This window comes from Chloroflexota bacterium (assembly GCA_020161265.1).
Taxonomy (GTDB): Bacteria; Chloroflexota; Chloroflexia; order Chloroflexales; family Herpetosiphonaceae; genus Herpetosiphon.
In genome coordinates this window covers 114,551-575,923 of the sequence record JAIUOC010000002.1, presented here as the reverse complement: position 1 = coordinate 575,923, position 461,373 = coordinate 114,551, and the positions used below count along the sequence as shown (strand labels likewise).

401 protein-coding genes, 5 tRNA genes, 1 pseudogene, 1 riboswitch and 1 other annotated feature (2 of these 409 only partly in view) are annotated in these 461,373 nt (G+C 49.6%); of the genes and pseudogenes, 193 read left to right on the top strand and 214 right to left on the bottom strand.

All coding sequences use genetic code 11. The features are described 5' to 3' along the window. Nucleotides 1-1,141, bottom strand: the 5' portion of a protein-coding gene (locus LCH85_06880) for a ribonuclease H-like domain-containing protein (GenBank protein ID MCA0351704.1). 524 nt of this gene lie to the left of the window's left edge; 1,141 of the gene's 1,665 nt are visible here — the first part of the coding sequence; the start codon lies at nucleotides 1,139-1,141; its stop codon lies off the left edge, out of view. A gap of 327 nt (nucleotides 1,142-1,468) precedes the next feature. Between LCH85_06880 and ettA the strand changes: the two genes are divergently transcribed. Beyond that, on the top strand, nucleotides 1,469-3,154 hold the full coding sequence (ettA, locus tag LCH85_06875) for an energy-dependent translational throttle protein EttA (protein MCA0351703.1): 1,686 nt from the start codon (nucleotides 1,469-1,471) through the stop codon (nucleotides 3,152-3,154). A gap of 253 nt (nucleotides 3,155-3,407) precedes the next feature. Here the strand turns inward: ettA and LCH85_06870 are convergent, their stop codons facing one another. The 7 genes from LCH85_06870 to LCH85_06840 form a co-directional block, all read right to left on the bottom strand. Beyond that, nucleotides 3,408-4,796: a peptidoglycan-binding protein gene (locus LCH85_06870; GenBank protein ID MCA0351702.1), complete on the bottom strand. Its 1,389-nt coding sequence runs from the start codon at nucleotides 4,794-4,796 to the stop codon at nucleotides 3,408-3,410. Nucleotides 4,797-4,916: 120 nt separating this feature from the next. Next, a complete protein-coding gene (locus tag LCH85_06865) occupies nucleotides 4,917-5,993 on the bottom strand; it encodes a hypothetical protein (GenBank protein MCA0351701.1) in 1,077 nt (358 codons plus the stop codon). 82 nt (nucleotides 5,994-6,075) lie between these two features. Continuing rightward, nucleotides 6,076-6,894: a trehalose-phosphatase gene (gene otsB, locus LCH85_06860; protein MCA0351700.1), complete on the bottom strand. Its 819-nt coding sequence runs from the start codon at nucleotides 6,892-6,894 to the stop codon at nucleotides 6,076-6,078. Next, nucleotides 6,875-8,521 carry a maltose alpha-D-glucosyltransferase gene (gene treS / locus LCH85_06855; GenBank protein MCA0351699.1) on the bottom strand — a complete coding sequence of 549 codons (1,647 nt, stop codon included), beginning with the start codon at nucleotides 8,519-8,521 and terminating at the stop codon, nucleotides 6,875-6,877. Before treS ends, otsB begins: the two co-directional genes overlap by 20 nt. 25 nt (nucleotides 8,522-8,546) lie before the next feature. After that, nucleotides 8,547-10,007, bottom strand: coding sequence for a trehalose-6-phosphate synthase (locus LCH85_06850; GenBank protein ID MCA0351698.1), 1,461 nt, complete (start codon nucleotides 10,005-10,007; stop codon nucleotides 8,547-8,549). A 316-nt stretch (nucleotides 10,008-10,323) separates the two neighbouring features. After that, nucleotides 10,324-10,905: an HDIG domain-containing protein gene (locus tag LCH85_06845; GenBank protein ID MCA0351697.1), complete on the bottom strand. Its 582-nt coding sequence runs from the start codon at nucleotides 10,903-10,905 to the stop codon at nucleotides 10,324-10,326. Between the two features lie 197 nt (nucleotides 10,906-11,102). Then, nucleotides 11,103-11,354 (bottom strand): hypothetical protein, encoded by a 252-nt coding sequence (locus LCH85_06840; protein MCA0351696.1) that lies wholly within the window; start codon nucleotides 11,352-11,354, stop codon nucleotides 11,103-11,105. 152 nt (nucleotides 11,355-11,506) lie between these two features. On the opposite strand from LCH85_06840, the gene LCH85_06835 reads away from it, so the two are divergent. Beyond that, nucleotides 11,507-12,712, top strand: a complete 1,206-nt coding sequence (locus tag LCH85_06835) for an alpha,alpha-trehalase (GenBank protein MCA0351695.1) — start codon at nucleotides 11,507-11,509, stop codon at nucleotides 12,710-12,712. Between the two features lie 55 nt (nucleotides 12,713-12,767). Here the strand turns inward: LCH85_06835 and LCH85_06830 are convergent, their stop codons facing one another. Next, complete coding sequence (locus tag LCH85_06830) at nucleotides 12,768-14,099, bottom strand: M20/M25/M40 family metallo-hydrolase (GenBank protein ID MCA0351694.1); 1,332 nt, start codon at nucleotides 14,097-14,099, stop codon at nucleotides 12,768-12,770. Between the two features lie 265 nt (nucleotides 14,100-14,364). On the opposite strand from LCH85_06830, the gene LCH85_06825 reads away from it, so the two are divergent. From LCH85_06825 to LCH85_06800, 6 genes are all read left to right on the top strand, one after another. Continuing rightward, nucleotides 14,365-15,027 carry a hypothetical protein gene (locus LCH85_06825; protein ID MCA0351693.1) on the top strand — a complete coding sequence of 221 codons (663 nt, stop codon included), beginning with the start codon at nucleotides 14,365-14,367 and terminating at the stop codon, nucleotides 15,025-15,027. Between the two features lie 30 nt (nucleotides 15,028-15,057). Beyond that, entirely contained in the window at nucleotides 15,058-15,282 is a 225-nt protein-coding gene (locus LCH85_06820; GenBank protein ID MCA0351692.1) for a hypothetical protein, read from the top strand. A 357-nt stretch (nucleotides 15,283-15,639) separates the two neighbouring features. After that, entirely contained in the window at nucleotides 15,640-17,277 is a 1,638-nt protein-coding gene (locus LCH85_06815) for a DHA2 family efflux MFS transporter permease subunit (GenBank protein MCA0351691.1), read from the top strand. Nucleotides 17,278-17,457: 180 nt separating this feature from the next. Then, the gene (locus LCH85_06810; protein ID MCA0351690.1) at nucleotides 17,458-18,291 is read left to right on the top strand and encodes a transporter substrate-binding domain-containing protein; all 834 of its coding nucleotides are present in this window, start codon (nucleotides 17,458-17,460) and stop codon (nucleotides 18,289-18,291) included. Between the two features lie 86 nt (nucleotides 18,292-18,377). Beyond that, the gene (locus LCH85_06805; GenBank protein MCA0351689.1) at nucleotides 18,378-19,187 is read left to right on the top strand and encodes an amino acid ABC transporter permease; all 810 of its coding nucleotides are present in this window, start codon (nucleotides 18,378-18,380) and stop codon (nucleotides 19,185-19,187) included. Nucleotides 19,188-19,209: 22 nt separating this feature from the next. Continuing rightward, the gene (locus LCH85_06800; GenBank protein ID MCA0351688.1) at nucleotides 19,210-19,935 is read left to right on the top strand and encodes an amino acid ABC transporter ATP-binding protein; all 726 of its coding nucleotides are present in this window, start codon (nucleotides 19,210-19,212) and stop codon (nucleotides 19,933-19,935) included. Here the strand turns inward: LCH85_06800 and LCH85_06795 are convergent. From LCH85_06795 to LCH85_06780, 4 genes are all read right to left on the bottom strand, one after another. Continuing rightward, nucleotides 19,932-20,237: a hypothetical protein gene (locus tag LCH85_06795; protein ID MCA0351687.1), complete on the bottom strand. Its 306-nt coding sequence runs from the start codon at nucleotides 20,235-20,237 to the stop codon at nucleotides 19,932-19,934. The genes LCH85_06800 and LCH85_06795 overlap by 4 nt on opposite strands. Further along, nucleotides 20,237-20,743, bottom strand: coding sequence for a hypothetical protein (locus LCH85_06790; GenBank protein ID MCA0351686.1), 507 nt, complete (start codon nucleotides 20,741-20,743; stop codon nucleotides 20,237-20,239). Before LCH85_06790 ends, LCH85_06795 begins: the two co-directional genes overlap by 1 nt. Nucleotides 20,744-20,875: 132 nt before the next feature. Then, a complete protein-coding gene (locus LCH85_06785; protein MCA0351685.1) occupies nucleotides 20,876-21,976 on the bottom strand; it encodes a Xaa-Pro peptidase family protein in 1,101 nt (366 codons plus the stop codon). Nucleotides 21,977-22,299: 323 nt separating this feature from the next. Continuing rightward, complete coding sequence (locus LCH85_06780) at nucleotides 22,300-23,862, bottom strand: chitinase (protein ID MCA0351684.1); 1,563 nt, start codon at nucleotides 23,860-23,862, stop codon at nucleotides 22,300-22,302. Nucleotides 23,863-24,497: 635 nt separating this feature from the next. Here LCH85_06780 and LCH85_06775 point away from each other — a divergent pair. Beyond that, on the top strand, nucleotides 24,498-24,944 hold the full coding sequence (locus LCH85_06775; GenBank protein MCA0351683.1) for a hypothetical protein: 447 nt from the start codon (nucleotides 24,498-24,500) through the stop codon (nucleotides 24,942-24,944). A 40-nt stretch (nucleotides 24,945-24,984) separates the two neighbouring features. Here the strand turns inward: LCH85_06775 and LCH85_06770 are convergent, their stop codons facing one another. Then, nucleotides 24,985-26,772, bottom strand: coding sequence for an ABC transporter ATP-binding protein/permease (locus tag LCH85_06770; GenBank protein ID MCA0351682.1), 1,788 nt, complete (start codon nucleotides 26,770-26,772; stop codon nucleotides 24,985-24,987). Between the two features lie 159 nt (nucleotides 26,773-26,931). Between LCH85_06770 and LCH85_06765 the strand changes: the two genes are divergently transcribed. Then, entirely contained in the window at nucleotides 26,932-27,738 is an 807-nt protein-coding gene (locus tag LCH85_06765) for a hypothetical protein (protein MCA0351681.1), read from the top strand. 46 nt (nucleotides 27,739-27,784) lie between these two features. On the opposite strand, the gene LCH85_06760 is transcribed toward LCH85_06765, so the two are convergent. Then, entirely contained in the window at nucleotides 27,785-28,558 is a 774-nt protein-coding gene (locus LCH85_06760) for a DNA alkylation repair protein (GenBank protein ID MCA0351680.1), read from the bottom strand. A gap of 566 nt (nucleotides 28,559-29,124) precedes the next feature. Here LCH85_06760 and LCH85_06755 point away from each other — a divergent pair. The 3 genes from LCH85_06755 (at nucleotide 29,125) to thrS (ending at nucleotide 32,049) form a co-directional block, all read left to right on the top strand. Next, the gene (locus LCH85_06755; protein ID MCA0351679.1) at nucleotides 29,125-29,730 is read left to right on the top strand and encodes a hypothetical protein; all 606 of its coding nucleotides are present in this window, start codon (nucleotides 29,125-29,127) and stop codon (nucleotides 29,728-29,730) included. A gap of 175 nt (nucleotides 29,731-29,905) precedes the next feature. Next, nucleotides 29,906-30,130, top strand: a complete 225-nt coding sequence (locus tag LCH85_06750; protein MCA0351678.1) for a hypothetical protein — start codon at nucleotides 29,906-29,908, stop codon at nucleotides 30,128-30,130. A gap of 104 nt (nucleotides 30,131-30,234) precedes the next feature. Beyond that, nucleotides 30,235-32,049 carry a threonine--tRNA ligase gene (thrS, locus tag LCH85_06745; protein MCA0351677.1) on the top strand — a complete coding sequence of 605 codons (1,815 nt, stop codon included), beginning with the start codon at nucleotides 30,235-30,237 and terminating at the stop codon, nucleotides 32,047-32,049. Nucleotides 32,050-32,179: 130 nt separating this feature from the next. Here the strand turns inward: thrS and LCH85_06740 are convergent, their stop codons facing one another. Both LCH85_06740 and LCH85_06735 read right to left on the bottom strand, forming a co-directional pair. Further along, nucleotides 32,180-35,662: a S8 family serine peptidase gene (locus LCH85_06740; protein ID MCA0351676.1), complete on the bottom strand. Its 3,483-nt coding sequence runs from the start codon at nucleotides 35,660-35,662 to the stop codon at nucleotides 32,180-32,182. A 219-nt stretch (nucleotides 35,663-35,881) separates the two neighbouring features. Then, nucleotides 35,882-37,066 (bottom strand): phosphopentomutase, encoded by a 1,185-nt coding sequence (locus LCH85_06735; GenBank protein MCA0351675.1) that lies wholly within the window; start codon nucleotides 37,064-37,066, stop codon nucleotides 35,882-35,884. 158 nt (nucleotides 37,067-37,224) lie between these two features. On the opposite strand from LCH85_06735, the gene LCH85_06730 reads away from it, so the two are divergent. Genes LCH85_06730 through LCH85_06720 form a run of 3 tightly spaced genes read left to right on the top strand, consistent with a single transcriptional unit; the run spans nucleotide 37,225 to nucleotide 39,925 of the window. After that, entirely contained in the window at nucleotides 37,225-38,232 is a 1,008-nt protein-coding gene (locus LCH85_06730) for a metal ABC transporter substrate-binding protein (GenBank protein MCA0351674.1), read from the top strand. A 12-nt stretch (nucleotides 38,233-38,244) separates the two neighbouring features. Beyond that, the gene (locus LCH85_06725; protein MCA0351673.1) at nucleotides 38,245-39,111 is read left to right on the top strand and encodes a metal ABC transporter ATP-binding protein; all 867 of its coding nucleotides are present in this window, start codon (nucleotides 38,245-38,247) and stop codon (nucleotides 39,109-39,111) included. Beyond that, nucleotides 39,080-39,925, top strand: coding sequence for a metal ABC transporter permease (locus LCH85_06720; protein MCA0351672.1), 846 nt, complete (start codon nucleotides 39,080-39,082; stop codon nucleotides 39,923-39,925). Before LCH85_06725 ends, LCH85_06720 begins: the two co-directional genes overlap by 32 nt. On the opposite strand, the gene LCH85_06715 is transcribed toward LCH85_06720, so the two are convergent. The 8 genes from LCH85_06715 to LCH85_06680 all read right to left on the bottom strand — a co-directional run bounded on the left by LCH85_06715 (nucleotide 39,922) and on the right by LCH85_06680 (nucleotide 44,326). Then, nucleotides 39,922-40,314, bottom strand: a complete 393-nt coding sequence (locus LCH85_06715) for a response regulator (protein ID MCA0351671.1) — start codon at nucleotides 40,312-40,314, stop codon at nucleotides 39,922-39,924. The genes LCH85_06720 and LCH85_06715 overlap by 4 nt on opposite strands. Nucleotides 40,315-40,536: 222 nt before the next feature. Beyond that, complete coding sequence (locus LCH85_06710; GenBank protein MCA0351670.1) at nucleotides 40,537-41,280, bottom strand: hypothetical protein; 744 nt, start codon at nucleotides 41,278-41,280, stop codon at nucleotides 40,537-40,539. Then, nucleotides 41,270-41,593 (bottom strand): hypothetical protein, encoded by a 324-nt coding sequence (locus LCH85_06705; protein ID MCA0351669.1) that lies wholly within the window; start codon nucleotides 41,591-41,593, stop codon nucleotides 41,270-41,272. The genes LCH85_06710 and LCH85_06705 overlap by 11 nt, the downstream gene beginning before the upstream one ends. A 16-nt stretch (nucleotides 41,594-41,609) precedes the next feature. After that, nucleotides 41,610-42,107 (bottom strand): 6-carboxytetrahydropterin synthase, encoded by a 498-nt coding sequence (locus LCH85_06700; protein ID MCA0351668.1) that lies wholly within the window; start codon nucleotides 42,105-42,107, stop codon nucleotides 41,610-41,612. Beyond that, nucleotides 42,104-42,427 carry a hypothetical protein gene (locus LCH85_06695; protein ID MCA0351667.1) on the bottom strand — a complete coding sequence of 108 codons (324 nt, stop codon included), beginning with the start codon at nucleotides 42,425-42,427 and terminating at the stop codon, nucleotides 42,104-42,106. Before LCH85_06695 ends, LCH85_06700 begins: the two co-directional genes overlap by 4 nt. Before the next feature lie 51 nt (nucleotides 42,428-42,478). Continuing rightward, nucleotides 42,479-42,994: a Dna2/Cas4 domain-containing protein gene (locus LCH85_06690; protein MCA0351666.1), complete on the bottom strand. Its 516-nt coding sequence runs from the start codon at nucleotides 42,992-42,994 to the stop codon at nucleotides 42,479-42,481. Then, the gene (locus tag LCH85_06685; protein MCA0351665.1) at nucleotides 42,991-43,224 is read right to left on the bottom strand and encodes a hypothetical protein; all 234 of its coding nucleotides are present in this window, start codon (nucleotides 43,222-43,224) and stop codon (nucleotides 42,991-42,993) included. The genes LCH85_06690 and LCH85_06685 overlap by 4 nt, the downstream gene beginning before the upstream one ends. A gap of 4 nt (nucleotides 43,225-43,228) precedes the next feature. Then, nucleotides 43,229-44,326 (bottom strand): M50 family metallopeptidase, encoded by a 1,098-nt coding sequence (locus LCH85_06680; protein ID MCA0351664.1) that lies wholly within the window; start codon nucleotides 44,324-44,326, stop codon nucleotides 43,229-43,231. A 377-nt stretch (nucleotides 44,327-44,703) separates the two neighbouring features. Between LCH85_06680 and LCH85_06675 the strand changes: the two genes are divergently transcribed. The 7 genes from LCH85_06675 (at nucleotide 44,704) to LCH85_06645 (ending at nucleotide 51,245) form a co-directional block, all read left to right on the top strand. Continuing rightward, the gene (locus tag LCH85_06675; protein ID MCA0351663.1) at nucleotides 44,704-46,635 is read left to right on the top strand and encodes a SpoIIE family protein phosphatase; all 1,932 of its coding nucleotides are present in this window, start codon (nucleotides 44,704-44,706) and stop codon (nucleotides 46,633-46,635) included. A gap of 71 nt (nucleotides 46,636-46,706) precedes the next feature. Continuing rightward, complete coding sequence (locus LCH85_06670; GenBank protein ID MCA0351662.1) at nucleotides 46,707-47,756, top strand: NAD(P)-dependent alcohol dehydrogenase; 1,050 nt, start codon at nucleotides 46,707-46,709, stop codon at nucleotides 47,754-47,756. A gap of 67 nt (nucleotides 47,757-47,823) precedes the next feature. Beyond that, nucleotides 47,824-49,029 carry a winged helix DNA-binding domain-containing protein gene (locus LCH85_06665; protein MCA0351661.1) on the top strand — a complete coding sequence of 402 codons (1,206 nt, stop codon included), beginning with the start codon at nucleotides 47,824-47,826 and terminating at the stop codon, nucleotides 49,027-49,029. Nucleotides 49,030-49,033: 4 nt separating this feature from the next. Next, entirely contained in the window at nucleotides 49,034-49,501 is a 468-nt protein-coding gene (locus LCH85_06660) for a GNAT family N-acetyltransferase (GenBank protein MCA0351660.1), read from the top strand. Nucleotides 49,502-49,644: 143 nt separating this feature from the next. Continuing rightward, nucleotides 49,645-50,187 carry a GNAT family N-acetyltransferase gene (locus LCH85_06655; GenBank protein ID MCA0351659.1) on the top strand — a complete coding sequence of 181 codons (543 nt, stop codon included), beginning with the start codon at nucleotides 49,645-49,647 and terminating at the stop codon, nucleotides 50,185-50,187. 203 nt (nucleotides 50,188-50,390) lie between these two features. Next, the gene (locus tag LCH85_06650; GenBank protein MCA0351658.1) at nucleotides 50,391-50,636 is read left to right on the top strand and encodes a hypothetical protein; all 246 of its coding nucleotides are present in this window, start codon (nucleotides 50,391-50,393) and stop codon (nucleotides 50,634-50,636) included. Between the two features lie 117 nt (nucleotides 50,637-50,753). Further along, nucleotides 50,754-51,245 carry an NUDIX domain-containing protein gene (locus LCH85_06645; GenBank protein MCA0351657.1) on the top strand — a complete coding sequence of 164 codons (492 nt, stop codon included), beginning with the start codon at nucleotides 50,754-50,756 and terminating at the stop codon, nucleotides 51,243-51,245. A 65-nt stretch (nucleotides 51,246-51,310) separates the two neighbouring features. Here the strand turns inward: LCH85_06645 and LCH85_06640 are convergent, their stop codons facing one another. From LCH85_06640 to LCH85_06620, 5 genes are all read right to left on the bottom strand, one after another. Continuing rightward, on the bottom strand, nucleotides 51,311-51,601 hold the full coding sequence (locus LCH85_06640; protein ID MCA0351656.1) for a hypothetical protein: 291 nt from the start codon (nucleotides 51,599-51,601) through the stop codon (nucleotides 51,311-51,313). Nucleotides 51,602-51,696: 95 nt separating this feature from the next. Further along, nucleotides 51,697-52,251: a phosphoribosyltransferase gene (locus tag LCH85_06635; protein MCA0351655.1), complete on the bottom strand. Its 555-nt coding sequence runs from the start codon at nucleotides 52,249-52,251 to the stop codon at nucleotides 51,697-51,699. A 71-nt stretch (nucleotides 52,252-52,322) separates the two neighbouring features. Then, nucleotides 52,323-53,393 carry a class I fructose-bisphosphate aldolase gene (locus LCH85_06630; GenBank protein MCA0351654.1) on the bottom strand — a complete coding sequence of 357 codons (1,071 nt, stop codon included), beginning with the start codon at nucleotides 53,391-53,393 and terminating at the stop codon, nucleotides 52,323-52,325. Nucleotides 53,394-53,479: 86 nt separating this feature from the next. Continuing rightward, complete coding sequence (locus LCH85_06625) at nucleotides 53,480-54,025, bottom strand: hypothetical protein (GenBank protein ID MCA0351653.1); 546 nt, start codon at nucleotides 54,023-54,025, stop codon at nucleotides 53,480-53,482. Beyond that, nucleotides 54,018-54,614: a GNAT family N-acetyltransferase gene (locus LCH85_06620; protein ID MCA0351652.1), complete on the bottom strand. Its 597-nt coding sequence runs from the start codon at nucleotides 54,612-54,614 to the stop codon at nucleotides 54,018-54,020. Before LCH85_06620 ends, LCH85_06625 begins: the two co-directional genes overlap by 8 nt. Before the next feature lie 286 nt (nucleotides 54,615-54,900). Here LCH85_06620 and LCH85_06615 point away from each other — a divergent pair, with 286 nt between their 5' ends. Further along, nucleotides 54,901-55,392 carry a response regulator transcription factor gene (locus LCH85_06615; protein ID MCA0351651.1) on the top strand — a complete coding sequence of 164 codons (492 nt, stop codon included), beginning with the start codon at nucleotides 54,901-54,903 and terminating at the stop codon, nucleotides 55,390-55,392. Here LCH85_06615 and LCH85_06610 read toward each other — a convergent pair. The 5 genes from LCH85_06610 to LCH85_06590 all read right to left on the bottom strand — a co-directional run bounded on the left by LCH85_06610 (nucleotide 55,389) and on the right by LCH85_06590 (nucleotide 59,807). Further along, nucleotides 55,389-56,660 (bottom strand): hypothetical protein, encoded by a 1,272-nt coding sequence (locus LCH85_06610; GenBank protein MCA0351650.1) that lies wholly within the window; start codon nucleotides 56,658-56,660, stop codon nucleotides 55,389-55,391. The genes LCH85_06615 and LCH85_06610 overlap by 4 nt on opposite strands. Nucleotides 56,661-56,722: 62 nt before the next feature. Continuing rightward, nucleotides 56,723-57,745, bottom strand: coding sequence for a polyprenyl synthetase family protein (locus LCH85_06605; GenBank protein MCA0351649.1), 1,023 nt, complete (start codon nucleotides 57,743-57,745; stop codon nucleotides 56,723-56,725). 414 nt (nucleotides 57,746-58,159) lie between these two features. Further along, a complete protein-coding gene (locus tag LCH85_06600) occupies nucleotides 58,160-58,345 on the bottom strand; it encodes a hypothetical protein (GenBank protein ID MCA0351648.1) in 186 nt (61 codons plus the stop codon). 88 nt (nucleotides 58,346-58,433) lie between these two features. Then, nucleotides 58,434-58,970 (bottom strand): DUF1003 domain-containing protein, encoded by a 537-nt coding sequence (locus tag LCH85_06595; protein MCA0351647.1) that lies wholly within the window; start codon nucleotides 58,968-58,970, stop codon nucleotides 58,434-58,436. Between the two features lie 21 nt (nucleotides 58,971-58,991). After that, nucleotides 58,992-59,807 (bottom strand): STAS domain-containing protein, encoded by an 816-nt coding sequence (locus LCH85_06590; GenBank protein MCA0351646.1) that lies wholly within the window; start codon nucleotides 59,805-59,807, stop codon nucleotides 58,992-58,994. Between the two features lie 275 nt (nucleotides 59,808-60,082). On the opposite strand from LCH85_06590, the gene malQ reads away from it, so the two are divergent. From malQ to LCH85_06550, 8 genes are all read left to right on the top strand, one after another. Then, entirely contained in the window at nucleotides 60,083-61,642 is a 1,560-nt protein-coding gene (gene malQ / locus LCH85_06585; protein MCA0351645.1) for a 4-alpha-glucanotransferase, read from the top strand. Continuing rightward, the gene (locus LCH85_06580) at nucleotides 61,639-61,998 is read left to right on the top strand and encodes a hypothetical protein (GenBank protein MCA0351644.1); all 360 of its coding nucleotides are present in this window, start codon (nucleotides 61,639-61,641) and stop codon (nucleotides 61,996-61,998) included. The genes malQ and LCH85_06580 overlap by 4 nt, the downstream gene beginning before the upstream one ends. 19 nt (nucleotides 61,999-62,017) lie before the next feature. Continuing rightward, a complete protein-coding gene (locus LCH85_06575) occupies nucleotides 62,018-62,965 on the top strand; it encodes an NHL repeat-containing protein (protein ID MCA0351643.1) in 948 nt (315 codons plus the stop codon). After that, on the top strand, nucleotides 62,962-64,527 hold the full coding sequence (locus tag LCH85_06570; GenBank protein MCA0351642.1) for a SpoIIE family protein phosphatase: 1,566 nt from the start codon (nucleotides 62,962-62,964) through the stop codon (nucleotides 64,525-64,527). Before LCH85_06575 ends, LCH85_06570 begins: the two co-directional genes overlap by 4 nt. A gap of 198 nt (nucleotides 64,528-64,725) precedes the next feature. Beyond that, entirely contained in the window at nucleotides 64,726-66,003 is a 1,278-nt protein-coding gene (locus LCH85_06565; protein ID MCA0351641.1) for a peptidoglycan recognition protein family protein, read from the top strand. A gap of 93 nt (nucleotides 66,004-66,096) precedes the next feature. Then, entirely contained in the window at nucleotides 66,097-68,022 is a 1,926-nt protein-coding gene (locus LCH85_06560; GenBank protein MCA0351640.1) for a hypothetical protein, read from the top strand. Nucleotides 68,023-68,115: 93 nt separating this feature from the next. Continuing rightward, nucleotides 68,116-70,020: a hypothetical protein gene (locus LCH85_06555; GenBank protein MCA0351639.1), complete on the top strand. Its 1,905-nt coding sequence runs from the start codon at nucleotides 68,116-68,118 to the stop codon at nucleotides 70,018-70,020. 292 nt (nucleotides 70,021-70,312) lie between these two features. Beyond that, the gene (locus LCH85_06550; protein MCA0351638.1) at nucleotides 70,313-71,806 is read left to right on the top strand and encodes a carboxypeptidase M32; all 1,494 of its coding nucleotides are present in this window, start codon (nucleotides 70,313-70,315) and stop codon (nucleotides 71,804-71,806) included. 63 nt (nucleotides 71,807-71,869) lie between these two features. Here the strand turns inward: LCH85_06550 and LCH85_06545 are convergent. Next, nucleotides 71,870-71,944 (bottom strand) — tRNA-Lys (locus LCH85_06545). Between the two features lie 179 nt (nucleotides 71,945-72,123). On the opposite strand from LCH85_06545, the gene LCH85_06540 reads away from it, so the two are divergent. Then, the gene (locus LCH85_06540) at nucleotides 72,124-73,461 is read left to right on the top strand and encodes a hypothetical protein (GenBank protein ID MCA0351637.1); all 1,338 of its coding nucleotides are present in this window, start codon (nucleotides 72,124-72,126) and stop codon (nucleotides 73,459-73,461) included. A gap of 243 nt (nucleotides 73,462-73,704) precedes the next feature. Here the strand turns inward: LCH85_06540 and cas6 are convergent, their stop codons facing one another. Next, nucleotides 73,705-74,640, bottom strand: coding sequence for a CRISPR system precrRNA processing endoribonuclease RAMP protein Cas6 (gene cas6 / locus LCH85_06535; protein ID MCA0351636.1), 936 nt, complete (start codon nucleotides 74,638-74,640; stop codon nucleotides 73,705-73,707). A 293-nt stretch (nucleotides 74,641-74,933) separates the two neighbouring features. On the opposite strand from cas6, the gene LCH85_06530 reads away from it, so the two are divergent. Then, nucleotides 74,934-75,356 carry a CVNH domain-containing protein gene (locus LCH85_06530; GenBank protein ID MCA0351635.1) on the top strand — a complete coding sequence of 141 codons (423 nt, stop codon included), beginning with the start codon at nucleotides 74,934-74,936 and terminating at the stop codon, nucleotides 75,354-75,356. 123 nt (nucleotides 75,357-75,479) lie between these two features. Then, entirely contained in the window at nucleotides 75,480-76,418 is a 939-nt protein-coding gene (locus LCH85_06525) for an AraC family transcriptional regulator (protein MCA0351634.1), read from the top strand. Here LCH85_06525 and LCH85_06520 read toward each other — a convergent pair. The 3 genes from LCH85_06520 to LCH85_06510 form a co-directional block, all read right to left on the bottom strand. After that, on the bottom strand, nucleotides 76,415-76,819 hold the full coding sequence (locus tag LCH85_06520) for a cupin domain-containing protein (GenBank protein MCA0351633.1): 405 nt from the start codon (nucleotides 76,817-76,819) through the stop codon (nucleotides 76,415-76,417). The two genes, LCH85_06525 and LCH85_06520, sit on opposite strands and share 4 nt — an antisense overlap. 98 nt (nucleotides 76,820-76,917) lie before the next feature. Further along, nucleotides 76,918-77,517 (bottom strand): hypothetical protein, encoded by a 600-nt coding sequence (locus LCH85_06515; protein MCA0351632.1) that lies wholly within the window; start codon nucleotides 77,515-77,517, stop codon nucleotides 76,918-76,920. An 8-nt stretch (nucleotides 77,518-77,525) separates the two neighbouring features. Further along, the gene (locus tag LCH85_06510) at nucleotides 77,526-78,092 is read right to left on the bottom strand and encodes a hypothetical protein (GenBank protein MCA0351631.1); all 567 of its coding nucleotides are present in this window, start codon (nucleotides 78,090-78,092) and stop codon (nucleotides 77,526-77,528) included. Between the two features lie 207 nt (nucleotides 78,093-78,299). Between LCH85_06510 and LCH85_06505 the strand changes: the two genes are divergently transcribed. Beyond that, nucleotides 78,300-79,550 (top strand): ATP-binding protein, encoded by a 1,251-nt coding sequence (locus LCH85_06505; GenBank protein MCA0351630.1) that lies wholly within the window; start codon nucleotides 78,300-78,302, stop codon nucleotides 79,548-79,550. Between the two features lies 1 nt (nucleotide 79,551). On the opposite strand, the gene LCH85_06500 is transcribed toward LCH85_06505, so the two are convergent. From LCH85_06500 to LCH85_06490, 3 genes are all read right to left on the bottom strand, one after another. Next, nucleotides 79,552-80,286, bottom strand: a complete 735-nt coding sequence (locus LCH85_06500; GenBank protein ID MCA0351629.1) for a GNAT family N-acetyltransferase — start codon at nucleotides 80,284-80,286, stop codon at nucleotides 79,552-79,554. A gap of 114 nt (nucleotides 80,287-80,400) precedes the next feature. After that, nucleotides 80,401-80,868: a hypothetical protein gene (locus LCH85_06495; GenBank protein MCA0351628.1), complete on the bottom strand. Its 468-nt coding sequence runs from the start codon at nucleotides 80,866-80,868 to the stop codon at nucleotides 80,401-80,403. Between the two features lie 117 nt (nucleotides 80,869-80,985). After that, complete coding sequence (locus LCH85_06490; protein ID MCA0351627.1) at nucleotides 80,986-87,396, bottom strand: hypothetical protein; 6,411 nt, start codon at nucleotides 87,394-87,396, stop codon at nucleotides 80,986-80,988. Nucleotides 87,397-87,588: 192 nt separating this feature from the next. Here LCH85_06490 and LCH85_06485 point away from each other — a divergent pair, with 192 nt between their 5' ends. Then, entirely contained in the window at nucleotides 87,589-90,240 is a 2,652-nt protein-coding gene (locus tag LCH85_06485; protein ID MCA0351626.1) for a tetratricopeptide repeat protein, read from the top strand. Between the two features lie 129 nt (nucleotides 90,241-90,369). Here the strand turns inward: LCH85_06485 and LCH85_06480 are convergent, their stop codons facing one another. Both LCH85_06480 and LCH85_06475 read right to left on the bottom strand, forming a co-directional pair. Next, on the bottom strand, nucleotides 90,370-93,135 hold the full coding sequence (locus LCH85_06480; protein ID MCA0351625.1) for a valine--tRNA ligase: 2,766 nt from the start codon (nucleotides 93,133-93,135) through the stop codon (nucleotides 90,370-90,372). 22 nt (nucleotides 93,136-93,157) lie between these two features. Further along, nucleotides 93,158-94,888 carry a DUF3105 domain-containing protein gene (locus LCH85_06475; GenBank protein MCA0351624.1) on the bottom strand — a complete coding sequence of 577 codons (1,731 nt, stop codon included), beginning with the start codon at nucleotides 94,886-94,888 and terminating at the stop codon, nucleotides 93,158-93,160. Nucleotides 94,889-94,941: 53 nt separating this feature from the next. Then, nucleotides 94,942-95,163 (bottom strand) — a binding site (T-box leader). Nucleotides 95,164-95,409: 246 nt separating this feature from the next. On the opposite strand from LCH85_06475, the gene LCH85_06470 reads away from it, so the two are divergent. The 22 genes from LCH85_06470 to LCH85_06365 all read left to right on the top strand — a co-directional run bounded on the left by LCH85_06470 (nucleotide 95,410) and on the right by LCH85_06365 (nucleotide 117,401). Further along, nucleotides 95,410-97,863: a hypothetical protein gene (locus LCH85_06470; GenBank protein MCA0351623.1), complete on the top strand. Its 2,454-nt coding sequence runs from the start codon at nucleotides 95,410-95,412 to the stop codon at nucleotides 97,861-97,863. After that, a complete protein-coding gene (locus LCH85_06465) occupies nucleotides 97,863-98,891 on the top strand; it encodes a peptidoglycan bridge formation glycyltransferase FemA/FemB family protein (GenBank protein ID MCA0351622.1) in 1,029 nt (342 codons plus the stop codon). Before LCH85_06470 ends, LCH85_06465 begins: the two co-directional genes overlap by 1 nt. Nucleotides 98,892-98,937: 46 nt before the next feature. Beyond that, on the top strand, nucleotides 98,938-99,312 hold the full coding sequence (locus LCH85_06460; GenBank protein ID MCA0351621.1) for a hypothetical protein: 375 nt from the start codon (nucleotides 98,938-98,940) through the stop codon (nucleotides 99,310-99,312). 48 nt (nucleotides 99,313-99,360) lie between these two features. Continuing rightward, entirely contained in the window at nucleotides 99,361-99,585 is a 225-nt protein-coding gene (locus tag LCH85_06455; GenBank protein ID MCA0351620.1) for a DUF350 domain-containing protein, read from the top strand. Between the two features lies 1 nt (nucleotide 99,586). After that, a complete protein-coding gene (locus LCH85_06450) occupies nucleotides 99,587-100,429 on the top strand; it encodes a hypothetical protein (protein ID MCA0351619.1) in 843 nt (280 codons plus the stop codon). Next, nucleotides 100,426-100,833, top strand: a complete 408-nt coding sequence (gene speD, locus LCH85_06445) for an adenosylmethionine decarboxylase (GenBank protein MCA0351618.1) — start codon at nucleotides 100,426-100,428, stop codon at nucleotides 100,831-100,833. Before LCH85_06450 ends, speD begins: the two co-directional genes overlap by 4 nt. A gap of 63 nt (nucleotides 100,834-100,896) precedes the next feature. After that, nucleotides 100,897-102,165, top strand: a complete 1,269-nt coding sequence (locus LCH85_06440) for a GAF domain-containing sensor histidine kinase (protein MCA0351617.1) — start codon at nucleotides 100,897-100,899, stop codon at nucleotides 102,163-102,165. A 181-nt stretch (nucleotides 102,166-102,346) separates the two neighbouring features. Continuing rightward, nucleotides 102,347-103,438 carry a molybdopterin-dependent oxidoreductase gene (locus LCH85_06435; GenBank protein ID MCA0351616.1) on the top strand — a complete coding sequence of 364 codons (1,092 nt, stop codon included), beginning with the start codon at nucleotides 102,347-102,349 and terminating at the stop codon, nucleotides 103,436-103,438. Nucleotides 103,439-103,613: 175 nt separating this feature from the next. Then, the gene (locus tag LCH85_06430; protein MCA0351615.1) at nucleotides 103,614-104,609 is read left to right on the top strand and encodes a radical SAM protein; all 996 of its coding nucleotides are present in this window, start codon (nucleotides 103,614-103,616) and stop codon (nucleotides 104,607-104,609) included. 23 nt (nucleotides 104,610-104,632) lie between these two features. Beyond that, complete coding sequence (gene amrA, locus LCH85_06425) at nucleotides 104,633-105,202, top strand: AmmeMemoRadiSam system protein A (GenBank protein MCA0351614.1); 570 nt, start codon at nucleotides 104,633-104,635, stop codon at nucleotides 105,200-105,202. Nucleotides 105,203-105,787: 585 nt separating this feature from the next. Beyond that, nucleotides 105,788-105,879, top strand: a riboswitch (glycine riboswitch). Nucleotides 105,880-105,923: 44 nt separating this feature from the next. Next, the gene (locus LCH85_06420) at nucleotides 105,924-106,709 is read left to right on the top strand and encodes a lipoate--protein ligase family protein (GenBank protein ID MCA0351613.1); all 786 of its coding nucleotides are present in this window, start codon (nucleotides 105,924-105,926) and stop codon (nucleotides 106,707-106,709) included. Between the two features lie 20 nt (nucleotides 106,710-106,729). Beyond that, on the top strand, nucleotides 106,730-107,815 hold the full coding sequence (gene gcvT / locus LCH85_06415) for a glycine cleavage system aminomethyltransferase GcvT (protein ID MCA0351612.1): 1,086 nt from the start codon (nucleotides 106,730-106,732) through the stop codon (nucleotides 107,813-107,815). A 99-nt stretch (nucleotides 107,816-107,914) separates the two neighbouring features. Beyond that, on the top strand, nucleotides 107,915-108,304 hold the full coding sequence (gene gcvH, locus LCH85_06410; protein ID MCA0351611.1) for a glycine cleavage system protein GcvH: 390 nt from the start codon (nucleotides 107,915-107,917) through the stop codon (nucleotides 108,302-108,304). Nucleotides 108,305-108,486: 182 nt separating this feature from the next. Continuing rightward, nucleotides 108,487-109,818, top strand: coding sequence for an aminomethyl-transferring glycine dehydrogenase subunit GcvPA (gene gcvPA / locus LCH85_06405; GenBank protein ID MCA0351610.1), 1,332 nt, complete (start codon nucleotides 108,487-108,489; stop codon nucleotides 109,816-109,818). Nucleotides 109,819-109,822: 4 nt separating this feature from the next. Beyond that, nucleotides 109,823-111,292 carry an aminomethyl-transferring glycine dehydrogenase subunit GcvPB gene (gcvPB, locus tag LCH85_06400; protein MCA0351609.1) on the top strand — a complete coding sequence of 490 codons (1,470 nt, stop codon included), beginning with the start codon at nucleotides 109,823-109,825 and terminating at the stop codon, nucleotides 111,290-111,292. Nucleotides 111,293-111,551: 259 nt separating this feature from the next. Continuing rightward, on the top strand, nucleotides 111,552-113,072 hold the full coding sequence (purH, locus tag LCH85_06395) for a bifunctional phosphoribosylaminoimidazolecarboxamide formyltransferase/IMP cyclohydrolase (GenBank protein MCA0351608.1): 1,521 nt from the start codon (nucleotides 111,552-111,554) through the stop codon (nucleotides 113,070-113,072). Nucleotides 113,073-113,144: 72 nt separating this feature from the next. Then, entirely contained in the window at nucleotides 113,145-113,783 is a 639-nt protein-coding gene (gene hisIE, locus LCH85_06390) for a bifunctional phosphoribosyl-AMP cyclohydrolase/phosphoribosyl-ATP diphosphatase HisIE (protein MCA0351607.1), read from the top strand. Nucleotides 113,784-113,785: 2 nt separating this feature from the next. After that, nucleotides 113,786-114,550 (top strand): WecB/TagA/CpsF family glycosyltransferase, encoded by a 765-nt coding sequence (locus LCH85_06385; protein ID MCA0351606.1) that lies wholly within the window; start codon nucleotides 113,786-113,788, stop codon nucleotides 114,548-114,550. Between the two features lie 4 nt (nucleotides 114,551-114,554). Beyond that, on the top strand, nucleotides 114,555-115,145 hold the full coding sequence (locus LCH85_06380) for a hypothetical protein (GenBank protein ID MCA0351605.1): 591 nt from the start codon (nucleotides 114,555-114,557) through the stop codon (nucleotides 115,143-115,145). A gap of 1 nt (nucleotide 115,146) precedes the next feature. Then, nucleotides 115,147-115,527 carry an ACT domain-containing protein gene (locus tag LCH85_06375; GenBank protein MCA0351604.1) on the top strand — a complete coding sequence of 127 codons (381 nt, stop codon included), beginning with the start codon at nucleotides 115,147-115,149 and terminating at the stop codon, nucleotides 115,525-115,527. A 24-nt stretch (nucleotides 115,528-115,551) separates the two neighbouring features. After that, on the top strand, nucleotides 115,552-116,460 hold the full coding sequence (locus LCH85_06370; protein ID MCA0351603.1) for a GAF domain-containing protein: 909 nt from the start codon (nucleotides 115,552-115,554) through the stop codon (nucleotides 116,458-116,460). A gap of 11 nt (nucleotides 116,461-116,471) precedes the next feature. Further along, nucleotides 116,472-117,401, top strand: coding sequence for a GAF domain-containing protein (locus LCH85_06365; protein ID MCA0351602.1), 930 nt, complete (start codon nucleotides 116,472-116,474; stop codon nucleotides 117,399-117,401). Nucleotides 117,402-117,422: 21 nt separating this feature from the next. Here the strand turns inward: LCH85_06365 and LCH85_06360 are convergent, their stop codons facing one another. The 12 genes from LCH85_06360 to LCH85_06305 all read right to left on the bottom strand — a co-directional run bounded on the left by LCH85_06360 (nucleotide 117,423) and on the right by LCH85_06305 (nucleotide 126,919). Beyond that, the gene (locus LCH85_06360; protein MCA0351601.1) at nucleotides 117,423-118,199 is read right to left on the bottom strand and encodes a hypothetical protein; all 777 of its coding nucleotides are present in this window, start codon (nucleotides 118,197-118,199) and stop codon (nucleotides 117,423-117,425) included. Between the two features lie 3 nt (nucleotides 118,200-118,202). Further along, nucleotides 118,203-118,913, bottom strand: a complete 711-nt coding sequence (locus LCH85_06355) for a hypothetical protein (protein ID MCA0351600.1) — start codon at nucleotides 118,911-118,913, stop codon at nucleotides 118,203-118,205. Nucleotides 118,914-118,925: 12 nt separating this feature from the next. Further along, nucleotides 118,926-119,579 carry a hypothetical protein gene (locus LCH85_06350; GenBank protein ID MCA0351599.1) on the bottom strand — a complete coding sequence of 218 codons (654 nt, stop codon included), beginning with the start codon at nucleotides 119,577-119,579 and terminating at the stop codon, nucleotides 118,926-118,928. Nucleotides 119,580-119,594: 15 nt separating this feature from the next. Further along, nucleotides 119,595-120,260: a hypothetical protein gene (locus tag LCH85_06345; protein MCA0351598.1), complete on the bottom strand. Its 666-nt coding sequence runs from the start codon at nucleotides 120,258-120,260 to the stop codon at nucleotides 119,595-119,597. 15 nt (nucleotides 120,261-120,275) lie between these two features. Continuing rightward, the gene (locus tag LCH85_06340; GenBank protein ID MCA0351597.1) at nucleotides 120,276-120,914 is read right to left on the bottom strand and encodes a hypothetical protein; all 639 of its coding nucleotides are present in this window, start codon (nucleotides 120,912-120,914) and stop codon (nucleotides 120,276-120,278) included. 15 nt (nucleotides 120,915-120,929) lie between these two features. Next, the gene (locus LCH85_06335; protein MCA0351596.1) at nucleotides 120,930-121,565 is read right to left on the bottom strand and encodes a hypothetical protein; all 636 of its coding nucleotides are present in this window, start codon (nucleotides 121,563-121,565) and stop codon (nucleotides 120,930-120,932) included. A 49-nt stretch (nucleotides 121,566-121,614) separates the two neighbouring features. Then, nucleotides 121,615-122,286: a hypothetical protein gene (locus LCH85_06330; GenBank protein MCA0351595.1), complete on the bottom strand. Its 672-nt coding sequence runs from the start codon at nucleotides 122,284-122,286 to the stop codon at nucleotides 121,615-121,617. A gap of 68 nt (nucleotides 122,287-122,354) precedes the next feature. Next, nucleotides 122,355-123,029, bottom strand: a complete 675-nt coding sequence (locus LCH85_06325; GenBank protein MCA0351594.1) for a hypothetical protein — start codon at nucleotides 123,027-123,029, stop codon at nucleotides 122,355-122,357. Between the two features lie 88 nt (nucleotides 123,030-123,117). Continuing rightward, a complete protein-coding gene (locus tag LCH85_06320; protein ID MCA0351593.1) occupies nucleotides 123,118-124,053 on the bottom strand; it encodes a hypothetical protein in 936 nt (311 codons plus the stop codon). Nucleotides 124,054-124,160: 107 nt separating this feature from the next. Continuing rightward, nucleotides 124,161-124,865: a hypothetical protein gene (locus tag LCH85_06315; protein ID MCA0351592.1), complete on the bottom strand. Its 705-nt coding sequence runs from the start codon at nucleotides 124,863-124,865 to the stop codon at nucleotides 124,161-124,163. Nucleotides 124,866-124,938: 73 nt separating this feature from the next. After that, complete coding sequence (locus LCH85_06310; protein MCA0351591.1) at nucleotides 124,939-126,381, bottom strand: VanW family protein; 1,443 nt, start codon at nucleotides 126,379-126,381, stop codon at nucleotides 124,939-124,941. A gap of 64 nt (nucleotides 126,382-126,445) precedes the next feature. Then, entirely contained in the window at nucleotides 126,446-126,919 is a 474-nt protein-coding gene (locus LCH85_06305; GenBank protein MCA0351590.1) for an Lrp/AsnC family transcriptional regulator, read from the bottom strand. Nucleotides 126,920-127,098: 179 nt separating this feature from the next. Between LCH85_06305 and sugE the strand changes: the two genes are divergently transcribed. Then, nucleotides 127,099-127,425: a quaternary ammonium compound efflux SMR transporter SugE gene (sugE, locus tag LCH85_06300; protein ID MCA0351589.1), complete on the top strand. Its 327-nt coding sequence runs from the start codon at nucleotides 127,099-127,101 to the stop codon at nucleotides 127,423-127,425. On the opposite strand, the gene LCH85_06295 is transcribed toward sugE, so the two are convergent. From LCH85_06295 to LCH85_06285, 3 genes are all read right to left on the bottom strand, one after another. Continuing rightward, nucleotides 127,422-129,419: a GAF domain-containing protein gene (locus LCH85_06295; GenBank protein MCA0351588.1), complete on the bottom strand. Its 1,998-nt coding sequence runs from the start codon at nucleotides 129,417-129,419 to the stop codon at nucleotides 127,422-127,424. The two genes, sugE and LCH85_06295, sit on opposite strands and share 4 nt — an antisense overlap. Before the next feature lie 19 nt (nucleotides 129,420-129,438). Next, complete coding sequence (gene coaE, locus LCH85_06290; GenBank protein MCA0351587.1) at nucleotides 129,439-130,047, bottom strand: dephospho-CoA kinase; 609 nt, start codon at nucleotides 130,045-130,047, stop codon at nucleotides 129,439-129,441. Nucleotides 130,048-130,218: 171 nt separating this feature from the next. Next, nucleotides 130,219-132,168: an ABC-F family ATP-binding cassette domain-containing protein gene (locus LCH85_06285; protein ID MCA0351586.1), complete on the bottom strand. Its 1,950-nt coding sequence runs from the start codon at nucleotides 132,166-132,168 to the stop codon at nucleotides 130,219-130,221. A 297-nt stretch (nucleotides 132,169-132,465) separates the two neighbouring features. Between LCH85_06285 and LCH85_06280 the strand changes: the two genes are divergently transcribed. Then, nucleotides 132,466-134,247 (top strand): CSLREA domain-containing protein, encoded by a 1,782-nt coding sequence (locus tag LCH85_06280; GenBank protein MCA0351585.1) that lies wholly within the window; start codon nucleotides 132,466-132,468, stop codon nucleotides 134,245-134,247. Between the two features lie 65 nt (nucleotides 134,248-134,312). Here LCH85_06280 and LCH85_06275 read toward each other — a convergent pair whose 3' ends face one another. The 9 genes from LCH85_06275 to LCH85_06235 all read right to left on the bottom strand — a co-directional run bounded on the left by LCH85_06275 (nucleotide 134,313) and on the right by LCH85_06235 (nucleotide 141,783). Continuing rightward, on the bottom strand, nucleotides 134,313-134,993 hold the full coding sequence (locus LCH85_06275) for a response regulator transcription factor (GenBank protein MCA0351584.1): 681 nt from the start codon (nucleotides 134,991-134,993) through the stop codon (nucleotides 134,313-134,315). Nucleotides 134,994-135,031: 38 nt separating this feature from the next. After that, a complete protein-coding gene (locus LCH85_06270; protein ID MCA0351583.1) occupies nucleotides 135,032-135,598 on the bottom strand; it encodes a redoxin domain-containing protein in 567 nt (188 codons plus the stop codon). An 11-nt stretch (nucleotides 135,599-135,609) separates the two neighbouring features. After that, nucleotides 135,610-136,380 (bottom strand): hypothetical protein, encoded by a 771-nt coding sequence (locus LCH85_06265; protein ID MCA0351582.1) that lies wholly within the window; start codon nucleotides 136,378-136,380, stop codon nucleotides 135,610-135,612. Nucleotides 136,381-136,442: 62 nt separating this feature from the next. Then, nucleotides 136,443-138,788: a cytochrome c biogenesis protein CcsA gene (ccsA, locus tag LCH85_06260; protein MCA0351581.1), complete on the bottom strand. Its 2,346-nt coding sequence runs from the start codon at nucleotides 138,786-138,788 to the stop codon at nucleotides 136,443-136,445. A gap of 58 nt (nucleotides 138,789-138,846) precedes the next feature. Beyond that, the gene (locus LCH85_06255; protein ID MCA0351580.1) at nucleotides 138,847-139,248 is read right to left on the bottom strand and encodes a cytochrome c maturation protein CcmE; all 402 of its coding nucleotides are present in this window, start codon (nucleotides 139,246-139,248) and stop codon (nucleotides 138,847-138,849) included. Further along, entirely contained in the window at nucleotides 139,241-139,465 is a 225-nt protein-coding gene (locus tag LCH85_06250; protein MCA0351579.1) for a CcmD family protein, read from the bottom strand. The genes LCH85_06255 and LCH85_06250 overlap by 8 nt, the downstream gene beginning before the upstream one ends. After that, a complete protein-coding gene (ccsA, locus tag LCH85_06245) occupies nucleotides 139,462-140,424 on the bottom strand; it encodes a cytochrome c biogenesis protein CcsA (protein MCA0351578.1) in 963 nt (320 codons plus the stop codon). Before ccsA (LCH85_06245) ends, LCH85_06250 begins: the two co-directional genes overlap by 4 nt. Nucleotides 140,425-140,450: 26 nt before the next feature. After that, entirely contained in the window at nucleotides 140,451-141,143 is a 693-nt protein-coding gene (locus LCH85_06240) for a heme exporter protein CcmB (GenBank protein MCA0351577.1), read from the bottom strand. Continuing rightward, nucleotides 141,136-141,783, bottom strand: a complete 648-nt coding sequence (locus LCH85_06235) for an ABC transporter ATP-binding protein (protein ID MCA0351576.1) — start codon at nucleotides 141,781-141,783, stop codon at nucleotides 141,136-141,138. The genes LCH85_06240 and LCH85_06235 overlap by 8 nt, the downstream gene beginning before the upstream one ends. A 261-nt stretch (nucleotides 141,784-142,044) precedes the next feature. Here LCH85_06235 and LCH85_06230 point away from each other — a divergent pair, with 261 nt between their 5' ends. From LCH85_06230 to LCH85_06210, 5 genes are all read left to right on the top strand, one after another. Beyond that, on the top strand, nucleotides 142,045-142,722 hold the full coding sequence (locus LCH85_06230; protein MCA0351575.1) for a hypothetical protein: 678 nt from the start codon (nucleotides 142,045-142,047) through the stop codon (nucleotides 142,720-142,722). A gap of 150 nt (nucleotides 142,723-142,872) precedes the next feature. Continuing rightward, complete coding sequence (locus LCH85_06225; GenBank protein ID MCA0351574.1) at nucleotides 142,873-143,634, top strand: hypothetical protein; 762 nt, start codon at nucleotides 142,873-142,875, stop codon at nucleotides 143,632-143,634. Nucleotides 143,635-143,856: 222 nt separating this feature from the next. Next, on the top strand, nucleotides 143,857-145,644 hold the full coding sequence (locus LCH85_06220; protein ID MCA0351573.1) for a hypothetical protein: 1,788 nt from the start codon (nucleotides 143,857-143,859) through the stop codon (nucleotides 145,642-145,644). A 316-nt stretch (nucleotides 145,645-145,960) separates the two neighbouring features. Further along, nucleotides 145,961-147,130, top strand: a complete 1,170-nt coding sequence (locus LCH85_06215) for a hypothetical protein (protein ID MCA0351572.1) — start codon at nucleotides 145,961-145,963, stop codon at nucleotides 147,128-147,130. A gap of 111 nt (nucleotides 147,131-147,241) precedes the next feature. Next, on the top strand, nucleotides 147,242-147,730 hold the full coding sequence (locus tag LCH85_06210) for an HIT domain-containing protein (GenBank protein MCA0351571.1): 489 nt from the start codon (nucleotides 147,242-147,244) through the stop codon (nucleotides 147,728-147,730). Here LCH85_06210 and LCH85_06205 read toward each other — a convergent pair whose 3' ends face one another. Genes LCH85_06205 through LCH85_06180 form a run of 6 tightly spaced genes read right to left on the bottom strand, consistent with a single transcriptional unit; the run spans nucleotide 147,731 to nucleotide 154,146 of the window. Beyond that, nucleotides 147,731-149,254 (bottom strand): mechanosensitive ion channel family protein, encoded by a 1,524-nt coding sequence (locus LCH85_06205; GenBank protein ID MCA0351570.1) that lies wholly within the window; start codon nucleotides 149,252-149,254, stop codon nucleotides 147,731-147,733. It lies immediately after the preceding gene. 9 nt (nucleotides 149,255-149,263) lie between these two features. Next, on the bottom strand, nucleotides 149,264-149,938 hold the full coding sequence (locus LCH85_06200; protein ID MCA0351569.1) for a CAP domain-containing protein: 675 nt from the start codon (nucleotides 149,936-149,938) through the stop codon (nucleotides 149,264-149,266). Then, on the bottom strand, nucleotides 149,928-150,773 hold the full coding sequence (locus LCH85_06195; GenBank protein ID MCA0351568.1) for a purine-nucleoside phosphorylase: 846 nt from the start codon (nucleotides 150,771-150,773) through the stop codon (nucleotides 149,928-149,930). Before LCH85_06195 ends, LCH85_06200 begins: the two co-directional genes overlap by 11 nt. Nucleotides 150,774-150,821: 48 nt before the next feature. After that, the gene (locus LCH85_06190) at nucleotides 150,822-151,505 is read right to left on the bottom strand and encodes a PH domain-containing protein (protein MCA0351567.1); all 684 of its coding nucleotides are present in this window, start codon (nucleotides 151,503-151,505) and stop codon (nucleotides 150,822-150,824) included. A 56-nt stretch (nucleotides 151,506-151,561) separates the two neighbouring features. Continuing rightward, nucleotides 151,562-152,323, bottom strand: a complete 762-nt coding sequence (gene recO / locus LCH85_06185) for a DNA repair protein RecO (GenBank protein MCA0351566.1) — start codon at nucleotides 152,321-152,323, stop codon at nucleotides 151,562-151,564. Nucleotides 152,324-152,334: 11 nt separating this feature from the next. Beyond that, nucleotides 152,335-154,146: a helicase-associated domain-containing protein gene (locus LCH85_06180; protein ID MCA0351565.1), complete on the bottom strand. Its 1,812-nt coding sequence runs from the start codon at nucleotides 154,144-154,146 to the stop codon at nucleotides 152,335-152,337. An 85-nt stretch (nucleotides 154,147-154,231) separates the two neighbouring features. On the opposite strand from LCH85_06180, the gene LCH85_06175 reads away from it, so the two are divergent. Next, complete coding sequence (locus LCH85_06175) at nucleotides 154,232-154,999, top strand: TerC family protein (GenBank protein ID MCA0351564.1); 768 nt, start codon at nucleotides 154,232-154,234, stop codon at nucleotides 154,997-154,999. Between the two features lie 68 nt (nucleotides 155,000-155,067). Here LCH85_06175 and LCH85_06170 read toward each other — a convergent pair whose 3' ends face one another. The 12 genes from LCH85_06170 to LCH85_06115 all read right to left on the bottom strand — a co-directional run bounded on the left by LCH85_06170 (nucleotide 155,068) and on the right by LCH85_06115 (nucleotide 163,816). Then, complete coding sequence (locus LCH85_06170) at nucleotides 155,068-155,994, bottom strand: complex I NDUFA9 subunit family protein (protein ID MCA0351563.1); 927 nt, start codon at nucleotides 155,992-155,994, stop codon at nucleotides 155,068-155,070. Next, nucleotides 155,991-156,965, bottom strand: coding sequence for a phytoene/squalene synthase family protein (locus LCH85_06165; GenBank protein MCA0351562.1), 975 nt, complete (start codon nucleotides 156,963-156,965; stop codon nucleotides 155,991-155,993). The genes LCH85_06170 and LCH85_06165 overlap by 4 nt, the downstream gene beginning before the upstream one ends. Nucleotides 156,966-157,051: 86 nt before the next feature. Further along, nucleotides 157,052-157,972 carry a cobalamin-dependent protein gene (locus tag LCH85_06160; protein MCA0351561.1) on the bottom strand — a complete coding sequence of 307 codons (921 nt, stop codon included), beginning with the start codon at nucleotides 157,970-157,972 and terminating at the stop codon, nucleotides 157,052-157,054. Between the two features lie 21 nt (nucleotides 157,973-157,993). Next, nucleotides 157,994-158,527 (bottom strand): hypothetical protein, encoded by a 534-nt coding sequence (locus LCH85_06155; protein ID MCA0351560.1) that lies wholly within the window; start codon nucleotides 158,525-158,527, stop codon nucleotides 157,994-157,996. A 51-nt stretch (nucleotides 158,528-158,578) separates the two neighbouring features. Continuing rightward, nucleotides 158,579-159,403 (bottom strand): methyltransferase domain-containing protein, encoded by an 825-nt coding sequence (locus LCH85_06150; protein MCA0351559.1) that lies wholly within the window; start codon nucleotides 159,401-159,403, stop codon nucleotides 158,579-158,581. A 39-nt stretch (nucleotides 159,404-159,442) separates the two neighbouring features. Then, entirely contained in the window at nucleotides 159,443-160,429 is a 987-nt protein-coding gene (locus LCH85_06145) for a response regulator (protein MCA0351558.1), read from the bottom strand. Nucleotides 160,430-160,439: 10 nt separating this feature from the next. Continuing rightward, entirely contained in the window at nucleotides 160,440-160,811 is a 372-nt protein-coding gene (locus tag LCH85_06140) for a DUF309 domain-containing protein (GenBank protein MCA0351557.1), read from the bottom strand. Nucleotides 160,812-160,826: 15 nt separating this feature from the next. Then, nucleotides 160,827-161,150 (bottom strand): rhodanese, encoded by a 324-nt coding sequence (locus tag LCH85_06135; protein ID MCA0351556.1) that lies wholly within the window; start codon nucleotides 161,148-161,150, stop codon nucleotides 160,827-160,829. Between the two features lies 1 nt (nucleotide 161,151). After that, nucleotides 161,152-161,628 carry a hypothetical protein gene (locus tag LCH85_06130; GenBank protein MCA0351555.1) on the bottom strand — a complete coding sequence of 159 codons (477 nt, stop codon included), beginning with the start codon at nucleotides 161,626-161,628 and terminating at the stop codon, nucleotides 161,152-161,154. Beyond that, nucleotides 161,612-162,052 carry a VanZ family protein gene (locus tag LCH85_06125; protein MCA0351554.1) on the bottom strand — a complete coding sequence of 147 codons (441 nt, stop codon included), beginning with the start codon at nucleotides 162,050-162,052 and terminating at the stop codon, nucleotides 161,612-161,614. The genes LCH85_06130 and LCH85_06125 overlap by 17 nt, the downstream gene beginning before the upstream one ends. A 64-nt stretch (nucleotides 162,053-162,116) precedes the next feature. Beyond that, on the bottom strand, nucleotides 162,117-162,560 hold the full coding sequence (erpA, locus tag LCH85_06120) for an iron-sulfur cluster insertion protein ErpA (GenBank protein MCA0351553.1): 444 nt from the start codon (nucleotides 162,558-162,560) through the stop codon (nucleotides 162,117-162,119). Between the two features lie 275 nt (nucleotides 162,561-162,835). Beyond that, complete coding sequence (locus LCH85_06115) at nucleotides 162,836-163,816, bottom strand: small ribosomal subunit Rsm22 family protein (protein MCA0351552.1); 981 nt, start codon at nucleotides 163,814-163,816, stop codon at nucleotides 162,836-162,838. 432 nt (nucleotides 163,817-164,248) lie between these two features. Here LCH85_06115 and LCH85_06110 point away from each other — a divergent pair, with 432 nt between their 5' ends. From LCH85_06110 to LCH85_06100, 3 genes are all read left to right on the top strand, one after another. Further along, nucleotides 164,249-165,769, top strand: a complete 1,521-nt coding sequence (locus tag LCH85_06110; GenBank protein ID MCA0351551.1) for an aldehyde dehydrogenase family protein — start codon at nucleotides 164,249-164,251, stop codon at nucleotides 165,767-165,769. Nucleotides 165,770-165,849: 80 nt separating this feature from the next. After that, nucleotides 165,850-166,242: a DUF779 domain-containing protein gene (locus tag LCH85_06105; protein MCA0351550.1), complete on the top strand. Its 393-nt coding sequence runs from the start codon at nucleotides 165,850-165,852 to the stop codon at nucleotides 166,240-166,242. Nucleotides 166,243-166,611: 369 nt separating this feature from the next. Further along, nucleotides 166,612-166,860: a hypothetical protein gene (locus LCH85_06100; GenBank protein ID MCA0351549.1), complete on the top strand. Its 249-nt coding sequence runs from the start codon at nucleotides 166,612-166,614 to the stop codon at nucleotides 166,858-166,860. Nucleotides 166,861-166,913: 53 nt separating this feature from the next. Here the strand turns inward: LCH85_06100 and LCH85_06095 are convergent, their stop codons facing one another. The 12 genes from LCH85_06095 to LCH85_06040 all read right to left on the bottom strand — a co-directional run bounded on the left by LCH85_06095 (nucleotide 166,914) and on the right by LCH85_06040 (nucleotide 184,349). Then, the gene (locus tag LCH85_06095) at nucleotides 166,914-167,513 is read right to left on the bottom strand and encodes a biotin transporter BioY (protein ID MCA0351548.1); all 600 of its coding nucleotides are present in this window, start codon (nucleotides 167,511-167,513) and stop codon (nucleotides 166,914-166,916) included. A gap of 26 nt (nucleotides 167,514-167,539) precedes the next feature. Next, nucleotides 167,540-168,334 carry a GNAT family N-acetyltransferase gene (locus LCH85_06090; protein ID MCA0351547.1) on the bottom strand — a complete coding sequence of 265 codons (795 nt, stop codon included), beginning with the start codon at nucleotides 168,332-168,334 and terminating at the stop codon, nucleotides 167,540-167,542. Next, nucleotides 168,334-170,517, bottom strand: a complete 2,184-nt coding sequence (locus LCH85_06085) for an immunoglobulin domain-containing protein (protein ID MCA0351546.1) — start codon at nucleotides 170,515-170,517, stop codon at nucleotides 168,334-168,336. Before LCH85_06085 ends, LCH85_06090 begins: the two co-directional genes overlap by 1 nt. 104 nt (nucleotides 170,518-170,621) lie before the next feature. After that, nucleotides 170,622-172,595, bottom strand: coding sequence for an alpha-amylase (locus tag LCH85_06080; protein ID MCA0351545.1), 1,974 nt, complete (start codon nucleotides 172,593-172,595; stop codon nucleotides 170,622-170,624). Nucleotides 172,596-172,628: 33 nt separating this feature from the next. Beyond that, entirely contained in the window at nucleotides 172,629-173,519 is an 891-nt protein-coding gene (locus LCH85_06075) for a carbohydrate ABC transporter permease (GenBank protein MCA0351544.1), read from the bottom strand. Nucleotides 173,520-173,526: 7 nt separating this feature from the next. Then, nucleotides 173,527-174,471: a sugar ABC transporter permease gene (locus LCH85_06070; protein MCA0351543.1), complete on the bottom strand. Its 945-nt coding sequence runs from the start codon at nucleotides 174,469-174,471 to the stop codon at nucleotides 173,527-173,529. A 62-nt stretch (nucleotides 174,472-174,533) separates the two neighbouring features. Next, nucleotides 174,534-175,859, bottom strand: coding sequence for a sugar ABC transporter substrate-binding protein (locus tag LCH85_06065; protein ID MCA0351542.1), 1,326 nt, complete (start codon nucleotides 175,857-175,859; stop codon nucleotides 174,534-174,536). A gap of 461 nt (nucleotides 175,860-176,320) precedes the next feature. Continuing rightward, on the bottom strand, nucleotides 176,321-178,459 hold the full coding sequence (gene glgP / locus LCH85_06060) for an alpha-glucan family phosphorylase (GenBank protein MCA0351541.1): 2,139 nt from the start codon (nucleotides 178,457-178,459) through the stop codon (nucleotides 176,321-176,323). A 292-nt stretch (nucleotides 178,460-178,751) separates the two neighbouring features. Beyond that, nucleotides 178,752-179,666: an endonuclease/exonuclease/phosphatase family protein gene (locus LCH85_06055; protein MCA0351540.1), complete on the bottom strand. Its 915-nt coding sequence runs from the start codon at nucleotides 179,664-179,666 to the stop codon at nucleotides 178,752-178,754. Beyond that, nucleotides 179,663-181,681: a hypothetical protein gene (locus tag LCH85_06050; protein MCA0351539.1), complete on the bottom strand. Its 2,019-nt coding sequence runs from the start codon at nucleotides 181,679-181,681 to the stop codon at nucleotides 179,663-179,665. The genes LCH85_06055 and LCH85_06050 overlap by 4 nt, the downstream gene beginning before the upstream one ends. 89 nt (nucleotides 181,682-181,770) lie before the next feature. Continuing rightward, a complete protein-coding gene (ppk1, locus tag LCH85_06045) occupies nucleotides 181,771-183,858 on the bottom strand; it encodes a polyphosphate kinase 1 (protein MCA0351538.1) in 2,088 nt (695 codons plus the stop codon). 107 nt (nucleotides 183,859-183,965) lie between these two features. Continuing rightward, nucleotides 183,966-184,349 (bottom strand): DUF983 domain-containing protein, encoded by a 384-nt coding sequence (locus LCH85_06040; protein MCA0351537.1) that lies wholly within the window; start codon nucleotides 184,347-184,349, stop codon nucleotides 183,966-183,968. A gap of 244 nt (nucleotides 184,350-184,593) precedes the next feature. Between LCH85_06040 and LCH85_06035 the strand changes: the two genes are divergently transcribed. The 7 genes from LCH85_06035 to trpD all read left to right on the top strand — a co-directional run bounded on the left by LCH85_06035 (nucleotide 184,594) and on the right by trpD (nucleotide 189,153). After that, complete coding sequence (locus LCH85_06035) at nucleotides 184,594-184,977, top strand: STAS domain-containing protein (GenBank protein MCA0351536.1); 384 nt, start codon at nucleotides 184,594-184,596, stop codon at nucleotides 184,975-184,977. Continuing rightward, nucleotides 184,964-185,371 (top strand): anti-sigma regulatory factor, encoded by a 408-nt coding sequence (locus LCH85_06030; GenBank protein MCA0351535.1) that lies wholly within the window; start codon nucleotides 184,964-184,966, stop codon nucleotides 185,369-185,371. Before LCH85_06035 ends, LCH85_06030 begins: the two co-directional genes overlap by 14 nt. Before the next feature lie 177 nt (nucleotides 185,372-185,548). Continuing rightward, complete coding sequence (locus LCH85_06025) at nucleotides 185,549-186,112, top strand: NAD(P)H-dependent oxidoreductase (GenBank protein MCA0351534.1); 564 nt, start codon at nucleotides 185,549-185,551, stop codon at nucleotides 186,110-186,112. 54 nt (nucleotides 186,113-186,166) lie between these two features. Further along, complete coding sequence (locus LCH85_06020; protein ID MCA0351533.1) at nucleotides 186,167-187,270, top strand: VOC family protein; 1,104 nt, start codon at nucleotides 186,167-186,169, stop codon at nucleotides 187,268-187,270. Next, complete coding sequence (locus tag LCH85_06015; protein ID MCA0351532.1) at nucleotides 187,260-187,883, top strand: dienelactone hydrolase family protein; 624 nt, start codon at nucleotides 187,260-187,262, stop codon at nucleotides 187,881-187,883. The genes LCH85_06020 and LCH85_06015 overlap by 11 nt, the downstream gene beginning before the upstream one ends. Nucleotides 187,884-188,000: 117 nt before the next feature. Beyond that, nucleotides 188,001-188,076, top strand: a tRNA-Pro gene (locus LCH85_06010). 60 nt (nucleotides 188,077-188,136) lie between these two features. Then, entirely contained in the window at nucleotides 188,137-189,153 is a 1,017-nt protein-coding gene (gene trpD, locus LCH85_06005) for an anthranilate phosphoribosyltransferase (protein MCA0351531.1), read from the top strand. On the opposite strand, the gene LCH85_06000 is transcribed toward trpD, so the two are convergent. From LCH85_06000 to LCH85_05985, 4 genes are all read right to left on the bottom strand, one after another. Then, complete coding sequence (locus LCH85_06000) at nucleotides 189,150-190,145, bottom strand: glycosyltransferase family 2 protein (GenBank protein ID MCA0351530.1); 996 nt, start codon at nucleotides 190,143-190,145, stop codon at nucleotides 189,150-189,152. The genes trpD and LCH85_06000 overlap by 4 nt on opposite strands. 47 nt (nucleotides 190,146-190,192) lie before the next feature. Then, nucleotides 190,193-190,648: a septum formation initiator family protein gene (locus tag LCH85_05995; GenBank protein ID MCA0351529.1), complete on the bottom strand. Its 456-nt coding sequence runs from the start codon at nucleotides 190,646-190,648 to the stop codon at nucleotides 190,193-190,195. A 102-nt stretch (nucleotides 190,649-190,750) separates the two neighbouring features. Further along, nucleotides 190,751-191,188 (bottom strand): polymer-forming cytoskeletal protein, encoded by a 438-nt coding sequence (locus tag LCH85_05990; protein ID MCA0351528.1) that lies wholly within the window; start codon nucleotides 191,186-191,188, stop codon nucleotides 190,751-190,753. Next, on the bottom strand, nucleotides 191,185-191,715 hold the full coding sequence (locus LCH85_05985; GenBank protein ID MCA0351527.1) for a DUF4446 family protein: 531 nt from the start codon (nucleotides 191,713-191,715) through the stop codon (nucleotides 191,185-191,187). The genes LCH85_05990 and LCH85_05985 overlap by 4 nt, the downstream gene beginning before the upstream one ends. Before the next feature lie 412 nt (nucleotides 191,716-192,127). On the opposite strand from LCH85_05985, the gene LCH85_05980 reads away from it, so the two are divergent. The 8 genes from LCH85_05980 to LCH85_05945 all read left to right on the top strand — a co-directional run bounded on the left by LCH85_05980 (nucleotide 192,128) and on the right by LCH85_05945 (nucleotide 200,139). Further along, nucleotides 192,128-193,384, top strand: coding sequence for a glycoside hydrolase (locus tag LCH85_05980; protein MCA0351526.1), 1,257 nt, complete (start codon nucleotides 192,128-192,130; stop codon nucleotides 193,382-193,384). 146 nt (nucleotides 193,385-193,530) lie between these two features. Beyond that, on the top strand, nucleotides 193,531-194,535 hold the full coding sequence (locus LCH85_05975; protein MCA0351525.1) for a hypothetical protein: 1,005 nt from the start codon (nucleotides 193,531-193,533) through the stop codon (nucleotides 194,533-194,535). Beyond that, the gene (locus tag LCH85_05970) at nucleotides 194,535-194,999 is read left to right on the top strand and encodes a hypothetical protein (protein MCA0351524.1); all 465 of its coding nucleotides are present in this window, start codon (nucleotides 194,535-194,537) and stop codon (nucleotides 194,997-194,999) included. Before LCH85_05975 ends, LCH85_05970 begins: the two co-directional genes overlap by 1 nt. Before the next feature lie 24 nt (nucleotides 195,000-195,023). After that, nucleotides 195,024-195,311: a hypothetical protein gene (locus LCH85_05965; GenBank protein ID MCA0351523.1), complete on the top strand. Its 288-nt coding sequence runs from the start codon at nucleotides 195,024-195,026 to the stop codon at nucleotides 195,309-195,311. Nucleotides 195,312-195,415: 104 nt separating this feature from the next. Further along, a complete protein-coding gene (locus LCH85_05960) occupies nucleotides 195,416-197,506 on the top strand; it encodes a metallophosphoesterase (protein ID MCA0351522.1) in 2,091 nt (696 codons plus the stop codon). Nucleotides 197,507-197,727: 221 nt separating this feature from the next. Next, entirely contained in the window at nucleotides 197,728-198,048 is a 321-nt protein-coding gene (locus tag LCH85_05955; GenBank protein MCA0351521.1) for a hypothetical protein, read from the top strand. After that, the gene (locus LCH85_05950) at nucleotides 198,029-199,309 is read left to right on the top strand and encodes a HAMP domain-containing histidine kinase (GenBank protein MCA0351520.1); all 1,281 of its coding nucleotides are present in this window, start codon (nucleotides 198,029-198,031) and stop codon (nucleotides 199,307-199,309) included. Before LCH85_05955 ends, LCH85_05950 begins: the two co-directional genes overlap by 20 nt. Then, the gene (locus LCH85_05945) at nucleotides 199,306-200,139 is read left to right on the top strand and encodes a response regulator (protein ID MCA0351519.1); all 834 of its coding nucleotides are present in this window, start codon (nucleotides 199,306-199,308) and stop codon (nucleotides 200,137-200,139) included. Before LCH85_05950 ends, LCH85_05945 begins: the two co-directional genes overlap by 4 nt. A gap of 84 nt (nucleotides 200,140-200,223) precedes the next feature. Here LCH85_05945 and LCH85_05940 read toward each other — a convergent pair whose 3' ends face one another. Further along, entirely contained in the window at nucleotides 200,224-201,981 is a 1,758-nt protein-coding gene (locus LCH85_05940) for an LCP family protein (GenBank protein MCA0351518.1), read from the bottom strand. A gap of 8 nt (nucleotides 201,982-201,989) precedes the next feature. Continuing rightward, on the bottom strand, nucleotides 201,990-202,742 hold the full coding sequence (locus LCH85_05935; protein MCA0351517.1) for an alpha/beta fold hydrolase: 753 nt from the start codon (nucleotides 202,740-202,742) through the stop codon (nucleotides 201,990-201,992). A gap of 96 nt (nucleotides 202,743-202,838) precedes the next feature. On the opposite strand from LCH85_05935, the gene LCH85_05930 reads away from it, so the two are divergent. Further along, nucleotides 202,839-203,048, top strand: coding sequence for a hypothetical protein (locus LCH85_05930; protein ID MCA0351516.1), 210 nt, complete (start codon nucleotides 202,839-202,841; stop codon nucleotides 203,046-203,048). A 121-nt stretch (nucleotides 203,049-203,169) separates the two neighbouring features. Continuing rightward, entirely contained in the window at nucleotides 203,170-204,234 is a 1,065-nt protein-coding gene (gene tsaD, locus LCH85_05925) for a tRNA (adenosine(37)-N6)-threonylcarbamoyltransferase complex transferase subunit TsaD (GenBank protein ID MCA0351515.1), read from the top strand. A 154-nt stretch (nucleotides 204,235-204,388) separates the two neighbouring features. Here the strand turns inward: tsaD and LCH85_05920 are convergent, their stop codons facing one another. After that, a complete protein-coding gene (locus LCH85_05920; protein ID MCA0351514.1) occupies nucleotides 204,389-205,609 on the bottom strand; it encodes a beta-lactamase family protein in 1,221 nt (406 codons plus the stop codon). Nucleotides 205,610-205,619: 10 nt separating this feature from the next. After that, entirely contained in the window at nucleotides 205,620-206,165 is a 546-nt protein-coding gene (locus tag LCH85_05915; protein ID MCA0351513.1) for a hypothetical protein, read from the bottom strand. Nucleotides 206,166-206,452: 287 nt separating this feature from the next. On the opposite strand from LCH85_05915, the gene LCH85_05910 reads away from it, so the two are divergent. Together LCH85_05910 and LCH85_05905 are read left to right on the top strand one after the other, a co-directional pair. Continuing rightward, a complete protein-coding gene (locus LCH85_05910) occupies nucleotides 206,453-208,144 on the top strand; it encodes a cellulose-binding protein (protein MCA0351512.1) in 1,692 nt (563 codons plus the stop codon). 162 nt (nucleotides 208,145-208,306) lie between these two features. Next, nucleotides 208,307-208,696 carry a hypothetical protein gene (locus LCH85_05905; GenBank protein ID MCA0351511.1) on the top strand — a complete coding sequence of 130 codons (390 nt, stop codon included), beginning with the start codon at nucleotides 208,307-208,309 and terminating at the stop codon, nucleotides 208,694-208,696. 21 nt (nucleotides 208,697-208,717) lie between these two features. On the opposite strand, the gene LCH85_05900 is transcribed toward LCH85_05905, so the two are convergent. From LCH85_05900 to LCH85_05880, 5 genes are all read right to left on the bottom strand, one after another. Next, nucleotides 208,718-209,023 (bottom strand): DUF1330 domain-containing protein, encoded by a 306-nt coding sequence (locus LCH85_05900; protein ID MCA0351510.1) that lies wholly within the window; start codon nucleotides 209,021-209,023, stop codon nucleotides 208,718-208,720. Continuing rightward, nucleotides 209,020-209,919, bottom strand: a complete 900-nt coding sequence (locus LCH85_05895; GenBank protein MCA0351509.1) for an aminoglycoside phosphotransferase family protein — start codon at nucleotides 209,917-209,919, stop codon at nucleotides 209,020-209,022. The genes LCH85_05900 and LCH85_05895 overlap by 4 nt, the downstream gene beginning before the upstream one ends. Before the next feature lie 79 nt (nucleotides 209,920-209,998). Beyond that, entirely contained in the window at nucleotides 209,999-211,048 is a 1,050-nt protein-coding gene (locus tag LCH85_05890) for an S-adenosylmethionine:tRNA ribosyltransferase-isomerase (protein MCA0351508.1), read from the bottom strand. 165 nt (nucleotides 211,049-211,213) lie between these two features. Next, complete coding sequence (locus LCH85_05885; protein ID MCA0351507.1) at nucleotides 211,214-211,885, bottom strand: SDR family oxidoreductase; 672 nt, start codon at nucleotides 211,883-211,885, stop codon at nucleotides 211,214-211,216. Next, a complete protein-coding gene (locus LCH85_05880) occupies nucleotides 211,867-212,268 on the bottom strand; it encodes a nuclear transport factor 2 family protein (protein ID MCA0351506.1) in 402 nt (133 codons plus the stop codon). Before LCH85_05880 ends, LCH85_05885 begins: the two co-directional genes overlap by 19 nt. A 409-nt stretch (nucleotides 212,269-212,677) precedes the next feature. On the opposite strand from LCH85_05880, the gene LCH85_05875 reads away from it, so the two are divergent. From LCH85_05875 to LCH85_05855, 5 genes are all read left to right on the top strand, one after another. Then, a complete protein-coding gene (locus LCH85_05875; GenBank protein ID MCA0351505.1) occupies nucleotides 212,678-213,841 on the top strand; it encodes a substrate-binding domain-containing protein in 1,164 nt (387 codons plus the stop codon). A gap of 16 nt (nucleotides 213,842-213,857) precedes the next feature. Beyond that, nucleotides 213,858-215,546, top strand: coding sequence for an extracellular solute-binding protein (locus tag LCH85_05870; protein MCA0351504.1), 1,689 nt, complete (start codon nucleotides 213,858-213,860; stop codon nucleotides 215,544-215,546). 18 nt (nucleotides 215,547-215,564) lie between these two features. Then, entirely contained in the window at nucleotides 215,565-216,314 is a 750-nt protein-coding gene (locus tag LCH85_05865) for a VirB3 family type IV secretion system protein (protein MCA0351503.1), read from the top strand. Between the two features lie 22 nt (nucleotides 216,315-216,336). Further along, on the top strand, nucleotides 216,337-216,957 hold the full coding sequence (locus LCH85_05860) for a hypothetical protein (GenBank protein ID MCA0351502.1): 621 nt from the start codon (nucleotides 216,337-216,339) through the stop codon (nucleotides 216,955-216,957). Between the two features lie 92 nt (nucleotides 216,958-217,049). Beyond that, nucleotides 217,050-217,865, top strand: coding sequence for a Cof-type HAD-IIB family hydrolase (locus tag LCH85_05855; protein MCA0351501.1), 816 nt, complete (start codon nucleotides 217,050-217,052; stop codon nucleotides 217,863-217,865). A 206-nt stretch (nucleotides 217,866-218,071) separates the two neighbouring features. On the opposite strand, the gene mutM is transcribed toward LCH85_05855, so the two are convergent. From mutM to LCH85_05820, 7 genes are all read right to left on the bottom strand, one after another. Continuing rightward, the gene (gene mutM / locus LCH85_05850; protein ID MCA0351500.1) at nucleotides 218,072-218,893 is read right to left on the bottom strand and encodes a bifunctional DNA-formamidopyrimidine glycosylase/DNA-(apurinic or apyrimidinic site) lyase; all 822 of its coding nucleotides are present in this window, start codon (nucleotides 218,891-218,893) and stop codon (nucleotides 218,072-218,074) included. 58 nt (nucleotides 218,894-218,951) lie between these two features. After that, on the bottom strand, nucleotides 218,952-221,189 hold the full coding sequence (locus LCH85_05845; protein MCA0351499.1) for a DUF5719 family protein: 2,238 nt from the start codon (nucleotides 221,187-221,189) through the stop codon (nucleotides 218,952-218,954). A 108-nt stretch (nucleotides 221,190-221,297) separates the two neighbouring features. Continuing rightward, entirely contained in the window at nucleotides 221,298-223,337 is a 2,040-nt protein-coding gene (locus tag LCH85_05840) for a hypothetical protein (GenBank protein ID MCA0351498.1), read from the bottom strand. A gap of 139 nt (nucleotides 223,338-223,476) precedes the next feature. Further along, nucleotides 223,477-225,360, bottom strand: coding sequence for an APC family permease (locus LCH85_05835; GenBank protein MCA0351497.1), 1,884 nt, complete (start codon nucleotides 225,358-225,360; stop codon nucleotides 223,477-223,479). A gap of 448 nt (nucleotides 225,361-225,808) precedes the next feature. Further along, a complete protein-coding gene (locus LCH85_05830) occupies nucleotides 225,809-227,770 on the bottom strand; it encodes an APC family permease (GenBank protein ID MCA0351496.1) in 1,962 nt (653 codons plus the stop codon). Between the two features lie 151 nt (nucleotides 227,771-227,921). After that, nucleotides 227,922-228,401, bottom strand: a complete 480-nt coding sequence (locus LCH85_05825; protein ID MCA0351495.1) for a DUF456 domain-containing protein — start codon at nucleotides 228,399-228,401, stop codon at nucleotides 227,922-227,924. A gap of 3 nt (nucleotides 228,402-228,404) precedes the next feature. Beyond that, nucleotides 228,405-230,030 (bottom strand): S8 family serine peptidase, encoded by a 1,626-nt coding sequence (locus LCH85_05820; protein ID MCA0351494.1) that lies wholly within the window; start codon nucleotides 230,028-230,030, stop codon nucleotides 228,405-228,407. A 47-nt stretch (nucleotides 230,031-230,077) separates the two neighbouring features. On the opposite strand from LCH85_05820, the gene LCH85_05815 reads away from it, so the two are divergent. Continuing rightward, nucleotides 230,078-230,485 (top strand): hypothetical protein, encoded by a 408-nt coding sequence (locus LCH85_05815; GenBank protein ID MCA0351493.1) that lies wholly within the window; start codon nucleotides 230,078-230,080, stop codon nucleotides 230,483-230,485. 43 nt (nucleotides 230,486-230,528) lie between these two features. Here LCH85_05815 and LCH85_05810 read toward each other — a convergent pair whose 3' ends face one another. Together LCH85_05810 and LCH85_05805 are read right to left on the bottom strand one after the other, a co-directional pair. Further along, the gene (locus LCH85_05810; protein MCA0351492.1) at nucleotides 230,529-231,395 is read right to left on the bottom strand and encodes a metallophosphoesterase; all 867 of its coding nucleotides are present in this window, start codon (nucleotides 231,393-231,395) and stop codon (nucleotides 230,529-230,531) included. Then, on the bottom strand, nucleotides 231,395-231,550 hold the full coding sequence (locus LCH85_05805; protein MCA0351491.1) for a hypothetical protein: 156 nt from the start codon (nucleotides 231,548-231,550) through the stop codon (nucleotides 231,395-231,397). Before LCH85_05805 ends, LCH85_05810 begins: the two co-directional genes overlap by 1 nt. A gap of 79 nt (nucleotides 231,551-231,629) precedes the next feature. Between LCH85_05805 and LCH85_05800 the strand changes: the two genes are divergently transcribed. Both LCH85_05800 and LCH85_05795 read left to right on the top strand, forming a co-directional pair. Further along, complete coding sequence (locus LCH85_05800; GenBank protein ID MCA0351490.1) at nucleotides 231,630-232,175, top strand: GNAT family N-acetyltransferase; 546 nt, start codon at nucleotides 231,630-231,632, stop codon at nucleotides 232,173-232,175. Nucleotides 232,176-232,246: 71 nt separating this feature from the next. Continuing rightward, nucleotides 232,247-232,321, top strand: a tRNA-Cys gene (locus LCH85_05795). A 60-nt stretch (nucleotides 232,322-232,381) separates the two neighbouring features. On the opposite strand, the gene LCH85_05790 is transcribed toward LCH85_05795, so the two are convergent. Then, nucleotides 232,382-232,810, bottom strand: coding sequence for a CHAP domain-containing protein (locus LCH85_05790; GenBank protein MCA0351489.1), 429 nt, complete (start codon nucleotides 232,808-232,810; stop codon nucleotides 232,382-232,384). 213 nt (nucleotides 232,811-233,023) lie between these two features. Here LCH85_05790 and LCH85_05785 point away from each other — a divergent pair, with 213 nt between their 5' ends. Genes LCH85_05785 through LCH85_05775 form a run of 3 tightly spaced genes read left to right on the top strand, consistent with a single transcriptional unit; the run spans nucleotide 233,024 to nucleotide 236,914 of the window. Next, the gene (locus LCH85_05785; GenBank protein MCA0351488.1) at nucleotides 233,024-234,367 is read left to right on the top strand and encodes a hypothetical protein; all 1,344 of its coding nucleotides are present in this window, start codon (nucleotides 233,024-233,026) and stop codon (nucleotides 234,365-234,367) included. Nucleotide 234,368: 1 nt separating this feature from the next. Beyond that, entirely contained in the window at nucleotides 234,369-235,805 is a 1,437-nt protein-coding gene (locus tag LCH85_05780) for a tetratricopeptide repeat protein (GenBank protein ID MCA0351487.1), read from the top strand. A gap of 38 nt (nucleotides 235,806-235,843) precedes the next feature. Next, nucleotides 235,844-236,914 carry a dipeptide epimerase gene (locus LCH85_05775; protein MCA0351486.1) on the top strand — a complete coding sequence of 357 codons (1,071 nt, stop codon included), beginning with the start codon at nucleotides 235,844-235,846 and terminating at the stop codon, nucleotides 236,912-236,914. Between the two features lie 153 nt (nucleotides 236,915-237,067). Here the strand turns inward: LCH85_05775 and nfi are convergent, their stop codons facing one another. From nfi to LCH85_05755, 4 genes are read right to left on the bottom strand one after another with little or no spacing between them, the layout of a single operon-like run. After that, nucleotides 237,068-237,769, bottom strand: coding sequence for a deoxyribonuclease V (gene nfi, locus LCH85_05770; GenBank protein MCA0351485.1), 702 nt, complete (start codon nucleotides 237,767-237,769; stop codon nucleotides 237,068-237,070). An 8-nt stretch (nucleotides 237,770-237,777) separates the two neighbouring features. Beyond that, nucleotides 237,778-238,536 carry a sirohydrochlorin chelatase gene (locus tag LCH85_05765; GenBank protein ID MCA0351484.1) on the bottom strand — a complete coding sequence of 253 codons (759 nt, stop codon included), beginning with the start codon at nucleotides 238,534-238,536 and terminating at the stop codon, nucleotides 237,778-237,780. Nucleotides 238,537-238,552: 16 nt separating this feature from the next. After that, nucleotides 238,553-239,053 carry a hypothetical protein gene (locus tag LCH85_05760; GenBank protein MCA0351483.1) on the bottom strand — a complete coding sequence of 167 codons (501 nt, stop codon included), beginning with the start codon at nucleotides 239,051-239,053 and terminating at the stop codon, nucleotides 238,553-238,555. A gap of 25 nt (nucleotides 239,054-239,078) precedes the next feature. Beyond that, nucleotides 239,079-239,381, bottom strand: coding sequence for a DUF3467 domain-containing protein (locus LCH85_05755; protein ID MCA0351482.1), 303 nt, complete (start codon nucleotides 239,379-239,381; stop codon nucleotides 239,079-239,081). 122 nt (nucleotides 239,382-239,503) lie between these two features. Here LCH85_05755 and LCH85_05750 point away from each other — a divergent pair, with 122 nt between their 5' ends. The 5 genes from LCH85_05750 to LCH85_05730 all read left to right on the top strand — a co-directional run bounded on the left by LCH85_05750 (nucleotide 239,504) and on the right by LCH85_05730 (nucleotide 243,425). After that, nucleotides 239,504-240,433 (top strand): RsmD family RNA methyltransferase, encoded by a 930-nt coding sequence (locus LCH85_05750; GenBank protein ID MCA0351481.1) that lies wholly within the window; start codon nucleotides 239,504-239,506, stop codon nucleotides 240,431-240,433. Continuing rightward, nucleotides 240,430-241,143 (top strand): SDR family oxidoreductase, encoded by a 714-nt coding sequence (locus LCH85_05745; GenBank protein ID MCA0351480.1) that lies wholly within the window; start codon nucleotides 240,430-240,432, stop codon nucleotides 241,141-241,143. The genes LCH85_05750 and LCH85_05745 overlap by 4 nt, the downstream gene beginning before the upstream one ends. 16 nt (nucleotides 241,144-241,159) lie before the next feature. Further along, nucleotides 241,160-241,816 (top strand): alpha/beta hydrolase, encoded by a 657-nt coding sequence (locus LCH85_05740; GenBank protein ID MCA0351479.1) that lies wholly within the window; start codon nucleotides 241,160-241,162, stop codon nucleotides 241,814-241,816. A 192-nt stretch (nucleotides 241,817-242,008) separates the two neighbouring features. Then, nucleotides 242,009-242,305, top strand: coding sequence for a hypothetical protein (locus LCH85_05735; GenBank protein MCA0351478.1), 297 nt, complete (start codon nucleotides 242,009-242,011; stop codon nucleotides 242,303-242,305). Between the two features lie 55 nt (nucleotides 242,306-242,360). After that, nucleotides 242,361-243,425, top strand: coding sequence for a hypothetical protein (locus LCH85_05730; GenBank protein MCA0351477.1), 1,065 nt, complete (start codon nucleotides 242,361-242,363; stop codon nucleotides 243,423-243,425). Between the two features lie 49 nt (nucleotides 243,426-243,474). Here LCH85_05730 and LCH85_05725 read toward each other — a convergent pair whose 3' ends face one another. Further along, nucleotides 243,475-244,848, bottom strand: coding sequence for a cytochrome P450 (locus LCH85_05725; protein ID MCA0351476.1), 1,374 nt, complete (start codon nucleotides 244,846-244,848; stop codon nucleotides 243,475-243,477). Nucleotides 244,849-244,960: 112 nt separating this feature from the next. Here LCH85_05725 and LCH85_05720 point away from each other — a divergent pair, with 112 nt between their 5' ends. Beyond that, a complete protein-coding gene (locus LCH85_05720) occupies nucleotides 244,961-245,611 on the top strand; it encodes a TetR/AcrR family transcriptional regulator (GenBank protein MCA0351475.1) in 651 nt (216 codons plus the stop codon). A gap of 57 nt (nucleotides 245,612-245,668) precedes the next feature. Here the strand turns inward: LCH85_05720 and pyrE are convergent, their stop codons facing one another. Then, a complete protein-coding gene (gene pyrE, locus LCH85_05715) occupies nucleotides 245,669-246,322 on the bottom strand; it encodes an orotate phosphoribosyltransferase (protein MCA0351474.1) in 654 nt (217 codons plus the stop codon). Nucleotides 246,323-246,415: 93 nt separating this feature from the next. On the opposite strand from pyrE, the gene LCH85_05710 reads away from it, so the two are divergent. Genes LCH85_05710 through LCH85_05700 form a run of 3 tightly spaced genes read left to right on the top strand, consistent with a single transcriptional unit; the run spans nucleotide 246,416 to nucleotide 248,268 of the window. Continuing rightward, a complete protein-coding gene (locus LCH85_05710; GenBank protein ID MCA0351473.1) occupies nucleotides 246,416-246,910 on the top strand; it encodes a phosphoribosyltransferase in 495 nt (164 codons plus the stop codon). After that, nucleotides 246,910-247,716 (top strand): metallophosphoesterase family protein, encoded by an 807-nt coding sequence (locus LCH85_05705; GenBank protein ID MCA0351472.1) that lies wholly within the window; start codon nucleotides 246,910-246,912, stop codon nucleotides 247,714-247,716. Before LCH85_05710 ends, LCH85_05705 begins: the two co-directional genes overlap by 1 nt. Before the next feature lie 3 nt (nucleotides 247,717-247,719). Then, a complete protein-coding gene (locus LCH85_05700) occupies nucleotides 247,720-248,268 on the top strand; it encodes a Uma2 family endonuclease (protein ID MCA0351471.1) in 549 nt (182 codons plus the stop codon). On the opposite strand, the gene LCH85_05695 is transcribed toward LCH85_05700, so the two are convergent. Then, the gene (locus LCH85_05695; protein ID MCA0351470.1) at nucleotides 248,265-248,921 is read right to left on the bottom strand and encodes a Crp/Fnr family transcriptional regulator; all 657 of its coding nucleotides are present in this window, start codon (nucleotides 248,919-248,921) and stop codon (nucleotides 248,265-248,267) included. The two genes, LCH85_05700 and LCH85_05695, sit on opposite strands and share 4 nt — an antisense overlap. Nucleotides 248,922-249,193: 272 nt before the next feature. On the opposite strand from LCH85_05695, the gene LCH85_05690 reads away from it, so the two are divergent. Together LCH85_05690 and LCH85_05685 are read left to right on the top strand one after the other, a co-directional pair. Further along, entirely contained in the window at nucleotides 249,194-250,240 is a 1,047-nt protein-coding gene (locus LCH85_05690) for an NAD(P)-dependent oxidoreductase (protein ID MCA0351469.1), read from the top strand. Between the two features lie 67 nt (nucleotides 250,241-250,307). Then, nucleotides 250,308-251,210, top strand: a complete 903-nt coding sequence (locus tag LCH85_05685; protein ID MCA0351468.1) for an isoaspartyl peptidase/L-asparaginase — start codon at nucleotides 250,308-250,310, stop codon at nucleotides 251,208-251,210. A gap of 44 nt (nucleotides 251,211-251,254) precedes the next feature. On the opposite strand, the gene LCH85_05680 is transcribed toward LCH85_05685, so the two are convergent. Next, entirely contained in the window at nucleotides 251,255-251,713 is a 459-nt protein-coding gene (locus tag LCH85_05680; GenBank protein ID MCA0351467.1) for a MarR family transcriptional regulator, read from the bottom strand. Nucleotides 251,714-251,895: 182 nt separating this feature from the next. On the opposite strand from LCH85_05680, the gene LCH85_05675 reads away from it, so the two are divergent. Next, nucleotides 251,896-252,924 carry a zinc-binding dehydrogenase gene (locus tag LCH85_05675; protein MCA0351466.1) on the top strand — a complete coding sequence of 343 codons (1,029 nt, stop codon included), beginning with the start codon at nucleotides 251,896-251,898 and terminating at the stop codon, nucleotides 252,922-252,924. Here the strand turns inward: LCH85_05675 and LCH85_05670 are convergent. From LCH85_05670 to LCH85_05660, 3 genes are all read right to left on the bottom strand, one after another. Beyond that, complete coding sequence (locus LCH85_05670; protein MCA0351465.1) at nucleotides 252,921-253,781, bottom strand: ABC transporter permease; 861 nt, start codon at nucleotides 253,779-253,781, stop codon at nucleotides 252,921-252,923. The genes LCH85_05675 and LCH85_05670 overlap by 4 nt on opposite strands. Before the next feature lie 98 nt (nucleotides 253,782-253,879). After that, the gene (locus LCH85_05665) at nucleotides 253,880-254,764 is read right to left on the bottom strand and encodes an ABC transporter permease (protein MCA0351464.1); all 885 of its coding nucleotides are present in this window, start codon (nucleotides 254,762-254,764) and stop codon (nucleotides 253,880-253,882) included. Beyond that, nucleotides 254,761-255,750, bottom strand: coding sequence for an ATP-binding cassette domain-containing protein (locus tag LCH85_05660; GenBank protein ID MCA0351463.1), 990 nt, complete (start codon nucleotides 255,748-255,750; stop codon nucleotides 254,761-254,763). The genes LCH85_05665 and LCH85_05660 overlap by 4 nt, the downstream gene beginning before the upstream one ends. A gap of 271 nt (nucleotides 255,751-256,021) precedes the next feature. Here LCH85_05660 and LCH85_05655 point away from each other — a divergent pair, with 271 nt between their 5' ends. Together LCH85_05655 and LCH85_05650 are read left to right on the top strand one after the other, a co-directional pair. Next, the gene (locus LCH85_05655; GenBank protein MCA0351462.1) at nucleotides 256,022-257,179 is read left to right on the top strand and encodes a homogentisate 1,2-dioxygenase; all 1,158 of its coding nucleotides are present in this window, start codon (nucleotides 256,022-256,024) and stop codon (nucleotides 257,177-257,179) included. 243 nt (nucleotides 257,180-257,422) lie between these two features. Further along, nucleotides 257,423-257,995, top strand: a complete 573-nt coding sequence (locus tag LCH85_05650) for a rhodanese-like domain-containing protein (GenBank protein MCA0351461.1) — start codon at nucleotides 257,423-257,425, stop codon at nucleotides 257,993-257,995. Nucleotides 257,996-258,192: 197 nt separating this feature from the next. Here the strand turns inward: LCH85_05650 and serC are convergent, their stop codons facing one another. Continuing rightward, complete coding sequence (gene serC / locus LCH85_05645; GenBank protein MCA0351460.1) at nucleotides 258,193-259,275, bottom strand: 3-phosphoserine/phosphohydroxythreonine transaminase; 1,083 nt, start codon at nucleotides 259,273-259,275, stop codon at nucleotides 258,193-258,195. Between the two features lie 264 nt (nucleotides 259,276-259,539). Between serC and ubiA the strand changes: the two genes are divergently transcribed. The 5 genes from ubiA (at nucleotide 259,540) to LCH85_05620 (ending at nucleotide 265,916) form a co-directional block, all read left to right on the top strand. Then, nucleotides 259,540-260,406: a putative 4-hydroxybenzoate polyprenyltransferase gene (gene ubiA, locus LCH85_05640; GenBank protein MCA0351459.1), complete on the top strand. Its 867-nt coding sequence runs from the start codon at nucleotides 259,540-259,542 to the stop codon at nucleotides 260,404-260,406. Between the two features lie 99 nt (nucleotides 260,407-260,505). Then, the gene (locus LCH85_05635) at nucleotides 260,506-261,810 is read left to right on the top strand and encodes an N-acetylmuramoyl-L-alanine amidase (protein MCA0351458.1); all 1,305 of its coding nucleotides are present in this window, start codon (nucleotides 260,506-260,508) and stop codon (nucleotides 261,808-261,810) included. A gap of 234 nt (nucleotides 261,811-262,044) precedes the next feature. Beyond that, nucleotides 262,045-263,217: a glycosyltransferase family 4 protein gene (locus tag LCH85_05630; protein ID MCA0351457.1), complete on the top strand. Its 1,173-nt coding sequence runs from the start codon at nucleotides 262,045-262,047 to the stop codon at nucleotides 263,215-263,217. Continuing rightward, nucleotides 263,214-264,500 (top strand): glycosyltransferase family 4 protein, encoded by a 1,287-nt coding sequence (locus LCH85_05625; protein ID MCA0351456.1) that lies wholly within the window; start codon nucleotides 263,214-263,216, stop codon nucleotides 264,498-264,500. Before LCH85_05630 ends, LCH85_05625 begins: the two co-directional genes overlap by 4 nt. A gap of 24 nt (nucleotides 264,501-264,524) precedes the next feature. Continuing rightward, nucleotides 264,525-265,916 carry a hypothetical protein gene (locus LCH85_05620; protein ID MCA0351455.1) on the top strand — a complete coding sequence of 464 codons (1,392 nt, stop codon included), beginning with the start codon at nucleotides 264,525-264,527 and terminating at the stop codon, nucleotides 265,914-265,916. A 150-nt stretch (nucleotides 265,917-266,066) separates the two neighbouring features. Here the strand turns inward: LCH85_05620 and LCH85_05615 are convergent, their stop codons facing one another. After that, the gene (locus LCH85_05615) at nucleotides 266,067-267,053 is read right to left on the bottom strand and encodes a helix-turn-helix transcriptional regulator (GenBank protein ID MCA0351454.1); all 987 of its coding nucleotides are present in this window, start codon (nucleotides 267,051-267,053) and stop codon (nucleotides 266,067-266,069) included. Nucleotides 267,054-267,254: 201 nt separating this feature from the next. Here LCH85_05615 and LCH85_05610 point away from each other — a divergent pair, with 201 nt between their 5' ends. The 3 genes from LCH85_05610 (at nucleotide 267,255) to LCH85_05600 (ending at nucleotide 269,701) form a co-directional block, all read left to right on the top strand. Continuing rightward, nucleotides 267,255-267,476, top strand: coding sequence for a LuxR C-terminal-related transcriptional regulator (locus LCH85_05610; protein MCA0351453.1), 222 nt, complete (start codon nucleotides 267,255-267,257; stop codon nucleotides 267,474-267,476). Nucleotides 267,477-267,589: 113 nt separating this feature from the next. Then, complete coding sequence (locus tag LCH85_05605) at nucleotides 267,590-267,814, top strand: LuxR C-terminal-related transcriptional regulator (GenBank protein ID MCA0351452.1); 225 nt, start codon at nucleotides 267,590-267,592, stop codon at nucleotides 267,812-267,814. 207 nt (nucleotides 267,815-268,021) lie between these two features. After that, nucleotides 268,022-269,701 (top strand): C39 family peptidase, encoded by a 1,680-nt coding sequence (locus LCH85_05600; protein ID MCA0351451.1) that lies wholly within the window; start codon nucleotides 268,022-268,024, stop codon nucleotides 269,699-269,701. A gap of 118 nt (nucleotides 269,702-269,819) precedes the next feature. Here LCH85_05600 and LCH85_05595 read toward each other — a convergent pair whose 3' ends face one another. Beyond that, nucleotides 269,820-271,577, bottom strand: a complete 1,758-nt coding sequence (locus tag LCH85_05595; GenBank protein MCA0351450.1) for a serine/threonine protein kinase — start codon at nucleotides 271,575-271,577, stop codon at nucleotides 269,820-269,822. Nucleotides 271,578-271,588: 11 nt separating this feature from the next. Beyond that, nucleotides 271,589-272,239: an FHA domain-containing protein gene (locus LCH85_05590; GenBank protein MCA0351449.1), complete on the bottom strand. Its 651-nt coding sequence runs from the start codon at nucleotides 272,237-272,239 to the stop codon at nucleotides 271,589-271,591. A gap of 127 nt (nucleotides 272,240-272,366) precedes the next feature. Here LCH85_05590 and LCH85_05585 point away from each other — a divergent pair, with 127 nt between their 5' ends. Both LCH85_05585 and LCH85_05580 read left to right on the top strand, forming a co-directional pair. Then, a complete protein-coding gene (locus LCH85_05585) occupies nucleotides 272,367-272,591 on the top strand; it encodes a LuxR C-terminal-related transcriptional regulator (GenBank protein MCA0351448.1) in 225 nt (74 codons plus the stop codon). Between the two features lie 259 nt (nucleotides 272,592-272,850). After that, nucleotides 272,851-273,408 (top strand): RICIN domain-containing protein, encoded by a 558-nt coding sequence (locus tag LCH85_05580; GenBank protein ID MCA0351447.1) that lies wholly within the window; start codon nucleotides 272,851-272,853, stop codon nucleotides 273,406-273,408. A 150-nt stretch (nucleotides 273,409-273,558) separates the two neighbouring features. On the opposite strand, the gene LCH85_05575 is transcribed toward LCH85_05580, so the two are convergent. Continuing rightward, nucleotides 273,559-274,740: a pyridoxal phosphate-dependent aminotransferase gene (locus tag LCH85_05575; protein ID MCA0351446.1), complete on the bottom strand. Its 1,182-nt coding sequence runs from the start codon at nucleotides 274,738-274,740 to the stop codon at nucleotides 273,559-273,561. Between the two features lie 128 nt (nucleotides 274,741-274,868). Further along, complete coding sequence (locus LCH85_05570; GenBank protein MCA0351445.1) at nucleotides 274,869-275,696, bottom strand: STAS domain-containing protein; 828 nt, start codon at nucleotides 275,694-275,696, stop codon at nucleotides 274,869-274,871. 254 nt (nucleotides 275,697-275,950) lie between these two features. Between LCH85_05570 and LCH85_05565 the strand changes: the two genes are divergently transcribed. The 4 genes from LCH85_05565 (at nucleotide 275,951) to LCH85_05550 (ending at nucleotide 282,326) form a co-directional block, all read left to right on the top strand. Further along, nucleotides 275,951-278,581 carry an insulinase family protein gene (locus tag LCH85_05565; protein ID MCA0351444.1) on the top strand — a complete coding sequence of 877 codons (2,631 nt, stop codon included), beginning with the start codon at nucleotides 275,951-275,953 and terminating at the stop codon, nucleotides 278,579-278,581. Between the two features lie 250 nt (nucleotides 278,582-278,831). Next, entirely contained in the window at nucleotides 278,832-280,337 is a 1,506-nt protein-coding gene (locus tag LCH85_05560; protein ID MCA0351443.1) for a CHAT domain-containing protein, read from the top strand. Continuing rightward, nucleotides 280,337-280,945, top strand: coding sequence for a molybdenum cofactor guanylyltransferase (locus tag LCH85_05555; protein ID MCA0351442.1), 609 nt, complete (start codon nucleotides 280,337-280,339; stop codon nucleotides 280,943-280,945). The genes LCH85_05560 and LCH85_05555 overlap by 1 nt, the downstream gene beginning before the upstream one ends. Before the next feature lie 25 nt (nucleotides 280,946-280,970). Beyond that, on the top strand, nucleotides 280,971-282,326 hold the full coding sequence (locus LCH85_05550; protein MCA0351441.1) for a glycosyltransferase family 4 protein: 1,356 nt from the start codon (nucleotides 280,971-280,973) through the stop codon (nucleotides 282,324-282,326). Between the two features lie 3 nt (nucleotides 282,327-282,329). Here LCH85_05550 and LCH85_05545 read toward each other — a convergent pair whose 3' ends face one another. Further along, nucleotides 282,330-283,121: a carotenoid biosynthesis protein gene (locus tag LCH85_05545; protein ID MCA0351440.1), complete on the bottom strand. Its 792-nt coding sequence runs from the start codon at nucleotides 283,119-283,121 to the stop codon at nucleotides 282,330-282,332. 122 nt (nucleotides 283,122-283,243) lie between these two features. Between LCH85_05545 and LCH85_05540 the strand changes: the two genes are divergently transcribed. The 6 genes from LCH85_05540 (at nucleotide 283,244) to LCH85_05515 (ending at nucleotide 295,948) form a co-directional block, all read left to right on the top strand. Beyond that, nucleotides 283,244-286,636, top strand: a complete 3,393-nt coding sequence (locus tag LCH85_05540) for an AAA family ATPase (GenBank protein ID MCA0351439.1) — start codon at nucleotides 283,244-283,246, stop codon at nucleotides 286,634-286,636. Between the two features lie 153 nt (nucleotides 286,637-286,789). Then, nucleotides 286,790-287,152: a response regulator gene (locus LCH85_05535; protein ID MCA0351438.1), complete on the top strand. Its 363-nt coding sequence runs from the start codon at nucleotides 286,790-286,792 to the stop codon at nucleotides 287,150-287,152. A 30-nt stretch (nucleotides 287,153-287,182) separates the two neighbouring features. Then, nucleotides 287,183-288,088, top strand: a complete 906-nt coding sequence (locus tag LCH85_05530) for a GNAT family N-acetyltransferase (GenBank protein ID MCA0351437.1) — start codon at nucleotides 287,183-287,185, stop codon at nucleotides 288,086-288,088. Between the two features lie 177 nt (nucleotides 288,089-288,265). Beyond that, nucleotides 288,266-293,887 (top strand): PAS domain S-box protein, encoded by a 5,622-nt coding sequence (locus tag LCH85_05525; protein ID MCA0351436.1) that lies wholly within the window; start codon nucleotides 288,266-288,268, stop codon nucleotides 293,885-293,887. 46 nt (nucleotides 293,888-293,933) lie between these two features. Next, nucleotides 293,934-295,571: a pyridoxal-phosphate dependent enzyme gene (locus LCH85_05520; GenBank protein ID MCA0351435.1), complete on the top strand. Its 1,638-nt coding sequence runs from the start codon at nucleotides 293,934-293,936 to the stop codon at nucleotides 295,569-295,571. Further along, nucleotides 295,568-295,948: a response regulator gene (locus tag LCH85_05515; GenBank protein MCA0351434.1), complete on the top strand. Its 381-nt coding sequence runs from the start codon at nucleotides 295,568-295,570 to the stop codon at nucleotides 295,946-295,948. The genes LCH85_05520 and LCH85_05515 overlap by 4 nt, the downstream gene beginning before the upstream one ends. An 88-nt stretch (nucleotides 295,949-296,036) precedes the next feature. Here the strand turns inward: LCH85_05515 and LCH85_05510 are convergent, their stop codons facing one another. Beyond that, nucleotides 296,037-296,429 carry a response regulator gene (locus tag LCH85_05510; GenBank protein ID MCA0351433.1) on the bottom strand — a complete coding sequence of 131 codons (393 nt, stop codon included), beginning with the start codon at nucleotides 296,427-296,429 and terminating at the stop codon, nucleotides 296,037-296,039. Nucleotides 296,430-296,933: 504 nt separating this feature from the next. On the opposite strand from LCH85_05510, the gene LCH85_05505 reads away from it, so the two are divergent. From LCH85_05505 to LCH85_05470, 8 genes are all read left to right on the top strand, one after another. After that, on the top strand, nucleotides 296,934-297,923 hold the full coding sequence (locus LCH85_05505; GenBank protein MCA0351432.1) for an NTP transferase domain-containing protein: 990 nt from the start codon (nucleotides 296,934-296,936) through the stop codon (nucleotides 297,921-297,923). Between the two features lie 23 nt (nucleotides 297,924-297,946). After that, nucleotides 297,947-299,011 carry an AAA family ATPase gene (locus LCH85_05500; protein MCA0351431.1) on the top strand — a complete coding sequence of 355 codons (1,065 nt, stop codon included), beginning with the start codon at nucleotides 297,947-297,949 and terminating at the stop codon, nucleotides 299,009-299,011. Between the two features lie 15 nt (nucleotides 299,012-299,026). After that, the gene (locus tag LCH85_05495; GenBank protein MCA0351430.1) at nucleotides 299,027-299,266 is read left to right on the top strand and encodes a hypothetical protein; all 240 of its coding nucleotides are present in this window, start codon (nucleotides 299,027-299,029) and stop codon (nucleotides 299,264-299,266) included. Nucleotides 299,267-299,370: 104 nt separating this feature from the next. After that, nucleotides 299,371-301,140 (top strand): peptide ABC transporter substrate-binding protein, encoded by a 1,770-nt coding sequence (locus LCH85_05490; GenBank protein MCA0351429.1) that lies wholly within the window; start codon nucleotides 299,371-299,373, stop codon nucleotides 301,138-301,140. A 152-nt stretch (nucleotides 301,141-301,292) separates the two neighbouring features. After that, nucleotides 301,293-302,300, top strand: coding sequence for an ABC transporter permease (locus tag LCH85_05485; protein MCA0351428.1), 1,008 nt, complete (start codon nucleotides 301,293-301,295; stop codon nucleotides 302,298-302,300). A 13-nt stretch (nucleotides 302,301-302,313) separates the two neighbouring features. After that, nucleotides 302,314-303,312, top strand: coding sequence for an ABC transporter permease (locus tag LCH85_05480; protein MCA0351427.1), 999 nt, complete (start codon nucleotides 302,314-302,316; stop codon nucleotides 303,310-303,312). A gap of 36 nt (nucleotides 303,313-303,348) precedes the next feature. Further along, nucleotides 303,349-304,422 (top strand): ABC transporter ATP-binding protein, encoded by a 1,074-nt coding sequence (locus LCH85_05475; protein MCA0351426.1) that lies wholly within the window; start codon nucleotides 303,349-303,351, stop codon nucleotides 304,420-304,422. Between the two features lie 17 nt (nucleotides 304,423-304,439). Beyond that, nucleotides 304,440-305,459, top strand: coding sequence for a dipeptide ABC transporter ATP-binding protein (locus tag LCH85_05470; GenBank protein ID MCA0351425.1), 1,020 nt, complete (start codon nucleotides 304,440-304,442; stop codon nucleotides 305,457-305,459). A 99-nt stretch (nucleotides 305,460-305,558) separates the two neighbouring features. On the opposite strand, the gene LCH85_05465 is transcribed toward LCH85_05470, so the two are convergent. Continuing rightward, entirely contained in the window at nucleotides 305,559-306,794 is a 1,236-nt protein-coding gene (locus LCH85_05465; protein MCA0351424.1) for a patatin-like phospholipase family protein, read from the bottom strand. 62 nt (nucleotides 306,795-306,856) lie between these two features. Then, a complete protein-coding gene (locus LCH85_05460; protein ID MCA0351423.1) occupies nucleotides 306,857-307,363 on the bottom strand; it encodes a polyhydroxyalkanoate synthesis regulator DNA-binding domain-containing protein in 507 nt (168 codons plus the stop codon). Nucleotides 307,364-307,564: 201 nt separating this feature from the next. Here LCH85_05460 and LCH85_05455 point away from each other — a divergent pair, with 201 nt between their 5' ends. Next, the gene (locus LCH85_05455; GenBank protein MCA0351422.1) at nucleotides 307,565-309,460 is read left to right on the top strand and encodes a PAS domain S-box protein; all 1,896 of its coding nucleotides are present in this window, start codon (nucleotides 307,565-307,567) and stop codon (nucleotides 309,458-309,460) included. 275 nt (nucleotides 309,461-309,735) lie between these two features. Continuing rightward, nucleotides 309,736-311,157 (top strand): glutamine synthetase family protein, encoded by a 1,422-nt coding sequence (locus LCH85_05450; GenBank protein ID MCA0351421.1) that lies wholly within the window; start codon nucleotides 309,736-309,738, stop codon nucleotides 311,155-311,157. 133 nt (nucleotides 311,158-311,290) lie between these two features. On the opposite strand, the gene LCH85_05445 is transcribed toward LCH85_05450, so the two are convergent. Further along, nucleotides 311,291-312,112, bottom strand: a complete 822-nt coding sequence (locus tag LCH85_05445; GenBank protein MCA0351420.1) for a hypothetical protein — start codon at nucleotides 312,110-312,112, stop codon at nucleotides 311,291-311,293. A 130-nt stretch (nucleotides 312,113-312,242) separates the two neighbouring features. Beyond that, complete coding sequence (locus tag LCH85_05440) at nucleotides 312,243-313,430, bottom strand: MFS transporter (protein ID MCA0351419.1); 1,188 nt, start codon at nucleotides 313,428-313,430, stop codon at nucleotides 312,243-312,245. A 398-nt stretch (nucleotides 313,431-313,828) separates the two neighbouring features. On the opposite strand from LCH85_05440, the gene LCH85_05435 reads away from it, so the two are divergent. Further along, the gene (locus LCH85_05435; protein MCA0351418.1) at nucleotides 313,829-314,899 is read left to right on the top strand and encodes a DNA/RNA non-specific endonuclease; all 1,071 of its coding nucleotides are present in this window, start codon (nucleotides 313,829-313,831) and stop codon (nucleotides 314,897-314,899) included. A 62-nt stretch (nucleotides 314,900-314,961) separates the two neighbouring features. On the opposite strand, the gene LCH85_05430 is transcribed toward LCH85_05435, so the two are convergent. Continuing rightward, nucleotides 314,962-315,843, bottom strand: a complete 882-nt coding sequence (locus tag LCH85_05430) for a hypothetical protein (GenBank protein MCA0351417.1) — start codon at nucleotides 315,841-315,843, stop codon at nucleotides 314,962-314,964. 305 nt (nucleotides 315,844-316,148) lie between these two features. Here LCH85_05430 and LCH85_05425 point away from each other — a divergent pair, with 305 nt between their 5' ends. After that, entirely contained in the window at nucleotides 316,149-317,897 is a 1,749-nt protein-coding gene (locus LCH85_05425) for a GGDEF domain-containing protein (GenBank protein MCA0351416.1), read from the top strand. Nucleotides 317,898-317,935: 38 nt separating this feature from the next. Here the strand turns inward: LCH85_05425 and lspA are convergent, their stop codons facing one another. The 14 genes from lspA to LCH85_05355 form a co-directional block, all read right to left on the bottom strand. Continuing rightward, the gene (gene lspA, locus LCH85_05420; GenBank protein ID MCA0351415.1) at nucleotides 317,936-318,436 is read right to left on the bottom strand and encodes a signal peptidase II; all 501 of its coding nucleotides are present in this window, start codon (nucleotides 318,434-318,436) and stop codon (nucleotides 317,936-317,938) included. Continuing rightward, complete coding sequence (gene map / locus LCH85_05415; protein MCA0351414.1) at nucleotides 318,433-319,185, bottom strand: type I methionyl aminopeptidase; 753 nt, start codon at nucleotides 319,183-319,185, stop codon at nucleotides 318,433-318,435. Before map (LCH85_05415) ends, lspA begins: the two co-directional genes overlap by 4 nt. Before the next feature lie 3 nt (nucleotides 319,186-319,188). Beyond that, the gene (gene map, locus LCH85_05410) at nucleotides 319,189-319,938 is read right to left on the bottom strand and encodes a type I methionyl aminopeptidase (protein MCA0351413.1); all 750 of its coding nucleotides are present in this window, start codon (nucleotides 319,936-319,938) and stop codon (nucleotides 319,189-319,191) included. Nucleotides 319,939-319,942: 4 nt separating this feature from the next. Then, nucleotides 319,943-320,605: a hypothetical protein gene (locus LCH85_05405; protein MCA0351412.1), complete on the bottom strand. Its 663-nt coding sequence runs from the start codon at nucleotides 320,603-320,605 to the stop codon at nucleotides 319,943-319,945. After that, nucleotides 320,602-321,363, bottom strand: coding sequence for an MTAP family purine nucleoside phosphorylase (locus tag LCH85_05400; GenBank protein MCA0351411.1), 762 nt, complete (start codon nucleotides 321,361-321,363; stop codon nucleotides 320,602-320,604). Before LCH85_05400 ends, LCH85_05405 begins: the two co-directional genes overlap by 4 nt. Further along, the gene (locus tag LCH85_05395) at nucleotides 321,360-321,848 is read right to left on the bottom strand and encodes a hypothetical protein (GenBank protein ID MCA0351410.1); all 489 of its coding nucleotides are present in this window, start codon (nucleotides 321,846-321,848) and stop codon (nucleotides 321,360-321,362) included. The genes LCH85_05400 and LCH85_05395 overlap by 4 nt, the downstream gene beginning before the upstream one ends. A 9-nt stretch (nucleotides 321,849-321,857) precedes the next feature. Continuing rightward, nucleotides 321,858-322,535, bottom strand: a complete 678-nt coding sequence (locus LCH85_05390; GenBank protein ID MCA0351409.1) for a maleylpyruvate isomerase family mycothiol-dependent enzyme — start codon at nucleotides 322,533-322,535, stop codon at nucleotides 321,858-321,860. 71 nt (nucleotides 322,536-322,606) lie between these two features. Further along, on the bottom strand, nucleotides 322,607-323,092 hold the full coding sequence (locus LCH85_05385) for a hypothetical protein (protein ID MCA0351408.1): 486 nt from the start codon (nucleotides 323,090-323,092) through the stop codon (nucleotides 322,607-322,609). A 100-nt stretch (nucleotides 323,093-323,192) separates the two neighbouring features. Then, nucleotides 323,193-324,383 carry a zinc-dependent metalloprotease gene (locus LCH85_05380; GenBank protein ID MCA0351407.1) on the bottom strand — a complete coding sequence of 397 codons (1,191 nt, stop codon included), beginning with the start codon at nucleotides 324,381-324,383 and terminating at the stop codon, nucleotides 323,193-323,195. Nucleotides 324,384-324,486: 103 nt separating this feature from the next. After that, nucleotides 324,487-326,370: a selenocysteine-specific translation elongation factor gene (gene selB, locus LCH85_05375; protein MCA0351406.1), complete on the bottom strand. Its 1,884-nt coding sequence runs from the start codon at nucleotides 326,368-326,370 to the stop codon at nucleotides 324,487-324,489. Next, nucleotides 326,370-328,412, bottom strand: coding sequence for a glycosyltransferase family 39 protein (locus LCH85_05370; protein ID MCA0351405.1), 2,043 nt, complete (start codon nucleotides 328,410-328,412; stop codon nucleotides 326,370-326,372). The genes selB and LCH85_05370 overlap by 1 nt, the downstream gene beginning before the upstream one ends. A 21-nt stretch (nucleotides 328,413-328,433) precedes the next feature. Further along, nucleotides 328,434-329,315 carry a class I SAM-dependent methyltransferase gene (locus tag LCH85_05365; protein ID MCA0351404.1) on the bottom strand — a complete coding sequence of 294 codons (882 nt, stop codon included), beginning with the start codon at nucleotides 329,313-329,315 and terminating at the stop codon, nucleotides 328,434-328,436. A gap of 9 nt (nucleotides 329,316-329,324) precedes the next feature. Next, nucleotides 329,325-330,485: a glycosyltransferase family 4 protein gene (locus LCH85_05360; GenBank protein ID MCA0351403.1), complete on the bottom strand. Its 1,161-nt coding sequence runs from the start codon at nucleotides 330,483-330,485 to the stop codon at nucleotides 329,325-329,327. Nucleotides 330,486-330,673: 188 nt separating this feature from the next. Continuing rightward, on the bottom strand, nucleotides 330,674-333,199 hold the full coding sequence (locus tag LCH85_05355) for a glycosyltransferase (GenBank protein MCA0351402.1): 2,526 nt from the start codon (nucleotides 333,197-333,199) through the stop codon (nucleotides 330,674-330,676). 101 nt (nucleotides 333,200-333,300) lie between these two features. Here LCH85_05355 and LCH85_05350 point away from each other — a divergent pair, with 101 nt between their 5' ends. After that, entirely contained in the window at nucleotides 333,301-333,969 is a 669-nt protein-coding gene (locus tag LCH85_05350) for an HAD family hydrolase (GenBank protein MCA0351401.1), read from the top strand. Beyond that, entirely contained in the window at nucleotides 333,969-334,622 is a 654-nt protein-coding gene (locus tag LCH85_05345; GenBank protein MCA0351400.1) for a thiamine diphosphokinase, read from the top strand. Before LCH85_05350 ends, LCH85_05345 begins: the two co-directional genes overlap by 1 nt. Nucleotides 334,623-334,672: 50 nt before the next feature. On the opposite strand, the gene LCH85_05340 is transcribed toward LCH85_05345, so the two are convergent. The 5 genes from LCH85_05340 to LCH85_05320 all read right to left on the bottom strand — a co-directional run bounded on the left by LCH85_05340 (nucleotide 334,673) and on the right by LCH85_05320 (nucleotide 342,209). Then, nucleotides 334,673-337,048: a prolyl oligopeptidase family serine peptidase gene (locus LCH85_05340; GenBank protein MCA0351399.1), complete on the bottom strand. Its 2,376-nt coding sequence runs from the start codon at nucleotides 337,046-337,048 to the stop codon at nucleotides 334,673-334,675. A gap of 160 nt (nucleotides 337,049-337,208) precedes the next feature. Continuing rightward, nucleotides 337,209-338,495, bottom strand: a complete 1,287-nt coding sequence (locus LCH85_05335; protein ID MCA0351398.1) for an ABC transporter permease — start codon at nucleotides 338,493-338,495, stop codon at nucleotides 337,209-337,211. Next, the gene (locus tag LCH85_05330) at nucleotides 338,485-339,723 is read right to left on the bottom strand and encodes an ABC transporter permease (GenBank protein MCA0351397.1); all 1,239 of its coding nucleotides are present in this window, start codon (nucleotides 339,721-339,723) and stop codon (nucleotides 338,485-338,487) included. The genes LCH85_05335 and LCH85_05330 overlap by 11 nt, the downstream gene beginning before the upstream one ends. Continuing rightward, nucleotides 339,720-340,622: an ATP-binding cassette domain-containing protein gene (locus LCH85_05325; GenBank protein MCA0351396.1), complete on the bottom strand. Its 903-nt coding sequence runs from the start codon at nucleotides 340,620-340,622 to the stop codon at nucleotides 339,720-339,722. The genes LCH85_05330 and LCH85_05325 overlap by 4 nt, the downstream gene beginning before the upstream one ends. 174 nt (nucleotides 340,623-340,796) lie before the next feature. Continuing rightward, nucleotides 340,797-342,209: a DNA/RNA non-specific endonuclease gene (locus tag LCH85_05320; GenBank protein ID MCA0351395.1), complete on the bottom strand. Its 1,413-nt coding sequence runs from the start codon at nucleotides 342,207-342,209 to the stop codon at nucleotides 340,797-340,799. Between the two features lie 427 nt (nucleotides 342,210-342,636). On the opposite strand from LCH85_05320, the gene rplU reads away from it, so the two are divergent. The 7 genes and pseudogenes from rplU (at nucleotide 342,637) to LCH85_05285 (ending at nucleotide 348,341) form a co-directional block, all read left to right on the top strand. Beyond that, nucleotides 342,637-342,954: a 50S ribosomal protein L21 gene (rplU, locus tag LCH85_05315; protein ID MCA0351394.1), complete on the top strand. Its 318-nt coding sequence runs from the start codon at nucleotides 342,637-342,639 to the stop codon at nucleotides 342,952-342,954. A 41-nt stretch (nucleotides 342,955-342,995) separates the two neighbouring features. Then, entirely contained in the window at nucleotides 342,996-343,262 is a 267-nt protein-coding gene (gene rpmA, locus LCH85_05310; GenBank protein MCA0351393.1) for a 50S ribosomal protein L27, read from the top strand. Between the two features lie 23 nt (nucleotides 343,263-343,285). Beyond that, a pseudogene (gene rpmE, locus LCH85_05305) lies at nucleotides 343,286-343,477 on the top strand (50S ribosomal protein L31). Nucleotides 343,478-343,718: 241 nt separating this feature from the next. Further along, nucleotides 343,719-344,327 carry a thymidine kinase gene (locus LCH85_05300; GenBank protein MCA0351392.1) on the top strand — a complete coding sequence of 203 codons (609 nt, stop codon included), beginning with the start codon at nucleotides 343,719-343,721 and terminating at the stop codon, nucleotides 344,325-344,327. An 11-nt stretch (nucleotides 344,328-344,338) separates the two neighbouring features. After that, nucleotides 344,339-344,938, top strand: coding sequence for a phosphatase PAP2 family protein (locus tag LCH85_05295; protein MCA0351391.1), 600 nt, complete (start codon nucleotides 344,339-344,341; stop codon nucleotides 344,936-344,938). A gap of 245 nt (nucleotides 344,939-345,183) precedes the next feature. Then, on the top strand, nucleotides 345,184-347,244 hold the full coding sequence (locus tag LCH85_05290) for a peptidoglycan binding domain-containing protein (GenBank protein ID MCA0351390.1): 2,061 nt from the start codon (nucleotides 345,184-345,186) through the stop codon (nucleotides 347,242-347,244). A 17-nt stretch (nucleotides 347,245-347,261) separates the two neighbouring features. Continuing rightward, on the top strand, nucleotides 347,262-348,341 hold the full coding sequence (locus LCH85_05285; protein MCA0351389.1) for a M14 family metallopeptidase: 1,080 nt from the start codon (nucleotides 347,262-347,264) through the stop codon (nucleotides 348,339-348,341). Here the strand turns inward: LCH85_05285 and LCH85_05280 are convergent. The 8 genes from LCH85_05280 to mfd form a co-directional block, all read right to left on the bottom strand. Next, the gene (locus LCH85_05280; protein MCA0351388.1) at nucleotides 348,318-348,692 is read right to left on the bottom strand and encodes a diacylglycerol kinase family protein; all 375 of its coding nucleotides are present in this window, start codon (nucleotides 348,690-348,692) and stop codon (nucleotides 348,318-348,320) included. The two genes, LCH85_05285 and LCH85_05280, sit on opposite strands and share 24 nt — an antisense overlap. Nucleotides 348,693-348,912: 220 nt before the next feature. Then, nucleotides 348,913-349,437, bottom strand: coding sequence for an rRNA maturation RNase YbeY (gene ybeY, locus LCH85_05275; protein ID MCA0351387.1), 525 nt, complete (start codon nucleotides 349,435-349,437; stop codon nucleotides 348,913-348,915). A gap of 28 nt (nucleotides 349,438-349,465) precedes the next feature. Continuing rightward, entirely contained in the window at nucleotides 349,466-351,619 is a 2,154-nt protein-coding gene (locus LCH85_05270) for an HDIG domain-containing protein (GenBank protein ID MCA0351386.1), read from the bottom strand. Nucleotides 351,620-351,622: 3 nt separating this feature from the next. After that, complete coding sequence (locus LCH85_05265; GenBank protein MCA0351385.1) at nucleotides 351,623-352,069, bottom strand: GatB/YqeY domain-containing protein; 447 nt, start codon at nucleotides 352,067-352,069, stop codon at nucleotides 351,623-351,625. 108 nt (nucleotides 352,070-352,177) lie between these two features. Further along, complete coding sequence (rpsU, locus tag LCH85_05260) at nucleotides 352,178-352,375, bottom strand: 30S ribosomal protein S21 (protein MCA0351384.1); 198 nt, start codon at nucleotides 352,373-352,375, stop codon at nucleotides 352,178-352,180. A gap of 125 nt (nucleotides 352,376-352,500) precedes the next feature. Beyond that, nucleotides 352,501-353,757, bottom strand: coding sequence for a metallophosphoesterase (locus LCH85_05255; protein MCA0351383.1), 1,257 nt, complete (start codon nucleotides 353,755-353,757; stop codon nucleotides 352,501-352,503). 346 nt (nucleotides 353,758-354,103) lie between these two features. Then, on the bottom strand, nucleotides 354,104-355,957 hold the full coding sequence (locus tag LCH85_05250) for a peptide ABC transporter substrate-binding protein (protein ID MCA0351382.1): 1,854 nt from the start codon (nucleotides 355,955-355,957) through the stop codon (nucleotides 354,104-354,106). A 305-nt stretch (nucleotides 355,958-356,262) separates the two neighbouring features. Further along, nucleotides 356,263-359,886, bottom strand: a complete 3,624-nt coding sequence (mfd, locus tag LCH85_05245; GenBank protein MCA0351381.1) for a transcription-repair coupling factor — start codon at nucleotides 359,884-359,886, stop codon at nucleotides 356,263-356,265. A 336-nt stretch (nucleotides 359,887-360,222) separates the two neighbouring features. Here mfd and LCH85_05240 point away from each other — a divergent pair, with 336 nt between their 5' ends. After that, the gene (locus tag LCH85_05240; protein MCA0351380.1) at nucleotides 360,223-360,813 is read left to right on the top strand and encodes a Crp/Fnr family transcriptional regulator; all 591 of its coding nucleotides are present in this window, start codon (nucleotides 360,223-360,225) and stop codon (nucleotides 360,811-360,813) included. Nucleotides 360,814-360,885: 72 nt separating this feature from the next. Further along, complete coding sequence (locus tag LCH85_05235) at nucleotides 360,886-361,611, top strand: SDR family oxidoreductase (GenBank protein MCA0351379.1); 726 nt, start codon at nucleotides 360,886-360,888, stop codon at nucleotides 361,609-361,611. Nucleotides 361,612-361,710: 99 nt separating this feature from the next. Here the strand turns inward: LCH85_05235 and aroF are convergent, their stop codons facing one another. The 5 genes from aroF to LCH85_05210 all read right to left on the bottom strand — a co-directional run bounded on the left by aroF (nucleotide 361,711) and on the right by LCH85_05210 (nucleotide 366,076). Further along, on the bottom strand, nucleotides 361,711-362,754 hold the full coding sequence (aroF, locus tag LCH85_05230) for a 3-deoxy-7-phosphoheptulonate synthase (protein ID MCA0351378.1): 1,044 nt from the start codon (nucleotides 362,752-362,754) through the stop codon (nucleotides 361,711-361,713). 123 nt (nucleotides 362,755-362,877) lie between these two features. Beyond that, complete coding sequence (locus tag LCH85_05225) at nucleotides 362,878-363,324, bottom strand: hypothetical protein (GenBank protein ID MCA0351377.1); 447 nt, start codon at nucleotides 363,322-363,324, stop codon at nucleotides 362,878-362,880. A gap of 123 nt (nucleotides 363,325-363,447) precedes the next feature. After that, nucleotides 363,448-364,134, bottom strand: coding sequence for an LppX_LprAFG lipoprotein (locus LCH85_05220; protein ID MCA0351376.1), 687 nt, complete (start codon nucleotides 364,132-364,134; stop codon nucleotides 363,448-363,450). A 30-nt stretch (nucleotides 364,135-364,164) separates the two neighbouring features. Further along, complete coding sequence (locus tag LCH85_05215; GenBank protein ID MCA0351375.1) at nucleotides 364,165-365,139, bottom strand: MBL fold metallo-hydrolase; 975 nt, start codon at nucleotides 365,137-365,139, stop codon at nucleotides 364,165-364,167. 70 nt (nucleotides 365,140-365,209) lie between these two features. Then, nucleotides 365,210-366,076, bottom strand: a complete 867-nt coding sequence (locus LCH85_05210; protein ID MCA0351374.1) for a helix-turn-helix transcriptional regulator — start codon at nucleotides 366,074-366,076, stop codon at nucleotides 365,210-365,212. A gap of 80 nt (nucleotides 366,077-366,156) precedes the next feature. Between LCH85_05210 and LCH85_05205 the strand changes: the two genes are divergently transcribed. Next, nucleotides 366,157-367,149, top strand: a complete 993-nt coding sequence (locus LCH85_05205; GenBank protein MCA0351373.1) for an SMP-30/gluconolactonase/LRE family protein — start codon at nucleotides 366,157-366,159, stop codon at nucleotides 367,147-367,149. 47 nt (nucleotides 367,150-367,196) lie between these two features. Here LCH85_05205 and LCH85_05200 read toward each other — a convergent pair whose 3' ends face one another. Continuing rightward, the gene (locus tag LCH85_05200) at nucleotides 367,197-368,120 is read right to left on the bottom strand and encodes a lytic polysaccharide monooxygenase (protein MCA0351372.1); all 924 of its coding nucleotides are present in this window, start codon (nucleotides 368,118-368,120) and stop codon (nucleotides 367,197-367,199) included. Nucleotides 368,121-368,610: 490 nt separating this feature from the next. On the opposite strand from LCH85_05200, the gene LCH85_05195 reads away from it, so the two are divergent. Then, nucleotides 368,611-371,049 carry a glycoside hydrolase family 9 protein gene (locus tag LCH85_05195; protein ID MCA0351371.1) on the top strand — a complete coding sequence of 813 codons (2,439 nt, stop codon included), beginning with the start codon at nucleotides 368,611-368,613 and terminating at the stop codon, nucleotides 371,047-371,049. A 171-nt stretch (nucleotides 371,050-371,220) separates the two neighbouring features. Here LCH85_05195 and LCH85_05190 read toward each other — a convergent pair whose 3' ends face one another. Continuing rightward, the gene (locus LCH85_05190; GenBank protein MCA0351370.1) at nucleotides 371,221-371,907 is read right to left on the bottom strand and encodes a hypothetical protein; all 687 of its coding nucleotides are present in this window, start codon (nucleotides 371,905-371,907) and stop codon (nucleotides 371,221-371,223) included. Between the two features lie 291 nt (nucleotides 371,908-372,198). Here LCH85_05190 and LCH85_05185 point away from each other — a divergent pair. The 13 genes from LCH85_05185 (at nucleotide 372,199) to LCH85_05125 (ending at nucleotide 386,059) form a co-directional block, all read left to right on the top strand. Beyond that, nucleotides 372,199-372,274: transfer RNA gene (locus LCH85_05185), tRNA-Ala, on the top strand. A 27-nt stretch (nucleotides 372,275-372,301) separates the two neighbouring features. Then, nucleotides 372,302-372,377: transfer RNA gene (locus LCH85_05180), tRNA-Ala, on the top strand. A gap of 116 nt (nucleotides 372,378-372,493) precedes the next feature. Beyond that, on the top strand, nucleotides 372,494-372,973 hold the full coding sequence (locus tag LCH85_05175) for a GNAT family N-acetyltransferase (GenBank protein MCA0351369.1): 480 nt from the start codon (nucleotides 372,494-372,496) through the stop codon (nucleotides 372,971-372,973). A gap of 13 nt (nucleotides 372,974-372,986) precedes the next feature. Then, complete coding sequence (smc, locus tag LCH85_05170) at nucleotides 372,987-376,565, top strand: chromosome segregation protein SMC (protein MCA0351368.1); 3,579 nt, start codon at nucleotides 372,987-372,989, stop codon at nucleotides 376,563-376,565. Between the two features lie 41 nt (nucleotides 376,566-376,606). Further along, on the top strand, nucleotides 376,607-377,155 hold the full coding sequence (locus LCH85_05165; GenBank protein MCA0351367.1) for a hypothetical protein: 549 nt from the start codon (nucleotides 376,607-376,609) through the stop codon (nucleotides 377,153-377,155). Further along, nucleotides 377,145-377,603 carry a cytochrome c gene (locus LCH85_05160; GenBank protein MCA0351366.1) on the top strand — a complete coding sequence of 153 codons (459 nt, stop codon included), beginning with the start codon at nucleotides 377,145-377,147 and terminating at the stop codon, nucleotides 377,601-377,603. Before LCH85_05165 ends, LCH85_05160 begins: the two co-directional genes overlap by 11 nt. 4 nt (nucleotides 377,604-377,607) lie before the next feature. Further along, on the top strand, nucleotides 377,608-378,009 hold the full coding sequence (locus tag LCH85_05155; GenBank protein MCA0351365.1) for a hypothetical protein: 402 nt from the start codon (nucleotides 377,608-377,610) through the stop codon (nucleotides 378,007-378,009). A gap of 72 nt (nucleotides 378,010-378,081) precedes the next feature. Then, nucleotides 378,082-378,603 carry a copper resistance protein CopC gene (locus LCH85_05150; GenBank protein ID MCA0351364.1) on the top strand — a complete coding sequence of 174 codons (522 nt, stop codon included), beginning with the start codon at nucleotides 378,082-378,084 and terminating at the stop codon, nucleotides 378,601-378,603. 254 nt (nucleotides 378,604-378,857) lie between these two features. Further along, nucleotides 378,858-380,573 carry a copper resistance protein CopC/CopD gene (locus LCH85_05145; protein MCA0351363.1) on the top strand — a complete coding sequence of 572 codons (1,716 nt, stop codon included), beginning with the start codon at nucleotides 378,858-378,860 and terminating at the stop codon, nucleotides 380,571-380,573. Further along, entirely contained in the window at nucleotides 380,573-381,574 is a 1,002-nt protein-coding gene (gene hisG / locus LCH85_05140; GenBank protein ID MCA0351362.1) for an ATP phosphoribosyltransferase, read from the top strand. The genes LCH85_05145 and hisG overlap by 1 nt, the downstream gene beginning before the upstream one ends. Nucleotides 381,575-381,602: 28 nt before the next feature. Further along, on the top strand, nucleotides 381,603-383,963 hold the full coding sequence (locus LCH85_05135; GenBank protein MCA0351361.1) for a hypothetical protein: 2,361 nt from the start codon (nucleotides 381,603-381,605) through the stop codon (nucleotides 383,961-383,963). 396 nt (nucleotides 383,964-384,359) lie between these two features. Beyond that, nucleotides 384,360-385,370: an aminoglycoside phosphotransferase family protein gene (locus tag LCH85_05130; protein ID MCA0351360.1), complete on the top strand. Its 1,011-nt coding sequence runs from the start codon at nucleotides 384,360-384,362 to the stop codon at nucleotides 385,368-385,370. Next, nucleotides 385,352-386,059: an HAD family hydrolase gene (locus LCH85_05125; GenBank protein MCA0351359.1), complete on the top strand. Its 708-nt coding sequence runs from the start codon at nucleotides 385,352-385,354 to the stop codon at nucleotides 386,057-386,059. Before LCH85_05130 ends, LCH85_05125 begins: the two co-directional genes overlap by 19 nt. 1 nt (nucleotide 386,060) lies before the next feature. Here the strand turns inward: LCH85_05125 and LCH85_05120 are convergent, their stop codons facing one another. The 3 genes from LCH85_05120 to LCH85_05110 form a co-directional block, all read right to left on the bottom strand. Continuing rightward, the gene (locus tag LCH85_05120) at nucleotides 386,061-386,861 is read right to left on the bottom strand and encodes a glucosaminidase domain-containing protein (GenBank protein MCA0351358.1); all 801 of its coding nucleotides are present in this window, start codon (nucleotides 386,859-386,861) and stop codon (nucleotides 386,061-386,063) included. A gap of 132 nt (nucleotides 386,862-386,993) precedes the next feature. Beyond that, nucleotides 386,994-388,556, bottom strand: coding sequence for a carbohydrate binding domain-containing protein (locus LCH85_05115; protein ID MCA0351357.1), 1,563 nt, complete (start codon nucleotides 388,554-388,556; stop codon nucleotides 386,994-386,996). 77 nt (nucleotides 388,557-388,633) lie between these two features. Further along, the gene (locus LCH85_05110) at nucleotides 388,634-388,864 is read right to left on the bottom strand and encodes a helix-turn-helix transcriptional regulator (GenBank protein ID MCA0351356.1); all 231 of its coding nucleotides are present in this window, start codon (nucleotides 388,862-388,864) and stop codon (nucleotides 388,634-388,636) included. 149 nt (nucleotides 388,865-389,013) lie between these two features. On the opposite strand from LCH85_05110, the gene LCH85_05105 reads away from it, so the two are divergent. After that, nucleotides 389,014-389,964, top strand: a complete 951-nt coding sequence (locus tag LCH85_05105; protein ID MCA0351355.1) for a helix-turn-helix domain-containing protein — start codon at nucleotides 389,014-389,016, stop codon at nucleotides 389,962-389,964. Nucleotides 389,965-390,007: 43 nt separating this feature from the next. Here LCH85_05105 and LCH85_05100 read toward each other — a convergent pair whose 3' ends face one another. After that, nucleotides 390,008-391,969 (bottom strand): acetyl-CoA carboxylase biotin carboxylase subunit, encoded by a 1,962-nt coding sequence (locus LCH85_05100; protein ID MCA0351354.1) that lies wholly within the window; start codon nucleotides 391,967-391,969, stop codon nucleotides 390,008-390,010. A 166-nt stretch (nucleotides 391,970-392,135) separates the two neighbouring features. Here LCH85_05100 and LCH85_05095 point away from each other — a divergent pair, with 166 nt between their 5' ends. Continuing rightward, entirely contained in the window at nucleotides 392,136-393,095 is a 960-nt protein-coding gene (locus LCH85_05095) for a tetratricopeptide repeat protein (GenBank protein MCA0351353.1), read from the top strand. A 121-nt stretch (nucleotides 393,096-393,216) separates the two neighbouring features. Continuing rightward, nucleotides 393,217-394,374 (top strand): DUF4367 domain-containing protein, encoded by a 1,158-nt coding sequence (locus tag LCH85_05090; GenBank protein ID MCA0351352.1) that lies wholly within the window; start codon nucleotides 393,217-393,219, stop codon nucleotides 394,372-394,374. A gap of 237 nt (nucleotides 394,375-394,611) precedes the next feature. Here LCH85_05090 and gnd read toward each other — a convergent pair whose 3' ends face one another. The 6 genes from gnd to LCH85_05060 form a co-directional block, all read right to left on the bottom strand. Next, complete coding sequence (gene gnd, locus LCH85_05085) at nucleotides 394,612-396,063, bottom strand: decarboxylating NADP(+)-dependent phosphogluconate dehydrogenase (protein ID MCA0351351.1); 1,452 nt, start codon at nucleotides 396,061-396,063, stop codon at nucleotides 394,612-394,614. A gap of 133 nt (nucleotides 396,064-396,196) precedes the next feature. Next, a complete protein-coding gene (locus tag LCH85_05080; GenBank protein ID MCA0351350.1) occupies nucleotides 396,197-397,330 on the bottom strand; it encodes a hypothetical protein in 1,134 nt (377 codons plus the stop codon). Nucleotides 397,331-397,464: 134 nt separating this feature from the next. Further along, the gene (locus tag LCH85_05075) at nucleotides 397,465-397,806 is read right to left on the bottom strand and encodes a DUF1232 domain-containing protein (GenBank protein MCA0351349.1); all 342 of its coding nucleotides are present in this window, start codon (nucleotides 397,804-397,806) and stop codon (nucleotides 397,465-397,467) included. Next, complete coding sequence (gene glpA, locus LCH85_05070) at nucleotides 397,806-399,350, bottom strand: anaerobic glycerol-3-phosphate dehydrogenase subunit A (protein MCA0351348.1); 1,545 nt, start codon at nucleotides 399,348-399,350, stop codon at nucleotides 397,806-397,808. Before glpA ends, LCH85_05075 begins: the two co-directional genes overlap by 1 nt. 99 nt (nucleotides 399,351-399,449) lie before the next feature. Beyond that, the gene (locus LCH85_05065; protein ID MCA0351347.1) at nucleotides 399,450-400,424 is read right to left on the bottom strand and encodes a ribose-phosphate diphosphokinase; all 975 of its coding nucleotides are present in this window, start codon (nucleotides 400,422-400,424) and stop codon (nucleotides 399,450-399,452) included. 71 nt (nucleotides 400,425-400,495) lie between these two features. Next, nucleotides 400,496-401,764 (bottom strand): insulinase family protein, encoded by a 1,269-nt coding sequence (locus tag LCH85_05060; GenBank protein MCA0351346.1) that lies wholly within the window; start codon nucleotides 401,762-401,764, stop codon nucleotides 400,496-400,498. Nucleotides 401,765-402,385: 621 nt separating this feature from the next. On the opposite strand from LCH85_05060, the gene LCH85_05055 reads away from it, so the two are divergent. The 7 genes from LCH85_05055 to LCH85_05025 all read left to right on the top strand — a co-directional run bounded on the left by LCH85_05055 (nucleotide 402,386) and on the right by LCH85_05025 (nucleotide 411,566). Continuing rightward, nucleotides 402,386-402,880: a hypothetical protein gene (locus LCH85_05055; GenBank protein ID MCA0351345.1), complete on the top strand. Its 495-nt coding sequence runs from the start codon at nucleotides 402,386-402,388 to the stop codon at nucleotides 402,878-402,880. Nucleotides 402,881-403,046: 166 nt separating this feature from the next. Beyond that, complete coding sequence (locus LCH85_05050; protein MCA0351344.1) at nucleotides 403,047-403,547, top strand: hypothetical protein; 501 nt, start codon at nucleotides 403,047-403,049, stop codon at nucleotides 403,545-403,547. A 167-nt stretch (nucleotides 403,548-403,714) separates the two neighbouring features. After that, a complete protein-coding gene (locus LCH85_05045) occupies nucleotides 403,715-404,062 on the top strand; it encodes a lipoprotein (protein ID MCA0351343.1) in 348 nt (115 codons plus the stop codon). 256 nt (nucleotides 404,063-404,318) lie between these two features. Then, complete coding sequence (locus LCH85_05040; GenBank protein ID MCA0351342.1) at nucleotides 404,319-404,822, top strand: hypothetical protein; 504 nt, start codon at nucleotides 404,319-404,321, stop codon at nucleotides 404,820-404,822. Nucleotides 404,823-405,225: 403 nt separating this feature from the next. Then, complete coding sequence (locus LCH85_05035) at nucleotides 405,226-409,449, top strand: S8 family serine peptidase (protein ID MCA0351341.1); 4,224 nt, start codon at nucleotides 405,226-405,228, stop codon at nucleotides 409,447-409,449. Nucleotides 409,450-409,521: 72 nt separating this feature from the next. Continuing rightward, on the top strand, nucleotides 409,522-410,736 hold the full coding sequence (locus LCH85_05030; protein ID MCA0351340.1) for a CCA tRNA nucleotidyltransferase: 1,215 nt from the start codon (nucleotides 409,522-409,524) through the stop codon (nucleotides 410,734-410,736). A gap of 56 nt (nucleotides 410,737-410,792) precedes the next feature. Next, nucleotides 410,793-411,566 carry a glucose 1-dehydrogenase gene (locus tag LCH85_05025; GenBank protein MCA0351339.1) on the top strand — a complete coding sequence of 258 codons (774 nt, stop codon included), beginning with the start codon at nucleotides 410,793-410,795 and terminating at the stop codon, nucleotides 411,564-411,566. A 197-nt stretch (nucleotides 411,567-411,763) separates the two neighbouring features. On the opposite strand, the gene LCH85_05020 is transcribed toward LCH85_05025, so the two are convergent. Both LCH85_05020 and LCH85_05015 read right to left on the bottom strand, forming a co-directional pair. Next, nucleotides 411,764-412,504: a phage antirepressor N-terminal domain-containing protein gene (locus tag LCH85_05020; protein ID MCA0351338.1), complete on the bottom strand. Its 741-nt coding sequence runs from the start codon at nucleotides 412,502-412,504 to the stop codon at nucleotides 411,764-411,766. Nucleotides 412,505-412,524: 20 nt separating this feature from the next. Next, a complete protein-coding gene (locus LCH85_05015; protein MCA0351337.1) occupies nucleotides 412,525-413,262 on the bottom strand; it encodes a glutamine amidotransferase in 738 nt (245 codons plus the stop codon). 116 nt (nucleotides 413,263-413,378) lie between these two features. On the opposite strand from LCH85_05015, the gene LCH85_05010 reads away from it, so the two are divergent. Further along, nucleotides 413,379-413,894, top strand: coding sequence for a hypothetical protein (locus LCH85_05010; GenBank protein MCA0351336.1), 516 nt, complete (start codon nucleotides 413,379-413,381; stop codon nucleotides 413,892-413,894). A 95-nt stretch (nucleotides 413,895-413,989) separates the two neighbouring features. Further along, on the top strand, nucleotides 413,990-415,177 hold the full coding sequence (locus LCH85_05005; GenBank protein MCA0351335.1) for an MFS transporter: 1,188 nt from the start codon (nucleotides 413,990-413,992) through the stop codon (nucleotides 415,175-415,177). Between the two features lie 192 nt (nucleotides 415,178-415,369). On the opposite strand, the gene LCH85_05000 is transcribed toward LCH85_05005, so the two are convergent. The 4 genes from LCH85_05000 to LCH85_04985 all read right to left on the bottom strand — a co-directional run bounded on the left by LCH85_05000 (nucleotide 415,370) and on the right by LCH85_04985 (nucleotide 418,508). Then, nucleotides 415,370-416,140 (bottom strand): glycosyltransferase family 2 protein, encoded by a 771-nt coding sequence (locus LCH85_05000; protein ID MCA0351334.1) that lies wholly within the window; start codon nucleotides 416,138-416,140, stop codon nucleotides 415,370-415,372. An 8-nt stretch (nucleotides 416,141-416,148) separates the two neighbouring features. Beyond that, on the bottom strand, nucleotides 416,149-417,096 hold the full coding sequence (locus tag LCH85_04995; protein MCA0351333.1) for a glycosyltransferase family 2 protein: 948 nt from the start codon (nucleotides 417,094-417,096) through the stop codon (nucleotides 416,149-416,151). Continuing rightward, a complete protein-coding gene (gene rfbD / locus LCH85_04990; protein ID MCA0351332.1) occupies nucleotides 417,097-417,945 on the bottom strand; it encodes a dTDP-4-dehydrorhamnose reductase in 849 nt (282 codons plus the stop codon). A 65-nt stretch (nucleotides 417,946-418,010) separates the two neighbouring features. Continuing rightward, nucleotides 418,011-418,508, bottom strand: a complete 498-nt coding sequence (locus LCH85_04985; GenBank protein MCA0351331.1) for a thioredoxin family protein — start codon at nucleotides 418,506-418,508, stop codon at nucleotides 418,011-418,013. Nucleotides 418,509-418,869: 361 nt separating this feature from the next. On the opposite strand from LCH85_04985, the gene LCH85_04980 reads away from it, so the two are divergent. The 5 genes from LCH85_04980 (at nucleotide 418,870) to LCH85_04960 (ending at nucleotide 432,614) form a co-directional block, all read left to right on the top strand. Then, nucleotides 418,870-421,521 carry a cadherin-like domain-containing protein gene (locus LCH85_04980; GenBank protein MCA0351330.1) on the top strand — a complete coding sequence of 884 codons (2,652 nt, stop codon included), beginning with the start codon at nucleotides 418,870-418,872 and terminating at the stop codon, nucleotides 421,519-421,521. A gap of 38 nt (nucleotides 421,522-421,559) precedes the next feature. Continuing rightward, entirely contained in the window at nucleotides 421,560-424,736 is a 3,177-nt protein-coding gene (locus LCH85_04975; protein ID MCA0351329.1) for a tandem-95 repeat protein, read from the top strand. 67 nt (nucleotides 424,737-424,803) lie between these two features. Then, nucleotides 424,804-427,953, top strand: coding sequence for a cadherin-like domain-containing protein (locus LCH85_04970; protein ID MCA0351328.1), 3,150 nt, complete (start codon nucleotides 424,804-424,806; stop codon nucleotides 427,951-427,953). Nucleotides 427,954-428,016: 63 nt separating this feature from the next. Further along, entirely contained in the window at nucleotides 428,017-430,419 is a 2,403-nt protein-coding gene (locus LCH85_04965; protein MCA0351327.1) for a cadherin-like domain-containing protein, read from the top strand. A gap of 71 nt (nucleotides 430,420-430,490) precedes the next feature. Next, the gene (locus LCH85_04960; GenBank protein ID MCA0351326.1) at nucleotides 430,491-432,614 is read left to right on the top strand and encodes a hypothetical protein; all 2,124 of its coding nucleotides are present in this window, start codon (nucleotides 430,491-430,493) and stop codon (nucleotides 432,612-432,614) included. Between the two features lie 51 nt (nucleotides 432,615-432,665). Here the strand turns inward: LCH85_04960 and pyk are convergent, their stop codons facing one another. From pyk to LCH85_04945, 3 genes are all read right to left on the bottom strand, one after another. Next, the gene (gene pyk, locus LCH85_04955) at nucleotides 432,666-434,081 is read right to left on the bottom strand and encodes a pyruvate kinase (GenBank protein MCA0351325.1); all 1,416 of its coding nucleotides are present in this window, start codon (nucleotides 434,079-434,081) and stop codon (nucleotides 432,666-432,668) included. A 175-nt stretch (nucleotides 434,082-434,256) separates the two neighbouring features. After that, a complete protein-coding gene (gene wecB / locus LCH85_04950) occupies nucleotides 434,257-435,315 on the bottom strand; it encodes a UDP-N-acetylglucosamine 2-epimerase (non-hydrolyzing) (protein ID MCA0351324.1) in 1,059 nt (352 codons plus the stop codon). Continuing rightward, nucleotides 435,312-435,875: an SGNH/GDSL hydrolase family protein gene (locus LCH85_04945; protein ID MCA0351323.1), complete on the bottom strand. Its 564-nt coding sequence runs from the start codon at nucleotides 435,873-435,875 to the stop codon at nucleotides 435,312-435,314. The genes wecB and LCH85_04945 overlap by 4 nt, the downstream gene beginning before the upstream one ends. Before the next feature lie 357 nt (nucleotides 435,876-436,232). On the opposite strand from LCH85_04945, the gene LCH85_04940 reads away from it, so the two are divergent. Together LCH85_04940 and LCH85_04935 are read left to right on the top strand one after the other, a co-directional pair. Beyond that, the gene (locus LCH85_04940) at nucleotides 436,233-436,952 is read left to right on the top strand and encodes an ABC transporter ATP-binding protein (protein ID MCA0351322.1); all 720 of its coding nucleotides are present in this window, start codon (nucleotides 436,233-436,235) and stop codon (nucleotides 436,950-436,952) included. Then, a complete protein-coding gene (locus LCH85_04935) occupies nucleotides 436,949-438,211 on the top strand; it encodes an ABC transporter permease (GenBank protein ID MCA0351321.1) in 1,263 nt (420 codons plus the stop codon). The genes LCH85_04940 and LCH85_04935 overlap by 4 nt, the downstream gene beginning before the upstream one ends. Nucleotides 438,212-438,266: 55 nt before the next feature. On the opposite strand, the gene LCH85_04930 is transcribed toward LCH85_04935, so the two are convergent. Next, on the bottom strand, nucleotides 438,267-438,773 hold the full coding sequence (locus tag LCH85_04930) for a metallophosphatase family protein (protein ID MCA0351320.1): 507 nt from the start codon (nucleotides 438,771-438,773) through the stop codon (nucleotides 438,267-438,269). A gap of 164 nt (nucleotides 438,774-438,937) precedes the next feature. On the opposite strand from LCH85_04930, the gene LCH85_04925 reads away from it, so the two are divergent. Together LCH85_04925 and LCH85_04920 are read left to right on the top strand one after the other, a co-directional pair. Then, the gene (locus tag LCH85_04925) at nucleotides 438,938-439,933 is read left to right on the top strand and encodes an aldo/keto reductase (protein MCA0351319.1); all 996 of its coding nucleotides are present in this window, start codon (nucleotides 438,938-438,940) and stop codon (nucleotides 439,931-439,933) included. 66 nt (nucleotides 439,934-439,999) lie between these two features. Further along, the gene (locus tag LCH85_04920; protein ID MCA0351318.1) at nucleotides 440,000-440,584 is read left to right on the top strand and encodes a TetR family transcriptional regulator; all 585 of its coding nucleotides are present in this window, start codon (nucleotides 440,000-440,002) and stop codon (nucleotides 440,582-440,584) included. 89 nt (nucleotides 440,585-440,673) lie between these two features. Here the strand turns inward: LCH85_04920 and LCH85_04915 are convergent, their stop codons facing one another. From LCH85_04915 to LCH85_04850, 14 genes are all read right to left on the bottom strand, one after another. Beyond that, nucleotides 440,674-440,889: a hypothetical protein gene (locus LCH85_04915; GenBank protein MCA0351317.1), complete on the bottom strand. Its 216-nt coding sequence runs from the start codon at nucleotides 440,887-440,889 to the stop codon at nucleotides 440,674-440,676. A 334-nt stretch (nucleotides 440,890-441,223) separates the two neighbouring features. Then, nucleotides 441,224-442,543 (bottom strand): 2-oxo acid dehydrogenase subunit E2, encoded by a 1,320-nt coding sequence (locus LCH85_04910; GenBank protein MCA0351316.1) that lies wholly within the window; start codon nucleotides 442,541-442,543, stop codon nucleotides 441,224-441,226. A gap of 97 nt (nucleotides 442,544-442,640) precedes the next feature. Next, a complete protein-coding gene (locus tag LCH85_04905) occupies nucleotides 442,641-443,624 on the bottom strand; it encodes an alpha-ketoacid dehydrogenase subunit beta (protein ID MCA0351315.1) in 984 nt (327 codons plus the stop codon). A 50-nt stretch (nucleotides 443,625-443,674) separates the two neighbouring features. Next, nucleotides 443,675-444,649: a thiamine pyrophosphate-dependent dehydrogenase E1 component subunit alpha gene (locus LCH85_04900; GenBank protein ID MCA0351314.1), complete on the bottom strand. Its 975-nt coding sequence runs from the start codon at nucleotides 444,647-444,649 to the stop codon at nucleotides 443,675-443,677. Between the two features lie 246 nt (nucleotides 444,650-444,895). Further along, a complete protein-coding gene (locus tag LCH85_04895; GenBank protein ID MCA0351313.1) occupies nucleotides 444,896-447,256 on the bottom strand; it encodes an FHA domain-containing protein in 2,361 nt (786 codons plus the stop codon). Nucleotides 447,257-447,341: 85 nt separating this feature from the next. Then, nucleotides 447,342-448,028, bottom strand: a complete 687-nt coding sequence (locus LCH85_04890) for a hypothetical protein (protein MCA0351312.1) — start codon at nucleotides 448,026-448,028, stop codon at nucleotides 447,342-447,344. 196 nt (nucleotides 448,029-448,224) lie between these two features. Next, nucleotides 448,225-448,632, bottom strand: a complete 408-nt coding sequence (locus LCH85_04885) for a hypothetical protein (protein MCA0351311.1) — start codon at nucleotides 448,630-448,632, stop codon at nucleotides 448,225-448,227. A gap of 54 nt (nucleotides 448,633-448,686) precedes the next feature. Continuing rightward, complete coding sequence (locus LCH85_04880; protein ID MCA0351310.1) at nucleotides 448,687-449,172, bottom strand: hypothetical protein; 486 nt, start codon at nucleotides 449,170-449,172, stop codon at nucleotides 448,687-448,689. Nucleotides 449,173-449,182: 10 nt separating this feature from the next. After that, nucleotides 449,183-450,454, bottom strand: a complete 1,272-nt coding sequence (locus tag LCH85_04875; GenBank protein MCA0351309.1) for a WXG100 family type VII secretion target — start codon at nucleotides 450,452-450,454, stop codon at nucleotides 449,183-449,185. A gap of 264 nt (nucleotides 450,455-450,718) precedes the next feature. Then, nucleotides 450,719-451,516: a hypothetical protein gene (locus LCH85_04870; protein MCA0351308.1), complete on the bottom strand. Its 798-nt coding sequence runs from the start codon at nucleotides 451,514-451,516 to the stop codon at nucleotides 450,719-450,721. A 20-nt stretch (nucleotides 451,517-451,536) separates the two neighbouring features. Continuing rightward, nucleotides 451,537-452,526: a WXG100 family type VII secretion target gene (locus LCH85_04865; GenBank protein ID MCA0351307.1), complete on the bottom strand. Its 990-nt coding sequence runs from the start codon at nucleotides 452,524-452,526 to the stop codon at nucleotides 451,537-451,539. Between the two features lie 303 nt (nucleotides 452,527-452,829). Then, nucleotides 452,830-453,093, bottom strand: a complete 264-nt coding sequence (locus tag LCH85_04860; GenBank protein ID MCA0351306.1) for a hypothetical protein — start codon at nucleotides 453,091-453,093, stop codon at nucleotides 452,830-452,832. 91 nt (nucleotides 453,094-453,184) lie between these two features. Next, on the bottom strand, nucleotides 453,185-453,811 hold the full coding sequence (locus tag LCH85_04855; GenBank protein MCA0351305.1) for an FHA domain-containing protein: 627 nt from the start codon (nucleotides 453,809-453,811) through the stop codon (nucleotides 453,185-453,187). 70 nt (nucleotides 453,812-453,881) lie between these two features. Then, nucleotides 453,882-461,373 carry the 3' portion of a hypothetical protein gene (locus LCH85_04850; protein MCA0351304.1) on the bottom strand. The gene runs 1,214 nt beyond the window's last position, so only the last 7,492 of its 8,706 coding nucleotides appear in the window; its start codon lies off the right edge, out of view; its stop codon occupies nucleotides 453,882-453,884.

Here is a 461,373-nt window from a genome sequence, read left to right as displayed (position 1 = left end):
CAATCATGAAAATCATGGGCGTGCCTTGGAGCGTGGGCCATTGTTGCTCAAAATTCACATTCAGATTGCTGAAAAACTCAAAATCAACAAAAAACTCGTAAGGTTTGGCGGCTGGCGCAATGCCCTCAGCGCGTTGTGCAAGGCCAGTATGGTTGGCTTGCATAATGGCCTTCATTGGGTCGGGATACTTCATCACGCCCTTGGGTAGGCTTTGGCTGGCCGCGTTCATCAGGCTGGACAACGTGGTAATGCCAGCTTTGACCAATTTTTGTTGGGCCGCTGCCCCAATATTCCAGAGCCGCAGCATCTCGCCGCCTGGCTGGCGTTGGCGAATTTGAGTGCGGGCTTTGCTCCAACGTTCATCGTTCACATTCGGATTCAGTTGCACAATCGGATCGTTCCATGGCAGATATTGGCCGCCATTGCGCACAATCTCGAAATAGCGCTCACAGTTTTGGCGAATATCAGCATCAAGCGGCTGCTCAAGCTGAGCCTCAATTGGAATCGATATTGGATTATGCAAACGATCACGGGTAATTAAGAAGGCATGTTGGGGCATGATGCCCTGAATCTGACCTAGCATATAACTATACATACGAGTTTGAGCGCTGTAGCAACTCAAATCAGCAGCTTTTTCGCGCTTTTCAAGGTTGCTTGAAAACTTCAAATCAAGCACCAAATAATGTTCAGTTTCACCGACCAAATGCCCCATTTCAGGGTATTGCTGGCGAAACCACGAGCTAAGCACAATCAAATCGGGCGTGCCAAAAATTCGCTCAGCGGGCCACCACAAGGCTGGTTGGGCAATCACGGGCGTTCCAGCCTCAATCAGGTCGAGGGTTTGGGCGACACGATGAGCCTCGCGGCCTTCATAGGGTTCGACGCAAACTTGAACTGCATTGGGCGCGACACGTTGCAGCCAAGCTAGCTCGAATTGATGGCCTTTTTCGGCCAGAAAATCGATAAAGGCATAACTGAGCGTTTCAGGGGCAAAGCCATGCGCCGCGCCATGATGCTCCAGCCAAATCGCGGCAGGATCATTTAAGTAGAGCGAGCGAATTTTGGTGGGCGGTAGCCAATCATTGCCTACCACTGTTTGGTTTTGTAACAATACCCGTAGAGCATCCGACACTCGTAGCATACAACATCCCTCTGGTACGCTGGCAAATTGGGCTAAGCATACCATAAGACAAGGATGAAGGATGAGGGATGAAGGATGAATAAAGAGCAATGGGTTTTTAACGCAGAGTCACAGAGGATTAATGGCTATCGGCTATGGGCTATCGGAATGTTTTAATCATTTCAAAAATTCTCTACTCCAAAAGCCTAGAGCCAAACGCCGATAGCCTAATCTCCCTTCGTGCCCTCTGTGGAGCAAAACTTCTAATCCGCAAGTCTATGTTCTTTGCTCTATGTTCTAGTAAATTCAAGTACAATAAGGCCGAATGAACTCTGGCCTAGATGTGAGGTGTTTGTGGATAACAAAGTTATCTACTCGATGATTCGGGTGAGCAAAATTCATCCGCCAAATAAGCAAGTGTTGAAGGATATTTCGTTATCCTATTTTTTGGGCGCAAAAATTGGCGTGCTCGGGACGAACGGCTCGGGTAAATCTAGCCTGCTGCGCATTTTGGCGGGCGTTGATCAAGAGTTTCAAGGCGAAACGGTTTTAGCTCCAGGCTATACGATTGGCTACCTTGAGCAAGAACCCCAACTTGATACTGGCAAAACCGTGCGTCAAATCGTCGAAGAAGCGGTCAAACCCGTCGTTGATGCCTTGCGCGAATACGATGAAATTAACGCTAAATTCGGCGAATCTATGAGCGACGACGAGATGGATGCGCTGATCCAACGTCAAGGCGAGGTGCAAGATAAGCTTGACCAAATGAATGCCTGGGATCTGGATAGCCGCCTTGATTTCGCTATGGATGCGCTGCGCTGCCCACCATCGGATACGCCAGTTGAGGTGCTTTCTGGTGGCGAACGCCGCCGCGTGGCGCTCTGTCGCTTGTTACTTGAAGAGCCAAGCATTTTGCTGCTCGACGAACCAACCAACCACCTCGATGCTGAATCAGTGGCTTGGCTCGAAAAACACTTGCAAGAATATCCTGGCACGGTCATCGCGGTTACCCACGATCGCCACTTTTTAAATAATGTGGCTGGCTGGATTTTGGAGCTTGATCGTGGTCAAGGTATTCCATGGAAGGGCAATTATTCGTCGTGGCTTGAGCAAAAACAACAACGCCTCGCCAACGAAGAAAAAGCTGAATCACAACGCCAAAAAACCCTCCAACGCGAGTTGGATTGGATTAACATGGCTCCAAAGGCTCGTCAAACCAAGAGCAAAGCCCGGATTAACGCCTATGAGCAATTGCTCAGCCAAAATACTGAAAAAGCGCAAGGCGAATTGGAAATTTTCATTCCACCAGGGCCGCGCTTGGGCGATATTGTGATTCGTGCCAATAATGTGAGCAAATCGTTTGGCGATAAGTTGCTTTATGAAAATTTGACCCTCGATTTGCCTGCTGGCGGGATTGTGGGCATTATTGGGCCAAACGGCGCAGGTAAAACAACCTTGTTCCGCATGATTACCGACCAAGAACAGCCTGATAGCGGCGTGTTTGAAGTTGGCTCAACCGTCAAATTGGCCTATGTTGACCAAAGCCGTGAAACGCTTGACCCCGAAAAAACTGTTTGGGAAGAAATTTCCGAAGGTGCTGAGCAGATTCAGCTGGGGCCACGCACAGTCAATTCCCGCGCCTATGTTGCCCGTTTCAATTTCTCAGGCTCGGATCAACAAAAGAAGGTCGGTGGCCTCTCTGGTGGTGAGCGCAACCGTGTGCATTTGGCCAAAATGCTCAAATCTGGTGCGAATGTTATCCTGCTCGACGAACCAACCAACGACTTAGATGTGCATACCCTGCGAGCCTTGGAAGAAGCCTTGGAAAATTTTGGCGGCTGTGCCGTGATTATTTCCCACGATCGCTGGTTCCTTGATCGGGTTGCTACCCATATGCTGGCCTTTGAAGGTGATAGCCAAGTGGTTTGGTATCCTGGCACCTATAGCGAATACGAGGCTGATCGCCGCAAACGCTTAGGCAGTGCCGCCGATCACCCGCATCGGATTACCTATCGCAAACTACGCCGCGATTAACCTATTCCCTCACCTCCTAGCTTCCTCATCTCGCTCTGCATTTTAAGGGCGGACAGGTATGTAGAACGAGGGTACACAACGACCTCAGGTTGGTATATTGGATGGTGCGAGCCATATCCTTTTACCAACCGAGGTCGTATGCCGAACTACCCACCGATAGCTACAACAAAGCAATATTTAAGCGGCAATCATTAAAATATCTTTGCCTACCAACATTGGCAGGCAAAGACTTGACGCTGATTAAACGTTGCACCTACTTCCCAAAGGCTGCTTGCCATGTCAGTGGTCCAACAATTCCATCGCGGGTTAGGCCATAGGTCGATTGTAAATTGAGCACTGCTTGTTCCGTGCCAGCGCCAAATGCCCCATCAATCGTTATACCAAGTAGGGTCTGAATTGCCCGAACCGCATCGCCGCTGCTACCATTCTGCACGGTTTTGATCAGTTTGGCATAGGTTTGTGGGCCAATAATGCCATCAGCGGTTAAGCCATTGGCGCTTTGGAAACTTCGCACTGCTTGTTCCGTGCCAGCACCAAATGCTCCGTCAGCCGTCAGTGAATGGCCATGCGAACGCAATAAATACTGAGCAGCCTTAACATCGTTGCCCGAACTGCCATTGCGCAAGCTTGGCCAAGCGGGCAAACTAGGGGTTGTACCACCAGAGATCGTGCCAATTGTGGCGTTATCATAGTAAAAAGTCAGGATTGAACGCCAAGTTGAGCCATTATCGGCCAGATATTTCGAACCCCATTGGCTCATATACAAGCCAACCGTCCAACCGTGATTTTGGCTGCACTGGCCCGATGTGCGACTGCCATTGTAGGAGCCAGCACAATATTGGCTTTGGAAAATCGCATTATTTTTGATCAAGCGATAGTTCCAGGTATCATCAACCGCTGCGTTAGTGCTGGCATACGAGACATTGGGATTGTACACTTGGTCGGCGGTCGTATCCTTAGTATCATAGCCTTTGCCCGGATATTTGGGGTACATCGTGCGATACCAAGCATAGGTTTTCGAGGCCATCGCGCCCGAACGCAACGATTCGGTGCGCCAACCCGCCACCCATTCGTTGGGTAGTACATGCTTGACATATGTTTTGAAATTGACCGTATCGATTCGTCCAAGGCTCACGCGATAGACCCGAATTGTGCTTGGCGGCGTAGTATTTGTGCCTGCCATAATTTGATTCAATTCATCATCATTTAAACTAGCTTCTTGGGGTGTGTTGGTGGTTAACCGATGCGGCTGAACCTCAATAATTTCTGGTTGTTGATCGACAGCTTTATTGGTGAGCGTGAGTGGCGCATCGACCAACAGCGTATCATTAGGGATTAATTGGGCATTGCGTAAACGCCAAGCGCGATAGCCGTTAGCATCAACCGCCACCTCAATAGCTTGGCTTTCGCTGGCAGTTAGGCTAAAATGGGCATTACCCGCCGCGTCAGTCGTGGCAGTTAATCCCAAACTCGCAACTGAAACTGTGGCGTTGTTCAAGGGCTTGCCATCAGCATTGGTGACCGTTACCGTTAAATTGGCTCGTTGCGGGTTGCGGGTTTGCGCCGAAATAGGTGCTTGAATCAGCAAACCCAAGGCCAAACTAAGTAACCCCAACCAACGCCATGTTAACCTACGCTGCATACTTGCTCCTTCAACTGAAGAAAATAGCCCACGTGATTGGCTCACGCTGCCAGCAAGTATAGCGCGATAATCTTAAAATTTTCTTAATGAACTATTGTAATTCTAAAAAATTACTTAAAATCAAGCATTAAGCAATTCAACAACATCCTCATCGGAAAATTCCAAAAGCTTGCCAACTTGCTTGATATACATTTTTTGCGTGATGTGAATTGATTCACGTTGTTTTGCGAATTGAATCATCGATTGTAATATTTCTAAGGAATGGTTAGGATTACTGCTGAACAAGCTATAGTCAAGATCTGTTTTATTGCTAGTTTGTAATAATCCATTCAAATAATTCTGAGTTTCGGTATCAATAGCGGCGGCATTGATTATAGATTCAACATAATCTAAATCCTGTTGAGTAATTTGGTCACCAGTTTTCATTAGATTAATGACTGTTTCAATTTTGAGTACATCAAGCGGCTGAGAGGCAATTGAATCTGGGGCAGAATTATCTAGATCTAGCTCTGATTCAATGGTTGGATCTATTTCTATGACTACCTCGACAACATCATCTGCGTCAACTTCTGCTTGTGTTACTTCTTCATCACTAAATTCAATTTTCTTTTTCAAGATCTCTGTAGCTTTTTTGCCAACACTGCTGGTTGTATATTTCGACCAAACAGCCATAATAACTGCACCCACTCCTGGCAAGAATCTACCAATTTGTTGTTTTAGTAACTTTTGAGTTACTCTCCCACCCAAAGATGCAACAAGTTGTTGAAATATCCGCAATGAACTTCGTTTAACTAATACTGTGCCACCATGCACAGTTAATAAGCCCATAGTGCTTAAACCAAGCGATGACATAAAAATTCCAGCTAAAAGCTCGCGATTTATAAATTTATCTTGTCCATAAGCCGCAGCAATGTCGTAAATTAACGATACTTGATTATAAATGACTAGAATTAGCTCTGGAATGATGGTCAACAGACCCCATGGGCCTGGTATAAGATTTAATGTCCCCGTAATTACTGCATTTTTATTACTATAATCCTTAATTAATTTTTTAATCTCACTTTCAGAAGGGATTTTATGCGGATTCTTTTGATAATATGAGCGGCGATCGTTGATTACTGAATCAAATAAGTCGAACATTTTGCTTGAAAGCTGGCTTTGAGCTTCTTGTAATCCAGCGTCTTTCGGTTCACTCATAGTATCTCCTTGATAGGCATGATTTGGCTTAACATAGCTGACACGTTGAGCAATGTCAACAATGTCAGCTATGCTAAAAGTCCTAGCTACCAGCGGGATGTGTACGTGCCAACCGTTGCTCAAGAATCCATTGTAAAACCTCAGCACTAGCATCAACGCCGTTGATACAAATATCGGCAGTTTCGGCTACCGATGGGTGCGATTCGGGATTGATTACGCCGATCGCCAAGGCTTGGCAACCATGTTCACGCGCTGCTGCAATCGAGCGAAAGCCATCGACATCGGTCAGATCGTCGCCCAAAAAGATTGCTGCCTCAAGTTTGTGCTCCTCGATCAGCCAAGCAACCGCGCTGCCCTTATGCCAATCAACGGGTGGGCGTACCTCGAAAATCATCAACCCTTCGGTAATGATCAAATTGTGGGCGGCGGCTAGTTCGCTCAAAACCTTGCGCAGCCAAAGTTCAGCCGCCATTTGATCAGTTGCCAAGCGATAATGTAAGGTTGCCGTGATGCCCTTGGATTCAAGCACAACACCTTCAGGTAGCTCGTAGCGCTGCATCGCCGCCACAAATTCGCGCACAGCGGCGCTATACGGTTGGGCAGCGGGCACAAGCATCCCACCATCTTGGCCCCAGATTTCCAAGCCATGGTTGCCGATGTAGCGCATGGCTGGGAGTTGCAGCATGCGTTGGACATCGCGGGCAGCCCGACCAGAAACCGCAGCAACCAAGGGCAAATGCTCAGTCAATTGGCTCAAAGCGGCTCGACATAATGGATCAACGGTTGCACCATCAGGCGTTGGTGCAATTCGGCTGATCGTGCCATCAATATCGGTGATTAATCCCAAGCGTTCCACTTTGATAATTGGTTGCAATCGTTGTTTAAGCGTCGTCGAGAGCAAGGCGCACTCCTTCGATTCGGAACCAGATAAAGCCATGCGGCGCTAGCGAGAGAAAATAAGGTGTCGTCGCAATCGCCGGAAATGGCGTTTCACCAATTAATTCCACCAAGCGCATGCCCGCAAACTCAGCCAAATCCAGCTCGACTGGCTGGATAAAGCGCGAAAGATTATTGACAATCAGCACCGTTTGGTCGGCATAGCTGCGCAAATAGGCTAAAACTTTGCGATTTTGCGTTTCGAGAATTTGAATATCGCCACGCCCAAAGACTGAATAACGCTTGCGCACCCGAATTAAGCGCTTCATCCAATTTAATAATGATGATTGCACCCGCTCCTGCGCCTCAACATTGATCGCTTGATAGCCATAAACCGGATCGATAATCACAGGGCTATACAAACGGGCAAAATCGGCGGCAGAAAAACCAGCATTGCGGTCGCCATTCCATTGCATTGGAGTACGCACGCCGTTGCGGTCGCCAAGATAAATATTATCGCCCATACCAATTTCATCGCCATAATAAATAATTGGTGAGCCTGGCAAACTCAACAGCATGCTATTCATCAATTCCATACGGCGACGTGCATTATCCATCAAGGGCGCTAAACGCCGCCGAATCCCAATATTAATTTTCATGCGCGGATCAGCAGCATACTCACGATACATATAATCACGTTCTTCATCAGTGACCATTTCGAGGGTTAATTCATCGTGATTGCGTAAAAAAGTTGCCCATTGGCAGTTTTCAGGAATTTTAGGCGTTTGACGCACAATATCAATAATTGGTGTACTATCTTCCTTGCGAACTGCCATAAACATGCGTGGCATCACTGGAAAATTAAAGGCCATATGAAATTCATCATCATTACCGAAATAATGGCGTACATCGTCGGGCCATTGGTTAGCTTCAGCTAGCAGCACACAATGCGGGTAATGCCGATCAACAAATTCACGCATTTTGCGCAAAATTGCATGGGTTTCAGGCAAGTTTTCGCAATTTGTGCCCTCACGTTCGATTAAGTAAGGCACTGCATCAACTCGGAATCCATCAACCCCGCGATCGAGCCAAAACCGCATAATATTGTACATTTCTTCCAAGACTGCCGGATTTTCATAATTCAAATCAGGTTGATGACTAAAGAAACGATGCCAGTAATACGATTCTGAAACTTCATCCCAAGCCCAATTCGAGCGTTCGGTATCGGTGAAAATAATTCGTGCATCGCGATACCGCTGATTTGTATCGCTCCAAACATAATAATCGCGATAGGGCGAGTCTGGTTGGCGTGCTGCTTGAAACCATGGGTGCTGATCCGAGGTGTGATTAACTACAAGGTCAATCATGACCCGCAAGCCACGTGAATGGGCTGCCTCGAAAAATGTAACTACATCTTCCATCGTGCCATAACTAGGATGCACATTACAATAATCTGCTACATCATAGCCATCATCTTTGCCAGGCGATGGATAAAAGGGCAATAACCATAAACAATCAACGCCTAAACTTTGTAAATAATCCAAGCGCGAAATTAAACCACGGAAATCGCCATTGCCATCGCCATTGCTATCCTGAAAAGCTCGTACATGCAATTCGTAAAAGATTGCATCTTTATACCAATCGTTTTGCATAAAACTCCTTTAGACGCATATATACTTATCGACCTGAGGCTTGTTCAATTGCCCCTGAACGCTTGACATTAGCGGCTTGCAAAAATGTATCGACCCACCAATAAATATCATATTGATTGATCGAATGACGGAGCTTGCTAATATGTTCAATCCGTTCTAAGCGGGGCATTGTGACCGCATGATAGAGCGCCTGAGCTGTGCCATTAATATCATAGGGATTAACCGTCAATGAGTGCTCAGATAATTGCATTGCCGCCCCAGCAAATTCACTTAAGATCAGTACGCCATCATCAGGCCCACAGACCGCATATTCCTTTGCTACAAGATTCATGCCATCCTTTAATGGCGTGATTAAGGCGGCATGAGCAGCGCGATAATAGGCTAATAATTCCTCGCGTGGTAATGAGCGAAAAATATAATGAATTGGCACCCAACCGATTTTGGTATATTTGCCATTAATTTCGCTGACTAATTGCTGAATTGTTTGCTTCAAATCGGCGTATTCGCTAATATCTTCGCGGCTTGGTACAACGACTTGAGTTAATGAAATTTTTTGCTGTAGTTCAGGATAGGTTTCGAGTAAGGTACGAAATGCTTGCAAACGATCAGGAATTCCCTTGGTGTAATCTAAACGATCAACCCCAAGAATGATTTTACGTTCTGAAAAAGCCTCACGAATCTGGCTATATAAATTATCCACATTTGGCGTATGCGCTGCGGCGCGAAATTCTTGGGGATCAATGCTGATTGGGAAGAAGCCAACTTTAGTAGGATTTCGATCTGCATGCAGAATTAAGGGATATTCACCAGAGCGATCGATCGCAACATCGGGTAATAAGGCTTCAACACAAATCAAAAAATTATTCAAATCACGATTGGTCTGAAAACCTAGCAAATCATATTCCAACAAGCCATTCAGAATTTGCTCGCGCCACGGTAATTTCAGGAAAATATCGATATGCGGAAAGGGAATATGCAAGAAGAAGCCAATATGCGCATCAATTCCGAGCTGACGTAACTCACAAGCAACATTAATTAATTGATAATCCTGCACCCAAATATACGTATCATCACGATAATGTTGGGCGATTGTTTCAGCATATTTACGATTAACTTGCTCGTAGGTTGTCCAATAGCTTGGGTCGAAATTGCAACGCGACTGCAAATCATGAAATAATGGCCAGATAATCTCATTCGAAAAGCCCAAATAAAATTTTTCCTGTTCCTCTTGGCTCAGATGAATCGCATGCATGCTATACCCAATCGAATTGGTGGCATGTTCGAGTAATTGATCAACCATTTGATCCGCCTCATTCGTGCCTGACCAGCCGATCCAGGTTCCGCGTGCTTGGCGCAAAATTGGGTCGAGTGCAGTGACCAACCCACCCGAAGCTGGCTTGATGGTAGGCGTGCCATCGGCTTGCTCAGCAATTGAAATCGGCAGCCGATTCGAGACGATCATCAGTCGATTTGGTAACTCTTGCATGATTTGCCATCCTCCTTAAAAACACAGTTTAATATCAATACACAGCACAATACACAGCAATACATTAGCATTGCAGGCAAATCCAGCACGACGTTGAGCAGATATATAGATTGTTTAGCAGGGATAGTGCCAAAAGTATACGTACATTAAATGCTCCACATAAACGATTTAGCTGATTCAGAAGCGCTATTCAGCAATGTAAGGGAGGAATAGAGTGTGAGAGATGTTAATGGATGTTCAAAGATCACCGAGGCTATAGGCTTTTGGCTATCGGAGATGGATCAGACTAAAAAGCCAAAAGCCTATAGCCCATAGCCTAAATGCCGTTTAATCCTAATGCCACAGCATTGCCACGCAACGCCGTGATCACTTCTTCGATCAAGGTTTCGAGTGGTACATCCAACTCTTGTGCGCCGCGAATAATGTCTTCGCGATTGACAGCGCGGGCAAAGGCTTTATCCTTCATTTTCTTCTTGACTGAACTAACTTCGACGCTATGCACGCTTTTGTCGGGGCGCACGAGAGCAACAGCAGTAACAAAGCCCGAAAGCTCATCAACCGCATAGAGCGTTTTTTCCATGGGCGTAATTCGTTCAACATGGCAATAATCGGCATGTGATAAAATAGCCCGACAAATCTCCTCGCTCCAGCCAAGTTCACGGAGCACCCGAACTGCTTCCGAAGGATGTTCAGCAGTAGGAGATTGGGCAGCATTCGGAAAACGCTCATAATCGAGATCGTGAATCAAGCCAACCGTTGCCCAAAGCTCGGCATCAGCCTGTTGACGTTGCGCCATATGACGCATGGAGGTAGAAACCGCGAGGCAGTGTTTTCGTAAACTTTCGCTTTGCACCCACTCGGCGAGCAAAGCTTCAGCAGCAGCATACCTATTAACCATCGAGATCTCCTAAAAGCAACTTGCCAATAGAAGATTGTACCAAATTTGCGCTTGGGCTAAAAAGCAAAGAACACAGAACCAACGTGTTCTATGTTCTTCTTGTATCCATCGCTCCAGCCATATCCACGCAAATGAAACACGAGGCACTGGAAAACGCATTTGGGGTTATAGATGGGTCATTGGCTTGGCAGCAAGGGTTATAAGCCTTCGCCGTCCAGCCACGTTTGAACCGCAGCATCATCAGCGCCGGTCTGACCACCTGAGATATAGCGAAAACGTTCGCCATAGCCTTCCATAATTTCGTTGCGCTTTGCTTCGGTATCAGCGTCGGCAGCCGTGTCATCAATGCTGATCACACTACCCGACTCAAGATCGAGATAACAACTAATCGTCGTATCGGCGGTGCGCAAGGCCTCCAGAATTTGTGCGCGGTCAATGGGCGCAGCCATGGTTGAGTCCTCCTAAGGGTTAGTTGAACGTCGTGGTTCAAACATAGCTTAACATACAAACGCGCCCCGAACGGATAATCGAGCGCGGTGGTACGTGCGGCATCGCGATCATACTACAGCACACGGTAGAAGTCAAAAAGAACAGGAAGCGTATGCGACAGCCTGCAATCACGCAGTATATCGATGCTTATTGGGACAAACTTGTTCGTCAACAGCCGGAAGATCAAAAAACCTTAATTGGCTTGCCCCATCAATTTATGGTGCCAACCCACGACCCAACCTTTCAAGAGATGTTTTATTGGGATAGTTTTTTTATTGCGCTGGGGTTGGGTGGCACGCGCTACGAAACAGTGATCGAGGGCATGGCTGAAAACATGGCCTATCTCTACCAGCGCTTCGGGGTGATTCCTAACGCTAGCCGTTATTATTTTCTTTCACGCAGCCAACCACCTTTCTGGACCCAATTGATTTGGCTGGCCTATCAAACCAAACAGGCCGCTGGCGATCCTGATAGTGCTACTTGGTTACAACGCCTGATGGCACTCGCTGAGCAGGAGCATGCCAGTGTTTGGCTGGCAACCGCCCATCCCCATCAGCGCCAAGTGCATCGTGGTTTGTCGCGCTATTTTGATATTAATTATTTGGATACCCTAGCCTGTTGCGAAAGTGGCTGGGATCATTCAACCCGCTGCAATGGCCAATGGATGAGCCATTTGCCAGTAGATTTGAATAGCATTTTGTATCTGCGTGAGTGCGATTTTGCCCAAGCCGCCCGTTTGCGTGACGATCATGCGGCAGCCGAGCAATGGCAAGTCCGCGCAGCTCAACGCGCCGAAACGATGCAAGCAGTTTTTTGGGATGCAGCCAGTGGCTTTTTCTATGATTACAATTATCTCAATAAAGTGGCTGACCTAGATAACCCTTCGTTAGCCGGATTTTACCCCTTGTGGGCTGGTTGGGCGACTGAGGCTCAGGCGGCACAGGTGGTTGAGCAATGGTTGCCAAGCTTTATGCGAGTTGGTGGTTTGGTGACAACGCTCAAAACCCATGCCAGCTATCAATGGGCTAGCCCCAACGGCTGGGCACCATTGCAATGGATTGTCGTCGAGGGTTTATTGCGCTACGGCTATCAATCCCAAGCACGCGAAGTCATGCAAGCATGGTGTACGCTCAACGAAACCGTCTTCGAGCGAACCAACGCCATGTGGGAAAAATACAATGTGGTTGACCCAACGGGCGAAGTTGAGGGCGGCAAATATGGCTCGTTGCCAGGCTTTGGCTGGTCGAATGCGGTTTATCTCGATTTCAAGCGCCGCTTAACCCAACCAACGATCGAACGCTGGAAGCTTGGCGAATAACGCTTAATCACATCAATCGACCCACTCCTACAATGGCGTGGGTCGATTGATCGATTTAGCCAAGGCCGATAATCAGTTGTTGAATCAAACTAGCCATCGCTTTGAGATCGGCCAACTGAATATGTTCATTGATGACCCGAATGTTACTATCGGGGCGTTGAATTCCCAAGGCAACGGCTGGCACATTCATCCCAGCGGTAAAAAGATGTAGTGGCACCGAGAATGGCGCAAGCGGCACAATTTGCGGAGTTGAGCCATAGACCTGTTCAATTGCTGTCGCCAAGCTATTCAGCAATGGTGTGCTCAACGCATTCATTGCGGGCGGATAGGCACCCTTAATAATCTCCAGATGCACATCATGGAAATCGGCACTATTGAGGTGCTCTCGCAACAAACGGGCAACTTCGGTTGGGCGTTGCTCGGGCACAAGGCTGAAATCGAGCAGCACTTCGGCACTGGCAGGGATGGTTGGCGGTGGGCTATGGCCAGTATCAACGGTTAATTCGGCAACATTACAGGTTGGGTTGAAGGTTTCGGCGCGGGCTAAACCAGCGCCGGTCATGCCAAATAAAAATTGTGGCATACCCCAAGCTTTCAGTCGCGTTTCCTCATCGAGCTGCAAGCCACGAGTGAGCTTGTTGGCCTCACGGCTTGGCGGCACAACTGCATCATAAAACCCATCAATCGTCACTTCTTCGCTATCGTTTTTAATCCGATTAGCCGCCCAAAGAATGCGCCAAGCAGGGTTGGGCACGCTGGTCGCCATATCAGCACCGATCGGAATTTTAGCACCCTCAGATCGCAAGCGTACCAACAAACGCCCACGAACCCCAGCATACAAGTAGGGCAAACGTGCCTGATCGAGCATGCCACCATAGCCAACCACCAAATCGGCAGTTAAATGATTGGCTTGATCGGCAACCAAATTAGCTAATGATGGGCTACCACTCAGCCCATCACCTTCAATTAAAAATGTCACACCAACTGGGAGATCGCCAGTTTCGGCCAAAATTTGGGCCACCGCAGCAATTCGCGCAGCTAAATTGCCTTTATCGCTGGCAACGCCACGCCCATAAAGCAACCCTTCGCGCTCAGCCAAGGTAAACGGCTCATGAAACCAATCACGCCAGACCCCAGCCGGCATCACATCGTAGTGATTAAAAAAGAGCAAGCGTTGAGCGCTTTTGCCAGGCCGATGGGCCAAAATGATCGGTGCGCCTTCAGTTGGGTGCACACTAACCTGAAACCCAAGGCCGCGCAATATATCAGCAATCGTCGGCGCAGCCTGTTCCAAGGCTGGGTCATCGCCAGTAACACTTGGTAAGGCTACCAAGGCACGAGCATAGTGCAAAATCAGTTCATCGAGAGTGGATAGGGGAGCAACCACGGAGCTTCCTCGCAATCGCACGCCGAACAATATCAAGCGGGTATCTCCATTATAACGGATAACCGCCAAGCCAAAACGACAATCGCTAGCAAACTTTTGGCCTATCTTTGCTCGTCACTATCGAAAATCCGTCAGTTGTAAACCAATTAATCAGAGATTGCCCTCTACCAAGGGTAAAATCAAGACTAAAGTCCTACTAGTAATTTAGATAGCTAGGCTTGATGATTATTTTTACTGGTATTTAATGTTTTGCTGTGAGGATGGCATGATCGATTTTAAAACAGTGGGCTGGCAAAAACTCACTGAAACGACCAAACAGGTGCATATTCGTCCGCTTGATTCGTTTGGCGAATTAAAGCAAGTGTTGGATTTACGCTATCGCGGCTATGGTCATTTTGCGGCACCCGATCAAGCGCTTGATATGCTCGATTTGGCTGATCATAGTTTAATTCTGGTGGCCGAATTGGCCAATCGCGGCATTGTCGGCACGCTGCGGCTAATCGATGGCGGGCCTGGCAAGATCGAGCTAGAGCAATTTGTGCCGATCACCACGATTCCCCAATTGCATCAGCGCTCATTTGTTGAAGCAACCCGCTTTACGATTCGCCATTGTCGCGAATTATTGGCAGTTAAGCTGCTTTTATGCAAGGCTTTGTGGATGTATGCGCTGCAACAAGGCCATGAACATGTGGTAATTTCATCGACCCAGCGCTTGGCGAAATTCTATCGGATGCTGATGTTCGAGGATATTGGCTCAGCGGGAATTTATCAACACCCACGCCTTGGCCAAAGCGAACATCGAACATTTATTTTGCCAGTGCATACGGCTTTAGATCGCTATCGTGAAATGCAACACCCGTTGTATGCGTTTATGCAACAGCCTCAACCGAATATTAGTTTGCGTCCAAGCAATAATCGCTATAATTAATCGCGATACCTTCCACATTGGAGCAACTCTATGATTCTTTCGGGAACCCGCCCAGCCGTGATTCAGGCTGTTCAAGCGGTCCGTTTACATGGCAGCATCTTTTACGATGTCACGTTTGCCCACGACGATCAACCTGAGCGTTTGATCAAAGCGCGACTTGGTAGCGAAGTGATGTATGCCAACCCTCAAGCTGGCGATCAGGTAACGATTAGCTACTTGATGAATATGCCAACCCAAGTCAGCAAACGCGACTAAACCTGAGTGAAGAGCGAGGGCAAGGCAAACGTCAAAGGGCAGAAGGCAAAAGAGCATAGAATATAGAGCATAAAATAATGCTGCGGCTTCTTCGCGATTTTAGCCTTCGTGCCCTTCGTGTCCTTCGTGGATCAAAGCCAATAACCAAAAACCTATCCAATCCTGATCCCTAGCCCCTGAAACCTAATCCCTAATCATGCTTGACAAACAAATTTTTCGGCGTACCATTTAATTAGTTAGATTAACTAAGCAAATAGTTGCAATCTATCAGCAGTAGTTTGCATGGGCTGGAAACAACCAGAGACTGCTGCTTTTTGATGTGGAATAAATTGGACATGCTAGTTGCGAGGGTATTTCATGGCGGCGACAGTGCAAGATTCAGAGCAATCACCAAAAGGCGGGTTAGCCTACAAATGGAAGGTATTAATTTCGGTTATATTCGGGATCTTCATGGTGATTCTGGATACGACTGTCGTAAACGTGGCATTTCGCACAGTGCAACAAGATCTCGGGGCGACGATCAACGAAGCCCAATGGATTTTGAGCATTTATGTCTTGATGTTGGGGATTAGCACGCCAATTTCGGGCTATATGGCTGATCGTTTTGGCCTCAAGCGCACCTATGTGATTGGGCTTTCAATCTTTGTGCTTGGCTCGTTTTTGTGTGGGGTCGCACCAACAGTTGAATTATTGGTCGTGGCGCGGGCAATTCAAGGGCTTGGCGGCGGTTTATCGACCCCACTTGGTACAGCCTTCATCTATGGCGCATTCCCGCCCAACGAACGTGGCAAAGCGCTTGGGGTGTTTGGGATCGCCATGGTACTTGGGCCAGCCTTGGGGCCAATTCTTGGTGGCTTGTTGGTCGATAACGATCTTTGGCGCTGGATTTTCTTCATCAATGTGCCAATTGGCATACTTGGGGTAAGTTTAGCGATTCGCTGGCTCAAGCCAACCCCACCAACTGGCAAACCCAAACTTGATGTGCTGGGCTTGATCACCTCCACGGTTGGATTTGGCTCGGTGCTGTATGCTGCCACGATTGCCGCCGAACAGGGCTGGGAATCAGGCAGCGTCACGATGTGGTTTATCATCGGCGGCATTAGCTTGGTGCTCTTTGGCTTGATTGAATTATTCGTAGCCAAAGAACCCTTGCTCGATTTGCGCTTATTCAAAAAACCAACCTTTACTATGGCCAATTTGGTGGGCTGGGTCAGCGTTTTGGCCTTGTTTGGGGCCGAATTTTTGTTACCCTTATATTTACAAGTGCTGCGTGGGCGCACCGCTTTAGAAACTGGCTTCATCTTGCTGCCCTTGGCGATTGCCGCTGGCTTTGCCACGCCAACAGCTGGGCGTTTATACGATAAAATCGGCCCGCGCCCGTTGATCGTAACTGGCTATGCGATTTTGATTCTCAACACGTGGCAACTCTCGAAATTGCAAGCCGATACCTCAATTGGCTGGATTATGTTCTTGCTGGCCTTGCGCGGCTTGGCGCTGGGCATGACCGTGCAAACCACCTTCGTCACAGCACTATCAGATGTTGATTTGCCCAAAGTGCCGCGTGGCTCGGCTTTGATCAATGCCACACGCCAAGTGATTCAATCGATTGGTGTGGCCGTGTTGGCGACGATTCTCGCAAGCACAACCTCGGTGGCAACCAAAGAATTTCAAGAGCAATCGCAGGCTCGTGCTGCTGAAAACGCCCAGGCTGGAGTTGCAACTGCTGCATTTGGCCTGTGCGAAACCCCAGGTGTTGACCCAGCCAAGAATTTGCCTGCTGGCATGGAGCAAGCACCAGCTGCGATGCAGGATCAGGTTCGTAGCAGCATTCAACTGGCTTGTACTGAACAAGTTGCTGGCTTTGAAAAAACCTATCACTTCACCTTTTATGTAGCAATGGTGGCACTCTTCCTTGGCTTATTCCTGCCTGGTTGGCCACTCAAGTGGGCTGGTCGCGGCGGAACTGCCGGAGCGGCGGCTGCTGCCAGCCATTAGTGCGGTAACACTAGCCGTCATTAACGCAGCAGCGCAGAGTATGTTGATTTACTCTGCGCTACTGCGTTAATTGCATTGATCGCAATAAGCCCTAGCAATTTTTGATTTTAGACCAAGATTTTGCAAAACAACCGTGCGATTGACGGTATAATACCAACTCTATATCAGGAGGAACTGCAGATGAAACGCCTCAATGTTGTGGCTCTGTTGAGCTTACTGTTGGTTGTGCTGGGCGCATGTGGCGCAGAATCAGCAACTCCAACGACTGCTCCAACAACCGCTTCGACCACCGCTCCCGTCGCTGGCAAGATTGATCTTGCTGGCCGTGAAGTCAGCATCGCCGTCGAAAACTTGTACCCACCATTCAACTACATCAACCCCCAAACGGGCAAAGGTGAAGGCTGGGATTACGATGCTTGGACTGCGATCTGTGCTGAGTTGAACTGTAAACCAGTCTTCAAAGAAACCTCATGGGAAGGCATGATCCAAGCAGTTGGCAATGGTCAATTCGACGCTGCCGCCGATGGGATCACGATCACGCCTGAGCGAGCTGAACAAGTGGCTTTCTCCGATGGCTATATTCAAATTAGCCAACGCCTGTTGGTGCGCAACGACGAAACTCGTTTCGCCAGCATGGACGAATTCGCCAAAACTGAATTCCGCTTAGGCACGCAAACAGGCACCAGCAACTACGAAACCGCCAAAGGTTTGCTCGATGAAGCCCGCATCCAAGGTTTTGAAACCTTCCCATTTGCGGTAGCCGCCTTGATCAACGGCGACGTTGATGCGGTCATCATGGACGAAACCGCTGGCCAAGGCTATGTTGGCAACAACAGCGACCAATTGAAGCTGGTTGGTGACCCAATCAAGAGCGATCAATTGGGCTTTATTTTCCCCAAGAACAGCGATTTGGTTGAGCCAGTGAATGCCGCACTCAAGGCGCTGCGCGAAAATGGCAAGCTAGCTGAGCTTGAAAAGAAATATTTCGGCCCTGATTTCAAATTGCCCGAATAAGCTCACCAATTCAGTGGTGTGGTGCGTTGATGCACGACACCACTGGGTTTATTCCATCCTCTCCTTAGGCATCACAAGGAGTTCCCATGGCTGTCGACCTTCCGCCTTCAACCTCGCTGCAACCCCCAACCAACAAACGCCTTGATTGGCGCACAATCCCATGGTGGCTGGTCGCAATTGGCCTGATCATCGCCTTTATGGGCTTTCGGATTATCAGCGACCCTGAATATACCCGCATTTTCGAGACGATTCTGACCGGACTTGGCACAACCTTGATGGTCACAGGTATTTCATTTATTTGTGCATTGATCTTGGGTTTGGTGCTGGGGTTGGGGCGCGTTTCACGCAATTTAATCTTGCGCAATCTCTCGATTGGCTATATTGAGTTTATTCGCGGTGTGCCAATTTTGGTGCTGATTTTTACCATCTCATTTGCGATTGTGCCAGCGTTATCCGATTGGATCACGATAAACGGCCAGAAACTGACTGTTCCGCTAACTGCTCGGGCGATTATTGCGCTGGTGTTAATTTACGCGGCCTATATTGCCGAAATTTTCCGCGCTGGGATTGAATCGATCAGCCGTGGCCAGATGGAAGCCGCTCGTTCGTTGGGTATGACCCATGCTCAAGCGATGCGCTATGTGATTTTGCCGCAAGCATTTCGTAATGTGATGCCAGCCCTAGGCAACGATCTGATCGCGATTCTCAAAGATTCATCGTTGGTATCGGTATTGGGGGTGCGCGAAATTACCCAAGTATCACGGCTTTCGGTTAGCTCGTCGTTTAAATATGAAGAAACCTATTTTATTCTGACCGCCTTCTATTTGACCATGACTTTAGTGCTGTCATTGCTGCTGCAATGGTTGCAACGAAAGATGAGCAGCAATGTCCACTAAACTTGCCAATTCCAATCAACCAATGATTAGCATTAACAAGGTCAGCAAGTTTTTTGGCGATTTTCGCGCCTTAGATGAGGTCAGTCTCACGGTTGATCGCGGCGAAGTGTTGATGATTGTCGGGCCTTCTGGCTCTGGCAAATCAACCTTGTTGCGCTGTATCAACCATCTCGAAGTGCCCGATGCAGGCGAAATTATGATCGATGGGAAGCATGTTACGCCCAAAGAACGCGAATTAAATGCAATTCGCGCTGAAGTTGGCATGGTTTTTCAGCGTTTCGAGCTATTTCCCCATCTGACGGTGCTCGAAAATATTTGCTTGGCGCAGCAAAAAGTGCGCAAAAGTTCACGCAGCGACAGCGAAAAAATCGCCCGTAGTTTGCTTGAAAAAGTTGGTATCCCTGAGCAGGCCAATAAATATCCACCCAAACTTTCGGGTGGTCAACAACAGCGCGTCGCGATCGCCCGCTCATTGGCAATGCAACCCAAAGTGATTCTATTCGATGAGCCAACCTCGGCGCTTGATCCTGAGATGATCAACGAGGTGCTTGACGTAATGTTGACGCTGGCCAGCGAAGGTATGACCATGGTTGTGGTTTCGCACGAAATGGGCTTTGCCCGCAAAGCGGCGCATCAAGTGGTCTTTATGGATGGCGGCACGATTGTCGAGCAAGGCACGCCCGACCAAGTGTTTGGTGCACCCCAACATGAACGCACCAAATTATTTTTATCGCGGATTTTGCATTAAGCGCTCAAGGCTAAAATTAACGCCCAAACCACCAAGCCGCTAACACCCAGCCAACGATGCCGACGGGTGCTAGCTCGCTGCAAGGGAAAGAGCGCCAAAATTGGGATGATTAAGCTGACCAACCACCACTGCTCAACGCCATTCCACCAACGCCAAACTAAGGCTACACCTGTGCTAAGCCATGTTGCGAAAAAAAGCGCATGATGCAACCAACGCCAACGCCCCAAACGCAGGTGCAAATATTGGACACTTGCGCCCAGCGCCAAGGTTGCACAATAGACCACACACGCCAGATACAGCATTAATTCAGTTGCTCGGCTACATCGGCTAGCGCTTTTTGCAAGCGATCAAGGTAGCCATTGAAGGGTGGTTGGTTCAAATCAAGCGTAATTGGCACATTCAAATCGACTGCCACGCTGGTGGAAATTGCCACAGTTTGGTTGAAATTAATCGGCACATTGGTCGAAACCGGAATCGTGACATCAATCGGAACAGGAATGGTCAACGAGCCAAAACCAGTATCGACGGGCAATTGCAAGGTATCTTTGATCTGCACCGAGGTATTGATTGGAATGTTCAGGGATTGATTGATTGGCACATCGAGCTTGATCGGCACGGTTTGGTTAATTGGCACTTGATAGACTAAGGGTTCACGCCGTGCTTCATCGAGCGCCGTTTGCAATTGGCTAAGTTGTTGGTTGGCGGTCGAACGCACCTGAAACAGCGTGCTGATTGTCCAGCCATGGAGCGCCAACGACCCAATCACCAACAAACTTAATGTCCAAAATGAAGCACGACGTTGTTGCATAAGCCTACTTTCTGGTAGCAGAGCGTCGCCGCCACCACCAAATGCCAATAATTCCAACAATATTGCCCACGCCAAGCGCGAGAATCATCGCCCACAACGGTGGATCTTGGGCGATTGTTTGGGCCAGCACGATCATTTGATAATCAACTCCCGTGGAAAGTTGGTCAAACATTCAGCGCCAGTGGGGGTCAACAGCACATCATCTTCAATCCGCACGCCACCAATTCCGGCTACATACGTGCCTGGCTCAACCGTAAAGACCGTACCAATTGGCAGGGCAACGGTGTTGGTGCTAGCGATATAGGGCGGCTCGTGAATTTCCATACCCAAGCCATGGCCTGTGCGATGGATGAAATAACGGCCTAATTCGGCATCCTCAACCACTTGCCGCGCCAGCCGATCAACCTGTGCGCCGCTCATGCCTGGTTTGGCTCCAACACAGGCAGCGCGATTGGCCGCCAAAACGGTTTCATACAGCATCCGTTGTTGCTCGCTTGGCTCGCCAACGCAAACAGTGCGGGTAATATCCGAGCAATAGCCGCGATACAACGCCCCACCATCCAAAATTACCAAATCGCCAGTTTGGATTTGGCGCTCGCCAGTCGTATGGTGTGGATTAGCACTATTTGGGCCACTCGCCACAATCGTGGCAAATGATGGGCCTTCGCCACCCTCAAGTTGCATCGCTTCTTCCCAAATCCGGGCAATTTCGCGCTCGGTTCGGCCTGGATGAATCGCCTCAATTGCGGTTTTAAGCCCTGCCTCAACAATTCGCACAGCTTCACGCATCAGGGCAATTTCATCATTGCCTTTTTGCATGCGCAAGCTTGCGATCGCTGCACTGGCATCGATGCTATGCACGCCCGCGACTTCTTCTAAAGCGCGTAATTCTAGCACCCGCATCGTCGTATATTCTACGCCAACGGTGCGGCCAATCAGGCCCGCAGCTGCATTGCGCAAGGCATTCATCGGGCCTTCATCATCGCTCCATGGAAACCAACGTACCGCCACTTCGCCGCTATATTCGGCTAAAGCACGCGGTTGCTCCAAGGCCGGCAGCACAATATTGATGCTCTGACCATCAGCAGCGATCAACGCCAAGGCCAAACGCTCACTTAAATGCAAGGTCAAGCCCGTAAAATATTGTAAATTAGCCCCAGGCATCAACACCACATAATCCATCCCTTGCGGGCGGGCAGCGCTAGCCAAACGTCGAATTCGCACGCCACTCATGCTACAACCTCCACCAAATAGAATATGCTCAGTATAGCACTCTCGCTCAAGGCGTTGATCAATGTGGATAATTTATGGAGAGTTTATTGATTTTATAGATCTCCTCCCTTCCGTCCCTCCGCTGGAGGGAAACGCAGGGTGTTTTCATCCCCCTGCACCCCCTAAAGGTCAATTTGGGGAGACCCATAATATAATGGTATATTCAAAATCAGAGTTGTAGTATGAATATGTAAGTTCTCTTGATTCAATGTATTGTGCTAAAAAACCAAATGACGCGAGCACCACTGCTCGCGCCATTTAGCCTCACCGATATGAGTTTGAATCTAGCGACCTTGGTAGAGGGCGTTGATCAATTCGCCATTCGTGGTGTCGCCGCTTAATTCCCAGAACATCGTGCCGCCAAGACCTTTGGCTTTTACATAGTCAGTCTTGACTTTCATAATGGCTGGGTCATCGTAGGTCCAGAATTGGCCGTTGCCGTAGAGCCAAGCAGCGCCAGCAGCGCTATTTGAGTAGCGGGTCAAGCCTTTAGTTTTCAAAACTTTGTAATCTTCGATCCCAGCTTCGTAGGTGGCTGGCGCAGCTGAGCCAGGTTGGAACAAGCCATTGTTGGTGCTTGGGACATCTTTCCAGCCGCGACCATAGAATGGCACACCAACCACAACTTTATCGGCTGGAGTTCCACCATTCAACCAAGCGTTGACAGCAATATCAACCGAGTAGACTGGGCCTGGATCGCCAGCGATTGAATACAAGTTTGATTGGAAGTTGGTGTTGGCTTCCCAAGCGCCGTGCAAGTCGTAGGTCATGATGTTGATGAAATCAAGGTATTGGTGAATTTGACCAACCTGAATCTTGGCGATCTTGGCTGGGTCGGCTGGGGCAGCAATCGTCAACAACAAGCCTGGGCGAACTGCATTCAATTGGCTGCGGAACTCGCTCAACAAGGCGGTGAAATTTTGGGTATCTTCAGGGCGGAAGTTACAAGTGTTACCACAAGCTGCGGGGTATTCCCAGTCGATATCGATGCCATCGAATACGCCAGCCCAGCGTGGGTCTTTGATGAACAGGTCAACACATGATTTGACGAAGGCAGCGCGGTTAGCTGGCAAGGCAGCATCCGAGAAGCCTGCCGACCATGTCCAACCACCCAATGAAATCATTACTTTCAAGTGTGGGAATTCGGCTTTGAGTTTGCGCAATTGGCCAAAGCTACCGCGCAATACGCCAGTGTCCCAAGTATCAGCTACGCCATCGACGCTTTCAGCAGCGCTATAAGCGCGATCATAATCGGCGTAGGTATCGCCCAATTGGCAGCGGCTGTTGACAACATTGCCAAAGGCATAGTTGATGTGGGTCAACTTAGCAGCTGAGCCACTGGTTTTGATATTGCGAACGTGATAGTTGCGACCGTAGACACCCCATTCAGCAAAGTAGCCGATGATGCGCTTGCCACCAATCCCAGGGGTTGCGGTTGGCAAGACTGGGGTTGCAGTTGCTGGGCGTGGCGTTGCGGTTGGGTTATTTGGCGTTGGCGTAGCCGTGCCAGGTCGTGGCGTTGCCGTTGGTGGCAGCGGCGTTGCTGTTGCTGGGCGTGGCGTTGCTGTTGCTGGGCGTGGCGTTGCGGTTGGATTGCTTGGTGAAACCGCTCGCCACAAGGCTGGAACATCAACTGGATTCCAATTGGGCAATGAAGTATGGGGTTGAATACATTCATATTCGCCGCCAGCATAGCTTACTCGTGCACCAATCGCATAGGCATGATAGTTACCATCCCAAGCAGGTGCGGCTGCCTGAACCTTTTGTTGGCTCAATGCCATCAACATAACAAGAACGGGAATTAAGATAAAGGCTAGAAACCGAAACCGACGATGGATCAAATTCATAATCGTCACTCCTTCGTGGTTACTAGAGATCATCCGACGCGAACGTTCCAAACTGCTAGCCAACTTAGAAATCACTAACTAATTTCATTGGAATTACAAAGACTTTAACCGATTTTTAAACATTTGTCAAGAGGTTTAATTAACAGAATTTAAGCAAATTGATGTTTTGGTTTGGGGCACGGGTTATCAGTGAACAACCTCATATTGGCAGCTATGGAGCATAGTTAGGCCAGTCCCAATTAATCAATATTCTATAAGTGTAATATGCAGATATATTCATTTAATAGTCATTAAATAGATTAATAAATATCAAAATTAGATTGAAGCATGCGCAAATAACGATTATACGACCAAAAGTTGCTAATCAACTAAGTAATCATGATTGTTGCAGCATTTTTACGCCAAATTAAGCATCAAAAGTCACATTCATACCAATCAGGCTATGCTATAATCAAATGCAACGAGAGCATCGTCGCTACTAACCAGCAACTTCTACAATTCAAACATCAATCACATAATTAATCAAACAAGCGTTTTATCGCTGACTACTACACTCAAAGGCCTAATTTGAGCCAATGAGCTATATCAATATTCTAGGTATAGAATATTTCTTGGCATGGAGCAAGGAGTCTTGCATGCTGGCCAATGTGTGTCTGGTGGAGAGTACCCGTGTTTTGCAAATTATGGCAAAGACTCAGTTTCGCGGCGCTGAACAATTACTGACCCAGTTCAATTTATCGACGACAATTGCGATTTGTAGCACCAGTTTTCAGCTTTTGCAATGGCTTGAATATCAACCACAGCAGTATGCCCGTTTGATTTTGGTTGATCAACGTTTGGCCGATGGGCTGAGCATCGCTGAATTAATGCCGCAAATTCGTTCTGAGCATTTTAAACATCGTGCCTTGGCCGATGATGCCAAAATTATTGGCTGGAGCCGTGACGACCAAGCCCAAGAAGTCTTCTATCGCGCTGGCTTGGATGGCTTTATCTCAAAAAATCGTCAATCGCACCAATTGATTCGGGATATTGTGACCGTGTTTACCAATCAAGCTGAGCATCCATGGTTGCAGCTTAATTAAAAGGATGCGCCACCAGCAATCGCTAGTGGCGCATTGTATTTTAGGCCAATACGGCGGCTTCAATCGGCGGCAGCGAGCTTTCATAACGGGCAAAGATCCGACGGTAGTGGCTTGAGCTGCGTAGCAGTTGTTCATGGCTACCTGCTGCCACAATTCGCCCACCATCGAGCACCAAAATCACATCGGCCCAGCGAATTTGCGAAAGGCGGTGGGTAATCAGCAAGGTGGTGCGGCCACGCTGTGCCTCACGAATCGCCCGCTGAATTTGATCTTCGGTCGCGCTATCGATCGCACTCGTCGAATCGTCCAAAATGAGGATGCGCGGGTTGCTCAAAAAGGCCCGTGCCAGGGCGATGCGCTGGCGTTGCCCACCAGAGAGCGTCACGCCACGCTCACCAATCTCGGTATCGTAGCCATTGACGAATGAACTGATAAAATCGTGGGCTTGAGCCGCTTTGGCTGCTTCGATAATTTGTTCACGGCTGGCGCTGGGCGCACCAAACGCAATATTCTCGCCAATTGTGCGCGAAAACAAGAACACATCTTGCTCAATTTTCGAGATTTGTGAGCGTAATGTATCTAAATTCCACTCGCGCACATCAATGCCATCAATTAATACCCGACCAGATTGCACATCGTAAGTGCGGTTGACTAACTGGGTTAGGGCACTTTTGCCTGAGCCAGTTTGGCCAACGATCGCCACGGTTTGGCCAGGTTTGACGCTGAACGAAACATCATGCAAAATCGGTTGAGCTTCATAGCCAAATTGCACATTTTCAAAGCGCAATTCGCCTTTAATCGCTGCTTGATGGCCTTGGGTATTTTCGTCTAGCTCAGTTTCCTCTTTAATTACACCCAAAATCCGGCCTGCGCTGGCGATTCCGGTTTGCACCAAGGTAAAGGCAAATAATGAGATAAAGGTTGGGAAGCGCAACAAGCCAATTAAGCTCATCACGGCAATAATATCGGCAATGCTGATCCGGTTTTGATCGAATAAGATCATCGTGTGCAAAAAGGTCAGGCCAAAGGTGATGCCAAACAGCAAAAGTGGAATATAACGGGCTTCGATTCGGCCTTGCTGGACAAACAAATCGCGAAAGCCTCGCGCATGACGGCGATATTTGAGGCGTTCAAAGCCTTCGCGGGCACTGGCCTTAACCACTTCAATCCCTGAGATGGTTTCTTCGAGGCCAGCATTGAGCTTGCCAAACTGTTCGCGCTGCTCAGCTACCACTGGATTCAAGCGTCGCACATAGCGCCGTACCGCGATGATATAACAGGCCACAAATCCCAATGGGACTAACAATAACTCAAGTTTAATAAAACCAATATAGGCCAGCGGAACCACAATCCCCAAAATACTTTCAAAAATCATGGTACTGCCAGGCACAATCATGCTGGCAAGTTGGCTAGTATCATCGGTGGCGCGGGCCATCAAATCGCCGACCCGTTGACGGTCGTGGTAGGCTTGGCTTTTGCCGAGCAAACTGATATACAGCTCTTCGCGGGCATCGGCCTCGAAACGGGCGGCAATTGTTTCGCCTGCCAAACTGCCAAACCACAAACAAAAACCATCGCCAACCAACAAGGCTAGGATAATCAGCGAAAGCCGCAGCAACTCGGCAGCATCGAAGGGCACTTCTAGCATGGCCGCCACAGCGCCGATCACAACCCGTGCTTGCGAGTAGGTCACCCACGACCCAAGAAAACACAGTAACACTACACAAGCTAAAAACCAATAGCGCCAAACATGCGCTATAATCCAGCGAATTGAGCTACTTCGCGGGTAGTTATATTCATGTTCAACCGAAAATTCACGTTTGGCCATTAGGTACTCCCACATTTAGCACACGATGGCGCTTGGCAGTCAATCTCGCCACCATTGATCCCATGTCATACAAACATCCGAGCTACAGCATAGCTTAACCGAAATTGCTCAACGTGAGATCGGTCTATCTACCGATTCGTTTGCTGTTTGGAGGAAAAAATGCGTCGTCTGGTTGGATTATTGGCTATTGGCATCATTACACTTGCCGCTTGGCCGCAAGCAAGTTTTGCCCACAATCTTTGTTTCAAAGAAACAGGCTTTTGTCTAGAAGAACCGTTTAGCGATTATTGGGATGATAATGGTGGCTTGGCAGTCTTTGGTTATCCGCTTGCTGCCGCTGCTGATGAGCGTAACAGCGATACTGGCAATATTTACTCGACCCAATGGCTTGAACGCAATCGCTTTGAAGTTCACCCCGAAAATGCAGGTACACCCTACGAAATTCTCCTAGGGCTGTTGGGGAAAGATCGTTTAGCTCAACTTGGGCGTGACATCGGGCCAGCGGTCGAAGCCAAAGATGGTTGTCTTTGGTTTAAAGAAACTGGACATAATGTTTGCGATCAAAGCCAAGGTTTAGGCTTTAAAAACTATTGGCAAAGCCATGGCCTCAAGATCAACGGGTTGAGTGCCTACGAACGCTCGTTGCAGTTATTTGGCTTGCCATTGACCGAAGCCCAAGTTGAAACTAACGCTAACGGCGATACGGTCGTTACCCAATGGTTTGAACGTGCTCGTTTCGAGTGGCATCCTAATAATGTTGATCAATATAAAGTGTTGCTTGGCTTATTGGGCAAAGAGGTTCGTCAATCGACAGTGCCTGGCTCAAGCCCAACGCCGATGCCTACCGTATATCCAATTACGCCAACCCTCACCCCAACCGAGGAGCCTATGCCAGTTGTGCCGAGCGCAACTCCCAGGCCGCGACCAACCAATACTTCAGTGCCAACGGCAAAATCCCTACCCTAAAATAACCTAATTGAGCCTTGCGCAGCATCGATCATTGGTGCTGCGCTTATTTAGTTTTACGTAAACTCCGAGTAGCATGGTTCACGATCCAGCGGGTTTCAGCGCTTGGCGATTCAGCCAGCCATTGCGCGGTTAATTGCTCAACCCAACTTGGCTGGGTTTTGCTGGCATCGTTGAGCCAATTGGCGACTGAAAGCTGGACATAGCGGCTGGAATCGGAGCGCACTGGAGTTAAAAGCTCAAGCGCCAAGCTTGGGTTTTGTTTTAATTGATTGATATGGCTGCACCAAACGCCGCGTGGACGCAACGACTCAATTGCAAACCGCCGAATATTCTCCGAACTATGCCTAACCCAAGCCTGTAATTCACTCAGGCTCGTGGCTAAATCGGCGGCAAGTTGTGGTCGCAATGCTAGCCAAGCCCATTCGCGCACGCCAAAATGAGCATCATCAGCCAAGGATTGCACCAACGTTAATCGCTCAACAATGCTCAAATCAGCCTGATCGGCCAACATAAAGGCGGCCCAACCACGTACCGTATCAGCGTGATGAGTTGCTACGCGACTGAACGCGCCAAAACCTAAATGTTGATTGAGCATCTGCCCCATTGTTTGCATACGTTTGACGACTCCTGCGGTTGGCTCATAGCTCGCCAAAGCAGTGGCAGGCAATTCGGCAAAACAATGTTGCACTAATTGTTGAAAATCAATCGCCAAACCTTCCATTAAATTAGCAGTAGCGAGTTGGCCAGTATTGAGTTGCTGTAAAATGTCAGGCGGAATATTGGCCAGTTTGGTTGCGCCCTTGCGTGATTCAGCCATTGTGAATCCTTTGAATAATCGCTCAAATGTTCGTTTGTATGATACTTGAGCTAACACTAATCGGCAAATCTTTATTAGTTTGGTTGTTTCCAATGATCACTGTTTAGTGGATTAGATCTTCCGATAGCCCAAAACCTATAGCCATCCGTTCTCTGCGTCTCTGCGTTAAATACGGCTTACAATTGTGTAATACAGCCAAGAATCGCTCAGCATTAAACCTCATTCAAACGGCGGATTGACGAAGCAAGCCAAGGTATGGTAGCATCTAGCACAATTCAATAGCCCAACTGTGATGAGGCCATGTTGTTTGAATCACACCATCAGGGAAGCAGCGCCATAGATTGGGAGCGTTGCTGGCACGGATGCAAACAATACCCCCTCTGAGTTCATCGCCCAACGCCATATGGCTAGTAGACCGATGCGCTTTGTCCCCGCTAACGGACAACTTAAGCAAATTAGTGCTTGCTAATTTGGAAATTAGGTGGAACCACGAGGTTTATGTTTGCCTTCGTCCTATGTGTGATGGACGGGGCTTTTTTGTTTAACAGCACCACAGGAGGTTTTGTATGGGTTACGGCTATGGCTATGCACCACCACCGCCACCACGCCGCCGCGGTTGTCTGTTTGGTTGTTTGACCACCCTGACAGTATTTGTATTTTTGGCCTTGGGTGGCCTGTTGGGAGTCTATTTCTATTTGCGGCCAATGCTCAGCGAACAAGCAGGCAATACCTTGGGCGGTCAACTCGAACAGCAAATTGATCGCAAGCTTGATGAGCAACTTGGCGGCCCAAATAGCGAAATTCCTGCTGGTTTTCAAGGCGTAGTTCAAGTGACCGATACTGAAATCAACCAGTATATTCAGGCTAATCCCAATGAAATTAGCCCCTTGGATAGTGCGACGGTGCGTTTTACGCCAGGTCGTTTGGGCGCGACCGTTGGCGCCTATGGTATGACTGGTAGCGCCAGTGCTGGGGTTCAGGTAACCGCCGATGGCCGAATTGATGTGGTTGATGCGCAAATTGATGGCGCTCTCGGCTTTTTCCTTGATGCTGAGCAATTGGCGCAAACGCTTGAAACCAAGCTCAACAGCCAATTAACTACCAATGGCCAACGGATTACCGCAATCGAAGTCGGCGAAGGCGTGCTCACCGCCACCGTCGAAGCCCAATAACAAGGATGAATTATGAGGGATGAGGGATGAAAATGTTTGATCTCCATCGATTCTTGAATCTATCAATGATTGGATGCTTCATCCTTCGTCCTTCATAATTCATAATTTCAGAAGGGGGTGATCGTTCTGGACGAAAGTGATACTGACCCAATTAATCACTTAAAGGAGCAGAACAATGTTGGAATATTTAATTGCCTATGCCCCAGTTCAGGGCGATGCTCCCTGTGCTGCCGAGGCTCGCGAATGGCCCGACCGCGCCGCGATGGAGTCGCAATTACTCGCCGAAGGTTGGCAACTGATCGAAAGTGCTGAGTATCGCGCCGCCATGCTCAAATTGGTCTATCAGCGCGATTTGGCCCACCAACCTGAAGCCCCACGCCATCTCATGCCATGTTGGTAACTTTTAAAGGATGAAGGATGAATTATGAATTATGAAGTTTGCTAAGACCTGACTATTTCATCCCTCATCCTTCATCCTTCATCCCTGTATTGAGGAGTTTTCTTATGCCACCAGTCAATCCAGATAATGATCCACTGTATCGCTTGCGTCACTCAACGGCGCACGTGTTGGCCCAAGCTGTGCTCGAAATTTTCCCCGATGGCAAGATTGCGATTGGCCCGCCAGTTGAAAATGGTTTTTACTACGATTTTGATTTGCCACGGCCATTAACGCCCGATGATCTCAAAGATATCGAGGCCAAAATGCGCAAAATTATCAAGGCCAAACATCGCTTTGCTTATCGCGAAGTTTCAGCAGATGAAGCCCGCGAATTGTTTAAGAATCAGCCCTACAAACTTGAGTTGATCGCTGGTTTGGCGAAGGGCGAGGATGAATATGGCGAGAAAGCCGCTGCCAGCGATACGATCATCTCAACCTACAAACATGATTCGTTTGAAGATTTGTGCAAAGGCCCACACGTCGAAAGTTTGGGCGATATTCCGCCGAATGGCTTTAAGTTGCTGCGTGTTTCGGGTGCATACTGGCGTGGCGATGAAAAACGCCCAATGTTGCAACGGATTTATGGGACGGTCTGGCCATCGAAAGAAGAGCTTGATCATTACTTGTGGCAGCAAGAAGAAGCCAAAAAGCGTGATCACCGCAAGCTTGGCCGCGAATTAGGCTTGTTCACCTTCTCGCAAAAAGTTGGGGCGGGCTTGGCGTTGTGGTTGCCCAAAGGCGCAATTCTGCGCGACGTTTTGGAGCGATTTTTGCGCCAAGCGCAAATTGAACGCGGCTACTTGCCAGTCGTCACGCCGCATATGGGCAAGATAGATCTCTACAAAACGAGCGGTCACTGGTATACCTATCGCGATGGCATTTTCCCGCCGATGCGCGAAATCGAAAATGATGACACGGAAAACCCAGAGGGCGAAATTTATCTGCTCAAGCCGATGAACTGCCCACATCATATTGAAATTTATGCTAGCGAACCGCGCTCGTATCGTGATTTGCCCCTGCGCTTGGCCGAATTTGGTACGGTGTATCGCTACGAACATAGTGGCGAATTAACGGGTTTGCTGCGGGTACGCTCGTTCACGGTCGATGATTCGCATCTGTTCGTCACGCCCGATCAGCTCGAAGCAGAATTTTTGAAAGTTGTTGACTTGATTCTCTTCGTCTTTGGCACGATGGGCTTGAAAGATTTCCAAGCGCGGGTCGGCTTACGCGAGGTGGGCAATCCCAAGTACATCGGTTCGGATGAGGTCTGGGAAAAAGCCCAAAATGCGATCATCAATGCTGCCGAAAAGAAAGGCCTCAATTATGTTGTGGTCGAAGGCGAGGCAGCATTCTACGGGCCAAAACTCGACTTCATTTTCCGCGACGTGCTTGGTCGCCAGTGGCAGCTTGGTACGGTGCAGGTCGATTACAACTTGCCTGAGCGTTTTGAAATTGAGTACACGGGCGAAGATGGCCAAAAGCATCGGCCAATTATGATTCACCGTGCGCCATTTGGCTCAATCGAGCGCTTCGTAGGCACGTTGATCGAACAATATGCAGGGGCGTTTCCGGTCTGGTTGGCACCAGTTCAAGTAACGTTAGTGCCAATTACCGATCGTCATGTGGCGTATGCCGAGTCGGTGGCGGCCAAATTGAATGCTCAAGGCTTGCGAGTTGAAGTTGATGCCAGCAACAACCGGATGAACGCCAAGATTCGCGATGCCCAAAAGCTGAAGATTCCGTATATGTTGGTGGTGGGCGACAAAGAAGAGGAAGCCGGCGCTGTGGCAGTGCGCCAACGCTCTGGCGGCGACCTCGGCTCAATCAGCGTCGATGAGTTCATCGCGCGGATTAGGGACGAAGTAGCCAATTACCAATAATTAAGCGAAGCCCTGCGATCAGTGCTCAGCCATTGATCGTGGGCTTTTTTATTTAATGCACTAAAAAAGCGACAGGCGTTTGGTGCAGTACCAAACGCCTGTCGCAGAGGGATCAACCAACGATCAATGGTTAGTTTTTGGTAACCATTGGTAAGTAGACACCCCATGGAGCGGTTACTTGGCGGGTTGCAATCGACTTGTTACCATAGCTGTCGGTTACTTCCACGCGGACGGTATGCACTTGGCCAGGGGTTGCATAGGTATGAGCAACCGGAGTGCCTGCTGGTGCAGTGACAAAGGCCGAACCATCGCCGAAGTCCCAGCGATATTCGACTGGTACTGCTTCGTATTCTGAGTTCAGATCGACATCAAACCAAACTTGTGAAGCACGAGGCATCACAATAATGTCGCTGGTTGGGTCGTCCCAAAGGACGCGGAAGAAGGTTTGAATCAACTGTTGACGCGTGGTTGTATCGCCCAAGTTGTTGACCCCTTCCAAGCCGAAGGTCGTGTAGATCGTGCGGCCCAAATAGCTGATGCCAGGGCTTTCTAAGCTTGGTTGGGCGCGATGCAGCCGTCCAGCGGCCACGTCTTCTTCGCCTTCGATTGAGAACAACGAGCGAATTAATGGATCGCGGTTGGGATCGAAGTCGGTGCCATACAGCGATTCAAGTGCATCAACGCTGGTTTGGTTACGAGCACCACCACCAGCGGTTTCGCTGGCATCAATATCAATCTCCATGGTTTGGAACACTTGAGGCGCTTGGGCTGTGGCAGTGATGAGCGAGGTAACGGTCATCGCATTCGATGAGTTGATATTAGCTCGAACATATTCGCCACTCAACACGCTACTATAGAAGAATGATTCTGTGTTGGAGCTGGTTGAGTTGAGCACATGGGCCAAATTCTGCCCCATGGCGATGATCGTCCCACCATTGTTGGCATACTCGGTCAAACGATCCATGTCCAAGGCGGTTAATGGCGTGGCAACTGAAAGCTCACCATTGCGGCGGTTGTAGTTGCCAGTGAAGTAGATAATTGCCTTGTATGGATAGAGTTGTTCGGCTGGTGGCAAGAAGGTGGTTACGCTGCCAGCTAAATCATCAACATCTAAGACCTGATAGCTCAAATCCATTGCTTCAAGCGTTTCGGTGTAGTAGCGGGTAACATCGATGTAGGCACCACCAAGTGATGAGCTACCATCGTTATCAATCACCAATACATCGATGTTTGAAACAGGCTTGGTTACGCGTGCCCAAGCAGGCATGTGTGCATCGTGGGTTGTGCCATCAAGCACAATAAAGCCTTGATTATCACCATAGCCCCGCCCGGCCAGACTGTTGAAGGTGACGGTAAATTGGGTACTACCATTGGCTGGAACGGTGATCGAATTGGTTGAAAGGGTTACCCCTGCCATTGCGGTGATATTGCTAAACCCGCCACCAGTGTATTGAGTGCTCAGGTTGTAGGTTTCGGCAACACTGGTGGCGTTGCTGACAGTTACCTGAATCGACTTGGTGGTGCCAGTCAATACTTGGCCAAAGCTCAAACTTGGTGGGCTTAAGAAAACACCTGGATCACTAGCTTTGCTCAAATCGATCCGACCAGCGCCCATATCCAAGGGTTGGGCTGGCGAACCATCAGCAACCGTTACCCCAATATACTTCGAGGTGCTCATCAAAGCCGATTTGATTTGGTCGTTGGTCCAGCTTGGGTGAGCTTGGCGCAACAGGGCTGCCGCACCAGCAACGTGTGGCGCAGCCATCGACGTACCCGATGCCGTGCCATAGCCAAGGTGGCGGGCTTCGCCGCTTGCCCCAGGCGTATAGCCATGCGAAAGAATATTAACCCCTGGTGCGGTAACGTCAGGCTTCAACACATCGCCAACGCCTGGGCCGCGGCTGCTAAAGCCTGCAATTACGTCAGCAGTGCTTGGGGCAAGATAGGTCGATGGGTTGATTTCGGCAACTGAAGCAGCGCCATGTTGAGCATACCAATTGACCAAACCAGTCCCTTGGTTAAAGCCAATCATAATTGCTGGAATGGTGACTTGCGCACCAACTGCACCAGCACCCATGTTGATCAAGGTGTTGCCATTGGCGGCATTGTTGTAAATAATGACAAAGCTTGCACCAGCATTTTGAGCATTCAACGCCTTAACCCCGAATTCACACGTACCACGTTGAATCAAGGCAATCTTGCCGGTAAAGCTGGTTGGACCGAATGGGCTACAGCCAAGCGCATTGGTTGGCGAGATAACGCTTGCAGGTAGGTAATTGTTGCTGACAAGGGCATTAATTGGCCCGCCAAAGCTAGCAGCAGCAATTGGAATTGTTTGCAGGGTTGGCGAAATTGGGGTAGGTTGGGTTACATTCAACTGGCCAGCAGCAAAGGTTGCTTGGGTCGTGCTGGCTGCTACCACAATATATTCATCAGAAGGATGATCACTGGTGCCTTTGTTGGGGCCAGCATTGCCTGCCGACATTGAAACAAAAATCCCAGCATTTGAGGCGTTAATCAAGGCCGTATCAAGGGCATCGAATTCGCCGCCAATGCTGCCAGGGCCACCGCCCCATGAATTATTAACGACATCAGCTTCGTCAGCTACGATATCTTCGAGCGCAGCAATCCCTTCAGCATTGTAGAATGAGCCAATGCCATTGACGCTGGCATAGAACACACGATAGCTCATAACCCATGCTTTAGGCGCAACCCCGCTAGTGAATGGCAAGTCTAGGCCACTAAAGGTTGCGGTTACGACATCGCCAGCGGCAATCCCAGCGGTGTGAACCCCGTGCGGTGTGCCATTCGTGCCTGGCCATGGGTTTTGGTCGCCATCAGCGGGGCCATCCCACGTGCGGAAGTAGGTGCGTGAAGCAATAATTTTGCCGTTATTGTTTTGGGTCAAGCCCAACCCATTTGCCGGATAGCCAGCAGGGTAGCTGTAGCCTGCGCCACTAAACATGGCTCCATCTTTGTGCACGCCACCGTCCATCGAGGCAATTTTGATGCCTGCTCCTGCATTTTGGCGGCCACCAATTCCCGCGCTATCCCACAAGGCTGGCGAACCAATTAAGGTGTTGCTCACATGCAAATCAGCGTGTTGCGCTAAGTCGAGGTAAACCCCCTTGACATTGGGCAAGGCTTCCAGAATTTTGCGAGCGTCATCACGTTTGGTGTTGCCAACATTGACGGTCATGCCGTTAAACACCACGCTATAGCGCAGTTCGTCGAGGTCGCCAAATTCATTGACAAAGCTTTCGACGCTGGCTCCAGGCAAGGCTTGGCGCATATCAGTCACGAAGCGGTTTTGTTCAGCTTCGAGTTGGGCCAGGTAGGTTTGGGCATCAGCTGCCTTCAGATCCAAACGTTGGTTGGCGTTGCGAGCTTTATTGGTGCTTTTGCTCCATGCAGCCAAGGCTGGCGATTGCAACTCGATAATCAAGCGATGCGAAGGCGTTGCGGTTGGGGCAACACTGTCGCTGGTCGCAGGGGCATAATCAGTTGTTAGTGGAGCTTTTTGAGCTGTCGTGGCTAATGGCTGCGCGAATAAGCTAATCACCAAGGTGAGTAAGCTCAATAACACAGCCCAACGTGGTAGGAAACGATTCACCAGTCCTCCTTGAGCGCTATGCCAAACCCTACCAAATGATTGTGGGTGTTAGTGGAATTGCTTGTGGTTGGTTCATTGAGGTAGGCGGCGCTAAAATGCAGATGGCTAGCATTATGCACTGAACTCTACACTTATGCAAATAGTGCCTAGCCGCCAAACTTCGCGCAGAGTGCGTTGGCGTTATTTGGCTAGCTAGGATATTGGCAAGCCCTACACTGATTAAGCTTTTGTTTGTAGTTCGCTTAGGAAACTTGTGCCATACAGTGGTTGCTCTAGCCCAAAAATCTCGGCAATCGTCGCCGCTAGGTCGCTCAAGGTCTGACGAGTGCCCAAATTGACTCCGCTAGGAACTTCGGGGCCAAAAACCAATAGCGGAACATATTCGCGGCTGTGGTTCGAGCCAGGGGTGGTTGGGTCAACGCCATGATCGGCGGTAATTACTACCAGATCGCCAGCCCGCAATTTGGCTTGCAACTCAGGCAAACGCTGATCAACCGCCTTCAAGGCGTTGGCATAACCAACCGGATCATTGCGATGCCCATAGATCATATCAAACTCGATGAAGTTGGCAAACAACAGCCCTTCAAAATCGACCTCTAGAAATTCAAGCACTGCCTCTAAACTGGCCGCATTATCAACGGTATGGTTGGAAACGCTGATGCCGCGATTGCCAAAAATATCGTCGATTTTGCCGACCGAATAAACTTGTTTGCCCGCCGCCACCACTTTATCTAAAATGGTGGGGGTTTCTGGAGTCAGGGCATAATCGTGGCGGCGAATGGTGCGCTTAAAGGTTTCGGGGCTATCGCCAATAAATGGCCGCGCAATCACCCGCCCAACTGCATGCTCGCCAACCAAGATCTCACGCGCGATTTCGCACATTGCATACAACTCTTTGGGAGTAATCACGTCTTCATGGGCCGCAATTTGAAAAACACTATCAGCTGAGGTATAGACAATTGGATTACCCGTGCGAATGTGTTCCATGCCTAATTCTTCAAGAATATCAGTGCCTGAGGCTGATTTGTTGCCTAGCACGCCACGGCCAATTTTTTGCTTAAATGGCTCGATCACCTCGGCTGGAAAGCCATCGGGATACACCGGAAATGGCGTTGGCAAGACGATTCCCATCATCTCCCAGTGGCCTGAAACCGTATCTTTGCCTTTCGATAGCGGTTGCATTTTGCCATAGCTGCCACTAAAAGATTCAGGGCAGGCGACACCCTGCATTTCACTAATACAGCCAAGCCCTAGCGCTGCCATATTGGGTAGATCAAGCCCATTGATAGCTGTGGCTGTGTTGGCCAACGAGTGGCTGCCTACATCGCCATATTCAGCGGCATCAGGTGCTTCGCCAATTCCCACACCATCTAAAACAATTACCGTTACCCGTTTAATATCCATCCTAATACTCCTTGTAAAACGTACTGATCATACAACCTTCAGCGCTCGCTCAGAAGCAGCGCTTTGGCAGAGAATAGTAGTATATCCGAGATAGCCTAGCCCAAACGATCGATGGTAGAATACTCGTTGGATTCATGTAGTCGAGGATGGATAACGCTATGCGGCGCTGGTGGATTATTAGCTTTCTTTCGCTGTTTATCTTGGCAAGTTGTGGTGCTGAACAAACCGCCCCAACCACCCAAGGCCAAACCGCCAAACTTAACGTCGTCAGTACGGTTTCGCCAATTACCAATATTATCTACAACATTGCTGGCGATAAAATTAGCTTAACCGGAATTGTGCCTGAGGGCGTGAATTCACACACCTTCGAGCCAGTGCCTTCAGATGCCAAAACCTTGGCCGAGGCCGACCTAATTTTTATCAATGGCCTTAATTTAGAGGAGCCAACCCACAAATTGGCCGAAGCCAACAAACAACCAAGTGCCGAAATTATCTTGCTCGGCGAGCAAACAATCACACCTGAGCAATATGTTTATGATTTCTCATTTCCTAAAGAGGCTGGTAGCCCCAACCCACACCTCTGGACGCACCCGCTGCATGGCTTGCGCTACGCCGAAATTGTGCGTGATGCCTTGGTGCGCCGCGACCCCAGCAATGCCGAGTATTACAACGCCAATTATGCCAGCTTCAAAACCCGCATTGAAGCGTTTGATCTTGCGGTCAAAAAAACGATCGAGAGTATTCCGGCTGAAAATCGCAAATTGCTGACCTACCACGATTCTTGGGCTTATTTCGCCCCGCACTATGGCATGACCGTGATTGGGGCGATTCAGCCTGCCGACTTTGCCGAGCCATCGGCTAAAGATGTTGCCGATTTGATCACGCAGATTCGTGAGCAAAAGGTGCCAGCAATTTTCGGTTCGGAAGTCTTTCCATCGCCAGTGTTAGAGCAAATTGGCCGCGAAACTGGCGTAAAATATATTGATAGCCTGCGCGATGATGATCTACCAGGCGAGGTTGGGGCTGCTAATCACTCATATTTGGGCTTGCTGACCGAAGATTTGCGGATTATGGCCGAAAATTTGGGTGGTGACCCCAGCTTGATTGCCAATTTCGATACCAGCAATATTCCTGGCAGCGATAGCAGCGTCGTTCAACAACAATAGGGAGTAGCTTGGATGCAGCCAATTATTGAGTTGCGCGATGTTGGGTTGCGCTATGCCGACCGTTTGGTGCTTGATAACATTAATATTCATCTGCACCATGGCCAGTTTGCGGCGCTGGTCGGGCCAAGCGGTGCTGGCAAAACCAGTCTGTTACGCTTGATTTTGGGCTTGCACGCTCCCAGCCATGGCCAGATTCTGACCCATGGCAAGCATCCAGTTGATAACCAAATTCCAACGATTGCCTATGTGCCACAACTTGAAACTGTCGATTGGAATTTTCCGGTGACGGTTGAGCAGGTTGTGGCCATGGGTTTAGTGCGTCAGGGCAATCCATGGCCATGGTTACGCAACCATGAACGTCAAGCAGTGCAGGCCGTGCTGGCTCAGCTTGAAATTGAACATTTGGCCCAGCAGCATATTCGCAATCTTTCGGGTGGCCAGCAACAGCGGGTCTTTTTGGCACGGGCTTTGGTTGCCAAACCTGCCATGTTGGTGCTCGATGAGCCGACAACTGGGATTGATCCACGGGTAGCTGAAACAATTTTGCATTTGCTGGCCGATTTGAATCAGCAAGGCATGACGATTTTGATGACAACTCACGATTTGAATTCAGCAGCCAATCATGTGCCTTGGATTATTTGCCTGAACCAAACGATTATTGCCCAAGGCACGCCGGAAACAGTCTTTAACCCGATCGTTTTGGAGCAAACCTACCATAGCGAGATGGTGGTAGTGCACCATGAAGGCATGCTCTTAATTCAACAACGCCCGCATGGCCATAGCTATCGCGATTTAATTCCCAACCCAGTAATTGGCGAAGTGCTGAACCCAGCCATGGAGAACCCGATTGAACCAGCTTTTAGAACCGCTGAGCTTTAGCTTTTTTCGCTATGGCATCTTGGCTGCCTTATTGATTGGCAGTTTGTGTGGCTTATTGGGCGTGTATATTGTGTTGCGTGGCATGAGCTATATCGGCCATGGATTATCGCACGCAATTTTTGGCGGCGCAGTCGTTTCGTTTGTACTCGCCTGGAATTTCTATCTGGGCGCAGGCTTATGGGGCTTTGCTGCTGCCGTGTTAATCAACCAAACTGCTCGGCGCACCAAAATCAATGCTGATGCGGCGATTGGGGTGATTACCACCGCGAGTTTTGCGGTTGGAGTCGCCCTCATTAGTCGCTACCGCAATTTCACCCGCTCGTTTGATGCCGCATTATTTGGCAATATTCTCGGTGTAACCAGCGACGATCTTTGGGCGATCGGCGGTGTTTGGCTGATGGTTGGGCTGGTGGTGTTCTTCAGTTATAAGCAATTGCTGTTTATGACCTTTAATAATGATGTAGCTCAAGTTTATGGAGTGCGCACCAACTGGCTGGATACGCTGTTTTCATTGATGCTCGCCGCCACATTAATCGTTTCAATGAAAATTTTAGGCGTGACATTAATCGCTGCTGCCTTGGTTATTCCACCAATTACTGCCCGTTTGCTGACCGATAGTTTTCATCGGATGCTTGGGCTATCGACGTTGATTGGCGGCTTAACTGGGTGCATCGGCATGTATTTGAGCTATTTTTTCGATTTGGCCTCAGGTGCGACGATTGTTTTGACCCAAACCAGTTGCTTTGTGCTGGCCTTGGGTATTGCAGCATTGCGCAAACAACTGCGCAATCGCATGATTCACACCCACGTTTAGCGAGCCAAAGCCCGTGGATTGGTGGCATGTTCGAGGTAACGCGCGAGCATGCCCCGCAATTCGGCTAAAGAAAATGGCTTTGCCAAAAAATCGGTAAAGCCTGCTTCACGACACGCCTGCCGCGTATCTTCGCCAGCATAACCACTAACCGCGATCACCGGAATTTCAAGGCAATGCTGATAGTTGCGAATGTGCTGCAACAGCTCAAAACCATTCTCGCCAGGAAACGAGAGATCCAAGAAGATTAATTGAGGATTCATGGTTGCTAAAACGCTGCGCATCTCGTCGCCGCTGCTCACGGTAATCACATTATGCTGCGAACGCGACAAAATTCGCACCCAAAATGCCTGCATCAAGCCACTGTCATCGATTGCTAAAATGTTTGCCATACAATTCTTCCTTTGCCAAGGTTGCTTCCACTCCTAAAAGTAACCTTTGCCGAGTGCTTTTCAGCTAGCCCAACTTCAATACAGATAGTCTACCCCTAAGCCATAGGCTGAAATGAGGGGCAATAGTGTTGTTTTTGGTGTAGGCAAAGTAATAGTAGTAGGGGGGACAATTGGCCTAGGTCTTGCGATGGTTAATCACTTGAGCTATGCGAATTGTGAGGATTAGAGGTTAATTTGCGGGATATGTTGTGGGGTAGTTGTCCACAACAGGCTATCTAATACAATTGCTTGTGCCCCAATTTCAGGCAATGCGGTGATACTGGCGAGGCTGGGTGCACTGCAAATCAGTGGTTTTTCAGTGAGTTCGCGCAAACGCTCAAGCCCCCAGCCTAGTAGTGGCTCAATGGCTGGGCCAACCAAGCGCCCATAGTGCGACTCATGTTTTGCTCGTGGCCCCGAACCAAGCAACAAACTATCAACTGCCTGAGGAATAGCATTGAGTTGGCTAATTTGATCGGTGGCAACTTGAATTAACAGTGGAGCTTCCCATTGATTGCGCACCAAATCGCACCAACGCGCCATATGGTTTAATTCGCTGCTTTGCTCAAGATCAAGCACTACCGCCGCCCATTCACCCTCATGCAAATTACGCAATAATTCTTGGAGATCTTGCATGCTCCGCGGTTGTAGGCAGAGCAACACTGGCAGATCGAGGGTTTGCCAATGGGCTGCGTCACGTTGGGCGCGTCGCCAGGTACGGGTTGATGAGCGATACAACAACCCGCCTGTCGTTGGAATTAATTGAATAGCTTGATCACGTGTGCCCAACGGATCGGTGATGATAGCTCCAAGATTGCTGAGATTCGCCAAGCGATCAGTGCCCGCCCCAAAACCGCCACAGCGCCCAAGCACGGCGCTGCGCACGGTTAGACCATAGGGGTTGTGTGGGGCAAGATCAATGGCCATCGCTGCTGGCTCCTTGGGTTTGGTCGTGTTTTTTCAGCGCTTTTTCAATATCATCAACTAAGGTTCGCGCTTCTAACAAATCGAGGTGGGTTTGTTCATGGGCATATTGGATGGCAGCCAAACGATCGCCACGAATCAACAGATCCAAAATGTCTTGGCGCACATCATCGCGAATATTGGTGGTTCGCATATGGCGATCCATCGCCCGCGCCTGAAAGCGCAAGCGTTCGCGATAGGTTTTGGTGCGCATGATCAAGAGGGTAATTAACCCAACTGCCCCGATAATCACGACCAAAGCGCTCATTCCATCCATAGCGTATTCCTCAGCATTAGCTTTGCACCCATTCGCGGCTGGCGAAGGCTTGCTGGCCTGGGCCTTCGGAAACCCAAACCCCGACCATTTTGAGCGTATCAACGCCATCTTGGCGCAGGCGTTCGCACAATTCGGCACAAAAATAGGTTGCCAACAATTCAGCCGTGGTATTTTGAATTGGCAGCATAATCACTTCGGCGATTGGGAAGACATAATATTTATCTTCGTAGCGTACTGTTAAATGCTGCTCGTTTTGGCTATAATCGATTTTAGGATTCTCGGCGGCCAACAAGACCCGATGATCAAGTGTGCGGGCAATCTCAGCGGCGTGTTTTTTCAACACCCCAAAATCTACCACATATTGATCTTCGCATAAAAAGCCTTCTACTTCGACCGTTACGCGATAATTATGGCCATGCAGCCGCTCACATTTGCCGCGCATGGTAATAAAATGCGCCGCCGCAAAACCAAGCTGATCCTTAGTTACTTGCAAGCGGTAAATACGTTGGCTCATGCCAGAGACTCCTCAATGTGGCAGGTGTAACAATGTTGGCACAACCGAAAAGGCACGCCTGTATGACAGGGCGTAACCAGATTTTCACGCGAGCCACAGCAGCGACAAACACTGAGATTTTCAATATCGTCAGCCCGCCAAAGCTGTGAGCGTAGCTCCAATTTGGGTATTGGTTCAGTCTGCAAAATCGCCAGCTTAACACAGACCGCTGCCGGAAAAATTTCCTCGACATTGGCGTAGAGCAATTGGGGATTCCACACGACCTCATCACCGACACAAATATCTTTCATGCGTGGATGTTGGCGAATTTTAAATTTCATAGTTTGTCACAACGCTTGCTAGCAACGTCATTATCAAAAGCTTGGGATGTGCTAGTCATATTCTAGCGCATCTGTGCAGCGGTCGCCAAATCCACAGGCGCGACAACGCCATGGTTGTTCATGCGAACGTTCAACATCATTTAACTCAAGGTCGTCGCGCATCGCGTCGAGCGCTTCCAGCAAGGCCTGATACAGTTGATCCGTCCAATCGACTTGGAAGGTATGCTGAGCGTAGCGCAACAAACCATAACGTGGAGCAATGCCAGTCGCTTCTTCCAGCAACAAACAATAGGCTGCCAATTGCAAAATATCGCCTTGGCGTGGGCTAGTTGCTTGGCGCTGCGGCTTGACCTCAACCGGAATCAAAGCCTTGCCATCGGCCAAGACATAATCGGGCTTGCCTGTTAATTGATAACGGGCTGAAAATAAGGCTTTGGTTAATTCACGATGGGCAGTATCGTGATAAACCACTGTGCGCCAAGGCAGGCCCGTACTCGTTCGCAGTTGGTTGCTCCGTCGCCAGAGCCAAAGCGCCAGCAAGCCCAAGCCAAGGGCTAGCCAAATCATGCCAACACCAAAGCCAAGGCGGCTAGCAGCAACAAGCCAATGGCTACGGTGCGTAACCACTGGCTTTGCTGCAAATCTTGGCCATGGCGTTGATGGGCCGCTTCGCCTTGGGCTAAACGTTCAGGAAAACGCCCTTCCCAGCCACACTCACGGCGTAGCCACCAAGCTCGGGCACAAAAATCATATTCGCCCAGTTCACTGGCGCGGATAATTGGCTTACGCTCGGCCATACTTTTATGGTCTAACGATTGGCGTTGGGGTTGGCGGCATGGTAATCGCTGGCTCACCACTAATGATATTGCGCACGTCGGAAACGGTAATCAACAGCATCAACCCAAGCAACATCATCATCCCAACCGCATGCACAACTGCTTCGCGTTCCGGTGGAATCTTCTTGCGGCGAATCGCTTCGATCAAGGCGAAAATAATGCGGCTGCCATCGAGCGCAGGAATTGGCAAAATGTTGATCAAGGCCAAATTCAGGCTGAGCAAGGCAGTAAAATTAAGATAATCGCGCAAGCCCGAGCGAGCAACTTGCCCTGTCAAGCGAGCGATGCCAACTGGGCCAGCTAAGCCACCTTCCGGCGCTGCATTCGTGCCTAGCAAACCGCCGATCAACATCGCAAAGCCCATAAACATTTCACCTAATAGCCGAAAACTATAGGTAAACCCGTTGATGATCGCTTGGAAAATATTAACTGATTCGCGTGGATTGCCTAAGCCAACCCCAAAACGATAGCGTTGTGCTTCTTCGCTGTATTGGGGGGTTACCCTCAAGCTTTGTTCAGCGCCAGCCCGTTGCACAATTACGGTTAATGGCTCACCACCACTGGTTTCAACCAAACGCCGTACCTGTTCATCAGCGCTAATCGGCGAACCATTGATCGAGACAAACACATCTTCAACCTGAAACCCAGCGTTTGAGGCAAATTCATCGGTTGAAGCAACCATGACCTTATCAAGGTTGGGGTAGCCCCAAATGGCAAAAATGATCGCAAACATAATGATCGCAGTAATCACATTGGCGATTACACCCGCTGCCATTACCGGAATCCGGCGACGTGGCGAGGCCGAAGCGAGGCTATCGGGGTCGTCGAAACCACCTTCTTCACCCGCAAAGCGCACAAAGCCGCCGAGGGGCAGCCAATTCAGCGTAAACGGAATACCTTTGCGCACGAACAACACTTTGGCGCGTGGCGGTAACCCAATGCCAAATTCTTCGATCTTAATGCCCATTTTGCGGCCAACCCAATAGTGGCCCAATTCATGAACAACAACTAAAAAGCCTAAAGCGGGAATAACCGCGAGCCACGCCAAACTGCTAAAATCCATAAAGATCTCCCGTGGATAGTGGTGTACGGCCTATGCCAGCCGCGAATGAATCTTACTTGAGTTACCTAGTAGCGTCAACCGCTTTTGATGAGCAAGTTGTTAACAAGTCAAAAGGCAAAATACAGAAGGCAAAAAGAACACAAGGGGTCAGGATTCAGGGATTAGGGGTCAGGATGAGCAGCGAGAATCTAGTAAGTACAGAGGGAACAGCAGCATAAGCAGCATAATCTGTGGCTAAAACTGCCTTTAGTAAAATTTGTGGCTCAATAGCTTCGGGTTCTTCGCGGTTTCATTCTTTGTGCGCTTTGTGTCCTTCGTGGATCAAATTGCTGGTACAATGGGGCCGATGAACAATCTAGCTATGTTGCGCGAGGTTTATGGTGCTGCGCTTAATTAAACGCAGCTTGGTTGCCCGCTTAGTGGCAATGTTTTGTTTGGTTGCCACCTTGGCTGTAAGTCTTTTGGGCTTCACAGCCTATTGGCTTGGGCAAGGCGCGATTGAGCAATCGGTCGTCGAACGCCTAAGCATTGCAACCTCGCTCAAAGAGCAAGAAATTGAACGCTGGATCGACGATCAGCGCAAGGAAGTCCAATTATTAGCTGGCTTGCCTTTGGTACGTACAAATGCCAATATGCTGGCCAACTCCAAATTAGTGAGCCCCGAAGCCAATAGTGCCTACGATACCCTCGCAACTTATTTACGTTCAGTCGTCAAAAATCAAACTAAATTTGATGAAATTTTTGTGCTTAATCAAGTTGGGCGGGTCATTTTCTCAACCGATCCGCTGCGTGAGGGCAGTATTGTTAGTGGCCTTGAGTATGTTAATGTTGGCCAATTTGGTTTGTATATCGAGAATATCTACCCCAATGATTTAGATATTCCCACCATGACGATTGCTAGCCCGTTGTTTGACCAAAATAATAATGTCTATGCAGTTTTGGCTGCTCACGTTAATCTAGCGCGGCTTGATGATATTTTGGTTCAACGAGTTGGCTTAGGCCGTAGCAGTGAAACCTATTTGGTCGATAGTAAGCAGCGTTTTGTTTCAAGTAAACGTTTTGGTCGGCCAGGTATGCCAATCGTGGTTGATTCATATGGCATTCAGCAAGCCCTCGCTAAGCAAAATGGCAACGCTAAATATCAAAATTATGCTGGCGACGATGTAGTTGGGGTTTATCGCTGGCTCGAAGGTCGCGATCTGATTTTGCTCAGCGAGGTCAGCCAAACCGAGGCTTTTGCTCCCGCCCGCGAACTAAGCATCATTATTATGGCGATTGGCTTGGTTTTAGAGGGTTTGGCGGTCTTGGCGGTTTTGAGTTTGATGCGGCGAGTGGTCTTGCCGATAGCTCAATTAACCGAGGCAGCGGCCCATGTGGCTGAAGGCAATTTGCAAACTGCCGATTTACCCTCGCGTGATGATGAATTGGGCTTGTTAATTCGTAGTTTTACCCGTATGACCGCGCAACTGCGCACTAACCGCGAGCAACTCGAAGATCAAGTTGCCCTGCGTACCAACGAGTTACGCTTGGCCTATCAGCAATTGGTCCAAGTAACCGATCAACTGCAAGAGAAAAACGATTATCTGCAACAAGGCCTCACTTTGGCTCACGATATTCAGCTTGGTTTGCTCTCGCAGCGCCCGCCATGGGAGCCTGATCTGCTGCGGGCGAATGCCCATTCATTGCCTTCGGCGGAGGTTGGCGGCGATTTCTATAGTTTTGTTGATTTGGGTAATGGCCGGGTTGGAGTGGCAATTGGCGATATTTCGGGCAAGGGTGTTGGCGCAGCCTTGATGATGGCACTGGTTTCAAGCACTTTGGAAGAACGAGCGCGTGAAGGCAGTCAGCCAGCAGTCTTATTGCAAACGCTCAACAGCTTATTGATCGATCGGCTCAAAGCCAATCATATGAACGCGGCAATTCTGTATGCAATTTATGATCACGCGACTGAAACCTTGCATCTTGCTAATGCCGGAATGGTAATGCCCTATTTGCTGCGGGCTGGCACGCTTGAAGAAATTGATGTTGTTGGCTTGCCGATTGGTTCGCGCCCCGATATTCACTATCAAGAACGGATGATTCAACTTAAACCTGATGATCATGTGGTGTTTGTCAGTGATGGCGTGGTTGAAGCGCGTAATCCGGCTAACCAAATGCTCGGCTTCGAGTTGCTTGAAACGATTCTGGCAGGCTATCGCCAATGGCCAGCGATCGAGCCGTATCACGAGTATTTATTCAAACAACTGAGCAATTTTATGCAAGATCGCAGCCCCGTCGATGATCTAACGATTGTCTGGCTGCAAAAATAAGCCTTAGGTCATATGCATGGTTAGCATTTTTTGGGTAAACTGCACATATGTTTTGTTGTAGGAGGAAGCCCATGCTAACGACCAAAGGATTTGCTGCTTTTAGCGCCGATGCTCCGTTTGCCCCCTTCCAATTTGAGCGCCGCGATTTAACTGCCAACGATGTACAAATTGAAATTTTATATTGTGGCATTTGCCATTCCGATTTACATCAAGCCCGCAGCGAGTGGGATGGCACGGTCTACCCGATTGTGCCTGGCCACGAAATTGTTGGGCGGGTTGTGGCTGTTGGTGCTGACGTGCACAAATTTAATGTTGGCGATGCTGTTGGGGTTGGCTGTATGGTCGATTCATGTGGCGAATGTTTTGATTGCCGCGATGGCCAAGAACAATTCTGCCCGAAAACCACCTATACCTACAATAGCCCTGATGCGCACACGGGCGGCGTAACTTATGGCGGCTATTCTAGCCAAATTGTGGTTGATCAGCATTTTGTGTTGCGGATTGCCGAGCATTTGGATTTAGCACGGGTTGCGCCATTGCTCTGTGCTGGCATCACCACCTACTCGCCATTGCGCCATTGGAATGTCCAGCCAGGCCAAAAAGTTGGTGTGGTCGGCTTGGGCGGGCTGGGGCATATTGGGGTGAAAATTGCCAAAGCCATGGGTGCTGAAGTAGTTTTATTCACCACATCGCCACATAAAGCCGCTGATGCCGAGCGTTTGGGTGCTTCGGTGGTGATCTCCAAAGATGCCGAGGCCATGCGCAGCCAACGCAACAGCTTCGATTTTATCCTCAATACGGTTTCTGCCGCGCATAATCTTGATGCTTATTTAAGCTTGTTGAAACGTGATGGTACGCTCTGTCTCGTTGGCGTGCCGGAAAATCCTCATCCAACCCCAAGCTACCCCGATTTGATCTTTCGGCGACGACAATTAACTGGCTCGTTGATTGGCGGCATCGCCGAAACTCAAGCAATGTTGGATTTCTGTGCTGAACATAATGTTTTGGCGGATATCGAATTAATTGGAGTAAACCAAATCGACCAAGCCTACGAACGGATGCTCAAAAGTGATGTCAAATATCGTTTTGTGATCGATCTTGCCAGCCTGCAAGCCAATTAATGTGCTATGGATGCTCAACCAACGGGGCTATAGCTGCGTCGGTTGAGTTTGGATTTAAGGATGATGTATGACTCTGACTATCTCGCTTGATCACGCGCGGGCGATTGCGATTGCTGCCCAAGGCTTAGATCGCCGTCCCAACGCTGTTGATCAAACCACATTGCAACAAACCATCCAGCGCATGCAAATTGTCCAGATCGATACGATCAATGTGGTGGCGCGTGCGCCCTACTTCGTGCTCTGGAGTCGTTTGGGCGATTACGATCCTGTTTGGTTTGATCAATTGCAGTTTCCGGCTGGCCAATTATTTGAATATTGGGCACACGCAGCCTCGTTCTTGCCGATCGAATTATTTCCCTTGTTGCGTCCGGCGATGTTGCGTTATATCCACGACTGGCACAGATCGCGGCGTTGGCTAGAGGAACATAAGGCGGTGGCTGATGGCGTGCTGGCCATGATTCGCGAACGTGGCCCGTTGCGTTCAGCCGATTTTGAAGCACCTGCCGATCATGCTGGCGGTGGCTGGTGGAATTGGAAACCAGCCAAATCGGCGCTTGATATCCTCTGGGGCATGGGTGAATTGATGATTGTGCGCCGCGAGAAATTTCAACGGGTCTACGAATTAACTGAGCGGGTTATGCCCAATTGGGATGATCGCGCTGTGCTTAGTTTTGAGGCAGCCGCCGAGCAATTGAGTGAGCGTGGCTTGCGGGCGATGGGGATTGCTACCGAGCGGCATTTGCCCGATTATTTTCGCCAACGCCGACCAGGCATTAAAGAACGCTTGCAAACCTGGGCGGCTGAAGGCAAGGCGATCGAGGTGCAGGTGGAAGGTTGGAAAACTCCAGCCTATATTCATCATGAACAGCGCCATTTGTTGGAGCAAACACCCATGCCTAGCCTGACGACGATGCTTTCACCTTTCGACAATTTAATTTGGGATCGTCAGCGAACGCTGGATTTTTGGCAGTTTGACTATCGGCTTGAATGCTATACCCCAGCTCCCAAGCGGCGCTATGGCTATTTCACCTTGCCAATTCTCTGGAAAGATCGGGTAATTGGGCGGATTGATGTCAAGGCTGAACGCAGTGCCGGGATTTTTCGGGTGCATGCCCTGCATTTGGAACCAAACATCGAGCTAAGCGAAGCTTTGTACGACGATTTGGCCGTGATGCTGCGCGATTGTGCCAACTGGCATCGCACGCCAACCATCAGCATTACCATGAGCGATCCGCCGCAGGTGGCTGGCGAAGTGCAAGCTCGCGTGGGCTAGGATTATGCAGTCAATCCAACTACGGCCAATTTTGGTCGAGCAACAAGCCCAATTAGCCACGCTAATCGCTGATTATCTAGCTGAGCTTGATCCGACGGCAGGCGGCGAGTATCCTTATTTGCGCAGCTATTGGGAAGATGCCGAGCGCGTGCCATTGTGGATCGAGCGAGCTGAGCAGCGCATCGGCTTTGTGTTGCTGAATCGCTATGCCTTGTTGCCGAAAACGACGCTGGCGATTGCTGAATTTTACGTCGAGCCGCATGCGCGTGGTCAAGGCTTGGCACGCCAAACTGCTTGGCTGTTGTTTGATCGCTTTCCAGCGACGTGGGAAATCCGCTGTTTAGCGAGTAATCGAGTGGGGCTAAGCTTTTGGCAAAGCACGCTTGATCGCTACTTGGGCCATGCTTGCCCTGCCTTGGATGGCGCGGCCTATGGTTGGGATGGTACGATTTGGAGTTTTGTAACCCATTAACATAGCGATCACTGGTATTATTCTAGGCCATTCCAAACTGGAATGGCCTACTTTTTGCTGCATGCAGGCAAGCATCCAAAAACAACGCATAATCAGTAGAACCAACAAGAATTGTTTGCAGGCATAAGGATACCCAAAACGCTATGACGATTGCTTTTGAAATTCGCCCAGCGCACGCTCATGAGGAATGGGCGGTTGCACAACTGTTTGAAGGATTACACCACTATAACACATCGCTTGATCACTACTTTAGCTTGTCGCCAGATTGGCGCGAGGCCTTACATACATTTTTGATCGATCAAGCGCTGAATCAACGTGGTATAACCATGCTGGCATGGCATGGCTCAACCCCAATTGGTTTATTGATCATGGCAGGTCAGCAAGATGCAGCATTATTTAAGCATCGCAATTGGGCTGAGTTACTGGCATTGTATGTTGTGCAAGAAGCTCGGGGGCAGGGCGTGGCGCAAAGCTTGCTTAACTTAGCCCAAGCATGGGCCAGCCAACATAGCTATCAACGGATACAGTTGTATGTAACCGCTAGTAATCATCGCGCCAAACGCTTCTATCAAGCCCAAGGATGGCAGTGTGTGCAAGAAATTTGGCGTTTGAGCCTCGATCAAGGCCAACAACTGGCAGATTATGCCGAACCCATGAGCGTTTGTCTGAGCAGTCAGCGCGAATAAGTCTAAAATTGTAAAAATTAATCTTGATTAATATGGGTAGATAGATATACTGTTTATGGGTGATTAAGTACCACCCGTTAATCACCCAAATGCGTGATCAAGGGGCTTGAAATCTTGGTCAAAGCTTGCTACACTGCGTCGTTACAATCGCCAACACATCTGTCCTATACCACACGGGTGATTCTACCCAAAGGAGGTTCGGCATGGCCGTTGATTCGAGTGCATTTATTGTAGTACCAGTGGAAGCGACCGTCCCGATTTTATGGCGTGCAATGCGCACAATTCGTACCAGCCTGAATATTACCAAGATCTATTGGCATCCCGATGAACGAGTGCGTGATGGCTGTCATTTCCGGTTAGAAGTGCCTGTTGCCCAACTTCACGATCCTGCTACCGCCCGTGGGCGCATTCAGTCGATTTTGGTTGACCATGGAGCAGCCTTATTGTAATGAAGATAGGCCATGATGGGTGATTGTAGCAGCGTATCAGTGGCGATACGCTGTTGTTTTTTTAGCATGGCTCGGTTAAGCTAAACCTTAGATTCTGCATTTGATGAGGTAGATTGCATGCCAGCGTTTCAGCATTGTCATTGGTGTGGGGCGGCCTTTGGCGCGGTACAAGGATTTCCGCGAGTTTGCAGCGCATGTGGAAATTCAACCTATCGTAATCCAATTCCGGTCAGCGTGATTTTATTGCCAGTTGATGGTGGATTATTAACCGTGCGGCGGGCAATCGAGCCGCGCAAAGGTCAATTGGCCTTGCCTGGCGGCTTTGTTAATTTCGATGAAAGTTGGCAGGCAGCTGGAGTGCGTGAAGTGTTCGAGGAAACGAATATTCAGCTCGATCCGCACAGTATTCGCGATTGGTGGACGCGTAGCACGCCCGATGGCATGATTTTGATTTTTGGCTTGGCTCAGCCAATTCGTCGTGCTGATGTGCCAAGCGACTTTGATCGCAGCGAAACCGAAGCCTTAGTGGTGATCGATGCTCCGCAAGTGTTGGCGTTTCCCTTGCATAACGAAGCGATGCAAGCCTATTTTGAGCGTTTGCACGACTGAAAATGACCGCCTGCTCCCATCCATTGCGGGAGCAGGCGACGGAATGGGCGCTGAATGCAAGCTGGTTAGCGTTGCATTGTCAGCTGATAGCGCCCTAAAATATGCTCTGGAATATAAATTGGCTTGATTGAGGCGGCGGATTGAATGCTACTAGCCCCATAATCAATTAGGCGATAGAAGGCCAGATTAACCGCCGTTTGTTGGATGTGATGCTGAAATGTTTGTGCGGCTTGTTGCGCCCCGATAGTCTGTGCTTGGGCTTGCTCTACCCCAGCTAATGATTGCGCGGTTAAGAGGGCAACCACTAAGAGCATGGTAAAGCAAATGCTTAAACTGCTAACAACCAATGCCCGCATATGTGCGTATCCTTAAAAAAGTTAACGACTATGCTGCAATGTAGTAGATTTTGTCGTTATTGCCTATAGCGCAACAGTCCTACTTTACTATAGTTTTATGGTTGTTCCGATGGTTGTTCGTCATCCTGAGCGCGAATTGCCGCCGTATATTCAGGGTGTTGGACAAAATGACCATCCTGCAAAATTTCGCGATCCCACGGGTTCATAATCAGTTGATCTGATAACAACCCTACATAATCTGGGCGTGGATTAGCCCACGTATGGGCGTAGAGCGCAGCAGTTTTGACATCAGCAGCCCCCATATCGCGCACCACCAGCGCCGCGACCAACAAGGTTTGGCCTGAATCAGCCATCTCATCGACGATCAGCACCCGCCGATTGCGCACTTTTTCGGGTGGCTTAACCAACCACGATGGGTCACGCCGCACAACTTGATCTTCAAAACGGCGAGTTAAGCGAATTGGGTAGAGTTCGCGGCGCAGGGCATACGAAAGCAAGGTAGCTGGAAATAAGCCCCCACGGGCGATCCCCAAGACGAGTTCTGGTCCCCACGGGGCAATTTGCACGGCAAGCTGGCGGGTTAGTTCCTCGAAGCGTTGCCAACTAATTGGATCAACCCCGCGTCGAGTGCGATAATCATAGGATGCCATAATTGTGCTCCACTGAAAACGAGCGCATAGCTAGGCTATGCACTCGCTTGATTTGGCTGATTGCGCGATGTTTAGGCGATGGTAACGTCTTCGCACAGGTAAACATCTTGGATTGCTTGCAACAAGGCAGCACCTTCGGCCATTGGGCGTTGGAAGGCTTTGCGGCCTGAAATCAAGCCTGCACCACCACCACGTTTGTTGATCACGGCGGTGCGTACTGCTTCGGCGGTGTCGCTTTCGCCGCTCGATGCACCACCTGAGTTGATCAAGCTGGCGCGGCCCATGTAGCAGTTGGCAACTTGATAGCGTACCAAGTCGATTGGATGATCGCTAGTCAATTCGCTATAAATGCGCTTGTCGGTTTTGCCATATGGGTTGTCTTTTGAGGTAACTGCATTGTAGCCGCCATTGTTTTCAGGCAGTTTTTGCTTGATGATGTCGGCTTCGATTGTTACGCCCAAGTGGTTGGCTTGGCCGGTCAAGTCGGCTGAAACATGGAAATCGGTAGTGCTGTTCTTGAAGGCGTTGTTGCGCAAGTAGCACCACAAAATTGTGGCCATGCCCAACTCGTGCGCCATCTTGAAGGCTTGGGCAACTTCAACAATTTGGCGGCCTGATTCGGCTGAACCAAAGTAGATGGTTGCGCCAACTGCGGCAGCACCCATTTCGTGGGCTTCTTTAATTGTGCCAAACAAGATTTGGTCAAACTTGTTGGGATATGATAAGAATTCGTTGTGGTTGATTTTGACCACAAACGGAATTTTATGCGCATATTTACGGGCAACTGAACCCAGCACCCCAAAGGTTGAAGCAACGGCGTTACAACCACCTTCGATAGCGAGTTTTACAATATTTTCAGGGTCGAAATAAGCAGGATTTGGGGCAAATGAAGCACCAGCGGAGTGTTCGATCCCTTGGTCAACTGGCAAAATTGAGAGGTAGCCAGTGTTGGCCAAGCGGCCTGTGCCATAGAGGCTTTGCAAGTTGCGCAATACCGGAATACTGCGATCTGAGGCAGTCCAGACCCGATCAACAAAATCTGGACCTGGTTGATGGATCAAATCTTTGCTAATCGTTTTCGATTGATGTTCTAAGAGTGACGATGCTTCATCGCCTAATAATTCTGCAATACGGTCAATCATTGAGAATGCTCCTTATGGCTGACAACGCGCCCATTATAGCATGCTGTGCGCAACCGCTGGGGGGAGGAAGCACTACCCATGGTGACCTATTCGCTACGTGCCGTGGCATTGCGCATGCGAATCATCGAAAATTGCAGGCTCGATTGGGCGACAGCGCCATGCAAACGCCATAAATTTGGCATGATCTGTAATTCAATCCCCAAACTGACAATCTGCCCCAAGAGATCATCAATTGGATGCATGGCGATTGGTTCAACGTGGCGAAAGCTAATCCAATAGCCTGCTGCTGCATCCGTAAGCTCAAACGTTGCCCGCTCAAATTCATAGGCATACAGCGTGGTTGAGCGAATTCGATCAAGCCAAGCATGCTCAACCACAATAATTGCTTGGGCATTACTCAAGCCAAAAAAGCGAGCTTGATCGTCGGGGCTGGTCTGCTGATCGCAGCGTATACAAATGCGTGGGCAATCTCGTGGCAACAGATAATTTGCCACAAGATTGCCTTGAATTGCCCAAACGATTGGTGGATGCTCAGGCTTGCGTGGATGCGGACGTGGCGCAAATTGACTAATTGTGGCATCTTCGCTGAGATGATAGAGCAGTGCAGGATTGGGCTGCCACAGCTTAGTCATGGTTTGCTCCCGGGACAAGCATACTCATAGCTTGCAAATCAACATCGTCGCGCACAATATCCATCAAAATTTCGTCGTAGCGCTGATTGCCCAAGGGGATTGCGCCGCGCACTCGCCCAGCCTCGCGAAAGCCTGCGCGTTCGTAGGCGCGGCCAGCTCGCGCGTTGTAGCCGTAATACCAAAGCTTGATATTGTGCAAATTCAAGAAGAAAAAGCCGTATTCAGCCATCAAGCGCACAGCTTCGGTGCCATAACCTTTGCTACGCTGGCTCGCTTCGCCAATCAAAATGCCTAAGGCCGCACTTTGGCGACGATGATTGATTTCAAACAAACTAATGTTGCCAATCGGCTGGTCAGTTTCTTTGATATGAATGGCAAAAGTGATGCGTTCGGCGTTTTGACGTGACGCTTGTTGATACCACGCTTCTTCATCTTCAAGCGTAGCAGCAAAGCCGATCGCTCCTAGATTAGCGGTCATGCCAAGGTCGCTAAACCAACGTACATACAACGGAACATGCTCATGGCGTAAGGTCGCAAAATAAATTTGCTGGCCCGTTACCACTGGATAAATTGGATTTTCACTGCTCATAACGACCCTTCTACAAGGCTACGATTGTGATTGTTGCTTGATTATAGGCCGTTCGTGGGGCGGGGCATCGGTTTTACGACTGAACTTTGGCTCAGCCTAAAAGGAGCTTGCTGCAAGAATTTGCCATGCTCAACTACCTTTAACTACTCAGACTATTGATGGTAGTTTTCGCAATTGAATCACAGTATAATCAAGCGAACAAGGGAGAGCACAGCCACAAGCCGCAATCAAAAAAGCCTGTTTTGACCTTGCAAAGCTGATAAAAATGGCGTGAAAGGAAAGCAGTATGCAGCTTACAAATCAACCATATGTGGTAATTGTTGATGATCAACCAGCCGCTGCCTTAGGCCTCCAAGCAGCGATCGCCGATCAACGTTTGAGTTTGTTGCGTAATTTAAGTTATGGCTGTGATCGGGTTAGTTCGGTTGGCGATCTCGAACGTCAACTCGATTTATATCCAGCCCAAAGTATTCGTTTGATGGTGGTTGATTATGCGATGGTTGGGCGCACGCCGCTGCATATTATTTATCGCTTGCGTACCAATCGCACATTGCACCCAGCCTTGCATCCCGAGGCCTTGCTCATTGGCTGGAGTGCCTATGAAGATGTTGATAGCTTGTTTCGTTCGGTTGGCTTCGATGGCTTTATTAGCAAACATTTAGCCCAAAACGAGGTTGCCCAAGCCATCGAATGGATCTATCAGCAGCGCTTGCATGGCGCAGGCTGGACATGTGTGGGCTTGCCTGTACCCTGGGCTACCAATCAGCTCATTGCCTAAATGCGCGGTAAGGCCAAACTGGTGCGTGCGCCGCCTTGAGCCTGATTTTCAAAACGAACCGAGCCTTGATGCAACCGAGCAACCTGCATAATTAATGCCAAGCCTAGCCCATTACCGCCAAGCTTGCCGCTCCAGCCTAGCACCGCCGGAATCTGATTGGTGGCGAGGCGTTGCAGCAATTCTTTGGGGTAGCCCATGCCTTGATCACTAATGCTAATCACGGCCATTTCGTTGTTGGTACAGCACTCAAGGCTAATCTGTTGCCCAGCGATCGAGCTTGGGTTGGCCTCGATTGAATTTTGAATAATTGTGCGTAAGGCTAAAGTAAGAAACAGATCATTGCCTTTAATTAAGACTGGTTGCTGTTTGCATAAACTCAAACGCAGGTGCTCAGGATCAAGCTGATGTGAGGTGCGCACCTCATTGACAATTTGTTGTAATAACTCGGCTAAATTGAGAGTTTGTAATTGTTGGACTTGCAGCACTCCATCGCGGGTCAAAATTAATAATTGAGTGGTTAATTGCTTAAGATGTTGGGTTGTAGTCGCTAGCGCATTCAACGCTTCGGCGCTGCTAATACCAGCATTTTGTTGTGGTACGTTGGCCAAAAAACGCTCAAAAATTGGCACTAGCCCTTCTAAGCCACTGCTATAGCCGCGTAATTCGTGCTGAAAAAAGCGAATAAATTGACGCGCTTGTTGTTCTTGCTCAAGCTGGGCTTTGGCCAGCACCTGAATTTGGGTGGCGCGACTGGCCGAGCTGCGCAATTGCCACATCGTCAAAAACAACAACAAATTAAACACAATTACCGCTGGGTTAAACAAACTCCAGCCCGCGGGGTGAACCAGCGCCGCAACCAGCATAAACGCTGGATAACTAACGATCGGCCATAAGCGACCAGTGGCGATAATGGTCAGCAGAATTGGCACGGTTACTAAAACCACCGCCGCGCTTTCAAGCTCGACAATGCTGAGGGCGATCAAACAGGTTGCAGTCATGCTGAGCACAATTAACCAGCGTGGCCAACCCAAGTTTGGGCGGCGATAGACCACCCAGCCCAGCCAAAATAGATATAACGCTAGGCCAAAATCAATCCAAATTAACAGTTTGGGTGCAGCTTGATCAAGGCCAGCCAAGCCTAATGTGCCGACTCCAACACTAAAGCAGGCAATCAGCCATGTGATCCACGGCAATGGATCGAGTTGTTGGCCGATGCGTTGATAGGCGTTGAACCATGATTGCGCTAAATTACCCCATCCATCCTTCATGATTGCTCCACTGATAGCCGCGACTATCACGATTGTAAGCCATCAGTGGGCGCACCATGGCACTAGGCTGTTTGGGCTTGCGCTAGGCCAACGCCGCTGAGGCGAGCCATAAAAGTGCAAATCACATCGTGCATCCAAGCTTGGAGTTCTGGAGGCGTTTGTTCTTCGCAGGCTATGGCAATCTGGGTCAAGCGATCAAGGGTTGTGGCTAATCCGGCTTCGAGCACATGTTGGTTGAGTTGTTGGAAGGTTGTTTGATTGGATTCGGCCAACAAGGCTTGTTTTTTACGCCAAAGCTGGCTGATTAAGCTAGCTAGCTGAATATTATTATCACACGCATCAGCGAGCGGGGCAATAACCCGACCGCGCTGAAGATCACAGCCCTCGCCGAATTGCACTCGTTGCTCTAAAAGGCCCACCACATCATCAACATCTTGCATTATTTGGGCAAAGAAATAGGCAGGCGTGGCCGGAAATGGCGCTTGGCGGTGGTACATCAGGGCCAAATTGAGGGCAAATTCGGTGGCAATTTGGCCTTGGCGATAGCGTTGCTGCATCCATTCGTCCCATTCAGCCTGCTCAGGATAACTATGTTCGACTTCCCAAATTTGCAACGCGCCTAATTCGCGCAGAAAATTCATGGTTGGCTGAACCAAACGTGGGTCAATTTCGACCGCCAATTCGGCGATGGTTGCGGTGAGACTGGTGGCGATTGGCGTGGCTTGGGTTACGCCGAAGCGGGCAGGCACGGTTGCTCGCTCCGAGCGTTGGCTGGCAATATCAACCGTATCATCCATCACTGCAACCGCTTCCATGGTTAACATAATTACTGGCAGCGCCCGTTGATGGGCTGGTGTAATCCCGCCCAATTGCTCAGCCAAACTCAAATAGAGCAATGGCAATAGAATGAACGATGGCTGTGGATTGTCCACGACCACATAATCCCAGACATGTTGCAACGGCGCTGGGATGTTCAGACTATTGAGTAACTGGCGGGCGACTTGGAGATGGGGGGCGAAGCTGGCTTGAGAACGCTTGAAAATACCTTGAAATTTTTGTGGAAACTGAATCGTGCTACCTGACATACAAACCTCTCGCAATGGCTGAAGGCTCGCGAGTGTGGTGCTTGATTGTAATGCTGATGCTCACTGAACCAAATCAATAATTTAGATCTTTATTTTTTATTAAAAAAGCGATTTACACAAGCAACCAAAGCGTTAACTATTTACCGTACTTCTGTGGAATAAGCGTTAGTACTTCTAGTCAAGTACTTTTGTAGCAGCACAAACTAAAATAGCCGCTCCTTTGGCCTAGTCATTTTCTAGGACGTACCGGATGGTTAATGTGGTATTAGGTTAGAAGTACTGAATAAATCTGCAAGAAGTTTGAAAGAGAAGCTTAAAATGAATAATTTTTAGTTTAAACACCCATGAATACAGTTAAATTGAACTTGAAATTGAGACGTTAATTAATGTATACCCTGCGCCAAAAAATAGTTTTTACTCGCTGATGCTCATTTTGCAGAGATAATGGCATTTAATCACTGGGTTGGTGACATGAAACTGTTGCTGAGTGGAATGTGCTAACTGATAGCCCAAATGCATGCCAACCAATAATAAAAGCAGACACAAACCAACCAACAACAGGTTGCCATGGCGTTGTGATTTTCTGAGTGCTACATCCATCTGCTTGCTCCTAGGATTGAAAGCCTTTTGGGATTGATAGTAGCAGTATGACAAGGCAACATAACCGGAAAGTTAACGAGTTGGGTGCTTATTCGGGGCGTTGGCTTAAAATTTGGTTGAGCAAGCGAATTTGCTCTTGTTGCAGCTGTACTAGCTCGTGCCATTGAGCTTCGCGTAGCTCGTCAATTTTATTATGTAGCCGCTGAATTTCCAGCTCGGCCTTGAGATTAATCTCATAATCGTGGCTGGCATCAAGCCGATCTTTGGCGGCCTGCCGACTTTGCGACATCATGATAATTGGCGCTTGCAAAGCTGCAACGCTCGATAGCACCAAATTTAACAAAATAAAGGGATAGGGATCGAACGGTTTGACCAAGAATAGCCCATTCAGTAGCATCCAACCGAGCAAAGCGCTGGAAAAGCCGATCAAGAAGGGCCAAGAACCACCAAACGCCGCTACTCGATCGGCCAAACGCTCACCAAAGGTTTGGTCGGCCTCAAATTGATGATTGGTATTTTTGCTAATTGTGGGGTGCTCGATTAAATGTTTGATCAATTCGCGTTCGCGGGTGGCTAAAGCACTTAATTGATGTGAATGATCGTGCTGCGGCGTTTGGTTAGCCATAATCCAAAATCCCTGCCCATACTACAATGGGCGAATTGCAAAGCCAGTACAAGCGAGGGCATATTCTACGCCTGCTTGGAGATTGGCGCGGGTCGTAATTTCGCTGAGGTCGATGCCTAAATGCACCATAGTTTGGGCAATTTCGCCGCGAATCCCCACGATAATCACCCGTGCACCGAGCAAACGAGCCGAATGCACGGTTTTAAGCAAATGGTGGGCCACGCCAGTATCAATTAATGGTACACCGGTGAGATCGAGGATGACCATTTGAGCCTTAAGATTGGTAATTTCATCGAGCAGGCGCTCGATCATTTGCTGAGCACGGCTGCTATCGATAACCCCAATCAGCGGAACTGCCAAAATATGCTTATAGACTGGAATAATCGGGAGTGCCAATTCGCTCAAAATTGCCTGTTGGCGGTCGAGTTGGCCGATTCGTGCCCGATCATAGCCGCGATATAACCCAGCTAGCCCCGATTGAATAACTTTTAAGGTTTGGCGTAAAAGGGCGACATGCTCAGCTGGTTGCGCGAATTTGGCCATGAGCATTTCGATGCCACGGCGATGCCAGAGCAACACCAATTGCTCAAAATCATCGATTGGTAGGCCTTGCATGGCGCGTTGGTAAGCCCCTTCTTCGAGGTGGGTACGGTAAAAATGGGGTTCTTCCTCATCCAAATCCATTCCGAAGGCATGAACGGTAATCAGCACCCGTTGAGCCAATTGTTGCTTGGTCAGGGGCAATTTGCGGTAACCTGGAATTTCCACCAAAGCTTGATCAATCAATTGATCGCTCATGGATTCTTCCATGGCAATAAAAACACTTCCGAAGGACATAGTTGCGTGCTCCTAACCCACATGATCGCTGGTGGCAATGAGCGTAGTGTTTTAGTAGGATGTGGCATTCGATGATACCATACAACCTTGGGCTAGTGTGCAATCCCCATCTCGGTACAATCTAGATGATGCTATTGCAAACAAATTGCTTGTTGCTTAATTTCCTCTTTCATCCTTCATCCCTCATCCCTCATCCTTCCTGCTTGTCTATGCTATCATACCAAGTACATACGTTAAATTGTACGAGATTCTCACCGATAGTTGGAGGTAGTTCGATGACCTTCGAACGTGCTGCGGGGATTCTTCTGCACCCCACGTCGTTGCATGGTCGCTATGGAATTGGTGATCTTGGCAGCGAGGCTTATCAATTTGTGGATTGGCTACAAGCGGCTGGGGCACGGCTATGGCAAATTTTGCCGCTCGGCCCAACTGGTTATGGCGATTCGCCCTATCAATGTTTTTCGGCGTTTGCTGGCAACCATATGCTGATTAGCCCCGATTATTTGGCTCGGATTAATTTGCTAGCCGAATGGGATTTGGCGCAACTCACCCATTTACCTGCCGAAGCTGTTGATTTTGGTGCGGTGATTCCAGCCAAATTGCAGCTGTTGCACACCGCCTTTGAAAACTTCAAGGCTCAGGCCGATGATCGTGGTTTTAGCGCGTTTTGTGTTGCCGAACAAGCCTGGCTCGACGATTATGCTCTATTTATGGCTTGTAAAGCAGCTCATGGCGGCGCTTCTTGGACGACATGGGATCAGGCAATTGCCTTGCATGAGCCAGCAGCAATTAGCGAATGGGGCAACAAATTAGCTGATGATGTGCAATTCCATAAGTTTTTGCAGTGGGCCTTTTTCAGCCAATGGGATGCCTTGAAGCAGTATGCCAACGAGCGCGATATCAAAATTGTTGGCGATATTCCAATTTTTGTAGCTCACGATAGCGCTGATGTTTGGGCGAATCGCAGCCTGTTTTTGCTGCATCCCGATGGCAATCCGGTTGATATTGCGGGCGTGCCACCAGATTATTTTTCGGCGACAGGCCAGCGCTGGGGCAACCCACTCTATCGTTGGGATGTTATGGCCCAAGATGGCTATCAATGGTGGCAACACCGAATTAGCGCCAGTTTGCGCACCGTCGATATCGTGCGGGTTGATCACTTCCGTGGCTTTGCGGGCTATTGGGCTGTGCCAGCAAGCGAAGAAACTGCAGTTAACGGCGAATGGCGACGTGGCCCAGGCGCAGATTTCTTCCAAGCAATTAGCCATGCTTTTGGTAGCTTGCCGTTGATTGCCGAAGATTTAGGCATGATCACGCCTGATGTGTATCAATTGCGCGACCAATTTGCCTTGCCCGGCATGCGGATTTTGCAATTTGCCTTCACCTCAGGAGCTTTCCAATCGAACTTCTTGCCACATACCTATGTGCAAAATACGGTTGCCTATACTGGCTCGCACGATAACGATACCTCGCGCGGCTGGTACACGAGTGCTGGGCCAGAAGAACAGCATCGTGCCCGCACCTATTTGTATTGTGGCGAGGATGCGATTGTTTGGACGATGATTCGCACCTTGTATGCCTCAGTTGCTGATACGGTGATTATCCCCATGCAAGATGCGCTTGATCTGGGCAGCGAAGCCCGTATGAATCGGCCTGGCTACACTGGTGGTAATTGGGCATGGCGCATCAAGCCCGACCAACTATCCTACGATTTAGCCCGTTCGCTTTATGGACTGGCCGAAGTGTATGGGCGCTTGGCTCAGCCAGCGATCAGCAATGAGCTTGATCCCAATGCTCCGCCCTATTTTGACCTACAAGAAACCAGCGAACTATGAGATTTGACCGTTCATGGATGCCCGCGATCATTGCAATTCTGGGTTTGTTTATGCTGCGCACCCAAGTGTTGGCGATGCCAAACTTGGCACGAGTGGCAATTATGTTGGTTGGCTGCGGCTTTCTGCTCTGGATTGCTTGGCAAATCTGGCAGAATCGCCAAGGCTCAAGGCTCTTTAGCAGCAGCCCGCAAGTTCAATACTGGCGCGGCCAGCGAATTGAAATGAAACCAACTCAGAGCTATAAAAAGAGTCTCAAGCTTGAGCCACGGACAATCGCGCTCATTGCGCTGTATGGCCTTGCTGGATTAACGGGCATTATTGGCACGTTATTGAATCTTGGCCGTTTTGGATTCTAAAACGCACTTTGGAGCATGCATGCGCCGCTGTCTTTCATTCTTGCTTGTGGGGTTGTTGGCTGGCTGTAGCCAGCAACCTCAACACTTGCTGCGACCAAATGGCGTTGCCGTTGCCAGCGATCAACAAATTTATGTCTCTGATCGCGGTAATTATCGCATCGCTCAGCTCGACTCCACTGGCCAAATTGCCGCCAGTATTGGGGTTTTTGGGGTTGGCCCAAGCAATATTCACTCTGGCTGGGATCTTGGGCGCGATAGTTTTGGCCGTTTGTATATCGGCAATTTTATTTATAATGATGAAGCGACGCTGGTGCACGATGGGGTGCGCAGCTTCGAGCCTGATGGTTCGTTTGTACGCGAGTTTGGTGGCAACGATTATGATCCAGCCATGGATGAGCCAACCAATGAACCCTATGGCGTAACTGTTGATAGTGCCGACCGAATTTGGGTGGCCAATTACAAGGCCAATCGGGTGGTGGTCTATCATCGTGATGGCCAGCAATTGGCCGAATTTTTTGGCGAGTTTGGTAATGGCAATGAACAATTTAGCGGCATCAGTGATTTAGTCGTTGATCGCGAGCGTCGCCATGTGTATGTGGTCGATTCATTCAATGGCCGCATTCAAGAATTTTCGTTGCACGAAGCTGGCGATATGATTTCACTGCAATTTTTGCGGGTGATTGGTCGCTATGGCAGCAACCTTGGCGAATTTTCCTACCCACTCAATATTGCGCTTGATCAAGCGACCGGCGATATTTATGTTGGCGATATGGGCAATCAGCGGATTCAACGCCTAACCCACGATGGTCAGCCAATCGCGGCCTTTGCCCCGGATCTGGCGCGTTGGCAAGTTTTTGGTTTGGCGTTTCATAACAATCATGTTTATGCTGCCGATGCCTATAACAACACTATTTGGCGCTTCAATGCCGATGGTAGTAATCCACAACGCTTGGGGAGCGAGCAATGAAACTGCGTATTCCACTGATTATCAAAGTGTTGTTGCCGCTCCAAGTGATCATTATTGCGACACTAGTCTTTGCTGGCCTGAGTTTTTATCGGGAAACTAACCAGCGCTGGCAACGCGAGATGGATACACGTTTGGCACGAGTCGTTGAATTGATTGCCCGTGAGCTTGATCCAGCCCTGTTGAGCCAAATTGATGCACCAGCTGATTTGTATACCGAAGCCTATACCACACTACAAAAGCAATTGGCCCAAGCCCAAACTGCGGCTAACGTGGGCTTTATTGGCATTTTACGCCGCGATATCAAAACCCATCGTTTGTATTATTGGGTCGATGTTGATAATACTGGCATCAACTATCCCTTCTTCTACGATACGCCTGAGCACTGGGCCGCCTTTGAGGATGGCCAGCGCCATGCCGTGCGCTATGCCGATGAATTTGGCTCGTACTATGGCTTGGTTGCGCCAATTGTGGTTAACGATGCCCAAGGTCAGCCCTATGTGATTGCGATTGTTGAGGCTTCGCTTTCGGTTGAGGCGCGTGATCTGACCCAGCAATCGTTGATTAACCAACTGTTGCCATTGATTATTGGTGGCAGTTTGGTGGCGATTGCTTGTGCTTGGCTGGCGACAGTTTTTGTGGTCAATCGGCCACTTCAGCGTTTGAAACATGGTGCGTTACAACTCGCCGACGGCCATTTGGGTCATACCCTGCCCGATGATCAACGAGTTACCGATGAATTAACCGACCTGACCCGCACCTTTAATCTCATGTCGCAGCGCATTGCCAAGCTTTATACTGAGCAGAGTGAACGCGAACGAATGCTGGGCGAACTGCAAATTGCGCGAAATGTACAACAAGCGCTGTTGCCGAAACGCCTGCCAAGCGTGGCGGGGCTTGAAGTAGCTGCGATTTGTTTGCCGCAACGCGAAACCTCAGGCGATTTCTATGGCGTGATCGCTCAAGGCAGCAACACCGTTGATCTGATGATTGGCGATGTTTCGGGCAAGAGCGTGCCTGCTGCCTTAGTGATGGTCGCAACCTACAGTACCCTTCGCGCCTTGGCGGGCACCCAAGCCACCCCGGCCATGATTCTTGATCAAACCAACACCAGTTTGGTACAGAATATTCCTCGTAGTATGTTTGCGGCGGTCAGTTATGCCCGCATCGATGCCTTAGCTCGCACCTTGGTTTGGGCCAATGCTGGACAAGTTTATCCATTTCTCATTCATAGCAGCCGCAATCAGCCCGAATTTCCCGAATATTTGACTGGGCGCGGCCAATCGTTGCCGCTTGGCATCACACCATTAATTCAATATGAAGATAGCCCAATTCAGTGTAACCATGGCGATATGCTATTGTTTTTCACTGATGGGATTGTTGAGGCCATGAATAGCAGCGACGAGATGTATGGCTTCGAGCGTTTGGAAGATTTAGTGCGCTCATTGCCAGCCGATATTCATGCTCAGGCCTTGCTCGATGCTGTGCTCAACGATGTGCAAGACTTTGCCAACCATACCGAGCAGCACGACGATATTACCATGTTGGCCGTGAAGTTTGTGTAGATCGGGGAATGAGAACATAGAACATAGAGCATAGAGCATAAAAAATTATGCTTCGTGCTCTTCGTGTTCTTCGTGGTTAAAATTACAATCCCCTATGTTCTTTGCTCTATGTTCTTATCCATTTTGTAGTACATTAACAACGAGATTATTAGGAGCGGTAGTAATGATGCAATGATTGGCATCATGCAAGGAGCCTGTATGCAGTTTGATACCTCGTATCTCAACAAAACCCCCAACAAAACCGCCCGTAATACCACGAGCTTCAAGCCCGAATTTGTGATTTTGCACGAAACAGCGGGCTATGGCTCACTCGAATGGAACCTGCGGCCAGAAGTTCGCTCAAGTTATAACTATCTGATTGCGCGTGATGGTAAAACCTATCACTACGTTAATGAAAAAGCCTATATTGCTTGGCATGCCGGGGTGCGCAGTTGGGCACGTGGCTATAGCGGCGGCGAAATCAATGTATATGCGATCGGGGTCGAGGTTGAGGGGCCAAATGATGGTACGCCGATCACTACGGCTCAAACCAAATCACTCGTCGAGTTAATTCGCTATTTTCGTGATACCTATGCGATTCCAATCAATCGTGACTACTTCTTTGCGCATAGCACGGTTGCGCCTGGCTATAAAGACGATCCACGGGGCTATAGTGTTGAATATACCTTGAAATTGCTTGATGAAAGCAGCCCAAGCGTTGGCCCACGTCCCAATACCCTCGGCGCACAACTGCGCAACGAGGTTTATAAACTGGCTAAGGGTGAATATCGACCTGATTGGATGTTTCATCAATATGCCTTGAAAAACAAACTTGGCTCGCCGATTCGGGTTGGCATGGATTTTAGCGTAAAAGGCGTGCGCTACACCGGCGAAGTCTATGGCCGCGATGTTGTGATTAGCCCTTACAATCAATGGGATATTGTGCTGCGTGCCAACGATTTGACCGATCAGGATGTTTACAATGCCCTGATGCAATTTACCTATGGTGCGTTGGGTGTGGATTATCGACCGGATCAAGCCTTTTATCAATTTATTAGCCGACCGCCACGTAAGCTAGTGGGTGTGCCGTTGGGCAATAGCAGCCGTTTGCAGGCTGGCGATGGCGCAGCCTATGCGGCCCAAATTTTCTCGCTTGATGCGCTGTATACACCAATTGCCGCTACAGGCACAACCAATTGGTCGGTGGTCAAACAACTTAGTGCAATTGTGGCGGCCCAAAATGCCTCAGCCGCCGATGCCGCCCTACGCGAAACGATCAATCGAGCCATGTATAGCCGTATCAATACGAGCTTCGATGCCAAGTTGCCATTTATCAAAAAAGCACTAGAAGCTAATCTTGGCGCACCATTGTCGGGCCAACGGCGTTGGAGCTATCGCAATAACGAATATGTGTATGTGGTCTATGCTGGCGATACGCTGTTCGCGCTGGCCAACAAACCTGCTGAAGTACGTTTATTGAGTGAACAGGCCGATTAACGTTCATCCAGTTATAAGCCAACTATCAGCCTCGTATGATGTTTTGTAACAACTCCTTCTTAGATGATAAACCTACGCATCTAAGGAGGAGTTATGTTTAAAAACCTTGTTCGATTAGCGCTTTGTGGCACATTCGTGCTTGGATTGAGCGCATGTCAACCAAGCCAAAATCAACCAACAGCTACAGCCCAAACAAGCCCAACCCAGTTTGCTCAGAATTCAGCAACGCCATCGCTGGTTCCAACCAACGAGCCAGAAATGCCAACCGAAGCTGCTCAAGTTTTGGTAACGCCAACGACTGAGCCAACCATCGCACCAAACCCAACGCCATTTGAACCTAGCATTGAACCATTACCCGATCCAATTTTGATCAGCGAACCACTGCCAGAATTTATGCAAACGACGCTTGATCCGCCACTAAACTTTAGTTTGAATGATCAAACGACCTATGCTAATCCCGCATTATTGCCCGAACGCAGCGCAGGAACGATCAATTTGCAAACCTTGCCTAGCCTAAGCCTTTTGCAAAAAATTGGGCTGGGCGAGGTGATTGATCTCGCGATTGCTCCGAATAATCAATTTATGGCGGTTGCAACGCCGATTAATTTAGTTGTGTATGATTTGCCAAGTTTGCAGCAACGCTATGTTGCGCAAGTGCCAGCCACAATCTATAACCTTAGCATTAGTGATGATAGTGCAACGATTAATCTATTAGTCAATCCCGATTTAATCAATCCATCGCCAGTTAAGGCCACAATTCGGCGTTACGCAAGCCAAACTGGGGCTTTTATCGATCAAACTGAGCAAATGGTTGATCTGAACCAATGGGACTCAAGCGAGCCATTCATTGGAAACCAATCAATTCCAACGCAGCGTGGCGGCTATGGTGCTTACAGCCCGAATCAAGCGTTTTTTGCCCATCTTGAGCCACCACCAGGCCTAGCGCTTGGTTTAGGGGTTGCAATCGAGCGCGTGATCGATCAGACCACGATTTATACTGATGAACAATCGTTATATCTGCGATTTAGCCCCGATAGTGCCTATGCTGCGGTATTTTTTGAGCAATCGATTCAATTACTCGATTTGAATTCAGGCTCCGTGCAACAGCTAGTGATTCCAGCCTACAGCTATGGCAATTTCAGCCCCGACAGCAGCCTATACGCCACCAGTGATGGATTTCAATTGCTCGATTTAAATCAATCCCGACTTTTCAAAACCTTTCCAAATAAACCAATTGATACGATGTATCGTACCTATACGCGCCCAACCTTCAGCCCTGATGGCCAAATGCTCAGCAATGGCGAAAATATTTGGTCGGTAAACCAAGAGCCAGCCTTGATTCGCCAACAGCGGCTACCATTTTTCGGGGATGCAGCTTTGGGGATGGCGATCGTTCATGGTGATAGCGAGTGGCTATTAACCAGCGAAAAAAGATTTGCTAGAAATAATGAACCAATTGAGCTAAAGCTTTTTAAAGCCGAGCAGCTCTATAATAGCTTTACAGTTACCGACACCTTGAATGATGCCTATTTTAGTCCTGATGGTGAGCAAATTGGTTTTATTCTCAATAATAATGAATTACATTTCTATGATCTAGCAAGGAAATCATTTGTTCAATCCAAAATATTTCCATATGCACTTCAAGAATTATCCTTTGGCAGTAATGGCGATCAAATTGTTGTAAGTTTCGAAGAAAATCCTCAGGAGATTATTGCAGCATTGCTCAATCGCAATGATTTAAGTATTATTCGGACATTTGGGGCGATTGATCAGCAATTTGCGCTTACTTACAATAATTTAGACTATAAGGCATATAGAAAGAAAGTAGCTATTCAAGTCATCGATACTGCTGATTTAATGATCATCCCGATTGATTCAAGAACAAATACTGCGATTGTGTATCAAATGAGCGATGGTATGCCAAAATATGCAATTAAACAAGGCATGCTCGCACCCGATAATCAGCTTTATCTATCAATCGAGGGTGGTCAATTACAATTATGGGGTCTGAAACCGTAGATTTCAGTTAGGCATAAGTATTCTATCAGATTCGTACTATGGTCTGACATAGCTCCTTCTTAGATGATAGATCCATTCAGCAAAGGAGGAGTTATGTTCAAGCAACCAGCCCAACGGCTCAGTTTTGGTCTTTTAATCATGATCATCAGTGCTTGCCAAAACACGCCAGCAGCCCAACCAACCCCAAGCCTGCCACCAACCGCGACCAACATTACGGCCAGTAGCAGTGTTCAAGGCTTAGTAGCCCAAGCTTCGGCGACGCTTGCCCCTACCCAAGCCCAACCAAGCGCGACAACTGCGCCAACTCAGGCTTTGCCAAGCCCAACCCAAGAGCTAATTGCAACGGCCACTAGTGAACCAACCCTTGTTGCAACTGAAGTTGCTAGCTCGGTTCAAACCAATAACCCCTTGCCGCAATTAATGCAAATGCCGTCAATCCCGATTCAACAAATCAACCCTAATTCTCATGGCTTATTGGCCTTCCCAGCAAGTTTGCCAGCCCGTAGTAGCCAACCGATTAACGAAGCATCGCTGCCACAAATTGAGCTATTACAAACAATCGGCCTAGGCACGCTACAAAGCGGTGATTTTGCCCCCAATAACGAATTTGTGGTGGTGGCAACTAGCTTGGGTTTTGGGGTTTATAGCTTACCCTTGCTAAAACAAACCTATTTTGTGCGCAGCGCTAGTGCGATCAAAGCGATTCGGGTTAGCCCTGACAATACAATCATCGAAGCGTTAATTGAAGTAAGCAGCGATCCAGCCTTGGCAGGTATCTGGTCGATCGAGCGCTATAACGCCACAACGGGCGAGTTTATTGAACGCCTAGCAACTGACGATACTGACTACACTTGGAATACCCAACCAACCAATTACGATCAGCCGAACCCACGGATTATCAGCCCTGATGGTCAAATCGAGGCGCGTTTTGCGATTCCTGAAGGTGTACCAAACGACAGTAAAGTTAGCCTGATTCGATTGGCTGATCAACAAGTTATTTATGCAGGCAATAGCAGTAAGCACTTGCGATTTAGCGCCGATAGCAGTCAAGCTTTGTTATTTGATGATCAAGCGCTGACGGTTGTCACGCTTTCCGATGGGCATAGCCAAAGCTTCAAGTTTCCGGTTTATTATCAACCTACGTTTAGCCCTAATAGCCAATTATTGGCGATTGCCAGTGGCCAGCAAATTCTCAAGCTTGAGCCAACCAGCTTGGCCTACGAAATACCACGCCCAATCTTCTATCGCTTGAATCCGAAACCCGACTTCAGCAGCGATAGCAACCAGATTAACCTTGGCGTAGGCCAGTGGAATTTAAGTGAAATGAGTGAACTTTGGCAGCAACAACTCTATGGCATCGATGATGTTGGCTACAATTTTATTATCGGTGATGCCGACCAACAGATTGTGGTCGAATCGGTCAATCGCAATCAGGTTGAATTGCATGTTTCGCAGGCTGGCCAAGCACTCTATACCCGCCAACTTGATCCAGTCTATTTGGTCGATTTGGTGATTGTACCCAATCAAAATCAATTAGCACTTGTTACTGAGCAAGGTCAGGTCAGTTTGCTTGAGCTGAGCACAGGCACAACTTTGCAAACAATCGATCTCAATCAAGCAGCTTTGGCGTTGGCCGTTAGCGCTGATGGTCAAAGCTTGGCCGTCGCCACCCAACCCTCTGAGTCAAGCAATATCTGTGCAGTTGTGCTTGATCGCGCAAGCCTACAAGTAACCCAATCAATTCAGTGCCACAGTAGCAGTCAAGCGTTTGATTCGCGCTCTTGGTATCCAGCGATTCAATTTAGCCCCGATAGCCAATTGTTGCTGCTACAATCTGCTGCACTTGACAATAACCTAACTGAACCAAATCTAATTATCTATCGTGTTAATGATGGACAAGCCTTGTTCAGTGCCAAAAATGCCACTATTGCGCCCGATCAACGCTTGATCGTTTCGGTTGATCGTGGGCAGTTGCAGTTTTGGGGCATTCGCGAGTAATAGAACATAGAGCAAAGAACATAGAACATAGAGCATAGGAGTGGTCGGTTTCAGGCACAAGGCTCTAACGCAGCTGCGTATAGGCTATGGGCTATCGGGAGTAGGTTGGGATATCAAAAGCCGAAAGCCCATAGCCTTATTTCGTGCCCTTCGTGGATCAAAACCTATCTGGCCGCTTGATTTTGAAAAGAAACTCGTATGATCATATCAACATATGCTAAAATGGAGTAGGAGTAGTCAGCAGCATGATCAGTTTGGTTGTGCTGCTTCAATTAAAAAGGATTAAGCACCCATGAGCCAAGCCCTTGAGCAACTTCGTGACCATCTGGCGACAATTCGCGATCTCAACCATACTGCTGGACTATTGTCATGGGATCAACGTACCCAAATGCCACGCGGCGGAGCCAGCACTCGTGCCGAACAATTGGCCACGATTAGCCGCATCTCGCACGAGCTATTTACTAGCGAAAAAACGCTTAAATTGCTCGATGCAGTCAATGTTGCCGATTTGCCGCCCGACTCTGATGATGCTCGTTTGATCAGCCATACGCGCTACAACTACGAGCGTTCGAGCAAATTGCCTGCCGAATTTGTGGCCAAACAATCGCGGGTACGCGCTTTGGCGGGCAAAGTTTGGGAAGATGCTCGCGCCAACTCCGATTTTGGCCAATTTCAACCCCATCTTGAAACGATTGTTGAGATGGTGCGCGAACAAACTGAATTTTTGGGCTACGAGGAACATCCATACGATTCCTTGCTCAACAGCTATGAACGTGGTTTAACCACCAATCAAGCCATTGGCCTATTCGAAGAGTTGAAAGCTGGCACTGTGCCGTTGGTGCTGAAAATTGCCGCCATGGGCGACGATGGCCGCGATGCCCCGTTGCATGGTAATTATCCTGAAGCCTTGCAAGAAGCGTTTGGCAAAAAGGTGACTGTGCGCTATGGCTACGATTGGAATCGTGGTCGCCAAGATCGCAGCACCCATCCATTTTGCAGCAACTTTGGCCGCAACGACGTGCGGATTACCACGCGCTTTAATCCTAATTGGCTCTCACCAGCCTTATTCGGCACGCTGCACGAAACTGGCCATGCGCTCTATGAACAAAATATCAAGCCTGAGCTTGATCGCACGCCACTTGGGCGGGGCACATCGTTGGGCGTACACGAATCGCAATCGCGCATGTGGGAAAACATCGTTGGGCGTTCGCGGCCATTCTGGGAATTTTTCTACAGCGATTTGCAGGCGACCTTCCCTGAACCATTAGCCAAGGTCGAACTGGAAAGCTTCTATCGCGCGGTTAATGCGGTTAAGCCCTCGTTGATTCGGGTTGAAGCTGACGAACTGACCTACAATTTGCATATTCTGTTGCGCATGGAATTGGAAATTGCCCTGGTTGAAGGCACGCTCAAGGTTGCCGATTTGCCAGAAGCTTGGAATGCCAAAATGCAAGCTTACCTTGGTATCACGCCACCCAACGATGCCGAAGGTGTCTTGCAAGATATTCACTGGTCGGGCATGATGTTTGGCTACTTCCCAACCTACACCATCGGCAATGTGCTTTCGGTACAATTGTTCGATACGGCGATCGCCAAACATCCTGAAATTTGGGATGAAATGCGGCGGGGTGAATTTGGCACATTGCTAGGCTGGATGCGGGAAAATATCCATCAACATGGCAGCAAATTCTTGCCCAATGAGTTGATTAAACGCGCCACAGGCCGCCCAATGGATGCCGCACCGTATGTCAAATATTTACAAACCAAATTTGCTGAGTTGTATTAAACACTAGCTGTTTGGAACCCATAAAAAAGGGACGTAGCAAATTTGCTACGTCCCTTTTGCGTTTGGTGAGCCGGGTGGGACTCGAACCCACAACCAGCTGATTAAGAGTCAGATGCTCGACCATTGAGCTACCGGCCCAAACAGCGTCTATAAGTATACACAGCCTCAGATCTTTTGTCAAATTGGTAGTTCGGGGTTGGAGTGCAGAGCTAGCAGCAGTTGAAACCACGAAACCCGAGGCTCTGTTCTAGGTGGTTCTGACCTATTCAGGCCTTCTTCGGTTATCATAGGTGCGTCAATTGATGAGGAAGCTTGTTATGAACCTGCCAGAGATTGAAATTTTGCAACAAGCACATACTCAATTAGCCAAATTGCCACTCAAGCGGATTCCCAAGCGCCAGCAACCTGCGCCTGAATCGTGGTTGCCTTTGCATCCAGATCCTAGGTTCATTGGGCGTAAACGTTATTTGCAACAGTTGGCTCAGGCGATGGCAAGCACCGATGCAACCGCAAGTACTCCTGTCGTGGTGATTACTGGAACGGGTGGGATTGGTAAGACCAGCCTAGCCCTTGAATTTGCCTATCGCTATGGGTATTACTTTGCAGGCGGCGTTTTTTGGATTAACGCCGATGATACCAATTCAGCTCAATATATGGTGTTGCCCAGTATCGATACAATTTGGCGCAAAATTTACCCCACACGGACGTTCAGCTTGGTCGAGGTTCAGGCTTTTTTTAATCGCCCCATCCCACGTTTATTAATCTTCGATAACTGTGAAAACGAGGCATTGCTTGAACTGTATCGGCCTGCGTCTGGGAGTGGCTGTCGAATTTTGGTGACGAGTCGCAACCGCACATGGTCGGCGAACAAGCTTCGCCAATTAACCCTTGATGTGTTGGAGCCAAGCGAAAGTTGTGATTTACTCCAGCGTTTGACTCCACGGCTGAAGCCAACTGAGGCAACCCAATTGGCTGAGGCTATTGGTTATGTGCCCTTGGCGCTTTCTCTGGTTGGCCACACCTTGGGTAAAATTAAGCCAACCCTTGCACCCAGTCAGTATCTTGAGCGGTTCCGTCAGGCCTTGCTCGATGAACGAGAACTGAATGCCCAAGATTTAGCTGAAACCGAACAGCCTTCGACGATCAATCATCAAGCGAGCATCGCAGCTACCGTGCGGATTAACTATGATTTGTTGGTTAAAGCCAAGACTGGCGGCGATTTGCTTAAACTGCGACGTTTGCTAAGTTTGTTGGCCTGTTGTGCGCCAAATCTGCCGATTCCATTGAATGCCCTAAACTTGGCAACTGGATTCAGTCAGCCCATGCTCAATCGGCTCTTGCGCCAACTCGTGCGAGCGGGTTTTATCCAAGCCAGCGATCAACCGCAAATGCATGGGTCAATCGCCGTCGTGATTCGTTTGCTTGAAGCTGGGCAGATGGAAATTGCCGCTGCTGCTATGAATTATGGCCTAATCAACGCTAGCAAAATTGCTTGTGAAGAAAGGGCAATGCAAACCCTGAATGAACTTGAACCACATTTGTATCATCGCTATTATCACGAAAGCGAGCGCCCAATTTACGCTGGGCAGTTATTGTCCCAATTGGCGCAAATTATCAGCCGACGTGACGATTATTGCAGTGAAGAGCACCGTTAGCGCGAGTTATTAGATTGCGATCGGCAAGTATGGGCCTGAACTTTTGTGACCCGCTTAGGACATGAAGCATCGTTAGGTTATGGGCTTTTGGCTAGCGTTGGTTATGTAGTAATATCCAAAATTATGCCGATAGCCTAGAGCCTCTGGGTTAAAATCCTTGGCCCTTATATTTTTTGATTTTTGACTTCTATCTTTATTCTTCAGTATTTTGACCCTTGGCCTCTAAACCCTGACCCTGCTTCCTCAGCGTAACCGAAACCAGCCATTGCCAAAAACCGCAGCTTTGCCAATATGCAGCGCCGAGGCCATCAGCAACAAGGCGGTTAATTCGGGCGTAATCCGTGAAAAATCAATTGTGCCAACGACTCCGCCAAACTGCATATTTTGACCAGTTGCCGCCGAAGTGCGACCCCATTCAACCCAACGAGTATGAGCGGCCTCAAATTGTGCCGCCCGTGCTTGGTTGAATAATCGATCAAGATCGCAATTCCAAGGTTTTGTGCCGTATAAACTATTCATTTGTTGTATCCGCCGCAGGGCAGCCCCCACAATCAGCGGCAAATCGAATTGCCGTGCCAACTGACCTTGCTGTTTGAGGCGGGTTGGCGTGACAAATTGTAATTGCCAGCGGCTCTCAAAACGCTGAGCGTGATCAAGAAAAAATTGTGGTTGCAGCTGCGCCGCCATGCCAAACCACTGGCCATCCTTTAATAATGGAATGAATTGCTGGCGCTGGCTGGAAAAACTATCAACTTGGCTCAACTCAGCCATCGCCCGATCTTCGCCTAAACCTAAGCGACCCAAATGCTCAAAGGCCGCAATAATCGGAATGACATGGCGTTCAGCTGAGCCAATCAAAATCAAATCGAAACTTAATCGATCGCCAATGCTAAACTGGGTTTGTTCATCAAGTGGCGGGCGCACAATAAATGGCCGTGGTGCTTCACGAACTCCAACTAATTGATTTTGTGGTGCTTCAGGGGCAAAAAGGTTGCGATAAGGGCAGGCAACTTGGCAATCACTCACATTCTCACAGGTTGGGATGCAAAAAACCTTGCTGAGTGCGCGACCCCAGCCGCCGCGCAAAAGTGCGCCCTTCCAACGTGGCAAGCGGGTTTCAGCCATAAAGCGATAGGCGAAGCGTAAATGAACCAGTGGCAAATCTGGCAAAAGTTCCATGCAATCTTCCTCTACATACATTGACTGCTACTTACACCCAGCATAGCATACACGTGGTGTTGATGGATGTCTACGGTAATCTTTTAGGTATGTTGAGTGAAATAATTCATGATTTGGTCGCGAGCAACGTTTAATTAACGAGCGCTCAATTATAGATATCTATACATTTCAAATGGCTTGCAAGGATTGCTTTGTGTGGTTCGCTAGCGAGGCTTCAAGGCTAGCCGATCAAGCAGGAGTCAATAGATAAGCAAGCTATGGCAAACGGCTTTTGGTACAAGGAGCGAATACCTATGTCAGTGCAAGAACAAGCGAAAGAATATGTTCCAGCGGGTTCCTACCAACGTACTAGCCAAAACATTAATGTAACGCTTACCGCGCTTTGTCAAAAAAATGATGGCAGCTGGGTGCAATCGCCACCGTTGAGCTATTCGGCTAACCAAGCTGGCTCAATCACCGATTTGGCCAATATGGATGGGGTTTTAACCTTGTTCACCGATAATCCAGCGAACCATAATGTCTCAGATAATTTGGGGCCATTCGTGCCAGCAGGCTCGTATCAACGTACCAGCCGGCAAGTTAGCGTTACCTTAAATGCAGTTTGCCAAAAAATTGATGGGCAATGGGTTCCCTCGCAACCCCTGAATTACACCGCCGATCAGGCTGCTAAGGCCAACGATATTGCCAATCGTGATGGTAATTTACGCCTAGAGTAAAATGTCGATTTTCGCGCTGGTTGGCTAAACTCGCTGACCAGCGCGATTGTTTGATTTCTTCGATCCAACAAGCAGCGCTTTTTGGTATAGTAGTTGCAGCTTATTGCGACGAGGATACCTACCATGACGCTGTTGGAGCTTGCTCCCGCCCCTGAAACTGAACCCTTGTTAGGGCCAGAACGCCGTTATTTGGCTCAATTATTGGCTCAGTATGCCCCACATGATGGGCGGTTTGATTTGGCTTTTCCTCGAATCTATGCCATCCGTGAATCGAAACCGCATCAACGTTCGATCCCTGCGCTCTATCAGCCCAGCATTTGCCTTGTGGCCCAAGGATCTAAACAGTTGGTTTTGGGCGATCAGACCTACAATTATGATGCTGAACATGTGTTGATTGTGGCTGTCGATTTGCCAGTTGCCGCCCAAATTACCCAAGCCAGTGCTGCCGAGCCATATTTGTGCTTCAAGCTGGAGTTTGATCCGCAGCGCGTGGCCGAATTGGCGCTTAAAGTCTATCCGCAGGGTATTCCTGCGCCAACGCAACTGCGAGCAATTTCGATTGAACGCACCAATCGTCAGTTGGTACAAGCTGCGAGCCGCTTGCTTGATTTGCTCAGTCAGCCTGATGAGGTCGAATTGCTGGCTCCGTTGGTGATCGACGAAATGATTATTCGCTTGTTGTGTAGCCCATTTGGTGGTCGGCTGGCTCAAATTGGCCAAACCACTTCGCGAGTTACCCCGGTAGCGCAGGCGATTAGCTGGTTGCGCCGCCATTTTGCCCAACCTTTGCGGGTTGAGGAGCTTGCTACGCTGGCGAATATGAGTGTTTCGGCTTTTCATCTACACTTCAAGGCGGTTACCGCGCTTAGTCCAATTCAGTTTCAAAAAACTTTGCGTTTGCACGAAGCGCGGCGTTTATTGGTCGCGACAGCATTGGAGATTGGGGCAATTAGCCAGCAAGTTGGCTATGCCAGCCTCTCACAATTTAGCCGCGAATATCGGCGCTACTTTGGTTGCTCGCCAACCGAGGATTTGGCTCGTTTGCGGCGTTCAAGTGCTTAGCCAAGTTCAGCCTGATATTGCTCGTCGCTAACATGCTCCAGCCATTCAACGACTGCACCATTTAGTTGCTCTTGAATCGCGATATGGGTCATGGCCGTGGTGAGGCCAGCGCCATGCCAATGTTTTTCGCCTGGGGCAAACCAAATCACATCGCCTGGCCGAATGATCTCGATTGGGCCATCCCACCGTTGAGCCAAGCCACACCCCGCCGTGACAATCAAGGTCTGACCCAGTGGGTGGGTATGCCAGGCGGTGCGTGCGCCTGGCTCGAATGTGACACTTGCGCCGCGCACTCGTGCTGGTTCTGGCGCTTGAAAGAGTGGATCGATGCGAACTGTGCCGCTAAAATAGGCTGCCGAGCCAACTTCCGAAGGCTGCGAACCACTACGTTTAATCTCCATACTAACCTCATAGCTAAACCAATCATTGCCAGTATAGTCAATTTTCCTTTAATGGCGTTGCCTGATGCTCGGCGATTATTGCCTAATCTTCCAGCGATTTAGCAATTAATTTCCCATGGCGCGATCGGTGGATCGAGCACAACGCTACGATCGATCCAGCGTAGCAAACACCATGTTGCTCGTTCCAAGGCGGCTTGTTCATTCATCACTAGCCCATCAGCATCAACGAGTAAATTATTGACGAAAACCATGATCACCTGCTCTAAAAAGCTGCCACCATTGAATACGTGTGGAAAATAATCATGATTTTGGATGATTTGAGTGGGAAGTGTACCCAAGGCCAGTGCCTCACCGAAATGCTGGAAGGCAGCGTTAAATGTACGATCTTGGCTGGCTGGGGCTAATTCCCATAGCTCGATTGGATGAGCACAGGCAATCGTTGGGAGCATGCTTTGAGCCACCCAAGTTGCCGCCCGATTTAAAGCCGATTGGCCTGAACCATGTGGGGTTAAGCAATTGTTGCTGAAAACGGCAAAGCTAGCGGCAAAAACGTGACGATTCGCCAGCAAAAATTCAGCATAATCTTCATCGAAAATATCGGCATCGTGGTAAAAGGCTAACAGTGTGCTATTGCCAAGATAAAAGCCAAAATGCCAAGCATCTTCGCGCAAATCAGCCTCGATATGCTGGCTTAACATTCTAAACCTCATTCAGTTAATTTGATAAATCGGGCTAGCGACGGAACCACATCCTGTTTTAAATACGCTATAAGTCGCGTTTCTAACATATTCAGGGCTGCTACAATTGGTTCAGCTGCTCCTTGATAGGCATTCGTTTCTACCCAATCCCAATCCAGCGGGTTAAGAAAGCGTTGGAGCGTTTCGATTGGAATGATGTATGACATATCGCGTTTGTTATATTGCAAGACAAACGGTAATTTTCGGAACATGCGTTGATTTTGCTGCTGCATTTTGGCAACGTTTTTGAGGGCAATAATATTTGACTGTAATTTATTGCGCTGTGAATCAACTACGAAAACCACGGCATCAGCAATACTAATCCACTCATTGATGAAACTAGTATCCATGGCTACGCCTTCTTGCCCAAGACAGTGTAGATATAGCTGCCAATCACCAAGCTGCTGTTGCCCAAGCACACTACAACCAATAAAACGGAACATTTCGGTTGCATAACGCTGTAAAGGGGAAATAAGCAATTGCTGTTGCGCATGATAACGGGCAATCTGCCGAATCGAAGTTGTTTTACCACCCATTGCTGGGCCACAATACAGCACATTGCAATGAATAATTTGGTTGATTGCATCGAAAAAAGCCATACACTGCTCCAATAATGTTGATCTTATTGTAAATCAGGTACAGCATTAAACTGACACATTTAGCCATTGTGACAACCATTGTCATCGGGGTTGTTTATACTCTAGCCATCAAACGAGCACTTTGCGTTATAGGAGAATGTTCCCTTGAACAAAGAAACATATTTACATGATGCCTTGCAATTGCCCAGCCAATCGTTTACCTATATGGTGAGCCAGCAATTAGCCGCGCATTACCCTGAACAAGGCATTCTCCAAACCGGAGATTGCGATTTTGATGTGCGCAGCTATGCTCAAGCTGGCTTGTGTCAGGTCCAGGTTCATCAACAGCCCTATCCGCAAATTAACTATTCATGGCTACGGGGCGAGGAAGGTGGTGAGATTGCTCGTTCGCTCGAAAATGCTTGGCAAACGATCACTTGGCAAGACCAGAGCTTTGATTTATTGCTGCTTTCGTGGATGGCCTATGGTAGCTCCTATAGTATGCAATGGTTGATTGGGGCTTCACAAACAGCTATCGAAGCATTTTTCAGCGCAGTCTGCGATTGGAACACCCAAATTCGCGATGAAATTATGGTGTTCGATGAAGGCAGTTGGGAGAAAAGCCAAGAATTATACTATGCGATTCAAAATGCCTCGCTTGATAATTTGATTTTGCCTGGGACGCTTAAACAGGATATTTTTCGCGATTTGCAGCGCTTTTTTGAAAGCAAAGCCACCTACGAACACTATAATATTGCCTGGAAACGCGGGATTATTCTGGTTGGCCCGCCTGGCAATGGCAAAACCCACATGATCAAAGGTTTGCTGAATGCCTTAGATTACCCATGTTTGTATGTCAAAAGCTTCGATGCTCAATATTCGACCAATAACGCCAATATTCGGGCGGTGTTTGATCGGGCACGCCGCAGCGCTCCCTGTATCGTGGTGCTGGAAGATTTAGATTCGTTGATCAACGATACCAACCGAGCCTTCTTTTTGAATGAAGTTGATGGTTTCAACGCAAATCAAGGGGTTGTGTTGCTGGCGACTACCAACCACCCTGAGAATATTGACCCTGCGATTATGAACCGGCCCAGCCGTTTTGACCGCAAATATTACTTTAGCTTGCCCGAACTGGCCGAGCGTTTGGCCTATATTGAACAATGGAATACGGCGCTGCATAGCTCAACGCAATTAACTGAAGCTGGCATTCAGCAGGCCGCCGAAGTAACCGAAGACTTCTCATTTGCCTACTTGAAAGAATTGTTTGTTTCAGCTTTGATGCGCTGGATCGATATCAAAGACCAAACTGATATGGATACCGTGATTTTGGAGCAAGCCACATTCTTGCGCGAACAAATGGTGACTGAAGACCCCGAAGCAGCCGAAGAGGAAACTGAAGACGACGAAGAATAGGTTAGCTGGTTTGCTCTCGCCCAAAAATCAACACTTCAGCCCGATCGCGGTAACCAAGTTGACGATACAGCGGTGCGCCAAGGGCACTTGCCACCAAAACGCTGTGTTGGCAATTCTTGGCTACCGCATCATTTAATAAGTGTTGCATCAACTGACGTGCGAGGCCGCGCCTCCGAAAGCTTGGCGCGGTCACCACCGAATCCACCAGCGCAATTCCCTCAGGCAAGTTTACCAAGCGGGCAACTGCTGCTAATTGACCTTCAATGTCGATCAAATATTGGCCAAGTTGCGCATCATCAATTCGCCCAAGCACAAATGGCTGTTTGGCAAATTCAGTGTTGTTTGGCAAAACGGTTGTTGCGCTGAGCCGTTGTACGTTGCTTTGTGGCTCAGATCGAACATCGCCCAGGACACAACTCATTAACGTTTCGTGGTGTAACGGCTGATAGCCTAGCGGAGCCAACACACTCGCATAATCGCTAGGAGTTTGGCTGAAGATGGTGAGCCAATGGGCTAGCTGAGGGTGCTGTTGGCTGATCATGCGGCCAAAATCTGCTACCTTGGCAGGTTGACCTTGATCGAAGATTAAAAATTCATCGCTGCGCCCATTGATTACCTCACCAAAACTGACGTGGTAGTGTTGACCCATCCGTCGAAGCTGGGTTGTCGCCAAAGCCCGCGAATAGACCCAACCCCGCACGAATCCATCAACCACCTGTTCAAGCGCTAATTCCATGCTGATCCTTTGAAAAGATTGGCTTGCAATGGAGCATAGTATAGGCTAAAAGCCAAGCGAGCATGATCAACCTCGATCATACTCGCTTGGCCTGCCAGATCTCCTGAAATAGAGCTACGAGTTGGCTGAGGTTTTTTTGCGGCGTAAGAAGGCGATGCTGGCGGCAAAAACCACCAACGCAGCTCCGGCGATCACAGTTGCCGCGATATCAATTTGCACCGATTTGCCTTCACTAGGAGCCATGGCCAGTAAGGTATTGAACCCAGCAATGATAAAACTTAAGATAACTGCCAACCAGCCCCATACTTTTTTGCCAGTGAAGGCTAAAGCGCTGAGTACAAGGCTTAGCCCAACTGTGCCAGCGATTAGGCTATACAGCACTTTGGCTCCCGATTCAACCAGATCGCTCTCTTCTTTGAGCACATCGATCACGCTAACGCTGATGCTGCTGTCGGTGGTGCTGGAAACGAAGGGCAGAAACAGACCAACAACCATAATCAAGCTACCAACCACCATCAGAATTGCGGCGATTGGCAGGGCTTTGGGTTTGCTGGCGAGGGCTGGGCGTGTTGCTTGCGACATGACGATTGCTCCATCAGTAAAATAGTTGATGGAGCAATCATAGGCCGACCGACTAACATTCGAACGAACATGAACTAACGTTTAGGCTAACATTTACTTAATGGTTTGTTTTAGGGGTTATTGGGTTGCTCGTCTGGTCTGATTACTGTATACAACCTCGTTATAGAGATAGACCATTTCATAGCTTTGGAATCGTTTAATATCATCCATTATAGGTATAGAACCACTATGTTGGTGCATATACACAATCCTCTCCAACCAAGAAAATTCTTTATAGGTAATGGTTCCAGAAATTGGTGAATATTCTTCCATACAATTGATATCAAAGCACTCCCCCCATTCTAGAGTTGTCGTAACATATCCATTTGCCTTACTTTGGTTATAAATTAAATAGATGGATTGAGGAGTATTTCCTTGTGGATTATTAGCCATTCTATCTAGTGCTTCCATATACGTTTTTATAACCTTGGCGGTCTCTGCGCCAAACATATTTACCATCTTATCAAAGTCTATAGCAAATGTTCCTCCTATAATGTCTTTATATCCGATTGATACATCTGTACTTTTGATCTCAAATCCGAGATTTTTGCTTTCTAGATAGGCTTTGAGTTTTGCTAATGCACGTCGTGCTTGAGCGGGAGATTTAATAACTGTTCGCACATGACCGCTTGGATCAGTATAGGTTAGTGGGTTGTTCTGGACATAGCTATAGCGATTGAGGCTTTGCGGGTTGGCTGGCCCCCACGGTGTGCCAATTTCTTGCTGTTGCGATTGACTCAGGGTAAACCATGGTGTGCTACGTTGTTCTTGGTTGAGGCTCATGGTAAAGGCTGGGTCGGTGAAATCGGTGGTCAATGAGCGTAAACCACTGCCATTCATTGATCCGCTTGGACTGCCTGGTACAACCGTATCGGCGCTGATAAAGCGACCAATCTTGGGGTCGTAGTAGCGTGCATTCATAAAGATCAAGCCGGTATCATCGCGATATTGTCCGGTATAGTTGAGTTTGGTACTGCTGGCTCCACCTTCGCGAATATTGCCCCATGGGTCGAATTCTTGTTTATGTTTCAGTCCACCGCTGGCGTTGGTCACGATGCTGACCGAGCCAAGCTGATCGCCATGCAGATAGCTCATGGTGTTATCGCTATCACGTTGGGCCACAATGCTGCCATTGAACGAATAAAGTTTGCGAGCATTTACGCCAAGCGTATCTTCCCAAGCCCCTTCAAAGTAGATGATTGTTTGGCCGTTGGCGATGCGAGCACTGCGCTTGCCATCAGCATCGTACACATATTGTTCTTGAACGCTATAGGTATCAACCGTTGGCTGGTTGGGGCTGGCGATGCGATGTGGGCAGGTAATGGGTGGAATTGCCTCAGGATTACTGGCATCTGGGATGCGTTCGTTGCCATCATCACAGCCACTGCCACCACCGCTGATAGGTGTACGCACATACGATTCAACTTGCACGAGGCGGTTGGCGTAATCCCAGCTATAGCGGTTGCCGCTGCCATTGGCGCTCGTGCCCGCGTAGGTGGTGCTGAGATTGCCGTTGGCATCGTAGTTGTAGTTTTTGCTGCCAATCGTGGTGGCGGCATGCGGTCGAGCGCTGCCAGCAGCCGGATACGTATAAGCGGCACCAGCTTTGCTCAACAAATTGCCGATTGAGTCATAGCTCATGCTTTGGTCGTATGCACCAGCGCTATCGCCGGTTGTCCATGCGCGGGTTAGGCGATTTTGGTCGTCGTAGTTGAAATATTGAATTTGGCGGGTTTGGTTATTGCTGCCATTATCCCATGTGCCGATGCCATTGATATTACCAACGTTATCGTACCAATAGTTACGGGCGTAGAGATTGGTGCCTTGGGCTGAAAAGATTTCGAGCGTTTCTAACAGCCGCGTTGGGTCGTCGTAACGATATTGGTTGTAGCTGCCATTGCCATAATTGACGCGGGTTGGCTGGTTGAGCGCATCATAGCTGGCTCCGGTCACATAACAACCACCAAGCGATGTACACAGGCTATATTCATTCCAAGCAGCGTCGTAGTTGTAAGTCACGGTTTCATCGATTGGCTGATAACGGCGGGTTTTGACCCGATCCGCGCTATCGTAGCTGGTCAGGATATGGTGGGCTTTGGTAAGATTGGTGTTGTGCCCACTGAAGATTTCGCGGCCACGAGCATCATACTCCCAGCGCTGGAACGTTTGAACTGTGCCATTGGCCAGCACGCTTTGCATCGAGGTGCGGTGGCCCTTGCCATAGTTGTAGCCAGCGGTTTGTTGCCCAACAACATCATAGAAATAATCGTTGTGGCTGCCATCAGGGAAGACTTGGCTGGTCAAACGGTTGAGCGCATCGTAGTTAAAGCTGACCGTTTGGCCTTTGGCATTGGTTTGACCATTTAAGTTGCTAGCGGCATCGTAGCTATAGTTATATTGGCCCATATCGGGGTCTTGAATGCGCATTTTGCGGCCAAGTGAGTCGTAACGCATAGTGGTGGTGTTATTTTGGGCATCGATTACCGTTATCAGCCGATCAAGCGCATCGTAGCCGTAGCGCGTGTTGGTAGCGACTGACCAATTGGTCGTGTATGATCCCCCACAAGCGTAGTTTGCCCAATAGCCAGTGGCACAGTTGCCGCTAATTTCGTTGACCTCACGCAAGCGCCCAAACACATCGTAGCGATACTGCGTGCGATGACGATTTTGATCGATCACATCATCATACAAAAAGCTCGTGGTTACGCCATAATGGTGCTCGACCGTTCTATTGCCAGGGCTAGTGATGACCAAGGGCCGATTCAAGCCATCGAAACTTGTGGTCGTTGCTTGATAGAGTGGATTGCTGGCGGGAACATAGCCCCAGAAATTGCTGGTATCGCTCACATAACGCGGTTCGGATTGGCTGGTAGCTCGGCCCAAACCATCGAAGCTGGTATCGTTGACAATGTGTTGGCTGCCGTCGATACTCTCAGCTTTGGTTTGGATCTCTTGGCCAAAGCCATTGTAGAAGTGCAGAATTGGCCGGAAGTAGCTCTGACCAGCATCTTCACGTAGGCTCACGAGGTATAAAACTGGGCGATAGCTATCATAATAATCGATATGCGCCGTTGGAAAACTGCTGCTATCGCCTGGTTTGATCAAGTTGGTCATGCGGCCAAAGCTATCGTAGGTTGCTGAAGTGGCATTCCCATTCAGATCGAATACTTTTGTTACCGTACCAAGTTGATAGTCATATTCAGCCTGTTGACTCTGATTGAGCGGGTTGGTCTCGCGAATTGGGAAGGCATGGTAGGTGCTATCGTATTCGATGGTGCTGGTACGGGCGGCAGTTCCCTTGCCTGGCACGCCATAGTTGACCACGCCATTGGTATTGATGCGGGTGCTGTAATCGGCGTTATAGCTGGCTTGGCTTGTGCGATTGCCATACTGATCGTAGCCATATACCGCATCGGAGCCATACAAGGTTGTACCCGTTAAGTCGGTTTGCAGCGGCAGATTAAAGTAGTGGCTTTGGCGGGTGAGTAAACCGCGTGTGCCAAGCAGATTGGTGTTAGTTGCACCATCGTAGAAATTGGCTGAAAGCGTCAAATAACGGCCTGCGCCATCGGTTGTGGCGGTTTGCCATGGCCGATCAACGATATAGCTATTGGCATCATCACGGGTTGTATACCAAGCAAGTTCTTTGCGTAACACCGTGCCAGTATCATCAGCAACCCGTTTTTCAGTTAAGTTGCCATAAGTTGATTCATAGACTGAGCTGGTGGTGATGCTGCGGGCATTGGTTGTGCCTGCTTCGTAGGTGCTTTCGGTGGTTGCGGCGGTATAGTTGAAGGCTCGCCATAAGCCAGCCCGTTTGTAGTTATTGCTTTGAGTGGCGTGGGTGGCATTGCCATCATTGCCATAGAACGGCAAGGCGACGCGGGTATAGCTATTGGCTGTGCGACTCAAACGCGATCCATTAAACCATGTTTCTTGGGCGATAACCTTGCCCTTCCAACTTTCGCTATCGCGCATGGCAATGTAGCAGCTATCGCTCACATTCACATATTGGTTGCCAGACGCAGGGGTGATAATCGCTGGCGAACAGGGAGTGGCGGCGCTGCCACCGTTGCCTTGATGGAACCATGTTTCGGTGGTGCGCAACAGTGGTGTGGCAGTTGTGTTGCCATCATACACCCGCTCACTGACTTGAGCATGCCCGCGAAATTCGCTTTTTTCGGCGTGTGCCAAGGCAAAACGACTATCGCCATTGCCACTTTCTGGGTATTGGGCATAGACCACTGCTAACGAATGGCCATAATCGTTCAACGCGGGATAGGCATAGCTGTAGGTGGTCAAATAGGCGCGGCTATAGGCTAAATTACTGGTATCAGCTTGAACGACGTTGGCCACACGATAATAATTCTGGTAATACTTGGCATAATCAGCAACTCCTTGACTCCAAACATGCTCGTAATTGATGGTTAAGAGGCCACCTTGGCCGTTATCAACCTGGGTTAGGCGGTTCCAGCCTGGGGTTGGCTCAAGCGCATTGCCTTGGCTCATGCCATAGTTAAAGCTGATTGCAGGCAAGGCTTCGTTATTTTTGCCCAGCCGCTGAACATTGGCCAAGGTCAATACCCGCTGCCCATTGCTAACATCCGTGGTGAGGCTATTGGCAAAAGCCGCATAATTGAGCTTATAGGCTCGCATTAATTGATATCTGCTTTGGCCTGGTGGCATGCTCAGCACTTTAATTTTGTCGATGCGATAGGCTTCGTGCGGCGTGCCAGCCTTGCCCATCACCCGTGAAGTGGTGTACTCCCAGTTCAAATCGACATTTTCAGTTGGAGCCGACCAGCGTGGACTCATGTCGAACGAGAGAGCATAGCGAGGTGTGCCCGTGCCAGGGGTTGCGCCATCATAGCCCCAAAAGACATTTTGCAAAAACCATGTTGGGTGAATTGGCTCAGCGGCTTGAATTGTGTCAACATAATATTGATAGACAATCGTATTGCCACTTGGATCAACCACCTTGGTCAGCAACCATTTGTAGGTTTCAAAGCGATTGGATGGGGTGTTGGTTCCCCAGCGCAAAGCTTGATTGAATTCGTAGCGTGTGCCATTCTTGGTCCAGGCCGTCCAAGTGTCGCTGCTGGCCGATTTGCGCAGTTTAACAAACGTTTCATCGGTGGCATGCCATGTCCAGTTCGATTCGGCAAGATTGGTGTAATTGCCATCGAGCGGCTGACCACGCACCATATCCGATGATTGACCATCGAAAACCAGGCTAAAGCTATCCCATTGATGATCGCTGGAGCCAGCGCTAGTATTGCGGCCAATCGATCCGCCGATGCCTAAATCCCAGCCTTTGCCAACTGAGCTGGCTTGCCATAATGGCCGTGCTCCGTTGCTACCATCGGATGCAGCGCTGGAATAGCTTAAATTAACCGCTGGTTTGTGCCCCGCAGCTCCAGCTGGAACCTCGATCGGCACGCTATAGCTGGCCGCACCAGTAAAACCGCCGCCTTGAAAGCCTTGCAGGGTTGGCAAATAGGCGGTCGATGGCGAAGACCCATCGCTTAAATTGAAGGCTCCATCGTTGGTAATCGTCGCTTTGGCCACATGATTAATTGCATCAATCGTGGTGGCGATGCTTTGCCAACTCTGGTTCGTTTGATCATACTTAAACAAACGAAGGGTTTGCTCTTGCAGCCCAAGCACTTGCAATTCTTCAGGGCTATAGTGAAATTGCAATTCAACAGGCGCAAACGATTTTTGAGCAGCCTGAATTTCAAAGCTGCTAAACCCACGGCGTTCGGGCACAAATTCGCCATAGCCGAGGGCTTTTTGCCGATTGGCTGTGCTTTGATAGGGCGAATAGCTAAAGTTGGCCGAGGTTGTGCTAGCAGTCAAAACCAAGCTGACCCGTTGGTCGTTGCTGTGGATGGTTTGGCCGTTGGCTTGCCAAATATCAACTTGCTTGGCTGAAACTTGCGGTGCGATCAATGCCCCAGCGCTGAGGGTGGCTGGCTGTGGCAAATTGTTGGCGTTTGCTTGAGGATTAAACAACAATGCGCCATGTTCAGGGCGACTGGTAATTCGCAGACTGCCAGTTAACGCCTGTTGGCTTTGCGGTGCTAAGCGTTTAATCTGCCATTGCCAGTGCGTTTGATCAACCAGATTGGGGGTTTTAAGGGCTTGCGCTCCAGCCGGAACTGGCAACGATACAACGATATTTTGGCCTTCAGTGGTGCTCCGGTTGATCAGCATGAGCGTAAACGGCACCGTTTGGCCGATGCTGACCTGTTTGGGCAGATCAAGCTCGAAGGTTAAACCAGGAACAGCCAATGCTTTGGTGTTTGCTAGTTGCACCGCCTGCTGCTTGGGTAGTGCATAATCGACGGCTTTACTTAATGGAAGCTCTTGGCGTTGCGGGGCAATCGCCGTTTGTTGGGCATAGGTAGCAGGAACCAGCATTTGAGCCAAGCTACATGCCAGCATGAGCATGCTTAAACGCTTCCAACGATGATTGGGCAGAATCATTCAGACCTCACACAGTAAACATTCCACAATCAACAGCAACAACTGTGATTGGTTATCGCAATAACTCCTTTGTTGATCACGAATAAACAGGTTTAGCTTAGTCAAGGCTGCTAACATTTCAGCCAACATCGGCTAACATGGTGGCGAACATTTTGCGAGGGTCTCCCCATGGCGAATGCAGGGAAGGTGCATATGACTGTCGATTCAATCATTACGATTGATCAACTTGAGATTAATTTGACTGAACAGCGAGTCAAGCGGGCGGGAGTTTATCTGCGGCTTGGGCGCAAAGAGTGGGGTTTGTTAGAACTGTTAGTCCGTAATCGTAATCACGTGCTCAGCCATCGCCAGTTGTTGCAGCATGTGTGGGGCGATAATTATGACCGTGATAGTAGCTATTTGCTGCATGTAGCGATTGGCCGTTTGCGCGAGAAATTGGGCGATAAACCGCCGCGCTATATTGTGGCTGAGGCCGATTTGGGCTATCGTTTTGCCCTGTCAACGCCAAATTTGCCAAGTGGGCCAACGACTGAGCCAAGCCCCTTGGTTGTGCCGCCAATCAGCTATACCAATATTCCTGCGCCGCTGAATGCCTTTATTGGTCGCGAAAATGAGCAACAAAGCTTGTTGCAGCTTCTCCGTCAGCCGCATATTCGCTTGATTAGCGTTTTGGGGGGTGGTGGGGTTGGTAAAACCCGTTTAGTGCTGCAAAGTGCCATGCAATGGTTGCCGCTCTTTCATGATGGCGTGCATGTTGTGCATTTAGCTGCTTTGCGCGATCCTGAGCTACTAATCCAGACCATTATTCAATCGTTGGCGATTAAAACCACTAGTCAATTACCGTTGCTCAAACAGCTCAAAGATTTTCTGTATGATAAACAACTCTTGCTCATTCTCGATAATTTTGAGCAACTGCTTGATGCTGCGCCAATTGTGACCGATCTCTTAGCCCATGCACCTCAATTAAAATTGCTAACGACCAGCCGCGAGGCTTTGAATGTGTATGCTGAGCAACAATTTGAATTAATGCCCTTTAGCGTTGATTGTTCGCAACAGTTTATGCTGCGCCAACAGCCAGCGATTAATCTTTTTCTCAGCCGTGCTCAAGCGCTACAAGCGACTATTGTTTATAACGATGCTGAATTAGTAACGATTGCCCAAATTTGCCAACGGCTTGATGGTTTGGCTTTGGCAATTGAACTGGCTGCCAGTCGAATCAGCTTGTTTTCGTTAACAAATTTACTTGAGCGGTTAAGCCAACGTTTGAGTTTTATCAATAGTGGGCCACGCGATCTACCAGCCCGTCACCAAACCTTGCAAGCAGTTATCGAATGGAGCTATGTTTTACTTACACCTCAAGAACAAGCGCTATTTGTTCAATTATCAGTGTTTGTCGGCAGCTTTGATTTGCCAGCAGCTAGCGCAATTTGTGCGAGTGCTGAACAATCAGCAGTTGAGTTATTGTTATTAAGCTTGGTGCAAAAACATCTGCTTCAGCATCAGATAACCGAACAACGTTTTTATTTCTTGGAAACGATCCGTGAATATGCTCAAGATCAATTAAATCAGCGAGCTGATAGTCAAAGCTACTATACAGCGCATAAAGATTATTATCGAACGTTTGTTCAAAATCATGTGCATGAATTAACTGGCTCAGAGCAACAACACTGGATGAGTCAATTTCAAGCTAATTATCCCAATATTCGCGCTGCATTAGCTCAAAGCCTTAAATCTGGGGCGTTTGCTAGTGCTGCTCATTTGGGCGCTGTGCTCTGGAATTTTTGGCATCGCGCTGATCTCGCCCAAGAAGGTAGTTATTGGATTAAGCAAATTCTTGATCAGCCAGCTCAATTTGATCCCAAGCATCAGATTATGATGCTACGTGGATTAAGCACTTTTATGCGCAATCAAGGAGATTTTCAATTAGCCCAGCAATATCTTGCGCAAGGTTTAAATATTGCTCGCCAAGAGCAACTTGATGAATTGGCGATGGGTTTGTTGAATGGAATCGGTTTGCTCTACAAACGTGAAGGTTTATTTGAACAAGCAGGGGAATCATTTCGTGAAGCAATTCAACTGGCCCGAAAATTTGATAAAACCCGTGATCTAGCGGCGATTCTCAGCAATCTTGGTGAAATTCGGCGTAGCCTTGAACAGTATCAGCAAGCACAGTTCGATTTACAAGAATCATTGGAATTAGCACGCAAAGTCAATGATCATCATATGGCTGCCAATATTTTGAATAGCCTAGGTTTATTAGCCTATGATATCTGTAATTATCAACAAGCACAGCAATACTACCAAAAAGGCCTAGAAATTCATCAACGATTACAAAATAAACGTGGAATTGCCCTAATCTACACGAATTTAGCCGATAGCTTGACCAAATTACTGCAATTTAGCCAAGCTAATGAATATTATGAGCAAGCATTAACCTATAGCCATACCATTGCTGATCCTTATTTTATCTGTCATATAACCATTCAAAAAGCTTGGGCTTTGCGCCAACAAGCCCAAATTGCCCAAGCTCAACGATTAATTATTCAAGCCATCCAACTTGCCAACCATCACGAATTTATTGCCCATAACTTACGGGCAATCTTGGAGTTGACTGAATGTTATTTAGCCCAACAACAGTTGTCAACAGCAGCATGGTTGGCAGGATCTATGCAACGAATGGCTCAGCAACACGGGCAACTGCTTGATGGCAATGATCAGCGTTATCATCAAGCGCGTTTAGTCGAATTGCAAGCAATACTTGCTGAACATAACGCATATTGGCAGCAAGGCTATCAAAGCTCGTTCGAGCAAGTACTAGCGGCGATTTTGGCCGAAGCCAAATAATGCATAATGATCCACGAAGGACACAAAGGGCACGAAGCTCAGGATTCCAAACTTAATCAGCTTCGTGGTTCTTCGTGTCCTTCGTGGTTTCGGTAGTCTGGCCCCTGAAAACTGACCCCCGACCCCTACTTAAAAACTCGCCAAACGTTCGCGCAAGGTTGTAGCCGCCAACTCTTGAGCGGCCAAAGCCTCACGCTCTTTTTGCACAACTTCGGGCTTGGCTTTGGCTACGAAGTTTTCGTTGGCAAGCTTGGTGCGGCGGCGCTCGACATCGGCCTCGACCCGTTCAAGCTCCTTGGTGAGCCGTTCACGCTCGGCGGCCAAATCGACCATACCCGCCAATGGCAAGACAACTTCGGCTGGAGCAAATACCAAGGTTGTGGCTTGCTCAGGCCGTTCACTCAAGCTTTCGCTAATCAGTAGTTTGTCGGGAGCGATCCGCGCCAAGCGGCTGATAATTGCCGCTTGCTCGGTTAACATCGCTGTGGCTGAACCAGCCGCAATTAATGCCTCGATCCATTTAACTGCTTCCACCCCAGTTTCGGTACGCACGTTGCGCACGCCGCGAATGATATTTTGCACCAAGTCCCAATCACGCTCAGCTTGCTCGTTGAGCATGGCAGCATTAATTAAAGGATACTCTGCAATAATCAAGGCTGCTGGGATTGGCGTGGTTTGCTCGCTATTGTGCAATTTTTGCCATGCAGCCTCGCTCACAAACGGCATAAATGGGTGCAGCAAACGCAACGTTCCTTCTAAAACGCTGTAGAGCGTTTCGCGGGTGCGCAATTGCTGTTGCTCATCGCCAGTGTCAATTTGAATTTTGGCAGTTTCAATATACCAATCGGCAAATTCATCCCAGAAGAAGGTTTGGATTTGGCGACCAGCTTCGCCCAAATTGAAACTGTTCATCAAGCGCTCAACATCGCCCGCTAAGCGATTGAAGCGCGAAAGAATCCAACGATCCGCCACGGTATAGGCTTGATTGCTCAATCGTTCAGCATCAACTTTGCTCTCGGCGGTGCGTGGCAAATCGCCCAACTTCGAAATCACGAAGCGGGTGGCATTCCAGATTTTGTTGGCGAACGAACGCGCTGAATCCAAACGAGTTGGTTGTAGGGCAAAATCTTGGCCTGGCGTTGATGAGGTGGCGAAGGTAAATCGTAGCGCATCAGTGCCATATTGCTCGATCAAATCCATCGGATCAACCTGATTGCCCAACGATTTTGACATCTTGCGGCCATGTTCATCGCGCACAAGGCCATGCAAATACACCCATTCAAAAGGCTCTTTGCCCGTGAGATAAAGCCCTAACATCATCATCCGCGCTACCCAGAAAAACAAAATGTCGTAGCCAGTTTCGAGCAGCGTGGTTGGGTAAAATTGTTTGAAATCAGGATTTTCAACATCGGGCCAGCCCAAAATGCTGAATGGCCACAAGCCCGATGAGAACCAGGTATCCAGCACATCTTCGTCTTGGCGCAACTCAACCACTTGACCATAATGCGCAGTTGCCGCAGCCATCGCATCAGCCGCATTCAACTCGACAAACATCTGGTTATCGGGGCCGTACCACACTGGAATCCGATGGCCCCACCAGAGTTGGCGGCTGATGCACCAATCTTGAATATTTTCCATCCAATGGAAATAGATTTTATTGAAGCGTTCGGGCACGATTTTGGTGCGGCCCTCACGCACAGCGGCCATTGCTGGCTCGGCCAATGGTTGCGTTTTGACAAACCACTGGGTGCTAATTAATGGCTCGATGATCGTATCGCAGCGCTCACAGCGCCCAATCTTCATCAAGTGAGGCTTGGTTTCAACCAAATTGCCAGTTTCAGTGAGATCAGCGACCAAGCGCTTACGAGCCTCAAAGCGATCAAGCCCAGCGTAACTGCCACCTTCAGCGTTGATCGTTGCATCAAGATTCATGGCATTGAGAATCGGCAGATTATGGCGTTGGCCAACAATATAGTCATTTGGATCGTGGCCTGGAGTGATTTTGAGCGCCCCTGTGCCAAAATCACGCTCAACATAGGTGTCGGCGATAATTGGAATTTGGCGACCCAAAGCTGGCAGCACCACAAATTTGCCCACCAAATCGGCATAGCGCTCATCTTCAGGATGCACCGCTACCGCCACGTCGGCTAGCAAGGTTTCAGGTCGAGTCGTGGCGATCGTGATTGATTGATCGCCCTCGCTGATCCGCCACTCGGTATCGTTGGCATCAGTGGCAACTTTATAACGAATGTACCACAAATTGCCTTGCTCTTGCTCATCGCGATAAACCACTTCAAGATCGGATATCGCCGAAAGACAGCGCGGACACCAGTTGACCAAGCGCGTACCCCGATAGATCAAGCCATCGTCATACAAACGCTTGAAGGCCACGACGACCGCTTGCGATAGACCTTCGTCGAGGGTAAAGCGTTCGCGCTGCCAATCAACAGATGAGCCGAGGCGACGAATTTGGTTGGTGATTGTGGAATGCGAACGGCCCTTCCATTCCCAAACCGCATCAAGAAAATCCTCGCGTCCGAGATCGTGGCGAGTTTTGTTCACCTTGGCAAGTTGCTTTTCTACCACATTTTGCGTGGCGATCCCTGCGTGGTCAGTGCCAGGAACCCACAAGGTTGGTTGGCCGAGCATGCGATGCCAGCGGGTCAGAATATCCTCGATCGTGTTGGTCAAGCCGTGACCAGTGTGCAACACACCAGTCACATTTGGCGGCGGAATCGCAATCACAAACGGATCTTTCGTATTGGCAGCAGTTGGCTTGAAATAACCCGCCGCTTCCCACCACTTGTACAAATGTTCCTCAACCTTGGCGGCCTCATAGGCTTGGCCAAGGTCGGCTCCGGCTAGCGCATTGTGTAAATGTTCGTTAGCAGACATCGTTTAAACCTCAAACTAGAAATTAATTAGGGCAGCGTAAATTAACGCATTCAGGGCCACGGGCAATATGTTCGCTAAAAAAAGTATTGACTGCATCGAGATTTGCATTATCACGAAGCATCAAACGATATTCCCAAGCAGTCATTGCGATAGTTGCATCTAAATCGAAGCGTTTTTGCAAAATTGTATGATGGTCGCGTTTATAAAGATTTTCAAAAGTTGCTTCTAATTGGCTAAGCTCAGTTGCAGTAATTAATTGTGGGTTATAGAAAATAATCACCGCACCATGCTCTAAGTTGTGTACCATTGCCTCATCAGTAACAAAATTATCGTAATGCCCCCATTCTGCTGGCACCATAGCATGATAGCCTGAGGTTGGCGGTAATGTTGGATATTCAACGATACCTTGCACATGATATGGTGGATCAACCTCTGGAATATATTCGCCTAGCCACATTTGATCAATCTCAGCCTTTTTGGGCTTAATCGGCGGCTGTTGATTAAATGTGGCTAAAGTAAATGCAGGCACCACTTCAACCCGATCGACCTCGCTTGTGCCCCAAATAATGGGATAGACCATCGTTTCGCCACGGCGAGTATTTGGAAGTGAGGTTTTTTTATTAATGTAATCGATATAGCCCGAACCAGCGCCAATAATTTGATCGTTCGTATCGTAAAACAGCATTGATACCAAGGTTGAAGTAACCACACCACTATCGGTTGCAATCGCGCTAACATGATAGGTTGGGTATTCGTAGCCCCAACTTTCCTGCAAACGCCCACGAAAGGGCATGCCAAACGTGGTTGGCGTATAAGCTTCAACTTGTGGAATTGGTTGATCAATCGTGATTGGATAGCCCTGGCCTAGGCTAATTTCAACGCTTTTAGCGCGAAAACTATCGCCAGTAAACACTCCATCAGCAACCACAATTTTTTGCTTGGGCAACAATAATTCAATCGTATTGGTGTTTTTCAGCACTTTATCAAATTGGCTGGTCAAGGTCATGGTGTAGGGAATGTTATACAGTGCTTGATCACTAGGATTTTCAATTTCGAAATAGACCATCGCTTGATCGGTCATCGGTGCTTGGCCTACGTCTGAAGCTACGATCTTAAGTTCAACCTCAGCGAGTTGCGGTTGTTTGCTGTCAGGCGTTGAGTTAGTCGCATTCAACAATGGCCAAAGTTGTAAACCAAGCAAAAGCAACAAGCCCACACCACATAAACTTGCCCCAATTAGCATCAACATTTTTGGCAACGAACGGGCGGGTTTCGGCGTTGGTTGATCCAGTTTCTGGGTTGGTTGGCCCATACTGTAATTGACTGGCGGCGTGAAACTAGCTTGTGAATCAACTAATGGCTCAGTTTGAATGCTTGATGGCGAAAGCCTAGGCTCAGCTTGTGAATCAAATAATGGTGCAGTTTGAATGCTTGATGCTGTGAAATTAGGCTCAGCTTGCGAATCAACCAAAGGCATGGTTGGGCTAAGGCTTGGATCGCTTGGTGGCTTGCTGATTGGCTTAATTGACTTAATGGGCTTAATCGCAGTTGGCGCGGCGGCATCAATTGCTGCAATTCGGCGCAAACATTCAGCCTGTTGGGCTGGATCATTGACGATGCTCGCTAAAATGCGCCATGCCTCGCGTTCATGCACATTTTGGCGAAGCACAGCGGCTAAAAGCTGCTTGGCTCGATTGTGGTCGTTTTGGGCTAAGGCTTGTTCAACCTCGCGCTGCCAGTTGCTTGGTTCCATCACATTCCCTCAGATTTAGCTCGATTGCCGCTAAAAACAAAAACCCCACGCCCAACAAGGACGAGAGGAAACTCGCGGTACCACCTTGATTATGTTGCAAATACAACATCACTCATTGGCGCAATAACGGGCGCACCCGAACCAACTTACTGGTATTTCAGTTGATCGACTTCCAAGCCACGTTCAATTATTGCTCAACCGAGGGTGCTTTCAGCCGCTGACACCCAATCTCTGGCGGGAACCAATAATTTACTCATCTTGTTCAGCGTCGTTTGTAGTTGCTCAAATAATAGCTATGCTTGCGGTTTGTGTCAAGATTGGGGATCGGTTGTTGGGGATCGGAGATTGGTGGGGATGATGAAGAGCTGTTTAACGCAGAGGCGCAGAGATAAGGATAACCAGTATAGCCCATCGCCTATAGCCACCAGCCGATAACCATTGACATGCTGGCTATAAATCTGTAACCTATAACCAGCAACCCACGTACCAACCCCAGCAAACCCGTTGTATGGAGAACAACCATGACCATTGTCCTTGATCAGCGCTCCGATCAATCACTTGCCGTCTACATCGACGGCGATTTGCAGTTTGATAGCCGTGATGAAGGGGTGTACCACGAGCTTTTGGCCTTGCCAGCACTCGCGCTCGCCCAAGCACGCCGCCCCAAACGCCAACTCCGAGCGTTGATTTGCGGCGGTGGCGATGGCTTCGTTGCCCGTGAATTGCTCAAATCTTCAGCCATCAAGCAGATCGATTTGGTCGATTATGACCCAACCATCCTCGATTTAGCCCAGCATGAATGGCCTGAACTCAATCAGCATGCCTTAACCAACCCACGCCTGAAATTGCATATCTGCGATGCTGTGCAATTTGTCGATCAGGCGGCGCAGGCAGCCGATGAATACGATTTGATTATCTGCGATTTTACCGTGCCACGCGATCAAGCTGGCGCTCGTTTACACAGCATCGATTGGTATCAGCAATTGGCCTATATTTTGCATCCCCAAGGCCTGATTGCGGTCAATGCTGCTTCGCCATCGCAAACGCCAGTCGCTTATTGGATGATTTATAACAGCATTCGCACTGCCGATTTGAACCCAAAGCCTTATCGTTTTGCCTTGCCTTCGTTCACCGAAGCAGGCTACGGCGATGATTGGGGCTTTTTCATTGGTAGTCGTCGCGCGTTACGCCCACGCGAGTTTGATCATTTGGCTTTGGCTGAACCACGCGAATTTTTGCACGATATTGAGCAACTGAAACGTGCCTTTGCCTTTCCCGCCGCGCTGGCCGAAAAACGCACGACCGCCCAACCAACCAAACTGGCGAGCGATGCACTATTGCACAGCTTGTTCGCGCCAACCTGGGATGAAGCCAGCGGCACCGATTGGACATCACTCGATTTTGTGCATGATCCAGCGCCGTTGCCCAAGCCGCATACCAGCGCGACCTTAGTGCCAAGTGCTGTTCAGCAGGCGTTGCAAGCCGATCACGGGCTTGATGAAAGCCAAGTTTTCGAGCAAGTGGTGCAGGTGATGCCAGCCCTACGAGCCGAACAAACCCGTAGCATGGTGCGTGAATTTATCGCCAATCCCTTGCGGTTTCTCAATTCGCTCGATTTGCGCAGCTTGGTTGAGGCCTTGTTGCGGCGTAGTCGCGAATTGCCACGCAAACTTGTGGCCGAATTACGCTTGCTGCGTCGCCATCTGCAACGCACATGGGAGAATCCCCAATTGTTGCTCAGCCGTGGCCTACGAATCGTCTCGGTGATTGCCTTGGTAATTATTTTGGCCAACTTGCTGCACCCCGATACAACCTATGCCAAAGGTGATACCTCGGCTGGCTCTGGCGCAACGTCAAGTCAATCGATGGTGCGCACCAATTCGCCGTATGATGTGGTGCAAGCGCCGCCTTCCACGGTGGCTGGGCGCGGTTTCGCAAGCTCGACCTACGGGCGCGGCAGCGTGATCGATGAATATGGCTCGGCTTATCCAACCCGCCGCTATCGCTACTATGGCAGCTATTATGGTGGTAGCTCGTATCGCAACTACAACCGCAATCAACGCCCAAGCGAAGATCCCAATGAGGGTGATGCGCTCTATCGCTTGACCCCCGAAACCGATATTTTGGCCAATGGCGAAGTCGTGATTAGCCTGACCGATCAATCGTATCTCTTGCTTGCTGACCAAGTAATGACCGTGGTTGATGCCGAAGATGGCTTGCCGATTGTCTTTTTACAGCGCGACGAAGCCCTGATTTGGCGTACCCACCGTGAGCTTGACCGCCAACGGCGCGGGCTTGATGGCAGCGTCAAAGCCAAACAAGATTGGATCGATTGGGTCAGTTGGGCGGGCTTTGTGCCATGGCGCAATGATGATCAAGCAGAATTGAACAACATTGTGCAAACTCGGGGCACACTCGACCAAGCGATCAAAAGCTTAGGGTCGATTCCGGCCAATCAGCCAGCCATTCGCGTACCCCCAAGCGCTGGAGGTTTTCAATTATTCTCTAGCGTCTGGATGAATGCTGAGGGCAGTTTGGCGATTCTCGAACAGCCAGATGGTAGCAAAGCCTACCTCAATAAAACTGGCTGGTTCCGTGATAGTGCCCTAACTCAGCCAATCAGCGAGCCGTATCCTGATGAGTTTCGCACGAAGGTTCTAGTGCCATTCTTGACCAAGCAGACCACTGAGTATGAGGCAATCAAAAAGCGCATCGAGGCTGATTTAACCAGTGCCAAGAGCGACTTGAGCCTGTTGAACTCGGACAAAACCGAGTACACGTCAATTCAAACGAGCTATGGCCCAAGCGATATTGTTGATTATGGCACGACCGAAATTCGCGTAGATGAAGCCTTGCGCCGCACCAACGATGATATTGCCCGAACCCAACAGCTCATCCAAATCTTGAATGATCAACTAAGTTCGTTGCCCAAGCAAAACGACGCGGCCAAGAAGTTTTTACAGAGCTTGAAATAATGTACGTCGCGATTTTGCCACAACTGAGCAGCAACAGCGAACTTGGCCAGCAGTGGGAAGATTTAGTTCAAGCCAACCCCGCTGGTGGCGTGATGCAAAGCTTAGTTTGGGGTCAATTCAAACAACAACGTGGTTTGCAAGTTGTGCATTTTGGCCTATTTGCTGCTACTGATCAATTAATTGGTGGCATGCTCTGCACAATTCCAGCACAGAGTGGGGTTGGCAGCAATTTGATCGCCGCCGATGGGCCAATTTTACCGTGGCACAATCAAGCGCTTGCCCGCCAAGGGCTGCGTTTATTGCGCGAGGCCGCTGAGCACCATGCTAGCGCTTATGGCGCAGTCGGTTTGCGAATCGAGCCACGACTTGAAGGCCCAGCGCCTAATTTGCTGCGCGATTGGCGACGCGCACCCGTCGATATACTGGCCCGTGAAACCCTTTATTTGGATTTGCGGCCTGCTGCCGAGCAATTGTTGGCGGCCATGAAACCCAAAGGTCGCTACAACATTCGTTTAGCAGCGCGGCGTGGTGTCACAGTGCGTATCTCGCATGATCTGGCTGATATTCCCTTGTTTTATCGCTTGATGGATGAAGCAGGCGAGCGCGATGATTTCTATGTTGAGCCAATCGACCATTTTAATGATCTGTTGGCGACCTTGGCTCCGCTTGGCCATGCTCATTTGTTGTTTGCCGAGTATGCAGGCCAAACCTTAGGAACTCTGCTATTGATCAGCTATGGTCAGCGGGCAGTGTATCAATATGGTGGCATTAGCAACCAATTGCGTGAGCAGATGGCAGGCTACGCCTTGCAATGGGCCGCCATTCAACAAGCCCAACGCTTGGGCTGCACCAGTTACGATTTTTATGGATTTGAACCAACCGGCGATCCGCATCACCCATTTGCAGGCTTTTCGCGCTTCAAGCGGGCCTTCGGTGGGCAAGCAATTGCCTTGATTGGGGCATATGATTATTATTTCACCGAACAACTAGCCGATGTGATTATTCGTGCAGTGCGCGAATTGGCCTAGCTCGTTGTTATGAGGAAACGCCTTTTAGTGCTTCCGAGGAGGCTCAATGAGTCAACCGCCACGTTTTGGCCGGATACCGCCAAACACAGCTCAATTGGTAGCGGGCCTTGCCCAAACCGTTGCAGGCCAAGTTGTAACTGCCTTGCCTAACCATGCAGGCCACGCAACTCGGGCTGCGGCTACCGAAATTATTCTGGGGATTGTGTTGCGCGACTGGCGCGAAAATGAAAACACTTCGGGTTTATTGCCTGATGATGTGGCCGACTTACGTTCATTTGTGCAGCTTGCTGCCACACTAGCAGGCAACGATCTTGAAAACCAAGGTGCGCCAGTTTTTCGGGCGGTGCTTACTGGCTTGATGGAAGATTGGCTGGCAAATTGGAATGCGCCGGGCGACCCTGGTGCACCTGGCCCATACTAAGCCCTCACTGCTGGATAAATCGCTTTTTTTGAGCTTCAAGGAGCATGCATGTCTGGTGATGAAATTATGACGTTGGTGGGTCGGGTCGCTGCTTCGGTTGGCTGGACGCTCGTCAGTGTGTTGATTTTCTACGGCGGCGCTCGGCTGTACGATTTGCTTGATCCAATTGATTATCGTGAAGAAATTAAACGTGGCAATGTGGCCGCAGCGATCCAATTAGCAGCAGTAACAATTGCCTTAGCTGCAATTGTTATCATGGCAGTGGCAACCTAACATGGATACACAAACCCAACCATTTTGGCAACGCTTCGGCATCCATACGCTTAGTCTTGGCTTGGGTGGGGCTATTGCTAGCCTTGTATCGTTGTTGCTCGGAAACATCATTTTTGGGCAAACTAGTCGGGTGCTGACTGGTGGTATGCCCGTATTTTTGGTCATAATGATGGTTGTTGTGGGCATTGCAACCTTCTTTTTGATCAAACGTTGGTTTCGCGGTTGCTCTGGCTTTTTGGTTATTAGCGGCTGGTTTCTTGCCCACTTCGTTGTAAATGTGATTGCTGTCGTTTTCTTTGATTCAGATATGTCGATTGTTTCCTATATCGTCACTTGGCTGATGATGGGAGCACTTGGCGCACTGATGTTCAGCAATTCAACCTTTGCCCGCAGCATTGGCATGGTTGGGGCTGGCACGGCAATCGGGGCAGGAGTGTATGCAGCCTCACGTAACAACGAGGTGCTGAAGGCTTCAGGCTACGGGCGCGTTCCGCCATCGACCGTGATTTTGCTAACCCAGCATGTGCGCTTTGCCAACGATGCGGTCAACCAACTACCACCCAATACCCCCGCCAATTTCCGCAAAATCGCGGTTAATGTTGTGCTCGAACACGTGATTCGCGATTGGTGGTCGAACGGTAATAACGAAGGCCTGACTCCTGCCGATGTCAACGATTTGGGCGCGTTTGTCCAACTGGCTTGGTTTGCGGCACGCGGCCAAAACCATCTCTTACAAGCCGAAGCTGTTTTTCGGGCAAGCTTGATCGCATTAATGGACGATTGGTTTAATTCGTGGAATGCCGAAGGAGTTGAAGGCGCACCACGCTGGCAATCCAAATCATGAGCAATTTCATCCAATCGCCAATCTATCCCGCTGCTGGGCGACACCTACTTGCAAATTTAGGTGGCTGCTCAGCAGCAATCCTCAATGATCGCGATTTGCTGCAAACAATTGTGATGCAAGCAGCTAATGCGACCAATGCCACCGTGCTCGAAATTGTTGCCCATCAATTTACGCCTCACGGTGTTACCATCGTGGCCGTGTTAGGCGAAAGTCATGCCTCGCTACACACCTATCCTGAGCATGGAGCGGCCTTCTGGGATTGTTTTACCTGTGGCGATCAATGCCAACCGGAAGCTTCGTTGGGTGTGCTCGTTCCTGCGCTGCATGCGACAAATGTCCATTCTCAGCTTATAGACCGTACTATCAGCGAAGTCACCCAAACAGCCCCCTCGACAGTGGCTTAACGCTATGTCAAGATCGTACTAGCCTTTAGTTTCCAGCGATCTTGATTTTAGCGAGGAGCCGCCATGCGTACTCAATACCCTACAAACGAAGCCCAACGTCTTGCTGCCCTGCAAAGTTATGGCTTGCTGGCCCGCCCCTATATTCACGAATTCGATGAATTAGCCCGCTTAGCGGCGCTTTTTTGTGCGACACCGATTGCGATTATTTCGCTGATCGATCATAAATATCAATATATCAAAGCGGCTTTTGGCAGCCAACTCAAAACAATTCCGCGTAAATATTCGTGTTGTGCACAAACGGTGGTTGAACGTGAGCTGGTTGTTTATGATCAACCCAGCCTTGAGCGTAGTTTTGGGCATCATCCCTTAGTGCAGCAGGGTTTTCAGTTCTATGCGGGCATGCCGATTATCAATCAACAAGGCTTTGCCCTCGGTTGTATCGCGGTGATCGATCGACAGCCCCGCCAACTTAGCCCGCAGCAACGCGAAAGTTTGCAACTGATCGCCCAGCAATTAAGTCATCAATTTGAGCTGTTTCGCCAAGTTCAGCAATTAACTGCCTTGCCCCATGATGTTTTCCATTCGAGCATCGCCAGTGATCCCCAAGTGCCGAGCAAAACGCCCTTAATTGCCAAAATGAGCCAGCAATTGCATAAACCGCTGCATACGATTATGACCGATAGTCAACTTTTGGCTGATCAGTTGATCGAAGCGGGAGTCGCCGAGTTAGAGCCAACTGCCCATCACATTCAAGAAACCAGCGCCCAGCTTTTGGCATTAATCGACGATATGATCGATTTGGCGAAGATTGAACATGGCCAACTTGATGTGCATTATGAAGAGGTTTGTCTGGGGCCGTTGATCGATCAATTAAATGTGATTGTTGGGCCGTTGATGGTGCGTAATCATAATTCGTTTCATGTGCAAATTGGCACGCGCCAACGCATTTTTTGGAGCGATAATCGCTTGGTACGCCAAATTTTGGTAAATGTAGTTGGTAATGCTGCCAAATTTACCCATAATGGCTCAGTGCGAATCGAAGTCAGCGAAGAACAGCGCAACGGCCAGCATTATTTGGCCTTTCATGTGATCGATACAGGCATTGGCATGACTCCTGAGCAACAAGTCCAATTATTTCAAGAGCAACCACGATTGGGTAAAAGTTTGGGCAGCCAACCAAGCACAGGTTTGGGTTTGGCGATTAGCAAACGCTTGGCTTTATTGCTTGGCGGCGATATTACCTTGAGCAGCAATCCTGGGATCGGTAGCCATTTCACGCTTTACCTACCCTTGAAAGCAACCCCGCAAATTACACAGCCGCAAGCTGCTTAATGCTAAGCCCGAACCGCTTTATCAGCTTGATTACGGCTGGTTCGGGCATTAATTGTGCTATACTCGCAAGCGCTGCATCGATTTAGTCCCTCCGTTGCAGAAAAATCTAGCTATACCAATTCAAAGAACAGTGTTGTTCATGGGTGCTGGTTGCGGCATCCCTAGAAAAGGAGCGATTTCGATGCGAGATAGTCTGCCTTCATTTGACGTTGCCAAAAGTGCGACGATGCAGGTGGTTCAGGCCGAGCCATTTAATGCTGGCACACCCTTAGATGAGCTAGCCAGCAGCTACATTCAGCCAACCAGCCAGTTTTTTGTGCGTACCCATGGCACGATTCCTAGCCTCGACCCTGAAACTACCACAATTCATGTACAGGGCTTATTGGCTCAACCATTGAGCATCAGCATCGCCGACATTAAGCAACAATTGCCCTATGTTGAGCAGGTTTCGACCTTGCAATGTGCTGGCAACCGCCGCCAAGAGATGCACGCCTACCAGCCAATTTATGGCGAATTGCCGTGGGGAGCCAATGGCTTGAGCACGGCAAATTGGGGCGGTGCGCCTTTGCGATCACTCCTAGAGCGCTGCGAGATTGATCCAGCGGCACTGCATTTGGTGTTTGAAAGCTACGATCAGGTTGAGCGCCACGGCCAAACCTTTGGCTATGGCGGCTCGATTCCACTCAACGAGCCGATGATCGAGCATGCCTTGTTGGCCTACACGATGAACGGCACAGCCTTGCCAGCGCTGCATGGTGGCCCGTTACGTTTGGTTATTCCTGGAATTGTTGGGGCACGCAGCGTCAAATGGTTGCGCTCGATTGAATTCAGTAGCGAGCCATCACATAACTATTTTCAGCGCCGCGCCTATCGTTTGGCCCAAAGCAGCGAGCTTGAAGCTTGGCAAAACGCGCCAATGCTGCACGAATTGCCAGTTAATGCGGTGCTGTGTTTGCCGACAGCTGACCAACCCTTGGTAGCAGGCACGATCACCCTAGCGGGCTATGCGATTACTGGGGGCCAAGCGCTGGTTGAGCAGGTCGAAATTTCGCTTGATCACGGCCAACATTGGCAACATGCTCGCTTGATCGACCCACCAAGGCTTGGTTGTTGGAGTCGCTGGCAAATCGAGCTAGAACTGACGGCAGGTGAATATCAATGTTGGGTTCGCGCCACCGATTCGCTTGGTCAACAACAACCAGAGCAGCCAGCCTGGAATGTCAAAGGCTATCATCACAATGCAATTCAACGAATCCAACTAAGCGTTTGCTAAATCAGCGCTCATCGCTGACGATTAAGTTAGTGATGAGCAGCGAAATTGCTGCTCTAAATGCGGTTAAATCAACGGCGTTCCTATCAGCGCGTGGTACTATAGTTGCAGAAGAAAATATGAGCGTCAGCACGGCTGTGTGGAAGACGCAACACGTAGGACAACGAGGAAATCTTTCATGCACGAAACAACACTCGTGTCACGCTCGGCGCAAGGATTGCGCTGCGAGGTCTGTCAATGGCGCTGTCTACTCGCTGATGGTGAATGGGGTCGTTGTGGTGTGCGCCAACGCCAAGAGCAAACAATTACAGTTCATAACCATGGTTTAGTGTCAGCAGCCACGATTGGCCCAGTTGAGGATTATGGGTTTCGCCATTTTTTTCCTGGGGCTAGCGTGTTTGCAATTGGGGGTTGGGGTACATCGTTCCCCGCCCATCACGATGTTGCCTATCATGCCCAAATTCCGACCGATCCTGCCAAACAACGTTCGATTGATCCGGAACGGGTGGTAGGATTTTCGCAAGAGCGCATGACGCGTGGGATTGTTTGGGCCTATAACGAACCAACCATGAACTTTGAGCATGTGCTAGAAACCGCCCGTTTGGCTCGTTCGACCAGCCGCATGACTGGCATGGTCACTAATGGCTATTGGTCGAAGGCGGCGCTCGATCAGCTTGCGCCCTATATCGATGGCTTAATGCTAACGGTCTATGGTTTGAGTGATGCTAGTTATAAAGCATTAACGGGGGTGGAGCAATGGCAAGGGATTTTTGCTGGCGCTGAGCATGCAGTCAAACGCTGGGGTTGCCATCTCGAAATTACCACGCCAATTGTTACTGGCGTGAACGATAGTAGCGCTGAAATTGAAGGCATTGCCCGCTGGATCAAGCGCAAATTCAATGGCCTGATTCCATGGCGGATTATCCCAAGTCGTGATGCTGATACCAACGCTGCGACTTCGGTGCGCAAAGTAGCCCAAGGCTTAGGCTTACCATTTGTCTATGGAGCGCAACCAACCGAAACCACGCGCTGCCCCAAATGTGAATGGGCGGTGATCGAACGCTTCGATGGTCAGCCACGGGTGGTTGGAGTTAACGAAAGCCAGTGTGAAAATTGTGGCAGCGAAGTCTATATTCGCTCATCATTATTCAAACGCAACAAATTAAACGACTAAATACGCAGCTAAGGAGCCTGCCAATGCCCAAACAAGCAGCCCTGATTGTGCAAGATCCTTTGGTTGTGCTGGCGCGTCAAGCGGTCAATCGCTTTATTCGCCAAGGCGAGTTGCTGCCTGTTGCCGAGCCATTGCCGAGCGATCAACGCCGCAGCCAAGGGGTTTATGTCAGCTTGATCAAAGCTGGGCAGTTACGTGGTTGTGTTGGCAGCGTGCAACCACAACAAGCCTCGTTAGCCAAAGAGGTGATTTATATGGCGGTTGCGGCAGCAGTGCACGACCCACGATTTAGCCCAGTGCAGCTTGATGAGCTTGATCAATTGAGCTATATCGTTGATCTGGTTGAACATTTGGCCCTGCTGAAAAATAAAGCTGTCCATGATCCGGTAGCTGATGGCTTGCGAGTGCAACGTGGGCGCAATCAAGGGGTCGTGCTGCCAAATACCAGTGGCATTACGACGTTTGAGCAACAACGCCAATTGGCCTATCAACGGGCGGGCCTTGAACTCACTACCGCTGCAACGCTTGAACGTTTTCAGGTTAGGCGAATTATTGAGTTATCAGGTAATTATCAGGAAACTATCAGCTTATAACCAAAGCCTGTAATTTGCAGAAATAGCAAAGCAGCATATAATCTAGCAGCCATCACATGGATAGGACGCACCAACATCAATCGTTGATCAGCTTGCTCGGCAAAAGTCATGGGTCTACTATGCACAAACGGCTATTGTGCGCTGCTGAAGCAATCAGCATAATTGAACTGCGCCCACCAAAATCAACCAAGCTAAACCTAATCGATGGCATATGACTTGCATTCCACAACGCTGTGTGAACCGAGGAATGGATTCAATTCGTTTTTGAACTTTTTATTTGAGGAGCGCCCTAGTATGTTGACTATCGTGTTTTGGGCATTTATGTTGCTCTGCTGCGCTGTAGCTCCGGTCGTGATCGGCTTGCGCAGTTTTAGCGAGCCAGTCGAAGCTCAATACGAAGCAAATCAAGCCTCAAACCAATAAAGTACGCAAATTGACCAAATACCCACAGCGGCGTATACTACTGCTACAACCCAATATCGCTGAATGAAGGACGCGGAAGAGTATCCCAACCAGGATCGCCGACGAAGCAAATTACGGGTAGCCAACCCGTTGATGAATCTTTCAGGCTCCAACACCGTGTCTCGACAGCGCTCTGGAGAGCAAGCATTCACTTGCACCGATGGAGTAACTTGCAGCGCAAGGAATCTCTCAGGTCAATGGACAGAGATCAGGCATAATTGTATGTCGTGATCTCTTTTTTATTTAAGCGATTTTGCTCATGTGGCGTTACATTGTCTCAGCCGCCGCCGATGGCGCAACTAATATGGCGATTGACCATGCCTTGGCGCTGCATGCCAATCAATCGGCATACCCAACCCTACGAATCTATCGTTGGCAGCCTGCTTGTCTCTCAATCGGCGCATTTCAACCCTATAGCGATGTTAATGTGGCGGCTTGCCAACAAGCCCAAATCGAGATTGTGCGGCGGCCAACTGGTGGTCGTGCAATTTTGCATGATGCTGAATTGACCTACTCGATCACTGCCCCCAACAGCAACCCACTGCTTGGGGGTCGGGTTTTAAAAACCTATCGCACAATCAGCCATGGATTATTGGTTGGTTTGCGCCAACTGGTAAGTGCTGTCGATTGGGCCACCAGCGCCAGTGATGGGCCAAAATCAGCCGCCTGTTTCGATACGCCCAGCGATTTTGAGATCACGGTGGCTGGGCGTAAATTGGTTGGTAGCGCTCAAACTCGCACACGGGGCGCAATTTTGCAACATGGCACTGTGCTGTTGCAGGCAGATCGCCAGCAATTAAGCCAAGTATTGCATTTACCAGCTGAGCTTGATTCAGCAGCGTTGGCCGAGCGGTTGATTGCGCTCGATGAAGCGGCCCAACGCCCCGTGAGCTTTGACGAGGCTCAACAGGCGATTGTTGCAGGCTTTGTCACAGCTTTCAATCTGGAATTCCAACCTGATCAATTGACTGAGCAAGAGTTGGCCACGGCTGAGCGCTTGCGCCATGAACGCTATACTAACCCTGAATGGTTACAACGACGCTAAGTGATTTACGAGGTTTTTTGATGAAACAAACACCACTCAATGCACGCCATCGCGCCCTTGGAGCCAGAATGGTCGAGTTCGGCGGCTGGGATATGCCAGTGCAATATGCTGGCATCATCGCTGAACACAAGGCAACCCGCGAAGGTGCTGGCCTGTTCGATATTAGCCATATGGCGCGATTTTGGGTCACTGGCCCCGATAGCGAACGCTTTATTCAGTTGATCGATACCTTTGATATTAGCAAAACCGCGATTGGCCAATCCGATTATGGGATTATGTGCTACGAAGATGGCGGGATTGTTGACGATATTTTCACCTATCATCTTGGCCCCGACGAATGGATGGTTGTGGCCAACGCTGGCAACGCCGAAAAAGATTGGGCTTGGCTCAATCAACATACTGCTGGCTATGATGTGGTGCTGACTGATCGTTCGCAAGAGTTGGCGATGCTCGCCTTGCAAGGGCCAAAAGCCGAAAGCCTGTTGGCTCCCTTGACTAATGCTGATGTGGTCAATTTGGCGTTTCATGGCATCACCAAGGCTACAGTTGAGGGCGCTGCTGGTTATATTTCGCGCACTGGCTACACTGGCGAAGATGGCTTCGAATTGTTCTTGCCTGCTGGCGAGATCGAACGAATCTGGGATCGTTTGTTGGAGGTTGGGGCTACGCCGATTGGCTTGGGTGCACGCGATAGCCTGCGGTTTGAGCCAGGTTTGGCGCTGTATGGCCATGAAATTGAGCGCGATATTAATCCTTATGAAGCCAAATTGGGCTGGGTGGTCAAGCTTGATAAAGGTCCATTTATTGGCTCAGAAGCCTTGCAAGATATCAAGGCCAATGGTCCAGCTCGTACTCTGGTTGGCTTAGAAATGACTGGCCGAGGGATTGCCCGTCAGGGCTATCCAGTTGTGGCGCTCGATGGCAGTGAATTGGGCGTTGTAACAACTGGCATGCCTAGCCCAAGCTTGGGTAAAAATCTGGCCTATGCCTTGGTTAAGGCTGGTAGCCTCAAAATTGGCGCTGAAGTCGATGTGCTGATTCGCGAAAAGCCAGTGCGAGCAAGCGTGGTCAAAACGCCGTTTTACAAAGCACGCTACAAAAAATAGCCTGCTGCTCTTGCATAAAAAGCCGCTTTGGGTAATAGTAGCGCCTAACAATCTATGCTGATTGTATGCTGTTTTGGCGTTATTGAAGGAGGACCACCAATGTCCAATGTACCAAGTGAATTGCAGTACACCAAAGAACACGAATGGGTGCGCATCGACGGTAATAGTGCTGTTGTTGGCATTACCGAACATGCCCAACGCGAGCTTGGCGATGTGGTATTCGTCGAATTGCCTGATGTTGGCAAAAGCTTTGAAGTTGGCGAATCGTTTGGTAATGTTGAGTCGGTCAAGGCGGTTTCGGAAATTTATGCTCCACTCAGTGGCGAAATTATCGAAATCAACAACGAGGTCGTCGATTCACCAGAATTGGTCAATGAAGACCCCTATGGTGATGGTTGGTTGGTCAAATTCAGCTTTACCACGGCCCCAAGTGGCCTGTTGAGCGCCGACGCATATCAAGAATATCTCAACGACGAAGCCAATAAGTAGGGGTTAGGGATCAGGGGTCGGGGGTCGGGGATTTGCTTCCCTCACCCCTCGCCCGCTCTCGCCCACAAAGCGAGGGAGAACCTAAGCCACATAGAAATAGATTCGTAAACCAATGGATTGCAAGGCAAAAAGGATTAGGTTTCATCCTTCATCCTTCATCCTTCATCCTTGTCAGAGGTTATATGAGCCACTACATCTCGATTACCGAGAGCGAACGCGCAGAAATGCTCAAGGCGATTGGCGTTGCCGATGTTGCCGAGCTTTTCCACGATGTTCCTGCTGATCTTCGGTTTCCAACGCTCGATCTGCCCGCCGCACTTGCCGAAGGTGAAATGGCCCGCGAATTACGCCGCTTGAGCAGCAAAAATAGCGATGTGCTGAACTATAGCTGTTTCTTGGGCGCGGGAGCCTACAACCACTTTATCCCTGCCGCAGTCGATTCGTTGTTGCGCCGCTCGGAGTTCTACACCGCCTACACGCCCTATCAGCCCGAAATTTCTCAAGGTACGTTGCAAGCAATTTTCGAATACCAATCGTTGATGTGTGGTTTGTTGCAGATGGATGCAGCCAATGCTTCGCACTACGATGGCGCAACGGCCATGGCTGAAGGCGCAATTATGGCGATCAGCGCAACTCGTAATCGGCGCAAAATTGTCGTGGCTCCTTCGGTACATCCCCAATATCGCGGCGTGCTGCGCAGTTATACCCAAGGTTTGGGCGTAACAATCACTGGCGACGAAAATCCAGCTGCCAGTGTGGCCGATGCAGCGGCTTTGGTCGATAACGAAACTGCGGTGTTTATTGTGCAATCGCCTGATTTCTTGGGTGTGTTGCACGATTTGAAGCCAGTCGCCGAGCAAATTCACGCGGCTGGGGCATTGTTGTTGATGGTCACCAATCCGATCGCGTTGGGTTTGTTCCAAACGCCAGGCATGGTTGGCGCTGATATTGCGGTAATGGAAGGCCAGCCCTTGGGGATTCCGCTGAGCTTTGGCGGACCATATGTTGGCGTATTCAGCTGTACCGAAAAACTTTTGCGGCGCATGGCGGGGCGTTTGGTTGGGGTAACGACCGACCTCAACGGCCAATTGGGCTATGTGCTCACCTTGCAAACCCGCGAACAACATATTCGCCGCGAAAAAGCCACCTCGAATATTTGTACCAACCAAGGCTTGATGGCCTTGGCTGCGACGATTTATACCTCGCTGATGGGCAAAACTGGCTTGCGCAAAGTGGCTGAACTTTGCTACCAACGCGCCCATTACGCTGCCAAAGCGATTGGCAATTTAGCTGGTTACGAAGTGCTTGAGCAAGGCGCTTTCTTCCATGAATTTGTGGTGCGCTGCCCACGACCTGTGGCTGAAATTACCCAAGCCTTACATGCTCAAGGCATTATTGGCGGCTACGATCTCAGCAAGGATTACCCACACTTGGGCAATGCCATGCTGATCTGTGTTACCGAGCAAAATACCAAAAACGATATCGACCAACTTGTCGCAGTGTTGGGAGGCTAAGCCAATGCATACCTACGAACCACCAATTTTTGAATTGAGCAGCCCCGGTAAAATTGGCGCAGCCCTGCCCGACGCTGGCGTACCCGAAACCGAGTTGCCAGCCCATTTGCTGCGCGACGACGATTTAGCGGGCTTGCCAGAGATCAGCGAAACCGAGGTGGTGCGCCACTTCACCCGCATCTCGCAGCGCAATTTCTGTATCGACACAGGCATGTATCCACTTGGCTCGTGTACGATGAAATACAATCCCAAAATTCACGAAGATGCTGCGCGTTTGCCTGGCTTTGCCTTTATTCACCCCTTGCAAGCCGAAGAAACCGTGCAAGGTGCCTTGCAATTGACCTATGAATTGCAAAATATCTTGGCCGAAATTTCGGGCTTTGATCAAGTCTGTTTGCAGCCAGCCGCTGGTGCGCAAGGTGAATTCGCGGGCATTTTGGTGTTCCGCGCCTATCACCTTGATCGTGGCGATGATCAGCGTGATGAAGTGTTGTGCCCCAATTCGGCTCACGGCACCAATCCCGCGACCGCTGCGATGGTTGGGTTCAAAGTGGTCGAAATTGCTACCGATAGTCGGGGCAATGTTGATTTGGCTGATCTGCGAGCCAAAGTTGGCCCACGTACCGCTGGCTTGATGTTGACCAACCCCAATACCTTGGGCTTGTTTGATGAAAACGTGCATGAAGTTGCTAAAATTGTGCATGAAGCTGGTGGCTTGATGTATGGCGACGGCGCAAATTTCAACGCCATTTTGGGAATTGTCAAGCCAGGCGATGTGGGCTTTGACTTTATGCACTACAACTTGCACAAAACCTTTACCACGCCTCACGGTGGCGGTGGCCCTGGTTGTGGTGCGGTTGGCTGTAAAGAATTTTTGGCCGATTATCTACCAGGCCCAATTGTGGCGCTCAAAGAAGGCCAATATACCCGCCACACGCCAGCCAAGAGCATTGGCCGCTTGAAAGCCTTCAAAGGCAATTTTGGTATGTTTGTGCGGGCCTACACCTACATTCGCATGCTCGGCGCGGCTGGCTTGCGCTCGGTCAGCGAACACGCGGTGCTCAACGCCAACTATCTACGGGTCAATTTGGATAAAATTTATCCGGTGGCCTACGACCGCACCTGTATGCACGAAGTTGTCTTGCAAGGCAAAATCAAAGGTGCGCCAAGTGTCCATACCTTGGATATTGCCAAGCGCTTGATCGACTTTGGTTTTCACCCACCAACAGTCTATTTCCCAATCAGCGTGGCCGAATCGATTATGATCGAGCCAACTGAAACCGAATCGAAGCGCAACATGGATGCCTTTATTGATGCCATGAAGCAAATTGCCCATGAAGCGGTTGAAAATCCAGAGCTGTTGCATGCTGCGCCAACTACTGCGCCAGTACGCCGCCTCGATGAAGCCACCGCTGCCCGCCGCCCAATTCTGAAATACGATAAAGCGGCAATTGAGGCTTTGTTAAGCAAATAGATCTCCTTTGTTGAACCACGAAGGACACGAAGAACCACGAAGAAGCTTGTTTATAGCCCTACTTCGTGCCCTTCGTGTCCTTCGTGGTTAAAATTATGTTCTTTGCACTACAAGCGGGGCGCGGCTATAATGGCGCATGAATCGGTGACTGGCGATACACAAACGTGGGCAACCACGGGGGAGCCGATTTGCGCAGATGCCGCTCGCCTGGGCAAAGGGCTGTTTAGCCCTATGTACACCGCGAATGGAGCTTTGGTTCATGCGAGCTATTGTTAGTGTTTCAGACAAATCGGGGTTGGCGGATTTTGCTCAGGGCTTGAGCGATTTGGGCATTGAGTTATTCTCAACTGGCGGTACCAAAGCCGCTTTGGTTGGTGCTGGCGTGCCAGTGCGCAGTGTTAGCGATTTGACGGGCTTTCCTGAAATTTTGGAAGGTCGGGTCAAAACCTTGCATCCAGGCGTGCACGCCGGAATTTTAGCCCGCCGCGATAAACCAGCCCATCTGGCGCAATTGGCCGAGCACCACATCGGCCAGATCGATTTGGTCGTCGTCAATTTGTATCCGTTTGCCCAAACCATCGCCAAACCAGATGTTACTTTAGATGAAGCGGTTGAACAGATCGATATTGGTGGCCCAACGATGGTGCGGGCTTCAGCCAAAAATCATGCCGATGTGTTGATCGTGATCGATCCTGCTGATTATCCACGGGTTTTGGAAGCCTTGCGGACTGAGCAAATTACGCCTGAATTGCGCCGCCAACTTGCCGCCAAAGCCTTTGCCCATACCGCAGCCTACGATAGCGCGATCGCCGCTTACTTGACTGACGAAACCTTCCCGCAGCAATTGCCCTTGGCGTGGGAATTAGCTCAATCGCTGCGTTACGGCGAGAATCCGCATCAAGCAGCGGCTTTTTATCGCGCTCCCAATGCTGCTGCCAACACTTTGGCCCAAGCAGTCCAACATCAAGGCAAAGAGCTTTCCTACAACAATTTGCTTGATGCTGATGCAACCTTGCAAGTGATTCAAAACTTCGATCAGCCAACCGTGGCGATTATTAAACACACCAATCCTTGTGGCCTGGCTTCGGCTGAGGATTTGGTGGCGGCCCACAAAGCAGCGCGAGCAGGCGATCCGCTTTCAGCCTTTGGTGGCATTGTCGGGGTTAATCGTCCAGTTGATCAGGCTTTGGCCAATGTGCTGAAAAAATATTTTTACGAAGTGATTATTGCTCCGGCATTCAGCCCTGAAGCCTTGACAATTTTGGCCGAAAAGCCCAATTTACGCTTGTTGAGCGTCGATACGGGCCGTTCGAGCAGCAACGATTGGGAATATCGCAGCATTGGCGGCGGTATTTTGGCTCAACATGTTGATCGCGTTGGCAATGATCGCTGGGATGCTTGGCAGGTTGTCACTGAAACTGTGCCCAGCGATGAGCAATTGGCCGCCTTACAATTTGCTTGGAAGGCCTGTGCCAGCGTGAAATCGAATGCGATTGTCTTGGTACAAGGCGAGGAATTGGTAGGGATGGGCGCTGGTCAGCCTTCGCGGGTTGATTCGGTGTTGACGGCGATTCGCAAGGCTGGCGAACGGGCCAAGGGCAGCGTGCTGGCTTCCGATGCCTTCTTCCCTAAAGCTGATGGAATTCAGGCCGCGATTGAAGCTGGTGTGAGCGCAATTGTTCAGCCTGGTGGCTCGCAAGGTGATGATGAAGTGATTGCTGCTGCCAACGCCGCAGGCATCGCGATGATCTTCACTGCTACTCGCCACTTCAAACACTAAATCTATCTACTGGCCAGCGTTGGTCGATGGTCGGCCACGCTGGTTGCTTTTTAGTCGAAAGAATGTGATGTTATGGTCGAATTAACCTACGATAGCCAAGGCCTGATTCCCGCTGTAGTGCAGCATGCCCGCAGTGGTGAGGTATTGATGGTTGGATATATGAACGCCGAAGCGCTGGCCAAAACCCAAACCAGCGGCTTAGTGACCTTTTGGAGCCGTTCGCGCCAACAATTGTGGACGAAGGGTGAAACCAGCGGCAATGTGCTGAAATTTATCGCTGCTCGCACCGATTGCGACAATGATGCTTTGTTGATTTTGGCTGAGCCAACTGGCCCAACCTGCCATACTGGCTCACGCTCGTGTTTTCATACGACGCTTGATGGCACCAAACGCGAAGGCAGTGCTGTGCCGTTGGCCTTTGTGAGCCAATTATTCGAATTCTTGCGCGAACGCGAACAAACCCGCCCGATTGGCTCCTACACCACCTATTTGCTCGAAAAAGGGGTCGATAAAATTGGCAAGAAAATTGGCGAAGAATCAGCCGAGGTAATTATCGCGGCCAAAAATGGTAACGCCGATGAATTGCGCAACGAAGCCAGCGATTTAATTTATCATTTGTTTGTATTGTTGCTCAATCAGGGCGTTTCGCCTGAGGATGTTTGGTTTACCTTGCGCGAACGTCATGGCCGCCAACGCGAGGAAAAACAATAACTATGACTTTTCAACGTCCAGCCAATCTGGCTTCGCTCGAAATTCTGCGGGTGCGCGTTGATGACGTGACTATGGATGAAACGATTGAGCTGATTGCGGCCATGCTCACCGCTGGTGGAGCGCATCAAATTGCTACGGTTAACCCTGAATTTGTGATGGCGGCTCAAAACAACGTGGCGTTTCGCGCAACCTTGGCCGCCTCTAGTCTTTCAGTTCCCGATGGCACAGGCTTGTTGCATGCAGCTCGTTGGCAAGGCAAGCAGCTGCGATCCAAAGTTACAGGCATCGATCTGACTGAACGGTTGGCGGCTGAAAGTGCCCAGCGCGGCTGGAAAATCTTTTTGCTGGGAGCGGCTGATGGGGTGGCAGCCAAAGCAGCGGCGGTGCTACAACAACGCTATCCCAATTGTTCGATTGTCGGCACATGGGCTGGCTCGCCGCGCGAACCTGATCAACCAGTGATTGCCAACGAAATTCGGCGCAGCCAACCCGATATTGTCTTGGTGGCCTATGGTGCTCCTGCCCAAGACCTCTGGATTCGGCGTTATGGCGCTGAGTTGGGGATTAAACTGGGCATTGGGGTTGGCGGCACGTTTGATGATCTGGCTGGATTGCGCCCACGAGCGCCGCAATGGATGCGCAAATTTGGGCTAGAATGGTTATGGCGCTTAATTCGCCATCCTCAGCGTTGGCGCAGAATTTTCACAGCGGTGGTGCTTTTTGGTTGGGCAGCTTGGCGCGAAGCTCAACGCATCAAACGAGGCTAAATCTATGCAAACAACCGTAGAAGAAGAGTTTTTTTGTGTTAATCACCCCAAAGAAGCAACGCTTTTGCGCTGCTCAAAATGTTTGAATCCAATTTGTGGGCGTTGTGCTGTGCGCACGCCAGTTGGTTGGCGCTGCCCCGATTGCACTGGCGCGGTGGCGGGACGCACTGGCTATTATGTGCCAACCTTGCTTAGCCAAGTCACCAGCCAGCAATATCTCAAAGCGATTGCGGGAATGCTAGGTGTGGCAATTATTGGCGGGATTACTTGGGGCCAGTTTCGTTTGCTCGGCGATTGGGGTGATTGGAGTTTTTGGTTTGTGTTTGCAATTAGCCTGTTGAGCGGCGAAGTCGTTGGCCGAATCTCCAACGAGCGCCGCAATGCTCAATTAATGTGGATTGCCGGGGCGGGCGTAGTAATTGCCGCGCTTGTTGCGGCGCTCTGGACACTGGGCATCAGCAACGATCTTGAGCCAAGCCAATGGTTGCTGTACCTAGGCGAAGTACCTTCGCGACGTTATTTAGGCTTTACCCTGCCAAATGCTTTTTTTGTGGTGTTGGGAGCGCTATTTGCAGCCCAGCGGGTTCGTGAGTAACATGCATCAATTGAAATTAACCGTCTATCCCGAAATGTTGGCGGTTGCTCGTTTGAATATCGAGCAACCATGGCCGGAATGGGCCTTGCAAAGCCCATTTGTGAGTATCAGTCGTACCACTGATGAATTATCGATTGTGTGTGAAACTAAATTTGTGCCTGAAAACGTCCAAGCTGAGCGCAATTGGCGTGGGCTGCGAGTGGTAGGCACATTAGATTTTAGCCAAGTTGGGATTTTGGCCAGTTTAGCAGCGCCGCTAGCTCAAGCCCAGATCAGTATTTTTGTGCTATCAACCTATGATACCGATTATCTTTTGCTTCGTGAGCATGAATTTAACGAAGCTGTGGCAGTTCTGACGGCGGCTGGGCATCAGATTGGCTGAACCGTGAGGCTGAAGGATTGAGCTATGCCGACGACTGAGGCGTTGGTGCGGGCACGAGCCGAGTTGGAGTGTATTCAAGAGTTTGGCCGCATTATCCATAGTACCCGCGATCGGTTTGTGGTCTATGAGTCGTTTTATCAATTACTTGAGCAGGTTGTGCCGATCGATCATGGCAACATCAGCTTTTTTGATGCGCAGCAGAATTTGCGTCATGTCTATGTGATTGCCCATCGGCGTGGTAATTTTGCTGATGAGCCAGTTACGATTAAACCGCATACGCCCAGTGCTTGGATTTTACGTCAGCGCAAACCACTGCTGTTTGAAAATATCTACATTGATAGCCATAGCGAAATTAACCTTGAGCATGCGCTCGGAGCCGATTTGCACCACGCTAGTTGCAGTTGGCTCGGCTTGCCAATTATGTTGGGCAGTCAATTGTTGGGCTTGGTGACGATTCAACATCATGAAACGGCGGCGTATGGCGACCGCGAACTACAATTGTTGCAAACCCTCAGTTTAATGCTGGCCACCACGATCAACCAGATTCAACGAGTTGAAGAATTGGAAGTGCTGCGCTTGGCCTTGAGTGCTCCCACGATTCCGGTTGATCAACATTTATGGATTGTGCCAGTGATTGGGCGAGTTGATCAACAGCGCCTCACAATTTTGCAAACGATTCTTTTGGGCCATGTTGAGCGCCAACGGATTCGCTATGTGGTGCTCGATTTAACGGGCATGCGCTCGTTTGACCCTCAGGCAACTGGCTTATTCAATAAATTAATCGGCGCATTGCGCTTATTGGGTGCAACTTGCATTGTTAGCGGAGTGCAGGCCGAAAATAGCGCAGTGCTTAGCCCAATTTTGAGCCAGCATAATGTGCTAATTGTGCGTGATGTGCAGCAAAGTTTGCGCTATCTCAAGCGCCAAATTTGAGCGAGGTGAGTATGACAGCCTATGAAAGTAGCCGCCATCATCAGCCAGTTGAGCAAACGATTCTGGCGATTCATGAATTGATTCGGGCGATTTTACTGCCGCGTGATTTGGCTGATGTTTGTCGCAGCATTTTTGAGCAATTGCATCACGTGTTGCGCTTTGATGCTGGCTTTATCGAGCAATATCAGCCCAAAACCGATACCATGCAAACGATCTACTCGATTGATGAGGGCATTGAAAACGTTGTGCCCTATGCTTGGGATTATCGACGCTCCAAAGTCGTAGCCTGGATTATTGCCAACCAGCAATTGGTGCGCTTTGATGATTTGCATGAAGATTTGCCCAAACGTTTTACCGTGGAAAACACTCGCAGCTTTGGCCAAGCAGAGAAACGTTCACGCGCTTGGATGAGCGTGCCCTTGCTGATTGGCGCTGATTTTGTGGGCGTGTTGAATATTCAGAGCTATCAGCCTGCCTTGTATGGTGAGTTTGAAGAAGCCTTATTGAGCACGGTCGCCAGTTCGGTGGCTTTGGCGCTCGATAATGCCCAAGTTTTGGCTGAGCTAGAGCTAGAAGTCAGCGAACTCGATATTCCGCGCATCCCACTTTCCGATGATGTATTGATTGTGCCCTTGATTGGGGTGCTCGATCGGCTGCGCTGGGAAAACCTGACCCATACAATTCTTGAAACCTTGCGCGAGCGTGGTTGTGAGCATGTACTGCTCGATGGCAGTGGCTTATTAACTTTTGATCCCGATGCGATTCAAGCAATTAGCACGATTGTTAAAGCGATTGAATTGATCGGGGCCAAAAGCATGTTGATTGGCCTACGCCCGAGCTTGATTGAAGGCCTCATTCGGGCAGGCATTCATCTCACTAACATTCGCACCGCCCGCGATTTGCCCATGGGCTTGGCGATGTTGGGCATTCGCACAAGTTGAAGCAGCAAAGATACTGGTTAATCATAAATTGAATTGAGATTGATCTAGCGTTTGGATTGCCAAGGATATTTCGAGTGTTAGGGCTTCATTTGGGTATTCAAGCATTTCCTCTTCAAAATCGAAAAGCATCTCAATAACCACATCAATCTGTTGTTTATCAGGTGTGAGGTTCTTGAAGCTAATTGAACTGATATTGACCGAATTGTGACCATCGCAAAGATAGATCGATGCATCGATATAGCCATCATCAGGATTCAACGGAAAATGAAATGTTTGACCCGAAAGTTGATCACGTGATGGTGGTAGCGCAATTCCATCGGCACGAATTGAGGTTTGAACACACTCACCATCAAGCATAAATGGTTTAAGCTCAATTTCAATATCGCTCATTGATCCTGAAAAGTAAAAAATTCCTTGCAGATATTCAAAGCGCGAGACTGTGAATTCTTCTGTAAGATCGCGAGTTCCCGCTTCAAGGCATGGGTTTTGGTGATCGGGAGGCTCGATTTCATTGGCAAAATCATTAAAAAGACTTTCTAACCATGGCGTATCTGGTATTGCACCAGCCTCATAGAGCATTTTTAAGATAACCATATCCTGTGCTGGTTGTGCAATTCGAACGAAGGAAAATCGTCCGTTATCGCAAGGGCTGTTTACATCAAAGCCTGCGGCAATTGCTAGACGAATCGTCTCATAATCTTGAGTTAAAATAGCATGACTGAAAGCATCTGAGGATATTATCATTCTATTCTCCAATCTATCTAGCATCAAATTTACAAGCTTGGCGATGTTGGGCATTCGCTAAATGCCTAAGCGATTGTAGAGATAGCTCATACCTATGCCAAGAATCAGCGTGCCAAGGCCAGTCCACGTTGCGCCGGAGATCAGCGGCCAGTGCCAAGCATTAATCACAACTCGCCGAATCTGCCACCATTGAAAAAAGCCAATGCCTGTTGATGTACCAGCAAAGATCCCAAAGATACTCAAAATATAGGCATTTGGCGTGAAGTCGGGATTGAATAGCGCTGCGATCATTCCCATCAACATTATTGCCACAAACATTGCAGCGATGCCACTGAGCGCACTACCGAAAACCCATAATTTGGCGGGAACTTGGTGATACAAGGCTGATCGTTGAATCATGCTGGCAACGCCTATGGTCAGAAAGAGCGGAAAACTGAGCAGCAAAAAAAGACCAATTGCTCCAACGAGATTAAATGTGTGATTATCGACCAATTCCTGCAAACCGCTGCGCAGCACATTGGCGACGACCGACATGACGCAACAGCCCAAGGGCATAATGACACAACTTAGACCAAATGCTAAAGCGTTGTAGCCAACCCAGCGCCGCCAACGATTGGGAGCATTGGTATTGTTATCGGTAGTTGCTGGCACGCTATAGCTTGGTTGGGAGTTGTAATTTGGGTAAGTTTGCTGCTGATCATACGGCTGATAGTCATAATTGGCAGACGGTGGCGGCGATTGATCTGCTTGATTTGGGTCTTCACTCATTGCAATAGCTCCTTACCAATCGCTTAATGGCTCTAATAATTGCCCCAACCAAAAGCCAATTACGAATGTCCCTAAACCAGTCCATGTGATACTTGTGATACAAAGCCAATGCCACGGTTTAGTAAGATGAGGCCGAAGTTTTAGTGATTGAATGATGCCAATCCCTGTTGCAGTTACGCCAAAGATCAAAAATGCAAGCCACAAATTGTTTGAGATGTGGGCATAGCTGCTAATAATAAATGTGGTTGTGCAACAAAGTGTTCCAACAATCGCGCTTTGAAGGCTCCAACCAAGCCAATTAATCCTCTCACCAATTACAACCCATTGCAGCATACTTGCGAGATAGATTGTTAGAAAAATCGGAATTCCAACCATAAATAGGATGCTCAAGCCTTCGGTTAGATTATTCTGTGATTTGAGCATAAAAGGCTTTCCTAACCTTAATAAAAACATACAAAGAATCACAAACATAGGAAATATAAGGCAACTAACAATAAAAGCGAAACAGTTAATCCCAAACCAGCGCCAACGACTTGGCTGGTTATGGTCGTCTATACTAGCTGCCGGAACGTGATAATCTTGGGCTGAATTGGAGTTTGCTGGAGGTTCGGCTGTGATCACTGGCTGGCCAGTTGCTGAAATTGCTGATTGTGCTTCTTCACTCATCTGCTTCTCCTTGGGCTAGTGTTGCATCAACGACCGTATCCAAAAACCAATCCCAGCGCCAAAGATTAATGTTCCAAGGCCTGTCCAGGTAATAACTGAAATCAGCACCCATTGCCAAGCATTATCAACAACATTGCGAAGCTCACGCCATTGTATCCAACTAATCGCACTTGAGGTAAACCCGAAAATGAAAAATATAAGCCAAAGATAGCTGGATAATGTGGATATAGAATCTCTGGAAATGATCTGATAGCCCACCGTTATAAAGGTCAGAGTTCCAGCAGTTGCACTGTTAAGGCTCCAAGCCCAGCGTTTGAAATCCTCGTTAATCGCTGCACGCTGGATGAGACTAGCAATGTAAATTGTGATGAACACAGGGATACTTAGGAGAACAAAGAGATTCGGCTTGAGCGCACGTTGATTATCAATTAAAGGTAATTGAACATTGATTGACCCAATTGCAAATAAAAAAGTAATAGTTAAGACTGGATAAAGGATTCCACTGATAACAAAAGCTAAACAGTTAATCCCAAACCAGCGCCAACGACTTGGCTGGTTATAGTTGGCCATGATCGTTGCTGGAACGTGATAGCCTTGCGCTGAATGGGAGTTTGCTAGTTGTTCGGCTGTGATCGCTGGCTGGCCAGTTGCTGAAATTGCTGATTGTGGTTCTTCACTCATCGATTTCTCCTTGGGCTAGCGTCGTACCAAATAGCTAAGGCCAAAACCAAAAATTAATGTTCCAAGGCCTGTCCACGTGATGATGCTAATCAATGCCCACTGCCATGCCTGATCGATTGTTTTGCGTAGTTCAAGCCATTGCGCCCAGCTAACACTACTTGAGGTGATTCCAAAGGTCAGAAAGATAACTTGATTGTAGTTTTTAATCGATTGAGCAGTGATTGGACTTAGGTGATAGATCCATACAGTCAATGCAATTGCCCCAACTGTTGCGCTATTGGTGACCCATGTCGAACGATTAATGCCTTCGCTGACCGTAGTCCATTGCAGAAAACTAGCAAGATACATCGTTACAAATGCTGGAATTCCCACGACGAATAGGAGGCTAAAGCCATCTGAAATTTGAGCTTGGGTTGCTGAGGCTGACTCTGTGAAGCCGGCCAAGAGCAATAAACATCCAATAAATAGAATTGGAAAAACGATGCAACTAATAACAAAAGCTACACCATTCATAATCAGCCAATCGACCCAACGACTTGGCTGATTATGGTCGGCCATGACCGTTGATGGGATGTGATAGCCTTGCGCTGAGTTGGAGTTTGGCAATTCTGGTTTCGTTGATAGTGGGTTAACATGTGGTGGTTCTTCACTCATTGGCTACTCCTTGGGCTAGCGCCGTATCAATGCTTGTAATCCATAGCTAATACCAGCACCAAGAATGAGGGTTCCAAGGCCAGTCCATGTGATGATTGTGATTAAGACCCACTGCCAAGCGTTATCAACGACATGCCGAAGTTCACGCCATTGGACCCAACTAATTGCACTTGAGGTAAATCCAAAAACAAAAAACACTATCCCAATAAAGTGGGCGGAGGTTAATTCGGAATTATTGGCAATAATCAGATAACTTATGCTGATAAAGGTAAATGTGCCGATTAGCGCACTATTGAAACTCCAAACTGAATGCCTGAAATGCTCGTTTATCGCTCCACACTGGATGCGACTCGCAATATAAATCGTGATAAAAACAGGGATAGCGAATATGAATATGCTTATAAGAATGCCCGAAGAATGATCGTTGATGCTCCCTATTCGAAAGTTGGATCGGGCAAACATGCAAAAACCACCAACATTAAACATTGGGTAAAGGATACAGCTAACCCCAAAGGCTGTACAATTAACCCCTACCCAACTCCAACGGCTTGGCTGATTAGGGTCGTCCATACGAGCTGTCGGAACGTGATAGTCTTGCACTGAATTGGGGTTTGTTGGTTGGTTAATTGGTAGTTTAGGTGAATCATTCATACTTGTCTCGCCTCTCCATTGAATGTTAATCAAATCGATACTTTAGATCTTATTGGTTGATCGGGGGAAAGATTGTTTTGCTTAGACTAAACAAGACACTTAATATGATACAACCAAGGACTATCCACGTTAAACTACTGGCCCAAACCCATTGAAGCGGGTTAGTGGCAACCGGTTTGATTTCAAGCCCTTGAATCAGGGCTGTACCAAATGCGGTTATACCAAAAATAATAAATAAATATCCCATCACGATGAATTCAGAAGTATTGTTGGAGAGAAGATTCCCTAACATAAAATGGGCTAAAAATGTACTAGTCGGCATTAGTACACCGGCTGCCAAGGCTGTTTTAGTAACCCATGACCAGCGAGGAATGTTGGAATCTAAAGCTATGCGTTGGATTAGCGCTATGGGAATTGTGGTTATGGCCGAAAGGAAGCCATAGCCTAAGATACCTAATGGCCCACGGGTATTATGGAGGCTAAACTGGTTTAATAGGGAAGGCCATCGATCTTCTACATATACGAGCGCTATGCTAGCAGCTACAAATAAACCAGGAAACAGAAAGCTTGCCATAAAGAATGCAATCACATTCGCACCGACCCAGCGTTTCCAACGATCTGGATGATTGATTTTGCTCAAGTTAGCGGTTGGAATGTAATAGCCTTGCGCTGAATTGGAGTTTGCTGGTGGTTGAATCAGTGGATCGGTTGAATCGGGCATAGATTTTTCCTCTTCTCAATCATTTAAGCTTGCCTCAGCTTGGTTTACAGTTGAGGCAACCTTTACTTTTACACACTAATACTGCCAATTACTCCCATAAAAAAACTAATAATACTTCCCACAACCAAGCTTCCTAGGATTGTCCAAGTGAAGCCACTTACCCATACCCATTGGGTTGGGTCATCGGCAATTTTTTTAACTTCGAATGCTTGGACTAGCGCTGTACCAAAAGCGGTTGGTCCAAAATTAACCATCATCGTTATGATATATCGTTGCCATGAGTCATCGCCGAGAAAAAAACTATCTCCGACGAGATTGCTTAAGACCGTGCTAATTGGAAAGAGCATTCCAACTGCTAGTGCAGTTTTGATTACCCATTGCCAACGTGGTACTTGATAATTGAGGGCTGATCGTTGGATCAGGGATGATACTGCGCCTGTTATCGCCGCGATCAATCCCAAGATTAATAATCCAAGTACTTGAACGCGAAAGGTATTGATATTAAATAAGATGGGCATCAGAAGATCGCCTAGCTTGCCTATGGTTGTGATCGCGATAAACAATAAAACAGCAAACGTAACGATTGCCACGATAAAACTGAGAATATTGATCAGTACCCAATTTAGCCAACGATTGGGCTGATTAATTGAAGGATTAAATGCTGACGGAACTACATAGCCTGGAATAGCATAGGCGGTTGGTGACTGCTGATCGTGATAGTGTGGCTTGATTGACTCGGACATAAACCTTGCTCCTGAATATACCAATAAGCGCCCGAAGAACGCTCATTGGTCGTTGCGATGGTTGCGCTAGCTGCAAGCGGAATAGATACTAAATCTGGCCTCCAATGGCCATGGCGAAGAAGCCAAACAGGCCACCTAAAACTAACCCACCAAGAATTGTCCAGGTGAGGCCAGTCGTAATCACCCATTGCATCGGACGATTGGCGACTTCCTTAAGCTCAAGATATTGTACAAAGGCAGTGCCGAACGAGGTTATACCAAAAATAAGCGTAGCTAAAACAATAAACATCCAAGCATTTGCTTCGGCTGGCTCTAGCATATTAATCACTGTGCCGCTGAGAAAGGTGCTTAATGGCAATAAAATGCCTACAGCCAAGGCCGTTTTGCCAATCCATGGCCAGAGCGAAACTTTATTATGCAAGGCTCCACGCTGAATTAAGGCCACAATCGCCGCAGTAAATGCTGCGCAGACCCCATAGCCAACTAAGGCAAGAATATTAGCATTGGCAATATTCTCAATATTTTCAAAGTTTGAAGTTGAATCGACATAAGTTGCTGCAATTACCATGGCTAGGCCAAAAAATAAGCTCAAGAAACTCATTGAAGCCACAAAAAAGCCTAGCACGTTCATGCCAACCCAGCGTAGCCCACGATCAGGCGCATTAATATCGCTAATGATTGGCGGTGGCCCCATATAGGCTGGATTGCCATAGACCACAGGTTGTTGCTGATAGCCATAAGGCGCTGGTGCTTGACCATAGGCTTGAGGCGGTTGTTGATAATAGCTTGGTGCCTGGCCGTAGGGCGGCTGAGGCTGGCCATAGCCTTGTTGTTGCCCGTATTGCGTTGGCTGTTGGTAGCCATAGGCTTGGGGCTGCTGCCCATAGCTTGGAGTAGGTGGCAACGCTTGAGTCGAAGAATCCAGCACTTGCGTTACCTGTGGCTGAAGGACGTTGGTGGCGACTGGTTGCTCGGGATTTGCTGGCGGTGTCAAGGGCGTAGTTGGTTGAATTGGTTCTGGCATAAACCTAGCTCCTGATAAAACCACTGAGCATTGTAAGAACGCTCAGGGCTGAGTTGGCAAATAGATGCTAAAGATTGTAGCACTAACGCCAAACTGTGAATTGCTGCTTACAATGAGAAAATAAAACTACCCCATGCCAAGCCACTCAGGCTTGTCCAGGTTAAAACTGAAATAATGACCCAAGTAAAGGGCTGTTGGCTAACTTTTTTTACTTCGGAAAGCTGGCCCAACCCAGTCGCCAAGGCAATGGCTGCCGTACTTGCGGTGAGAAACAAGGTATTGATCAATTGGTAATTATCAGCAGAGGTATTAGGATTGATCATGAAAAAGAAGATTGCCAAGCTAACAGCGGTTGTTAGGGCGGTTATTAATCCAGTTTTGAGGATCCATGGCCCATAAGAAACCCGGTTATGCAGCCCGATCCGTTGAATCCAGCCTGCGACTAAGGCGCTAATGCCAGCAATTCCCGCGAATAATCCGATCGTAAAGCCCACTTCGCCTGCTTGGGTATTGATCGAATCGACGATGCCACCAGCTTGGCTTCCATCAATAAACAACCAGATTGCCAAGATAAAAAAGAGCACAGCAAAAACCACACTACTCAAAATCATGGCTAAAACATTAAAACCAAGCCAACGTAGCCAGCTATTGGAAGCATGGGCATTCTGGCTTGGAACGCTGTAGGTTGGGTTGCCATAGGCTTGGGATGGTGCTTGATAGGGTTGTTGCCCATACCATTGGCCTGGCGGTTGATTTGCTGGTGGTTGGTTGCTCGGCTGAATCGGGGTAGTTGGCGGAAGTTGATTTGACATAATTTGTCCTTTGATATACTAACGAGCGCCCAAAGGACGCTCGTTGTTGAATTTAATGCTTGATGTGCTTGGTCTATGGGTAGCGTGGTGGGGCGATCGTTACGCCTGCTGGTGGCTTAACTCCAGGTCCATACAGATAGAAATCTTCCCATGGATAGTAGCGAGTGAAGAAGCGTTCGCGGTTTGATGTACCATTGGCCTTATTGATGACGCGATACATCGTCACATCCATGCCTGCGCGGCCATGGACGAGTTGTTCAACTGCGCCACGTCGCATGGTTTTGTCGTATTGCCAAACCGGCTTGCCTGGTTTTTGCTCGTTGGAATAAGTTGGACCTTCCATGGTGGCGCGGCGACCATCGCCATAGCCCCATAACGAGAAGGTTACTCGTCCAGCGCTGGTGTCGGTGTCTGTCCACATGAAAATATCGGTGCCTAAGTCGTTTTTCCAACGGAAATCGACATCGGGCACGAAGACGGTGGCATCAAAGCCCAAAATATTTTCATAATAGTACACGATGTAGCTATGGCCATAGCGTTCGATAATCGGCATACCACTATTGAATACTGCACGGTACATCGTGGTTGATACTTGACATAAACCGCCACCAACAACTTTTTCAAGTTTGCCATCGACGATTGCATAGCCATCGGTAAAGCCAGCCTCTTCGGAGACATCACCAACATTTTGGTTGAATGAATAGACCTGACCAGCCTTAACCGTGACCCCTTTGAAGCGATCGGCGGCGCGTTTGATGTTGTTGATGCGTTCGGCGTTAGAGCCGCGGTAGTAGGTGGTGGCACTCCCCAGTTTTTGCACTTCGAGGGCTGGCTTGAGCAAATTTTGATCAATGCCCATGCGATTGATATATTGCTTGCCCAATAAGCCTAATTGAATTTCCCACTTGGTGCCAGCATGCTCGGGATGCCATTCCATGCGAGCGCGTTCGAAATATTGGACAGTATAGGTTTGGCCATCTTCGGCGTTTACTTCCGAAAATTCTTCGCTGATCGGATAGCCAAAAGTGTACAAACCGCCATACTTAGTCCAATAATCGCGAAAGCCATTGCCCAACGAGTGGCCCGACTCAGGATAGAAGGTTGCGCCTTCGTAGCTAGGGCCAGTGCGCCAGGCGAAAGGTTCTTCAGCTTCACGACCTTCGGCGGCAACTGCCCCCAAACGTGTCGCTAAAATATAGAAATCTGTGCCCTTATTTTCGGGGTGAATCTCCAAGCGAGCACGCTCGAAATATTGCACCTGAAACCCATTCTCCCAAATCACTTCAGTTAATGGCAACCCAAACACCTCAAGATCACCTTGGCGTTCATAGAAGCGTTTGACATCGAATGAGATGTTATGGCCAGTTGCCGCAAAATAGCGATATGGCTCCCATGCAGTCGTTTGTTGTGCCTGCACGGCAGCACTAACCGAGGCAGTTGGTACACTTGGCGCAAGCCCCAAGAGCGCCAATCCCAATACCAGAGACGGCAAGAGCCGCCAGCGTTGACCTGGCATATTCCTTTCTCCCGATTGCTAGTGATTCAGTATTAGGCCATTGTACGCGCCAGTTAAGCCTTCGTCAATGGTGAGAATTGCTGATCGAAGGCTGATTGCCCCAATCGTAATTGTATTTGCTGAGCTTCAAAACTTGCCATGGCTCGACCCGCTGGACTCCTGGCAAGGGCGCGATATGGTCGGCCAACAGCTCTAATAATTCATCAGTGGAGCGGAGCCAAGCCTCTAACACAACATCATAGCTACCCAAGGTGAGGCCAACAAAATGCACATGGGGCAAATTACATAAGGCTTGTTCAATTTGGCGCTGGTAGGCTCGATCGATTTGCATACCAATGATTGCTACCACCTGATAGCCCAATGCATAGGGCGAGGCCACCGCGACAATTTTAATTAACCCTTCGTCAACCAAGCGTTCGATGCGGCGGCGCACGGTTGGCTCGCTGCTTCCAACTTTGCTGGCAATCGCCCGATTGGGCAGACGGGCATCGGTTTGCAGAACTTCTAAAATGGCCTGATCAAGCTCGTCCATTGTCATAACGTATTCCTCCAATGTGGACTGACGAAACACACTCTTCGGGGTTTGGCACAATGACGTTTTTCGTCAGCATTTTGTTCCCAAATTTGTTAGGATCATTGCATATCACTGAACTGATGATTAATTCAGGCTATGCGACGCTGCAAGCGCTGATTAATTTCAATTTTGGGAGTTGTACAATGGCTTGGTTCTATTTAATTGTGGCAGGTGTTTTAGAAGTTGGTTGGGCGGTTGGGTTAAAATATAGCGAAGGGTTAACCAAGCTTGGCCCAAGCCTTGCCACGGGTGTGATGCTTGCGGCGAGTATGGCGCTGTTGGGGATGGCCTTGCGTGATTTGCCCCTAGGCACAGCCTATGCAATCTGGACAGGGATTGGCACGGCTGGCACGGCAATTTTAGGTATTTGGTTATTTGGCGAATCGGCTCAACCGTTGCGGCTGGCCTGTTTGGTGATGATCGTTGCGGGTATTATCGGGCTAAAATTATTAGCTGGCAAGCCTGCCTAACCATGCAAGTGCACGGTTAAGCAGGTGCCTTCGCCAACGACGCTTTGCACAGCGAGCGTGCCACCAAGTTCTCCGGCACGCTCAGCCATACTGGTTAACCCCAAATGGCGGCCACTGCGCTCCAATAAATCGGGGTCGAAGCCACAGCCATTATCTTTGACCATCAAGGTTGTCGATTTGCTGGCAAAGCTGAAGCTTACCCGTACATTGGTTGCTTGGGCATGGCGCAAGGCATTGGCAATCGCTTCTTGGGCAATTCGATATAAGCCAGCCGCATTGGCTGGACTAAGCACCGAATCCTCGCCCTCGCACTCTAAATTAATTGCAACTTCTTGAGCATTCAAGCTGGCAATATGGTCGCGCAGCGATTTGATAATGCCATGTTCTTGCAAAGGCGTTGGGCGCAATTGCAGCAAGAGTTCGCGCATTTCGCCGAGCGATTGATGAGCTGCGGCCTTCAAGCGATCAATTTGGGTCGCCGCTCGAACTGGGTTGCGCTCAACTTGGGCACGAGCAGCTTCAGCCGTCAAGGTCATACTAAACAAGGTTTGGGTGACCGAATCATGTAATTCACGGGCCAAACGCGAACGCTCCTCAGCTTGAGCCGCGCGTCGTGCTTGATCATACAAGCGGGCTTGTTCGATCGCGATGGCGGCTGAGGTGGCTAAGCCTTCAGCTAAAACCAATTGCTGCGGCCCAAACGGCGCATCACGATCAGGCGTGGCCACCAAGACAACCCCTAAAACTTGCTCTTTGATGCTCAATGGCAAGGCCAACAAGGTTTGGTAAGGAATCGTCGGCGAAACCGCATGAATTACTCTGGCGCAGCCTTGTTTGATCACTTTGGCTAAAGTTGGCTCGTTACTCAACGAGGTTGGGCTAGCCCAGCGCATGCGCAAGTAGTTGTGGTCGCCCATTGCCCCAGCTTGGGGAGTCAAACGCTCGCCCTGTTCATCAAGCAATAACACCAATACATCTTCAGCATGCAAGGCCTCGCCAATGGCGGCGGCGGCACGTAGCAACACTTCGGGTAAGTGCAAGGTTGAGCCAACCGTGCGGGTCATTTCTAAAAGCAAGGCCATTTCGGTGGCGCGACGTTCGGCAGCAGCAAACAGATGTGAGTTGTGCAAGGCCAAGGCTGCTTGGTTGGCAAAGTTAGCGACCAAGTGGCCATCATCGGCAGTATAGGCATTTTCGCGATGGCTATCGACGGTCAAAATGCCGACCGTGCGTTCGCCCACCCGCAAGGCCACTCCAATCCATGAACGAATTGGACCAGGCTGCATCACAAACGATGGATCTTTGCGCACATCGCCCAAAACCACTGGTGCAGGCGAGCCAACCACTTTCCGCGCCAATTCATTATCGGGCACCGAAATCCGCATATCATAGACTTCGTTGTTCATGCCGCGGGCAGCGATTACCTGCAATTCATCATCTTCAAGCTGCTGAACCGAAGCGCTATCAAAGGTAACCACCCGTTCAAGTTGGCGCAAAATACAGGCTAACACTTCATCACGATCAAGCGTAGCGTTCAAGGCAACTGAAACTTCATTCAGGGCAGTTAGTTGGGCGACATACGAACGGGTATCATCAAGCAAGGTTTGCAACTGATTGGTCGATTGATCGCGTTCGGCGGTGCGTTCATCGACTCGGCGTTGCAAGCGCTGATACGATTGTTGCAAATCTTCGTAGGCCCGTTCGAGCGTGGCATAATCAGCTTGAATGCTGTTATATTCGCTATCGAGGGCACTATGCGCTTGGGCTAAAACCGTGCGTTCGCGTTCAGTGCGTTGGATACTCGCCCATGCTTGGCCGAGCAAAAGGCTTAATGAGCCAAGCGTAATCAGCAATGCTAGCCAGTGTGGTGCAAGCCAGAGCCAGCCAACCCCCACAAAAACACCAAGTGTTGCCAAGCCAAAACTCATGGCTGGGGTTAATCGTGGTTGAGGGGTTGGTCGTGCTTGATTGGTTGGGGCATCAAGAACACGCATAACTGGCTCCTTACTTGGTTTAATCATGGCGTTGAATCGCCAAAAATGCTTGTTCAACTTGGCGGCGAGTCTCCGCGAGCGAACCGCTATTATCAATTACAACATCGGCATGGGCGATTTTATCGGCCTGACTATTTTGAGCATTAATCCGCAGCAAGGCTTCGGCTTCGCTCATACCACGGGTTTCGATCAAGCGGGCTAGCTGAATTGCTGGATCGGTAGTGACAACCCAAACTGCATCGCACAAAGCAGGATAGCCACTTTCGATCAATTTAATTGCATCGATCACCACAACCTGCGCATTATTTTGGCGCTGAGCTTCCAGCCAAGCCATAATTGTTTGGCGGACAATTGGGTGGACTAAGGCTTCCAAACGACGCAACTGGGCTTGATCGGCAAAAACGATTTGGCCTAGGGCTTGACGATTAATTGGCTGACCAAAGGTTTGGTTTTGCAGAATTCCAAGGCCAAAAGCCTCGACGATCGGTGTATAAGCGCTGCCATCAGGGGCTTGCACTTGATGTACCACGGCATCAGCATCGCAAACAGCTGCGCCTAATTCGTGGAGCATCGCCACAACCGTGCTCTTGCCACATGCAATATTGCCAGTCAAGCCAATTCGATACATTACAAGCCCTTATAAAAAGGATGAAGGATGAATTATGAAGGATGAAACCGCTAAGAACGCGAAGGACGCTAAGGTTTAGGTTTTGGCACGCAACAGGGTTAATAGTAGTCTTCCTGTCCTTCGTGGTTAAAGGAATCTTTCATCCCTCATCCTTCATAATTCATAATTTCGTTACGCTCCAACTTCTTCGGCCAATTGCTCCCAGCGGGTGTAATAATCGCTGAGTTGGTTTTCGAGTGCGGCATATTGCGTGCCAAGCTCGCCAATTTTGCGGCTATCTTGCTTGATTGATGCTTGCATAATTTCGGCATCAAGCGCGGCTTTGCGTTGCTCTAGGCTGGCAATTTCGCGCTCAAGATTTTGCAATTGGCGCTTGGTACTGGCTGGCACAGGCGTTGGATTGGCTTTGTTGGCCTTGGTTTGGCGTTCGGCAGCGCGTTTGGCTTCGATCGCGGCGGCTTCAGCAGCACGCCGTTCGTTTTCCCGCTGAGCAGCAAGCGCCGAATAGTTGCCCGGGAAGCGCGTAATGCTGCCATCGTCGTTGACCAACCACAAGGTATCAGCGACTGCATCGATAAAATAGCGGTCGTGCGAGACAAACAGTAAGGTACCATTAAAATCGTTAAGCACGCCTTCAAGTGCCTCGCGGGCCTGAATATCCAAGTGGTTGGTTGGCTCGTCGAGCATCAAGAAATTGCCGCCGTTGAGCATCAACTGCGATAAGGCCACTCGCGAACGCTCGCCGCCCGAAAGATCGCGAATTTGCTTGAATACATCATCGCTGGTAAATAAGAAGTTGCCGAGCATGGTGCGTGCCCGGGTTTCACCCATTTGCGGGTTATGGCGCAGCACTTCATCCAAAATCGTGTTGTTGAAATCGAGGCCTTCGTGACCTTGAGCATAATAACCAAGTTGTACATTTGCTCCAACTTCAAAGCTACCAGCCAAGGGCTTGAGTTGGTCAACCACGGTTTTGAGCAAGGTTGATTTGCCGCTGCCATTTGGCCCCAGCAAGGCCACCCGTTCGCCGCGCATTACATACAACTCATCAAATTGCAGCAAAGTGGTGTTTTGGCCGTTCTCGGTGTAGCCAACGCCCAATTGCTCTAATGCCAAGACCACATCGCCAGAACGAAGGTTGGTTTGCAAAGCAAATTTAAGTTCTTTGCGCCGTTGCGGGCCTTCAATCGCCTTAACATGGCCGTGAATACTATTCCAGCCTTCTTTAAAGCGATTAAGTCGGCGTTCGCGGCCTTTGGCTTCGCGGGCGCGAACCCCAGCCTTGAAGCGCCGAATAAATTCCTCGGTTTTGGCGATCATCTGTTGCTGGGCTTCAAATTCTTTGGCTAAACGCTCCATGCGTTCGGCTTTGATCGTTTGGTATTTAGAATAGGGTGCGGCGTAATCCTGCAAGCGGCCCCATTCCATTTCCCAGGTGCGGTTAGAAACCCGATCGAGGAAGTAGCGGTCGTGGGAAATCACGATTAATGTGCCTTCCCAATCGCGCAAAAAGTCTTCGAGCCATTCCAAGGCCGCCATATCCAAGTGGTTGGTTGGCTCGTCGAGCAATAGAATATCCGGATCGCCCAAGAGAGCCACGGCGAGTGCAGCGCGGGTGCGTTGGCCACCACTAAACTGAGCGATGGGCTGAGTCCATTGAGCATCAGTAAAGCCCAAACCTTGGATGGTACGGGTGATGCGATGCTCTTTTTCATAGCCGCCAGCATGCTCATAGCGATGTTGCAACTCGCCATACCGTTCCATCGCCTGCTCCCATTGGGGATCATCGGGATTGGCGATCGTGACTTCGAGCTGGCGCATTTCGTCTTCGATGTTGCTTAGTGCGGCAAAGGCGGCATGCGCTTCGCGCTCCAAGGTCGAATCGGCAGCGAACGTCGCTTCTTGAGCTTGGTAGGTCACGCGCAAACCGCGTGAGCGATGCAACGAGCCTTCGCTGGAACTATCGATGCCAGCGATAATTTTCATTAACGTAGATTTGCCCGCGCCATTGACCCCAACCAAGGCGATTTTGTCGCCACGAGCCACTTGGAACGAGACAGCTTCAAATATTTGTTCGGCTCCAAACCATTTGCCGAGATTATTAGCAATTAAGACAGACATTATCGGGTGCTCCTCAAGGTTTCACACATCATACCATTGCTTTAAGTTTTAGCTATCAGTCTTGAGGCGCACGTAGTATGCGCTTCAGCGAGTAGTACAATCGTCCCTACTTAAATGCGCCATTGTATGCTAGGATAAGCCCGCTGGTGTGGTTTTAACAACTTCGGCTTTGATAGCGAGAGACTATTCGAGCCTGCTCACCTCAATCTGGTGCCCAACCATAGTCGAACCCATACGCCCTAGCTTCGATCCAGTTCATGGGTAGTAGTTCGATTTTTTATAGTACGAGGTTTTGGTATGCATCTGAAAACGTTAATCGGTCTAGGCAGCATGCTGCTTGCTTTGGCGACCGCTGGAATTGGTCATGCCCAACAAACCCCTGTAACACTTGCGGCTGCTTCGATTTTTACCGTAACCACCTTTAATGATGAAATTAATCAGAATGGTCAATGCTCGTTGCGCGAGGCAATTGTGGCGGCCAATACCAACAGTGTCAGCGCCGATTGTGGCAATGGAGCACTAGTCACGACGATCAATTTAGCCAGCGGAACTTATACGCTGAATATCGATAACCCTGTGCCAGTTGGTACGGAGTTTCGGCTTGATGATGATAGTGGCTTATATGGCGATTTGGATATTACCGATACGCTGAGTTTGGTCGGCGCGGCTCCGAATCTGACGATCATCAGTGGCCTGAGTGTTGCCAATACCAATCGAATTCTGCATATTCATAGTGGTACGGTTAATCTGAGCAACTTGAGCTTAATCGAAGCCCGTAGCCCATGGAATGGTGCGGCAATTTATAATCAAGCTCAACTAATTCTCAACAATGTTAATCTGAATAATAATCAGACCGTGTTGAACTTTAATTACAACGATAATCTTGATGCCTTGCATGGCGGAGCAATCTACAATGCTGGCAGTTTATCAATTAGCAATAGTGCCCTAACTGGTAATCGTACTGCCGCAGCCTTGCATGATTTTAATGGCGGAGCAATTTATAATACCGCGCAGCTAACAATCAATGCGGTTGGCTTTCGCCAAAATCAAGCAGTCAATGGCGGAGCCATTTATAGCACTTCAGCTGATCAACAAGTAAGTATTAGTACTAGCGAATTTACTGATAACAAAGCAATCATTGTGAACGATAACGAAGATCCGCAAGGTGGTGCGTTGTGGTTGAATAGCACCACGACGATCAGCAATACGATCTTTCGGAGCAACGAGGCCAATGCTGGTGGTGCAATCTATGCACTCAAGGCTTTGACGATTAATACCAGCATCTTTGATCGCAATACTGCTGGAAGTGGTCATGGGATTGCTCATGGCACGGCAATTCATAGCAAAGGCCAATCGAATATCAATCGCAGTATCTTTAAATCTAATGCTGGCGATTCAGCAGCGATTGGCAATGCTGGCACGATGCAACTTGATCGCGCTACAATCATCGATAATTCCAATCGAGCAATTGAATTTATGGGTACTGCGCCAATTGGCACTGGCGGCGGCATTCATAACACCAATCAATTAACCATTATCAATAGCACGATTAGCAATAATACGGCTAATTTGGCGGGGGCAGGAGTCTATAATTCGCGTTTATTGCACTTGATCAACACCAGTGTGATTAGCAATGGCATTAAATTTGGCGATGAGGATGGGGTTGGCGGTGGAATTTATACCCTACCAGCCAGCACAAGCTACCTTACCAATACCTTGATCAGCCTCAATACTGCGCCTGCTGGAGCCGATTGCTGGGGTGCGACGCAAGGTTTTTATGCGCTGATTAGCGAACTTGATTATTGCCAACTTGCTGGAAACACCAACCTGGGCGATCTTTCAGCCCAAACCAGCCCATTAGCGCAAGTTGATGACTATACTTGGGTTGCGCCATTAATCCAAACCAGCCCAGCGGTTGATGCTGGCCACAACCAAGCCTGCCCCGCGAGCGATCAACGTGGTCAAGCGCGGCCAATCGATGGCAATGGCGATTTGTTGGCTCGCTGTGATCTTGGTGCTTACGAATTTGTTTCAACCCAAACCTTCTACCATCAATTTGCCCCTTGGGCCACCCGCTAAAATGCCAAAGCGGCGCGATCCTCGTTGATCGTGCCGCTTATTCCTCAATCCACAAGCAAACCAGGTTACTCAGCTAGGCGATAGCCAACACCCCATTCGGTCAGCAGAATTTTCGGCTGACGGGGATTGTCCTCTAATTTACGCCGTAAATGCCAGATATAGACTTTCAGCGAATCGTGATCTGATTCTTTGCCACTGCCCCAAATCGAGCCAAGCAATTTTTCGTGCGGCACCACTTGACCAACACTATCAGCCAGCAAAATCAACAATTGATATTCGGTTGGCGTGAGATCGATCACCTTATCTTTGACTTTCAACTCGCGGCGTTGGCGATCCAGCACCATCAAGCCTTCGCCTGCGGTGATAATTGGCCGTTGCGGTGGAATCCGACGCAACAAAGCCCGAACCCGTGCCAACAATTGGCTTGGGCTATAGGGCTTGGTGACATAATCATCGGCCCCACTATCCAAACCTGAGACAATTTGTTGGTCTTGAATATTGGCGGTCAGCATCAAAATGGGCACATTGCTGAACTCGCGAATTCGACGGCAGGTTTCGTAGCCGTCCATGGCAGGCAACATCACATCCAAGATAATTAAATCGGGTGTGAGTGAGCGGACATACTCGATGGCGGTTGGACCGTCGTAGGCAATTTGAACCCGATATTTTTCCATGGTCAATTGCAACGACAACAACTGGGCAACATCGGGTTCATCGTCTACAACTAAAATTAACGGTTGTTCCATAAGTGAGAGATCCTCTCCAAAAACACTAACCCGATTTTTTAGGGCAATAATTCCGATAATACATGATCCATCTCAGACTCTGTAATCGCATTAATCCGAGTATACCGAATAATGCCTTCAGAATCAATAAAAAAAGTAACAGGAATATTAAAAATCCCAAATGCTTGTTGGGCAACGCGCTCGTTATCAAGCGCAATCGGGTAGGTTACGGCGTAGCGCTGAATAAAGCGCCGAATTTCTTGATCGTTATCTTGATCGGTTAGGTTGATGCCAACGACGGCGATTTTATCACCATAGCGTTCGGCTGTGCGCACCAAAGCGGGCATTTCTTCCTTGCATGGCTCGCACCACGAGGCCCAAAAATTAATAATTAATGGTTTGCCCTTGTATTCTGCTGGATTAAAGCTGCCACCGTCAACCGTTTTGAGCACCATATCAGGTACTGGTCGATCGATACCAACCACGGTTTGCGGCTTACTACCGCCACTCGTTAAGATTGCCACTGTCGCAATAACGATAATCGCCACGACAATGCCTGCGCCGAGCCAAAGCCATTCTTTGCGTGAAAGGCCTTGCTTGACGCTAGTTTCAGATTCGCTGGTCATGATGATTGCTCCTAGGGCTTGGCTCCATCAAGCAGGCTTTCGGCTAATTTGGCCTGCAAACTGGTTGGGCCAAGTTCAATAACTTTTCGCCATAAACGCTCAGCATCAGCCATGCGTGGTTCAGGCAATAAGGCATAAACGCGCCCCACATTCAGCAACACCAGCAAGGTCTGATCATCTTGGGCCAAGGCGGTTTCAGCTTCTGCGAGGGCTTGTTCGCTATAAAAGGGGTTGCCGAAGCCAAGCCCATAGCGTGCCAAGGCCACCGCCCGATCCGAACGAATCAGCGGTTGGAAGTTATCCAAGGCCAAGGCTTGCGAATAGGCATCGCTGGCTTGAATCCAACGGCTGAGGTTTTGCACATAGGCTTGGCCGTTGGGGGCATGCTCATAAATCATCTGAATAAAATCATAATGGGCATGGCCGAGCATAATCCAGCCATTAGGATCACGCGGGTTTTGGTTGATCACACTTTGGGCTTGAGCAGTGCTCGCATCAAGCGCCAGCAGTTGATCGCGCACATTTGGGTCGCTAATTTCGCTCAAAATGGTTGAGGCAAAGAGCGGCATTTGTTGCGGGGTGGTCTCGGCTGGCGGACGAGTATTGAGCCAAATTAAGCCGCCAGTTCCGCTAATTACTAGTGCGGTTGTAATAACCAACACTAACCAGCCATTCAGCCAGCGCCAACGCACTGCTCGTTCCACATCAATGGGTTTAATTGTGGGATTGCCACGCCGCGAGGGCAGCGGACGATAATCTAATTCATCGGGTTGTTCCGACATTCTGTTTAAACTCGCTAGCTACGGATGCAAAGGTTGCTTGCATCCGTAGCGTTTACAATTGATTAAGCGGCTTGGGTAGCGGCCTCAGGCAGGCTAGCTTGGGCACGACGTTTGGTAGCATGTTCGATAAAGCGCCGTGTGGCCGCCAACGATCCACCAAGCGTCATCACCACTGTGCCAACCCAAACTAAGCCGACTGCTGGTTTGGTGCTGACAAAAATATCAGCGCGTTCAGGCAAGACTGGTAAATCAAGCCCAACAATTTGCAATTCTACTTGGCGATTTTCCAGGCTCAAGGCTGAAATCAGCACTTGGTTGCCATCGGCCAAGGTGTAAGGCTCGGGTTGGTTGCCAACGTTGGCGACGGCGCGTAAGCCTGGCTCGATCGTCGTGGCATTGCCCGCCTCATCATAGAAGGTTAACCGCGCTTTGATTGTAATCTCGTCGGTTTGGGTTTCAGCACCAGTGTGGCCTTCGGGCAAACTGTAATCGAAGTTTTGAAACACAAAACTATAGGGGCCGACGCTGCCTTTTTGGCCTTGCGCCAAGGTCAATAAATTAGGGTTGCTAGCGGCCAAATATTTACCAGGCGAGATATACAAATCGCCCCACCATTCGCGAATAATCGCTGGATTGCTGATCCATTGGCCATCGCGAGGGTTGAGATACAACTGTGGCGCAGCATCTTGGACTTCGCCATCACCGCGTTGCACTGCCAAATCGATCACGCCTTTTTCGGCTCCTTGGTTGTTGGTGCGGGTTGCGTAGCCTTCGAAGGTAATTTTATGACCAAAGGCGGTTTGAGTGGTGTTTAAGGGAATGGTCATGTTGATATCGGGTGAGCTATAGGCCGACGAGCCGACGAAGCCGATCACCAGCAGGGCTGCGCCGATATGGGCTGCATAGCCGCCGATGCGCATCCAGCCGCCGCGCACAGTCCGCACGATCATCAAAATATTGACCCCAAGCCCCAAACTGCCCAGCCCAAGGTAGGCCAGTGAGAGTGGTTTGCGAACGCCAAGCAACAGGCCAATCACCGTGGCAACCACTGCCAAAATTGCTGGCAAGCGTAGGGCAAAAATAAATTTGCGCATGTTGCCGCCGCGCCAACCAAGCAATGGGGCAATCGTCATTAAGCCAATCACGACCAAGCCAAACGGCGGTGTGACCGTGCGGAAAAAGCTTGGTTGCAAGCTAAAGCGGCCATCTTGGCTGGCAGCAACATCAAAAGCTTTGGCAAAGGTTGTGCGTAGGCCATCACGCAAAATTGGCGTTTTAGAGAACAGCGGCATCGATGTGCCAATACCCACAATCAGTGTGATAATTACCAGACAAAACATGCCTAGCACAAACAAACTATCACGCGAAAATAGGCTTTCCGAGAGCTTGCTGATTGGCACATCACGCCAGCGCTGGAAGAAGATGCCCAGTGAAACCACTAAGCCAACCACCAAAACCGCTGCCATGGTCGTGCCAAGGCCATCTTCGGTAAATGAGTGTACCGAAAAATCACCCAAAACGCCCGAACGCGTGAGGAATGAGGCATACATGACCAAGCCATAGGTGACAATTGCCAAGCTAAAATTGGCCCGTCGCAAACCACCATGGGCGCGTTGCACCAACATCCCGTGGAGCAAGGCCGTTACAGTTAGCCATGGCAAGAGCGATGAGTTCTCCACTGGGTCCCATGCCCAATAGCCGCCCCAGCCGAGGGTTTCGTAGGCCCAATAGCCGCCAAGGGTTAATGCAGTCGTCAGCACAACCCATGCGGTAATTGTCCAAGGCAAGGCTGCTTTGACCCAGCCATCGTAATCGCGCCGCCACAGCCCAGCGATGGCATAGGCAAAGGGAATTGCCAACAAGCCATAGCCCAAGAACAAAATCGGCGGGTGAATGACCATCCATGGGTTGTGCAGCAGCTCGTTTAAGCCGCGCCCATCTTCTGCATAGATGATTTGTTTGGCAACATCGAAGCGCAGGGCAAATGGATTATTGATCAACATAAAGCTGATAATTGCCACTTGCACCGCCATCAAGGGCATGAGCACAAACGGCTCAAACTCGCGTGAGCGGCGTAGCAACAACGGCGCTGCCAACAAGCCAACCAAGGCCCAAATCATAAATGAACCTTGTTGACCAGCCCAGAGCGCCGAAAGTTTGTAGCGTAGCTCTAAATCGTTCGATGAGTAGTTGTAGACATAATCGAACTCATAGCGCCCAAAGTAGAACAACGCCAAGAGCAATAGCGAAGCCACAAGGATCGAAACTGCGGCGATCCGCACGCTCCAACGACCCCAACTCAAGGCGGTGCGCTGGCCTGCAATTAGCAATGTATATGAAGTGGTGGCGGTGAAAGCGGCAACTAACGCCACAACCAGCAGCAACGTGCCAAACATAAACAAATTCATGGATGATCCTCTGGTTTGGATTGATAGCTGAAGTTAGCACAAACCCCAGCCTTGCGACCTACTTGGCAGCTTGGGTATCTTCTTGATACTTCGATGGGCATTTGACCAGCAAATCGTCGGCTACAAAAATGCCTTGGCTTTCATCGAATGCGCCAATTGCTACCACGCTGATCGCTTGATCAAAGTTGCCTGGCTTGGGCTGGCGATACAGCACTTCAATTGGTTGGCCCATTTCATCGCGCATGGTAAAGCGGAATGTGCCCGATTCAACCGTGCCTTGATTTTGCGGGTAACCCATCACTTGGACATTGCGCCCGCTGGCTTTGGCCTCGGTCACATTGACATAGGGAGTCAGCGAATCACCCATTGAAGTAAAGCCCAACCAACCCGCCAGCAGCAACAAGGCAATCCCCACGAGATGGAGTGGTTTTAAGCGAAAACGCGGTTTAACTTCAGACATTGCTGGTCTCCTTTCGTTCTGGGTTGACCCGTTCTGGACGAATCGCGGCATTGCTGGTTTGATTGGCTGGATCGGCTTGGCGTTCTTGCAGGGCTTGGCGCAAGGCTTTGGCTTGGCGATCAATCTTCAGCAAATAGGCAAAAATGCCTAGCCAAACCACCAAGGTTACCGCCGCTGCCACATACATGGCTAAGCCGGGGTCGGTTAATCCATTCATATCGTCATTCCTTGTTGTACTAATTGTTCGTTGATATCGAGCACATCGGCGCGTAACCACCAGAGCCAGAAAAACAGCAGCGTAAAGCCAAATAAGCTGGCAAAGAAGGTTAATAAGGTGCGTTGCTCGGTTAGCAGGCCAATATTGCCGGTGTTGGCAATCGCAATTTCAACCGTTTGATTGCCTAGCTCGCCACTTAACCGCTTGATTTGCACATCGCGCAAGGTTTCGGGCAAGCGCTCAATTGCTTCGGGCTTATTGCTCGCCCGATTAAATGACGGTTTAAGGGTGTAATTTGTGCCATTCGATAAAATGCTGACCGTGGCAACCGTTAGATCAGCTTGTTGCTCGATGCCCAGCAATTCAACCTTGAAATCCTCAATTGTGCCAATAATTCGCCCATTTTCAGTTAATTGAATGCCTTGGCAATTGGGCGTATTCAAAATTGCACAATTGGGGTGCAGCGTATCATCGGTGACTCGGGGAATCACAAAGATCAAAAATGGTACAGCTACAAACGCCAGCAAGGCATAGATCGAGCCAAGGTAGCGTTGGCGTTGACGATCTTCAATCGAGGTACGCAAGGCAAAATAGGCCGCATAAATCAACATTAATGCAGCGATCGCGGTCTCGCGTGGGTCCCAATTCCAGTAAGTTCCCCACACTACTTTGGCAAACATCGAGCCAGTTACGGTGGCCAGAATGCTAAAAATCAAGCCCAATTCTGCCGCAGCCAAGGCCAAGGCATCGTCACGAGCACGGCCATTGCGCAAGTAGCGCCAGCTATAAATTGCCGAAAACAAAAAGGCTACACTGGTTAGCCAGCCTGTTGGCACGTGCACAATCACAATTCGTCCAACATTGCCCAAGCCCTCGTGAGCCGGCACCCACAAGAACATTGCTACAGTGACCAATGCTAGCCAAATTCCAGTAAACCACTTAAAGGTTGTCGCAAGCATGCTTAATTGTTCCCACCAGTAGAGTTTTAGGCTTCCCAAACTCGTTCAAACAGCCAGAGCGCGGCCACATGTTCAGCGATGGTATAGGCCGCCAGCAGTTGCAAACCGCTGCCAGCTGAACCCCATGTCCCGCCGCTTAGCGCTAATTCGGTTGTTTCAACCGCGATAATCAATAATGGCAGCACCAAGGGAAAGGCCAAAATTGTAAATAACGAGCCTTTGCCATCGGCCTTGGCGACTAAAGTTGCTAAAATAGTGGTTGCTCCAGCCAAGGCAACTCCGCCTAAACTGAGCGTCGCCAGAAACAAGCCAACTTTGGCAATTGTGACATTCAACAAACCAATAAATAGCAGGGTAACCAGCGTTTCGAGCAAGGCCAAAATCAACAAGTTGACCAAGAGTTTGCCCAAATAGACTGCCAACGCTGGCACATTTAAGCGTAATAAGGTTGCAGTATGCGCTTCTTCCTCGCGCACAAACGAGCGAGCCAAGCCATTCATTGCCGCAAAAAAGATCGCAATCCACAAGAGCACGGCCAAGGTTGCTGCCGAGCGCGGATCACGGCTCAGGCCCAATGGTCCCAAACGAAAGCTGACCATCACCGCGGTCGTGACTGCAAACAAGGCCATGGCATTCAAGGCATAGCGGGTGCGCAGCTCGATTTGTAAATCTTTGTAGGCGACTGCCCAAGCAGCTTGCCATAATGTTGGTTTAGCCACGCGCCGCCACTCCTACCGTCAAAACCAGATCTGCCCAAGCAGCATCGCGCTGATCGTTGGTGGCCAAAATGGTTAGGCCATGCTGGCGTTGTTGTTCAACCAGCTGAGCCACAAATTGGCGACCATGCTCATCGAACATGGCGGTTGGCTCATCGAGCAGCAGCACTGGTGGCTTGGCTAAAAGCGCGATTGCATATTTCAAACGCAAGGCCATGCCCGATGAAAAATGGGCGACCCGTTCAGCCTCGCGCCCAGCCAAGCCAACTTGGGCCAACAATTCGTGCCAATAAACTTGATCGGCGGCTAAACCACGGGCTTTGGCCAAAAATTGCAAATGTTCAATCGCACTTAATTCACGATACAAAGCGACATCCGGCCCAACAAAGCCGATCCATGGGCGCATGGTGTTTGGGCTGTAGGTTTGGCCTTGCCACTGATAGCGAATTGTACCAGCGCTTGGCCGTTCGAGGCCGCAGAGCAAGCGCAAAAAGGTCGATTTGCCAGCGCCATTTGGGCCGCGCACTGCCAAAACTTCGCCACTATGCAATTCGCCCGCCAACTGGTCGTAGACCGGGCGGGTGCTGTAGGTTTTGGCAAGCTCGTGCCAGCTCAGTTGTAGCGCCGCATCTGTTCGATTCATCACAGAGTCTATTGTATCATAGCCGCTTGGCCGTTTGACGCTTGTGAGCAAGCTATTTCGCGTTAGGATCTTTTAATGATCTTTGATATCTATATTGATAGATAGTTCCATTAATAGACCATTTATCCTATAGCAGGATTAGTCCTCATCGTGTGATACTAGAGAGCTAGGCCCAATAATCAGTTTTATAGAGAGGAACGTATGAATAATAGGCAGTTAATCCTGTTCGTATGCTTGTGCACGATATTGCTTGGCTTTGCTATGGCTAAACGCTCCGAAGTAATCAACGCCAACGGATTATTACCCTCAACCCATAATCAAAGTATTGATTCACTTGTTACGCGTAGTACGATGGCCCCAACCGCACCAGTTGGTCCAACCTGCGCGGTAAATCTGCCAACACCAACCCAAGGAATTCGACCAAATGCTACTGCAACTCCTACTGGGCAGCAGCCAACAGTGACCGAAAGGCCAACCTTTACTGCAACTCCAAATGATCCCTGTTTTGTCGAGCCAAAGGTGATTATCACAGCACCAAGTCAGGTCGAGGTTGGCGAGCTATTCACCATCTCAATTGAGTATATCAATCTAGCCTTACCCTCAACCTCGCTTTGGGTTAATGATGGCGGTTTAGCCCATTTTGAGCCAGCAATGAATGAGTATTGTATTGCTGAATACCATAGCACCCAGTGTCGTAGTTTTACCCTACGAGCTACTAATGTAGGGGTTTTTAATTTTGATGCCGTGGCATTAGGCGAAGCTTATTACAATGGTAATTGGCACTTCATTTGGGTTGAAGCCCAAGCCCCAGTTTTTATTAATATTATTGATTGGAATTCAACGCCAACTTCAACCTTTACGCCTGTGCCAACCTGCGTACCTGCTACCAGCACTCCAACCCCAAATATACCGACAAATACGCCAACCCTGGCTGGTTAGGCGACAGCCACTTCGACCCCAATTCAAACCCGTACTCCAACCCCAACTGCTGCCCCCTTGACATGCTACCAAACCTCATATGCCGAGTTGGTGTTACAGGCACCAAGCCAAGTGCAGGTTGGCGATATTTTTACGTTGAGAATGAGTTATGTGAATATTGCCCCTTATACCATCGATATTAGCCGCGCCTCGAATGATTTAGCGATGTTTGATCCGCCGCTAGCAATGCCTTGCCAACGATTCTCGCACCCTACTTCGTGTGAAGAAATAACCATGCGGGCGACTTCCGCAGGTGAATTAACGATCGATGCTAGTGCTTTTGGCTTGGTTTTCATTAATGGTCAACAGGCGGAGGATGGATATGCGTATGCTCGCAATCCAGTTCATATCAATATTCTGCCAAACAATGCCATACCAACCCGTACTTCAACCCCGACCGCTACCAAAACTGCTACGCCATGCCCAACGAACTTAGCAATCAACGGCGGTAGCTGTAGCGGAACCCCAACTATCACACCAATCAATGGCACTGCAACGGCTACGCCGATTGTTTCAGGCTTGTTTTTGAGTGCGCCATACCTGGTCAATGTTGGTGATGTTTTTACCCTGACGATCCAGTATATCAATATTGGGATGCCCTATACGAGGGTCACCAATGGGTCAGGTGGAATTGGGCAATTTGATCCACCATTGACCATGCCATGCAAATTCAATCAGCATCCAACCCAGTGTCGCACTATTCGGTTGCGGGCAATTGCCGCAGGCTCGCTTCACCTTAGTGCTAGCGCTACAGGTGAAGTGCCAATTGCTGGTGGTGGTTGGGCTTGGGGCAGTGCTATTTCAAACCCAATTTCGATTCAAGTGCGCGACGTGTTAGCATATCGGATTTTTATTCCGCTGGCGAGAAAATAAACTGCTGAGTTGATTAAACAGCAACCGATCGCTACCACAGCGATCGGTTGCTGTTTAATTCAATTTAAATTCATTATTGCTAGCGAGCTTCTTTAATGATTTTTAATATCTATATTGCTAGATAGCTTGTTTTTTGGGCCATTTGTCCTATAGCAGGAGTAGTCCTAGTTGGTGAATACTTAACAGCCTAGGCCCATTAATCTAATTTAGAGGAGGACCCCTATGAATAACAGGCGGCTGGCCCTGTTAGTGAGCTTGTGTGCAGTGTTGCTTGGCTTTGCTGTGGCTAAACGACCTGAAGTAACAAGTGCCAAGGCGTTATTAACGCCAACTCCAACGCCCATTCGTTCAGAATTAATTCTGAGCGGCCCGACCGAAGTCCAAGTCGGTGAACTGTTCGTGATCATGATTCAGTATGTCAATATTGGTCTGCCCTACACCACGATCACCATGAGTCCGAACAATCTGGCTCAATTTGATCCACCGATGACGATGCCCTGTAAGTACAATGAACATTCGACAGGTTGTCGTGCAATTACATTACGGGCAACGGCTGAGGGAATGTTAGAAATTTCTGCATCGGCAACAGGCGAAGTGCCGATTGCTGGCGGTGGTTGGGCTTGGGGCAGTGCCCAAGCGCGTAATCCAATTTGGATCAATGTCGTTGATCCGAATGCGACGGCCACGCCAACTCCTATGCCAACCTGTGTGCCTGCGACCCGAACCCCAACGGCTACGATGTTGCCAACCTATACCCCAACTCCAGCAGGTCAGGCGACAGCCACGCCAACTCCAACCAAAACTCGCACACCAACACCAACAGCTCTGCCATGCCAACAAGCCTCATATGCCGAGTTGCTGTTGAGTGCCCCAAGCCAAGTCCGAGTTGGCGATGTCTTTACGCTAACGATTGATTATGTGAATATTGGTGCGCCAGATACTGGCATTAGCCTCAGCCCCAATGGCTTGGCCCAAATTGAAGCGCCATCAGTCATACCCTGCGATTTCTTCGAAGATCCAACCCATTGTACCCAAATTCGTTTGCGGGCAACTGCCGTCGGTGAATTAACGATTGATGCCTGGGCAACTGGTGAATTGTTTATTGATGGCGGCTGGATGTGGGGTGGGGCACGGGCACGTAATCCTGTGTATGTAAATATTGTGGCGGGTGATGGCACACCCACCTTTACGCCAACCCCGACCTTCCCAACTGCGCCATGTTTCACGCCAACGCCACAACCATTAAATAGCAATGGTGTGCAAACGACCCGAGTACCATGTACGCCAACCCCAACCCCAACGAAGACTGGCACGCCAACTCCAACCTTCCCAAGCTATCCATGCTATACGCCAACCACACGGCCAACTCAGAAGCAAGCACCCCAAGTAACCCAAGCGCCGTGTACGCCAACGCCAACTTCAACCGCAACGCCGACCTTCCCAACGGCACCATGTTTCACGCCAACCGCTCAACCATTGAATAGCAATCGCGTGCAAACAACCCAAGTGCCGTGCACGCCAACCCCAACGACTACTAAAACAGCGACTCCATGCCCAACCAACTTGGCGATGCGTGGTAGCACGTGTATCGGAACCCCAACGATCACGCCAAACCGTGGTAGTCCGACCATTACGCCAATTGTTTCAGAATTGATTTTGAGTGCGCCGCCATTGGTCAATGTTGGTGATGCATTCAGTTTGACAATTCAGTATGTCAATATTGGCGTGCCGTATACTGGAATCACACTCAGCCCAACCGGAACTGTCCAATTCGATCCACCATTGACGATGCCATGTAAATTCAACCAGCACCCAACCCATTGCCGCACGATTGGTTTGCGGGCGGTTGCGCCTGGTACGATTACAATTAATGCCGGAGCAAATGGCGAAGTACCAATTTCTGGTGGTGGTTGGGCTTGGGGCAGTGCTCATGCACGGAATCCTATTAATGTGCAAGTGCGCAGCGTTTTAGCCCACAAAGCCTTTATTCCGTTCGTCAAAACCCAATAAACTGCTGAGTTCAAGCCTGCTTAACCGATCGTCGTTATGGCGATCGGTTGGCATTTAAACATATTTCTTCAAGGTTAGAAGTGATAGTTCTTTAGATTTGGGAGATTTTAATGGATATTAACGTGGTGATAGATCGGTTTCAAAGCGCGTGCCAGAAATTTGATGCTGCAAAGTAGCCGTAAAAGCTTGCTTAATGAATAAAAATAACGATAGTTGTAAATAAGTTTATTTTTGGGCCATTAGTCCTATAGCAAGCATAGTTCCGATAGTCAATACTAAGAGTCTAGGATTATTATTCGGAATCGAGGAAACTTCTATGAGTAACAGGCGGCTGGCTTTGTTAGTTGGTTTATGTGCAGTGTTATTTGCTTTTGCTGTCGCTAAAAACCCTGGATCAACAAGTGCCAAAGTAGGATTAACTGAAACCCCAACCCCAAGCGAAATTCCCATTGCAACAAGTAGTACTATAGTACCATCACCAACTAATACTACTACCACGACACCGAGTGTTATCTGTCCAACCTACTATCCACTCGAGAGTAGCGTTCAGGCGCATATACCAAACTTAACTCCAACCCGAACCCCAGTTCCAACACCCAATGTCGATCCTTGCTATGTGCATCCGACATTATTTCTCAACGGACCAAGCCAAGTTAATGTTGGCGAATTATTCACTTTATCGATTACCTATGAAAATATTGGTATGCAACACACGCGAATCTGGTTTAATGATGCGAATTTGGCGCGATTCGACCCACCACTACTCATGCCATGTCAATATGATCGCCACCCAACCCGCTGTGAGCGTATTACGTTGCGAGCTACTAGCGTTGGTACCTTGGTTATCAATGCTGATGCACGAGGTGAATCGTTTCATAATGGTTGGTATTGGAGCTCAGCAGCGGCACGAACTCCGCTGACGATTAATGTTATTGATCCAAATGGCACACCAGTGCCAACCCCAACTTGTGTGCCTGCCACATTAACGCCTACGGTCACAGTCCAGCCAACCTATACATCTACACCAACCGTCGTTGGTCAGCGAGTTCCTGATTTAACCCAAACCCCATCGCCGAGTTCTACACCGATCATCACCCCTGTGCCTTGTCAACCAGCAGCAGCACCTAAGTTGCTGTTGAGTGCCCCAAGCCAAGTCCAGGTTGGCGATATTTTTACCATGACCGTCGATTATCAGAATATCAGCGGACCTCAAATGGAAATCACGCTTAGTGCAAGCGAGTTGGCCCAGTTTGATCCACCATTGACCATGCCATGTCGCTATTCTGAACATCCGACCCAGTGTTCAGCGATTACATTACGGGCGATGGCTCCGGGGATATTAACAATCAATGGCCAAGCCTTCGGCGAGTTGCTTATTGGTGATCGCTGGACGTTTGGTTATACGAGCGCCCGTAATCCCATTAATGTGCAAGTACACGATGGTCTACCCTATAAACTCTTTATTCCGTTCGTCAAAAACCGATAAACCTTCCAACTAAACAAGGCTCAACCGATCGTCGTTAGGGCGATCGGTTGGCATTTAAACAGCAATTCTCGGCTACAATGGCGCTGGTTCTTTGGCTTTTTGGAGGTCGTAATGGAGATTAAATGGACACCATGGCGCGGACAGTTTGTCAAAGGTGAAACGCCCAAAGATTCGCGCTGTGTGCTGTGCGTCAAACATGAAGAATCAAACGATGCTGAAAATCATGTGCTTTATCGCGGGCAATATAGCTATGTGCTAATGAATTTGTACCCCTATAATCCAGGTCATTTGATGATTGTGCCCTATGCCCATACTAATGATTTTGCCAATTTGCCTGCTGAAACTGCTGCCGAAATTATGCATTTGACCCAACGTTCAGCCACAATTTTGAGTACTGTGATGAACCCGCATGGCTACAATTTGGGTATGAATTTGGGGCGGCCAGCTGGCGCGGGCATCGATGAGCACTTGCATATGCATATTGTGCCACGCTGGAATGGCGATACCAATTTTATGCCATTAATCGGCGGGGTCAAGCTCATTCCCGAAGCCATGGATGATACTTACGCAGCTTTAGTTGGTCATTTTCAAGCGTTGTAGTTATTTGCTTAAATCGAGCAGCACATCGCGGATGCGCTCGGTGATTGAGCGGGCGGCAGGCGAGGGCGTGGGGTTTTGGTTGACCGAGCGTTGCTGCTCTAGATAATTGTGGGTGGCTTGTTGGCGCTCGGCTACCATCACCCCCAAACGTTCAGCCAATGAGGGATTTTTGGCATACAACGGAGCTAAATCGTGGCGTTCGATCACAATTGTGCGGGTATCTTCCTCGGCAATCACGCTGGCCGAACGTGGCTCATCCATTAACATGCCGCGCTCGCCAAACACATCGCCAGCGCCTAAGTACGAGACGACAATTGCCGGCTGATCGTCATGCGCAACTTCAACCCGTACTTTGCCGCGCGTGATTGCATACAAAATATGTTCATGGCGGCCTTGATGGGCCAGAATTTCGCCGCGTTCAAATAAGCGAATTTCGACATTCTCTGATAAAAAGCGCAATTCTTGCTCGTGCAAGCCATCGAGCAGCTTGATTCGCCGCAAACGGTCGAAAATTTGCTCAGGGGTGTAATCGAGGCGACGTTGCCGACTCGCTTGTTCAGGACGGGTCAGCACCATTTCGTTTGAGGCAAAGTGAATGCCTTGACGCTGGAACACATACCAAATTCGGCTGAGTGCATCGCCTTGCAACTGGGGAAAATCATCGTAGTTGCTGATCCAACATTTAACTTCGTAGGTCGTCGAAAACGCAGTGTAGTTGCGCACAAACACAAATGGTTCAGGCTGGGCGACGACCCCACGACTGGAAAGCACTGCTTCTTTCAACAATTCGCGCACCATCATCGGCGGGTGCACACAATCGACAGTTACTGCAACCCGCATGGCCACAGGCAACCCAGTTGCACTCATATTGATAATTTGTTGTTGGGCAATAATCGTGTTGGGAATGACTACGACCTGTCCATCACGCGGCTTGACCCGAATCGCCCGCCAGCTCATCTCCAAAACGCGGCCATAGCCAGTTTGCACATCGATGAAAATCCAATCGCCAGGCATAAAAGGCCGCTCCATTTGCAGCGCAATCCCAGCAATCACATTTTTGAGCAAATCTTGTAAGGCAAGGCCAACCACGGCTGTAAAAACGGTCGAGCTGAGCAGTACCGTGCCAATTTGCACTTTGAAAAAATGGCCAATACAAATCAACAAAGTCATGAGCAGCACAAACCCTCGCGCAATATCACGCATCAAGCGCGGGATTGCGTTGGGGCGGCCATCGGCTGCCAAACGCCGCACCAATAGTTGATCGCCAATATGCAAAACCACCGCAATAATCGAAACAGTCATGGTAGTTTGTAGCATTTTGGTGAGCAGCGGCCAATGCTCAAGCTGTTGATCCGACCATAGGCCAATTAAGCCAGCACTGCTAAGCGCCAAAAATTGGCCAAGGATGCTTAACCCGCTAATCAGCCCAATGCGCCGACCAAGCCGGATTAACAGGCGCAACACTGCATAGGTGCCAATTGCCCATAGCATTGGCTGAATGATATGCTCAATGACGCTTAACATAAGTGCATGTTAGGGTTTTGGTTCGGCCATGTCAAGCACCCAATACGGGTGGTCGCCAACGTAGGCTAGGCCAATGCCCACATGGCGATAAGCACAATTAGTGATGTTGGCACGATGTGGCCCATCAACTGGCTCGTCCATCCATTGGGCTACAACCTCAACCGGAGTGGCAAACCATGCTGAGATATTTTCGCCACGCCGAATAAATTGATAGCCAACCGCTTCAAGTCGCTGACTGTAGCTCCGACCATCGCTGCCAACGTGATCGATTTTTTCATGCTGAGCCATATCATCGGCATGGGCTTGGGCAATGCTTTGTAGCCGCGAATCGAAAACCAAGGCTTCACAATTGGTTTGTTGGCGCTCGCGATTAACCGCTGCTAACAGATCAAGTTTAAGGTCACCGGAACTGGTCAAACTGGCAGTTGCTTGGATGGTTGCTGATGGAACTGGACTAGCTGAGTTGCTTGGGCTGGCTGGGCTGGTGGCGCTTGGCGTTGGGGCTTGATTGGGCGTGATCGTCGGTAGAGTTGGCAATACGCTAGGGCTAGCAATTGGATTGGTAGCGCTCTCAAAGCGAATAATTGTGCCATTGAGGCGTGGCGCTAACCACCACACCCCAATGATCATGCCAATCATAATTCCTACCAACAATAAGCCTAAGCCACGCAAACTATTTGCCATAGGCAGCAATTTGGCTTAGCACATCGGTGATCAACGCGCTGAACATAGGTTTAGCGTTCTCGCCTGCCTCAAGCACCTCTTCATGGTTGGCTGGTGGTGCGTCGGGGTGGGCAATATTGGTGATCAACGAAATGCCCAAGACGCGCATGCCACGGTAGCGAGCCACAATCGTTTCAGGTGCGGTAGACATACCTACAGCGTCAACCCCAACCCCGCGCAGATAGTTCATCTCAGCGCCAGTTTCAAACGATGGCCCGGCCAGCATGGCATAAACCCCTTCGCGTAGCGTTGCGCCAGCCCGTTCAGCGGCGGCCTTGGCCATTGCACCCAATTCAGGATCATAGGCGTTGAGCATAGCTGGGAAGCGTGGACCAAGCGTATCGTCGTTGTGGCCGCGCAATGGGTGAAAGCCCGCCATGCCTGGCATAAAAATATGGTCGCTGATGCGCATCAAGTCGCCAACCTGCCAATTGGCATTTAAGCCACCAGCAGCATTCGTAACAATTAATATATCGGCTCCCAGCGCTCGCATCACATGCACAGGCAAGGTTACTTCGTCCATGGCATAGCCTTCGTAAAAGTGAAAGCGGCCACGCATTGCCAGCACTGAAACCCCACCGAGTTCACCTAAAACAAGTTCACCGCGATGGCCTGGCACCGCTGAAGGTGCGAAGCCTGGAATCGCAGTGTAAGGAACTACTACGGCATCCTGAATATGATCGACGAGTTGACTCAAACCAGAGCCAAGAATGATGCCAACTTGGGGTACACGCTCGGTATATTGACGAATGGTGGCGACTGCGCCAGCGATTGCTTGAGTTCGATTGGTGGTCATGAATTGAAATCCTTTGCAACAATAGCCACATTGCTATGGCCGCAGGCATTATATCCGACTTAAAATTTCACGTTTTTTGGCTTCAAAATCAGCATCAGTAATTAAATTTTTCTGACGTAGATCGTTTAAGCGCACCAACAATTCTTCAACATCCTGATCGTTGGGGCGTTGATAGGGCGGTACAAAGTTCTGATAGGCATTAACTGATTGCATATACATCGCTGGTTCGCGATCATGTTCCTCTTTAGCATTGAGCATAGCCCGTTTGAATTCAAGTGGCGCACGAATAAATGCAAAGAAGTTATCACTATTTTCGTTGGCGGTTTGTACCTCAAGATCACCATAATTAAACATACGACCCATAAATGTTTGACGCATTTGGACATCGTTAATTTTATCGAGTGATGAATCGAGGCTCGTTTTATTAACAATGCCGCGTAAATGAATGACCCGACGATCGGTTAATAAAAACTTTTCGTTACGCCAACGCAAGAAGTCCACTACAGCGCTCGCCAGAATCAACAGAATTATTGCAATTAGAATTAATTGCACATATGGTTGGATTTCTTGCCATTTTTGGCTTGGCAAATTGGTGATAAACACAATTGCCGCAACCATAATTGCTATAACAACGACTTCAAAGCTAATGCGTCCCAAGAAAACGAACGGATGCTGATGGGCTTCATATTTAATCTCTTCGTTTTCAGCCAAGAGTTGCTCAACATAGCTCATTGGTTGTGCTCCTTTAGGGGGAATCGCGGCTAGTGTAGTGGTAAGCTATAGGCTTGTCAACCACGCACTAAATTGAGAAATTGGGTTGATTTTAGCTCACGCTCTAAAATTTGGCTTAACGAGGCTTTCAAAACAGCGCGAGCTTCATGAACTGTCGCTGGGGCTGGCACAAGGCTGACGACCGTCTCTAGCGGCATTCGTGCCAGATAGCGTAACAATTTGAAGGTATTGAGGTTGATCGGCAATGTTCGTGGCTCGCTGCTTGAACATTGTTGACATAAAACACCTCCAGTGATTGGGCTATACCGATCTGCTTCTGGGCTAAGCTCGCGTTCGCAGTTAGCACAATCAAACAGATGTGGCCGATAGCCTGAAAGAATCAGCGTGTGTAATTCATAATACCGCAAAATTACATCGCGCCGCACAACTTCATCAAGCACATCCAAGGCTGCCAGGGTTTCGCATGTTAGGCGAAAAAGCGCCGGATTATCGCTCTCGTCGGGAGTCATTTGATCAAGCAATTCGGCAACGTAATAGCCTTGGCTGATCCGCGAGAGATCTTCACGCAAGCTGCGAAATGGCTGAACCACGCGACTTTCGGTCACCACATCGAATGAGCGCCCTTTGGCAAGTTGTAAGCGGGTATGGATAAAAAGTTCTAAGTGACCAGCTAATTTGCTGGTCATTTTGCGCACACCTCGCGCCGTAACGCTGAGTTTGCCATGATGCGGCGTATAGATCGTCAGAATTCGATCAGCCTCGCCAACATCGGAGCGCCGAATAATCAAGGCTTCAGTGGTATATAATCGGTCGCGCATGCTGGCTCCTTCTAGCTTCGATTAATGATTGATAGCCACTGGTTGACGTTGGCGGTGAGTTGTTGGCGTTCGCTGTTGGGCAAGGCCTGCACCACCCGCTCAATCACTGCTTGGCTGACCAAATTTGGTGCTAAACGCTGAACTGTCAATAAAGCAGTAATCAACTGTTTAAGATCATGGTCATTGATCCGTTGATCTGGCTCGCTGACTTGGTTGATCGCATAGCCTGCTGCATGCAACAGATTGGTTAATGCGGCACTATCAGCTATTTCTAATTCCCAAAGTTGGGGATTAAGCTCAGCATAAGGTGGTAAGTTGGGCAGCTTAGCCAGCTCGTTGAGCAACGTAGGATCATCGGCTTCCAGCAATAACGCCGGACGAGCCAATAAGTGCTGGCGATCGGTTTGCCATTGCTGAAATAAGCTTTGCAAATCGTTTGGCACTGGTCGGTCACACCAACGTTGCAAAAATGTGCGCATTTGGCTGGCTTGAATTCCACGGTGCAAGGCTTGGCTATACGAATGGGCGGTCAATCGCACGAGCATTGTGCCCTGCGTATCGGTTGATTGCCATTCCGTGATGCGTTGGATTTGAAAGCGCGGCAACGGCTCAACCGTTGGTGGAACCCGAATCAGGCCATCGCTGCTTAGTTGTAGTTGCCCTGCGAAGTGACTCGGCTCGTACACTGGATCGATTAAGCAGCTTGCCCATTGGGTTAAACGCAAGGCCTGCGGATTGTTAAGTTGATCGACATCAATCAAGCCGAGCCAGAACAATGGCCCTTGGCAGGCGGCTTTGATCCATGCGCCCTCAACCTTGGCCCAATGCTGCCAACCAATCAATGGCTTGCCAGCTTGATCGTGAATGCTAGGCTGCTCGAAATCGCTGCGCAACAGTTCGGGATGCAAGGCTTGGATTTGTGCCAGTAAATCGTCGAAGGCCAACCATTGATCGCCTGGTGCGGTTGTTAATACTTGCCATAAGGCTTGACGAGCAGCTTGGTGGGTAAATCGAACTTGAATTTGCAACTCAGTCAAGCTAAACTCATCAAAATCACAAGTCAACCATCCATTAAACAAGCGCTCTAACCGCTGTTTGGGCGTAGCTTCCAGCCAATTAATTGGGTTGCCAGCGAGCTGAAGCTGCTGATTCTGAACCTGTAATAAGCCAGCCTCAAGCGCCAAATTTCGTAGCCACACTAATTGCGGAAATTGGCGTTCGCTTGCTGGCGTAGAAACTGCTATGCGTTGACAGATTGCTTTCAAGCCGTCGCGTTCAAGCTGGAGTTGGCGGGTCAGCCGTAATGGTTGCTGATAACACAGCGCCAAGATCGTGGTGAGCAGCGTTTCGGTTTGATTGAGATCCGCTTCGATCCAGTTGTTTGGGCTGGGATGGTGCTGCCATGTTGGCAAACTGGGGGCCGAAACTGCTGGCAAAGCCTGCAACCAATCGCTAAAAATCACGTAATACTCGCCGTCCAGCGTTTTGAGTGGCTGAAGCAAGCCCAAAATATAGAGATGTTCAAGCACCGAAGCTTGGCCGTGCAGCGCCAATAAATAGGCCCGAGGAGTCACAATATCCCGATGTGAGCGAATTTTGCCAAACTCACGTTCAAGCGATTTGGCCGCGAGCTTACCACCAACCGCAATCACCCGATCAAGCGCCGAGCGTTCAGGCGTGGATAAACGCGCAACCAGGGCTTGAATGGCGCTTGGTTGCCCAAGCTGAGCAGCATCGGCAACTTGCCATAAATGTGCCAGCACATGGCGTTCGCTGGTAGGTAAACTGGCCAGCCATTCGATTGAAGCATGTGTTCGTATCATACAAGAAATTATACCCTTTACATTGCAGCATGATTGCATACAATTTGGAAGAATTCATTTTCGCTAATTGAAGGAGCGCACCTGTATGGAATGGTTATCTGATCCACAGACTTGGGTATCCCTATTAACCTTGACTATGCTCGAAATCGTCTTAGGGATCGATAATATTGTGTTTATTTCGATCTTATCAGGCAAACTACCCCAAGCCCAACAAGCCAAAGCACGCCAAACTGGTTTAGCCTTAGCCTTGATCACACGGATTTTGCTGCTGCTTTCGCTTTCGTGGGTTATGAGCTTAACCAAGCCACTCTTTACGGTTATTGGCCAAGAAATTTCAGGGCGCGACTTAATTTTGCTGGTTGGGGGCTTGTTCCTCTTGGGCAAGGCAACCTTTGAAATTCACGAACGTTTGGAAGGTTCTGAGCATCATGAGCAAAATGTCAAAGCCAAATCATTCAATTCAGTAATTGCCCAAATTTTAGTCTTAGATATTGTGTTCTCGCTCGACTCGGTGATTACAGCGGTGGGTATGGTTGATCATATTGAAATTATGATCGCAGCAGTGGTTATTTCGGTGGGCGTGATGTTGCTCTCAGCAGGCAAAATCAGCGATTTTGTCAACAGTCACCCAACGGTCAAAATGTTGGCCCTGAGCTTCTTGCTCTTGATTGGGATGTCGTTGGTGGCCGAAGGCTTCGATCAACACATTCCAAAAGGCTATATTTATTTTGCAATGGGCTTTTCGGTGTTGGTCGAAATGCTTAACTTACGGGTTAAGAAAGTTTCTCAAAAGCCTGTCGAATTGCGCCAACCTTCATATTTGCAAGAAGCAGTTGAAGAAAGCACCAAGTAACCGATTGGTTAACGATGTAACGGCGGGTAATTGCTACCCGCCGTTGTTGGTTTAATTGGGCTAGCGGTTTAGCCGTGGCGAGCAGCGTTAGACTTTTTGATGTAGTCGATGCCATCGCCTAAAGCTAATGGCCTATGCCCAATCAGCTGTTCGGTGGCCGATTGCGGCGCACTATTATCAAGGCTGAGCATGGTCAGTTGGGCGGGCGTGACTGGTGGTTTGGGCAATAATTTATCCATCATAAAGACTGCTGGCTTCATCAATGGCACTGGCACATAGATTTTGCTACGTTTTTTGCCCAATTTTTGCATAATCAAATCAAGCATTTGCTCGTAAGTTAGCGCTTCTGGCCCGCCCAATTGATAGATTTGGCCAATCGTGCTGTGATCATCTAAGGCTTTGATAAAGGCATCGATCACATCGTCGCGCCAAACAGGCTGAAATTTAGTTTTGCCATCACCAACAACGGGCACAAACGGCGCTGGGGCAATCATCAACGGGCGGCGCACCAAATCGGCCAAGGTATTGATAAATTCATCGCCTTCGCCAAAAATCACCGACGGCTGAAAGACCGTCCAGTCTAAGCCACTAGCCTCAACATATTTTTGTGCCCGAAATTTCGTATCCATATAGGGCAAATTGGGGTCGTTGACCACGCCAAGCGCACTCATATGCAAAAAACGCTTGACTCCGGCAGCCTTGGCGGCATCGACCACATTAACCGTGGCTTGATAATTCATGCGTTCGAACGTGATTCCGCCCGAACGTTCGCGAATAATCGCCACCAAATGAATAACCGTGCTAACCCCTTTCATCGCCGCGATTAACGACTCAGGATCGGTCACATCGCCTTTGACAATTGAAACATTGCCAGCAACCAGCTTTTGAGCTTTTTCTGGGGTGCGAGCCAACACTCGCACTGGCTCAGGGCGTTGGCGTAATTTTTCAATCAAACGTGAACCAACATAGCCTGTGCCACCAGTTACTAAAATCATACTTGCCCCCATTGATCAAGCGGAAACTCACGGTTGAGCTTGCGCAAGCGCCAGAGAATTTTGGGTAGATAAGCCAATTTTGCCCCTAACGAGAGGCTGGCGCGTCGATTAAACACATCATAGTTATTGCGCACAATCTGATCAAGAATGCCGCGATAGACAGTTGCCGCGGTTGCCACGGCAAAGCGTGAATCGGGGTGCAATAACCCGATGCCCTGCCAACTTTCATCATAGAGTTGATGCGCCCGCTGCATTTCAAATTGTAATAATTGCTGCATCTGTGGGCTGCGTACCCCATTCAAAATATCTTGTTCGCTCACCCCGAAGCGCGCTAGATCTTCTTTTGGTAGGTAGATCCGATTACGCCGCGCATCTTCACCAATATCGCGCAGAATGTTGGTTAATTGCAAGGCCACGCCTAATTTGATTGCGTAGGGCACGGCTCCTGCGGCGTAGCCAATCACTTGCATGCTGAGCAACCCGACTACCGAAGCCACACGATAGCAATAGAGCCATAAATCGGCAAAGGTTGCATAGCGATTAATCGAGAGATCCATCTCGACTCCCGCCAATAATTCTGATTCAAGTTTGCTGGAAATTCGAAAATGGTTGCGCACATGATGCCAAGCCAACGGCACGGGGTCGTCGTGGCGCGGGGTGGAACGTAAGGTTTTGAGCCATTGTTGCAAACGCTCTGGGGCTGTTTCTGGGTGCATGTCTACCAAGTCGTCGCTCGTTCGACAGAAGGCATACAATACCCGAATCGCATCACGCTTCCGAGCAGGCAACAATTGAGTACTAAAATAGAAGCTCTTTGAGTGAACGTTGGTTAGTTCGGTACAATGGGCATAAGCATGATTAAGCCATTGGTTGCTGGGCTGATGTGACACGCACTCGGCAACCGTTGGAATAAATTGAGCTGGTAAGGTCAACCCAGCACACATTTGAGGATCGAGCGAAGGCCAAGACATAGCGCATCCTTCCTGCTACAGACTCACCATAGGTTTGCTTTTGGTGCTACGCAAACATTTTGGTTTTGGATGAGTCGGCGCAAGAATTAGGCCAATAAATCCTCGATTTTGTCGCAGGCTTGGTCGGCGTTATAGCCCAAAAAGATCCCTGGCAACACGGTTTGTTGGGTTGCGCCACTTAATGCTGCCCCACCATAGCCAATGATTGGTGGTTTTGGCATTTTGTGCAGTTCTTGGAGCAAATGCATGGCTTGGCTGTAATTGTCTTTGGTGGTGGCACTGAGCGCTACCAATTTCGGGCTGAGCCGTTGCACCGTATGCAATAATTCGGAAGCAGGCAGGTTGCTGCCAAGATATACCACTCGCCAGCCGCGCCGCATCAAAAACAAGGCTACCATCATCACCCCAAGCTCATGCTGCTCGCCAGGCACGGTTGCCACCACAATTACGCCTCGGTTTGAGCGCGTGCGGGCTTGATGAATCAGATTGCTCAATTTCAACGACATAAACGCGGTAGCTGCATGCTCCTGCGAGATTGAGATTTTGCCAGCATGCCAACCATCGCCAATTGCCACCATCGCCCGTTCGATGACTTCGATACAAACCGTTTCAACTGGATAAACGCTAAAGGCTTTGTTCAAAATATCTTCAGCTTTGAGCACATCGAAGCTGAGCAAGGCTTGGACACAATCGTTACTTAATTCAGCTAGTGGTGCTGGATCAAAACTTGGTGGCTGTTCGATCACACTATCGGTTTGCAGCAAGGCCACGGCTTGGCTGATGGTTAATCCCGATTCAGTTTGTTGGCGCAACCAATCAATAATCGCAATATCGCGATCAGAATAGGCCCGTTGGCGGCCTTCGGTGCGCTCAGGAAACGGCACACCATAGCGGCGCTCCCAAGCTCGCAGCGTATCGGCGGCAACGCCTGTTCGTTGCACCACAGCCTTGGTGTTGTATAACGGTTCTTGGCTAAAATGCGTGAATCGGTCGGTTATTTTGCTCATGTGCTCCACCAAACATTGTTGCTAAGAGATAACCCGACCAATTGCCAAGGATGTAATCGGCGCAAGTTGTTGTTTCAACAGAGCCCATGTGCGGCCCCGATCGCTGGAAACCCACACCTGCCCAGCCTTGGTTGCTGCGTAAACACTATCAATTTGGTAGGCTACGCTGATCAAACAACTCCATTCCCCAACCTGGCCAATTGCCAAGCTTTGCCAGCTTTCGCCATCGCTGCTGCGTTCGAGTTGGTTGGGATCACTGGCAATGCGAATTGTGGCTGGTGGTTGACCTGCAAGTTGAATCGTTTGGCTTGGTGTGATTAGGCTGGGTGCTGGCTCAAGCGCTTGCCACGATTGACCACCATCCTTGGTTTGCCAAGCTTGGTTGCTGCTCCAAACGGTGGCTTGCATCGGGGCATCGGCTTGACAACTAACGGCGGCAATTGCCTGATCAGCTAATTCGATACCAACCGAAATCCAGCGATCAATTCGACCTGGATTGCTCAACAACACCACGCCTTGTTCAGTTCCGATATAGAGTAATTGTGCTTGTGCCATGAATTGTATCCTGCAATCAGAGCGCCATGCTATGGGCAAAATCCGCAATAGCTAAGCAATAATCCGGCCACGAGTTGCCACAATTTGGACTGCGCCATCGCGCTGTTCGTAGGCGACATACAAGCCAGCGGCGCGTAAACTTTCGACAAACTGATCGCCTGCCAGAAATTGAATTCCGCCGCTTAATAAAAATGTTTGCAATAAACGGCCTGAGCGTGAGGCAGCCTGCTGGGCTTGCATCCAAAAACTGCGGCCTGCGGCTAATAAACAGCGGCGTACCTCAGAAATTGCCCGATCTGGCCGAACAAACTCGTTGATCGAGCCACCACACGCCACGCCCGCCAAACATTGGTCGGCAAACGGCAGATCCTCAGCTAAACCACGGATGTAGCTAATTTTGAGGCGTTTAGCGCGGCTGCGGCGTTGGGCTTCGCGCAACATTGGCAACGAATGATCAAGGGCAATACAATAACTATCGGCGGGGAGAGCTGCGGCGATTGCCCGCGCATACAAGCCATTCGAGCAAGCCAAATCGAGGTAAACACCACCGCGTTGTGGTGCTAATTGAGCGATTAGCAGGGCTAATTCTTCATCGACCGGAAAACTGCGCCCGCTGAGCGTGCTCAAGGCTTGCCAACGCCAGAGCCGTTCATAGCCCCACGCGGCTAAGGGCAGCCGATTGACCACCTGTGCGCCATTCCAAGCTGCGGCGCGTGGCAACAGATCGACAATTCCATCGCGAATAGGCCAACTGTGACCGACGGCGCTGACCAAAGTGCCCGACCAAATCATGCCATCGCGCCAACGGGCATCGTGCAGGCTAAGGCTGGTTTGTGAAACCGGACAACGCAACCATGGAAGCAAATCAGGATGCATAGCTACCTCACTGAAACGCCCGTTTGAGGCGCATTGAGCTTAGGCGTTGCGCAGCACCCAACTAAGATCATCGGAAGCCACATGGCCATGTTCGATCAATTCGACGAAGAGATCGACCAATTCGGCTTGCCATTGGGTGTTACGCCCCGATTGAAGCACTTGCACTGCTTCGGCACGGCTCATACCTTTGCGATAAGGTCGATCGGTCGTCATCGCATCGAAGCTATCGACCACCGCGATAATCCGCGCCCCTAGCGGAATTGTATCACCAGCGATTCCATGCGGATAGCCTTTGCCATCCCAACGTTCATGATGGTGTAAAACCATTGGCCCAACCGAAACCGAAAAGCGCATTGGCGCGACAATATTTGCCCCAATTTGCGGATGCTTCTTCATCTCGTCGTATTCTTCGCTGGTGAGTTTGCCCTCTTTTTGTAGTACGGTTTCGCGGATAGCAATTTTGCCGATGTCATGCAACAAACCACCATAGCGAATCAAACGCGACTCTTTGGCATCGCAGCCGCAGGCCGTCGCCAAGGCATAACTATACGAAGCTAGGCGGCGCAAGTGGCCTTCAGTGTAGGGATCACGTGATTCGACCGTCGTAGCGAGGGTGAAAATTACTCGCTCAGTGCTTTCAAGTTCCTCGGTGAGGCGACGCACTCGTAGCAGCGAGCGAATGCGGGCCAAGAGCACAGTGCGCTCGAACGGCTTGTTGATAAAATCATCAGCGCCCATCTCCAAGCCCAAAATCCGCGATTCATCATCGTTGAGGCCGGTGAGCATGGCCACTGGCAACAACTGGGTTTCCTCGCGGTCGCGCAACCGCCGACAGACCTCAAACCCATTCATAACGGGCATGGTTACATCGAGCAAGACCAAATCAGGCATACATGCTTGAATGTCAGCTAGTGCCTCGACACCATCACGAGCGATGCGCACGGTATAGCGCTCACGTTCAAGCACCCGTCGCAAGGTATCAATACTACGAGCCTCATCATCAACAACTAAAATGATCTCCGACATGACGATACCCTCAATGTTGATTGCAAAGTGGATCGGAAGCTGAAACGAAACGCAATTGCGGCGGATGCTTAGCCTGATCATCAACCAGTGCTTGCATGGTAACAATTACATGCTGAAGATCAAGAAAATCGACCCAAGCTAGGGCGGCTTGGAGCTTGGGAGCGGCTTTATGCCAATTGAGCAACAAACCTTTGGGGTTGCCCCGCGACCAATGAACCAACGCCGCAGCGGTTTGGATCAGGCCTTGGAGCAAATCACGTTCGTTGCCGCTTCGTTGGAGCCATTGCACTTCCCAAGCTTCGTGGGCATGCCAATAGTGGCCAGCATTGAATAACTCGAAGCCTTGGATAAATTCACTGGTTTGCTGGATTGGCATGTCCATCGTCACCACCAGATTTTAGTAGCGCTTGATGCTGGAATCGACCGCTACCGACCAGCGATCAATCCCGCCAGTCATGTTGGTGAGTTGGGTAAACCCTGCTTGGGTAGCAAGCGCCTGACACACTTGAGCCGAGCGACCGCCATGGTGACAAAAGACCACAATCTCGCGATCTTTGGGCAATTCGCCCCACCAATCGTTAATTTGGCTCATTGCTTTGCGTTCGCTGCCTGCGATACTGGCAATTTCCCATTCGTTGGGTTCGCGCACATCGAGCAGATACAAATCTTCCCCAGCGGCAATGCGGGCAGCAATGTCTTCGGCACTTTGGTTGTTATACATCTTAAGCTCCTTGGCTAGGGGCAATCCAACGTGGATGCCATAGGTGTATCCATTGCGACCAATCGGCAACTGGTGGCTGAATCAGTTGGCTAAAATAACGGCAATCAAGCAAGCCGAAATCGGGCAAACTTGGCAGATCGGCAGGGTGACCACGCTCCCAGGCTTCGCGTCGCTCAGGAAAATAGGCGATGGTTAATTTGCGAGATTGACGTGAGAGTGATGAGGCAAAGGCTAAGTTGGCATAACGATTGGGATAAACCAGCACCCAGCCTTGTTCGGCAGGTGCGATATGATATGAGGTGGGCATGCCTTGAACAACCTGTTCAGCGAAGGGCTGGGTTGCTTGCCATTGCGCCAGCGTAGGGGCTTGATCGTGGCATTGGGTGATCGTCCGTACGGCAGCGGCAATAATTTGATGATTATTACTTTGAAAACAATAAGCAGTGAGCCAAAGCTCATGATCAGCTGGAATCGCCACGATCGGCTTCCCTCGTACACCGTTGAATCAAGCGTTGGCTTGCGCGAGCAACGCTGCCAGCGAGGCAAAACCCCAAGCTATTCAACACAACATCATCAATATCAACAACCCGATAGCCCAGCCAATATTGACCAAGCTCGACGGTGCAACTTATCCCAATACCAATGAGACCAATTTGCCAAAGCCGCAGTTTGGGCCGCCAGAAGGCTAAAAGCCAGCTGCTAGGGGCAAATGCCGCCACATTTCCGACGATATTAATCAAAGCAACCCGCCCCCCTTGCTGGATGGCTGCCCTGATTGTGGCTCCGATGTGCAATTGAAGGCTAGGCTGGGTTGTGCTACCTGTCCAATTATGCCATGCTAGGCCAAATACGGCCAATGTATAGAGCAACCCCAACCAACCATAGAAATGTCTGCGCTTCATGAAACATAACAAACGGGGACGAGTTGCTCGTCCCCGCTCACTGTATCGTAAAACAGCTTAAGGCTTAGTGACAGCCGCAGCCGCCGGCCCCGCTGCCACAGCTACCACCACTGGCGGGAGCTTCGCCATTTTTGGGTTTGAACGAGCTACCACAGCCACAGCTTGAGGTTGCGTTGGGGTTATCAATTTTGAAACCGCCACCCATCAAACTGTCGATGTAATCGATCGAGGCACCGCCAATGTATTGAGCGCTCATTGGGTCTACAATTACCCGCAAGCCACTGGCGAAGAATTCGGTATCGCCTTCGTTGGTTTGATCATCGAAGCTCATACCATATTGCAAGCCTGAACAGCCACCGCCGGCCACAAAAACCCGCAGGGCATATTCATCGGACAATTCTTTTTCTTGCTTGATCGACAACAAGCGATTTGCTGCTGATGCCGTCACCGTGACCAATGCTGGATCGATTTCAATGGCAGTCATTGGTTTTACTGCTACATCGCTCATTTGAGAGCCTCCTGTGCCGGAAAATCAGGTTGACAACATGCCTTCAAATGGCATTTGCTTCCCTGTAGCATACTTGAAAAAAGCTTGAAACGCAAGCAATGCTTGACCTGTTTCAAGGGTAAAACGCGCATAAACCAAGGGCCGATTAGGTCATGGCTTTGGCTTGGTTTGGGCTGCAATTCAGCCAAATTCCTAAGCTGTGCAATGTGCTGATACCATTGCTAGTATAGCATGGTCTGAGGGGCTTAGTTCGCTAGTTTTGTCAATGATTAAGGTTAATCTTGGGTTGGATTTAGCTCGAAGCTATCACCCCATTCGGCTTTTCGCGCTTGTTTCCATTGGGCATCACGTTTATTAATCGTTATACTACTAAGGCCTTGGGGTGTACAGAGTTGCAATTGGATGCGCTGTGGTTGTTGCAAGGGGTGGCGAATAACTCGTGCTTGCGCTAGCTGGCTTGGCTGACGACTAACCGCAATATAGCTCGATTTTTCATCTTCATAGCCCAACTCAGCAGCTTTTAAGTTGCGATGGAAGCGGGTGCGTTCGATGCGGGTGGCAAAATGACACCAATCGTTGGCTTGCATTGGGCACGTTTGTTGATGAGGACATGGCGCAATTAAATGGGCTTGTTGTTCGAGCAAAAATGTCCGTGCTGCCAAGATTAGTTCAAAGCCGCGCGGTGTGCCTGGCTCAACAATTAATAATACGCCATTGCTGGCTTGCCAAGCTTGGATCAATAATTGTTGGCGCTGCGTTGCATTTAATTCACCCAACACATAGCCAATCGTCACCAAATCATAATGACCCAAGGCATTGGGATTGGGTAAATTGGCCTGTTGCCAGCGAGCGTGTTGGAGCGAAGTTGGCCCAGCCTGCATTAACCGTTGGCCAAGTTGCAACATGGTGTTTTCACGTTCAATTAACTGATGCTGGTGCAAACTTGGCCATGTTTGGCTGGCGGCCCAGGTTGCTGCTCCAGTGCCTGCACCTAAATCAAGCTGAGTTTGCGGCTGAAAGTTTAGTTGGCGTTGGGCGATTTCAGCACAAGCGGCTTTGATGGCCCCAAGGGTTGCGGGCATGCGCGTGGCGGCGTAGGCCAACACATCGGCAGCATTTTGCACAAATGGCGCAGTGGTGCGGCTATGGCCTGCACGGTAGCGCTCGGAAAGTCCGCTGGCTGCCGCCGCTAAACGCCGTTGATCAGTGCCAGTTAATTCACGTTCTAAGGCAACCCGCAAAGCTGGTGGCAACATACCCAAACTCCTACAATAATCAGCGCTCTATGCTAGCCGATTTGCAGTAATTATGCAAAAGTAAGCGCAAAGAACATAGAATATATGAATGTTGATCGACGAAGAACTGAAACCGCTAAGAACACGAAGATCGCGAAGTTAAGTTTTTTGCCACAGATTGCTATGATTATTCTCCTATGCCCAATGCTTGATTGCTCGCTCCGACCTTTTTGCCTTCATCCTGCATCCTTCGCTCTCTGCGCCTCTGCGTTAATTAAAATGTATCTGACCCCTGATCCCTAGCCCCTGATCCCTGCCCACTCAACACTATGTTCTATGTTCTATTTTGTGATATCATAACAGGCACGACGTTTGGAAACGCTTCACCTCTGGTTTGAAACATTCCCCCACTCATTTTGGCCCAAGCTTGAAACATGCTTATTGGAGGACACTGTGGTCTACACCAATCCCAATCAGCCGGGCAGTAAAGTCAGTTTTAAGTCACGGTATGGCAACTACATCAATGGCGAGTTTGTTGAGCCAGTCAAGGGCATGTATTTTGAAAATATCAGCCCAGTTAATGGCAAGCCGTTCTGCGAAATTCCTCGTTCGACCGCCGAAGACATCGAAAAAGCGCTCGATGCGGCCCATGCTGCCAAAGCTGCTTGGGGTGCAACCTCACCTGCCCAACGTGCCAATATTCTGAATAAGATTGCCGACCGCATGGAAGCCAACTTAGAGATGTTGGCGGTCGCCGAAACATGGGAAAATGGCAAGCCTGTGCGCGAAACGCTCGCCGCCGATTTACCGCTAGCGATCGATCACTTCCGCTATTTTGCTGGAGTGATTCGGGCGCAAGAAGGCAGTGCGGCCACAATCGACGAAAATACGATTGCCTATCATTTTTATGAACCGCTGGGTGTGGTGGGCCAAATTATTCCGTGGAATTTCCCGCTGTTGATGGCAACTTGGAAATTGGCTCCAGCCCTCGCTGCTGGCAATTGTGTGGTACTCAAGCCCGCCGAGCAAACGCCCAGCACAATTTTGGTCTTGATGGAATTGATTGGCGATTTGATTCCAGCGGGCGTGGTCAATGTGGTCAATGGCTTTGGGATTGAAGCAGGCAAGCCATTGGCCAGCAGCAATCGGATCGCCAAAATAGCCTTCACTGGCGAAACCACCACAGGCCGTTTGATTATGCAATATGCCTCAGAAAATATCATTCCTGTGACCTTAGAGCTTGGTGGTAAATCGCCCAACATCTTCTTCGAGGATGTTTTGAGCAAGCAAGATGCGTTTGTTGATAAAGCGCTCGAAGGCTTTACCATGTTTGCCTTGAACCAAGGTGAAGTTTGTACCTGCCCATCACGGGCATTAATTCAAAAATCAATCTATGGTGAGTTTTTAGAGCGAGCGGTCGAACGCACCAAACGCTGCATTCAGGGCAACCCGCTTGATCCTGCCACCATGGTGGGTGCACAAGCCTCTAACGATCAATTTGAGAAAATTTTGTCGTATTTGGCGATTGGCCGCGACGAAGGGGCTAAAGTGCTGGTTGGTGGGGCTAAAGCCGAACTCAGCGGCGATTTAGCCGAAGGCTATTACATTCAGCCGACGATCTTTGCTGGCAACAACCGCATGCGCATTTTCCAAGAAGAAATTTTCGGGCCAGTTGTTTCGGTAACTTCGTTCGATGATTTTGACGATGCCTTGAGTATTGCCAATGATACCTTGTATGGCCTAGGCGCTGGTTTGTGGACACGCGATATGAACACAGCCTATCGTATGGGTCGCGCCATCCAAGCAGGTCGCGTTTGGACTAACTGCTACCACTTGTATCCAGCCCATGCTGCGTTTGGTGGCTACAAACAATCGGGGATTGGCCGCGAAAACCATAAGATGATGCTTAACCATTATCAACAAGTTAAAAACCTGTTGGTCAGCTACGATCCCAATCCAATGGGCTTCTTTTAGTTGATTGGTGCTTCCAAACGTCACACTACCGCAGGTTTGCTGCTTGCGGTAGTGTTTTTATCTCAACAAGGAGTTGGATCATGACGGTTGAACGTGTGCTGGCAACCGAACAAACTGAAGCCTTGGTTGCTAAACTCAGCCAATTGCATGGCCCATTATTATTTCATCAATCGGGTGGCTGCTGCGATGGCAGTGCCCCAATGTGCTACCCCCGCCAAGAATTTCGAATCGGTCAGTACGATGTGTATCTTGGCGAGATTGCAGGCTGCCCATTTTATATCAGCGGGCCGCAATTTGAATATTGGCAACATACCCAATTAATCATCGATGTGGTCAAAGGTCGTGGTAGCGGCTTTTCGGTCGAAGCGCCTGAAGGCTTGCGCTTTTTAACTCGTTCACGAGTATTTAGCGATGCCGAATATTCCGAATTGCAAGCTGCTGGGCCACCCTTGCGTGGCCAACAACATGCATAAAATAGAGCATAGAACATAGGGATTAAGCCAGATTTTTGATCCATGAAGGGCACAAAGGATTGGAACCGCGAAGAGCGCGAAGAACGCCAAGGCCATTTTTAGCCACAGATTACCCAGATCATATTCCTACAGCTGTCTGAATCGATTTAGCTCCTACAAAACCAGTCGTTAATCAGCTCCCTTCGTGCCTCTTCGTGTCCTTCGTGGTTAAAACTTCAGCTTTCCTCCCTCATAATTCCTCCTTTCTACTACGCCCTATCGTTGTGTAGGACACATGGCTTATGGCATAGCTCTTGCACAGCATGATAGGATAAAACCCACATGACATTATTAATTCAACGATATCTACATACCCAAGGAGTTACTGAGATGAACGTGAAGCGTGAAATCTTGATGCAAGGCGTAGAGCTTGCACCACTTGTCGAGCGACTTAAAGAGGAAGGCACAAAACGCGGCTTATCCCAATCGGCCAACAACGAATATGGTCCAGTCTTTATCAATCATCACTACGATTTGCGGATCGAGCGTGATCCAGGCGATTGGGGCCAATATCGGCTGATGCTGATGCACAAGCTCCAACCAAAAAGCAGTTTCTTCGGCATGTTCCGACGCGGTTAAATGCCAACACGGCTGAAGCAATTTCAGCCGTGTTGTGGTTTAGCCAAACAAGTTTAGCGTTCGTTGCGCCCGAATAGCGCCCACGCCCCAGGTAATACCAAGGCCGCAATCACAATCTTCAAAGCATCACCAGGCAAGAAGGGATAAACCCCCGCCCACATCACGCTGATTTGACCAAACGTATCTTTGTAGATGTTTAGCCACGATGCACCGATCGCGTAGATCAAGATATTGCCAAAACAAAACATCGCCAAAGCGGTTGGAATCCGCCGATCCCAGCCACGTTGAGCCAACCAGCCCACCAAAGCTGCGGCCAATGGCCACGACAGGAGATACCCACCAGTTGGGCCGAGCAATTTAGCCAAGCCGCTGGTCATGCCAGCAAAGACAGGCATTCCAGCCAAGCCCTCGACCAGATAAAGCAAAATCGCCAAAGCGCCACGACGTGGCCCCAAAATCGCCCCCGTCAGCAACACCCCCAAGGTCTGGCCCGTAATTGGCACGGGAGTCCAAGGCAACGGAATAGCAATTTGAGCGGTGAGGGCAACAAACAAACTAAACCCGATAATCAGCGCAAGATCACGACCCAGTGATTTGCCACGAATCAGGTCGGCCAAGGTTTGTCGTTCCGCTACCGATTCCACACGATACATGTGCAGCTTCCTCCTAGATAGATTGTCTACGATCCTCGTTGCTCTTCTAGCGTCACTTTATTGTAGGCAAGCTCAAAACCAGCTCGCGTTACAATCCGTTGCGAATCGCTCCCACTAATGGTTAGCACGGTTGCCCAACGACAACCTTGGGCCTGAGCATAAGCTAAACGTGCTGCAATCAGGCTGGTTTGTGCTCCGCGCCGTCGCCAATCTGGCTTGACAAAGGTTGAAAACAGCGTGGCAACTTCGGCATTAATGCTTAATGCGCCACAACCAATCAGTTGATCTTCAAGCCACGCTCCAAAAAGCTGGCTATCCGATCGGGCGGCGGCAGCCCTGGCCATCGTGATGCCCATCGGGCTACTTTGGCCATGGTTGGTCATAGCTTCAACCCATAGTTCGGGCTGTTCAGGTGCGATCATCCGCGATTGTACACTACTTGGGCTAAAAGGGGTATAACGCAGCATGTCAAAGGCTAGCACACTCCACCAACGAATAATTCGGTAATTGCGCTGGCTCAACAGTGTTGACAGACTCGGATCGCTGAATGGGGTTAGTTCGAGGCTAACTGCTAGTTGACGTTGCCGATAAAAATCTTCTAATGCAGCAAATTGTTGTGCATCCCAAGGCTGTTGGCTGCCAGCCCCAACCGCCCGATTAATCGGTAAGTCGGGGCCAGTGTAGCAAGCTGTTGCATCGCCAATCTGCGCCCAGGTTGCCTGGCTTGTAGGCACAATGTTGGCTACCGCAGCGGTATATTGACGCAAATTATGCGCATCAGCAGCCTCAAGTTGGGCCGCTAGTTGACGATCAATCAGCATTATTGACCTCGCATTGCCATTGGTAACCAAACCTTCCATTGGCTAACAACTGGCGTGTTGCTTGGCGTTGGGGTATTGCTGGGGGTCGGTGTGTTGCTCGGTGTTGGCGTAATTGTCGGCGTGTTGGTTGGAATATTGGTCACCATCACGCTAGCGGTAATGCTATTTACATTGCCTTGCTGATTGGCGACGCGCACCCAAACTTGGCTATTGGTTTGGACATTGGTCAAGGTTAAACTTGGCATTGTTGCACCACTGATTGGGTTACTGGTGTCGCCAGTTGTGCCACGATACCATTGATAACTGAGATTTGCCGCGCCAGTTGCGGTTACATTGACGCTAGCATTTTGGCCAAAAGCAACCGTAGTATCAACTGGTTCGCGCACAATTCGCGGAGCTAAATGACCATACACCACCAATTTATCGGTGTTGGTGATGCTATCGACTGAGAATGTGCCAACGATGACTTTACCATCAGCAATTAATGGGGTATTGAATTTGGCCAAATTGCCCATCGCGTCGCGGGTAGCGTTTTGGTTGCTATTCCAGGTTTCTTGCAAGGTCAAGGCGTTATAGGCATGAATAACCCCGGGCTGGGTGGTGGTATTGGCGCTGCCGCCAGTCGAGTGGGTTGCCCAAACGATTCCGGTATTGGCGTTGCTGCCATTCCACGATAACGACATCACACCACCAGGCATCGTCACGGTTTGCAAGGTGCTGGTGGCTACAGGCGTGGTATTAAAACTTGGGGTCAATGGCTGCGTCGTGCTAAATTGAAAAGCTTTCAACGGCGAATTGACTGGCCAAACAAACATGCGAGTGCCGGTTGCCCCACCAGCTGCCCAAACCACTGGTGTGCCAAAAATTCCACGAAAGCCCGAGCCACCATGGGGTTTGAAGCTTTGATAGAACTTGCCGGGCACAGTTTTATCAAAGCCAGTTGTGCCTTGCTGAACCCCTAGACCACCCATATCATTGCGATTGAAGACATAGATTTTGCCGCCCTTACTGCCAGCGATCATCACATTGGTATTGGGAATTAAGACCGCGCCAGTTGTGCCTAGGTCGGTGTCGTTGGTGTTGAGGGTTTTATAATCGTAAGGCGTAAACCATGTTTCAACGGTTGGCGAGAGTGGATTAGTGACATTCAATTTGTTGACCGACGAGCCATAATCGCGGCCATTGGGCAAATTGGCGTTCCAACTGCCGTTGCCAATCGAAAGATACAAATTGCCTTGACCATCGCTGGTAAGGCCTTGCCCGCTCATCCAGATACCACCTTCGCCATCATTGGCGGCGTTGGGCTGCGAAGTAACTTCTTTTTGCGGCGTTGTGTTGTAGATCAATTCTTGTTGCAGGGTCGTTTTGTTGTAGCCAAAGACCCAACCATGGTAAGGATCGGTGTCGGCATAGCCAGCAAATGCCACATACACCCGATTGCCGTCAAGCAGCAATGAAGAACGTTGCAAATGCTGGCGGCTATCGAATACGACAATTCCATCATTGGGATTAGCATCGTTGCCATCACCTGGCACTGAGCCTTGGATCGTGGTGGATTGAATAAGTGTGCCATCCAAAATATTAATCGCAATCATACGATGTTGATATTGATAGGCTCCTAGGCGGATAAATGGTACAACATAGAGCGTGTTGGTGGCCGGATCGATCACTGGCGAGCCGGTAATCCCAACGTAGGGCTTGATATCTTGGTACACGCCGCCATTATAGCGCGTGCCAAATTCTTTTAAATTGCTAATCGCGTATGGCCCAAGGTTGAGCGACCACAATGGCTGGCTCATCGCTGGATCGTCAGCATCGAAGGCGTAAACGTTGTTTTTTTGAGTTGCAACAAATACGACGTTGCGAGTGCCAACCCCGGGCATGTTCAAATCGGGCACATACAACGGTTGAGCGTAGATCTGGCCGTCAACTGTGCGGCTGAACAATTTACCAAAGGTGGTAGACATAACATTGGTTGGGGCTAGTAGTTGCTCGGCGGCGGTTGTGCCAGTGCGAGCGTTGTTGAAACTACGAGTTGTCACCGCGACCCGCGCTGGTGGCGGTAGGGTTTGGCTGGTAGCGCTAGGCACGGCATAGGCCGCTGGTCGTCGCAGCCAGACCCCAGTGCTCAAGCCCGCCAATAGCCCAACAAGCAAGAGCATGCGTAATTGAACATTTCGCATCGTTGCGCTCCTTCTGAAAAAAGAACAGGGATAGCGCAACTATACTTGATCCAATTGAGGACTGCAATCGTTACCGGAAGCTTAATCTTTTGATTTGAGAAAGTTTAAGCTTGGGTACTAAGCCAGCAGCATTGGTAACTATCAAGTACGATTTCATGGCTTTCAGTATCAATATTAAGTTCTTTTTCATCCAACAAATCATATAAGCGTCCAACGAGGCCTGCCTGTTGGATAACCGCTAAACTAACCCGCTGCGGCTTTGCGGAAAGGTTTCCAAGAATTAAAATTCGCCCCAATGGGTGAACTCGAACCACCCCTAAAACATGGCGTTGCTGTGTCCAGATTGGCAAGGTTTGGCCTGCGCTATGCAAGGCTGGAGTATGTTGGCGCACCTGAATCAAATGGCGTAACACTTGCCATAAGCGCCCAGCAATCGTAGTTGGATCATGGCGTTGGGCCGCCAAGCACCAATCCATGGCTGGGCGATGCAACCAGCGGTTATCGTTGGCTTTGGTAGGGTCCTGCAGGTAGCTGTGATCATTGAGCATACCCAATTCATCGCCCATATAGATCAATGGAATGCCACCAAAACTAAAAATAACGGCGTAGAGCAACGCGATCCGGCGAATCGCCAATTCAATCGCTGTTGGATCGGCGGTCTCCAAGGCTTGCTCTAGCCCAGCCAACGAGGCAGTCATGCCGCTAATTCGGCGATCGTTGGTGAGCGGGTTGTATTGAAACACCTCGCCCCGTGCAAAACTACCAGCAAATTCGCCGCTATACCAAGCACTCAAAAATTGGCGATGCAATGGCCCATCTTCGCCAACCAAGGCTGCATTGTGGTCGGTCACAGCCCAGCCAATATCATCGTGGCAGCGCACATAGGTAATCCAAGCGGCATTGCTGGGCGTTGCGGGCATGTTCAGCAACGATTGGGTCAACAGATCGGCGCGTTGCGAGGCCAAGGCACTCCACAACAACACCATCAGCGAATTATGGTAGGCAATTTCGCAAAGCTTGCCTGTGCGCCGCCCCAAGCCCAAATATTGCACCAAATCGTCGGGGGCCACAATTGCCTCGGCCTTGAAAATTGTCGCTGGACAGACGATTCGCATGGCTGCTCGCCACGCTTGCAATAGATCGAGCACTTCGGGCTGATTTTGGCAATTCGTGCTGAGGCGTTTCCACATAAACGGTACAGCATCCAAGCGCAAGACATCAACGCCTAAATTGGCGAGATACAGCAAAATATCCAGCATCTCCAGCCAAACCATGGGGTTGGTATAATTCAAATCCCATTGAAATTCGTTGAAGGTCGTCCAAACCCAACGACCATGCTCGCCCAGCTCGGCATACCAGGTAAAATTACCAGGCGCAAAATCAGGAAACACTTCGGGTAAATGTTGTTCATAGGCATCAGGCAAACTGCGATCGGCAAAACTCAGATAATAATCCAAATATTGAGCGTCACCGGCACGAGCCTTAACTGCCCATTCATGCTCTTTGGCAGTGTGATTCACCACCACATCAATGCATAAGCTGATGCCGTTGGCGCGGAGCAAATCGCTTAATTCGATAAAATCGGCCACATTACCAAGCCGTTGATCAATCGAGCGATAATCGAGCACCGCATAACCGCCATCGTTGGGGCCATGGCGTGGCTGTAATAGCGGCATCAGATGCACATAGGTCAAACCCAGTTCCTGCAAATAATCAATATGCTCAATCACCCCGCGCAACGTGCCTGCCAAGCAATCAACATAGTAAATGCCGCCAACCATCTTGGCCTCAGCAAACCAATCGGGCTGGATTTCGCGAGCTAAATCGTGAATTTTCAGGGCATCGCGGCGTTGGGCATAGGCAGTAATCAAACGTTCGGGCAATTGCTCCAACAACTGTGTCCAAGCTGGATGCAGGGCATACAATGCGCCTAGCGCTTCTAAGCAATCGCCAAAGTGGCGTTGCATGCGCAAGCGAAAAATATCGCGATCACGCGGATTCGTGATCAGTTGATCGAGCAAATTGTCGAACGTGGTTGGATTGGGCAAATGCATTGTTTGAACTGTGAGTGGTTGCATAACCACACTCCTCATACTGCCTATAACGCTAGTTTAGCCCTTGACCCCTGATGAGGCCACCGATTGGACAAACCATTTTTGGAACAGCAGGAAAATAATCAGCACTGGTAGCGTTACCATCGTGGCGAAGGCCATAATATCGCCCCATTGGCGTGGCATTTGGCCAAAAAAGGCTTGCATACCAACCGTCAATGGCCGCACCGCTGGATCACGTACCACCATCAATGGCCACAAGAAATCGCCCCAGTGGGTCAGAAATTGCAGAATGGCGACGGTCGCAAAAACTGGGCGTGAAAGTGGCACAATGATCTGCGAATACATCCGAAAACGGCTGGCTCCATCGACCAAGGCCGCTTCCTCAATATCCTTGGGAATATTCAGGAAAAACTGGTAGAACAGGAAAATCGAAAAAGCATCGGCAATAAATGGAATGATCTGCACATGATAGCTATCGAGCCAGGTCATGCGGCCATCAAACCATGGCAACTGATTGACGATCAGCAGCAAAGGCACGGCAACTGCCTGAAATGGAATGATAATCAATGCCACGACGATTGCCAAGAGCAATTTTTGGCCGCGAAATTGCATACGAGCCAAAGCATAGGCAATCAAGCTATTGACAAATAGCCCACAGATCACGATTGACAAGGCGATAATTACCGAATTGATTAGATATTGGGCAAATGGCACGCGCTCAAAAACATCGCGAAAGTTTTGCAGCGAAAGCTCACCAGTTGGCAAAAATGCCGCAAATGTGCTCATTTCACGCAAAATCTGCGATTCATCGGCTTTGATCGCCGTGACCAACATAAATAGGATGGGAAACAGGGTAAACAGCGCGATTCCCGTCATCAGCAGGTAGATTCCGAATCTACGCGAGCTTTGCTGCCAGCGCTTGGTTGGTTCAATTGCAGGACGTTGCATGATTAACCTACCTTTCTGAGCGGGTAAAAATTCGTTGGCCCAGCGAGATCAGCAACACAATCACGAAAAACACTACCGAAAGTGCCGAGGCATAGCCAACTTTTTGGGTGCGAAACCCGCTGTTGACAATATGCAACATGGCAGTGACAGTGGCATCGTTAGGGCCGCCCTTGGTCATAATCTCAACTTGATCGAACAGCTTGAAGGCCATAATTGTGGTTGAGATCACCACAAAAATTGAGGTGTTGCGCAATTGGGGCAGGGTGACAAAGCGAAACTGTTGCCAAGCACTGGCTCCATCCAACTGAGCTGCTTCGTATAATTCGCCAGGAATTTCTTGCAAGCCCGCCAGATAAATCACCATCTGAAAGCCAACGCCCTGCCAGATCGACATCAACATAATCGCTGGAAAGGCTAATTTAGGATCTTCCAGCCAGCGATACGGGCCAAGTTGACCAAAACTGATCGTCTGGATAAATTTGTTGATAATGCCCTGATCAGGATTGTAGAGAAATGTCCAAACGACCGCCACAATCGCCATAATGGTGACAACTGGAATAAAGTAGATTGTGCGAAAAACGTTGATTGCTTTGATTTTTTGGTTGACCAAAACTGCCAGAAATAAGGCAAAACTGGTTTGAACTGGCACAACTACCGCCACAAACAAGAAATTGTTCAGCAAAGCGCGGACAAAGGTCGCATCTTGCCACATTGCCAGATAATGTTTGAGGCCAACAAAGCGCGTTGGCAAGTTGGGGTTGGGCACGAGGCGTTGGTCGGTCAGCGAAAGATAAAACGCCAAACCAAAGGGCGCGATCAAAAAGATCAGCAGCAACAGCAGTGCCGGAGCCACAAACGCCCAAGCGACCCGTTGTTCGCGGCGTTTCCAACTAAGCATTGGGCGGCTGGTGGTGGGTTTGGCGCTAGCGGTTTGCGATTTTGAAATAGCCATCAGACACACTCCTTGTGAAGCACCAAGCCGCTGAAACCAACGGCTTGGTGGTTGATCAACAGTTACTTCACGGGATAGCCTTGATTATCTTCAATATCGGCATCAATCTTTTGGGCCGCTTTATCCAACTCAGCTTGCACATCGGCTCCGGCCACAATGTTATCGACGGCTTCGGCAAAAGCTGTGGTAATGACTGGGTAGGCTGGAGTAATTGGGCGGGGCACGGCAACACCGCTGGTCAACTGCTGCACATAAAGGTTCAGCGGAGCGCCATCACCAAACAATTTGGATTTGGCAATTGCTGAAGTACGAGCGGGCACAGCGCCATTGGCATCGCTCATGCGCAGCACTTCTTCGGGCGAGACGATGAACGAAAGCACTTCAGCGGCAGCAGCAGGATTAGCACACTTGCTGGTAATCCCCCAATTCCACGAACCCATACCCGTTTTTGCGCCCTTGCCCAAATCGGCGGCAGGCAGCACCAACAATTTATCGCCCAAGGCTTTGGCATAATCGGGGTAGGCCCAGTGACCAACCCAGCTCAAAGCTGCTTTACCTTCAGCGAAATCGGTGTCGCCAGCAGGCTTAGGATTAACATAGCCATTGGTGAAGAGACCTTGGAACCACTTCATTGCTTCGACCGAAGCCGCGCTATTCAAAGTGCCACTAGCTTTTTGATACGTTGAACGATCGATCAAATCGCCGCCGAATGATTGCAAGAAAGGTGAAAAGCCATAACTAAACCATTCGCCACGGCCATAGTTCATTTTCAATTCGAGCGGATAGTCCAAGCCATTGGCTTTGAGTTTGCTCAAGGCCTCGTCAAGCTCAGCGCGAGTCCATGGTTGGGTCAAAGTTGGAATGCGCACCCCAGCTTTTTCCAACAACTCTTTATTCCCATAGAAGCCTAAGCCCGAATCGAACTGCCCAAGGCTATACAATTTGCCATTGTAGGTTCCTTGTTGAATGATTGAAGGCAGGAAATCGGCTTTGACATCGGCAGCGATCAAACTATCCAAGGGTTGCAAATAGCCCGACCATGCATAGTTATAGACAAATGGGCCATCAAAATCGAGCAAGCAGGGCAATTCGCCAGCCAAGGCAGCAGCATTGACTTGATCGTTATACGCGCCTTCGGGCAATTCGATTGCTTCGACTTTGATCGCTGAGTTGTTGGCTGCAAATGCTTGAAGCGTTGCGTTCAAAGCATCGCGTTCAGCGCCTTGGCCGGAGTGAAACCACAGCGTGACCGTGCCACTAGCCGCACTGCTAGCGCCAGTTGCCGCAGTTGGGTTGGTCGGGGGCGTGGTTGGCGTAGCCGCCTCGCCACATGCCGCCAAAATTAAGCCGATCAGCAAGGTAAACGAGCGAATCCATGGTCGTTGCATAGTGGTGTATCCTCATTGATTAAACCAAACGTCAAGCTAACAGCGAAATTGGGTGGATGAGGCAGGTTGGCAGCGGCGAGCAATCCTCCTATATCATACGTCAATTTTGCATGAAAACGTTTCCATTATTATGATAAAAAAATCCCGCACTGGGAAGGCATTTAGAGCTATAGGCAAACAGGAATAACGGTCACTTGACGGCCAACACTGGTGATTCTGGCCTTGATTGAGTATTTGAAGTAATGGAAGCGTTTCCATTACAATACGCCAAAAGTAGATCATTGTCAAGGGGGAGTTTTCAAGCTTGAAAGATCGGCAGGCGAACGAAGTTTAGGGCTAAAAATGCCAAACGAGCAAGATTTTGCGCTTTTTCAAAACCTTGCTCGTTTGTTTGACTGACAAACATTGTTTGAAAGCCAAAAAAGCGCTACTGTAGCACAGGCTCACGCTACAACGGCGGCTTATTCGGCTTGCATGCCTGGCACGTAGTATTGGGCTACGTAATCTTTGAGCATGCGACGGAAGCTAAATTCCGGGGCAACCGTGCGAATCGATTCTTTCATGGTTGCAATCCACTTGTGGGGCAAGCCATTGGCATCGCGATCATAGAACGATGGAATAACTTCGTTTTCCAACAAGCTATACAACGATTCAGCATCGTCAACATCTTGTTGTTCAAGATCGTCGTAGCCAGCTTCGCGCCCAATCGCCCAACCGTTCTTGCCGTTGTAGGCTTCGCGCCACCAGCCGTCAAGCACGCTTAGGTTTGGCACACCGTTCATGCCAGCTTTTTCGCCGCTGGTTCCCGATGCTTCCAAGGGTCGGCGTGGGTTGTTCAACCATACGTCAACGCTTTGCACCAAATGGCGGCCAACGTTAATATCATATTCTTCGATAAAGAAGATCTTGCCACGCAACTCAGGGTCGCGAGCCATGTTGTAAACGGCGCGAATAAAGCTCTTGCCTGGCTCATCGGCTGGGTGCGATTTACCAGCGAAAATAATTTGAACTGGACGCTCAGCGTTGTTCAAAATCCGCTTGATCCGATCCAAATCGCGGAAAATCAAGGTTGCGCGTTTGTAGGTGGCAAATCGGCGGGCAAAGCCAATCAACAACGCGTTGGGGTTCACATCGCCGCTAATTGCATCGTCGCGATGATAGCCTAAACGACGTTGGCGTTGCCAAGCGCGTTCGCGAATAAAGCGAGCCAAATCGTGCTTTTGGCCTGAGTGTACGCCCCAAAGCACTTCATCGGGCATCGTCGTGATGCGGTCCCATGTTTTAGGGTCATCCATAACTTCGCGCCAACCAGCCCCAAGCACTGAATCGTACATATTGGCCATAGCTGGAGCAAGCCACGTATCCGAGTGCACGCCGTTGGTCACATGGCCAATTGGCACTTCGTCAACTGATTTGCCTGGATACAGGAATTGCCACATTTGACGGGCTACAGCGCCGTGCAATTCGCTCACGCCATTATGATATTCCGATAAGCGCAATGCTAGCACGGTCATGCTGAAGGTTGGCCCCCAGCTTTGTTGCTGCAAGGCAATATTCATAAAGGTGTCGCGATCAATGCCCAATTGTGGCCAGTAGTTGTGGAAGAATTGATCGATCAGATCGAGTGGGAAGGCATCGTTACCAGCAGGCACTGGGGTATGGGTGGTAAAGACTGAGCGTTTGCGCACTTCACTGACAGCATGCTCAAGGTTTTCGCCGCGTTGTACCCGTTCGCGCAACAATTCTAAGCCCAAGAATGCTGAGTGACCTTCATTCATGTGCCAAACGGTTGGGTTGATGTTGAGGGCACGTAACACTCGCACGCCAGCAATCCCCAAGATAATTTCTTGAGCGACCCGCAACCATTGATCGCCGCCGTACAAGCGGGCTGACAATTCGCGATCTTCAGGGCGATTTTCGTCAACGTCGGTATCCATCAGCAGCAGGGTGATGCGGCCAACTTGGAAGCGCCAAACTTTGACAAACACCATGCGCCCAGGTAGATCCACGCTCACGCGTAATTCGCTGCCATCACTGTTGCGCACAACCAAGGCTGGCAACTCGGCAAAATTCAAGCGTTCGTAGAGCGCTTCTTGAGTGCCTTCGCTATTGATGAATTGGCGAAAATAGCCTTGAGGGTATAAAAAGCCGACCCCAACAAATGGCAAACCAATATCGCTAGCTTCTTTACAATGGTCGCCCGACAAAATGCCCAAGCCGCCAGAGTAAATTGGCAATGATTCATGAATGCCAAATTCAGCCGAGAAATAGGCAATTGTTTGATCTTTAAGCTCAGGATGGGTGCGGGCAAACCAAGTTTGATCATCACGCATATACTGATCAAATTTGATCGTTACCCGATCATACTGGGCTACATAATTGCTATCAAGAGCTTTTTGTTCGAGGCTAGCCAAGCTAACTTCACGCAAAAATTTTACTGGATTATGGCCCGTGCGCTCCCACAACGTTGCATCAATCGTTTGGTAAAGTGCTTGGGCTTCTGGTTGCCAGCTCCACCAAAGGTTATAAGCCAACTCATAGAGTCGGTTGATCCGTTGGGGTAGTGGGGCAAACAGCGGTGGTAATTCAGCAACGTTCATTGCAACTCCTTGTACTACGATTAATTAAAAACCGATGCCGCCAGCCAGAAAAAGCCTGTCGCAACATCGCGTTGTTTGTTTTGAGCCTGAACGTTAGTGCCTATTATGGCTTAAAAGCGGGGGAGTTGCAACCGTTTTTCAAAGGATGAATTATGAGGGATGAAGGATAAATGATATCAGGCTTTAACGCAGAGTCACAGAGCATAAGTACTGGACTAGAGAAATAAACATATAATTTGTGTAATTCGTGCAATTCGTGGCTAAAATTCTTGCGTATGCCATCCTTGGCGGATCAAAAATCAAATGCGCCAATCAAATAACGATGATCGGATACGCCAGCTCCTGTTTCAAGCTGAATTGGCCGGATTGCTGTGTTGTGCCAGATATAATCAATGCGTACCACAGGCGGATGCCACGATCGCTGCGGCCAGCTAAAACCCATGCCCACCCCGTGTTCGCGCCAACTATCACCCCAAACCGTGTTCAATGCCAGATAGCCCGCCTGTTGCTCGACCGTATTAAAATCGCCTGCCAAGAGCAATGGCTCGGTTGTGCGGCTAAAATCAGCGATCATTTGCCCAATCGCTGCGTCTTCACGCTCACGCTCGAACTTGAGCCAACGAATCGGGCTATGCTCAATATGCACATTCACCAAAATTAAGGGTTGTTGCGGGTGCTGCACGCGATAGGCTCGCCGATAGCATTGCCAATAGGCACATGGCTGAATTAACTCAAACGGCCATTTGCTCCACAAGGCCAAATCGGCTGGTTGCGCCGCGCCGCTCGCTGGGCGAAATTCAACATATGGATACTTGCTAGCTAAGGCTGTTTGCAATGGTTGACCCAAGCCAACATCAACTTCTTGCAGGGCAATTAAATCGGGCTGTTCATCATTGATCACTCGTAGAATATCAGCGCTGTTTAAATTCCAACCAGCTACATTCCAACTGAGTAGGCGCAAGGCTGGCGTTGTATCTGGTCTTGGTTGAGGTAACCAACGCTCAGCGTACAACCAAAGCCAGATCAAACCGATAAAGATTGCCATTACACTCAGCCAGCGCCGCCGTTGCGGAATTGCCCACAGCAATAACGGCAGGGCTGGCGCAAAAAACCATGGTTGCAGCACGCTCAGTAGATCAACCGTGTTGCTATAACTCAGGCCTAGCCCAAGCAGCCATAAGCCTAACCAAAGCCGTGGCCAACTCATGCGCGGCGTGCTCGTGCGCGATACCATACGGTCAAATAGAGCATCAAACCAAAACTGAGAAAATTCGCGCCACGCGGATTAATCGCGCTCCACAGCCAATTGCCAGTTTGCTCGCGTAAATCATCAAACAATTTGCCAAGCTTGGGAATCAGCAATAAATCGTAGCCCAACACCAAACATGTGGCGATCAACGGGGCAATAATTCGCCGCGAACCCGCCAAAACCACAATAATTAAGGCAATTGCCGAAACCCGAAATTCGGCCAACGTGGGTGAAATATAGCTAAAACTGACTGCGAACAGGCCACCAGCCAAGGCCGCCACGCCGCCACCCCAAGCATACGCCAAGCGTTTGAGCGCCACAGGTGCAACCCCAACACTGGCCGCTGCCAATTCATCGCTGGCCAAGGCCGCCAAAGCTCGCCCATAATGCGAACGCACCAAGTTATAGCCCAAGATACCAACGCCACAGGTAATTGCTAACACTGCATAATAGGTCGCGCTGGGCGTAGCCAAATCTAAGCCAAAAATTTGCAGATTGGGCACGCCCGAAATGCCGCTTGAGCCATTGGTCAGGCTGCGCCAATTTTGCAACACGCGCTGAGCAATTACGCCAAGTGCAAAGGTAACAATTGCCAACAGTTCATTATCGAGCCGCGCTGCTAAAAGCCCAATTAGCCAGCCAAATAGGCTGCCGCCAATCCCACAGACCAGTAAAATTCCTGCCAATTCGCCTGAGCTTAGCCATGTTTGCCAACCGCCATGCAAGCCCGTGCTCATTAAGCCGACCAAATAAGCGCCTAGCACAAACGGCGCAGCATAGCCTAAATCAAGCATGCCGCCCCAGCCAACAATCAGGTTTAATCCCAATGCCAGCAAACCATAAATCAAGATCTGAATCGCAGCAACTTGAATGCCTAATTCAAACCAGCTATTTAGCAACGGCACACAGGCCAAGAATGCTGGCACGATCAGCCAACGCCAATTTTGCCGTACTGCTTGGACGCTTCCAGCCAAGGCTGAATTAATCGGGCTATCGTCTAGTTTTGGTTGTTGGCGCAGCACCACAATTAGAACCAACAAACCAAGCGTAAGCGCTGGAGTCCACTGGGCGGCGATAAAATAATCGCTGAAGGCCGCCAAAATGCCCAAAGCCAAGCTACTCAGTAATGCTCCCAGCGGCCTGCCAACCCCACCCAACAAGGCTGCGGTAAAGGCAATTAAGCCACTTTGTGCCCCATAATTGGTGTAGGGCGCAGTGTAATACAGGCTAAAGAGCAAGGCCGCCAAGCCTGCCAAAGCACCGCCAAGCGCAAAAACTTGACGTAACGTTGCACTGTAGTTGATGCCACACAACTGGGCCATGGTCGGGTCGGCGGCGCTGGCTTGGAGTTTCCAACCAAAGCGGGTGCGCTGCAATAGCCAATGCACGCTCAGCGCCACACTCACCGCTGCCGCCAGTACAATCAAATCTTTGCCTTGTAAAATCAGCGCCGCATCGCCAAACAAATTGCCATGCGGCAACAGATCGGGCACATTAATTCGGGCTACTTCAGGAATGCCAGGCACACTGCGATGTTCGCCTGGAATAACGGCGTTGGTCAGGGTACGCACAAACAAAGCGGCTTGGTAGAGCATAAATGAAATCCCAAGGGTTGCCATCAACGGGGCTAGACGCGAAGCCCCGCGAAAAGGCCGAAAGCCAATTTGTTCGATGAGCAGGCCTGTGCCTGCCCCAACCACTGCGCAAACAACCAATACTACCAGCAACCCCAGCCCAATCGAGAGCCATGAAGCGCCAACTTGCAAGCCCAAAATCGCGATTGATTCAGCGGCCAAAACCGTGAGCAAGGAAAATAAATCGCCATGGGCAAAATTGAGCATGCGCACAACGCTATACACCAGCGTCACACTGATCGCATTCAGGGCGATAATTGCGCCATTGGCCAAGCCAAAAATTACCAATTGTAGCAAAAGCTGGCTACACGAAAACTGGGCACCACCACAAGCAGTCATTGTGATTCCCCCAAGCAAAGTGCGATTGTGGAGTTGAGTAGAGGTTAAACACTAAGAGCGAACCCAGCCGAGTTCGCTCTTATGGTAGCTTAAGCTGTGTGGCGACGCAAAAAATACATCTGGCTATCGAAGGGTTCTTCGCCAGCAGGTGGCAAATTACAGCCATATAAGCCATTGGGCAGCAAAATTCGTGCTTTGGCGGTATCGCGCCATGCCACGCCCAAAATCTCTTCACGAATATAGTTCAATAAACTTGGGTCTTCGATTGGGAATAAAACCTCAACTCGGCGATCTAAATTGCGCTCCATCAAATCGGCGCTGCCAACATATAATTGCTCGTCGCCGCCATTGCGAGCATAATACAGGCGACTATGCTCCAAAAAGCGCCCAACAATACTCTTAACTTGGATGGTTTCGCTCAAGCCTTCAACCCCAGGTCGTAGCGAACACATGCCGCGAACCAATAATTGAATTTCAACCCCAGCCTGCGAAGCCCGATAGAGCAATTGAATGATGTTTGGGTCAACCAGCGAATTCATTTTGAAAATTAATTTGCCGCTCCGCCCAGCTTGTTGATGTTGAATCTCGCGCTCGATCATATGGGTCAAGCGGCGGCGCAAATTGATCGGGGCAATCCATAATTTGCGAAATTGGCTTTGGCGCGAGTAGCCTGTGAGAAAATTAAACAAATCCGAGGCATCAGCCCCAAAATCAGGATTACAGGTCAGCAAACCAAGGTCGGTATAAATATTGGCGGTTACAGCGTTGTAATTGCCTGTACCAAGGTGCAGATAACGCGATACGCCATCGCGCTCTTTGCGCACCACCAAGGCAACTTTGCAGTGAGTTTTCAAGCCCATCAAGCCATAAACCACATGCACGCCTTCACGTTCCAAAGCCTTGGCCCATTCAATGTTATTTTCCTCATCGAAACGCGCTTTGAGTTCCACCAGCACCGCTACCTGTTTATCGTTCTCACGCGCTTTGAGCAAGGCTTTAACAATTGGCGAATTCGAGCCAACCCGATAGAGCGTTTGTTTAATCGCCAACACGTTTGGGTCACGCGCCGCTGCTTGCAGAAAATCCACCACTGGCATAAACGAATCGTAGGGATGATGCAGCAGCACATCGCGGCGTTGCACTACATTGAAAATATCTTCGCCCGTTGAAAGCACCGCTGGCACGCTGGGCTTGAATGGTGGCAGCTTCAACTGCCAACGATCCAAGCGCACGACACTCATGAGGCTGCTCAAATCGAGCGAACCATTCAATTGATAGACATCATCGCGTTCAACCTCAAGGTTATCGATCAGCAAATCGACAATTCGTGGCGGCATGGTCGAGTGAACTGAAAGCTTGGTGACTGAGCCAAAACGGCGTTGACGGACACCTGCCTGAATCGTCTCAAGCAAATCGGCGGCTTCATCTTCTTCAATTTCGACATCGGCGTTGCGAATAACTCGAAAGGTATAAGCCTCAGAAACCTGTACGCCAGGAAAGAGCGTGCTAATATTTTCGGCGATAATTTGTTCGAGCCAAGTATAACAAACGGTATTTGGCTGCTCGCTGGGCACGCTGACCAAGCGTGGCAACGAAGCGGGCACTTTGATCCGCGCAAAATGTTCATCGCTATCAGGGTCTTGAATCACCACCGCCAAATTGAGGCTCAAATTAGAAATATGTGGGAAGGGATGGCCTGGGTCAAATGCCAAGGGGGTCAGCACCGGAAAAATCTCATTATCAAAATAATTTTTGAGCCACGCCTGTTGATGAATCGAAAGCTGGCTATATTCTTGAATGAAAACCCCTTCGGCAGCCAATTTGGGCTGCAAATCTTGGGTAAAGCATTCGCGCTGCATTTCCATCAAGGGCGCAACTGCTGCCCGAATTGCACGTAATTGCTCAAGCGGCGTTTTGCCATCGGCTGAGCGTTCAAAGACCCGCGCTGCAACTTGCTGGCGAATCCCCGAAACCCGAATCATAAAAAACTCATCGAGATTGGTGCTGAAAATCGCCAAAAATTTCACGCGCTCCAACAAGGGCAATGAAGGATCGAGGGCTTCCTCTAAGACGCGCCGATGAAACGCTAACGAACTCAATTCACGATTCAGAAAATTTCGTGGGTCAGCCAAATTTAGTGGTTCAGCAACTGTGTCGGGTATCAACAACTCAGTCATGGGACGCTTCTTTCCACATTCAAGATCAAAACGGCGTTGCCATTGTACGGCAAAAAGTGTGCCCTACAACCAGTAAACCTACGACAATGGCTAAATTTAACCAAGGTTTAAAGAAAAAACTCATCGCGCCGCTCATCCTCGTGGATCGCCCCAGTAATTGCTAGAATGCCAATCCAGAAGCCACGCGACACCCGGTAGCAGAACAATTGAAAAATACTCAGCACGCCAATTAACCCAGCAGTACCCAGAATTAAATGGTCAGGCCATTGCCAAACTAAAATTAATGCTCCAGCAAAGCCAAGTGCTACGGTGATTGTTAATGAAATTCCCATTGCCCCCGTACTTTGATCGCCAGTTCCTTCAAAGCGTAGGCCACAGCCCGCGCACCCTTCAATTAGGCCAAAAAATGTTTTGAACATGTGCCCATAGCCACATGTGGGGCAACGCCCACCCAAACCACGCCAGAGCATCAAAAGTGCATTAAACATCATCAACCTTTCGTTGCTAGATTTGCTAAAACCCGCCGTGAGTAATCCTTAAGTCCTGTTATAGCCTAGGACAGGCCTAAAAACATGTGCATAGAGATGCTTTATGCTGTATGATAGCGAAAATTACTCCGAAATGAGCAGCAAACTCACGCTTGCCGAGTAGCAATATCATACGTATAATAGGCACATACTCCATACGCAAGCTTTTGTTGTGGCTCATCTTCGCGTTCGACTTCAGGGAGGCCGCTTGGACATCGTTAATATTCCAATTCTTAAGATCGAGAACTTTTTAATTGCTTCGGTTCAGGTTGCCCTGTATGACATGCAAGCAATTCAGTTCAAAGACGCGGTTCTCCAGAAGATCTATGAGACCAAAGCAAAAGGGGTCATCATCGATCTAACGGCGATGGATGTATTAGACAGCTTCGTAGGCCGCTTGATTAGTGATATTGCGGCGATGGCTCGCCTGATGGGGACAACCGTTGTTATTACAGGGTTGCAACCAGCCGTCGCAATTACGTTGGTGGAGCTTGGGCTTGAGTTGCCTGGTGTCACAACGGCGCTGAATTTGGAAAAAGGCATCGCTAAGTTGCGGCTGATTACGGAGAACAATGCGGATGGCAATGCCTAATAAAGTCATCACAATTCAGAGCGACCTCGACATTGTGGCGGCACGGATGGCGGCCCGCGATATGGCTAAGGCAATGGGCTTTGGCGCTATCGACCAAGCACGGATTGCTACCGCGATCTCCGAACTGGCGCGGAATATTTATCTCTACGCCGGTGAAGGTACTGTCACTGTCAGTGAAATTCAACAGGGGCTCCGCAAGGGGCTTCAGGTCGTTTGCGAAGACCAAGGGCCAGGGATCGAGGATATTAGCCTCGTGATGCAGGATGGCTATACCACCTCCAAGGGGATGGGGATGGGCATGCCAGGTGCAAAACGGCTCATGGATGAGTTCGAAATTGAGTCGGTGGTCGGCGAGGGTACCAAAATTACCTGCCGCAAATGGAAACGCCCCTAAACAACCGATCAGAATTCACCCCGACCAAGAGCAGCACCTGCTGCTCTTTATTGTTTAACGAAAATAGGACGCTTCCAAGGACAAAAAGATGGACAACTTGACGGACAACACGATCGTATTATCGCGATACAATCAGTGTGTGATCATCAACAACCATTTGTTGGAGGAAGTTCGTCTATGGCAGACACACTCAAGATTGTTGGGATTTCGGGCAGCTTGCGCAAGGATTCGTATAACACGGCGTTGTTGTGGGCTGCGGCTGGGTTAATGCCCGATGACGTGGAGTTCAATATCGTCACATTGCATGATATTCCGTTATTCAATGAGGATGTTGAGCAACATGGCTTCCCGAGCAGTGTGCAAATCCTTCGCCAAGCAATTAGTCAAGCCGATGCTGTACTAATCGCCACGCCTGAGTACAACTACTCAATTCCTGGCGTGCTGAAAAATGCGCTCGATTGGGCTTCGCGGCCTGGTAGCGCTGGCGAGATGCCACTGAGCGGCAAGCCCTTGGGAATTATTGGCGCAAGCGTTGGAGCCTATGGCACCGCTCGCGGCCAGCACCATTTACGCCAAGTGACCGTCAATACCAACATGCATCCCTTAAATAAACCTGAGGTGATGATTACCTTCGCAGACAAAAAGTTTAGCGATGGTCAATTACACGATGAACCAACCCGCAAGGTTGTACGTAACCATTTAGAAGCGCTTGTGGCTTGGACGAAACGGTTAAGTCAATAAATAGTTAATTAGGGCAACCGGGTCGTCGCATGTTCACACAAAGGAGTGTTGATTATGTCGATTTTGGGCTTACATCATATTACAATTGTTAGTGCAGATGCGCAGCGAACTGTTGATTTTTATACTGGCGTATTGGGGCTGCGTTTGGTCAAGCAAACCGTGAATTTCGACGATCCCGGTTCCTATCATCTTTATTTTGGCGATCAGCATGGCTCTGCTGGCACGATTATCACTTTTTTTGAATGGCCACGTGCGCCGCGCGGGGCAACTGGCATCGGTGGCACCCATCACTTGGCGCTGAGCGTTGCCAACGAGCAGGCTTTGCTCAAATGGAAACGCCGTTTGCTCGATGCCAAAGTACGGGTCAACGGCCCATACGATCGTAACTATTTCAAATCGCTGTACTTCCGTGATCCCGATGGCACGATCATCGAAATTGCGACCAAAGGCCCAGGCTGGACGGTCGATGAGCCATTGGAAAGCCTTGGACAAACAGCCTTGATGCCACCAATGGATTTGATGAGCAGCAATCGTAACGAATGTGATATTGCTACGATCAATTGGCCAGAACCAGTGCCCGAAATTACCGCCGATATGTCGTTGCACGAAGGCTTGCACCATATTTCAGCAATCGGCGCGAGCGTCGAGCGTTCGCACGAGTTTTATGCAGGTATTTTGGGCTTGCAACGAGTCAAAATGACCTATAACTTCGATGATCCAACTTCGGCGCACTGGTACTGGGGCAGTGAGAATGGCAAACCTGGCACGGTCATGACCTATTTTGAGCGTGATCCAGCGCATACGCGGCCTGTACGCATGGGTGCTGGCCAAACCCATCATATTGCTTTTGCAGTTGCTAACGACGATGAGCAGTTGGCATGGCGCGAACGCTTGCTGAGTTTTGGCAAACGCGTTTCGCCTGTCCAAGATCGGACTTATTTCAAAAGCATTTATACCAATGATCCCGATGGGCATATCATTGAGTTGGCAACGCTTGGGCCTGGTTTTGCAGTCGATGAGCCAGTTGAGCAATTGGGTAAAAGCCTAAAATTGCCACCATGGCTCGAAACTCAACGCAGCCTAATCGAAGAACATCTTACGCCGTTGGTTATTCCATGTAGTAAATTGGCAGTGGTGGAGCAAAGTCATGCATTCTAATCCGATTATTCAAACAGGAGCCAGCCTTGAAACCGCAGCTGGCGTGATGATTATGGTGCATGGACGCGGCGCTGATGCTGCCAGCATCCTCAGTTTGAGCCAAGCGTTTGAGCGGCCAGATTGGGCTTATCTTGCGCCCCAAGCCGATAATCATACCTGGTATCCGCAGCGTTTTATCGAGCCAGTCGCGGTCAATCAGCCAGCACTCGATTTTGCCTTAGCGGCGGTTGGTCGCGCCGTGGCTGAGGCCGAAGCTCACAAAATTCCGCGCAATAAGATTGTAGTGTTGGGCTTCTCGCAGGGCGCATGTTTAGCCTTGGAATGGGTGGCCCGCTATGGTCAGGGCTTGGCTGGCGTAATTGCGCTCAGCGGCGGCCTGATTGGCGCTGGCACGCATTTGACTAGCTATAGCACCAACCTCGCAGGTACAACGGCATTTCTCGGCTGTAGCGACCGTGATTTTCATATTGCTGCCGAACGGGTGCGCGAAAGTGCTAGCGTTTTTGAGCAAGCTGGGGCCAAGGTTGATCTGCGGCTCTACCCAAATATGGGTCATACTGTCAACGACGACGAAATTAGCGCAATTCAAGCTTTGCTGAGTAAGCTCGGCTAGTTTTGTTCGAGCATCAAACTGCTACCAGAAACAGCAGTTTGATGCTCGGTTTCGTACAATTTGACAAACAAACTATTCTCCGCTATAATGCCACGCGCAACGATAAAACAAAAGCAACGGGGTGTAGCGCAGTTGGTAGCGCGCGACGTTTGGGACGTTGAGGTCGTAGGTTCGAATCCTATCACCCCGACCACTACAACGAGGGCAATTTGCTCTCGTTGTTTTTTTGTTGTTTTGCTGCAAGGAGCCAACCATGCAGATTCGCGATGCAATTATTACGGTTACCAATCGAACGGATTTAAGCCAAGACGATGCGGCGGCGGTGATGGAGCAGATGATGAATGGCGAGGCCACGCCAGCCCAAATCGCGGCCTTGCTCACAGCGTTACATTTTAAAGGTGAAACTGACGCAGAAATTGCTGGTATGGCCCAAGTGATGCGGGCTAAATCGCTGGCCGTGCCTCACGATGGCGGCGTGGTCGATACCTGTGGCACTGGCGGCGATCATTCGAATACTTTTAATATTTCAACCACTGCGGCGTTTGTGGCAGCAGGTGCAGGTGCAACCGTCGCCAAGCACGGCAATCGCGCCATGTCATCGAAATGTGGCTCAGCTGATGTACTCGAAGGTTTAGGGGTCAATATCGAGCTTGATGCTGACGGTGTGGCCCGTTGTTTGCGCCAAGCAGGCATTGGTTTTATGTTTGCGCCTAAGTTTCATCCAGCCATGCGCTACGCTGGGCCGGTGCGCCGCGAAATTGGCATTCGCACGATTTTCAATGTGCTGGGGCCACTGACCAACCCAGCCCGCGCCGAATATCAGGTGATTGGGGTTGCTAATGCTGGTTTGGCCGAAAAGTTAGCCAACGCCTTAAGCAAAATGGGCATTCGCCGCGCGTTGGTGGTGCATGGCAGCGATGGGCTTGATGAAATTTCAATCAGCGCCTCAACCTTAGTGTTTGATGTGCGAGCTGGGGCTACGCCCCAAGCCTCGACAATTAGCCCCAGTGATTTTGGGTTAAGCCTCGCGCCGCGTGAAGCAATTGCTGGCGGCTCGGTCGCAGAAAATGTGGCCATGACCAAGGCGATTCTTGATGGCAGCGATACTGGCCCGCGCCGCGATATTGTGCTGTTGAATGCCGCCGCCGCTTTGGTTGCTTGCGAACGCGCCGATTCATTTGGCGAAGCTTTGCGTCAAGCCCAACAGGCCATCGACACTGGCACTGCTAATCAGCGCATGCAACGAATGATCGAGGCCAGCAAAGGCTAGCGTTGGGCGATCAATTGACCAAGAGCTTTGGTTTCGCGCCAAATTGCCAGCGGCGAACGGGCTGGTTTAATCCAACGATCAAGCTCAGCGATTGGAGCAGTGCGGCGGGTTTGGATCGCGTGGCGCTGTTGACGTAGTTGCGGTAGTTGACGCAAGGCATGCAAGCGCCCACTGACCGTCGTCCAGCGGCGGCGCAGGATGGCTTGAGCACAGGCTAAACCATCGTAAGCTAGCATTAATGGGAGATCACGGGCCAACAACGGCGTTGGCCAGCAACGCAAAATTACCCGCCAGCGATTACGCGCAATCAGCCAAGCTTTGAAGGGCGAGCCTTCGCCGCCAGTTGCCGAGTAGATATGCCGAGCGACGGCCTGTGGGGCTAGCACGGTTTGCCATTCACGCAACTGCAACCGCCAGGCCAAATCGACATCTTCCAAATAGGCAAAATAGCCTTCATCAAATATGCCGACATCGGCTAAAGCGGCGCGTCGATAGGCCACTGCTCCGCCGCTGCCACCCCAAATTGGGCTGGGTTGGCTGGCTAATTGAGCAACTGGCTGCAACAACCCAGCATCAGTCGCCACGCCATCGTGATAGAGCTGGATTCCGGCTGAGGCAATGATTTCGGGTCGATGAGCGAAGGTCAGCAGACCAGCGCTAGCAGCAAGCGTTGGTTGGTGCTGAAACGGCGCGAGAATGGCCGAGATAAAATTTGGCTCAACGATTGCATCATTATTCAACAACAACAGCACATCGCCACGCGCCACATGCAAGCCAACATTAACCCCACCGCTAAACCCGCGATTGTTGGTGAGCGCCAGCAAGCGCACTTGAGGATAATGTTGATGCAGCCACGCTGCCGAGCCATCATGTGAGCCATTATCCACCACCAACACTTCGATTGAAGCATCGCATTGGGGCAATAAGGCATTGAGGCAATCAGCGAGCAGTGCGCGGCCATTCCAATTTAAAATAATGACAGAACAATTCATACAAAAAAAGCGATTGGTCACCCAATCGCTCGATCCTTCATCCAAAATTAAGAATCAAATAGCACTTCCAGCCAACGCCGCCAATTGGGCGTTGAGTCCACAGGCGGCAAGGCCACTGGATCGGCGGCGGGAGCTTCTAAGGCAATGGTTGGCGAAACGGTCAAGGTTGGCGTAACGACACTCACATGCAACACCACATCGCCTGGCTTGGCCATATCGAGCATATCACGGGCGGCCAATTCGATCGCTGCATCGGAGCGCACATAGGCAGCGCGGTCACGCAGGGCTTGGCTTTCGGCGGCCAAACGAGCATTTTCAGCCTCTAAGGCTTGAGCTTGTTGCTCCATGGTATAGCCTTGAACCACCAAACTGCCAAATAGCACCATCAAATACAGGGCAAAGGCGGCCAAGCCCCAAGTTACGGCCAACGTCGCCCCGCTGCGCAATTGCGTTGGTTGCGGAATTTGTGGTTTACGCCATTGTGGCCAGCGCCAACGAGCCATAACATCATCCTCAGGTTTAGATAGTCGTGTTAGCCTAGCACACCGCTTGGGCAAAAAACTGCCTTGATCGATGACAAATTGCTAACAATCAGCATTGAGGAATTAAACCCCGCTTGGCTCTTCGTTTAAGCGTGAGCGTGGAGCATCGAGCAACAATGGCTCGTCGATATTTGAAGTCATGCTGCTTTGGCCACGGAACAAGCCACCTGGCTCGATATGTAACGAAGCGGCAGTAATATCGCCCCAAACCTTGCCCGAAGGCGAGATTTCCAGTTGCTCAGTCGCGATAATTTCGCCTTTGACTGCGCCCGAGACGTGAATATTTTGAGCCTTGAGCGTAGCGATAACCCGCCCAGTTGAACCAACAATCAAATTGCCAAGCACCTCGATCTCGCCCTCAACAGAGCCATCAACCCGAACATTCCCGTCGGATTTGAGGGTTCCAACAAAGGTGGTATTGGCTCCAATCACGGTTTCGGGCTTGCCGGTTGGCGATTGGGCGATTGGTTGTACCACTTTTTTGTTACCGAATAAGCTCATGAATTGCCTCCTGTTGTAGCGGGTTGAGCTGCTGATTCCACCGAGGTAAATTGACCAAGGGCTTGCGCAATTGATGCAACTTCTTCTTCGGAAAGCGTATGGGTTGATTGGCCGCGTTGCACAGCCTTGGCGTAGGTACGCACCCCTGAACGACTGTAGATACTGCTCAGGACAACCCCACTTTGTTCGCCATCAAGCAGCGCCAAAGCATAACTTTGATCGCCGCCAACATCGCCAAAGGGATTAAAGCGCACTAACCCAACATGATGCAGGCTGCTGCGGCCCAAACGCCGAACTTCACGTTCGAGGGCGGTTATTTGATCATCGTGATGAGCAACTTGCAGCGAGCGCTGAAGCCAAATATCTTCAAGATGTTCAGCATCAACACCTTTAGTGAGGGCTGTGTAGCGTTGATCGATGACGCTCAGCCGTTTGCTTAAACGCCCGATCCAGATCAGCAAGCCGATAATCAGTAGGCCGCTGCCGATCCATAAGTAGAAGCCATAGGTTGTCCAAAAAGCTATCAAGGATATGCCTCGTCTTCAAAACTGCCCTTCATTATAAACGAGGCTATCACCCTCACGCAAACGCCGATCAAGAACAGAGAATAGGATTAGGGGTCAGTGGTTAGGCATCAGGGATCAGAATATTGATTTACGAAAGACACGAAGGGCTAAAACCGCAAAGCACCTGAAGAGTGCTAGGTTGTTTTTTGCCCCGAATGATGCTTTTGCCATCCCTAATGGACTAATTGGCTCAGCGCTGCTCAATCCTAACCCCTGAATCCTGACCTCTGAATCCTCTGCGTTAAAACCTTTGCTTCATCCTTCATCCCTTATACTTCATCCTTTAATCTAGGCTTTCTTGGAAAGCCTTGTTTAATCGGTTATACTTTGAGTGGTCTTTTTTGTGGATTTTTTGCTGATCGAGTGAATTGTTATGTTTCGTCATCTCTTCCGTGGGGTTCTTGCAATTGGGATTTTGGTCTGGATCGTGTTTCTCTGGCAGTTTATTGATTTACGGATCAAGCACAGTCGCGCCGCCGATGCCGCCGCCCAAGCTCTATTGCCCCGAGCAACTTCAACCGCTCTGCCCGTCCCTACCTTTGTTGCGCCAACCTTGCAGCCGCTGCCTAACACGGTAGCCGATGGTCAAGGTGGCTCAGAGTTGCCTGCTAGCGCCAATGATGTGCGCGGAGTCCACCCCAAAACAGGCCGCTATGTCGCTGCTTGGCTACCAACATCGTTTGATGCCGAGGCTGCTCGTGCAACCTTTGAAGCCAACAAAGATATTCTCGATGAGGTCAGCCCGTTTTGGTATGGCGTGCGCCCTGATGGCACGTTAATCGCCGATGTTGGCTCACGTGATGCCGAATTGGTGCAAATTGCCAAAGAAAATAATGTGCTGATTATCCCAACTGTGCATAATATTGAAGATTTGGAAGCAGCTTCGGTGGTGTTGGCTACGCCCGAAAGCCGTACAAACCATATTAATATTATTATGGATGAGGTTCGTACCTACGGCTACGATGGCATTGACATCGATTATGAATCGCTTTCGCTTGATTATGAAGATGAATTTACCGCGTTTATGACTGAATTGGGTGCTGCGTTGCATGCTGAAGATAAATTGCTAACGGTTGCAGTGCATGCCCATACAGGCCGTCCCGATTACCAAAATTATGCCGATTTGGGCAAAGTGGTTGATCGCCTGCGGATTATGACCTACGATTATAGCTGGCGTGGCTCGGAGCCAGGCCCAATTGCTCCGATGTTTTGGGTCAAAGCGGTGGCCGAATATGCCAAAACCCAAGTTGACCCCAGCAAAATTCAAATTGGAATTTCGTTTTATGCCTACGATTGGCCTGGTAATGGCGGTTTTGGCATTGCCCGAAGTTATACCGAGGTTGAAGAAATTAAGGCCACCTACCAGCCCCAAATTCGCTTGGTCGAAGAAGATGGCGGGCTGCAAATCCAAGAATCAACCTTTAACTATGCTGGACGCACGGTTTGGTTCTCCAATTATCGGTCGCTAACCGCCAAAATGGAGATGATTCGCGAAAACGATTTAGCGGGCATTGCAATTTGGCGCTTGGGCAGCGAAGATCCCCAAAACTGGACCTATATTCGTGACTCGTTGAAACAAGATCCCTTGATCGTCCAACGCTCAATCAATCGCTATATTCCTGGCCATTGATTTAGAAGGATGAAGGATAAGGGATGAAGGATGAAAACTTAATCGAGACTGATTGATTCCGCGTGATTTCTGGCATGTGATTAACCTAATTGTTGAAGGATAAAGCTTCATCCCTCATACTTCATCCTTCATCCCTACAGAGGATTATGGAACAAGGCATTACAACCTATAGTGTTGAGGCGCAGCGCTTATATGAGCGTGGCTTGGCGGCGGCTCGTGGCGGTCAACGGCGGATTGCAGCAGGCTTATTGACCAAGGCGGTTCAGCTTGATCCGCGCCACGAACAAGCTTGGCTTTGGCTTAGTGGGGTGCTCGACGAGCCGCGTGATGTCGAATTTTGTTTGCAATCGGCGCTCAAAATCAACCCGCATAACCAACAAGCCCGCAAAGGTTTAGCTTGGATTCAGCAGCAGCAAACTAAGCCTGCTAGTGTTACCACGCCCAAACCGCCTAGTGGCTTGCAACAAATCAGCATCCCAACCGCCGAGGAGCGTGCTGCCGAAATCGCCCCAACTGCCGAAAAAGCTTGGTGGCAAGAATGGCGCGATTCTGAGCGCAGCGGTAAAGTTGTGCGCGTTGCTTCGCTCGTTGCCGTGATTTTGGCAATTAGCTTCACCGCAGTGATGCTTTCGGTTGCCAAAGCCCAGCCCTTACCCCAAATTCCCGCAGGCCTTGATGTCGCCATTAATGATCAATCTGATCCGCAGGCGGTGGTCGCGGCCTCGGAAATGAATCAGGTTGAATTATTGCGCTATCTGAGCCAAGTTGGTGAAATTCGCCAACGCCTCGACCAAGCAGTCACAACCTATCGCGCAACCAGTGATACCTCGACCGTGGCAACTGAGCAAATTGAGGCCGCCAAAATCTATCGCGATGTGGTGCGTCAAGCCTACACCGATTTGGAGCGGGTCAAAGCTCCTGATATTTTGGCCGAAATTCATAACGAATATAAACAAGGCCTGCAATTAGAACAAGCTGCCTTTGATGATATTTTGGAATACTATACTAACTATAATGTGGCGATTGCCAACCGTGCTGCCCTACGTTTGCAAGAGGCCGATGGCCATTTTCAACGAGCAATTGGTGGGCTAGAAGCCTACAATCAAGAGCTAAGCAACCCGCAACGGGGCGATAGTTTTGGAGAACGCTAATGTTACTAGCGGTTGATTTGGGCATTCGCACTGGTTTTGCGTGCTACAACCGCGCAGGCCAACTACTTTGGTATCGTTCGCATAACTATGGTTCATTGCCGCGCTTACGCCGTGGCAGTAGCGGCCAATTAGCCGAAATTAGCGATCTGAGCGTGTTGGTGCTTGAGGGCGGCGGCCCGATTGCCGATGTTTGGGAGCGCGAAGCTACCCGCCGCGACCTACAGTTGATCCGTACAAGTGCTGAGGTTTGGCGAGCGAGTTTGTTATATGCTCGTGAGCAACGCACCGGAGAGCAAGCCAAAGCTGTGGCCGATGAATTAGCCCGCCGCGTGATCGAATGGTCGGATGCACCACGCCCTACCTCGTTGCGTCACGATGCAGCCGAAGCCATTCTTTTGGGATTATGGGCGGTGGTTGAACTTGGCTGGCTGGCGGCAATTCCTCCTGAAGTGCGCAGACGCTAATTTTTTGCCAAGGAGTCGCCAACGTTGAGCGAACAGATTGATCCCGAACTGGAAGAGCTTGAGACCGAACCCGCCCCGCGTAAAACCAATGCCGTCGAGGATGAAGCCTTCGATTACTCCGTCAGTAAAGCTGGCAAAGTCTTTATTAGTTGGTATGGCAAGCAAGTGATGATTTTGAGTGGAGCCAAAGCCCAACACTTTCTCGCCAACATCGCCGAGCTTGATGGTGAAGCTGCCCAACTGGTGATGGCCAAAATCACTGGTAATTTTAAACGGGGCAACGAACGGCTTGCCAAACAAAAACGCCACTAATTTGTTAGCTAATTGCAATCATCCCTGCTTGGAATCATCAGCCATAGCAGGGATACTTGAATCAATCGAAATGCCCCAAGGATTGTTGTGTGTTGAGGTGCGTTATGCTGCTTGGAACAATCGCTGAATATTTGGTTGCGTTGGGCATGCCAAGCTCGGCTCGTACCTACTTAATCATCACCACAATCTTAGTGCTCAGTTTAATTTGGATCGAAACCTCACACTGGGCACATCGCACCATGACGATGATGGAATTGGCTGGGGCAGCCCTGCTGCTGATTAAGATTTTTGCGGTCAGCACAACCATGCTCACCCTCGCACTGCTGCCGTTTCCTCAACTACGCACGGTGATTGCCAGCTCATTAGCAATTATGGGCTTGCTGACGCTCTATCGCGAGCTACGGCGACGCTTACGCGCAGGCGATCGTTCACCCTCAAGCTATACTGGCGGCGTGCTAGTCGTCATCCAATTTTTATGTATGGTCTTGCTGACGGTCAGCGGAATTGCCATCATATTAGAACTATTGCTGGTTCCAGCGCGAATTCTCGATAGCGACACTCGTTTTATCGATGCGATTAAAAATTGGGTTGAATTGCTAGCAACCCTGTGTGTGCTACTCACCATTTACTATTTGGGATTCTACCTTGCGCGGCGTTTGCTCAAAAGTGGCAGCTTCTCGTGGATCGACCCGCCAAACTGGCGCACATTGTTGCCCCATTTGAAATATAGTTTGATGCCACGTTGGGGGATTCCACCGTTGGCCGAAAGCGATTTGGCTGATACGGTGCGTATGGCCTATATCGAGCATATTGTGGGTAGCAAAGCGCCGCGTGATGTCGCCAAAGCCGCCAAAATTGAGCCAGTCGCTCACCCGCAACGCGGTTTTACCTTCGCGGTGATTGGCGATCCTGGTGAGGGCGACGAATCGCAGATTGCCCCGCCAATTGTGCCCGAACAAAGCGCATTGGCGCAACAAGGCCCAGCCAATCCGGCTTACCCCACTTTTACCATCCTTAGCTCGGATATTGTTTACCCAGCTGGCGAGTTGATGGATTATGAACGCACGCTGTATCGACCTTATGCGAGCGATAGCCCAACCCCGCCATTAATGTATGGTTTGGCGGGCAATCACGATTGGTACAACGATTTAAAGGGCTTGATGCTGAATTTTGGCTATGCCGCCGCCCATGTCGAAAGCCGCGATCCGCAATTGCAACAATGGGCCAAAGCACTCAAAACTGGGCCTTGGGCACGCTATGGCTACCCATGGGGTCAATTACGTTGGAACGAAGTGCAAAGTTTGCGCCAACGCTATGGCCTGACGCGGCTTGGCGGCGACCTGAATGAGCCGCGCACTCACCAACGCTTGCCATTTTTTGAATTGAGCTTTGATCCTGTGCCATTTGTGTTGTTGGCGGTCGATACCGGCTGCATCGGCAGCGTCGATCCAATTCAGTTGCAATGGCTGGAAACCTGTTTACTAGCGGCCTTCAATCAACAAAAAATTATTGCGGTAGTGCTCAGCGAGCCGTTATATGTTAATGGAGCCTTTGCCGATCACCCTGGCATGCGCCAATTGTATGAATTATTGCGGCGCTATGAAACCCATGTGGTGATTGGCGGCGATACCCATGCCTTCCAACATTACGAAGCTCGCTATATCACTTTGCGCGGAACCCAACATATTGCGCATCATCTGGTCAATGGCGGTGGTGGCGCGTATCTGAGCAAGCCAGTTGATTTACATTGGCACACGCCTAGCGGCATGACCCCCTTGGAATCGCGCTTTGTCTACCGTGACGATGAACAGGATATCGTCGATCAGGTGATGTTGCGCGAAGTCTTTCCAACAGCGCAACAGCTTCGGTCAAAATTCAACGGCAAAATCGAGCTTGATGACCAAATGTGGGGCTTGCGCCGCTGGCTCGTCGGCCAAGAGCCAAATATTTTAAATCGCGGCTACACCAATGCGCTTAATCACGATCGCTCACCATTATTGCAAAGCTTGCTTACGCTTAATCTTGATGAAACCTTGAATGGCTGGCGCTTGCGAATTACGCCATGGTTTACGACTGGCTCCAACAATCAGCTCGAACCTCAAGAACCAATTGATATTTTGGCTCCCAATCGAGCCAATGAGCGCGTAGTTACCCGCGATTTAGTGCCTAGCCCCGCCAGCATTTTAGCCATCTAGCTTGGGAAAAAGCTGGGAAAAAGCCCGATTCAAACACAACCGATTCAGCTAAACTAGCGCTGAGCGAATCAGTTGGAGCTAGTTTCATGAGTGTAGCGTGTTGAAGTTTGATCGTGAGGCTAAACGGCTGTTCTGGCCAATTATTGGGATTGGCTTGGGTTGCGGGTTGGGGCTGTTTAGTTGTTTAGTACTGCAATTGATCGTTGAGCGTTGGTGAATTGATGATCTTCAGTCATCTATGGCCAGTGCATCTGGCAATTACTGCGCTTAGTCGTTGGTGTTTAATTCAGCATTTTCGCCCGCGTGGAGCATTCGAAATTCTTAGTTTTAGCTTGATTGCGTTATTAATCGTTGGCTGTATTGATTTTTTGCATAGCATCATTGCCTATTTGTTGCCATTCGAGTTGCTGGCGATTGTAGTGAGTGCTGACTTGAATAGCCTGATGCTGTTTTGTTGCTTTGGCTGGCTGTTTGATCACGATTATCAGACGATGCTGGCTAGCCTCAAAAGACGGTTCAACAATGCTCAAAACGATCATTAATCGAACCAAAAATCATGCCGATCCAGCTATTGTAGGTCATTACCAACACCTGCTTGAGCACAACAAACGTCGCTTGATAGAGTGGATTATGCTGTTGGCTGGTGGTTTGGCTTTGCCATTTACATTTGTATTAATCGTAGCGGTGGCCAATCATCAGCAGCCAAGTAGTGTTTTAGTTTTACACCTTACCCGTAGCCTGCTCAATCCTTTACTGGTTTGGTGGTTGATCCGGCGTAAACAGATTAATTGGGCGTGGCATGCTACGATGGTGTTTGCAATGACACATAATACGGTTTTAGCCTATGTGATGCACTTGCCAAATGTGATTATTGTAGAGCTGTTTGCGTTGGCCAGTTTTGCGGTGGTGATGCCATTTTGGCAGGTGTTGGCGTACAGTGGCGGGCTGATTGGGCTGAATTATTGCTTTGCCAGCCAATTTATTGTGCTCAATGAATGGGCCTTGGTGATGATTGTCGTGCTGAGCATTGTGCTGATGTGCAGCACGATTGGCTTTGTTTCGCGCCAAACCTTATGGCATGCCAGCCAACAACAGAGCCAAACCGCTGATTTGGTGCAACAACAGAGCAGCATGCAACAGCAACTCCACGATTTACAAACCCATGTGCAACAACTGAGTTTGCTGAAACACGATTTGCGCCAGCCCTTGAAAAGCGTCCAAGGCTTGTTACAAGGCTTGGCGTTTGAACAACCAAGCACAAATAGTACGATTCAGCCAGCGCTAGCCGCAACCCAACGGGTCGAACGTCAACTTAATAATTTGCTGGATCAAGCCCGTCAGCAGCTTGGTCGCCAGCGGGCGAGCCTCGAAATCATCGATGTACAGCACTGTTTGAGGCAATTGCAGCCAGCAATCAACGGTTTGGCGGCCTACTACAGCGAGCCAATCGCCAAAGTGCAGCTTGAAATTGATGCGGGCAGCGTGATTGTGGCCGATCGTGAGCAATTTGAGCGAGCCTTATTCAACTTGCTCGATAATAGTTTGAGCCGTTGCCATCACGAAGTACATATCCGTAGCTATCGATCGGAGCAAAACGTGATCATCGAAGTTCGTGATGATGGGGCTGGCATGCATCAAGCCTTACGCACGGCGCTCAATCAGGCTGATTTTAGTGCAATCACCCAAGGCTTGGGTTTGAAGCAAGTGCAACAGATGCTTACGCAGGCCCAAGCTTGGCTGCATGTGCCCGACGTTGCGACAGGTTGTACCATTCAACTCCATTTTCCACAGGCTACGCAATGAATTATTGCATTATTGTTGATGATCTGGCGGTCGATCGGCAGTTGGCGGCGCGTTATTTACAGGCAGCTGGCTATCAAACCAGTATGGCGCGTTCCAGCAAACAGGCTACCGAGCAATTACAGCAGGCCTTGGAGACCTATCAGCCAAGCCAAATATTATTACTTGTGGATTTAAATATGCCCAACGATCCTGCGCTTCAGCAAGTGGTTGCCTCATCGTTGGCGGGTGCAAATTTGGCTTTACAATTGCAAATTCAGATTGCTAACGGCAGTCTGCCACCGTTGGCAATTGTGGCATTGACTGCCTTAAGTGCCAGCGAAGTACACCAAACAGCCATTGCCTTTGGCTGTGATGCCGTGCTTGAAAAGCCCGCTACTCCCGATTTGGCCCAGCGCATTGAGCAAGCGCTAGCGAAAAGCGCTCAACTAGCGCCGATTGGCAGTCAAGCCTTGCTGAATATTCTGCGCTTGCGCTTGCTAGCCCCCACGCCTAGCCCGCCGTTGAACGAAGAAGATCTGACCAAAGCGCTGTTGCAATTGCATCGGCAAGGCTTGGTTGGTTTGGGTACGAGTCATTTGGCCAAATATTTGTTTCCGCAGATTGCTAGCGATTATCAACGTGGCCTGCAAACCCAAGCCAAAATTGCTAAGGTGATTCGTGAGGCCATGCAATTGAATGTGCTCGAAACCTTGGCAATTCTAGAGGGCGAATTTGTGCAACTCCACGACCCTCAAACTCAAGCCCAGCAATTACACCTCTCGAAAAGCGAATATTATCGTCGCCGCAAAGAAGCCATCGCCCAGCTTTACCATATTTTGGCCGAGGAATAATGTTATCCACGAAGGACACGAAGCACACGAAGGCTTTAGGCTAGGCTATCGGAGATTTATAACGCCAATAGCCTAAAGCCTATATTAGGGTTTGCGCCAAGCCTCGTCGTAATCGCGACCAAGCAACAGTACCAACGCTGCGTCGCCCTTGGGTTGTTCAGGGGCTGGGCTGGTTTTGCTTACCACAATAATGTTGCGACTGCTAATGCCCAATTCAGCAGCAAGTTGCTCACGCAGTTCTTTATGGTTGCCAAAATCGATGATCTTGGTGGTGTCATACACTGTTGAGGCAGTTGAAGGATTGAGCAATTGATAGTCACGGTTTTCGAGGTGGGTTGCTACATCGCCTGCCAAACCACTAATTTGCGCTCCATTGATCACTTCGATGCTTAGATTGTCGTCCGAAGGTGTGTTTGAGCTACCATCAACTGGGCTATTGGTATCAGGAATTGGGCTGGTCAATAATTGATCAACCGTGGCCGCAATGCTGGCTGGGTCCCAAATTGGCACATACTGCGCCTCATCCATATAGCCGATTACTGAGCTAGTATCCCATTTGACACTCTTGATCCGGCCATTGGCAATATCACTACCAAGCCCAGCCAAGGCGCGTAAATTGCCAAGGTCATCGATTGGCAGGTCGGTATAGAACGAGCCTTTGAGTTGTGCAGCAAGGCTATCCAAGGCATCAATTTGGTCGAGCAAGCCTTTGTCTTTGAGGGTTTGAACCAGCGCCCGAATCACATCTTGCTGGCGGCGTGAGCGGCCATAGTCGGCATCTTGATGGCGTGAACGGGCATAACGCAGCGCGGTTGTGCCATCCATATGTTGCAAACCAGCCGGAATAAATAGCCGAATCACCCCATAATCGTCATCATCGGTTGGGTAGGTGGCATCCCACAGCGGGCGTTGTACATCGATTGTAATGCCCCCAACGGCATCAACAATTTTGCGAAAGCCCTTAAAATCAACTTGGGCGACATAATCGATATTAATATTCAGCATATTGGCGACGGTATCGCGAGTTAATGCCATTGCCTGAGTTGAAGGAATCGTCATATTTTGGGCGATACCTTCTTTATAACCCAGTTCGTAGGCCGCATTAATTCGCTGCGAACATGTGCCTGGGGCATCGTAGCCTGGAATTTCGGCGCAACTATCGCGCGGAATCGAGACCATGCTTGCCCATTTTTGGGTTGGATCAATATGCAGCACAATGATCGTATCAGTGCGAGCTTTGGTATCATTCTCGCGTAAATCGACCCCAATCAACAACAAATTAAAAGGATCTTTGACGATATCGGGGGTTGCCAAAGGTTGATTGGGCTGAGGATTCGGATTATTAGGATTTTCGACCAGATTTGGCGCTTGGGTTGGGATGGTTACTAAAGCATCGCTCGTGGCATTTTTAACCTTTAAATAGGCCCAAAGTGCCCCACCACCACCGACCAAAACCACCGTCAATAATACTCCAAGCATAATCATGCCACAACCAGCTCCACGTGAGGTACTTTTGACGGGAGCAGTTTTGGGTGGCAATGGTCGCGAGGTTGGTCGGCTGCCAACCGCCGATTGGACTGCCTTGGGCACGCGAACATATGATCCTTCGTGTTCAGCGCGTGGTACGGTACGAGGACGAGGACGAGCAGCAGCAGTCGAATTATTATTCAACAACAGATCATTCATCAACGCCGCATCGTTGGCAGCATCGGCTTTAGCTGCGGCACGTGAACGAGTTGGCAAGGGCGTGGTAGCTTGACTACGAACATGCTCAGCATCGAGCGATAGATCATTGGCTGACCCGTTGGTCGATTCCTCAGGTGTATCGGTTTTTGCAGGCATGCAGCTATCTACTCCTTGTTTGTTGATGATTGATATTGAGCACGATGATGCAGCACGAATTGCTCGACAGCATCTAAGACTGCTGGCGATTCGCCATCGCGGAGCATTTCGTGGCCACTTTTATCGAACCATAGTAATTGTTTATCGCTGGAGCCAACTTGGCGATAGATCGCTTCGGCGGCAGATGTTGGAATTGTACGATCTTGATGTGAATGAATGATTAAGATTGGTGCAGTAATTCGTGGCAATTGTTGTTCCACGACTTTGGCATAGCGCCAAAGCGAAACAAAGGCCGGAGCCGGAAAGCGTCGATAATTGCCATGTTGGCGACCGGTCTCTTTATCGTACCAACCTGCGCCCATATCACGATTTTCGTCGCCCCACATCCCTAGCATTGGCGCAACATAGCGTGCCCGATCGGCATGTTTATAATGGAAGCGCATGGCAGCGGCCACGCTAACTACCCCAATAACGTCATCGCGATGGGCCGCTGCTAGGTGATTGGCCACGAGGCCACCCATGGAAAGCCCAATCAAAATAACTTTATCGACCTCGTGGCGTAAATCGCGCAAGGCTGCATTGGCATCAGCATACCAATCGTGCCAGGTTACGCCCTGCAAATCTTCGGGCAAGGTGCCATGACCACGCAAATAGGGCATGCGATACGGAATATGATGGGGAGCTAAACGGCTCGGCACGCGATTGACTGAATCGGCGCATGACGTAAAGCCGTGAAGAATTAAACAACCAACAGTTGACATGAATTATGATCTTTCTTACACCCTGCGGCCACTTTTGGTATAATGCGACAGCAGATCATTCAACGGAGAACCGTAATGGGCATTAAAGAGTTTTTTGTGGCATTTCGAGATGCCATCGATGGCGAATATGATCGGCGAGTTAAAGCCGCCAGTGAAGTCCGTGAATATAGTATTGGTGGGCATGGCCATCACGATCATCATGATGCAGACCATGGTCATGAGCATCACGACGCTGAACATCATAATCCAAATGATGTGCATGTTGTTGCTGATAGTCACGCTGAGGAAACCACTTCACAGCACTAAACGCACGACAGCACCCCAAAAACGGGGTGTTGTCGTTTTTACCACTCATATCATGCCATAGCCACGGCACAGCGTCAATGTAGCGCAACTGACAGCTAGGTGAAATAGAACGTAGGAATTCATGTCACAGCAAATGCCCGCAGGTTTTACGATTTTAGCGATTGAAACATCGTGCGATGAAACCGCCGCCGCCGTTATTCGCGATGGTCGCGAGATTGTGGCCAATAGCGTTGCTTCGCAAATCGATATTCATCAACGCTATGGTGGCGTTGTGCCCGAAGTGGCTTCGCGCCAACATATTCTGACGATTACGCCCGTGATTAATACGGTGTTGGCCCAAGTGCCCGGCGGTTGGAGCGCGATTAATGCGGTTGCCACAACCTATGGCCCAGGCTTAGCTGGCGCTTTATTAACTGGAATTAACACCGCCAAAGCGATTGCTTGGTCGCGCAATTTGCCGTTTATCGGGGTTAATCACCTCGAAGGCCATATTTATGCTTCGTGGCTGCATACCGCTAAAGATCTGGCCTACCAAGCCCCAGAATTTCCGTGTGTAGCCTTGATTGTCTCTGGTGGACACACGGCCTTGGTGTTGCTCAACGATCATGGTGATTATCGTTTGCTTGGGCAAACCCGTGATGATGCTGTGGGCGAGGCGTTCGATAAGGTGGCGCGAATTATGGGCTTGGGCTATCCAGGCGGCCCGCAAATGGAAAAAGTGGCGCGTGGGGTTAATCCAGGTGCACTCAAATTGCCCCGAGCATGGTTGCGCGGAACCTACGATTGGAGTTTTAGCGGCCTCAAAACCGCTGTGCTGAATGTGGTCAATGATCGCTTGGGTGAACGCATGGAGAAAGTTAAACTTGCTGAAGTTGACCCAGCCTTCACCGCTCAGCTTGCAGCGGCCTTTCAAGATTCGGCAGTCGATGTGTTGGTGCAAAAAACCGTGGCTGCGGCCCGCGAATACAAAGCCAAAACGATTATTTTGGCGGGTGGTGTGGCTGCAAATACTGCCTTACGCGAACGCTTGAGCGCAACCGCCAAGCCTATTCCAGTAGCCTACCCGCCAATTTGGCTGTGTACCGATAATGCCGCCATGATTGGCGCTGCCGCCTATTATCGCTATCAAGCGGGCGTGCAGCAAGATTGGTCGCTCGATGCCACGCCAAGCCTCAAGCTCATTTAAGCGGTCAGTTTTAACCACAAAGCGCACGAAGATTCACGAAGAAAGGCTATAGGCTCTGGGCTATCGAAAATGTATTGGTATACCTAAGATCTAATCCAATAGCCACCAGTCTATAGCCTTATGTTCTCTGCGTCTCTGCGGTTAAAATTCGATATTATGCTTGTAAGGCGGTAATCAAGCTCGGAATTGCACCCATCGCCGCATAAAATTCCGAGCCATCGGGCGTAGGTGTGGGATACGAACTCATTTTAGCAAATACCAAATCAGCCTTGGGGGCGATGTAGAGCATCTGCCCACCATAGCCATTGGCAATATAAGCGCCATACTGATTGTGGGTATGCCACCATTGATAGTTGTAGGAATAGTTGGCGTTGCTGGGATGGGCGATAGCACTCCGCCCAAAAGCTGCTTGATCGCCCCCCGCCTCAATCGCCAAGACTGCTGTTTCGGGCAGAATTTGCTGACCATTGAATGCGCCACGCTTGAGCAACATTTGACCAAATCGCGCCATATCCCGCAGCGTTGAGCAAAAACCCGATCCAGCGGTTTCAGCACAAGCTGAATCAACCACCCACAACCCATCACGCTCAGCCCCAAGTTTTTGCCAGATAAAGTGTGATACAGCCTCTGCCAAACTGCAATTCAGTACGCGCTTGATAATCCATGCCAGCACATCAGTATTGGGAGTTTGGTAGGTAAAGCGTTGGCCATGTTCGCCAATTTTCAGCATACTTGGCAAAAATTCATAGACATTGTTTGGGCCTTGATAATCGGCTGGGCGCGGATTCCAGCCCAAGGCCACTCCATACTTGAAATTTTCGGTAACCAAATTAGCAGTTTGCTCGGCAAAACCTACCGCCGTGCTCATGCCCAGCACATGAGCGAGGGTTGCATCGCCAAACCCACTGTTGGCCAGTTCGGGCAAATAATCGGCAACCGTTACCTGAGGATCAAGCACTTGCTCAGCAACCAGCAGCGCTGCCAACGTGCCAGTGACCGATTTGCTGCCTGAAGCCCAAGCATGCAAGCTGTGCGGCTGCATACCATTCAAATAGCGTTCGTAAATGACCTTGCCGCGATGCAGAACCATCAGGCCGTCGCTGTAGCTTTGCTCAACCATATGATTAAAGCTCAATTCCTGCCCAAGATAATTTTTATAGGCTATTGAATCTAAATCGTGTAGATCATACTCAAATGGGCTGCTTGGCTCAGTGCCACGCCAGACATCGGCAACTGGATTGAGCAACTGAATATGTTGGAAACTCCAGCGATTATAGGGTTTGAGTAATTGTTGGGCGTGGTCAACACTTGAGCTAGGTGGAAAACCCTGCATCAAGCCTAATTCACTAGCAGTTTGGGGAATTGGCTGATTCATCGTTGCTCCTTTAATCGCCAAGTTCAGGCAAACGACTCAAATCGCGCAAACGTTCGACTTGCGAACGTAAAACCCGTCGATTTTGCTGTGGATTGGCCACCGACGGATCGGGAACCCAATCCAACAAGCCGTTGTCGATTGCGCGGGCGATTCGCATGCGATTGGCCTGATTATTTTGGCCAAAGGCGAGCGCAGCAGCATTGCTAATCGTGATCAAATCTTCGGCGGAAATCCACCAGCGTGTGCGCGACACCAAAATGCCAATATCGCTCTGCCAAAAATCCTCAGGAAACACCGCTTTACTTTGCAAGGCATTGCCCAGCAACAGATCAAGTAATTGCTCAAGCGCCAATTCAATCCGGCGCAGCATAATTTCGCTGCGCATATGCCGCCCGTTGGCCACCTCGATCAACAGATTAAGGTTATGTTGAAAGGCAGTTTCGGCGGCGGCTTCCTCGGCTAGGTTGGTTGCCCCCAAAGCTTGACCCAAACTGCGATAGCGTTGCAACACTAAAGCCGTGATTTGTTCTGCCAGTTGATGATTAAAGAGTGCCATAGTTTTTGTTCTTTCTATATAACGTAACTATCGTTAGTTGATGATAACGTAACTATCGTTAGTTGTCAAGGATTAATCACCAATCAATTTTTACTAAAACAATCTTTAAAAATCTTTAACGTCACCTGTCCAGAATTGCCAAACTTAAACGTCATTATTAATGTCATCTTAAGGGGTAGCGGCAATGCAATCCAATTATCTAATTCTTTGTTGAAGGATGAGGTTGCCAAAACTCCCCACATTATTTGCTACCAGCAATGACTGCTGGCTAGCCATTGGAGGAATCGATGCGTTATTATTCGTTGGCTGCGTATCTGGCATTGTTAATTATTCTGACTGGGGTGATTTATCCGCCGCCCAGCGCTGCCCAAGCCGCCGATCAATCGCCGTTAGGAGTTAATCTTGAGGCGATGCAGGATTGGAGCGATGATCTGGCGCTGTTGGATTTTTTCAAAACGTCGCGTGAATGGATTCCTCAATGTCGGGTTGGCCAAGACGCTGGCTGTACCCAGAAAAAGAGTTGGGATACTGGCGAATATCAGCTGATTGATCTTGACAGCCGAGGCTGGGTACGTTCACTGCCCAAACCCAGCGATGCCCCCATTTTTACCAGCATCTCAACTTTGATTATGCTGGGTGATCCACGACTGGATTTTAGTGGTCAGTATGTGGTGTTGTACAAAGGCGAAGGCACGATCGAATATCCCTTGGGCGTAACCAATGTTAGCTCCGCGCCAGGCCGCGATGTCATTACTGTTGGCCACGATGGCTATGTCCAAATCAAAATTACCGCGACTGATCCATTCAATACTGGCAACTATTTGCGTGATATGCATGTTGTGCCAATTGCCTACGAAACGAGCTATAAAACCCAAGTCTTCGATCCACGCTTTCTAGAGCGACTGAGTTCAACCAAGGTTATTCGCTTTATGGATTGGATGCGCACAAACGAGACTACGCAGGTAGCGTGGGCTGATCGGCCAGTCGTCAACGACGCTCGCTATACGACCAAGAAGGGCGTTCCCTTAGAAATTATGGCGGCGCTGACCAATCGGCTGGGCAATGATGCTTGGTTTAATCTGCCGCATACCGCCAACGATGACTATATGCGGCGTTTTGCCGCCAAAGCCAAGCAGTTGCTCAATGGCGATATTGAGGTCTATATTGAGTTTTCCAATGAAGTCTGGAACGGTATGTTTCCTCAAGCCCAGTATGCGGTAAATCAAGGGTTGGCGCTCTTTGATGATCCAGATGATGACATTGATCTTGATCCATTCCAAAGTGGTATGAACTGGCATGGGATGCGAACAGCGCAGATGTGCGATATCTGGAAGGCTGCTTGGGGCGATCAAGCGAATCGAGTGCATTGTGTTGCTGGTTCGCAAGCAGGCAATCTCTGGGTTAGTCAACAAATCTTAGGCTGTCCGCTTTGGACTGATGGTGATCCATGTGTTGATCATGGAATTGAAGCCTTGGCGGTAGCGCCCTATTTTGGTGGCTATCTAGGCGATCCCAAGAACGCAACGAAAGTATCAACCTGGACACTCGATCAGCTTTTCACCGAAATTCAGACAGGTGGTGTTTTAGCAAATGGGCCAGCAGGCGGAGCATTGGCACAGGCAAGCCAATGGATGATCGATTCGGCCAGCGTTGCCGATGAGTTTGGGGTTGAAATGGTAGCTTATGAAGGTGGCCAGCATTTGGTTGGCCATGGTGGAGCCGAAAACAACGATGCGCTTACCGCCTTATTTGGGGCTGCCAATCGCGATCCACGTATGGAGTCAGTCTATCGCCAACATCTTGATGATTGGCGCAGCAATGGCGGACATACATTTGTTGCCTTCAACTTCACCGGAACCTACAGCAAGTGGGGCAACTGGGGCGCTTTGGAATATGTCACCCAACCTAGCTCTCCAAAATGGACAGCCTTGACTGATTGGGCAGAGGCCAACCCTTGCTGGTGGGAAGGCTGCAACTAATCGTACTTAACCTTTAGACTAACAGTGCCGCAAACAACATTAGGTATCTATTGTTATTTGCGGCATTATTATTGGTCTTGGTGGTGCATTTATAAGTAAAATCTTGTTAATCGGGTATACTTCGGGCAATTAATTAGCATTGTTGAGAGATGAGGAAAATGTATGCACAAGCTAATGAGCATTGCAATTGTGGCTCTAAGCCTCTTGGCTGGCTGTGCCAACCAAACTGTCCAGCCTACCACCCAACCGACTGCAACGACTGAACCAAGCCCAACAGTTCCAATTGTCGATCTAGAAGCACAGGCATTAGCTGCCTGCAAACAAGCTGTGATCGATAAATTCAATATTTGGACTGTGGTTTTTCTCGATTCGAATCACACAATTCTCCAACCTGAGCCAAATGTTCGTGTCATTCGATCAACCGTTTTAGTAATGATGCGAATGAATGCCAAAATCGTGCAAACTGAAACTTGGAATTGGTTATGTAGTGCTCATAATGAGAATGGACAATGGGTTGCTACTGATGTTTTTATCGAAACTTTTCATAAATAGTGAAGGGTTTTCATTTTTAATTTAAAGCACGTGCCCCTGAATAACAAACGTTGAACGAATGGCTTGGTCTTTCAAGGGTAAATAGGCTTGGCGCTGAGGATCTGCAAGGTAGCGCTCGAAATCGGCCTGCGAAGCAAATTCAAGCAGATGAATTTCGTAGGGCGGTTCAAGCGTTTGCTCGATGATCGTTGTGTCAGTTGGACGAATACGCAACAGCAACCGCCCGTTATGCTGCGCCAACAACGGCAAAACCTGCGCTTCAAATTGCTCGAATACTGCTGCTTGGCCTTCGTTTAGGTAAATTAATTGGGTAAAATAGATGCTCATATTTGCTCCAAGTCCCAATCAGCGAGAATTTGCTCGATGCTATAGCGGGCCATCTGAGCCAATACAGGGTTACTCTGATGATAATAGGGCAAGGCGATTACGGCCACCGACAACGCCCAGCCCCGCCCACGTAGCCATGTGGCGGCATCAACCGCCATGGCTTGGCGAAAATGCAGCCGCGTTTGACGATCAAACATATTCCAGGTTGGCAGTAGATCGCAAGCAGGGTCACCCACCGCCAACACTCCAAAATCAATCACTGCATTAATCTTGCCATCAACAACTAACAAATTACCAGCATGCAAATCGCCATGAATCCAAACTGGTGCGTGTGGCCATGGCGCAAGCTGTAGGGCATGGTCCCAGACTGCTAGCACTCGTTCAGCATCGAGCAAGGCCTGTGCTTCGCCAATTGCCACCCTTGTAGCACTGTCACGCTGAATTAAGGGTACACCCCGTGAAGTTGCCGAGGCTGGAGCGGGGCCGATCTTTGAATCAATTCGTTGGAGCGCATGCAAAAATTGGCTCAACGCCAGATCTGGATGTTTCGGCCTTGCATTAATTGCATTCTCGCCAGCCAGCCAAGCATAAACGCCCCACGGCCAAGGATAATCGGCGGTTGGCTGACCTTGGGCAATGGGCCGAGGAATTTGCAATGGCAATTGGGTTTGCAACCATGGCAACCAACGAAAATCGCTAGCAATTTGATCGACGGCCCAATCGATTCGTGGGAGCCGCACTGCCAAATCTGACCCAAGCCGATAGATTGCATTATCGGTTCCTGCTGAATCCACCTTTTGCAACGGCAATTCAGCCCATTCAGGGAATTGGCTTGTCAATAAAGTTTGTACTAAATCATAATCAATTGGTTGTTCATTTGGGTGCATCAAGCGCATCACCATCCTTAAAATATCAGCATTCAAGCAGTATGCCAAACAATGCTTGAATGCTGATCAATCTAACGAATGAGTTTGGCTAGGGCAAAATTAAGTGTAAATCGCCAAATTCATGCCAGAGATAGTGCTGGTCTAATGCTTCGCGATAGCATAAATCCAAATGTTGATAGCCCGCTAAGGCTGCCAGCATCGCTAAATGGGTCGCTTTAGGTTCGTGCAAACCAGTTAAAATACCATCAACCGCATGCAACCCACGTTCTGGAGTAATTACCAATTCTGTCCAGCCGGTTTGGGGATGCACCAAGCACCGTTGATCAACGGTGCTTTCGATCGCCCGCACGCTGGTTGTGCCGACGGCGATCACGCGACGACGATCTGCCCGCGCCCGATTGATCAGATCAGCGCTGGTTGCTGGCAAACTATACCATTCGGCATAGGGCGGCTCGTGATCTTCAAGGCTGGCAACCCCTGTGTGCAACAGCAATGGCGCAATTTGGATACCCTGCGCTACCAAGCGCGTTAATAATCGCTCGGAGAATGCTCGCCCAGCCGAGGGCATTTCGGCGCTGCCAAGTTCGGTCGCATAGACCGTTTGATAATAGCTGTTAGGCCAATTATTCGCCACATATTGATAATGAATTGGCTTGGCATGTTCAGCCAGATAGTGCGGCAAGGGCTGAGGTAATCGCAAACTAGCAACCCACAAGCGGCTGATAGTTGGGCCATCGTTGGCATAACCGCGATGAATATCAATCTGCCCACCAGACGGTAAATTTAGGCTGCTCCCAGCAAGCGGTGCACGATAGGGCTGGCTGCTGGTAGCATAGGGCTGACGAACTTCTACTAGCCATAGCTCAGCCAACAACTGAGTTGAAAGATGCACAATTAAGCGTTCGCCAGCAGCATTTGTCGCCGGAATTGCCGCATTCAGTGTGCCACTGGTATTAATTGCCAGCACATCGCCTGCTTGTAAAATCGTTGCTAGTTGGTCAAACCGATAATGCTCAATTTGATTCGAGCGACTGTGCGAAACCATCAAGCGCACTTGATCGCGCTCAAGGCCACGCGCTTCGGGTGGCTCACCTGCCTCAAGCACGGCGGGCAATTCAAAATCGATCGTTGCAAGCATTTATTTGTCACTTTCATTATTAGGGGGCAGGAGTCAGGGGCTAGGGGTTAGGTTTCCTTGATCTGACCTCTGAATTCTTATTTTTGTCATCTTGCCTACTTGGCAGATCGTTAGGGCTTAGCCTTATCCCTGCTTGCTGATCCCTGCCATCTGACCCCTTATTCGTTACTTCCGATAACGCCCACTTGGCAGATCATCGTTAATTAGGCGCAAGATTGCAGGAACACTTGCTTCTGGCGGTGGCCGATCACTAATATCCTCGCCAGGAAAGGCCTCTTGATGCATTTGGGTATTCATATCGCCCGGATCGAGGGTATACACTCGCCATGTTGGTTGTTCGGCGGCCAAAATTGCAGTTAATTGATCGAGCGCAGCTTTACTTGAGCCATAGCCGCCCCAACCCTCGTAGGCTTGTACTGCCGCATCGCTGCTGATGTTGATAATTCGAATGCTAGGCTTGAAACTTGGAGCCAAGGCTTGAATTGCTGCCAATGGAGCAAAAACGTTAATTGCATACACTTGGGCTAGCACGTCAAGCGGGTAATCGAGCAGATTTGGCTGGGGGCTTGGCCCCAAAATGCTCGCATTATTGATCAAGAGATCAAGGCCACCCCATTCTTGAGCAGCAACCACCAAGGCTTGGTGATGGGACGGGTCGGCAATATCGCCAGCAATTGCTTGAACTGTTGTGCGAGTTGCCAAGGCGGCGCGGGCCTGCTCAAGCGCAGTTGCTCCACGGCCAGTAATAATTAAGTGCCAGCCCTCCAAGGCTAATTGTTGCGCCAAGGCTAAGCCTAAACCACGCGAAGCACCAGTAATTAATCCAATGCGTTGCATAAATGTTGCTCCTCAACTGCCTGCGCCAACCACCATTCACGGAGTTCGGTAGCCTGACCATAGGCATCAAAATTCACAATAAAAATTCCGACTAAAGTTTGGGCTTGCTGTTGATTGTGGTGATAGAGCTTGGTGCGCCATTCGGCAACTCCTCGCCCATGGGCAAAGATGACTGGCGTAATCACACATTCGACTTGTTCATGCTGGGCCAAGGTTGTGCGCCAATAGCCAATCACTGCCGCCAAACCATGCAAGGCCGGCTCAAAAGGATGTTCTTGATAACGAATGGCTGGGCTGAATAATTTGGGTAAAACAGCCAGTTTCTGTTGGTTCCAAACTGTGGCGAGGCTGCTACACCAGCCTCGAAAATCATCGTTGTTCATAGCCAACCTCCATCTGCCCAGCAGTATAGCGATTGGCCCGTGAGTTCAACTCAGCCAAGGGTGGGGCAAAAGCTAGCACAACGAGACAGGCCCAGACCTGTCCAATTGGCCAGCAAAAGGATGAAGGATGAAGAATAAGGGATGAAGCAACGTTGCACTTATGGAGATGGGTTAGTAAATCAACGATCACTGGAATTCGGCGTAGGTTTGGCTATTGTTATGGGGACTTAGGCATGGTATACGCTATTTTCGGGCTAGCTTTTTGCCCCTACTTGCACTAGACTTGCTGTAACCAAACCAAACTGGTGACGTAGATAAATTGCTCATTCTAATGGGCTGAAATGCTATTTTTGCTTAACAAAACCATAACATTTTAGCATTCTGGATTTTTGGATAGAACGGAGTTGTTATGCGTAAGGCATGGGTGGTTGCAGCTGGCTTTTTTCTGATTTGTGCGTTAGTCGTGGTTGCGGTGAGCCAAGGTTGGTTGGCTTCATCAGCGCCCTTGGCAATTTTGCCCACGCGGGTGCCTGGCACGCCCGACCCAAGCCAGGCAATTAAGTTGCAATTAGTCTATAGCAGTGAAAAAGAGGCTTGGCTCAAGCAATCGGTCAATGCCTGGCTGGCAACCAATCCGACTGTCGATGGCAAGCCGATTCAAGTCGAGTTAATTTCGCGTGGTTCGCAAGAGATTGTGGCTCAGTTGCAGGATGGACGTTTGCGGCCAACCGCGATCAGCCCCGCCAGTACCTTACAAATTACCCAAATTAATGCCGCCCAAATCGATGGTAAAACCAATTTGGCTGCTGATGCCGAACCGTTGTTGATTTCGCCATTGGTGCTAGCTGCCTACGAAGGTTCGCCCGCCGCCAACTTATTGAAATCGCAAGATCCTCAGCTTTGGCAAGCATTGCACGATGGGGTTTTAATCCCCCAGCGCAGTCAAAAAATTCTATTTGCCCAAACTAGCCCGACCACTTCAAATAGCGGTTTTCAGGCTTGGATTTTGATGGCCTATGCTTACCATAATAAAGCTAGTGGCTTAACCGCTGGGGATGTTAATGATCCTCAATTTGTGGAATGGCTCCAAGGCTACGCCAAAAATGTTGAGCAATTTGCTGAAAGCACTGGCTCATTGATGCAGAAAATGGTGCAATTTGGGCCAAGTAGCTATGGTGCAGCCGTGGTCTATGAAAGCACTGCGCTTGAATATTTGCCCAAAGCCCAAGGCCGTTTTGGTAAATTAATCTTGGTGTATCCACCACAAAATCTCTATAGCGACCATCCTTTGGCAATTTTGGATGCCTCGTGGAGCAGCGACGATCAACGTGAAGCTGCTGGGTCATTGCGCGAATTTCTACTTGCCAAGCCGCAACAAACCACGGCTGTCCAACAAGGCTTTCGCCCAGTCGATCCCGATATTGCAATCGATGCCGCCGATTCGCCTTTTGTTAAATATCAAAGTTCTGGAGTGCAAATGAGCATTCCAAATTTGGCGGCTGAGCCAGATGCTGCCACGATCAAGGCAGTGCTGGATTTGTGGAACTCGCTAGCGACCAGTGTTAAACGCTAATCAAGGAGTGTTGCCAATGCGTTCTCGATTTGCTCTACGCTTATTGTTGCTCTTCACACTTTTGAGCGCCTGTGGTCAGGCAGCTAACCCAACCCAACCAAGCCAATCAGATCAAACGAGCAGTAATGATCTGGTGTTGCGCTTGCTCTATGGCAGCGAAAAGCAACTCTGGATTGATGCGGTGGTGAGCGATTTTAACGCCAGCTCAGCTAAAACCGCTAGCGGCCAACGCATTCAGGTCGAAGCAGTGCCCGTTGGTTCGCTCGAAACGATCAACGGCTTGCTTGATGGTTCGCAACAGGCCGATTTATGGAGTCCAGCGAGCAGTTTATCCTTGCCATTAGCCAATCAACGTTGGAAGACGGCTAAAGGCGAATTGCTGTTTAGCGACCAAACTCCCGCTTCGTTGGTGCTTAGCCCAGTTGTAATTGGCATGTGGAAGCCAATGGCTCAAGCCTTGGGCTACCCCGATAAGCAAATTGGCTGGGCGGATTTGGCCGATTTGGCGACTAGTGGCAAAACTTGGGCCGATTTTGGCCATCCTGAGTGGGGTGCATTTCAGTTTGGCCACACGCACCCTGAGTTCTCCAATAGTGGGCTTGCCACGATTGTGGCGATGGCCTACGCTGCCAATCAAAAAACCAGCGATCTGACTGTCGCTGATTTGGATAAGCCCGAAACTGCCAGTTTGATCAATGCTGTTGAGCAATCAGTCATTCACTATGGCTCAAGCACAGGCTTTTTTGCCAAAACCATGTATGAGCATGGCTCTTCGTATTTGTCGGCGGCGATTTTGTATGAAAATCTCATCATCGAGTCGTATGATCAAGCCTTGTATCCCAACCTTGAGTTGCCGATGGTGGCGATTTACCCCAAAGAAGGCTCATTTTGGAGTGACCATCCTTTGGTGGTGCTAGAAACCGAGCGCATGAATGCCGACAAACGGGCTGCAGCGCAAGTATTTCAAGAGTTTTTGCTGGCTCAACCCCAACAAGCCAAGGCCATGCAATATGGTTTTCGGCCTGCCAATGTTGATATTAGCCTAGCAGCGCCGATTGATACCGCGCATGGCGTTGATCCAAGCCAATTGCAAGTTGCCTTGCCAACGCCTTCGGCAGACGTTTTGCAGGCCATAACCCAATTGTGGCAGCAGCACAAAAAGCAAGTTGATGTAGCCTTGATTATTGATACTTCTGGCTCGATGCGCCAAGAAAACCGTTTGCGCGAAGCCAAAACTGCGCTTGGCGATTTTATCGATATCTTTGCTGATCAAGATAATGTGCAGGTGACGATTTTCAGCACCAATGCAACCGAGCTTTCCGATCTCTCGCCGATTGGCCCCAAACGGGCCGATTTGCATACTCGCATCGATGGCTTGGTGGCCGATGGCGAAACTCGTTTGTACAGCACAATTGGCGAAGTCTATGCCGATATTCAGCAACAAACCGAAGAGCAGCGGATTCGCGCTTTGGTGGTGTTGACTGATGGCGAAGATACGGCTAGCTCATTAAGTTTAGAACAATTGAATGAGCAAATTCGCCAAGATGAAGCTGGCACATCGATTAAAATTTTCACGATTGCCTATGGCTCTGATGCCAATCAAGAGGTTTTGCAACGAATTGCCGAAATAACCGGAGCGAAATCGTATACTGGCGATCCGGCGACAATTCGTCAGGTTTATCATGAAATTGCTACATTTTTCTAGAGAAATGGATCGCGCATTATGAACTCACGCCACCCTTTACAAGTTGCCGCCACCAAACCACTGCCCTTGATTGTTTTGGCAGTCGGGGTGGTTATGGCGCTAACAATTTATCCATGGTTGATTGTGCTTGCGATTATCGCCTATGCCCTGATGGTCTGGATGTTGGCGAATGATCCAAATATCTTAGTGCAAAAGCAAGAAGCTCCAAAATTGGCCAAAATTACCAGCCGCACCTTTCAATCGCATCTGGAAGCGATCGATCGCACGCGCCGCGAGATTGTGCGCTCAACCAATGTGACGGCTGGCCCGTTACAACGCCTGCTCCAGCCAATTGCTGATCAAGCCAATGAATTATTTGAGCAGGCCCATGGTTTAGCGGATAAAGGCCAGTTGATCGAGCAATATTTGCAAACCTCGCAACCGCATGGCTTGCAACCCCAAATCGACAGCCTTGATCAACGGATCGCCATGACTAAGGATAGCTATACGGTTGATCAATTGAAAGAAACGCGGGCGGCCTTGATTGATCGTCAGCAAAATGCCCAAGCCTTGGCAACCTACTATGATCGGATTACGGCCCAGTTGCAAAATATTGCCGCCAACCTTGATAATGTTTTGGCTGAAACCGTGCGTTTGCGAGCATCCGAGGCTGCTAGTGCCACTCAAACCTCGCAAGAAGTTGCTGAACGACTGAGCAATTTGAATGCCGACATGGATGCGTTTCAGCATGTTTTAGAAGGCGCTATGTCGCAAAGTGGCGTAGCCTAGGTTTATAACGAGGGAGAATTGAATGTTTATCGGAATCTATCTTGCAATCTGGTTGGCGCTGGCGGGGGCAATTTGGTGGTCGATCCGCGCCAAAAATTCAATTGGGCGCATGCAGCATTTATTGGGCATTAGCCTGATCGAGCCAATTGTTACCGTAATTATGCTAATCGCACTGTATCCCGTGTTCTTAGAATGGGCATGGGAAGAAAGCCTGATTAGTATTGCGAGCTATCAGTTGATCAATTCGAATGATTTGCTGTATAGCTTGCTTGGCACAGTTTCCGTTGTGCTGGCCTTGCTGCCATTGCTGTTGCTGTTTGATGAGCAGCCTGTGGTGCGCAGTGTTGCTTGGCAAGCAGGCTTGATTGGCTTATTCCGTTGGGGATGCTTGTTGGGGCTGGGCTTTCTTTTGAGTATTGAATTACATCCATGGATCAATACCTTTTTGGTCATTGGCTATCTGATTATGATTGCGCTGACGATTTATATGCTGAATGCCAAATTGCGCGGGCGCTTGGATCGAGCAGGTTCACCGTTGCCGGTTGAAACCGAGCAATTATTTCAAGGCCAGCCAATCGTGTATATTGATCCAAATCTGCAACCAATGATCGTGATCGAGCCACCCAAGGATGAAACCAAGTGATGGTGCTATACTAACGAGCATTACAGGATATCGACTCAACGACGCTGCGGTATACTAATCGCACGTCGTTGTTGCGTTTTAGAGGATGGTTCATGACCCCGAAATATCGTTTGTTGGCGCTTGATCTTGATGGTACCTTGCTTGATTCACGCTTAGAGCCAAGCGCCGCTACCAGAGCCGCGATTGCTGATGCCCAAGCAGCCGGAGTGCATGTCACAATTGCCACTGGCCGCATGATTCGCACCGCTCAGCCATTTGCCGATATGTTGCAGATAACCACCCCTCTGATTACCTACCAAGGCGCACATGTGCAAACTGCCGATGGTACGGTGCTCTACGATAATCCCTTGCCCGCCGACTTGGCTGCCGAAGTGGTCGAATTGGCCTTAGCTGAGGGCTTGTATATTCAGGCCTATATCGATGATGAGCTGTGGATTGTTGAGCGCAGCCCCGAGGTTGAAGAATATTTGGGCTTCTCGCTGGTTGATATTCCAGTGAATATTGCCCCCAACTTGGTTGAGATTGTGCGCCAAAAACCCGTTACCAAGCTGGTTTGGATTACCGACCCAACTGAATTAGAGCGCACGATGCAAGAATGGGGTGAACGCTGGAAAGGTCGCTTGGAGATTTTTCGTTCGCACGATCATTTTGGCGAGGCGGCGGCGATTGGTAGCTCCAAAGGCGTTGGTTTGGCCGTGCTTGCCGAACATTTGGGCATTCCCCAAGCCGAAGTTGCGGCAATTGGCGATCGCGAGAATGATGCTTCGATGCTGGCTTGGGCAGGCTTTGGCATGGCTATGGGCAATGCTGATCGCTTCGCTTTAGCTGCGGCTAATCATGTGTTGCCTACGCTCAGCGACGATGGCGCAGCCTATGGCATTCGCCATTTTGTGTTGGGCGAAGAGTAGCACCTAAAGCTGGGGATCGGCGATTGGTTGTTGGGGATCGGACTCGTAGTAGTTCGATCTTCATTTTTTAACACATGAGGTTCAGAGGAACGTATGGCTAGAGTCTACCTAGGTGCTATCGAGGAAAATACTTTAATGCTCTGCGCCTCTGCGTTCAAAAGTAGAACCTAATCCCGATCCCCAACAACCAACAACTGATCCCCAAATTATACTTGACATATTGGGCAAATATGGGTTGAGCGTTGGGCCACAACGATGCGCTCGATTGGTGTGCCACAGCGCCGACATGGCTCGCCCGTGCGCCCGTAGGCCTCAAGGTGATATTGGTTTTCGCCGCTTGCGCCATAGGCATCGCGATAATTGACCAAAGTTGTGCCACGATGCTCAATTGAGTTGCGTAGCACAGTTTTAATCGCCTCGAATAGCTCAGCAATTTCATTGGCGTTTAGGCTATTGGCAGGTCGCAAGGGGTGAATTTTGGCCAACCACAACGCTTCATCAGCATAAATATTGCCAACCCCAGCCAAGACACTTTGATCAAGCAAGGTTGGCTTGATTTTAGTGGCTTTGCGGCTCAAGCGCTGAGCAAAATCATCTAAAGTAAAATCGTCGCCAAGCGGTTCTGGCCCTAAACGTTGATTGAGCGCCGCCACGCCACTGCGATCAACGAGGCTCCAGCGGCCAAATTTGCGTGGGTCGTGAAAGCGCAGTTCGCGGCCATTATCCAGCGCTACGATCACATGAGTATGGCGATCGGCGGGTTCATCGGCAGCCACAACCAACATTTGGCCCGTCATGCGCAGATGCACAATCAAGGTTTCGTGGTTATCAAGCTCGATCAGCAGATATTTGGCTCGCCGCTGAACTTGCCGAATTTGGCGTTGAGCGATGGCTTCGGCAAACAATTCAGGGCTATGCGTATCGATAATCTTAGGCCAGCCAAGGCTGCGCAATGCTACAAAATGCCGCCCAACGAGTTCTTGCTCAAGCGAACGACGAACAGTTTCAACTTCTGGTAGTTCAGGCATAAGCGTTTTTTTCTAAAATACACAAGCGGATTGCAGTTGCAACCCGCTTGTTTGCTGATTAACGTTCGGGCGTGCCGAGGGCGCTATGACCACCACCGCCGCTGGTATTGTCGATCAAAATTGTGCGTTCGGCGACAACCGGCAAATTGGCTTCAACGCTGATTGTGTGCGATTGCAAATTTGGATCAATCGCATCAAGCAAAACTGAAATTCGGCCAGTGCGTGGAATTGTATACTCGACAACTTGGGTTGTGCCATCGTCTTTGCCGAGCGTTACCTTGACCTGAGCTGGGCGTTGATTGGGATTGAGCACCAGCAAGAATTCCGTTGCTGGATCGGCGGTGCGGCCTTCGGCAAAGTGCCAAACATAATCTGGCTCAGCAGCCCCTAGCGTGTTTGTGGCGCTGTTGCCGCTATTGAAATAGCTGGTGCGTTCGGCGACGATCGGCTGACTTGAGGTCAACATTGTCCCAACACCTTGGGGTGATGGCACAATCTCACGCATATCGACATCGAGCCGCGCCAAGGCTGGCACTTGATAACGCCGCGTAAAGGTCGAGCCTTCTTCGGTCATAAAGGTCGTGGTAATCGCTGCTGAAACCGGATTTGGGTTGAGCAAGGCCAAGGTTGTGACGAAGGGATCGAGGGTTGCGCCTTCGGCAAAATACCAGGTATTCGATGGGGCAACTGCGCCTTGGGTTAGGAATCCACCGCCCTTAGTTGGGCCAACCAAGACTGTGCGTTCAGCAGCAATCGGAGCAGTTGCCGCGATGCGTAAACCAAACGCCTTAGGATAGTTGCTGCTCAAATCGACTTGGGTGCGAGTAAATGGTGGCAGCAGCACTTGGCGCGTAGCTGTAATACCATCGGTTGGCATCATCAGTAAATTAGCCACAACTTCGCTGGGCTGCGGATTATAGAGCCACAACAAGGTACTGCGATCGTTCGAGCCATCGCCCTCAGCAAAATACCAAGTACGGCTCCAACGACTAATTCCCGATTCGCCCAAAGCATCGTTGGCAAACAGCATCGTGCGATCACCAACAATCGCTTGATTGGAACTGACTTCAATTGGTAAATTAAAGGTATCGCTGAAAATTTCGTTGGCGATGATGTTAACTCGCTGGCCAGGCTGAATTTCATATTCGCGACGCACGGCGTTGGTTTGCCCAGGCAAGAAAGTCACGATCGTGCGGGCAATTTGGTTAGTTGGATTGAACAACATAATCCGCTCGTTGTAATCGCGGGTGTTGCTTTCAACGAAGGTCAAACGCTTGCGCACGGTCAGTTGGTCAGCGGTACGCCGAATCGATTCAGCTTGCTCAACATTCAAACTGCCCAAGACCGTTAATGTTTGCGGCAAACGATAGGCTTCGCTAATCCAAGCGATAATTTGGCCCAAGCCTGTGCGGGCGGCATCGGTTAAATCGCCAAGCAGCGCCAAGCGAATCGTGCCATTGCTGGCCGGAAAGCCATTACGCCCAGCATACACATTGCCAGCCTGATCAATTACAAAATGATAAGGTAGATCAGCAGCTCCCTCAGCTTGGGCAGCGGCTTGCAAGGCTCGCAACATCGTCGGCGGATCAGCTTGGTTATTCAAGGGCAAACTGACTAACTCGATTCGGCGTGGGCGTGAAGGCAACAAATTGGGAATACCAGGCAATGCGCCCCAGCTATTGCGGCTAATCACTTGCGGTGGCCGAGTGAAGGTTGTGCCACCAAAGGCGGCAGGGGCACGATTAAGCTGATCGGTTAGCTTGGGGCCATTGCTGGTGTCAATAAAACGCCATGCAATCGCTTGCAAACTCGGAGCGGCTGGCTGATTGCTGCTGGCAAAATCAACCTGATATTGCAACCAGCGTGAATCGGCCTCAACCCCAATTGGCCCAAGCAATTGCTCGCCTTCGGCCAAAATTTGGGCCACATTCAGGGTTTGCCATTCGCGCCATTCGGTGCCATTGGCGCTAGTGCGTAGTTTGAGGCTGAGGCTCGTGCCAACTGGCAACTCAAAATTCCAATGGGCCGAAACCGCATTCCAAACGAATGGTACTTCGTGGGCAACTGAGGTAAAAGTACCTTGGGTAGCCGCTTGATCGAGCCGCAACTCGCCATCGCTATTATTGGTCACCAACAAGCCTTCGAGCGTGCCAGCTTGCCAATCGGCGACTGAGCTTTGGGCAAATGTGGCAGTTTGCACCTTACTGGCGGTGTTGGTTTGGGCTTGGGCTTGCCAAGCTAGGCCACCGAATGCTAGCGATAAGCCAATTGCTGCCATGAAAAACTTACGGCGCATAGGTACCTCGTCGATAACGACTACGAAATTAAGGACTATAGGCTATAGGCACAGATAATTGATATCTGTGGCCTATAGCCCTTAATTTTTGCTAGTTGCGAAGGTTAATTAATCGAGCCAGTCGGGGTCGTAATAATTGGCAGCATTCCAGAGAATCCAGCCATACGTGCCTTCGACTTCGGCAACTGCTTGCATTTGGGCGCGAACTTCGGTGCGACCATATGGTGTTACTGGATCAAGCCATGTCGCGGTGAAGGCTTGCAGCCATGGTCGTTGGACTGCATATTTGCCTTCCATGCGCTTTTGGCCTTTTTCGATACTATCCTTGACGATCTCATAGGGGTAGGCATCGGCATTATCGAAGCCCAACTCATTGCGATCGTAGTGTGAAGGATAGACCATTGCACAGACATAATCGGTGTGATCGGCCATAATTTCAAGGCTTTGGCCAATTTCCCACATATTCCGCCATGTGGCATAACCGAACACGTCGATTGAGAAAAATGCGCCTGAACCATTGATATCGCCATGAGCGCGTTTGAGCACATTGCCAATTGCTTCGTACATCACTTCCGGATTATTTTTGGGATCAATCGGCTTGGAGAAAACCAAATTGCTGGTGCTGCCATCCGATGGGAAGCGAATATAATCGAATTGTACTTCATCAAAGCCATAAGCGGCAATTTCTTTGGCAACACCCACATTATACTCGGTGACGTTGGGGTTGAATGGATCAAGCCACTTCAGCCCGCCATCGTCTTCCCATACACCGCCAGTTTCGCGGCTTTGGGCAGCCCATTCAGGGTGAGCATCGGCCAAGCTATTATCGCGCATCACTGCCATACGGCCAATTAAGTAGATATCGCGCTTGCGGGCTTCGGCCACAATCCATTCCATATCCAAATAATCAACAGCGGTATCAGCTTCAATCACTAAGGGATGGTTGGAAATATAGCCAACTTGGCCAACTGCGCCAGCAATATCCAGTTTGATATCGAGCACCACCGCGTTAACTTCGGTTTGATCAACCAAATCAAACAATTCGCTTAATGAAGCTTTTGACGAGCCGGTTGCTGCGGTAATATAAATTGCCTTGGCTACAAATTCTTCAGCTTCTAGATCGGCGGTAAATTTGCCTTCGCTGAGTGCCGTCCAAGCCTTGCGATAACCAGGTGAGAGCACCTGAATTTGGGCATTTTCGGGCACATCAGTTAATTCATAGGTACCATCGGAATTCAGCCGTGCCATAGTGACGGCAGTGCCAGTGTAGGGGTAGGTTTCGTCAGCCCCTTCAAATGGCTTAACCATGGCGATAACCGTGCCCTTGGTCAATGGCTTTCCTGTTGTACTATCGACGACTGAGCCACGCACGGTCGAAGGTCGCAAGACTACATCCAACGAGGCGGCTTGCGGCAATTCTAAGGTTTGGCTACTGTAATCGGTAGCGCTGAAAACAACGGGAGCATTCAAGTCGATGTTCTTGACTGTATAGCGACCTTCAGCATCGCTTTGGGCCGTGGCGCTGCCAACGCTGACCGTGGCTCCACTGACTGGTTTTTGACTATATTTATCGCTGATAATTCCAGTTAAGCTAGTTGGGCGCAGCGAAACATCGTAGCTGGTTTGTTTTTCGAGGGTAGCGGTGGCGCTGGTGTAATCGGTTGCCACAATCACCACTTCGGCTTTTTCGCCAATATCGGTCAATTTATAGCGACCATCAGCACCACTGGTGGCTTGGCTCGTGCCCGCCTTGACCGTCACACCAGCCACCGGCTGTTGTGAGTATTGATCAAGCACAACCCCGCTGATCGTGTTGGGACGAATCGTCAGATTAACTTCTACCGGAGTTTGCTCATCGACAGGAGTTTTATCGGCCAAACTAAGCGTGGCTGAGCTATAATCGCTGGCTTGAACTAAAAGTGAATTGGTATTTTCCCATTCATTAATCGTCCATTTACCATCAGCATCACTTGTAGCGCTTGCTTCGCCAACTTGAATGGTTACTCCAGCAACGGGCTTTTGGGTATAGCTATCTGTTACAATTCCCGTCAGTGGCGGATTGCTACTGCCACAGGCGGCAAGCACCAACGCAACAGCGCCAAACAGACCAGCTGTTAGGCGGCGCTTGGTTTGACTCACAAAATACATCACTTCTGACCTTCCTAAGATTGTGGTGGGTGTCGGTTTAGACGGCGGTAATCATACGTTGCCCATCACTGCCTGTCAAGAAAAAACGCCCGACTGCATAGGCAGTTCAGGCGTTTTTTTGATTAAGAGTTGCTAAGTTTTAGCGTTCAAGATGATATGGCACGCTAATCACGATTTTATTGCGTCGGAATAGCAACGCACCTTTCAAGAAGAAGGCAGTTTGGTTATGTAAGGCATATTCCCAAATTCGCGCGGGAATAAATTCAGGCAAGATGATGGTTAGAATATCATCATTGCGCTCAGCTTCAATCCGATCAACATAGCGTAAAACTGGGCGTAACAATGAACGATATTTAGATATTTCAATATCCAAGGGCACATCTGGCTCCCACTGTTGCCAACGTTCTTGTAGACGTTCAGTTTTTTCGTGTTCATGCTCAAATTCAATATACAAAGCGCGAACTTTACCTGGAGCAATGGATTTGGCATATTCAAGCGCTTTAACTGTGCCACGATGCAACGATGATACCAGCACAATCACATTATTTTCTAATGGCACGGGTTTGCTAAAACCTTCCAAGGAAAGTTGTTTGGCTACGCCTTTGTAGTGACGATTGATCGCGGTAAAGATCAAGACCAAGACAGGAATACAAATAACCACCAACCATGCGCCTTCTTTGAATTTGGTTGTACCATTGATGATCAAAACGATGCCAGTTGCGATTGCACCAACTGCATTCACCACTAAATTAAGTTGCCAACCCTTGGTTTTGAGCCGCAACCAGCGCAACACCATCCCAGATTGTGAAAGCGTAAATGAAAGGAACACGCCAACCGCGTACAAGGGAATCAAGTTGGTAACCGAGCCATCAAAGCCAATCACCAACAGCGCTGCGGCGACTGATAGGAAGATAATCCCATTCGAGAAGACCAAACGATCGCCCAACGATGAGAATTGGCGAGGCAAGAAGCCATCTCGCGCCAGCAACGACATCAATCGCGGGAAGTCGGCATAGCTGGTGTTGGCTGCAACCAACAAAATTGCCGCGGTCGAGATTTGCAACATACCATGCATCACTTTGGGAAAACCCGTTTCGCTACCAGTGGTGCGGCCCCAAATGCCGCGCCCAATTTGCGAAATCACAGTTTCATTGAATTGCGGGCGTGCGCCATATTTATGAGCAAACCAGGTAATGCCTGCAAACATCACCAAGAGCAAACCCGCCATCCAAACCATGGTGACGCGAGCATTGTGTGGCTCTGGCTTGCGAAAGGCTGGCACGCCATTCGAAATTGCCTCAACCCCAGTTAATGCTGAACAGCCCGAGGCAAACGCACCCATCAGCAAAAAGGCGGTCATAGCCTCAGTTCCAAATGGCGAGAAGCTTTGTTCATGTGGCCCCATCAGGTTATCCGAAAGCACTAACGGCTGAATATCGCCTGTAAATTGTTTATAAAAGCCATAGCCGAGGGTCAACATAATGACTGTAATAAAAAAGTAGGTAGGCAGCGAGAAAATTGCCCCCGATTCACGAATCCCACGCAAATTGGCCAAGGTCAGAATGAGAATCCCAATCAAACAAATTTCAATTCGATAATCACGCAACGGCTCGACCAACGAGATTAACTGCGATACGCCCGACGAGATCGACACCGCCACGGTCAAAATATAGTCGATTAACAATGCGCCGCCAGCGATCAAACCCGCCAACGTTCCCAAATTATCCGAGGCCACAATATACGAGCCGCCACCGCTGGGATAGGCCGTGATTGTTTGGCGATACGAGATCGTCACGATCATCAACAAAACAGCGATGCCGATGCCCAGCCACAGCGATGTGCTAAACGCAATGATGCCGGCTGGTACAAGGTGGACAAGCATTTCTTCGGTGGCATAGGCGACTGATGATAAAGCATCGGATGAGAAGACTGCGAGCGCGGTTTTTTTATCCAAGCGCTCATGCGATTGGGCCGCAGTCTCCAACGGATTCCCCACTAAAACCCGCTTCAATTGGGTCAACATGGACAAACTCCTTGGCGTTTCCTCAAAACGAGGATTAATAGCACATATTTAATTGAACAAATGTTCTGTATTTTAAGGTCGCAATAAATTACCTTTAAGCTAATGACACCTCGACTGAGCAGCTTAAACAGTATTTATTGGAGCATTATTGTTGGAGTGAAATTAGGCTTGAGGTGGAGAATGCGGTGAGTGCCGTGCTTGTTGCGAACAATACGGTAAAGCGACATTGGTTAAGTTGGATTGGTGTAGCTGAAAGCGCATACCCGTTTCCATTTGCATAAAAAAACCGCCACTATTCAGATATGTCGGCGGTGAACACAGGCTTTGATTATAGTCCACTCTAAACTTTTGTCAATGAGATTGTTAACGAATGTGAATTTAGGCTGCCCTCACCCCAACCCTTCTCCCACTGCGGCAGGAGAAGGGCATTTTAGGGTGGGGCAATTAATTAGGCGGCTGGTTTTTGGGCCACAATATCTTCCGAGCCAGTTGGAATATAGTGCAAGTGATAAGGGACGCTGATTACGACCACATCTTCATATTTGCGCAATGCCAGCAACAGCATCACGGCAGTTTGGTTGTGCAGCACTTTGGCCATGGTCGAATCGGGCACAAACTCGGGAATAACCACGGTAATCAAATCGCCTGGAAATTCCTTGTTATTAACTTGATCGACATAATCGACCAATGGCGTGAGATAATCGCGGTAGTCGGTGTGCAAGAAGACCAATTTGGCCTTGCCCAGCACTTCATCCCACTGTTCCCAACGTTTGCGAGTTTTAATCTCTTCCTCTTCGCTACCCACGACTTGGACCACGCGCACATCGTCGGTGAGTTTCAAGGCATATTTGATTGCCCGCAACGAGCCACGATGAATGCTGCCAACTGGCACAATCGCCACATCAGCGGGCGAACGCAAGTCGCTTGGTTTTAAACCAGTTAGGCTCAAATTGGTTGCCACATGATCATAGTGCTTTTTGATCGCACGGAACAACAGCATGATCAACGGCAAGGCCACAATAATTAGCCACGCGCCTTCAGTAAATTTGGTAACTGTCAGCACCACCAAAACCACAGCCGTCAAACCAACCCCAATCATACTGGGAATTCGTTTGAGCTTATAGTTTGGCTCATAGTGCAGGGTTGTAATGCCAGTGTCGAGGCTTTCGCCGGGCTTGAGTTTGGCAACTTTGCGCCACATCACAATCATGCCAGCTTGCGAAAGCGTAAACGAGAGGAACACCCCAATCGCATACAATGGCAACAGGTGATGTTCTTCGCCGCCGAAAGCTGCCAGCAAGGCCGAAGCCAAAAAGGCCAGCGCGATCACACCTGAGCTATAGACCAAACGGCTGCCCAAGCGCGAGAGCCAACGCGGCAAGAAACCGTCATTCGACAAGAAGGCCGCGATTCGTGGGAAGTCGGCATAGGCAGTGTTAGCGGCTAGGATCAAAATCAACATGGTGGTAAATTGAACCCAGTAGTACAGAAATCCGCTACCGACAATCGTGCGAGTCATTTGCGAAAGCACGCTCTCGCCGCCTTCATGCAGCAGGGTAATTGGAATATGGGTAGCAATAAAGCTAATTCCAATAAACAAGGTCATGGCCATTACTGCCATAGCCCGCATCGTGATGATCGCATTTTTTGGTGCTGGATTACGAAACGCTTGTACGCCGTCGCTAATTGCTTCAATCCCAGTCAAGGCAGTACAGCCACCAGCAAAGGCCCTCAAGACCAGCCAGATCAAGCCAAAGTTATCGAGGCCTGAACGAGCGGTTTCGTCGGTTGCGACGCTGCGTGGTGGCAATGGCTCGCCGAAAATCCCAAAATAGCGGGCAAGGCCAATCGCGATCACCACGAACACCCCAAACACAAAGGCATAGGTGGGAATGGCAAAGATCGTGCCGCTTTCGCGCACCCCACGCAAATTGAGCCAGGTAATTAAAAGGATAATCCCAATCCCGATTAATACCCGATGCTCATGAAAAAACGCCACCTCGGGGAACGCCGAAGAAATCGCTTTGACCCCCGCCGAAACCGAAACCGCCACAGTCAGCACATAATCACTAAGAATCGAAGCACCTGCCAACCATGAAGCTGTGCGACCGAGGTTATCCTTACTGACCATATACGCGCCGCCACCCATTGGGTAGTGGTGGATAGTTTGGTTGTAACTCAAGACGACCAACAACACCAATGCCGCAATCCCGATCGCAATCGGCAAGGTATAACTTAACGCTGCGGCGCTGATCAAAATCAGCACCCGCATAATCGCTTCGGTGGCATAGGCGTTGGAGCTAATTGGGTCGGATGCAAAGACTGCCAATCCGCGAATTTTGTCGAGCCGTTCGTGCTGGGCACTACTGCTGGGGAACGGCTTCCCGATGAGTAGCTGTTTAATATTCATGGTTGATGTCCTTTCAAAGTGGATTGACAGCCTTCGCCACTTGGTTAATTCGCTCTAAAATGCGCCACTGGTTTTGCCAAGTGCGACAAACCGTGTGGCGCATATATTCTGTCAGCGTTAGGCTATACGTTATTGCAATCGCGGGGGTTACTTAACCAGTAATCACGCGCACCAAAAAGATCGTAACCATTACAAGCCCCAGTGAAACCTGAATTGCAATACTTACGAGCCAATTTTTGATGGTGCGCCATGAAACATCGAGCACGAATTTTCGATCGCGCCAGCGTTGCCATTCTGGCAATAATGCCCCAATGATCGAGCCAATCAGCATGCCTGGAATGTTCAGGATGAATAGGCCAATGATACCACCAATCATGCTAAAGATTGTTGCCCAGATCGAGGCTCCTCCACGGCGCTGGCCCAACGCACCAACCCAAATATCGCTGGTCATCGCGATCAGGGCAATCGCCCCCAAACCGGCCAACGTGCCCCAGCCAATCACCACGAAATCGGTCATTGAGGCGTACAACAATGCCCCAAGCCAAATCAAGGCTGCTCCTGGCAAGATTGGCAAAATGACCACGCTCACCAAGCCGAGAAACATAATCAATAATGCAAGTGCTAGTTCCAAATGTTAGCCCTCAAAACGTAAATGGGTCTGCCCAACTTCGATCACATCGCCTGGTCGAACCAGTTGGCGGCCTTGAACCGGAATGCCGTTGATTTTGGTGCCATGGCTGCTGCCTGCATCTTCAATTTCAATGCCACGAGGATCACGATAGATGATCGTATGGCGACGTGAAACGGTGCTATCACCGCTAATTGCCACGGCGAGCGAGGCTTCACGGCCAATAAAAATTTGATTTTCGCGCAGCAAATAGAACTTGTTCAATTCGGCTCCCCGGACAACCGTCAATTTGCCCCACGCTGGCCCGCCTGCCGGAGCCGCGCTGGGTGGGGCATAACTCTGGTTCAATGGCGGCGTTGATCCGACGATTGGTTGTGAGGCAAGGTTGCGTTGTTGTTGGGCCATTGCTTGATCGTAGTGAATTGGTGGAGGTGGGGCGAAACCACCAGCGGGAATTGCCGCAGGGCGGGCATTGCGCTTGCGGCGGCGAATTAAAAACACACTTAATCCGCCCAAAACCACCAACATGACCGCGCTAAACCCCAGCAACATGATTAAATTGGATTTTCCTTCAGGGCCGCCAACTGCCGCAGCACTGCCTTTAATCGGGCCACCCAAGGCATTACAGGCATTAACGCGGCCTTTGCCAAGGTTGCTTGGCTCGAAATAGGTGATTGGGCCATAGCGCTTAATTGGATTTTGATCGGAAATATCATCAGCAGTTTTTTCAATTTCAGCCCGTACTTGGTCGGCATTCCAATCGGGGTGTTGGGCAAACAGCAAGGCTGCCAAGCCAGCAACCACAGGCGTAGCTTGCGATGTGCCGCTCATTTGATCGTAGTTTTTGTTGAAGCGTTCTTCGGCAGGCAACTGACTGGTCATATACACATCGTAGGTGGGCATGGTTGAGTAAATGCCTGCCCCTGGAGCCGAAACCGAAATCCACTTGCCATAGTTGGAGAAATCGGTCTTGCGGTCATCGGGATCAGTTGCGGCGACGACCATGGCAAATTCTTCAACCCCAAAGGCGAAGTTTGGCAAGGGCACAAACGAATTACCAGCGGCGATAATCACCAGTACGCCAGCGGCATCGGCCTCTTTGATCGCTGCGACAATATCTTCGCTATCGAGCGGCAACATCGAGCCAAGGCTCATATTGATGATCTGCACATTTTTGCTAACGGCATAGCGAATGCCTGCAATAATATCTTGATTCGTACCCGAACCATCGGCTTCCATCACCCGAATGGGCAAAATGCGCGTGCCCCCACCGGCAACTCCAGCAATCCCTTTGCTATTATTGATGGTGGCGGCGATAATGCCTGAAACATGGGTTCCATGGCCATTCTCATCCGACGGATCATCATCGCCATCGACAGCATCAAAGCCGTCGGTGCGCAAGACATCGACCAAATCGGGGTGGTTCATATCAACGCCAGAGTCGATGACGGCCACAGTAACATTGGAGTTACCCGTCAGATGCTCCCACGCACAAGTCAAACCAAGTTGGCGAATGACCCATTGTTTATTTGCGTCGGGGTCGTTGGGTGGGCCAGTTAAGGCATTTTGGGCATAGACTGGCGTGCCGACCAGCAAGATCAAACAAAAAACAAGTGCAATGCGACGGCTCATGATATAATCGCCTCCTGACAAACACTCAGCACGCTGGAGGATTCCCCATGCGTTTCAAACAGTTGCTTATTGGCTGCCTTTTGCTTACACTCACAGCCTGTGGTGGCGATGATACCGCACCCGTCAACCAAGTCAAGGCATTTGTTGCAGCAACTGAAGAACGGAATGTTGATCGGATGGTTGCCTTGATGGTTCCCGAAATGCGGCGTGATGCTGGTTGGCAGCTCCGGCAGGTGATGCCACGAATTCAATCAATCGATTATCAAGATGATCAATATACACTCGAAAAAATTGATGATGGTCGGGCGTATGTGCAAGTTAATGGTATTTTGGTGGCGCAAATGACCGATGGCCAAACTGTTGAATATCCCGCCAACCAGTTAGTTGAGTTGATCGAGCAAGATGGCACATGGTTGGTGGCAAATAGTGGCTTTGAAATTCCAACCCAACCGTAGATTTAACGTAGAACGAGCGCTGAATGTTCAGCGCTCGTTGGTTTTACTCGCTTGGCTCCACAATTTCGAGCACTGCCTCATTTAATGGTAAGGCATATGTGCCCGCTGAACGCCGTGGGAATTGATGTTGGCTAACTGGCAAGAAGCGGCCTGCATCTTCCAAATAGAGATATTGGGTGATAACACTGCGCATATGCTCAATTTCCAACACATTGAAAGCATTTTTACCACGATACCAACGCCGCCCACGCCGCGAGGTTGCTGTGCCAGCCTGCACAATCACGGTGCCTTGGCGTAAATCAGGGTCGAACTCCAAGGTGTTGCCGATGTATGAAGCATGGGTATGTCCACATAGCACCAACTCGACATTGCTGCGATCGAAAGTTCTGAGCGCTGCCGCTGCATTCTGAATCACATCGCGAGTTTCGCCTGGTGGCATGACCGGATGATGGTGCATGACCACAATTTTACATAAGCTATCAGGATAGCGGGCTAAAGTTCGTTCAAGCTCCAACAATTGTTGATCGGTTAATTTACCGCCATCAACCGTGAATGAGCGGGTGGTGTTAACTCCAACCGCCACAAAATCGCTGTTGCCCCACACTGGCTCTAAAATTGGCGAGATATATTTTTTGTAGTAATAGTTTGGCCGCAGCATCCGATAGAGAGCATTGTAAAGCGGCACATCGTGATTGCCCATCACAGCAATTGTTGGCTGAGGCAATTGGGCGACAAAATCGCGAATTGTCAGCCATTGGCTGCGAATATCGGCTCGTTGCACAAAATCGCCAGACAACACAGTTAAGGTTGGCTTGATTTGCCAAGCTGCCTCAAGAATTTGTTGGGCTTTTTCGGGGTTGAATGGTGGGCCAGCGTGCAAATCGGAAAGATGCAGGATGGTCGATGCCATTAAGCCGCTTCCTCGCCTTCACTTGCTGCTGCCGTCGTAGGTTTGGCTTGAACCAAGGTTTTGCCTCGCGCAGCTTGGCTTAATTGACGGGTCACTGCCACAACACCTGCAACCATTACTGCAAGCATGGTTAATTTAATCAGCAAAAGCAGCATATCCACCTCAAGTTGTAGAGAAAGAATCCGCGCTTATTGTACCATGGTGCGGTTTCCTCGCTAGTGTGGAGCAATCGTAATGCAACTATCAACTAAACGTGGCGATCTTACTCTGCGAGCAGCCCAAGCTGATGAATGGCAAGCGTATCGGCGTTTGCGCTTAATGGCGCTTCAGCAACACCCCAGCTTTTTTGGCTCGGATTACGCCCAAAATGCCGCTGAGCCTGATCGCTATTGGCAAGAACGTATGGCCAATTTAGATCCCAGCACACAGCAAATCTTGGTGGCGGTAGCTGAATCGCAGTTTGTGGCAATGGTGATGATTCGGCGCTATACCGACCCAAAATCGAGCCACCAAGCCGATCTGGGAGGGGTCTATACTGACCCTACTTGGCGCGGCTATGGCCTGAGTCGTCAGCTTTTGGGCATGGCCGAAGCCTGGGCTTGGCAACAATCGGTGCAGATTATTCGCTTAGCCGTGAATGTGGCCAATACCAGCGCCATTCAGCTGTATACTCGCTGCGGGTATCGAGTGTATGGGGTTGAGCCAATGGCGATTTATTACGAAGGCGTTTATCACGATGAGTTGCTGATGGCAAAGCAGAACATAGAACATAGAACATAGAACATATTCCCGAATGCGCATGCTGCTTATTCTTGCAGTGAAATCGATGCTATGGTATAATCCCGCCTGTTGGCGACATAGCCAAGTGGTAAGGCAGTGGTCTGCAAAACCGCGATCCATGGGTTCGAATCCCATTGTCGCCTCCAAACGTTTAAACGCTGGTTGAATTATTCAACCAGCGTTTGGTGTTTTAGCTAGCTTTTTAATTATTTACGCCAGAAGGTTGCCCCGTTGCGGCTGTAGCTACGAGTATTAACATTATTGCAATTGCCTTCTGTTTCGCTACCACCTTGGTTAGCTCCACGCACATTGATTGGTCCATAGTTTGGCGCGACCGCCGTAATAATCGCAACATGACCATATTGATTGCCCATAGCTGCTTGTGAGAAAACCACTACATCACCAACTTGCGGGATTGAATATTGCCGATAGCCGTTGCGTGGGAGCACGCCATTGCTATCATCCCACGTATGCGCATGCCCATAACTACCACTTAAGCCTTTTTTGGCATAGACATATTGGGTACACTCACAAAATGCTGGAGCAGCCTGTGGTTTGGCGGCGGCCAACGGCACAACCATCGAGCTAAACAAACTCATCAATACCAACAAGCCAACAACGAAAATTCGTGACATCATTGCATCCTTTTACTACTCACACAGCCCTTCGCCGTGCTTCTACTGTAGCCAAAGCATAATGCAAGCCGACTCCGAGGAGTTAGTTTTGTGCTCCGAATTTGCTCCAAGAATGATCCGAGCAGTGTGCAAAAAGTCATACTAGCCAGCTAGCCAGCTATGCTATAGTTGCTGCTACTACCAGTTGTCAATCTTGCTTGTTGGGAGTTTGCTATGCCTGCTTCAGGGGAAAAATTTGCCCAATTATTAACCGAGGCGCTCTATCAGATTCGCCTGCGTGAATCCAAACCGCTCCAAGTGATCCAAGATGAATTGGGCTATGCCATGGGGCGCAATGGCGGCAGCGTGATCGATTATTGGCGGCGTGGTAATCTCCCTACCAAATTAGCCGATTTGGAGCAACTGACCCGCACGCTGCAACAACGTGGCTTGCACGATCAACGCTGGATCGAGGCTTTTTTGACGGCTGGTGGTTATCCACCAGCTCAAACGCTAACCCAACCAGTGGCAGCGAGCAAAGCGCTTGATCCAAATTTGCCCAAACGCTATCGCCAATTGGTTGGCCGTGATAGCCTTGTGCGCCAAGTGTTGCAACACCTCAGTGATCGTGAAGGCTATTGGGTAATTGCAATTGATGGCATGGGCGGTATTGGTAAGACGGCGCTGGCGATGGATTTAATGCAGCGTTTTGTGGTGCAACAGCCTGAATATCGCCCAATTTGGATTAGCGCTGAGCCTCAGCAGGGCGGCGGCATTTTACCCAATCAGCCCCTCACCTTTGATAGCGTGATCACCAATTTGGCGCGGCAATTGGCCTTGGCTGATGTAGCTCAGTTGAGCGTTGAAGAAAAATTTCAACGGCTGCAACAGGTGCTTAAACATCAGCCCATCCTGTTAGTGCTCGATAATTTGGAAACTTCAGGCGAACCACAGCAAGTGTTATTAGAAAAATTGCGCCCGCTGTTGCAGCCAAGCAAAGTTATCTTGACCAGCCGCCAGCGCTTCAAGGGCGAAGTATTTAGCGTGCACTTGATTGGCTTGGAAGCTGAACAAGCAGCGCTGTTTATTCGCCAAGATGCGAGCGAAAAAGGCGTGCAATGGCTGCAACAGGCCAGTCTCGACGATCTTCAGCCAATTATCAAGGCAACTGGTGGTTCGCCCTTGGCCATGAAATTGGTTGTCAGTCAATTGGCTTCGTTGCCATTGGATTTGGTGTTGCAGCATGTTCAAAGTGTGACTCAACTCAACCCTGGCGATGAAGATGCCTATGTGCGGTTTTATATGTTTCTGTTTCAACGTTCATGGACGCTACTGGAGCTAAGTGCCAAGCAATTATTAGTTTCACTAGCACGGTTTGTTCCATCGAATGGCTGCGATTGGCGAGCGATGCAGCAAATTAGCGCCCTACCTGCGGCTGAATTAGCCCATAGTATTGATATGCTGTGGAAATTATCGCTATTAGAATTGAATGAAGGCGAGCGTTTTGGTCAATTACGCTACTATTTGCACCCATTAACTCAGCATTTTGTGCTTTCTGAAATTGCTCAGGTGTTGTGATATGAGCATTCTTGAACCAACCATCCAACAGCCTAATCTTGATTGGCAATTGTATTATCAACAATGTCATCAGCGATTTTTGAATTATTGGCTTAATTTTGTGCTTGAAAACCCGCGTGATCTCGCTGCTTTTGAGCTGGATGCTGATAATATTTATAATGCTTTGGCAACCGCCTATAACGAAAATCATTCACAATTTTTAGCCAGTGCTGCGGCATTTAGCTATTTTATTGAATATAGTAGCGATATTGAGCGTCGGCATAATTTATCTAATTGGGCAGTTGAAGCCACCCAAACCAGTAATGATCATCAAAGTGCTGCTTCAGTATTGTTGTACGCTGGCCGTTTAGCAACATTTTCTAAATCGTATGCGGTAGCAATGAATTATTTTGAGCAAGGCTTACAACGGGCACGCCAAGCCCAATCACGCTTAATCGAAGCTAGTCTATTAAATGATTTAGGAGCAAGTGCGATTAACCAAGGCTTTTATGATCAAGCCTATGCCTATTTAGAACAGGCCTTAGAAATAGCCCAAGCGCATCAGGATAACGAACTAATTGCCGATATTTTGGTCAAACGTGGGGCTGCTTATTCCAATCGTGGAGCTTACGATGCTGCGCTTGCCGACTTGCAAGTGGCCCTAGCCGCAGCTCGATTAACAAATTATATTGATGTGATAGGTAAGGCCTTGGCTTTATTGGGAACAGTTGAAACCAATCGTGGCAATTATTCAGCAGCTAAAGCTTATTTTTCCGAAGGATTGACGATCTGCCGCCAGTTGAATATTCCTGAGCGGATGAGCGAGTTGTTGAATAATTTAGGCGTGATTTGTATGCGCCAAGGGCTTGATGATCAAGCTGAGGCCTACCTCAACGAAGCTTTTGAAATTGCTCGTAGCCAAGGCCAACAAGAGCGGATGAGCTTTTTATTGGTCTATTTGGGTAGCATCAGCAACCATAAAGGTGCATATGAGCAAGCGTCTCAGCAGCTTAATCAGAGTTTAGCGCTAGCCCGTCAGGTTGGCAATCAATTAATTATCGCGTTCTCGCAAGGTCATTTGAGCGAAACGCTTCGGCGGCAAGCTAAGTATGCTGAGGCCTTGGATGTGGCTAACGCTGGCTATTCGATTGCAACCAGCCTGAATATTCCCTTAATTATTTGTCTTTATTTGCATAATTTTGCTGAGCTTGGGCTGGTGCAAGCTGATTATGGCTTAGCTTTGGAAAAGTTTCAGCAAGGCTACGAGCAAGCCAATGCGATTGGCCTCAAAGAGTGGCAAGGCTTGATGGGCTATGGCTTGGCTCGCACCTATTTGGCCCAAGCGCAGCCTGAGCAAGCCTTAGAATTCGGTCAGGCTAGTTTAGCAATATTGCAGGCAATCGGCCATCGCCGCACCAACGAAGTTCAAGCATGGGTCGCCCAGCTAACGCCGCTATAATACAAGCATCAACAGCTTTGTAGGATAGGAGCTTTGCTATGCCGACGACGATTCAAGCCATCAGTGCCGAAGCGATTAATTTGCCTTTGACCGAGCCGTTTGCAATTGCCAGTGGGGCGCAAGCGGTCGCCGCCAATGTTTTAGTCAAAGTTCAGTTGGCTGATGGCACGCTTGGTTTAGGCGAGGCGGCTCCTTTTCCAGCGGTTAGCGGCGAAACCCAGGCTGGCACAATCGCCGCGATTGAGCGCTTGCAACGCCATTTGCTGGGAGCCGATGTGCGTGCATGGCGCAAACTAGCGGCCACACTTGATCATGCTGAACATGAGGCTGCCGCCGCTCGTTGTGGCCTTGAAATGGCCATACTCGATGCGCTAACTCGCCACTATCACATGCCATTACACGTATTTTTTGGCGGCGTGAGCAAGCAACTTGAAACTGACATGACGATTACCGCAGGTGATGAGGTGCATGCGGCGGCCTCAGCCAAGGCGATTCTTGCCCGTGGCATCAAATCGATCAAAGTTAAAACGGCTGGGGTTGATGTGGCCTATGATTTGGCGCGGCTGCGGGCAATTCATCAAGCAGCGCCCACCGCACCATTAATTGTTGATGGCAATTGTGGCTATGATGTTGAGCGGGCACTAGCTTTTTGCGCCGCCTGCAAGGCCGAGTCAATTCCGATGGTGTTGTTTGAGCAACCGTTGCCACGTGAGGATTGGGCAGGCATGGCCCAAGTTACTGCTCAATCAGGCTTTGCGGTGGCCGCCGATGAATCGGCACGTTCGGCTTACGATGTGCTACGGATTGCCCGCGAAGGTACAGCCTCGGTGATTAACATTAAATTGATGAAGGCTGGTGTAGCTGAAGGCTTGAAGATGATTGCAATTGCCCAAGCAGCTGGCTTGGGCTTGATGATTGGCGGCATGGTTGAAAGTATTTTGGCCATGAGCTTTTCGGCCAATCTGGCGGCTGGTAATGGCGGCTTCGATTTTATCGATCTTGATACGCCATTATTTATTGCTGAACACCCGTTTGTTGGTGGCTTTGCCCAAACTGGCGGAACCCTGCAATTAGCCGATGTCGCAGGCCATGGCGTAGATTTAGCCTAGATCTCCAAAAAGGATGAGATGAGGGATGAAGATTTTAACGCAGAGGCGCAGAGCTAAGGATGGCGATGGGCTGAAGGCTATTGGCTATTGAAGATTCGCAATCTCTGTTCCGATAGCCTAACGCCTATAGCCATTTGACTCATGTTTACATCGTTAGGGCAATTGCAGGCCGCCATTGTTGGCTTTATCTTTGGAAAGCTGGTCGGCGTGGCGGGTGGTTTCGGGCAATCGATATTTGGTTGTACAACGCAACACTAAATCAACAGCCGTGGCATGGCTCACGCGATGACCAGGCGAGATGTAGAGTGGCTTTGTGCCAACTCGCGTTCGTACAACCGCCCCAATCTGTTCACCAGCATCATAGACGGGAACCCACGCGCCTTGCTGATCGGGCACTGGTTCGTGGGTTCCGCATAAATAACTTTTGCCAACGCCAATCGTTGGTAAGTTGGTCAAAACACCCAAGTGAGCAGCAATACCAAAACGACGAGGGTGCATAACGCCCATCCCATCGCATAACAACACAGCGGGCAACTGCTGTAATTGCTCCAAGGCCGCCAACACTGCCGGAATTTCGCGAAACGATAATAAGCCAGGAATATAAGGAAATGTGGTTGGGCGACGAACTAAGGTTTTTTCGATTGGTTGAAGCGTTGGAAAACCCAAGGTCACGATTGCCGCCCGCGTCGTTGCGCCATCATCTTCAAAGGCAGCATCAACGCCAGCCACCGTTTGAAGTGGCTGGGCAAAATCATCGACTAAACGCACTTGATCGCGTAGTTGCAGTTGTAGCTCGATCGCTTGCTCAGGCGTTAAATCCCAGCGATGCACTTGGCTATTTGGAAAACGACTCATCTATTGCCTCATCCAAGATTGATAATAGGTCGGCGCTCAGCTGCCCGATCGGTTAGTACATCGATCAATAATTCGTCGTAATCGAGATGCTGCGCTAACACAATTGTGGCATGAGCATTGCGTTCACGGCCTGCCTGAATAATTTCGGGCAGATCTTCGCGCACATGGCTGCCAAATTGAATAAAATAGGGCACGGCTACAATTTGCTCCAAACCTTGGGCAACCAGCCTATCAAGTGCATCTGCGATACTTGGCTCGTTCAAATCCATAAAACAGACCTGTACTGCCGCCCAAGGTGTTGCTTGGCGTACCCGTTCAGCAACTGCCACAATCGGTGCATTCGAGGCTGGGCGTGGGCTACCATGCACCATCACCAACAAGCCAGCCTGGGCATAATCTAATTCAGGCCATGCTTGATCAGCCCGTTTTTGCACAAGTTGGGCCAAGGCGGGGTGTTCGCCAAACGCTGGGGCCATAGCAAAAGCCACATCAGGATAATTGGCGGCAATCTGCTCAACTTGTTGGCGTAAACTCACTTGGACAAAATAGCCATCGATCAAAAAATAGGGCAAGACGCTAATTGCAGTTGCGCCTTGCGCTACCAAACGAGCAGTTGCTTGGGCCAGATCGGGTTGGCTATAATTGAGAAAGCCTGCTCCCGCCAATTGGGCAACACCCCGTTCACGCAGTCGCGCGGCCAAACGTAGCATGGTTGCGCCCGAAGCCGCCAATAAACTCCCATGACCAATAATCAATAGTGCTTGCATCAGCGAATTCCATTAGTTATTTTTGCAAAAAATCGATCATGTTACGCGCGGTTGCTTGCCAAATTGGGCTAGGATCATGCGCTAGACAGGCTTGATAATCGGCCAACGCTGCATTTGGTTGATCCAACTCCAGATAGGCTTCGGCGCGATAGCAATAGGCCATATACCGCCCAGGATGCGCCGCAATCACCGCGCCAAAATCATCAACTGCTGCTTGGATCGCGTCAGCGCGTAAAGCTAAACTCCAGCGCAGATCGAATGGCTCCTCATAATCGACACTCCAATCCATCGCCTTGTTGTAGGCTTCACGCGCGGTATCCCATTTGCCATCGAGCATAGCCTGATCGCCTTGATCAATATAGATCAATGGAACGGCAGTGCGCCCAAAGTAGATGACTGGATAACATAAACCCACAATTAAAAAACCAATTACGATCGCCCAGCCCAAAGGCAGGCGCTGATACCAACGTTGGCGGGTTGTTGGTAGTGGCGATAACGACTTCGAATGGACTGACATGCTATTTCTCCTCTGTCCCTGCCGATTATTCGTTGAGATTGACTTGGCTGATGAAATGTTCTAAGTTACCCAGTTTCATATCGTTGAGCAAAGCTGTTGGTAATTCGATTACGCCAATGGCATGCTCATAGGCCGCCACATGTTTGAGTAACATCAACGCCAACACTTTGGTATGTTGCGGACTCATCATAATTCGCGCGACTGGCTGAACACTGGCAGTATTATTGCGAACATCTTCGACACAAGCAAAATCGATTGTAAAATCGTAAGGACTGCCGCTAATTTGTACTTGATTAGCATACGCTGCTCGTGATGATTGGTCGCTCATCTATCGTACTCCTTAAGAATGATTTTTCTAAATTCATGGCAGTTTGGTTTGGGCAATGTTGAGGTCTGCTGGTTCAATGCTACAATAGCTCAACCCGTGTGTCCGCGAAAGAAGGAGCCGTTATGAGCGATTCAGAAGCGCAACAGCCCCACCGTCGCAACCAGTTAAACGATTTATCGGGGCGCGAGTGGCTCTATGCAACGCGTTCGATTGCGCTAACTGGCACGCCACCAACGCCGCTCAACGATTTGACGACCGAAGAATGGGCAGCTTGGTCAGCCCCAATTTTAGCTAGTGCCTACCCAACCCGTGGCCCTGCTTCGGCAGCCCATCATATTCGCAAAGCTCATCCATCGCCTAAACCACCAGCCTTGCTCAGCGAAATTATTCGTTTTTTTACCAAGCCCAACGGTTGGGTGCTCGACCCATTTGCTGGGGTTGGTGGCACGCTGCTGGCTTGTGCCCAAACCCAACGCCAAGCAATCGGCATCGAATTATCGCCGCAATATATCGATTTGTATGGACAGGCGGCTGATGCGCTGAATGTGGCTCGTTTGCCTGTCTTGCAAGGCGATGCCCGCGAAGTGCTCAACAGCCCAACTATTCAACAACAACGCTTTGATTTAGTTTTGACCGACCCGCCCTATAGTTCAATGCTTAGTCGAGCGCGGACTGGTCAGCGTCGCAAACAGGGCAACGGCGCAGCCACGCCCTTCACCGATGATCCCGCCGATCTTGGCAATGTCGATTATCCAACCTTTCTGCGTGAATTGACCACGATTGTGGCGCAAACCTTGCAACCATTACGGGTTGGCGGCCATTTGGTGTTGTTTGTCAAAGATCTGCAACCAACCTCAGAGCATCATAACATGCTCCATGCCGATATTGTGTCAGCGTTGTATCAATTATCGCAGCTCCGCTATCGTGGCTATCGCATCTGGTACGATCAAAGTGCAATGCTCTATCCATTTGGCTATCCCTATAGTTTTGTCGCCAATCAGGTCCATCAATTTTTGTTAATTTTTCAGAAGCAAGCAGAGGGCGAATTATGAATCATGGCTGGGCCATCGTCACGGGTGGAGCTCGGCGTTTGGGCAAATCAATTGCGTTTGAATTAGCCCATGCTGGCTACAATTTAATTATTCACTACAATGCGGCGCAGGCTGAGGCCGACCAAACTTGTCGTGAGATTCAGGCGCTTGGGCGTGAAGCATGGGCCTATAGCGCCGATCTGCGCGATGTGGCTGCAATCGAGACAATGTTTCAGGAAATTGGCGAACGTTGTGGCACCTTGGCAGTTTTGGTCAATAGTGCTGCCGATTTTCCGCGCACGCCGATTGGCAGCGTGAGCCAGCAAACCTGGGATGATTTGGTTGCGCTCAATCAACGTGCCCCCTTTTTTTGTGCTCAGGCTGCCGCCAAACTCATGCCTGACCATGGCGTGATTGTGAATATTGCTGATGTTGGTGGTGAAGTGCCATGGCCTAGTTTTGTGCCCTATGGCATGACCAAAGCTGCATTAATCATGATGACCCGTGGTTTGGCTTTGGCTTTAGCTCCCAATATTCGAGTTGGGGCTGTTGGGCCTGGGGTGGCACTTTTGCCTGATGGCTGGCAAGAAGATAGCAACTCATTGAACAAAATTCCCTTGAAACGGCTAGGCGTGCCCGAAGATATCGCCAAAGCTGTGCGTTTTATCGTCGAATCGCCCTATTTTACTGGCGAAACCATCTTTGTTGATGGCGGTCGTCGCTGGGCTTAAGGAGCATCCTAAATCCATGAGTCAATTTTCATTAATCCACGAAGTCGTTAAACCACGCCAAACCGTTGCCGAGGCTAAAGCTCCCTTGTTGGTCATGCTGCATGGCGTGGGAGCCAATGAGCATGATCTGCTGCCTTTGGCTCAATATCTTGATCCACGTTTATGCGTCGTTTCGGCCCGCGCACCACATCGCTACCAAGTTGGCGGCTTTTCGTGGTTCGATATTCATTGGCATGCCAAGGGTTTTAATATTGATACCCAACAAGCCCAACAAAGCTGGGAGACGGTGCAGCGCTTTTTGGGCGAAGCATGCAGCGCCTACGATTGCGATCCTAAGCAAATTTACTTGGGCGGTTTTTCGCAAGGTGCAATTATGAGTTTAGGCGCAACCCTGACCAAGCCCGAATTGATTGCTGGCACAATTTTGATGAGTGGCCGTTGGATGCCCGAAGTTGGCCCGCAAACCGACCGCGAACACATCACCAACAAGCCGATTGTGGCAGTCCATGGCTTATACGATGAGGTTATTCCAATTCAATATGGGCGGGCGATTCGCGATTTTCTGCAAACCCTGCCTGTGCAACTGGAATACCATGAATTTGCTATGGGCCATGAAATTAATTTGGATAGTTTGCAGGTTGTGGTCAAGTGGATCAAGCAGCAGCTTGGCTGATTAAAAGGATGATGGTGGCCGACCAAGATTAAAGATTTTACAAAATAACTATCTAGCATTGAGAAAGCGCCAACGCTTAATCACTGTGACATTCTTTGACACGTCGAAGCCCTATACTAGCTTAAGCAAGGTCGCTGGAACGGCAGCATTCGCAGCGGCATTAGTGCTCAACTGAGCAGAAAGGGTGCTTCAATGTGGCGACATGGTGATGTCCTCATCGCAGCAATTGATCAAATTCCCAGTGATGCAACGCCGCGCAATGGCTCGACTTTAGCCTATGGCGAAGTCACGGGCCATAGCCATCGTTTTAAGCTGGCCGACACTGTGGCACTTTGGCAACGCGGCGATTCTTTGTTTGTCGAAGTAACTGCCGATAACGCCCAACTTATTCATGAAGAACATGCCATGATCGAATTGCCACGCGGTACGTATCGGGTTTGGATGCAACGCGAATATTCACCCCAAGAAATTCGCCGAGTCGTTGATTAATGCTGCGGCTGGTGGTAATACTCTCCCGTTACCACCAGCCCTTGAGGATAGTTCGATGAATGATGCAATGCTGACTGTCGCCACTGCCTTAGCCCAAATTCGCGCTGGGGTCGAAGATTTTGGTGGTCGCCCAATTAATGGCACGTTGGTTTTAGATAACAATATTGAATTTTTGCCACGCGGGCTAGTAGCAACCGCCATCGAAGCCAAAAATTGCACCAAATTGCGCTATTTGCCCAAAGATTTGCATGCAGGTCGCTTGGATTTCAGTGGTTGTACCGGCTTGACCAGCATTCCTGAAGGTTTGCACTGCTTTGAGCTTGATCTCCGTGGTACGAGCATTGAGCATTTGCCCTTGGTGCATGTGCAAAATCGGCTGAATCTGAGCAACAATATTCATCTCAAGAGTTTGCCGCGCAATCTCAAAGTTGGCTCGTTGGTGCTGCGTGGTTGTAGTGCGCTCGAAAGCCTGCCCGAAGGAATTGATGTTAATTTTCTTGATTTGACCGATTGTGTTAACTTTCGGCGTTGGCCAAGCACAGGCCGCATCAGCATTGGGCGGATTGTGGCTCGCAACTGTATCAACATGCCCAATTTGCCCAATTGGCTTGGCGAATTAGCCCAGCTCAGTGTGCGTGGTTGCAGCAGCCTAACCGAATTGCCTGCAGGCTTGGTGGTCCACTCATGGCTGGATTTGGGCAATACTGAAATTAGCGGTTTGCCTGCGGATAGCCAAGTTAGCCAATTGCGTTGGAACGGCGTGCCAATTGATGAGCGGATCGCCTTTCAACCCGAAACAATCAGCGTTAGCGAAATTATCGATGAAGTTAATGTTGAGCGGCGGCGGGTGTTGCTTGAACGCAAAGGCTACGAAGAGTTTTTTGCTCAAGCTGAAGCCAAAGAGCTTGATCGCGACCGTGATACTGGCGGCGTGCGGCGCTTGTTGCAAATGCCCATGCCCAACGATGAAGATTTGGTTTGTTTGGCGGTGCAATGTCCTTCAACTGATCGCCGCTATGTTTTGCGTGTGCCGCCAACTATGCGCAGTTGCCATCAGGCTGCCGCTTGGATCGCGGGCTTCGATAACCCTAATGATTACAAACTGTTGAAAGAAACTTAATCCTACGATTTGCCCCGTGATCAATGATTTGATCGCGGGGCTTGGGTATTTAACGGCGTTTCAAGAACATCGGCATGCCAGCTTTGGCTCGCATGGTAATCGCCATTTCAGGCTTAACTTGGTGGCCTGGCTGTAATTGTGGGTCGTAATGCTGCGCCACACATGCCAGTAATAACGCGCCTTCCATCTCGGCCAAATTATTACCAATGCATTTACGCGGCCCCGCGCCAAACGGCATAAATGCCAAATGGTGGCGGGGCTGATTGGCATTTGGGGCGAAACGGCTCGGGTCAAATTGCAAAGGATTTTCCCAAAAAGCCGGATGTAAATGCAAATTGGTGATGCTGACGATCACTTGCGAATTGAGTGGCAAGTCGTAGCCACCAAGTTGGGTTGGTTTGGTAACGCGCCGAGGCCCAGTAATTGGTGCAGCTGGATACAAGCGCATGGCCTCTTTAAATACTTGCAACGTGTAGGGCAATTGCGGCAAATCGTTGACGCTTGGCGCTCGTCCTTGCAATACCTGATCAAGCTCAGCTTGCAGATTTTGGCGAACTTCAGGGTGTTCGCTGAGCAAATACCAGGCAAAGGTCAAGGTATTGGCAGTGGTTTCGTGGCCAGCAGCAAAAATTGTCAGCACCTCATCGCGAATTTGCTCATCGCTCATGCGCTCGCCAGTCTCGGCATCTTGGGCTTCGAGCAACATATCCAGCAAATCGCCAACTGGCTCAGTGGCAGCCCGCCGTTGTTTGATCAAACCAAAAATCATGCTATCCAATACTTTGCGAGCTTGCATATAGGCGCGATTGCGGCGGGTTGGCATTGGTAAGGGCAAGCTGAACGGGTTAAAAATGCGATAATTTGCATAATCAACTGCTGCCGTAACTGCTGGAGCCAATTTGCCCACCTCGCCTAGCATATCGGCGCTAAACATGGTTTGCATAATAATATCAAGCGTCACTTGCAGCATTTCATGATCCATATCGATCGGTGCTGCATCGGGCAACGCTTGCCAACGCTGGATCATCCGTGTACCTGCGCCATCGATTTTTTCGCCCATGGCTGCGAGGCGTTTGCGGTGAAACATTGGCTGCATCATACGCCGCTGAATGAGCCACGATTCAGGGCTGGGATTAGAAATCAAGCCATTGCCAGCGATAATTTGTAAACCGCCGTTGCCGCCAACCTTGGGGAAATCCCGCTGATGCTCAACCAACACATGCTGGGCATAATCGGGATTTGAGACCACATGTACAATCCGCGAACCAATTTGGTAGCGCACAATATCGCCATGGTTAATAAAATCACGCTGCATCGTTACCAGAAAATCATCAATAAAATCGTGCAAATTGCCAATCAACAGGCGGCCACGTGGGCCTGGGGCAATCAAGGCTGGGCTTGTCAAGGCGGTTTCAGTCATCATCAATTCCTCAATTATTTTTATGCTATCCGTTCGTGTAGTATTTGACAATGACTATACAGTCGGATAGCATAATTTGTCAAGAGCGATTTTTTAGGCAAGAAATGAATTAACAATGAACCAACCTAACGAAAAACTCAGCGGTCGCCAGCCCGACAGCACCGCCCAACAAACCCGCCAACGGATTTTGGTCAGCGCTCGCACGCTCTTCGCAATGCAGGGCTTTGAAGGGATTAGTTTGCGCGACATTGCCAGCCATGCCGAGGTAACCCATGGCCTGTTACGGCATCATTTTGGCTCGAAAGAGGCGGTTTGGCAGGCGGTGGTCGATGCAGCGCTGGCTGAATATCTCGCGGCTTTATTGCCATTGGTCAATAGCGCAATTGCTGAGCAGCACGAACCAAGCGCCGTGATCAAACGCTCGCTCGCTACAATTATTCGGCTCTCGGCCAGCTTTTGCGAAGTGCCATGTTTGATGGTGCACGAAAGTATTACTGGCGGCGAACGGCTGAATTATTTTATGCAGCAATTACGCCCGCTCAGCGCTATGATGCAGCCATTTTTCGAGGCATTGCGGGCTGAAGGTAAATTTCAACAATTTAGCCATCCTACGTTTTTGCTCGCCGTGATTTCGTTGGGGATTTTACCCTTGGCACTGGCTTCGTTCAGTAACGCCTTGGCGCAAATCAATATTCTGGCTGAGGCCGAGCTTGAACAGCATATCGAGCGGGTGATTGCGACGTTAATGCCTTGGACAACCAGTTAATTAAAAAGAGCACGAACTAAGCTTCGTGCTCTGAAGTTTATCTGTAAGTGACGATAATTACTCAGCGCTAATTCCAGCCCGATCGGCCCAACCAGCCGGATCACTGGCCCAATCGCTGATTAAGCTGCGATGTTCGGCCCGAATATAATTTTGTTGGGCCGCTACATCCAGTAAGGTTGAAAGATTGGTCAAGGTCATCAAGCGCACGCCAGCCGCATTAAAGCGCTGTTTGGATTCTTCCATCTCATAGGTAAAGATCGCACAACAATCGGCCACAAGTGCGTTAATCTGACGCAACCCGGCGACGGCATCAAGCGAGCTACCGCCCGTGCTGATCAAATCTTCGATTACGACGACCCGCTGATTGGCTTGCACCCCGCCTTCAACCTGTTGACCACGGCCATATTTTTTGGCTCCTGAACGAACATAGGCCATGGGCAAACTTAATTCATGAGCAACCCAAGCCGCCCATGGCACGCCAGCAGTGGCGGTTCCGGCAATCACTTCGCTGTTCAACAATTCGTCGCTAATTTGCTGGCACATAGCTTCGGTGATGGTGCGGCGGGCGGTTACTTGGGCCAACAACAAACGATTATCGCAATAAATTGGCGAAAGAATGCCCGATGCAAAGCGAAACGGTCGATCGGGCGAAAGCACCACCGCTCCGGCCTCGAGCAACAGTTGGGCGATTGCGGTTGAAGAATGTTTCATATTAGCTCCTATCTGGTACAATAGCGCGAATAGCTTAATTGACGGCGCTCATTACCGCCTAGTTTGGGGAGGTCCCCCACGATGAGAGGCCTAATGCGATTCAACGAGGCAGAACGTATGACCATCAAACATGTCCTTTCATGGGATGAAATTCAATCATTAGTTGAAATTATTAACGAACAATTGCATAATGATTATGATGCCTTGCTCGTTGTTACCCGTGGCGGGATGATTCCAGCCTGCTTGATTAGCCAACGTCGCAACTGGCGCAATATTCTGGTTGCAGCGGTGCAATTTTACACTGGAATTGGCACAACCCGTGAAATCCCTACTTTCTTGCAATTCCCCAGTGATCCGCTGATTGTGGGCAAGAAGTTATTGGTAATTGATGATATTTGGGATAGTGGCCGCACGATCGCTGCTGTGAAACAACGGCTCGATACTGCGGGAGCCAACTATGAGGTTGCGGTGCTGCACTTCAAACCAGGTTCATCGAAGGTCGAAGGCAAGCCCGATTTCTTTGCCGCTGAAACTGATCAGTGGATTGTGTATCCGTGGGAACCACCCACAGATCCAGATGCAGAATAATGCGAATTGCCATCCTCAGCGATATTCATAGCAATTTAGCTGCTTTCGAGGCTGTACTGGCCGATCTTCAAAGCCAAGCGCTTGATCACGTCGTCATTAATGGCGATGTGATCAACGGCGGGCCAGATCCGCGTGAATGCCTTGATTTGGCTCGTGCCACTGGCTACACCTTGCTGGCGGGCAATCATGAGCGTTATATTCGCGATTATGATTTGCCAGTTCGGCCCCCGGAATGGGCTAGCGATCTGTGGAAACCCTCGCTGTGGACGGTCAATCAATTTAGCCAAGCTGAACGGGCTGCATTACATAATCTTGCCACAACCTATCATACCGATGATCTATTGGTGGTGCATGCCTCGCCGCGCCACGATCAAGATTCAGTGTTTGCAATTACCCCGCAACGCGAATTAGCCGCGATGTTTGTTGATACCCCCCAAACAATCATTCGTTCGCACAACCATATTCCCCAATTTCGGCCTTGGGATGGGCGCATGATTGTTACCACCGGAGCAGTAGGCCAGCCGCTTGATGGCAATCCGTGGGCCAAATATGCAATTGCCGAGCGCAAGCCACAGGGTTGGCGGGTCAAACATCGAGTGGTGATCTACGATATTGAAACCACAGTCAAGCGTTTTCATAGCTCAGGCTATTACGAAGCGGCCTACCCCATGAGCCGCCTCTATTTGCGCGAAGTCCAACTTGGTACGCATCATGTTGTGCCATTTTTGCGGCTGCACCAACAATGGCTCAAAGCCGACCCACAACTTAGCTCCGAGCAAGCGATCAAGCGCTTTTTGGAATTATGAAGGATGAATTTCGCTGAGTATCTAGCAATCGAAAAAGAAACTGGAGTCAAGTACGAATACTATCAAGGCCAAGTCTATGCAATGACTGGGGCTAGTGCTCGGCATAATTTAATTGTTAGCAACATTATTGCTAGTCTACATCAGCAATTACGCCAAAGCCCTTGTCGAGTTTTCCCTAGCGATCTCCGCTTACAAATTAGTCAAACAGGTTTGTATACCTATCCTGATATTTCAGTTGCCTGTGGAACCTTGGAATTTGGCAGTGAACGCCCTGATACCTTGCTTAATCCAACATGTTTAATTGAAGTGCTATCGCCAAGTACCGAAAATTATGATCGTGGCATGAAATTTGAACACTATCGAACCATCAGCAGCTTGCAAATTTATCTTGTGATTGCGCAAGATCGCTGCCATTGTGAGTTGTATCTGCGCCAAACTGATCATCGTTGGTTATTGATCGAGTTTTGGTCGCTCGAACAAACAATTCAGCTTGAGGCGATTAATGCGCAACTCAAGCTGAATGATGTGTATGAATATATTGAATTAGCTTAATTTTCGATCAGCGCTGCCAAACCTGGCATATCTAAGACCAACACATGGCCGCGAGCCAATTCCACCAAGCCCTCATCGGACATTTGGCGCAAGGTTCGGCCAATAATCTCGCGCACCGTGCCTGCACGAGCTGCCAATTCTTGATGGGTTAAGGCAGCGGTTCCATCAGCGGCCTCGTGCAATAAAATTCGTGCCAAACGTGCCCGTACTGTGCGAAACGCCAAATCTTCCAGCAGCACCGCCAAATCACGCGCTTGGGCCGCCAGATCGCGCAGCAAAATCAAGGTGAATTCAGGATGGCTGCGTAACACATCGGGCAAGGCGGCGGTTGGCAAATGCACACAGCGGGTTGGAGCCATGGCGCGGGCGGTTGCCGGAGCTGGCCCAGCATCAACAAACGGTTCGATATTAAACAACTCGCCAGTTTCAGCAATTGAGAGCACCTGTTCACGGCCATCGCTGGCGGTACGTGAAAGCCGCACCCGCCCCTCGAGAATGCCAAATAAGCCAAACCGCGGATCATCTTCCAGCACCAAATATTGGCCTGGCCGAAACGAACGAACTTCCATCGCCCGAGCAAGATCGCGCAAAGCTAATGGATCGAGCGCAGCAAAACGGGTAAATTGCCGCAGAACTTCAACGTCAACACTCATATCAAACAGCGCCTCATGCGCGAAATTGTTACTATTAGGGGATCGGGGATCGGTTGTTGGGGGTTGGAATTCAACAACCAACATCCAATACGATTAATTGTATGCCGAACACGAGCTATCAAATCAACAAACCAAGCGTCGCGAACCAATCCCGATCCCCGATCCCCAAGCACCGATCCCCACCTCTTTCACCTAGTGTAGCATAGCCCCAACAAATTGTGATATTATGTGCAAATAATCTAAAATTGAATTGTTTGAGGATTGATACAATCATGACTCGTCAAAAAGTGCTCGTAACAGGCGGCGCAGGCTTCCTTGGAATTAACCTTTTGCGCTACCTTGATGCTAAAGGCTACGACTTAGTTTCCTATGATTTTGCCGATTGGACCTATACCGATCTCAAAGATCATATCACGATTGTTAAAGACGACATTCGCAACGTCGCTGGGCTTGATCGGGCCATGCAAGGCGTTGATTTCGTTGTGCATACTGCTGCGGCCTTGCCACTGTATCCAGCTGAAGATATTTTTTCGACCGATATTGATGGCACGCGCAATGTGCTGGAAGTTGCCAAAAAACATGGCGTAAAACGGGTGGTACATATCTCGTCAACCGCTGTCTATGGCATTCCCGACCATCATCCATTGGTTGAAAACGACCGCTTGGATGGCGTTGGGCCATATGGCAAAGCCAAAGTTATGGCCGAATATGTGGCCTTGGAATATCGCGCTAAAGGCATGGAAGTGCCGATTATTCGTCCAAAATCGTTTATCGGGCCAGAACGGCTCGGTGTTTTCGCTTTGCTCTACGATTGGGCGATCGACGGCCACAACTTTCCAATGATTGGCAATGGCAAAAATCGCTATCAATTGCTTGATGTAGAAGATCTCTGCGATGCGATTTATCTGTCGATGACCTTGCCTGCTGAGGTTGCCAACGATACCTTCAATGTTGGCGCAAAAGAATTCGCCACCATGAAGGAAGATTATCAAGCAGTGCTCGATTACGCTGGCCATGGCAAAAAGATCATCGGTTCACCAGCAACTCCCGCCATCTGGACGCTGCGAGCCTTGGAATTTTTGCGGGTTTCACCGCTCTACAAGTGGGTTTATGAAACCGCCTCGAAAGACTCATTTGTCTCAATCGAGAAAGCCGAAACTCAACTTGGCTGGAAGCCCAAATTCTCCAACCAAGATGCCTTGATTCGCAACTTCAAGTGGTATATTGACAATCGTAACTCGTTTGCCAATGCTTCAGGGGTGACCCACCGCGTGCCATGGAAACAAGGCGCGATTGGTTTGCTCAAAAAAGCCTTCTAAAAAATTACTACGTCTAGCGTATAATTGCTGGGCGTAGTTTTTTTATTTAATTCGATATGAGGTATCTATGCCCTTAGCAATTGCCGTTCACGGTGGCGCTGGCGATATTCCCGATGCATTACGCCCAGACCACGCTGCTGGAATTCAAGCTGCATTGCAAGCAGGCAAGGCGGTGTTGCAAGCTGGTGGCACGGCACTTGAAGCCGCTACCGCCGCAGTAATTGTCTTGGAAGATTTGCCCGCCTTCAATGCTGGCTATGGCAGTGTGCTCAATCGCGAAGGTTTTGTGCAAATGGATGCTGGCTTGATGGATGGCACGAGCCTTGATGTAGGTGCAGTTGCCGCCGTCGAAGGCATCAAAAATCCCATTTTGGCCGCGCAAGCGGTGCTTAAAACCCCGCATATTTTGTTTGCCAAAGCCGATGCCGAGGCAGTTGCGCGGGCAGCAGGCGTTGAATTTGTCGATAATGCCAGTCTGATCACGCCTCGACGGCATGCCCAATGGGCTAGTGGCGATCGCGATTTCAAAGTTGATTCGGGCAGCACTGATAGCGAAACAATTGCCGATACTGTCGGGGCTGTAGCACTTGATGGTTTGGGCAATATTGCAGCGGCAACCTCAACTGGTGGCATGAGCGGTAAGCCCCTAGGCCGCATCGGCGATTCGCCAATTCCTGGCGGTGGGTTTTATGCCGATAGCCATGCTGGTGGTTGTTCGACCACAGGCTGGGGCGAAACTATTGCCCGCGTATTGCTGGCTCGGCGGTCGATCGAAAACCTTGAACGCGGCATGGATGTGCAAGCTGCTGCTGAAGCTGCTGTCGCCGTGCTCGGCCAGCGGATCGAAGGTGGTGAAGGTGGTTTGATTTTGGTTGCTAGCAATGGCCAAATTGGTGCAGCCTTCAACTCGCAGCGCATGACCCACGCCTACTGGAGCAACCTCGACGACCAAGAACAGATTATCGCCTAAAATATAGAGCGCTGCTTTGGTTCAAGGTAGCGCTCTTATATTGATTAAACCTCAGATTCCTCGCGATACATCCGCTCTAACGCCTCGACCGCGCGATTCATCAGCTCCAAAAATTGGGCTTGATCGCTGGGCGAAAGCCCACTCAGTAGCTGGGTAAAGCGATCAAGATGGGCATTGTGCATCTCGGCGAGCATCCGCGAACCATCAGCGCTCAGCTGTAACAACACCCGCCGACTATCAACCTGATCGGGCAGGCGTTCGAGTAGACCACTGGCCTCAAGCTTGCGGGTGAGCACCGTGACTGAAGGTGGGGTCATCGCCAACGCTTCGGCCAAATCCTTCATCGGCAGGCCTGGTTGGTGCTCCAAAATAAACATCGCCCGCAGATGCGAATGCGATAACCCTAGCTCATGGATTTTGGCATAGGCTCCATCCAAGGGCATGCGCTTGGTACGATCGATCAATTGAATGAATTGTTGGGCATATTCACGGCTTGTTGTCATAATAGGTCACTATATCTAACGGCTGCATTGCCGCTTACAATTTAGTTAAGTTAACTAACTATCTTGATCATACTGCAAAATAAGGCAGCGTCAAGTAGCAGATTGTTAAAAATAAGGCGATCATTCCGACCAAAACGCGGTATGATAGCAGCGCACCGTTCCTAGAGAAGGATCTGGATTTTATGAGCGAACAACCAGCGTTTGATCCGACGATTATTCGTAGCAAAGCCTTGATTATTAGCGATTATAGCGGCGATTTGGCCAAACTTGAGCTTGTCGAGCGCAGTTTACGCCCACTCAAGCCGCATGAAGTCTTAGTCAAAGTCGCTGCCACCCCGATCAATCCCTCAGATATGATGTTTATCAATGGTGTTTATGGTATCACAAAGCCGCTGCCTGCCGTGCCTGGCTTCGAAGGTAGTGGCACAATTGTGAGCACTGGTGATCAATTATATAGCAAAGTGCTGCTGGGCAAGCGGGTTTCGTTTGCCACCCAATCGCCCGATGATGATGGCGCGTGGGCTGATTATGTGATTGTGGCGGCGCGTCAATGTCTGCCCTTGGCTGATAGCCTGAGTTTTGAGCAAGCCGCCTCAGCGATTGTCAATCCAGTGAGTGCTTGGGCTTTGCTCGAAATTGCCCGTCAGCGCAATGCCAAAGCCTTAGTGCAAACCGCCGCTGCCAGCCAATTAGGCCGGATGTTGGTACGCTTAGCGCAACGCGAAAAAATAACCCTGATCAACATTGTGCGACGGCCAGAGCAGGTTGAATTATTGCGGGTTTTAGGGGCCGAGTATGTGCTTAATTCCAATAGCTCTGATTTTGCTGAGGAACTTGCCAGCCTATGCGCAGCCCAGCAAGCCAATTTGGCCTTTGATGCAGTCGGCGGGGAATTAGTTGGGCAAGTGCTCAAAGCGATGCCCAAGGGGAGCACGCTGATGGTGTATGGCGCATTGGCTGATGGTGCATGCCAAATCGATCCACGAAGCTTGATCTTTGAAAATAAACATGTGACGGGCTTTTGGCTGACCGATTGGATTAGCCAGATCAACCCTTTGAATTTTGCGCGGATTACCAAAAATATCCAAAAATTGTTGATTGATGAGCTGGCTTCAACGATTCAAGGGCGCTTCAAGCTTTCTGAAGCCCAAAACGCCCTTGAACTGTATCAAAAGAATATGACTGGTGGCAAAGTGTTGTTCACGCCTTAGTAGGCCGTGTTCATATCCAATAAGCCTTTTTCTTTGGCTCGATGCTCGGCGCGGCGCTGCAATGGAATCGAAATTACCGCCATTGCCACGGCTGCGCCAACCAAAATTAATAGTAGATTGCTGGTGCTCAATTGCTCAAGCCCGGTTTTATAGGCTGGATTGCGTGCATCGACCCATAAAGCACGGCGCATGCCCTCAAGCCAATAGGTTAACGGCACAGCGCGAGCAATCGTTTGCATCCAAATCGGTAGCACCGTGATTGGAAATAAGGCTCCGGTAAAAAGGTATAGCGCCCCGGAAACTGCTTGACCGACAAAACCTGCATGGCGGGCGATCATCAACGTCACGCCAGCCAAAATCTGGGCGGCAAAGGTGACAATCAATAAACCAAGTACGACAACTGCTAGCAGCAACGGCCAATCGATCGTGCTTAGCTGAATTGGAATATCGAGCACTAATGCGCCAAAGGTCAAGGTGAGCGGCACTGCCAAGAAATTGACTGAAACTTTGGCAAAGCCACGGCCCCACAAATAGCCATACATCGACGATGGCGTGATCGCAATATATTTGAGCATGCCCATTCGTTCGCGATCTTCGAGTACCGCCCATGCCATGCTATCGAGCAACAAAGCCACAATCGAATACACCACAGTGCCAATAAACACGTAGGGCAACAGATCGGCCCCATTCACATTGCCAGTGCGCTGCAACACCCGCAGCATCATGGTCATAATCAAACCATTCGACATTGGCACTAACAATGACCACAAAATATAAAAAAGCGGATTCGTCCAGTTACTTTCGGTTTTCCAGCCCAACCAAAAGCCCACCCGAAACGCCTGCAAAAATCGCTGCATAGAAACCCCTTTTAGAAGGATGAATTATGAAGGATGAAGGATGAAAGTAGAGTTTTGATAGTGGCTTCATCCCTCATCTCTCATAATTCATCCTTTTATTAATTGCCTCGCTCGGTTAGGCGGCCATCTTGGCGTGATTTGCGCTCCATGCGCAGCAAAGCCCAGCGTGCCACAAGGCCAAAGCCCAAGGCTAGGCCAGCCAAAATCGCGGCTTCTGTGCCAACACTCAAAAATTGAAATTGCTGCATCATTTCAGGGAACAGCAATTGGCGCATTGCATCAAGACCCAAGGTCAACGGCACAACCGAAGCTCCAGTTGCGACGACCGTGCCCAGCGCTTTGACGGGAAAGTGAAAGCCGGAAACAAAGAAAACTGGCTCTTGCAAGGCGGCAGTCATTTGCCAAGCGCCGCGCCCATAAACCAAGAAAATAGAGCTGAGCAGCATGCCCAAACCATACAAGGCAATCAGCGACAAGAAGAAAATGCCGACCAAGGCAAACCAATTGGTGGCTTGATAGCGAATGCCAAAGATCAACGAGCCGCCAATCAAAATAATTGCGGCGCGAATCGTTGTTGCAAACAAGCCACCCAAGGCCATGCCCGTTAAAATTGCCATGCGCGAGGTTGGGGCCAGCATATACAGTTGCAAATTGCCCTGCTCTTTATCCCAATACAACTGCATGGCCATCGACCAAAGCACATTCAGCCAAAAGGCAGTCATGGCTCCGCCGACCAATACCAAGCCCTTGTAGGATGCAGGCGCACCAATCGCCTCGTAAACCAACACATACGACATGGTGGCCATAAACGGCAAAAAGATATCGAAAAACAACCAACTTAGTTCGCGTTGCGTGCCGATGATCCGTGGATAAGCTCGCCCAATGACTGAGCGCCAAAAGATTGTAAAAGCGCTTGGCCCTTTGCCACGGCGTGGGTTTGGTTGACGTTCAACCGCTGTATGTTTATCGAGAATCACGCTCATGCACTGGCCTCACTTTCTGATAATGAGTGGCCAACGAGGTTGACAAACACATCTTCAAGGGTTGGTTGGCGTTTTTCGAGCGATAACAAACCGGCATTATGCGCGGCCAGTTGGCTCAACACTTGGGGCAAAATCGCATCATCACGCAGAATCAGGCTTAATTCATCGCGTTGATCGCCGCTGCGTTGGCTGATGCTTTGCACGCCCGCAATTTGCTCAACTGCTTGCAAAAAGGCCGGATTTACGGGTGTGGTGAATAAGCGAAACACCACATCTTCTTGAAGCGAATGTTTGAGGCTGGTTGGTGTATCGCACGAGAGAATCGTGCCGCCGCTGATAATTGCTACCCGATCACATAATTCGTCGGCTTCTTGCATATAGTGGGTGGTTAGCACCACGGTTTTGCCTGGATTAGTATCGAGCCAATGGCGGGTGTAGTTGCGCAGCGTGCGAGCCGCCTCAACATCCAACCCAAGCGTTGGCTCATCAAGAAACAACACATCAGGATCGGTCAATAAACCACGAATATAGTTCATTTTTTGGCGCAAGCCTGTCGAAAGAAAACTCACGCGAGTTTTAGCCCGATCAGCCAAGCCCATGACTTCGAGTAATTCGTCAATGCGCTTATTGGCGAGTTTGCTATCCATGCCATGAAACTGGGTAAACATCCACAAATTTTCGCGCACGGTCAACAACCCATAGCCCGACGATTCGCCGCCCGAAACCATATTGATATGGCGGCGGACTGCATCGGCTTCATGCAGCACATCGAAGCCCCAAACTTCGGCAGTGCCGCCAGTTGGCAATAATAGGGTGGTTAAAATTTTGATTGTGGTGGTTTTGCCAGCGCCGTTTGGCCCGAGAAAACCAAATAATTCGCCTGGCCGCACTGCTAAATCAACCCCATCAAGCGCCTTCAAGACCCGTTCTTTGGTTTTATAGGTTCGTTGCAAATTGACGGTTCGAATGGCATATTCAGGCTGCATAGTTCCTCGCACAGAAAGTAAACACCGCCTCGCGGCAGTGTAATGAGTATTCGTTATCAACAATTGATCATCTGGTGATTAGCATAGCTCAACTGTGCGCTAGCAACATGGGTCTAGAGAACGATTGATCGCTTGAAATAATTAATTGACCGCGACTGTTTCAGCCTAAGTCTCCCCAATTTTACAATTTGGCATTATAATCAGGCTGTTGGCCAATACAGAAGTAGGGCTGAATTGGTCTTGTCGTTTTCACTTTTGCAGGAGGTCAAAGATGCCCTTCTATCACAAACTTGGCAACATTCCACACAAGCGCCATACTCAATTTCGCAAGCCCGACGGTTCGCTGTATTCGGAACAGTTGATGGGTACAAAGGGATTTAGTGGGGTCGAGGCTCTGCTCTATCACCATTATCCACCAACTGCAATTCTCAAAGTCGAAGATCTCGGTTCAACCGCGATCACGCTTGAGGAAGATGGGGCATTACGCCATCGTCACCTCAAAACCTTTGCCCACAAGCCTGGTGGCGACCCCATCGGCGGGCGACGGATGTTGTTGGTCAACAATGATGTGCGCATGGGGATTGTGCACCCAACCGAGCCACAAAACTATTTCTATCGCAATGGCGAAGGCGATGAAATGTTGTTCATCCACGAGGGTGAGGGCGTGCTCGAAACGATTTTTGGTAATATTCCCTATCGCCGTGGCGATTACTTGGTGATTCCAATTGGTACAACCTATCGGGTGAACACCAATGGCACGCCAACCAAGATGCTGGTACTCGAAACGATGGGCGAAATTACCACGCCCAATCGCTATCGCAACGAACATGGCCAATTGCTGGAGCATGCACCGTTTTGCGAACGTGATATTCGTGTGCCGCTGGAACTTACGCCGCACGACGAGAAAGGCGAATTTGCCGTGCATGTGCGGGCACATGGCCGCATGACCAAGCATGTGCTCGATCACCATCCTTTTGATGTAGTTGGCTGGGATGGCTATCTCTATCCATTTGCCTTTAATATTGAAGATTTCGAGCCAATTACTGGGCGCGTGCACCAACCACCACCAGTCCACCAAACCTTCAGTGGGCCAAATTTTGTGGTATGCTCGTTTGTGCCACGCCTGTTCGATTATCATCCTGAGGCAATTCCAGCACCGTACAATCACTCCAACGTTGAGAGCGATGAAGTGCTGTATTATGTCGAAGGTAACTTTATGTCGCGGCGTGGGGTGGATCTTGGTTCGATCACCTTGCACCCATCGGGCATGCCGCATGGGCCGCATCCAGGTACGGTTGAGGGGTCAATTGGCAAGGCTGCGACCGAAGAATTGGCCGTGATGGTCGATACCTTCAAGCCGCTGTATCTCACCAAAGAAGCCTTAAACCTCGAAGAGCCAAATTACACCTATTCATGGGTCAACCACTAAAATAGGCAACGGCCAAGGATCTTGTTCCTTGGCCGTTTATTGATCATCCTCAGCATTTAAATGTCGTTGACATATAAATCCTTTCACTCCCATGCTATACTTTACGCCAATCCCACACATAAACCTGTAAAACTATAAGCCATGTAACCTTTGACAAGCAACCTGCATCTCTAAACTACGGAAGCGCAACCTTGCGATGAGAGTGTCCAACGACCTTAGTTTAGTGATTATGGAGTCTTGTTCATGGAATTACCCTTGATGGTCAATGTTCAACAAGTTAAGCAACAACTGCAAGCGGGGAATGATTTGGTGTTGCTTGATGTACGAACTGCTGCTGAATTTGAAAGTGTGCATATCGATGGAAGCTTGAATGTTGCTCTTGATCAAATCGAACAGCAACGCCAGCAACTGAGCGAAAGTCTCAAACATCCTGTGGTTTTAGTCTGTCGCAGTGGCAATCGGGCACGTCAAGCAGCGGCCTTATTACAGCATGTTAATTTGCCGAATTTACATATTCTAGAGGGCGGGATTCAAGCGTGGCAGGCTGCTAACGAGCCAGTGAAGCAAGGCCGCCAACGCTGGGCTTTGGATCGCCAAGTACGTGGCTTAGCAGGCAGTATTGTGCTGTTTAGCATGATTGGGAGCTTGTTTTGGTCGCCGCTGCGTTGGGTTGCCGCATTTATGGGTGCTGGCTTGACCTATTCGGCGCTGACTGACAGTTGTGCTATGGGTATGCTGCTTAGCAAGTTGCCCTACAATCGCCAAACCACCTGCCAGCCTAGCTTTACCCCCATGCAAAACGAGGTCAAAGCCTAGTTTAGGGATCAGGGGCTAGGGATTAGGATTCAGTCTTGAGGTTGGCTGAAGGCTGTAGGCTATCGGCCATTCGTTGGTATTTCAATGAAATATAGCCAAGATCCTGCTCTTCGTGTTCCTTCGTGCTCTTCGTGGATCAAACAAGCCCTCAGCGACTGGCTCACCATCCAATCACTGAGGGCTTTGTTATAGGTTAATTAGCCTTGTTTGGCGGCAAAATGGGCCATAAAGCTGGCGAGGGCTTCAACCCCTTCGATGCTCATGGCATTGTAGATCGAGGCCCGCACCCCGCCAACCGAGCGATGGCCCGGCAAGCCGATCATCCCTTGGGCTTTAGCCTCGGCTAAGAACTGCTTTTCAAGCTCTTGGTTAGGTAGATTGAAGGTCACATTCATTTGTGAGCGGCTATCAGCAACGGCATGGCCGCGATAGAAACCACCCGAATTATCGATCGCGTTATAAACAACATTGGCTTTACGGGTGTTGTATGCTGCCATGCCCGCCAAACCGCCTTGCTCTTGAATCCAAGCTAGAACGAGGTTAAGCATATAGACCCCAAAAGTTGGTGGGGTGTTATAGAGTGAATTATTTTTGGCGTGGGTGCTATAGCGCAACATCGTAGGCACGTTCTTTGCGCCTTTATCCAGCCAATCTTCGCGAATCAGCACCACCGTTACCCCTGAAGGCCCAAGATTTTTTTGTGCTCCAGCATAGACCAAGCCAAACTTACTGGCATCGAAAGGCCGCGAGAAAATATCGCTGCTCATATCGGCCACAATCGGCACGCCGTTGGTTTCTGGGGTGCTCTGCCATTGCGTGCCATAAATCGTGTTGTTGGTGGTTAAGTGCACATAAACTGGATTTTCGCTGAATTGCAGTTCAGCTTGGCTGGGGATACGGTTGTGATTTTCGGCTTCGGTGGTAGCTGCAATATGCACCTTGCCGATTTTTTGGGCTTCATCACGCGCTTTTTCGGCCCATGTGCCCGTGATGATGTAATCAGCAACCTGATCGGCTCCCAAGAAATTCATGGGAATCATGGCAAATTGAGTGCTGGCTCCGCCTTGTAGCAACAAGACCCGATAGCCGCTTTCGATGCCAAGTAAAGCCTTAAACCTCGCTTCGACTTCGTTATTAACCGCTTCGAATTCTTTGGCGCGATGGCTGGTTTCCATCACCGAAATACCAGTGCCCGCAAAATCGCGAAGTTCTTCTTGGGCTTGGCTCAAAACACTGGGTGGCAAAATCGCAGGACCGGCATTGAAATTGTAGACCGTCATTTGTACACTCCTCGGCGCAAACAAAAAAAGCCCCTATCCAAACGTATTCAACGTTGAACACGAGGTGGTCGTTTAGCTCAGGCAGCATTGCCAGCAGTTTGTGATACAAGGCACATTGTAGGGAATGCTGGCATAAAAGTCAAAGCTTGATTAATTGGCAAATTAGCCCAAATAGCGATCACAAAGTAGGATTACCACAAGCATGCTGCTGCTATATAATGAATACAGAGAGAGGCTTGATTTATCGACCATAGGAAACGCAGCATGACAAGTTTACGCCAAACCTTGCACCAAACCGCGATCAATATCAAGGTAGAACACACGGTTTTTGCCCTACCCTTCGCTTATTTGGGTCTGTTTTTAGCCAATAAACAGTTCCCTGGTTGGCAACCACTGATTTTGGTAACTTTAGCGATGGTGGCGGCACGCACCGCCGCAATGTCCTTTAATCGCTATCTCGATCGCCATTTTGATGCCCGTAATCCGCGCACGAGCATTCGGCCAATTCCGGCTGGGACACTTTCGGCTACATCAGTCTTAGTTGTTGGGTTGGTTTCGTTGGCGGTGTTGGTGATTTCGGCTGGCTTGTTAAATCCATTGTGTTTGCTGCTTTCGCCGATTGCGTTAATTGCGCTGACAGGTTATTCCTACATGAAGCGCTTTACGTGGTTGTGCCACTTTGGTTTAGGTTTTACTGATGCCATTGCACCTGCTGGCGGTTGGCTGGCAGTTGATCCCAATTTTCGGCTTTCGATGATTTTGTTAGCGGCAGCAGTGGGTATTTGGATTGCTGGCTTCGATTTAATCTACGCCTGCCAAGATGTTGACTTTGATCGCAAGGAAGGTTTACACTCGTTGCCTGCGCGTTTTAGCATTGCCACCTCACTGCGTGTCGCCAAAATTTGCCATATTGCCATGATTGGTTTGCTCTTGGCGGTGGGAGTTTCATTAAGCCTAAGTTGGCCGTTTTACGTTGGGGTTGCGGCGGCAGCAGGCTTGTTGGTCTATGAGCATAGCTTAATCAACCCCCGCGACCTTTCTAAAATTGATATTGCCTTTTTCAATGTGAATAGCTATATTGCTGGCGTGCTCTTTCTGTTTACGCTCACCAGTTTGTATGTTGGCAACTAGGCTTGAATTGGCTAGGGCGATAATCGTACCTAGCCAACCTCTAGGCTTGAATTGTATAATTGGGCTGTTCTCGGTGTTTTGTGCGAAGGAGATCAATCAATGACTGATGCCAATCAACCGCTGCACGACGAACCCTTACCCGAATTTGATTTGCCTGACCCCAAAGATGCGATGCCGCATGAAGATACGCTCAGCGAGGAAGGCACGCGCGGGGTCGTGCCTGTTGACCAGTTTTTATATGTCGGTCAGGGTCTGAAAGCCGATGAATTTACCCATTACGTTGATACTTATGACTTTGGAGCTGTGCCGCCTAACTTTGTGGTATTGCACCATACCGCTGTACCAAGCACCACCGCCGCACCCTACCCATCAGGCTGGCGCTGGGATAACCAAGAAGCTGGTTTGAGTGAAGGCCAAATTTACCGCAAACGCCTCAAACAGCTCGAAACCCTGCGCGAATACTATCGCACCAGCGCTGGCTGGGATCGTGGCCCACACTTATTTATCGATGAAACATGGATTTGGTTGTTCACTCCAATGTATGATCAAGGGATTCACGCCGCGCAAGGTAATGGCTATCGCGATAGTAAAGGCACATTGCAATATTCAATCGGCATCGAAGTTTGTGGTTACTTTGAAAAAACGCAGTGGTCGGCTCCAGTTGCCGCCTTGGTTGGCCATGCGGTGGCAGTGCTCAAACGCAAATTAAACAGTTTTGAGATTCGCTATCAGAAATTTGGTGGTGGCATTTCATCGCACCGCGATTACAATAAACCTTCATGTCCAGGCGCAGCAATCACCGAATCGTATTACATCAGCACGATTCAAAATGCCTTTGATCGTTTAAGCAATGTTCAAAGCACCCCAATTGCTGATAGCCCAATCACTACTAATACATCGTTGTTGAGCGCAACGCCCTCAGGCAGCCGCGAAAAGGCGATCGCTTTTATTCGCAAAAGCCTACCCGATAATTCCGAATATAAGAACGATGTCGAGACGATTATGGGATATTACTGGGTCTATGCTCCTAGTGTCGGGCTTGATCCCTTTTTGGCTGCATCACAATGTATTTTTGAAACCGCTGGCTTGACCTCGGGCTGGGCTGCACGGCCAAAACGCAATCCGGCTGGTTTGGGCGTGCGCCAAGAGGGTGGCCTTTCGTTCAGCACTTGGGATGGAGCAGTTCAAGCGCATATTGGCCAATTATTGGCCTTAGCTCTACGTGATGATGAGGCTAATCAAGCCCAAAAAACCATGATGGCCGCCAATCCACGCCATAGCAAAATTCCGGCTAATTTGCGTGGAGTTGCCAAAACGTTGGCTGGCTTGAGCAATAATTGGACTGATGATGCCGATTATGCCAACAAGTTTGCTACTCGTGCCGAAGCCATTCGCAAAGGGTAACATTGAGAAGTCAGCGATGGAGAAGGTTTAAAGTGGGCTATTGGCTATTGAGCTTTCCAACGAATTTTCGATAGCCAATAGTCTTTCGTCTATAGCCTGATTATGCTCTGCGTCTCTGCGTTAAAAGCCCCGACCCCTGATAACTGGCCCCTGACCTCTACCCTAGATTCTTTGCTCAAGCTTCGCTGTTTGCGGCTATAATAAGCGTTGAACGACAAACTGTAGGGATTGCATGTGAAAGTCTTGTATATCGCCAGCGGCATTCGCGTGCCTGGTGCATTTGGTGGCGCAATTCATACAACCGAAGTTGCCCAAGGCTTGGCCCAACTTGGGGTTGAAATGCATGTCGTGACGCGGCCAGCTCAAGGCCAGCGCCGCAAACCATGGCAACTGCCGAAGCGACAAATCGGGGCCATTACGTGGTACGAGGCCGATCTACCCAAGCCCTTGAGTTTACTCGGCTACTCAGCAATTGCGCGGCTTGTACGTGAATTGCGGCCCGATGCAGTGATGGAGCGCTACTACAATTTTGCGGGGGCTGGCATTTTGGCAGCGGCTCGCCAAGGGATTCCAACGCTTTTGGAAGTCAATGCCTTGATTGTTGACCCACCCCAAGTGCGTAAGCGCCAACTTGATGATGGGCTGGCTTGGCTTTTGCCAGGCAAGCATGGCCCGATGCGGCGCTGGGCTGCTTGGCAATGTCGCCATAGCACCAAGATTGTGACTCCATTGCATACAACCGTGCCGCCAGAAATTGAACGCAGCCGGATTGTCGAGTTGCCTTGGGGCGCAAATGTTCAGGCATTTAGCCCGCAGACCCAAGCGCCAGCCCAACCAGTGTTTGTCTTTCTTGGCTCGTTTCGCCATTGGCATGGGGTGACCGATTTTATTCGCGCAGCGATTCGGTTGATTGAACAAGGTAGTCCAGCGCGATTTTTATTAATTGGCAGTGGGCCAGAACAAGCCGAAGCCCAACGTTTGGCCGCAGCGTATGCCGAGCGTTTTGAATGGGCGGGAGCCGTAGCTCATGAAGAAGTGCCAGGGTTATTAGCCCGTGCCAGCGTTGGAGTTGCGCCGTTCAATCCAGCGCGGCATCCAGCTTTGCAAGCGGCAGGCTTCTTTTGGTCACCGCTGAAAATTTACGAATATATGGCGGCTGGTCTACCAGTAGTGACGGCCAATATTCCGCCGCTGGATACAATTATTCGGCCTCAGCGAGAAGGCGGATTGTTTGAGGCTGGCAATATCAACGACCTTGCTCGCGTCATGCAAGCAGTTGCCAACGACCCGCAACGCCAACAATGGGGCTTGAATGCCCGCCAACGGGTGGTTGAACATTATTCATGGGAGCAACATTGCCAAGCTTTGCAGCAATTATTGCAAACCATGATTAAGGAGCGGCCATGAAACCGCTGCACGTGCTGTTGCCAACCGATGTTTTTCCACCGCGCACTGGTGGCGCAGGCTGGAGTAGTCATGCCTTGGCGCTGGCTTTGCTCGAACGCGGCCATCAGGTGACAGCATTGGTTCCCAAAGCTGGTATGCGTGGGCTGCATCGGCGGGTTGAGGCCGGTGTTCCGGTGGTTGAGGTTGGCTATCAGCCTGCCCGCTTGCCGTTTGTCGCCAATTGGTCGCGCTTTGAGTTGTTCTGGCCCCAATTTGCCCAAGCAATTGTCCAGACGATCGGCAAACAGCGTGATAAGGTAATCATCCATGGACAGCATGTCCAAGGAATTGGCGCGGCAGTTTTGGCTGGGCAACAGCTTAACATTCCAGTTGTGGCAACCGTGCGTGATCATTGGCCAAACCATTATTTTGGCACAAATTTGCATGGCGATCAGCTCCCGCTTGAGGATTTTGGTTGGGCGGCGGCGGCTACTGATTTAGTTGCACGGCGCAAACCATGGCTAGGAGTGCTTTCGCTCTTGGCTTTGCCCTACGTCCAAGCGCATATGCAACGGCGACGACAATTGTTGCAAGCCTGTGATGCTGTTATTTCATTGAGCAATTACATCACGCAGCGGCTTAGCACAGTGGTTGCAGCCGAAAAATTATGGCCAATTCCTAATCTGGTCAATCTAGCGGCGATTAGCAAAGTGCTAGCAACGCCCACTAAAACGACCATTAATCAACCATATATCTTGTTTACTGGCAAATTAGCCCGCAACAAAGGAGCCTATTTGCTACCCGAAATCATGGCTAGTTTTCGGGCGGCTGGTGGGCTTGCAACCCTTGTCATTGCTGGCGGCAAAAATCCAGAGCTTGTCGCGGAAATTCAAGCCCAAGGGGTTGAGGTTTTAGCATTGGATTGGGTTGAGCATGACGAGGTTTTGCGTTTGATGGCGGGGGCCAAGCTCTTGCTCTTTCCATCAACATGGGGCGAACCACTGAGTCGGGTTTTGCTCGAGGCTTGTGCTGTGGGTATGCCAATTGTGGCAATGGCTACAGGCGGCACCCCCGATTTAATTCAGCATGGCCAGAATGGTTATTTGGCCCGCTCAGCGAAGCAATTGGGAGTTTTGGCGGCAGCATTGCTGCATAATCCACAACGAGCTGAACAATTGGGCCGAGCTGCTTATCAAACGGCCCAAACCCGTTTAGCGACGACGATTGTGGCTGAGCAAGTTGAGCAACTCTATTGGGCACTACTTACTCAACAACCACAGCGTGCGCTGACTGGGTATGATTAAGTTACTGTGTAGGAGAAAAGGCGTATGTGTCGATTGGTTTCTTGGTTGCTGCTGTCAGCCATTCTTGTAGGATGCAGTACAGCCCCAGCAACAGTTAATATCACCGTTACACCGAATTTACGTCAACAAACTGCAACGGCTTTTGCTTTAGTAAACCAAGCGCTGCAACGCCCAACCGCCACAGCTACTGCAACTGCTGAGCCAGGTGCACCAACGCCAACTGGCGCAAGTAATGTGCAGGCTAGCCCAACCCTTAATCTTGGACCGATTACGGTTACGCCGTTGCCAAGCCCAACGCCCTTGGAAAGCCCAACGCCAACCGAGACTCCGTTGCCAACCGAAACGCCAACCCCTGAGCCAACTGCAACTCCTGCTCCACCCAGCGCGAGTAGTGGCTTGATTTTCTTTGAGCGAGCAGGCGCATTGTGGAGCTATGATGTTAAAGCTAAAAGCGAGCAACTGATTGCTGAGCAGGGCGAGTTGGCCCGCGTTTCACCAAATGGCACTAAGATTGCCTATTTGGATAATCGCACGCTGTTTGTGGCTGATCGCGATGGTGAAAATCGCCAAGCCTTGACCCAAAATGTCAATGAAGCGCCACGTTGGGCACCTGATAGCACAGCCTTGGCGGTGGTCAGCGGCAGTCCTGATAATCGCTATCCTTTGGCTTGTGCCAACGATAGCCAATTGATTGTGGTTGATTTGAATAGCGATACCAGCACGACGATTGCCCAAGGCTGCCAGCCAGCATGGTCGCCTGATGGCAAACGCTTAGCCTATGTTTCACCAACAATTGGCGATATCAACGAAGGCTTTAACACGGTTGGTTTGGTTGGTCGCCAAGGGCAAAATGGCTGGACTCCGGTGAGTGCTCCGGTACAAAATGCCGCCTTCCCTGATCCACGGCGTATTTTCTATGCACCGTTCTGGAACCGTGATGGTAGCGCCTTGTATAGCTTTGGTTTTATTGGCTACCGAATCTTGATTGATTTCAGCACGATTGAACAGATCGATCCAATTAATGGTGGAACTAAGCCAATTGGTTTAGCTTTGGATGTGCAAAGTGCCAGCGTGCGGCCAAGTTTGCGTGGTGATGGAGCCGCATTTATCTCGCTGGGAGCCAAAGGTAGCCCAATGTTGAATCTTGTGCACACAGGCAATCAACCTCAAATTATTAATTATATTGATATTCCAATTGAAGTTTCAGCGCTGGTTGATCCTGGAACAGAGTATGTTTCGCAGGCTACGTGGGCACCTGCAGGCGAGATTTTAGCACTCGTGGTTTGCGCCAACGATGGGTTCGCTTGTACGCCTGGTGGGAGTGGCACGATTCAACTCTACGACCCCAAAACCAAACTGAGCACTCCCTTGATTCAAAATGTCGATGCTGAAGGGAGCATTGATTGGGGTCGTTAGCGATCAGGAGTTGTTAACCACAAAGGACACAAAGCGCACGAATCTTGGTTGAATGGTGCACGGCATTGGTTGGGGACTCAAATGCCGTGCCATAAGCCAGATCACTGATCATATGCTTTGGGGGTTTGGCGTTCATCGGGTTAATTCGAGCTAAGCTAGTATTTCGGGTTGTTCATAGATATTGGGCGGAATATAGACCCGAAAATCTTGGAAGGTACAAACAACTGGAACCATCGATTGGCTAATAATGCCAACATCAAGCCGACTATGAGGAATACGCTCAATTTCGGCTGAGCCAATCCAAACATTATTGACAAAAAAACGATGCTGATTATGAATCACCAACATGCCTAATTGGTTGATCTCGCCTGGACGAATTGTTGCAACATGTTTTCGATCAAGATGGATTTGGAAGCTGTCGCCACCATTGCGCGTGCTGATCACCGATGCCAATTGGGGCTGGTCGCGGATTCGGAAAATTGCATGGCTAGCATCGCTCATTTCCTCAAAAATGAGCGCAAAGCCATCATTTTCACTTCCGCCCGAGCAGCGTTTCGCGTAAACACTGAGATAATAAATCGGTGGTGCAAAACAATGGGAATCGCCACCGATAAAAACATCATTATGAAAGCGGTTGTGTAAGGTAAGTTGATAAGCTCCATCGGTGATCGTTCGTTCAACTCGACATACCCCATCATCTTTATAGCCTAACCCCCAATGTTGATTATTGCCCACAAATAGATCATAAAAATAAAGTTGCCATGTGGCTTGTACCGTCGCTAACGAAATATCGTCGGTGCTGGCACTGTGGCGACTTGAGAGCAATTCTTCGCGATAGCGCACAATTGTGTATTTCTGCAGTACATCATGCGGCGTGCCGTAGGTATTCCAAGCATTCTTGACCGAACAAAGCAATAAATCTGCCTCTAAAGCGGTTAGCCCAAGTGCTTGCGCGAGCCGCAAGACTTGATCTTTAAAGCGCGGTGTGTATTTGCCGTTAAACCAGTTGCTTAAGGTTGGCACTGCTACACCAACTTTTTGGGCTAGCAGATTCTGGTTTATCTGTTCCTCACGGCTTCGCTCAAAGAACAGCCGAAGCAATTCAGCGAAGGTATAGGCTTGATAGCGATGATCCATGGTTCCCCCAACAAATCCATAGGATTGCATCCAAAAAACCATCCAGATTGTGATTAAAGCTCAAAGTTATAGCTGAGTGCTAAAAAAATATAACTCGTACAACCCCGCTACTGTTACAGTCATTCCAACAAGTTCTTGTGCTGCGCAGCATCTGGCTTTAGACCATTCAGAAGGCTCAATTGATATAAGGAGACCTCGCGTATGCATAAGCTGAGCGCCCGTGAATACGATGTTTTGGCATTAGTTGATCAGGGCTGGAGTGATGCTGAGATTGCTGAGCGCCTATCAATTTCGATCTGGACAGTTCGCACCCATCTGCGTAGTAGTGCTAGCAAGCTAGGGGTGAAATCGCGCCAACAAGCGGCGCATGCGGCCCGCAGATTATCAACATTCCAACAAACAACAACAGCCAAAAATCGCTAAAATTAGCGATGTGGCTACCGCGATCATTGCTTATCATAGCAATATCCCAAGACCGAGCGATGTAGTAGCCATTTCAAATATTTTGATTGGAATAGGCTAGATATGGAGTAGTTATGCCAACGCCACTATCCCAACTTACTGCCAGCGAACATCGGATTATGCAAATCCTGATTCAAGGCAAAACCAATAAAGTGATTGCCCACATGCTGCACATGACGGAAGGCTCGATCGAAACCAGTCTGCATCGGATCTATAGCAAACTCAATGTTGATAATCGGGTTAGTGCTACTCTTGCCTATCTAGCAATTGAACCCAATAACCATGCTAGGGATTCCTAGCATGGATCAGCTAAAGCTAGGAGATCCTAGCAGCGCAATTATAGCGCAATCACTATACTCTGCTCAATCCACAAACATGTTAAATGAGGTAAAAGGAGGCCGCCGATGAAGCATAACCGAGTAAGCCCCCGTTATCGATGGTTGCGCCTTAGCCAGTGTTTAATGACTTGCTTGATCGTGTTGCAAAGCCTTTTTTGGGGCAGCCATATGGCTCGGGCCACCGAGCCAATCGCTATCACGACAAGCATTGATACCACCCAACCCGAATCGACCGTTCATAGTCTTCCAATATTTTTTATTGCTGAAAATGGCAAAACGACCATTGGTTTACGAATTTGTGCCGATTCGCCGAATTTTCAATTTCGCTCAGAAAGTGTCAACAATTGGCGCAGCGAATTATTCCATCGGGCTGGAAGCAGTGGTGGTTGTACGCCAAATGCCAGCGGTTGGTGGCGGGTTGTTATCAATGCTCAAGCCAATACTGGAGAAGTTTTTAGAATTTATGCAACTGCTAATGATGGGATTCTCAGCGAAGAAGCATTTATGCAACGAGCCGCTCGTACCGATTGTCGGATTACCGGAATTGGGGTTGGCAGTTGTAGCCCTGCCCAACCAGCCGCAGTTTCAGTCCCTGTCGGTGATATTAACGAGCCACTTGAAAATCAGGTTGTTTTTGGCCAAATCAATCTTCGTGGGTGGGCAGGTGATCTTGGATCGATTAACGGAACTTCAGGCGTTGATGCAATCGAAGTTCGCCTAAACAATAGCTTAATCAATGCGGTTTCAACGGGACAGCCACGCCAAGATGTGCAAGATGCTTATGGCGATATGCGTTTTCGCAACACAGGCTTTCTGGCAAGCATCAATATTCGTGCCCTTCCGGTTGGTGCTGCAACCCTGCACATTCGCTACCACAGCACAATCAGTAATTCATGGCACAATATTCAACGCCGAATCTATATTTCATTGGCTGCACCAAGTCCCCCACCAACCCCGCCACCGCCGCCACCTCCAAGCCCAAACCCACCATGGAATGTGCCCTTTTTCTGGCAAGCCGATCCAGCTTGGAAGAATAATCGGATTGGAGCATGTAACAATACCATTGGTAATGTAGGCTGTGCATTAACTTCGGTTGCCATGGTCTTTCAGTTTTATGGTGCAGATAAAAATCCAGGCACCCTCAATAGTTGCCTTGGCGATCATGCCTGTGGTATGAATTGGGGCAGCTTTAAAATTCTGCCTTGTAGCAATAATAAAGTACGCTTTGTCCAACGAATCAATAGCTTTAGTTATGCTCGTTTGGAACAAGAGCTGCGTCAAGGGCCAGTCATCGTAGAATTAAGCAACGCTAATTCAACGCACTTCATCGTGGTACTTGGAGGAAGCGGGACGAATCCAGCTAATTATATGGTGAATGATCCTGGAATCAAAAATGGTGTACGCACCACTCTTAGTCGCACATTAGCATGGTTTCGTGGCTCACCAAGTGGTATGCGAATTTATCGACGCAATGGTTCGCTGAATGCAGAACCTGTAATTGAGCCAGCTGCCCCAGCTCCAGCAACAATTCAAGCTAGCCAAACTGAGGTTATCACTGGCAGCATCACATTATTCAGCAATACCGAAACTGAAATGTTTTTGGAGCTAGCTGCTAGTAGCAATGCAGGCTCAATCGCTGAAATGCAACTTTGGACGAACCAACAAGCAAGCGATGTCTGGCAACCTTTTAGTCAGTATGTGAGTATGCCAATCGCTGATACCTACTATGCACGCTTCCGCGATAGCAGCAACAATGTTTCAGGTATTATCCAAGTCAGTTTGCCATCGGCTCCCGATACGATTGATGAAAAACTGGTCTATTTGCCATTGGTAATTCACCAACAATAGCGGGAAATTGGCTATTGGCTGTGCCATCACGGAAATCATGATCAGTGCTGGCGCAAGCCAATAGCCGCATATTTGCTAGATTGTCGCTTTCGTCCTTGAGCCTCATTTAATCTAGAACTTAACGTTTTGTCCGATTGACTTGATCTTGTGGCACTGCGAGATACAGATTATCAAAGGTAACTTGCTCGGTTGTGGCCCCATCGACCCAAACAAAAATATGCGGGTAGCCAGAAGAAAAGCTACTATCTTCAAGTTTCAAGGCATATTGATTATTAATAAAGACTGCCATATGATCACCCTTGACAATCAATTCAAGATGATTGGTTAGATTCTTACGTGTATCGATCACCGAAGCAACATCCCATGCCACCCGGACTGCTTTATCTGGTAGTTGCTTGGCAATTCGAACTCGTTGGTTGATACCATACCGTAAAAAATAATACGTTTCAGCATTGAGCAAACCGCTCTCGCGAAACAATAAACCTGGCTCGGTTGAAGGTTCACAAACCGCACAAGTAATATCAACTGAGATTACGAAATCTTCAACATAGGGCATAGTTCGGTGGAGATCCCAAACTGTTGCGCCGCTTGGGGTGATCGAGGTTACATCAAAAATAAGTTTGCCATCCTTAATCGAGAGCGTACTATTGGCATAATCATCGATTGTCGTGGTCAAAGGCCAACTATGGCGATTGAGATCAAACGTATCAGTAAAAATTGGTGTCCACAAGGCTGCTTCAGCTCGGAGTTGTTCGGCTTCGGCTTGAAGAATAGCAGGGTCAATCAATTGGCTAATTGGTAAAATTGTGGGTACAAGCGTTGGTTGTGGCGCTTCTAAGGCCCATAAATCGCTACGGGTAGGTGTTGATTGGCTTGTTGAGCTTGGTAATTGACTTAATTCATTTGGTTGTGGTAGCTGAGTTGGCTGTAGCCCATAAGTCGCAAGCCCAGTTTGATAAGCCAGCAAAACTAACCCAATCAGGCTAGCTAAACCAATAGCTAACCGATTTACCCAACGTCGATTTAGGGCTTGAACTGAATCAGCGCTCAACAATTGCTGAATAAAATCGGTAATTGTGGGATGCCGCAGATCTGGATTCAAAGTGAGTGCCTTATGGAGTGTTTGAAAGATCTGAACAGGCAATTCTGGGCGATGGGTGGTTAATTCAATCAACGGGTCAGGTAAACCAGCAGCAATTGCCACTGCTCGTTCAAGCGAATCGCATGGTGCGTATCCAGTTAGGGCATAATATAAGGTTGCGGCAACAGCATATACATCGCTACGCTGATTAACCGGATTGCCATTGCGCTGCTCCAAGGCCGCATAGTTGGGGCTAAATCCAGTTGCTGCTTCATCAAGGGTTGAATTAGCCGTAACTTGAGCTGATCCTTGGGCCAACCCAAAATCCAAAAGTATCAAACTACCGCTTGCAGTTATTTTAATATTTTGCGGTTTAATATCTCGATGAATGATTGAGGGATTTTGATTGTGTAAATATGCTACAATCGCTCCTAAATTTTTAGCCCATTCCAAAACTTGTACTAGTGTAGCAGAAGTTGCCCGACGAGCGATTAAATCAGCTAATGTATCGCCTTCGATTAATTCCATCACCAAAAAGAACATTGCTTGTTCAACAAAACAATCATAGACATCTGGCAACCCTGTATGATTAAGCCCACCTAAAATACGGGTTTCTTGAACAAAGCGTCGATAATCTCCGTCCTCACGCACGATTTGCTTAATCGCAACCCAACGACGAATCGTTGTATCAAGCGCTTTATAAACAACTCCTGAGCCACCTCGCCCAATGATCTCATAGACTTCATAGCGTTGTTGAATCAAACTCGATTTCGCAAAGATCGTTAATTCCTGCATAGGCTCACCATTTATACTAACTTATAGCCAAGGTTTGGATAGGTTACGATCATCTCAGCAGGATAAATATCTGCTAATAGCATTCGTAATTGGCTCATATGAGTATGTAGGTTAGGGTTATCCAGGCTTGGGTCATAGCGATAATTAGGCGGTTGATAGGCCAAAATACATGATTCGAGCGAACAAATCTGCCCACGATGATCGTAAAGATGTTTAAATAATTTGAATTTCATTGTTCCTGTACGAATCGGTATGGGGTTTTGGTTTAAATAAAATTGCATGGTTTTTTGTATAAATAAGAGATTATACTCAGTACCATGCTCTAGCTCAGTAGTGGCATTATCACAGATGAATACTAATAACCGTCGATTATTGCCAAATCCAATAAAATCGTTATTTTGTAAGCAATAAGCTTGCTCATTTGAGATTTGATAATCATTGACGAATGTACCATTACGACTGCCACGATCGATGAGCCAAAAACAATCATTGGTGAAATAAATTTCAGCATGATAACGTGAAACATTACGTTTATTGATATGGATTGTGTTATCAACCATTCGGCCTAGTGTACACGGTTGATCAAGTAAAAAATAGCTTTGCGGCGTAATAACACTATCGGTGGCAAGTAGTTTGGCCAAGGCCATTGTGGTATGAATCATAAACAAGTTACCTCGACAAGCAACTTAAAAAACCTTTAGTTAGATTACAGACGATCTAAATGGATCTTCAAGCTGGTGTTGGGTACGATAAAGCACATTCAGATCAACTAGATCACAGGGAGCGTCTATGCAAAAACCTACTTCCCAACTTACCGCCAGCGAACATCGGATTATGCAAATCCTGATTCAAGGCAAAACCAACAAAGTGATTGCCCATATGCTGCACATGACGGAAGGCTCGATCGAAACCAGCCTGCATCGGATCTATAGCAAACTCAACGTTGATAATCGGGTTAGTGCCACTCTTGCCTATCTAGCAATTGAACCTACGCAGCATGCTCGGGATTCCTAGCATACACCGTCGAACGCTAGGAGATCCTAGCAGCGCAATTATAGCGCAATCACTATACTCTGCTCAATCAGATCGAGCTTTAAATTAGGTAAAGGAGCTTGGAAATGTAAACATTATTGTTGGCTTCGATTGATCATCTACTACCATCAACAATCCGCTCACCATCCGCCACCATCCATCAATCGATCCTAGACCACTCAATTAATCGCAGGGTTTACGGCCATTTGAGCTGAATTTTTATAGATTTGGAGTCTTTAGCATGAACAAACGGATGTATGGATGGTTACTGCTCGGAATGTTGCTCACAATTTTTAACCATATTGGCAGTTCCTCCAGCCTCGCTCAATCACGCGATAAATCAGCACCTGATAAAGCTTTTGTTTCTCGCATTCGTAATAATGGCACGGGAAAGTGTATGAATGTTTATGGCGGCTCACAAAATAATGGTGCCGATATTATTCAATGGCCATGTAACAATGATGCTAACGAACAATTTGATTTTGTGTATGATGGTGGCACACATAATGGTTATGATACCTTTCAAATCAAAACTTATAGCGGCCAAATTGGCAAATGCCTTGATATTTACAACGATTCAGATGCAGTTGGTGCACGGATAGTTCAATGGGGCTGTCATAGCGGTAATAATCAGCGCTGGATCTTTAAATATAAGGGTTCTAGCTACTCCATCGTATCGGTGAAAAGTAATTTATGTTTGCAACCATCGCAAGGTTCAAGCGCTGACGCAATTCGGATTTTGCAAGTATCTTGCAATAATTGGGAAAATAAACCTACGTTACTCTGGCAAGATTACTAGTTCTAAGAAAACTTGAAGCCCTTCCAAGCCCAACAGCCCGAGATTCAATCGAATCTCGGGCTGCTTTTCATTCTCGCTCAGTTAACTATTGTAAGCTTCAAGTCTGTTCCAATAGCCAATAGCCCATAGCCAACGGTCAATGGCCTTCATCTATGCTCTATGTTCTATGCTCTCTAACGCCAATTGCATACGCCGTAACCCTTCGGCTAGCAACGAGCGCGGCGTGGCAAAATTGACCCGCCAAAAGCCCAAGCCAACTTCGCCATACAAGCCGCCTTTTTCTGGCCCAACTTTGGCATGGGTGCGAAACCGCTCAGTTAGTTCTTCTTCGCTCCAGCCAGTTGCCCGAAAATCGAGCCAAGCCAAGTAGGTGCCTTCGAGTGGGGTTAGTCGTACCAATGGATTATCAGCAAAAGTTTGTTCGATCAGGCGATAGTTTTCACGCAGATAGTCGTGCAGCGCATCGAGCCATTCAGTACCCGATTCATAGGCCACCGCTAGGCCAATATCGCCAAAAACCGTGCCAACATGATAGCCGCTGCGGCCTTTTTCGGCTTCGTAACGCTGGCGATGCTCCTCATTGGCAATCACGCCATACGAAGTCGTTAAGCCAGGTAAATTGAAGGTTTTGCTGGGAGCAGCCAAGGTAATCAGCTGGTCAGCCAAATCGGGGCGCAAACGGCCAAGCGGGGTGAATTCAGCAAACAGAGCCAAATCACAGTGAATTTCGTCGCTCACCACGAGCACATTATGTTGCAAACACAAATCGGCAATCCGATTTAGTTCATCGGCGTTCCAAACCCGGCCAACTGGATTATGCGGGCTACACAAAACCAGCATTTTGGCTTGAGCGAGTTTGGCCTCAAGGTCGGCAAAATCAATCTGGTAGCGACCATCGACTTCGAGCAAGCGGTTTTCGATCAGCGTGCGGCCATTGTCGCTGATTGCACCATAAAACGGCGCATAGACTGGTGGCTGAACAATAATCCCATCGCCAGCTTGGGTAAACGCCCGCACAGCGACATTTAATGCAAACACGACCCCGGGATTAATCACGATCTGCTCTTGAGGAATTTCCCAGTTGTGGCGGGTTTGGTTCCACGTTTGAATGGCTTTGAACATGCGCTCAGGCCGCGCTGCATAGCCATAAATTGGGTGTTGTGCTCGCTCGATCAGTGCTGCTGTCACCGCTGGCGGCGAACGAAAATCCATATCTGCAACCCATAAAGGCAGCACATCAGCACCACCCAAGAATTGCTCGCGCATATCCCACTTTACCGAATTGGTGTTAACTCGATCAATCACTTGATCAAAGAAATCCGCAGTGATCATGAATGCTCCCTCACGGCCACAAACTGGCTGCTACAGCGAGAGAACCCAGCAACAACTCGGCGCTGAGCCGCACACAGGTTCTGTTGGCACTCATTGTACTACCAATTTGGGGCAGATTTGGGCTTGAGTTAGCGGCGCATTGGCTTGGCGTTTTGGCGTTTCTGGCGTTCAAAGGCATATTCAACCCCAGCTTGCAACGTGCCTTGGGTGCGCACGCCCTGCAAATTTACCCCAAGTTGCACCAACGTTTGAGCCATTTCAGGCCGAATGCCCACCAACAAGACTTCGGCTCCAACTAATTTGGCTGCCTGCGCCGATTGAATTAAGTTGTGGGCAACTTGAGTATCAACGACCGGAACCCCAGTTACATCGATTAACACGGTTGAGGCTTGCTCCTCGCTGATGCGCTGCAATAAGGCTTCGGTAATGCGGCTGGCGCGTTGTTCGCCCAAAACCCCAATCAACGGCACAACTAACACCCCTTGCGAAAGTGGAATAATTGGGGTCGAAAATTCGGCAATTTGACTGGCCTGATCACGAATATGCTGTTCCCGCGCTTTGAGAATTGTATCGGAGAGTTTCATCGCCCCAGTGTAGACAATCGCATGCATCTGTTGCATCCACCACAATAATCCAGCAGGATTATCGGCAAACGTCGCATTCAGATCTTCAGTAATCACTTCAACGCCCATATTGATGCCGAACAAAATATCTTCGACGGTTGCGCCTTGTTCAGCGCGTTGCGGGCCAATCCGCATCAGAAAATTGGGCATCGCCTCAACCTTGCCAGCGCTGAGATCGCTCACAAAGGCCATATAGGCATAGCGAATTGAGGTTTGCAATTGATCATAGCCAAAGCTACGATACAGATTAATTTTGGCTGCGAAGACACGATCAGTGGCGGTGGTGACGTAGCGATCAAGGTGCGCTTGAATATGCTCAAGAATAGATTGCATCGATAGGCTCCGTTGGAGAGGCACCATTGATCGAACACGGCGATTGATCAGAGTGGCGCTGAAGCATTTAGTTGATTACCAAGGGCTAAACTCATCATAGCCTAGAATAATCATGCTCGCAATCCTGTTTATGCGCCCGTACTGAATCCCCTTTTGGTGTGAATTAGGTCTGCCAATGTTAATAGCTTGCAAGCGGCACAGCCTGCTTTTCGGCCCTATAATACCTACAGGTTTCTTTTGCAGGAGACAGCTGAATGACACTTGCAACCAATCTTCATCGGCTACCCAATGGCTTGACGGTGCTCACCCGCGAGGTGCATACCGCGCCAATCGCGACCAATTGGATTTGGTATAAAGTTGGTGGGCGCAATGAACGAGTGGGCATTTCGGGCATTTCGCACTGGTGTGAGCATATGTTGTTCAAAGGCACGCCATCGATGCCCAAAGGCGCATTTGATGCCACGATTGCCCGCAATGGCGGTACATTCAATGGCTTTACTTGGATCGATTACACCGCCTATTATGAAACCTTGCCCGCTGATCGCCTCAGCTTGGGGTTGCAAATCGAAGCCGATCGCATGGTCAATTCATCATTTGATCCTGATGAAGTTGCTTCTGAACGCACGGTCATTATTTCGGAGCGTGAGGGCAACGAAAACAGCCCCAGTTTTTGGCTTGATGAAGAGTTACGTTCAACTGCCTTCAAAGTCCATCCCTATCGCAATGGGGTTATTGGCTGGAAGAGCGACCTACGCGCCATGACCCGCGAAGATTTATACACCCACTACAAAACCTTTTATGCTCCTAACAACGCGGTTTTGGTGGTCGTCGGGGCATTCAATACCGATGAAGTGCTCAAACAAATTGAAGCATTGTACGGTTCGATTCCCCAAGGCTTGCCCTTGCCCGAAGTGCGCGGCGAGGAGCCAGAACAACAGGGCGAACGCCGCGTGCATGTTTCGCGACCTGGCCCCAACTCAATGATTCAAATTGCCTTCCATGCCCCACCAGCCACCTCGCCTGATTGGGCCGCCTTGACTGTGCTCGATGCAGTGTTGACGGGTGGTAAATCGCCTTCGTTTACAGGCGGTGGCGCTCAAACCAATCGCTCAGCCCGTTTGTATCGCGCCTTAGTTGAGGGCGAATTAGCAACTGGCGCATATTCATCGTTTATGGCGACGCTTGATCCATTTTTATTTGAAATTGGGGCAACCGTGCGGCCTGATCGTACAGTCGAACAAGTTGAGCAAGCGCTCTACACTGAAATTGAAAAACTGCAACAAACACCAATTAGCGAGGCTGAATTGCATAAAATTCAGCGCCAAGTGCGTGCCCAACAAGCCTATAGCCTCGAACGAATCAGCAATCAAGCGATGATGCTGGGCATGTGGCAAACCCTCGATTCCTATGAACGGGCCGATAGTTCGTTGGAAGAGATTGCAGCGGTGACTGCTGCCGATGTTCAACGAGTGGCCCAGCATTATCTGGCCCCACAAAAGCGCAATGTTGGGGTCTTTACACCAAGCAATAGCAGTGGCGGTGGCCAAATTACCCCAACTGCCCGTACATTTCACCCAGCCTTGAGTTTTTATGATGCCAAGGCGGCTGAATCTGAAGCCACTGCTGCCGCCAACAATGCACCTCAAGCAACCCGCCATGTGCTGAGCAATGGCATTGTGGTGTTATTGCAGCGCAATCCAAATAGCCCAACTGTTAGCATTCAGGGCGAAATTGCGCTGGGCCAAATCCATGAACCAAGCGCATTAAATGGAGTGGCCGTGTTTACCGCCGCCGCACTCAATCGTGGCACAACCAGCCGTACTTTCCACGATATTACTAACCTCACCGAAGATCGTGGCTGCTCGATTTCAGCTAGCGCAGGCCGCCACACCACTTCGTTTGGGGGCAAAGCCTTGAGCGATGATGCCCCGTTAATTTTAGAATTATTGGCTGATGTGCTGCGCAACCCAACCTTCCCTGAGCGAGAAATCGAGCGTTTGCGCACCCAATTTACCACCATGCTGCGCCAAAGTGAGCAAGATACCCGTTCGCAAGCCTCCAAAGCTGCGCGGGAGCAACTGTATCCCAGCGATCATCCTTATTATTTTTCACCCAATGGCTCGTTAGATACCGTGCCTGGGATTACCACTGCTGATCTTGCCGCCTTTGCCAAGCGCTATCACCCTGCTGCAACCACAATTGCAATTGTTGGCGACATTGACGAAGCAACGATTTTGGCCGAGGTTGAGCGCTGGTTTGGCGATTGGCAAGGTCAAGGCGAACCACCAACGACTGCCGTACCAAGCGTTGATCTGCCGCCCAGCGTGCTGCGCCGCGAGATCGAGGTTGCAGGCAAAACCCAATCCGACTTGGTTTGGGCTGTGCCAGGTTTAGCCCGCGCTGATCCTGATTTCTATGCAGCGATGATGGCTAATTTGGTGCTTGGCCAATTGGGGTTGATGGGGCGTTTAGGCGAAAATGTACGCGATAAACAAGGCCTCGCCTATTATGCCACCAGCCGAATTGATGCCGATGTTGGGGCTGGCGCATGGATCATCTATGCTGGGATCAACGCCAAAAATGTTGATCGCGCACTGAGTGCCATTCAAGAGGAAGTTGATCGTTTGTTGGCTGAAGGGATTAGCGAACTCGAACGCAGCGATTCAGTGGCCTACCTCACGGGGATGTTGGGGATTAGCCTTGAGGCCAATAGTGGGATTGCCAATATGTTGCTGAATATCGAGCGCTACAATTTAGGCCTCGATTATGTGCAGCGCTATCCTGAGATTATTGGCTCAGTTACGCTTGAGCAGATTCATGCTGCCGCCAAACGCTTGCTTTCCAGCGAACGCTATGTGATTGGTGTGGCTGGTCCAGCCGTCTAAGTTTGGTTGGTAACATCCGAAAGTTAATTTAAGCTGGACGAGCTATCAATTAGGTGATTGGCTCGTCTAGCTATTATTTAAGCAATTGTGCCAAACCATAAACGCCATGTGCTTGCCGATGCTGCTACTAACCGCAAAAAACAACTAATTCTTTGATGGTTTTAATGGCTCAGCCCACTCTTGCCCCAACAAGCCCTTTAAGTGTATGATGCTGCTAGTTTCGCACTGTAGCGCTATGGAGTTGTTGCGTATGAGTAGCTATGCCGACTTTGAATTAACGATCAACCCAAAAGATGCTGAAAATAGTTTTGTGGTGCATGGGCGCACTGCCAAAGGCATGCAAGATAGCGATAGCCTGATTTTGCCCGTTGATGATCCACGCTATCAAGCGTTTCAAACATCCTTGGACTATAACACCCCGCTGACTGAAGATCAGGTGATTGATTTTGGAATTGTGCTCTACGAAACATTACTAAAAGGCAAAATTTGGGCGTTATTTACGGCAGCCCGTGAGACAGCTCGCGCTCAAGGTCAATCATTGCGAATTAAACTCAATATTGATGCCAACAACCCTGCTTTAGCGACAGTTGCCACCATTCCATGGGAGTTTGCCTGCGACAGTGCGGGAATTCCCCTGGCAACCGATCATTCAATCTGTCGATTTTTGAGCTTCCCTGAATCGGTGCCAGTCTTGAGTTTGGGCCAAGAAAAATTACGGATCGCCTTAGTAGGATCCTTGCCAGCTGAAATGGCGAGCACCCATCCAGTCGATATTCAAGGCGAATTAGCGGCGATTCATCGATCGTTAGAGCCGTTGGTTACCCAAAATCAAGTTGAAATTATTGAAGAAACTCAATTAACTGCGCCCAAACTCCAGCGGCTTGTGCGTGAATGGCGACCACATATTTTGCATTATGTCGGTCATGGCGATTTCCAAGGCACAACCGGGGCATTAATTCTCGATGATGGCAATGGCAAAAAACATCTTTCAACTGCTCGCACATTAGCAACGCTCTTGCGCAATACCTCGGTACGCTTGGTGGTGTTGAATGCTTGTAAAACTAGCACGGTTTCCTCAACTGCCTTGCTGCGTGGGATTGCTCCAGCCCTGATGGCGGCCAATATTCCAGCGGTTGTCGCCATGCAATCATCAATTTTAGATACAGCAGGCAAGGCTTTTGCTGAAGAATTTTATCGGGTACTCGCAACAGGAACGCCAATTGATGCCTGTGTTGCTGAAGGGCGCAAATCGATTATTGCCTATGGCTTTGGCCAGCTTGATTGGGGCTTGGCAACGCTCTATATGCGGGCTGATGATGGCGTGCTGTTCAATATTCCCAATCCTCTAGCGCCAAGCAATCAGGTGGTAACTCCCACCACTGCTCCGGCTGTCGAAACCGCTCCGCCCGCAACACCACCTACAAGTGGCAACAGTATTAATAATTTCATGGGCAGTGGCAACACCTTTAGTGGCGGTAATTTCTCTTTCGGTAATGTGGTTGCTGGTGATTTGAATCAAACAACGACCAATCATGGCACTACTCAGCCAAATACTCCACATTCAGCCAATGATCAGCAACAGGCGCTGGCGAATGCCCGTGAACTATTGGCTCTGAAGCAGCGCACTCTCCATGAAACGGAGCTGGAACTGCAACGCCATGGTATCAATAAGCCGATTAATCTCTTAAATCAACGCGATGGCTTGCTCCAAGATATTACAGAAATTCAAAAGCGCATTGCTGAATTGAGCAAATGATGGCTGAGCTTGGTTGTTTGATTATTGCTGGTGGCAAGGCGCGGCGTTTTGGCAGTGATAAACGCCGCCTGCGTTTGTGGGGCGAGCATGGCCCAACCTTGCTCGAATACACACTGGCAGTTGCTCAAACAGTATGCGATCAAGTTATCATAAGCTTAAACGATTCGGCTGAGTGGCTTGAATTAAGTGTTCCATTGCTTCAAGATGCTGTACCTGATGCTGGACCACTAGCCGGAATTGTAGCGGGCATGGGCCTGCTTGCCACTGAATGGACGTTGGTACTAGCCGCCGATTTGCCTTTGCTCTCAACTGAATTGCTGCACGAATTAATAGCTCAGCCACGCCATGGCTTGGCAGTCGTGCCGCAACGCCAAGCCGATTCGCAACAGCAGGGTGGTTGGGAACCATTGTGTGCGCTCTATCAACGGGCGTGCTTGCCCCACTTTGAGCAAGCCTTGGCCGCTGGGCACTATCGATTAACCCAACTGATTGAGCAATTCCAGCCCCAAATTTGGCCAATTGCCAGCACTAGCCCATGGTATCAACATTTACATAATCTCAATCGCTTGGATGATTTGCACCAACTGGCAGCACTTAAGGTACTATAGGCCAAAATGCTAGTTGAGGCTTGTCATGCAGCGTGTGGCTTTTTGCACTCCAGTCAATCCAGTTGAATCGGGTATTTCGGATTATAGCGAGGAATTATTGCCCTACTTGGGGCAGTATGTTGATCTGACGTTGGTGGTTGATGCTGAGGTTCAGCCGACCAATCAACAGCTGCTCGCGAAACTGCCGATTATCCGCATTGGCGATTTAGCCAAGCAGCATGCACGGCAACCTTTCGATGCAATTATCTATCATATGGGCAATAGCCCCGCCCACAGCCGTTTTTGGCAAAGTTTGCAAAGCTTGCCTGGAATTGTGGTGCTGCACGATTATGTTTTACACCATTTAATGCTGTGGCATGCTGCCAATCGTTTGAAAAATGTGGCGAACTACCGCCAATTGATGCAACACTATTATGCTGAACAAGGCACAAGCATTGCCCAACGCATGGAGCGTGGTCAACTTGGCGATGCAGTGTTCGATTTTCCGCTTTCTGAGCCAGTGATTGCCCAAGCCAGCAGCCTAATTGCCCATAGCCAATATGTGCTTGAGCGGGTGCAGCAACAACGCCCCAATTTGGCGACTTCGCTAGTGCCAATGGGTGTTCCTTTGCTACCAGCCCCTGATCGTTTGGCCGCTCGGCAAGCGCTCCAATTGCCCGCTGAAATTCCGATTTGGGCTAGTTTTGGCCATATCAACCCCTACAAACGAATTGAACAGGCGCTTCAGGCTTTTGCCCAATTTCGCCGTACCTATCCCGATGCACGCTATATATTGGTTGGCAGCGTCTCGCCAAGCTACGATCTCAAGGCCTTGCTCCAACGCTTGCAGCTTGGCGAGAGCGTCCAAGTCACGGGCTATGTTGATCATGCTGATTTTAATCGCTATGTTGCTGCAGCTGATCTCTGTTTTAATGGGCGCTACCCTTCGGCTGGCGAGACTTCGGCCAGTTTGCTGCGCTTGTTGGGTGCTGGCCGCGCAGTTCTAGTCAGCGATATTGCTACCTTCAGCGAATTGCCCGCCGATGTGGTGGCCCATGTGCCCGTTGATCGCGATGAAGTTGCTTTAATCGCGGCCTATGCTCAGCGTTTATGGGCCGATGTGGCGCTACGCGAGGCCATGGAAACCAATGCTCGCCGCTATGTGGCTGAAAAACATAGTTTGCCCTTGGCCGCACGAGGCTATGCTGATCACCTGAGTCGCGTGCAAGGCTGGCCGCGTTTGGAGCCACAACGTGATCCATTGTGGGATATTAATACTGTAACCATCCAGCATTCAGTCGCCCAAACGATTGGCCATAAAGCCGCCCAACTTGGCTTAGTTGATGACGATGCGCCGTTGCTTGATCGTTTGGCGGCACGGCTACGAAATTTATTGACATAATCATTATTGAATTAATTGATCGTAACGCCAATGCCAACCAACGTGGCGTTGTTGCAAGCGCCAGCCAAAGCCAGCCAACAATAATAAACCCAAAATGCCCGCAGCCAACTGCTGATGGGTCAGGTTGACAAGCGTGAACAGCGCTAAATTGAGCAAATAAATCGCAATTGGCAAGTTGAGTTTTGGGATTTGGGCTGTTTTGGTTGGGGTTTGGCTAAACATTTCAGTTGCCAAGGCTAAAATGAAGGCTAAGCCCCACCAAGCCACAAAATTGGCGGTGGGAATCCCAAACAACGGGCCAGTTTCGAGCCATGTCCAATAGCGATTGACATACACCGCGACTGGCTCGATCACCAAATCAAACAACATGGCAAGGCTGGCAGCACCTAAAACCGTTGGCCAAAAACCAACTTTCGGCATCAGCATCCGACTTAATTCGAGTGCACCTGGCACAACCAACAGCCAGGCAAACGGAATTGCTAAGGGCACAACTCCAACAATTTCGGGCAAAAGTACACCATTATATTGATATGCGCCAAACGGCCAGCCTGTGGTAACCCCAAGATGCTCAGTGAGCCATGAGCCAACCGCAATTATAATGCTGCTGAGCCAACCCAACTTGCCATAACGCTGAATTAGCCACCACGCCGCTAGCCCGCCCGGCACAACCAGCATCACGGTTGCCATAAATTCGCCGCCAGCTGGCACAAGATCGAAGGCCAATAATGGCACGCTCCAAGCCCAAACAAACAAATAGCCCACCCAAACCCAATGCCCCACACGTAGACTAGCCACAAAGTTCACCCCTGAAATAGTAAAATCGTCTCTTGCGATCTTACTCTACTGCCGCTAGGATGGATGTATTCATGTTCAAAATCTCTGCATATGCTTGATCGTTTGATAAAGGACGCACCTGCATGGCCGCCAACCCTCAGATCAGCAGCTTTCTGCCACGCTATGTCCTACAACGGCTTATCGAAGAGCATCAACCGCGCCAGCCGCTAGCCGAAGATCAATTGGCGACGGTGTTGTTTGCCGATTTTTCTGGTTTTAGCCGCCTCAGTGAGCAATTTGCCTACGACCAAACCACCATTCTCGAATATATTTCCGATGTGCTCAACGATTCATTTAGTCAATTAATTGATACTGTGATTGCCCATGGCGGCGATGTGGTGAAATTTGCTGGCGATGCATTAATTGCGATTTGGATGGCCGACGACCTTGATCAATTAACCCAAAATACTCAGCTTGCGGCTCAATGTGGCCTAGCGATTCAAGCAAGCTTTAACAATCCTAGCGAATCTGAGCGCTTGGCGATTCGTGTGCAAATTGGAGCTGGCTCGATTTCAAGTTTTATCGTGGGCGGTGTAAATAATCATTGGGAGCAGTTGATTACGGGCGAGGCGCTGTTGCAAGTGCATTTGCTTGGCTCACAAAGCTTTGCTGGCCAAGTGATCATTTCGCCCGAAGCGCGTTCGTTAATTCGCGAATATGGCTTGGGCGAAGATTTGCGTGCTCAGGCTTTTCGCCTAACTGCAATGGCCGAAAATCTGCCCTTGCCAACAATTAACCAGACTATGCCCGATTATCCAACTGAGCAGTTGACCCCGTTTATGCCCACGGCGGTGATTGCTCGAATTAATGCCGGTTTGCACGAATGGCTGGCTGAGCTACGCCATCTGAGTGTGATGTTTATTAATGTGCCAGCTTTGAGCTTTTTTACCACACTAGAGCAAGTGCAAGCCGCAGTTAGTGCTTTGCAAACCGTTATTTTTCGCTACGAAGGCAGCATCGACAAACTATCGGTTGATGATAAAGGCGTAAGTTTACTGGCGGCTTTTGGTTTGCCACCGCTCTCGCATCGCGATGATGCTGAACGAGCGGTGCGCTCAGCCTTGGAAGCCTCAGCCGCATTGAGCAAACTGAGCTTAACCCACACGATTGGCATCGCCACTGGCCCAGCCTTTTGCGGCGAGATTGGCAATAGCCAGCGCCGCGAATTTACCATGATTGGCGATGTCGTCAATCGGGCTGCTCGTTTGATGGAAGCCAATCTTGCGCCAATTCTCTGTGATCAAACCACTGCCCAAGCTAGCCAACAGCATGTGCGCTTTCAAGTATTGCCGCCAATTACGATTAAAGGTAAAAGCCAGCCAATTACGATCTATCGCCCGCAGCAAACCAACCATAGCCCTGACCAAATTCGGCCTCGGCGCTTAATTGGCCGACGGCGCGAACGTGGCCAAATTGAGGCGCTATTCAACCAAACCCAACCAAGCATTCAACATGTGGCAATCACTGGCGATAGCGGCATGGGTAAATCGGCCTTGTTGTATGAGGCCGTTGAAATTGCTCAGCATTACGAGCGCCAAGCTATGTTGATTACCAGCAGCAGTCTGCGTCAATCGGCTCAGTATCCAGGCTGGCGTTTGTTGCTTGAGGCGTGTTTGGCGGTTGAGCAATGGCCGAATCAAGCGGCTCAATGTTATCAATTAATTATTCAGCGTTTGCAATTGCCTGAGCAGCTCGCTAAATCGGTGCATGTGCTCCACGATGTTTTAGAACTACCAGGTCGTGCCGAAGCCAACGCCACCGATCATGCCCAACAGGTGCAAATCATCCATGAATTAATTGGTCATGCGTTGTATCAACTGCATGCTCAACGCCCGTTAGTCTTGTGCATTGATAATTTGCAGTGGTTCGATTCATTGGCCTTGGCAACGCTGGAATTATTGTTGCAGCAGCATGACGACATTATTCTGATTACAACTGCGCCTGCCAACGTGGCCTGCCTTGAGTCACAGCAAACCATCCATCTGCAAGCGCTTGATCCTGTGGCTTGTATTGCGGTGGTTGCTCAATCATTGGGTGTGCAGGCGATTCCGCCAAGTGTGGCCTTATTTATCAATCAACGTGCGGCTGGCCATCCACTGTGGAGCATCGAGCTAGCCCAAGCTTTGCGCAACGCTGGCATGATTCGGGTTAACAATGGAGTTTGCAAGCTTGATCAATTTAGCCAGCTGGAAAAACTCAATCTCCCAAGCACAATTCAGGGCGTGCTGGTCAGCCGAATTGATCAACTGCCGCCGCAACCCCAATTAACCCTCAAAATCGCTAGTGTGATCGGCCATGATTTTAGTTTGGCAGTGCTTGATGCGATTTATCCCGTGGCTCATGAACGTGAGCATATTCCGGCGCATCTTGAGTTATTGCTGCAACAGGGTTTTATTCACGAGGCTGCCGAGGGCTACCAATTTAGTCAAGCAATTATCCACGATGTGGCCTATTCATTGTTATTGTTTGGCCAACGACGAGCCTTGCATCGCGCGATTGCCGAATGGTACACCCGCGAACATCCCCATTTGGTTGAAGCAGGCAGCAGCCTTTTGGCCCACCACTGGAGCCATGCGATCGATCCTGATGAACCAGAAAGCCGTCAGCCTGCGATCGATGCCTTGCGGCGAGCGGGTGAGCAAACTCTTGTGCGCTGTAGCTATCGTGAGGCGATTCCGTTTTTTGAGCGAGCCTTGCATTTGTTGGCAATTGATGATGATTTTGCTGCGCAGCAACAAATCGTGCGCATGCAATTTAATCTGAGCCAAGCCCGCTGGCGGTTGGGCGACCACAGCATGGCCTTGACCAATTTGGATGCGGCATTGGTAACCGCGCAACAAATTGGCGATGGAGTTGGTGAGGCCGATGTGCTGCGCCAATTTGGCAACATTGCCTATGTCCAAGGCGACCTTTACACTGCCCAACAACATTTTCTAGCCAGCGTCGCGCGAGCACGCAAGGTCAATTATCCTAGTGGAATTATTAGTGGGGTTAGTAATGTCGGCGTGGTAGCGTTTGCACGGGGCGATTATCAGGTTGCCCGCGAAGCTTATCGTGATGGTTTAGCGATTTCGATCGAGCAAGGCCACGATTTTGGCATCGCCGTCAATCAGCTCAATTTGGGTGGTTTGGCGATTGTTGAACAAGCTTGGGATGAAGCACGCTCCTATTTGCAGCAAGCATTGAGTTTGGGCTATGCCAAACACATGACTCTAGTCTGTTTGCATAGTTTGGTAGCCTTGGCTGAATGGCGTTTGGCGACCAATCAAGCCGAGGCCAGCGCTGGCTTGATTCAGATTGTGCTGCATCATGAAGCGATCGATAGCGAAATTCATGCAGCAATTGATAAACTCAAACCCAAGCTGATTCAAATTTTAGGCGAGACTCAATGGCTGATTATGAGCCAACGCCCAACAACCCCGTTTGAACAAGTACTGCCTGCGATTATGCAAGAATTGGCTACTGAAAAAGCCTAAGGGCTATGCTACAATGACCTTATCGCACCAACCAAGATCGAACTATAACGCCAATTTGGGTCAAATTGTTAAGATCTCGTCAGCAAAAGGTCTAGGCACGATCTACCAAAGCCGTTACAATAGACGACGGTATGATCAAGAATAGAGGTATATATGCCGACGATTTTAGTGATTGAAGATATTCCCGATAATGCAGCCTTGGCCCGTCGCGTACTGAACGCCTATGGCTATTCGGTGCTTGAGGCGGCTGATGCTGCGAGTGGGCTGGATATGGCTCTAGAACAACATCCCGACCTGATTTTGCTTGATTTGGGCTTGCCTGATGCCGATGGCCAAACTGTGGCCGGCGTGTTACGTGGTACGCCCGAGACTCAAAACATCCCGATTGTGGTTTTTACCGCTTGGCCCGAAGAAACCGCCCGCCAAATGGTTCGTGCCTATGGGTGTAATGGCTTTATTCGCAAACCGTTGTCAGTGATCGATTTTGCCCAAGCGATTGCCAGTTACCTTTCCTAAAAGGCTTAGCACCATATATCAAGGATGTATATGACTACAGATGGTTTTCACGATGGTTCGGCCATAGAGCTTACGCCAGCAGCCAGCTTTACCATTGATGAATTGGTCGCAATTTATAACCAAACTCGGATCGATTATATTGTGCCAATGCCAATGAATAGTCAACGGCTCGCTGAATATATTCGGTTATATGATGTTAATTTGGATGCTTCGTTTGTCGCCAAGGCCGATGGCGACATTTTAGGCCTCGCGATGCTGGGTGTGCGCCGCGACCATGCGTGGGTCACCCGTTTGGGAGTGTTGCCCAATCGGCGTAAAGGTGGGATTGGCCGCGCTTTAATGGTTGCCATGGTTGAAGCCGCCCGCCAACATTGGCTCAAATATGTCCAGCTTGAAGTTATTTTGAACAATACTCCTGCGCATAAGCTGTTTTTGGCGCTGGGCTTTGAGGAAACCAACCAGCTGTTGGTAATGCGGCGACCGCCAGGTCCAGTCAAACAACCAGCAGTTGGCTCGATTGAATGGCTCGATTGGTCGCAATTGCAACGACTGGTACGCCAACAACCACATGGCGTACCGTGGACCAACCAATCCGATTCATATGATCACATGGCCATGGTCGAAGGCTGTCGGGTCAATTTGGCTGATGGTGGCCGTGGTTGGTGTATTTTCCGTCGCCAACCCTTGGTGCTTTCGCATATTCGTTTGCATACCGAGGCTGGTGATCCAAATGCGGTTGGTTCAGCGCTCTTGGCCCATGTCCATCAACGCCATAGCCGCTTGGATACCCAAGCCGAGAATATTCGCTGCGATGACCCACACTTAGCAGCCTATGAACAGCATGGCTATATCGAAGCCTTCCAGCGCATTGAAATGCTCTTAAACCTTGTAGCCAACGAACGGGTCAATAAAAATCCCCCCCAATCCGCATCATAAACGGGACTAAGGACAAATCGCAAGAGCAGTCAGTTTGGGGGGGAAATAGGTATAATCACAAAGCGCAGTTGTTCTCATGGTGGTTAACCTTGAACAACGCTGGTACGTTGGCCTGAATCAACACAGCACAAAAGTAAATTTTGGCACAGTATACGAGGTAGGGTTATGGCTAGTGGAATGACTGATACCACATTGAATAGCATTCGGCTCAAGCGTATTTTGCGCTTTGGGATTTTTACCATGATTATTGGCCTAATCATGGCCGTACCCTATGGCCTAGAAGCCTTGCGCTTGCCGTCGTGGCAAAACTACATGAGCATCATCAGCATTGTTGTTGCGGCATTTGGGGGTTTATGTGCCACCATTTCGGCAAGAAATGGCTGGTTGATTGCAGGTGCTTACAGCTTAATTGTCTCAATTGCTGTTGCCACTTTTCCAAGCCAACTCTTTATTGCTGAGTTTGGCTTTATGCTCTCGATTCTGAATGTGTTCTTTGTGCTGGTTATTTCGATCCAAACCCTGCCTGAACGCCATATCTTTCCAGTTATCTTGGGCACAATTAGCCTTGGCGTGATTGCCACCTTGCTCAAAACCTTCTTGAATATTCAAGAAGTGCGGGTTTCGGGCAGCCAAGAAATCTACATGCCTTTGATGAGCATTGCGGCAATTGCCATCTTGCTTTTCTTTGTGTTTCGCGAATTTGGCACGCTCTCGATTCGCAACAAAATTCTGATCTCGTTTGTTTTGGTGACAACCCTGCCAATTGCGATTATTTCATTTATTACCTTGCGCTCAACCCGTGATTCGCTTACAAATCAGGCTAATAGCTTGATTTTGGTGAATGCGACCAATATTGCCAACGAAATTGATGATTTTGTCAATCGGAACATTAACCGGGTCAGTGCACTCTCGCGGATTCCTGAATTAAGCGAATATTTGTTGGCTGCCGAACAAAATACCTTGGTTCCCGACCAAGATCGTGATACACGTAATTTGTTTCGGGCAGTTACGACCGAAAATAACGATACACTCTCGGTTGCGTTGCTGAATAATCGTGGCGTGGTCTTGGTCGATACTGTGCCAACCAACGTTGGGGTCAATGATTCAGGGCTTTCATATTATCAAGATGCAATTCGCACTGGTCAGAGCATTATCTCACCAGTAACCTTCGGTAACGATAACCTGCCTTCAATTTATTTCAGTACGCCTGTTCGTAATCCACAAAGCCAAGAAATTATCGGCGTGCTACGGATTCGTTATAGCGCCAGTATTATTCAATCATTGGTAGCCCGCAGTAATGACCGCGCTGGTCAAAACTCGTTTGGGATTGTACTTGATGAATATGGCATGCGGATTGCTCAGGGCAGCGAATTAACTCTCTTGTATAAAATTGCCGATAATTTGCAGCCTGATGAAATTAAACGCTTGCAAGATGAACGGCGTTTGCAAAACATTAATCCAGAAAATCTGCTTGTGCCATATCCCGAATTAATCAATGCAATCAAAGCGATTGTGCTTGATCCGCAAACGAATGGCGAAGTGATTTCGCTTTCCAGTTCAATTCCTGAACAGGATAAACCAGGCGATCCCGATCCTGAAGGCAACGATATTTATGCCTACACCGCGACCAAAACTGTGCCATGGCGGATTCTCTACCATCAAAGCGAAGCAACCTTCTTAGCGCCAATTCGCCAATCGGAGCGCTATACAACCTTGATTGTGTTGGCGTTATTGGTCGGGATTAGTATGATTGCTGTGTTTGCAGCGCGAATTTTGACGAATCCAATTGAGCGTTTGACTGAATTTGTTGAACGTTTCCGCCAAGGCGATTTATCAACCCGTGCTCCGGTCAGCTCGCAAGACGAAATTGGTCAATTGACGACCACCTTTAATAGTATGTCTGATCAGTTGCAAGAAACGCTACAAGGTTTGCAACAACGTACAATCGCTTTGGAAACATCCAACGAGGTCAGCCGCCGACTTTCAACCATTTTGAACCCCAATCAATTGGTATTGGAAGTGGTTGAGCAGCTTAAGAATACCTTCAACTACTATCACGCCCACATTTATTTGGTTGACCAACAGACCAATGAGTTTGTGATGATGGGTGGTACGGGGCAGGCTGGTCGCACCTTGCTTGCGCGGAATCACCGTATTCCGCAAGGCCGTGGTTTGGTTGGCCGTGCCGCCAATACCAAAGATGTGGTGTTGGTGCCCGATGTCAGCCGTGAAGCTGGCTGGTTGGCCAATCCCTTGCTCCCCGAAACCAAGGCTGAAATCGCTGTGCCAATTATGCTCGGCGATGAAGTGCTTGGCGTGTTGGACGTGCAAAATGCTGAAGTTAATTCGCTAACCAACGATGATGCAACCTTGCTCCAATCGATTGCGGCCCAAGTGGCGGTTGCCTTGGAAAATGCCCAATCGTTTGAAGAAATCACCCGCACCCAAGAACTTTTGCGAATTCGTGAACGGGCGATCACCGCTAGTAACGACGGGATTGTGATTGTCGATCCACATCAGTTTGATATGCCAGTGGTGTATGTCAACCCTGCCTTCGAGCGGATTACCGGTTATACACCCGAAGAAGTCATTGGCAAGAACTGTCGTTTCTTGCAGGGCGATGATACCGACCAACAAGGTTTGCGCGAATTGCGTTATGCAGTGCGGGAAAAACGTGCCACGCGGGTGCTCTTGCGTAACTATCGCAAAGATGGCAGCTTGTTCTGGAATGAACTCGATATCAACCCAGTCTTTGATGAAAACGGCGAGTTGATCAACTTTATTGGGGTTCAACAAGACGTAAGCGAACGGGTTGAGGCTCAACAAGCTTTGCAAGAATCCTTGGGCTTCCAGCAAACCATGCTCGATAGTGCCACCTATATGATTATTGCAACCTCGCTTGATGGCAATATCACCTCGTTCAATCGCTCGGCTGAGCAAATGCTGGGCTATAGCGCTCACGAGGTAATTGGCAAGAGTCTGATCGAGTTGGCCAACGACCCTGAAGAAGTTGTGCAATTTACCAAAGAACTCAGCAAGCAAGCTGGTGAGCCATTGAATCACCATGAAGCTTTGGTGTATGAGGCTCATCGCGGACGAGCATCAAATAGTGAATGGACCTATATTGCCCGTGATGGTCGCCGCTTCGCAGTGCTGCTTTCAATTACTGCTTTGCGTGACCGTGAAGGCAAGGTTACCGGCTATCTCAAAATTGCCAACGATATTAGCGCCCAAAAGCAACAACAACAAGCCTTGCGCGACAGTGAAGTCCGCTATCGCTCTTTGGCTGAGTCCTCGCGTGACGTGGTGTTTATTTTCGACCGCGAACATCGTTTACAATATATCAATGAATTTGCGGCTGGTATCTTCAATCGCAAGCCTGCTGAACTGATTGGCTTGCTTGATGAGCAAATATTGACTCCTGCTACGGTCGAATCGCGCCGAGCTGATGCTGAATTTATTTTCAGCACATCCCAAAACCTCAATCGTGAATCGATGTTTATGGTCAATAATGAGGAAACTTGGTTCGACTTCCAATTGCTGCCAATTATGGATGATCAAACCAGCAGTCCCGAATTGATTATGAGCGTTGGCCGTAACATTACCGACCGCAAGCGCGATGAACAAGAACGCGAGCGCAACTTGGTTGAAACTGACCGCCAACGGCGGACGCTACAAGGGATTCTCGAAGCCCTGCCGGTTGGGGTGGTGGTTTACAATGCTGACTTTGAGATGCAGCTTCAAAATCAAAGCGCCCAATTGATCGTCGGTCAGCCGATTGGCGATGTGAACCCCGATGCAATTGATACAGTTGGCGAGACCTACCAACTCTTTATTCCTGGCACTGAAACCGTCTTTGATCCAAACGATATTCCAGTGTTTCGGGCACTGCGCTACGGCGAACATGCCCAAGCTGAATTTGATATTGCCCATCCTGATGGCCGTCGTTTCACAGTTTTGGCCAGCGGCGCACCAGTGCTCAACAGCGAAGGCCAGGTTATCAGCGGGATTGCCCTCTTGCAAGATATTACTGACCGTAAACTCAATGAGCAAGAACGTGAACGCTTGCTGCAATCCACAATCGAACAAGAACGCTTGCTCAAAGCGATTCTCGATAACATGCCGATTGGGGTTTATGTGGTCAATAACAAGGGTGTCAGCCAGATGATCAATCGCTCGACGATTGAGATTCTGGGGGTATCCGGCCAAATGGGTGCGGCAGTCTTGGAACAACCAGCCTTGCCACGACCAAAGTTCCTGTATGAAGGTACAGATAAAGAATTGGAAGTCCAAGAAACTGGTTTGTTCAAGGCCTTAGCATCTAAAAAGCCCACTCGCGAATTGGTTGATGTTATGCGGCTTGATGGTAAGCGAGTCTCGGTTGATTCAGTCGCTGTGCCAATGTTCGATGAGCAACAACAACTAACTGGGGTGCTTTCGCTGATTCAGGATGTAACTGAGCAGCGCAATGCTCAACGCGAACGTGAACAATTGTTGAGCCAAGTGGAATATCGGGCACTCGAACTGGAAACAGTGGCTCAGGTCAGTACCTCGGCGGCAGGTTTGTTGAATGTGGAAGAACTGCTGCAAACCGTGGTTGATCTGACCAAACATCGTTTCGGCCTCTACCATGCTCATATCTACTTGTATAACCCTGAGAGCCAACTCTTAGAATTGGCCTTCGGTGCTGGTGAAATTGGTCGCACCATGGTCAAGGAAGGTCGCTCGATTCCATTGGATCGGGAGCAATCGTTGGTGGCCCAAGCTGGGCGGGCACGACGCTCGATTATTGAAAACGATGTGCGCTCAAACCCGAACTTCTTGCCACACCCACTGTTGCCTGAAACCCGCGCTGAAATGGCGACTCCGCTGATTGCTGGCTCGATGCTGCTAGGGGTGCTCGACGTTCAATCCGACCAAAGCAACATCTTTACTGATGATGATCGCAAGATTCAAACCACTTTGGCCAGTCAAATTGCGATTGCCTTGCAAAATGCCCGCTTGTTTGCTGAACAAACCGCGACGATGCAGCGCTTGCAGGAGCTTGACCAACTTAAATCGGCCTTCTTGGCTAATATGTCGCATGAGTTGCGCACACCGCTCAATTCAATCCTTGGCTTTACCGAGGTCATTCTCGAAGGCATCAACGGGCCAATCAACGACCTGATTCATAATGACTTGAGCATTATTCATCGTAACGGTCGTCACTTGCTCAACTTGATCAACGATATCTTGGATATGGCCAAGATCGAATCGGGCAAACTCACGCTCTTCCGTGAAACCTTCGATGTGGTGGAAGTATTGCATGAAGTGGCAAGCACGGTCGGACCATTGGCTACGCAGAAACATCTCGAGTTGCTGGTCGATATTGAGCCAAATCTCAAATTGCCAGTCTATGCCGACCGTTTCCGTATTCGCCAAGTATTATTGAATATCGTAGGCAATGCCCTGAAATTTACCGAGCAAGGTTCGGTGACAATAGGCATTGACACAACGCCAACGACCCGTATGATTAAAATCCAAGATACAGGCATTGGGATTCCGCTCGATAATCAAGATACGATTTTCATGGAATTCCATCAGGTCGATAATTCGACAACCCGTAAGGCGGGCGGTACGGGCTTAGGCTTGCCAATTAGTCGCCACCTTGTCGAAATGCACGGCGGCAAACTTTCGATGGTTAGTAGCGGCAATCCTGGTGAAGGCTCACTCTTTACCATTGAGTTGCCAATCAATGCCAGCGAAGATGAAGTTAATCCTAATGCAACGCCAGCCAATCAACCTATGTCTGTAGAATAATGGTTATGCGCATTGTGCTGCGGCATAAGCGCGTGGTAAGGGCGTTATGACAGATTTAGTTTGCCAGAACTGTGGCCATATTCAGCCATATACCTTTCGTAGCTCGAATAGCTGTGCCCAATGTGCTAACGATTGGCTTGAGACGCATTACGATTATGCCAACTTTTGCGAGTTGGTGCGCAATCAACAAATGAGCGGCCAGACGTTATGGCGCTATAGTAGCGTTTTGCCGGTGCCGCCACCAGCTGCGCCAACCCATGTTGGCGGAACTCCCTTGTTGCATGCCCAGCGCTTTGGTGGTTTGTTGGGCTTGCCACGCTTGTATATTAAAGATGAGCGTTATAGCCCAACCAATTCGTTTAAAGATCGCCAAGCCGCCTTGGCTGTGGCAGCCTTAGTTTCGAATGATATTCGCGAATGCGTGATTGCCTCGACTGGCAATGCGGCGGTCGCCTATGCCTCAGCTTGTGCCGCAGTTGGCATTAAACTGTGGGTCTTTATGACTAGCGTGGTGCCAGAAGCAAAATTGCGCGAAGCGGCCTTGTTTGGGGCTGAGGTGATCAAAGTTAGTGGTAATTATGATCAAACCAAGCAGATTGCCGCTGATTTTGCCCAAAACCGAAACATTATTTATGATCGTGGGGCTAACAGTATTCCGGCACGGGAAGCTATGAAAACGATCAGCTACGAAATTTGCGAGCAACTTGGCTGGCAAGCACCTGATTGGTATATTCAGGCAGTTAGCGGTGGCTTGGGGCCACTCGGCGTGTATCATGGCTTTGCCGAATTACATGCCATGGGTTTGACCCAGCGCGTACCCCAAACCGCGATTATTCAAGCTGAAGGCTGCTCACCGATGGTGCAGGCATTTCAGGCTGGCAAATCGGTGGCCGAAAAAGTTGTGCCAAATACGCGGATTGCAATTCTTTCAACAGGCGATCCCGGTAAGATCTATACGCGGCTTTGGCAACGCATCCAAACATCGGGCGGCACGATGGAAGCTGTCACCGACGAAGAGGCCTTCAGTGCAATGCGCTTATTGGCGCGAACTGAAGGTATTTCGGTGGAGCCAGCCACGGCTGTAGCATTTGCGGGCCTGCAAAAAATGGTGGCCCAAGGCCAAGTTAACCCTGAAGAATTAATTGTGGTAAATTGTACTGGGCACACCTTCCCAGTCGATAAGCATGTGCTGAACGATCAATGGCATATTGATGTGCATGTCAGCGATACCCAACAATCAGCGCCCCAAGAAGGGCTTCAGGCGGCGCTGGAACAATTGAATGAAAAAGCGACAACGGTGCTGTTGATCGATGATAATCCTGATGATGCTCAATTGGTGCAGCGTATTTTAGAGCGACGCAAAGCCTATCGTGTCTATCGGGCAACCGATGGAGCCGATGGCGTGCAACAAGCAATTCAACGCTTGCCCGATGCCATTGTGATGGATTTAATGATGCCAAATATGGATGGGTTTCAGGTGATGAGTACCTTACGTCAACACCCCAAAACCCGTGATATTCCGATTATTGTGGTGAGCGCCAAAGATATTACGCCCGCTGAGCGCCATCATTTAGCAACCCATACCCGTGCTGTGTATCAAAAAGGCTCACTTTCACCAGTTGCCTTTGTCGAACAGGTTGTGAGTGTCATTGAACACAAAGAGCGTGATAGTGAGGACCAATGAGTACAACCGTTGTCTTATATATCGAAGATAACCCTGATAATATGCTGTTGGTGGAGCGCCTGTTGATTGCCCGTGGTTGCCAAATGCTCAAGGCAATTAATGGCTCAACTGGTATCGAACTGGCTTTGGCGCATAATCCACAGATTATCTTGTTGGATATTAACTTGCCCGATATTGATGGTTACGAGGTAGCGCGACGCTTGCGTGATACGCCACAAACGGCCACGATTCCGATTGTAGCGGTGACGGCCAACGCGCTCAAGGGCGATGCTGAAAAGGCGATTGCGGCTGGCTGTGATGGCTATGTTTCTAAGCCGATCAATTTGCGCGATCTCTGGAATGCCATGTTGCAATTTATCGAAGCCCCCTCGACCTAAACCTACAATGAACCAAAGACACGATAAAGCGCTAGTTGAATTGCTTCAACTAGCGCTATTTATTTAAGTTTGATTAATGTGTGAAGGCTTAACCATACCATGGCTTGGATTGATTGGAACCAGTCAGCCAAAGCTTAACTTTCTCCATTAATGACATAACGTCGAAAGGCTTGCTCACATAATCAGTCCAATCGGGGGTCATCAATTGCTTGACTTCGCCAGGGCTGCAACTAGCAGTTAATGCCACAATCGGAATATGCGCCAAGCGAGGGTCGGATTTAACGGTGCGACAGACAGCCCAGCCATCCAGGCGCGGCAAGTTCAAATCAAGCAATATCAGGTCTGGTCGGCTTTTTTGAATAGCTTCCAGAGCTTCAACCCCATCACGAGCCATCTCGGTTGTATAACCAGACCGTTGGAGCATTATTCCTAAAAGCTGACGGTTGTCAGGCATATCATCAACAACTAAGATGGTTGGCATATGGGTATCTCCTAAATTTGGGCCTTCTCGTTACTCGTATCCAAACGTACTATAGCGATACAACCTTACTAGCCAATTTACAGGTAGGACTCTTGGTCGATTGTAAGTTTAGTTAGGCTGGTGGTTGTGATTAATAATCGATCAGCTGTAATTAGTAAAAGTATATGCAAGTTCAGGCATAAGCGCCATGGTTCCTTAGTCCGTAGCCGTCGTTTAAGCAATGGGCTAGTTGGGGCGGGTACGATCTCACTCCATAGGGTGAAATTGGCCTTAGGCTAGGCTTAACATACAGCTTGTATGCTAGACTAGAGTCGATTGGGATATTTGCCAATCATCAGGCTGCCTGATATACTCAATGCGTCCTCAGTGTACCGTGGGTTTGCAATCCACGCTGAAAAAACTGCGTGCATGCATTCCAAAACAAGAGCTAAATTCTGCAAATCAATGAAAGGGAGTACGGTTTGGTGGCGCGTTTAACGTGATCACACCGCCGTAAAATGCAGTATGAATGTAATTATTCCTACCGCCGGTCTTGGAACCCGCCTGCGTCCACATACCCATACCCGTCCAAAGCCGTTGGTTCCGGTTGCAGGCAAGGCCGTAATTGGCCACCTGCTTGATAAACTCAAGGTGCTACCACTCGACGACGTGGTGTTTATTACCGGGTATTTGGGTACACAAATTGAGGAATATGTTCGCAAGAACTATAACTTCAAGAGCCATTTTGTTGAACAAACTGAGCTAAAAGGCCAAGCCCATGCAATTGCTTTGGCCCGCGAGATGGTCTCTGGCCCAACCTTGATTTTATTCGTCGATACGATTTTTGAAGCAAACCTGAATGTTTTGAACCAAACCGATGCCGACGGCGTGATCTATGTAAGCGAAGTTGAAGATCCCTCGCGCTTCGGGGTGGCATTGCTCGAAGATGGGATTATTACCAAGCTGGTGGAAAAACCCAGTACGCCAGTTTCCAACTTGGCCTTGATCGGCGCATACTATGTGCGTGAAGTCAAAGAATTGTTCGCAGCGATCGATGTGCTGATCGAGCAGAATATTCAAACTAAAGGCGAGTTTTATTTGGCTGATGCGCTCCAACTCATGATTAGCAATGGCACGCGATTTAGTGCCGAAACTGCAACCATGTGGGAAGATTGTGGCACAGCCCCCGCCTTGTTACGCACCAATCGCTATTTGTTGCAACATGAAACCGGCAACGTCGAACAACGTGATGGCGCAATTATCGTTCCGCCAGTCTTTATCGGCGAACATGTTGAGATTCGTAACTCAATTATTGGGCCATACGTCTCAGTTGCCGACCATAGCGTGATTGTTGATTCGATTGTGCGTGATTCGATTATCAATCAAGGAGCCAGCATTCAATCATCAACCTTGGAAGGCTCACTTATTGGTGAAGGAGCGCATATTAAAGGCGAATTCCAACACTTGAACGTCGGTGATTCATCAGTTATTACATTTGGTAGCACGATTCAGTAATGCATGATCAAGCAGGGAACCGGATGTCCCCACCAACCAGTTTGCAGCGTGGCACTGGCTTTCATCATCTGATCGCCGATGAATATCGGTTGATTGCTCAGGTGTTGACCTATTGCCACGCCGCTGGTTATGCCATCCCGCCTCTGTTAGTGATTGACTATGTGATTGCGCTTAAAACCAGCCCATTTGTCTTGCTATTTGGGCCAACTGGGCAGGGCAAAACTGAATTGGCGCGGCTGTTTGCTCAGGCTTTGGTGCATCCCTTTGATGATCAATATACCTATGTGAACTTAGGGAGCAGCCTGCAAGCACCCGAAATCCAAGATCGTTTTGGTTGGATGAAATTTGTCGAGACCTTAGAGAACGCCGCTGCTCCGGCCAATGCTGGTCGTTTGTTCTTCTTATGTCTCGATAATTTGCGACCCCATGATGTATATACCTACTTCGCCAATGTTAGCCGCGATGCCGATGGAATTACGCGCTTGGTGATGCGTGGTTATCCACCTGATAAATGGCCAGCCTTGCCCAGTAACGTGATTATCACCGGAACACTTGATGCCGAACATCCAGTTGATAGCGATCAAAGTGCCCTTTTAGCCCAAATTAACTGTGTCTATATGCAGCCACAATGGTTGCAAAGCAATATTCGCACAGTTAAACGTCAACAACGCATGGCTCCGGTTGGTATGCAACGCTTGTTGCTTGAGCAACAGTATCGCAGTGATGAGGCTGCCACTGAGCGTTTACAGGCCTTGCTTGGCCCGCATCTCGACGATATTTTGCAACCGCCTAGCGAGTTGATGGCAATTTTGTGGCAAAGTAACTTGACCTACACCCAGACCTGGCGTAGTACCATGTTGCGGGCTGTGGCAAATAGCTTTACCATAGAGGGGCACGGACTTTTTATTCCATATGATGTGCTTAACAACGCCCAGTTTGCCTATTCGTTTGTCATGGCACGCCAATTGTTGTTAAGGCTTTGGGGGCAACCGCAGCATAGCGCCGCAATTGAGGCCTTGTTGCATCGCCAACTTGCCCAACTACCAAGCACCACCTTGGTAGGGTTAACCGACTCTTTGCTCTATTAGGGTAGGAAGCTGCTTATGCCAGTTCACAACGATCTTGAAGATACTACCGTGGACATGCTGTTTCGTGATGCATTGAAGCAAGAACTAACACATTCAGCACCAAAAGTGAGCTTACCCCAACGTATGAAATCTGCCCCCAGTTATGAGCCGCGCCTGCGTGGTGGCGGCCCTGGTGGCCAGCCCTGCTCAAGTTTTTATTTGCTATTTTATGTGATGAATTCATCACGAGCATCATGGAGCATTATGCCAGCCTAGGCCTTGCTCAATCAACCAAGCGTTTGAAAGGGGGTGATGGGTGACACTGCAAGTTCTCAGATCGTGTTGGTTTTCGGACTCTTTGAATTAAGGAGATAGCCTTCATGCTCAAACGTCGTTTGACCCGCTTATTGGCCTTAATGGTATTGACAGTACCAACCTTGGCCGCTTGTGGCGCTGGGGATGCAACTCCAACGACTGCACCTGCCGCTGCTACCGCAACGACCGCACCTGCTACTGGTGCTGAAGCAACTGCAACAACCGCTCCTGTGGCTGAAGCAACTGCAACAACGACCGAAGCGACCGCTGAGCCAGCCGCTACCGCCGGAAACGTCTTACGGGTACACCAAGTTGCCTATCCAGATGTCTTTGACCCACAGAAAAGTTCGTACAGCGCCGAAATCGTGTTGCTGTCGCAAAACTACGAAGGCCTAACTCGCCTCAATGACAAACTGGAAACCGTGCCTGGTGCTGCTGAAAAATGGGAATCAAACGCTGAAGGTACCGTGTTTACCTTCACCTTGCGCCCTGACCTCAAATACAGCGATGGTTCAGCTCTAACTTCAAAGAACTTTGCCTATGCCATCGAACGCACCTGTGACCCAGTAACCGCTGGCGAATATCAATCAATTTTGTTTGATATCACTGGTTGTGCCGATTTTGCGAGCGCAGTTGTAACCGATACTGCTCAATACGATGCAGCCAAGGCTGCTTTGGGCGTGAGCACTCCCGACGATAAAACCATCGTCATCTCAACCGTCCAAGCTGCTCCTTACTTGCCAACCATCGCTGGCTTGTGGGTGATGTACCCAGCTAAAGCTGAGTTGATCGAAAAAGGTGGCGAAAATTGGTGGAAAGATGCCAGCTTGCAAGTTGGTAACGGCCCATTCCAATTCAGCCGGATTGCTGAAGACCAACAAATTGACTTTGTACGGAACGAAAACTACTGGAACAAAGCCAAACTTGATGGCATCAGCATGATCTACATCGACGATTCATCAGTTGCTTTGGAAGCCTATCGCCAAGGTCAACTGGATATCTTCCAACCAGACCCAAGCCAAATTCCAGCCGTCCAAAGCGATGCTGATCTTGGGCCATTGTACATTTCATATCCAGGGGCAAACACCACTGGCTTGCAATTCAACACCACAACCGAACCATTCAACGATCCAAAGGTTCGTGAAGCATTTGCCTATGCGATCGATCGCGCAACCTTCTGCGAAGTGATCCGCAACGGCGACTGTTTGCCAACCCTGACTTGGATTCCTCAAGGGATTCCTGGTTATGATGCAACCGAAGATCGCTTTGCCTTCGATCCTGAAAAGGCTAAAGCTGCCTTGGCTGAATCAACCTATGGCTCAGCCGATAAGTTGCCAGAAATCACCTTTGCTTACAGCAGCAACGATACCGCTAACCAAGCTCGTCACGAGTTCTTGGCCAACACCTTCCGCGAAGTCTTAGGTGTTGAAGTTAAGTTGCAACCATTGCCAAGCAAAGATTTGAGCGCTGCCAAGAAAGATAACGCAACCTATCCTCAAATTTCATTGGGTGGCTGGATTCAAGACTATCCAGATGCTCAAAACTGGTTGAGCGTGTTCTGGAGCAGCAAAGCAACCTTTGCTCAACGCCAAGGTTACGGCAACCCTGCGGTTGACGAGTTCTTGACCAAGGCCGACACCAGCACCGACGACGCAACCCGCTTGGAAGCCTATGCGGCTGCCCAAAAGTTGATTGTTGGTGATTTGCCAACCGCCATGATGTACAACCGGGTCAACAAATATGTGATCAACCCACGGGTGAGCGGCTTCTCACAAACCGCCGCTGATGATCAATTCCCTGGCCAATGGACATCATACAGCATCGAAGTCAAGTAATAGCTTAACCTTCTGGGGAGCAGCGCGGGCCTGCGCTGCTCCCCACCAACCCTAGCTCCCACTTATTAATTCTTTGCAAGCACCCTGTTAAATTGCAATCAAGGCTCGCGAGGCAACACCCCGGCACGCTCTCGCGCCAATGGAGGCATGGCATGATTGGCTTTATAATTCGTCGCGTCTTGGCGATGATTCCGGTGTTGTTTCTCGTGGCACTCATTACTTTTTTTATGATGAAACAGGCCAAAGGCGGGCCATTTGATCAAGAAAAAGAAGTTGCCCCGTCAACGATTGCCCTGCTGAATCGCAAATTTGGCTTAGATAAACCCGCTTGGCTCAACTCGGCAGAATTTAATAATCGCTTGAGTGCTGAGGGCAACCCCTTTTCGGCGCTGCGCGGTTTGCTCGATAGCCAATTTGGCAACTATATGATAAATGCCGTCCAAGGCGATCTAGGCCCAACCTATGCTTCGAAAGGCACCGAAACAGTTCAAGATAAAATTAAAGAAACCTTTCCGATTTCGTTGCGCCTTGGCATGATTTCGTTGGCTTTTGCGCTGTTGGTGGGCTTTCCCCTTGGTATTTTGGGGGCTTTGCGCCAAAATACGATCTTCGATTACTTTAGCTTGATTCTCTCAACGATTGGGTTTTCAGTGCCAACCTTTGTGACTGGTTTGCTGTTGCTGCTGGTTATGAGCAAGGTATTTGATGTGGCTCCGATTAAAGATCCTTCGGTTTGGCAAGGTTTTAGTACTTCGTATATTCCACCAGCGATCATTTTGGGTTTAGGAACAATGGCCTATATTACCCGTTTGACCCGCAGTAGTGTGCTTGAAGTTAAACGCCAGGATTATATTCGCACTGCCCGCGCTAAAGGTCTCGGCGATCGCGTGGTAATTTTGCGCCATATCCTGCGCAATAGTTTGATTCCAGTGATTACGATTCTTGGGCCGGCAGTGGCTGGCTTGGTAACTGGCTCGTTTATTATCGAATCAGTTTTCCGTGTGCCAGGCATTGGCAGTGAATTTATTGGGGCAATCGGTAGCCGTGATTACTCGATGATTATGGGTTCAACCCTATTTTTCTCATTACTGGTTGCCTTGGGCAATATTATGGTAGACCTTTCGTATGGCTTGATTGATCCACGGATTCGTAACAGCTAGGAGACCCGAACGTATGGCAACCGCATCGAATGTGGCAGGCAAAAGCCCTGCCCAAGCTCAAGAATTTACGCGGCCTGTTCGGAGTCTTTGGAGCGATGCTTGGTTGCGCCTGCGACGCAATCGGTTGGCAATGGCAAGTATTGTCTATTTGTTTTTGCTGGCGCTGGTAGCAATTTTTGCTCCAGTTATTGCCCCGCATGCGCCTAGCCGCCCAACCTCAACCGAATTACGCGAACGAGGCACCTATCGTCAAGCTGCATGGGTAGTTGATGAGAAAAATCCGAAACGTAGTGGAGTTTGGAAATTTCCACTTGGCACCGATTCTGCTGGCGGCGATGTGCTCAGCCGTTTGATTTATGGCACGCGGGTTTCGATGGTTGTGGGTTTTATTCCCATGATCTTTACCCTGACGATCGGGATCACTATTGGCTTGATTTCAGGTTTTGCTGGTGGCAAACTCGATAGTTTGCTCATGCGTTTTACTGATATCGTCTTTTCGCTGCCCGATATCCTGTTCTTCATTATTGTGCAAACTGCCTTCAATCAAACCGCCTTTGGTAAAACCTTCAATGGTTTGTTATTGATTTTCTTATCGTTCTCGGCGGTAAACTGGGCCAGTGTTTCGCGTTTGGTGCGTGGCCAAGTGCTTTCATTAAAAGAAAAAGAATTCGTGGAAGCTGCTGAAGCGGTTGGAGTCCGACGTGGCTCAATTTTATTCCGCCATATTTTGCCCAACACGCTCGCGCCGATTATTGTGGCAGGCGCGTTTATTGTGCCAAGCGCGATTGTCACTGAAGCAACCCTGAGCTTTTTGGGGATTGGTATCCAGCCTGATACCAACCCCAATAATCCGTTCCCTACCAGCTGGGGCCAGATGATTTTGGAAGGTAAGTCGGCGATTGATTCGCAACCATGGATTCTGATCGCGTCGGCGATTGCAATTGCTTCAATTACGATTGCCTTTGTGGCTTTGGGCGATGGTTTACGTGATGCGCTTGATCCCCGTCAATAGATCAAGGCAAATTGCTCGACATCATGAGGAGCATATATGGCTGAAGCACCCTTGCTTGAGGTCAAAAACCTACAAGTTCAATTTAAAACCGCTGATGGTGTGGTCAATGCTGTCAATAATGTTTCATTCTCGGTTAATCGTGGCGAAACCTTAGGCATCGTCGGCGAATCTGGCTCAGGCAAAAGCGTGACATCACTTTCGATTATGCGCTTGATTCCTTCGCCTCCAGGCAAAATTGCTGGTGGCCAGATTTTATTCGATGGCGATAATCTAGTCGATTTTAGCGAGTCGGAGATGCGTAAAATCCGTGGTAATCGGATTTCGATGATCTTCCAAGACCCCATGACTTCGCTCAATCCGGTGCTACGAATTGGTCGGCAGATGACTGAATCGCTGCAATTGCACATGGGGATGACTCCCAAACAGGCGCGAAACCGCGCCATTGACTTGCTCTCAATGGTTGGGATTCCGGCTCCTGACAAACGGCTTGATGATTTTCCACATCAATTTTCTGGTGGGATGCGCCAACGGGTGATGATCGCTATGGGTCTTGCTTGTAACCCTGAGCTGTTGATCGCCGACGAGCCAACGACAGCACTCGATGTAACTATTCAAGCGCAAATTCTCGAATTGCTTAACCGTCTCAAGAACGAGACCGGCACGGCGATTATTTTTATCACCCACGACCTTGGGGTTGTAGCGGGCATGACCGACCGCGTGATTGTGATGTATGCTGGACGGGTGGTCGAACAGGCCTCAACCAACGAGCTGTTCCATAATCCCCGCATGCCGTATACCATTGGCTTGCTTGATTCGATTCCACGGCTTGATGGAATTCAAACGCGCCTTACGCCAATTCCAGGGTTACCACCGGATTTGTTGGAGAAAACCGAGCGTTGCCCATTTGCGCCGCGCTGCGATTTTGTGCAAGAGCAATGCTGGAGCGAAACGCCGAGTTTGCGCCAAGTTGCGCCTGAGCATACCGCTGCCTGTTTATTCGAGATTGATCGTGAACAGCGCCAAGCGATGGCCGCCAAGAAAATTGCCGAAGAACAAGCCGCCTTGGATGCTGCGCTTGAAGATGTTTTAGCCCACGAACAGGCATCGTAGAACCAGAGGAAGGCCAAATGGCAGTACAAAATGATACTCTGCTCGATATCAACGGCTTAAAAATGCACTTCCCTGTCAAATCCAACGGTTTATTACGCCGCACGATCGGGGCAGTTAAGGCAGTTGATGGCTTGAGCTTTTCAGTCAAACGTGGCGAGACGCTGGGCTTGGTCGGTGAATCAGGCTGTGGCAAATCGACAACTGGGCGGGCAATATTGCAGTTGCATCGCCCAACCGCTGGCACGGTAAGCTTTGATGGCAAGGATTTGACCAAACTCAACGGCGAGGCTATGCGCCAAATGCGCCGTAAAGTCCAGATTATTTTCCAAGATCCCTATGCTTCGCTCAACCCGCGTATGACCGTTGGTGATATTGTAGGTGAGCCAATTCGGGTGCACGGCCTGCGCACTGGCAAAGAGGTGCGCACCCGGGTTGAAGAATTGCTGCGGGTGGTTGGTCTCAATCCTTACTTTATCAACCGCTACCCACATGAATTTTCGGGTGGTCAACGCCAACGGATTGGGATTGCCCGCGCCTTGGCGGTCGAGCCAGATTTTATCGTCTGCGATGAGCCAGTTTCGGCGCTTGACGTGTCGATTCAAGCCCAAATTATTAATCTGCTGCAAGATTTGCAGGGCCAATTTGGCTTGACCTATCTGTTTATTGCCCACAACCTGAGCGTGGTCAAGCATATCAGCGATCGGGTGGCGGTGATGTATTTGGGTAAAATGGTCGAGTTGGCTCCCTCAAAAGAGTTGTATGCTAATCCGATGCACCCCTATACTCAGGCTTTGCTCTCAGCTGTGCCGATTCCCGATCCTGAGGTCGAGAAGCAACGCCAGCGAATTATTTTGCAAGGTGATGTGCCCAGCCCACTTAATCCGCCGACTGGTTGTCACTTCCATACGCGCTGCCCAATTGTGATCGACAAATGCAAAGCCGAAGATCCGCCGTTCCACGATTATGGTGGCGGTCATTTTGTGGCTTGCTGGCGGGCAACTGAATCGCAAGAACAAATGAATTTGAAGTTGCAATAGCTGAGGTTCGGGGTTAGGGATCGGAAGGTTGTTCACTTCGATGCTTGTTGAGCCATAAAAAAAGCCCCGCTCTTAGGTTGAGAGTGGGGCTTTGGGCATTTATTCTAGATTGCCGAGGCGAGCATCAAGGTCGTCGAGGGTGTGAGCGAGGTTGACCGTGCGCCAGCTTTTTTGGGGGTGGGTCAAACGCTTGCCATTGGGATCGCTCTCTAATAATGAGTGCAAGGTATCGGCATCGTCGCTAGCAAACAAGTGATGTAATTCTTTGGCGACGCGTTGGCGGCTGATTTGAACGCCGTGTTTGGCCAAAATCACCTTGTAATCTTGATATTTGTCGGCTAAGCGAATTGTGGCTGATTCGTAGCCATGGCGAGCTAGCAACATGCGCTCATCGTAATGCAACACATGTTCAGCAAAGACAATCGCATCATCGGCGCGTGGCTCGATCAAAATAATATCAACATCGGGGTGTTGCTGGCGCAATTTTTTAATGTGATAGTGCAAGCCAGCCTGAATAAAGGTGCGAAATACCTGATTGCCAATCGCCTGAATGCCAGCGTCAGCGATGCGGCTGCCAAGCTGATGTTTCCGATTATCAAAGGCCACCAGTGGATTGACACAGACAATCAGTTTTGCCCCACGATCAATCGCCACATCGAGGCTGGCTGTGCCGCGCACCCCACCATCAATATAATCAACCCCATTGATCCGAACTGGCTCATAAACGATTGGCATGGCGCTGGAAGCTGCAACCGCCGCTGAAATTGGCACATTGCGCAGGTTGCCTTCGCCAAACACTGCGCGGTCACCGCTATCCAGCTCAGTTGCCACGATATAAAGCTCGCGCTGTAACTCAGCAAAGTGGTTGCTACCGCGCTCAGTCAAGAAATGGCGCAGATAGCGCTCTAAGCTGTTGGTTGAATAAATGCCATTGGGCAAGCCTTCGAGCAACTTCCAAGCCCAATCGAGGGGAGCAAAATCTTGTGGGCGACGCAAAGTTTCGATTGCTCGTTGGGCCAATAGGCGTGGCAAACGGCGACCACGCTTGATCAAGCCGCGCAAATTGAGCGCCAGAATTTGGTCGCGTTGTAGTCGTTTGGCATCGGGCAAAGCACCTTCGAGAATGCGTAGCAACTCGCGGGTGGTGATGCCATTCGCCAAGCACGAGCTAATCAGGCTGCCAGCACTTGTGCCAACATACATATCGAAATCGTTGATGCTTAGGGTTGTGAGGAGATCATCGATGGCACGGAGAGCGCCAATTTCGTAAACGGCACCAGAGATGCCACCACCAGCGAGGACAAGAGCGCGTTTGGATGGGGTTGATTTCTTCATTGATCGTGGCCTCATTGCCATTGGCGATAAATCAGCAAACGAAATGGTGAAACGAAGATTGATTATTTATCGTGCAACAGTTGCTCAACTAAATTGGCTAGTTGCTCAACTTGGCTTTTCAAGCGTTCAACATCGGAGCGATCAGGTAGGTTCTCGGCGTGGGCATGGCCCGAATCTTTGAGTAATAATTGGCCCATATGTTGACAGACATCTTCGCTAATTTTGCCTTCATCGAGCAAATGTTCGAGGCGTAAGCGAATTTCGGCATCAACAATTTGGCTCCCGCCCAGCGATTGAAACAGATTCCGGCGCATTTGCGAGAGCGTCTCGCCGCTGGTTTGAATCAGATCAGACAAAATCGGAATTGGCAGCGAGCCTGAACGGCGGCCTTTGCTATTGAGCAGAATTTGCGATAAGGTTTGCACCGTCAAATCTTCGCCAGTCACATTATCGACGACCCGAACATCACTGCCTGCCCGAATCAACTTGGCAATGCCATGCAGGGTAATATATTGTTTGGCATTGGTATGATAAAGCTTCCGATTGCCGTATTTCTTAATTAATTCCACAACGCCTCCTACGATCTGAATTGTGCTGCGGGAAACTCATTATAGCACGGTCGTTGCGGGTTGCTGTGCAGTGCGTCATATATTAATAGTGTACCCCCAAATTGGCTTAAAAAGCCGCTAAAACCACTTGGATCGTGGCCTTTCTCATACTACAATACAGCATAAGACCTTAGGCTTGAAACTTGTGTTGTGAGGATCGTTATGCCTCGGAAATTGAAATGGCCACTCGCTGGCGCATGGCAACGCCGCTTGATTAAAGCAACTCGCCGTAAAGATGTAACGCTTGAGCAATTTCCGGTTGGCTTGGTTTGGTTTCAAGGCGCACAGGTTTTTTTTAATCAAGCAGTTACGGCGATGATTGGCTATAGCAATGCTGAAATTACGACGACTGAGCAATGGTTTAGTACCTTGTATGGCCCTGAAGCTGCCAGCATGCGCCAATTGTATGCAACAACTGCGGCAGCAGCCTTAGGCCAAACGATTCATGGTTTTGTGGTAAATCGCCAGAATCAAAGTTGCCTTTTAGAATGTACGTTGGCATCCAATGGCCATCGTCAGGTTTGGTTGGTACGCGATATTAGCGAGAGCAATCGGCTTGAGCGCTTGATGTTGCAAACTGAACAAACCGCCCGCGTTGGTGGCTGGGAGATCGATTTACGTACCAATCAGGTATTTTGGACGCGCGAAATGTATCATATTTTGGATACTACAGCCCACGAATACACGCCCACAATTGAGAATCAAAATTTTTTCCATACCAATGCGACGCTAATCCAGCTTGAGGCGATTTTTCGCCAAATGATCGAGCAGCGTGGCTCGTTTGATATGAGCGTGGAAATGCGGACGTTTCGGGGGCGCTCGTTCTGGGGGCGTTTTACTGGGCGAGTTGAGCTAGAGTTTGACCAGCCAATCAAAATTTATGGCTCGCTGCAAGATGTAACTGAGCACCATCAATTAACTGAGGCCTTGCGCGTGGCCGAGCACGACTATCGCACAATTTTTGAAACCACCAAAATTGGCATCTTCCGCATTACTCCCGATGGGCGGGTGTTGCGAGCTAATCCGGCGTTGGTGCGCTTGGCAGGCTTTGCCCATGAGCATGAATTGGTCGATTATGTGGCCGATTTAACCACGATGTATGTTGAGCCGCAGCGTTTTGAATATTTGCGTGAGCTGCTGCAAACCGATGGCTCGTATGATGAAATTGAATCAGAAGTTTATCGGCCTGCTACGGGCGAACGAATTTGGATCAGCGAAACCTCGCGTTTGGTGTATGCTGAGGATGGCTCGATGCTCTACGCCGAAGGCACGATTCAAGAAATTACGGCACGCAAACAGGCCGAAGAGGCTTTGCGCCATGCCCGTGATGCTGCTGAAGCCGCCAATCATGCCAAAAGCACCTTTTTGGCCAATATGAGCCACGAGCTGCGCACGCCACTGAATGCAATTATTGGCTACAGCGAATTGCTGATGGACGATACTGATTTTGATGACCCGACGATGGTTGAGCAGTTTCGTCATGATATTGGCCAAATTAATGATGCAGGCCATCAATTGCTCAATTTGGTCAACGATGTGCTTGATTTGGCCAAAGTTGAGGCTGGCAAATATCAAGTTGCTGCCGAAACCTTTGATCTCAACAGCCTTGTGCGCGATTTGATTGCCACAATTAACCCAATGGCCCAGAAAAATGCCAATAGTCTTTACTTTGCACCAAACAAACATCTGCCGTTAATTCATACTGATCGCTCGATGTTGCGCCAGATTTTGCTGAATTTATTGAGCAATGCCGCCAAATTTACCAAAGCAGGCAGTATCAACATCAGCGTCAGCTTTGATCCGGCTAGCCAGCATGTGCAATGTCGGGTGCGCGATACCGGCATTGGCATGAGCAATGAGCAAATGCAACGCTTGTTTGAGCCATTTACCCAAGGCGATGCCTCGACCACGCGGCGCTATGGTGGCACAGGTTTGGGCTTGGCACTTTGTCGCCATTTTATCGAACTCTTGAACGGCTCAATTCAAGTTGAAAGCGTTTTTGGTCAAGGCTCGATCTTTACCATCGTCTTTCCATGCTTGGTTGAGGCGATTGATTAGGCAAATTGCTACATACTTTGGTAATTTAAGCATGCTGGCTGAGGCCTCTAGCGGCAAGCAATTTAATAACCTTTTGTGCACTTTGTACAAATAGCGTGATTTAAAGTTTGGATAGAATACACAAGTTCTGGTGTGATGGGATTGCGTATAATGCGACCTGTTGAATGGATCGCGCGTTCCTTGGCAAGATCCCAAAACTTTCCCAAGCACAATACTAAACCACCATGCTCGCGGGACACCGAGTATGGCTTTGTTAGTACAAAGGATGACACACCATGACACTTCGCGATTTTCTCGAAATTCCCTACGAAGAGTTGGAAGAACTGAACCTGGCTGCTAAAGCTCAACGGGTTGCTCGCACGCCATTAGACAAGTTGCAAGAAGAGCGCATGCGTTATTTGAACGACGAAAAACGCATCAAGGCTGTGACCGTCTGTTTCACCGACCTTGAAGGCCGCTTGCATATGCTCGATTACGACAAGAAATTCTTGTTGAAATCAGCTGATAACTTGACCTTTGATGGCTCCTCAATCCGTGGCTTCTCACAACAATCAGAATCCGACTTGCGCTTGGGCATCGATTGGGGTGCATTCTATTGGTTGCCAGCCGATATCTTTGGGCCTGGTAAAGTCTTGGTGTTCGGCCAAGTGTTGGAACGCGATGGTTCGGCCTATCCTGCCGACTTCCGCTCACGCTTGCAAGCCTACACCGCTGAATTATTTGCCAAACAAGGGATTGTTTGTAACGTTGCTAACGAAATTGAAGGCTTCTTGTTCAAGGGCCGCAACGCCGAGCAACACTACCGTGATACTGGCCACTTCGAATTTGTGAGCACGGGTGGGTATTACAACTCATTGCCAGGCGATCCACTGCGCTTGTTTATCGATGCTGCTGCTGAAGCACAACGCGCAATGGGCTTTGCCAATGAAAAAGATCACCCAGAAGTTGCGCCTTCACAGTTCGAAATGAACTACTCCTACACCGAAGCCTCAGTCGCAGCCGACCAAGTGTTGCTGTATAAATTGATTTGTCGCCAATTGGCCTACAAACTCGATTTGACCGCCAGCTTCTTGCCCAAGCCAGTGACTGGTGTCAATGGTAGCGGGATGCACACCAACATGTCGTTGGCCAAGGGCGATACTAACTTGTTCTATGATGCTAACGGCGAAGAAGGCCTTTCAGAATATGGCTGGAGCTATGTTGATCGCATTTTGACCAGTGGCTTGGATCTGTGTTTGTTGCTGAACTCCAGCGTCAACTCATATCGCCGCCTCGACCCACACTACGAAGCGCCAAACCAAATCAAGGCTTCGGCGATCGACCGTGGTTCAATGGTGCGGATTCCATTAGGTAATGCTCGTTCAGCTCGGATCGAAGTGCGTTCGATTGCTCCAGATGCCAACCCACACATGGCAATTTACTCGATCTTGAAGGTTGGTTTGGAAGGGCCAAAGGCTGATACTTCAGTTCGCAAGGGCGCAAAAGTATTGCCCGACAACATCTACGATGCAATTGATGCCTTCCAAGCAAGCGAAATTATCGCTTCAGTCTTGGGCGAAGAAATTCAATCCAAGTATGCTGAATTGAAAATTGCTTCGGCTGATCGCTGTCCACATCGCTTGGGCACGTTGATCAAGCGCTCGGAAGTTCAATTCCATCACGAAGTAACCAACCAATTCCTCTGGAGCAAGTTCTAATTCTTGGTTCGAGGTTAAGTCAACGCCCAGGGCATTTGCTCTGGGCGTCGCTGTTTTAAGGATTTTCATGCCCTCACCCCTTCGACCCCTCGCCCGCCGCTGTGGGCGAGGGGTCGGGGGTGAGGACACGTATCTATTTGCGAGTATAGGGCAGCCAAACATGTTCGGTGAAGTTTTCGGGTGGGATGGTTGGGCGTGGGGTTGGGCTAGGGGTCGGGGTGGCCGAGCCAGGCGGAGCCATATAGGGAAATTGCTGGGTTCCGGTGCGAATTACATCATCGCCAAGCACAATATTTTCGTCAACAATCATATTGCCATACACATCGGTGGTGCGAAAGCTGTAGGGGCCAGTACCCATGCCCGCCTCGGCAATAAAATAATTGAAAATAAAGCGTGGAGCAATTTTATACGCTGCTTGGCCCATGCGATATTCAAATTTGGCAATTGCATTGCGATGATTGCGTGGCTGCACCGCCGTCCACCATTGGCTGCTGCCATCTTTGAAATGATAACTAACCTTGCCTGTGGTGGCTGGATTGCTGATCAACTGCCAACTGATTGGCACAATGCCCGTAACTCGATTGGCGATCCGGTCGAAGGCTTGCGGGCTAAGGTCAATATGACCAGTTTGGCATTCAGGGCAGCGGTCGGTAATTTGAACTGTGACCGATCCCAATGGGCCTGTAATTTTAACGAACGCGCCACAATAATCGGCTGTAGCGTAATCGGGGTTATTCATGGCCCCAAATAGCAAATCGCTGGGCACAGGAATACTACAATTGCCCAAACCAGTGGCGGTGTAATAGGTAGCTTGGCCTTGGCGAATGGCCCAAGGATTGGTGATTGTGGCCGGATGTTGGGCAAAGCTCTGTTGTTGCCAAGCATAGCTGCCAAGCAAAACCATGAACAAACTTACAAACAATAGCCAACGTACAGCATGAGTGCGAACAAGCATACAACCTACCTTTAACTAATAATTAATAGTTGCCACTCTACGCAATGCGGTGGTTGCTGTCAAGTTTGGTTAACATCAAAACAGCACCACCCTTTGATGGGTGATGCTGCGAGCAAAGCAAATAGTGAATTTAGGCGTTAGTTTGAGCGATTGGTTTGAACCAATTTAGTTTTAAGCCTAGCCAAACGACCAAAGTTGCCAAGCCAATGCACAAGCCGGCGACAATAAAGACCAATTGTGGCCCTGATATATCGAACATATAACCACCAGCTTGGGTTGCCAACAATGGCGACAAACCACCAGCGATTGCACTAATCAGGCCTTGCGCGGTTGCCAGCAAGGTGGTTGGAATGCGCTCGGTAATCAGGCGAATGATCGCGACCGAGTACAAGCCAAATCCACAAGCCCGAAACATGCCAATTGGAATTAACATCCAAGCTTCGCTCACCATGCCGCTGCCAATAAACCCCAGTCCAAGAATCAAGGTTGATGCGGCCAGCGTTTTAGCTGTGCCAAAGCGTGCGATCACCCGATCGGCGTTGAGCATTACTGGGACTTCAGTGCTGGCGATGACACATGGTAAAACTCCTAGCATGATGGTGCTACCGCTGATCCGTTGGATGAGGTTGCCATCGAACATTGAAACCATGCTGAAGGCGGCCCCAACCAAACTCGTGATCACCACAATTGCGATAAAAGCGGCATCACGGGGCGCTTTCGCCGATTTGGTGGCAGTTTTGCGCAATTCAGGCGTATGATCAAGGCTATTGGCCACGATCGCAACCAAGCCAGTCATCAAGCCAGTCAAAATAAACATGGTTGGATAGCCCGTTTTGGCCCACCAAATGCCACCTAATAATGAGGTGACGGCATAGCCAACCGAACCCCAGAGCCGCAATTTGCCATAGGCCAGTTGATGACGCACGGCCATACCTGCAATCATGCTATCAGCCAATGGCGCAATTGGCCCGCGTACCACTGCCAAAACGACCATCACTGGCAAGATTGTAAAGAAGGTTGTTGGAAATGCCAAGGCAATTTGGCTTAAGCCCGTTAAAGCCAACATGCTTAGGAGTAACTGCACATGCCAGCCACGTCGATCGGCTGTTGCACCCACCAATGGGTTGAACAACAGCACTGCTAGCGGGCTAATTGCCCCAAACATGGCTATTTGTTGCCCACTTAAGCCAAGGTTGGTGAAATACACATTAATGAATGGAATATACATCCCAACACTTGACCAAAAACATAAATAGTACAAACTACCCCGAACCCCGGGACGTGCATTCGACCGCCAGAGCGCCAAACGGCTGCCCATACGCTGACTCCTCATAGATTCCAACAATATGCCAACGCGTGAAAGGAAGCCATGCTGGGTATTTTGCGCATACAACAAAGCTGGCGAGTGCTACGCCTGCCTCGCCAGCTTCATTGCCGCGGTTTTGCATCTGTAGATTGCAAAAAAACGAGCGCTTTCTAGAGCGGCTCGTTTTTGCAAAGCATGGGTCTTACTTCACTTCTGTAACGATACAGCTAATTTCTGAAATTGCAAGTATGATCATATGATAACGTTCGAGTAGTCCTATATCCCCCAAACAGGTGATGGGATAGGCAAGCAGGATTTTGCTGAGGTCGCGTTGCTGATTAACGCCTAGACAGCTATGGTACAGTATGCAAGCTATCATCATACTTTCATTGCGAAAGGACATTGCTGTCATGACTGGTCTGCGTCGGCTTCTTGGTCTACTCGTTTTAGGATTGTTGGCGCTAGGCCTGCGTCAACCGACTACTCAAGCGGCTCCCAACGATAGTTTACACCTCACACTAGGCAACCCTAGCAATGCTGTGGCTGATCCATTAGTGCCAAATAATTATTTAATTGAACGCACGCAGTATGCCTTGGCCTATCAGCGCGATGCGGGAATTCCAGCCTGGGTTAGTTGGCACTTGGAGGTGCAAGATTTGGGCAGCACTTCGCGCGGCGATTTTGCGGTTGATACCAGTTTGCCCAGTGGTTGGTATCGCGTCGCAACCAGCGACTACAGCGGTAGCGGCTATGATCGTGGCCATATGACCCCATCGGGCGACCGCACAAGCTCGCGAGCAGCCAACGATCAAACCTTTATCATGTCGAATATTATTCCTCAAGCGCCCGATAATAACCAAGGCCCATGGAACGATTTGGAAAACGATAGTCGTACCTGGGCACGCGCTGGCAATGAGTTATACATTATTAGTGGTGGCTATGGTACGAAAGGCACGATTGCTAGTGGTCGGGTGTTAATTCCCGCGGTAACGTGGAAGGTGATTGTGGTGCTGCCTGTGGGGAATGATGATGCCAATCGTGTGGCCGCCAATACCCGCGTAATTGGGATTTGGATGCCGAATGATCAAGGAATTCGGAGTAATGCTTGGGAGCAATATCGGGTCAGCGTCGATTATATTGAAAGTATGACTGGCTACGATTTTCTCTCGAATGTACCAACTGCGATTCAAGCGATTGTTGAAGCTCAAGTTGATGGTTCGCCAGTGGTAACCGTCACACCTGGAACGGTTTCGCCAACTGCTACCCGCACGCCAACCGCAACGCCAACTGCGACCCGTACCGCTACCCCAACGGCGACGGCGAGCGCAACTGCTACCCCAAGCAATACGCTTACCCCAAGTGCGACAGTAACCACAATTCCTAGCGTAACCCCTTCGATGACTGCCAGTGCTACGCCTTCAGTTAGCGCAACCGTGGTTATTCCTCAATATCATTCATTCCTGCCCTACGTCACTCAATAACTAAAAAAATGCCGCATCCTGCTAGCGATACTCCTAGCAGGATGCGCTTGTCGAGCGGTTCATCAGGCAGCCAATAACTCAGTTAAGGGCTGCTCGATTTCGGCAAGATTGAGCCAATAGAGACCAAGATTGGCGTGTGGATTCAGCAGCGTAATTAGAATATGGCTGTGAATTGGCCGAATCAGACACAAGCCTTGCGCCGTCCGAATAATGCTTTCTTCGGTTTGGCCTAGGGCGGCACTTGCCGCAACTTTATCGGCAATCCGCAGCCATGGGCTACCGATTGCTGCAAGTTGCTCAGGATTAATCGCTTGGGGCAAGGTTGAAACCAGCAGATCGCCATTGGCAGCGATTAATGCTGTGCCAATCAGATCGGTGCTATGATGGGCTAATTGCTCAAATAGCGCTTGCACCTCAGCTGATTGATCAAAGTTATCGGGCGTAATATATTCTTTTTGGACAGAGCTAGCGGTGGGAAGTGTACCACCCAAGGCGGTCATGATGCGTTGGATTGATTCTGGTTTATTCATGTTGTAACTGTCTACTATGTGATGGCTTGAATGATCTAAGGCGTTGCGGAGATGGGCGGGTAAGTTGGATTGCTGTGATACAAGCAAAACGACAGGGCCAGTAATCCAGGGCTGGATTTGGTCGGCCAATGTGAGCATAGCTGCATTATCGTTGATTGAATCGATTAACACAATACAGCTAGTTACGGTTTGCGCAAGGTCGTGCAACACTGGGCTAGCACTCGCGGGGATGCCATACCAGACTGAACGCTGTTCGGCGTAGTCTAAATGGCCTATATCCATGGCGATGCTTTGCGAGCTTGGCATGCTCGAAAGCTCAAGCTCATGGCTGCTCCATGTATCACAGATTTGCTGAATAAACTGGGTTTTTGGTGCTGCTTCAGCGCCAACGACTAAGATTCGCTGGGTTGTCATGGCTACGATGCTCCTGTATGATCGTTGGTGTTGAGCCTGAACTGCATCTAGTGTGCAGCTAAAAATAGCATTTGTAGACAGTCTAGATCAATTTCCTAACAAAATTGCTTACGTAAGCAAACTAATCACCTACGTTGCAAAAAATCTACCCTAAGCGGTAGATTTTACCAAATATGGGTTGCACCATATAGGGGATGGCACAAAGATTATGCTTATGTTAAAGTTTTGTTATTGATTATAGGTTGATTGCTGAATCGCAATTTTAGCTATCTATAGAGCAAGAAGCTTGCCAACGAAAGTTTACTATGGTAGTAACACTCCAAATCCAACACGCATTAAAACAATCGACAAATCCTGCACATACGATCGATTTATTGAATGTATGGGCCGCAAATTTACGCCACACCGATTTAGCGCAAGCTTGGAAATTAAATTATCAAGCCGAACATCATGCTCGTAATGGCATGTTTGCCCATACTCCTTATTATCAAGGTTTAGTTGAATGTTGGTATTGGCGTGGTAAGTTTTATAGTGTGCATAAAAAATATGCCGATGCACTTGGTTGTTTTTATAAAGCAATCGAATATTGTGATTATGTTGATGATGCATTGCTTAGCTTTGAGAATCAGGCTGCTTGCTATTACCAAGATGCGCCCGATCAGTTTATTGAAAATCGGGTAGATAAATTAGCATTACATAATATTCTTGGCGTAACCTTAGCCTTGCAATCGCAGCTTGATGCAGCTCTAGAGCATTATCTGATTGCTGAAGAAATTGCGATTATGCACCAAAATGAATGGATGCAAACAATTCTTAATAGTAATATTGCCTATTTATATCGTGTGCTTGAGCAACCTATCGAGGCCGAAAATTATTTGCAACGGGCTTTTCAGCGCTTACCTGAAGCTTTAGAAACTCAAGCCCAAAAACGTTTGTATGCCACGATGCTTGATAATACTTGTTGGGTTGCACTTGAACATGGTCAATTGTACGATGCTTTGATTTATGCCAATGCCAGCTTGGAATTGTATCAAGCCCTGAATTGGTCGCAGGGCATTGTCGAGGTTTTGAATATTTTAGGGGTGGTTTATCAGCGATTTGATCAAGCTGAACGGGCCATGGCCGAGTTTGAAGCTAGTTTTGAGTTGGCTCAGCGCCTTGGCTTTCAAGAGGATATGATCTTTTCATTGATCCAGCGTGGTATGCTAGTAGCAACCCAACCGGATTACACCCAAGCCTTAGCCTTGATTCACGCTGGTTTGGCTTTGGCCTTGGATACCGATGATCTTAGCCAACAAGCCTTGGCTCATAAAGCCCTAGCCGATGTCTACGAACAAACCAACGCTTGTGCCGAGGCCTTGCACCACTTCAAATACTACCATCAGATTCGCGAAAAGCTGTTTAACGAGCGCTCAGATCAACGGTTACGGCTATTGCAAGTGACACATCAAGTACTTCAGGCTCAACATCAAGCACGGTTTTATTATCAAAAAACACAGGAATTGGTGGCTGAGATGCAAGAACGTGATCGCCAACGAATTGAATTGGAACGCTTGGCAACGATCGATAGTTTGACTGGTTTATACAATCGTCGCCATTTTTTAGGCTTGGCTCAAAGCTTGTTGGAACAAGCTTGGCAGGCTGGCAATGCTTTGGCTATTTTGCTGTTTGATATTGATCATTTTAAGCAAATTAACGATCGTCATGGCCATCATATTGGCGATCAAATGCTGCAATTGGTGGCCACAACGGCCCAAGCAACCTTGCGCCAATCTGATTTGATTGGGCGGTATGGCGGCGAGGAATTTGTGGTGATGTTGACGCGGGTGAGTAATGCCGAGGCGCTATTGGTGGCCGAACGCTTGCGCAGCGCGATTGAGCAGCAGATATTAACTTACAACCAGCAATCGATTACGACTTCGATTAGCCTTGGTTTGGCGCTGAGCTACCCGCACGCTGAAATTCCCTTGGAGCGCTTGATTCAACAAGCCGACCATGCGCTCTACCAAGCCAAAGCTGCTGGCCGCAACAATGTGCAACTCTATTCAGCCTAAAATAGTAAAAGCGCTCCTAGCATTAGGAGCGCCTTGATTTAGGCAGTTTGTTCGCTGCGCCGTTTGGCCGCATCTTCGCGCCAGAGGGTGATAAACAAGCCCACTGCGCCAAACGAAATCGCCATATCGGCAATGTTAAACACTTGGAAAATTGGCAGCGGAATCAAATGAATCATATCGACCACAAAGCCATAGATAAAGCGATCGATAACGTTGCCCAAGCCGCCAGCAATAATCGCCGCCACTGAAATTTGGCCAAGCAAGCCCGCCTCGCCAAACCATGTGCGTGAACGAATCAGCATAAAAGCAATTACGCCCAGCGCCATAATGCCAAGCAGCAGCGAATTATTTTGCAAAAAGCCAAACGCCACGCCACGATTTTCAACATAAACCAGCCGTAAAATGCCAGGAATTGGCTCGTGGCCTGGATTGCCCAAGGGTGTAAGCGTGTCGAGCGCCCACCATTTGATCCAGCGATCAAGCGCCAAAATTGCTAAAACCATCATTCCAAGACTTAGATAGCGTTTGGTTAATTTCATAATTTGGTTAAAATTTCCGGATCACCAGTGGTGATCGCTAGTTGATGTTCAAATTGAGCCGAACGTGAGCCATCGGCAGTTTTGGCGGTCCAGCCATCGCGCAGCAAGCGGGTGCGGGCCGAGCCGATGTTGACAATTGGTTCGATTGTCAGCGTCATGCCTGCTCGCAGTTTTAGCCCTTTGCCCCATTCGCCAAAATTAAAAACATCGGGTGGTGTTTCATGCATTTTGCGACCAATGCCGTGGCCGGTGTATTCGCGCACCACCGAAAACCCTTGGCTTTCGGTGTATTCTTGCATTGCTGCGCCAATATCGCCGATGGTTTTGCCGGCGCGGGCTTGGGCAATCCCACGCCACATCGCTTCCTCGGTTACCTTCATCAACTTGGCGCTTTGCGAATCGAGCTTGCCTACCGCGTAGGTTACACACGAATCGCCATGCCAGCCATCTAAACATGCTCCAATATCGATTGAAACAATATCGCCATTGCTCAGCCGCGATTTATCGGGAATGCCATGGCACACCACATCGTTAACCGAGATACAGGTTGAGGCTGGAAAACCGCCATGGCCTTTGAATGATGGCGTTGCGCCATGATCACGCAAAAATTGCTCGACCCGCTGATCAAGCTCAAGCAAGACTGCTCCAGCCACCACATATTCGCGCAACATGGCATGAGCTTGGGCAACCAATTGGCCGGCTTTGCGCATTTCATTAATTTGCGATTGATTGTAGATTCTGATTGCCATTGTTTAAAGCACCGTTAAAATATCTGGTTCGCCATCGGTGACCGCTAGTTGATGTTCAAATTGCGCTGAGCGTGAGCCATCGACCGTTTTGACTGTCCAGCCATCTTTGAGCAAGCGCGTGGCATAGCTGCCAACGTTGACCATTGGCTCGATTGTGAAGGTCATGCCTGCCCGTAAGCGCAAGCCTTTGCCCCACTCGCCATAATGTAAAACGGTTGGTGCTTCGTGCATGTTGCGGCCAATTCCGTGGCCCGTGTATTCGCGCACAACCGCAAAGCCTTGGCTTTCAGTATATTCTTGGATAGCTGCGCCGATATCGCCAAGCGTGTTGCCAGCCCGCGCTTGGGCGATGCCTCGCCACATGGCTTCTTTGGTTACATCCATCAATTTTTGGCTTTGAGCGTCGATCGTGCCAACTGGATAGGTTACGCATGAATCGCCATGCCAGCCATCGAGAAACGCTCCAATATCGATTGCCACCAAATCGCCATCTTTTAAGCGCGATTTATCAGGGATGCCATGGCAAATCACATCATTAATTGAAATACAGGTTGACGCTGGAAAACCCTTATAATTTTTAAACGATGGGGTTGCGCCATGTTCACGCAGATATTCCTCGACCAATTGATCGAGATCAAGCAAAACTGCGCCAGGAACAACATATTCGCGCAGCATGGCATGAGTTTGGGCAACCAAACGGCCTGCATTGCGCATTTTTTCGATTTGTGTGCTGTTGCGTAAAACGAGTGTCATGTGTTTATTCCCCAATCCATGTACGCCAATCGTCGCCAACCAAGCCACGATCCCGCGCAGATTGCATGGTCTGGCGGCAGGCACAGGTTGGTGCTGTGGGCAAATGTTGTGCAACGCTTGCAATTAATGTATTGCCAAGTTTACTGGCGGCTGTGCCGACAATCCCGACAACAGCGTAACATAATTCTAATTCTTTCGCGAGGTAGGCCGCTGGTGCTGCGCTGCGACTCAGGCCATGAGCTTGCCATGTTTGGGCGGCCTCAAGCGTGGTGTCGGCCTCGCCAACCGCCAGTGTACCACGACTAAACACCCGTTGGCTGATGCTTTGGGCGGCGGTTAATAAACTAGCTCGCAAATCGGGACACCAAACTAGGTTCTGGCCAATAAAGCCATAGCCGCGATTGCGAAAAAAGGTCGATGACCGTTGCTGGGTCAAATCCACCAGTTGGTCGGGAATTAAGATATCATCAGGTTGCAGCAAGCCATCGCATGGCAGCATGCTGACCGCTTCGATAATCCAAGTGACCCCTTGCGATTTAGCGGCATAAATCGCGGCATGCGGATTTGGTTCATCGAGCAAAATTGCTAAGGAGCCGCCAGCGCTGCTTTTGGTGGCAAACATTGCCAAACCAAATGGGGTATTGAGTGAGGTTATGGTAAAGCTCATTGGGTGCTCACCTCGTTAGTTGCCAACAATTGCTCAGCAGTCGCTAGCACAATTTGCAGACAGGTTTGGGCGACTTCGACTCCAAAGAAACGTGGTGCGCCAGTGCTAGGTTCCACGCCTGTGGCAAAATTGGTTACATAGGCCAACGAGGCAAATTTAATGCCCAATTCGTAGGCCAATAATACTTCTGGTACCAGCGTCATGCCTACCACATCGGCCCCAAAATTGGCCCAAGCCCGAATTTCGGCAGCGGTTTCTAGGCGTGGCCCTTCTGAGCAGGCATAGGTGCCACAATCGAAGCTGCGAGCTTGATAGCGTCGCGCCTGCTGGTAAAGCACGCTGGCGCTGGCTGGGTCAAACACCCGCTGAGCAATCTGCCAAGCATTGGCGTTGGGCAGATCGCCAGCAAAATTGATCGGGCGGGTTTTGGTGCCATTCAGCACATGGTTGAGCACGACCAAATCGTGCACTTGCAATAATTGATTGATTGCCCCGACCCCGTTCCAGCTAAGAATCTGTTGATAGCCCAGCTCTTTGGCAGCCCAAATATTGGCGCGACTATTGACGAAAGGCGGCGAAACATCCAAGCGACCCCAACCGTGGCGCGAAGCAAGGCCAATTTTGCCTGCAAAGCGCTCTGGTTGATAGATCGAGCCAGCCGTGCCGTAGGGCGTTTCGATCGTTTGGTAATTGCCAGCTCCTAGCGTGGCCTCAAGCTCAAGAAAATAAGTTCCCGTGCCACCGAGCAATAAAATCATGCGCCCCCCAAATACATTAAATCATCGTCATCATCATGCTCATTGCTCGGCGCTGATTCATCCAAAAACTCATCATCAGCATACTCGATTAGGTGACCAGTAAATTGGCCATTCAAGCCAAAAACTAAGCCAATACAACCAAAACTGATCGCATGCGGCAGAATCGTCAAGAAATCAATCCCGCTGCTTTGGCCTGTCCAACGGGCATGCACTTGAATCACGACGATTAAAAATTGCGTAGCCAGCAACGCGGCGATAGCGCTGGGTGGGGCGCTGGGCAAGCCATCCCAAGCATCGCGACCAGCCTCAAGTGCTCGCCAAGCAATAAAGCCCGCCATAATTAATAAAAACCAGCCAGTCCAGCCATCTTCGGTAAAGAGAAATTGGAGTAGGCCACACCAAACTACAAAAAAACCACCGAACACTAAGCCGAGCACTAACATCAATCCAGTTACAATTATATGGGCGGCCTTGCGCTGTTGCATGCTGCTCTCCTATAACGCCATCACAGCTTCACGTAAGGCCTGAACCAAGCGTGGGTCGCCCTCGATGCTGATATTGGCGGCACTTTTGCGGCCAAATAAATACAGCAAAATCTCACCTGGCTCACCAATTAATTTAACTGCTGCATCGTTGGGGTTCGCTTGGCGCGGCAATCCAGTGCCAACCTGAAAGGCCAAGGACTTGCCATTGGGCCGAACGAGCGCAATAATTCCAGGCGTTTTGAACGAGCGCAACATCATGCGAGCATTAATATGCAGCAATTTCCAAATTAAATCTTGGACTGCTGGCGGCGAGACACGGGGTTTATTCAAGCCAGCGCGGCGTAAATCTTCGTTATGTACCCACTGCTCAACAAAATTAGCCAAAGCTGGGCCAGGTAAGCGAAACGCTACTGGTGGGCCATTGCGCAGTTTTTGCAATAAGGCAAACCGACCTTGCTTCAAGGCCTGTTGCATCAAATCGTCGGGGTGCAAACCAAGCTTGCCTTTGGTCGATTCGGCGAAAATAAAGCGCACAGGCTGAGTTTCGCGGGCGACCATATGCGCCACCAAATGCGTGACAGTCCAGCCTTCGCAAAGCGTGGTGGCCTGCCATTGTTCTTCAGTTAACGATTCAAGTAATGCCACGGCATCAGCGCGTTCTTGTTTAAGCAATTGCGAAGCATTCATGGCAACTCCAAGCACTAAAATTCTCAAGATATTGTATCATGCTTCACATTGTATCGATGGCTAGAGGCTAGTTAAAGCTGTTTGCGAATAACAATAATTAAGCCTTCCACGACCCGCGATTGTTCGCCAGCAGTTTCGGGCAAACCGCGTAGCACCACAATTGCAATAACCAAGAGAATTAATAAGGCTAGGCCAATTGAAATAATCGAAATTGGTTGCATGGTGGCTGCGGTCGGTGTTTGTGGCGCAATTATTAGTTGCGCTGGTTGTGGCTGGCGCGGTTTTGAGGGCGTTGACAGTTGGGCGGCTTGAGTTACGGTAGTTGGTTGATCGAGGGCGGTTAGGCGTTTTTGGGCAGTTTGGTTTTGTGGTTCTAGAGCCAAAACCCGCTGTAAACATTCGCGCTGGCGCTCTGGCTCGTGCACTACTTCGCTGAGCATCAGCCATGCCAGAACATTCAGGGGTTCCTGTTGAATGACCTGGGCTAGATGACCACGGGCACGGGTGAGATCGCCGCTGAGTAAGGCTGCTTGGGCTTGATTGATTAATTCATTCATACAATTGTACCTATTTGGTTAAAAGAGCAGCAGTATTTTAACCAAAAAACCATGCCTAAATTGCAGCAACTTAGGCATGGCCGAATTAATCGATGCTTATTTATGCACCAACGCGGTTAATCCACAGTTGCGGGTTGCGAATTTCTTCGAGGGTTGGCAACATTGCTGGGCCTTCCCAGACGCGGGCAGCTAAGTCCTTGCCACCATGATCAGCAATTGCATTAACGAAGCGTTCGCCTTGTTCGTATTGCTGCATTTTGAGGCTCATACCTGTGATCCGATTGAACAATTCATCGAAGATCGAGCGTTTTTCTTTGCGATCGCTCATGCGAGCTTCGATCTGCTCGAAGTTTGGCAGAATTTCGCGGCCAACCGCATTCATAATGTGGTTGCTATAGCCTTCGACCAACGACATCAGGGCTTGGAGTTCACTAAATACTTGGCGTTGGGTTGGAGTCAACAGCTGCTCCATCCAATGGCCATCGCTGGGCGTTTTGCTATTGCTGAAAATGCGGTTGATGAAGTTGCCAACGCCATTGCGCAGCGCATCGAGTTGGCCGCCAAGCTCGTTGAAATAGCGCTGAATCAAGTTGCTGAAATGGTCGCGCACCCAGCCATAAGCTTCAAACTCATAGGCATGGGTGGTTTCATGCAGCGTAATCCACAAGCGGAAGTCATGATCATCAACGCCCAAACCTTGTTGCACGCGGGCAATATTTGGCTCAACAAAATAGAGCATGCCTGGCTCGGCTTGCGGCGAAAGCAAACTGAGATCATATTGACCTAGCACTTTTCGCGCTAAAACCCCAACCATTGCCCCAACTTGTGCGCCGACAAACGCCCGATTGATCGCATTGACCGAGGGATTGCGGCCTGCATTTTGAGCTGCTTGGCGATAAAGTTGCTCAATTGGCTCAAACAAGCGCTCAAATGAACGCAAATTGGCATCGATCCACTCTTTGCGATCAACGACTTTGACCCGCGAAAGCGTTTCGGGCAGCTTGACATTCAAATAATCGTCGATTAAGGGTTGGCTACGCTCAACCATTTGATCGTATTCGGCTTGGCGCTCAGCTCGATTGATCACGGGATGCTCTTGCCATTGCGAGACTCGCAGGGCGATCATGCGGGCAACTGACCAATCGATCAGTTTTTGCGGGGTTGTATAATCGTAGATTTTTTGGCCTTGTTGGCGGGTTTTATTGGCGAGATAGCGTGCGCCAGCGCCTGCGGCGGCACTGATCAATAGCACACTCCCAAGTTGCTTAATTGATAAACGTTTTGTCCTCACGTTTCGACATCCTTTCCGCTGGCACAAACGCCATTCACTTCAGCATAACACGAGCATTTGGGTGGGGCTAGGCGTGCCAAGCTTTTCTAACACTTTGTTAAGCTCAATAGGCTACCCGTAGATCGCCAACGCGGCGGGTAATGTGCAGTTGATCGCAGTGTTCGAGCATGGCCTGGGCATATTTACGGCTGGTTTGCCAAGCATCACGGGCTTGGGCAAGGCTGATGCTTTGGCCAGCAGCAAGTTGCTCAAGTACCCAAGTATGCATCTGTTGGTATTGCTTCGGCAAGAAATAGACCTCTGCGCCAATATGAATCAATTGCTCGGTTTGTAGCAAATAGCGCCAAAGTTCTTGATCAAGCTTGGGCCATTGCTCACGGCTTGGCGGTAGGGCTGGATTGCTTTGCCACAATCCCAACAAGGCTTGGATTTGGGCTTGTTGGCTAGGGCTAGGTTGGGCTTGATGTTCAGTTAGCTTAATCTGCGTAGCTTCAATGCTGAGCCATGGTTGCTCGGCTACAGCGTTTAATATTTGATTAAAGCTGTTGGCTGCTAACCCCATCCGTTTGCGTAATTCCTCACGGGGCATGGCTGAGCGTAACGGCCACATGGCATGATATTCGGCCAGAATCTGGCGCAAATTGGCTTGTAATTGGCTCCAATAAGCTATGCTTGTGATTAAACTGCTAGCCGTGAGTGTCGCCATTGTTGCTGAGACGATGCTGATTAAGCCGTTGTTGCAGCCAGTATTGAGCGCAGCTAGGGCAGTTGGCGAATCGAAGCCGCTGCGTTGTTGCAGTTCCTGCCAGGTTAAATATTGCTGTTGAATGTGCTGTAACAGAATTTCATGAGGCAAGCCATTGGCTAATTGTTGCAACTGTTCAATCACAGCTGGGCGCATGCGCCGATGGCGTTGGGGATGGGCATCGAGCACCCGTATTCCGGCAAGCGTGGCGGCAGGCGAGGCACGCCGTAAAATTCCACGATCGCCGCGTTGGGCAATGCTTGGTTGATGTAAGCGCAATTGGCCAAAGGCTTGTTGTTTGGCTGGCAAGCCGTCGCAATCGAGCAGGGCGAGGGTGCAACTCAGTTCGGCACTACCAAGGTAAAGTTGTAGAGGCTGATTATGGCTCAAGCTTGGGGCATCGGCGGTGGTTTCAATCAACACATCAAGTAAGTTGGTTGGCTCAAAGGTTTGCGGCAATGTCAGTACATCGCCACGCTTGAGACTTTGGCGTTCGATGCCGCTCAGATTAACCGCCACGCGCATGCCTGCCTGCACGCTGGCGTAACTGATTTGCTGCGATTGCAGGCCGCGAATCCGCCCACGCAATTGTTGGGGCAGAATTTCGATTTCCATGCCCACGCTTAAATTGCCGTCGCGCAGCGTTCCAGTGACGACTGTGCCAAAGCCATCGATGCTAAACATCCGATCGATCGGCAAGCGCGGATGGTGTTGCTGGATTGTTCGGGCTGGCAGCTGGCTGATTAATTGGTCAAGCGCTTGGCGCAATTGAGCCATGCCAGCCCCAGTTCGCGCCGAAACTGGCACGATTGGCGCATTGGCAAGGCTGGTAGCGGCAAATTGCGCCTGAATGTCGCTGCTGATAAATTCAAGCCATTCAGCATCAACCAGATCTATTTTGCTAATGATGATCAACCCATGCTCAATGCCCAATTGATTGAGAATTTGTAAATGTTCATGGCTTTGGGGCTGCATGCCTTCATCGGCGGCAACGACGAACAGCACCCCATCAAAACCAGTTGCCCCAGCCAACATATTTTTGATTAGCCGTTCATGGCCCGGCACATCAACCAGATTGACCGAATGACCAGCGGGTGTGCTGAACCAGGCAAAGCCCAGATCAAGCGTCATTTGGCGGCGCTGTTCTTCTGCCCAGCGATCGGGGTTGATGCCTGTCAGGGCTTGAACAAGGCTTGATTTGCCATGATCAACATGGCCAGCAGTGCCGAGCGTAATTCCCATTAGCGTAAATGAAACACCAGAAAATCCTTGCCAACGGCGCTGCTAATGCGGCGCAACTCGCCTTCGGGATATTCCTGTTGCAATTGATCAATATGCGCTTGATCGTCGGGATTGAGAATGTAAATTAATGGCCGATTGCCTGGTACGACCAGCGCCATTTCGGGTTTAATCGTGTTGTTGACATACCATTGCATATCATTCAGATGCACGCTGATATTGCGCGATTCCTTCCAGAAATAGCTGTTGAGCATGAGATAGGCATTTTCGTAGGGCACGCCTTGGGCATCGCGATAGTAGCGAATTGCATCGGCAACCTCACGGTTATTCGGGATAAAGCCTGTGTATTGGCGGGCCATATCAACAAAGTAGCGCTGGAAATTTTCGCGCCCAGCCCATGCCAGCAGCCAGATGGTTAAGCCAATGCTCAGCAATCCACTCACGGCTGATTTGCCGCGCCACCATTGCTCAAACGGCTTGGCTTTGGTTAGCCATTCAAGCGCCAAGGCTAGCGGTGCAGCGGCCATAGTAAAAATCACTGGCATCAGCACGCCAGTTCGCGCCGCGCTGGGGTTCTCGATTGGGTAGGCTAAGCTCAACGTTGTGGCTAAACCAAGTAATGGCAATGCGACGACGAGCATCCACCAACGCCATGAACGCTCAACCACCAACCTCCATACGACGATTGGCAAACTCAACAAGAGCAAAGCCGCACTGACAATATCAAGCAATGGATCGAAACGGACATTATTAACTTCGTTACGATCGCCACGCCAGTTAAAAGCGACTGCTAAATTAACATTATTGGCAACGAATTTTTTAATATCGCATTCACGTTCGCTGCTCGTAGTTTGGCAAAATTCGCGGCTAATATCATCGGTATGGTTGCTGGTACGGGTGCTGACGCGAAACCAAAAGACATCGGGGTAATCGAGCATGAAATGGCCTAGTGGCAAGAAAATCAAGGCGGTTGTAATTAACGTCAAGCTGCCATGGCCGAGCAATTTGAGCCAGCCTTTGGGATTGCGTCGTCGTCGCTCAAACAGCATCAGGCCAAATACGGCGGCAATGACGAAGGGTACTGCTCGCACGCCGATATAGCCATATAAACCCATGCCCATCCATAACCCGACCAACAAGGCATCGCTGCGTTTGCCCAAGCGCACATAGCGCCAGAGCGACCACAACACCAGCGCAGCGGGCAAGGTGGCGTAAGGAAAGCGCAACCCCATGCGGGTGGTTTCGAGCGGCCATTTGCCCAGCGCATACAAGGCGGCACTCAAAATGCCCAACTTGCGCCCGCCCAGCTCACGCGCAAACAAATAGATAAACGGAATCGTCAGGGTGCCGATAATCACATTGCCAAGTTTGAGCGCGATAAAGCCAAACGGCACACCAAAAAAGCGAATCAACATGGCGATGTAATAGAATTGGCCTGGCTCGCGGCCTGTGTTATTGGGCAAAAATAATGGGCGACCACCCTGCAAAATGGTGTAAACATCTTCCATCTTCCAGCCATGGTCAACCGTCATGTCATACGGCATTTGATCGAGCCGATATAGCCGAATCCATAAGCCAAAAGCAGTGACAATCAGCAAACAGCCGAAGGTCAGCCATGCCCGTTGGGTTTCGGCCCGATCAGCTTTGGGCAAGCGTGGGCGATGCCAGGGCATCCATGCCAACAGCCATAAGCCAATCGCAAGCAGCCATGTCCACGTCGAGAGTGGGTTGAATTCATTGCCAAAGAGATTATTCCATGCGACGAAACCGCTGAGCAAAGCAACTGCACTTATGCCAAGCCGCAAGGTTAGGTGATCTAACGGCTGATCATTGAGTTCAGGCAAGCTATCAGCTTGTGGCGGTTGGCGCTTGATCAGCCACCACCAAATGCCGAGCGCAACCGCTGCCCCAAGCAAAACTGCCCCATTGAAATGGCGGAATTCAAGTTGAGCTTGCACCTTGAGCATGAGCGCTAGGGCTGTTCCAAGCAAGCCTAAAAGCCAAAGCCAGCCTAGACGCTGGCTTGGGAAGACACCTCGTAGCATGGACACGATCTCCTGACAGACTTAACTCAAGGGCTTGCGGGCTTTAACAAAGACATTCACAAAGCTGCGTTTATCTAAAGTTTCTGGGCGTTCATTGAGTTGGTCAACATAATTGATAATGCCGCGTGCAAGGTTGAGTGGATTCAATTTGCTGCCTTGGTTTTGGTCGCCACGCATGCGGTCGGCGCTTTTCATCCAGCTTTCAGGCAAGATACCCGATTCAATTAAAGGCTTGCCAATGCCATATACCACATAAGGAGTCATCGGAATAGCGTAGTGAGTAGCTTCTTCGCAGCATTCAACCTCGAAATCGGCCATCCGCACTTGACGTACCAATTCGGCTGGCTCATACAAGCGCACATGGTTTTCCCAAATGCTGCCAAATTTGGTATGGGTGAAGGGTTTGCCACCAAGCCGCGTCCAGATCCAGCTGGCGGGGTCCCACCACAGCGGATAATTGGCATGCGGCACTGAAATTGCCAAGATGCCACCAGGCTTAATGATGCGGCGCAATTCGTGCAAGGCTGCCTGTTGGTCGGGAATATGTTCGAGTACTTCTGAGAGCAGAATTTTATCGAAGCTATTATCGGCAAAGGGCATGCCTTGGCCATCGCCGCGTACAAAGGTCGCGCGATTGGCATGTTCTTGACCAACCAAGAGTCGATCAAAGGCTTCATCAAAGCCCACAACATGCAAATCACGCAGCTTATCGATCATCTGGGTATAGAAGCCATAGCCACAGCCACAATCCAGCACCGTATCGCCAGCTTGCAAATCAAGATATTGCATCAAGCGGCGGGCGCGGCGGCTATAGGCAGGGTCGGCCTCGTTGCGCAGCATTGTATCCATCAGGGCTGCATCGTGTGGGGCTAGTGGGGCATAGGGTTGTTCGGTCATGTTCATCGCTCTTCCTTATACAACCGATGCAGAAACGGGCTGACCACACATTTCGGCCATCGTCCGCTCGTAGCTATCGAGAATGGTTTTGACTGAAAAGACTTGTTCAACTTTGGCTGGCTGCACTTTATAGGTTTCAGGGTTTTTAAGCACTTCAATAATGCCATCGGCTAAGGCGCGAGGGTTTTGAGTTTGCACCAAGCGCCCAAAGCCGGTTTCCTGCACGACAACCCGTGCGCCTGGAATATCGCTGGTGACCAACGGCGTGCCCGCTAGTAAAGCCTCGATCTGCACCATTGCCAAACAATCGGTGCGGCTGGGCAAGGTAAACAAGTCGCACATTGCATAAAAATTGGCAAGTTTTTGCGCATCGCGCAACAAACCGAGGAACACAATTCGTTCGCGGTTTTGCTCGATCATTGGCAAACAGGTGGAATAAAAATCTTCATAAACCATTTTGTGCTCGCCAGCAAACACAAAGCGCACCTCAGGAAAGACTTCGGCGATCATTGGCATAGCTTTGAGCAAGAAATCAAAGCCTTTTTCTTCAACGAAGCGCCCTGCAAAGCCAACAATTGGCTTATCGCTGATTCCAAGTTCAGCCTTCCAAGCGGCAACTTGGCTTGGATTGGGGGTTGGTAAATCAACTGGTGGGTAAATATAGGTCAATTTATTGGTGAATTTTTGCAAAAAGCTGGAGTTTGCGGCGTAATCGCGACTATAGGCACTAACCCGCCGCGCCAATTTGCCTGCTAAAACCATTTGCCCAATCATCACCTTCTCGATCGCCCGATTGATCAAGCCAGTTGGCATGACCAAATCGCCGTGATGGCTCATCAACAATGGTTTATTCATTGCGCGGCATAAGCCTGAGAGCAGCAAGGCCTCAAGTTGAGGCGTATGCACATGCACCACATCGTGGCTACGAATCAGTTTAGCGGCGACAAATGGGAAATTGAGTGCGAGCATGCCACGGCTAATTTGAGCCGCAGGCTTAAGCCGCAATACATGCACCCCATTCAAGATTTCTTCGGTTGGCAGCGTTGGCTCATGCTGGATTGTTAAGACGGTGACGTGGTGTCCACGAGCTGCGAGTCCTTCAGCCACCCGTTGGGCATGCATTGTCAAGCCCGTCCAGTGTGGCGCGTAGTAGGTCAAGGCAGATAATATTTTCATGGGAAAAGTCCAGCCATACTAGTTAAACGTGGCTCATTATACCTTATCTATAGAATGGGGATCGGGGACTGGTTGTTGGGGATCGGGGATTCGATTCACAAAGGACACGAAGGCACGCAGCTACATGAAGGAGTGTTTATGTCGTTCTTCGTGCTCTTCGTGTCCTTCGTGGTTAAATGCTCTGCCCCTTAACTTTTTCGCAACCGATTGACCCACTTTAACAAGCGCATCACTTTGCCATTTTCGAGGCCTTTGATGTGCTGCTCAAGCTGAGCGATATGGTCGTTTTTTTCAGCAACCACCCGATCAAGCTCATCCATGCGGTAGCGCATGCTGGTGTGGCCTTGTTGCTTGCTTTGGGCTTTGACGGTGCGGCGTTTATCGGCAGCATAGTGTGGTTGGCGACAAAACTCGACCAACGGCGCACAAGCTTGTTCCCACGTATAAGCCTGTTGGATTTGGGCAAATTGGGCTTGGCGTTGCTGACGATCGGCTGGTTGTTCGGCAGCATGCACCAACGCCTTAACCCAACCCTGAACATCTTCGATTGCGACAACCTGGCCAAGCTGTTGTTGCTGCACCAAATCGGCCAAACTATCGCCCGCCGAAACGATCATTGGCAAACTGGCCCAGAGGTAATCGAGCAAGCGCGTGCGAAAAGCAAAGCGGGTTTCAGTATGATTATGATGAGCGCTAACCCCAAGATCTGCCTCAAGCAAATAGTTGACCCGTTGATCATAGGCGACCCAGGTTTGATTGAAAAAGACCGTTTTAGCATATAAACCTAGCTGTTTTGCTAGTTCAACAGCCTCGCCATACCGCTGCATCACCCCAACATCTTGGGCATTCGGGTGTTGCCCGCCCATAAATACCAACTTTAATTGGGGGTAGCTCTGCTGCAATTCGGCCATGGCGCGAATGATTGTCAATGGATCAAGCCATTCCCAGATACCGCCGCCCCATAACGCAATCACATCGGCGTGATTAATGCCCTCAATTACGCCACGCATGACCGGCTGGGTTGCTTGGGGTGGCTCACTGGGCAAGCCAAATGGCACGATGTCGATCAGTTTGCGCAAGGTTGGATCATTGCGATAGTGCTCTGGAGTCAGGCGCTTGCTAACGGTCAAGGCTCCCAGCCACAAATCGCGCTGGCGTTCACTAGCACAGATGAAGAAATCGCCAAGCGCTAGCTGTTCAGTCAAGGCTGCCACACTTGAATCGTTGAGCTCAATCGCGCGTTCGAGGCTTAATCCGCGTCTTTCGGCTAGTTCGAGCGCCTCAAAATGAAATGGATCGTAGAGATCGACAACCAAAATGCGTTCAGCATTGACCAATTGGGGATACTTTTGCAAGCTATAGCCTTGGACAATCAGCACTTCAGCATTCAGCGCCAGCTCGCCCAAACTTGTGCCATCGTTGCTAGGGAAGGCGATAGTTTGGACATTAGGAATAACCAGATCTGATCGATCCGGCGCTGCTAATACCACGTTGCACGATTGGCTTAGTTGCTTGGCGATTTGCACGCTACGAATTGCCGGACCAGCCAAAGCCTCGTGTAACGGATCAATGCTGACAATCAACACATTTGTGGTAGGGTTGGGCATAAGTTCTCGCAATTTAAAGCTATCAATCAATTGTTCTTGTTGCATATGCAATTGAATATCAATATCGATCAGGCCGAATGGTTGTTCAAATAAATTAAACAATTCAGCATCGCTACGTTGGCGAAGCTTTTGTAGGCGTTGGCGTTCAGCCCACAAGCTCTCCCACCCATCAAGCACATCGCCCAAGGCTGCGATATAGCTCAACATAATTTTGGGGACTTGCATGGTGCTGGTTTGATCGCCCTGTTTACGCAAACGTAAATCAAATTCTTTGCGATCAAAGCCACCACTGCCATCAAGCAAACTGCGCTGAATAATCAATAACAGGGCGGCTGGCAGAATGCGCCACAATTGCTCATCGGCATAATGTTTGATGATGGTGCGCAGGGCGTTGCGCTCAAGCAATGTGCGAATTTGATGCCCGCCCATGGTGTTGGCGGTGGCATGTTGGCGGTGATAGACGACTGCTGCTGGATTAAAGCGAATTTGGTAGCCCAACAACCATGCTCGCCAGCCAAAATCGACATCTTCAAAATAGGCAAAGTAGCTTTCGTCGAAGCCACCAATGGCCAAAAACGCCGCCCGATCGGCCAGCATGGCTCCACCACAAGCAAACAGTTGTGGGCCAGCTTGGCCGGCAACACTGGCAGTTGGCATACGGGTAAAAGGCTGATTGCCATGGCCAAAAATATTCAGCGCCGCTTGAATAAAATCAATCTGCTGGCCTTCCCAATTGAGCATTTTTGCGCCAACCGCAAGCACCTTTTCAGCTTGATGAGCTTCGATATCGGCAACTAAATGCTCGATCCAGTTAGGGTCGGCTTTGGCATCGTTATTGATCAAGGCCACATATTGGGCTTGACTGAGCCGTACAGCCTGATTGACGGCTGGAGCAAAGCCCAGATTCTCACGATTTTCAATTAAGCGAACCTTGGGAAATTGCTGGCGAATCAGATCGCAAGAGCCATCGTGCGAGGCATTATCGACAACGATTATTTCAAGCGCATTGCTTGGGTAGCGCTGAGCAAACAACGAATTTAAACAATCAACAAGGTGTTTTTTACCATTGAAATTGATCACAATGATCGAAACGCTGGGCCGATCCATGCACAACCCTTCGGAATTACAGGCCACAATCAGCCAGCATCGTACCATAAAACGCCAATCTGCATACAATAGCTGCAAGAATATTTTGCGACGGAGTGTTTATGCCACGACCTGTGTTTATCGATTTGTACTTTACCTTGATTGAACCAGATCCAGCCTACAACTGGGCCAGTTTGGCGGCCCCATTGTTGGGCATCGAACAGCATGCCTTTCATGCTGCGGCTGGGCGTTCATATCAAGCGCGGATGGTTGGCACCTATCGCTTGGCCGAAGAGATTGTTGATCAAACCTTGGGCTATTTGGGCATTACGGTTACGCCTGAAGTGCATGCCACGCTGACCAAACAACGCTTGGAGTTTTTCAGCACGCTTCGCGTTTATCCCGATTCGATTCCAACCTTGCAAGCCTTGCGAGCACGCGGCCACCAAATTGCCTTGGTTACCAACTGCTCAGCTGAAACGATTCCGATGATGGAGCCGCTGGGCTTGCTGAATTTGTTTGATGCAATTGCCTACTCCTGCGATGTGCGTTCGGCCAAGCCTGAGCCTGGCATTTATCAACATGCGCTTAATGCCTTGGGAGTTGATTCGCGTGAGGTGGTCTATGTTGGCGATGGCGACACCCAAGAGCATGCTGGCGCAGCCAAATTTGGTATGACCACTGTACTGCTCCAGCGGCCTGAAGCCAAAGTTCGGGCTGTGCAAACCGATTATGTAATTAACTCGCTGACTGAATTATTAGATTTAGCGCCACTGAGCCAAGGAGCCTAATGCTAGCAGTTATTATTGCCGACGCGCCGCAAGCCGATATTCGGGCGGCTTTGCCTTTATTGAGCAGTACCGATTTATTGATTGCTGCTGATGGCGGGGCACGTCATGCCTTGAATCATGGCGTAACGCCGCATGTGATTATCGGCGATTTAGATTCGATTCAGCCTGCAACCTTGGAGATTATGCAAGCCCGCAAGGTTGAGATTCAGCGCTTTCCGGCGGCCAAAAACGAAACCGATCTGGAGTTGGCGTTGTTGTTAGCGGTTGAACGCGGCGCAGATCAGATTCGGATTTTGGCGGCGCTTGGTGGTCGACCCGATATGCATATGGCCAACCAACTCTTGCTGACCCATCCAGCCTTAATTGGGCGTGATGTGGCGCTGCTTGATGCCAACTGGGAAGTGCGCTTGATTCGTGATCAATTGCAGCTGCACGGCAAACTTGGTTTGCGGGTTTCGCTGTTGCCCTTGGGTGATGTGCAAGGCGTACGGACTGAAGGTTTACGCTACCCATTGCGCGACGAAGATTTGCCGATTGGTCCAGCGCGAGGCGTTAGCAACGAATTTGCAACAGAATCGGCGCAAGTTAGCATTCGCTCAGGGCTGTTGTTGGCGATGATCGAACGCGAGCTACAGTCGGGCTACTTGGCTTAAATGAAACAGGCGGAGCAACTATTGCCCCGCCTGTTTCATTCCGAAATTAGTTATTCAGCAGTAATCAGATTCTTGCCGAATTGCAAGCTTGGTGCTGCAAACGTAGCGGTTTCTGCAAACACGATGACATCAGTGGTTTCAGGTACCGTCATGGTTGCGGCATCGGTCACGACTGGCTCGGCGGCGACACTTGGGCTACCGCTCAAATATTGGCGGAACCACAAGATTTGTTCTTGAGCGGCGCGATATTGGTTCGCTGGATCGCCCAAACCGTGGCCTTCGAGTTCAAACGTCACCAACTTGACGCGGTGCTTTTGAATTTCGATTTGGTCATGGAAGTCAACGGCATACTTGACTGGCAAGAAGTCGTATTCGCCATGGAACAACAGGGTTGGGGTGCGCACGCGATCAGCGCGATTCAATGGCGAATCGGCGGCATATTCAGCGGGCTTATCCATTGGTGTGCCACCTTCGAGGTAGGCAATTAATGGTCCCAAGCCAAAGTGGAATTCATTAGCATTGTTGAGCAAGGTACATTGTGGGTTGGCGGCAGCGTAGCGAGTTGGATGGCGGGTGATACTTTGGGCGCTGAAATAGCCGCCGTATGAACAACCGGTAACCCCAACTTTGCCTTGCGAAGTCCAACCACGTGAGATGGCTTGACCAATAATTTCAGCGCCTTCGTCGATGTCGATCTTGCCGAAGTTATCGTTATCAGCCAAGGCGTTCAAGAATTCTGGCCCGAAGCCCAAGCGGCCTGGCAGTGGCACATACAACACGGCGATGCCAAAGTTTGGCAACAGGTTGTAAGGGTTTTCGGTGTTTGAGGCAAAGATTTGGGTCATGGTGGCGCGTGGGCCACCTTCTTGCCACATCACGATTGGCACATCTTTTGGTGGGAACTCAGCGCCAGCAGGTTGAATTAAGAAGCCATTGCGTTGTGCGCCACTGCTGACGGTAAACGAAACGTTATCAACCCGAATATTATTGATCTTTTCCAGCTCGGCGTTAGCCCAAGTCAAGCGACTGAGCGCTTGGCCATCCCAGTTCAAACGATAGACATCGGCTGGTTGGTTGAATGACATGTAGCTAAAGATCAACTGGCGGCTCATGTTGGTGGTAATCACCCCAAAATAGGTGCCATCCATGCTTGATACTTTGCGGAACTCACCTGAGCCTTGGTTGAAGTAGTACAAGCCTTGATTGGTGCCATTGACCGCATTGAACAAGACTTCATCTGGTGAGAGATAGAAGAAGCCCGAGGCTTCTGGGGTTTGCAATTCGGGCGCGTATAATTCACGTTGCAACGTGCCATCAACGCTACGGAATTGGAAACTCGCCATATCTGGGAAGATATAGGTTGGGTGTGGGCGACCAGCGATTTGGGCTGGGCGTTCCAAACGCACAATATAGCGTTGGCCGTCGGTGCTCCATTCGATGTCGCGTACCACCCGACCATCGCCATCAACGGCTCGCCATGCTTCTGGCTGGAAGTTGCCAGTCGTCAGATCGAAGATATCGAGCACATTTTCGGTGAAGAGTGGGTTATCTTTGGGCGACAAACCACCAAGCGCATCTTGGGTCATGATATCAACCAAGCGCTTTTCGCCAAAACCTTCGCCCAAAATCACCGTATCGCGAATCAAGGCAAATTTGCTGCCATCTTTTGACCAAGCATAATCGTAGAGCAAGGTATGATCAGGCACGCTGTAAAGTGGGGTTAATTCGCCAGTCGTCAGATCGAAGATTGCCAAATCGAGGGTTTCTTCGCTCATGTGGCGGCGTGAATCGGTATGGCTATAGTAGGCAATCCGATCCTTGGGTTGAACCCGCTCCATGGTGGTTTTAGGAGCTTCGATATTGAAGGGCAACTTCACCGAATCAGGTGATTGGCGCATTGCTTCAAGATCAAGTTGATCGAAGGTTACCACCAACAGGCGTGAGCCGTTAGGTGCAATCGATAACGGCAAGAATGGCAAATCAACTGGATACAAGCTAATTTGGCCACTATAGCGATTAATTGACAGCACCATCCCACCCATAAACAGGTCGTATAAGACTTGACCAATATTGTCATTGTCAAGCCAAACCATTTCGGTGGCTGCCAAAGGGAAGAAATCGCTATCTTCGGGTAGTTGCAATGGCTGAATTGGTACAATCGAGCCATCAACAACATTTAAGAAAGCTGAACCAGTATCGCTATAACGGTAGTTGCCAATCACCACGGTTGTATCATCGGGGCTGATCGTGGTGCCAACGCGGGGATAGGTGTTGTCTTGCAGTTGCGCGAGTTTAAGCAACTCGTCTTCGTCAAGCAGCAACTCAGGTTCTTCAAAGTAGGGTACATTGACAATTTCTGCCGAGGCAGGCATTGTCGTAAACAAGATCGCCAACAAAGCCAGCAATAAGCTGATGCGTCGTCGCATAACGCTTGTTTCCTCCTAGAGCAAAGCTCTTCCACACAAAGCCCAACATGCGAACATTTCCAACTAAGGTCTACTTTAGCAGATTTGCTGCTAAAAAACGAGAGCAATTTTGCCAACGATTGCTAGCAGAATGTACGCTAGCAATCGTTGGTTTGTTGCATTACTCTGGTTGCCGTAAGGCCTGCCACATTGCCCCAAACGAGGCTTTGCTACCACGCAACAAGGTGCTAGCCCGAAACATACGAGCCGTAACAAATTGCAAGCCCAAGACGGTCAGGGTCATCAAGACCACCGAAACCGCTACTTGCCAAAATGGCACGTTGGTTAAAACGCTGCGAATTGTCAGCACAACCGGCGCAGTCAATGGGAACATGCTGAGCGCTGTGGTAAAGCCACCATTTGGTTGATCAATAATGATGCTCAGAAAGATCAACGGAATGATAATTGGCAAGCCAACAATCACGGTTAGCTGCGAGCTTTCACGCATGGTATTGGCAACCGCACCAATTCCAGCCATCAGCGAGGCATACATAGCATAGCCTAGCAAGAAGCTAATCAAAGCCAAAAACCACGCCCCAAGTGGAATCTCAACGTTGGCCAGCATGCTGCTCAATGACGCACCCTGACCAGTTACAACCGCACCAATCGTGATCCAGATGCTGACTTGAATTAAGCCCAATAAGCCTAAACCAAGAATTTTGCCTTGTAACAAACTGCGTGGCCGGAGCGACGAAAGCATCACTTCAATCACACGATTTTCTTTTTCTTCGATCAGCGATTGCAACAATAAGTTGGCCGATGAGAAGATTGAGATATACAACAGCAATGCCAAGCCCATGCCCAAAATAAAGGCCGATTGCATACGTTCGCCTTCATTGGCAGCTTTGTTGATTGGACCGTCTGGCCCTTCGACTTTAAGCTGAGCGGTTGGCTGTTGGGTTAAAAAGGCATAGCTGCTACCAGTATCGGGATATAAACTGGTGCTCAGGAGCAATTCAAGCAGCGACGATTGGAGCGAATCGCCAAATGGATTGACTTGGTTGCTATAGCGTTGCACCTTGCCAGTTGCCACATAATCACTAGGAATAACATACAAGGCTGGAATATCGGCTTTTTCCAAGGCCGCTAAACCTTGGTCGATATCAGGGTATTGCAGATATAATGAGGCAGTTTGTGGATCAAAGCTGCTCGGAATGCCCTTGATCACGCCACTTTGATCGACAAAGCCGATTTTGAGTTTGCCCGCCAAAATATCTTCGCTGATTTTGGCGGGGTCGCCTAAACCTGGCACCGCAAAACCATCGCGATTGCTATTGGCATCCGAGCGACCCAAAAAGCTAATCACCGCAATCATCAAAGGCATACCAAACACAGCCAACCAAAAGGTCGGCTTGCGAATATGTTTGATAAATTCATTTTGGGCGACGCTGAACATTTTATTCGCCATGCTGACCTCCCAAGCTCAAGGCACGCCGTACATCGGCCCACGAAAGTCGTTTGCCATAGCGCAACATACCAACCCGCACGATCCGCGCTGAAAGCCAAATCATAAAGATCGCCATGCCAATCAGCAACAAGACCGAGAGGCCAATTTGCCAGGCTGGAACGCTAACTAAAGCCACCCGTTGCATCATCACAATTGGCGAGGTGAAGGGGAATAGGCTCAGGAACAGCGCTAATGGGCCATTGGGGCTTTCAATAATCAAGGTGATAAACCAGACTGGCGAAATCATCAGCAGCGAGATAATCCCTGAGAATTGTTGGCCTTCTTGAACTGCCGAAACGCCAGCCCCGATTGCGCCGAGTGCACCTGCAACCATCAAATAGGCTGGGATGAACATCACCACGCCAATCAGCAACACATTGGTTGGTAAAGTTAAATTGGCCATGCCTTCGATATTGGCGCGGGCAATCGTAAAGCCGAGCAGGGCAGTGCCAACCCAGATGCTAATTTGAGTTAAGCCAACCAAGCCTAGCCCGACAATTTTGCCCATCATCAGCTCGAATGGGCGCATTGAGGTGGCTAAAATCTCCATTACCCGCGATTCTTTTTCCTCGACCAAGGCGGTCATCAGATAAGCGCTTGAGCTAAAGACGGTGATGAAGAAGAAGATGCCAAAGATGTAGGGCGTGAAAAACAGCAAAATACCTTGGCCTTCGCTGATTTCAACATCGCTATTAGGCTTGCGGTTATAAACCTGATCGATTGGTTCCAATACCCGTTTGCCATCCAGTGGTGCTTGATGGCTGATCAAGGCTTTTTGTAGGTAATCTTTGAAGCGGCCTTGGGCATCGCTGCTCAAATTGCCCTCATCGGCAACTCCACGCAATGCGCCAGTTTGCAAATAATCGCTGGGAACAACCAAATAGCCATCAATTTCTTGATTGCTGAGCGCAGTTTTGGCTAAATTTTCATCATCAAACCGAATGATTGCTACATCTTTGCGCAATGTATCGGTGATTGTGACTGTAGCTGGTAGTTGGTTGGTGATGCCAGCTTGATCAACTACCCCCAAGCTATTGCTCTGATCGCCAAAGACGATAAAAGCAAAAATCGCCGCAAAGATTGCTGCTAGCAACAGTGGTGTGCCAAAAGTGGCGATCAAAAAGCCTTTGCGTTTGGCATGGACAGCGTATTCATGAGCAGCGATCGTCCACCATTTTGCCTTGTTCATTGGCCACGCTCCCCATTAACCACTCGCACAAAAATATCGTCGAGTGAGGGAATCGCCACTTCAAAGCGATCAACGGTGGTGTCGCTGCGGCTGGCCAAGGCTTGGAAAACACTTTGAGGGCTGGTACCAGCTTGCAAATTGAGCTGCACTTGGCCGTTTTCAGCTTGGACGCTCTCAATGCCTGGCAAATTATCGAATGAGCCATGACCTTCGACCCACACTGCATTGGGGGCAAAACGGCGACGCACATCACGTAATGTCCCATTCAAAACAATCTCGCCACGATTGAACATCACAATTCGGTCGCACATTTCTTCGATTAAGTGCATTTGGTGGGTACACATCAGCACTGCCCGACCTTCACGCCGAATATCAAAGAGCAGATCTTTGACCATGCGCGTGTTCACGGGGTCAAGCGCTTCAAATGGTTCGTCGATAATTACAATATCGGGTTCGTGCAAAATAGTTGTGCCAAATTGCACTTTTTGCTGCATACCTTTACTTAGCTCGCTGACCTTTTTTTGGGCAACATGACCAAGCTCGACTCGTTCGAGATAGGCGCTGGCACGTTTGCGAGCCTCATTGCGCTCAAGGCCTTTGAGTGTGGCCAAATAGACCATACAATCTAAAACTTTAAGGTTGCGATACAGACCGCGTTCTTCGGGCAGGTAGCCGATACGGTTCTTTTTGGCTTCATCCATTGCACCGCCCAGCACCTCAATCGAGCCACTGTCGGGGCGCAAAATATCCAAAATCATGCGGATAGTGGTGGTTTTACCCGCACCATTGGGGCCAAGTACCCCAAACAATTCGCCAGGTTCGACGTTAAAACTTACTCCACGAACTGCTTCAGTTCCGGCAAAAGATTTTTTAACATCAACAATATTTAACATTGCCATGCAATCGTTTCCTCCTGTAGGCTAGGAGCCTACCCACTGCCTAAGCATACCATGGCTGACCGATCGTTAAACAGGTATTCGAGAGCGAACCGCCCTCGTCCTTAAGAATGAATGGGCTGCTAGATCTTCCTCTAGCAGCCCATTGCAGATATTCAATTCAGCACGATTTATAGCTTATGGGCAACTGACACTGTGGTTGCCCAAGCCACTGAATGTATCAAGGCTATAGCTATCCCATGTGCTGCTTGGTGTGAATGTATCGCTGCGATTGGTATCGCCTGCGCTGATCGTGGCTTTGCGGCGCAGCGTGCGATCGGTGGTCGTGCCACCCCAACCGCTGCTGCCTGGATCGTTGCCAACTTGGCCAAAGCTATCAACCACCGTGCCATTGTAGGTCAGCACAAGTGCATCATTGCCATTAAAGTTGGCCACGCTGCTGGTGATGTTAGCGAGATTTTGCACACTACTTGAGGCCGAGGCATTGGCAATCACATAGGTTGCGCCATTGGCGACCGAACCACTCAAATTTACGCTACTGCTGACGCTGGTCGAGCCGTTGGCATACAACTGAATGCTGTAGCCACTGAGGCTGACGCTGGCTCCAGTATTATTGTAAAGCTCCAAAGCTTTGTTGTTGCTGCTGCCTTCAACATATTCTGAGAAGAACAAGCGGCTCGATGTACAGCCAGTGCTTGGAGTTGGGGTAGCCGTGCGCACTGGAGTAGCGGTTGGGTTGGTTACCGAGGTTGGCACAGCTGTGGGAATTGGCGTGGTTGAGCCATCAATGCGGGCTTCGATTACGCCTTGGATGCTGGTTGAGACATTTGAAAGGAAGTTATAGCCAGTCAGGCTTTCGAGGGCATCGACCGTGGTCAGATAATCGCGCCAATCGTTATCGCGAATACCTTGCACATTCGGCATATTAATTGCGATGACGCGGGTGCTGTTGCTGACGCGGCTCAGGTCGTTGCTACCTTGGCTCAGCACCACGATGATTTTCCAAGTTGAATTTGGAATTCGCACCTTGCCGCTGGCGATTGTGCCCCGTGAGCCAGCCCCGCCACTGATGATATACAACTCATTGCCAGCGCTGACCAACTCGCGAGCATAGGTTTCGAGGTCAACCCATGGGCCTTGGTTGTTATCGGGTGCTTGGGGAATAATGTTGGTCATGTAGAAGGTGGCTTGGTTATCGGCGGTGGTGGCGGTGCGATCGCCTGAGGGAGTCATATGGCCGCGATCGTAGCCGCTGCCGCTGTAATCGCTGGTGGCAACGCGATACCAACCACTAGGTAAGCTGGTGTCGGTTTGGAAATCGCTGCGCGAAACGCTGCCAATATCGCCGCTATCGAGGTGCCAACTGACCCAATTGGCAATCCCATTATCGCGGTGATACGAGAGCGCGTATTGGTTGCGTTGAATTAAATAATTGGTAGGATAGCTGCTGCTGGCGACAGCCCCGCTGGGATTGCCCAAGACCAAATTATCGCTACTGACGGTTTTGGCATGCGTTGGTTGCACCAAGCTAGCCCCAACAAACCCAAGGACGAACAACGCGAGCAGGGTAATCAGCCGACGATCCTTCATGTAACTTCCTTTCAGAATGGAATTGCTGATCTGATGTGGCGTTTCGTTATTCTTTGTTCCTAGTTTGGTACTATAGAATACCATACTTAATAATTTATTAAAACAGGGTCAAAGGCTAGTTATATTTGTGGGGTCTAAAAATGACGATTGAGCTAGCTCCAAAGGGGGATTTAGGGGTAAGCAGAGTAAGTTAATCATGCGAAATCAAGCATGCTGGTAGCTATAAACATTGCTAAAATGGCGACAATTGAGCGATTATTTGAGCCATGGATGAGGGCTAAAAATTCAAATCGGCGTGGTTGACAGCATCAAGGCTCTCTGCTATAATCCGATGCCGTGTTGTAAAGAAAAAATGTTATAAGAGGGCGGGCAGATGCCCCTCTCTTTTTTATCGGCGGCGGACCAAACCGCCAGAAGGAGCGGCATCGTGTACGCCATTATTCGAGACCGTGGCCAACAGTATCGCGTTGAGCCAGGCCAAACATTGCAAATTGCCTTGACCGACGCTGAAGATGGAAGCACTATCGAATTTAATGAAGTCTTGATGGTTGGTGGCAGCGACACCCTTGTCGGCTCCCCATTGATCAGTGGCGCAGTTGTGAAAGCAACCGTTGGCGAAGTTGTGAAGGGCGAAAAGATTATCGTGTTCCGCTACAAAGCAAAGGCACGCTATCGCCGCCGCACCGGCCATCGCCAAAAATACACTGAAATCACCATCAACGATATCGTAGTTCCCAGCAAGTAATATGACCGCGCGGTTGGCCCGCGTCTGAAAGGAGCCTGCAAATGGCACATAAAAAAGGTGTAGGTAGCTCGCGAAACGGGCGCGACAGCAAGCCGCAAATGCGTGGAATCAAACGCTTTGGTGGTGAGTTGGTGCAGCCTGGTTCAATCATCGTTCGCCAATGTGGCACCAAAGTGCGCCCAGGCGCAAATGTTGGCCTTGGCCGCGATTACACCATCTACTCGATGATTGATGGTCATGTCAAATTCGAAGATTACAGCCGCACCCAAAAAATGGTGAGCGTTGTACCTGCTGAAGCTGAAGCCTAAACCAGCATCACCATCGAGGAGTTATCATGAAGAAGAACATTCACCCAAAATATTATCCAAATGCCAAAATTGTGGTGAACGGCGAAGAAGTCTTGATTACTGGCTCAACCAAGCCTGAATTGCGCTTGGACGTTTGGTCAGGCAACCACCCCTTCTACACCGGCGAACAACGCATTCTGGATACCGCTGGCCAAGTTGATCGCTTTATGAAGCGCTTGCAATCAAGCCAAGAAAAGCAATCAGATGCCCAACGCCGCCGCGAAGCTCGCGCTCAACAAGCCCCCAAAAAGCGCAGCCTCTACGATGAAGTCTACGGCGAAGAATCAGCTTCAACCGAAGAATAAGGTTTCATCGTTGTTCTGATATTCGAAAGAGCCACGCGATTCCTTGTGGTGTCGCGTGGCTCTTTTGTTGCCTCGCGACCCTCGTTCCTCTAAAATGCTATAAGGAGTTGTCATGCAACGTGGTGGGATTGAAGTTGTTTGCGGCAGTATGTTTAGCGGCAAAACCGAGGAATTGATTCGCCGCGTCAAGCGTGCCCAAATTGCCCGGCAAAAAATTCAGGTGTTTAAGCCAGCGATCGATACCCGCTATTCTGATGAAGAAGTAGCTTCACATAATGGCGTTCGCGTGTTGGCAACGCCAGTGCAAACTGCTGCCGATATTGCCGCCGCAATTGCGCTTGAAACAACCGTTGTGGCAATTGATGAAGTGCAGTTTTTTGACCCAGCTGTGATCGATTTATGCGATTTGTTGGCGCATCGTGGCGTGCGCGTGATTGTCGCTGGCCTCGATCAAGATTTTCGTGGTGAGCCATTTGGCCCATTGCCAATCTTGCTGGCCAAAGCCGAAGAGGTGACCAAACTACAAGCGATTTGTGTGATTTGCGGTCAGGCTGCTTCGCGCACCCAACGCTTGATCAACGGTATGCCAGCCTCTTATGATGACCCAATTATTTTGGTTGGAGCGCAAGAAGCCTACGAAGCTCGTTGCCGCCGCTGCCATGAAGTGCCACGCACCTATCGCAACGGCAATCATGCCAAAGAAACCGCAGTCAATAGCTAACGATGCTGGGCTTGCAGCAACAATCAACTTCATCGCAGCCAAGCGCCGATTTTGCGCTCGCATTGTGCTCATTTGTTGGTTACTTTGCTGCAAGCCATGTCCCCGATCAGCCTGCCTATGTCGTGCCTGCCACCGCGCTTGATCGGGCAATTCCACTCATGCCCACTAGTGTGTTGCCTTATCTTTCGTTATACCCCTTTTTGGGCTTGAATGCTGCCTATTTTTGGCCAAAACCCAGGCAAGCCCGCCGGGTGTTTCAGGCAATCACCCTGCTGAATAGCCTTGGTTCGATTGTATTTTGTAGTGTTCGAACTACCGTTCCACGCCCTCAATCAACCAAGAGTCGGCTGCTGAATTGGCTTTGGCGGGTTGACCCACCCTATAATGCTTTGCCAAGTTTGCATACTGCCTATGCAGTGGTTTTGGCCGAGGCCCATTGGCGGGTGCGCTCACCATGGCGCTGGCTGGTCAGTGCTTGGGCGATGGCGATCATCATCAGCACCCTCACCACCAAACAACACCATCTTTGGGATGTACTTGGTGGCATTGGGCTTGCTCGTTTGGTTGCTGGCAAACTCTTCGCTGATTTATCACCCGTACATCAGCTTTAATCTGAACGACATAACCTCAGAGCAATGGTATAATAGCCACATTGTTTAAGTAGGAGAGTCCACGGTGAATAATCAGCAGCTTAAACAAATCTATCGAATTGTTTCGATTGTTTTGGTGGTACTTTTGGTGCTTTCGTTAGTCGCTAGCATTTTTATTGGCGTATAAGCAATCTATCATTGCATATCGACGCTATGTTTGTTAGCCTGAGAAGATATTTGGTGTTTGGTCGCTAGGAGCGCTTGGCATGGCAGATGAATTTTATCAGAAATATGGCCCAATCGAGCGTCGTCGCCAAAATGGCGATGTGCAACAGTTTGATGCAACTGCTCCCTTGGCCGACGATCTCCCCGTTCGATCCGCTGCGCCGCCAAAGCGTAAACGCAGTCGCCTACGTACTTTTATGTGGGGCGCTGGCATTACGCTCGGCTTGGTTGGCTTGTTGTTTGGCATCGGTTTGTGGTATCTCAATCGGACTTTTGAAGGTCGAATTTACCCAAATGTGGCGATTCAGGGCATCGATATGAGCCAGAAAACCCCTGAAGAAGCCAAGGCTTTGCTCACCGAACAATATGCCGATTTGCTCAAGCGCCCAGTTGGCCTAAGTTTCAATGGCCAAACTTGGGAGCCAACCGCCGATCAAGCAGGTATCAGCCTTTCAATTGAGCAATCGGTTGATGAAGCTTACAGCCTTGGGCGGGGTGGCAACATCATCAATACCTTGCAGGCGGTTTCGGGCATTTGGCAAAATGGTTATGATATTCCGTTGGCAGTAACCGTTGATCAAGCGCAACTGAGTGAGTATCTGATGACTTCAACCAACGATTTGATCACCGCGCCAGTCAATGCTAATTTGATCGTTGCTGGCAACACTGCCACAATGACGCCGGCTCGTGAAGGTCGGCTGATTCTGATCGATGAAACTGCCCAAGATATTTTGACCCAATTGCAAACACTCTCACCTGCTCAAGTTGTCTTACGCACCGAAATGGTGATGCCAACCGTGCTTGATGATGGGGTGTTTGAGGCTAAACAAACCATCGATGCAGTGTTGCAATCGCCATTAACCTTGATTGCTGGCGATTTGCAATGGGAACTCAGCACCGATGATCTGCGTGCTTTGATTCGACTTGACACCCACACTGATGCCAATGGCAAAACGAAAATGGTGGCTTCGTTGAACGATCAAATGATTCGTCAACGGGTTGCAACCTTTGCCGATGAAATTGGGCGTGGCTCAGTCAACCCGCGCGTGGCCTGGGATGGTGGGGCACTCACGATTGTGCGCGAAGGCCGCACCGGTTTGCGTCTCGATGAAGAAGCCTCGGCCCGCCGCATTATCGAGCAAGCCACGATTGGCGAAACCCGCACGATCGAATTGGTTATTCGCGAAGTGCAGCCCGATGTTACCGCTGAAAATATTCATAGCCTGGGAATTGTTGAAGCAGTTGGGGTTGGCAAAAGCTCCTACAAAGGTTCAGCATCCTATCGTGTGACCAATATCAAAGCTGGCTCACGCTTGCTTGATGGGATTTTGATCAAGCCAGGCGAGGAGTTTTCGTTCAACAATGCGGTTGGCTCAATCGACGAATCCAATGGCTTTGTTAAGGGCTATGCAATTGTTGGCAATCGCACCCAAGAAGAATGGGGCGGCGGGATTTGCCAAGATTCAACCACGCTGTTTCGAGCGGCGTTCCACGCTGGCTTGCCGATCACTGAGCGTCATACCCACTCGTTCCGCATTTCGTGGTACGAAGTCTATGAACCCTATGGCATGGATGCAGCGATTTTCACCGGAGCCTTGGATTTCCGCTTTGTCAACGATACGGGCAAGTGGCTGTTGCTCAATACCTATGTTGATGATTCGACGGCAACTGTAACCTATGCCTTGTATGGTACGGCTCCCCAGCGCGAAGTGATCCTCGATGGCCCTTATGTGACCAAAGAGTATCCCAAGCCAACCGAGCCAACCTTTATAGCTGATCCTAAAGAGCCAGTTGGGGTCTTTCATCAAACCGACACCGCCCGCGATGGCATGGATATCATCGTTTATCGCATTATCCGCCAAAATGGCCAAGTGATTTTGCGCGAGCCATTCAATACCCATTTCAAGCCATGGCCTGATATTTATGTGCATAATCCGGCAACTCCGTTGCCACCAAAGGGTTGTAAACCAACCGATCCATGTGCTAATCCAGCAACGCCAACGCCAGAACCACAGCCGCCGCAACAGCCTGAGCCAACGCCTGAGCCACAACCAGAGCCAACGCCAGGTGGCGAGATTGTAGTACCAACGCCAAATCCCTAATGAAAAAATATCTGCTTATGCTAATAATGGTCGCTGGATTGCTTGGCATTCCAGCGACCACGCTTGTTGCTCAAACCCCAACCATTGCGCCAACGCCTAGCCCCAGCGCTGTGCCAGTTGTCGATTTGACCTTTGGAACTTCGTTGCAAGGGCGGGCGATTACGGGTACTCGCTTTGGCAATGGCCCACGCAAATTATTCATTGTATCAAATACCCATGGCGGACCCGAAGCCAATACCTATCAACTGGCACTTGCTTTGCTTGAGCATTTTCGCCAAAACCCACAACAAGTGCCTGCTGATGTGAGCCTCTACATTATTCCGACGGTCAATCCCGATGGCTTGGCGATTGGCACGCGTTTCAATAGTCGCAGCGTTGATCTCAACCGCAATATGGATACCAATTTCGATGCTTGCCCCGAAAACGACTGGAATCAAACCGTTGAAGGAGCGTATGGCATCGTTTCAGATACGGGCGGGGCATTCGTTGAATCGGAGTTGGAAAGCCAATTAGTGCGGGATTTGGTGCTTGATGCCTCAGCGGTGGTTTGGGTACATAGCGATGGTGGCGATGTGTTTCCGGCTTTTTGTGAACATGGGCCATCAATCGCCTTAGCCCAAGTTTATGCTGAAGCTAGCGGCTATCGCTACGATCGTTATTGGCGCAACTATATGATTACTGGTGGCATGCACGATTGGGCGGGAGCGCTTGGCATTGCCTCGATTACGCCCGAATTATCGACGGGCGAATTGCCTGATTTTGCTGAGAATTTGCGGGCGGTGCAATCAGTCATGGCGCGTTCCGAGGAGTTGTTGCCATTGGTAACGACGACGGTGGAAGCAACGACCAGCATCACCATGCCAACCTTATTATGGCGCTATTGGCGTGCCCATGGTGGCCCCGATATTTTCGGTCTGCCAATTTCGCCTGTGGTTGAGTATCAGGGTCGGCCAACCGTCTTTTTTGCCGAGCAGTATTTGAGTTTAGTGCCTGATGGGGCTGATCGTATGCAGTCTGCGTTGCGTGGCGAGGGTGGTTTGGCGCTTTGGCAAGCCTATTTGCTCGATCAACGTTCAACCAGCTATCAAGTGCGCTAAGCGTGGCCAAACGATGATCGCGGCAATAATTAATGCCCCGATTGCTGCGATCAACACTGCGCCGGCTGCTACATCCTTGGCGCGGCCAGCTAGCGGGTGATATTCTGGCGAAACCAAATCGACAACGCTTTCGATGGCGGTATTCACGGCTTCTAATGCCAAGACCACCACGCTAATTAAGCTTACCGCTAGCCATTCGTTGGCGTTGATATCCAATAGCCAGCCAAAAAAAAGCACCACTACGATGGCTAAACAATGAACTTGGGCGTTGCGTTGGCTGCGAATTAATAGCCAAATGCCGCGAAAGGCATAGCCAAAGCCACAAATAAATTTCCAAAGCGCCTGAAGCATTCCATAAATTCCCAAAGGTAGAACATAGAGCATAGAACATAGGGACTGGGGATCAGGGGCTAGGGGTCAGGCATTGGGCATAGCAGGATAATCACATAAATCTGTGGAATCTGTGGCTAAAAACTTAACCTTCGCGATCTTCGTGTGCTTCGCGGTTTCGATCTCCCTGCCCTTCGTGGAGCAATTCCTAGCCCTTGACCCCTAACCCCTCGCCCTTAAACTAAACAAACGGCTCGGCTTCGCGGGTGATGCCAAGCGTGCTGAGGGCTTTTTCTTCGCGCTGGCGCATATCTTCGCGCTCCTCGTCGGTTTCGTGATCGTAGCCGAGCAAGTGCAATGTACCGTGAGCTACTAAATAGCATAATTCGCGGCGGCTTGAATGAGCATATTCTTGGGCTTGAGCCAGCACCCGCTCATACGAAATTGCTAAATCACCAAGATAGGCCGCTTCATCAGCCTCAGGGTCATCGAATTCATCATCATCGTACACGCCGTCGGGCACGATAAAATCATCGTCATCATCTTCATATTCGCCAAACGAAAGCACATCGGTTGGCCGATCAACGCCACGATATTGGCGATTGAGTTCATGCAATTCTTGATCGTTGGTGATGCGAATGCCAATTTCCCATGTGCCAGTTTGGCCTTCATCGGCGAGCACTTGGGCCACGACTTGCTCTAATAAACTGGTATCAAGCGCAAGATCGGTGGGCACAACTTCAATATGGGCTGTTAGTTCTAACATACCGCGCAAATTCCTTGTTGGTAGATGGTTATTTACTTTGAGGTTCCCGCATCAATTTGGGATACTCAACCCGTGGATGATAGATCCCTTGGAGCGTTTTGACAAACGATTGGCGAATCGTGTTGAGATCTTTTTGGGTGAGCGGGCATTGATCAAGCTGGCCGCTGGCAAGGCGCATATCGATGCTTTGGTTGACCACTTGAGCAATGCTTTGGCAACCTTTGGGCGCTTGTTGATCATCGTCATCGTGACGCTCAGCCACGAGCATGCCCGCTTGCTCTTTGGAGCGCACGGTGGCCTCAACCCCATCGGCCAACATCAAAATCGCTGTTTCTTTGGATTGTGGCTTGGGCCCAGGGTAGCGATAATCGTTGATATCAACACTATCTTGGGCTTGTAAGGCTTGCTGATAGAAATAGCGAATCACATCGGTGCCGTGATGCTCAACGATAAAATTAACAATTTGCTCAGGCAGCTTATGCTGCCGCGCTATCTTAGCACCCTCGATGACGTGATCAGCGATTAATTTGGCGCTGGTTTGCGGATCAAGGTTATCGTGCACATTTGAGCGATCATATTGATTATCGGTGAAGAAGAATGGCCGCAGCATTTTGCCAATATCGTGATAGTAGGCTCCCACACGAGTTAGCAAAGTATCAGCGCCGATCCGTTCAGCGGCTTGTTCAGCTAAATTACTGACAACGACCGAGTGATGATAAGTGCCGGGAGCTTCTTGCATCAAGCGGCGCAGCAGCGGCTGGTTGGGGTGGGCCAACTCCAATAATTGCATTGGCGTAACGATGCCAGCGATCCGCCCAAGCACGTTATGCAAGGTCAACGACATCATGGCCGTGATGCCACCATTGAGCATGCTAAAAATCAAGGTGAACATGGTTTGTTGCCAAGTTACGCCTTGGGGCTGAATCAAACGCCAAATCATGGCAGTGGCGAATACGCCGAGTGCAATCCAAACGCCAGCCATAATAAAGGCCATTGCCCGATCGGCGCGACGAATTGCGTAGATGCCACACAAAGCTCCGGCAAAGCTGATCATGCCAACTTGCAGTGCGCCTTCGCCCAAAAACATCATCACAATCGAGACTAAAGCTGAAATAACTAAAGCTAAATTGTTGTTAAACAGCGCCGCCAATGGAATCGCAATCACCGCCAAAGCAAACGTTTCAGGGAAATTCAACCATGTGTTGAGGAAAATTCGCCCAAACAAAATCGGAATAACCATCAAAATTAAGATTACCAGCAATGCACGAGGCCATGTCAAAAGATTATGCTGATCGATATAAAGCGCTGTACATAAGGCTAAGGTGACCAAGAGCGCCAGCAATAAGCGCCCCATAAAGCCATCAAGCCCTAATTCAGGCGTGATCAAACCCATTTTGACGAGGGTTTCATATTGTTCAGCTGATACCGTATCGCCTTGGCGCACAATATTTTGGCCATTGATAACATCTTTTGAGACCGATTGGACGGCATTGCGGGCTGTTTGTTGGCGACGCTCAGTTTCCTCTTGATTCAGCGTGCGATTAACATGCAGGGTTTGTTCGACCAAATACAGCACAACCGCCCGTTGATCTGGCTTTAAACTGCTTGGCAAGTTGTAAGGCAAATAGCGCACTTTAATTTCGGCGAGGGTGGTTTCATCAATTGAATAATTATTTTCGCGCAGAGTTCGGTCATATAAGGCATTGGTTTGATCTTTGATGCGTTGCCAGGTATCGTCATCAGCTTCAAGAATGGTGATGGCGAGGGTATCGGAGAGTGGCAGCGAAGGTAATTCAGTCAGTTGACCGCGTTGTTGATCAAGGTTGAGGCTGGGATTTTCGCGAACTGAGTTAATCACGCTGTAGGTTGCTTGCAGCTGTTCACGCTGCTGGCCATGAATTTGGGTATCTTCGTTATAGACCAAGTTGCGCGGATCGTTGGCGGCTTCACGGCGTTTGGCTTCAGTTAGCAAAGGGCTTTCAAAGGTCAAATCGCGGTCGGCGTTGATGGTGCGTGGGCTGGGGCGACCAACCATAATATCTTGGTTGATCGCCGAGCGCCACGTAAAAATCAAGGTCAAAATTAGGGTGAGCACGGCCCCAAAGAGCACCAACACCAAATGGTGGTGATGCTCGATGAACGAACGTAACAAGGTTTTTAAGCGATATGAACGAACTATCATGGCTTAGGCACTAAGTAATGAGCGCACAACCTCGTTAATCACCCGGCCTTCAGCTTTGCCTTTGAAGCGTTGCATGGCTGCAGGCATTACTTTGGAAAGATCGGCGATGCTGGTCGCACCAAGCTCGGCAATAATTGCGGCAATTTCAGGGCGCAATTGATCGGCACTGAGCATGGTTGGCAAATAGGCTTCAATCATCACCAATTCGACTTCTTCACTAGCAGCAAGGTCGGGGCGATTAGCTTTGGTATATTCGGCCATGGCATCGCGGCGACGCTTGGCTTCTTTTTGAATTACCCCAACTGCTTCAACTTCATCAAGCTCGCGCCGAAGGTCAATCTGCGCGTTTTTGAGCGATGCGAGCATCATGCGAATTGTATCGAGCCGTTGTTGCTCTTTATTGCGCATGGCATTTTTCATATCTTCTTGCAATTGTTGTTGAATCGACATAGTTAAACCTCTTCTTTAATAAATCTGCAACTCTCATGATACATAAAAATCGCCACAGTGTGGGGTATCCACAAGCTGCGGCGATTTGGGGTGCGTCATGCGAATTGCTTAGTTGTTGGCTTCACGAGCCATCTTTTGCAACTTACGCAGACGAGCAGCTTCCTTGCGCTTGCGTTTAACGCTAGGCTTTTCATAATGCTCACGGCGACGGGCTTCCGTCAAAATGCCGTCAGCTTGCACGGCCTTGTTAAAACGGCGCAGTGCTTTGTCGATTGATTCATTTGAATCTACCGAAATGCTTGCCACTAGAATTCACCCCCTTTATTTGGCGTTTCGTACAACCATAAAATTGACACGTAATAACTATTATACAGCAAAAACGTAGATTGCGCTCAGTCGTTGGCCCTGCGCGGCCTCAGCCCTGAGTCGGGCTAGGCTTTGGCATCAACTAAATTGATTAATGTAATTTCTGGAGCCGAACGAAACCGCAGCGGCGGCCCGGTAAAGCCAAAACCGCTATTGACATAAACCTGTGATTTGCCCAAATCATAATGGCCGCGCACAAAGTATTCAGCATTGCCAACCAACTGATCGGTGAGAATCGGCACTTGGAATTGGCCGCCATGGGTATGCCCCGATAGGATCACATCAAGTTGGTAGTTGGCGACAAAATGCGGCACAATCACCGGATTATGTACCATCGCCAGGCGGGCAACATTTTTTGGTGTACCTTTCAAGGCCGCTTCAGGATTGATGCTCTCAGGGCTGAGCCGTGGCCCGCCGCTACGATTATGCCGTGGATCATCAAAGCCTACCAAGACCAATTGATCAGCGCCACGGCGTAGAACTGTATGCTGATTGACCAACAGGCCTAAATCGTGGCGTTGAATGGCTTGTTTGATTGTATCGATCTTGCCGCTGTAGTAATCGTGGTTGCCGAGCACCGAATAAATGCCTTCAGGTGCACGCAGCTGGCGGAATGGCTCGGTGGCGGCATCAGCAAATCGCGCATCCCAATCAACAAAATCGCCAGTGAGCAGCACCATATCGGGATTAAGTTGGTTGATTTGGGCCACAGCACGGGCCAAATCGGCGCTGGTGGTGTAGGCATTGATATGCAAATCGCTCATTTGGGCGATGCGCATGCCGCGAAAACGTTCGGGCAAATTGGCGATTGGCAAATTAACTTCACGCACCTGAATCTGATATGGCTCAATCAACATCGCATAACCGACCACACCGCCAACTAGCCCTGATTCGACCAAAAATCGACGGCGGCTGAGCGGTTTTGCGCTCATAGTTGGGCTAGTTATAGGTTGAACTTCTCGATCTGGCTGATCAACGGCTGGCGTAGGCTGGAGCTTAGGCTGGCGGCGCAAGCGTTGAGCCAATTTGAGAATGTGGCTGACGACCCAGCGACGGGTGCGAATTGGTCGCAACATCAACAACAGCCAGAGCGTAAATGGCGCTGCCATCAACAGACGCATGCCAAATTCGGCGACAAAATGGGCCGAGCCTTGTAGGTTGCTTAGCCATTCTGCGCCGCTGAAATAGCGAATCATCAAAAAGATGATTGCTACACAACTGATCCATAGTACCAGCCAAATAACGACGTTGCTGGCCCAGCGACCAGTCTGATATAGACGTTTTGCCCAAGGATTAATTGCTTGTTTGCTTGCTTGCACCATGCCGATGGTTCTCCTCATGTGATCGATAGCTTTAGGCTACCTTGAATTGGTTAAAGAAATTGCAAACATGGTGTAAGCATTTGATGAGCAATTGTTAACAAGGCAAAAGGCAGAAGGCAAAAGGCAAAAGTACAGAGGGGTCAGGCGTTGTAGAACAAAGAACATAGAGCATAGAACATACGAATCATTCACATCTGTGGGAATCTGTGGCTAAACAATTAAAGCCTTTGTGCTCTTCATGTCCTTCGTGGATCATTAATCGTAAAGAGCACGAAAGATAATCCTTCGTGCTCTTCGTGGATCAATATTTAACTAGAGCCAATAGCCAATAGCCTATAGCCATTGCTTATTGGGCTAATTCCCAGGTTTCGATGTTGTAGAAATCTTGTTGGCTGGTTGGGTCGAGCTTGAAGCCGCTGATCGTTTTGCGAGCAGCCCCGACGTTGATCCGTTGATATAACGGCAAGGTTGGTAAATCGCGGTTGAAGATTTGTTGGGCTTGGCTGAGCAATGGCAAGCGGCCAGCCCGCTCGATAATGCTTTGGCTTTCGAGCGCTACTTTATCGTAATCGGGGTTACAGTAGCCAGTGTTGTTTTGACCAGCATACCCATTGGCTGCGGTTGGCACTTGGCTGCACAAATACAATGGAGTTGATGGCTCAGGGCCACTGACCCAGGCATACAACGCCATATCGTAGCGGCGACCAGCCAAGATGCCTTCTTCGCCATTTTTGAACAAGGCATCGGTGCCAGGCACAAACTTCAATTCAGCATTAATCCCAACATCGCGCAAGTATTCTTGGACCAATTGGGCGACTGATTGACGCGTCGCGTTGCCTTCGGTGGTGAAGAATTCGATCGTGAATGGTTGACCATCTTTGACCAAAATGCCGTCATCGCCTGCAACCCAGCCAGCTTCATTGAGCAATTGAATCGCTTTGCTGGGATCAAAGGCATAAGGGTTGATCACGCTGGTATCGCTGGGGTAGGCCCAGTGATCATCAGGCATGAAACTATTCATGGCAACGGTTTTGCCAAACAACACTTGATCGATGATTTCTTGGCGGTTGATTGCATAAGCGACTGCTTGCCGCACTTTGGCATCGGCAAATGGAGTAGCAACGCCATCGCCGCGCTCAACCGCAAAGTCAATATGTTCCCAAACCGTGGCGGGTACATATTGGATATCGAATTCAGCGCCTGCTTGCAATTCATCAAGTGATGGAGCTTGACCTAACGATAAGCCAATTTGGCCAACGACATCAATTTCGCCTGATTGTAATTGTTGCAAAATTTGATCTTCGCTGGTGACGAATTTATAGATTACGTTGCTAATTTTGGGCAGGCCTTGTTTTGCTCTCCAATAATTTGGATTAGCGCTCAGCGTGACCCGTTCTTGGGGCACATATTCGTCGATTTTGTAAGGGCCATAGGCCAAGGGCTTGCTGGCGTAATCGCTACCACCAATGGTTGCTGCATCGACACTGCCGAGTACATGTTTGGGTTCAGGGCCAAGTGCGCCACCAGCGTAGTTCAAGAAATAGGTTGAATCTTGATAGCCTGGCACGCCATACCATGAGAAAGTTTGATTATCAACTTTTTCGTATTTGGCGGTGTGCTCGATGGTGAAGCGGCTGGCAACTTTGGTGCCTGGGTTGGCATACAACTCAGCGGCAAACAAAAAGTCATCGGCGGTTACTGGCGTGCCATCTTCCCAAGTAATGCCATCGATCAACTTCCAAGTAACTTTAACTTGGGGCAATTCGATTGGCCCAGTCAAAACGCTGGTATCAGTGATCAGTTCATTCTCGATCACGAATGGGCCAGTGTAGCTTTGATCAACTGTTACCATTTCTTCGACTGCGCCGCCATTTTCAAAGGTGGGCAATTCAGCGAAACAGACTGGCTGATAATCGTAGCTGAGGGTGGTTACGCAGGCTGGTTGCACTGAGTTTAACACTTGGGTGGTAGCACTCGATTGCGATTCCATCCCAAATAAGGTATCTGGCGATTGGCTCATCCCAATGATTACAATGCCATCGCTGCTGGGTTGCGACCCAGTATCAGTACCTGGTTCAACGACGGCGGTTGCCTCGCTGCTGCCAGTAGTTGGTTGTGTGGTGCTGGTGCCGCTACCGCATGCTGCCAAAATCGCGCTAGTAAGCACGATGGCGGCTAAGCGTTTGCTTCGTTCGAACATGACTGGATTCCTCTTTCCTGTATCCAAAAATCTGCCAACTAAAAACGAAAAAAGCTGCGCCTGCGTCTTCCCGGAACGCACGCCTCGCTTTTTTTCGCTGTGGCCTGTTTTGTTGTGGCTGGGTATTGCTACCTCGCCGTGAATGCACGTTGGTTGTGCAAGCTCAAGACGGTGCATTCCCCAAAACTATAGCAGATCTCATAGTTTTATGCAAATATGCGGTTTCTGTGATATTTATGCCAATAAAGCTCAAAATTTGATTAAAAAGTATGCTTGATTAAGCATATTGATCGTACATAATCCGATTAATTGCCAATTTTGTTGAGTGCTTCGAGTAATTGCCGCAAGACAACTTCCCAATCATCGCGCAACACCCGCCGATCAAGCCGCGCCAACTGCGGGCCGATTACTACGCCGCGTGGTGATTCGCGCTGAAGTTGTTCGCGATCAAGATAGACGCTCTTGGGCAAGCGCACAGTTATTTCATTATCATCAGAAATAATCGAAATTACACCTGCTTGTAAGGCCAAAACTTTGATTGTCAGCAAATCGAGCAGGCGGGCGGCTGGCTCAGGCACAGGTCCAAAGCGATCTTCTAATTCTTGGCGTAACATACGAATATCGCGGGTGGAGCGAGCCTCGGCAATATGTTGATAGACGCGCAAACGCAGCGGTTCATCATCAACATAATTTTGCGGCAAGTAGGCATTAATCGGCAGATCAATGCTGACCATCGCATCGGGCAAGACTGGATCATCGACATCGCCGCTAAAACTGCTGCGGGCTGAAACTACCGCTGCTCGGCGTAGGGCTTCGACTGCACGAGCGCGTTGGGCTTTTTGTTCGCCAGTTTTTTGCTGTTGGCCGCGTTTGCGTTCTTCGCGCACGCGCTCGACAGCCTGCGAAAGCAAGCGCGAGTAGAGATCAAAACCAATCGTGGTGATATTGCCCGATTGTTCAGCCCCAAGCAGATTGCCAGTGCCGCGAATTTCTAGGTCGCGCATGGCGATGCGGAAGCCAGCGCCCAATTCGGTAGCCTCTTGAATTGCCTCAAGCCGTTTTTGCGCTTCTTCGCCCATGGCTTTGGTGGGGTTGTAGAACATATAGGCATAGCCGCGCTGGGTTGAGCGGCCAACTCGCCCACGCAATTGATAGAGTTGGGCTAGGCCATACGTCGTCGCATCATCAATAATCATGGTGTTGGCGCTGGGCACGTCGATGCCGCTTTCGATAATCGTCGTACACACAAAGACATCAAACAAGCCTTCGAAAAATTGCAGAATAACCTTTTCGAGCGCTTTTTCGGGCATTTGGCCATGGCCAACCCCAATTCGGGCTTCGGGCACTAATTTTTGAATCCGATTGGCGACCGTATAAATTGATTGCACCCGGTTATGCACAAAATAGGCTTGGCCATTGCGCCCTAATTCGCGCAAAATCGCATCGCGCACCAACATTTCGTTGTAGGGTTGCACATAGGTTTTAATTGGCATGCGATCGTCGGGCGGTGTATCGATCACGCTCAAATCGCGAATACCCGACAAGGCCATGTGCATGGTGCGCGGAATCGGCGTGGCAGTTAATGTCAGTACATCAATTTCATGGCGCAATTTTTTAAGCCGCTCTTTATCTTTAACTCCAAAGCGTTGTTCTTCGTCGATAATCACCAAGCCAAGCTGCTTAAAATGGATATCGCTTGATAAAATCCGATGCGTGCCGACCACAATATCAATTTCACCCTTGGCGATGCGTTCGGTGATTGATTTTTGCTGTGATGCTGAGCGAAAGCGTGAGAGCATTTCGATCCGCACAGGAAACATTTGCATGCGCCGCGAGAAAGTTTCGAAATGTTGTTGGGCTAGCACGGTGGTCGGCACAAGCACCGCAACTTGGCGGCCATCTTGCACCGCTTTGAAGGCAGCACGTAGCGCAACTTCGGTTTTGCCAAAGCCGACATCGCCACAGATCAGCCGATCCATTGGGCGAGTATTTTCCATGTCGCTTTTGACTTCTTCGATTGCCCGAAGTTGATCGTCGGTCTCGGTATAGGGAAAACTATCTTCGAGTTCGCGTTGCCACGAGCTATCGCTGCTGTAGGCAAAGCCCTCGACTAACTGACGAGCTGCGTATAAATCGAGCAATTCAGTCGCAAGTTCTTCAACATCGGCACGTACTTTGCGTTTGGCGCGTTCCCAATCTGAGGTTCCCAAACGGGTGAGGGTTGGCTTGCCTTCGCCTGCGCCGATATAGCGTGATACCCGATCGACCTGATCGACTGGCACATACAATTTATCGCCCGAAGCGTAGCGCAACACCAAAAACTCGCGTTCAGCGCCGCTAGCCTCGATCCGTGATAAACCCTCGTATTGAGCGATGCCATGCTCGATATGCACCACATAATCGCCAACTTTGAGCGATTGTAAAAATGCCGTGCGATCGCTTTCGGTGCGCTGTTTGCGGGCACGGGTTGAGAGTGCTCGGCGTTGCTGCCAGCCAAAAATCTCACTATCGCTTAAAATCGTTAAGCGCAATGGATCGCTGCTAAACCCACCTGATAAATTGCCATGGCGAATAATGATCGTGCCGCTTTGAAATGGCGGATCGTCAACATCAGGGCCATCTTCTTCGCCAATTAGGGCTAAATTGTGTTGGCTGGCCAATTCGCGCAGCCGACTAGCCTGTGGTGAAATCAACACCACTCGTTCGCCGCCAACCAAGCGTTCGCGCAGATCCTCAAACAGCCGATCAGTTTGGCCGCCATACGACGCAGCTTGGCTAAATGTATTAATTTCATGCACAAAGCCATCGTTTTGATCATCGGCGATTGGCTGATTGCTGAGGTTGAGGCAACTCCAGCGTTGAATCGACCGCCGAATAAAGGTCCAGGCGATTAATGGGAACGGAAAATCAGGCGGTAATTCATTATTTTCAATTTGCGTGTTGCGCACCAAATCGGCATGGCTTTGCAATTCAATGCCTTGGGCATTCAATTCATGCTCTTCGGAAAGCAAGATGATCGCCGAGGCTGGCAAATGCTGCCATAGCCCAGCCTCGACCGCTTCGTGGGGCGTGCGAAAGAATGGGGCATAAAAGGCTCGACCTTCGAAGCGCTGGCCAGTTTCAAGGTGTTCGCGGGCGGTGGCCCATTCATGTTGCACTTCGCGGCGCAAGCTGGCAATTTGCAACTGCTCGATCCGTTTGATCGCCTCGGTTCGTCGCCAAAAGGGAATTTCATGAGCTGGGCTGATTTGAATCTGGCGCACCCGTTTATCTGAGCGCTGCGAAATCGGGTCGTAAATGCGCAAACTTTCAAGTTGATCATCCCAAAATTCGAGCCGAATTGGGCGCTCGCTGGTTGGCGGAAAAATATCGATAATGCCGCCGCGCTGACTGAGATCACCTGGTTGCTCGGCTGTTGGCCCAACCCGATAGCCCAAACTGACCCAGTGGGCGAGCAACTTGCGTGGATCATGCTGGTCGCCTTGGCGCAACAAGCGCGTAGCAAACTGAAACTCTTCAGGAGTCATGGTGGGCTGCATCAAGGCTTTGACCGAAGCAACCACGCAGATCGGTTCGCTAGCATGCAAGCGCCCTAGCACTGCCAAACGTTGCGCTACAATCCCAATATCCGCCGACATATGCTCGTAGGGCAGCGTATCGGTCGGTGGAAAGAGCATGACGTTCTCGCCGAGCCATGCAGTTAGGTCGGCGTGCATGCGTACTGCGGCATCAGGTGTGGCCGCAATCAACAAACTGCTACGATGTTGCAGGGTCGCGATGGCTGCGACGATGCGGCGTGCTGCACTTGGTACAGGCGTGATTGTGCGGGTTGTATTGGGTTGGGCTGTTGCCAAGGCTGCTTTAAGCTGCGGCTCGCTGGCAAAGAGCGCCTGAATATCGGCTAGCAAAGTATCAACATGATCTGTCATTGTGCGCCACCGCTTTAAACAATTCAAATATTGCTATTGTACCTTAATTAGCTTAAATCAAACATATTGAGGGGTCAGGATTCAGGGATTAGGGATCAGGGTTCAGGTGCTAGGGTTCAGGGGTTGGGGATCGGTTGTTGGGGAATCGAGGATCGATATTTAACGCAGAGTCGTAGAGAACAGAAGGATGAGAGATAAAGTATGTGGAATGAAATACGGTTTGGTATCATAAACATCATTCGTGAAATTCGTGAAATTCGTGGCTAAAATAGTTCCTAGCTTCGTGTTCTTCGTGTCCTTCGTGGTTAAAAAGCAAAAATCTCTAGGAGTTGAATGATGCCAATCGATGGATATGGATTAATGCAGCGCAATTTTCAGCAGCTTGCGCCAATTCCGCCTGAGCAAATGCAGGCTTGCTTAAGTTTGTTCAAGCCGCGTTTTCTTGATGCTGAGCAGATTTGGCTGCATGCTGGTGAGACAACCCATGAAGTGGGATTTTTGGCCGATGGCTTGCTGCGCTTCTACTACTTAACTGTCGACGGCGAGGACTGGACGAAATCGTTTTGTCTGCCTGGCGATTTAATTGGTGGTTATCGGGCTTTATTGCTGAACGAACCATGTCAATTTACGATTGAAACCCTGTTGCCAAGCCATTATTTAGTTGCCAATTATACTGATTTTGCTGCCCTGACCGCCCAGCACCCCTGCTGGGATCGCTTGTTGCGGCGGGTGGCTGAAGGCTTGTTTATCAAAAAAGAACAGCGCGAAAGTAGCCTGTTGCTTGATGATGCGACTACCCGCTATCAACGCTTCTTGGCTGATTTCGCAGGTGTGGCAGGTGTGATCAAGCAATATCACATAGCTTCGTATTTAGGAATTACCCCGGTTAGTTTGAGCCGCATTCGTCGCCAATTGCGTGACGATTAACCTATGATAATGCGTTACGACCTTGAACCCGCTAGAGTAAGCGCAGGAAATTTATCTAGTGAGGTACCTTCAATGCAAACCACAGGTCATACAGTCTTAATTACGGGCGGTGCAGCCGGGATTGGCCGAGCCTTAGCTTTGCGTTTTGCCCAAGCAGGCAACCACGTGATTGCGGTTGGTCGCGATGCCCAAAAATTGGCTGAACTCAAGGCAACTCAGCCAGCGATCACCACAATTCAAGCTGATTTAGCCCAAGCAAGTGAGCGTCAACGCTTGGCCGAGCAAGTTCCAAGTATCTCAATTTTAATTAACAATGCTGGGGTGCAATATCATGGCGATTTGATCGAGCAGCAATATGCCCACGTTGAGCGCGATCAAGAAATTGCGATTAATTTAACTGCACCAATTGATTTGATTCAGCGCTTTTTGCCCACGCTGCAACAGCAACCAGCAGCGGCGATCATCAATGTTTCATCGGGTTTGGCCTTGGTTCCCAAGCAACAAGCACCGATTTATTGCGCTACTAAAGCTGGAATCCATATTTTTACCAAGGCGCTGCGCTGGCAACTAGAGCAAACGCGGGTACGGGTGTTTGAGATCATTCCGCCATTGGTCGATACCGCGATGACTGCTGGCCGTGGTAAGGGCAAAATTAGCCCCGAAGCTTTGGTTGAGGAGTTTTGGCGGGGTTTTAGCCGCGATAAGTATCAATTGGCAATTGGTAAAGTCAAATTACTGATTCAATTACAGCGCTTTGTGCCAAGCGTGGCCGATCGTTTGATGCGCTATGGGCGGTAATGCCCTCACCCCAACCCCTCTCCCGTCCAACAGGAGAGGGGCTTTTAGTTCTGTGGCTCCCCTCTTCCACCGCAGTGAGAGGGGTTGAGGGCGAGGGATCTAAACTGTGGCTGCTTTGGTACGGCCTTGAATTGGTCGATCCATGGCATCGGCAATCCGTTCGACTTGATCCATCAATTCGACGAAGCGTTCGGGCAAGAGCGATTGCTCGCCATCTGACCATGCTTCGGCGGGGTTAGGATGCACTTCGATCATCAAGCCATCAGCACCCGATGCGATGCCAGCACGAGCCATTGGCAAAATACTCTGCCAGCGGCCAGTTGCATGGCTGGGATCGACGATAATCGGCAAGTGGGTCAATTCGCGCAACACCGGAACCACGCTCAAATCGAACGTGCCGCGTGAGTGGTCGTCGAAGGTGCGGATGCCGCGTTCGCACAGAATGACCGCTTGGTTGCCTTCGGCCATGATGTATTCAGCCGAAAGCAGCCAATCTTTGACGGTTGAAGAAAGCCCGCGCTTGAGCATGACTGGGCGACGAGTGCGGCCAACCCGCTTGAGCAAGGCAAAATTTTGCATATTGCGTGCGCCAAGCTGCAAAATATCGGCGTATTCGGCGACCAAATCAACTTGCTCGGTATCCATCACTTCGGTGATCACCGGCATGCCGGTGAGTTCACGCGCTTCGGCTAATAGTTTCAGCCCATCTTCGCCCATGCCTTGGAAGCTGTAGGGCGAGGTGCGTGGCTTGAAAGCGCCACCACGCAAAATTGTGGCTCCCGCAGCTTTGACCGCCTCGGCAGTGCTGAGCAATTGCTCGCGGCCTTCGACCGAGCATGGTCCAGCCATCACCACCAGTGCAGGCCCACCAATTTGCACACCATTAATTTCAATAATCGTGTCTGCTTCGCGATACTCACGGCTGACCAATTTATAGGGTGCGGTGACGCGAATCACATCGCGCACGCCAGGCATCAATTTAAGCCGCGCAGCTTCGGCAATTGCCCCTTTATTGCCGGTAATCCCGATTGCTGTGCGGGTTGGGCCGGGCATGGTGTTGGCCTGCAAACCCATGTCCTCGATCACTGTACAAACAGCTTGAATATCCTCAGGTGTAGCGTGTGCGTCCATGACAACTAACATACAACCTCGCATTGGGTAATGCATGACATAGATAAAGAGCTACGATAAATTCGTAGCTCTTGGTATCAGCATTACTAGTTAATATTCCGCCTATCGGGATTCTAACACCCAGATAGGTAAGGGTCAAATTTGGCGCGAGGTCAAAACATCGTTGCGTTCGATGGCGATTGCCCCAGGTAAATCGGCCAAAGTTTGCAAATTTAGGCCAGTTGGCAATTCTTCGAGTGGTTGCTCAAAGAAAATCACCCGCACAATCGCTTCATCGTTGAGCATATGCCAAATCATATTCTCACGGCTAATTTGGCGTACTCGTGGTGTTTCGCCAATGCGAATGCGTTGGGCGAACGATAGAGCATCATCGGGCGTGCGAAACAGCACCACATGGCGGGGTTTGCTTTGAGCAGCGGTGTTTTCGTCGCTATCATCATCAAACTGAGGCTTTGGCCGCGCTAAATAATGATAGTAATGGGTTTGTGCCAAATGTGCCACCGAGCCATGGACTAATTCGTCGAGTTCAGCGCGTGGCATGCCAAAACGATCAGCCACTAGATCGCTATTGTGTTCAGTCATAGCAGCCCACCCTGTAAATATATCGTTTAATGGTTGATCAAGCATGTTTGGATACCTCGCGATTACAGTGTTTGGTCTATCCATAGCATCGTGGTTCGACATAACGAACCAGCCTACGGAAAACTATTGTGGTGGCTCGATTGTGAGCGTTTGGTTGAATTTCGAAACAACCAAGGTGCGCTTGATGGTTTCTTTTTCGGTGCTGACCAAGCGGCCAACTGCGACCAATTGCCGTAATAATTTGTCGTCTTTGCCAATCCACAGATCGAGCTTAATTGTACCAGCCTCGGCCACTCCGCCAGTCAGCGCTGAGACGCTTTGAGCATCAACTTCGCCGCTGATATGATAGGTTGCCGTGCCGTCGATTTCTGCCTCTTCGACAAACGTTGGGTTTTTGAGGCCGCGCAGCACATCACTAATACCTTTGGCTGGCGAAAATGTTTCAAGCCCGCCAGTATCTTCCAATTTTTCGAAGGCGGTTGGGTTGAACGGATTCGGCGTGATCCAGGCATCGGCTCCGATGATGATGCCGTTGATATTGACGGCGATTGGTGCGCCTGCCAATTTGGCCTTGATTTTAGCCTGAATTTTATCAGGGCGAATGCTATCGCCATCAGCATCGATGATGATAATATCGCCCAAAGGTGCGGCTTCGCCTTCGCTGACCGTCAATTTAAAGTGAAAATTGTTGACGCTTTCAAAGGCGGTTGCACCTTCGCTCGCCACTTTTGCTGCATCGACATCGGCGTTGCCACAGGCCACCAAGGCCATTGCTACCACCAATAAGCCAAGTTTTTTCCACCAGCGCATACACCCTCCAAAAAACGTTGCGAATCGGCGTTAGTGTTGATCAAGAAAGATAATCTGTCTAGCCCGTTGTTCGCGCTGCAAACGCCCTTGACCCTCTAAATAAACCAGATGGGCCAAGGTTTCGGTGATTGCGAAGCGTAGTTGATGGGCTGAAAGCGTGGTTACACCAAAGGCAAATTCGCAGACTTCAAAGGCGGTTTTGCCTGTGCTAGCGTATTGGTGCATCAAATCAAGCCGCTGATCATGATGCTGCGCGATTTCGTGGCAACGTTCACGAAAGGCCATAATTGGCTTGCGATGCCCAGCTAAGGCCAAGCGTACATCGAGTGCTGCAAATTCGTTTAATGATGCCAAATAATCGGCCAATGGGTCGCGTTTGGCTTCGGGCCAAAGGCTGATGTTGGGTGTAATATCGGCCAACACATGGTCAGCCACAATTAATAGCTGATCGGCGGCATCGTATAAACAGAGCTGCCCATCGGCGTGGCCTGGTGCGTGCAAGAGTTGCCACGAGCGTTGCCCAAGCTGCAACGGTTGCCTCATATCGAGTGGTTGAAGCAGCGGCTTGGGATCAACATATTGGCTTGCATCCATGGTGTGTTGCCAAATTTGGCGATTGAGATCATCGGGCATGCCGTGCAGTTCGAAAAAATCGGCCAAATGATCAGCCGCATCGGGCAATGGTTGATACCACGCACGTTGCACGCTTTGAATTTCAATTGGTGACATCCAAACGCTGGCTCCACTGCGCTCGGCCATCCAGCCCGCCATACCATAATGGTCAGGGTGATAGTGGGTCACGATAATTTTCTTAATCTGTGACCATGCAATCCCCAATTGCTCAAAGGTTGCTTGCCATGTTTGCTCAGCTTGAGCATAGCGCATGCCCGTATCGATCACGACCCAGCCATGATCAGCTTTGAGCAAGTAGCAATTGACATATTTGAGTGGCAACGGCACAGGAATTGGCACCCGATAGAGATCAGTGGTGATTGGTTCAAACATGTGGCTATCTCGATACAACAACGTAGTAGTATTATGCGCTACTTTTCGCTGCTGCCATGTTAGCAGAATGTTAGATCGTCGTGGTTAAGGCTTGTTCAAGTTTCTCGCGGGTTTGTGCCTCGGCTAAGGGCAGATAGACCACCAGTTGTTGCTGATCGCTATTGTGAATTTGCAGAACTTTGGGGTGAAACACCAAGCTGCCTAAATCCCAATGGCGGAGTTCTTTGCGCTCGATCGTGATGCCGCCAACGTCGTGTTGCGCCCATAATTGACAAAATTCAGGGCTAATTGCCATCAAATCTGCAATTAGCTCTTGCAAAATTGGGTGACCAATATATTTGGTGCTGTTGGCGCGAAAAAATGCCAGCACGCGCTGAGTTTCGCCAACCCAATCAGCAAAAAATAAACGAGCGCCAGGCTGGCTAAACGTCATCCAAAGCAAGTTGCGTTCGCGCATACTTTTGGCTTGCCAATCGCCAAAAACGAGCTGGGCTGCTTGGTTCCACGCCACCACCGTGCAACATGGGCTAATGACATAGGCCGGAGCCGGATCGAGCATGTCGAGCATCAATTGGGTGCCTGAATCAATTTCATGACATAGCCAAGGCAAGGGATTAACACTATCACGGGCTAAAACATACAAATGCTCACGTTCATAGCCATCAAGTTGCAACACCCGCACCAAACTATCCAAAACCGCGCTAGAAACTTGAATTTCGCGGCCTTGCTCAAACCAGGTATACCAACTAACGCTGACTCCCGCCAATAAAGCCACCTCTTCGCGACGTAAGCCTGGGGTGCGGCGGCGTTGGCCATTAGGTAAACCAACACTTTCCGGCGAAATGCGAGCACGCCGAGCACGCAGAAAATCGGTCAGCAAACGGCGGCGCTGAATCTGATTTGGCTTGGTTGGCGCGAGGCTAGGAGTTTTTATCATAGGATATTTCCATGTCTTACTAGCGAAGCCGTGGCTTGGTAGCATTCTGCTATGAACATTATTCAGAAAGGAATGCTCCAATGGCTCGGATCTATCTATTAATACTAATTATCGGTGTGAGTTTAACGAGTTGTGGGAGCAGCGTCGCCCCGACTGCAACCATTGCGCCAATCGCAACTAGCGTTAGCCAAGCTGAAGTAACGGCCACTGTTGCCCCAACGCTTGAGCCAACAATCGCCCCAATTGCCGCAATTACCACACCAATCACCTTGAGCGAAGGTTTTGCCCAACCAGAAGGCATGCTGCACAATCAGCTCAGCGATCTGTATCTGGTTTCAAATATTAATGGTACACCATTTGGCCGCGATGATAACGGCTATATTGCGCAAATTAACCCCGATGGCACACTTAATCAAGCCAAATGGATTGATGGCGCGAGTGCAGAGGTCGAATTAAACGCGCCCAAAGGCATGGCGATTGCCAATAATACCCTGTATGTGGCTGATCTGGATAGCGTGCGCTTGTTTGACGCAGTTTCGGGCGAGGTCAAAGGCACAATTGCAATTAGCGGTAGCAGCTTCTTAAATGATCTTGTGGCGCGTGATGATGGAATGGTGTTTGTTAGCGATATGGGAGTAAAAGAGGATTTTTCGAGCACTGGTACGGCGGCGATCTATCAAATTGATCCAGCGGGCAATGTTTCGCTGATGGTCAAACTTGCCGATGGTAACCCCAATGGCTTGGTTATAACTGCTGATGGCACGCTGTTGGTTTGCCGCTACGATACTGCGGTTGAGATTTTTGAACTGACTGTTGATGGCACATTGCAGCCTTATCGCAAGGCTAGCGCTAGCCAACATGATGGCTTGGTGGTGTTAGCTGATCAAAGTTTGTTGGTTTCATCGTGGCAAACCGCCAATATTCATCAATTAATGGCTGATGGCAGCGAACGCATCATGTACCATGGGACAACAGGCGCTCCTGCTGATATTAATCTTGACCGTCAACGTGGAGTTCTATTGATGCCGCTGATTATGACTAACCAAGTGGCGTTATGGCCGCTAGCTAACTAAATCCAAAGCCCCGCAGCTTCAGCCAGATCTGCGGGGCTTTGATCCATTTAATTAATCAATTGCCATAACGCTGGCACTGCTGAGGGTTCCCAGCCTGGCAGCGAGGTATGGCCTTGGCGGCAGATATAGGTGCTGCCTGCGTAGGTCACTCCTGCGCCAGTGGCATAGCTGGTGTAGGGTTGCCAAGCTTGGGTAGTTGGGTTGGTTGGCGTAGCAGTTGGCACGCTGGTTGGGCGCGGTGTAGCGGTCGCAATTGGTGTGCCTGTTGGTGGCACGGTTGCAGTGGGCACAGCGCTTGGCCGTGGCGTGGCGGTTGGCACACTGGTTGGGTTGGTGCCGCCAAAGGTCACATCCGAGCAGGTGTAAAAGGCCTCAGCACTATCCGAGCGCTGCCAAATTGAATAGATCAAATGGCGGCCAGTTTTGTTACTGGGAATGCGGGCATTGATCACATATGAGCCATTAACTAATTGCGGATTGGTGACCTTCAAAAAGGGCGTGGCCTCAAGATCCGACCATTTGAGGGCTTGGGTCGGGCTATAGCCATCGCGGGTAATGTAAAACTCGAATGAACCTGGGTGCGGTGCGGTCGCCCGATAGAGAAAACTCATTGAACTGCCCGAAGTTAAGGGCGTGGCGGGCCAATCGGCGCGTGGTAGATCAAAGCCGGCATACTTGGCGCGGCCTGCACTACACAATTTGCCATCGGGAATTAACGAACGATGCTGACCCGCAGCATTACCAATATTAACTTCATTCCAATCGTAGAGCGGCTGCGTGCCCCCGATATCAATTGCTGCGCGACAAGCGGCGGTATCAGGAGTTTCTGGGCCTTCGAGAAAACATGCATACGTCCGACTGACTGGCGTTTGCATCGCTCCGTGAGCATTAACTTGGCTGCTAATCGCCAAAACTAGTAATAATGCCGACCAACAACCGACGGTTAAACTAAAGATACGGCGTTGTACCATTGGATTGTCCCCCTCGTACTAGGTTAGGAGCGGCGTGGCTCCGCGTTATGGGTTTTCCAGTTCAACACGACCAACGATGGCGGACAAAAGCGTAAAGGCTTGATCGCAGTAACAGTTAATACGCTCTTTATAATTTCACTGGAATTATAAAGATTCCTTAAGCAAAAGTCAATGATTTTTAAGAAATATGTTGCAAAAGCCCCTAATCGATCACCTTGGTTTAACAATCCATACCACAATTGGGCATAGCATGATTTAACTATTATAGTGCTAGAGCATTGACAGAGTTGTAAAAATCATTTAATATTTGCCTCAATAATTTGGGAACGATCTCAAATAGTTATTGCAATTGAAACCCTTATGACGCAAAAACTGGCTGAGCAATCTCCATCCTAGATTGAAACCGATCCCAAATGCTGCTCTATTTAATTATGTTGAACTATTGCAGCAGATAATTTTCCTGTTGCAATAGCCCAAAAAGGATCGACCAATGACTGTTCATTTCCAACGGCGGAAACGATCACGCACGCTGATCGCAGCCTGTAGTACGGTTGCGCTGACGGCAAGTGTGGCTTTTGGGAACATCTCCTCGGTGTTTGGGGTTATCCAACACGAATCCCGCAATACAACTCCGGCTAATCTCCCCGCTGCTGCTGTGGCAGCTTCCTCGCTGATTCGGGTCAACCAGCATGGCTATTTGCCCAATGCGATTAAACGTGCAAGCTTGGTCAATAGCAGTAACTCGCCTGTGGCTTGGCAACTGCGCAATAGCTCCGGCTCAACCGTGTTTTCAGGCAATACTACGGTTTTTGGCTATGATGCTAGCTCTGGCGATACGATTCATATCATCGATTTTTCGGGCTACACTGGCACTGGCAGCAGCTTTACCTTGGCAGCAGCTGGCAATGTGAGCCATCAATTTGATATTAGCGCGACGGTCTATCGCCAATTAAAATACGATGCTCTCGCCTACTTCTACCATAATCGCAGCGGAATTGGGATCACCATGCCCTATGCTGGGCGCAATGATCTGACTCGACCTGCTGGCCATGTTGGCATCGCTCCCAACCGTGGCGATACCAATGTGCCCTGTGCGCCTGGCACTGGCTGTAGCTATTCACTGAATGTAGTTGGCGGCTGGTACGATGCTGGCGACCATGGCAAATATGTGGTCAATGGTGGGATTTCGGTCTGGACATTGCTTAATCAATATGAGCGCAACCAATATTTAGGTGCGTCGGCAGCCGATTTTGGCGATGGCCGCATGAGTATTCCTGAAAATAGCAATGGCGTAGCCGATTTGCTCGACGAGGCGCGTTGGGAATTGGATTTTATGTTGCGCATGCAAGTGCCTGCTGGTCAACCACGGGCTGGCATGGTGCACCACAAAATGCACGATGCCAACTGGACTGGTATTCCACTGCGCCCCGATCAAGACTCACAGGATCGGGTATTGCGCCCACCAAGCACTGCTGCAACCTTGAACTTGGCGGCAACTGCGGCCCAAGGTTCACGGATCTGGCGTTTCATTGATCCAGCGTATTCATCACGTTTGTTGAGCGCTGCCGAAACTGCTTGGGCAGCGGCGCGGGCTAACCCTAACGTGATTGCCTTAGATAGTGATGGAACAGGCGGTGGTTCGTATGGCGATCCACAAGTTGGCGATGAATTTTATTGGGCCGCCAGCGAACTCTACATCACGACTGGCAAAGCCGAATACAAGAGCTATTTGCAAAGCTCAAGCTACTACCAAGATGTACCAAGCGATTACAGCAGCCGCGAACCAGCCATGACGTGGGGCACAACCGAGGCGCTAGGCACAATTTCATTGGCGGTTGTACCCAGCGGCTTCAACAGTAGCGAACTGGCGGGCGTGCGCAATGCAGTGATTAGCGCAGCCACTGTGTTTGCCAATAACACCACTGGCCAAGGCTATGGCACACCATTTAATTCAACCAGCACTGGTTATCCATGGGGTTCCAACTCGTTTGTCTTGAATAATGGGATTATTTTGGGCTTGGCCCATGATTTCACTGGCAACGTGAGCTATCTCAATGCAATGAGCCAAGGTATGGATTATTTGCTGGGTCGCAATGCGATGGATAAATCGTATGTGACGGGTTATGGCGAAAACCCCTTGCAAAACCCGCATCACCGTTTCTGGGCCTTCCAAGCGAATAGTGGCTTTCCTCGCCCACCAGCCGGGGCAGTTTCGGGCGGCCCTAACTCGGCATTGCAAGATCCCTATGCTCAAAGCATTGGTTTACCTGGCTGTAAAGCCCAAAAATGTTTCGTTGATCATATAGAATCGTGGTCAACCAACGAAATTACCATCAACTGGAATGCACCATTAGCTTGGGTCGCGGCCTATTTGGATGAAAAAGCTGGCTCGGTAACCCCACCGACGGCTACGCCAATTCCGCCAACTGCGACTCCAATTCCGGCGACCGCCACGCCACGCCCAGCCACAGCTACGCCAATTCCGGCGACGGCAACCCCGATTGGCCCAACCGCGACGGCTACGCCAATCGTGCCAACCGCTACGCCACGGCCAGCGACGGCAACTCCTGTGCCAACCAACACGCCAGTTGTGCCAACCCAAACGAACTCAAGTTGCCAAGTGACCTACACCATTTCCAACCAATGGCCAACCGGCTTCACCGCCGATGTTGTGATCAAAAACAACGGTGCGGCGATCAATGGCTGGAACCTTGCTTGGACTTACGCAGGTAATCAATTTATTAGTAATTTGTGGAATGGCAATGTGAGCCAAGTTGGCCAAGCGGTCAATGTGACTAACGTCAATTGGAATGGCTACTTAGGCACTGGGGCAACTGCAAGCTTTGGTATGCAAGCGAGCTTCAGTGGTACGAACGCCAAACCAACTGCTTTCAGCTTGAATGGTGTTGCCTGTAGCGTTACGCCGTAAGTTGTCGGGCTAACTGATTATTCTTATAACCACCAAGTAGTTTGTTACTTGGTGGTTGTTTTTTGCCAAACTTAAGAACGAAACATATTCTTTTGCTGCCTTGTTGAATCTCTAATACGAAGGTGCAATAAGTAAAAGTAGTTGAGATTTACCATATTGTTCCCATGGTTATCAAGCCGAGATTTCGTTGCTACGCGGAATAATCCAAGCAGCTCGGCAATCACGCCGCAGATAAAGTTGGCTCGTCGAATCACTATTATGCTTGATGATGATGTATTGGCGTAGGAAGGCATGGCGTGTGCGACGTTCACGATTCCATTGCATCTGGTCTCGTTGAGATTGGTTGGATTGATGATTCTCAAGTTTAGTGAAAGTTGTAGGCCTTGCCCGTGCGATAATTGTTGCTACTCGCCTAGGATTCAATTCAGGATGCCGATTTAATGGAACAACCCAATCATCAATTATTGTAGACTCTCCACAGTAATAGTTGATAAGATTGGGTATCAGCATATCAAGTGATTCGTAATGACAGAAAAATTCGTGATGAACTGGGCCTGGAATGTAATCCCAGATTTTCCAATTGCAGGCTTGGCGGTTTTCAATCTGCAATGCAATGCTTGATACAAGACTATCGAGTGGCCTTGGTATTTTTTCCTGTGTACCATCCTGCGACAGATTATAGGTTGGGTGATCGGCGGGCTTGGATACGTTGGCATACCAAAAATAGGGTACTTGAGATGGAAGTCCTTGGCTTCGACGTTGCTGAGCATAGCGGATCGCGGCTGCGACTTCTTCCTCGTCCCATACATGGAATGTTACATCCAATCCAGCTGCGCGTAATGGCTCAAAACTATCCATATGGTGCTTTCTTGCATAAGTAGGTGGTTAATTATAATCATAAACAAACTGTTTTTATAGCACAATTATCGTGTGAGGTTCTCTGCTATAGGATGTGGGATGAAACTAATTCGTGGAATTTGTGCAATTCGTGGCTAAAGCAACTTTGTGCCCTTCGTGCTCTTCGTGGTTAAAAAGAAAAAGAGCATTACTCCTTAGTGATTTCAATCGCTATGTTCGCCAAATTTGACAGCCCATGCCGCCTATGCTATAATCGCCCGCGTTGTGAACAAACACACAACACCGACAAGCGGGGGCGTAGCTCACCTGGTAGAGCGCGACAATCGCACTGTCGAGGTAAGGGGTTCGAGTCCCCTCGCCTCCACCAACTTGCTTGGTGTAACTAAATCGATATGGGGGTGTAGCTCACTTGGTAGAGCGTCGCAATGGCATTGCGAAGGTAAGGGGTTCGATCCCCCTCACCTCCACCAAATCAACTCAAGGCTCAACCCTTGAGTTTTTTGTTTTAGCGCTGTATTCAAGCTGTCCGATACAGGTATAATATGCGCCAGTCGCGACCACCAGTCCGTTGTGTTGAGGGAGTTCGATGCAGATTCGTGAAGCAACTGTTGATGAACATAGCCAAGCCTTGGAGATCATTCGCCAAGCCTTTGTTGAATATGAAGCGATCCTCGATCCGCCCTCTAGTGTTGGCTGGGAAACAGTTGAGAGTTTTCGCACGCGTATGGGTGATGGCGGGGTGTTGGTCGTCGAATCGCACAATCAATTAATAGCCTGTGTGCTGTACGAGCGGCGTGGCAGCGATACGCTCTATTTGGGGCGCTTGTCGGTGTTGCCCGCCTATCGTGGCCGTGGTTTGGCCAAAAAGCTTATTCTTGCGGTTGAAGCAATTGCCCAAGCCGAACAGCGTCAGATTATTACGATTGGTGTGCGCCTAGCCTTACCGCATTTGATCGCCATGTATCAACAATTGGGCTATACCATTACTGAATACCACAGCCATCAAGGCTATCCTGCGCCAACCTATGTGACCATGCAGCATCAATTGCGCACCACCGCAGCATAAAGTAGGGCTTTGAATGTATCTCAAACGACTTGAAATTCAGGGATTTAAAACCTTTGCCAATCGCACAGTGATTGAGTTTCCGCTAGGCGTGACGGCAATTGTTGGGCCAAATGGCTCGGGCAAATCCAACGTTACCGATGCGATTCGCTGGGTGCTGGGCGAACAAAGTTTCTCGGCTTTGCGCTGTCGCCGCACCGAAGATCTGATTTATAGCGGCGGTGGCAAACGTGCCGCCCAAGGTATGGCCGAAGTTGCTCTGACGATCGATAATACCGATCGCACGTTGCCGCTCGATTTCAACGAAGTCACAATCACGCGCCGCTCGTTTCGCTCTGGCGAGAATGAATATTTCTTGAATAAAAATAAAGTGCGGTTGCGCGATATTCAAGAAGCCACATCGCCCTTGGCTTCAAGTTATACCCTGATCAATCAAGGTTTGGTTGATGCTGCCTTGACCTTGCGTCCCGAAGAGCGTCGTAGCTTATTCGAAGATGCCGCCGCGATTAGCCTTTCGGTCAGTAAACGCGCCGAGGCTGAGCGTCGCCTTAAACAAACCGAAGACAATTTGGGCCGCATTTTGGATACCTTGGCTGAGATCGAGCCACGTTTGAAGGTGCTGCGCCGCCAAGCGCGTGAGGCTGAGCAGGTTCATGAAATTGAAACCGCCTTGCAGCAAGCCCTGCTGATTGCCTATCGTCGCCAGTGGCAGGCCGCCCAAAGCTTGGTTGCTCAAGCCGAAATTGCTTTTGCTGAGGCCGAGAACGTTCTAGCTCGCGCTCACGTTGGCCAGGCTCAAGCTGAGCAACAGCTTGGTGCATTACGCCAGCAGCGCGATCAGCAGCAGCAATTGGTTGAGCAACAACACCAGCAATTAGCCCAATTTGAGCGTGAATGGGAAGCCGTGGAGCGTGAATGGGCGGTGCTGACCGAGCGTCAACAAGCGCTGATCACTCGTCGCGCTGAGTCCCACGAGCGTCAGCAAAGCCTAGAACAAGAGCAAACCCAAGCCCAAGCGCGGGCGGTTGAGTTAGCTGAACAGGCTGCCCAAGCCCAAGCTGCGTTGATTGCGCAGCGCCAAGCCTTAACTACGATTGAGGCTGGCGAACAGGCCACAATTGCCGCCCGCCGCGAGGCTGACCAAGCCCTTAAACAAGCCCAAGAAGCTGCTTTACAAGCAACCAGAAGCCTGAACGAAGCTCAGCAACGAGCCAAATTGCAGCAAGAGCGTTGGCAAGCGTTGGCCAATGAATTAACCACCAACCAACAGCAGCTTGCCGCTAGCCAAACACGCATTCAGCAAGCCCAAACTAACCTTGAACAAGCCCAACAGCTGTATCAACAGGCCGAAGCTGAGTTTAACCAAGCCCAAGCCAATGAAGAGGCTGCTCAAAAAAGCTTGTTGGAAGCCCGTAATCTGCGTCGTGAGCAGGAAGAAGCTGTGGCCTATGCCCGCCGTGAAGCCGATGCCTTGCATAGTCGCTTGGATGCCTTGCGCCGCACTGCCGCTGCCGGAGCTGGCATGTTTACTGGCGTTCGGGCGGCTTTGCAATGGGCCGAAAAGCAGCACCAGCAATTTGCCGTGGTTGCCAGCGTGATTGAAGTGCCTGCCGAGTTAGAAACGGCCTTGGAAGTGGCGTTGGGTGCTCGCTTGCAAAATATTATCGTGCCCAATTGGGAAGCTGCCGAAGCCGCGATTGCTGAACTTAAACGCACTGATGCGGGCCGCGCCACCTTTTTGCCACTCGATACGCTGCGCACGCCGCGCCCAAGCCGCATTCCCCAATCTAAAGGGGTTTTAGGGCTTGCCAGCGAGTTGGTGAACTATGCCGAGGCCTATGAACGAGCAGTGCAACATCTGCTTGGGCGCACAATTGTGGTTGAAGATTTAGCTACGGCACGGCGTATTTTGGCCGAACTTGATGGCGCTTGGACGATTGTGACGCTTGGTGGCGAACAGGTTGGCTCATCGGGGGCGATGACTGGTGGCGCTAGAACTCGTGAGGCTGGTACCTTGCGCCGCGAACGCGAATTGCGCGAATTGCCCGCCCAACTTGAAACTGCCCAACAACAACTCGCCGAGCATGAACAACAGCTCAAGCAGGTGATTGCTGCAATTGGCAATGCTGAAAAAGCAGTTCGCGAGGCCGATCAGGCCCGCCGCAGCCATCGCACCACCATGGAAAAAGCTCGTGATAGTTTGGCCCAACGTCAACGTGGCCTTCAGCAAATTGAGCAAGAGCAACAATGGCAACAGCTGCGCAGCAATAATGTTCAACAAGAGCAAGCCAGCCTTGCCGAGCAACTTGCCGCCAGCCAAACCGCAATTGAGCAGGCGCAAAACTATGTTGCTGAGCATGAACGTTTGGTTGTTGCCGCCCGCGAGCAAGCCGAAACTGCTGCGGCGGCCAGCCGGGCGAGCGAGGAGCGAGTTGCGGCAGCACGGGCGGCGATTGTCTCCAGCGATGCAACCTTGCAGGCGACTCAGCGTGCCCAACGCGATCAGCAACAGGTGATTGATGGCTTGGTGCGGCGTAGCCGTGAGGATCAACAACGCCAGCACGAGTTGGTTGAACAATTGGCCTTGGCTGAAGCCCAAAGCGTGCTTGTAGCCGAACGCCGTCAGCAAGCCCAGCTGCAACGTGAGGCCGTTTATGCCGAGCAAGCCCCGCTGCTCGAACGCTTGAATCAGGCAAATTTGGCGCTACAACACGCCGAATTGCAAGAACGGGCAGCCTCGCAGGCCTTTGTTCAAGCGCAAACCAGCCTTAGTCGAGCTGAAAGCCAATTGGCAACGGCCAATACCCGCCGCGACCATGTGTGGGAACGTTGCGCCGAAGAGAACATTGATATTGAGCAATTGGATTTGAGCCAAACGCCTGAGGCTGAGCAGGCTGAATTATCGGCCCAAGCCTTGAATGAGCAAATTGATCAGTTGCGCAATAAACTGCGGCGAATGGGCACGATTAACCCACTTGCGCCGCAAGAATATGCTGAGCTTGGCGAACGCAATCAATTCTTAACAGGTCAAGTCAGCGATATTCGCCAAGCGGCTGATGGCTTGCGTGAGTTGATTAACGAGCTTGAAACGGCCATGAATAGCCGTTTTGCCCAAACATTTAGCGCCGTGGCTGAGGAATTTAGCTTAGCATTTACCCGTTTATTTGGTGGTGGTACGGCTCAGCTTGTTTTGAACGACCCCAATAGCAGCGAAAGTGGCATTGATATTATTGCCCAACCACCAGGCAAGCGCCGCCAACCGCTCTCCTTGCTCTCTGGGGGCGAACGTTCCTTGACCGCCGTGGCGCTGTTGGTGGCCTTGTTGAAAGTTAATCCTACGCCGTTTTGTGTGATGGACGAAGTTGACGCAGCCTTGGACGAAGCCAATGTTGTGCGACTTCGTGAACAATTAATCGAGATGAGTCAACAGACCCAGTTTGTCTTGGTGACGCATAACCGTGGTACTGTGGAAGCGGCTTCGACCTTGTATGGCGTTACGATGAATCCTGATGGGGCTTCCAAAGTGTTGTCGATTCGCCTTGATCAGTTGGTCGATGATGGTGGGGCAGTGCGAATTGTTGAGACAGTTGGTTAAGAAACTACCACACTATCCGGCCAAAGATTGTGATACACTCTATGCTGAAACGCCTATGTTTCCTCGTTGGTTGGGTGGTGCTAGCTAGTTTGTGGTGGACAGATCTAGCAGCAGCTCATGGCGGCAATTACATCATCAATGAGACGCGAAATCAATATTTTGTGGTCGTTTCGTTGGCTCCTGCGCCAATGAGCGTTGGCCGTGGCGATGCCAGTATTGCGGTGCGTAACAGCAGCGATTATGCCGCATTGCCTGTTGAAGCGATTTCATTGGTGTTGATTGACCCTGATGGTCAAGAATTTCGCTACACGCCTGCGCCCGAAAGTCGCCCAGAAGATGCAATTTATGGTTCGCATGACCTCGATTTTTCGAGCAGCGGCGATTGGCAATTTCTGATGAGTTTCAGCGAGGCTGGCCAAACCCAAGAATTTCGCACAACCGTCAATGTTGCTGGTGGCATTATGCGCTGGCTCAACGTAATTCTCTACATGGCACCTATTATTGTGCTAGCTATCTTAATTACCTTGGCAGCGCTGCGCAATCGTATGCTGCGCCAGGCGGCGATGGAGTCGGATGCCCATGCAACATAAACTCAATCGGTGGCGGCTAATTGCCCTGTTGTTAACATTAGGAATTCCTAGTTTAATTGCTTGTGGTGAGGCGGTTCAGCAAGCAACACTTACCCTAGGCGAGCCAGCCGTGCCCTATATCGAGCCAGCATTTGGCGAAAAACTAGCCAGTGGTCAGGCCTTATTTGGCCAATATTGTGCCAATTGTCATGGCCAAGGTGGCGAGGGTATGGGGCCGTTTCCTGCGCTCAACGATGGCATGCATGCTTATTCGCACCCCGATTGGGAATTAATTTCGCTGATTCGTGATGGCAAAAATTCAATGCCGGCCTTTGGCTCGCAGCTCAGCGAAGAAGAAATAATTACGATCATCGCCCGAGTGAAAGCATGGTGGGGGCCGGGTAAACTATCCGAGCAACGCCAATTATGTTTGATCTCGCCGGGGCCAACTCCGACCTTGATGCAATAAATTCATGAAGCAGTACTGGCACAAATTAACCAACAAACAGGCATGGCTGCCGATCGCTGGCAGCCTATGTGGCTTGATCCTCACCCATGGGATTGCGCTGGCTTGTATTGTCTATTGTGCCGTGATTCAAGCTGATAATCCATTAATCGCCCATCACGGGCATCATCATCACCAAATGCAAATTCCGGTTGTGATTGATGATTTTCAACATCTCCAACCTGCGCCGTTTACCTCAGGCGTGCTAGAGCGAGGCCATGAAGTGCCATTGGCTTTAGCAACCTTGTTGATTTTGCTTGGCTCAATCCGAATTGCCCGTTGGATCTACCGCGAATTCGGCTATATTGGGCGTTCATGGATCGAGCGTCCACTTGCCCCACCACCACGTTACCTTGGTTGTAATGCTTAATCTCATTCGTTTGATCGGTTTTGGCATTCTTTGGTAGATCGTTGTGATCTGCTGCAATCAAGGATTTACAGAATGAAACGTTTAATTGCATTATTGGCCTTAGTTATTATTTTTGCTCAGCCTAGCGTTGGCTCAGCGCACTCCAAATTGGCTAGCTCAACGCCTGCCGATGGCTCGAAGTTGGCCGCTGCTCCAAGCGAAGTCGTGCTGACCTTCAACGACGAATTGGAATCCGAAGGCTTGAAATTAAGCGTTACCGATGCCAATGGCACGGTGGTTGATACCGGCGATGGTCGGGTCGATTTGGCTGATCTTGAGCGCAAAACCATGCGCGTTTCGTTGAAATCGGGCTTGGGCACTGGCAGCTATACCGTTAGTTGGTCGGTGGTTGGTAGCGATGGTCACGAAGTAACAGGTTCAATTGGCTTTGCTGTGGGCGATGCTGCTGTGCCAACCCCCGCCGAGCCAGATCATCATACCCCAGGCTTGCCAGCAACTGGCAGCAATGGCTTCAATCTTGGCATGCTCGTGGCTGCAATCATTATCTTTATGGTTGCTGGCGTGGCTTTGCGCCGCCGCTCAGTTCGTGCCTAAGCCTGTAGTTTGAGCGATTAAGCGTGCTAGGTTGCGGCCTAGCACGCTTTTTTGCTATAGAGGAGTGGGGATCGGTTGTTGGGGCTTGGCTAAAACTCTAGGGAATGAACAAGTAACCGATCCCCAGCCCCTGACCACCAATCAAACTGCGGCTATTGGCTTTTGGGAATTGGGGATTGGGTGTTGGAATTGTACAGGATACTGATCCCCAGCCCCTGACCCCCGACCCCTACTAGATTTAAGGAACAATAGCTATGAAGCGGATTTTAATTGTAGCTCTCTTTGTGCTGTGTTTATGGCCAAGCGTGGCGGCAGCTCATGCCTTGGTTATCGAAAGCAGCATTGTTGATGGGGCGGTGCTCGATGTTGCACCTGCTGAGGTTGTGTTGCGATTTAGCGAGCCGCTTGATCGTAGTTATAGCTCGCTGACGCTCTACAATGAGCAATCGCAGCCAATTGGCCTACCGCAAACCCAGTTTCCTGCTGCCGATAGTATGCAGGTGGCCTTGCCTGCTGAGCTGCGGCCTGGCGAATATACCTTAATTTACAAAGTGCTTTCGACCGCCGATGGCCATCGTTCGGCTGGCTCGTTGCTGTTTAGCATTGGCACTGGGGTTGCTCCCACTGCGCCCTCGGTTGAAGTTAGCGCAACCGCCAACGCTAGCTTGAATTGGGGTGTAGTCAGCGGGCGCTCAATCGCCTTAACTGGCGGCTTAGGCGCGATTGGCGGTTTGGCGTGGTTGTTGATTTTATTATTGCCTGCAATTCAACATAATCCTGAATCGCGTTTGCCTTTGCTGGTTCGCCCAACGATTTGGTTGACCCAGTTGAGTTTGGTTTTGTTATTGATTGGCTCGGTTTGGGAATTTGTGGTACGGGCCAGCGATTTTGGTGATGGTAGTTTAGCCTCAATTCAATATGCCGATGTGCTTTCTTCGATGGCGATTAGCCGTTGGGGCGTGTTGGCTTTGATTCGCTTGGTTGCGATTACACTGTTAATTCCGCTGACGTTCTTGGCTGCTTACCAAAAACCAATGGGCTATACTGCTTTGGCTTTGGCGAGTTTAAGCCTGTTAACATTTAGTATGAGCGGTCATGCGGCGGCCAACATCGACGACCCAATCACGCCGGTGGCCTCAGATTGGATGCATATGCTGACGGCGGCGGTTTGGTTTGGTGGTTTGATTGGGATGGCTTTGAGTGCTTGGGTGCTTCGTAAAACTGAGGTGGCGCTACGCAACAGTGCTTTGGCTTGGCTAATTGCCCGATTCAGTCCGTTGGCCTTGTTTAGCATTGCGATGGTTGTGTTGACTGGCACGATGCGTACCTTTGATCAATTGCCAACCTTGGCAGGCTTGTGGGAATCGCGCTACGGCCAGACCTTGTTGATCAAGTTGGCGGTGATGCTGGCGGCTTTGTTGCTCGGTTTTTGGCATTGGCGCAAGCTCAATCCCCGCTTGCAAGCTGCCAAAGATCAAACAACTGTGGTCAAAATTGGCCTGACCCTAGGCTTGGAAAGTGCTTTGGCGATTGGGGTGATTCTGGTTGCTAGTGCTTTGACCCAAACGCCGCATCCAGTCAAAGCTGCTCCTAGTGCTGGCGGCACAGCCTTGCCAACCTTGCCAACGCCAACCCCACGGGTCGCCCAGCCGCTCTATCTAACAGCGCAGCGCGAAGATTTAACCATGACCCTCGATACTGATGATAATCGGCCAGGTGAGCGCCAATTTAGTGCAACCGTCCGCGATGCGAATGGCGTAATTCGCCCAGATCGAGTACGCTTACGCTTTGAATCGCTTGATCTCGAAGCTGGCCAACAAGTGGCAATTCTTGAACCTGCTGCTGATGGACGTTTTACCGCGACCTCAGGAGCGTTAAGCTTGGTTGGGCGCTGGAAGATCGAAATGCAGGTGCGTCGTTTGAATTTGCCCGACGTAACTGCTGAATGGACTGTGGAGATAACGCGCTAATGCTACGTTTTGCTGTGCCTTCCAAAGGTGCTCTTGCTGATGATACGTTTCGCTTTTTTGAAAGCTGTGGCCTGAAAGTTTCGCGGCCCAATCCGCGCCGCTACACAGCTTCGATCAAAACGCTGCCCGAAGTTGAAGTGTTGCTGCATCGCGCTCCTGATATTGTCGAGAAAGTCGCCGATGGCTCGATTGATTTGGGCGTAAGTGGCTATGATTTGGTCGAGGAGCTAGGCGGCGAGAGCGATGATCTAGTGGTGGTCTATAAAGATTTGGGCTTTGGCTACTGCGATTTAGTGCTGGCCGTGCCCGATCATTGGATTGACGTAACCTCATGGCGTGATGTGGCCGATTTAGCGGCGGAGTATGCCCGGGCTGGCCGCCAATTGCGGATCGCCACCAAGTTTCCCAATTTGGTACGCCAATGGTGTCATCAGCAAGGCATCAATGTTTTTGCGCTGATCGACTCGCAAGGGGCAACCGAGGCCGCGCCTTCGTTAGGATATGCCGATATCATCGCTGATTTGACAGCCACTGGGACAACCCTACGCGATAATCATCTCAAAATGATTCAAGGAGGCACGATTCTGCAAGCGCAAGCTGCATTAATCGCCAACCGACGGTCGCTACGGGAAAGTTCGCAAAAACAACGGGTTGTCCAATCGATTTTAGAGTTGATCGAAGCTCGCCATCGCGCTAAAACCTATGTTTCGTTGATTGCCAACGTGCCAGGTTCCGATGTCGCCGATGTTGGGGCCAGAGTGGTAGCCCATGCCGCCTTGGCAGGATTGCAAGGCCCAACTGTTTCGCCAGTTTGGAGTCGCGATGGTGGTGAAGGCTGGTACGCGGTGTCGTTGGTCGTCGATAGCGCCAACATTTTGCCAGCGATCGATCATTTGCGTTCGATTGGCTCAACAGGCATTACGGTTTTGCCAGTCCACTATGTTTTTGCCGAACGTTCCCAAAGTTTTGCCGCATTGAGCGAGTTGATGCACAAAAGCTAGCAGAAGGTGCTCCACGCTGGAGGCACTGATGTTAACTGCAAGTGAACAATTGGTAACTGCGATTAAATTGCGCGAGCTGGGCTTGCAACGTGAGCAAGCCCTTGCAACCTATTCCGAAATTAGCCAACATTTAGCCACAATTGAAGAACCCCATGCTCGGATTAACCTGCTTCACGAGCAGCTCCAGCAATTAACCTTTGCCAAACAGCCGCTGCACCCAAGCATCACCAATATGCGTTTATTGAGCGATCCGGCTACGCCTGCGAGCAGCGAATTAACCGCTTGGTGGTCGGCTGAGTTAGAGCGCGAACTGGCCAGCGGCCAACTACGAGCCGAATTAGTCTCGATTTTCGGCGCACTATTTCAAGAATGGCTTGATCATGCTGAAGTGGCGGTGAGCTACCCGGAGCAGGCCCAAAGCCTCGTTGCCCAAATTAATCAGCCAAGCATGGCGACCCAGCATGGGGCGGTGCTTGATGCCATCTTTCATGATCAATTTGATCTTGAAACTCGCAGCGAATTGAGCAAAGCGCTACAGGCTGAGCCTGATGAAATTGATAGCGATACACTCTGCGCGATTTTGCGGCGGATTGCTAAAGATAGTTTTTACAGCACCGCTACTCGGTCTGAGGCTCGTCAGATTTTGGGCGATCCGATTATGCGCAAAGAATTGGCCGATGCCTTGATGATTGTGCGTGCCCAGTTGGCCGATTGGCGCTGGCCCAAGGCCGGAGTTACGGCGGTTGCCCAATTTGCGCGAACTAAATGGCGCTTATTTTTGCAAGAAGATTTGCTGACTGCCTGTTTGCATCACGTCGTTGCTGAGCATTGGCAAGAGTATTTTGCCAAATTCTGTCGGGTTAACAGCACATTGCCCTTGAAAAAACTCAAGCGCATCGCCCAAGAGCGTGGCTATGATCGCGATTTGAATAAGCTGATTGCCGAAAGCTATGCAGTTTCCAAAAGCGTTAATTTGTGGCACACCCTGCGCCGCCCGCTCGCAATTGATGCTGCTGAACAGCTTGAATTGTATGGCAATCCGCATTCGATTTTTGCCAGTCGAGCTTCTGAAATTACTCGCTTGCAGCAATGGAGCCAATTGGCCGAGTATGATAGCAATTATGAGCATAATCTCGAAGTTGCATTACGCTTGATTAATGCCGAAATTCAGCTTGGCCTGCATGCCACACCCGACCAAGCCATCTATGTGCTCAAAACTGATTTCCGCGACTACTATCCGTCGCTCAATCAACAATTTGTGCTCGATGTGTTGCAGCGCATGGGCTTGAGCGAGCAGCAAATTGGCTTTTTTGCTGAATATATGGCAGTGCCGTTGCAGGTCAATCAGCAAGCAACCCAGCAGCGGGTTGGCATCCCCAATCATCGTCCAATTTCAGACATTTTAGGCGAGTTAGTGTTGCGATTAATGGAGCAATATCTTGAGTTGCATGCCCATGTGCAAATCGTGCGCTTTGTCGATGATCTAACAATTATCGCCACCGATCCTGATGAAATGCGCAAAGCATGGCAAGCACTGCAAACCTGGTGTGCTAGCTGTGGCCTGAATCTGAATGAGCAAAAAACTGGTGCAATGGCAATTAATGGCCAATTACCCAGCGAATTACCACAACAAGCGCCACATTGGCTCTTTTTGACGCTTGATGCTCAAGGCACATGGCAACTTGATCATAGTCTGATTGGCGAATATATTAACCAAACTGCCCAGACGATCACCAATACACCTGCAATTCTTAATAAAATTGAGGTGTATAATGGCGCTTGTACCTACCTATGCCAAGCGATTGGTCTGCGGGTCAACCTTGGAGCCAGTCATCGTGAGCAAGTGCGTACAACCTTATGGCGCTATGGTCAACAGATCATTCAGCAAGGCAGCATGGTCGCCTATGTTGGCGATTTGATTCACCAGCGTTTGAACAACAGCGTTAGTTTGCCCGAAGGTTGGTTTCATTGGCCAATCACTGCTGGCGGCTTGGGTATTCAACAACCGTTGATTATTGCTCATAGTTACCAGCAAGCGTGGCAAGAAGCTACAGCACCAAACGTGCCAAGCGAACGCTTGGCATGGTGGCAACAAAACGATAATCCATGGCGCAAGTTTTATCGCCATTGGTTGCAAAAACTTGCGGCAAGCGAGCCAGAAGCCAACAGTGTATTGACATCATTGACCGATGATTTTATTGCGCGAGGTGGCGAAGTGCGTAATGGCGAGCAACATGGCTTATCGGCCTATTGGCGCTGGGTATTGGCACTCTACGGCCCCCAAATGCTCGAACGCTGCGGAAGTTTTCGTTTTCTCTTTACAGAACTCGTGCCATTACAACTGATTGCGCGTAAATCAGCTCATAAATTGCACGGCGCGGTCGAATAAACTGCCTCGCGAGAGAAATCAAATTTAAACTGCCAATCGTGGTCTAATAGTTAGTTTTTGTTAATGTTAACTGTGGTCAAGTGAGGTGATTAATAACTCCTACAGGGGATCGTTAATCACCTTAACATAGGATAACGAATCACCTATTTCTACTCCCTTGACTGTGATTAACAATGCTAGCTAGCTATGTTAGTATTTGTAAACGTTTACACAAATTAAAAAGGCCTAACTATCTGTGAGGAAGCAAGGACTATTCAACCATTGCTGAATAGGTGAATATTTGCAAAACTTGAATTTAGCTAGGTTCTGCACATTCTAGCCATTCCCCACTAGCGGCAATGTGAGCCGCCCAACCGATGGTGGTGGAACTCGTATAAAGGAAGGAGCGGGCGAACGATGACGATCATGCTGCTCTCAGATCATCGCGCATTTCCTGCGCTACGTGATCAAGCCCTGCCAAGTTTAGGGATTTTCACGTTACATCCAACGTTCAATGTCGAACCAATTATGAATACTCCCAGCGTGCAACGGGTGCATGAAGCCCATAGCGGAGTACACGTGGTCATTAAGTCGTTTGAGCATAAAACTGGCTTAGATGGCCGACGGTTTTTGCCCACCTACTCACGCACATTGTTGAACCGCGAAGCCACGACGCTGGCGCAATTGCACGCGCTGGGTTTTGCCCAAGCCCCCTATTTGGTGCCGCGCCCATTGGCCACCGACCCTGAGCGCCTGCTGTTGATCACTGAATGGTTGCCAGGCCAAAGTTGGGGCACAATTCTCGAAACCACCCTGCAAACCCGCAACCTTGGCCCATTGATGGCCTATGTCAATACGATTACTGGTTGGTTGGCCACCTTGCACCGTCGAACTGCCACCACCGATAAAATTGATGTGACCAATGCTTGGGAATATTGGGAAAAATTGTTGCGCCAATTGCGCGAACAAGAATTGCTCAATCATACAGCGTTGGCCAATTTACGCATGCTCCAAGTGCATTGGGAAGCCGGCGGTATGCTGCATCAAGGCCTACGTTCGATGATTCATGGCGATGCAACTCCGGCCAATATGCTCTTTACTGCTCCGGAAGAGCTTGCATTAATCGATTGGGAGCGATCCCGCCACGATGATCCAGCGATTGATATTGGCTGTATGGTGGCTGAATTGAAGCATGCCTTCTTCAATGCCACCGGCGATCCAACCGCTGCTGAGTGGTTAATTCGTCGGGTTTATGATCGCTATGGTTTGTTGAGCGATTTTGATCAAGAGGAATTTGCCGCCTTTACCCAACGTGGCCAATTTTATATGGGCTGCTATTTGTTGCGGATTGCTCGCAACGAATGGTTTAGCTGGGAATATCGTCAACGGTTGGTTGCGGAGGCACAGGCATGCCTGGTAGTCCGCTAGTATTGTTTGATATTTATGGCACGCTGGTTGATGTGCATACCGACGAGCATCAGCCAGCGTTGTGGCAGCACTTAGCGCAGTGGTTGCGCTATCGTGGTGTGGCTTGTAGCGCCGATAGTTTACATAAGCGCTATTTTGCGGCGATGCAAGCCAATTTGCCAGCCCACGAAGCTTACCCCGAATGGCAAACTGAGGCAATTTGGGCTGCGTTGCTTGATGAATTTGGGCTTGATCCGACTGAGGCGGTCAGTATCACCCAATTATTACGCGTGTTGAGCATCAAGCATCTCCAGCTTTTCCCTGATACCAAAGAAGCCTTGCGAATATTACATCGGCACTATCGCTTGGGCATTGTTTCTGATGCGCAGCGAGTGATTGCCCTGGCTGAATTAGCTGAATTAGAAATTCTGGACTATTTCGACCCAATCGTGATTTCTTCAGATTATGCCTATCGTAAGCCCGACCCGCGTTTATTTGCTCATGCCTTAGCCCAAGTCGAAACTCCGGCCAACCATCCTTGGTATATTGGCGATAATCTGTTTCGTGATGTGCAAGGTGCGCAGTTGGCAGGCTTACGGGCGGCCTTGGTCAAACGCCCGCAAGCCACCACCGAAGCCTCGCAGCATACTCCCGATTTGATTGTGCCTGATCTCATGCGGTTTGCGCTGCATTTGATTGCGAACTTCTAGCTTACTTGAGCAAAGCACTGAGCCGCCGAATATCGCTCCAGTTGGTGCTGCTCTCAGGGTTGCCAATCGGCGTGTAGAGTGTATCGAGCGCAAAGACTTGCACCGAAAATTGCTGGCCGCCAACCGTGATCCGTTTGCTTTCGCCGAGTGGCGAGCCAAGAAACCGCCCAGCCTTGGCCTCGTTCATGGCATATTGATGAAAAGCCCACTCGGGATGATAGGTTGCGCCAACCGCCTCGAACGCTGCGACCATCAAGGCATCTTGTAATTCAGCCACGCTTGGACCTCCTGTTGAAACTACCACAGGCTGGGGATCTTCCGCCTGCCAACGAGTTACCAATCGTTCAACATGCTGGATATAGGCTTTTTCGTTGTTGCCATCGGATGAAGGAGCATAGACCGGAATCGCCGCATCGACCGTGGTTAGGCCACGTTCTTTGATATAACGATTGAGAATCCGCTCACACCAATCGCGTAACCCATCCTGCCACGAACGAAAACAGACAAATTCGCCATGGCCGCTAGCGCTTTGCACCGTTCCGGCAGCGCGTTTGGGATCGTAAGGCGTGCGAACATTGCCCCAATTGAGGCTTTTGGTTGAAACACCATCGAGGCCAAATTGCGATTCGTGGGCGAAAAAACCGAGCGCCACCGCTGGATCTAAGCCATAGCCAACAATAATTTGGTAGCACTCATCGGCAAAAGGGGCGACGGGCGAGCGACCAAGCTCTGTGCCACGTTCGAGCACGCGCCGAAACTCTGCTTGCGAAATGCGTGGGGCGGTTTGAAAGGTTAAGGCCATCGTTGCAACCTCCGTTCAATCCAGACGCTTGGCGCTAGTATAGCTGCTGGTTGAGGCTTTGGCTAGCCACAAAACGAGCGTAGTATATTTCAACTACGCTCGTAAGGATTGATGATGACTAGGGTGTAGAATTTAAGGGCAAAGCGGAGTTGCTTGTTCGCGAATCGTTATTCCATCGAAATGATAATCGCCATTCATCGATTTGAGGTAAATCTCGGCCCGAAAGTCCAGATGATCATAGACTGGTCGGAAAATCACCTCAACGCATTGCCAGCCTGTGCCGGTAGTGATGAAATTTGTGGATGCATTCTCATTGGGATTCCATCCAAGCCCCCACAAAGCGAGAGTTCCATTCAATGCTGCACCACTTGGTGAACGAACCCATGCTGCTAGACGATACGTATGATTGCCTCCAACCCCATAGTGCATGGTTTGAATGTCTCGCGTATCTTGGGAAACTGAGTAGCAACTTTCTGAACCATTGCGATTAGCTACGAGATAGCCAGTTCCATCAAAGGCTGCGTTTGTGCCGCGATTGAGATAACAAGGAGCAGATGCTGACCAGCCTTCAATCCCTTGCTCAAACGATGGGTTGCGCAGTGGAATCGTCGGGCAAAGTGATGTTGCTTGCTCCCTGACGATAACGTCATCAAAATGATAATCACCGCCCATTGATTTGAGATAAAACTCAGTTCGAAAGGTTGAATGATTATTATTTGGGCGGAAAACCGCTTCGACACATTGCCAACCTATGCCTGAAACGGTGAAATTTGCAGAGCCATTTTCATTTGGGTTTTGACCAAGCCCCCACAAAGCAATTGTACCATTTAGTGGTACGCCACTTGGCGAACGAACCCATGTTGCAACCCGATAAATTCGCCCAGCTTTGATAGGATAGCTTGTATCTTGTGAAACTGAGTAGCAGCTTTCCGAACCATTGCGATTGGCCACAAGATAATATGTACCTTCAGTCATATAGTCAGAGGCTGTACCGATATAACATGGTGCGGATGCCGACCAGCCTTGCGTCCCTTGTTCAAACGATGGATTTTGTAGCGGAATGTTGGGGCAAAGTGATGTTGGCTCATCGCTCCATGATTCTTTGCTTAGCATGACATTATCAAAATGGTACTCACCATTCAGTGAGCGCACATAGAACTCAGCTCGCAACGATGTATGATTTTCTTCTGGCTTGAATATAGTCTCGACACATTGCCAGCCGGTGCCAGCAGTGTTGAAATGGGTTTTTGCATTCTGATTTGGGTTTTGACCAAGCCCCCACAACGCAACCGTGCCATAGAGTGGTGTACCATTTGCTGAACGCACCCAAACTGCCAAACGGTAGTGTTCGGAATTCTGAACTGAATAGGTCTTATCTTGATAGATCGAGCTACAGGCTTCAGTGCCGTTGCGATTACTCGCTAGATACCAATTGCCATGCAGGGCCGAGCCTGAATAGGTAACGGTATTGCATGGCCCATTGCGAAACCAGTTTTCGAAGCCATTTTCAAATGAAGGGTTGGCGAGAGCTATTTGCGATGTTGTGTTTAAGCTTTCGCTCTTGGTGTGGTCTCCGCTTGGCACTGAATAATGCAGGTTGGGCTGAATTGCCCCTGATTCGAAGGGCATGCTGATTAAGTTCAACAGTAAGCTCATCAATCCCAAAACGCCGAACGCTCTTGCTCCAACATCCATACAGTGATCCTCCAAAACACTGAAAAAAGTAGCTGTGGCTGTAATGTGGTGGTAATGCTGCGATGGGTTTAGTGTAGCTAGTGCGAAAGATCTTGTATACTATGGGAAGCCATACATTCTTGCTGCATTCCGCGTAATTTTAGAACTGCTTCGACCCGATTGCGAACAGCCAACTTGCGATAAATCCTAGTCAAATGCTGCTCAATGGCTACTTCACTGACACAGAGCTGGGCTGCAATTTCACGATTTAACAACCCTTGGTTCAATAACTCGGCAACCTCGAATTCACGTTTGGTTAATTGGTTCATGACAAGGTACTCCAATACATTGTTAGCTAATCAATACCAACTAAGTGAAATTCGATAGATCTATCGGTGAATTGAGCTCGTTGGAAACTGTAGCATTGATCTAATGCTGCCACTTGTGTATTTTTCAAAGTCAATGAAAGGTCGTACAAATGTCGCGCCATTCGTTTGCCGAGTTGTTGCGAGCTTTTTTTATCTTGCATGGTGATGAAACGCTTACCCAAGCACGCCTCGCTGAGCAGGTTGGGGTCTCACTGACCACCATGAATAATTGGTTTACCGGGAAATTTCGCCCACGGTATATTCGGCAAATTGAGAAAATTGCCGCCGAGCTCTATTTAACGGCCTTTGAAGCTGATGTGTTGTTTTACTGTATCAACCCTGCATGGGTGCGTTATCAAACTCCAGTTAGTGCCATTCAAGAATTTGAACTGAACAAAGTTTGGGAACATGTTGTTCCTTCAGCAGCCGTTAAAGCACGATCGATCGATTTGCGCAGGATAAAGGCAACATGGCAACCTTATTTTTATGATGATTTTGTGCAGAATGGGCATCATTGGGGACTTGGTTGGCGTGATGATGGAGTTTGTCGCTTGGAGCGGGAATTTGTTGATCAAACCTATCAACTGACTGCCTATAGTCATTTTCATACGAATGTGTATTTGGGTGGCGATTCACCTTGTTTTACACCTGAACATTATTACGTTTCGCTGATAGCTGAACGTTTAACACCTGCTAATAATGAAGAAGACGGTTATTGTATTTTCTTTGAGGAATTGTGCGATCTAAGCCATGGGATGTTTCGAATTCGTGATGATGTGGGTATGTTTTCAATTTGTGAAACACGCAACGGCGGAGATCATTGGGCGGTGTATTATGACCGTAGTTTTCATCCAGCAATCAAAATTCGCCAACCTAATACATTATCAATGGTAGTATTAGGCCAAGAGCATCACTTTTTTGTCAATGATCAGTTGGTATGGCGCGGTCAAATACCACGATTAAGCCATTCGCGCATCGATGTTGGGATCGTGACTGGTGGTAAATTACCGGTTCAATGTCGGTTTAGAGAATTTAAAGTACTTGTGCCACCAAAAAGTTAAGCAACTCCTTTAATCTTGATTGATTAAAGGAGTTGCAGTTAAATTACTCAGCAGTAATTTCGGCTAGCGCCACCCCGCCGCTGACTTGTTGGCCTTGGCGGTAGGGCAGTTTGGCGACAGTGCCAGCGTAGGGCGCGGTCACGGTGTGCTCCATCTTCATGGCTTCCATAATCAGCAATGGTTGGCCTGCACTAACGTGCTCGCCTTCGGCTACCAGCAGTTTGATAATTGTGCCTGGCATGGGCGCTTCAAGGCTGGCATCGCCTTTGTGTCCATTATTTTGGTCGAGGCTGGGAGCGGCAGCAGGCTGAATCTGGTAACCAACGCCTTGCCAAATCAAGCTATCCTGCTCAAGTTGGCATTGATAAATTCGATCGGCTACCCGCACAACCATGCGATTGAGATGGCGACGCAAAACCACAATCTCAAGTTGCTCATCGTTGATCGTTACCAGCCATGCTTGGGGCGCTTGCGGTTGCGCCTTGATCGGCACGGTTTGATCGTTGCTTTGGTAGCGTAGTTGATGCGGCATATGGGCTGCCCGCCATGGCACATTCCAAGGGTCACCAACCAACGCGGCATCAGGATCAGGCTCTAAATCAAACAAAGCTCTGGCTGCCAAAGCCAAATTGGGCGGCAACTGACGATGTTGCAATTGCTCGCTAATTGCATGGGTTTGCAGAAAATCGGTGGTTGTGGCTCCGGAATGGTAGGCTGGCGTGTTAATAATCGCCTGCAACAATGGGATGTTGGTGGTAACGCCAGCAACCTCGAAATGTTGTAAGGCATAGCGCAAACGGGCAATCGCCTGCTCACGCTGCTCGCCCCACACGATCAACTTGGCCAGCATTGGATCGTAATTAATTGTGACATGATCGCCAACTGTGACCCCAGTATCAAGTCGAATGCCTGGGCCTTCGGGTGGCGTATAGCTGCTAAGTTGGCCAATTGAAGGCAACATTTGCACTGGATCTTCTGCATACAAGCGGACTTCGATCGCATGGCCAGTTTGCTGGATATCAGCTTGAGCAAAGGGCAACCGCTGGCCAGCGGCGATGGCAATTTGCAATTGCACCAAATCCAAGCCTGTCACCAACTCGGTCACGGGGTGCTCAACTTGCAAACGGGTATTCATTTCGAGAAAATAAAACTCGCCATTGGCATCGAGCATAAACTCTTGGGTGCCAGCGTTGTAATAATTGACGGCTTGCGCCAAACGCACAGCCGCCGCGCCCATCGTAGCGCGTAATGCTGGGGTTAATGCAATTGAGGGCGATTCTTCGAGCACTTTTTGATGGCGGCGTTGAATCGAACACTCGCGTTCGCCAAGATGCAGCATAGTGCCATGTTGATCGCCGAGAATTTGAAACTCAATATGGCGTGGGCGTTCAATCAGCTTTTCGAGCAAAACATGCTGATCGCCAAATGCGGCAAGGGCTTCACGCTGCGCTGCTGCCAAGGCCGCTGAAAATTCAGCAAGCCGATGCACGCTGCGCATCCCTTTGCCGCCGCCACCAGCCGAAGCCTTGATCAGCAACGGAAAGCCAATCCGTTCGGCTTCGGCCAACAAGCGTTGTTCGCTTTGATCGTCGCCGTTGTAGCCTGGCACGGTTGGCACGCCCACCGATTCGGCGAGGCGTTTAGCGGCGCTTTTCGAACCCATGGCTTCGATGGCTTCAGCGGGCGGACCGATGAAGGCAATGCCTGCTTGGTTACAGGCTCGGGCGAAATTGGCGTTTTCTGAGAGAAAGCCATAGCCTGGGTGAATCGCCTGTGCTCCAGTTTGTTGGGCAGCGGCTAGCACTGCTTCGATATTCAAATACGATTGAGCGGCGGCAGCTGGGCCGATGCGAATCGCCCGATCAGCCTCGCGCACATGTAAGGCGCGTGCGTCGGCATCGGAATAGACCGCGATTGCTTCGATGCCCAATGAGCGGCAAGCCCGAATTACCCGCACCGCAATTTCGCCCCGATTGGCAATTAACAAAGAGTCGAAGTAGGTCACCGTTGACACTCCGCACTAGCGATGCAGGCACATGCTTGCATCATTTACGACAAATGCAGCCATTGATAGCGTTGATCAGTGGTTGTTACCATTATACAGCCTTGATGCTTGTGCGTTGTGCTGTCAACCTCGGTTAAAATAGGCTTGTTAATATTGAGGAAGTAGCATGACCGAACAATCGATTGATGAATTGTTGCGCTTAGCCAAAGCGGCGGCCAATCAAGGTAATACTGAACAAGCGCGAAAATTGTTGAGCAACATTGTGCAACACGACCCCAACCATGAGCAAGCATGGCTCTGGCTGAGCGGCGTGGTTGATTCTGCCGATAAAATGCGCTATTGCTTAGATCGGGTGCTGGCGATTAATCCAACCAATCAACTCGCACTTTCGGCCTTGGAAGATTTTGCTGAGCTGGCCGAGCAGCGCTTTCGCAACCAAACCAAGCCATTGGGCACGCCCACCCAGCCGATTCCTAGCCAAACCGAACCACTGGAAACCCCTGCCACCCCAAAACAACCAACCAAGCCGCGTCCACGTGCTCGCAATGTGGCCATGCCGCGTCCACGCCCTGAATCGATGATCGAATCGGGAGCGGTGCAAGATGTTTTGCAAGGCCATCAACGCACGACTTGGGGCTATATTGGGCTTTGGTCAGGTTTGGTGGCTGTGCATATGTTGCTGTTGCGTGCACCCAATTTAGCGCAACAAAGCTTGGTGCAAGCGATTGGCGTGGTGCTGCAACTGGGGCTAATTATTGCAATTATTCAACTACCAGCATGGTGGCTATTATTAAACAACCAAAGCCGGATTCAGCACGAAACCTTGGGTCGAACAACCTATTTGGCCTTGCTGAGCGCCATGCTTTGGCGTAGTAGTTTGTTGCTGATTGCAGGAATTGGCGTGGGTTTGCTCGGCGTTTGGTGGGGTGATCCATGGCTGGCGGTTTTGCGCTTGGCCCAATTATTGATTGTTGCTTGGAGCGTGTTTAATTTAATGACCCAACTCCTACGGCCCGCTATCCCAGGCTTAGAGCTTGATCGGATGACGAGTGCCAAAATGACTCAAGCCAGCTTGATTTGGTTTTGTTTCTGGGCAGCTAGTTTGGTTGCGGCATGGATTTGGTGAGTTAATAGCTGTTCATCATTTTATTACATCGCTGACCTAGTTTGTAACCAGGGGCCGTGCTACTATAAAACCGTTCAATACTGCTAGGAGGAATCAAATGTTCAAGCGAATGTGGAGCTTGATGCTCGTGTTAACAATGGTGTTAGCAGGCTGTGGTCAAGAAGATATCACGGCTGAAAACATCGTTACCAAAATTCGGGAAGGCCAAGCCAATACCAACAATGTTCATGCAATTATGCGCGTCGATTACACCTCGGATCAAGCGACTGGCTTTATCAAGGCCGAAGTTTGGTCGAGCAAAACTGGCAACAAAGATGCTGAAGGCAATGAAATCAAAGCCTTCCGCGCTAAAATTCTTGATGCCAACGATGCCAAGATGGTTGGCGCTGAAGTCGTGACTGATGGTACGCAAGGCTGGTTCTACGACCCCGCTGAAAATAAAGCCTATGTTGGTACCGCCGCTGAGTTGAGCGAATCGCAAATGGGCCAAGGCCAACAAGATCAAGAGCAAGGCCAAGGTGGTCGCGGTCGCATGGACCAAACCGAAATGCTCGGCCAATTGCAAGGTGTCGTTGAAAAAGGCTTGGATGCCTTGACGATCACGATTTTGGGCGAAGAAAAAGTTGCTGGTTTCAATACCTACAAAGTTAGCATTGCGCCAAAATCAGATGCCCAACAACAATTGCCAATCGATTTGTTGGTTGACATCAACGTTTGGTTGGAAGATACCAATTGGATGCCAGTCAAGTTTGTGCTTGATGCCAAAGATATGGGCAATGTCAGCTTTGCCGCTGAAACCCTTGAAGTCAATAAAGGTATCGATATGGCGATTTTCAGCGCTCAGCCACCAGCTAACGCCGAAATCGTCAAGATCGCCGATATGATCAAGGAAATGGAACAAGCTGCTCCAGCTACCGATTTGACCTTGGACGAAGCTAAGGCGCAAGCAGGCTTCGAACTGTTGGCTCCCAACGAAACCTTGGGCACAACCTTGAGCGATGTTCAATTGTTGACCCTTGCCAAAGCCACCACCGTAATTCAAACCTACGCTGGCGCTGATGTGGAATGGACCTTGGTTCAAGCCAAAGGTGATGATCCAGATGCTAAGATTCAACGTGGCGGCACTGAAGTAACTGTCCGTGGCGTTCAAGGCACCTTGATCGAAGGCCGTGGCAATGTTGGTGTGGTGTTGACCTGGCAAGAAGGCGATGTAACCTTCGTGATTACTGGCAACATCGATGGCGAACAAGCCACCAAGATTGCCGAAAGCCTCAAGTAACTGTCGATTACTCTCAACCAAAAGGCGTGCTCAACCAAGTGTTGGGCACGCCTTTTTTGATCAATGGCTGAATTTGGTTAATCCTAACATACTATGCATACCGAAGGATGAAGGATGAGGGATGAATAAGCCTTAGCTATCTGAAGCTGAACATTCATCCCCCATGACCATTAATCTTAAATATTCATGGAGATCAACAGAGATTTCATCCTTCATCCCTCATACTTCATCCTTGTATCAGGCTTGATACGTTCCGGCAGTTGTCGTGCCGCCTTTGCCTGTCCAGTTGGTATGGAAGAACTTGCCACGCTCAGCATCGATGCGTTCGTAGGTGTGTGCACCGAAGTAATCGCGTTGGGCTTGTAACAGGTTGGCTGGCAAATTGCCGGTGCGATAACCATCAAAGAAGGCCAAGGCACTCGATAAGGCTGGCACTGGAATGCCTGCGAGGACGGCGTGGGCAATCACTCGTCGCCAAGCGGCTTGCGATTGCTGCACTTCGTTACTGAAATAAGGGTCGAGCAACAAGTTCACCAATTCAGGATTATTGCGATAGGCTTCCTCGATTTTGCCCAAGAAGGCCGAGCGAATGATACAGCCACCACGCCACATCAAAGCAATCCCGCCATAATTGAGATTCCAGCCTTGTTCCTTGGCGGCGGCTCGCATCAACATATAGCCTTGCGTATATGAAACGATTTTGGCTGCATACAAGGCTTCGCGCAGATCGTTGACCAAGGCGGCGCGATCAACGTTTGGCTGATCGGCTGGCCCGCTGATCACACTGGCGGCGTGCACCCGTTCATCTTTGAGTGCCGACAAAAAGCGGCTAAACACGGCTTCGCCGATTAACGTCAGCGGAATACCATTATCCAAAGCAGAAACGACTGTCCATTTGCCTGTACCTTTTTGGCCAGCGCTATCCAAAATCTTATCGACCAACGGTGCGCCATCGCTATCGCGGAAGGCTAAAATATCACGGGTAATTTCAATCAGATATGAATCGAGTTTGCCCTCGTTCCATTCGCCAAACACGCTGCTCATCTCGTCGGCGCTCAAGCCCAACGAGCGCATAACATCGTAGGTTTCGCCAATCAATTGCATGTCGCCATATTCGATGCCGTTGTGCACCATCTTGACGAAGTGGCCAGCGCCGCCTTCACCAACCCAATCGCAACATGGCGAGCCATCATCAACTTTGGCCGCGATGGCTTGGAAAATTGGCTGTACATGCGGCCATGCGGCGGGCGAACCACCAGGCATAATCGAAGGGCCATGGCGTGCACCTTCCTCGCCACCCGAAACCCCTGTGCCGATGAATAACAATCCTTTGGCTTCAAGATCTGCGGTGCGGCGATTGCTATCGGTAAACAGCGAATTGCCACCATCAATAATAATATCGCCAGGTTCCAGCAAGGGCACTAATTGATCGATTGTGGCATCGACCGCACTGCCAGCCTGAATCATCAACATCACGCGGCGTGGGCGCTTGAGTTTGCTGACCAATTCTTCTAACGAATGTGCTCCGACAACATTGGTGCCTTGGGCCTCGTTAGCCAAAAATTGATCGACTTTGCTGGTGGTGCGATTATAGACAGCGACCACAAAACCGTGGTCGTTCATGTTCAAAACCAAGTTTTGGCCCATTACGGCCAACCCGATTAAGCCAATATCGGCTGTTGCGTCCATGGGTTCTAAGCCTCCGCACAAAGAATGGCCTTCGACTCTCTCGCTTAAGTATACCAGCCACAGCATTGGGGCGGAGTAATGGTTTAATTGTATTCTATATCAATATTGAGAATAGATAATGCCTCTGGCTAACTTATTTTAAACTTACCCCAGCAAGATACCATCTTCCATCATCATTGACCCAAGTAAATGTATCGTAGGTATCTTTTAATGGAACTTGGAGAAATTTACCATTATGAAAAGTAAATACAAGATCTCCACTGATTAACTTGAGCGTAATCATCTCATTCGTTTGTGATTCTACCGTATATTGGGTTGGCGTAACATAGGCATCTTTGATATAAGGCAGAGCCGCAAGAAAGGCCTGTTGATCTACTCCATTATCGAAGCTATCAAGAACAGTTTGGTCTAACCGTCCAGTATTAGTACGGGCAGCCTCAATAAAATAGTTATTCAAATAAGGCTCAACAATGGCTTTCTGTTTGCTTTTATCATAAAAATCGGGATTAACGATTATCTTCATGGTATCACCAAGCATCGCCGTCGTGCGATCTTGGGCACTGACTTTGGGCGTTGGCGGTGGCTCTTTGCCAAAATTGACCATCAAGCCAATCCCTGCACAAACTACTATTAAGCCTAATGTTGCAAAAACTAGCCATTTCAAGAATTTGGCTGCGCCACTTGGCTCAACATATGGGTAGGTCACTTGACCATATTGTGGCTGAGCTTGGCCATAATTCGCCACTGGTGGGATGAAAGCTTGGTTGGGTTGAGCATAATTTGGCTGGCTATAGGTAGGCTGAATTGGCTGAACATAGCCAGTTGGGAGCGCAGGCGTATTGCTCAACTCGACCAATGAAGGTGCTTGGGCCTGCGCCAAAGGACGAATCCCGCCGGCTGAGCTTGTTGGCATTGATGGCGTAGTGATTAACCCACCACCAACTTGGGCGGTTAACTCTGGCTCAGTTGCTTTGCTGCCAAACCACGCCGATTTGGGTAATTCAAAGCTGGCGGCAGCAACTGGGGCTGGCGCATCAAGTTGGTTCAGGGCTTGTTTGGCAATGGTATTGGTAGGATCGATGGCCAAAATTCGTTGAAAACAATCGCGTTTTTGCGCGGGAACTTCAACCAGGTCGGCCAGTAAAAGCCATGTTTCAATGTGCTTGCTATCGAGTCGCAAAGCTTGTGAAGCGAACTGTTTGGCTTTGGCACGATCTCCTACACTCAAGGCATGGCGAGCCTCGGCCAATAATGCGGCGATTTGCATTGTTCTTCCCTCATTGGTTTAGTACTTTGGTCAGTATTTTCCTAGTATAGCATTACAGGTTTGATTAATGAAGCGACTTTTGATTGAATTTATGCTTAGCGAAGCAAATTAAATGCCCACCATGCTGCTCCAAGTCAAAGCCCAATAATCAAGCCTGCACTGATATAACTAACTGGTTTGGATTGGGCTGGAGTTTGCTGGGCCTTGATTGTATATTCTTGCCAAACGACGCTGGGAATAAGTTTAATTGTTAACATAATACCAAGCGGCAGGATCAAGAGATCATCTAAATAGCCCAACACCGGAATAAAATCAGGAATTAGGTCGATTGGGCTAAAAGCATAGCCCAAGGTGCAAATTGCTAGGGCTTTGGCATACCATGGCACACGCGGATCACGCCATGCCAACAAGAGTATTCGTAGTTGTTGTTTCAGCTGGCGGGCCAATTGTTGCCAACGGGCGAGTTGCCACCGCATTATTGGGCATCCTCAGGCTGCACATTTAATAGATTAAGGTAAATCTGCTCGTCGAGCCGTGCTTGACGTAATTGATCGCCCCAGAGAATTGGCTGAATCCCACGCCAACGTTCTTGCAAAAAGTGCTCAATTGCCTCGACACTTTGTTGCTGATCGGCAACTTGGGCTTCGTAGGCGAGAGCGGCGGTACGCATAGTACAAAAACCACCCTGGCACGGCCCCATGCCGATGCGCGTATCGCGGCGCAAATCGTCGATGCTGGTTGCGCCTGCTTGCCAGGCATCAAGCAAGCGTTGGCGTGTAACCAATTCGCATTCACAAATTAAATCGCCATAGCTTTGTTCGGTCTCAATTGTTGCTAATGGCGCACCAACCGTAAATAAACGGCGTTGATCGGGGGCTGGAATAGCTTCCTCAGCAGTGCGACAGGCGCTGGTATTTTGCACATATTTGGCAACCAGATCAACTGTCCGTTCCGCCATCATGCGATAGGTTGTGTATTTACCGCCTACAATTGAAACGATTCCGGCTACCCCATCGCGTTGGGCATGATCGAGCACTTTAAAATCGCGGCTAAGATCGCGATCTTCGGTGGTGGCTTGCTCGCGGTAGAGTGGGCGCACGCCAGCCCATGCTCGTAGCATGCGGGCTTGCGCTAAGCCAGGAATGAGAATCTCGCCTTCATCCAAAACCGTGGCAATTTCATGGGCCAACATCGAACGATCATCGGGGTCGGGCACACTTTCGTCGGTCGTTCCAGCCACGCAAACCGTGCGCACTGGCACGATAATATCGCCATCACCTGGCTGCTTGCAGCGATTGATCACGCTATTAACCAAGCGATGATTGAAGGCCACCATCACGCCTTTGCCCGCCACAATATCAACGGCGATTCCAGCCAAGGCGGCGATTCGGCCAGCCCACGCCCCAGCAGCATTGACCACATAGCGGCAGGCGAGATTAAATTCCTCGCCATTTAGGGTGTTGTGCAAGCGAGCGCCAACGACTGTGCCAGCCTCAACGATTAAATTAATCACTTCGTGATAGAGTAAGGTCTGCCCGCCATACTCACGAGCTGAACGTACATTGGCTTCAACCGTCAAAAAGGCATCAGCCGAGCCATCGGCAACCTCAAAGGCATGCGAAATGCCGCGATTGAGTGCTGGCTCACGTTGCAAAAGGCTGCTAACCCGCACTTGTTGGGCTGGCACACCAGCAGCAAAGCACAAACCTAGAAATTCTTCGGCGTAGCGCTTGGGATCTTGGGGCGTGGAAACAAAGTAGCCGCTGGTATCCTCGATGCAATGTGGAATGATGCGGCGCAAAATCTGATTTTCAATTGCGCAATCGCGGGCGGCTTCGCGGTCGCGGCCAATGTAGCGTGCGCCTGAATGCAGCAAGCCGTGGTAGCGGCCAGTTGTGCCATCGGCCAGATCGCGGCGCTCGACCAAAACACAACTCAAGCCACGCATCGCCAAATCGCGCAAAACTCCCGTGCCTGTTGCGCCGCCACCAATCACCAAAACATCAATCGAATCAAGCATCGCCAAACATCCTTATGCCAGATTAAACAACCCGAAGATCGAGCGGCTTAGCTTAAATCTTCGGGTTGCATTGCTTATCTACCTAATTAATATTAATGGCTACCAGCGGCCAATTTGTGGGCCAGCCGGAAACATTGCGCCAACCGAAATCCCAGTGTGGATACGCTGAATGACCTCGCCCAAGAGTGGGGCAACCGACTTGACCACCAAGGCTGGCCAGCGTTTTTCTGGTGGCAAAGTGATCGTATCGGTGGTGACAAAGCGCTCGATTGGGCTGCGCTTGATCCGCTCAACTGAATCACCATAGAGTAAAGGATGGATACAGCAAGCACGAACTGAGCGTGCGCCGCGTTCCATCAACAACTCGGAAACCCGCACCATAGTATGGCCAGTCGCAACTTCATCATCGACGATTACACAATCGTGATCCGCCACATCGCCCAAAATTGCTAAGTGACCAACCGTGCCATCGTGGTGATTGATTCGGCGTTTTTCGACCAAGGCCAAGGGCATATTGACAGCTTCGGCGAAGTTACGGGCTTTTTTGGCAAAGCCCAAGCCAGGTGAGACGATGATGCCATTTTCCAAGCCCCACGATTTGACCTCGTTGGTCAGCAGGTGCATGGTGCTCATTTCATCGACCGGAACGCTGAAAAAGCCTTGAACTTGGCCAGCATGCAAATCGAGGGTCAGCACCCGTTGAGCGCCAGCGGCAACGATCAAATCGGCTAGCAAACGGGCAGTGATTGGCACGCGCGGTTGGTCTTTTTTATCGGTGCGGCTATAGGCGAGGTAAGGAATCACAGCGGTAATGCGACCAGCCGAGGCTCGTTTGAAGGCATCGAGCATAATCAACATTTCCATAATCAAATGGTTAAGCGGAGCACCTAATGATTGCACCACGAACACATCTTGTTCGCGGACGCTTTCTTCGATTTTGACAAAAATATTTTCATTCGGAAAAGTATGGATACTCAGTTCACCGTGGCGGATGCCAATGTACGAGCTGATCGCCTGCGCTAGGGTTGGGTTGCCCGAACCACTAAAAATGCGCATTTCATCAAAACGGCTCACGCGGTGTTCTCCTTATGCTTGCAATGGGCGCTGGCTGGCTGCATTGCCAACCAGCATCTCGCGGCGAATTGCTATAACGTGATAGCTTGTTCGAATTCAGCGGCCTCGGCATGCGGGCCGATGATTGCTAAGTATAAGTTATCTGGGCGAATTAGGCGTTGAGCCACGCGCTGAATATCTTCGAGCGTGACCGCTTCGATCCAAGCCACAATTTGCTCAACTGGAATCACCTCGCCGTAGCGCAGTTCATGGCGAGCATTGCGATTAGCCACCGACCAAGTATCTTCCAGCCCAAGCAGCATTCCACCCTTAACTTGTTCCTTAATGCGGTGTAACTCGGCGGCAGTCACCCCATGATCGCGCAATTTGCGCAGTTCTTCGATAATTGCGGCAATTGCATCGACTGCCTTGCTGACTTCAACCCCGCCATACACAATCCACTTGCCAGCATCATCGTATTCGGCGGTGTAGGAGCCGACGTTATAGGCCAAGCCGCGTTCTTCGCGAATTTCTTGGAACAAGCGTGAGGACATGCCACCGCCAAGGATGCTATCGAGCACGCTGAGCGCCCAGCGATCGCTATCGCCATAGCCAAACGATTTGAGGCCTAACACAAAATTAGTTTGTTCGGTTGGTTTATTTAAAAGATGCACAACTGGAGCTGTGCCAAAACTATTAGTGGTAATTGGTTTGGGCACGTCAAGCACGCGATAATTGCTAAATAAGCTGGTCAGGCGATCAACAATTTCGGTGCTATTAAAATTACCTGCCAACGAAATGACCGTATTACCAGCAACATAATGCTGATCGCGGTAATTCAACAAATCTTCGCGGGTAAAGGCTCCAACGCTCTCGAGTGTGCCAGCGATATCGCGGCCAAGTGGCTGATCTCCCCACATTAATTCATCGAGCAATTGATGTACCCATTGAGCAGGCACATCGAGTGACATTTTAATTTCTTCTTGAATCACGCCACGTTCTTTTTCAATTTCTTTGGGATCGAACAGGGCTGCATTGAGCATATCAGTTAAGACATCGATGCCGCGTTCGGTATGAATATTGGCAACTTTACAATAATAACAGGTTGTGTCATATGATGTAGAGGCATTGATATAACCACCAATGCCCTCAATTGCCTCGCTAAGGTCTTTGGCAGTGGGGTATTTGGCAGTACCCTTAAAAAACATATGCTCTAAAAAATGCGAGATTCCTGTCAGGCGAGCATTTTCATAGCGCGAGCCAACTTGGGTAAAGATACCCATCGAAACCGAATGCGTGTGCGGCATTTCATCGGTATAAATCCGCAGGCCATTTGGCAAAACTACTTTTACAGGGGCCATGTAATACTCCTAAAACCTGATTAAATCATCACATTTCGCAATGGTTTAGGTTAATCATAACACGGCATTTTGTGCCAAGAAACAGCTATTTTGGTGGGTTAGGGTGTGGTTTGCTGGTAATGGTTGATTATGCTGATTATGGGTTTCGTCTTTTCTGCTCAGGTCTTACTAAGGGGCGGTTTTCACTTCGCATTAATATTGCTATCCTTCCCTCAATGCGGGAAACGCAGGGGGCTTTAATCCCCCTGCACTCGCTCAAGAACATTTGGTGATGGGCAATCATCCAGCGATGAATCTCTGACTCCGTGGTTTGCAGCGAAAACATAGCCTTGTAAGCTGGTGAGACATAACCCATGCATCCCCTCGACAGAGCGCCCATAGATGTTGTATAGTCGTAATCGAGATGTAAGAGAGGCTGCGCTATTTCCCCTAATCATATTCCCTACTTGGCAAAATCTCTTCACCATCTCAATCGCACCATGATTATTATGGGTGAAAGGGATTGATTGATGTGCTAATTAATTAATGGATAACTCATTCGTTCAGGCTCATCAACTCGTGGATAGCTGCTGGATGGCAATGTTTAGTGGCTTGCTGAAACGCGGCTTACAAGGATTCTGTATGAAACGTTACATGTGCTTGGTTCTTGGCGTGTTGGTTCTGGTTTTGGGTGCGTGTGGGCCAAGCCAACCTAATCCAACTGCAGGGCCAATAATGTATCACCTTAACGATGTAGGGAATTACTTTGGTGATGCCGCAAGCATCTATCTTCCCAAGAATTGTTTCGATCTGCATGAAGCAATCACCATGCACATCACCTTGCAAGCAGGCAACATCGATCTTGATCTTGCGCAGAGCTCATTCATTGTGCAAGGTCCGCTGTATACCGATACAGTGCAACGCTTTGTCTGGAATCCTCCCACAGCGGCTGTGCTTCGAGTCAGCGATCCAGCACAGCAGTACGATTGGAAACTTCCCGACCTCGAGCCGGGAATATATATGCTCGTGATTGGCAATCCAACTAGTGAAAAAATCACACGGATGCAGTTTGGTGTGACCTATCTGCGGAATTTCTATGATGTCAACATTCCGTGTAATCAACTCGAAGCTGAATAACTATAGCAGTTCGTCAGTTCATCGTGAGGAGTCATTGGATCGATCTTGATGGTACTAAATGGCGTACAATTGACCATTTGTTCAGGTTGATCAATGCATAAATAGCGCGTTGTAGTGACAACAAGGTTTGGTAGTTTATAACGCGGGTCTTGGTGGGAGCAGATGTATGAAACGGTATAAATGTTGCATTCTCTTGTTGTTGGTTCTTATTTTGGCGGCGTGTGGGCCAAGCCAACCTGATCCAACGGCCCAAGCAATTACCTATCGCCTTGCCAAAGAAGGTGAAGGGATGCGATTCGGTGATGCTGCAAAAGTCTACCTTCCCAAGAACTGTTTCGATCTGCATGAAGCAATCACCATGCAAATCACCTTGCAAGCAGGCAACATCGATCTTGATTTTGCGAAAATCGCATTCATTGTGAAAGGCCCGCTGTATACGGATGCTCCCCAGCGATTTGTCTGGACTCCGCCCAAATCAATTGTGCTTCGGGCCAGCGATCCTGCACAGCAGTATGACTGGACGCTGCCCGACCTCGAACCGGGGATGTATATACTCGTCATTGGGCGGGGAAGCAGTGAACAAATCACCCGTATGCAGTTTGGTGTCACCTATCTGCGGAATTTCTATGATGTCAACATTCCGTGTGATCAACTCGAAGCAGAATAACCATATTCGTTCGTCAATGCATCGTGAGGAGTCATTGGATCGATACTTGATGGTGCCAAATGGCGTACACCTGACCATTCGTTCAGGCTGATTAACGCATGTATAGCGCGTTGTAGTGACAACAAGGTTTGGTAGTTTATAACGCGGGTCTTGGTGGGAGAATATGTATGAAACGGTATAATGGCTTCATTTTCTTGTTGTTAGTTTTTATGCTCGCGTCGTGTAGTATTATTAATCAACAACCTGATCCAGTCCTTGCTCCAATCACCACTCATTTGACTACTTATGTTGGCAGCGAATTTGGCCCAGATGCAGCAATTGAGATAGCAAAAAATTGTTTTTCCCTGAATGAGCCAATTGCCATACACCTCACGCTGCAAGCAGGAACACGAGATTTGGATATACGAACATCAAGGTTATTTGTGGAAGGGCCGTTGGAGTCTGGTAGTTCTCCCAATCTTTCCCAGATCGATTGGGAACCAGATGGTCTTCCTCCCCTGATTAAGGTCGGCTAACCGATGATTCAAACAACCTGGACGATCACACTGACTATAGAAGGTCGCTATCTCCTCAGGTGGGAGGATGATCAGGGGTCTATTACTCCACTACCTGCCGGCTTTGGGGTTGGATATCTTGTTAATCAGCATACCACGAGAAAGATAGCGTGTGCCGATCTCAAGTAGCTGTTGAATGAGATAATGGAGTCACGATCTATTTAAAAGGTGATTCTTCGCTGTTTTGGATAGCTTATCTATAGAAGGAGGAATGGTTGTGCTGCGGATTACCATACTCAGGTTCCTTGTGATTATGCTTCTGTTGGTGGCATGTGGGCGAATAAGTCTGCAACCTGTTAATCCAACTGCAGGGCCGGTAGAGTATGCCTTGCAGCAACGGGGAAATATATTTGGTCCAAACGCGGTGGTTCAGACTGCAAAAAACTGCTGGGAACCACAAGAATCAAAACCGATTGTCATGCAGATCGAAGCGGGCAGTTTTGACCTTGATCTTGCCCAGACCCGTTTTTATTTGGCAGGCCCGTTGGGTCAGGAACCACAACGCTATTATTGGGAACCAATTGATCCGCCTGCGCGATTAGCCGCGAATGGAGCCGTGTTTCAGCAAGCATGGACACCGTCGATTACCCAGGAAGGAGTTTATACACTCTATGTGGAGCATGGAGGATCACATCAACCGACGGGTTTCAAGTTTGGTGTTGGGTATATCATTAATGTAGCGACCTTGATGGAGATCCCATGTGTTGATCTTCCGCAATAAGCTACCGAAGAGAGTTTGTCGTTCTTAACATGATTGCTGGCTGATTGTTCAACTATGGAAACTACAATTACCCTAATAATCCCCCCTTAATCATTTCATCATGCCAAGTAGACTGTGTTATAATAAAGCGCAGCATATCAGCAATCACCATTAAGTACCGCTTTTTTATACCATTTGAGAGCCATCGGGGCGTGATATTTCGAGTTCTCCCCAAAGAGGTTGTACAACTTTCAGCCACGGGGTTTATCTGCAATCATCTGCCAAATCAGGCTTAACGCTGATTTGGTTCAGGCTATAGATTGATATGCGAATTAAGGCACTGTCGATAAGGAGGTTGATTTTCGTCGTAGTATTCCCAACTCGCCCAGGTCTGAATTCGATATAGCTGAAGGAGTAACTGGTAGTGAAACATCGTTACACTCGTTTAGCAACGGTCTTAGCGTTGTTAACCATGTTAGCGGGCAATTTAAGCGCTAACAATGTCACACGGGCGGCAGAACCCCTCAAGCCCGTTGTGGAAACGGCCACTGAATCGGTTCAAGTGAACCAAGCCAGTGCTAATCGTTCAAGCAAGCCCACAATTGCCCCATTGTATGGTGATTTCCCCAAGTCTGGCAAAGTTAAAGTTATTGTTCAATTCCACGAAGCTCCGTTGGCAACCTATGCTGGCGAAGTTAAGGGTTTGAAGGCTACCGCCAATGCGCAAACTGGCCGCACCAAGCTTGATGTCAAGACGGCTGAATCACAAGCCTACTTGAAACATCTTGATGCTCAGCACGCCAGCTTCCTCAAGGATGTGCAAGCCAAATCAACCCAAATCAAACAAATTGCTGATTATCAAGTTGCCTTGAACGGGATGTTCTTGGATGTTGATGTTTCAGCAATTACCGTCTTGCGCAACCACCCTGATGTTGCATCAGTCGAAGTTGCTCCCGTTGAAAAACTTGATACAGATAGCAGCAACCAATTCATTGGTAGCGCCAGCTTTTGGCAAAACCTTGGTGGTGGCAGCACCGGCACGAACGCTGGTGAAGGCATTGTGATTGGGGTGATCGATAGCGGGATCTACAACCCATCAAGCACCTTGACCACGACTGGTATCCACCCATCATTGCGTGATCCATCACCAGTTGGTGGCGATTATAGCGCATGGCCAGGTGGCTACAAAGGCGTTTGTGCGCCATCAAGCCCACAAGCTCAAGATGGTTCGTTTGGCGCTTGTAACGACAAACTGATCGGGGCTTGGTGGTATAACGGTGGCGGCATCGCATTCCCTGGTGAAGTTGATTCACCAATGGATGAAGATGGTCACGGCAGCCATACCGCTACCACTGCTGGTGGTAATGGTGGCACTGCTTCACCATTCGGCACTGTCTCGGGGGTTGCCCCACGCGCTCGGATCATCGCCTACAAAGTTTGTTGGGAAGAAGATCCTGCAATCAGCGATGACGGCGGTTGTAACGGTGGCGACTCAGTTTCAGCTATCAACCAAGCCTTGATTGACGGCGTTGATGTGTTGAACTACTCGATCAGCGGTGGTAACTCACCATGGACTGACGGGGTTGAAGTTGCATTCCGTAACGCTAACGCTGCTGGCGTGTTGGTTAGCGCATCGGCTGGTAACGCTGGTACGGTTGGGAGCGTCGCTCACAACTCACCATGGTTGATTACCGTTGCTGCAAGCACCCAAGCCCGCGAATTCAAAGGCTATGTGAGCAACTTGAGCGGTGGTACGGGCGCGGCTCCGTCACCATTGGTTGGTGCTTCACTCTACCCAGGCACGGTCACTGGCCAAATCAAATTGGCTCCAGTTCAAGGCAGCGAAACTGTTGCCCCTAGCTTGTGTCAACAACCCTATGCCCCAGGAACCTTCAACGCAACCGATATCGTGATTTGTCGCCGTGGTGTCAACGCCCGCGTGCTCAAATACGCTAACGTGTTTGCTGGTGGTGCTGGCGGCGGGATCATCGTCAACGCTGCTGATAACCAAGGTATCGTTGCCGACTACTGCGCCAAAGTTTGTGTTCACCTCGAAAAGAACGCAACCTTGGAAAGCGTTGCTGGCGAAGCCTTAATCACCTATGCTCAAGCAGGCGGCGCTAGCGGTAAAGCCGATGGCGGTGTCAAGGTTATGGGCGCTGGCGATAAGATGGCCGGCTTTAGCTCAATGGGTCCTTCGCCCATCAAAAACGTGCTCAAACCAGACGTAACCTTGATTGGTGTTGATGTCAACGCTGGTCATACCGCATTCGTTTGGGATGATGGCTTCGCTGATGGCGAGTTGTTCCAAGTTATCGGTGGTACCTCAATGTCAAGCCCGCACAATGCTGGCGTGACCGCTCTGATGCGCCAAAAATACCCAACTTGGACTCCATTCGAAATCAAATCGGCCTTGATGACGACTGCTAAGACCAGCGTTGTTAAACCCGATGGCGTAACCGCTGCCGATCCATTCAACATGGGTGCTGGCCGCGTCGATTTGACCAAAGTATTCAGCGCTGGCTTGGTGCTTGATGAAACCATTCCAAACTTCATCAATGCTAACCCATCAGCTGGTGGCAACCCTGCAACCTTGAACATTGCAAGTGCTGCTAACGAATCGTGCCCAGTCGAATGTACTTGGACACGGACAGTCAAGAACACCTTGAACGTTCCAGCAACTTGGAATGTTAGCGGTTCAACCGCTCCTGTAACGGTAACTGCAACCCCAGCCAGCTTCACCATTCCTGCTGGTGGAACCCAAGTTATCACGATCAAGGCTGACGTTCGTGGTCAAGCAATCGATGGCGTTTGGAAGTTTGGCGAATTCCGCTTGACTGAAGCCGCCAGCCGTGCCCCAGCTGTCCACTTCCCAATTGCCGTCAAGGCTAGCGCTGGTGGCGTGCCCGAAAGTGTTTCAGCAACCACCCGCCGCGATACTGGTATGGTGACCGCTGGTGGCTTTAGCGCCCTCAACGTAACCAACCTGACCATCCGCGAATTTGGCTTGACCAAGGGTGTTCGCGCAACCGAAGTTATCACTGGCGATACCACCAATGGTAACCCATACGATAGCTTGACCAACGGTGTCTTCTATCGCGCATTGCAAGTTCCTGCTGGCGCAAGCAAGTTTGTCGCGAAGATCACCGATACCGCATCAGAAGACATCGACTTGTTCGTTGTTCGCGATGCTAACGGCGACGGGATTCCTCAAGCAGGCGAACAAGTTGCTGAATCAGCAACCTCATCGGCCTACGAAACCGTCACGATCAACAACCCTACTGCTGGCAACTACATTGTGGTTGTTCAAAACTGGCAAGCTTCGGCTGCTGCTCCCGACTCAACCACGGTTGATATCTACTACGTACCTGGCAGCAACCTTGGCAACTGGGATGTTGTTGGCCCAGCCAATGTTTCAGGTAGCGAACCATTCAGTGTTGATATTCACTGGGATGAGCCAACCCTCGAAGCTGGCGATGTCTGGTTCGGCGAATTTGACCTTGGCACCAGCCCAGCTAGCCCAGGTAGCATTGGCCGTACTGCCTTCACTCTCGAAGTCTTGGAACCAGAAGTCAGTGTTGATGTTAGCGATACCATGGTTGATGTTGGCGAATATGTCACCTACACCGTGGCAATCTCTAACTACAGCGCAATGAACGATACCTTCTATGTAACCAGCACCTTGCCAGTTGGCTTGGAAGTTGACGTGAGCAGCTTGCCTGCTGGCGCGAGCTACAACTCATCAACCCGCACGGTTACTTGGAGTGGTTTGGTCAATGCCGCTGAAACTGGCTATACCTTCAGCGATAGCCGCGATGGTGGCGTAGCATTCGATAACTTCGATGTTTCAGCTGATGCCAACGCTATTGCGATTTGTGCCGCTGTCAGTACTACCTGTGACGAAACCGCACCAAACTTCACCTTAGGCACGTACCTTGTTCGCGCCTACGATGTGAATTATGGCGCTGTTCGCCCATGGAGCAACGGTTTGATTCAATTCGACCCAACGCTTCCATCAGGCAATACCAACTATGTTGCCCAAGATATGCCAAACTCAGCAACTCCTAACGGGGTATACGCTGGTCTTTGGACGGACTTGGACTTGGATGGTACGTCAGCTACCGATACCGGTGGTGGCGAGTATTACATCTTGATTGTTGATGGGGTCAATCCAAACGATCCAACTGTACCGTATGTTGCAGTTGAATACGAAGATGCCCAACAATATGACGATCCAACCTCAAACTTCAACTTTACCAACTATGCCCGCGCTGATGGCATTGAGTCAGAGTTCTGTACCGTTTACGGTTCGCTCACTGGCAATTTGACCACCTTCGCTGATGGTGTAGCAGTTGGGATCGAAAACTTGACTGGTACGGTTGGCAACACCTACTACTACAGTGGTGATAGCTCAACCGCCGCCAACTTGCCAACCGCAGGTACAACTATCTGTACCTCGTTGGGTGCTGGCGAACCAGGCTTGCGCACCTTCAGCTACCGCGCTCGCGCAACCCAAGCTGGAACCTTGACCAATAACCTTGAATATAGCTCAGCCGCTGATAGCAATACCGGCACTGAAGCTGTGGCTATCGAAGCCGTTCAAGCAGTGTTCAAGATCTTCATGCCATTGGTTGGCCGTTCGTCGTAAACCTTGAACGATTGTCGGTTACAATGCCCTCACTCAATGCGAGTGAGGGCATTTTTTTGTTGAGATCGCTCAATGTTGTATGATTTGAATCCTTTTATGCACCAAGCAAGCCCTGACTTGCAACACCGCTTACAATGGTTAATCCAAGCTGCTGATACTTATAGTTTAGTTTGCTATCTGGTTGGTGGTTGTGTTCGCGATTGGTTGCTGGAGCGACCAGTTGGCGATATTGATGTTGTGGTTGAAGGCGATGCGATCGCGCTGGCCGAGGCTTGGGCTGCCGTTTGGCCGGATCAACTGCATACCCACCCGCCCTTTGGCACTGCTACCCTGAGTTGGCAGGATGCAGCTGGTGCTTACAGTTTGGATTTAATTTCAGCCCGCAGTGAATATTACCCCCAGCCTGCGGCCTTACCAGTCGTTAGTTTTGCCAATTTAGCTGCTGATTTGGCCCGCCGCGATTTTACGATCAATTGTCTGGCTTTACGCCTGATCAATCAGCCAACCCAATTAATTGATCCACAGCATGGCTACGCTGATCTCCAGCATGGTTTGATTCGAGTATTGCATGATCAGAGTTTTATCGATGATCCAACCCGTATCCTCCGTGCGATCCGTTTTGCTGCGCGTTTGAATTTTGAGCTTGAATCACAAACCGCCAGACTGTTGCAGCAAGCCTTGCCATGGCTTGATCAAACTACGCCTGCACGTTTGTGGAATGAGCTAGGTTTGTTGCTCACCGAGCCAAGCGCTTTGGCGGCGTTAAGCTTGGCGGATAGTTGGGGGGTGCTCAGGCAATTGTTTGGTAGCGGCTGGTCAAGCAATCTCAATCAACAAGCTGAAATGCTGCTTACCAATCAGCCCGATCAGCAATTAGCGATTGTGTGGCTATTGTTGATGAGCCAATTGTCCCCCAGCGTAGCCCAAACCCAAACCCAGCGCTTTAGTTTGGCCAAACCAATTCGCTTGATGGTTGAACAATGGCCTGAACTGGCGACGTTTGCAGCAACGTTAACCCAAACCACGCTTTCGGCAGGCCAACTTGATCGTTTGCTGAGTCCATTTGAGCCGTTGCTGCTCCAAGTGTGGGCGGGTAATCAGGCAATATCAATTCAACACAGAATTAAGTATTATCTGCAATACTTACGGCCAATTGCTAGCGCCGTGACTGGGCGCGATCTGCAAGCCCAAGGGATTGCTGCTGGCCCACAGTATAAAACCTTGCTGGCCGAGGCTCGTGAACGCCAGCTTGATCAATTTGAACGAGAGCACCCGAATCTTTGCTAAGATAGTTATGGATTATTTAAGGCTATGTATTCGCCCTTGAGCTAGGAGTAATGCCAATGACGACATTCGATTTAAGTGGCAAGGTGGCAATCGTAACTGGGGCATCACGCGGAATTGGTGAGGCAATTGCTCAACATTTTGCCCGAGCCGGAGCCAAAGTCGTGGTTTGTGCCCGTAAATTGGAAAGCTTGCAAACTGTTGCTGATAGTATCAACCAAGCAGGTGGCACGGCGCTCGCTATAGCTTGTCATACTGGTAAGCCTGAACAAGTGCAGGCAGTGGTGGCACAAACTTTGGCAGAATGGGGCCGAATCGATATTGTAGTTAATAATGCGGCTACCAATCCCCACTTTGGCCCATTGCTCAACTCCGATGCATCTCAATGGGATAAAACCTACGAAGTCAATGTGAAAGGCTACTTTTGGTTGATCCAAGCAGCGGCTGAGGCCATGCAGGCGCAAGGTGGTGGCTCGATCATCAATGTAGCCTCGGTGGCGGGCTTGCAACCGGCGACCGCCATGGGCATTTATAGCATTTCCAAGGCTGCCGTTATTGCTATGACCAAACAGTTGGCCCAAGAATTAGGCCCAATGAATATTCGGGTCAATGCCTTAGCACCTGGCTTAATCAAAACCAAATTTAGCTCAGCCCTGTGGGATAACGAGGATCTGAATCAAAAAATTGTGGCTGGCACGCCCTTAGGTCGAATTGGCACGGTCGATGAGGTTGCCGCCGCTACGCTGTATCTGGCTAGCGATGCTGCTGCCTTCACCACTGGCACAGTTATCACCATGGATGGTGGCAGTTTGGTCGGCGGAATTTTAGGTTAATTCGAGAGCATAGAACATAGAACATAGAATATAGGGGGCAGAGATCAGGGGTCAGGGGCCAGGAATTAGTTTTAACCACGAAGGACACGAAGGAAATGAGGCTATAGGCTTTTGGCGATGGAGTTCATTCGAATTCCAAAATAGTTCCGATAGCCTATAGCCCTTATTTCATCCTTCATCCCTCATCCTTCATCCTTCTAAATATCGGGCATTGGCTCAGGCTCGCCGAGGGCATCGCCATACCAGCGTTCGAGCCAAGCAAGGGCTTCGTTGAGCCGAGCCTGTGGCATACGACGATAGGTGGTAATGCCCCATTGGCGATACAAGCCATCGAAAATTGCTGGGTATTCGTTGCGCCGAGAGCGCTCACCGACTACCTGCGCCACCCGCCGAACGGTGCGAGCCAACAACATTGCATTGGCTTCGATTTCGGCGCTCATTCCACCCATTTCGCGAGCCTCAACATCGGCGGTCAGTTGGCGCTCAAGCAACATTTGTTCACGAGTCAGGTTGGCCACAGCCAAGGCTCCGCGATAGGCCACCTCGGCTTGAGTTTGTTCCCAACGGTTGGGCAATAGTTGATCGTTGGTTTCAAAGGCTTGCGGGCGAAAGCTCTGCCAAAGCACTGAGGCCATTTCGCTGCTCAGCGCTTGCACGATCGGCGCAGCTTTGGCGCTGACACTGTTGGGATCAAGCCCCGCCGCCCATAAGGGAATCAGATCAATCCTCAAACAGGCTTGACGTTCATCCTCGCCATCAAGGTTGGGTACTTTGAGTTGACGTAAGCCCGCTGCCAGCGTCGCATGGGCTTTGATCCGCTTGATCTGTGGGGCATGCGGAATTTCGAGCATAGCGCAAATCACTGGAATAGCGGCATAGGTTTGGTTGGGATCAAGCGCAAGAAGCTGGCCGAGATCGCTATTATAAAAATGTTGCATGAAGATCCTTTATCAACAGCTTAGCGTTGCAAACGTTCGACCATGGTGCTGTGGGCGGCTAGCTCCAATTGATCGTCAAGCGGGCTGAGGGTTGCGCTTGCGCCATAGCGGCGTTGCAATGCTAGCTCCAGCAAGTGGTCGGCGAAATGTGGGTTTTTGGGCAGCAACGAGCCGTGCATATAGCAGCCAATCACATTTTGCCACACAGCACCTTCGCTACCATCTTGACCATTGTTGCCGTGGCCTGCGAGCACCTTGCCCAGCGGCTTTACGCCCTTGCCGAGGAAGGTTCCACCACTATGATTTTCAAAGCCAACCAAGGTTTGGTGACCAGTGCCCCAATTGGCTTCGATCAGCAAATTGCCAATCAAGCGTTGGGTGCTACCGACGGTGTGCACATCCAATAAGCCAATACCTGGGAGCTTCTCGCCGGTGTGAGTTAGAAAATAATGGCCAAGCAGTTGGTAGCCACCACAAATTGCCAACAATACCATGCCAGTTTCGGCGGCGCGGCGTAATGGCTCGGTTTGGTGTTCAACAAAATCGGCAGCAATTAACGCTTGACCACTATCTTGACCGCCACCAAAAAAAGCCAGATCAACACTTTGCCAATCGATGCTGCTGCCTGGCATTACGGGAATCAGGGTTGTTGTAATCTCACGCCATGCACAGCGCTGTCGTAAGGTGATGATATTCCCACGATCACCATAGATATTCATTTGCTCAGGGTATAGATGCGCAATCGTCAGGTTGTACATAGCACCTCCACATATTCGCGCCCATTGTACTACGCTCGGCTGCTTAACAAAAACTTGATATTCCTAGCGTATAACGATTAAACTAGATCTCAGTCCGTTTGATCAGAGGATACTATATGCAACCATTTTTACTTGACCCCAAGAATGCCGCCGTGGTAACGCGCCAAAAACCCTATGGTAGCGGCAAATTTATGCTGTTTATGTTGTTGTTTAGCCTGCCATTTTTGTTTGTGGGCTGTGGAGCGTTGGGCTTTTTGCTGCGCGATGTTGGTCAAGCCGAATCGCAGACCGATTGGAATTCGGTATCAATTCAATTGGCCTTTGTCGTTTTATTCGGCTTATTCGGTAGTTTAGCCCTCTATTTCTTTGTGCTGCGACCATGGCGTTTGGCCAAGGCGTTGCGCGAGCGTGGCCAAATGTTGCCTGGGCAAATTATCAATGCCCGCTTTGAAAAAGATAGCGATGGCGATTGGAATTTAGTGATTAACTATCAATTTGTTTCACCTCAGGGCATTGGCATAACCAAAACTCAAAGCCATATTCGCAACGATTTGCGCAATACCCCACCGCCGCCCGCCAATACGCCCGTTGTGGTAATGTATGCTGATGAGCGGAATTTTACCGTGTTGTAGTGAGTTAATCGGTCGCCAGGCCTTAGCTGAATTTCTGCATCTGCTATATACTTATCCTAATATGCGGGAAATTTCATAGGTGCTTTGGAGGCTTCATGGCAACGCGGACAAGTGGGCAGGCTGTCGCTCTGACAGGCCTTTCGGTCATGGTAATGATGACATTTTCGCATGCCATGAATGATATGTGGACTTCGCTGTTAGCGCCCTTGCTACCAAGTATTCGCGATACCTATCAGGTGAGTATTGGCCAAACCGGCATTTTGGTGGCGATTTTGTCGTTTGCTGGCTCGATGCTTCAGCCCTTGCTTGGTGCAGTTGGCGATTATATTGATCGGCGTTGGTTGGCGGCGTTTGGTCCTGTGCTAACGGCGATCGGCCTAACTTTGATTGGTTATGTGCCCAATTTCTTTATGTTGGGTGCGTTGATTATGCTTGGCGGTTTGGGCAGCGCGATTTTTCACCCAGCAGGTGCAGCCTATATCGCCATGGGTGCGAATCCTCATCAACGAGGGCTATTTGTTTCCATCTTCTCGGCTGGCGGCACGGTTGGCATGGCCTTTGGCCCACTGATTGCCGCCCAGTTTGATTTGGTGAGTTTGCCCTATTTGCTGCCTGTGGGAATTGCAGTTGGGGTTTTGACCTTTTTGATGATTCCTTCGGCGGCGCAAAATCGCAGCCAACCCAAAACGTTGCGCGATTATATCAGCGTTTTTCAGGGGCCGTTGCGCTGGCTTTGGTTTATGAGTGTGTTGCGTTCACTTTCAAGCGTTTCGTATAGCAGCTTGTTGGGCTTTATGCTGCGTGATCGCTTTGATCAAGCGATGGCTGATGCTCATGTTGGCCCAACCTTGGCAGTTTTTAATATTGCCTCAGCGGTTGGCGGCATTATTGGCGGGCGCATTTCTGATCGGGTTGGGCGCACGGTGGTGCTACGTTCAAGTATTTTGAGCACGATTCCGCTGTTTATTGGCTTAGTGCTATCATCACCATTGGATTGGTGGTATTACCCCTTGACGGCGGTGGTTGGGGCAATGGTGATGGCTAATATTCCGGTTTCGATTGTCACGGCGCAGGAGTATGCACCGCAACATATTGCCACCGCCAGCGCCATGATGATGGGCTTTGCTTGGGGTACGTCGGGCGTGCTTTACCCCATTATTGGTAGCCTCGCCGACTGGACTTCGCCAACCTGGGCCATGATTGCCGCGATTGGCTTGTTATTGCCAGCCTTCTTTATCACGGTACGACTGCCCGAGCCTGAACGTACAACGACGATTGGCTAGTATCTGGGGGTTGGTTGCTGGGGGTTGGGGATCGGGAGCTTGGCTATAACCGCGAAGAGCGCGAAGATTCACTAATATTAATTATTGAAGGCAGAGGCGCAGAGCTTTTGGTGAAAATTTCTCCCAACATAAAGCTCTGCGTTACTCGTTCAGTTTCCGATCCCCAATAACCGACCCCCGACCCCCTGATTGCTATGCTCTTGGTTTCACATCGCGATACTGGCCTGAGATCGCATTCCAGCGTACTTTGAGTACATCGCGCAGATTACGCCAAGAATCGCGGATATTATCGACTTTGGTTTCTTCGCCATAGCGCCAAGTGACGGGCACTTCGGCAATCCGATAGCCACGCCGCAAGGCTAAATACAATACCTCAACATCAAAGGCGGTAACTGCTGCGCCTTTGGGCGCTTCGGTGCTATCGTCGTACAGCCGCATGCGCCCAAAAACATCGTGGGATGCCTCGCGGCTGAATACCTTAAAACCACATTGCGTATCTTGGAATTTACCAATGCCCAAAACCCGCACGATGATATTGAACACTCGACCCATCAGATGACGCATAAATGGCTCATCGATGCGACTGGCTCCCGCACCCTCGCGCGAAGCAATCACAATATCGTAGCCTTGTTGAAGTTTGGCTTCGAGTTTGGGCCATTCTTCCATAGGCACGGCCAAATCGGCATCGGAGAAAAGCACATACTCCCCAACCGCTTGGGTCATGCCAGTGCGCACAGTATAGCCTTTGCCACGATGCGGATTTTGAATCACACGGGCTTGGGCGAATTCACGACAAGCAGCCTCAGCCAGTGCCACTGTTTGATCAGTGCTGCCATCATCAACCACTAATAACTCCCATGACCATGGTTGGGCATTGAGGAATTGCAAAACTAAAGGTAAGGTCTGAGGTAGTCGGCGGGCTTCGTTATAGGCTGGAATTACCACCGAAAGATACGGGGCCATGGGGACTCCTATCGTCCAAGCCAAGCAAGCAGCCGCTGTGCTTCTGCTGTGGCTAACCTTCGTTCACGCCAAATTTGGGGAATGAGCTGCAAACCAGCCCATTGACCACGCAAGCGAGCACGGGCAGCTTCGCCGCGCCAATGGCGTAGGGCTTGCCCAAAAATCGTCAGTTGCGACCACAAAAAGGCTGGCAAGGCATACGGCCAAGCTTGTAATGGCATATGGCGCAACCACAGCACAATAAAATTACGCCCACAATAGTAGCTAGCTCGTACTCCGCCACCAGTCGCGCTCAAATGATGCAGCACTCGCGCTTGAGGTACAAATAGGGTGCGCATTCCAGCTCGCCGTGCCCGCAAATTGAGATCAACATCCTCGCAATACATCACCAACAATGGATCAAGCAAGTGGCCGTCTTGATTGACGAGGTGTTGCAAACTAGTGCGTTTGTAGGCCGCCGCCCCAGCACATGGCCCAAAAACCTCGCTGATTGCATCGTACTGACCGCGATCAACTTGCCAAACTCCGCGACTCCATGGCACGCCATCCCAATTATAGCCATCGCCAGTAGTATGTAAATGATCAGGTTGATGGTAAAGCAGCATTTTGGCAGCAGCAAAATCATAAGCTGGAAAACGCTCAAGCGTATCAATTAATGCGGCGACAAAGTTTGGCTCAACTTCAGTATCATTATTAAGCAAAATAACCCAAGGCGCATTGGTTGCCTGAAAGCCGCGATTAACTGCCGCGACAAAGCCTTGATTTTCAGGCTGAATCAGCCAATTGACCTCAGGATAGGCGGCCTGCAAAGCGGGAACGCTCCCATCGGGCGAGGCATCATCAATTACCGTGATCAGGAAATCGCGGCGGGTTTGCTGGCGCAAGCTTTCAAGGCAAGCCGCCAATAAGCTGGCCCCGTTATAATTTGGAATCAGAATGTCGATGCAATGACTCATTTAAGCTGGCTCATCGATCGCCGCGACCGCTGCAATAACGGCTGCTTGCCAGCGGCGCAAACGAATGCCCATGGCTGCGGCGGCATTGTTGCTTAATGCTGAAAATGGCGGTGGGCTGCTTGGGCGACTGAATTCGGCGGAAGTAATTGGCTCAACTGGCAGGTCGATGCCCGCTGCTGCCAAGACCGCACATGCCAATTCATGGCGGGAGCAAGCGCCCTCATTGACCACATGATAGATACCTGGAATGTTACTATCGACTAGTTGGCGAATTGCCCAAGCTGCTTCAGCGGCATGGGTTGGTGTGCCAACTTCATCGGTCACGACGCGTAGCGGTTCGCCAGTTTGCAGGCGTTCGCGGCCTAAGCGAGCGATCGTGCGCACAAAATTGCGCTGGCCACCAAACAACCACGCCACCCGCGTGATAAAAACATTGGGTGCATGCTGCAAAACTGCCTGCTCGCCACCCCACTTGGAGCGACCATAGGCATTGATCGGCGCTGGTTGATCGTATTCGCTATAGGCTTGCTGGCTGCTGCCGCTAAATACCTCGTTGGTGCTGACATAGACCAAAGGAATATCACGGTCGCGGCAAGCAAGTGCAGCGTATTTTGGGCCTAATGTATTTTCGCGAAAAGCCCGCGCTGGATCAAGTGCGCAGCCATCGACATTGGTAAAGGCCGCTGGCAAGAGCACCAAATCGGGGGTTAATTGGTTGATGGCTGCCCGCGCAGTGGCTTGACTTAAATCCAGCTCTTGATGGCTCGGCATTAATAATTGATGATCGGCAAACGTTTTGGCTAACTCAGTGCCAAGTTGACCGCTTGCCCCCAGGATCAACACACGCATATAAACTCCTTTGCGCGGCGCATGGTAGAACAAGCCCTCGCATTCGTCAATTAATTTGGGCTTATTTAGGCGCTAGGGGTGATTTGGTTGGCATGTTCGCCAAAATAGTGCAGCTCGACTAGGCGTTTGAGTTCGTCGGTTGCCAAGGCATCGTAGGGTGAAAGCCGCCATTCCGACCAACGGCTCAGGAAATCGCGTACCCGCCCAAAGTCATAGCTCTCGCCTTCTTCGAGTGGGCTGGTATCTTGCGAGCACAGCAATTGGCCGCGGCTATTGTAGATAAAAATATGCGGAACTCCATCAAAACCTGGCAAGTGTTCTAAAAAGGTCTTATTTTTTTGTTGCTCATCGCCCACCAACACTTTTACTTTGACATAATGAATGTCACGTAAATAGCGTAATTGGGGGTGAGCATTAATAAAGGCCTCTAAGCGATGACACCAAACACACCAATCGCCACCAAGCTCGACTAAAATATTTTTGCGTTCACGTTGCGCAGTTTCTAAAGCTTGGCGCATATCTGCAAAGGGGTCACGTTCTGGATCAAAGAGTGAATCGGCCATGGATATATTCCTCAACAGTTGTGATTTTGTGCTTGCTTTGAGTTTGCTCTTGGGCGCAACGATCAACAGCACGTTCAAGCTCCCCTTATTATAGCGGTTTCTCTTAAATTTGTAGCGCAATGCTTGCTGCGCTTCCTCACCTCTGGCTTAGCTGGGGCTAGCCCGCTGATACACCTTTTGACCCATTGTTGCTTGAATTCTATGCTGGTATCCTCGACTATGAGAGATTTCCCCATAATCTCAATCTCTTTTGGATGGCAAACTGAACTTAACTAGCATGCGTGTTGGTTTAGTTTAGTGGGATGGCCCAAGCCTGAACGCCATGCCCAGCCAGATTTTTTATCAAGCGAGGGAGTTGAAGATGATGCAGCGATGGTTTTTGCTTGGGCTATGTTTAGGATTAAGCTTAATCTTGCCAGTGGCGGCCCAACCACCCCAAATTCCCCAAACGATCGATCAACCCCAAACCGCTGGAACATGGAGCGACGAATTTGCTGCTTATGATCGCTCTGATTTAAATGATTATCCTCGTCGCCCGATGGAATGGAATAACACGCTGTATTCGGGCATGCATAACCATGGCGTAGCCGCTTGGAATGGCCGCCAATGGCTGCAAATTGGCAACCTCGAAGGCCGAGCAATTGCCATCACATGGCATCAAAATAAGCTCTACGCCTATGGCAAGCTTACTTTAGCTGGCACACCTGTTAGTTTAACCTATTGGGATGGCACAACTTGGACAGCCATGCCCCACCAAATTTCTTACCACACATCAGTTACGCTTGCGAGCTATAACAACCAGCTGTATCTCGCGAGTGGGCATGCTTTTACGATTGATGGGCAAGCAATTCAGCATTTGGCACGCTGGGATGGTAGCCAGTGGGAAGATACTGATGTTGGGGTTCAGGGCATGATTCTTACCATGCTTGTACGCCCCGATGGCTTGTATGTTGGTGGTACATTTGCCCATGGAGATGGCCAATGGCAGGGTGTATTACGCTGGGATGGCAGCCAATGGAACCAGGTTGGTAGCCCGTTATCAGGCTTGGTGCTCGATCTAGAATGGGCCAATGATCAATTGTATGTTGGTGGCTTATTTACCTCAACCCTTGATCCCGCAATTAACAATATTGCTGCGTGGAATGGAAGTAGTTGGGATAGCTTTGGCAATGGTATTGGTGATGGTCGTCGTCGCGATGTGCATAGTATCGCATTTTTAGATGATGAACTGTATGTAATGAGCCGAGTTGATACAGCTTTAGGGTATCATCAATTGCAACGCTGGAATGGCACCACTTGGGTGATCCTTGCAAACACAACGGGAGCCAATGGAGGAATTGATTGGCTTTGGTATCCCGACGTTGTATTGCTGAACTACCAAGAGCAACTTTTTGCTTTTGGCTTGATTTCGTTTGTTCATGATCATGATAATAGCGATCAATATAGCATTGGCATGATGTCATTGGCTTGGAATGGCACGCATTGGGAATCGATGACCCCCAATGGCTTGATCATTAAAAATGGTGGTCAGCAGCTTAATCTGCTAGCAACTAGTGGCGAAACTGTTTACACTGCGGCTACTAATATTACTTGGGGCAATGGCCAAGCTTCATTGGCACAGTTTGAAGCCGAGCAAACTTGGCAAGGCTTACTACCACCCTATACCCTCAATTTCACTGCTTATGAGGCCGAAGCCTACCAATCAGCCCTGTTTTTGCGAATGGGGAATGGGCTGTTTAACGTTGTTAGCGGCACAGTCGAGTTGCGGTCCACCTCGGAAGTTCATTCTATAGCCCAAGCGAATAACTTGTTATATGTTGCTGGTAATTTTGAGCAATTTAATGGGGTTGCTGCGCATAATTTGGTGACGTGGAATGGCAGCCAATGGCAAGGCTTGAATGCACCTGCCAGTTTTGAGCGAGTAACAATCGTTGAAGTATATGGCAGTCAGCTCTATATCAGCGATGGGTCGCAAGTTGCTCGTTGGGATGGGACGCAATGGCAGAGCTTAGCGACTGGGGTTAGTAGCATTACCCAAATCGAGCCAACTGCCAGCGGGGTGTATGTCGCTGGCACATTTAGCACTATTAATGAGGTTGCTGCCCAAAAAATCGCCTATTGGAATGGCTCGGCATGGTCGGGATTAACCGGTGTGATTAATGGCCCGATCAATGATCTTGAGCTTGGACCTGATGGCTTGTATGTCGCTGGCTCATTTAGCGGGATTACTAACGGTGTGGTTAGCCCAGGCATTTTACGCTGGAATGGCGTTTGGAACAGCGTTGGCGGTGGGGTGCAATATCGCTATACCCCACAGGTGCCAATTAGCGTAACTACCTTAGCCTCGACCCCAACCCGAATGTATGCGATTGGCGCATTCGATACGGTTGGCAATCGCTATGAATCGTCGCGAATTGCGGCCTGGCAATATGGATCACCCAGCTTGATTCAGGCAGCCCCAGATACGGCCACGACCTATCGTCCTCAATCAGTTAATGTTGCTGTATTGGCCAATGATTGGACGATTGATAATGAGCCTGTTGAACTGGTAGCAGTAACCTCGGCCAGCAATGGCACGGCAACGATCAGCGGAACTCAGATTCTTTACACGCCAACAAGCGATTTTCAAGGTACTGAGAGTTTGAGCTATACCTTGCGCAACCCAGCGCGTGGCATCACCACAACTGGATCATTGACGATCGCTGTGCTCAATCATTTCCCAACGCTTGTACCGCTGACCCATACTGTGCAGCCGAATAGCACCACCACATTCGATGTGTTAGCTGGCGTGGTTGATTTGAATGGCGATGATTTGAGCATTACTCAGGCCAGCGCTACGCTTGGCATGGTCAGCATCGAGCAACATCAATTACGCTACGTTGCGCCTAACCAAGGGCTGGTTACGGCAACGATTAGCTATACAGTAAGCGATGGCCATGGCGGTACCCAAACCTCAACGATAAGTGTCACGAGCACAGCCCAGCAAGTATATCTGCCATTGATAACTCGTTAGGAACGTTTGAACTTTGTTTTCTGAAAGTAGTATTAAATATGCCTAAACCATCAAACATAATCGGTTTATTCGCAATCATTGTGCTGTTAGTTGGAGCTTTACAAAAGCCAGCTACTCCTGTCGTGGCAGTGGAGCCGCAAACCCCAACTAGCCTAGGCACATGGAGCCAAGCCTTTGCGGGGCCACATAAAACAAGCCATGGGTATATGCCAGGCCGTCCAGTGGAATGGAATGGCGTATTGTATGCTGGAATCCTCGGATTAAGTGGCGTTGAAATTGGAGTTGGCTATTGGAATGGTCAGCAATGGGTAAGAATTGATGGACTGAAGGGCTTAGTTGATTCTGTGGTGGTGCATCAAAATCGCTTATATGCCGCTGGCAATTTGTATCTTGGTGGTAAGAACGTTAACATTGCCTATTGGGATGGCAACTTCTGGACGGCGATGCCAATTCAATTTGATGCCAATGTGTTCGTATTAGCTAGCCATAATGATCAACTGTATGTTGGGGGCCATTCGATAGGCTCAGGATTACTCTTTCGTTGGGATGGAACCCAATGGCATGCTGCCGCCGAAGCGATCGATGGTGTGATTTTTAGCATGCTCTCGCGGCCCGATGGCTTATATCTTGGTGGCTCATTTCTCCTCAATGGACAGGGCACTGGCCTGATTCGTTGGGATGGTAGCCAATGGCAGAATGTTGGCGGTGGGGTTCGTGGTTTAGTCTTTGATCTGAAATGGGCCAATAGTCAACTCTATATTAGCGGTCAATTTACCTCAACCATTGTACCAACCATGAAGAATGTGGCTGCATGGAATGGCAAAAATTGGGATACTTTCGGCACTGGGATTGTCAGCCCGACTCATAATTTGGCAATGGTTGATGGCGAACTATATGCGCTCAGTAAAACATCTAATTCTCCTAATACTCCGATTTTGCATTTACAGCGTTGGGATACAAACCAATGGACTAGTTTAGCTAGTCTTAAGCAAATTAACTTGGGTGGTTCTTGGTTACTCAATCCTGATGCAGTATTGCTAGAGTATCAGCAAGAATTACTGGCGTTTGGCCCAATCAGTTTTGTGTCTGGCACTGAGCAATCATTCAATTGGGGTGATTCAGCCTTGCGCTGGAAAGGCGATCACTGGGAATCCATGACTCCCAATGGAATTGACTTTGTTAGCGATGCGCTCTTAGCCAGTGATAACGAAGATGTTTATCTTGCAGCGAGCCGTGTGTTTTGGGGTAATGGATTGGCTTCCTTGGCCCATTTGAATGGAAGTGATCAATGGCAACAATTGATTGATTATAGCAATTCAAATGCCCCGCTCCCGATCCAAGGATTTCAAAAATATCAACAGAGCTTTTTTATTGCAGAACAACGTGGGTTATACCAAGCGGGCAATAATACTTGGCTTCAAGTTAGCTCTGCTAATGTTGAGAGTTTGGCCCAAGCCAATAATCTCTTGTATGTTGCTGGCGATTTTGAGCAATTCAACGGGGTCACGGCGCATAATCTGGTGACCTGGAATGGCAGTCAATGGCAAGCCTTAAATACCCCTGCCTCGTTTGATTGGGTGACAATCGTTGAGGCCGATGCCAACTATGTCTATATTAGCGATGGCGTGCAACTCGCCCGCTGGGATGGTAGCCAGTGGATAACCCTTGCTAGTAATGTGACCAGGATAGGTTCAATTGAGCCAGATGCCAATGGCGTGTATATCGCTGGCACATTTAGCAGCATTGGTGGGGTGAATGCAGCTAAAATCGCCTATTGGAATGGCACGGCTTGGTCGGGCTTGAGTGGGACGATTAGTGGTTCGATCAATGACCTTGAAATGGGTGCTGATGGCTTGTATGTCGCTGGTACTTTCAGTGGGATTACCAATGGGATTGTTAGCCCAGGCATTCTGCGCTGGGATGGGATGTCATGGCATGGCCTTGCTGGCGGTGTTCAATGGTATCAGTACCCAGGCAGCCGCGATGGCTCGGTTCAACGCTTAGTGGCAACTCCAACCCGTATGATGATGCATGGTGTTTTCAATCAGGTGGGCAATAGTTATGAATCGAGCCAGATTGCAGCATGGGAATATGGCAATGAACCATTAATCAAAGCCAAGCCCGATTATGGTATTAGCTATCGTCCGCAACCAGTTACGGTGAATGTGGTAGCGAATGATTGGAGCGATCAGCCAAACCAATTGCAACTGGTAGAAGTCAGTAACCCGAGCCATGGCACTGCGGTCATCAGCGGTAATTCGGTGGTCTATACGCCGGAAGCGCAATTTCAAGGCGCTGAAACCTTGAATTATATCGTGCGCGATCCAATTAATGCCGTCACCACGACCGCCCAATTGCGGTTGCAGGTCTGGAATCACTTTCCCACGATTGATGATCAAGAACACGAGGTTTATCCATTTAGCGAAACACTGCTTGATCCATTGGATGGCTTGATTGATTTGAATGGCGATGCTTTGACGATCACCCAAGCTAGTGCGATCACTGGCACGGTGACGATTGTTGATAATCAATTACGCTATATGCCGCCAAACCAAGAGCAGTTCACGGATGTGGTGATCTATACAGTCAGTGATGGCCATGGTGGTCAACAAACCGCGCGAATTAAGCTGCGTAGTATTGATGCTGTGGTAGTTGCAGTTGATGATGATGCCACAACCTATCGACCACATGCGGTCAATGTGGCAGTTTTAGCAAATGATTGGTCACTTAATAACGAGCTAATCCAGCTGATTGCGGTGAGCGCAGCCAGCCATGGCACGGCAACGATCAGTGGCAACCAAGTGCGCTATGTTCCAAACGCAACCTTTCAAGGCACAGAAACCTTGAACTATACGGTGCGCAATCAAACTCGTGGGGTCACCGCGACGGCAATTCTAACCATCGAGGTGCAGAATCATGCGCCAACGGTTGCTCCAATGACGATCACCGTCAAGCCCAATAGTATAACCTTGGTCGATGTATTAGCTCATGCCAGTGATTTGAATGGCGATCCTGTAGCGATTTCCTTGGCAAGTGCCGCACCGGGCATGGTTGCCGTGGTGAATAATCAATTGCGCTATACCGCGCCAAACTACTATCCATTTGCTGCCACAATTAGCTATACCGTCAGCGATGATCATGGCGGTTCGCAAGTAGCAACGATTGTGGTCAATAGCGCGAAGTATCAATTATTTCTGCCCTATACCAGTAAATAAACGATTAAATCAGCGGCAATCGAGCACCGATTGCCGCTCCTCAACCTAGCTCTGAGAGGACACGTCAATGCCCAGAGGTTCGAAACTCATCAGCATCGTTATCCTGCTGTTACTTATTGTAAGTACGATCATCAAGCCAACCGCTCCGGTGGCAGCCGTGGAGCCGCAAACCCTAACTAGCCCAGGCACATGGAGCCAAGCCTTTGCTGGGCCAGATAAACAATATTACGGCTATGCCCCGATCCGCCCAATTGAATGGAATGGCACGCTCTATGCCTCACTATTTGGGGGTTATGGTTGGGGATCAGGCGTTGGCTATTGGAGTGGTCAGCAGTGGTTGAAACTTGATGGTCTGACTGGTGATGTTTATTCATTGACCGTCCATCAAAATCGCTTATATGTTGCAGGAAGCTTCACCATCGCTGGTAAGAACATCAACCTTGCCTCTTGGGATGGTAACCTGTGGACCGCCATGCCAACTCGATTGAATCCTAATAACCTGCTACAAATGGTTAGCCATGCAAATCAACTGTATGTTGGTGGCTTCGAATTAGTCATTGATGGTCAAGCTTTCGGCACAATCGCTCGGTGGGATGGAACACAATGGCATCAGGTCGCTGCTTACGTTCCTGGTTTGGTGCTTGGTTTATTATCACGTCCTGATGGTTTGTATGTGAACGGAGTATTTGATCTAAATGGTCAAATTAATGGATTACTCCGTTTAAATGGTTCAGCTTTGGAGCCAGTTGGCGGCGGAATCCATGGGTGGGTTTTTGATCTAAAATCCTTCAATAATCAGCTCTATGTCAGTGGCCAATTTACCTCAACGCTTGTGCCAAGCATGAAGAATGTGGCGATGTGGAATGGCTCCGATTGGGAAACCTTCGGTACGGGCCTTAACAATGAAACCCATAATCTAACGATGTTCGATGGTGATTTATATGCGCTAAGTCAAATTGGTTCAGGATTTCAACTGCAACGCTGGGATGCAAACCAATGGGTTAGTTTAGCGAATCTGACCCGATTGAATAATTACCCTGTTTGGGAACGCTTTCCTGATGCAGTGTTGGTGACGTACCAGCAAGAATTGTTGGCCTTTGGGCCGATACAATTTTTTAATACCACACCACCCGAGTACCGTTACGGCGATTCGGCCTTGCGTTGGCAGGGTGATCGCTGGGAAGCCATGACTCCCAATGGAACCACTGCCTATGAGGCTGCCATTACCACTGATGCCGACAATTTGTATGTTGCTGATAATCGTATGGACTGGGGCAATGGGCATGCGACTTTGGCGCAGCTAAATGCAAGCGACCAATGGCAATCACTGATTGGTGGTTCTTCGCAAAGTTTGTCTTCCGTCCAAGCACTCCAGAAGTATCAACAATACTTTTTTAGTATCTCACAATATGGACTGTATCAGGCAGCCACTAATGATTGGAATAGCGTGAGTAACGCCCATGTCAATGCAATTGCCCAAGCCAATAATCTGTTGTATGTGGCAGGTGATTTTGAGCAATTCAATGGGGTTGTGGCGCATAATCTGGTGACATGGGATGGCAGCCAATGGCAAGCCTTTAATCCACCTGCTTCGTTTGATCGAGTCTCGATCGTTGAGGCTGATGCCAATTATGTGTATATCAGCGATGGTTTGCAACTCGCGCGGTGGAATGGTACACAGTGGACAACCCTCGCTACCAATGTGATCAATATTGGTGAGGTTGAGCCGACTGCCACTGGGGTTTATATCGCAGGCACATTTAGCAGTGTCGGCGGTGTAGCTGCGCCAAAAGTTGCCTATTGGAATGGCACAACTTGGTCAGGTGTGACGGGTGTGGTTGATGGTTCGATCTATGATCTTGAAATGGGTGCCGATGGCCTGTATGTTGCAGGTAGTTTTCGTGGGATTACCAATGGTATCGTTAGCCCAGGTATTCTGCGCTGGGATGGCGCTGCTTGGCATGGCGTTGGTGGTGGCGTTCAGTCGGGCAATGTGACTCAACTCGCCGCAACTTCAACTCGTATGTTTTTGCATGGCCCTTTTAATCGAGTGGGTACTAGTTATGAATCGAGTCAGATTGCGGCATGGGAATATGGCGACGAACCCTTGATCGCAGCCAAGTCTGATTATGGCATTACCTATCGTCCGCAGCCAGTTGCGGTGAATGTGCTGGCGAATGATTGGAGCGATCAGCCAAACCAATTGCAGTTGGTGAATGTGAGCAGCCCAAGCCATGGCACGGCAGTGATTAACGGTAACTCAGTAGTGTATACGCCCGATGCCCAATTTGAAGGCGTTGAAACCTTGACTTATACCGTGCGCGATCCAATTAATGCAGTCACCAGCACAGCGCAACTCCAGGTCCATGTCTGGAATCACTTCCCAAGCATTGCCGATCGAGAACAAGCGATTTATCCATTTACTGAAACGCTGCTTGATCCATTAGATGGCTTGATTGATTTGAATGGCGATGACTTGACGATCACCCAAGCCAGTGTTGTAACTGGCACGCTAACGATTGTCAATAATCAATTGCGCTACATACCGCCGAAGCAACAACATTTTACCGATGTGGTGACGTATACGGTGAGTGATGGTCATGGCGGCCAACAAACCGCCCGAATCAAGCTCCGAAGTATCGATACAATCGTAACTGCAACTGCTGATTATGCGACAACCTATCGTCCATATTCAGTCAGCGTTGATGTGATTGCCAATGACTGGACGATTAATGGAGAACCCTTGGCGGTGGTGGCTGTTGAAGAGTCTATTCATGGTACGGCCACAATCAGCGGTAATCAAGTGCGTTATGTACCAACTGCTACATTTCAAGGCACTGAAACCTTAACCTATACCGTGCGCAATCAAACCCGTGGCGTAACCGCAACCGGAACCTTGACAATTGCGGTACAGAATCATGTGCCAACGGTAGCGCCAATCACGATTACAATGCATCCCAATAGTACAACCTCGGTCGATGTGTTGGCTCATGCCACTGACCTGAATGGCGATCTACTGACCATAACCCAAGCTCATAGCACCTATGGAACAGTCATCATCAGCAATAATCGACTGCACTATACTACGCCAAGCATGTATCCATTTGAAGAGCCGATCACCTATACCATCAGTGATGGTCATGGTGGCTTGCGAGAGGGCACGGTTGTGGTACATGGTCTGAGTTATCGGCTATTTTTGCCTTATACCAGTAAATAATGAGATTAGCGGGTAGCGGTGAGCGATTGCCGCTATTCAACTTAGCTCTGAGAGGACACGTCAATGCTAAGAAGTTCAAAATTTATCAGCATCGTTACCCTGTTGTTGATCATGATGGGTGGAGTATCCAATCCAACCGATCCGGTGGCAGCCGTGGAATCGCAAACCCCAACTAGCCCAGGCACATGGAGCCAAGATTTTGGCTTGTATTTCAAAACTGCCGATAATAGCTATACCCCGTTGCGCCCAATTGAGTGGAATGGCACGCTGTATGCAATTCTGCATGGGCACGACAACTTTGAGTCGGGGGTGGGCTATTGGAATGGTCAACAATGGCTGAAGATCGATGGCCTAGGTGGCTTTGTTGATAGTTTAACCGTTCATCAAAATCGCTTATATGTGGCTGGACGAATAACCATCGCTGGCAAGAACCTCAACCTTGCCTCTTGGGATGGTAATTTGTGGACAGCCATGCCCACGCAATTCACCCTAAATAGTCCTTTAAATCTAATAAGTTACGCCAATCAGCTCTATGTTGGCGGCTATCAATTGATTATCGATGGTCAAGCCTATGGTAGTTTAGCGCGTTGGGATGGGGAACAGTGGCATGCGGCGGCAGCCGGGATTGACGGTATTGTCTTTAGCCTGCTAGTCCGCCCTGATGGATTATATCTGGGTGGCTCTTTCGTATTCAATAATCAAAAGACAGGCGTTTTGTATTGGAATGGCACCCAATGGCAAACTGTTGGTGGTGGGGTGTATGGCCATGTATTTGATCTGAAGTGGGCCAATAGTCAGCTCTATATTAGTGGTCAATTTACCTCAACGCTTGTACCAACTATGAAGAATGTGGCGGCTTGGAATGGCACGAGTTGGCATACCTTCGGTACAGGCTTGGCTGGCAGTATCCATAATCTGACAATTATGGATGGTGAACTCTATGTACTGAATCGGCCAACTGGTGTAGGCTATGAGTATCTGCATTGGGATGGGGATGAATGGACACTCTTAACCAATCTTGCTTCAATGAACTATCCGTATAGGAATAATTGGCTATTACCCCCACATGCTATGTTTGTGCAATATCAGCAAGAATTGTTGCTCATTGGGGAAATTGGCTATAGTAGTGATTCCTCGCAACCAGTCCATCATGGTGATTCAACCTTACGTTGGAATGGCACACACTGGGATTCAATGTCTCCCAATGGTATTTTTGCTCCACAAAGTGCTGCAATTGCGACTGACGACGAAAATCTCTTGGTAGCAGCAAGAACTTTTTATTGGGGCAATGGTACTGCTTCCTTGGCCCAGTTTGGCAGCAACCAGCAATGGCAAACAATTGTTGAACGTCAATATACATTGGAGCCACCGCAAGCACTGGAGGCTTTTCAACAAAGCCATTTTATCGTTGCTAACAATACGTTGTATCAAGCTGCTAGCACAACCTGGAATCAAATTGGCGTGATTCATGTGGTTGATGCAATTGCCCAATCCAACAATAAATTGTACGTTGCTGGTGATTTTGAGCAATTCAATGGGGTCACGGCGCATAATTTGGTGACGTGGGATGGCACGCAATGGCAAGCCTTGAATACCCCAGCCTCATTTGATCAAGTGGTGCTGATTGAGGCCCATGGTAATGACGTGTATATCAGCGATGGCTTTCAATTGGCTCGCTGGGATGGTACGCAGTGGACAACCCTTGCCACCAATGTGGTCAATATTGGTTCAATTGAAGCAACCGCCAATGGCGTATATATCGCTGGCACCTTTAGCAGCGTTGGCGGCGTGACAGCCCCCAAAATCGCCTATTGGAATGGCACAGTGTGGGCGGGCTTGAGTGGTACGATTAGTGGCTCGATCAACGACCTTGAAATGGGAGCCGATGGCCTCTATGTGGCTGGCAACTTTTTCGGTTTGAACAATGGCATCGTTAGCCCAGGCATTCTGCGTTGGGATGGGGCGGCATGGCATGGCGTTGGTGGCGGTGTGCAAACGCTTAAATACCCAAGTGGAGTTGGCAATGGGACGGTTCAGCGCTTAGCCGCCACTCCAACCCGTATGTTTATGTATGGTGACTTCAATTGGGTTGGCAACCAATATGAGTCATACAATTTTGCTGTGTGGGAGTATGGCAACGAACCCTTGATCAAGGCTAAACCAGATTATGCGATTACTTATCGGCCTCAAGCAGTTACGGTCAATGTTTTAGCCAATGATTGGAGCTATCAGCCGTCCCAATTGCAACTGGTGAATCTCACAGCGCCAAGCCATGGCACGGCTGTGATTAGCGGTAATTCGGTGGTTTACACGCCGTATCCTCAATTTGCCGGGATTGATACTCTGACTTATACCGTGCGCGATCCAATCAATGCCGTAACAACCACAGCTCAATTACGGCTGCATGTTTGGAATACCCCCAATGTGGTTTTGAGTGAGCTGTATTTACCAGCAGTTACCCGATAAGATTGAGGCATGTGTTAGCACTAAAATGCTAGCACCTGTCCATTAGTTAGTTGAGGGCAAGAGAAAACATTATGCTAAAATTATTTCGGCGCTTAGGGCGCATCGGTGCAATCGTTGGTTTATTGAGCTGCGGATTGAGCCTAGCGATTGATCCAACTCAAGCTGTGCAACCGAGTGAAGCTTCAAATGCCAATTCGTGGAGCAATGAATTTGCTGCCTTTGGAGCCAATTCCAATGATTATGGGCTTCAACACCCATTGGTATGGAATGGTACACTCTATGCTAGCTCTGTTGATCGGAATTCTATAAATCTGAGTACCAATGCCGGGGTTCGGTATTGGGATGGTCGGCAATGGTTGCAGTTGGGGACTCTTAGTGGCCATGTAGAATCGATCATAGGGCATCAAGATAAACTCTATGCTGCTGGAATCTTAAACCTTGCTGGTCAAGACATTGATTTGGCCTATTGGGATGGCACAACTTGGACTGCATTAGCCACGGTGGTGAATGATTATAGCCATATGGTATTGGCGAGTTACCAGAATGAACTTTATTTAAGTAGCAATCCTTTGGTGATCGATGGCCATGCCTACCAAAATATTGCCCGTTGGAATGGTACGGAATGGGGTGAAGTTGGCTCTGGATTTGATGGGTTTGCCTTCAAGCTACTAGGCACCGCCGATGGTTTGTATGCTGGTGGCTCGATTCAGCCAATTAGTGCTCAGAACCAAGGTGGGCTAGTCCGCTGGGATGGTACGCAATGGCACGATGTTGGTGGCGGGATAACTGGTCAAGTTGTGGATTTACAAATCGCTGATGATCAATTGGTGATCGGCGGTCAATTTACTTCAACTACCAACCTGCAAATGCATAATATTGCAGCTTGGAATGGCACAAGCTGGGATAGTTTTGGCAATGGTATTCCGCATCGGATTGAAAGTCTGCTTATACGAGATAGCGGCTTGTATGCCCTGGGTCATATAAATTATGCTAATGTGCCACTCCATTATTGGGATGGCACAAATTGGACGATTCTCGCCCAAGCCGGCTATGCACACTATAGTTGGATTATATTTCCCAAATATTCGTTAATTGAGTTTGGAAATGAAATGTATGCTCTGGGCAATTTACTGATCAGCGGTGAGCATCGTGGTCTAAATCGGTTGGTCTGGCGCGATGATCATTGGGAATCGATGACTCCCAATGGGCTGTATAGTGGCCCACTTACCCTCAGTGATGTTGGCGAAACGATCTATGGCTATTCCTCTCTCCGTGCAATGTGGAGCACTGGACGCGGAGCATTGATTCGTTTTGATTCAGCAAGCGGTTGGCAATCGATCATTGAGCTACCAATTGAGTTTTCGAATTGGGAAACACCCAAGCAATTGGAAGTGTTGAGTGATACAAACTTTTTGCTGCAAAGTCCTAAACTCTATTACACGAATTCGATCTCAATGACTTGGAATGCCGTTTCCGAGCAAATGGTCTCGGCAATTGCTCGCGACCAAGCCAAACTCTACGTGGCAGGCGATTTTAGCCAATTCGCTGGGGTAGACAGCGCTAACTTAATCGTTTGGGATAACGGCCAATGGCAAGCGTTTGCTGCGCCAGCCTCATTCAGTCAAGTAACTGTGGTTGAAGCCTTGAATGGCCTTGTCTATATTAGCGACGGCACGCAAGTGGCCCGTTGGGATGGCACGCAATGGCATACGATTGTCACTGGTGTGAACAGGATCGAGAAACTTCAAGCCAGTGCCGATGGCCTCTATGTGGCTGGTACATTTAGCAGCATTACTGGCATAACCGCCCATAAAATCGCCTACTGGAATGGCGCACGCTGGTCGGCTTTAGCTGGACTTATTGACGGTACAATTCATGATCTTGAAATGGGCGCTGATGGTTTGTATGTTGCTGGCGAATTCAGAGGGATAACTGGTGGCGTGGTTAGCCCTGGCATTCTGCGCTGGAACGGGGTTTGGAATAGTGTTGGTGGTGGGGTTCAGCGGCGCTATGAGACTTCAACAACGATCTCGGTCAATAGCTTGGTTGCTACCCCAACCCGTATGTATCTCAGTGGAGTATTCGATACTGTTGGTAATACCTACGAATCATCGATGATTGCTGCTTGGACATATGGCGAGCCTAGCTGGGTTGTGCCAACCTATGTGGTGTATGCGCCATTTGCTATGCGCTAAGCTTAGTGATTAAAGCACGAGGCCGCTCAGGATTGAGCGGCCTCGTGTTTTTTAGATTGAAAGAATCTTGAGGAAGTTGGTTGTACCACGCACCGCCAAGGGGTGACCGCCAGTAATCACGACCGAATCGCCTGGCTTGATCACTTGGCGCTCGATCATAATTGCCCGCGCCAAGTTGCTCAAATCGTCAAGCCGCGTCACAAATGGGCACAGCAACGATTCAACCCCCCACAGCAAGGCCAACCGATGATAGACATCGTATTCGTGGGTCATGGCGATAATCGGCACACGTGGGCGATCGCGGGCGACCAACCGCGCCGTAAAGCCCGATGAGGTAAATGCAACAATCGCCGCAATATCGATCGATTCAGCAATTGCACAAGCGGCATGGCTGATTGCGTGCGAATAAGTTTCGGGCGCATCTGACTCATTGCGTTGTTGGGCATCGCGTGGTGGTGCGCCGCGCTCAGTTACTTCGGCAATTCGCGCCATAATCGTCACCGCTTCAACTGGATAGGCTCCGTTGGCGGTTTCACCACTAAGCATCACTGCATCAGTGCCGTCGAGAATCGCGTTAGCCACGTCGCTGGCTTCGGCGCGAGTTGGCCGTGGATTGACAATCATCGATTCGAGCATTTGGGTCGCAGTGATCACCGGAATTCCAGCGCGATTGGCTGAGGCAATGATCAATTTTTGAATCAATGGCACTTCTTCAGGCGGCATTTCCACACCCAAATCACCCCGCGCAACCATGATCCCATCAGCGACGGCGACGATTGATTCAATATTATCAACCGCTTCAGGTTTTTCAATTTTGGCGATCACGGGGGTGCGATAGCCAGCCCCAGCAATTTCTTGCTTAACCAATTGCACATCTTCGGCGCGGCGCACAAACGAGATTGCTACATAATCAACCCCTTCGTGCAAGCCAAAGATCAAATCTTCACGATCTTTTTCGGTCATGGCCGGAGCACTAACGGCCACGCCAGGCAAGTTGATGCCTTGATTTTCGCGCAACATCCCGCCCGTTACGACTTCGGTGATCACTTCAGTTTTGGTGCATTCTTGCACGCGCAGCTCGATCAAACCATCGGAGAGCAAAATTCGATCGCCAGGCTTACAATCGCTGGGTAAATTTTTATAGGTGGTATTGACCCGACCAACCCGACCAACTTCACTTTCAATTGTAATCACGAAACTTTCGCCAGCCTTGAGCGGAATCGGCTGTTTATCAACTAATTTGCCAGTGCGAATTTTTGGCCCTTGTAAGTCTTGCAGCACTGCAATCGGGCGATTGAGCTTAATTGAAATTTGACGCAGGAGCCGAATGCGTTCTGAATGGTCGTTATGAGTACCATGGGAGAAATTTAAGCGAGCAACATTCATTCCCGCTAATGCCAACGCTGTCATTTTTTCCTCAGTATCAGAGGCTGGCCCGAGCGTGGCAACAATTTTGGTTCGGCGCATTGATGACCTCGTGTTAAGTGCGGAACACCGCGTCGGCATCTTTGGCGAAACAGTGACCTAAAGTTCTCAAGTGATGACTAATTCAATTCGCTCCAATTATAAACGAAAACGCATCCACAAGGGATGCGTTTTTAGTCGATTCTAGCAAGCTATTGTGTAATGCGCTGCGTCAAATTTAGTAATCCGACCAACTGCGAAAATGTGTTTGCAAGGTTTCCACAATCCGTTGGCCAACCCCACGTTCACCATAAACCGGGGCAAATTGCTGGCCTTTTTTGGCTCGCTGATTGCGCACAGCCGCGATAATTGTGGCTGGCTCGAAGCCCGTGACCACATTCGCGCCCGAATCGATCGTTTCAGGCCGCTCGGTGTTATCGCGCACCGTCACACAGGGCACGCCAAAAATATAGGCTTCTTCTTGAATACAGCCGCTATCGGTAATGATAATGTTGGCGTATTTTTCATAGGCCAGCGATTCAAATGGCTCGACGGGATCAAGCACCTGCACCCGACTGAGCAGATCCATGCTCAAGCCATAGTGCTCCATGGCCGCCCGCGTGCGTGGATGCATGGGGAAAATCATGGCATCGAATTCTTGGGCCAGCTCATTGATTGTGCTGAAAACTTGCTGCATCAACTCGCGGCTATCGGTAAATTCTTTGCGATGCAAGGTGATGTAGGCATAGGTATCGGTGCGGCGTGGCGTGAGTTCATGGGCAAAATCATGAATCAAGTCAACCGTCGTATTGCCAATATTGAAAATTCGCCCACGCAAATCGGGAATTTTAGCCAAATAATCGGCTTGATATTGAGTGTATGAGAACAAATAATGCGCCGCACCATCGACCATAATTCGATTGCGCTCTTCATACATGCGTTTATCGAAGGCCCGCAGGCCTGCTTCGACATGGGCTAAACCAACATCGGAGTAGACTGCCGCGATCGCTCCAACCAAGGCCGCCGCAGTATCGCCATTGACCAAAATCAAGTCGATGTCATGGCGGCGAATTTGCTCACGCACCCAATCGATCGCTGCGCCGATGCTGTAGTTGCCAGGAAAAACCTCGTCGGGCATGTAGCCCATTTGGCCAAAAATCGCGGTTTGCAGCAAATGATCATGATGCTGATTGGTATGAAGCACCACAAATGGCACATCAGCCGCGCGTAAGGCTTGCACAATCGCATAATTTTTCATCACCTCAGGCCGCGTGCCAAGCACAATCCCAATTTTCATAAATTTACAATGACCTCACAGAATGATTCGGCGACGCGCCGATTGCCATCTTCGTTGAAGTGCACTGGGTCAACATAACATTCGCGATTTAAGCCAACCATCGGAACCCAAATGGCTTTGCTAAATTCAGCAACCACTTTGCCGACTACCGCATTGTATTGTTTGCGGCGTTCGAGGGTTTCTTTGGTGAAGAAAATATGCCCATCAGCATAGATTGGCGGAATCTCGCCACAAAAAACTGCTTTGTGGCCTTTAATCAAGAGGGTGCGAATAATTTGGCGATAATATTCTTCAAAAAGATCGATTGGGGTATTATTACCGACATCATTTGTACCAATCAACACACATGATTGATAGGTATCGCTAATCGTATCAATTTCTTCGTTGAGCTTAAACCACAAGTTGCGTGCAGTATAGCCATTGACACTGCGATTAATCGTGCGCCATTGATAGGGTGTGCGCTGAGTTAACATTTGAGCCAAATGTAAGGGATAACAGCCATACGAACGGGCACCAAAGGTTTGGCTATCGCCAATACACAACATATTTTGATAATGCATAATAATAATCAACCTAATAATCAAAAATAATCCCGACAGCGAGTATTCCACGCGATCCGAGCAAGATTAACCTGATTATGCCCACCTCCCTCAACTCACACACACAATCCTAACCCAGCTAGCCAGATATTAAAATTTGTTTAAAATAGCTAATTACTGATTAATCTTGGGAAGCGCGGTTGATTATAGGCCAATCTGGCTATAAATAAAAGGGCCAATTTAGCTATTGACATAGCTACGTTAGCTTGATCGAGTGAGTGCTTGCTGACAGCGTGTCATAGATGATCATAAAATTGCCCATAACAGGCGCAAATTCCTATGGTATGGTTAAGCCAGCTTATTTTCCAAGGAGTCGCTATGGGTCAAGCTAGCTCATTAATTAGAACTACCAACCTCCAACGAACCTATCAAATGGGGAAAAATACTGTCCAGGCGTTGGCTGGCGTTGATTTGGAGATTGAACGCGGCACGTTTGTGGCATTGGTTGGGCCATCTGGCTCAGGCAAATCGACCTTATTAAATGTGATTGGTGGCCTTGATCGGCCAAGCTCAGGTGAAGTGTGGGTTGATGATTTGGAGCTTGGGCATGCCCCCGATAAAAAATTAGTCAGCTTTCGCCGCGATCGGGTTGGCTTTATTTTTCAGAGCTTTAATCTCTTGCCAACCAATCAAGCATGGGAAAATGTGGCCTTGCCCTTGATGTTAGCTGGCCGTGGTCGTAGCGAACGGCGCAAACGGGCTGAGCATTTGCTCGATCAAGTTGGGCTGGGCGATCGCGCCGATCACCGTCCGGCTGAGCTTTCGGGCGGGCAGCAACAACGGGTGGCAATTGCGCGGGCTTTGGCCAATGATCCGGTGTTGATTCTAGCCGATGAGCCAACGGGGAACCTGGATTCGCGCACTGGCCGCGATGTTTTATTGTTGATGCAACGGCTTGTACGCGAACAACAAGTGACCTTGCTGATGGTCACTCACGACATGAATGCTGCCTCGTATGCTGATCGCATTGTCCATATGCGCGATGGAATTATTGAGCAAATTGAAATTGTTGAACGAACGGCGGAGGCTGTAGCATGACATTTGGCGATATTTTACGCACTGCTTGGAGCAATTTAACCCGCCGCAAAGTCCGTACTTCGTTAACCTCGCTAGGCGTGACGGTTGGGATTTTCACGATTGTGGTCATGCTTTCGCTGGGGGTCGGGGTTCAGCGAGTTATTCAGCAACAATTCGATGCCATCGGGCTAGAAAATGTCGTTGTTCAGCCACGTGATGCCGAGCGCAATCCCTATACACGCTATGTGCGCCCCGAACGGGAAGTGGTAATTTCGCCTGCCAAAATTGCCGAGTGGCAGCAACGCCCCGATATTGTCAGCGTTACCCCAATCGTCGATGTCAACGAATCGATCTCGAAACGGTTGGTGCTACCTGGCGATGCGACCGCAACAATTGCAGTTGGGGTTGATCCTGGGGTTGGCATCAATAATCCCTTTGAAACGCCGCCAACCGCCTTGGCTGGTGTGTTGCGCCCCACCAAAGATGGCGAGATTGTGATTTCGCAGCGAGCATTGCGCCGTTTGGGCCTCACTGCTGAAGTTAATAATCTGATTGGACAAGAAGTGCAGTTGGTGATGGAAACCCCGCGCGGCGAATCGCAAACCTTTGATTATACGCTTGTGGGTGTTTCGAGCGCTGATAATAATTTGGTTGCATTAACCCCCAACGATAGCATAGCCCTCAAGGCTTGGTGGTTTAACGAGCCAGATTTGTTGGCAACCGAAGGCTACGATTATGCCTTGATTCGCGCCAAAGATTTGAATGTAGCCCGTCAATTGACCAATGAACTACGAACCCAGCGCTTTCGGGTGCAATCAGTTGAAACTGTACTCGAATTGGCCTCGAAAATTTTCTTGGTGATCAATATTATGCTTGGCTCGGTTGGTGGCTTGGCGCTGTTCGTCGCCACAATCGGGATTATGAACACCATGATTATGGCGATTTATGAGCGGACTCGTGAAATTGGTACGCTCAAGGCCATCGGTGCTTCGCGCGGCAATATTCGCACGCTCTTTATGACTGAGGCTGGCATGATTGGCTTCTTTGGGGGAGTTGTCGGGTTACTGGGTGGTTGGGGTACGGGCCGCGTACTCAATCGCTTTGCCCTCGCCTACCTCGAACAAGAACAAGTGCCAATTCGCGGCGATTTCTTCTATATTCCACCGTGGCTGATTGCGCTAGCGCTGGGCTTTGGCTTGGTGGTCGGGATTATTGCAGGCTTGTATCCCGCCGCTCGGGCCGCCCGACTTGACCCAATCAAGGCGCTGCGTCACGAATAAACTCGCTTGGTAAGGCAAATCCCCTCGCCATTAATTTTGGTGAGGGGATTGCTGTTTAATCGGCATGTTTGATAAATTCGGCCATTTTGAGCGGAATAATTTCAGCGTGAAACTCGCCATTTTCTTGAATATCTAAGAAAGCTACAGTTGGCTCGCCGAGTTGGCCGCGTGGCTGCGAAGCTGAACCAGGATTGATAAACAAGACCCCTTGATATTCTTCGATTAAAGCGATATGGCTATGGCCACAAATCACCACATGGGGCAAGGGTTGCGGCAATTGGCGATGCCAGCGTTTGGGAATATCGCCAATATGCTGGATCATAATCCGAATGCCTTGCACCTCAAGCGTTGTATTAATTGGGTAAATATCGAGGGCTGTATTCCAATCGACGTTACCTGTCACCGCCGTAACCGGGGCAATCGCCCCCAAGCGTTCGATGATCGGCGGCTGTGCTCGCCCGATATCGCCTGCGTGTACAATCGCTGCTGCGCCTACAAAAAGCTGCTCGATTCGTGGGTCAAACTTGCCATGGGTATCCGAAACAATACAAATCCGTTGCATCACATGCCTCACCACAATCCACAAGAATCCTAGCTCATCATAGCATAGCTCATCATAGCATAGCTCATCATAGCTTACGAAAATGTAATGACAGATATTGACATCTGTCATTTGATAATTTATACTTAAGCTTAGTTACGAATTTATGCGATGGAGTGATGATCATGCAAAAGCGCCAATTAGGTCGTGATGGTTTGGTGGTTTCGGCAGCAGGCTTAGGCTGTATGGCGATGTCGGGGATGTACGGGCCTTCGGATCGTGCCGAGAGCATCGCGACGGTTCATTCAGCGCTTGATGCTGGAGTCAATTTGCTGGATACTGGCGATTTCTATGGGATGGGCCATAACGAATTGCTGATTAGCGAAGCCTTGGGAGAGCGTTCACGCTCCGATGTTGTTTTGAGTGTCAAATTTGGGGCATTGCGTAGCCCTGATGGTGCGTGGCTTGGCTACGATGCTCGGCCAGCCGCAGTTAAGAATTTTCTTTATCATAGCCTTACCCGCTTGAATACCGATTACATTGATGTTTATCGGCCTTCGCGACTTGACCCGAATGTACCGATTGAAGAAACAATTGGGGCGATTGCCGAGATGGTCGAAAAAGGCTATGTGCGTCATATCGGTTTGTCGGAAGTTGGGGCCGAAACGATTCGACGGGCAGCAGCCGTACATCCAATTGTCGATTTGCAAATTGAATATTCCTTGATGTCGCGTGGCATCGAGGCCGAAATTTTGCCTGCTTGCCGCGAATTGGGCATCGGCATCACTGCCTATGGAGTGCTTTCACGTGGCTTACTGAGCGGTGCCTGGTCGAAAGAACGGGTTTTGGCTGGCTCAGATTTTCGTTCCCATGGCCCGCGTTTCACAGGCGAGAACCTTGATCATAATTTAGAACTGGTTGCAGCGTTGCAAACAATTGCCGATGCCAAGGGTGCGAGTATTGCCCAAATTGCTAGTGCATGGGTTGTGGCACAAGGGGTCGATATTATTCCATTGTTCGGGGCACGCCGTTTGCATCAATTGCACGATTCATTGACCAGCCTTGAAATTAATTTGAATGCTGATGAATTAGCCACAATTGAACGGGTGATTCCCAAAGGTTCGGCGGCGGGCGAACGCTACAATGCCTATTTGATGCAACATTTGGATAGTGAACGCTAAAGCACTTGCGATGCTGCGCTAATCGCTTAAAATGGTGCAAATCGCTTTGCTACAGGAAGACCAACTATGCACGCTGAAACGCTGACTCCCGAACGAATTTTGAATGCTACTGTTGATGTGTTGCGGCGCTATGGGCCAAATAAAGCCACAGTAGTTGATGTTGCCCGTGAACTGGGAGTTAGCCATGGCAGTGTGTATCGCCATTTTGCTAGCAAATCGGCCTTGCTCGATGCGGTTGCTGAACGCTGGCTAGCTGAAATTTCAGCGCCGTTGGATGAGGTGCTGCAATGCCAAGACCGAAGTGTAGCTAAATTACGGGCTTGGCTGGAGTGTTTGATGCATACCAAACAACAGCGAGCCAGCCAAGATCCGCAACTTTTTGCGACCTATAGTGGCTTGGTGCAAGGGCTACGTCAGGTAACCGATCAACATGTGGCACATATGATCGCCCAGATTGAGCGTTTGGTGCATGAAGGTGTGGCTAGTGCTGAGTTTGTGGTGAATGATGCCAATGCGACGGCAACCGCGATTTGGCATGCAACCGCCCGCTTTCACAACCCGCTGTTTGTGGCGGCTTGGAGTGAGCCAAGCTTGGCGGTGGAATTTGAAGCGGTTTGGGAATTGATGATTAACGGCTTACTGGTGCGCTAAACATCAATATTAATCACGAATGCAGGATGTGGCTTTAGCGCTGCATCCTGCATTTTGGTTAAACAATTTTGTTGCTACGTGCGACTTGATTATTTCTTTGCGGTGGCGAGGCCAGCAATGGCTTGGGCGATCAGAATGACTTTGTGTTCGGCCAACTGACGAATTGTTTTGATTCCAAGGGCTTGTTTGAGGGCTTCAGCATCACTTTTGCTAATTCCGGCGAGGGCATCGACTGGGGCATCGGCGAGTTCCTCGAAGCTTGAGTTTTCGAAGGCTTTGTCAAGGAAGGCTGAGAGATCGGCCATGATCAGAATCCCCCTAATGAAAGGCGTATCGCGGCTATCATAGCAGGATTACTACCGACTGTAAATGATTTTTTGCAGGCCATCAGCGGTATTATGCGCGATTACGAGTATGATTTTTAACCGCGAAGAATGCGAAGCTCGCGAAGGTTGGAAATTGGTAGGGACAGCCTCAGTTATTGGATAAATATTGCGATCAAGCGCTCAATTTAACGCAGAGCCGCAGAGTAAGAGCCGATTAATCCATGCATTGATCGGATAAAAGTGGGCTTGAGGTCGTAAATTACACAAAACCCCTCACTGATTGCGATCAGCAAGGGGTTTTATTGCTTATGATCTAGGCAAATTGCTCAAGTTGTTGCTTGACGATTGCCAAGAATTTATCGGCGGTTGCGCCATCGATCAAACGGTGGTCAAACGTAAAACTGAGGTAGCACATGGGCCGAATGGCGATTGCATCGGCTCCGTTGATCGTCACGACCACAGGCCGCTTTTGAATTGCACCAATTCCCAAAATGCCCGATTGAGGCTGGTTGATGATTGGCATGGCAAATAGCGAGCCACTTACGCCGTGATTTGTAATGGTAAAAGTACCATCTTTAACTTCATCGGCAGTTAGGCGACGCGTGCGGGCGCGTTCGGCCAAATCGTTGACTGTGCGCGAAAGTCCCAGCAAGCTCTTTTCATCGGCGTTATGCAGCACTGGCACGATCAGGCCATCGGGAATGGCCACGGCCATGCCAACGTTAACCGATTTATGCAGCAAAATGCCTTCATCGGTATAGGTGGCATTGACAATTGGCACTGCTCGTAAGCCTGCTACAGTTGCCTGCACAAAATAGGGTGTAAAGGTTAATTTAACCCCTTGACGCTCGAAATCGGCTTTATGTTGGTCGCGATGCGCGATGATCGTGCTGAGATCAACTTCCATCACTGTGGTAACGTGCGGCGAGGTTGCTTTTGAGCGCACCATATGCTCAGCGATTGCGCGGCGCATGCCACTCAATGGTTGTAATTCATCACCAACAAATGGCTCGATGCTCGGCACGGCTGGCGTGGCTGGCGGAGTATAAGCCACTGGTTTAGCCAGCAAACTGCCAGTAATCGTCGGCATTGGTGCTGGCGTTGAGCTTGGTTTGATTACGGGCATTGGCGCTGGGGTTGGCGCGGTTGGCGTTGGCATGGGCATCGGTGCTGGTTTGGCAGCATCACCCTGAGCCATAAAGCGCTCAACATCTTGCTTGGTGACGCGGCCATCTTTGCCAGTGCCAGCAATTTGCTTAATATCGAGGTTATGCTGGCTGACCAAGCGAGCAACGACTGGTGACATAAAGCTATTGCCACCGCCGTTATTGCTGCTTGCTTGGCTGGTGACGGCGGGTGCAGCTGGTGCAGCAACGGCGGCAACCGTAGCGCTACTACTATCTTCCAAGACCGCAATGACCGTACCAACTGGCACGGTATCGCCTTCGTTGACCCGAATTTCGAGCAAGCGCCCATTGACTGGCGAAGGAATTTCGGTATCCACTTTATCGGTGGTAACTTCGAGCATTGGCTCATAGAGTTCAAGGCTCTCGCCTGGTTGCTTGAGCCAGCGCCCAACTGTGCCCTCGGTGACGCTCTCACCAAGCTTTGGCATCTTAAATTCGACGGACATCCCAGTCCTTTCTATGGTATCGATGCTGATGGGCTATAAGCTAAAGCTAAGTTGGATCTTCACTGTCCAATAGCCAATCGCCTACAGCCAATCGCCACTAATAATTGACTAAATCGCGCAGTGTATCGGCAATTTTGCTTGGAGTTGGCAAGAACTCGTTTTCGAGTGGCGCACTATAGGGCATCGCTGGAATATCCAAGCCTGCTAAGCGTTGCACTGGCGCATCGAGGTATTCAAAGCCATCTTGGGCGATGATTGCGGCAATTTCTGCGCCATAACCACCAAACAAATTATCTTCGTAGAGCACCAACACTTTACTGGTTTTCTTAACCGAATTGAGAATTGTTTCGCGATCAAGTGGCACTAACGAACGCAAATCAACGACTTCGACGCTAATATCTTCCTTGGCCAGCATTTCAGCGGCCTCAACGGCGTAATGACGCATCATTCCATACGTAATGACCGAAACATCACTGCCTTCACGGGCGATATCGGCCTTGCCAATTGGCACAGTATAGTGCTCATCTGGCACATAGCCTTTGATCAAGCGATAGCATTTTTTGTGCTCTAAAAACAACACTGGATCGGGATCATCAATCGCTGCCAGCAGCATAGCCTTGGCATCATACGGCGTTGACGGCGCAACCACCTTGAGGCCTGGAATATGGGCGAAAAAGGCCTCGATACTTTGTGAGTGATAGAGTGCCCCGTGGATACCGCCGCCATAGGGAGCGCGAATAACTAAGGGTACTTCCCACGTATTATTTGAGCGATAGCGCATGCGGGCGGCTTCGCTGATAATTTGGTTGAAGGCTGGGAAGATAAAATCGGCAAATTGAATTTCGGCGATTGGGCGCATACCATACATTGCTGCACCAATTGACGAGCCAATAATAATTGACTCAGCGAGTGGTGCATCGATCACCCGTTTGCTCCCATATTTGGCGTGCAAACCATCGGTAACCCGAAACACCCCGCCGCGCTGACCAACATCTTCACCAATAATATAGACCCGCTCGTCGTTGGCCATGGCTTGGTCGAGCGCTTGATTGATCGCTTCCAAGAGATTTAATTCTGCCACCTGATACCTCTATGCATATGAATCAATAGCGAAACTGCCTGCGAGCACGATTATTCGGCAAACACATATTTGCGCACCGTGCTGGGATCGGGCAAGGGTGCTGCTTCAGCATAGGCTGTTGCATCATTGACAATTTCTTTAATTTCGGCGCGAATTGCGGCAACTTTGGCATCATCGAGCATGCCTTCATCGCGCAAGAAATGTTCAAAGCTCGCGATTGGGTCGCGGGTGCGCATGGCCTTGATATCTTCGGGTGAGCGATACGTCCGATCATTATCATCAGAGGAGTGGGCGGTCAAACGCACACATTTGGCCTCGATCAAGGTTGGGCCGTCGCCACGGCGGGCGCGTTCGACCGCAGCCGTCATAGCTTCGTAAACCTCAAGCACATTAGTGCCATCAACCGTGATCCCAGGAAACCCATAACCTGGGCCGCGATCCGAGACGTTTTCCACGCCCATTTGTTTGTGCTGGGGCACGGAGATGGCGTAGCCATTATTTTCGCAGAAGAAAATTACTGGTAATTTCATCACCCCAGCCAAGTTCATGGCCTCGTGGACATCGCCCTGTGATGATGTCCCTTCGCCAAACGCCGTCCAAACCACAATATCATCGCCGCGCATTTGTGCGCCCATCGCGACACCGACGGCATGCGGCACTTGGGTGCCCGTTGGCGACGAGTGCGAAACAATATTCAAAGCGCGATGGCTATAGTGAGCGGGCATCTGGCGGCCACCACTGCTAGGATCTTCGGCTTTCGCCAACAAGCCGAGCATCACCTCGCGCGGGGTCATTCCCATGGCCAACATCATTGCTAAATCACGATAGTAGGGCACAATCCAATCGTGTTTGGGGCGCATTGCAAAGGCTGCGCCTACTTGAGCAGCCTCATGACCTTGGCAGGAAATAACAAAAGGGGCTTTGCCTTGACGATTCAATTGCCACATTCGCTCATCAAGCGAACGAGCCAAAACCATCGTGTGATACATCGCTAACAACCGCGTTTGATCGCGTTCTTGCTCCATGAAGGCAACTCCTCATATGAAGGATTACTTTGTTCGTCCGTCGAACCCTGTTAAGTTAAAAACCCCGGTATGGCGACCGAGGCAAGGGCAAGCAAGGAAAAACTGGCGTTGTCCTCGTTGACACGGCCTATATGACAAGTATAGCATAAAGCCTCGGCTGCGCTGTCACCACTGCTCAGTGTTGGTTTTGACTACAAATAAAAAGGGTAGCATTGCTGCTACCCTGGTTGCTGAAATTGGCCCCTACTATTGACTTAGCTCAATATAGGTATCTTGGCCAAGGCGAATGGTTGTGGGCAAGCGCAATTGAATTGGCGTATTAGCTTGCTGGCGTTGTTCGTTGATAAACAAGCCATTCTTGCTCAAATCGGCCACATAGAATTGCCCGCCGATCAAGCTAATTTCGACATGCTGGCGCGAGAGCAATTTATCGCCAGTCACGATTACGCTGGCTTCGCTGCGCCCGATCGTACATGGGAACATCGTAATCGTTTTATTTTGAATCTGGCTGGGATCAGGTGTTTGCACCACGCGGACATGCAGCTGTTGCTGGCGGCTAGCGACTGGTGCTGGGTTATAAATCATGGTTGCGCCATTGTCGGGCATACCGCCATCGAAATGGGCAGTTGGAATGCTGGCGTTGGCGTTTGAGGCTGGGCTTTGGGGCCGAGCCGGTTGATTGACTGCCGAATGGGGAGCTGGCCGAACCGCCGATTGTTGCTGCGGTTGTTGGGGCACATTGGCATTTTGCCGTGAAGCTGGGTTAACGCCTGGCAAGTCGATCCGGTTAAAGGCTTGGGTTGGTGGGTTATATGGCATCGGCACATTGCCAGCTTTGGGCTTGCGATTGCGCCAGAGATACCAGAAACCAGCCGCGATCGCAATCACCACTAAGGCGATCAGCACATAGACCCCATAACGTTTAAGGAATGGCTCTTTGGGCTTGACTGGGAACAAGAAACTCTTGAACGGCGATTCGATAGGCCGAATATTCGAGGTTTCTAAAATAATCTGTAAATTGAGTTGGCTCTGTTGCTCAGTTGGAATCAACTCTTGGGGAATATCAGCTAATGGAATGGCAATTTTAGGATTGGTTGGGTCGAGTTGAATCCGCTCCGATTCAAAAAGCTGCATATCTTCGCGGAACAACCGGACTTTATAGTAGGTAAATTTAGGGTCGATGATACTTTGTTCATCGGTAATTTCGACATCATCGATTCGAATGGTATTGGTTTCATAATCGACGACTGGATTTGAGCGAATTTCAAAGGTAATTGGAATCGGTGAGTGAGCAAAGGCTTGGGTTGCCAAGATTTCGCTGCGCTCGCTGGGGTTACCAATGCGGAAGGTAAAGCCATCACTGCTATAACCAAGCACATGCAAGGTATAGTTGCCAGCTACGGTTAGCTTGGTATCGCTCATTTCCATTGGAATAGTTTTAGTTTCTTGAGGCGAAATACTGACCGCGATCGGCTCAGTATAAACCAAGGTTTGGCTTGGCCCAAGCACTTGTAGCTCCACCCCAACCATATTTACTGGGCTCGTATTGGTGGTGGTGAAATTGAACGAGTATTTTTGTTTTTCAGGCAATGGATTGAGATTGGCGATTTTGGCCTCGCTCACGGTTGGGTTATAGCATTTATGTGCGCCAATTGGAATAATCCCAGCGATTGTATCGCCGCTGACAAGTTGAACTTCCAAGGTTACTTGGGTTTCAACACAGGGCCGTAAGAAACCGCTGGTATATTTTTGATTCTTGATGCTATCCATAATCGTGATAAAGGCCGCTGACATTTGGTCACGCGGGCCAACCAACGAGATAGCTTGGGTGTTATCTGAAATTTGGCGCAAAGATTCGGGTTGAATTCGCGCACAATCGGCTGAACATAGCCCAATTGTATAAATTGGAGTTTTGGTACCTTGGGTTGGGCCGGCTTTGGTTGTCACATCAATGACGCTTTTATCGCTGCACTGATTGCCATTAATATCTTCATCTTTACCATCAGTAAAGAGAATAATTGCTCGCCGTTCTTCTGGTTTGAGCGTATTTAATAAGAAATCAGTAGCCTGATGCGCAGCGGTGTAGAGACAGGTTTCGCCGCCTGGCTCAGAACGATAGTTCTGATTGATATAATCTTTAACGGCGTTGCGATCATCACTAAAATCAAAGGCTGGCAAATACACATCAACACTGTTCATCCGCGTGAAGGTAAAGACAGCGATTTTGGCATTGGCTGGGGCTTGATCGATGGCTTGGTTGGCTGCTCGTTTAACTTCTTCGATGAACGGATTCATACTGCCACTCTGATCCATGACCAAGGCAATTTTGATTGGCGTGGTTGGATCTTGGGGCACGGCTTGGACAGGTGGTTCACCATTTTTGAGATCAAGCACAGTTGAGGAGATCTCGTTGACCGGAACCGCGCGACCATCGTTATAGCGAACGCTAAAATAGGCCTCGACACTCAAGGCGTTCTTTTCGGTAACGACTTGGTGAGTAATGACGACTTTGGGCTTGTCGTCTTGTGATTGGGATTGGGCAGGCGCTGGCAAAACCCACAAGAGGCTGAGCAACGCGATGATGGTGAACCAACTATGCTTTCTCATGGTTAACACTCATTCCAGCAACTAAAAACGGCTAGACCAATTAAGGATACGGCGCAGTATACCATCCATTAGTACTGTAGGCTAGTTAGGATGGTTGTTGAACAAGATGCGCCAAGATTGTCGTATGTAAGAGGTCGCTTAACTGAGCTTGATCAATGCGCTGCACGGGCGTTGTTTCGGGTTTGGCAGCGTGTGGGTCGGCCAGCCAAAGGCTATCGTGGGCTACGAGCCAGGAAAGACTGGTTGGTTGGCTGGTAGCGGCGGCTGGCTCCTTAATGATCAACAGTAAAGCGGCTTTTTCAGCTTCTGGCATCAATGCAGTGAGTTCGGCGGTGCTTGGTAGATTGGCATGAGCCAAGAATGGCTGGGTTGTTAGTTCGATGATTTGATTAATCACATGATCGAGTGTACCCAATTCGAGAAAGGTTTGCAAGCCTTGTGAATCGACATAATTGAGCACGATTAATTCATCGGTAAAACTAAAATATTTGGGTAAGCCTGTGCCTTCACGCTCGGTAATGCTCAAAATTGCCAGCGTGCTTGGCTGTAAGGTTGCCTCCAACAGCAGGGCTAACTCCCCAGTGATCGTCAGTTGATTGCTAAATGGATCGCGTAGTAAAATCCCGCGATCATACAATTCATCTTCGGCGGCTTGTAACTGCTCAGTGCTAACCGCCAGATCATTGGTTGTATTTTGGATGGCAAGGGCTTCGCCAACCAAATAATGTAAGATAATCGCCAATTCTGCCTGGGTGAGTACAAAACGATTCATTCGGGCCACCTCGATACTAGTTCAGACAACTCACTCAGGAATACGCGCTAGACCTGATGTTGATGCGCGACCAGCTTTTTGTTTCAAATGACCATCCGCATGAATTGTCATGGGTTGTTGCATGCGACCATTCAGGTTGGCTGCGTTGCTCCGCTGATTGACCCTGATTTGGAAGGGCTGGCTTAACAAGTTTGGTTTATTTAAAGAGCGTTGTAAGTTGTGCGAGCTTTCCATCAAGTTGCTTGGCAACCCATGCCAGATCATTCGGTTGATGGCGCTTGAATGTCTGCCATAAGCGTTGCAATGGGTTGGCTTGACGATCAAGCAAATCGAGTACATTGTACCAACCTTGGGAGCCATCGAGTTTTAGTTGTTGGTTGGTGATAAATGGGGCAGTGTGTTTGCCAAGTGCCATGTGATACTCGCCATCTGAGAGCACCAGCAAGGCACTACAGATTGGTGAACGGTAGAGCACGAGACATTCTCTGCCACCATGTTGGGCATCGCACTGTTGGCGCACGAACTGTTGGGCTTGAAAATGGCGTTGCAAACAGTTCTCGGCATAGCTGATAAACCCTTGACATGCTGCACAGTGCGAATCCATGAACATCCTTTAGTTAGTGCCTGCCTATAATTTTCGTTACAGGCAGGCAGCTATTTATGCGCCGTAATAGCGTTGGCGTTGCATAAACTGAATGTAATCTGCCAACCATGTGGCTGGTACACCAGGCTCAAACATCGCCAAAAGTTGAGCGAATTGGCCTGTGAGCAATTGGACCAACCATTGATGATAATCTAAAGAACCATCCCAAAATTGTTCAATGACCCGTTGGGTCATGATCTTTTTGTTGGCACGAAACTCCAACAAATAGACCAAATTGAACCAGCCTTGTGAGCCATCGACCTCAAGTACTTGATCGGTCAAAAACGGAGCTTCAAACGTGCCCAAAGCGCAATAATCAGCGCCATCGGTGCGTTGAATGAGCAATTGGCAGGTTGGCGAATGGTACAAGGCCAAACATTCTTGCCCATCGGCTTGCGAATCGCATTCAACGCGTTGAAATTGCCCAGCCTGCAGATAGCTGCTTAGTTCTTGCTCAACATAATTGATGTAGCTTTGGCATTGGCCACAATCGTTGCTCACAGAAAACCTCTTAATCGTTCAATGATTGGCTGGTTTGTAAAATCTCGCCGCCTGGCCCGATGCTACCGCCAATGACCCGACCAGTCGTACTTGCCCGCCAATCACCAGTCTTGACCCAGCTATTGCCAACTTGACGATAGCCATATTGGTAGGCTTGGCTTTGCATAAAACGCACTTCCATGGCGCTATACGATTGAGGCCGTTTGGTCAGAATATCGTCGATTGAACTGCCTTTGATATCGATGCGGCTAATGCCACTTTCAAGCTGCGCTTGCAAGAATTCGCGGTTGACGGGCCAAATTCGATTATTGCCACCTTCAGCAATAGGTTTGAGTTTATTCCACACATCGCTGGTGGTGCTGAAGTAGCGCCCGCCGTTAGCATTGGCCTCACCAATGTAGCCAAGGAAGCCCGAGGCCGGATCAGCCTTGAATGCGCCTAAAACCACCCGATCAGTTAATGCCGTGCCAGTGCCAACATGGCTTGATTGATTGGCGATATAGCGAGCCATGGCAGTTTCAGCGCCACCACCTTTGGCGAGCATGCCAATATCGCTGGCTGCTTGGAGTGGATTGCTGACGCGAGCAATGTCTGATGCTGCATCGGCAACGGTGGCAGCTTTGCTAATCTTAGCCGCTTTACCAACTTTATCAGCACCTTTGGTGCCGATCAGCAACGAGCCAATAAACATCGTGCCACGGCCAATTGCTTCCCACGGGCGGCCATTTTCCCAGGCTTCAACATACGGCGCTTTGAAGGCTTCCCAGAATTCGCCTGGGTGGGTTACTGCATGCCAAATGCCTTTGGCGGTTTCGATTGGGCTGGTGACCATGTTCCAAACCCCAACCACCATATCTTTGAGTTCTTTGCCTGCGCCAACGAAGAAATCTTTGATGCCATTACCAACACTGCTGAAGAAGCCGCCAACACTATCGAGCCAACTTCCGCCACCCTTGCCACCGTCGGCGCTGCCGAGTAACTCGCCTTTGAATAAGGCAGCCGCTTCTTCTTCGGCTTGACCAAAGATTTTTTGGATTTCGAGTGTGACTTCTTGAGCGGTTTGGAACGCAGTGATCAAACGATTGAAGGTTGGGTAAATTTCGCCGTCGAGTTCTTTAGCAAAGGCAACGCTGGCATCGCCCTGCCAATCGCGATCAACCAATGGTTGGCTGACGTTGCGAATTGTCGTTTGCAATTGTTCAACCGTTTGCTTGAGGCGGCCAAAATGCTGAGCAACTTGGGCAGTTTGCTCATACTGTATCTGAACAACATCCTTGCTCATGACACATACTCCTAGGTTGTAAATGGGGTTGATAGTCGATTAGAGTTCCTAGGGTGGGTGACTCATGAGTTGGGAGCCAATAAAAAGAACAAGTTTTGATTAAATAGAAAATAACCCATGAGGCCAAGTGACACTCTAGTACTCCACTGTCAGTATACCAAAGTCCTACCTTTTGGACAACGATCAAAATGAAGAACCATGAACAATCAGGCGTTAAGCGCTGGTTCATGGTTCTTCGCTGGCCGTTAAATCGGCCAATTAAGTCTATAAGGCGGCAGTTGCCAATTGTTCAAACCAATGTTGAATCTGCTGGCGTAACCAAGCTTGATCGATCGATTGAACCTCGAAGGTTTCGAGATCAGCTTCGTCCAACTGAATTGCCCAAGCACTGGTTGGCCCTTGCAAAATCGCTGGGTTGATCGCATCGACAATTTCAGTATCTTCGCAGCGCAAAATTGCCAACGAGGCACTGAAGATTGGCGCTTGAATTGCTGCAATCAAGGCTTGAGCGGCTTGCTCATCAAGCCCGGCGCGGCTTAGGCGTTTGAAGGCTTCGGCTTCGGCGCGATTTTCAGCCAACTCTTTGATCGCCATAAATTCGCTTTGGCTGAGCCGCACGCTAGCCTCAAAGGCTTTGCTCGGTTGAACTTCGAGCAAAAACGCTAAACGATCAAAGAGCACCAACATATCGGGCAAGAATGCTAAACGATGCTGTTGCTCGTTTGGCAAGGTTTGCTCGACAACGCCTAATTGATTGACATAGTGTAGGAATAATTGGCTGCCAACGTTTGGCGTATCGCGGGTGGTGATGAAGGCAATATCGGGAAAGGCCACAATTTGCGAAAATTCTAAAATTTCGCGTTCGATCATGACGACTTCATCTTCGTTGATTGTGGCTAATTCTTTGGCAACTAAGCCTTGTACGCCTTGATTGAGTGCTGCAAGGTGGGTTGCTTGATCATGCGGAACCAACGTTTCATTATCTAAGCCAATGATTTTATTGGTACGAGCGGCTTCGAGTAAGACTAAAAACTCGTTACGCTCTAAAATAAGTCCATCCATGAGTTAACACCCTCTCTAGGTTATTTTGCTCCGCCAAACGAGAAGCCAAACGAAACAAATGGTAATTTGATTTTGGTTTCTTTACCGATGCTAAAGCCAAGCTCGGCCTTGAGGCCAACTTCGGCGGTAACCCCAACGTTTACCCCAGCAATATTCAGACCTTTGGTGGCTTGAACTGAGGCCAGGGTGCCGCCGATGGTTGCGCCAACTGAGCCATCTTTGAGGCCAGCAAAACCCTCGACCGAAAGCACTTTGCCTTCAAGGGTCTCAGTTATCCCAAAGTTTTTGTCACCATAGACATTGGTTAGTTCGCCTTTGGCGACTGTTCCTTCAACATATGGCCCAATTGTAAATTTCTTATCACCATTGATCCCTAAGCCGATCCCAGCTTCGCCATAACCAACTTGGTATTTGCCTTTGAGGGTGTAAGGAATCGGGCCATCAACCTTAAGTAGATCGCCTTTGTCTTCGAGTAATGCGCCGCTAACGCCTAATTTGAGTTGTGGCTTGGTTTCGCCAGTTTTGGTTTTGTAATCGTAGGTATGAACTTTAACTTTACCCTTGAAGGTTGGGCCACTGCCTGAGCCGCCCGTGCCTGTGCCACCATCACCAGTGTTGCCCGTGCCCGTGCCAGTGCCACCATCGCCAGCAGTCCCATTGCCGCTGCCATTGCCAGTCGTGCCATTGTTGCCACCACCCATGCCATTGCCATTGCGGAATGGGGCCGCAGCTTCTTCCTCGGCTTGTTGGAAGATTTTTTTGATCTCTAAGGTTGTACTTTGGGCTTGTTGGAACAGGGTATGGAGGCGGTTAAAGGCTGGTTGAACCTCACCTCGAAATTCAGCGCTAAATGCCTTTTGGGCATCGCCCTGCCAATCGCCGCCTTCGAGCCGATTGGCCACATTTTCAAGCGATTTGAAAATTGCGGTGGTGGTGTCAGCAGCTTTGCCAAAACGGCTGGCAACTTGATCCAACTCGTCGTACTTGGCCTGAACGGTGTCTTGAGCCATGAGGTAAACTCCATCGGGTATAAAAAGAACAGAAGATTGTGATCATTGCTAGAGATACTAGCCAATGATTATGCTATGCGCTTATTCAGGTTAAACCATGATTAAGCGTACACCCTTCTTAGTTAAGACTGCAATAAATGGCGCAGCCTTACCAAGGAATAATAGAATCGCATCTGTTCCAGCATACTCGATGGATTAGCGCTTTACAAGAGGGGCTTTTGATGGATTTTTAAGTTAATTCGTGGCCCGTAAATCGATCAAACGAGATGAATCAATCGCATCTCGTTTGATCAGGCTCCGTAATTAGCGTCCGTGGATTTGATCGAGGGTTGCAACGGTTTCGCCCGTTTGTTGTTCGTAGGCTGCAATCATGGCTAAAAGCCCTTGGCCAAGAGTTTTAGCGACTGGTAGCGACATATTTACCACGGCAACGGCCCGGCCATTGGTTTGTAAAACGGTATAGGCATCGGTTGCCCCTAAACCGTTGATAAAGCCATTGGCATACATCAAGGGCGCTTCCAAAAAGGCATCTTCGACCAAACTTTGCAGGTGTTCTAAATCGCTCATTATTGCTCCTAAATGCTAAATTGCGCATAAAAATAGCGCTGATCTGAACCAAGCGCTATTTTAACTGCATATTGATTTTTCGGCGAATAGCCTAATCTGAGATAATCACTTTAAAGGTAATTTGGCTACGATCAAGCGTGATCAAATCGCCATGTTGCAGCACTTGGCGACGATCGACTTGAATTGGCCGCCCAGTTGAATCGGTGATCGTGGTTGGGTTGGGTGAAAGGCTTTCAATATAGAAATGGCCGCCAGTTTCGGTAATTTCAAATTGGCGACGCGAAACCCGTAAGCCATTGGGATGGCTGCCCAAATCAACTGCCAAAAGATCGTTGTTCGATTGATTATCGAAGCGGCCAATGACTGCTGGTTGCCAGTGTAAGCGAAAACTATTGCCGGTTGGATGTTCGCGTAGGTAAATGCGCCGGGCCATTGGTTGGCCGTCAGCAGGCATATTCGGCATGGCTTCGCTAAAAATTAAGCGATCTTTATTGGATACTTGTTTATCGAGCGTGCGATTATTGCTCAAAACCGTGCCATCAGCTTTCAGCAAGCAATAGGCATCGGGGTTTTGGCCGAGAAAATCGAAATCACGCCGAAATTCCTTCAGAATCGATTCAACAAGTTCGCCCGTTGGCATGTTGGTGAGGGCTTGGGCAACTTGTTGCTTTTTTTCATAAACATCGATGAAAAGTTCAAAGCGGGCTTGTTTAGCCATGAACGTAACTCCTCGCACAGGATTATGTTTGGGTGGCAAGTTTTGAATTCAGCCTGCCACCCAAGTATTGCTAGCTTTCTACTAGGGTTGATTCAAACGCCAGCATCAATGATTCATCGTCGCTGTTGGTCATGTCGGCCATCATCGTGGCCGTATCAAGATCAAGCCCATCGTGCATATGTTGATCGATCAACATTTGATGCAGCATTGAGCGTAGGCGCTCCGAGCTATTCCAGCTGACAAAATCCATCGAAATGTAATTTTGCATAATGCTTTCGGCAATGCTGCCTTCACCATTGGATTCCTTGATCCGTGGCATCAAGCGTTGTACCCCTTGGCGGATCAAAGCTGCTAGCCGTGCAACTTTGGGATCTTGTTCAACGCTGGTTGGCTTGTCGCCAATTGTGATTGCGCCGGTTGACCAAGCTGCGCGTTCAGGGTAGCGCTCAGCAATCGTTTCGACCCAGCCATCAAGCGCGTTGATGACGCGTTCGGCTTCATCGCTGGCATCTTCGACTACCACTTGGCTGCCGTTGGTATATGGGCTGGCAACTTGAATCAGGGTGGTTTGACCAGCCTTGACCATAAAGCCACGCCCCATTGGCAATTCTTTGCCGCGAACTTCGCTTGGAGTACGCATAACCCGCAGCGATTCAACCGCTTGGGCTGTGCGTAAGCCAATCCCGAAGTTAGCACTCATAACCCGACGGCGCAAGTCGTTGGCTGAGCTATCGAGCGTACCTGCGATAACCACAAACACACCTTCACCACCATAGCGCCGCGTGAGCACCGCAATATCGGTCATGACTGAACGTTTGCTTTCGGCTTCGTCGCTGAAATCTTCAAAGTTATCGATGAAGATATACACTGGTCGAGTTATTGCTTGTTGGGCAAATGCTTGACATTCAATTTGCAGATTTTCAAGCAAGCTCGACATTTGGTCGATTTCGCTGACGGTTTGCAAAACATGCGGCAAATCAGCAAAGGTGCGCTTGCCACCATATTTGAAGAAGCGTCCACGAGTGTCAATCAAGACCATTGCAACTTGGTCAGGTGTGTAGCGATCGGCCAGCGAAAGCACCCAGTTGTAGAGCAAGGTTGTTTTGCCAGAGATTGGCGGCCCGGCAATCGCTGCGTGTGGCCCAATCTTCTTGAGATCATACATGGCTGGCATGAGATTATTGCTTTGACCAACCACGCTCCAAATGACTTTGCCTTCAGCAACTTCATTGGCGGTATCAAGCATCTCGCGCAACGGCACAATTTGCGGCAGAATCTGGATTGGATCAGGTGTGGTTTTCATGCCACCAAGTTGTTGAACCTTGGCCTGCATCATCATGCCCATCAGATCCAGTTCTTCGGCCTCGTTGCGATGGTCGCGGCCATCGGGGCCAACTAAGCCGACTGGCAAGGTCGATTGGAACAGCAATGGGCGCTTGCCAACCCGAATATAGCCCCGACCTGGAATATCGCCAAACTCAATTGCGCCGCGACCAACAATATCCATATAGCGATCTTGCTGGCCTTGTTTGAAGGTGATCCGTTCACCAAACAAGCTGCCAAAGCGATTTGACATATTGTTCGGGAAGTTGGCAGTTACGATAAAGGCAATCCCAACGCTTAGCGAGCGGCGTACCAACGGAATCAAGACCGATTCTTCAACCGCATCGTAATTTTCGTGGATGATTGCAATATTATCGATCGCCACCACAATTGCTGGTAAAGCTTGATCAGGGAATTGCTGATTGTATTCATAGATTGTGTTGACCCCGGCATCGCTAAAGATTTGTTGGCGTTCGCGGGTCAAACGTTCCATTTTGCTGAACAAGCGTAGCATTTGTTCTTCAAAGGTTTCGTCGTCAGCGTAGATCAATGCTCCGATGTGTGGCAGGTTGCGCAAGCTGCGGAAGTTGCGCCCACCCAAATCAACGACATAGGCGTGGAGTTCATCAGGGCTGTGAGTTGCCGCCAAACCTGTGATGATCGAACGTAGCAACGATGTCTTGCCCCAACCAGAGTCGCCATAGATCGCCAAGTGGTTGGTGCTGAAATCAAAGACAAATGGCATTTGGGTGGCTTCATTTGGGTCATCAACTAGCAATGCAGTGGTGCGCATAGCCTCAGTTTCCCAATTGACTCCAGGCCAGAGACGTTCGGTATCGCCGTTGATCCAGTCGGTCACCGCTGGTTGGAAGACGATAATCGTATTGTCTTTGGCATTGACAATTGGCGATTGCAAGGTCACGCGTTCAGGCAAGAAATTGGGCCATGGCTTGGGCGTTGGTTGATAATTAACCAACTCGCGCGAAATTTGCACCACTGTATCGAACAGCTTGGGTGTATCTTCGCTGGTCGAAACTGGTTCTGGCTCACGCTCAGGCCAAAGCACCCCAACTTCACGATCATCAACTTGGCTTTCGCCAGTATACGAAACCTGAATCAATTCAAGGTTTTCGTTGCCAATTTGCAAATAGCCGCGCCCTGGCATGCCGTTTGGTAGGAAGGCAGCATCAGGCTTGCGCAACAGTTCACGGCTGGTGTCAGGTTGTTCAACCCGTAAACAGAGTCGCAACTTGATATTAGCCCGCATTTGGTCGGTAACGCCCTTGGGTTGTTGCGAGGCCAACAAGAGGTTGACCCCTTGGGCACGACCAACCCGCGTGATACTTTCCAATGATGGCAAATATTCAGGGTTTGAATCGAACATTTCGGCGTATTCGTCGATGATGATGAACAAGTGGGGATATGCACCAAACTCAGGCTTGAGATGGAACCCACGTTCGCGATATTCGACAATATCTTTCGTACCAGTCATGGCGTTGAGCGCTTGACGGCGACGAATTTCAGCATCAATCGAGGTAAACATGCGATCAACTGCCGATTTGTTCAAGTTGGTCACGATGTCCACACAATGCGGCATATTTTCAAATGGCTTGAAGGCACCGCCGCCTTTGAAGTCCACCAAGACGAAGTTGAGAATACTTGGCGAGTAATTCAGTGCCAGACCAACAATCAAGGTCATCAGCAATTCCGATTTACCAGCCCCAGTACCCCCAGCGACCATCCCGTGAACACCGTCGCGTTTGGCTTCAAGTTGCAGGGTGCGTGGTCGATTGCCTGAGACAATCCCTAGACAGGCGGCCAACCAGCCCGCTTGCTTGCCTGTTCCGCCGTTGTATTCCCATGTTTTGGCGGTGGCTTCCTTAAGTTCTTCGACGAATGGGCGATCGCCACGGCCAATGTTGTGCATTTCTTGCAATACTTGGCGATACGATGAACTCTTGGGTAAGGCAGCGATCCCCAATGGTGGTTGGTATTTGCCAGGATTATTAGCAATATGAGCATTCATATGCTTGCCAATAACCCGAATTTGGCCAGCTTCGCCGCGAATTTGCAGTTTCTCGGTAACTTGTGGTTGTCCATCAGCCCCAAGAATATCGGCTTTGCCAATTGTGCCTGGTGGTAAGGCAATGTGATAGCTGAGTGCATCACGCCCAACCTTGGCTGCACCCCGACCTGGAATTTCTTCAACTTCCAGCAGACGTGCCCCAACAATCGCCGAGTAATCACCAGCATCAGAGATACGGAAGGTCAAGCGCTCAGTGAAGAGGCTATACAATTTACTTGACAGAATGTTTAGGCGGCTGGCTGTGATCAGAATATGCAAGCCATAGGCTTTGCCTTGGCGAGCCAAGGCCACAAAGACCTCAAGCAGGTTATTCGAATCTTTATCATCGCCAAAGGTTTCGATATATTCGCCGAAGTTATCGATTGCCACCAAAATCGCTGGCTTGGGTTTGGCAGCATTTTGGCTGTTGTATTCAGCAAGGGTTGAAACGCCAGCATCGCTAAATAGCTTCTTGCGTTCATCAACCACATTATTCAATTCACGCCAAAGCTGTTGAATCCGTTCTTCATAGCCTTGTTCATCGGGCAGAATCACCGTCCCGACGTGAGGAATTGAGCGCAGCACTTCAAGGTTGCGCCCACCAAGATCAAGCACATGGGCATTGAATTCATTCGGTGAGTGAGTTGCGGCCAAGCTCAACACCATCGAACGAATCATGGTGGTCTTGCCCCAACCAGAAGCCCCAAAGACCACCGCGTGACCTTTATTGAAATCGAGAATCAAAGGCATTTGGCGGGCATTGCCTGGATCATCAAGCACCCCAACGATTGCTCGCATGGCAACGTGATTCCAGTCGATCCCAAACCACTGACCTTTATTCTCAAACCAATCGCCAACGAACGCATTCAAGGAAACCCGCTGCGAACGACCAAGGGTCATCAACGGCAGATAGGTTTTATCGACATAGCGTGGGTTGAGCAATTGTTCAAAGGTAATTGCATCGGGCAATGGCGCTGGCCATGGCGTTTGTGGCCGTGGGCGTGGATTGAGTAATTCCTGCGCCATACTCACAATCAGTTCATAGAACTTAGCCTTGGTGCCATCAGCCGCCACCGCATAATCGTAGGATTCACCAGTGTATGAAACTTGAATCAGGTCAAGATTTTCGTTACCAACTTGGAGATAGCCACGGCCAGGCATCCCACTGGGCAAGAAGGCTGCATCCGAGCGCCGCAACATTTCGCGGCTAGTTTCAATATCTTCAACCCGCAAACAAATCCGATACTTGATGTTGGCCCGCATTTGGTCGGTAACGCCCATTGGCCGTTGTGATGCCAGCAAGAGGTTTACCCCGATCGAACGACCAACCCGTGTGATACTTTCCAATTCATCGCGGAATTCCGGCGTATCGCTGATCATTTCGGCGTATTCGTCGATGATGATGAACAGATGCGGGAATGGCCCCCATTGTGGGTCAAGGTGGAAGCCCTTAGCGCGATATTCAACAATATCTTTGGTGCCGGTACGGGCATTTAATGCTTGGCGACGACCCATTTCAGCATTGATCGCGGTAAACATCCGGCGTACCCGCGATTTATTCAAGTTGGTCACCAAATCGACGGTGTGTGGCATATCCTTGAACGGATCAAACGCACCACCACCTTTGTAGTCAACCAGAATAAAGTTGAGAATGCTGGGGTCGTAACGCACCGCCAAGCCAATGATTAAGGTCATCAGCAATTCCGATTTACCAGCCCCAGTACCCCCAGCGATCATCCCGTGAACACCATCTTTTTTGGCTTCAAGTTGCAGGGTGCGTGGGCGATTGCCCGACATTACCCCGACTGTCACTTTGAGCCAATCGGCGTTTTCAGGTTTGATGCTATCTTCCCATGCTTCGCTCATCAAGGCATTGAGCTGTGGGCGTAAATCTGGCTCGAAGCGAATCTCACGTTGCAGCATGGTGGCATACATTTCAGGCAACATCGATTTGAAGAGAATCGCCTTGGGCATGGCATCGACGCGGCGTGGCTTCGCATAATGCTTGCCACTAGTACGAGCATAATCGCTCATAAATTGGGCCAGTTGGTCGATTTCCTTCATTTCGATGGTTGAATCGAGTGAGCCATCGCTGCTAATACCCGCCGATACTGCCACTTGGAAGCTGAGCGGTTGTGGGCCAACCTTGGTATAGCCACGGCCAGGAATATCATTAATATCATCAACCCGACCGCCAACGATCGCCCGATATTCGGTGTTATCGCTGAGCTTCAAGGTATAGCGCTCGGTAAACAAGCTAAAGATTTGGTTCGATAGCTCGGCCATGCTGCCAATCGTGATAATAAAGTGAATTGCATACGGCTTGGCTTGGCGGGCAATCGAAATCAGCTTATCGAGCACGCTTTCAACATTGCTGTCTGGGCCTTCGCCGAAGGTTTCGGTAAATTCGGCAAAGTTGTCGATCGCAACCAAAATTGCTGGTTGCGTGTTTTTGGGATTAACCGCATTGTATTGGTAAATATCGGCGATCCCAGCATCGTTGAGCAAGAGCTTGCGGGCATCAACAATGTCGTTGATTTCGCGCAGCAGTTGTTCAACCCGCTCTTCATACCCTTCGCCGTCAGGGATAATCACCGCACCTGAGTGAGGCAATTTATCCAGAACGCTAAAGTTCCGCCCACCCAAATCGAGAATATACATATGCATCTGATTGGGCGAGTGGGTCGCAGCCAAACTCATCAGCATCGAGCGCAAGAAGGTGGTTTTACCCCAACCAGAGCCACCAAAGACCACCGCATGCCCACGTGGGAAGTCCACTGTCAAAGGTATTTGCTTGGCGGCATAGGGATTGTCGATCAAACCAACGACTGGGCGCATCGCATATTCCCGCCAGTTGAGATCTTCGACCCAGCCTGAGCTACCGTTAATCCATTTATTCAAAGCTGGGTTGAGGGTGAGGTCGTGCTCACGCGGCAAACCAACCATAATATCGTCGATCCCTAAGAGATATTCTTCGAAGGTAACTGCATTAACATTGGGATCTTCCGAGATCAAGTGTTGGGTCAAGGCCAATTCGCGTGGCAAGAAGTTTGGCCATGGTGCCCGTTGAATTGGAATATTGTTATCGCGTGACAACGTATCGAGCGTGGTCACGATCACTTTGTAGAGTTCTGGTGGGCTTTGATCTTGGGTATCAATCCCTGGATCAACCCCTTCGGCGCGGCGGCGATCCGGCCAGATAACCTTTTCTTGGGAAACTGAATTGGGATCAACATAGGGATCGCCAGTGTAAGCCACTTGGATCAATTCAATTTCTTCGTTACCGACCTGCAAGTAGCCGCGACCTGGAATCCCAGTTGGCAAGAAGGCGGCATCCGAGCGGCGCAACATTTCGCGGCTTTCGCCCTGGGTTTCCACCCGCAAGCTAATCCGAAATTTGATATTCGAGCGCATTTGGTCGGTGATCCCGCTTGGCCGTTGGGCTGCCAGAATCAACGAAACCCCAAGTGAACGCCCAATCCGCGTGATACTTTCCAACTCACCACGATATTCAGCCCGATCGGCGATCATTTCGGCGAATTCGTCGATGATGATAAACAGATAGGGGTAGGGATAGTGGGTCGTGTGGAAATTCTTTTTGCGATATTCAACAATATTTTTGGTATCAGTTTCGTTGTTGAGCACTTGACGGCGTTGCATTTCCGACTTAATCGCCGTAAACATCCGGGTTACGCCATCGCCAGCCAAGTTGGTGATGATATCGACACAGTGAGGCAGTCGTTCAAATTCCTTGAATGCACCACCACCCTTGTAGTCAACCAAGACAAAGTTAACCACTGATGGATCGTAGGTAACGGCCATCACGGCAATCAGCGAGATCAGCAACTCGGATTTACCCGAACCGGTACTCCCAGCGACCATTCCGTGCACACCGTCTTTTTTGGCCGAGAAGACCAAAGTACGGGCCTTGTTCCCCGACATCCGGCCAACCTTAGCGCGAAGCCAGTTGGCGTATTTGGGTTGGATGCTGCGTTGCCAATTTTTCAGGGCATCAACTTTGAGTTCATCGAGCGAGCTATAGCCCATCAAGTCGAAGAAGGCTACTGCATCGGCAAGGTTGGCTCCAGCGCTTTGGCGTAAGTTGAGGGTTGATAATTCTTCAGCTAATTTGCGTGATTCATCGCGATTGACGATATTGTCGGCAGCCCCGATA

Coding starts and splice junctions, on each gene's coding strand:
- LCH85_05250 (MCA0351382.1), bottom strand. CDS start 355,957: ATGTTCGAACGAAGCAAACGCTTAGCCGCCATCGTGCTTACTAGCGCG.
- LCH85_06640 (MCA0351656.1), bottom strand. CDS start 51,601: ATGCGGGCATTGGTTGTTAGCAGTTTAAGCATTTGCTTTACCATGCTC.
- LCH85_05655 (MCA0351462.1), top strand. CDS start 256,022: ATGCCCTTCTATCACAAACTTGGCAACATTCCACACAAGCGCCATACT.
- LCH85_06725 (MCA0351673.1), top strand. CDS start 38,245: ATGCAGCCAATTATTGAGTTGCGCGATGTTGGGTTGCGCTATGCCGAC.
- LCH85_06220 (MCA0351573.1), top strand. CDS start 143,857: ATGAATAACAGGCGGCTGGCCCTGTTAGTGAGCTTGTGTGCAGTGTTG.
- LCH85_06755 (MCA0351679.1), top strand. CDS start 29,125: ATGGGTTACGGCTATGGCTATGCACCACCACCGCCACCACGCCGCCGC.
- LCH85_05600 (MCA0351451.1), top strand. CDS start 268,022: ATGGCTCGGGCCACCGAGCCAATCGCTATCACGACAAGCATTGATACC.
- LCH85_05135 (MCA0351361.1), top strand. CDS start 381,603: ATGTTAACTGCAAGTGAACAATTGGTAACTGCGATTAAATTGCGCGAG.
- LCH85_06330 (MCA0351595.1), bottom strand. CDS start 122,286: ATGCCCGATTCAACCGATCCACTGATTCAACCACCAGCAAACTCCAAT.
- rfbD (MCA0351332.1), bottom strand. CDS start 417,945: ATGCGTGTGTTGATCCTGGGGGCAAGCGGTCAACTTGGCACTGAGTTA.
- LCH85_05675 (MCA0351466.1), top strand. CDS start 251,896: ATGAGCGAACAACCAGCGTTTGATCCGACGATTATTCGTAGCAAAGCC.
- LCH85_06825 (MCA0351693.1), top strand. CDS start 14,365: ATGATCGATTTTAAAACAGTGGGCTGGCAAAAACTCACTGAAACGACC.
- map (MCA0351414.1), bottom strand. CDS start 319,185: ATGGCAATCAGAATCTACAATCAATCGCAAATTAATGAAATGCGCAAA.
- LCH85_06420 (MCA0351613.1), top strand. CDS start 105,924: ATGTGGCGTTACATTGTCTCAGCCGCCGCCGATGGCGCAACTAATATG.
- LCH85_06335 (MCA0351596.1), bottom strand. CDS start 121,565: ATGAATGATTCACCTAAACTACCAATTAACCAACCAACAAACCCCAAT.
- LCH85_04920 (MCA0351318.1), top strand. CDS start 440,000: ATGCACGCTGAAACGCTGACTCCCGAACGAATTTTGAATGCTACTGTT.
- LCH85_05465 (MCA0351424.1), bottom strand. CDS start 306,794: ATGAAGAAATCAACCCCATCCAAACGCGCTCTTGTCCTCGCTGGTGGT.
- ybeY (MCA0351387.1), bottom strand. CDS start 349,437: ATGTTAGAACTAACAGCCCATATTGAAGTTGTGCCCACCGATCTTGCG.
- LCH85_05285 (MCA0351389.1), top strand. CDS start 347,262: ATGCTAATAATGGTCGCTGGATTGCTTGGCATTCCAGCGACCACGCTT.
- LCH85_04890 (MCA0351312.1), bottom strand. CDS start 448,028: ATGAATCGTTTTGTACTCACCCAGGCAGAATTGGCGATTATCTTACAT.
- LCH85_05960 (MCA0351522.1), top strand. CDS start 195,416: ATGCTGCTTGGAACAATCGCTGAATATTTGGTTGCGTTGGGCATGCCA.
- LCH85_05945 (MCA0351519.1), top strand. CDS start 199,306: ATGAATTATTGCATTATTGTTGATGATCTGGCGGTCGATCGGCAGTTG.
- LCH85_06865 (MCA0351701.1), bottom strand. CDS start 5,993: ATGAGTGAACCGAAAGACGCTGGATTACAAGAAGCTCAAAGCCAGCTT.
- LCH85_05695 (MCA0351470.1), bottom strand. CDS start 248,921: ATGAGTGTTGACGTTGAAGTTCTGCGGCAATTTACCCGTTTTGCTGCG.
- LCH85_05835 (MCA0351497.1), bottom strand. CDS start 225,360: ATGTTGACCCAATTGAAGCGGGTTTTAGTGGGGAATCCGTTGGAGACT.
- LCH85_06815 (MCA0351691.1), top strand. CDS start 15,640: ATGGCGGCGACAGTGCAAGATTCAGAGCAATCACCAAAAGGCGGGTTA.
- LCH85_05510 (MCA0351433.1), bottom strand. CDS start 296,429: ATGCCAACCATCTTAGTTGTTGATGATATGCCTGACAACCGTCAGCTT.
- LCH85_05565 (MCA0351444.1), top strand. CDS start 275,951: ATGACACTTGCAACCAATCTTCATCGGCTACCCAATGGCTTGACGGTG.
- LCH85_04940 (MCA0351322.1), top strand. CDS start 436,233: ATGGGTCAAGCTAGCTCATTAATTAGAACTACCAACCTCCAACGAACC.
- LCH85_06180 (MCA0351565.1), bottom strand. CDS start 154,146: ATGATACGAACACATGCTTCAATCGAATGGCTGGCCAGTTTACCTACC.
- LCH85_06705 (MCA0351669.1), bottom strand. CDS start 41,593: ATGGATGGAATGAGCGCTTTGGTCGTGATTATCGGGGCAGTTGGGTTA.
- LCH85_06685 (MCA0351665.1), bottom strand. CDS start 43,224: ATGGCCGAGCGTAAGCCAATTATCCGCGCCAGTGAACTGGGCGAATAT.
- LCH85_05580 (MCA0351447.1), top strand. CDS start 272,851: ATGAACAAACGGATGTATGGATGGTTACTGCTCGGAATGTTGCTCACA.
- LCH85_06165 (MCA0351562.1), bottom strand. CDS start 156,965: ATGTCTTGGCCTTCGCTCGATCCTCAAATGTGTGCTGGGTTGACCTTA.
- LCH85_04925 (MCA0351319.1), top strand. CDS start 438,938: ATGCAAAAGCGCCAATTAGGTCGTGATGGTTTGGTGGTTTCGGCAGCA.
- LCH85_05470 (MCA0351425.1), top strand. CDS start 304,440: ATGGCAGTACAAAATGATACTCTGCTCGATATCAACGGCTTAAAAATG.
- LCH85_05480 (MCA0351427.1), top strand. CDS start 302,314: ATGGCAACCGCATCGAATGTGGCAGGCAAAAGCCCTGCCCAAGCTCAA.
- LCH85_06665 (MCA0351661.1), top strand. CDS start 47,824: ATGACTCTGACTATCTCGCTTGATCACGCGCGGGCGATTGCGATTGCT.
- trpD (MCA0351531.1), top strand. CDS start 188,137: ATGCAGATTCGCGATGCAATTATTACGGTTACCAATCGAACGGATTTA.
- LCH85_06305 (MCA0351590.1), bottom strand. CDS start 126,919: ATGACAATGGACGAGCTTGATCAGGCCATTTTAGAAGTTCTGCAAACC.
- LCH85_06105 (MCA0351550.1), top strand. CDS start 165,850: ATGACGGTTGAACGTGTGCTGGCAACCGAACAAACTGAAGCCTTGGTT.
- LCH85_05650 (MCA0351461.1), top strand. CDS start 257,423: ATGGAATTACCCTTGATGGTCAATGTTCAACAAGTTAAGCAACAACTG.
- LCH85_06560 (MCA0351640.1), top strand. CDS start 66,097: ATGTTTAAAAACCTTGTTCGATTAGCGCTTTGTGGCACATTCGTGCTT.
- LCH85_05840 (MCA0351498.1), bottom strand. CDS start 223,337: ATGTATTTTGTGAGTCAAACCAAGCGCCGCCTAACAGCTGGTCTGTTT.
- nfi (MCA0351485.1), bottom strand. CDS start 237,769: ATGAGTCGTTTTCCAAATAGCCAAGTGCATCGCTGGGATTTAACGCCT.
- LCH85_06540 (MCA0351637.1), top strand. CDS start 72,124: ATGAACCTGCCAGAGATTGAAATTTTGCAACAAGCACATACTCAATTA.
- ccsA (MCA0351581.1), bottom strand. CDS start 138,788: ATGAATTTGTTTATGTTTGGCACGTTGCTGCTGGTTGTGGCGTTAGTT.
- LCH85_05220 (MCA0351376.1), bottom strand. CDS start 364,134: ATGCGCTGGTGGAAAAAACTTGGCTTATTGGTGGTAGCAATGGCCTTG.
- LCH85_06095 (MCA0351548.1), bottom strand. CDS start 167,513: ATGTATCGTGTGGAATCGGTAGCGGAACGACAAACCTTGGCCGACCTG.
- LCH85_06380 (MCA0351605.1), top strand. CDS start 114,555: ATGCAAACAACCGTAGAAGAAGAGTTTTTTTGTGTTAATCACCCCAAA.
- LCH85_06780 (MCA0351684.1), bottom strand. CDS start 23,862: ATGAATTTGATCCATCGTCGGTTTCGGTTTCTAGCCTTTATCTTAATT.
- LCH85_06475 (MCA0351624.1), bottom strand. CDS start 94,888: ATGGAACCAAGCAACTGGCAGCGCGAGGTTGAACAAGCCTTAGCCCAA.
- LCH85_05385 (MCA0351408.1), bottom strand. CDS start 323,092: ATGAATGAATTAATCAATCAAGCCCAAGCAGCCTTACTCAGCGGCGAT.
- LCH85_05095 (MCA0351353.1), top strand. CDS start 392,136: ATGACCGAACAATCGATTGATGAATTGTTGCGCTTAGCCAAAGCGGCG.
- LCH85_06055 (MCA0351540.1), bottom strand. CDS start 179,666: ATGAGTTGGCCACGGCTTTGGTTAGGCTTATGGCTGCTTGGGCTAGGC.
- glpA (MCA0351348.1), bottom strand. CDS start 399,350: ATGCTTGATTCGATTGATGTTTTGGTGATTGGTGGCGGCGCAACAGGC.
- LCH85_05860 (MCA0351502.1), top strand. CDS start 216,337: ATGTTTATCGGAATCTATCTTGCAATCTGGTTGGCGCTGGCGGGGGCA.
- LCH85_04930 (MCA0351320.1), bottom strand. CDS start 438,773: ATGCAACGGATTTGTATTGTTTCGGATACCCATGGCAAGTTTGACCCA.
- LCH85_05395 (MCA0351410.1), bottom strand. CDS start 321,848: ATGCAACAGCGCAAGGCCGCCCATATAATTGTAACTGGATTGATGTTA.
- LCH85_05005 (MCA0351335.1), top strand. CDS start 413,990: ATGGCAACGCGGACAAGTGGGCAGGCTGTCGCTCTGACAGGCCTTTCG.
- pyk (MCA0351325.1), bottom strand. CDS start 434,081: ATGCGCCGAACCAAAATTGTTGCCACGCTCGGGCCAGCCTCTGATACT.
- LCH85_05585 (MCA0351448.1), top strand. CDS start 272,367: ATGCAAAAACCTACTTCCCAACTTACCGCCAGCGAACATCGGATTATG.
- LCH85_04965 (MCA0351327.1), top strand. CDS start 428,017: ATGCTAAGAAGTTCAAAATTTATCAGCATCGTTACCCTGTTGTTGATC.
- LCH85_05485 (MCA0351428.1), top strand. CDS start 301,293: ATGATTGGCTTTATAATTCGTCGCGTCTTGGCGATGATTCCGGTGTTG.
- LCH85_06385 (MCA0351606.1), top strand. CDS start 113,786: ATGACTTTTCAACGTCCAGCCAATCTGGCTTCGCTCGAAATTCTGCGG.
- LCH85_06210 (MCA0351571.1), top strand. CDS start 147,242: ATGGAGATTAAATGGACACCATGGCGCGGACAGTTTGTCAAAGGTGAA.
- LCH85_06775 (MCA0351683.1), top strand. CDS start 24,498: ATGCTGGCCAATGTGTGTCTGGTGGAGAGTACCCGTGTTTTGCAAATT.
- LCH85_06370 (MCA0351603.1), top strand. CDS start 115,552: ATGCCGACGACTGAGGCGTTGGTGCGGGCACGAGCCGAGTTGGAGTGT.
- LCH85_05865 (MCA0351503.1), top strand. CDS start 215,565: ATGAACTCACGCCACCCTTTACAAGTTGCCGCCACCAAACCACTGCCC.
- LCH85_05405 (MCA0351412.1), bottom strand. CDS start 320,605: ATGAGCTTTACCATAACCTCACTCAATACCCCATTTGGTTTGGCAATG.
- LCH85_06355 (MCA0351600.1), bottom strand. CDS start 118,913: ATGAGTGAAGACCCAAATCAAGCAGATCAATCGCCGCCACCGTCTGCC.
- LCH85_05000 (MCA0351334.1), bottom strand. CDS start 416,140: ATGGCCCCGTATCTTTCGGTGGTAATTCCAGCCTATAACGAAGCCCGC.
- LCH85_05570 (MCA0351445.1), bottom strand. CDS start 275,696: ATGCAATCTATTCTTGAGCATATTCAAGCGCACCTTGATCGCTACGTC.
- LCH85_06490 (MCA0351627.1), bottom strand. CDS start 87,396: ATGATTCTGCCCAATCATCGTTGGAAGCGTTTAAGCATGCTCATGCTG.
- LCH85_06645 (MCA0351657.1), top strand. CDS start 50,754: ATGCCAGCGTTTCAGCATTGTCATTGGTGTGGGGCGGCCTTTGGCGCG.
- LCH85_06435 (MCA0351616.1), top strand. CDS start 102,347: ATGCGAGATAGTCTGCCTTCATTTGACGTTGCCAAAAGTGCGACGATG.
- map (MCA0351413.1), bottom strand. CDS start 319,938: ATGACACTCGTTTTACGCAACAGCACACAAATCGAAAAAATGCGCAAT.
- LCH85_06115 (MCA0351552.1), bottom strand. CDS start 163,816: ATGTTGCCACCAGCTTTGCGGGTTGCCTTAGAACGTGAATTAACTGGC.
- LCH85_06600 (MCA0351648.1), bottom strand. CDS start 58,345: ATGGATGTAGCACTCAGAAAATCACAACGCCATGGCAACCTGTTGTTG.
- LCH85_05025 (MCA0351339.1), top strand. CDS start 410,793: ATGACGACATTCGATTTAAGTGGCAAGGTGGCAATCGTAACTGGGGCA.
- LCH85_05215 (MCA0351375.1), bottom strand. CDS start 365,139: ATGTTTGAACCAATCACCACTGATCTCTATCGGGTGCCAATTCCTGTG.
- LCH85_06500 (MCA0351629.1), bottom strand. CDS start 80,286: ATGGAATTAGCGCTTGAACAGGTGGTTGATGGATTCGTGCGGGGTTGG.
- LCH85_05010 (MCA0351336.1), top strand. CDS start 413,379: ATGCAACCATTTTTACTTGACCCCAAGAATGCCGCCGTGGTAACGCGC.
- LCH85_05750 (MCA0351481.1), top strand. CDS start 239,504: ATGAGCGATTCAGAAGCGCAACAGCCCCACCGTCGCAACCAGTTAAAC.
- LCH85_04860 (MCA0351306.1), bottom strand. CDS start 453,093: ATGAGCGATTTAGAACACCTGCAAAGTTTGGTCGAAGATGCCTTTTTG.
- LCH85_05350 (MCA0351401.1), top strand. CDS start 333,301: ATGCCACGACCTGTGTTTATCGATTTGTACTTTACCTTGATTGAACCA.
- LCH85_05755 (MCA0351482.1), bottom strand. CDS start 239,381: ATGAGCGACCAATCATCACGAGCAGCGTATGCTAATCAAGTACAAATT.
- LCH85_05235 (MCA0351379.1), top strand. CDS start 360,886: ATGCAAACCACAGGTCATACAGTCTTAATTACGGGCGGTGCAGCCGGG.
- amrA (MCA0351614.1), top strand. CDS start 104,633: ATGCCCAAACAAGCAGCCCTGATTGTGCAAGATCCTTTGGTTGTGCTG.
- LCH85_06195 (MCA0351568.1), bottom strand. CDS start 150,773: ATGACCACCAATCGAACTCAAGCAATCGCTGGCGCAGTCGCCACCATT.
- LCH85_05515 (MCA0351434.1), top strand. CDS start 295,568: ATGAGTACAACCGTTGTCTTATATATCGAAGATAACCCTGATAATATG.
- LCH85_05280 (MCA0351388.1), bottom strand. CDS start 348,692: ATGCTTCAGGCGCTTTGGAAATTTATTTGTGGCTTTGGCTATGCCTTT.
- LCH85_06845 (MCA0351697.1), bottom strand. CDS start 10,905: ATGGTTAATAGGTATGCTGCTGCTGAAGCTTTGCTCGCCGAGTGGGTG.
- LCH85_05975 (MCA0351525.1), top strand. CDS start 193,531: ATGGAACAAGGCATTACAACCTATAGTGTTGAGGCGCAGCGCTTATAT.
- LCH85_06570 (MCA0351642.1), top strand. CDS start 62,962: ATGAAACTGCGTATTCCACTGATTATCAAAGTGTTGTTGCCGCTCCAA.
- LCH85_06575 (MCA0351643.1), top strand. CDS start 62,018: ATGCGCCGCTGTCTTTCATTCTTGCTTGTGGGGTTGTTGGCTGGCTGT.
- sugE (MCA0351589.1), top strand. CDS start 127,099: ATGGCTTGGTTCTATTTAATTGTGGCAGGTGTTTTAGAAGTTGGTTGG.
- LCH85_06650 (MCA0351658.1), top strand. CDS start 50,391: ATGGCCGTTGATTCGAGTGCATTTATTGTAGTACCAGTGGAAGCGACC.
- LCH85_06850 (MCA0351698.1), bottom strand. CDS start 10,007: ATGCAAGAGTTACCAAATCGACTGATGATCGTCTCGAATCGGCTGCCG.
- LCH85_06625 (MCA0351653.1), bottom strand. CDS start 54,025: ATGACTAAGCTGTGGCAGCCCAATCCTGCACTGCTCTATCATCTCAGC.
- LCH85_05325 (MCA0351396.1), bottom strand. CDS start 340,622: ATGGCAATGTTAAATATTGTTGATGTTAAAAAATCTTTTGCCGGAACT.
- LCH85_06350 (MCA0351599.1), bottom strand. CDS start 119,579: ATGAGTGAAGAAGCACAATCAGCAATTTCAGCAACTGGCCAGCCAGTG.
- LCH85_04985 (MCA0351331.1), bottom strand. CDS start 418,508: ATGGCCGATTCACTCTTTGATCCAGAACGTGACCCCTTTGCAGATATG.
- LCH85_05725 (MCA0351476.1), bottom strand. CDS start 244,848: ATGATGACTGAAACCGCCTTGACAAGCCCAGCCTTGATTGCCCCAGGC.
- LCH85_06135 (MCA0351556.1), bottom strand. CDS start 161,150: ATGTATAACAACCAAAGTGCCGAAGACATTGCTGCCCGCATTGCCGCT.
- LCH85_05620 (MCA0351455.1), top strand. CDS start 264,525: ATGTGTCGATTGGTTTCTTGGTTGCTGCTGTCAGCCATTCTTGTAGGA.
- LCH85_05165 (MCA0351367.1), top strand. CDS start 376,607: ATGCTGAAACGCCTATGTTTCCTCGTTGGTTGGGTGGTGCTAGCTAGT.
- LCH85_06820 (MCA0351692.1), top strand. CDS start 15,058: ATGATTCTTTCGGGAACCCGCCCAGCCGTGATTCAGGCTGTTCAAGCG.
- LCH85_05550 (MCA0351441.1), top strand. CDS start 280,971: ATGCAGCGTGTGGCTTTTTGCACTCCAGTCAATCCAGTTGAATCGGGT.
- LCH85_05195 (MCA0351371.1), top strand. CDS start 368,611: ATGACTGTTCATTTCCAACGGCGGAAACGATCACGCACGCTGATCGCA.
- LCH85_05625 (MCA0351456.1), top strand. CDS start 263,214: ATGAAACCGCTGCACGTGCTGTTGCCAACCGATGTTTTTCCACCGCGC.
- LCH85_05400 (MCA0351411.1), bottom strand. CDS start 321,363: ATGATTTTATTGCTCGGTGGCACGGGAACTTATTTTCTTGAGCTTGAG.
- LCH85_06735 (MCA0351675.1), bottom strand. CDS start 37,066: ATGGATATTAAACGGGTAACGGTAATTGTTTTAGATGGTGTGGGAATT.
- mutM (MCA0351500.1), bottom strand. CDS start 218,893: ATGCCTGAACTACCAGAAGTTGAAACTGTTCGTCGTTCGCTTGAGCAA.
- LCH85_05240 (MCA0351380.1), top strand. CDS start 360,223: ATGCCAATCGATGGATATGGATTAATGCAGCGCAATTTTCAGCAGCTT.
- LCH85_05555 (MCA0351442.1), top strand. CDS start 280,337: ATGGCTGAGCTTGGTTGTTTGATTATTGCTGGTGGCAAGGCGCGGCGT.
- LCH85_06345 (MCA0351598.1), bottom strand. CDS start 120,260: ATGAGTGAAGAACCACAATCAGCAATTTCAGCAACTGGCCAGCCAGCG.
- LCH85_06430 (MCA0351615.1), top strand. CDS start 103,614: ATGCACGAAACAACACTCGTGTCACGCTCGGCGCAAGGATTGCGCTGC.
- LCH85_06315 (MCA0351592.1), bottom strand. CDS start 124,865: ATGTCAAATCAACTTCCGCCAACTACCCCGATTCAGCCGAGCAACCAA.
- LCH85_06470 (MCA0351623.1), top strand. CDS start 95,410: ATGACCATTGTCCTTGATCAGCGCTCCGATCAATCACTTGCCGTCTAC.
- LCH85_05595 (MCA0351450.1), bottom strand. CDS start 271,577: ATGCAGGAATTAACGATCTTTGCGAAATCGAGTTTGATTCAACAACGC.
- LCH85_06680 (MCA0351664.1), bottom strand. CDS start 44,326: ATGGATTTTAGCAGTTTGGCGTGGCTCGCGGTTATTCCCGCTTTAGGC.
- LCH85_05105 (MCA0351355.1), top strand. CDS start 389,014: ATGTCGCGCCATTCGTTTGCCGAGTTGTTGCGAGCTTTTTTTATCTTG.
- LCH85_05360 (MCA0351403.1), bottom strand. CDS start 330,485: ATGAAAATATTATCTGCCTTGACCTACTACGCGCCACACTGGACGGGC.
- LCH85_05050 (MCA0351344.1), top strand. CDS start 403,047: ATGAAACGGTATAAATGTTGCATTCTCTTGTTGTTGGTTCTTATTTTG.
- LCH85_05915 (MCA0351513.1), bottom strand. CDS start 206,165: ATGGCACTCTTTAATCATCAACTGGCAGAACAAATCACGGCTTTAGTG.
- LCH85_05320 (MCA0351395.1), bottom strand. CDS start 342,209: ATGAAGGATCGTCGGCTGATTACCCTGCTCGCGTTGTTCGTCCTTGGG.
- LCH85_06030 (MCA0351535.1), top strand. CDS start 184,964: ATGGCAATGCCTAATAAAGTCATCACAATTCAGAGCGACCTCGACATT.
- LCH85_06615 (MCA0351651.1), top strand. CDS start 54,901: ATGCAGCTTACAAATCAACCATATGTGGTAATTGTTGATGATCAACCA.
- LCH85_06140 (MCA0351557.1), bottom strand. CDS start 160,811: ATGGACATGCCAATCCAGCAAACCAGTGAATTTATCCAAGGCTTCGAG.
- LCH85_06170 (MCA0351563.1), bottom strand. CDS start 155,994: ATGATTTTAGTAACTGGTGGCACAGGCTATGTTGGTTCACGTTTGATT.
- LCH85_05885 (MCA0351507.1), bottom strand. CDS start 211,885: ATGCAACGCATTGGATTAATTACTGGTGCTTCGCGTGGTTTAGGCTTA.
- ppk1 (MCA0351538.1), bottom strand. CDS start 183,858: ATGACTGAGTTGTTGATACCCGACACAGTTGCTGAACCACTAAATTTG.
- LCH85_06580 (MCA0351644.1), top strand. CDS start 61,639: ATGAGATTTGACCGTTCATGGATGCCCGCGATCATTGCAATTCTGGGT.
- LCH85_06275 (MCA0351584.1), bottom strand. CDS start 134,993: ATGGAACAACCGTTAATTTTAGTTGTAGACGATGAACCCGATGTTGCC.
- LCH85_05660 (MCA0351463.1), bottom strand. CDS start 255,750: ATGCAGCCTGAATATGCCATTCGAACCGTCAATTTGCAACGAACCTAT.
- LCH85_05685 (MCA0351468.1), top strand. CDS start 250,308: ATGCCCTTAGCAATTGCCGTTCACGGTGGCGCTGGCGATATTCCCGAT.
- LCH85_06440 (MCA0351617.1), top strand. CDS start 100,897: ATGCGTACTCAATACCCTACAAACGAAGCCCAACGTCTTGCTGCCCTG.
- LCH85_06215 (MCA0351572.1), top strand. CDS start 145,961: ATGAGTAACAGGCGGCTGGCTTTGTTAGTTGGTTTATGTGCAGTGTTA.
- LCH85_06155 (MCA0351560.1), bottom strand. CDS start 158,527: ATGGCACAAGCACAATTACTCTATATCGGAACTGAACAAGGCGTGGTG.
- LCH85_05115 (MCA0351357.1), bottom strand. CDS start 388,556: ATGGATGTTGGAGCAAGAGCGTTCGGCGTTTTGGGATTGATGAGCTTA.
- LCH85_05890 (MCA0351508.1), bottom strand. CDS start 211,048: ATGCTTGCAACGATCGATTTTGAATTGCCCGCCGTGCTTGAGGCAGGT.
- LCH85_06590 (MCA0351646.1), bottom strand. CDS start 59,807: ATGTCCTTCGGAAGTGTTTTTATTGCCATGGAAGAATCCATGAGCGAT.
- LCH85_04980 (MCA0351330.1), top strand. CDS start 418,870: ATGATGCAGCGATGGTTTTTGCTTGGGCTATGTTTAGGATTAAGCTTA.
- ubiA (MCA0351459.1), top strand. CDS start 259,540: ATGACAAGTTTACGCCAAACCTTGCACCAAACCGCGATCAATATCAAG.
- LCH85_05290 (MCA0351390.1), top strand. CDS start 345,184: ATGGCAGATGAATTTTATCAGAAATATGGCCCAATCGAGCGTCGTCGC.
- LCH85_05790 (MCA0351489.1), bottom strand. CDS start 232,810: ATGTCACGAATTTTCGTTGTTGGCTTGTTGGTATTGATGAGTTTGTTT.
- gcvPB (MCA0351609.1), top strand. CDS start 109,823: ATGCATACCTACGAACCACCAATTTTTGAATTGAGCAGCCCCGGTAAA.
- LCH85_05830 (MCA0351496.1), bottom strand. CDS start 227,770: ATGAATATTAAACAGCTACTCATCGGGAAGCCGTTCCCCAGCAGTAGT.
- LCH85_05205 (MCA0351373.1), top strand. CDS start 366,157: ATGGCTCGGATCTATCTATTAATACTAATTATCGGTGTGAGTTTAACG.
- LCH85_05080 (MCA0351350.1), bottom strand. CDS start 397,330: ATGCAAATCGCCGCATTATTGGCCGAGGCTCGCCATGCCTTGAGTGTA.
- LCH85_06555 (MCA0351639.1), top strand. CDS start 68,116: ATGTTCAAGCAACCAGCCCAACGGCTCAGTTTTGGTCTTTTAATCATG.
- LCH85_05340 (MCA0351399.1), bottom strand. CDS start 337,048: ATGCGACGACGCATCAGCTTATTGCTGGCTTTGTTGGCGATCTTGTTT.
- erpA (MCA0351553.1), bottom strand. CDS start 162,560: ATGAGCGATGTAGCAGTAAAACCAATGACTGCCATTGAAATCGATCCA.
- LCH85_06530 (MCA0351635.1), top strand. CDS start 74,934: ATGTCAGTGCAAGAACAAGCGAAAGAATATGTTCCAGCGGGTTCCTAC.
- LCH85_05950 (MCA0351520.1), top strand. CDS start 198,029: ATGCTCAAAACGATCATTAATCGAACCAAAAATCATGCCGATCCAGCT.
- LCH85_06800 (MCA0351688.1), top strand. CDS start 19,210: ATGATTAGCATTAACAAGGTCAGCAAGTTTTTTGGCGATTTTCGCGCC.
- LCH85_05370 (MCA0351405.1), bottom strand. CDS start 328,412: ATGCTACGAGGTGTCTTCCCAAGCCAGCGTCTAGGCTGGCTTTGGCTT.
- LCH85_06595 (MCA0351647.1), bottom strand. CDS start 58,970: ATGGCTAACCAAACGCCGCAGCACGATCATTCACATCAATTAAGTGCT.
- LCH85_05145 (MCA0351363.1), top strand. CDS start 378,858: ATGAAGCGGATTTTAATTGTAGCTCTCTTTGTGCTGTGTTTATGGCCA.
- LCH85_06620 (MCA0351652.1), bottom strand. CDS start 54,614: ATGAGCAGTGAAAATCCAATTTATCCAGTGGTAACGGGCCAGCAAATT.
- LCH85_05120 (MCA0351358.1), bottom strand. CDS start 386,861: ATGGCCTTAACCTTTCAAACCGCCCCACGCATTTCGCAAGCAGAGTTT.
- LCH85_05895 (MCA0351509.1), bottom strand. CDS start 209,919: ATGCGCTTGATGCACCCAAATGAACAACCAATTGATTATGATTTAGTA.
- wecB (MCA0351324.1), bottom strand. CDS start 435,315: ATGAAAATTGGGATTGTGCTTGGCACGCGGCCTGAGGTGATGAAAAAT.
- LCH85_05900 (MCA0351510.1), bottom strand. CDS start 209,023: ATGAGCATCTATTTTACCCAATTAATTTACCTAAACGAAGGCCAAGCA.
- LCH85_05680 (MCA0351467.1), bottom strand. CDS start 251,713: ATGACAACAAGCCGTGAATATGCCCAACAATTCATTCAATTGATCGAT.
- LCH85_06150 (MCA0351559.1), bottom strand. CDS start 159,403: ATGCATCCTGATTTGCTTCCATGGTTGCGTTGTCCGGTTTCACAAACC.
- hisIE (MCA0351607.1), top strand. CDS start 113,145: ATGGTCGAATTAACCTACGATAGCCAAGGCCTGATTCCCGCTGTAGTG.
- LCH85_06270 (MCA0351583.1), bottom strand. CDS start 135,598: ATGACCAGCGAATCTGAAACTAGCGTCAAGCAAGGCCTTTCACGCAAA.
- ccsA (MCA0351578.1), bottom strand. CDS start 140,424: ATGCTTGCGACAACCTTTAAGTGGTTTACTGGAATTTGGCTAGCATTG.
- LCH85_06190 (MCA0351567.1), bottom strand. CDS start 151,505: ATGAGCTATGTTGAGCAACTCTTGGCTGAAAACGAAGAGATTAAATAT.
- LCH85_06700 (MCA0351668.1), bottom strand. CDS start 42,107: ATGAGCCAACGTATTTACCGCTTGCAAGTAACTAAGGATCAGCTTGGT.
- LCH85_06670 (MCA0351662.1), top strand. CDS start 46,707: ATGCTAACGACCAAAGGATTTGCTGCTTTTAGCGCCGATGCTCCGTTT.
- LCH85_06715 (MCA0351671.1), bottom strand. CDS start 40,314: ATGGCAAACATTTTAGCAATCGATGACAGTGGCTTGATGCAGGCATTT.
- LCH85_06785 (MCA0351685.1), bottom strand. CDS start 21,976: ATGAGTGGCGTGCGAATTCGACGTTTGGCTAGCGCTGCCCGCCCGCAA.
- LCH85_06235 (MCA0351576.1), bottom strand. CDS start 141,783: ATGAATCGAACAGATGCGGCGCTACAACTGAGCTGGCACGAGCTTGCC.
- glgP (MCA0351541.1), bottom strand. CDS start 178,459: ATGAACGTTGCTGAATTACCACCGCTGTTTGCCCCACTACCCCAACGG.
- LCH85_05615 (MCA0351454.1), bottom strand. CDS start 267,053: ATGGATCATCGCTATCAAGCCTATACCTTCGCTGAATTGCTTCGGCTG.
- LCH85_04900 (MCA0351314.1), bottom strand. CDS start 444,649: ATGGAGCAAGAACGCGATCAAACGCGGTTGTTAGCGATGTATCACACG.
- LCH85_05820 (MCA0351494.1), bottom strand. CDS start 230,030: ATGAGCCGTCGCATTGCACTTGTTTTTTGTTTGATCTTGCTGGTCGGC.
- LCH85_06750 (MCA0351678.1), top strand. CDS start 29,906: ATGTTGGAATATTTAATTGCCTATGCCCCAGTTCAGGGCGATGCTCCC.
- LCH85_05905 (MCA0351511.1), top strand. CDS start 208,307: ATGCACAAGCTAATGAGCATTGCAATTGTGGCTCTAAGCCTCTTGGCT.
- LCH85_06040 (MCA0351537.1), bottom strand. CDS start 184,349: ATGATGTTTAATGCACTTTTGATGCTCTGGCGTGGTTTGGGTGGGCGT.
- LCH85_06175 (MCA0351564.1), top strand. CDS start 154,232: ATGGAATGGTTATCTGATCCACAGACTTGGGTATCCCTATTAACCTTG.
- LCH85_06690 (MCA0351666.1), bottom strand. CDS start 42,994: ATGATTTGGCTAGCCCTTGGCTTGGGCTTGCTGGCGCTTTGGCTCTGG.
- LCH85_06695 (MCA0351667.1), bottom strand. CDS start 42,427: ATGAAATTTAAAATTCGCCAACATCCACGCATGAAAGATATTTGTGTC.
- gnd (MCA0351351.1), bottom strand. CDS start 396,063: ATGGACGCAACAGCCGATATTGGCTTAATCGGGTTGGCCGTAATGGGC.
- LCH85_05110 (MCA0351356.1), bottom strand. CDS start 388,864: ATGAACCAATTAACCAAACGTGAATTCGAGGTTGCCGAGTTATTGAAC.
- LCH85_05605 (MCA0351452.1), top strand. CDS start 267,590: ATGCCAACGCCACTATCCCAACTTACTGCCAGCGAACATCGGATTATG.
- LCH85_05130 (MCA0351360.1), top strand. CDS start 384,360: ATGACGATCATGCTGCTCTCAGATCATCGCGCATTTCCTGCGCTACGT.
- LCH85_04945 (MCA0351323.1), bottom strand. CDS start 435,875: ATGCATTATCAAAATATGTTGTGTATTGGCGATAGCCAAACCTTTGGT.
- LCH85_05745 (MCA0351480.1), top strand. CDS start 240,430: ATGAATCATGGCTGGGCCATCGTCACGGGTGGAGCTCGGCGTTTGGGC.
- LCH85_06730 (MCA0351674.1), top strand. CDS start 37,225: ATGCGGCGCTGGTGGATTATTAGCTTTCTTTCGCTGTTTATCTTGGCA.
- thrS (MCA0351677.1), top strand. CDS start 30,235: ATGCCACCAGTCAATCCAGATAATGATCCACTGTATCGCTTGCGTCAC.
- LCH85_06125 (MCA0351554.1), bottom strand. CDS start 162,052: ATGAAGCGCAGACATTTCTATGGTTGGTTGGGGTTGCTCTATACATTG.
- tsaD (MCA0351515.1), top strand. CDS start 203,170: ATGTCACAGCAAATGCCCGCAGGTTTTACGATTTTAGCGATTGAAACA.
- LCH85_05735 (MCA0351478.1), top strand. CDS start 242,009: ATGTGGCGACATGGTGATGTCCTCATCGCAGCAATTGATCAAATTCCC.
- pyrE (MCA0351474.1), bottom strand. CDS start 246,322: ATGAAACATTCTTCAACCGCAATCGCCCAACTGTTGCTCGAGGCCGGA.
- LCH85_05015 (MCA0351337.1), bottom strand. CDS start 413,262: ATGTACAACCTGACGATTGCGCATCTATACCCTGAGCAAATGAATATC.
- LCH85_06795 (MCA0351687.1), bottom strand. CDS start 20,237: ATGCTGTATCTGGCGTGTGTGGTCTATTGTGCAACCTTGGCGCTGGGC.
- LCH85_05705 (MCA0351472.1), top strand. CDS start 246,910: ATGCGAATTGCCATCCTCAGCGATATTCATAGCAATTTAGCTGCTTTC.
- LCH85_06635 (MCA0351655.1), bottom strand. CDS start 52,251: ATGGCATCCTATGATTATCGCACTCGACGCGGGGTTGATCCAATTAGT.
- LCH85_06075 (MCA0351544.1), bottom strand. CDS start 173,519: ATGCAACGTCCTGCAATTGAACCAACCAAGCGCTGGCAGCAAAGCTCG.
- LCH85_05690 (MCA0351469.1), top strand. CDS start 249,194: ATGACTCGTCAAAAAGTGCTCGTAACAGGCGGCGCAGGCTTCCTTGGA.
- LCH85_04960 (MCA0351326.1), top strand. CDS start 430,491: ATGCTAAAATTATTTCGGCGCTTAGGGCGCATCGGTGCAATCGTTGGT.
- LCH85_05425 (MCA0351416.1), top strand. CDS start 316,149: ATGGTAGTAACACTCCAAATCCAACACGCATTAAAACAATCGACAAAT.
- LCH85_05920 (MCA0351514.1), bottom strand. CDS start 205,609: ATGAATCAGCCAATTCCCCAAACTGCTAGTGAATTAGGCTTGATGCAG.
- LCH85_05190 (MCA0351370.1), bottom strand. CDS start 371,907: ATGGATAGTTTTGAGCCATTACGCGCAGCTGGATTGGATGTAACATTC.
- LCH85_05055 (MCA0351345.1), top strand. CDS start 402,386: ATGAAACGTTACATGTGCTTGGTTCTTGGCGTGTTGGTTCTGGTTTTG.
- LCH85_06375 (MCA0351604.1), top strand. CDS start 115,147: ATGCATCAATTGAAATTAACCGTCTATCCCGAAATGTTGGCGGTTGCT.
- LCH85_05870 (MCA0351504.1), top strand. CDS start 213,858: ATGCGTTCTCGATTTGCTCTACGCTTATTGTTGCTCTTCACACTTTTG.
- LCH85_06460 (MCA0351621.1), top strand. CDS start 98,938: ATGAGTCAACCGCCACGTTTTGGCCGGATACCGCCAAACACAGCTCAA.
- LCH85_05020 (MCA0351338.1), bottom strand. CDS start 412,504: ATGCAACATTTTTATAATAGCGATCTCGGCCAGCTTCTTGCGCTTGAT.
- LCH85_06205 (MCA0351570.1), bottom strand. CDS start 149,254: ATGTTAAGCGTCATTGAGCATATCATTCAGCCAATGCTATGGGCAATT.
- LCH85_05030 (MCA0351340.1), top strand. CDS start 409,522: ATGTTGTATGATTTGAATCCTTTTATGCACCAAGCAAGCCCTGACTTG.
- LCH85_06325 (MCA0351594.1), bottom strand. CDS start 123,029: ATGTCCGAGTCAATCAAGCCACACTATCACGATCAGCAGTCACCAACC.
- LCH85_06280 (MCA0351585.1), top strand. CDS start 132,466: ATGCATCTGAAAACGTTAATCGGTCTAGGCAGCATGCTGCTTGCTTTG.
- LCH85_05955 (MCA0351521.1), top strand. CDS start 197,728: ATGATCTTCAGTCATCTATGGCCAGTGCATCTGGCAATTACTGCGCTT.
- LCH85_06655 (MCA0351659.1), top strand. CDS start 49,645: ATGACGATTGCTTTTGAAATTCGCCCAGCGCACGCTCATGAGGAATGG.
- LCH85_05225 (MCA0351377.1), bottom strand. CDS start 363,324: ATGACTGAACACAATAGCGATCTAGTGGCTGATCGTTTTGGCATGCCA.
- LCH85_05665 (MCA0351464.1), bottom strand. CDS start 254,764: ATGAGCGTGATTCTCGATAAACATACAGCGGTTGAACGTCAACCAAAC.
- LCH85_05450 (MCA0351421.1), top strand. CDS start 309,736: ATGACACTTCGCGATTTTCTCGAAATTCCCTACGAAGAGTTGGAAGAA.
- LCH85_05255 (MCA0351383.1), bottom strand. CDS start 353,757: ATGGTGCAAGCAAGCAAACAAGCAATTAATCCTTGGGCAAAACGTCTA.
- LCH85_04970 (MCA0351328.1), top strand. CDS start 424,804: ATGCCCAGAGGTTCGAAACTCATCAGCATCGTTATCCTGCTGTTACTT.
- LCH85_06765 (MCA0351681.1), top strand. CDS start 26,932: ATGCGTCGTCTGGTTGGATTATTGGCTATTGGCATCATTACACTTGCC.
- LCH85_05780 (MCA0351487.1), top strand. CDS start 234,369: ATGAGCATTCTTGAACCAACCATCCAACAGCCTAATCTTGATTGGCAA.
- LCH85_05265 (MCA0351385.1), bottom strand. CDS start 352,069: ATGTCGATTCAACAACAATTGCAAGAAGATATGAAAAATGCCATGCGC.
- LCH85_06610 (MCA0351650.1), bottom strand. CDS start 56,660: ATGAAGGATGGATGGGGTAATTTAGCGCAATCATGGTTCAACGCCTAT.
- LCH85_05390 (MCA0351409.1), bottom strand. CDS start 322,535: ATGAATGCTTCGCAATTGCTTAAACAAGAACGCGCTGATGCCGTGGCA.
- cas6 (MCA0351636.1), bottom strand. CDS start 74,640: ATGGAACTTTTGCCAGATTTGCCACTGGTTCATTTACGCTTCGCCTAT.
- LCH85_05440 (MCA0351419.1), bottom strand. CDS start 313,430: ATGGGCAGCCGTTTGGCGCTCTGGCGGTCGAATGCACGTCCCGGGGTT.
- LCH85_05160 (MCA0351366.1), top strand. CDS start 377,145: ATGCAACATAAACTCAATCGGTGGCGGCTAATTGCCCTGTTGTTAACA.
- LCH85_06565 (MCA0351641.1), top strand. CDS start 64,726: ATGCAGTTTGATACCTCGTATCTCAACAAAACCCCCAACAAAACCGCC.
- LCH85_06025 (MCA0351534.1), top strand. CDS start 185,549: ATGGCAGACACACTCAAGATTGTTGGGATTTCGGGCAGCTTGCGCAAG.
- LCH85_06770 (MCA0351682.1), bottom strand. CDS start 26,772: ATGGCCAAACGTGAATTTTCGGTTGAACATGAATATAACTACCCGCGA.
- LCH85_05520 (MCA0351435.1), top strand. CDS start 293,934: ATGACAGATTTAGTTTGCCAGAACTGTGGCCATATTCAGCCATATACC.
- LCH85_05855 (MCA0351501.1), top strand. CDS start 217,050: ATGACCCCGAAATATCGTTTGTTGGCGCTTGATCTTGATGGTACCTTG.
- LCH85_04855 (MCA0351305.1), bottom strand. CDS start 453,811: ATGGCTAAACAAGCCCGCTTTGAACTTTTCATCGATGTTTATGAAAAA.
- LCH85_05910 (MCA0351512.1), top strand. CDS start 206,453: ATGCGTTATTATTCGTTGGCTGCGTATCTGGCATTGTTAATTATTCTG.
- LCH85_06630 (MCA0351654.1), bottom strand. CDS start 53,393: ATGATTGACCGTATTGCAGAATTATTAGGCGATGAAGCATCGTCACTC.
- LCH85_05765 (MCA0351484.1), bottom strand. CDS start 238,536: ATGCAAGCACTATTGATTATTGGTCATGGGAGTTTATTGGCGGCTTCG.
- LCH85_06050 (MCA0351539.1), bottom strand. CDS start 181,681: ATGACTGCTTGTGGTGGTGCCCAGTTTTCGTGTAGCCAGCTTTTGCTA.
- LCH85_05535 (MCA0351438.1), top strand. CDS start 286,790: ATGCCGACGATTTTAGTGATTGAAGATATTCCCGATAATGCAGCCTTG.
- LCH85_05800 (MCA0351490.1), top strand. CDS start 231,630: ATGCAACTATCAACTAAACGTGGCGATCTTACTCTGCGAGCAGCCCAA.
- LCH85_05730 (MCA0351477.1), top strand. CDS start 242,361: ATGAATGATGCAATGCTGACTGTCGCCACTGCCTTAGCCCAAATTCGC.
- LCH85_04885 (MCA0351311.1), bottom strand. CDS start 448,632: ATGGATTCGCACTGTGCAGCATGTCAAGGGTTTATCAGCTATGCCGAG.
- LCH85_06340 (MCA0351597.1), bottom strand. CDS start 120,914: ATGAGTGAAGAACCACCACATGTTAACCCACTATCAACGAAACCAGAA.
- LCH85_06790 (MCA0351686.1), bottom strand. CDS start 20,743: ATGCAACAACGTCGTGCTTCATTTTGGACATTAAGTTTGTTGGTGATT.
- LCH85_05875 (MCA0351505.1), top strand. CDS start 212,678: ATGCGTAAGGCATGGGTGGTTGCAGCTGGCTTTTTTCTGATTTGTGCG.
- LCH85_06870 (MCA0351702.1), bottom strand. CDS start 4,796: ATGCAGCGTAGGTTAACATGGCGTTGGTTGGGGTTACTTAGTTTGGCC.
- LCH85_06840 (MCA0351696.1), bottom strand. CDS start 11,354: ATGGCTGCGCCCATTGACCGCGCACAAATTCTGGAGGCCTTGCGCACC.
- LCH85_05635 (MCA0351458.1), top strand. CDS start 260,506: ATGACTGATGCCAATCAACCGCTGCACGACGAACCCTTACCCGAATTT.
- LCH85_05505 (MCA0351432.1), top strand. CDS start 296,934: ATGAATGTAATTATTCCTACCGCCGGTCTTGGAACCCGCCTGCGTCCA.
- LCH85_06360 (MCA0351601.1), bottom strand. CDS start 118,199: ATGCCCAACATCGCCAAGCTTGTAAATTTGATGCTAGATAGATTGGAG.
- LCH85_06710 (MCA0351670.1), bottom strand. CDS start 41,280: ATGGCCATTGATCTTGCCCCACACAACCCCTATGGTCTAACCGTGCGC.
- selB (MCA0351406.1), bottom strand. CDS start 326,370: ATGGGAATTACGCTCGGCACTGCTGGCCATGTTGATCATGGCAAATCA.
- LCH85_06255 (MCA0351580.1), bottom strand. CDS start 139,248: ATGTCTGAAGTTAAACCGCGTTTTCGCTTAAAACCACTCCATCTCGTG.
- LCH85_05880 (MCA0351506.1), bottom strand. CDS start 212,268: ATGAACAACGATGATTTTCGAGGCTGGTGTAGCAGCCTCGCCACAGTT.
- recO (MCA0351566.1), bottom strand. CDS start 152,323: ATGCGCGACCGATTATATACCACTGAAGCCTTGATTATTCGGCGCTCC.
- mfd (MCA0351381.1), bottom strand. CDS start 359,886: ATGACAGATCATGTTGATACTTTGCTAGCCGATATTCAGGCGCTCTTT.
- LCH85_05355 (MCA0351402.1), bottom strand. CDS start 333,199: ATGGATCGGCCCAGCGTTTCGATCATTGTGATCAATTTCAATGGTAAA.
- LCH85_05270 (MCA0351386.1), bottom strand. CDS start 351,619: ATGATAGTTCGTTCATATCGCTTAAAAACCTTGTTACGTTCGTTCATC.
- LCH85_05500 (MCA0351431.1), top strand. CDS start 297,947: ATGTCCCCACCAACCAGTTTGCAGCGTGGCACTGGCTTTCATCATCTG.
- LCH85_05815 (MCA0351493.1), top strand. CDS start 230,078: ATGCGTTTCAAACAGTTGCTTATTGGCTGCCTTTTGCTTACACTCACA.
- LCH85_05045 (MCA0351343.1), top strand. CDS start 403,715: ATGAAACGGTATAATGGCTTCATTTTCTTGTTGTTAGTTTTTATGCTC.
- LCH85_04870 (MCA0351308.1), bottom strand. CDS start 451,516: ATGGATGGACTTATTTTAGAGCGTAACGAGTTTTTAGTCTTACTCGAA.
- LCH85_05710 (MCA0351473.1), top strand. CDS start 246,416: ATGCGATTCAACGAGGCAGAACGTATGACCATCAAACATGTCCTTTCA.
- LCH85_06450 (MCA0351619.1), top strand. CDS start 99,587: ATGGATACACAAACCCAACCATTTTGGCAACGCTTCGGCATCCATACG.
- LCH85_05495 (MCA0351430.1), top strand. CDS start 299,027: ATGCCAGTTCACAACGATCTTGAAGATACTACCGTGGACATGCTGTTT.
- LCH85_06495 (MCA0351628.1), bottom strand. CDS start 80,868: ATGTCGCAAGCAACACGCCCAGCCCTCGCCAGCAAACCCAAAGCCCTG.
- LCH85_06520 (MCA0351633.1), bottom strand. CDS start 76,819: ATGGAGATTAAACGTAGTGGTTCGCAGCCTTCGGAAGTTGGCTCGGCA.
- lspA (MCA0351415.1), bottom strand. CDS start 318,436: ATGAAATTAACCAAACGCTATCTAAGTCTTGGAATGATGGTTTTAGCA.
- LCH85_05300 (MCA0351392.1), top strand. CDS start 343,719: ATGCAACGTGGTGGGATTGAAGTTGTTTGCGGCAGTATGTTTAGCGGC.
- LCH85_06485 (MCA0351626.1), top strand. CDS start 87,589: ATGACTGTCGATTCAATCATTACGATTGATCAACTTGAGATTAATTTG.
- treS (MCA0351699.1), bottom strand. CDS start 8,521: ATGCAAAACGATTGGTATAAAGATGCAATCTTTTACGAATTGCATGTA.
- LCH85_06015 (MCA0351532.1), top strand. CDS start 187,260: ATGCATTCTAATCCGATTATTCAAACAGGAGCCAGCCTTGAAACCGCA.
- LCH85_06250 (MCA0351579.1), bottom strand. CDS start 139,465: ATGAATGGATTAACCGACCCCGGCTTAGCCATGTATGTGGCAGCGGCG.
- LCH85_06320 (MCA0351593.1), bottom strand. CDS start 124,053: ATGCCAGAACCAATTCAACCAACTACGCCCTTGACACCGCCAGCAAAT.
- LCH85_05330 (MCA0351397.1), bottom strand. CDS start 339,723: ATGAACAAGGCAAAATGGTGGACGATCGCTGCTCATGAATACGCTGTC.
- hisG (MCA0351362.1), top strand. CDS start 380,573: ATGCTACGTTTTGCTGTGCCTTCCAAAGGTGCTCTTGCTGATGATACG.
- LCH85_06480 (MCA0351625.1), bottom strand. CDS start 93,135: ATGTCTGCTAACGAACATTTACACAATGCGCTAGCCGGAGCCGACCTT.
- coaE (MCA0351587.1), bottom strand. CDS start 130,047: ATGTATCGAATTGGCTTGACTGGCAATATTGCATGTGGCAAGAGCACG.
- LCH85_06550 (MCA0351638.1), top strand. CDS start 70,313: ATGAGCCAAGCCCTTGAGCAACTTCGTGACCATCTGGCGACAATTCGC.
- LCH85_06605 (MCA0351649.1), bottom strand. CDS start 57,745: ATGTCAGGTAGCACGATTCAGTTTCCACAAAAATTTCAAGGTATTTTC.
- LCH85_06805 (MCA0351689.1), top strand. CDS start 18,378: ATGGCTGTCGACCTTCCGCCTTCAACCTCGCTGCAACCCCCAACCAAC.
- LCH85_06230 (MCA0351575.1), top strand. CDS start 142,045: ATGGCTAAACGCTCCGAAGTAATCAACGCCAACGGATTATTACCCTCA.
- LCH85_05175 (MCA0351369.1), top strand. CDS start 372,494: ATGCAGATTCGTGAAGCAACTGTTGATGAACATAGCCAAGCCTTGGAG.
- rpmA (MCA0351393.1), top strand. CDS start 342,996: ATGGCACATAAAAAAGGTGTAGGTAGCTCGCGAAACGGGCGCGACAGC.
- LCH85_04865 (MCA0351307.1), bottom strand. CDS start 452,526: ATGGCTCAAGACACCGTTCAGGCCAAGTACGACGAGTTGGATCAAGTT.
- gcvPA (MCA0351610.1), top strand. CDS start 108,487: ATGAGCCACTACATCTCGATTACCGAGAGCGAACGCGCAGAAATGCTC.
- LCH85_06145 (MCA0351558.1), bottom strand. CDS start 160,429: ATGTCGGAGATCATTTTAGTTGTTGATGATGAGGCTCGTAGTATTGAT.
- LCH85_05365 (MCA0351404.1), bottom strand. CDS start 329,315: ATGAACATGACCGAACAACCCTATGCCCCACTAGCCCCACACGATGCA.
- LCH85_06835 (MCA0351695.1), top strand. CDS start 11,507: ATGCGACAGCCTGCAATCACGCAGTATATCGATGCTTATTGGGACAAA.
- LCH85_05125 (MCA0351359.1), top strand. CDS start 385,352: ATGCCTGGTAGTCCGCTAGTATTGTTTGATATTTATGGCACGCTGGTT.
- LCH85_06465 (MCA0351622.1), top strand. CDS start 97,863: ATGTACGTCGCGATTTTGCCACAACTGAGCAGCAACAGCGAACTTGGC.
- LCH85_05670 (MCA0351465.1), bottom strand. CDS start 253,781: ATGCAGCGATTTTTGCAGGCGTTTCGGGTGGGCTTTTGGTTGGGCTGG.
- LCH85_05610 (MCA0351453.1), top strand. CDS start 267,255: ATGCATAAGCTGAGCGCCCGTGAATACGATGTTTTGGCATTAGTTGAT.
- LCH85_06020 (MCA0351533.1), top strand. CDS start 186,167: ATGTCGATTTTGGGCTTACATCATATTACAATTGTTAGTGCAGATGCG.
- LCH85_06760 (MCA0351680.1), bottom strand. CDS start 28,558: ATGGCTGAATCACGCAAGGGCGCAACCAAACTGGCCAATATTCCGCCT.
- LCH85_05475 (MCA0351426.1), top strand. CDS start 303,349: ATGGCTGAAGCACCCTTGCTTGAGGTCAAAAACCTACAAGTTCAATTT.
- LCH85_05760 (MCA0351483.1), bottom strand. CDS start 239,053: ATGTCAGTCCATTCGAAGTCGTTATCGCCACTACCAACAACCCGCCAA.
- LCH85_05540 (MCA0351439.1), top strand. CDS start 283,244: ATGGCCGCCAACCCTCAGATCAGCAGCTTTCTGCCACGCTATGTCCTA.
- LCH85_05075 (MCA0351349.1), bottom strand. CDS start 397,806: ATGCGGTGGCAACTCGCCCGTTGGCAACAATTGGCCCGCCAGCTGAAA.
- LCH85_06525 (MCA0351634.1), top strand. CDS start 75,480: ATGACGCTGTTGGAGCTTGCTCCCGCCCCTGAAACTGAACCCTTGTTA.
- LCH85_05345 (MCA0351400.1), top strand. CDS start 333,969: ATGCTAGCAGTTATTATTGCCGACGCGCCGCAAGCCGATATTCGGGCG.
- LCH85_05935 (MCA0351517.1), bottom strand. CDS start 202,742: ATGTCAACTGTTGGTTGTTTAATTCTTCACGGCTTTACGTCATGCGCC.
- LCH85_06510 (MCA0351631.1), bottom strand. CDS start 78,092: ATGGGTGGTAAAACAACTTCGATTCGGCAGATTGCCCGTTATCATGCG.
- LCH85_06675 (MCA0351663.1), top strand. CDS start 44,704: ATGGTGCTGCGCTTAATTAAACGCAGCTTGGTTGCCCGCTTAGTGGCA.
- LCH85_05150 (MCA0351364.1), top strand. CDS start 378,082: ATGAAACGTTTAATTGCATTATTGGCCTTAGTTATTATTTTTGCTCAG.
- LCH85_05590 (MCA0351449.1), bottom strand. CDS start 272,239: ATGATTCATACCACAATGGCCTTGGCCAAACTACTTGCCACCGATAGT.
- LCH85_05775 (MCA0351486.1), top strand. CDS start 235,844: ATGCCGACGACGATTCAAGCCATCAGTGCCGAAGCGATTAATTTGCCT.
- LCH85_06295 (MCA0351588.1), bottom strand. CDS start 129,419: ATGCGTGTTCTTGATGCCCCAACCAATCAAGCACGACCAACCCCTCAA.
- LCH85_06070 (MCA0351543.1), bottom strand. CDS start 174,471: ATGGCTATTTCAAAATCGCAAACCGCTAGCGCCAAACCCACCACCAGC.
- LCH85_06085 (MCA0351546.1), bottom strand. CDS start 170,517: ATGCGAAATGTTCAATTACGCATGCTCTTGCTTGTTGGGCTATTGGCG.
- LCH85_04915 (MCA0351317.1), bottom strand. CDS start 440,889: ATGGCCGATCTCTCAGCCTTCCTTGACAAAGCCTTCGAAAACTCAAGC.
- LCH85_06100 (MCA0351549.1), top strand. CDS start 166,612: ATGAACGTGAAGCGTGAAATCTTGATGCAAGGCGTAGAGCTTGCACCA.
- LCH85_05490 (MCA0351429.1), top strand. CDS start 299,371: ATGCTCAAACGTCGTTTGACCCGCTTATTGGCCTTAATGGTATTGACA.
- LCH85_06285 (MCA0351586.1), bottom strand. CDS start 132,168: ATGTCTGTCTTAATTGCTAATAATCTCGGCAAATGGTTTGGAGCCGAA.
- LCH85_05430 (MCA0351417.1), bottom strand. CDS start 315,843: ATGACAACCCAGCGAATCTTAGTCGTTGGCGCTGAAGCAGCACCAAAA.
- LCH85_05720 (MCA0351475.1), top strand. CDS start 244,961: ATGAACCAACCTAACGAAAAACTCAGCGGTCGCCAGCCCGACAGCACC.
- aroF (MCA0351378.1), bottom strand. CDS start 362,754: ATGTTAGTTGTCATGGACGCACACGCTACACCTGAGGATATTCAAGCT.
- LCH85_05560 (MCA0351443.1), top strand. CDS start 278,832: ATGAGTAGCTATGCCGACTTTGAATTAACGATCAACCCAAAAGATGCT.
- LCH85_06090 (MCA0351547.1), bottom strand. CDS start 168,334: ATGCTGATTGATCGTCAACTAGCGGCCCAACTTGAGGCTGCTGATGCG.
- LCH85_06365 (MCA0351602.1), top strand. CDS start 116,472: ATGACAGCCTATGAAAGTAGCCGCCATCATCAGCCAGTTGAGCAAACG.
- LCH85_04875 (MCA0351309.1), bottom strand. CDS start 450,454: ATGAGCAAGGATGTTGTTCAGATACAGTATGAGCAAACTGCCCAAGTT.
- purH (MCA0351608.1), top strand. CDS start 111,552: ATGCGAGCTATTGTTAGTGTTTCAGACAAATCGGGGTTGGCGGATTTT.
- LCH85_05090 (MCA0351352.1), top strand. CDS start 393,217: ATGCTCGTGTTAACAATGGTGTTAGCAGGCTGTGGTCAAGAAGATATC.
- LCH85_05990 (MCA0351528.1), bottom strand. CDS start 191,188: ATGAGCTTATTCGGTAACAAAAAAGTGGTACAACCAATCGCCCAATCG.
- serC (MCA0351460.1), bottom strand. CDS start 259,275: ATGACGGTCTACAATTTCAATGCCGGTCCTGCGATTTTGCCACCCAGT.
- gcvH (MCA0351611.1), top strand. CDS start 107,915: ATGTCCAATGTACCAAGTGAATTGCAGTACACCAAAGAACACGAATGG.
- LCH85_05845 (MCA0351499.1), bottom strand. CDS start 221,189: ATGCGCCGTAAGTTTTTCATGGCAGCAATTGGCTTATCGCTAGCATTC.
- LCH85_05700 (MCA0351471.1), top strand. CDS start 247,720: ATGAATTTCGCTGAGTATCTAGCAATCGAAAAAGAAACTGGAGTCAAG.
- LCH85_05200 (MCA0351372.1), bottom strand. CDS start 368,120: ATGGTACAACGCCGTATCTTTAGTTTAACCGTCGGTTGTTGGTCGGCA.
- LCH85_05155 (MCA0351365.1), top strand. CDS start 377,608: ATGAAGCAGTACTGGCACAAATTAACCAACAAACAGGCATGGCTGCCG.
- LCH85_05805 (MCA0351491.1), bottom strand. CDS start 231,550: ATGCTGCTTTTGCTGATTAAATTAACCATGCTTGCAGTAATGGTTGCA.
- LCH85_06265 (MCA0351582.1), bottom strand. CDS start 136,380: ATGTCGGAACAACCCGATGAATTAGATTATCGTCCGCTGCCCTCGCGG.
- LCH85_06660 (MCA0351660.1), top strand. CDS start 49,034: ATGCAGTCAATCCAACTACGGCCAATTTTGGTCGAGCAACAAGCCCAA.
- LCH85_05445 (MCA0351420.1), bottom strand. CDS start 312,112: ATGCTTGTTCGCACTCATGCTGTACGTTGGCTATTGTTTGTAAGTTTG.
- speD (MCA0351618.1), top strand. CDS start 100,426: ATGAGCAATTTCATCCAATCGCCAATCTATCCCGCTGCTGGGCGACAC.
- LCH85_06000 (MCA0351530.1), bottom strand. CDS start 190,145: ATGAATTGTTCTGTCATTATTTTAAATTGGAATGGCCGCGCACTGCTC.
- LCH85_05970 (MCA0351524.1), top strand. CDS start 194,535: ATGTTACTAGCGGTTGATTTGGGCATTCGCACTGGTTTTGCGTGCTAC.
- LCH85_05785 (MCA0351488.1), top strand. CDS start 233,024: ATGCCTGCTTCAGGGGAAAAATTTGCCCAATTATTAACCGAGGCGCTC.
- LCH85_05740 (MCA0351479.1), top strand. CDS start 241,160: ATGAGTCAATTTTCATTAATCCACGAAGTCGTTAAACCACGCCAAACC.
- LCH85_06810 (MCA0351690.1), top strand. CDS start 17,458: ATGAAACGCCTCAATGTTGTGGCTCTGTTGAGCTTACTGTTGGTTGTG.
- LCH85_05455 (MCA0351422.1), top strand. CDS start 307,565: ATGCCTCGGAAATTGAAATGGCCACTCGCTGGCGCATGGCAACGCCGC.
- malQ (MCA0351645.1), top strand. CDS start 60,083: ATGACCTTCGAACGTGCTGCGGGGATTCTTCTGCACCCCACGTCGTTG.
- LCH85_05810 (MCA0351492.1), bottom strand. CDS start 231,395: ATGGCATCGACCATCCTGCATCTTTCCGATTTGCACGCTGGCCCACCA.
- LCH85_06065 (MCA0351542.1), bottom strand. CDS start 175,859: ATGCAACGACCATGGATTCGCTCGTTTACCTTGCTGATCGGCTTAATT.
- LCH85_04895 (MCA0351313.1), bottom strand. CDS start 447,256: ATGAGAAAGCATAGTTGGTTCACCATCATCGCGTTGCTCAGCCTCTTG.
- LCH85_05210 (MCA0351374.1), bottom strand. CDS start 366,076: ATGATAAAAACTCCTAGCCTCGCGCCAACCAAGCCAAATCAGATTCAG.
- smc (MCA0351368.1), top strand. CDS start 372,987: ATGTATCTCAAACGACTTGAAATTCAGGGATTTAAAACCTTTGCCAAT.
- LCH85_05530 (MCA0351437.1), top strand. CDS start 287,183: ATGACTACAGATGGTTTTCACGATGGTTCGGCCATAGAGCTTACGCCA.
- LCH85_05525 (MCA0351436.1), top strand. CDS start 288,266: ATGACTGATACCACATTGAATAGCATTCGGCTCAAGCGTATTTTGCGC.
- LCH85_05940 (MCA0351518.1), bottom strand. CDS start 201,981: ATGCCTGCAAAAACCGATACACCTGAGGAATCGACCAACGGGTCAGCC.
- LCH85_05980 (MCA0351526.1), top strand. CDS start 192,128: ATGTTTCGTCATCTCTTCCGTGGGGTTCTTGCAATTGGGATTTTGGTC.
- LCH85_06080 (MCA0351545.1), bottom strand. CDS start 172,595: ATGCAACCACTCACAGTTCAAACAATGCATTTGCCCAATCCAACCACG.
- LCH85_06515 (MCA0351632.1), bottom strand. CDS start 77,517: ATGTTAAGCCAGCATATCGAGGCTGATTTGCGCGAAGATGCTTGGCAT.
- LCH85_06200 (MCA0351569.1), bottom strand. CDS start 149,938: ATGGCAAATAGTTTGCGTGGCTTAGGCTTATTGTTGGTAGGAATTATG.
- gcvT (MCA0351612.1), top strand. CDS start 106,730: ATGAAACAAACACCACTCAATGCACGCCATCGCGCCCTTGGAGCCAGA.
- LCH85_04975 (MCA0351329.1), top strand. CDS start 421,560: ATGCCTAAACCATCAAACATAATCGGTTTATTCGCAATCATTGTGCTG.
- LCH85_06455 (MCA0351620.1), top strand. CDS start 99,361: ATGTCTGGTGATGAAATTATGACGTTGGTGGGTCGGGTCGCTGCTTCG.
- LCH85_05995 (MCA0351529.1), bottom strand. CDS start 190,648: ATGGCTCGTTGGCGCTGGCCACAATGGCGTAAACCACAAATTCCGCAA.
- LCH85_04995 (MCA0351333.1), bottom strand. CDS start 417,096: ATGAGTCATTGCATCGACATTCTGATTCCAAATTATAACGGGGCCAGC.
- LCH85_05435 (MCA0351418.1), top strand. CDS start 313,829: ATGACTGGTCTGCGTCGGCTTCTTGGTCTACTCGTTTTAGGATTGTTG.
- LCH85_04935 (MCA0351321.1), top strand. CDS start 436,949: ATGACATTTGGCGATATTTTACGCACTGCTTGGAGCAATTTAACCCGC.
- LCH85_06160 (MCA0351561.1), bottom strand. CDS start 157,972: ATGAGCAAAATAACCGACCGATTCACGCATTTTAGCCAAGAACCGTTA.
- LCH85_04910 (MCA0351316.1), bottom strand. CDS start 442,543: ATGTCCGTCGAATTTAAGATGCCAAAGCTTGGTGAGAGCGTCACCGAG.
- LCH85_05335 (MCA0351398.1), bottom strand. CDS start 338,495: ATGGCGAATAAAATGTTCAGCGTCGCCCAAAATGAATTTATCAAACAT.
- LCH85_05575 (MCA0351446.1), bottom strand. CDS start 274,740: ATGATCACTGCGGATTTCTTTGATCAAGTGATTGATCGAGTTAACACC.
- LCH85_05060 (MCA0351346.1), bottom strand. CDS start 401,764: ATGGCCCCTGTAAAAGTAGTTTTGCCAAATGGCCTGCGGATTTATACC.
- LCH85_06310 (MCA0351591.1), bottom strand. CDS start 126,381: ATGCCAGGTCAACGCTGGCGGCTCTTGCCGTCTCTGGTATTGGGATTG.